Raw genomic sequence first — 452,129 nt, 5'->3', positions numbered from 1 at the left:
GACTATCACCGAACGAAGAGGGGGCAATGGCGGGCCGACATGACGCGGCGGGCAAAACTCGAGGCTGAGGGTTGGCGGGTGATGGAGCTCAACGCCGACGACTTGAGGAATCCGACCGAACTCGTGCAGCGCATCCGCGCTCTCGCCCAGCTGCCCCACCTGCACGTCGCCCCTTGACCGGCCCGAATTCGCTAGTGCGCAGGCCCCACGACTAGCAAAAATGGGCCAGTCACCGTCGGGTCGACGATGAGTTGCCCGGAATTGCTAGTGCGGGAGGGGCGACGACTAGCAAAAATGGGCCAGTCATGGAAGGTCTGACGCGGGTCGCGCACGGCTCGCGGAGGGTTAACTGCGACGGGCGCCGCACCCCGAAGGATGCGACGCCCGTCGCGAGTGAAACAGCTTGCGCGTTACACCTGAAGTAGAACTGCCCCTTGCGGGGACCGACTACTTGAGGGTGACGGTTGCGCCAGCGGCCTCGAGGGAAGCCTTTGCCTTCTCGGCAGCTTCCTTCGCAACGCCTTCGAGGACGGCCTTCGGCGCGCCATCGACAACGGCCTTGGCCTCGCCGAGGCCCAGGCTGGTGAGCTCGCGCACAACCTTGATGACCTGGATCTTCTTGTCGCCGACGGCGTCAAGGATGACGTCGAATGCGGACTGCTCTTCGACCTCTTCGGCAGCGGCGGCGGGGCCAGCGGCTCCGGCGACGGCGACGGGTGCAGCCGCGGTGACCTCGAAGGTCTCCTCGAATGCCTTGACGAACTCGGAGAGCTCGATGAGGGTGAGGCCCTTGAACTGCTCGAGCAGCTCTTCAGTGGAAAGCTTTGCCATGATTTTTCTCCTATTAGTTTCTAAGTTACTCACCGCGGTACAGGCAGATGCCTAGTTCGCGGACTCCTGCTTTTCACGCAGCGCTTCGATGGTGCGAACAGCCTTCGACAGCGGTGCGTTGAACAGATATGCGGCTCCGAACAGCGAGGCCTTGAAGGCGCCGGCAAGCTTGCCGAGCAGAACTTCACGGGACTCGAGGTCGGCGAGCTTGCCTACCTCTGCGGCGGTCAGGGGGTTACCGTCGAAGTAACCACCCTTCACGACCAGGAGAGGGTTTGCCTTGGTAAAGGCACGCAGCTTCTTTGCGACGGCGACAGGGTCACCGTGCACGAAAGCAATTGCGGACGGGCCAACGAGCTCCTCGTCAAAAGACGTGATGCCGGCGTTGTTGGCCGCAATCTTGGTGAGCGTGTTCTTTACCACGGCGTACGTGGCGTCCTCACTGATGGAAGTGCGCAGCTCCTTGAGCTTTGCGACAGTGAGTCCGCGGTACTCGGTGAGCAGTACGGCGGTCGAGCTCTGGAACTTGTCCTGCAGCTCGGCGACCGTTGCTTCCTTGTTCGCCATGGCGCTCCTCTAAATATTCATGTGCCGGTAGCCCGGGGCGCAGACATGAAAAAAGCCCCAGCGCAAGCGCCGGAGCTGAGGTCGGATGCAATCCGACTAACTTCGAACACCTGCGCGGGCCGTTCACGTGAATGAACCTTCGATCGCTTTTCCATTTCTGGGCAGCGACAACCGGCGGTCTTTGGCTGTTCCCCACCTTACGGGATCTCCTGCCCCCGGCGCAAATCGGCAGCCAGGGAGCCGTGGCCCCAAAACTGGTTGACCAATGTTCATCAAACTAGTTGACAGAAGTCCACTATGTATTTATAGTTGACATCTGTCAATCATCTAGTTGGAGTTTCATGTCACGCCGTTCTCGTCCCACCTCTCCCCCGAACCGGGCCATCACCGCCGACGGTTCCATGACGCAACGCCAGGTGCTCGAGGCCCTCTCCGGTCTCCTCCTGGGCATGTTCGTCTCGATCCTCGCCGGCACCGTGGTGAGCACCTCGCTGCCGATCATCATCTCCGACCTCAAGGGCGACCAGTCCGCCTACACCTGGGTCATCACCGCCACCCTGCTGGCCACCACGGTCTCCACGCCCATCTGGGGCAAGTTCGCCGACCTCTTCAACCGCAAGCTGCTCATCCAGCTCGCCCTGGCCACGTTCGTGATCGGCTCGGCCCTGGCCGGCTTCTCGCAGGACACCGGCACCCTCATCGGGTTCCGCGTACTGCAGGGCCTCGGCGCCGGCGGCCTCGCCGCCCTCAGCCAGATCATCATGGCCGACATCATCAGCCCCCGTGACCGTGGCAAGTACGCCGGCCTCTTCGGCGGCGTCATGGCCCTCGGCACCGTCGGCGGCCCGCTGCTCGGCGGCGTGGTGACGGATGCCTTCGGCTGGCGCTGGAACTTCTTCATCGCCCTGCCCGTGGCCATCGTCGCCATCGTCCTCCTGCAGCGCACCCTGCACCTGCCGCCGCGCGTCAAGCGCGTCGTGAAGATCGACTACCTCGGTGCCGTCCTCATCGCCGGCGGCGTCTCGCTGTTGATGATCTGGGTCACCCTGGCCGGCAGCCAGTTCGAGTGGGCCTCCGTCGAGTCGTTCGCCATGGTCGCCGGTGCCGCGCTGCTGCTCATCGCAGCGGTCATCGTCGAGTTCAAGGTGACAGAGCCGATCATCCCGCTGTCCCTGTTCAAGAACCGCACCTTCACCCTGGCCACCGTCGCCAGCATCTCGGTGGGTGTGTCGATGTTCGGCACCTCCGTCTTCCTCAGCCAGTACATGCAGCTGGCCCGGGGCGCAACGCCGACCCAGTCCGGCCTGCTGACCATCCCGATGATGGGCGGGTTGCTCATCTCCTCCACCCTGTTCGGAACGGTGATCAGCCGCACCGGCAAGTGGAAGGCCATCATGGTCTCCGGCGCGGTGCTCGTGATTTCCGGTCTCCTGCTGCTGGGCACCCTGCAGTACGACACCAACCTGATCCTCGTCGGCATCTTCATGGCCGTGCTCGGCGCCGGACTCGGCATGCTGATGCAGAACCTCGTGTTGGTCGTGCAGAACTCGATCGAGGTCACCAACCTCGGCGTCGCCACCAGCGCGGTCACCTTCTTCCGCAGCCTCGGCGGCACCATCGGCGTCTCGGTGCTCGGTTCGGTGCTCGGCACCGTCGTCTCCCAGCACATCAAGGACGGCATCCCCGCGCTCAGCCCGGCCGACCAGGCCGCGGCGGTCGAGACGCTGGGTTCCGGCGTCATCCCCCACGTCAGCAGCCTGCCCGGAGCGATCCGCGTGCTCGTCGAATCTGCCTACGGCAGCGGCGTGGGCACGGTCTTCCTGCTCGGTGTGCCGCTGGCTGTGATCACGCTCGTCATGGTCGCCCTGATGCCCAACGCCGCGCTCGGCACCCAGAACGCCATTGCCCTGGCGAAGGCCAAGGCGAAGATGGATGCCGACGGCAACCCTGAGGCCACCGACCTGCGTGAGCTCGAAGACGCCGAGGACATGCTGATCGAGGTTGGTGCGGCGTCCGCCGGCCTCACCCCGGTGGGCCTGGCCCACCCGACCGGCTCGATCCGCGTCATTCGGGACAACGAAAACACGTCGGAAACTTCGAGCACGGGTCGCTAGTGTGATCGTCATGACCCACCCCGGCGAACTCACCCCGGCCACCGGGCCCGGTGACACGGCCCCCACGGCCGAAGTCGCCGACGCCCTGGCCGAGGTGGAAGAGCAGATGATGGAGCTGGCGGCGCATGTGCGCAGCGCCATCCGCGAGGCGGCGACGCACGTGGACCCGGCGCTCCAGCCGTTCGGCCTCAAGATCCTGCGGATGCTGCGACGCTGCGGCCCCACGCACGCCAGCGTGCTGGCCGAGTCGCTGGATGTCGACCGCAGCGTAATCAGCCGGCAGGCCAGGCTGCTCGAGGAACTCGGCCTGCTCGAGCTCGCCGCCGACCCGGCCGACGGGCGCGCCAAGTTCCTCGCCCCGACCCCATTGGCCGTCGAGAGGATGTCGGCCGTGCCCGGCAGCGAGAAGAGCTTCGTGAACGCCCGGCTCGCCGGCTGGTCCGAGACCGACCTGCACGAGTTCACCCGGCTGCTCAAGCAGCTGAACTCGCCCGACGCCGGCCCGACCAGCCCCGCCCCGTAGCGGTACGCCTCGGCGACCGGGCGGCCCCTGCGGGCATGATGGGTGCATGACCATCAGTGCAGGGGCCATCAGTGCAGGGGCCGTTCCGAGTGATTTCCGAGCCAGCCGGCAGGATGGCCGGTACCCGCGGCCGCAGCTCGTGCGCCGGCACTGGCACGAGCTGGCCGGCCCGTGGGAATTCGCGTTCGACGACGCGGACGCGGGCCAGGCCGGCCGCTGGTATGCGCAGCCGCGGTTCGACCGCACCATCCAGGTGCCGTTCCCGTTCGAATCCTCCGCGTCCGGCATCAACGACACCGGGTTCCATCCGGTCGTCTGGTACGCGCGCCGGTTCGGCACCGCCGAGCTGGGCGAGGCCGGCTATGGCACGGATGCGCCCGGCGGGCAGCGGCTGCACCTCCGGTTCGGCGCCGTGGACTACCGGGCCCGGGTCTGGGTCGACGGCAGTTTCGTCGGCGAGCACGAGGGCGGCCACACCCCGTTCTCGTTCGACATCACCGACATCCTCGACCCGGCCGTGGCCGAGCACACCGTTGTCGTACGCGCCGAGGACGACCCCCTCGACGCCGCCCAGCCGCGAGGCAAGCAGGACTGGCGCCTGGACCCGCACGTGATCTGGTACCACCGCACCAGCGGCATCTGGCAGCCGGTCTGGCTGGAAGCCACCGCCGCGACCGCCGTGACGCTGCTGCACTGGACACCGGACCTCGTCGCCGGCACCGTGCGGGTGCGCGTCGACCTGGCCCGCCGACCACCGGCCGGCAGCGTCCTCTCCTATGCGCTCAGTTTTGACGGCATGCCGGTGGCAGAGGCCAGCCACACGGTGTCAGAGGCGACTGCCACCACCACCATCACCCTGCCCGCGCAGGCGAACGGCCAGGCCTACGAGGAGCTGCTGTGGAGCCCGGAGCACCCGCGGCTGCTCGACGCCACGGTCACACTGTCGACCGGGGGCGCCGTCGTTGACGAGGTGCAGTCCTATCTAGGGCTCCGCTCGGCGGCCGTCGCCGGCGGCAGGTTCCTGCTCAGCAACCGGCCGTACTTCGTGCGGTCGGTGCTGCAGCAGGGCTACTGGCCCACCTCGCACCTGGCCAGCCCCACCCCCGAGGCGCTCCGCCGGGACGTCGAACTGATCAAGGAGCTCGGCTTCAACGCCACCCGGGTGCACCAGAAAATCGAGGATCCGCGCTTCCTCTACTGGGCCGACCGGCTGGGCCTGCTGGTCTGGGGCGAGGCGCCGGGCGCGTTCGCGTTCAGCGCCGCGGCCGTGCGACGCACCACCGCGGAGTGGACGGCCGCGTTGGAACGCGACCACTCGCATCCGTCGATCGTCACCTGGGTGCCGATTAATGAGAGCTGGGGGGTGCCGCACATCGCGCACGACCCGGCCCAGGCGGCGTTCGCGCGAGCGCTGGTCGAGCTCACCCGCACCCTGGACCCCTCCCGTCCCGTCGTCTCGAACGACGGTTGGGAACACGTCGACTCGGACATCCTGACAGTGCACGACTACGACGCCGACGGGGAGACCCTCGGCGCGCGTTACCTGGACGACGCCGCGCTCGCGCGGCTGCTCGGCGGCACGGGCCCGGCGGGCCGGCTCCTCGTGCTGCCAGGGCAGGAGCTGACCGGCCGGCCGGTGATGCTCAGTGAGTTCGGGGGCATCTCCTTCCCGCGAGAGGACGCCGATGCCGACTCCTGGGGGTACTCCAGCGCCATCTCAACGGATGACTTCCTCGGCCGCCTCGCCGCCGTGCTGGGCGCCGTGCACGACAGCGGGGTGCTCGCGGGCTTCTGTTACACCCAGCTGACCGACACCCTGCAGGAGACGAACGGGTTGCTCGATGAGACCCGCACGGCCAAGGCCCCGATGAACCGGCTGCGGGCGATCATCACCGGTGACCGCCCGCACTGATCCCCGGTCAGGACAGCGGCAGGGCCACGCGGAAGCTCGTGCGGCCCGGCCGGCTGTCCACGGTGACCTCACCGTGGTGGGCGGTGACGACGGCCTGCACGATCGCGAGGCCCAGGCCGGTGCTGCCGCCCGTGCCGCGGAACCTGGAGCTGTCACCTCGGGCGAAGCGCTCGAACAGGGTCGCTCGCAGGTTCTCCGGAATGCCGGGGCCGTCGTCGGTCACCGTCACGACGGCCTGCTCGCCCTCGATCCGCAGGGCGACCTCCACCCGGGTGCCGGGGTCGGTGTGCACCCGCGCGTTGGCCAGCAGGTTGGCGAACACCTGGTGCAGGCGCGGGCCGTCGCCGGCGGCCAGGACGGGCTCCTCCGGCAGGTCGAGGTCCCAGGTGTGGTCCCGGCCGGCCGCGTGGGCGTCGCTGACCACGTCGACGAGCAGTCGGGTGAGGTCGACCGGTTCGTGCTCGAGTTCGCGGCCCTCGTCGAGGCGGGCGAGCAACAGCAGGTCTTCGACCAAGACGGTCATCCGCACCGACTCCGACTCGATCCGGCCGATGGCGTGGATGGTGTCCGGCGGCAGTTCCTGGCCGCTGCGCCGGGTCAGCTCGGAGTAGCCGCGGATTGACGCGAGCGGGGTGCGCAGCTCGTGGCTGGCATCCGCCACGAATTGCCGCACCTTGTTCTCGCTGGCCTGCCGGGTCTCGAGGGCGAGGTCGACGTGGTCGAGCATGCGGTTGAGGGCCGACCCCACCCGTCCGACCTCGGTGCGCGGGTCCGTGTCGGCGGCGGGCACACGGTCGACCAGCAGCACCTCACCGCGGTCCAGCGGCAGTTCGGAGACCCGGGTGGCCGTTTCGGTCACCCGTTGCAGCGGGCGGAGGGCCAGCCTCACGATCGCGGTGGCGAGGAACGCCACGACGATGATGCCGGCCAGCGACACGATTCCGATGATGAGGGCCAGTTGGGCGGCCGTTCCTGTGACACTGGAGGTGGGTAGGCCGATGAGGTACAGCTCGCCAGTGCGCGCCGTTGCGGCGAGCACGCGGTACTCTCCGACGTCCCCGCCGAGGTTCACGGTGAACGGCGCCGAGGTGCCGTCCTCCTGCACGGCGGCATCGAGTTCGGTGAGCAGCTGGGTGATCTGGTCGTTGCTGAGGGCGACGATGGTGCCGCTCTCGTCGGTGTAGCCGGCCGTGACGGTGGTTCCGTCGTAGACCAGGGCGAGGGTGCCGGACGGCTGGCCGGGCCCGTTGAGGACGTCGCTGGCCGTGGGGTTCGCGATCACGAAGCCACCGTCAGGCCGGCCACCCATCGCGGTTTGGGAGCGCTGGGCGGCATTGTCCAGTTGGCCGTCGAGGCCGTCCATCAGGTTGGCGCTGAGGATGGCGACACTCACCACCCCGATCACGAGGCTCACCAGGGCGAGCATCGCGACCATGGCCACGACGAGCCGCCGGCGCAGGGTCCACGGCGCGCGGCCGGTGCGGGTCGGGATGATCGGGCCCGCCTCCCGGATGCGCCGTGCCATTACGCGATCTTCAGCATGTATCCGGCGCCCCGGACGGTGTGGATCATGGGGTCCCGGCCGGCGTCGACCTTCTTGCGCAGGTAGGAGATGTAGATCTCGACCACGGAGGACTTGCCGCCGAAGTCATAGCTCCACACCCGGTCGAGGATCTGGGCCTTGCTGAGCACGCGGCGCGGGTTCCGCATCAGGAAGCGCAGCAGCTCGAACTCGGTCGCGGTCAGTTCGATCTGCTCGCCGGCACGGAACACCTCGTAGCTGTCCTCGTCGAGGGTGAGGTCGCCCACGGTAATTCGCGGGTCCGTGGAGTCGGAGACGGCCATGGTGGAGCGGCGGATGAGGCCGCGCAGCCTGGCCACGACCTCTTCCAGGCTGAACGGCTTGGTGACGTAGTCGTCGCCGCCGGCGGTGAGCCCGGCGATGCGGTCGTCGAGCGAATCCTTCGCGGTGAGGAACAGCACCGGCGTTTCGTAGCCATCCGCCCGCACCCGCTGTAGCACCTGCAGGCCGTCGATGTCGGGCAGCATGATGTCCAGCACGATCGCGTCCGGCCGGAACTCGCGCGCCAGGGTGAGCGCCGCACGACCCTCACCCGCGGTCCGCACCTCCCAGCCCTCGTAGCGCAACGCCATCGAGAGCAGGTCGGTGAGGGTGGGTTCGTCGTCGACGACGAGCACCCTGATGGGGGAACCGTCGGCCTTGTGGAGGCGGGGTCCGTGGGCCGACTGCTCGTTCGTTCGTGTGGTCATGCCTTCAGTATCAGTGTCCTTTCTATGAATCGGCTATACGTCGCCCACGGTGACCCTGTGAAAGCGACGCAGGGCAGATTCATAGTCTCGCCATAGTCGCCCCATAATCCGCTTCCCTAACTTCGAACTCATAGAGGCGGGATCCTCCCTGCCACCGGACTGGAGAATCGATGTTTGTCACCTATTTGCGACGTGAACTGGCAGGTCGCCGCAAGCAGACCGCCATCGTCGCCATCGGCATGGCCCTCGCCATCGCCCTGGTCATTATCGTGAACGCCGTGTCGAGCGGAGTGCAGTTGGCCCAGTCGACCGTGCTCGCCTCGGTCTACGGCGTCGGCACCGACATCACCGTCAGCCAGACCCCCGCGGCCCCCACCGAGGGCGAAGAGGGCACCGGCGGACCCCAGAACTTCGACTTCGGCGCGGATGACGGCGCCACCACGGACGGCACCACCACCGTCAGCCAGGCCCGACTCTCGGTCGACCGCGGCACCACCTCCTTCGACTCCACCGCACTCGACACCGTCAGCGGCGTCGACAACGTCACCGCGGCCGCCGCGACCCTGTCCCTGAGCAACACCACCTTCGATGGCGCACTGCCCGAGCGCTCCACCACCGACACCGGAACCGCCCCGACCGGCGGCGACGCTGCGGCGGGAGGAACCCCGCCCAGCGGCGGACCCGATGGCGCCGGCGGCAGCTCCTTCAGCGTCGACTCATTCACTGTCCTCGGACTCGACCCCGCGGATGAAGCCGTCGGACCGCTCTCCGCCGTGACCCTCACCGACGGCCGCAGCCTCGAGAGCACGGATGTCGGCACCAACGTCGCCGTTCTCGACGCCAGCTACGCCACCACCGCCGAACTCGTCGTGGGCGACACCATCGCCATCGCCGGCACCGACTTCTCCGTCGTCGGCCTGGTCACCGCATCCTCCGCGGATGCCGCCACCGCCTCAAACGTGTACATCCCGCTCGACATCGCCCAGTCGCTCTCCGGCCTCGACGGGCAGGTCACCGACATCTACGTGCAGGCCGCGTCTTCCACCGACATCGACCAGATCCAGGCCGACGTTGAGACTGCCCTCCCCGACGCCACCGTCAAGACCCAGGCCGACCTCGCGTCGAGCGTGTCCGGTTCTCTCTCCAGCGCCTCCGACCTGGTCAAGAACCTTGGCCTCTGGCTGTCGCTGATCGTGCTGGCCGCCGCGTTCCTGATCGCCATCCTGTTCACCATCTCCGGCGTCACCCGGCGCACCCGCGAATTCGGCACCCTCAAGGCGATCGGCTGGTCGAACGGCCGGATCGTGCGGCAGGTCGCCGGCGAATCCCTCATCCAGGGCCTCATCGGCGGGGTCGTCGGCATTGCCGTCGGGCTGGTCGGCATCCTGGTGATCAACCTCGTCGCCCCCACCCTCACCGCGGGTGCCGCCACCACGGATGCCGCATCGGCAATGGGCGGCGCAGGCGGAGGCCCCGGCGGCGGCGGGTTCGGGCAGGCGGCTGTGGAAGCCACCACCTCCGACATCGTCCTGCAGGTTCCGGTGACCCTGTCGGTCATCCTCATCGCGGTCGGTCTGGCCGTACTCGGCGGACTGCTGGCCGGAGCAATCGGCGGCTGGCGCGCCTCGCGCCTCAGCCCGTCCGAAGCACTCCGCAGCATCGCCTGACCCTCCACGACCGACCCCAAGCGAATTGAGTTCTCATGTACGAACTGACGAATGTCACCAAGAAATACGACCAGGGCAAGAGGTCGGTGACGGCACTCAACAAGGTCACACTGTCCATTCCCGATGGCCAGATGGTCGCCATCCAGGGCCCGACCGGCGGCGGCAAGTCGACACTGCTGCAGATGCTCGGCGCGCTCGACCGGCCCAGTGAAGGCACGGTACAGCTGGGCGCCTCGGACCTGTCCAAGCTCGGCCAGGGCCCGCTCGGAGAAATCCGGGCCCGGGAGATCGGGTTCGTGTTCCAGGGCTTCAACCTGATCCCCACCCTCACGGCGCAGGAAAACGTGGAAACCGCCCTCGCCCCTCTCGGGGTCTCCTCGGCGGAGCGCACGTCCCGGGCCGCTGCGGCACTCGAGTCGGTTGGGTTGGGCGAGCGCGGCAGCCACCTGCCCGCTGAGCTCTCCGGTGGCCAGCAACAGCGGGTGGCGATCGCTCGCGCACTGGTCAAGGAGCCGGCCGTGCTCCTGGCCGATGAGCCCACCGGAAACCTCGACGAGCAGACCAGGGACGAGATCATGGAACTGCTCGAGGGCCTCTGGCGAGACCGCGGTCTCACCCTGATCGTGGTCACCCACGACTCCGCGGTGGCCAAGCGTGCGCAGCGACGCCTGCTGATCAAGCAGGGCGTGGTCAAGGAAGTCGCCTAGCCTGCGTTTGCAACAGAAAGAGGACACCCCGGGCGAATATCGCCCGGGGTGTCCTCTTTATGACCGGCCTATCTCCGGCCTGAGGTTAGGCCCGGCGGAACCGGCGGGTCAGCATCAGTCCGGCACCGAGGAGTACCGCGAGGAAGCCGGCACCCAGCACGATGGTGGTCCAGCTGGACACACCCGTCGAGGCGAGTTCGGTGCTGGTCGACTTAGCGGTCGTCGTCGGCGGGGTCGACGTCGTGCTCGTCGGCGGAGTCACGACGGTCGGCGGGTTGGCCGATGTCGTGGTGGTGGGCGGGGTGACCTTCACTGTGGGCGGCGTGGCCTCGGTGGGAGGAGTCGTGTCCGCAGGAGGAGTCGTGTCCGCAGGAGGAGTCGTGTCCGCAGGAGGAGTCGTGTCCGCAGGAGGAGTCGTGTCCGCAGGAGGAGTCGTGTCCGCGGGAGGAGTCGTGTCCGCGGGAGGAGTCGACTCGGTCGGAGGCGTGGTCTCGGTCGGAGGCGTGGTTGCGGGCGGCTCCGTGGTGGGCGGCTCCGTGGTCGGAGGCTCAGTCGTCGGCGGCTCCGTGGTCGGCGGCTCCGTGGTCGGCGGCTCCGTGGTCGGCGGCTCCGTCGTCGGCGGCTCAGTCGTCGGAGGCTCAGTCGTCGGAGGCTCAGTCGTCGGCGGCTCAGTCGTCGGCGGCTCCGTCGTCGGCGGCTCCGTGGTCGGCGGCTCAGTCGTCGGCGGCTCCGTCGTGGGCGGCTCAGTCGTCGGCGGCTCCGTCGTGGGCGGCTCAGTCGTCGGCGGCTCGGTCGTCGGCGGTTCCGTCGTGGGCGGCTCACTCGTCGGCGGCTCCGTCGTCGGAGGCTCAGTCGTCGGAGGCTCAGTCGTCGGAGGCTCCGTAGTCGGCGGCTCCGTAGTCGGAGGCTCAGTAGTCGGCGGCCCAGTCGTCGGAGGTTCCGTGGTGGGCGGTTCCGTCGTCGGAGGTTCCGTGGTCGGCGGCTCCGTCGTCGGCGGCGTTGTCGAGTCGTCAACGACGCACTTGGTTGACGTGCCTTCGAAGGTCTTGTCGTAGTTGTCGTGGGCATCGAGATCGATGAAGTAGGAGTGCGCCTTGGTGCCGTCCCACTCGATGGTCTTCGTGTAGCTCGTTCCGAAGTCCTCCACAGCGACCTCGACATCATCAATGGTGATCGTGACCCTGTTGGGGGTGCTGTCACCGGTGACGGTGGTGTAGTTGGAGAACGTCATGCTGAGCGATTCACAGGTGGCGTTCACGGCGGGGGTGTGGGCGAACGCCGGGGCGATCACACCTCCAAAGGTGAGACCTCCGACGAGGAGGACCGATCCGGCGACGGTTGCCGCGATCTTGGGTGTTCTATTCATGTGGTGCCTTTCGGGTGGCATCGTGCATGTGCTGGTAGGCCTCGGTTGAGGGGCAGCGTTTTCCTGGGATTCTCAGGGCGCGTCATCACGCTTCGGTAGGCACGCCACAGACCGCTCTGGCGTCGAGCTGGACTTGGCGGAGTGCACAGCAAAGAAGCTGGCCAGCGGCCAGATTCGATTGCCTTGCCACTGGTCGGTGGCAGGTGCGCGGGCCGCGTACGGCCGTCTTGATCTCGGTCGATTACTTATCGGCCGGTCCCCCTTTATGAGGACAAGCCTACGGAGGCCTTTTCGCCCAGCGCGCCCCCACAACAGGTCATTTCGGCTTGCATTTGCCCCCATAACAGGTCATTTGTCACGTCTTCGGGGGCCACGTTTTCTGGTTTCTGAGGCCGTTTCAGCTAATTTTCGGCCCTCGCTCCAGGTTGGGCCGTGCCCGGCGAGGTGTCCGCGCAGGCCGCCGAAGCAGAGCAGAATGGAGTTCGTGCCCCATTCGCTGCTGTCCCTCTTCGAGCTGGATGAGCAGACCCCGATCGCCCCGCCGGCCCCCGTCGTGACGCCCCGGCTGGGTCATCTCGGTCGCATCGTGGCCGATTCCACCGACCGGGTCGCCTGGCTGCGGGCACGCAGCCAGGGCATCACCGCCACGGATGTCGCCAAGCTCGCCACGGAGAAATCCGTGCACAACGCCGCCAGGGAGAAGATCAACGGCAGCGGTTTCGGCGGCAACCCGTACACCGACCACGGCCGCGCCAGGGAACCGGAGATCGCGGCCTGGGTGCTGGCCAACTACGGCATCGAGCCCAGCACCAACCTCTTCCATGCGGCCGGCCAGCGTCGCCACCTCGCCACCCCCGACGGCCTGGGCCTGGGCGGCAACGGCGTCTTCGAGCTCGCCGAGATCAAGACCACGAGCAAGCCGTGGCGCAGCATCCCGCGCTCGTACCTGCGCCAGATCTGGTGGCAGCAGTATGTGCTCGGCGCCGACCGCACCCTGCTGGTCTGGGAGGAGCACGACAACTTCGTGCCCCGCTCCGCTGTACCGGAATGCCGGTGGATCGACCGGGACGACGACCAGATCAGCATCCTGGTCGGCTTTGCCGACCAGCTGATCGACATGCTCAACCACCAGCGCGAACGCGAGCGGGCGGATGCACCGCCGCCTTACGACTACCAGCGCGACCGCGGGTACGACGCCGCCCCGCCGCCGTACGACTACGGGCGCTGACCCGACGGCAGGTCAATCCCGCCAATATTCGACCGATATAAGTCGAGTGTTGTGATTTGATGGTGCCATGATCGACATAAGTCGCGGCGATGCGCTGGGCTCCTCGGGCACGAGTGACCTGTTCCAGATCTTGCGCGATGGACGTTCGCGCACTCGCACGGAACTGGCGAACCTCACCGGGCTCGCCAGGTCCACGATCGCGCTGCGCATCGATTCGCTGGTGAAGCTCGGTCTTGTCGGCCCGACATCTGATGCGCCCTCCACCGGTGGCCGGCCGTCGACCCAGGTGGCGCTCGCGACGGGGATGAAAATCGTGTTCGCGGTCGACATCGGCGCCTCCCATGTGCGCCTCGCCGTCAGCGATCTCACCGGCCGCCCGCTGTTCGAGACCTCAACCGAGCTGGCGATTGCCGAGGGCCCCGATGCGGTGCTCGGCTGGGTGATCGAGGCCGGCGACGCCCTGATCCGGGAGTCCGGCCGCTCGCTCGCCGACCTGCTCGCGATCGGGGTGGGCCTGCCCGGCCCCGTCGAGTACAGCAGCGGTCGCCCGATCAACCCTCCGATCATGCCCGGCTGGGACCGGTTCGATGTGCGCGGCACTCTGGACAAGCATTTCCACGTTCCGGTGTTGGTGGACAACGACGTGAACATCATGGCCCTCGGCGAACGGGAGACGGCCTGGCCGGACGTGGACCATCTCATCTTCGTCAAGGTTGCAACGGGCATCGGGTCCGGGTTGATCTCCGGCGGGATCCTACAACGCGGCGCCCAGGGTATCGCCGGCGACATCGGCCACGTGCAGGTGCCACGCGGGGTCGACGTGCCCTGCCACTGCGGCAACCGTGGCTGCCTGGAGGCGTTGGCGTCCGGTCCGGCGCTGGCGGACGCGCTCCGCGGTCTCGGCCTCGATGTGGAGACCAACCAGGATGTGGTCAACCTGGTCAAGCGCGGAAACCTCGAAGCCATCCAGGCGGTGCGCCAGGCCGGCCGGGACCTGGGCGAGGTGCTCACCGCCTGCGTCAGCCTGATCAACCCCTCGGTGATCGTGATCGGCGGCTCGATGGCGCAGGCCGGGGAGCAACTCATCGCCGGCGTGCGCGAAGTGGTCTACAGCCGCTCGATGCCCCTGGCCACCCAGCATTTGCAGATCGTGCAGTCCGGTGCCGGGCCGGATGCGGCCGTGATCGGAGCCAGCATGCTGGCCATCCACCACGCCCTGTCGCCGGCGCGGGTCGATGCCATGGTGCTGGACCTGATGGAGACCGCCGCTCTCGCCAAGTAGCTCGGCCGGCCGCTCGCGGTCAGCGGCTGCTGAAGGCCGCGTCGAACGACGCCGTCGGCGGGTCGAAGACCAGGGACCGCACGAACGCCAGCGCTTCGGGCGCGCCGACAAGACGGTCCATGCCGGCGTCCTCCCACTCCACCGAGATGGGGCCGTCGTAGCCGATGGTGTTGAGCATCCGGAAGCTGTCCTCCCACGGCACGTCGCCGTGGCCGGTGGAGATGAAGTCCCAGCCCCGGCGCGGATCCGCCCAGGCCAGGTGCGAGCCCAGTCGGCCGTTGCGGCCGTTCACCATCCGCTTCTTGGTGTCCTTGCAGTCGACGTGGTAGATCCGGTCCTTGAAATCCCAGAGGAAGCCGACCGGGTCCAGATCCTGCCACACGAAGTGGCTCGGGTCCCAGTTGAGGCCGAACGCCGATCGATGCCCGATGGCTTCGAGGGTGCGCACGGTGGTCCAGTAGTCGTAGGCGATCTCACTGGGGTGCACCTCGTGCGCGAACCGCACGCCCACCTCGTCGAAGACGTCCAGGATCGGGTTCCACCGGTCGGCGAAGTCCTGGTAGCCCGCGTCGATCGCCTCCTGCGACACCGGCGGGAACATCGCCACGTACTTCCAGATCGACGACCCGGTGAAGCCGATCACGGTCTTCACCCCGAGCTTCGCGGCGAGCCGGGCGGTGTGCTTCATCTCCTCGGCGGCCCGCCGGCGCACCCCTTCCGGGTCGCCGTCGCCCCACACCACATCGGGCAGGATGTCCCGGTGCCGCTGGTCGATCGGGTCGTCGCACACCGCCTGCCCCTTGAGGTGGTTGGAGATCGCGTACACGGTGAGGTTGTACTTGGCCAGGATCGCCAACCGGTCGGCGATGTATTCCTCGTCGTCCCAGCGCCAGGGATCCAGGTGGTCGCCCCAGCAGGCGATCTCCAGGCCGTCGTACCCCCAGCCCGACGCCAGCCGGGCCACTTCGTCGAACGGAAGGTCGGCCCACTGGCCGGTGAACAGGGTGATGGGGCGGGGCATCGTCTTCTCCAGGGATCGGTGGAGCGTGGGAATTCAGGGGTGGATGGCGCTCCCGGCGAGTTCCGCCGGCGGATTGTCGATGGTGGTCCAGGCGCTGCCGGTGTCCGCGCTCTGCTCCACCGCGGCGAGCACCCGTTGCACCTGCAGCCCGGCCGAAAACGACGGCTGCGGCTGGGTGCCGGCCACGATGGCCTCCACGAAATCCTTCGCCTGGTGGGTGAAGCCGTGTTCGTAGCCGAGCATGTGGCCGGCCGGCCACCAGGCCGACAGGTACGGATGCTCCGGCTCGGTGACCAGAATGCGGGTGAAGCCGCGTCGCGTCGCCGTGGCCGTCGCGTCGTAGAAGCCGAGGGCGTTGAGATCTTCCAGGTCGAACGACACCGCGCCCAGGGAGCCGGCGACCTCGATGCGCAGGGCATTCTTGCGGCCGGTGGCCATGCGGGTGGCCTCGAATGAGCCCAGCGCACCACCCTCGAACCGGCCGGTGAACAGGGCGGCGTCATCCACCGTCACCGCCCCGCGCCGGCTGGACGCAGTACCGGCCAGGCCCGAGGAGCTGGCGAGCAGCGGCCGCTCGGTCACGAAGGTCTGCAACAGCCCGCTCACGCTGGTGAGGCGCTGGCCGGTGATGAACTGGGCGAGGTCGATGGCATGGGCGCCGATGTCGCCGAGCGCCCCGGAGCCGGCCAGCTCCTTCTGCAGCCGCCAGGCCAACGGGACCTCCGGGTCGACCAGCCAGTCCTGTAGGTACACCGCCCGCACCTGCCTGACCTCGCCGATGGCTCCGTCGGCCACGAGGTCGCGGGCGAGGGTGGCCGCCGGCACCCGGCGGTAGGTGAAGCCGACCATCGCGAACACCCCGTTCAGGGCGGCGCGCTCCGCCGCATCCGCCATCGATTCGGCCTCGGCGACGGTGTTGGCCAGCGGTTTCTCGCACAGGACGTGTTTTCCGGCCGCGAGCGCCGCGATGGCGATCTCCACGTGGCTGGCGCCGGGCGTGACGATGTCGACGATGTCGATGTCGTCCCGTTCCACCGCCGAGCGCCAGTCAGTGCTGGTTTCGGCCCAACCCCAGGTCCCGGCGGAGACGGCGACGGTGTCGGGATTGCGGCCGACGAGCAGGGCCATCTCCGGTCGGGCCGGCAGGTCGAAGAAGCGGGGCGCGACCCGCCAGCCCTGGGAGTGTGCCGCTCCCATGAAACCGTGGCCGATCAGGGCGATTCGAAGGCTGGGCGTGTCCACGGGTCCTCTTTTCGACGAAGGTCTACGTGCAGGAGAGTCGAAGGCGGGATGCCCGCGGCCGAGACCGCGGGCATCCCGACCGGTCAGGACTCGAACGCGGTCGGCAGGTACTTGTCGACGTTCTCGCTCGTGACGACGGGGGCGTTCAGCACGATCCGGCTGGGCACCTCCACCTCGACGAGGTCGCTCATCGCCTTCTCCTGCACCAGCAGCCGGGCGAGGCGGATGCCGTCGGCGGCCTGGGTGGAGGGGTAGATGACGGTGGCCTGCAGCACGCTGTCGCCGGACTGGATCTCCCGCATCGCGTTGGCCGAGCCGGCACCGCCGACCATGATGAACTCGTCCCGGCCGGCGGCGTCGATCGCCGCGAGCACGCCGACGCCCTGGTCATCGTCGTGGTTCCAGAGGGCGTCGATCTGGGGTGCCGCGGACAGCAGCTGGGACGCTGCCGCCTCACCGCCTTGCACGGTGAAGTCCGCCGCCACCCGGTTCGTGACCGACAGACCGCAGTCGTCCAGGGCATCGGCGAAGCCCCGGCTGCGGTCCTGGGTCAGCGGCAACGAGTCGATCCCGGCGATTTCGGCGACCACGGCGTCGGGGTTGTCGCCGACCTCTTCACAGATGTAGGTTCCGGCGCTCACCCCCATGCCGTAGTTGTCGCCGAGGATCGTCGTTCGGGCGGCGAAGGTGCTCGAAAACTCCCGGTCGACGTTGATCACCGGGATGCCCGCCTCCATCGCCTGGATGGCGACCTCGGTCAGGGCCGCGCCGTCGGTGGGGAGCAGCACGATGGCGTCGACCTTGTCGTTGATGAAACCTTCCACCTGGCTGATCTGCAGGTTGGCGTCGTTGGTGCCCTCTGCCACCCGCAGGTCGATGTCCGGGTACTTCTCGGCCTCGGCGATGGCCGCGGAGTTGATGGCGGCCAGCCAGCCGTGGTCGGCGGCGGGGCCCGAGAAGCCGATCACCACGGTGTCGCCGGCCTCCGCGTTGCCTTCCAGCGACGCGGAAGTGGAATCGTCGGTGGTGTTCGTCGTGGTTCCGGGGGTGCAGGCCGCGAGCAGTCCAACCACGGCGAGCGAGGTGCCGGCGGCCAGGAGCGTCTTGTGGCGCCGGGTACGTAGTGCGAGCATGTGGTCCTCCTTATTGGTGAATCGCAGTATTCGCCAACGAAGAGAGGGGCAGCAGACCGGGCGATGGGTGCATCCCGGGTCCTTGTCAACGCTGACGCGCACACCATAGCAGAAGTCCAGCAAAAATCGACGACTTACTCCTCTGTCTCGACGTATGTGTGTGTTATGGTGCCTGCATGATCGCCGACGACCATGCGACGCCCCTGTTGAGGGTGACGGAAATCACCAAGGCGTTTGCCGGGGTGCAGGCTCTCAAGGGAGTCGACCTCGAGGTGCGCGCGGCCGAAGTGCACTGCGTGCTCGGTCAGAACGGGGCCGGAAAATCCACCCTGATCAAGGTGCTCTCCGGTGTCCACCAACCCGAGGGTGGCGTCATCCGGTGGCAGGGCGAGGAGGTGACGATCGCGCATCCGGTCGCCGCACTCGGCCTCGGCATCGCCACGATGTACCAGGAACTCGACGTCGTCGACGGCCTCACGATCGCCGAGAACATCTTCCTCGGCCACGAGCGCGCCACCGGCGGGGTGCTCAAGGTGACGGAGGCCAACCGGGCCACCCGCGAACTGCTCCAGCGGCTGGGGCACGGCAACCTGTCGCCCAGCACCGAGGTGGGCCGGCTCTCCGCGGCCAACAAGCAGATCGTCAGCATGGCGCGTGCCCTCTCGCACGACACGAAGCTGATCATCATGGACGAACCCAGCGCGGTGCTGGACTCCGAGGAGGTCCGCAACCTGTTCCGGGTGATCCGCGAACTCACCGCGCAGGGCGTCGCCGTGGTGTACATCTCCCACCGGCTGGAGGAGATCCGGCAGATCGGCGACCGCATCACGGTGATCAAGGACGGCCGGAGCACGGCCGTCGGCCTGAACGCCCAGGACACCCCCACTCCCGACCTCATCACCCTGATGACCGGGCGGGCCGTCGCTAACGTCTTCCCCGACCGGGTGCCGGTGCCGGCGGATGCCCCGGTCCTGATCGACGTGCAGGGCCTCGGCCTGCGGGGACACTTCGCCGACGTCAGCCTCACCGTGCGCGCGGGCGAGATCGTGGGTCTCGCCGGTCTGGTCGGCTCCGGTCGCTCCGAGATCCTGGAGACCATCTACGGGGCCAGGAAGGCCACCGCCGGTCAGGTCAGCGTGGTGGGGACCGCGCTGAAGGCCGGCTCGGTGCGCGCGGCCGTGCACGCCGGCATCGGCCTGGCGCCGGAGGAACGCAAGAGCCAGGGCCTGATCCTCGACGAGCAGGTCTACCGCAACGTCACCCTGGCCGCCTTCGCCCGGTTCGCCCGCGGCGGCTTCCTCGACGAGCGCCGCGAACGGCAGGTATCCCTCGAGCAGATGCAGGCCCTGGAGTTGCGGCCGGCCGACCCGGACCGGACCACCCGCACGCTCTCGGGCGGGAACCAGCAGAAGGTGCTCCTGGCCCGCTGGTTGGTACACGGCACCAAGGTGCTGCTGCTGGACGAACCCACCCGGGGTGTCGACGTGGGCGCCCGCGCCGAAATCTATGCCCTCATCCGTCGCCTCGCCGCCGCCGGCACCGCCATCATCCTGGTGTCCAGCGAGATCGAGGAAGTCATCGGCCTGGCCGACCGGGTGCTCGTCATCGGCGACGGCGAGGTGCTCAGTACAACTGACGCGCACGCCATCGACGAACGCGGCGTTCTGGACCTGGTCATGAAAGGAGCTGCAGCGTGAGCGAACAGAACGGCGCCGTCGCCGCCACGACCGGCGGGGACCCCCAACACGAGAACCGGCCCGGCGTCATCCGGCGCATCCTCAGCGGATCGGTGGGCCGCAACCTCGGCCTGGTGATCGCGCTCGTGCTGCTCGTGATCGTGGGCACCATCACGGCCGGGGACCGGTTCGCGAGCTACGACAACTTCCTCACCATCCTCCGCCTCGCGTCGATCATCGGCGTGATCAGCATCGGCCTGACCTTCGTAATCACCGCCGGCGGCATCGACCTCTCGGTCGGATCGGTGATGGGGCTCTCCACGGTGATCGCCAGCCTCGCGGCAGTGCAGGCCGCCGCCACCCAGAGCTCCTGGCTGCTGATGGTCCTGATCCCGATCGGGGTGGGCATCGCGGCCGGGCTGGTGAACGGGATCGTGATCGCCTACGGCAAGGTGGTGGCGTTCATGGCCACCCTGGCCATGCTCGTCGCCGCGCGCGGCCTGGCCGAACTCATCTCCGGCCGCCGCACCCAGATCGTGATCGAGACCGGGTTCCTGCAGTTCACCCGCTCGAGCATCATCGGCGTTCCCCTGCTGATCTGGATCTTCCTCATCGTCGCGATCGTGGCCTGGTTCCTGCTGAACCGCACCACCTTCGGCCGCCGCACCGTCGCCATCGGCGGCAACCAGGAGGCCTCCCGGCTGGCGGGCATCCGGGTCAAACGGCACCTGGTCTACGTTTACGTGCTCAGCGGCCTGACCGCGGGGATCGCGGGCATCATGATGCTCGGCCGCACCACCGCAGGAACGTCCACGCACGGCACGCTCTACGAACTGGACGCCATCGCCGCCGTCGTGGTCGGCGGCACCCTGCTGATCGGCGGGCGGGGAACGATCGTGGGCACGGTGCTGGGCGTGCTGATCTTCACCACCCTCACCAACGTGTTCACCCAGAACAACCTGGACACCTCGGTGCAGGCCATCACGAAGGGCTTCATCATCGTGGTCGCGGTTCTGCTGCAGCAACGGTTCGCCTCCCGCGACTCGAGCGGCACCTGACCGGGGGCCGGCCCGACCGCGCCTACCCGGGCCCTGTCAGTCGCGTGCCGCAGAATAGGAGCATGCCCACCACACCGGTCCTGCCCACGCAGATGCGCGCCCTCGTCATCGACCGCACCGGCGGCCCGGACGAACTTCACCTGGCCGAGCTGCCCCTGCCCCATGCCGTCGGCGATGAGCTGCTCATCCGCGTCGTGGCCGCGGGCATCAACCCGATCGACGCCAAGACCCGCTCCGGCTCCGGGCCCGCCGCCGTGATCCCCGGCTTCCCCGCCGTGCTCGGCAACGACTTCAGCGGCATCGTGGTGCGCTCCCCCTTTGAGGCTTTCCCGTTGCAGCCCGGCGACGCGGTCTACGGCATGGCCCGGGCGCCGCGCATCGCGGGCACCTACGCGGAGTATGTGGCGGTGTCGAGCCTGTCGGTCGCCCGCAAACCCGCCGCGATCAGCCACACCGAGGCCGCCGGCATCCCGCTGGCCGCCCTGACGGCGTGGGGCATGGTGACGCTCGCCGAGGCGCGCCCCGGCCAGCGGATGCTGGTGCACGCCGGCAGCGGCGGCGTCGGCCACTTCGCGGTGCAGTTCGCCCGGCACCTCGGCGCCCACGTGACCGCGACCGGCTCCACCGCGTCGCTCGATTTCCTGCACCGGCTCGGCGCCCACGAGGTGATCGACTACAGCAGCAGCCGGTTCGACGACCAACTGCGGGACATCGACTGCGTCATCGACCTGATCGGCAACGTGCACGACAACACCGGCACCCGGTCGCTCACCGTGCTGCGGCACGGCGGCCTGCTCGTGAACGCGCCCACCGGCAGCTGGCCGACCATGCAGGAGGAGGCCGAGGCATCGGGCGTGCGCGCCACCTCGTACAAGGTGCCGGCCGACGGCCGGGTGCTCGACACGATCACCACCCTGATCGACAACGGCTCGGTGCGGGTGAACATCGACCAGGTTTTCGACCTGGCCGACGGCGCCGCCGCGCACCGCGCGCTGGAGGGCGGGCACACACGCGGCAAGATCGTGCTGCGCGTCTCCGACCCCGAGCAGGATGCCGCCACCACCAGCGCCACGGACGACACCGCCGAACGCACCCCGACCGATGGAACGGAGGGCGCAGCATGACCGCCAACGGAACTCCGGCCGCACCGGTCTCTCTCTCGCCGGCCCGACCGGACGGCCCCTCGCTAGTCTGGCTGCGCGACGACCTCCGGCTGGGCGACAATCCGGCGCTCACCGCCGCGATCGAACGCGGCCGCCCGATCGCGCTGGTGTACATCCTCGACGAGGTCTCCCCCGGCATCCGCCCGCTCGGCGGCGCCGCGCACTGGTGGCTGCACCAGAGCCTGACCTCCCTCGCCGCCGACACCGCGAGCCTCGGCGCCCGCCTGGTGCTGCGCCGCGGAGCCGCCGAACCCCTGATCGGTCAGCTGGTCGAGGAACTCGGTGCGGGCGCGGTGTTCTGGAACCGTCGTTACGGCGCCGCCGAACGGGACGTGGACACCGCCATCAAGACCCACCTCACCGAGGCAGGGATCGTGGCGCACAGTTTCGCCGGGTCCCTGCTTTTCGAACCGTGGACCATCCGCACCGGTGGCGGCACGCCGTACACGGTGTTCACGCCGTTCTGGCGGGCCTGCACGGCCGGGCCGCCGCCGCGGGCGCCCTACCCTGCGCCGACCGCGCTCGACGACGCCGCCAGGGGCCTGGCCAGTGACGATCTCGCCGGCTGGGCGCTGGAACCGACCCGCCCGGACTGGGCCGGCGGCCTCCGGGAGGCGTGGACCCCCGGCGAGGCATCCGCCCACGACTCCCTCGCCACCTTCCTCGACGAGGCGCTCCCGCAGTACGGAACCGACCGCGACCTGCCCGCCCAGCAGGCCACCTCTCGCATGTCGCCGCACCTGCGCTGGGGCGAGATCAGCCCGCACCAGATCTGGCACGCCACCGACATCGCCCGCTGCGGGCTCACCGGCGCGGCCGCCACCAGCGCCACCCGGTTCCTCACCGAGGTCGGCTGGCGCGAGTTCGCCTACCACGTGCTGTTCCACGCGCCGGATCTGGCCACCGCGAACCTGCGCCCCGGTTTCGACGCGTTCCCCTGGCCGCCGCTCGACGAGGGCGCGCTCACCGCCTGGCAACAGGGCCGCACCGGTTTCCGGCTGGTGGATGCCGGCATGCGGGAACTCTGGCGCACCGGCAGCATGCACAACCGGGTGCGCATGGTCACGGCGTCGTTCCTGATCAAGAACCTGCTCATCGACTGGCGCGAGGGCGAGCAGTGGTTCTGGGACACCCTCGTCGACGCCGACCCGGCCAGCAACCCGTTCGGCTGGCAGTGGGTGGCCGGTTCGGGGGCGGACGCCGCGCCCTACTTCCGGGTGTTCAACCCGGACCTGCAGGCGGGCAAGTTTGACCCGAACAACGAGTACGTGCGCCAGAACGTGCCCGAATGGGGCACCGCGCAGTATCCGACGCCCATTGTCGACCTCGGCGAAACCCGCCGGGCCGCCCTCGCCGCCTACGAGCAGGTCAAAGCCGCCCGCCCCACCCCCGACTAGCCGCTCGCCTCGCTCCGCCCCGCCCCAACTGTTCCCCGTGCGGACAATTGCACCCGGTGTGCCGGGACCATTTGTCCGCATGGGGAACAGTTGCAGGGCGGGTTAGAGGGGGCGCTCCAGGACGTAGTCGTCTTCGTAGCGGGTGCCGACGAGGAAGTGCTTGGTTCCGACCCGCTCGTAGCCGTGCTTGCCGTAGAAACGCAGCGCCCGGTCGTTCTCCTCGTTCACGCCGAGCCACGAGCCGGCCGCTCCACGCTCGCGGGCGACATCCAGCGTTGCCGTCATCAGCGCCGCCGCGGTTCCGGTGCCGTGCGCCTCGGCGCGCACATAGCACTTGCTGAGTTCGACGGTGGGGCGGATGCGGATCGCCGCGGCGGCATCCGCGTCGGACGGTTCACCGAAGACCAGCATCGTGTACCCGGTGAGGGCGCCCGTGCCGTCGTCGGTTACCAGCAGGAGCCGGTCAGGGTCAGCCAGGTACGACTCGAAATTCGCCGGGGCCAGCACGGTGCGGATGAAATCAGCGATCGCCTCGGCGCTGGTGTGCGGCGGGCAGGCCAGGGGAAAGGTGGCGGCGGCCAGCTCGGCGAGCGCCGCGGCCTCGTCGGTTCTGGCGGTGCGCACCCGCACGGTCGGGGACTGGGCTGGCACGGTTTCGGTCACCCATCCAGCTTCACATGCCACCCCGCCGGCACGCAATCGGCCCCGTCGCGGTGACGACGGGGCCGAGCGCGGGATGGCTGCGCCTACAGGTAGCGGGCGTACGCGGCCACGGTGAGGAAGGTCGGGAACTCCGGCTCCAGCGCCGCCGTACGGAAGACCTCGATCGCGTCGTCGAACCGGTCTCCCGCCGTGCGGGGCAGGCCGGCCAGTTCCTCGGTGATGACGCCGGCCACCCAGTCGGTCTCGATCAGGCGGCCCTCGGCGGTGACGGTGCCCTGGTGGATCCACTGCCAGATCTGGGAGCGGGAGATCTCCGCGGTCGCGGCATCCTCCATCAGGTTGTCGATGGCCGCCGCGCCCACACCGCGCAGCCAGGACTCGATGTAGCGGAGGGCGATGCGCACGTTGTCACGCACCCCCGCCTCGGTGACCTGACCGCCGGCCGAGCCGATGTCGAGCAGTTCTGCCGCGGTCACGCGCACCTCGTCCCGGGTGCGGTCCAGCTGGTTGGGCCGGTCACCGAGCACGGCGTCGAACTCGGCCCTGGCCGTGGGGATGAGGTCGGGGTGCGCCACCCAGGTGCCGTCGAACCCGTCGCCGGCCTCCCGCCGCTTGTCGGCGGCGACCTGCTCGAGTGCCCGTTCGGTGACCTGCGGGTCACGCCGGTTGGGGATGAACGCGCTCATCCCCCCGATGGCGTAGGCCCCGCGACGGTGGCAGGTGGCCACCAGCAGCTCGGTGTACGAGCGCATGAACGGCACCGTCATCGTGATCTCCTTGCGGTCCGGCAGCACGAACCGTGCTCCCCTGGCCCGGAAGGTCTTGATGATGCTGAAGATGTAGTCCCAGCGGCCGGCGTTCAGCCCCGCGCAGTGGTCGCGCAGCTCGTAGAGGATCTCCTCCATCTCGAACGCGGCCTGGATGGTTTCGATCAGCACGGTGGCGCGGATGGTGCCGTGCCCGAGGTCGAGGTGGTCCTCGGTGTGGCTGAAGATGTCGTTCCACAGCCGGGCCTCGAGATGGGTCTCCAGTTTGGGCAGGTAGAAGTATGGCCCGCTGCCGTTTTCCACCAGCCGGTGCGCGTTGTGGAACGCGTACAGGCCGAAGTCGACCAGGCTGCCGGAGGCCGGCATCCGTCGGTTGGCGCGGTCGACGAAGGTGAGGTTCTTCTCCACCAGGTGCCAGCCGCGCGGCCGCATCACGATGGTCGGCGTGGTTCCGGCGCGTGGGCCGGTCGGGGCCCCGGTGACCCGGTATTCCTTGCCGTCGGGGCCGTCGAAGGCGAGGGTGCCGCGCACCGCGTCGTGCAGGGTGAGTTGGCCCTCGATCACGTTCGCCCAGGTCGGGCTGGTGGCGTCCTCCTGGTCGGCCAGCCAGATGGCGGCGCCGGAATTGAGCGCGTTGATGGCCATCTTGCGGTCGGTCGGGCCGGTGATTTCCACCCGCCGGTCGGTGAGCCCGGGGCCGGGGCCGGCCACCCGCCAGGACGGGTCGGCGCGGATGTGCGCGGTCTCGGGCCGGAACCGCGGGTCGCGGCCGTTCGCGGCATCCACCCGGGTCTGCAGCCGGGCAGCCAGCAGGTCGTGCCGGGTGCCGGCGAAACGGTCGTGCAGTTCGGCGAGGAACTCGAGCGCCGCGGGGGTGAGGATCTCGTCGTACCGGTGGCCGAGCGACCCGGTGATCTCGAGGTGCGGGCGGATGGTGGCGAAGCTGCCGGTGCTGGTGCTGGGCTGGGGCGACGGCCGTTCGGCGGTCGCCTGGGTGGGTGTATTCATGGTCGGTTCTCCTTCGAAGCGATGCGGATGTGTGGGGCGAGGCCGGTCAGAACTGCTCGGCCTCGGTGGATCCGGCCAGGGCGAGGGTGGCGCTGGTGGGGTTGAGCGCGGTGGCGATCCGGTCGAAGTAGCCGGTGCCCACCTCCCGCTGGTGGCGGGTGGCGGTGTATCCGTCGGCCTCGGAGGCGAACTCGGCCTCCTGCAGGTCGACGTAGGCGCTCATCTGACGCTCGGAGTAGTCCTTGGCCAGGGTGAACATGGAGTGGTTCAGGGCGTGGAAGCCGGCCAGGGTGATGAACTGGAAGGCGTAGCCGCAGGCCGCGAGTTCGCGCTGGAACGCAGCGATCTGGTCGTCGTTGAGGTGGGATTTCCAGTTGAACGACGGGGAGCAGTTGTAGGCCAACTTCTTGCCGGGGAACTGGGCGTGGATCTCCTTGGCGAAGCGCTGGGCGAGTGCGAGGTCGGGCTCGCTGCTCTCCACCCAGAGCAGGTCGGCGTACGGCGCGTAGGCCAGCCCCCGGGCGATGACGACATCGGGTCCGTTCTGGGTCTCGTAGAACCCCTCTGCGGTACGGCCGCCGGTGAGGAAGGCCTGGTCGCGGTCGTCGATGTCGCTCGTGATGAGGGTGGCGGCGAGCGAGTCGGTGCGGGCGATGATGATCGTCGGTACACCGGCGACATCCGCCGCCAACCGGGCCGCGTTGAGGGTGCGGATGTGCTGGCCGGTGGGCACGAGCACCTTGCCGCCCATGTGGCCGCACTTCTTCTCGCTGGCGAGCTGGTCTTCCCAGTGCACACCGGCGGCGCCGGCCTCGATCATGGAGGCCATCAGCTCGTACGCGTTCAACGGGCCGCCGAAACCGGCCTCGGCGTCGGCGACGATGGGCGCCAGCCAGTCGATGCCGCTGCCGTCACTGGTGGCGTTTGCGCCGGATGCGGCCGCCTCGGCGCCCTCGATCTGGCCGGCCCGCAGCAGCGCGTTGTTGATCCGCCGAACGACCGCCGGCACCGAGTTCGCCGGGTACAGCGACTGGTCGGGGTAGGTCTGGCCGGAGAGGTTCGCGTCGGCGGCGACCTGCCAGCCGGAGAGGTAGATGGCCTTGAGCCCGGCACGCACCTGTTGCACGGCCTGGTTGCCGGTGAGGGCGCCGAGCGCGGAGACCCACTCGGGGTTCTCCGGGGTGCCGTTGTCGTGGATGAGTTCCCAGAGCTTCTCGGCGCCGCGGCGGGCCAGGGTGCGCTCTTCCCGCACGGCACCACGCAGGGCGATCACGTCCTCGGCGGTGTAGTCCCGGCGCACGCCCTCCCAGCGCGGGTCGGCGGCCCATTCCAGGGCGAGCTCGGCGGCGGTCTGGGTCTGGTCGCCAGGGCGGGTTGCGATGGGGCCGGATGCGGTCGGGTCGGATGCGTCTGGGTTCGTCATGGTGTTCTCCTCGGTTTGCGTCGTTGCATGCCTGGTGCGAAAAATCTGGTGCGGATGTTCCGGCGGATGGGCCGGTCGTGCTGGTGTCTGCACCCACTCTGCGGCGGCGCACCGGCCGCACCCCGCACCCGATCCGAAGAAGAAAACGAGTTCTTCCGGTTGTGTGAACAATCGCCTCGTGTGACCATGGGCACATGGTCACCGTCGATCCGCCCCGCTCCCCTGCCACCCCGAACGCCGTGCAGCACGGCGGCGCCGAACCGGGCGATGGCGGCCTGGATGCGATCACCCTGGGGCGGCGCATCCGCGCGCACCGGCACCGGCTCGGCCTCACCCTCGACACCCTGGCCGCGGCCGTGGAGCGGGCGCCGTCGCAGATCTCGATGATCGAGAACGGCAAGCGCGAACCCCGGCTCTCGATGCTGCGCCTGATCGCCGCGGCCCTGGACACGACCGTCGACGAGTTGCTCCGCCCCGATGCGCCCAACCCGCGGGCGGCGCTGGAGATCGCCGTGGAGCGCGCCCAGCGCGGGCCGGTGTTTCCGGCCCTCGGCCTGCCCCGCTTCCGGGTTGGGCCCGGGCAACCGGACGAGACCCTGCAGACCATCCTCACCCTGCACAACGAGATCGAGAGGTTGCACCGGGAGCGGGCGGCGACGCCGGAGGAGGCCCGCCGGGCCAACGCCCAGCTGCGCGCCGAGATGCGCGCCAGGGACAACTACTTCCCCGATCTCGAGGCTCAGGCGCTCGAGCTCCTCACCGCGGTCGGCCATTCCGGCGGGCCGGTCTCCCACCAGGTGGTCGCCGATATGGCCGCGCACCTCGGCTTCACACTGCACTACGTCGGCGACCTGCCGCACTCCACCCGGTCGGTCACCGACAAGCGGAACGGCAGAATTTATCTGCCCACCGAGCAGGCGGCGTCGCGGGACAGCCGCTCACCGATCCTCCAGGCGTTCGCCAGCCACCTCTGCGGTCACGCCGAGCCGGAAAACTACGCCGAATTTCTGCGCCAGCGAGTGGAGACTAACTACCTCACCGCGGCGATCCTGCTCCCGGAGACCGACACCGTGCGGCTACTGAGCGAGGCCAAGGCTGCGCACCGCATCTCGCTCGAGGACCTGCGGGATGCGTTCAGCGTTTCCTACGAGACCGCCGCGCACCGGTTCACCAACCTCGCCACCGCGCGGCTCGGCATCCCGGTGCACTTCATGAAGGTGCACGAGTCCGGCACCATCATCAAGGCGTACGAGAACGACGACGTGCAGTTCCCGAGCGACGCCCTCGGGGCCGTGGAGGGGTCAACGGTGTGCCGGAGCTGGACCGCCCGCACCGTGTTCGACGTGCCCGACCGGTTCAGCCCCTGGTACCAGTACACCGACACCCCTGCCGGTACGTTCTGGTGCACCTCCCGCATCGAGAAGGCCAAGGAGGGCGACTACTCGGTCAGCGTGGGGGTGCCGTTCGCGCACGTCAACTGGTTCCGCGGCCGCGAGACCGCCAACCGGGCCGTGTCCCGCTGCCCCGACGAATCCTGCTGCCGCCGGGCACCCGACGATCTGTCCGGCCGCTGGGCCGGCCAGGCCTGGCCGGTCGCCCGCACCCCCACCAGCCTGCTCGCGGCGTTGCCCACCGGCACCTTCCCCGGCGTCGACCCCACCGAGGTCTACGAGTTCCTCGAGGCCCACGCCCCCGCCTGATCCCCGATCCAAGACTGGCCCACTTTTGCTAGTCGGGACCCCTTCCGCACTAGCAAAAATGGGCCAGTCACTGAAGAGCGCGCCGAGAGTGGCCCAGTTTTGCTAGTCCAGACCCCTCCCGCACTAGCAAAACTGGGCGAGTCTAGACGGCGGCGCGGGTGAGGTCGGGCAGGCGGTGCAGGGCGTCGACGAGGGGGCCCAGCTCGGGTTCTTCCTCGGCGGCCGCCAGGGCGCCGGCGAGGGCGTCGTCGTAGACCGGGCGAGCGCGGGCGAGCAGCGCCTTGCCGGCCTCGGTGAGCTCGGTGTAGATGCCACGGCGGTCATCGGCGCAGAGGATGCGGGTGAGCAGCGCCCGGTCTTCCAGCCGGTTCACCAGGCGGGTCGTCGCGCTGCTCGACAGCGCTGCGGCGCGGGCGAGCTGCTGCATCCGCATGTGCCAGCCGTGCTGCCGGCTGAGGGCGTCGAGTACCGTGAACTCGACCACCGAGAGGTCGAAGCCGGCCTGCAGGGTCTTCTCCAGCACCGCCTCGATGCGCCCGTGCAGGGCGGCCAGCGTGCGCCAGCCCTGTGCGCGAACCTCGACGGCGTCGTCTTCGATGCTCATCAGTGCTGCTCCCTCGTACGGCGTCGGTGATCACCCGGCGACAGGTATGCCGCGCGTGCAACTACCAGTGTACGCGGTCCGGCCGATCAGACGCGGCGGGCGTTCAGGACTCCCGGGTGATCTCCACCTTCACGAACAGCTGCGACCCGCCGGAGCCGGCGTACACCCCACGCAGCGGGGCGATGTCGTTGTAGTCGCGGCCGCGGCCGACACCCACGTGCCGGTCGCCGATGTCGATCAGGTTGGTGGGGTCGTAGCCGCGCCAGTCGCCGCAGAACCACTCCACCCAGGCGTGCGACTCCCCGGTGACGGTCTCACCGATCGCAGCCTGCGGCTTGGGGTGCAGGTAGCCGGAGACGTACCGGGCCGGGATACCCACCGAGCGGAGAGCCCCGAGCGCCACATGGGTGATGTCCTGGCAGACGCCGCGCTTGTCGGCCCAGGCCTCGCGGGCGTTGGTCTTCACCCCGGTCACACCCTGCACGTAGGCCATGTTCTCGCCCACGAACCGGCAGATCTCCTGCGCCGCGTCACACGGGTCCAGCCGGCGGGCGATCTCGGCGGCGGCGTCCACCACCTCCGCCGGCGGCTCGGTGAGCGGGGTCTGCCAGGACTGTTCGACCGACGAGGTCGACCGGGCCACCAACGCCGCCAGGTCGTCCCACGGCATCGGGTGCAACGGATGCTCCCGCGGCGACACCTCCACCAGGCTATTGGCCGTCAGGGTGAGCTCGGCATGCGGGGTGAGCACCTCGAACGACGACACCCGGGTGCCCCAGTAGTCCACGTAGTTGTGGTTGCTCGACACCGGGCTGATGTCGAGGTTGGAGTAGAGCACGAACTGGTCCGGTGAGGTGACGGGCAGCATCCGCGCCTCGTTGTACGACGTGGCCACCTCGCCGTTGTACCGGTAGCCGGTGGTGTGCCGGATGCGCAGCCGCTTCACGAGGCCTCCCCCGTCCAGGTCGGGACCGCGCTGGTCGGGAAGTAGCGGTTCCCGATCGACTCGGACGCGGTGCTGGTGGCGTCCTGCACCATGTCCATGTGCTTGGGCAGGTCGCTGAGGATCTCCATGATCGGGCGGTACTCCAGTTGGCTGCGGATCTGTCCGAGGATGCGCGCCGACGAGTCGGAGACGCCCACCCGGTCGGTGCGCGGTTCCAGTTCCTGCAGGCACTGCTCGGCGCGGGTGATCGAGTACACGATCGACCTCGGGAACAGGCGGTCCAGCAGCAGGAACTCGGCCGCGTTCCGCGCCGACGGCACCCCGCGATAGGTGCGCAGGTACGACTCGTACGCTCCGCAGGAGCGCAGGATCGTGGTCCAGGACGGCCCGCTGTTCTCGGTCAGCGACCGGGTGGCCAGCAGCCGGGCGGTCATGTCGGCCTGCTCGAGGCTGCGACCCAGGGTGAAGAACTGCCAGGCGTCGTCCCGGCTGGCGCTGGACTCCACGATGCCGACGGCCAGGGCGGCGCGTTCGCGCACCCAGCCGAAGAAGTCGTGCGTCTTGGCGCTGGCGATGTTCTTGGGCATCTTCGTGTAGGTCGTGTTCAGGCACTCCCACAGCTCGGTGGAGACGATCTCCCTGGCCCGGCGGGCGTTCTCCCTGGCGGCGCCGAGCGAGTAGGCGATCGAGGCCGGATGCGTGCGGTCGGCCGCCAGGGTCGCGAGCACGTCCTTGCGGGTGAGGTCGCGGTCCGGGGGGACCGGGCTGCCCATCAGGTGCAGCAGCGACCGGCAGGCCAGGTTCTCCTCGATCCACGGGTCCTCCAGCAGCAGCTGCAAGTGCACATCCAGGATGCGCGCGGTACCGTCACTGCGTTCGATGTAACGGCCGATCCAGAACAGGCTCTCGGCGATGCGGCTCAGCATTCGAGGGTCCCTTCGGCGTGGGTGGCGGGTGCGGGCGTGCTGCGTTGTTGCTGTTGTTGCTGTTCCTGATCCTGATCGCCGCCCGGCGGGGTGTCCTGCGGGGAGTGGTCCACGGAGCGGGTCGGGATGATCGAGATCGACTGGGTGTTCGCGGCCTGGTCGGCCACCAGCCCCTGGATGTTCTGCGCGGAGGACCGGCCGTGGAAGTCGGGTTCGAGGCCGATCACCCAGGTGTCCTTCGAGCCGCCACCCTGGCTGGAGTTCACCACGAGCTCACCCTCCGGCAGCGCCACCCGGGTGAGGCCGCCGGGGAGCACCCAGACGTCGGTGCCGTCGTTCACCGCGAACGGGCGCAGGTCCGCGTGCCGCGGCCGCATCCCGTCGTCGACGAGGGTGGGGATGGTGGAGAGCTGCACCACCGGCTGGGCGATCCAGCCGCGGGGGTCCTTGAGCAGCTGCCGACGCAGGATCGCCAGCTCCGCCTTCGACGCCGCCGGGCCCACCACGAGGCCCTTGCCGCCGGAACCGTCGACGGGCTTGACCACGAGTTCGTCGAGCCGGTCGAGCACCTCCTCCAGCGCGATGGGGTCCTCCAGCCGCCAGGTGTCGACGTTGGGGATGATCGCGTCCTCACCGAGGTAGTACTTGATCAGGTCGGGCAGGTAGGTGTACACCAGCTTGTCGTCGGCGACGCCGTTGCCCACGGCGTTGGCGATCGTGACGTTGCCCAGGCGCGCGGCCATCAGAATGCCGGGCGAGCCGAGCTGGGAATCGGCGCGGAACTGCAGTGGGTCCAGGAACTCGTCGTCGACCCGGCGGTAGATCACGTCGACCCGGGTGGGGCCGGCGGTGGTGCGCATCCACACCCGGCCGCCGGAGCAGAACAGGTCCCGGCCCTCGACGAGCTCGACGCCCATCAGCCGGGCGAGCAGGGTGTGCTCGAAGTAGGCGGAGTTGAAGACGCCAGGGGTGAGCACCACGATGTTGGGGTCGTCGACCCCGGCCGGCGCGGAGGCGCGCAGGGCCTGCAGCAGCTTGTTCGGGTAGTCGCCCACCGGGCGCACCCGCATGGAGACGAACAGTTCGGGCAGGGTCTGCGCCATCACGCGCCGGTTGGAGATGACGTAGCTGACCCCGCTGGGCACCCGCACGTTGTCTTCGAGCACCCGCCAGGCACCCATCTCGTCGCGGATGAGGTCGATCCCGGACACCTGGATGCGCACGTTGTTCGCCGACGTGATGCCGGCGGCCTGGCGGTGGAAGTGCTTGGAGGAGGTGATCAGTCCGGCCGGGATGACACCGTCGCGCACCGCGGCCTGGGGCCCGTAGATGTCGGCGAGGAAGGCCTCGAGGGCGAGCACGCGCTGCTTGATGCCGGCTTCGACGTTCACCCATTCCGGCTGCTCGATCACCCGGGGCACGGCGTCCAGCGGGAACGGCCGCTCTTCGCCGGCGAAGTCGAAGGTCACGCCCTGCGCGAGGTACGAGCTGGCCAGCGCGTCGGTGCGGCCGCGGAGTTCTTCCTGCGTCATCTTGGCGAGCGCGCCGTAGACATCTTTATACGCCGCCCGCGCCTCCGACGGTGACAGCGACGACGGGTCAGGGAACATCTCGTCCCAGGCCGACGCCTGCCCTCGATTGCGGGGCGGTGCGGAGGTAGCGCCATAGCCACTGAAGAGGTCAACCATGTTTGGGATGCTAGTCGCCCGGTGTTGCCAGCTTGTTTCCTGTTCCCGGCGCGCCGCCGCGCTGCTCGCCGACGGCGGATCCGTCGGGGCGTTGACCGGGGATTTTCTGCGGCCGGGGCCCAACATGCATACAACACGCGTCGCCACCCCCGTGGTTTGGGGCCGGGAATCCGCCAAAAATGGCGGCGGTTGGGGGCTTTTTTGCATACAGTTAGCAGAAGTCCGATTCTGACGTTCGCGTCCGTTCCGTTTCGGCCGCACCAAGAGATTCGAGCACTCATGCGCATTGCGGCAGGGCCCCGATGGCTGGGTGCGCTAATCCTGTCGGTCGTCCTGGTGGGTGCGGTGGCCCTGGTGGCCTGGCTGGCCGGCCCCGGCGTCGCGCTGCTGCTGCCGCTATCGGCCCGGCTTCCGCTCGCCACCGCCGGAACCGTTGCCTCGCCGATCCTGTCCGGCCTGCTGGGCATCGGTGGCGGCCTGCTCGCCGCCCGGCACACCCGGTGGATCAGCCAGCGGCTGCGGGCCCTCGTCCTGGCCGGTTGCGTGGTCTGTGTGGTGTGGATGGCGCTGGTGAGCACGTTCTGGTTCGCGGTCCAGGGCGAACTGTTGAACCTGCTCGCCCTCGACGAGAGCGAGCGCGCCGGCGTGAGTGCCCTGAGCACGCTGCTCCTGCCCTCCACCGCCGTCATCTTCGGCGCCGCGGCGGTGATCGCGGTTCGGGTGCGCGCCGCGACCCCCGTCGTCGCCTTCGAAGGGCACGTGCAGACCGCCCAGAGCCAGGGCCGGCGCACCATTCCCCTGGTCATCCGCCGGGTGGTCGAACGCACGCTGCCGCTCATCCTGATGGTGTTGATCATCGAGTTCCTCGCCCTCTACGGCGGCTCCCTGACGGTGCAGGCCGTGTTCGGCACACCGTCCCTCGTCGCGGTCCTGCCCCCGCTGCTGCCGGCCGAGAGCCTCCCCTACGTGCTGGGCGCCACCCTGATCTGCATCATCGGCCTGGTCGCGGCGGTGGTCGCGCGCGCGGGAACGGTCACGGGTCCGCCCACGTCCCCGCTGCCGCTGCGTGCCGCGCCCGGGCGGCGTGGAGCGGCGACGGGCACCCGCTCGGGCGCCTCCCCGCTGCCGTCCACGCGCTTCCGCTCGGCGGACCTGCTCGACATCAGGGCCCTCCGTCTCCACTCCGGTGCGGGCCCGGCGGGCAGCGGCTCCACGGCCGGCATCAACCTCACCGTCGCCAGGGGCCAGGCCCTGGCGATCGTCGACGGCGGCGATGACGGCGCCTCCCTGCTCTGCCTCGCCATCGCGGGGCTGCTCCCCCCGCGCTCCGCCATCTCATCCGGGTCGATCCTCTTCGACGGCACCGAACTGGTCGGCCTGCCCGAGCGGCAGTTCCGGGGGCTCCGGGGACGCCGAATCGGGTTCCTCGCCGCATCCGGAACCCACCGCCTGGACCCCGGGGTGCGCATCGGGCGCCACCTCGCAAGGTTGGCGGCGAGCCGGCCCGGAAGCACCCGCGCCCGCGCCCGCGCTGACGCCCTCGCGCTCCTGTCCGGAGTCGGCATCGACGACGCGGCCACGGTCTTCGCGGCGTACCCGCACCAACTGTCGGCCGCGACCGCCCAGCGGGTGCTGCTCGCGGGCGCCCTCGTGCTGACGCCGCAGCTGATCGTGGCGGACAACCCCACCGGGTGCCTCGATGCCGCCGACGAGGCCTCCTTCCTGGATGTGCTGCACGCCCTGCAACGCGCACACGGCTTCACCCTCATCGTGGCGTCCGCCAGGGCCGCGAACGTGGCACGATGCGACCGGGTCGCGGTCATGAGTGACGGCACGATCGTCGAATACGCCGCCGCCGACGAGCTGCTCACCAATCCCCAGCACCCGCACAGCCGGCGCCTCCTCGCCGACGATTCCCAGCCCGCCCCAACCGGACCCCGCGTCGAGCGGTGACCCGTCAGTCCGCGGTGACCGCGTTGCGGGCGCCGAGGATGTGGGAGCGCATGGCCACTTCGGCCCAGATGGCGTCCCCAGTGCGCAGCGCCGTCAGGATGTCGCGGTGCTGGTGGTTGCTCCTGGACCGGTACTGCACTCCCTGACGCCGGAAGGCCGCTGCCATCAGCGGGACCCGGGAGACGTTGGAGGTGAGCATCATCAGCTGCGGGGTGCGGGATGCTGCCACCACGATGCGGTGGAACTGGGCGTTCAGCCGGCCCAGCTCCGCGATCCCGTCGTCATCGACCGCGGTCACCAACGGCTCCATCGCGTCGATCAGGGCGGCAAGGGCGTCGAGTTCCTCCGCGGTTATGCGGGTGGCGGCAAGCCCGGCGGCCCTGCTCTCCAGCCCGGCCCGCACGAAGTACGTTTCGCGTACCTGCTCCATGGTCCACTCGGCCACGGTGGCGCCGCGATTGGGGACGAAGGTCACCAGGCCGGCCTCATTGAGGCGGCGCAGGGCCTCCCGCACGGGAGTGCGGCTCACGCCGAGTTCGGCGGCAAGGGCCTGTTCCCGCAGCATCGTGTTCGCACCCAATTCGCCGGAGAGGATCCGTGCGCGCAGAGTCAGGTACACCGTTTCACCGCCGGTTGACGCCACGATTCCCCTCCCTGGGCCACGGGCGCGAGACACCCGATGCTTCGACCTTGGCACAGTCCGTGCGCCAGAATACGCGAAGGCAGGGATTCCGCCCGAACTGGCCCCAGATTTCGGGATTCTCCTGCGGATTTGCGGCCGGGAACGGCAGAAGGGCCCGTCTCGCGACGGGCCCTTCACAAGCCATGCGCTTCTGACGAAGCGCGTTAGCGGGATGCTTAGATGCTGTTCACATCGAGCGGGATGCCAGGACCGAAGGTGGTCGAGACGGCGCCCTTGGTGATGTAGCGGCCCTTGGAGGAGCTCGGCTTGAGGCGAACGATCTCCTCGAGTGCTGCACCGATGTTCTCGTTGAGCTGGTCAGCGGTGAAGGATGCCTTGCCGACGACGAAGTGCACGTTGGAGTGCTTGTCGACGCGGAACGCGATCTTTCCACCCTTGATGTCGTTCACGGCGCGGGCCACATCGGGCGTCACGGTTCCGGTCTTCGGGTTCGGCATCAGGCCACGCGGGCCCAGGACCTTTCCGAGACGACCGACCTTACCCATGAGCTCGGGGGTCGAGACGGCGGAGTCGAACGAGGTGTAGCCGGCGGCCACCTTCTCGATGAGCTCGTCGCCACCGACCTCGTCGGCGCCGGCAGCGATGGCTGCGTCGGCCGCGGGGCCCGTTGCGAAGACGATGACGCGGGCGGTCTTGCCGGTGCCGTGAGGAAGAATCACGGTGCCGCGGACCATCTGGTCAGCCTTGCGCGGGTCGACGCCGAGCTTGAGCGCGACCTCAACGGTGGAGTTGAACTTGACGGAGCCGGTCTCGCGGGCGAGGGTGACGGCTTCGGTGGGGGTGTAGAACTTATCGGCTTCGATCTTCTCGACCGCGGCGCGGTAGGCCTTTGACTTGGGTGCCATTTTGAATCTCCTGTAGATGCATGTGCTGAGAGCGTGGTTTTCGTGAGCCTGGCTGGCTCTTCCACTTGATGCCTGTCGGCAGACCGAGACGGTCTGTCCTGTCGGCTAGGTGTTCGACGAATCGAACGTAAGGGGTATTAGCCCTCGACGGTGATGCCCATGGAGCGGGCGGTTCCGGCGATGATCTTCGACGCGGCGTCGAGGTCGTTGGCGTTGAGGTCAACCATCTTGGCCTCGGCGATTTCGCGGACCTGCGCCTTGGTGAGCTTGGCAACCTTGACGGTGTGCGGGGTTCCGCTGCCCTTGGCGACGCCGGCGGCCTTCTTGATGAGCTCCGCTGCGGGCGGGGTCTTCAGGATGAACGTGAACGAACGGTCGTCGTACACGGTGATCTCCACCGGGATGACGTTGCCGCGCTGGGATTCGGTCTGGGCGTTGTAGGCCTTGCAGAATTCCATGATGTTCACGCCGTGCTGTCCAAGCGCCGGCCCGATGGGCGGTGCGGGGTTGGCGGCGCCGGCCTTGATCTGAAGCTTGATCAGACCAGTAACCTTCTTCTTCGGTGCCATTGTTCTTCCTTCGTTATTGATGTTCGAGCGGCCGCGAAGGTCGCTCTCCCGGTGGCCCGGATGGGCCCCGGTGGTTCAGGGTCCTGCTAGAGAAGCGTGCAGAACCTAAAGCTTGGTGACCTGGTCGAAGCTGAGCTCGACCGGGGTCTCACGCTCGAAGAGCGACACGAGCACGATGAGCTTGCCGCTCTCCGGCTTGATCTCGCTGATCGAACCGGGCAGGCCCGCGAACGAGCCTTCCTTGATCGTGATGGTCTCGCCGATTTCGTAGTCGATCTCGGCGGGCAGGACGCGCTGGGCGGCCTTGCCGGGCGCACCGGACTTGGTGACCGGAACATCCTTGATCTCAACGAGGCCCTTGAGCATGCCGAAGGCTTCTTCGAAACGCAACGGGGTGGGGTTGTGCGCGTTGCCCACGAAGCCGGTGACCCCGGGGGTGTGACGCACGACAGACCAGCTGTCTTCGTTGAGGTCCATACGCACCAGCACGTAGCCGGGGATGCGCACTCGGGTGACCATCTTGCGCTGGCCGTTCTTGATCTCGACGACGTCTTCCATCGGAACCTCGACCTGGTAAATGAAGTCTTCCATGGCCATCGACTGCTTGCGGTTCTCGATGTTCGACTTCACGCGGCGTTCGAAGCCGGCGTAGGAGTGGATGACGAACCACTTGCCGGGCTGGAAACGCAGTTCCTTGCGGAACGCCTCGTACGGGTCTTCCTCTTCGGCTTCTGCGTCGCCGTCAACGGCGGCCTCAGCGTCGGATGCGTCGCCGTCGATTTCCTCTTCGTCGTCGACGGCCTCAACGGCAGCCTCGGCCTCGTCGGCGGAGTCGATGTCGAGGGCGTCTTCGACGATGGCGTCGGCCTCGGGGTCGGATGATTCGGCGAGGGCGTCAAGCGCGGCGTCGAGATCGTCTTCGATATCGGCGTTCTCGTCTTCGACGTGCAGGGCAACCTGCTCGGCGGCTTCGACGGAGGTTTCGTCGGCGGCGAGGGTGTTGCCCTCTTGTGCCTCGTCGTCGTTGGCGGACTGCTCGGCGGCAGTGGCCCAGTCGACGTCGTCGCGATTGGTCTCAGTCACTAAATATCAATCCTTCTTCTATTGCGTGGGCGTGAGGCTGCTCCGTTGGGATGCTCACCGATCCACGTTCATGATCAGTCCGGGTGCCGCTCGCGCGGCACGGATCAACTTGGAGTGCCGAAGACGTACGTGACGACGAGTGCGAACACCCAGTCGAGTCCCGACACCAGCGCCATCATGATCACGACGAAAATGAGAACCACTGCGGTGTAGCTGAGCAGTTCCTTGCGGGTCGGGGTGACGACCTTGCGGAGTTCGGCCAGGACCTGCGAAATAAACAGGGACAACCGAGCAAATGGACCGCGCTTTGCTTCGCGAGCCACTCTGGCGTTGGCGACGATTTCCTCGCTGGGTTCGTCGATAACTTTTCGGGCCACCTGTTACACCTTTCGTGGGCCGGCGGAAATACCACCGACTTGCAGGGCGGACAGGACTCGAACCTGCAACCTGCGGTTTTGGAGACCGCTGCTCTACCAATTGAGCCACCACCCTATGCAGCGAAACCGTCTCGCTCAATCGACCAAAATAGGCGCAAAAAAGCTTGGCAGATTTCAACTACCGGAGCAAGTCTAGGTGACGGAGGGTGCCCTGTAAAGCCAGCGCCCTTCCTGCGGGCGGAGAGGGGGCTGCGTGCGGCCGCAGGCGGGGCACTGTCGGGTGGCTCGACTGCCCCGTATGCTCGAAGCGTGGCACACGACATCAAACGGATCTCCACCAGAATCGGCTCCATTGCGGAGTCCGCGACCCTCAAAGTCGACGGCAAGGCCAAGGCGCTGCAGGCTGCCGGGCGTCCGGTGATCAGCTTCGCCGCGGGCGAACCCGACTTCCCCACCCCGGCGCACATCGTCGAGGCGGCCCTGGCAGCGGTCACCGACCCGCGCAACCACCGGTACACGCCGGCCGCCGGGCTGCCCGACCTGCGCGAGGCCATCGCCGCAAAGACGCTGCGCGACAGCGGCCTTGCGGTGCCGCCGACCCGGGTACTCGTCACCAACGGCGGCAAGCAGGCCGTGTACCAGGCCTTCGCCACCCTGCTCGACCCGGGCGACGAGGTTCTGCTGCCCACGCCGTACTGGACCACCTACCCCGAGGCCATCCGCCTTGCCGGCGGCGTGCCCGTGGACGTGTTCGCCGGCAGCGACCAGGGCTACCTGGTCACCGTGGAGCAGCTCGAGGCCGCCCGCACCGAGAAGACCAAGGTGCTGCTCTTCGTGTCGCCGTCCAACCCCACCGGCGCCGTCTACTCCGAGGCACAGACCCGCGCGATCGGCGAATGGGCCGAGGAACACGGCCTCTGGGTGATCAGCGACGAGATCTACCAGAACCTCACCTACGACGGCGTGCGCGCGGTCTCGATCGTCGAGGCCGTCCCGGCGCTGGCCGACCGCACCATCCTGGTCAACGGCGTCGCCAAGACCTATGCCATGACCGGCTGGCGGCTGGGCTGGATGGTCGGCCCGCAGGATGCCATCACCGCCGCGGCGAACCTGCAGTCCCACCTCACCTCCAACGTGTCCAACATCTCCCAGCGCGCCGGCATCGCCGCCCTCAACGGGCCGCAGGACGACGCCGAGGCGATGCGGGTGGCGTTCGACCGGCGCCGCAAGCTCATCGTCGCCGAGCTCAACAAGATCCCCGGCATCCGCACGCCCACCCCGCAGGGCGCGTTCTACGTCTATCCCGACGTCACCGGCCTGCTCGGCCGCACCTGGGGTGGCGTGACGCCGACCACCTCGCTGGAACTGGCCGACCTGATCCTCGACCAGGCCGAGGTGGCCGCGGTTCCCGGTGAGGCGTTCGGTCCCAGCGGCTTCCTGCGCCTGTCGTACGCCCTCGGTGACGACGCCCTGCTGGAGGGCATCCAGCGCCTGCAGAAGCTGTTCTCCTAGGCGACAACCAAGGAAATAGTGAGGATATTAGGACGCGTGCGGCTCAAGCGTCCCGATATCCTCACCACGTCCTACTAAACAGCTGCCGGTCTACTCGAAGACGACCGCGGACTGGCCCAGCAGGTCCTCGAAGGGGCTGTCGCCGGAGTCGATCACCGTGGCGGGGCAGCTCACCACGAGGTACAGGTACGCCTCGGGGACCGGCATGGCGCGCATGGCGATGTCGTTGATGTAGCTGCTGCCGTCCTGCGGGTTGATGTACTCGACCCGGCTGGTCGCGAATTCGAGGCCCTCCGCCGAGTCGGCCATGCCGACGGCGACGTCGATGCTGCCGAGTTCACCGACAACTTCCGCTTCGTCCACGGAGTCGAGCATCAGCTGCGTGAGGGTCTCGATGGTCTCCTCGGTGTCGCTGCGGTCTCCCGTAGCGGCGGTGTCGATCGCGGCCTGGCGGTTCTGCGAGGTCGTGAACAGGCAGCCAAGCTCGGCATTCTCTGCCTGGTTGACGCCCTCCTGGTCGAACACGCTCATCTCCCAGCCGTCCACGATCGGGAACGACCAGAACGGCGTCCCGAAGTCGGCCTGGACGTCGAGGCTCGTCACCGTACCGGAGCCGGCGCTGTCCGTGGGCTTGACGGAGGGCTTCGTTGTGGCGGCCTCGGTCGGCAGCTCGGACTCGGTCGCGTCAGACGTGGGGGCAGCGAACGGCTGGTCACCCTCGGCGGTGGAGCTGACGGCGCCAAGGACGGTGTTGACCACCATCACGATGACGACCACGATCGCGATCATCACGAGGGCGGCGCCACCGATCAGCACCCATGCCCAGCGGGGCAGTCCGCCCCGGCGGGGAGGCTGTGGCGGCGGTGAGCCGGCTGCTGCCGTGCCCGGCGCCCCGGTGTAGACGGCGTGGGCGGAGTTCGGTGGCAGCGGCACCCCCGGTTCGCCCGGTTCGCCCGGCGCAGCGGATGCGACCGGTGCAGCTGGCGCGACCGGCGGCGTGGGTACGGCAGCGTCGGTCGGCGCATCCGGTTCGGTCGGTTCTGTCGGTGCGGTCGGTTCTGTCGGGTCGGTCGGTACGTTCGTCAAGATTTCCCCCCATGGCGTTGTTGTCGAACCTTATCGACTCCACCGGTCGGTGGATACCACGGTCGGTCAGAAGGGTGTTGCCGCATCACGCTCCGGGGACGAGTCTGAATGCATGACAACTATTCCTCCGGCGGTGCGCGTGGCGCGGCTGAGCAAGTCCTACGGCGACGTCGACGCTGTCGCCGACATCAGCTTCGACATCCTGCCCGGCGAAACGTTTGCACTCCTCGGACCGAACGGGGCGGGAAAGAGCAGCACCATCGAGATCCTCGAGGGATACCGCGACCGCTCCGAGGGCGACGTCACCGTGCTGGGCGAGGACCCCCAGCACGGCGGCCTGGACTGGAAAGCCCGGATCGGCATCGTGCTGCAATCCAGCGGCGAGAGCGGCAACGCCACGGTACTCGAGCAGCTGCGGCACTTCGCCGGGCTCTACCCCAACCCGCGCTCGGTCGACGAGGTGATCGCCGCCGTCGGGCTCGAGTCCAAGGCCAAGACCCGCATCCACAAGCTCTCCGGCGGGCAACAGCGCCGGGTCGATGTCGCGCTCGGCATCATCGGCCGGCCGGAGCTCCTGTTCCTCGACGAACCGACCACCGGGTTCGACCCCGAGGCCCGGCACCAGTTCTGGGACCTCATCCGTTCGCTCAAGGCCGAGGGCACCACGATCCTGCTCACCACGCACAACCTCGACGAGGCGGCAGAACTCAGCGACAGGGCCGGCATCATCGTGGGCGGCAAGCTCATCGACATCGGGGCCATCGGCGAACTCGGTGGCCCCACGGCCCGCACCCCGCTGGTGCGCTGGCGGGACACCTCCGGCGTGCAGCACGAGAGCCGTACCGACACCCCCGCCCGGCTGGTGGCCGAGCTCGCGAGCGCGGCCGGCGGCGAACCCGCCGACCTGCAGGTCATCCGCCCCAGCCTCGAAGACATCTACCTGGGCCTCGTGCGCCGGCACGCCGCCGCCCAGACCAGCGACGCACAGACCACGGAGGTGCTCGCATGAGCCAGACCCTGTCCACCCAGCGCGGCAGCAGCCGCACCGACCGGGGCCGCACGGCACGGCACGGCATCCTGACCCTGGGCCTGGCCCGCATCGGTTTCGAAATCAAGTTGTACTTCCGCTCCACCGACACTGTGTTCTTCACGTTCCTGTTCCCGTTCATCATGCTGGGCATCTTCACGGCGGCGTTTTCGGCGCAGGGCAACATCGGCACCAACCCGGACGGCTCCGGCGGGATCAGCGTCGGTGCGTATTACCTGCCCGGCATGCTGGCCGCCGGGATGCTGCTCTCCGGCCTGCAGAATCTCGCCATCGACATTGCCGGCGAGAAGGGCGACGGCACCCTCAAACGGCTCGGCGGCACGCCGCTATCGCCGCTGAGCTACTTCATCGGCAAGATCGGCCAGGTGCTCGTCACCGGCACCGTGCAGGCGGTCCTGCTGCTGCTCGTGGCCAGGTTCGCTTTCGACATCGCCCTGCCCACCGAACCCGAGAAGTGGCTGACCTTCGTCTGGGTCTTCCTGCTCGGAGTGATCACCTGCGCCTTCCTCGGCATCGCCCTCTCCGCCCTGCCCCGGTCGGGCCGCAGCGCCTCGGCGGTCGTGATCCCGATCGTGCTGGTGCTGCAGTTCATCTCCGGTGTCTACCTGCAGTTCAACGCGCTGCCGGAGTGGATGCAGAATCTCGCCGGGCTGTTCCCGCTCAAGTGGATGGCGCAGGGCATGCGCGCAGTGTTCCTGCCCGACAGTTTCGCCGCCCAGGAGCAGAACGGGGCTTGGGAGCTCGACCTGGTGCTGCTTGCCCTCCTGATCTGGCTGGTCGTCGGGCTGGTCGGTAGCCGGCTCAGCTTCCGCTGGATCCGCAAGGACGCCTGATGCGCCGGGGGCATGGGATGCTTAGCGCATGAACGCGCGGCGGTGGTGGGACCTGATCGTGGCCGGGTCCCTCATCGTTTTGGCACTCCTCACGATGGACGGCTCCGGCTCCGGCCCTGGCTCTGGTCCGGGCACACGCGCGGGTGGGGTGCTCTCGCTGGCGACCATCGGTATCGCCTACCTGATCTGGGGCCGGCGGATGCTCGGCTCGCCGAACCTGCCGGGAAGCGCCGGCGACTCCGGCTTCGACCACGAGGCGTTCCCCGCCGCCGCCCGACTGTTCCAGGTCACCCTGATCGTGGCCTGCGGCGCCGCCGCGGCGTTCGACCCCAGCCTGGCCACAGCGCAGACGCTGGCCTTTCCGATCCTCTGGGCCCTGGCGTCGTCGTTTTCCGGCGCAGTGGTCCTGAGCGCCCTGTTGTCGTTCTCGGCCGGGCTCGGCCTGTGGGTCGGCATGGGGCGCACCGCTGACACGGCCGTCCAAGCCACGGCGATCGAGGCGATCTCCTTCGTCTTCGCGCTCGCGATGGGCACCTGGATCACCCGCATCGCCGACGCCGGCGCTGCCCAGCGCCGGCTGGTGGACGAGCTCACGGCGGCCCAGAAGGAACTCTCGGTCCTGCACCGCGATGCCGGCAGCGCAGCCGAGCGGGAACGTCTGGCCCGCGAGATCCACGACACCATCGCGCAGAGCCTGACCAGCCTGGTCATGCTCGCCCAGCGCACCCGGTCCGAACTCGCGGCCGTGCCCGGCGACACCGCCGCCGTGGCCGACAGCATCGACCTGATCGAGTCGACCGGCCGTGACGCCCTCACCGAGGCCCGCGCCCTCGTGGCGTCGATGGCGCCGGTGCGGGCCGGCGACGGGGACCTCGCCCACACCGTGGCGCGGCTCGCGGAACGTTTCGAACGAGAGACCGGGATCACCGTGACACTCGACCTCGCCGGACTCGATCCGGCCCAGCACGGCCGGCCGCCCGCCGGCCCGCTCGACCGGGCACTCGAGGTCGTGCTGCTGCGCTGCGCCCAGGAGGGCCTGGCCAACGTGCGCAAGCACTCCAGGGCCGGCGCGGCCACGATCGGGGTCGAACGCAGCATGGAAGCCGTGACCCTCACCGTGACCGACAACGGCCGCGGGCTCGGCGACTACCGGCCCGAAGCCGAGAACGGCTTCGGCCTGGCCGGCATGCGCGACCGGGTGCACCTGGTGGGCGGACGACTGGACGTCGAGGGCACCCCGACCGGCGGAACGGTGCTGCGGGTGACCCTGCCGACCCCGGCCGCAGAGGCCCTGGCGCTGCTGGGCGGCGCCGCGTGATCCGGGTGCTGGTCGCCGACGACCATCCGATCGTGCGCAGTGGCATTGTCGGCCTGCTCGGTGCCGCCGACGACATCAGCGTGGTCGGGGAGGCCGCCGACGGGGCCGCCGCCGTACTGCTGGCCGCGGAGCTGCGCCCGGACATCGTGCTGATGGACCTGCGGATGCCGAACCTGGACGGCGCCGCGGCGACCGCCGCGATCCTCGCCGAGAACCCACTCGTGCGGGTCCTGGTGCTCACCACCTACGAAACCGACGACCAGATCCTCGGCGCCATCGCCGCCGGCGCGAGCGGTTACCTGCTCAAGGCCGCCCCGCAGGCCGAGATCATCGAGGGCGTGCGGTCCGTCGCCGGCGGCCAGACGGTGCTCGCGCCCGTGATCGCCGCCCGGCTGGTGCAACGGGTGCGGGCGGATGCCGCCCCGGCGCCGCGGCTCTCGGCGCGCGAACTCGACGTGCTGCGCCTGGTCGCCGCCGGGGAGAGCAACCCGCAGATCGCCCGGTCGTTGTTCATCGGCGAGGCCACCGTGAAGACGCACCTCCTGCACGTCTTCGAGAAGCTCGGCGTGGGCGACCGCACCCGCGCCGTCACCCTGGCGATGGAGCTGCGCCTGCTCTAGCCGTCTCCCGGTGCCCGGGTGCCGTGAGAACACTCTTCGCCGAGTCGCCGCAAACTCCCCCTTGAGCAGCACCGAAGGGCGCTTGTGCCGCAAGTCAGTGCGGGCTCCGCGGATGCCGAGCGCGGTTAGGAGAAGAGCGAGAAGCCCACGAAGACCGGTTCCGGCTGCAAGATGACGCCGAAGTCGGCCTGCACCCGCTGCTGCACGTACCGGGCCAGCTGGCCGATCTCATCCGCTGTCGCGTTGCCGGTGTTGGTGATCGCCAGGGTGTGCTTGCTGGAGATGGCGGCGCCGGATCCGGGCAAGCGGAACCCGCGGCGGATGCCGGCGTTCTCGATCAGCCAGGCGGCGCTGAGCTTCACCGTGCGCAGCACCTCGGCGCCGGGCATGGGGCCGACCCCGGCGTACTCGTCGAGCGGGATGACCCGGTCCGGCAGCTCGACGTCGGCCTGCTTCCAGCGCGGGGCGTCTGCGGGCAGGGTGCGGGCGAAGCTCTCGGTGACGATCGGGTTGGTGAAGAACGAGCCGGCGCTGTAGGTGTCGGGGTCGGCCGGGTCGAGCACCATGCCCTTGCCGGCGCGCAAGCCGAGCACGCTCTGGCGCAGGTCGGCCAGCGGCACCCGGTCGCCCAGTTGCACGCCGAGCGCCTGGGCCAGCTGCGGGTAGCTGACCGGCCGGCTCAGGGCGCTGCCGAGCACGGCAGCCGTGGTGGTCATGTCGCGCAACTCGAGTTCGATGGCAAGCACCACGCCGCGCCGGCCCTGTTTGAGCACCGAGGTGCGGTAACCCAGGCCGAGGTCGGCGTTGCTGAGGCGCTGCACCTCACCGCTGTCGTAGTCGAGGAAGTCGATGGCAACGAGGCTGCTGGCGATCTCCTGGCCGTAGGCGCCGATGTTCTGCACCGGGGCGGCGCCGCTGGTGCCCGGGATGCCGGAGAGGGCCTCGATGCCCGCCCAGCCGTTGGCCACCGTGTGGGCGACGAGGTCGTCCCAGGGTTCACCGGCCTGCACCCGGATGCGCACGGGGCGGCCCGCTGGCGCCGCGTCGGCGGTGTCAGCATCATCGGCATCCGTGCCCGCCCCGAGCACCTCGATGCCGCGGGTGCGCACGTGGATGACGGTGCCGTCGAAGCCGGCGTCGGCGGCGACGGTGTTCGACCCGCCGCCGAGCAGCAGCCAGGGTTCGTCCGAGCTCCAGGCGTCGAGGGCGGCCTGGACCAGGCCGGCCTCGTCGGCGGGCGCGACGAGGTGCGCGGGGGCGCCGCCGACGCGGAGGGTCGTCAGGCTGGACAGCCGCACGGGTTCGGTCATGGCCGCCTAGACCAGGCTGACGCGGGCTTGCGCCTTGCCGAGAACGGTGACGGCGTTGAACGTGGCGGTGAGGTCGATCCGGGCGATGCCGGCGTCCGCGTCGAGCGCGCCCACCTTCGCGACCACGGTGACCACGGCGCCGAGATCGGCATCCACCGGCACCGGCCGGGTGAACCGCACCTGGTAGTCGACCACCCGGGCCGGGTCGCCGACCCAGTCCACGACCGGCTGGATGGCCAGGCCCATGGTGAGCATGCCGTGCGCGAGCACGCCGGGCAGCCCCACCGAGTGCGCGACGTCGTCGCGGTAGTGGATCGGGTTGAAGTCGCCGGAGGCGCCGGCGTAACGCACGAGGGAGTCCCGGGTGAGCGGGAAGCTGCTCTCGGCGACGATGTCACCGACGGTGAGGTCGGCGAGGGCGGGCGTGACGGGTGCGGTGTACGAGGTCATTCGTCTCCCCTGACGACGAGGGTGGAGGTCGCGGTGACCACGTGGGCACCGGATGCGTCGACGACGTTCGACTCGGCGGTGACCATCGAGTGGCCGCCGAGGCTCTTCACGCTCGCGACGGTGAGCGTGGCGGTGAGTTCGTCACCGGCCACGATCGGCCGGCTGTAGCTGAAGCGCTGGTCGCCGTGCACCACCCGGGTGAAATCGATGCCGGCGTCGGGCTCGGCCAGCAGCTGGGCGAGCGTTGCCTCCTGCACCACGACAGCGAAGGTGGGCGGAGCGACGATGTCGCTGTGCCCGGCGGCGCGGGCCGCTTCGGGGTCGAAGTTGATCGGGTTGGTCGCGAAGACGGCACGCGAAAACTCGCGCACCTTCTCCCGGCCAACGAGATACGGCGGCACGGCGGGAAAGACCCGGCCCTGGATTGCTGGATTCACAGACACGTACCGAGTGTACTTGCGCCACGACGGCGAACGCTGGTGCGCGCCCCGACCCCGGCCGGGGGCCACCGGAATTGTGAGCTGAGGGAGTCTCAGGCAGACTGGGCCCGGTGGATTACCGACAAGTCGCCCTGACCGCCCCGGAGGTCGCCCCTCTGCTCACCGGCCTCCGCCAGGAATACGAGGCCAGGTACGGTCCCGGCGCCGGCGAGTCAGTGCTCGACGCCCCGGCGAGCGAGTTCGAGGCGCCCACCGGGGCCTTCGTCGTGCTGCTCGACGAGGGCACGACCGTCGCCGGTGGCGGCATCCGTCGCATCAGCGACAGCGTCGTCGAGGTCAAGCGGATGTGGACGAACCCCGACTATCGCCGGCAGGGCCACGCCGTGCGGATGCTGCGGGAACTGGCGGGACTGGCCGCCCAGCTCGGCTATCACACGGTGCGCCTGGAAACCGGCTACGCCCAGCCGGAGGCGCTCGCGCTGTACCGCGCGCTGGGTTTCGCCGAGATCGACCCCTACGGCCCGTACGAGAAGGCCACGGCCTTCGAGCTCGACATCACCGCCGTCACGACGACGCCCCGCCACTCCCGGCAGTAACGGGAGGGCGGGGCGGTTGCCGGCTCGGTGAGCCGGCCCGTTCAGGATCGGTCTCAGACGGACGGGATGACCAGTCCGCCCCAGGTCTCCTCCATGTACGCCTGCGTCTCGTCGGAGAGCAGCAGTTCCTTGAGCTTGAGGACACGCGGGTCCTTCTCGAGCTCGGGGGTGGTGGCCAGCACATTCGCGTAGGGGCTGTCCTTGCCCTCGATCAGGATCGCCTGGTCGGCGGTGAGGCCGGCCGGCAGCGCGAAGGAGATGGTGACGAACGCGGCGTCCACATCCTGCACGGCCTGCGGCAGGGTGGCGTTCTCGATCTCGCGGAACTCGTAGTCGTTGGGGTTGTCGGTGACGTCGGCGATCGACGTCGGCTCCTCGGTCGTCTCGATCAGGCCCTCGGATGCGAGGATCTTGAGGGCACGGCCCTCGTTGGTCGGGTCGTTCGGGATGGCGATGGTGGCGCCGTCCTTGAGGTCGTCGAGGGACTTCACGGTGTCGCTGTAGAACGCGGCACTGGGCAGGTAGATCTCGCCCACGCTGACCAGGCTGCCGCCGGCCTGCGAGTTGTAGGTCTCGAGGAAGGTGGCGTTCTGGAACAGGTTCGCGTCGATCGAGCCGTCGGACAGGGCCACGTTGGGCGTGTTGTAGTCGGTGAACTCCTGGAACTTGATCTCCAGGCCCGCGTCGGCCGCCAGGTTCTCTTCGACGAACTTGAGGATGTCGCCGGCCGGCGTGGCCAGGGCACCGACGGTGATCGTGCCCAGGTCGTCGCCGGCGGCGGCCGGGGCGGCGGCGGGCTCGTCGGCCGTGCCGGCGCAGGCGGTGAGGGCGAACAGGGCGGAGATGGCAACGGCGGCACCAGCAAGGCGCGTGCTGCGGGGAGTGAACTGCATGGGAGGGACTCTTCTCGGTGGGGGTGGTGTCCGCGCCGTCATGCTGACTTCGGCGCGGTCGGGATGGGTCTGGGTCAGGCGCCGGAGATGACGCTGGCGCGGAGGGCCGGCAGGGCCTTGTCGGCCCGGGTCGGCCGGGACTTGTGCGCGAACCGCTTGGCCAGCAGCGTTGCCAGCCCCTGCAGCACCATCACGATCACGAAGATCACGATGATCACGGCGACCATGTGGATGGTGCTGTAGCGCTGATAGCCGTACCGCACGGCCACATCGCCCAGTCCCCCGCCGGCAACGGTGCCGACCATGGCCGAGAAGTTGATGATCGACGTCACCGTCGTCGACAGGCCCAGGATCATCGGGGACAGTGCCTCGGGCACGAGCACCTTGGACACGATCTGCCAGCGGGTCGCGCCGAGCGACTCGGCCGCCTCGATCAGGCCGGTGTCTACCTCCTTGATCGCGATCTCCACCATGCGGGCGAAGAACGGGATGGCCACGACGGCCAGCGGCACGATCGCGGCGGTGGGGCCGATGAAGGTGCCCACCACGAGCCGGGTGAACGGGATCAGGGCCACCATCAGGATGATGAACGGCACGCTGCGGCCGAGGTTCACGATGAACTCGAGGACCCGGTTGATCACCCGGCCGAGCCGGCGGGACCCGAACGGGCTCTCGAACAGGCCGCCGGGTTCGGTGCCGACGAGCACGATGCCCAGCGGCAGGCCCACGATGATCGTGATGAGCAGCGAGACGCCGACCATATAGAGGGTCTGGCCGGTGCCGACGAGCAGCACCTGGAACAGGCCCGACCAGAAGTCGGGTGCGGATGGATCGATCACGGTTACTCCCCCACGATTTCGACGAGCATGCCCTGGCTGCGCAGGTCCTCGATGGGCCGGGCGTTCCCGGCCGGGCTGCCCGGCAGGGCCAGCCGGGTGCGGCCGGCCTGGTTGCCACCGATGGTTTCGATGGCGGCGCCGAGGATCGACACGTCCAGGCCGTAGGTGCGGGCCAGCTGCGCGATCACTGGGGTGTCGGCCGACCCGCCGCTGAAGGTGATGTCGATGACGGTGTCGCCCGGCCGGGCCGGGGCGTCGCCGAGCGGGAAGAGCTCGTGCGCGAGGCGAGACCCTGCGGTGGAGATCAGCGAGACGATCCGGCCCGATTCGATGATGCGGCCGTTCTCGATCAGCGCGGCCGAGTCGCAGATGCGCTTGACGACATCCATCTCGTGCGTGATGAGCAGCACGGTCAGGCCCAGGTCGGTGTTGAGCTTCTTGACCAGGTCGAGGATCGACCGGGTGGTCTCGGGGTCGAGCGCGCTCGTGGCCTCGTCGGAGAGCAGCACCTTGGGGTTGCCGGCCAGTGCCCTGGCAATGCCGACCCGCTGCTTCTGCCCGCCGGAGAGTTCGGCGGGGTAGGCGCCGGCCTTGTCGTTCAGGCCGACGAGGTCGAGGATCTCCAGCGCCCGGCTGCGGCGCTGGGCGCCGTCGACGCCGATGATTTCCAGGCCGAGTTCCACATTGCCGCGCACGGTGCGCCCGGCGAGCAGGTTGAAGTGCTGGAACACCATGCCGATCTTGCGGCGGGCGGTTCGCAGCGCGGCGGGCGAAAGCGCGGTGAGCTCGTCACCGTCCACCGTCACGGTGCCGGAGTCGGGTCGTTCGAGCAGGTTCACGGCCCGGATCAGGGTGCTCTTGCCCGCGCCGCTCTGGCCGATCACGCCGAAGATCTCTCCCTCGGCGACGTCGAGGGAGACGTCCTGCAGGGCAGCGGTGACAGTGCCACCGGAGCGGAAGGTCTTGGAAACATGGTCTACGGATATCACGGTGGTCCTGAGGGTTCACGGCGGCCTACTACCGCAGTCCTTCCGAGTGTGTCAATCCGCGCGCCCGCGACCAAATTAATGTGACAAATTGTGTCGACAGCCGAGGATGCGGCCTGGACGGCGGCCCGGACCCGCGGATTCCTTGCGCCGACTGGGCACACGCATTCGTCGGCGACCCGGTGTGAGGGATAACGTGGACTCGTTATGCATAACAAATTGACCCCCCACCCTGAACTCCCGATCGACCTGCCCACGGCCGAACGCCTCGCCAAGGCCGTCGAGCACTACGGCGAGTCGGTCGTCGTCGATCACTCCGTCGCCCTGATGCGCGGCAAGAACGCCGGCAAGGACTTCCTGCTCTACGTCGGCGGCCGGCACGCGCTCGGCATCCTCGAAGGCGCCCCCGCCCTCTACTGGCCCGAGCTGTGGGGCGCCCGCGCCCTGCTGCACGTCTGGAACGACTCCGCGGCCCCGTACGTGGTCGTCGGCCTGAACAACGAGGCCTGGCGCATCCGCGAGATGTGCGCGAAGGTCGTCATGCTGCGGAAGCTCGATGTTGCGCCCAAGCTCGTGAAGGCCACCACCGACGAGGTGCCCCGCGTGCGGGTCGCCGCCCTCAACGCCCTCGCCCTGCAGGGCCGCGAACAGGACATCCCCACCATCTCGGTGCGCCTGCGCGATCCCGACAAGGACGTCCGCCGCGCCGCCCAGCAGGCCCGCGACGCCATCGTCACCCGGCTCAACCTCCCCAAGGAGTAACCCACGAACGCCATCCCCGCTCCGCAGCAGACCGACCCGCAGGCGAGCCGACAGCCGTATCGCCGGTATGTGGCGATCGGTGACAGCTTCACCGAGGGCGTCGGCGACGACCTGCCCGACGGCCAGGTGCGCGGATGGGCCGACCTCGTCGCGCTCGGCCTGGCCGCGGCCGCGGCCGAGCCGGTGTCGTACGCGAACCTCGCCATCCGGGGCAAATTGCTCGGCCCGATCGTGAACGACCAACTGGAACCGGCGCTCGCGCTCAGGCCCGACCTGCTCACGGTCTGCGGCGGCGGCAACGACATGATGCGGCCCCGGGTCGAGATCTCCTACGTCGTCGACCTGCTCGACCGGGTGGTCGACCGGGCAGTGGCCGACGGCATCCACGTGGTGGTGCTCAGCGGCGGCAACCCCTCCCGCCACCTGCCGCTCGGCTCGCTCATGCAGAAGCGCGGCGACAAGCTCGCCGAGGCGGCCCGGGAGACCTTCAGCAAGCCCGGCGTGACGCTGGTCGACAATTGGGTCGACGCGGACCTCTCGCAGAGCCGGTTCTGGTCGGCCGACAAACTGCACCTCAACGCCTGCGGGCACACCCGGGTGGCCACGAACGTGCTGACCGCGCTCAATGTGCCGATCCCGGCCGGCTGGGCCGAGGGTGAAGCCGGCGAGGCCCCGCCGCGCGAACGCATCCAGGACACCGCCGCGTACTACGCCGCCTACGTGCTGCCCTGGATCGGCCGCCGGCTCACCGGCCGCTCCTCCGGCGACGGCCGGCCGCCCAAGCGCCCCGAGCTCACCGTCGTCGAGGCGCCGTAGGCCGAGTCCGGCAACGAGAACGGGCCGCGTGGTTACCCACGCGGCCCGTTGCTGTGTCGGGGAGGAATCAGACCTTGCGGCCAGAGATCGTCCGGAGCAGGAAGACGATGACGGCGATCACTGCCAGGACGATACCGACCCAGAGCAGGAATTGGAGCGACTCGACGAGCCCGCCGGTGATCAGCAGGATGACGGCCACGACGGCGATGATAATAACGAGCAGATTCATCTTTGGACCTTTCTCGGAACTGAGGGTTTTCCTCGTGTTCGAGATCGTAGACCTCTGGCGCCCCTGATCGCACGCTATTTCTGAGTTATCGTCAGCGTGTCGCCGCGACCTGGCCGGCGAGGTATCCGCCGAATCCGCCGGGCACCCGGCTGTCCAGCCGGCCGGAGGTGAGCACCGGGATGAGCGCGGTGCGGCACTCCCGGGCGCCCAGCTCGCGCAACGCCGCCACCAGCAGCACATCCTCGTCCGAGTCGACCTCGCTGAAGCCGTTCGCCTGCTGGTACCGGTCGGCGCGTACACCCAGGTTGGCGCCGTGCACGTGCGGATGCCCGTCGACCAGCGTGTGCGACCCGTGCCAGCGGGCCCGCTCCACCGCCGACAGCTCCGCGTCGGGCAGCACAGTGCCGAGCACCAGCTCGGTGCCGGCCTCGGCCAGGGCCAGTTGCACGGCCAGCCAACGCCGGGGAACCGCGGAGTCGGCATCCGTCGTCGCCACCCAGGTGTGCGCATCCGCGGCACCCTGCAGCAGGTGGGCCACCCCCTCGCGGCGGGCGGAGCCGACCGAACCGGCGGAGCACTGCAGGGCCTGGAACTGCGGCCACCGGGCCACCACGTCGGCCGAACCGTCGGTGCAGCGGTCGAGCACCACGACGACGGTGATGACCGGGGCGTCGGCGCCGAACTCGGTCTGAACCGCGTCGACGGCGTCGGCGAGCGCGGCCAGGCACCGGGGCAGTCGGCTCTCCTCGTTGCGCGCCGGCACGATAACGACGAGCCGGTCGATCCGGGTGTTCACGACACCAGCCCTTCCCGCTGGGCAACGGACGGTGCGGGCGCCGGTTCGTAGACCTCCAGGATGAAGTCGCGTTCGACGTGCTGCACGGTGCGTTCGAGTCCGGGCAGGGCGGCGAGCGCCGCGTGCACGTCGTCTCCACCGAGCGGGTACTCACCCACCGGATGCCGCCAGTGGCAGGCGACCAGGGCGCCGCCCGGGCGGAGGCTCCGGCGGCAGTGCTCGAGCAGCACGGCCAGGTCGGCCGGCGAGCAGTAGTAGCCGATCTCCGACAGCACCACCAGGTCGAACGTACCGGCCGGCCACTCGGCGGGCAGGGCGCGCTGCTCCACGGTGACGCCGGGCAGGCCGGCGAGCCGGGCGCGGGCCACGGCCAGGGCCTGCGCGTTGATGTCGGTGGCGAGGAGGGTGTCGCAGCGGTCGGCGAGGTCGCGGCTGAGCACGCCGATCGAGCAGCCCAGCTCCAAGGCGGCGCCGTACCGGGCCAGCGGCAGCGCGGCCAGGGTGACGGCGCGTTTGCGGGCCTCGTACCACCGGGTTTCGAACCCCCACGGGTCGGTCGCCCCGGCGTAGAAGTCGTCGAAGAAGCCCGCGGTGAGGCTCTCCGCCGGGGTCCCGGTCGGCTCCGGCAGGCCGGCGTCGGCGGCTGCGCCGAGGAACAGCTCGTAGTCCCGCTCGAAGTGGGCGGCGAAGCCCGGTTGCACGATCGCCTCGTCGCCGGGCTGGTCGGAGAGCGCCTCGACCTGGCTGCCGTGCGCGGCCAACGCGGTGCGCTTACGGGTGCGCGCGGTCTCGTCCAGCTCCAGCCGCCACGCGGCGACCGGGCCGGACCCGCCGGGCCAGATCGCATCCTGCGGGGTCGACCAGTGCCAGGCCCAGATCGGGTACTCCAGCAGCCGGGCGCCCGTGCGTTCGGCCACCCGGGCGGCGGCCGTTCCGGCAGCGGTGTGATCGGGATGCCCGTCCTGCCGCCACGGGGCCACCAACCAGGTGGATGCGCCGGCGTAGGTCGCCGCATCCGTCGCGTCGGTCTCGCCCTGCGCTGCGCTGCGCCCCACGGCGGGCGTCTCGCCGGGCGTCTCGTCCCGCACGGCCTCGTCCCAGATCGCTTCTTCCAGGCTGTGGTGGTGCTGGGCCAGGTCGCCGTCGGGCAGGTCGAGCAGCCGCACCCGGGCCTCGGCGGCGAGCGCCCGCACCGCGGCGACCACCTCCACCCGGCGCACCGCGGCGAGGTCGGCCGGGGTGTGGGTGGGTGAATGCGGATGCGAGGCCTCGCCATGGGTGGCGACGATCACGGTGACGGGGATTCCCTGCCCCGCGGCGGCGCTGATCAGGCCGCCGGCGCCGAGGGACTCGTCGTCGGGGTGGGCGGCCACCACGATCAGGCGGGCGCAGCCGGTCAGGGCCAGGGTGCGGGCCCCGGCCGGCCACGCGTCCTGCTGCCAGAGCCGCTCGCTCGTGCCGGACTCGTCGTGGCTGAAGCTCACCACGACGCGACCCCCGCGCCGAGCAGGCGTGCACCGAGCGCGGCATCGTCGCGCTCGGCGTGGTGCTGGCGCACGTAGAGGGTGAGGTCGGCCGCGCGGCGGGCGTGCCGGGCGTCGAGGGCGAGCGGGGCCGGGCCGAGCGCGTGCCCGACCCGGCCGAGGACCTCATCCACAGAGCGGGCCACGAGCCCGCGCACCCGGGCGGCCAGCAGAGTTCCGGCCTCCCCGACGGCGTCGCCGTTGTCGATCGCGGCGGCCGCATCCGCCAGGGCCGCACCGGCCCCGATCAGGGCAAGGTCAATGGCGCCGAGATGCGCCAGCATGATCTGGTCCGGTTCGCGCTCGAGGGCGGCCGCCCGCAGGCGCCGGGCGATGCCGACCGCGCCGCCCCACCAGCATGCCGCCACCTGGACGCCGCCCCAGCTGAACCCGGGCCGGGTGAGGTACCAATCGTCGGCGCCGACGGGCACGGCCGGCACGGCAACGAAGGAGACCGGGCCGCTGGGCACCTGGGTCAGGCCGGTGGCGACCCACGCTCCGTCCTGCACGGTGACGCCGGGTGCCGTCAGATCCACCTCGAACAGCCGCCGCCGGGCGGGCTCGGCGCCTTCCGGAGTGGTGTGCGCCGTCACCAGGGCGCGACCGAGCGAGCCGGCCAGCGAGCACCAGGGCTTTCCGCCGTCCAGGCGCCAGCCGCCGTCTACCCGGGTGGCGCTCACGCGTTGCCCGGGCGCCTCGGCCGCGAAGACACCCCAGGCGGACTGCACGCGGGACGCCGCGATGTGCGCGTCGCCGGCATCCACAGCCGCCGGTGTTGCGTCGACCGGTGCTGCGTCGGCCTGCGCCAGGATCGCGAGGGCATCCGTGTGTGCCTCGAGCACCCGCGCCGCGGTGAGGTCGGCGGCGGCAACGGTCGCCAGGGCATCGAAGAGTTCGAGGGTGCGCCCGGTGCCCGGCTGCGGCAACGCGGCCGCGGTGCGGATGGCGAAGCCGATCGCCCGGTCGGCGTTGCCGTCCACCTGCCAGGCCGCGTCGGCCAACTCGTCCAGGGCCGGCGCGCCGGCTCGCCCGGCCCGGCGCACGCCCCCGAGCAGAACCGCCGTCGAGCTCGTCTCCGTTGCCATGCCACTCCCCCACGATTCACCGGGCGGCCCGGTCAACGATTCGCGCCGGATCCGCCCGTCAGGACTGTCGGGCGGAGCCGCTGTTCTGCCGATTGAACGCCCTGCAGCACATCCTGCCAAAACAAATCGCAAATCGAAAAACGACCGCCGGGAGACCCCTGTCCGCGGGACGGCATTGGTACTATGATGCCCCTCAGACGGGGGTGTTCCCCGAAGTGTGGCCCTGAGGCACCGTTGACAGGGCCCGACCGAGGCCACACCCGAAGCACTCCCGCATGGGGCGGGCCGTCATCGGGGTGGCCCGCTCCTTCCTTCGCCCATTGGCGGCAGCGCCGGCGGTTCAGCGTCGATTCGCCGGCGCGCGGGAACCGCGCTGCTCGGTCAGAGGCGCGCCGCCTCGGCCTCCCCCACGAGGACCGGTTCCGCCGAGCGCTCGACCTCGCTCCGCACGTACCGTTCGTCGGCCAGGGTCACCCGGTACACGGGGCCGGTGAGCACCGTCTCCGTCACGGTCTCCTTGACCGCACACGACGGGCCCACCCACAGTTCCACCCGGCCGGGCTCGACGATCCGCTCGTGGCTGAGGCCGGTGAACGCCAGCCGGGCCGTCGGAACGTCGAAGCTGACCACGGCCTCCTCGCCGGGCTCGAGGGCAACCCGGCGGTAGCCGAGCAGTTGCGCGACCGGCCGGGTCACGCTCGCGTGGATGTCCCTGGCGTAGAGCTGCACCAGGTCGGTCCCGGCCCGGTCGCCGGTGTTGCGGATGCGCACGCGCGCCGAGAATGCGCCGCCGGCGGCCACCTCGGGGTCGGCCTGCAATGCCGTGCGTTCGAAGCTCGTGTAGGTGAGCCCGTGCCCGAAGGGCAGCACCGGGGTGCTGTCGACACTGGTCACGTCCGACGGGCCGCCCAGGATCGGGTGCAGGTAGGTGTACGGCTGGGCCCCGGCCGACCGGGGCAGGGACACGGGCAGGTGCCCGCTGGGTGCCACCGCGCCGGAGAGCACCGCGGCGATCGCCACCGCGCCCTCCTCGCCCGGGAAGAACGCCTGCAGTGCCGCTGCCGGCGCGGATGGTCCGTCGATGGCCCAGGACACGGCGTAAGGCCGGCCGGTCATCAGCACCATGACCACCGGGGTGCCGGAGGCGACCAGCGCCTCCACCAGGTCGCGTTGCACGCCGGGAAGCTCGAGGCTCTCCACGTCGTTGCCCTCGCCCACGGTACCGCGGCCGAACAGGCCGGCCCGGTCCCCCACCACCACGATGGCCACGTCGGCGGCACGGGCCGCCTCGACCGCGGCGGGGATCGCGGACCGGTCGGTACCCTCCACCTCGCAGCCCGGGGTGAACACGAGGTCCGCCGCGGGGAACTCCGTGCGGAGCGCCTCGAGCACCGTGGGCATCTCCAGCTCAGCCGGCACCCCGGGGTGGTGGGCCAGCACGTGGTTCACGAACGAATAGCAGCCCATCAGGGCCTCGGTCGAGTCGGCGTTAGGCCCCACGACCGCGATGGTGCGGGGGCCCGGCGCGACGCCTTTCCGCAGCGGAAGCACGCCGGAGTTGGTCAGCAGCACCAGCGACTCCTCGGCGAGCACACATGCGACCCGGCGGTGCTCGGGCGAGTCCAGGTCGACCTCGGTCGGCGGCACGGTGAAGGTCTCGTCGAGCAGGCCGAGCTCCTCCTTCTGCGTCAGCACCCGCAGCACGGCGCGGTCCACCAGAGCCTCATCGGTCACCCCGGACCGCACCCGCTCGAGCAGCGGCGCCAGGAAGGCGTCCCCGGTCGGCAGCTCCACGTCGATGCCGGCGGCCAGGGCCAGTTCGGCTGCCTCCCCCCGGTCCGCCGCGACGGCGTGCATGAGTTCCAAGAAGGCGACCGAGAAGTAGTCGGAGACGACGACCCCGTCAAAACCCCACCGGTCGCGGAGAATCCCGGTCAGGTACTCCGGCGTCGCGGCGACCGGCGCCCCATCGATCTCGGCGTAGGAGTTCATCACTGACCGCACCCCGCCGTCGAGCACCGCCATCTCGAACGGCGGCAGGTAGACGTCGTTGACCTCGCGTGGCCCGGCGTGCACCGGGGCGTGGTTGCGTCCGGCCTGCGTCGCGGAGTACCCCACGAAGTGCTTCAACGTGGCGTGCACCCCCTCGGACTGCAGTCCGCGCACATAGGCGGTGCCGATCGTGCCGACGACGTAGGGGTCTTCGGCGATGCACTCGTCCACCCGCCCCCAGCGCGGGTCCCGGATCACGTCCAGCACCGGGGCGAGGCCCTGGTGAATGCCCAGTTCCCGCATCGACCGGCCGATCAGGGCGCCCATCTCCTGCACCAGGTCAGGGTCGAAGGCCGCGCCCCAGGCCAGCGGAGTGGGGAAGGTGGCCGCCTTCCACGCGGCGAGCCCGGTTAGGCACTCCTCGTGAACGATGGCGGGGATGCCCAGCCGGGTCTGCTCCGTCAGCCGGCGCTGCTCGGCCCACAGCCACTCCGCCCGCTCCACCGGGTCCACGGGCCGGGTGCCGTACACCCGGGTGAGATGGCCGAGGCCGTGCGTCGTTGCTTCGTCGTAGCGGGTCGAGGAGGCCATTTCGCCGGCCAGCGGCGCGACGACTTCACCGCCCTGGTCGACCCAGTAGCCCACGAGTTGGGCGACCTTCTCCTCGAGGGTCATCTGGGCGTGCAGGGCACGCACGCGGTCGGACACCGGCGGTAATTCTGGGTAGGTCACAACGTTCTCTTTCTACTTCGTAGACTTCTCGGGCTGCACCGCGGGGCGCCGCGTCAGCCCTTGACCGCGCCGGTGAGCCCGCCGACGATGCGGCGTTCGAACAGGGCGAAGAACACCAGGGCGGGAATCATGGACAGCGAGGTGAAGGCGAGCACCTTCGCCGTGTCCACGGAGTACTGCGAGGCGAAGGACTGCACTCCCAGCGGCAGCGTGAACACCGCCTCGTTGTTCAGGATGAACAGCGGCAGCAAGTAGCTGTTCCAGCTGGCGATGAACGCCAGGATGCCCACCGTGATAACGCCGGGCATGGCCAGCGGCACGATCATCCGCCAGAAGAAGCCCAGCCGGCTGCAGCCGTCGATGAACGCCGCCTCCTGGATCTCATCCGGGATGGCCCGCAGGAACGGGACCAGGATGATGATGGTGGTCGGCAGCGCGAACGCGATCTGCGGCAGGATGACACCGCCGAGCGAGTTCATCAGGCCGAGGTTCTTGACCACCAGGTACAGCGGGGTGATCGCCACGGTCATCGGGAACATCAGGCCGGCAGCGAACATGGCGTACAGGATGCCGCGGCCGCGGAACGAATACCGGGCCAGGACGTAGCTGGCCATCAGGCCGAGCAGCACGACGCCGAATGTGGTGGCGAGGCCGGCGATCAGGGAGTTGCCCACCAGTCGCCAGAACATGCCACCCGTGAGTACGTCGAGGTAGTTGCCGAAGTCCCACACCGACGGCAACCCGGACGGGTCGGTGGTGATCTGGGCGTTGGTGCGGAACCCGCCGATGATGATGAACAGCACCGGGGCGAGCATCAGGCCGATCACGATCACGGCGACGACGTAGGCGACCGGGGTGCCCCAGCGCCGGGTGGTCTTGATCGGTGCCGGCGGATCGGCCGGCGGCAGCGCCACAGCGGGTGTCGTGAGGACCGTCATCGGCTCTTTCCCTTCCTAGTGATGGCGCCCTCGGTGTCCCGGCGCAGCACGTAGCGCTGGTAGATCAGCGCGACCACGAGGGAGATCAGGAAGAGCACCACGGCGACGGCGTTTCCGTAGCCGTAGTTGCCGGCGTTGCGGCCGTTGGCGACGAGGTAGGTCGCCATGGTCGAGGTGCCGGCGGTCGAGGCGATGTACTGGCCCCAGATGATGTAGACGAGGTCGAAGAGCTGCAGGGCGCCGATGATCGACAGGAACGCCCAGATCCGCAGCGTGGGTGCCAGCAGCGGCAACGTGATGTGCCGTTGGATCTGCCAGAACGACGCCCCGTCGATGGCGGCGGCCTCCGGCAGTTCCTCCGGGATGCCTTGCAGCCCGGCGAGGAAGAGGATCACGGCGAAGCCGACGTACTTCCAGGTGATGATCACCATCAACGTCCAGATCGCGATGTCCGGGTTGGACAGCCAGTCCTGGGTGAACGCGCCAAGGCCGACCTTCTCGAGCAGGCCGTTCACGGCACCGTTGGTCTGCAGCATCAGGCTCCAGCCCGTGCCCACGACGACCTCGGAGATGACGTAGGGGACGAAGATCAGCACGCGGATGAGTGACTGCCCGCGCAGTTTCCGGTTCAGCAGCAAGGCGAGGAGGATCGCGACCGGCCCCTGCAGCACCAGCGACAGCACCACGATGATGCCGTTGTGGGTGAGCGCTTCCTGGAAAGTGGGGTCCTGGAGGATGGTGACGTAGTTGCGGAACCCGACGAAGTCGGTCGGCGGGCCGTAGCCCTGCCAGCTGAAGAAGCCGTAGTAGGCCGCCATGACGACGGGGAAGATGACGAAGCCGAGGAAGACGATCAGCGCCGGGCCGACGAGGACCGCGATCTCGACCCGGGCTGCGACCGACGTGCGGCGGCGCCGCACGGGCGGGAGCGCGGGCGTGACACCCGTGCTCCCGCCGTTCGCGAGATCCACCTCTGATCGCGTCGGGGCACTCTCGCGAACTGTCATGGGACTGCCTAAGCCTTCTTGGCCGCGTCGTTGACCGCCTCGATGAGCTTCTCCGGGCTGCCCTTGCCGGCGAGCAGGTCGACGACGCCCACGTTCAGGGCGTTCCCGACGTTCTGGCCGTAGACGGTGTCGAGCCACTGGGAGACGTACGGGGCCGCGTTGTAGGCCTCGATGATCTGCTTGAGGTACGGCTCGGTGACGGCTTCCTGAGCCACGGTGTTCACGGGCGGGGCGTTGAAGGCCGCGTAGTACTCCTTCTGTACGTCGGAGCTGCCGATGTAGTTGAGGAAGTCGAGGCACTCTTTCGGAGCGTCGACCGAGCAGGAGTAGCCGTCAACACCACCGAGGATCGAGCCGGGTTCGCCGTCGCCACCGCTGATCTCGGGGAACGGGAACCAGGCCAGGTCGGCCAGGGGCTTGGCGTCGGGTGTCAGCGAGGCGATCACGCCGGGGTTCCAGGCGCCCATGAGTTCCATGGCTGCCTGGTGGTTGGCCACCAGGCCGGCAGAACTGCCGGCACCCTGCTGGGCGGCGGTGGTGAGGAAACCCTCGTTGTAGGGTTCGGTGTCGGCGAAGCTCTGCAGGTCTTCGCCGGCGCGGATCCAGCAGTCATCCGAGAAGTCCTTGGTGTCGGCTGCCTCGGCCAGGACATCGGAGCTGCATTCACGCAGCGCGAAGAAGTAGAACCAGTGCGCGGCAGGCCAGGCGTCCTTGGCGCCCAAGGCGATCGGGGCGACGCCGGTGGCCTTCAGTTTCGCGGCGTCTTCTTCGAGCGCGTCGATGGTCGTGGGGGTCTCGGTGATCCCCGCGGCGTCGAAGAGGTCCTGGCTGTAGAAGATACCGCCGGGGAGCACGGCCACGGGCATCGCGTAGATCTTGTCTTCCAGACTGTTCGCGATGAACGAGCCCTTGGGGATTTCCTTGTTCACCTGGTCGGAGATGCCGCCGGTGATGTCCATCAGCTGGCCGGCGGCGACCATGGCGGCCATCTTGCCGCCGCCGCGCTGCAGGAAGATGTCCGGAGCGTCGCCCGAGTTCAGCGCCGTCTGCAGCTTGCCGTCCAGGTCTTCGTTCTGGATCGCCTGCACGTCGATGGTGACGCCGGGGTTGTCGGCTTCGAAGTCGGCGACGGTCTTGTCCCAGAACTCCTGGCCGGGGCCGGTGGTGGAGTTCTGCCACAGGCTCATCTTCACGTCCCCGCCGGCGGATCCGCCGTCCGAGGCACCGGCGCTGCAGGCGGTGAGCCCGAGCGCCCCGAGGACCAGGACCGTGGATCCGGCGAGGATCCGTTTCGTTCTCGCGTGGTTCAACTTCATGGGGTCCAACCTTTTCTCTTCATTGAGTGACGCCAGCTCTACTGGTGCGCTGGGGGAATTGCATCAGTGTCACACCGCAAAAAATAAGTGTCAAACGTTTTCGAAATCAGTTTCCAAAACCGCTTATGCTGATCCCATGACTCCTCGCGCCACGATCCACGACGTCGCCGCCGCGGCGGGCGTGTCGGTGGCGACGGTCTCGAAAGCGGTCAACGGCCGCTACGGCATCTCGGCGGCGACCACCGCCCGGGTGCTCGACGTGGTGCAGCAGCTGGGGTACGAGTCCAGCCTGGTGGCCAGCAGCATGCGCTCGCGGCGCACCAGCGTCATCGGCATCCTGGTGGCCGATTTCGAGCCGTTCAGCGCCGAAATCCTCAAGGGCGTCGGGGTCGCGCTGGCGGACTCCCGTTACGACCTGCTCGCCTACAGCGGCTCTCGGCAGCGGGAGACCAACGGCTGGGAACGGCGCTCGCTGAGCCGGCTCAGCGGCACCCTCATCGACGGCGCCATCATGGTCACGCCCACGGTCGACACCACCTCCGCCGAGATCCCGGTCGTGGCCATCGACCCGCACACCGGCCGGGCCGACCTCCCCACCGTGGAATCGGACAGCTTCGGCGGTGCCCTGCAGGCCACCCGGTACCTGATCGAGCTCGGCCACCGCCGGATCGGGTTCCTGGCCGGCCGCCCCGACCTCCGCAGCGCCACGCTCCGCGAGGCCGGCTACCGGCAGGCCCTGGCGGATGCGGGCATCCAGTTCAACCCCGCCCTGGTGCGGGTCGGCCTGTATAAGCGCGACACGGCCAAGGCGCCCGCGGCGTCGCTGCTGTCGATGACCGACCGCCCCACCGCGGTGTTCGCCGCGAACGACCTGTCGGCGATCGCGATCATCCAGGTCGCCGCCGAACTCGGCCTGGAGGTGCCCGGCGACCTGTCGGTGATCGGCTTCGACGACATCCCGGAGGCGTCCCAGATGAACCCGGCGCTCACGACCATCCGGCAACCGATGAAGAAGCTCGGCGCCACGGCCGCGGGGATGCTTGTCTCGCTGCTGAACGGGGAGACCCTGCCGCAGAATCACATCCGGCTGCCCACCGGGCTGGTGCGCCGGGCGACCACGGCACCGCCCCACATCTGACATTTCACAAGGTTCGGCGACGAGGAGGTTGGCATGAAGGCACTGATCGTGCGCGGCGGCTGGGACGGCCACCGGCCGGTGGAGAGCACCGAACTGTTCGTCCCGTTTCTGCGGGACAACGGCTTCGAGGTGCGCATCGAGGAGTCTCCGGCGATCTATGCGGATGCGGGGGTGATGGCCGCGACCGACCTGATCGTGCAGTGCGTCACGATGAGCGAGATCACGGCAGAGCAGGTGGCCGGGCTGCAGGGCGCCGTCGCAGCCGGCACCGGCCTGACCGGCTGGCACGGCGGCATCGCCGACTCCTACCGGGCATCCGCCGATTACCTGCACCTGGTGGGCGGCCAGTTCGTCACCCACCCGGGCACGGAGCCGGCCGGACGGGTGGGGGCGGAGCAGGACAACTACCTGGAGTACGTCGTCTCGATCAGCGAGCTTGGGCGCTCCCACCCCATCACGGCGGGCCTCGACGACATCACCCTCACCACGGAGCAGTACTGGGTGCTCAACGACGACCTGTGTGATGTGCTCGCGACGACCACGCATCCGGCCGAGGCCTGGCAGCCGTGGCACCGGCCGGTGACGTCGCCGGCCGTCTGGACCCGGCAGTGGGGCGCGGGCCGGGTCGTCGTGACGACGCCCGGGCACAGCCTGGACGTGCTCGAGGAGCCGTCGATCCGCACCATCATCGAAAGGGGCATGCTGTGGGCGAGTCGCACACCGGCCGAGAGCTGAACCCGCATCGTCTGGGCATCGTGGGCCTGGGCGTCATCTCCGCCGCCTACCTCGAGACTCTCGCGACTTGTGACGCCGTGGTCATCACGGCAGTGGCCGATCTGGATCCGGACCGCGCGGCGGTCGTGGCTGCCGCTCTGCCCGCCGCCCGCGCGCTGACGGTGGCCGAGCTGCTCGCCAGCGACGACGTCGACACCGTGCTCAACCTCACCACCCCGGCCGCGCACGCCGAGATCGCGCTCGGCGCCATCGCCGCGGGCAAGCAGGTCTACGGCGAGAAGCCGCTCGCCGTGACCTTGGCCGAGGGCCGCAGCATCCTCGCCGCAGCGGCCCACGCGGGCGTCCGGGTCGGGTCGGCGCCCGACACCGTGCTCGGCACCGGCATCCAGACCGCAAGGGCCGCGATCGACGACGGCCTGATCGGTCGCCCGGTGGCAGCGTCGGCGGTCATGGTCACCGCCGGTCACGAGCTCTGGCACCCCAACCCCGACTTCTACTACCGCGAGGGCGGCGGCCCGCTCTTCGACATGGGCCCGTACTACATCACCGCCCTGATCCACCTGCTCGGCCCGATCCGCACGGTCTCCGGCGCGTCCAGCCGACCGCAGGACCACCGCATCATCCGCACGGGGCCGCGGGCCGGCGAGAGCATCCCGGTCCTCGTCGACACCCACGTCACCGGGGTGCTCGAACACGTCAACGGCGCGCTGTCGACGATCACGATGAGCTTCGATTCCGCCGCCACCGTGGCGTCGCCGATCGAGGTGCACGGCACGGAGGGCACCCTCGCCGTGGCCGACCCGAACACCTTCGACGGCCCCACCAGCCACCGGCGCGTGAACGATGGCGGCTTCCATTCGCTCGACCCGCTGGCCGGTTACGTCGACGGCGCCCGCGGCATCGGGCTGCTCGACCAGATCCGGGCGCCGCACCGCACCGATGCCCGCGCCAACGGGAAACTCGCCCTGCACGTGCTCGACGTGATGGAGTCCCTGCAGCGCGCCGCCACCGAGGGCCGCCGCATCGACCTCACGACGGATGCCGAGCGCCCCGACGCCGTGCCGCTCACCCCGCGCGCCGAATGGCTCGCTGGGGGAGCATAACTCCTGCAGAATCTCGTCGCCGCGGTGCGCTCCCGCGTGTTTACGGTAACCGTGCATCGCCGCCGGGAAAATTGCAGGAGTTATGCACGAACCGGCGGAGGACAGAAAAAGGCCCGAGCTTCCAATGGAAGTTCGGGCCGTGTGTAGCGGGAGCGGGAATTGAACCCGCGACACCACGATTATGAGCCGTGTGCTCTAACCAACTGAGCTACCCCGCCACAGACGCAGGAGCCTGGGCTCCCAAGTCTGAGCCCCCTGTGGGAATCGGACCCACTACCTCTTCCTTACCAAGGAAGTGCTCTACCAATGAGCTAAGGGGGCAAAACTTCATAGTTCTGAAGCTGAACCGTGCTTTTGGCAACCGGTAAACATTATCACCTCGCGGGACCCGTCGGCGACACGAGGGTGCCATCCGAGGGAATTGTGACGCCGGGAAGGGCCCACGCGGTGAAAGACGGGCCGGTGGCGACCAGCCGGATGCCGTCGCCGACGACCGTGGCCAGGGCGGGGCCGACCAGGGCGGGCAGGGTTGCGGAGACGCCGACGGCGGGGAGAACTCCGGCCGGCAGCATCACGTCGGCGCCCGCGCGGGTCGCCAGCAGCAGCACCGACTCCTGCTCGCTCTCGCGCACGAAGACGAGCGCGTCGTCGCCCACGTGCAGCCAGCGCAGCCCTCCCGTGCTGAGGGCCTCGTGGGCCCGGCGCAGGCCGATCAGCCCCGCGTACAGGTCGACCGTGGCGGCGACCTCTGGCTCGGTCACGCTCCCCCAGGGCATGGGCGTGCGGGAATGCTCGCCGTCCACGCCGACCAGGCCGAACTCGTCGCCCGCGAAGACCACGGGGATGCCCGGCAGGGTCATCGACAGGCCCACCGCCACCGGCACCACGGCGGCGTCCGCGTGGGTGCGGAACCGGGCGGTGTCGTGGGTGTCCAGGGCGTTCATGGTGGCCAGCCGGGTACGCCACGGGAATCCGGCGGCGAACCGGGTGTGCGCGCGGTGGAACTGCTCGCCCGTGTAGTGCGGGATCGTGTCCAGCGGCAGCCCGAAGAACGACGGCACCGCATCCGGCCGGCACAGCCAGGCCCAGAGCGGCCGGGTGAAGTTGGCGTACGTCATGGCGCCGTGCCAGGCGTCGCCCTGGAAGTCGGCCGAGGCGTCGTTGGTGAATTCGCCGAGCAGGATCGTGTCGGGATTCACGTCGATCATGGTGCGGCGGATGGCCTGCCGCACCTCGGCATTGAGGTCTTCGTTTCCGAGCCGGCCGGTCATGTTCGCCACGTCGATGCGCCAGCCGTCCAGGGCGAACGGTGGCTCGAGCCAGCGGGCCACCACCGAGTCGGGGCCGTCGATGAACCGGCGGCGGAGCTCGTCGGAGTTCCAGTTGAACTTGGGCAGCGCCGGCACGCCCAGCCAGGACATGTAATCGCGCTGCTCGGCGTCTAGCCAGTAGTAAAAGTCGCTCTCGGGCGCCGCCGGGGTGTGGTGCGCGGCCCGGAACCACTCGTGCCCGTCACCGGAGTGGTTGGCGGTGAGGTCGCCGATCACCTTGAACCCGCGAGCGTGGGCGGCCTCGACGAGACGGATGAGGGCGGCGTCGCCACCGAGCAGCGGGTCGACCTCGGTGAAGCCGGCCGCGTCGTAGCGGTGGTTGGAGCGGCCGGGGAACACCGGGGTGAGGTAGAGCAGGGTCACGCCGAGGCGCTCGAGGTGGTCGAGGTGCTCGGTGATGCCGTCGAGGTCGCCGCCGTAGAACTGGTGCGACCGGCCCGGCGGCAGCTGCTCGACGGCGTCCTCCCACTCGGCGGGCATCGCCCAGTCCGGCGCCGTGCGCTGGTCGGCGGCGGCGGAGCGGGCGAACCGGTCGGGGAAGACCTGGTACATCACGCTCGTGGCAGCCCAGTCCGGCGGGGCAGCGTGGGCGACGAGCTTGAAGTCCTCGGAGTCGAGCGTTTCGATGTCGTGCAACCCGCTGGCGTTCAGCCACTGGTGACCGCCATCGGCGAGGGTGAGCAGGAACCGGTAACCGTGCACCGGGTTCTCCACCACCAGGTCGGCGGCCCACCAGACGGAGCCATTGGCGGAGCCCAGCAGCCGGGCCTCGTCGAAGCGCGGCTCCTGGTCGGGGTTGGAGCGGGTGTGCACCATCGCCACCGGCCCGAAGGCGGCGGGGATCCGCACCCGCACGGTGACGACGTCGCCGAGTTCCGGCGCCTGGATGGAGACGTACAGGGGCGAGCCATCATGATGCGGAAGGGCGAGGTGCGCTGAAGGGCTGTGCGGAAGGGCGACGTGCGGGAGCATGTGGCGCTTACTTGACCGACCCGGCCGTGAGGCCGCCGACGATGTACTTCTGCAGCCAGAGGAACAGCGCCATGACGGGCAGCGCTGCGAGCACCGCGCCGGCCGCGAAGACCGAGTAGTTGCTCGAGAACTCCTGCGACACGAACTGGTACAGGCCCACCGCGAGGGTTTGCTTCTCCGGCGTGATCAGCACGATGCTCGCGATCACGAACTCGTTGGTGGTTCCCACGAACGACAGCAGTCCGACCACCGCGAGGATGGGCGCGACCAGGCGCAGGATGATCGTGAAGAAGATCCGGGCGTGCCCGGCGCCGTCGAGCTTGGCCGCCTCGTCGATGGAGGCCGGGATCGTGTTGAAGAAGCCGTACATCAGGTAGGTGTTCACGCCGAGGGCGCCGCCGAGGTACACCATGATCAGGCCGATCTGGGTGTCAAGGCCGATCGCCGGGAAGATGTCGGAGATGCCGTTGAGCAGCAGGAAGATGGCCACCACAGCGAGCAGCTGCGGGAACATCTGCACCAGCACGAGCATCAAGAGGCCCGCACGGCGGCCGGTGAAGCGCATCCGGGAGAACGAGTACGCGGCCAGGGCGCCGAGGAACACGGTGCCGGCCGAGGTGATGCCGCCGATCAGCAGGGTATTGCCGTACCAGGCCGCGTACGGCTGCTGCGGCAGGTTGAACAGGGTGACGAAGCTGCCCAGGTCCACCTCGCTGAACAGACCGTTCGCGGTGATCAGCGTTCCGCCGGGGTGCAGCGACGCGGAGAGCACGTAGAGCAGCGGGAAGGCGGAGAAGACCACCATCACGGCGCCGATCAGGTGCCGCCAGCCGGTGGCGCGGAACCAGCGGCCGAAGTTGAAGGGGTGCTTCACCGGGATGTACTCGGTGTTGTGCGGGGCTGCGATTGTCGTGGTCGCCATCTCAGTTCAACTCCTCTAGCGCCTTGGTCTGTCTGAAGCTGATGATCGAGACCAGCGCGACGAGCACGAAGATCAGGATCGAGAACGCGCTGGCCAGGCCGTAGTCGCGGTTGGCGCCGACGAAGGCCACCTTGTAGACCATCGAGATGAGGATGTCGGTGGCGCCGACGTTCACCCCGGCGGTCACGTCCCTGGGTCCACCGTTGGTGAGCATGTAGATCAGGTTGAAGTTGTTGAAGTTGAACGCGAACGACGCGATCAGCAGCGGCGAGACGGAGACCAGCAGCAGCGGCAGCTTGATCAGCCGGAACACCTGCCAGGGCCGGGCGCCGTCGACCGTGGCGGCCTCCTGCAGCTCGTCGGGGATCGACTGCAACGCTCCGGTGCAGACCAGGAACATGTACGGGAAGCCCAGCCAGAGGTTGACGAAGATGATGCTGAACTTGGCCAGCCACTCGTTGGTGAGCCAGGGGATGTCCGCCCCGCCGAAGAGCACCTGGTTGATGAACCCGAATTGCGGGTTGAGCATGCCGGCCCAGACCAGGGCGGAGAGGAAGGCGGGGAACGCGTAGGGCAGGATCATGACGACCCGGTAGACGTTGCGGCCGCGCATCCGCATGTCGTTGAAGACGATGGCCAGGAACAGGCCGAGGGCGAAGGTCGTGGCCACCGACAGGAACGCGAAGGCGAAGGTCCACAGGGTCACGCTGATCAGCGGGCCGCGGATGGAGTCGGTGCCGAAGGCCTTGGCGAAGTTGGCCAGGCCCACTTCCACCTTCCAGCCCGGCTGCAGGTCGGCGCCGTCTTCGGCGACGAACGAGCCCTGGGCGGGGTCCTCGGTGTAGACCACGCCGGTGCTGGCGTCGGTCATGGTGCCGGCGGCCTCGTCGTAGACCAGGTCGGAGAGGTAGAGGTAGGCGGCGGAGCCGTCGGGGGTGCGGAGGCTGCCGTCGTTGGGGTCGTCGGAGACGGGCACGGCCAGGGCGGCGATGGCCTCCTGGTTGGCCACGATGGCGGCGAAGTTCAGGGTGGTGTAGCCGGGCAGGGCGATGGCCTGGCCGGAGGCATCCGTCTCGGCGTCGGCGGCCGGTTCGAGGGGCGACTCCGGGCTGCCCACGGAAATATCGCCGTCGGGGTCGGTGACCAGGAAGCTGTAGGCGCCGGCCCGCTCGAGCACGGTGACGGCGTAGCTGGGCGAGTCGGGCACCCGCTCCTGCGAGGAGAGGATCAGCGAGTTGACCGCGTCGTCCTTGGTGCTGTTGTGCCCGGTGCCGTAGTTGGTGAAGGCGATGTAGCCGGAGTAGCCGATGACGAAGATCTGGAAGATGATCAGGAAGATCAGGCCGGGGGCGAGGTACTTGGCCGGCAGCCCCTTGGCGCGGAAGTAGATCCAGTTGACCACGACGGTCACGAAGAGCACGAGGCTGAAGACGAGCCAGTCCTCCTTGGCGAAGAGCACGAAGAGGGCGTAGACGCTGATGGCGTCGACGACGCCGAGTACCAGGACCTTGATCAGGAGCACCTTGATGCCCGCCGACGCGGCTTCGGCGATGCGGCCGGCCTGGCGTTGCTTCTTGGCGGCCTGGATCTGCGCCCGATCGTGCCCGGTTGCGGGGGTAGTCATCATTGTCTGCTCTCTGCTCCCCCGGGTGAAGGGGCGTGGGGGGGGGGGGGGTTGGTGGGGGGGGGGGGGGGGGGGGGGGGGGGGGGGGGGGGGCTTTTTTCTTTGGGGGTTCCGTCCGCACCCGGTACGGCGTGTTACTCGATGGCGGCGGCGATGTCCGCCGTCATCTTCTGCCACAGCTCAACGGGGTCACCCTCGTTGCTCATGATCGCGGCCTCGGTGACGCCCCAGAACTGCCAGACCTTGCCCATCTGCGGAATGTTGGGCATGGGCACGGCGGTGGCGCCGACGGCGCCGAAGCCGGCGGTGATCGGGTCGGAGCTGGCGGCCTCGAACGCGGCGGTCAGTGCCGGCGGGCGGCCACCGACCTCGTAGAGGGCGGTCTGCACGTCTTCGCTGCCGATGTAGTTCACCAGGAACTCGTTGGCGGCGATGGCGTTCTTGGTCTTGGCGCTCACCATGAAGCCCTGCACGCCCACGAACGGCTGGGCGGGCTGGCCGCCGGCCGACGGCACGGCGTCGACGGACACGTCGATGCCCGCGGCCTGGGCGTCCGGAACGTTCCACGGCCCGGTGAGCAGGAACGGCGAGGCTCCGGCGTAGAACTTCTCCTTGGCGATGTCGCCGGTGAGGTTGACGCTCATCCGGCCCGCGGCGCCTTCGGCGGCCAGCCAGGTGGCGAAGGCTTCGCCGCCGGCGTTGCCCACGGTGAGGTCGTCGGGGTTGTAGCTGCCGTCGGCGCTGGTGCCGAAGACGGGGGCGCCGAACGACGTCTGGAACGGGTACAGGTGGTACGGGTCGGCCTCGGGGCCGGCCTGCACGAGGTAGGGGAACTCGGTCCCGGCGGCGGTCCCAGCGGCGACCATGTCCTCGAACGTGGCCGGGGCGGTGGGCGCCAGGGCGGTGTTGCGGAGCAGCGCGATGTTCTCGATCGAGTACGGCACGCCGTAGGTCTTGCCCTCGTAGCTCATGGCGGTGACGGCGACCTGCTGGTAGCCGGCCGCGGTGTCGCCGAGTTCGACGGGCTGGACCACGCCGTTGCTGACGAAGTTGCCGAGCCAGTCGTGCGCGGCGATGGTGATGTCCGGGCCCTTGCCGGTGGGGACCTGGGCGATGAACTCTTCCTGGATCTTCGCGAAGTCCTTCTGCACCAGCTTCACCTTGACGCCGGATTCCTTGGTGAACGCCGCTGCGGCGTCCTTCAGCACGGCGGCGCGGTCGGCGTCCACCCACACGGTCAACGTGCTGGAATCGGCTTCGGTCGTGGTGCCGCCGGATTCAGATCCAGCCGCGCATCCGGACAGGGCCAGTGCGGCGGCGACGGCAATCGCGCCCGCGGCGAGCAGGCCATTCTTCTTCACCATCATTGGTGTGCCTTTCATAATCAACATTGACATTTGTGCAAGCGGTTACATGTATACCTGTGAAATCCTCGGTTGGCAACCCAGACTGTGGTTATCTACGGCTTGAACGCCCAATTCATGACTTCGGTTTGTGGAAGCGCTTGCAGACATCGGGAAATGCCGTAATGTGTCCGTCATGACAGGCACAGAGTGGTGGCGTACCGCCGTTATTTATCAGATCTACCCACGGTCGTTCGCTGACGCGAACGGCGATGGCATGGGCGACCTCGCCGGCATCCGTTCGAGGCTGCCGAAGCTCGCCGAGCTGGGGGTGGACGCCATCTGGTTGTCGCCCTTCTACACCTCGCCGCAGCGGGACGCCGGCTACGACGTCTCCGACTACTGCGACGTCGATCCGCTCTTCGGCACCCTCGCCGACTACGACGCGATGCAGGATGCCGCGCACGCCCTCGGCATCCGCGTGATCGTCGACATCGTGCCCAACCACTCCTCCAGCGACCACCCCTGGTTCCAGGCCGCCCTGGCCGCCGGTCGCGGCAGCGAGGAACGCACCCACTACATCTTCCGCGACGGCCTCGGCGAGAACGGCGAGCTCCCGCCGAACAACTGGGAGTCGGTGTTCGGCGGTCGCGCCTGGACCCGCACGGTCAACCCCGACGGCACCCCCGGCCAGTGGTACCTGCACCTCTTCGACGCCACCCAGCCCGACTTCGACTGGGACAACGAGTGGGTGCGCACGCAGTTCCGCGACGTGCTCCGGTTCTGGCTGGACCGCGGCGTCGACGGCTTCCGGGTGGATGTCGCGCACGGCATGATCAAGGCCAAGGGCCTGCCCGACTACACCCCGCCGGCCGACGGCGGCAGCATGGGCGGCGCGACGTCGCTTGAGCCCGGCGTCACCGCCGAGCCCGTCGCCGGCGCCCCCTACTGGGCCCAGGACGGCGTGCACGACATCTACCGCGACTGGCGCATCGTGCTCGACGAGTACGACGGCGACCGCATCCTGGCCGCAGAGGCCTGGGTCGACCCGCTCGACCGGGTCGCCCAGTGGGTGCGCCCCGACGAGATGCACCAGGCGTTCAACTTCGCCTACCTGGAGACGCCGTGGCACGCTGAGCCGCTCCGCCGCGTGATCGATGACTCGCTGGCCGCGTTCAGTGCCGTCGGCGCTCCGAGCACCTGGGTGCTCTCCAACCACGACGTCGTGCGCCACGCCACCCGGCTGGCCCTCACCGCCGACAACCTGCAGGGCCACGGCATCGGCCCGAACAGCAAGGGCCTGCCGGACACGGCCGTCGGCCTCCGCCGCGCCCGCGCCGCGTCGGCACTGATGCTTTCGCTGCCCGGTTCCAGCTACATCTACCAGGGTGAGGAACTCGGCCTGCCCGAGGTCATCCACCTGCCCGACTCCTCTCGCGAGGACCCGACCTGGTTCCGCACCAACGGCGAACGCTACGGCCGGGACGGCTGCCGGGTGCCGATTCCGTGGGAAGCCGCCGAACCGTCCTACGGCTTCGGTCCCACCGCGGCCAGCTGGCTGCCCCAGCCGGCCGAATGGGCCACCCTGGCCCGCGACGCCCAGGAAGACGTGGAGGGCTCGACGCTCTCGCTGTACACCAGCGCCCTCGCGCTCCGCCGCGAGCACGCGCTCGGCCTGGGTTCGGTCGAGTGGTTGCCCTCCGCCAGCGCCGACGTCTTGGTATTCCGCAACGGGAATGTCATCGTCGTGGCCAACACCGGGGATCAGGACGTCGAGCTGCCCGCCGGCGATGTCCTGCTCAGCAGCGAACTGCTCATCGGCCGCACCCTGCCCGGCGACACCACGGCCTGGTTGCAGGCCTGACTCCCAGCCGACGGATGTCTTGCACCCCCTGCACTCCCACCTCGCTCCCAGCGAGTACGGATGCAGGGGGTGACAGACTCTAGGTGGCCGCCGCCGTCTGCGGGGCCATCGTTGAGCAAGGAGCACCCGTGACCGACCAGGACGTCGATTGGCCAACCGACCTCCAGGCGATCCGCACCGAGCTCACCCGGTTCATGATGTCGTACAAATTCGCGACCGACGAGATGATGACCAAGGTCAACATCCTCAAGGAAGAGTTCAGCGCGATCCACGACTACAGCCCGATCGAGCACGTCAGCTTCCGGTTGAAGTCACCGGAGGGGATCCTGAAGAAGGCCAACCGCAAGGGTTACCCGCTCGACCTCGAGGGCATCCGGGAGAACATCCAGGACATCGCGGGCATCCGCATCACCTGCAGCTTCATCTCCGACACCTACCGGGTGCTCGAGATGCTCACCAGCCAGCGCGACATCACCGTGCTGCAGGTCAAGGACTACATCAAGAACCCCAAGCCGAACGGCTACAAGAGCCTGCACCTGATCGTGGCGATCCCGGTGTTCATGTCCGACCGGGTGCAGCCGGTGACCGTCGAGGTGCAGATTCGCACGGTGGCGATGGACTTCTGGGCCAGCCTCGAGCACAAGATCTTCTACAAGTACGATGGCGCGGTGCCGCCCGCGCTCGTCGGCGAGCTCAAGGAGGCCGCTGACGTGGCCAACCGGCTCGACGTGGACATGGAGCGCCTGCACGACCAGGTGGTGTCGCTGGGATCGACCGCGGAGCCCGTGGCTGCCCGGCCGGCACTGACGACGCAGCACAACGCCGACGGCAAGATGCCGTTCCCGCTCCCGCGGTCCCTGCTCGAAGCGTTCCTCGCCAAAGCCGTCTGATCGCCTCGCGCGAGTAGCCCGCCGACGCCGCCACGTCGCTGGTCGAGCCTGTCGAGACCCGCAAAGCCCGCCCTCGCAACCACGTCGCTGGTCGAGCCTGTCGAGACCCGCAAAGCCCGCCCTCGCAACCACGTCGCTGGTCGAGCCTGTCGAGACCCGCAAAGCCCGCCCTCGCAACCACGTCGCTGGTCGAGCCTGTCGAGACCCCGCAAGCCGGCCCGCAGACGCGGGCTAGTTCGTGTTGGCGTAGAGCCAGGGCAGCGGCGCGACCTTGGTGCCCTTGATGCCGCCGATGCGGATCTCGAAGTGCAGGTGCGGGCCGGTCGACATACCGGTCGAGCCGACCTTGCCGATGACCTGGCCGACCTTGACCACGTCACCGGTCTCCAGCAGCATCGAGCCGTGGATCATGTGGGCGTAGACGCTGGAGACCAGCTCGCCGTCGATCATGTGATCGATGACCATGTGCACGCCGAGGCTGCCTTCGCCGTCTTCGGTGAAGCTCACGACGCCATCCGCGATCGCCTGGATCGGCGCGTTGATGCCCGGGTTGAAGTCCTGGCCGCCGTGGTTGGCGGAGCAGCCGGCGCAGTTACGCGGACCGAACTGGTCGCCGACGTGCACGCCGACGGCGAACGGCCACTGGATGGTGCCGTTCGGGTTGTTGGTGAACGAGTCTTCGAGGCGGATGCCGCTGGCCGCGGCGACCTCGGCGATGGAACGCGCCTGGTAGCTGTCCTGCTCGACCGTGATGGTGTCGGTGCCGGCCAGGCTGATCGTCTGGGCCGGTTCGGTGCTGACGGGCTTCTTGGCCTCGAGCGCGGCGGCTTGCACGTCGCTGGACGACAGGAGTGCGTCGGCGGGCAGCGAGGTGGCCACGGCCATCAGGGCCACGATCGACATCGCCACGATGGAGCCGCCCTTGGTGGCCAGCATGCGCATCCGGTGGTGGCCCGAGCGCACTGACGCCGGGGCCCGGTTCGCCGGGGCGGGCTTGGCGCTGGCGCGCGGCACGAAGTCGGGCAGTACGCGCTCGGGGGCGACCGGCGTCTGGCGGGGCGCTGCGGCCTCGGCGGGAGCCAGGGGGGCCGGTGCGTCGTTGGTGGTCTGCTCGGCGCGCAGCTGCGCACGCAGGGCCGCGCGGGAGGGCAGCACGATGGTGGTCGTGGTGGTGTTCGGCGACACGTCGCTCGGGATCTGCTCGTACGCCGGTTCGGCGGGCAGTGAGAGGTCGGGGGCCTTGATGACGACGTGCTCGAGGTTCGGTTCCGCCAGCTCGAGGCCGACCAGGACCTGCGCCTCGGGGGTGAGCCCGTCTGCGGGGAGCTCGACGGGGGCGTCCTGCTCCGCGGAATCGGCGGCCGGTTCGGCCGCCTGCGCTGCCGTGCGGCGCTCGAGTTCGCGCAGCTCGCGACGCGTGAGTACACGCGCGGGCGAGAGTTCGTCCGTGGTCACGTCGCTTTGTGTGGGGTCACTCGGGTCGGCTGCGGAGGCATCCGGCTGCGGGGAGTGAGGTGACAAAGGAGGGGTACTTTCGGCGCGATTGACGGGACGAGATGCTCGTCATTCCGGCCAAGCGAAAGTAACGAATAGGTAAAGGCTAGCGGGCGGGCCGCCTCTGCGCCATCTCGGGACGCCGCAAAACCCACGATTCCGTTCCACACCGGCCCTCCCGAGCCGTCGTCGCCGACCCTCGAGGGCACCCGAAAACCGAGTGCTGGCCTGCAATTGCTTGGGATCCGGGCCGCCCAGCAGCGGCCTCATCCTCATATGTCGTCGTCGGCCATAAATTCGTTGAAAAGATTCATCAGGATCGGCTCGGTCGTGGCGTACAGATCCGGCGCGGCGGCGATGAGAAGGTTGATGCCTTCACGGTCGTCCCCGAACGCGCCGACCCGGGCCCCGGCCTCGGCCGCCACGAGCCCGCCGGCGGCGTGGTCCCAGGGGTTGAGTCCGCGTTCGTAGTACAGGTCAAGCCGGCCGGCCGCGACCGAGCACAGGTCGAGGGAGGCCGCGCCCATCCGGCGGACGTCGCGCACCTGGTGGATGAGGCCGTGCAGCACCTTGGCCTGGCGGCTGCGCCGCACCGAATCGTAGGAGAAGCCGGTGCCGAACAGGGCGAGCGACAGCGGCACCCCGGTCTTCACCTGCAAGCGGCGCCCGTTCAGCTCCGCCCCGCCGCCGGCGTGCGCGGAGAAGAGCTCGTCGATGGCCGGGTTCCGCACCGCGCCGGCCAGGGCACGCCAGCCGGCCGGGTCGGCGTCGCCCTCGACGACGGCGATGCTCACCGCGTAGAACGGGATGCCGTAGAGGTAGTTGACGGTGCCGTCGATGGGGTCCACCACCCAGGTCAGCCCCGACGTGCCGGCGGTGGCGGTGGATTCCTCGCCGTGGAAGCCGTCGTTCGGCCGCGCGTCGGCCAGCAGGCCCCGGATCAGCGCCTCGGTCTCCCGGTCCGCCAGGGTCACGACGTCCTCCGGGGACGACTTCGAGGCGGCGATCTCCACCCCTTCCACGCGTCGCCGGTGAGCGAGCTCCCCGGCGGCGATGGCGGTCTTCTGGGCGAGGGCGAGCAGTTCGCGGGCGGCGGGAGTGGTCATCCGCCCACGCTACGCCCCACGGCCCGCCGGCGACAGGAGCCGCACGTGACCGTGCCGTTAACGCAGGAAACGCGCCGGCGGACGGCGCGTTTCCTGGTGTTTTTTCACTACTTCACTGCTGTGGCGAGTGCGAGATTCGAACTCACGAAGGCTACGCCGTCTGATTTACAGTCAGATCCCTTTGGCCGCTTGGGTAACTCGCCAGTGCATACCCGACCATATGTAACCACGTGACCGGAGACGCTCAGACAGAATACAAGCCAGAGGGCCCAAGTGCGAAATCAGAGGGGGCAGCCGGTCATCGAAGCGGTGGATATGATCACTTCACACCCCTCTTGCGCGCCGGTTAGGAACCCGAATGGTCGGAATCGACGAGGTCGCCCGTCGAGCGGGCGTCTCCACCGCCACGGTCTCGCGCGCCCTGAGCGGAAACGGGCACGTGTCCCCGGCGACCCGGCTCAAGGTCAAGGCCGCGGCGCTGGAGATGGGCTACGTCGTGTCGTCGAACGCGTCCAGCCTGGCGTCGGGCCGGATGAAGAACATCGGCGTGGTGGTGCCGTTCCTCAACCGCTGGTTCTTCTCCAGCGTCGTCGAGGGCGCCCAGAAGGCGCTGCTGCACAACGGCTACGACCTCACCCTCTACAACCTCACCGGCGGCGGTGAGGAGCGGCGCAGCGTGTTCGAGCACTTCCTGCTGCGCCAACGGGTGGATGCCGTCATCGCGATCTCCCTCGAACTGACCGAGAGCGAGGTGGCCCGGTTGCATGCCCTGGGCAAACCGCTCGTCGGCGTCGGCGGCCCGATCACCGGTGTGCGCACCCTCACCATCGACGACGTCGCAGTGGCCCGGCTCGCCACCGAGCACCTGCTGGCCATGGGCCACACCCGCATCGCCCACATCGGCGGCAACAAGGACTTCGACCTCGACTTCCACCTGCCCACCAACCGGCGGTTCGGTTACGAAGCGGCGATGGAGGCAGCCGGCATCGGCACCTTCCCCGAACTGTTCCAGCCGGCGGACTTCACCATCCGGGGCGGCTATCAGGCCGCCAAGCAGCTGCTCGGCAGCCCGCACAACCGGCCGACGGCCATCTTCGCCGCGTCCGACGAGATGGCGATCGGCTGCATCCTGGCCGCCCGCGACCTGGGCCTGATCGTGCCGCGGGATGTCTCGGTGATCGGCATCGACGACCACGAACTGGCCGACTTCTTCGGCCTGAGCACCATCGCGCAGTTCCCGCAGGGCCAGGGCGCCACGGCCGTCGAGATCCTGATGGACCAGCTGCACCCGGGCCAGCACGACCAGGCGGTGCTGAACACCCCGATGCCGTTCGAGCTGATCGTGCGCTCGAGCACGGCCCGGCCCGGCGACTGACCGGCGCGGGCCTGTGGCGCCGCGGATGGGCGGCATCCGGCCCTTCTCGGTAACATGGCTCCCATGGCAGATTCTACGTTCGACATCGTCAGCAAGGTCGACCCCATGGAGATCGACAACGCGCTCAACCAGGCTCACAAAGAGGTGGCGCAGCGTTACGACTTCAAGAACGTCGGCGCATCCATTGAAATGAGCGGCGAGAAGGTGCTCATGAAGGCCAACACCGAGGAGCGCGTCAAGGCGATCCTCGAGGTGTTCGAATCGAAGCTGATCAAGCGGGGCATCTCGCTGCGCAGCCTCGACGCCGGCGACCCGTACCCGTCCGGCAAGGAGTACCGCATCGAAGCCAGCATGAAGGCCGGCATCGACCAGGAGAACGCGAAGAAGATCAACAAGATCATCCGCGACGAGGGCCCCAAGGGCGTCAAGAGCCAGATCCAGGGCGACGAACTCCGCGTGTCCTCCAAGAGCCGCGACGACCTGCAGTCCACGATGGCCCTCCTCAAGGGCAAGGACCTCGACGTGGCCCTCCAGTTCGTCAACTTCCGCTAACCCACCCCAGGTCACGCGAGCCGTGAGCTAAGCCCCAAAAGCGCGCGATTTTTGAGGCTTTCCTCACGCCTCGCCAGGTGCGTGGGGCGCGTAGGTGCGCAGCCACCGGGTTATCGCGGAGTAGGCGGCTTGGCGGGGAACCTCCGCGGAGAGGATCACGTCGTGCAAGGCGCCCTCGATGCGGGCCACCGTCACCGTGGAGCCCAGCCGCACCGCGGCGCGGGCGATGTCGTCCACCACCAGGACGCTGTCCGTGTGCCGCATCTGCTCGTGCCAGCGCGGCAGGATCGTCGAGCGTGCCGAAAGCAGAGTGAGGATCGGCACGCCGATGCCCAGCCCGGCCGCCACGGCGGCGTGGCCCTCGAGCACAGCGTTCAACCAGGCCCGGTGAGCCGGGAAACCGCGTGCCGGTCGCCAGCGCGTCTCGTAGGACCACTCGCCGCCGAACTCGGCCGAGACCGACCGGGTATAGAAGCCCAGGTCCACCTGCGGCAGGGTGCCCAGCGGCTGCACCCGGGCGCCCAGCTGCACCAACGGCGTGATGAAGGCCCGCCCGGCGCCGCCGGTCTGGAACTCCAGCCAGGGACTGTTCAACACCAGGGCCTCGGCCCGGCCCGGATGCCTCGCCGCCCACAGGCTCAGGGTGAGCCCGCCCGTGGAGTGCCCCATCAGGATCAGGCGCCGACGGGAGGGCCGGTCGGTCGCCTCGCCGTGGCCCATCGCAGCCAGGGCGGCCTCGATATCGGCGTCGTAGCTTGCCAGGTCGGCGATGTAGCCCGGGGTCTGGTGATCGCCGAGGCTGCGCCCGTACTTGCGCAGATCGAGGGCGAAGAACCGGGCACCGGCCCTGTGCCAGTACTCGGCCAGGCCGGCCTGGAAGAAATAGTCCGACCAGCCGTGCACGTAGAGCACATCGGTGCCGTGCGCCGGGCCGAACGGGGCAACGAGGTTTCTCAGCGGCGGCCGGTAGCGCACCAGTGTGGCGACAATATCGCCCTCGCCGTCGCTCCCCAGCTCCAGCGTCAGCGCCTGGAAGTCACTCCCGAGGATGTCTTCCCGCCACCCCGTCTCCCCCATAAAGCCCACCCTAGAACGCGAGCCGTGAGGCCGGCTAGATTTCGGCAGGCACCTGGGGGCGGGAGACCTCGACCATTTCGTGGCGGGGCACAACCTTGATGCGTACGCGGCCCTGCTCGGCGCCGAGGGCCAGCTCGTGCTGGTCGAGGCGGTGCCAGCCGTCGAGGTTGGTGTAGGCCACGCCACGGGACTCGAGAAGCTCCACGATGCTCTGCTCAGCGGGGGATTCCGGGCGCCACCAGTTGCCGACGTCGTTGATCAGGTGCCGCACGGTCTCCATGGCATCGGACTTGGTGTGCCCGATCAGGCCCACCGGTCCGCGCTTGATCCAGCCGGTGGCGTAGACGCCGTACATCTGCTGGCTGGCGGTGCTGGATTCGAATCCGGGCTCGCCCTTCCAGAGCACCTGGCCCTCGCGGTTGGGGATCACGCCGCGCTTCTTGTCGAACGGGATGCCCGGCAGCGACGAACCGTAGTAGCCCACGGCCCGGTAGATGGCCTGGATCGGCAGTTCGCGGATCTCGCCGGTGCCGACAACGCCGCCCTGGCCATCCGGTGCGGTGCGCTCGTACCGGAAACCGCCGACGTGGCCGTTGCCGTCGTCGGTGACCTCCACGGGGCGGGCGAAGAAGTGCAGGTGCAGCCGGCGTGACGCGGCACCGGTCTCGCGCTTCCGCCACTGGTTGAGCACCTTGTCGATCACGAAGACCTGCTTGTTGCTGGCCACGGCCGCGCGGGCGGCATCGTCGTAGTCGAAGTCCTCGTCGTGCACGATGATGTCCACGTCGTTCAGCTCGCCCAGCTCACGCAACTCCAGCGGGGTGAACTTCACCGAGGTGGGGCCGCGGCGGCCGAAGACGTGCACATCGGTCACGGGTGAGGCCTTGAGGCCCTCGTAGACGTTCGCGGGGATCTCGGTGGGCAGGAGGTCGTCGGCGTGCTTGGCGAGCATGCGGGAGACGTCGAGGGCCACGTTGCCGTTGCCGATCACGGCGACGGACTTCGCCTCTAGCGGCCAGGTGCGCGGCACGTCCGGGTGGCCGTCGAACCAGCTCACGAACCGGGCGGCGCCGTAGGAGCCCTCCAGTTCGATGCCGGGGATGGCCAGGTCGGCGTCGTGCACCGCTCCGGTGGCGAAGATCACCGCGTTGTAGTGCTTCTTGAGGTCGTCCAGGGTGATGTCGGTGCCGAAACGCACGTTGCCGAACAGGCGGATGTCCCCCCGGTCGAGCACGTCGCGGAGCGCGTTGATGATGCCCTTGATCCGCGGGTGGTCTGGGGCCACGCCGTACCGCACCAGCCCGTACGGGGCGGGCAGGTGGTCGAACAGGTCGATCGACACGTCGAAGTTCCGCTCGGCCTTCAGGAGGATGTCTGCGGCGTAGATGCCGGCGGGGCCCGCACCGACTATGGCCAATCGCAACTTGGTCATGGAAGCCTTTCTAGCTGGATCGCTCGACGATGGTCTCGGCGAAGCGGGTGAGCGCCTTCTTGACCGAGCCGTTCGGCAGCGGGGCAAGGGCGGCAACGGCATCACGGGCCCATCCGTGGGCCTCCGCGAGGGTCTGGGTGGTCACGTCGTGCTCGCGCAGGGCGGTGATCGCGGCGTCTGCGGCCTCGGTGGCCACTCCCTGGCTCTTCATCACATCGGCCTCGAGCCGTGCGACGAGGTCGGCGGCGCGCGCATCCGTGCCGGCCCGCTCGCGCAGGCGCAGCAGCGGCAGGGTGGCCACGCCGGCCCGCAGGTCGGTGCCGGGCACCTTGCCGGTCTCCTTCGGCTGCGGGGAGAGGTCGAGCACGTCGTCGATGAGCTGGAAGGCGACGCCGATCCGCTCGCCGAACTGCACGACGGGCTCCTCGAACTCCGCGGGGGCGTTGGAGAAGATGATGCCGGCCTGCGCGGCCGCGGCGATGAGCGAGCCGGTCTTGTCGGCGAGCACCTGGATGTAGTGGTCGACGGGGTCTTCGCCGTCCTTGGGGCCGATAGTCTCGTGCAGCTGGCCAAGAACCAGGCGTTCGAAGGTGTCGCCCTGCAGGCGCACGGCGCGTTCGCCGAGCCGGCCCATCAGCTGGTTGGCGCGGGAGAAGAGCAGGTCGCCGGAGAGGATGGCGATGGAGTTGCCCCAGACCACCTGGGCGCTGGGCACGCCGCGGCGCTTGTCGGCGTCGTCCATCACGTCGTCGTGATAGAGCGAGGCGAGGTGGGTGATCTCGATGGCGGCGGCGGCCTTGATGACATCGGGCACGGTGCCGTTGCCGAGGTGCGAGGTGAGCAACGCCAGCATCGGGCGCACCCGCTTGCCGCCGGCGTCGAGCAGGTAGCGGCTGGTGACGGAGGCGATCTCGTCGGCGAAGACGAGCTCGCCGAGCAGGGTCGTCGTGACGTCGTCGAGGCCGGACTCGATGCTCGCGGCCAGGCCGCGGTCGGCGGAGGTGGAGAAGATGCGATCGCTCAGGCCCAGTTGCGACGTTACCGACGGGCTCCGGCGGGCCACGGGGGCGGTCAATTTCACTCTGTCAGCCTAACGATCGGATCTGGGAGTTTCAGGAGGTTGATTCTGGGGCGTGCGCGGTCTTGATTCCGCGGTGCAGAGCCACGATACCGACAGTGAGGTTGCGGTAGGCGACGGCATCGTATCCGGCGTCGCGCAGCCACGCGCTGAGGGTGGGCTGGTCGGGCCAGGCTGCGATGGATTCGCCCAGGTAGTCGTACGCCTCGGCGTTGGAGGACGCGAGCTTCACGATGCGCGGCATCACGTGGTTGAGGTAGGCGAAGTAGCCCACCCGGATGGGCGTGAACGGCGGGGTGGAGAACTCGCAGATGACGACCCGGCCGCCGGGCTTGGTGACCCGGTAGAACTCGGCGATGGCCTTCCTTGGCTCGACGACGTTGCGCAGGCCGAAGGAGATGGTGACGGCGTCGAACTCGCCGTCCGCGAACGGCAGCGCCGTCGCATCCGCCTGCACGAACTCGACGTTGGGGTTGTCGCCGTGCCGTTCGCGGCCGACCTTGATCATGCCCTCGGAGAAGTCGGCGGCCACGACGTGCGCGCCGGTGTGCGCCAGGGCCACACTCGAGGTGCCGGTGCCGGCGGCGATGTCGAGGATGCGCTCGCCCGGTTGCGGGTTCACGGCCCGGGTGGTCGCGACCCGCCACAGGGAGGCGTTGCCCACGGACAGCAGCGCGTTGGTGCGGTCGTAGTGCGTCGAGACCAGATCGAACATGGCTGCGACCTGTGCTGGCTGCTTATTAAGATCTGCTCTACTCACCGGTCCAGTCTAGATTGCGGGGCCGTGGCCCGGGTATCCGCGGGCGCGGGCGTAGGGTAGACGAGTGAATGCGCCTGCTCTAACGGTTGAAACCTCCCCGATTGCCGACATTCGCCAACTGATCCTGTTGCTCGACGAGCGGCAGCCGCTGCTCTGGATGCGCCGCAACCAGGGCCTCGCCGGGATCGGCACGGCCCTCCGCCTCGAGTTCTCCGGGCCCACCCGCATGACGGATGCCGCCGCCGCGTGGCGCGACGTCGTCGCGGCCGCGACCGTGACCGACCCGTTGGTGCGTACCGGGACCGGCCTGTTGGCGTTCGGCACCTTCGCCTTCGACGACTCCTCCAGCCAGACCAGCGTGCTCATCGTGCCCGAGGTGATCGTGGGCCGCGAAGACGGCCAGTGCTGGGTGACCCGCATCTGGCCCACCGGCCAGGCCGCCCCGGAGATCCCGCTGGCGCTGCATCCGCTCGGCCACGAGTACCGCATCTCGCTGCTGCCCGGGGCGCTCAAGCCCGACGGCTACCGCGTGGCCGTCGGCTCCGCCGTCGCGCACATCGGCGCGCAGGACGTGAGCAAGGTGGTGCTGGCCCGCGACCTCGTCGGCCGGCTGCCCGCCGAGAGTGACCTCCGCCGCGCCCTGACCGAACTCGCGCTGGGCTACCCGGACTGCTGGACCTATGCCGTCGACGGCCTGGTCGGCTCCAGCCCGGAAACGCTCATCCGCGCCAACCACAACGAGGTCAACGCCCGGGTGCTCGCCGGCACGATCTCGCGCGGGGTGGATGCCGCGGCCGACATCGAGGCGGCCCTCGCCCTGGCGACCTCGAGCAAGGACGGCGACGAGCACGAGTTCGCGGTGCAGAGCGTGCTGGCCGCGCTCCGGCCGCACACCTCGGTGCTCACCACGAGTGAGATCCCGTTCACCGTGAAACTGCCCAACCTGTGGCACCTGGCCACCGACCTCGAGGGCACCCTGAGTGACGGGTCCACTTCCCTGGACCTGATCGCGGCGATGCACCCGACCGCGGCTGTCGCCGGCACCCCCACGCAGGACGCGCTCGCGCTCATCCGCGAACTCGAGCCCTTCGACCGCGGCCGCTACGCCGGCCCGGTGGGCTGGGTGGGCGCCGACGGCGACGGCGAATGGGCCATCGCGCTGCGCTGCGCGCAGGTCTCCCCCACCGGCGACGTCACCGCTTACGCCGGCTGCGGCATCGTGCTGGACTCCGACCCCGACCGCGAACTGGCCGAGACGAAGATGAAGTTCCGCCCCGTCGTAGAGGCCTTCGGCTAACCCGCCGCGCCCTCCGCCGCAACTGTTCCCCCTGCGGACAAATGGTCCCGGTGTGCCGGGTGCAATTGTCCGGATTGGGAACAGTTGGCCGGGTGATCGGGGTCAGCCGGGCAGGTTGTTGGCCTGGGTCACGATCGAGACGATCACGATCACGTCGACCACCAGGTTGGTGAGCACGGCCAGGATCGAGAGGACCAGGGCGGTGGTGCCGAGTGCCGGGCGGTTCGAACGCCGCCGGGCCAGGACGCCGAGGAAGACACCGACCACGCCGAGGATGAACCCGAGTACGGGCAGCACACCGCACAGGAAAGCCAGGATGCCGGTGATCATCGCGGCGAGGGCGAGCCAGTCGGCGCGCGGGCGGGCAGCCGGGCCGGCCGGCGCCGGTACTGCGGTCCTACTGGGCATCACGCGCTCCTCCACCGTTCCCGCACAACGAGTGCGGCACGGCAACGGTACCAACCCGCCGGCACAACTGTTCCCCGTGCGGACAAATGGTCCCGGCACACCGGGTGCACTTGTCCGAACCGGGAACAGTTCGGCGCGTGACCAGCGCGGCTAGCGCTCGAGCGGGACCTCGACCAGGGTGGGGCGGGTGACCGGCGCCGTCAGGGCGCTCTCCAGGGTGCTCCGGGTGGCGGCGCGGGTGTGGTCCCAGCCATAGGCGGCGGCGAGGGACTCGAGGTCCGCCTGCTGCGGGGTGAACAGCACCCGGTCGATCGCCGTGGGGGCGGCCGTTGACGCCACCTCGAGGCCGTCGAAGATGGTGCCGCCGCCGTCGTTGCCGACGATCACCTGCAGTCGCGGGCGCACCTCGCCGGGTGCGATCAGCATCGAGCCTGCGTCGTGCAGCAGGGTGATGTCGCCGACGAGCAGCCGGGTGGTGCCGGTGGAGCGGGGCTCGGGCCCGGCCTGGCTGGCCAGCGCGATGCCCAGTGCGGTGGCGATGGTGCCGTCGATCCCGGCCAGTCCGCGGTTGGCGTGCACGGGGATCTTCTTGCCGGTGACCCGGGTGTCCAGTTCGCGAATGAGCCGGGAGGCACCGAGCACCAGGCGGTCGTGCGGCCAGGAGGCGCGCCAGACCGCGTCGGCGAGAATCGCGCGGGTGACGGGGGCCTTCATCGCGGCGAACTCGGCCTTGGTCATGCCGTGGACGCCGAACCCGGGGGCATCGAGCTGGGTGTCGGCGGCGAGGATGGAGCGGCTGGCCATCACCCAGCGGCCCGCCCAGGCCCGTGCGTCCCTGGTGCCGGCGGCGGCAAGGGTGGCGGCGTCGGCGGCGACGGCGCGCGTGAACCGGGCCACCCGGTGGCCGGGGTTGTACCACTCGGCGCCGGCCGGGGCCACGACGATGGTCTCCACGTCGTCGCGCAGGACGAGCGCCGGGACTTCCCGGCTGAGGGTGGGGTGGCCGAACACGATCACCCGTTGCACCAGGTCGCCGAAGTCGGCGTCCCGCAGCAGCTCGCGGTAGGCCACGACGAGGTTGGGGCCGAACCGGGCGCCGCTGGACACCTCGGCCAGCAGGGGCCAGCCGGCGGCGCGGGCGAGTTCCTCGGCGGCCGGGCCGGCACCGGCGCCGGCGACCACCACGGTGCGCGGGCCGGGGGCGAGCATCAGCGCCGGGTCGACCTCGGTCGCCATGGCTGCCGGGCGGTCGGGCACCATGTCGCTGCCGGGTGCCAGGTTGAGTTCCAGGGCGGCCGAGAGCGGTTCGCGGAAGGCGAGGTTGAGCTGCACCGGCCCGGGATTGCTTGTTCCGGCGCCGATCGCAGCGCCATGGGCCTCTAGCGCCATGGCGGTCGCGGCGTCGGCTTCGCCCGCTGCACCGTCCGGAGCAGGCACGTCCTGGCAGAGTCGTACCGCGCCGGCGAAGATGCCGGGCTGCACGGTCGTCTGGTTCGAACGGATGCCGCGCAGCTCGGCCGGACGGTCGGCGGTGAGCAGGATCATGGGCACGACGGAGTGGTGGGCCTCGAGCACCGCGGGGTGCAAGTTGGCCACGGCCGTGCCCGAGGTGCAGACCACGAGCGCGGGATCACCGGTTTCGATCGCGAGCCCGAGCGCGAGAAACCCCGCGCCGCGTTCGTCGATTCGCACGTGCAGCCGCACCAGCCCGAGCCGTTCGAACTCGGCCGCCGCCAGGGCGAGGGCCTGGGATCGCGAGCCGGGACTGAGCACGATGTCCTGAACCCCGAGGCGCACGAATTCGGCCAGCAGGGCGACGCTGAAGTCGGTGGCGGGGCTGCCGCTGGTGCTGAAGTCCCGGAACAGGTCCTGCCGGGTCGTCTGCGGTGCCGCCTCAGGCATCCCGTCGGCCCGGCTGGTCACCCTCACCGGGGTCGGTCTTCTTGGGATCCACGCCGGCCGTGCCGGGGCGGGAGGACGGCCCGTCTTCGGGCGGGTCGGTCTTGTCGAAGTCGGCCAGCTCCTGCTCGAGGTCGCGGATGCGCTGGTTCTCGTTCTTGGCCCGGTCCAGGCCGCGGAGGAAGTCGGGGTCGTCGTCGGGCGCCACAGAGCGCATGACGCGGCCGCCGGCCGGCCCGGCCGTGCTGCGACGGCCGCGGCCGATCAACAGCCAGAGGATGGGACCGATCACCGGCAGGAGGATTATCAGGAAAATCCAAACCCACCGGGGCACACCGCGGATGCGGTTGCGATCGAACACCGCGCAGTCCACCACCGTGTAGATGGTGAGAATGACGACGACGACTCCGAGGCCGAACAACAGGCGGAACATGCTGCAATTGTAGGCCGGTCAGCCGTGAGATCGGTGAGTGCGCTCTGGACCCACGGTTTAAGCTGGATCTATGAAAGCTTTTCCAGCCTGGTTGGTGTTCACGGTGCTCCGGGTGCTGATGTTCGTGGTCCCGTTCATCCTGCTGCTCGCCCTCGGGATCGCGGGCTGGCTGGCCGCGCTCCTGGCCGCGCTGATCGGCTTCTGCCTGTCCTACATTTTCCTGCGCACGCCGCGGGACACCGTGGCGCGCGGCCTCTACGAGGTGCGCCACCGCGAGAAGGAGCCCGTGCACCCCGACGCCGCCTCCGAAGACGCCGCGGTCGACCGCGCGAGCGCCGCCGACCAGGACCGCACGAACTGACTGTTGGCGGTCGGGCCCGCTACAGGGCGAAGGCCAGTCCCAGGATGATGCCGTAGAACAGCGCCGCCATGCTGGTGAGCTTGAGCGCAAGGATCAACTCCTTGGCCGTCTTCGCGGTGGCCACGATCAGGCTGGCCGGCAGCGCCAGCAGCAGCACGAACATCGTGAACCAGGCCAGCGGGTAGAACAGCGCGAAGAACGCCGCGATGCCGAACGGCACCAGCAGGAACACGCAGAACACCACGCGGGAGGCCCGCGCGCCGATCCGTACGGCGAGGGTGCGCTTGCCGGCGACCTTGTCCGGCTTGATGTCGCGCAGGTTGTTCACCATCAGTACGGCGCAGGCGATCAGGCCGATAGCCACGGCGCTGAGCCAGCTCTCCAGGTTGACGGTGCCCACCTGCACGTAGGTGGTTCCCGTGGTGGCGACGAGTCCGAAGAAGACGAACACGAAGATCTCACCCAGGCCGAGGTAGCCGTACGGGCGCTTCCCGCCGGTGTAGAACCAGGCCGCCACGATGGCCGCAGCGCCGACGATCAGCAGCCACCAGTGCTGGCTGGCCACGATGAGCGCCAGGCCGGCGAGGGCGGCGATGCCGAAGAAGGCCAGCGCCACGATGAGCACGGCGCGCGGCTTGGCTGCACCGCCGCCGGTGAGGCGGGCCGGGCCGACCCGGTGGTTATCGGTGCCGCGGATGCCGTCGGAGTAGTCGTTGGCGTAGTTCACGCCGATCTGCAGGCTCACCGACACCAGCAGGGCGAGCAGGGCGCGCACCCAGTGGAACTCGCCCGCGTCGCCGGCCACGACAGCCGCGCCGGTTCCGAGTGCTACCGGGGCGATTGCCAGGGGCAGGGTGCGCAGGCGTGCGCCGGAGATCCAGGTGCCGAGACCGGCCGAGCCGGTGGGGGCGGAGGCTGCCGCCCCGTTCCGGCGAGCCGGGTTGCCGGACTTGGCCGCGTTGTGCGGCCGGGCGGGCTGCTTCGCGCCGGCCTTGGCGCCGGTTGCCCGCGCGCCGCCCTGGGGGGATTTCTGCTGTTTGGGGCCGTTCGGCCGCGCTCCTTGTGCCACCTCTTCATGCTACTGGCCCCGGCTGGCGAACCGGCCGGGCCGGAGGCCGGCCTATCCGGCGGCGAGTGCCGCCAGCGCCTGCCGGTCGGGCTTGCCGGACGGCAGCACCGGAATGACCGCGACGGTGACGATGCGAGCGGGGCGGGCGGGATTGCCGAGAGCGGCCGCCACCGCCGTGCGCACCGCGTCCAGGCCGGGCACGTCGGGCCCAGCGTCTGCGGCCAGCACCAGCACCGGCACCTGCCCCCACATCGGGTCGGCGGCGCGCACGACGACGGCCTCGCCCAGGCCGGGCAGGCCGCGCACCACGGTTTCCACGGCGTCGAGCGACACCTTCTCCCCGCCGGAGATGATGACGTTGTCGGCCCGTCCGGAGACGCTGACGGTACCGTCGGCGGCCACGGCGCCGAGGTCGCCGGTGCGGTACCAGCGCACACCGTGCTCGTCGATGAACCGATCGCGGGTGCGGTCGGCGTCACCGAGGTAGCCCTCGGCGAGCACCGCGCCGCTGATCTCCAGCTGGCCGTCGACGGCCCGCACCACGGTGTTGCCGATCGGCCCACCGTTGTAGACGCAGCCCCCGGCGGTCTCCGACGACCCGTAGGTGCGCAGCACCCGGATCCCGAACCGGTCGGCGCGGTCGATCAGGTCGGCCGACACCGCTTGCCCGCCGACGAGGATGCCGGTGAACCGGGTGAGGACCGCGAGGACGCCGGGGTCGGTGGCCGCCGCATCCAGCAGCCGGGCCAGTTGCACCGGCACCAGGGAGGTGAACCGCAGTGGGTGTTCGAGCCGGCCGGCGTACGCGGCGAAGACGGCGGGGTCGAAGTGGCCGGGCGGCAGCAGCACCGGTTCGGTGCCGGCGGCGATGGAGCGCACCAGGACCTGCACACCCGCGATGTAATGCGCGGGCAGGGCGAGCAGCCACTGGCCGTCGCCGCCGAGTGCGACGCTTGACGCCGCGCTCGAGGCCAGCAGCGCGTCGGTGCTGAGCATCACCCGTTTCGGCACGCCGGTGGAGCCCGACGTCTCGATCACCACGGCGACGTTACGCGGCACCGGGCCCAGCCGGTCGCGGTCAGACGGCGCCTGCGCCTCGGCCGCCGGCACCGGCAGCAGCGCCTCGTCGGTCTCGGACAGCGCCAGGCGCAACTCGGCCAGGAACACCGCCGGGTCCACGACCGGCGCGACGCGCACCTCTCTCATCGCCGCGCCTAGAACTGCCAGGGGTATGGTGCCCAGTCGGGCTCGCGCTTTTCCAGGAACGAGTCCCGCCCCTCGACGGCCTCGTCGGTGCCGTAGGCCAGGCGCGTCGCCTCGCCGGCGAAGATCTGCTGGCCCACCATGCCGTCGTCGACGGCGTTGAAGGCGAATTTGAGCATCCGGATGGCCGTGGGCGACTTGGTCAGGATGGTGCGCGCCCAGTCCAGCGCCTCATTCTCCAGCTCTGCGTGCGGCACGACGGCGTTGATCGCCCCCATCTGAAGGGCGCGCTCCGCTGAATACTCGCGGGCGAGGAAGAAGACCTCCCTGGCCGCCTTCTGGCCGACCTGGCGGGCGAAGTACGCGCTGCCGTAGCCGCCGTCGAACGAGCCGACATCGGCATCCGTCTGCTTGAACTTGCCGTGTTCGGCGCTGGCGATCGTGAGGTCGCACACGACGTGCAGGGAATGCCCGCCGCCGGCCGCCCAGCCGGGCACCACCGCGATGACGACCTTGGGCATGAACCGGATCAGCCGCTGCACCTCCAGGATGTGCAGTCGACCGCCCCTGGCCTTGTCGATGCCACTGGCGGTCTCGCCGTCGCCATACTTATAGCCGTCCCGGCCACGGATGCGCTGGTCCCCGCCGGAGCAGAACGCCCAGCCGCCGTCTCGCGGGCTCGGGCCGTTGCCGGTGAGCAGCACCACGCCGATCTTCGGGTTGGTGCGGGCGTCCTCGAGCACCGCGTACAGCTCGTCGACTGTGTGCGGCCGGAAGGCGTTGCGCACCTCCGGCCGGTTGAACGCCACCCGGGCGATGCGCCCGCTGAGGTCGTGGTGGTAGGTCACATCGGTGAGCGCGTTGAAGCCCTGCACCAATTGCCACTGGCTGGGGTCGAAAATCTCTGAAACCTGTTCGGGCATACGCCCAGCCTACGCGGCGGTGCGTGACCGCTACGGTCTCGTTTCGCCACACGGCTGAGACCGGTCACACAAGATGAGACCTCTTCAGGTCTACCTCTTCGGCGCTGCTCCCGTCAACCCCTTGAACGGCTCTGGCTGCGAGCAGTGTACTTATCTCACCCGAACGACCGGAGGTGGTCATGTTTCACAGCAGCCCCTCGGCACCCGACACAGCGTTACCCGAACACGCAACTGTCACCAGCGCCGAACCCCAGCACCGTGTCCAGCATTACAAGATTCCCGCCGGCACCACGTTGGTTGCCGATCTCCTCGCCGGCCCCGATCCGTCGGACGTCGAGATCACGGCCATCTCCCCCACCGAATGGCGAATCGCCGACCACGCCATCGACCAGGACGACCCAACCGCCCTCCTGGGATTCATTCAGATCGTCGGCACCGCCTTCGAGGTCACCAACCTCGGTCGTCCGCGCGAACGCGCGTATTTCACTTCCTTTGACCGCGCCACAGCCAGTCTTCTCCCCCGGGGGGTCCTCGCATGAGCACCATCGTCCACACCAATGACACCCGAACCACCACCAGCCGCCCCACGGCCAGCCGCGCCGCCGCGAAGCCGGACACCGCGGAACGACCGGTTTCCGAGCCTTCCAAACCGCTGACCCCGTCGGCGGCGGCCAGCGCCGCCGCCACCTCGAGGTACAGCCGGGCGTCCACGGATGCCTTCGGCGACTACCTGCGCCGCATCGGTAAGGGCCCGCTGCTCTCCGCCGAGGACGAGGTCGACCTGGCCCGCAAGATCGAGGTGGGCCTTTTCGCCGAGGAGAAGATCAACCGCGCCGAGGCCGACGGCAACCCCGTCAGCCCCGAATTCAAGCGCGAACTGATGACACTGGTCTTCGAGGGCCGGCGCGCGAAGAACCACTTCATCGAGGCCAACCTGCGCCTCGTGGTGAGCATCGCCAAGCACTACTCCGGCCGCGGAGTGCCGATCATGGACCTCGTGCAGGACGGCAACATCGGCCTGGTCAGGGCGGTGGAGAAGTACGACTTCATGACCGGCTTCAAGTTCTCCACCTACGCCACCTGGTGGATCCGTCAGGCGATCCACCGCGGCATGGCCGACAAGTCGCGCATGATCCGCATCCCGGTGCACACCGCCGAGAAGCTCAACAAGATCAAGCGCATCCGCCGTGACCTCACCAGCACCCTCGACCGGGAGCCGACCCTCAAGGAGATCGCCGAGCTGTCGCAGATCGCGGTCCGCGACGTCTCCCGCCTGCTGCAGTACGACAACGAACCCATCTCACTGCACGCCCCCGTCGGCGACGGCATCGGCGACATCGCCGAGCTGATCATCGACGACGACCTGCCGCAGCCCGACGAATGCGCCACCATCACCCTGCGCGCCGCGGACATCACCTTCTACCTGGACGCGCTACCCGACCGGGAACGCTCCATCCTCACCGCCCGCTTCGGCCTCACCGGGGATGAACCGCGCACCCTCGACCAGATCGCCGTGATTCAGGGCGTCACCCGGGAGAGAGTGCGTCAGATCGAAAAGCGGGCCTTGGCCCTCCTAAAGGTGCCACGACTCGAACGCTATCTCAGGGACTAAAAGTAGAAATCGGCGTAGCGTGACAGCTAACCCAACTAACGGAGCGGTGCAATGGGCAAGCTGACGTACGACTCCAGCCTCACGGCGGACTTCGATGATCGCGTCCTCGCGCATATCCAGGTGGTCATCGGCGCGAAACTACGCCGGGGCGAGGCGTTCTACTTCACCTGGCGAGACGACCCCCAAGGTGGTGACGGCCGCAGCACGATCTGGATGCATCCGAGCATCCCGCTGGCCTACAAGTACTTCGGGGGTCGTTCGCCCAGCCTGAACCGGGACTGGATCGAAGCCCTGATGCTCACCGCCAACTCATCCGGGGGGCTGCAGATCGTGCCGGAACCGCACCGGCTGGGCACCACGTCAATCGTGAAGGATGACTCGTGAACCGCATCGACATCGTCTACGGCGGCAAGCCGTACACACTGGGTGATCGCACCGTCGAGTCGTTGCGCGCCGAGATCACCGACGCTGTCACCTCCGGCGTGCCGGCCTGGTTGCGGGTGAACAGCGGGGCCGGCCGCTACCAGGATGCCTATCTGCTGATTTCTTCCGGCACCGCGATCGCCGTCGTCGACGTGCAGCCGAACGGCCCCGATGTGGTCCTGACCGACGAAGAAACCTTTATCGCCGATTCCACCGAATGACCAGGCATCCAGGGATTTCCCGCGCCGGGCGCCGGACCCGGATGCTGGCACACTAGAGCCATGCTCCCCTCACTGCACGACGTGCTCGCCACCGCCCGCGTGGTCGACCTTCCTCTTGTCACCCGGTTTCGCGGGCTCACCAGCCGTGAAGCCGTGCTGATCGAGGGTCCCGCCGGTTGGACGGAGTTCTCCCCGTTCGTGGAGTACGCCGACGAGGAGGCCGCGGCGTGGCTGCGGGCCGCGCTGGAATTCGGCTGGCAGGAGACGCCGGCGACGCTCCGCGACCGGGTGCCGGTGAACGCGACAGTTCCGGCCATCGACGCGGCGGAGGTGCCCGCGCTGCTGGCCAGGTTCCCCGGCTGCCGCACCGCCAAGGTGAAGGTCGCCGATCCCGGCCGGACCCTGTCCGAAGACGTGGAGCGGGTGCGCGCGGTGCGGAAGGTCCTCGGCCCGGAGGGACGCATCCGCGTGGACGCGAACGGGCTCTGGAACGTCGACGAGGCCGAACACGCCATTCACGCCCTGGCCGAGTTCGACCTCGAGTACGTTGAGCAGCCGTGCGCGACCATCGAGGAGCTCGCCGAGATCCGCCGCCGCACCGACTACCTCGACCTGCCGATCGCCGCGGACGAGAGCGTGCGCAAGGAATCGGACCCCCTGCTGGTGTCGCGTTCCGGCGCCGCCGACCTCCTCGTGGTGAAGGTGCAGCCGCTCGGCGGCATCCGCGCGGTGCTCGCCATCCAGGCTGAGACCGGCCTGCCGCTGATCGTCTCCAGCGCCCTGGACACGTCGGTGGGAATCTCGATGGGTGCCTTCCTGGCGGCGGCGCTGCCAGAACTGGACTACGACTGCGGCCTCGCCACGGCGTCGCTGCTGGCCGCCGATGTGACCCGCGAGCCGCTGCTGCCGGTTGACGGCAGCATCCCGGTGCGCCGGGTGGTGCCGGATGCTGACCTGCTCGACAGCTACGCCGCCTCAGCGGAGCGCCGCGACTGGTGGCTCGCCCGCATCACCCGCGTGCACGCTCTGCTCTCCGACTAACGACACACACTTACGTCGCGAGGTCTCGACAAGCTCGACCAACGATCGGGCACTACACACACGGACGTCACGACGGCGACCCCGGAACGCAACCACTCGCCGGTCGAGCTTGTCGAGACCCCGCGAGACGGCCTCGCCAAACGCGGGGGTTAGAGGCCGGAGTAGGCGTGCAGGCCCTTGAAGAAGACGTTCACGATGCCGAAGTTGAACATCACGGCGGCGAAGCCGACGATGGCCAGCCAGGCCGAGCGCGTTCCGCGCCAGCCGCGGGTGGCCCGCGCGTGGATGTACCCGGCGTAGATCACCCAGATGATGAAGGTCCACACCTCTTTGGTGTCCCAGCCCCAGTACCGGCCCCAGGCGCGTTCCGCCCAGACCGAACCGGCCATGAGGGTGAACGTCCAGAGGATGAAGCCGATGATGTTGACCCGGTAGGCCAGGTTCTCCAGGGTGAATGCTGACGGCAGCGTGGAGAGGAACCGCAGCCGGCTGGGCTTGTCGGATCCGACGCGCTCCTCGCGGCGGGACTGCAGCAGCTGCACGAACGACAGCGCGAACCCGAGCGCGAAGAACCCGGTGCCCAGCGACGCCACGAACACGTGGATGACCAGCCACACCGACTGCAACGCCGGCGGCAGCGGGGCGACCTCGACGTAGTACTTCAGGGCACCGATGCCGAGCAGGATCAGGATCAGCCCGGTGACGAAGGTGCCCAGGAAGCGCAAGTCGATGCGGGTGAGCACGATCAGGTACACCGTGACGATGAGCAGCGTGCCGGTCATCGCGAACTCGTACATGTTCGCCCACGGCACCCGGTCGGCGGCGATGCCGCGCAGCACGGCGGCCACGAGGTGCAGGCCCCAGGCGAGGATGGTCAGCGAGACGCCGACCCGCAGGCTGGCCGAGCGGCCGTACGGGGTGGCCGCGTCGTTCGCGATCCGCGCGCTGATCCGGGTGAGCGTGGCGGTGCCTCCCCCGGTCCCGGCCGTGCCGGCCACTGCGGAGGCGTCCCCGGCGGAGGCGGCGGCATCCGCGGAACCCGCGGCGGCGCTGCGCTTGGCCAGGTCGATGGCGAAGGCGATGAACGCCAGCGCGTACACAGCCATGGCCGAGTACAGGCTGAGGATCGAGAGCTCGTTCAGATTCACGCTTTACAGCCTAAGCGGGTTCGGTCGATTTACCGACCGGGCTGTTTCGCTCCAGCAGGGCGGTGTGCCGGTCGGCGAGGGCGGTCACCGCGGACTCCAGTGCCGGGTCCTCGCCGCGGGCGAGGCCGGCGTATTCCAGCCGCACCGTCCCATCCGGCTGCTCGATGGCCTTCACCCACAGGCGCCGGCGCGGCACGAACAGGGAGGTGAGCAGCCCGCCGAGCACGAGCACGGCGAACAGCAGCACCCAGCCCTGGGTGGGGTCGTGGTGAATGTCGAACGACGCGAATCGCAGCACCGAACCGGAGTAGTCGCCCTCTGCCGCGTCCGGGGTGGCGTTCTCGAAGGTGACCGAGCCCAGCCCGTTGGGCAGTTCCTGGGTCTCGCCGGGCTTGAGTTCGAGCGGTTTGATGTCGCTGGTGCGGGTGGCCAGCGGCTCCATGGTGTCGGTGTCGAGGGCGTACACCGAGGTGGGCACGCCATCGTTGATCCCCAGGTCGCCCGCGTACACGTTGAGGGTGAGCACCGGGTATTCGAGGTCGGGGAAGCTGGAGAAGTATGAGCCGGTGCTGGTCTTGTCCTGGGTCGGGTAGAAGAAGCCGACCAGGCCCACCTGCTCGGCCAGGCCGTCCGGCACCTTCACGATGCCCAGCGAGGTGAGGTTGGCGTCCTGCGGCAGGAACGGCACGGAGTCGGTGAAGACGACGGTGCCGTCCGGGTCTTTCACCGTGATGGTGGGCGCGTAGCCGTTGCCGAGCAGGTAGACGCTGGTGCCGCCGGTGCGCAGCGGGTCGTTGACTCGCACGGCGCCCGGGTCGGCGTCGCCGCCGCGCGGCGTCACGGTGACGTCCGCGGTGAAGTCGACCGGCTGGCCGAACGCTTCCAGGTTCTGGGTCTCGTAACTCACCTCGAAGTCGTCCAGGGTGAGCTTGTACGGGTCGAGGCCGGTGTCGTTGAAGAACCGGCCCGGGTTGAACGAGTCGTAGGCCAGCAGCGTGTTCACGAAGGTCTGGCCTTCCACGAGCACCCGCTGGCCGCTGAAACCGAAGCCGCTGCCGAAGCCCACGACCACGAGCAGGCCCACCAGGGCGGAGTGGAAGACGAGGTTGCCGGTCTCACGCAGATAGCCGCGCTCGGCCGAGACCGAGAACTCCTTCGGGCTGTCGAACAGGGCGACCCGGTACCGGCCCTGCTTGAGCAGGGTGCGGGCGGATGCGACGGCGGTGGCCGCATCCATGCCGGCGGGAGCCGTGCGGCTGGTGAACCCGGCCAGCCGGCCGAGGCGGGCGGGGGTCTTGGGTGGTTTGGCCCGCAGCGCCTGGAGGTGGTGTTTGGTGCGCGGGATGACGCAGCCGATCAACGAGATGAACAGCAGCAGGTAGATAGAGGAGAACCAGGCCGAGGAGTACACGTCGAACGCCTGAACCTTGTCGAGGATCGGTGCGAGGTCCGGGTTGTCGGTGAAGTACTGGGTGACGCCGTTCGGGTCGGAGCTGCGCTGGGGCACCAGCGAGCCGGGCACCGCGGCGATCGCGAGCAGCAGCAAGAGGAACAGCGCGGTGCGCATGCTGGTGAGCTGGCGCCAGAACCAGCGCAGCGTGCCGACGAAGCCGAGCTTGGGCTGGGTGATGCCGTCGCCGGAGGGCGCCGGGGCGGAATCGATGTGGTCAGATGGCCGGGACATAGCTGCCAATCACCCCTTGCAGGTTCAGGAGCCAGGCATTCCACACGCCGCTCACCATGAGCACCCCGATAACGATCAGGAGCACGCCGCCGAACAGGTTGATTGCCCGGATGTGACGCTTGAGAAAGGCTACGGCCCCGGTGGCCCAGTTCAGGCCGAGGGCAATCAGCAGGAACGGGATGCCAAGGCCGAGTGCGTAGAACAGCGCCAGCAGGCCGCCCTGCCAGGGCGAGCCGGTGCTCAGGCTGAGCGAGTTGATGGCGGTGAGGGTGGGCCCGGTGCACGGGGTCCAGCCGACCGCGAAGACCGCGCCGAGCACCGGGGCTCCGGCCAAGCCCATCCGTGGCCGCCAGGAGGTTTTGATGGTGCGCTGCATGGCCCCGAACTGGCCGACGAACACCAGGCCGAGCAGGATCACGATCGCGCCGGCGATGCGGGTGATCAGGTCGCGGTACTGGTTGAGCCAGAAACCGGCGAAGCCGAAAACCACCCCGGTGAGCACGAAGACCAGGGTGAAGCCGAGGATGAAGAGGGCCACGCCGAGCAGCAGCCGGTTGCGTCCCCGGCGCGCGGAGAGTTTCGAGCCGCTGCTGCCGTCGGCGAACCCGCCAATGTAGGCGAGGTAACCGGGCACGAGCGGCAGGATGCAGGGCGAGGCGAACGAGACCAGCCCGGCCAGCACCGCGATCGGGATCGCCAGGAACAGTTGCCCGCTGAAGACGATCTCGCCGAAGGGATTGCCCACGCCTAGCCGTCCTCGGCAATCGTGTCTTTAACCAGGGTTTCCAGGATGGACGGCGAGGTGACCTGGCCGAGGATGCGCGCGGCGACCCGGCCGGAGGAGTCGAGCACCAGGGTGGTGGGCACGGCGTTCGGGGGAATGTCGCCGCTGAAGGCGAGCTGCATCCCACCACCGTCGACATCCATCACCGAGGGGTAACTGATGCCGTAGCTGTCGTTGAAGGCGATGGCGCTGGCGGCCTGGTCGCGCACGTTCACGCCCAGGAAGCTGGCACCCTGATCGGCGAATTCCTCGCTGATCTCCTTGAGGTCTGGAGCCTCGGCGCGGCAGGGGGCACACGCGGCGTACCAGAAATTGACCACCAGGACCTCGCCGGCATAATCGGCGGAGCTGACCGTCGACCCGTCTTCGAGGGTGCCGTCGAACTCGACGGGCTCGCCGCGGTCCTCAGCGGCGATCTCGGTGACGCTGCCGTCACCGGCGATGTAGCCCTTGCCGCTGCCCTCCGTGTACTGCCTGGCCAGGTCGTCGGAGCTGGTGCAGCCGGCCAGGGCCAGGGCGCAGACGAACAGGCCGGCGAGAAGTGCCGGGACCCGGCGCGGTCGGCGGTTCACACGGCCCCCACGTCGTTGGCGGCCACCAGGAGGGCGGCGGCGGGGCTCGAGTAGGCGACCTCGACCGGCGCGTCACCGCGCCAGGACAGCGTGGTGATGCTGGACAGGTCGCAGCGGCGCTTGCGCGGGTCGTGGGCCAGACGTTCGTTGGCGAGGGCCCTGTGCACCATCCAGATCGGCAATTGATGGCTGACCAGCACAACGTCGCCGTCGTCCACCGACTGGAAGGCGTCGTCGATGGCGGCGAGCATCCGGCCGGAGATGGAGCGGAACGGTTCGCCCCAGCTGGGCCGGGCCGGGTTGGTGAGGCTGGGCCAGTTGCGCGGGTCGCGCAGCGCTCCGCCCGGGCCGCGCATCCGCTTGCCCTCGAACCGGTTGACCGGTTCGATGATGCGGTCGTCCACGTCGATGGGCAGGCCGAAGGCCGCTGCGACGGGTGCGGCCGACTCCTGGGTGCGCTGCAGCGGCGACGCGATGAGGCGCACGACGGGGCGTCCGCGTTCGACGAGGTCTGCGGCAGCCGCCTCGGCCATCTGGCGGCCCAAATCGGACAGCCGGAAGCCGGGAAGTCTGCCGTAAAGCACGTGCTGGGGGTTGAAAACCTCACCGTGACGCACGAGATGTACCTGGCTAGCTACCACGTCGTCCAGTCTACGGAGGGGTCACCCGCGAATTCGCCGAGAGCTGTGCGGCTAAACTTGGGGGGTGAATGCTCGCGTACTGATTAAGAACCTCGCTGCCCTCGACGACGGTCTCGTCTCCGTGTCCGGGTGGGTCGAAACCGTCCGAGACCAGAAGAAGGTGCAATTCGTCGTTCTGCGCGACGAATCCGGCGCCGTGCAGCTGGTGAATCCACGCACCACGGATGCCGAGGGAGTCGTTGTCGACGACGAGCCGGCCACCACCATCTCCTCGCTGTCCCAGGGCAGCTTCGTCACCGTGACCGGGCAGCTCAAGCACGACGAGCGCGTCAAGCTCGGCGGCATCGAGATCAAGCTGGCGTCCCTCGAGGTCGTCACCCTGGCGATCCCGGAGACCCCGATCGCGGCGGACTCCAGCCTGGACAAGCGCATGGACTGGCGCTTCCTCGACCTGCGCCAGCCCAAGGCCAACCTCATCTTCCGCATCCAGACCACGTTCGAGCACGCGCTGCGCACGTACTGGATCGAGAACGACTTCATCGAGCTGCACACCCCGAAGCTGATGGCCAGCGCGAGCGAGTCCCGCGCCGAGCTGTTCGAGGTGGAGTACTTCGAGCGCAAGGCGTACCTGGCGCAGAGCCCGCAGTTCTTCAAGCAGATGGCGCAGTCCTCCGGTTTCGGCAAGATCTTCGAGGTGGGGCCGGCGTTCCGGGCCGACCCGTCGTTCACCAGCCGCCACGCCACCGAATTCACCAGCGTCGACTCGGAGATCAGCTGGATCGACAGCCACGAAGACGTCATGCAGCTGCACGAAGACCTGCTCGTGGCTGCGTTCACCGCGGTCAAGGCCAAGCACGGCGAGGAGGTTCTCGCGCTGTTCGGCGTCGAGGTCACCGTTCCGAGCACCCCGTTCCCGCGCATCCCGCTGGCCGAGGCCAAGGAGATCGTCAAGAGCCGCGGCTACGAGGTTCCCCGCGACGACGACGACATGGACCCCGAGGGCGAGCGCCAGATCGCCGCGTACGTCGCCGAGACCTACGGGCACGAGTTCGTGTTCCTCACCGACTACGCGTCGAGCATCCGCCCGTTCTATCACATGCGCCACGAGGGCGACGCGAGCGTCACCAAGAGCTACGACCTGATCTTCAACGGCACCGAGATCTCCACCGGTGCGCAGCGCGAGCACCGCATCGACGTGCTCGTCGAGCAGGCCATCGAGAAGGGTCTCGACCCGGCAGAAATCGCCGGATACCTGGACTTCTTCCGTTACGGCGTGCCGTCGCACGGTGGTTTCGGCATGGGCCTGGCCCGTGTGCTGATGCTAATGCTGCACCAGGCGTCCATCCGCGAGGTCACCTACCTGTTCCGCGGCCCGACCCGCCTGGAGCCGTAACCTCCGCATCCCGCTTCCCACGTCGCGCCTGTCCTCGGACAGGCGCGACGTTACGTTAACCCGGCCAGCCAACCTCGCCAGCCCAACCACCCCCGCCGGTCGAGCCTGTCGAGACCCCGCCAGACAATCCCGCCAACGCCCCCTCGACAAGCTCGACCAACGAGGGGGAACGACACGCACGCACCTCACCAGGTCTCGACAAGCTCGACCAGCGTGGGGGCGCGACGTGCAGGCACGTTACGGCACCGCTCTGGCCGGCATGCGGAACTTTTTTGAAAAGGACCAAACCTTTTCTGGCCTGGGGCCGAACCACCTGCATACCAAGCAACACCCCGCAGGACTCCCCCACAGCAAAGGACAACATCATGCGCAGCTTCACCAAGACCGCACTCGGACTCACCACCGCCGGCCTGCTCATCACCGGCCTCGCCGCCTGCTCCACCCCCGCAGCCGAGACCTCGACGTCGTCGTCCAGCTCCTCCAGCTCCGCCGAGGCCACCCCCACCCCGGTCGCCTCCATCCCCAGCCTCACCGGCGTCGACACCGCCGTCCTCCTCGACGCCGACTTCGCCGCCGCCCTCACCAGCCTGGGCCTGACCCCCGGCACCGTCGGCACCGCCACCCTCGAAGAGGGCAGCCTGCACTTCCCGATCACCGGCGGCAACGTGGACTACTACGACCCGGCCGAGGACTACCGCCCCTACGTCCAGGGCAACATCGAGCACGAAGGCTCCGGCTTCTCCCTCACCGCCGGCGACACCGTCGTCGAACTGACCAACTTCACCATCGACCCCGGCACCTCCGAACTCTTCGGCGACGTCACCGCCAACGGCGAATCCGCCGCCACCCAGGTCAAGCTCTTCGACCTCTACGGCGGAACCCTCAAGCCCCTCCAGATGGACGGCGACAACGCCATCCTCACCGGCACCACCGTGCACATCTCCGCCGACGCCGCCGGCCTGCTGAACGACACGTTCAAGACCGACGCCATCGCCGACCAGCTCCTCGTCGGCATCGCCACCATCACCGTCAACACCAAGTAACACCCACAGCACACGAACGGCCGAGCAGATGCTCGGCCGTTTCGTGCGTCCGGGCACACCGCTGCACCCCGGTCAGACGACGAAGTCGACGGCCATCCGCTCGGCGGTGACCGACTTGACGTAGGCACCCGCCTCGACGTGGGCCGGATGCACCTGGTAGCGGGCCAGCGCCGCCTCGTCGTCGTATTCGGCGACCAACGCGATGTCCCAGTTGGCACCGCCGACCACGTCGGGGCCGATGCGCAGCGAACGGATCTCTTCGATCACGCCGACGAGAGCACCGAGCCGGGCCGCGATCTGGGCCGCGTGCTCGGCCTTCTCGGCGGGGTCGGTGGCCGCCAGCTTCCACGACACGATGTGCACAATCGTCATTTGATCTCCATCAGAGCGGTTCGCAGGCGCACCGGGTCGATGCGCCAGTAGTTGTGGACGCGCCCGTTGATGAGCAGCACCGGGATGTCTTCGACATGGAGTTCGTGCAGCTCGACGTCGTCGAGAATCGACTTCTCTTCCAGCGACACCCGCGGCGACCCGGGCTCGGAAACCAGGTCGGCGAGCACCGTCGTGACCACCGCCCTGGCGTCGTCGCAGAGGTGGCAGCCCGGCTTGCCGATGAGGGTGAGGGTCGCGGTGGCCATGCTCCCAGCCTAGGGCCGCGGCACGATCGTGACCTTGACTAGACTCAGGCGCAATGTCCGAAGAATCCGGCCCCCGCGCAATAGCGTTCTTCGACGTGGACAACACCCTGCTCCGTGGTGCCAGCCTGTATCACGTGGGCGTCGGCGCCTGGCGGATGCGGTTCATCTCGCTGTCGGACATCCTCTCCTTCGGCTGGAATCAGACCCGGTTCCTCACCGTCGGCGAATCCGGCGTCAACATCGCCCGGCTGCGGTCGCGGGCGATGGAAATCGTCACCGGCCACACCCGCGACGAACTCGTCGCGCTCAGCCACGACATCTTCGACAGCCGGCTCATTCACCGGCTGTGGCCGGAGACCGTGGCCGTGGCGCACGCCCACCTGAAGGCCGGGCGGGAGGTGTGGCTGGTCACCGCGTCGGCCCAGGAGGTCGCCGATGTGATCGCGGAGCGCCTGAACCTCACGGGCGCGCTCGGCACCCGGCTTGACACCGTCGACGGGGTCTTCACGGGGCGGATAGCGGATGGCATCTGCCACGGCAGCCGCAAGGCTGTCGTCGCTCGGGACCTCGCCCGGGCACGCGACATCGATCTGGCCCACTGCTGGGCGTATTCCGACTCGCACAACGACATTCCGTTGCTCGAACTGGTCGGCAACCCCGTCGCGGTGAATCCGGACACGATCCTGCGCCGGTACGCGCTGGCGCGCGGCTGGCCGATCATGCACATGAAGGTCGCCCAGATCAGGGCAGCCAAGACCACGGCCGCGCGCGCAAGCAAAAAGCGCTAGGTCACAGACCTAGCGCTCAGCTTCAAAAAACGGTCGAGACCGTCTACTTCTTATTACGACGCTGGTGGCGAGTCTTACGAAGCAGCTTGCGGTGCTTCTTCTTCGCCATACGCTTGCGTCGCTTCTTGATTACAGAACCCACACGGACCTCACAAAGTTTTGGTTAAGCCGCGGGATTCGCGACCGACACGAAAACACCATTCTAACGGAAAAAGAAAGTCCCGTCCTACGCACTGCCCGCAATCGGTGGTTCGATCGCCTTCAGGACGGCAGATTCCGGTACCCGGAAGGACCGTCCGAACCGGACAGCGGGCAGTTCACCGGCGTGCACGAGGCGGTACACCGTCATCCGGGAAACCCGCATCATGAGCGCCACTTCGGCAACCGTGAGGAAGTGAAGATCCTCCAGCCGCGGGTCGGAGAGCTCGCGTGACATAGGCGGCCCCCTCGGTTCGGTGAATCTGCCGCAACTCTAGAGCGAACCGGTTGTGGCCGCTAGTCGTTCTTGCGCCACTTCTTCACGCTCTTCTTCACGCTGGATTCCTTGACCACGTTCGACATCTGGAAGGACGTGTCGGCGAAGGCCTTGCCGATCGCGGCCGCGAAGGCGCGCTGCTCCTGCTTGAGGACTTCCGTGTCGTCGATCCCGGTGGTCGTGGTGTCCACGTCGATGCTGAGGAACGGGATCAGCCAGTCCTCGATCTCCTCGAGGGGGGCGTAGTCCAGGTGGTAGTACCGGTGCTGCCCTTCCTCACGCACGCCGACCAGTCCGGCCTCCCGCAGCACCTTGAGGTGCTTGGAGACCGTCGGCTGGCTCAGTCCGAGCGAACTGACGATGTCGGAGACGCTCAGTTCCCCCTTGGTGGCGTGGGACTGGTTGTAGCGCTCGAGGAGAATGCGTAAGATATCGCGTCGGGTCGAGTCCGCCACCACGCCAAAGATGTCTGCCATGCCCCAAGGGTAGTCATTCCCGGTGCGGGTACTATGACAAGTTGTCAGCGACCACCGGCCAGTCTCGGGGATTCAAGTGAAAACGCAGGCCCCCACCGTACGATTCACGCACCATTCCAACAATTGGTATGGGCGCGTTCGGGACACCATCGACGGTTTGGTGCGCAAGTCGCCCTCCCGGTTCGCCCTGCTCGTCTTCACCGCGCTGATCCTGGTCTTCACCCTCCTGTTCTCCCTGCCGATCGCCTCCGCCGGCGACACCGAGACCCCGCTGCACGATGCAGTGTTCACCGCGGTCTCGGTGATCTGCGTCACCGGCCTGAGCACCGTCGACATGGCTACGCACTGGTCGGCGTTCGGCAATGTGCTCGTGGTCGTCGGCGTCAACATCGGCGGTGTCGGCGTGCTGACCCTGGCCTCCCTGATGGGCCTGGTCATCTCCCGCCGGCTCGGCCTCCGCGCCAAGCTGATGGCCGCCAGCGACTCGAACCCGTCGCGCATCCACATGGGCCCGGTCAACGAGGGCCAGGCCGTGCGCCTCGGCGAGGTCGGCAGCCTGCTGCTCACCGTGGCGATCAGCACCCTGGCCATCGAGGCCGCCGTGACCGCGTTGCTGTTCCCGCGGATGCTGATCGACGGCGTCCCCTTCGGCGAAGCACTGTGGCAGAGCGTCTATTACGCCGCCATGGCCTTCACCAACACCGGGTTCAGCCCGAACGCCGCCGGTATCGACCAGTTCGCCAACGACTACTGGTTCCTCGGGGCGCTCATGGTAGGGGTGTTCCTCGGCAGCCTCGGCTTCCCGGTGCTGATGACCTTCGCCCGGCACTGGCGCACGCCCCGCCGGTGGTCCGTGCACGTGAAGCTCACCCTGTGGACGACGACCCTGCTGATGATCCTGGGCATGATCATCTACATCATCCTGGAGTTCGACAACCCGAAGACCTTCGGCTCGTTGAACGCCGGCGACACCATCTTCCAATCCCTGTTCATGTCGGTGATGACCCGATCCGGCGGTTTCGCCACCATCGACATCGCCGACCTGCACGGCTCGAGCCTGCTGCTCAGCGACATGCTGATGTTCATCGGTGGCGGCTCGGCCTCCACGGCCGGTGGCATCAAGGTCACCACCCTCGCCGTGCTGTTCCTGGCCGCCTTCGCCGAGGCCCAGGGCAAGGAGCAGATGGAGGCCTTCGGCCGCCGCATCCCCAGCGACATCCTGCGCCTGGCGGTCAGCGTGGTGCTGTGGGGTGCGACCACGGTGGCGGTGTCCAGCATCCTCATCCTGCACATCTCCAAGTCGTCACTGGACCTGGTGCTGTTCGACGTCATCTCCGCGTTCGCCACCGTCGGCCTGTCCACCGGACTGACCGCAGAACTGCCCCCTGAGGGCGTGTACGTCCTCGCGGCAACGATGTTCATGGGCCGGGTTGGTACAGTGACACTCGCGGCGGCGCTGGCAGCGAGCCAGAGCAGACAGTTGTTCAAACGCCCCGAGGAAAGGCCCATCGTTGGTTGACCGGATCAAGCACGACGCTCCCGTGCTCATCATCGGCCTCGGCCGCTTCGGCGCGGCGACAGCCGGCAAGCTCGACCGCCTCGGCCGCGAAGTGCTCGCCGTCGACAGCAGCGAGGCCCTCGTGCAGAAGTGGTCGGAGCGCATCACCCATGCCGTGCAGGCCGACGCGAAGTCGATCGACGCGCTGCGCCAGATCGGCGCGCAGGACTTCTCGGTCGCCGTCTGCGCGGTCGGGTCTTCCGTCGAGGCCAGCGTGCTCATCGTCGCGAACCTCGTCGACCTCAAGATCCCGCAGATCTGGGCCAAGGCCATCTCGCAGACGCACGGCAAGATCCTCGAACGCATCGGCGCCAACCACGTGATCTACCCCGAGGCCGACTCCGGCGAGCGCGTCGCCCACCTCGTCTCCGGGCGGATGCTGGACTTCATCGAGTTCGACGACGACTTCGCGCTGGTGAAGATGTACCCGCCCAAGCCGATCCGTGGCCTGAACCTCACCGAATCCGGCGTACGCACCAAGCACCACGTGACCGTCGTGGGCGTGAAGAGCCCCGGCCGGCCGTTCTCCTACGCCACGGCCGAGACCGTCGTCTCCGACCACGACCTGATTATCGTGGCCGGCACCGAGGGCGACATCGAACGTTTCGCGGCCCTCGGCTCCTAGCCCTCGCGGCGTCTAGGACGCGGCGAGTTCCCGCGCCCGTGCGAGCGCGGCATCCGTTGCCCGGTCGAACAGCTCCTTGATGCCACCGGTCTCCAGCTGCTGCACGGCCCGTTCGGTGGTGCCCTTGGGGCTCGTCACCTGGCGGCGCAGTTCGCTCGGGGTGAGGTCCGAGACGGCCAGCAGGGCGCTGGCTCCGAGGAAGGTGCCGTTGACCATGGTCGCCGCCTCCTCCGGGGTGAAGCCCTTGTCGATGGCGGCGAGGGTGAGCTGCTCGATGAGGTAGAACACGTAGGCCGGACCGGACCCGGAGATGGTGCTCAGGGCGTCGATCTTGTCCTCCGGCACCACCAGCACCTCGCCCACGGTCTCGAACAGCGCTGTCGCCAGCTCCATCTGCGCGTCGGTCGACCGGGTCCCGGCGCTGAGCCCGGTGACGGCCATGCCGACCACGGCGGGGGTATTCGGCATCGACCGGATCACGGCCACTGCGGCGGGCAGGTGCTTTTCGAAGGTGGCGATGGTCACGCCGGCCGCCACGCTCACGACCAGGGTGCCGGGTTCCAGGCTGTCGGCGATCTCGGCGAGCAGGTCGGGCACCATGGCGGGCTTCACGGCCACGATCACGATGCCGGCGCCGGCCACGGCGAGGCGGTTGGCGTTCGGCTCGGTCTCGGTCGCCCACGCGGTGACCCCGTCGGTGCCGGCGAGTTCGGCCGCCTTGGCCGCCGAGCGGTTGGTGGCGCGGATGCCGCCCTGCACCGTGACCCCGGGCTTGAGCAGCCCGGCCAGGACGGCCCTGGCCATCGAACCGGCCCCCAGGAAGGCGATGGTGGGCAGGGTGACGGGTTCGGTCGAAGTCATGCTCCCAGTGTAGTTTTCGCGCCCTTCCGGGGCGGGAGAAACCTGGCCTGCCCGCGCCGGAGACCGTTCTAGGATTGGTCGCATGAGCGCATCAGGCGGAAACAAGGCGATTGTGGCGGCGCTGCTCGCCAACCTCGGTATCGCGGTTACCAAGTTCATCGCATGGTTCGTATCCGGGTCCTCGTCGATGCTCGCGGAGGGCGTGCACTCCCTCGCCGACTCCGGCAACCAGATCCTGCTGCTGATCGGCGGGCGCAAGTCCAAGAAGGCCGCCGACACCGACCATCCATTCGGCTACGGCCGCGAGCGGTACGTCTACGCGTTCGTGGTCTCGATCATCCTGTTCTCGGTCGGTGGCGTGTTCTCGATCTACGAGGGCATCGAGAAGCTCCGGCACCCGCACGAACTCGAGAACGCCTGGCTGCCGATCCTGGTGCTGGTCATCGCCATCGGCCTGGAATCCTTCTCGCTGCGCACCGCGGTGAAGGAGTCGAACCACACCCGCAACGGCGAGAGCTGGGTGAAGTTCATCCGCCACGCCAAGGCCCCCGAGCTCCCCGTGGTGCTGCTCGAAGACGTTGCCGCCTTGACCGGCCTGGTCCTGGCCCTGCTCGGCGTCGGCCTCACCGTGATCACCGGGGACGCCACCTGGGACGCGATCGGCACGCTCGCGATCGGCGTGCTGCTGGTGCTCGTCGCCATCGTGCTGGGCATGGAGACCAAGAGCCTGCTCGTGGGCGAGGGCGCCAACGTCAAGGATGTCGAGGCCATCAAGGCCGCCATCCTGGCCGGCACCGAGACCAAGACCCTGATCCACCTCAAGACCCTCTACCTGGGCCCGGACGAACTGCTCGTCGCCGCGAAGCTGGCCTTCGACTCCGGCCTGCGCTTTTCCGATGTGGCCGCCGGCATCGACACCATCGAAGAGCGCATCCGGGCGGCAGTGTCCAGCGCCCGGGTGATCTACCTCGAGCCCGACGTCTACATCGACCCCGCCACGGTGAGCCCGCCGACCGACGCGATCGTCATCAAGGGACTGGAGTGACCGCGTGACCCGGATCGCCCTGGTGCTGCGGCACTCCGACGAGATCCATCTCGGCAACCTCGAGCAGGTGCTGCTCGACCATGACTACACGGTCAGGTACGTCGACACCCTCGGCGCCGACGGTGTGCAGGGCATCGACCCGGCCGAGGCCGACCTGCTCGTGGTGCTCGGCGGCGACATGGGCGCCTACGAGACCGACGACTACCCGGTGCTCAGCGACGAGATCGACCTGCTCGCCGGCCGGCTCGAAGCCCGCCGGCCCGTTTTCGCGGTGTGCCTGGGCGCCCAGCTGATGGCCAGCGCCCTCGGCTCGCCGGTCTACCGGGGCGCCAGCAACGAGATCGGCTTCCGCCTGGTCGAGCCCACCGCGGCCGGAATGGCCGGGCCGATGCGCCACGTCAGCGGCATCCCGATGATGCAGTGGCACAGCGACACGTTCGACCTGCCGGCGGGCACCACCCGACTGGCCGGCTCCTCCGCCTACGGCAATGAGGCATTCGCGATCGAGGACTGGGCCCTGGCGGTGCAGTTCCACCCCGAGGTGACCGCGGAGATGCACGAGACCTGGCTGGCCTCCTCGGAGGCCGAGGTGCGCGCGGAGGGCCTCAACCCCGACGCGCTGCGCCAGGAACGCGCCGAGCACTCCGACGCGATGCAGACCGCCTCCCGCGCCCTCTTCAGCGAGTGGCTGGCGGCCCTGCCGGCCGACGCTGCGGGTCCTCGAAGAACTCCCTGAGCAGTCGGCCGCACTCGGCCTCCTCCACCCCGGAGACGACCTCCACCCGGTGGTTGAGCCGGCGGTCGCGCAGCACGTCGTAGAGCGACCCGGCGGCGCCGGCCTTCTCGTCCCAGGCGCCGAACACCACCAGCGGCACCCGGGCGGCCACGATCGCCCCCGCGCACATCACGCAGGGTTCAAGGGTCACCACGAGGATGCATCCGGTGAGGTGCCAGTCCCCGGTTGCCGCGGCGGCCTCGCGGATGGCCACCACCTCGGCGTGCAGGGTCGGGTCCTGGTGGAGCTCCCGCTCGTTGCGGCCCCGCCCGATCACCCGGCCGGCCGCATCCAACACCACGGCGCCCACCGGAACGTCCCCGCTGGCCAGCGCGCCGTGCGCCTCGTGCAGGGCCAGCCGCATCCAGGCGGTGTGTTCGTCGCTGTGCCGCACCACACCACCGCTTTCTGGCCGCTCCACGAGAGCCGGATGCCCTGTGAGCTAGTAGATTGAGCCTATGCGAGTCCACGTAGCCGACCATCCGCTCATCACCCACAAGCTCACGGTGCTGCGTGATCAGAGCACCTCGTCGCCGATGTTCCGGGCGCTGGTGGAAGAGCTGATGACCCTCCTGGCCTATGAGGGCACCCGCGGCGTGCGCGTCGAAGAGGTCACCGTGCAGACGCCGGTGGCGATCGCCCGCGGTGTGAAGATCAGCGACCCGAAGCCGCTCGTGGTCCCCATCCTGCGGGCCGGCCTCGGCATGCTCGAGGGCATGGTCAAGCTGCTCCCCACCGCAGAGGTCGGCTTCCTGGGCATGGCCCGCAATGAAGAGACCCTGCAGCCCACCACGTATGCCGAGCGGCTGCCCGACGACCTATCCGACCGTCAGTGCTTCGTGCTCGACCCGATGCTGGCCACCGGCGGGTCGCTCATCGCCGCCATCGAGTTCCTCTTCGCCCGCGGCGCCGTCGACGTCACGGCGATCTGTATCCTGGCCGCCCCCGAGGGCCTCGCGGCCGTCGAAGAGGCGCTGGCCGGCCGCGAGGTCACCATTGTGCTCGGCGCGGTCGATGAGCGTCTCGACGAGCACGGGTACATCGTTCCCGGCCTCGGCGACGCCGGCGACCGGCTGTACGGCCTGGTCTAACTGGGGCCGCTCCGGGCACCGTCACATTCGGCGTGCCCGGGCGCCGCAGATCCTGCGACCGACGCCACGCCGGTGCCGGAAATATTCATGAAACTTTGAAACCCCTCCGCTTGGAGGGGTTTTCTTTTGCAGAATCGGCTTTTGTGCGAGATCCTCCGATTTCGCGCAAGCCCCGTGAACGTGTTGCAACGCCTTCCTGCGTAATCTGCGTCATTGAATTGACACAACTCGTCACAGTCGGCTTTACTCACAGACATGACTTCCTCCACACGCATCCCGACCTCCCCCGAGGCTTTGGGCACAGCCGGCATGATGATGCCCGGCAGCGTGATGGCGTGTTGCCGAATGTGTCGCTAATCAACTGACACCGCAGCCAAGCCGATCGCCCTTCACCCGCTTCGATAGCCGCTGAAGACTCGACTCCCGGGCACTCCGCCCGCATCACCGGCCCGTCGGGCCGCCCTTTCTCGAACCCGTGAGCGCAGAGCGCCGGGTCACTCGCATCATCACACTCAAGGATTCCTCCCATGTCACTCGCACACATCGACTCAGCCCGTTCCGTCCAGTCCTACCGCCCCGAGCTCACCCTCGCCCCTGCACCCGCACCGGCCGCCCCGCGCATCCGCGCCGTGCCGGACGGCACCCAGGCCCGCGGCTTCGTGCTCTACGTGGGCATCGATGAGGCAAAGGCCGCTGCCGCCGGCACGAGCCTGCACCGCATCGTCGAGGAGCTCAAGAAGCTGACCCAGGCGATCGCGCCGGCAGCCGAGACCCACGCCGCCGTCGCCCTGGCTCCCGACGGCGTCGGTGGACGCGACGTCGACGTGGTGCGCCTGGCCTTGCAGGACCCGGCCGCCCTCGCCAAGCACCGCAACCCGGCCGATGACGCGGACCGCGCGCCCGGCGGTGTCGTCGTGGACATCTCCCGTAAGCGTGTGATCCTCGACAACGAGACCGCCGCGCTCACCTACAAGGAGTTCGAGCTGCTGCAGTACCTGGTGCTGCGCGAAGGCCGCACCATCGAGCGCGCCGAGCTGATCTCGAAGCTGTGGGATGCGGACAGCGAAGAGGATGCGCCCAACGAGCGCACCATCGACGTGCACGTGCGCCGCCTGCGCTCCAAGCTGGGCCGCTACGAAGACATCGTGCGCACCGTGCGCGGTGTCGGCTACCGCTTCGACCGTCACGCCGACGTGTCGATCCGCCAGGCCAGCACCCCCAGCCCCGACCGCTTCTAGTCGCTCGCGGGTCCCGCCAACGCCACCACTCCGTCGGTCGCGCTGTATGGACGCCGCGCTGAGCTCGTCGAAGTAGACCCCGCAAGACGACCTCCCGAACGCACCCCGCCCGCTGGTCGAGCCTGTCGAGACCCCCCAAGACGACCTCCCGAACGCACCCCGCCCGCTGGTCGAGCCTGTCGAGACCCCGCAAGACGACCTCGCGACCAGCGGCAGACGATGAGGCCGCGACCCATACGCACGTCACGAGGTCTCGACAAGCTCGACCGACGACCGGTCTCTACCCACACTTACGTCACGAAGTCTCGACAAGCTCGACCAACGAAGACGGCACTTTCAGACGCGCGCCTCTACCGGCCGTTAACGTGATTGAGGGCCGGTCGTAGAGGCAAACGACCGACCCTCTTCCCTTGCACCAAGAGTGTCCTGCAATCACATTCGCGTCTTCCGCCACAGCAAACGGTTGACGCACTACGAATATATAACGAAGAGGTAACGGAACGCCAGTTATCTAATCGTTATTTTCCTGCGAGTTCACCGAGCGTTCGCTTTCACCCTTCTATCGAGCCCGGAGCGCACTCGCGGGCCCTCGTGTAGGTTGGCTCGCGACAGCGCGCCCCGGACGTCGCTTCCGGGGCCTCGAGGCGAAGGAGCCGCCATGGAGATCACCCGCTTGCAACCCGACGGGCTCGTGCACAGCCCGGCGTTCAGCCATGTCGCGATCGTGCCGGCCGGTGCGACGACGGTGTACCTGGGCGGCCAGAACGGTGTCGACGAGACCGGCGCCGTGGTCTCGGCCGATGTCGCCGAGCAGTCCCGCCGTGCGATCGACAACGCGAGCGTGGCCCTCGAAGCGGCGGGCGCCTCCCTCGCCGACGTCGTGCAGTGGACGGTGCTGATCGCGGCCGATGCCGACCTCGGCGCCGCCTATGGCGCCATCGCACCGCGACTGGCCGGCGCCGGCGCCCCGCCGCTCGTCAGCGCCGCCCGCGTCGCCGGGCTGGGCGTGCCGGGCGCCCTCATCGAAGTGAGCGCCATCGCGGCGATCGCGCCGGCCTGAGATGCAGCTGACCGCCCTGCCTGCGCAGGCGAGCTGGCGGCACCGCGGCCTGCAGTGCGGGTACGAGGTCATGTTCCCGACGACCTTGCCCTCGGGCATCCAGCTGCGCGGCAGCACGACGGCGGTGGAATCGGGGTCGGCCTGGTCGGTGGCCTACCGGATCGAAGCCGACCGGCGCTGGCAGACCCGGCGGGTGGACGCGAGCAACTCGACCATGCGCGGCGAGCGGCGCGTCTCGATCCATCGAGCCGCCGACGGCCACTGGGAGGTCGACGGCCACCCCCGGGCAGACCTCGACGGATGTGTCGACGTCGATTTCGAGTCGTCCAGCGCCACCAACACCCTCCCCGTGCACCGGATCCGGTTTGCGCCGGGTGAACCGGTGCAGGTCCCGGCTGCCTTCGTACGCGCCGAGGACCTCCGGATCGAGCGGATGGAACAGGAGTACACGCTCACCAGCGCCGACGACGCACCGCTGGCCTTCCACTACGAGTCGTCGACCTTCGGGGTCGCGTGCGAGCTCACCTTCGACACCTCCGGATTGCTGCTGCTGTATCCCGGCCTCGCCCTGCGGGATCGCTGACCGCACCGGAAACCACGCGGCGCGGGCCGACCGATCAACGACACCGGGCTAAGCTGCCGCGGGGCACGTTGCGCGTCCCATATTGTTGAACACAGGATGCCCCCGGGCACGCTGAGGAGGCGACATGGTTGATCGAGCGGTAGCCGTCGGCGCCTGGGAGTCGCTGTTCCGGGCGCAGGTCGCGATCATGCGCAGTTTGGCCGAGGAGTTCCCCTCCCGGGAGATCTCGATGAACGAGTACGACGTCATGTTCAACCTCTCCCGGCAGCCGGAGCGCAGCATCCGCCTGCGGGAATTGAACAAGCACGTGCTGCTCACCCAGCCCAGCGTCAGCCGCCTGGTCGACCGGCTGGCCTCGCGCGGGTATGTGCACAAGCACGCCGACCCCGACGATGGCCGCGGCGCCATCGTCGAACTCACCGACGCCGGCTACGCGCTGTTCCGCCAGGTCGCCGTCGACCACATGGCGTCCATCACCTCCCGGGTCGGTGACAGCCTCACCAACGACGAGCTGCTGCAACTCGCCGCGCTCTGCGACCGGCTGCGGCTGGGTCCGGACAACCACTAGCCCCACAAGGCCTGAAGCCCGCGGGACGGATGAGGCCGGAGGGTTGGCGGCGAGGCAAGGGCCCTACCCCTCGCCCCGCCGTGGCACTCCCTCGCAGGACTGCCTCCCCGGTCTGGCGACCCGAACGTTGCCTGGCCGGGAATCTCTGGGTGGCGAACGACCGGGTGGACTGCCGCGATTCTGCCGCGGGTCCACCGCCGCCCCCGACGGCACGCCTCGTTCGCACAACGAAACTAAGATTAGCTCATTTTATCTCCGGCTCCCGTCCACCGTGGAGCCCTGTCCATCCTGCGGGGGCGAGCGTAGCCTGCCCCACAGGAGGTGAGCGTCATGCGCGCAACAGAAAACGACCGGATTATCATTCGAGGCAAGACCGACTCGACACCCGACCGACATGGAACCGTTCGCGAGGTTCGCGGCCAGGACGGGGAGCCGCCGTACCTGGTCACATTCGACGACGGCCACGAGTCCCTCGTTTTCCCGGGGTCGGACTTCATCATCGAACGCGTGCACTGACGGCACCGCCGGTCACGCAACTGTGCCCCATCCGGACAATTGCACCCGGCGCACCGGGCCCATTTGTCCGCACGGGGAACAGTCAGGGGCGGATACCCTCGGATATGGCCTCCGCAGCATCCTCCGCAGCATCTCGCGCACCCGCTCCCGCCGCCGACCTGATCGCCCGGCTGCAGCAGTGGATTCCGCTCAGCGGCGCGCAGGCGACGCTGCGGAATGACTACCTCCGATTCGTCAGCGACTCGCCGGCGACGGCGCTGGAGCGGGATGGCGGGCCGGAGCACGTGACCGGCAGCTGCTTCGTCTTCACCCCGGATCTCACGCGGGTCCTGCTCTGCTTCCACCGGAAGGGCCAGTTTTGGGTGCAGCTCGGCGGTCACATCGAGTCCGCCGACGGATCGGTGGCGGCTGCCGCGCACCGCGAAGCCCGGGAGGAGTGCGGCATCAACGACCTCTCCCCCATCGGCGGGCTGCTCGACCTCGACCGGCACGAGCTCGGCGGCGGTTTCCGTTGCAGCGCCCACTGGGACGTCGGTTTCGCCGCGATCGCCCGGCCGGAGGCTGCCCCGGTGGCCAGCGCCGAGAGCGAAGACGTGGCCTGGTGGCCGGTGGATGCTCTGCCGCAGAACGTGCCGCCGCACTTCGGCCGCCGGCTGGCCGGCGTGCTCGCCGAGCTCGCCCACCAGCGCGCCTGACAAACGGGCCGACCCGGCCACATCTGTTCCCGAAGCGGACAAGTGCACCCGGTGCGCCGGGTGCACTTGTCCGCATGGGAAACAGAAAACCCCGCGACCTGTGCGATCGCGGGGTGGTGCCGGCCTGTTCGCCGGATTTTTCTCTGTGCGCCCGAAGGGATTCGAACCCCCAACCTTCTGATCCGTAGTCAGATGCTCTATCCGTTGAGCTACGGGCGCAGTGGTGACTTCTGCAGCGCGAACGCTCGAAGACAACTTGAAAACTATAGCAGTTTTTCTGACCCGCCCCGTGCCGTATCGGCTCGCCAAGGCTCCAATTTCGCCAGTTGCCGCTGCAAGGCCACCTGCCGGTAGGAGGTTTCGACCAGTTCGGCCAGTTCCACCCAGTCGGTTTCGGGCGAGCCGAAGTCGATGGCGAGCCAGCCCGCCGGCCCGTAATACGGCGGGATGAAGAACCGCGGGTCCTGCACGAGGGCCATCCGCTCCTCGGGATCCGGCTTGAAAACGATGCTGTGCGGCCGGTCCATGCTCGCGCCGGCGGTGACGAAGATCTTCTTGCCGGCGCGGAAGGTGGGCCGGCCCCAGGCGAGCACCTCAACGGCCTCGGGGAACGCCAGGCACAGTGCCCGCAGGCGGTCCAGCGCCGCATCCGGTTCGTCGAACACCAGCGGGTGAGTCATGGTCAGGCCGGTTCCCCGACGGCCGCGGCCGTCGCATCCGTTGTCGGCGCGGGTGTGCGGATGCCCAGCCACGACACGATGCCGCCGGCGAACATCAACGCGGCCACGACCACCATTGCGCGCTGGAACCCGGCCACGTCCAGCGCCGACCCGACGATGCTGCCGGTCATGGCAATTGCGACCAGGCCGGCTACCCGGGCCACGGCGTTGTTGACGGCCGATCCGATGCCGGCCTGACCGGGGTGGATCGAGCCGAGCACCGCCGACGTCAGCGGTGCCACGGTGATGGACAGGCCGAGACCCACCAGCACGATCCCCGGCAGCACGTGCAGCCAGAAGTCGACCGGCGGCACCGCGGTGAGCAGGATCAGGAATCCCCCGCCGGCCACGAACGGGCCCACGGTCATGAACAGGCGCGGCCCGTACCGGCCGGCCAGGGTGCCGAAGGTCGTGGCGAACAGGATCATCATCACGGTCGCCGGGATGCCGGCGAACCCGGCGAGGGTGGCCGAGAACCCGCCCACCTCCTGCAGGTAGAGGGCGAAGAGGAAGAAGCCGAGGTTGAGGGCGGCGTAGATCCCGACGGTGGCGAGGTTGCCGACGGCGAAGTTGCGCACCCGGAACAGCCCGAGCGGCATCATCGGGTGCGGGGCCCTGGCCTCCCACCAGAGGAACGCGGCGAGCGCGACCAGGCCGATAACCATCGGCAAGTAGACCACTGGACTGGCCCAGCCGAGCCGGCCCTGCTCGATGAGCGCGAAGACCGGCCCGCCCAGGCCGATCACGGCCAGGCAGGCGCCGATCACGTCGACCCGGGCGCCGTCGGCGGGACGGGCGGGCTCCTCCACCCGGCGCAGCAGGAACAGGGTGACCGCGATCGGGATCACGTTGATGAAGAACACCAGCCGCCAGGTCGACGAATCCACCAGCAGGCCGCCCAGCACGGGCCCGGTGATGCCGGCGGCACCGGTCCAACCCGTCCACGCGCCGATGGCCTTGCCCTGCGCGACCCCGCTGAACCGCGAGGTGATCAGGGCCAGCGAACTCGGCACCAACAGTGCCGCCGCCACGCCCTGCAGCAGCCGGGCAATGACCAGGACGACCCCGGTGGGCGCCAGGCCGCAGGCCACCGATGTGATGCCGAACCAGATCAGCCCCGCTCGCAACACCCGCACCCGGCCGAAGGTGTCCGAAAGCGACCCGGCCACGAGGATGAGCGCGCCGAGGCTGAGCAGGTAACCGTCGACCACCCACTGTTGCAGGGCCAGCCCACCGCCCAGTTCCCGGGAGATGGCCGGCAGCGCCACGTTGATGATCGAGCCATCCAGGAACGCCACGAACGACGACAGGATGGCCACAACGAGGATGCGCCGCTGGCTGGGGGTCATCCCCTCAGTCAACCCCACCACGGGCGTTGTACACCAGCACATCGGCCTCACCATATTCGCGGAAGACCCGCAGCGCCTCGTCCCGGCCGACATCCTGCACCACCGTGATGCCCCTGGCCTCGAATTGCTCCGCCCAGTCCTCCCGCATCGGGCCTTCGTCGAAGCCGGTGAGCGCCTCGAGCTCGGCGCCGGAGCCGGCCACGACCAGCCGGCGCACCCCTGACCACATCGTGGCGCCGTAACACATGACACAGGGCCGCCAGTTGACCACCAGCTCCAGCGGGCGGGCCGGGTCGGCACCGAGGTCCCACGACCCGGTCGCCCGCTGCGCCAGGCCGAGGGCCATGATCTCGGCGTGCGCCCCGGCGATGCCGGAGGAGAGCACCACGTTCACGCCGACGGAGATCAGCTCACCGGTGACGGCATCCACCACGATGGCGGCGAACGGGCCGCCGTTGCCCTCGCGGTAGTTGCGGTCGGCGAGAGAGTTCACCAGCGCCATCCGGTCGTCGAGGGTCGCCAGCGTCAGCGGCAGGCCGGGCATCAGCGCGGTGAGCCACGGCGGCAAGGACAGGGTGAATTCGGTCTCCATGGGGGCCTTCCGATCGGGTGTGCGGGCGGGGCCGCACTGCGCGGTCGCCGGGACTGACAGCGTACGAGGCCGATGTTTCGAGCAGGTTATGAGGCCGCGCGTGTCCGTCGTCGAACGGTTGTGTTTCATGCCGGTAAAGCCCCGGGAAATCGCTTGTGCGGTGGCGTGGGGTACGCGAGATTGAGGGAGTTGGACAAGTGTCCAAGTCGTTTGACCCACTGGAGCTCCCGTGACCCCCGCCGTTCCCCGCCGCGTTGTGCTCATCACCGGAGCCAGCTCCGGCTTCGGCAGCGCCTTCGCCCGGCGCTTCGCCAAGCAGGGCGCCAACCTGGTGCTCGTGGCCCGCCGCCGCGACCGACTGGAAACCCTCTCCCGCGACCTGGGCGCCGCGTTCGGCACCTCAACCACCGTGATCGCCGCCGACCTCAGCCTGCCGGGCGCCGCCCATGCCCTCGTCGACGACCTCGGCGAGCGCGGCCTCACCATCGACGCGCTCGTCAACAGCGCCGGCTTCGGCACCGCCGGCCCGTTCGCCGAGGAAGACCTGGGCCGCATCACCGACGAGATCCAGGTCAACGTGATGGCGCTCACCCAGCTCAGCCTGCTGCTGCTGCCCCAGTTACTCGCCTCCCCCGCCGGCCTTCTGCTCAACGTGTCGAGCACCGCCGCGTACCAACCGCTGCCCAACATCGCCGTCTATGCCGCCACCAAGGCCTTCGTCACGGCCCTCACCGAGGCCATCTGGCAGGAGTCCCGCGGCAGTGCGCTGCAGGTCCTGGCGTTGGCGCCCGGCCCGACCCAGACCGAGTTCTTCGCCGCGGCCGGTTCCGAGCGGTTCAAGGTGGGGCAGATGCTCACCGTCGACCAGGTGGTGGATGCCGCCTTCGTCGCCCTCGGCCGCCGGTCCTCTCCGCCGTCGCTCGTGGTCGGCAGGCGCAACCGGGCCACCGCCCTGTTCGCCCGGCTCGCCCCCGCCCGGCTGGCCCTGCTCGTCTCCGCACGGCTCACCGCATGAGCGCCGCACCGTCGCCCGCGACCCCGCCCCGGCGGCCCCTGGCCCGGCTGGCCCTCGCGGACCGCCGCGCCGCCCTGATCGGTGCCGCCGTGCGCGTGATCGCCCGTTCGGGCCTGGCCGCGGCCACAACCCGCGCCATCGTCGCCGAGGCGGGCATGCCGCTCGGCAGCTTCCACTACGTCTTCGACTCCCGCGACGACCTCGTCGCCGCGGTCATCGAGGCCGTCACCGCCGAGGAACACGATGCCGCCCTGGCCGCGCTCCCCGGCACCGAGCACCCGGGCGCCGACCTCGCCGACATCCTGCGCCAGGGCCTGGACAGCTACCTCGACCTGCTCGTGGCCGATCCCCAGCGCGAGCAGGCGCTGCTCGAACTCAGCCTCTACGCCATGCGACAGGCCGGCCCGGCACCCCGGCCAACCGCCCAGTACAGCGCCTACTACTCCGCCGCGGCGCACAGCCTCCAGGTGGCGGCGACCGCCAGCGGCACCCAGTGGTCGGTGCCGCTGCCCCACGCGGCCCGCCTGTTGGTGACCCTCACCGACGGCATCACCAGCACCTGGCTCGCCGACCGCGACACCGCGGCGGCCCGCGCCACCGTCGTCTTCGCGGCGGACGCCCTCGCCCGACTGGCCCGGCCGGCCGTCGCCGGCCCGGACCTCGAGTCGGCTCCCACCCCGTCCCGCAAGGAGCAGCCCAGTGCTGATTGACACCGACCCGCGCGTGCACGCGCACATCAACCTCTTCGCCGTGCTCGGCACGCTGCCGTTGCTCGTCGAACGGGTACCCGCCGCGCGGGCCCTGCTCGCCGGCACGCCGACCCCGGTCGGCATTCGCTTCGTGGTGCCCGGACTGCCCCGCGCGGTGCTCACCGTCGACGCGACCGGGGTGCGCTGGGGCCGGGAGCCCCAGGCCCCGCTCGTCACCCTGGCCTTCACCTCGGTGGCGCATTTCAACCGGATGATCGACGGCGCCGCCCAGCCGATCCCGCTCGCCGCCCCACACCGGCTGCGCTTCCTCACCGGGGTGTTCGCGCCGCTCACCGACCTGCTCGGCCGCTACCTGAAGCCCACCGCGGCCGACCAGGTCGACGCGGAGTTCCGGGAGACGAGCACCATCCTCACCCTGCACGTGGCCGCGGCAGCCCTCGCCCAGGTGGCCAACGAAGACCGCAGCGGCAGGTTCAGCGCCCACCACATCCCCGACGGTGACATCGCGCTCGAGGTGACCGGCACGCTCGCGTACCACCTGGCCCTCCGCGACCACCACGCCACCTTCGTCGCCGCGCCGTCGCCGCACCCGCGCGGCGCGCTCACCTTCTCCACCCTCGAGGTCACCGGCGGCATCCTCGCCGGCGACCTCTCCGCCATCGCCTGCATGAGCGACGGCCGCTTGGCCATGCGCGGTGTCATCTCCATGGTCGACAACGTCAACCGCATCCTCGACCGTGTCGGTCACTACCTCGGAAAGTAAGCGCCATGAGCCTCGTTCCCGCGCGCACCGCGCCCACCACCCCGTACACCTTCGAGAAGAGCCGCGCCGCGTTCGCCCGCGCGCTGAACGTCATCCCCTCCGGCATCTACGGCCACCAGGGGCCCACCGAGGGCTGCTACATCCCGCAGACCTCGTTCCCGCTGTTCTCCTCCCGGGCAGAGGGCACCCGGTTCTGGGACCTCGACGACAACGAGTACATCGACTACATGTGCGGCTACGGGCCCAATGTGCTCGGCTATGCCGACCCGGATGTGGACGCCGCCGCGGCCAGGCAGGCCAGGCTCGAAGACGTGGTCACCATCCCGTCCGCGATCATGGTCGACTTCGCCGAGCTGCTCGTGGACACCGTGGCGAGCGCCGACTGGGCCTTCTTCGCCAAGAACGGCGGCGACGCCACCACCCTCGCCGTGCTCACCGCCCGCGCCGCCACCCGGCGCAAGAAGATCGTCTTCATCAACGGTTTCTATCACGGCGTGGCGCCCTGGACCCAGAAGCTCGACTACCCGGGCGTGCTCGAGGAGGAGGTGGCGAACAACCTCTACGTCGACTTCAACGACCTGCCCGCCCTGGAGCGCCTGTTCAGCGATCACCGCGGCAGCATCGCCGGCCTCATCGCCCAGCCGTACATGCACGGCAACTTCACCGACAACACGCTGCCGGAAGCGGGCTACTGGCAGGCCGTGCGGGCGCTCTGCGACGCCCACGGGGTGGTGCTCATCGTCGACGACGTCCGCGCCGGGTTCCGTCTCGACCTGGCCGGCTCCGACCACTACTTCGGCTTCAAGGCCGACCTGATCTGTTTCTGCAAGGCCCTCGCCAACGGCTACAACGTCTCAGCCCTCTGCGGCCGCGAGTCGCTGAAAGACACCGTGAGCAGCCTGCACTACACCGGCAGTTACTGGATGAGCGCGGTACCGTTCGCGGCCGGCATCGCCACCCTCACCAAGCTCAAGCAACTGGATGCGCCGGCGCAGTTCCAGACTCTCGGCACCGAACTCACCACCGGGCTCACCGCCGCAGCGGCGGACAACGGCTTCACCCTGATAGCCTCCGGGGCACCCGCCCTGTTCTACCTCCGCATCGCCGACGACGACTCGCTCATGCTGCACCAGGAGTGGGTGGCCGAATGTGTGCGGCGCGGGGTGTTCTTCACCTCGCACCACAACCACTTCCTCAACGCCGCCCTCACCAGCGCCGACATCACCCGCACCCTCGAGATCGCCCACGAAGCCTTCGGCATCGTGCGCTCCCACCACCCCGAACTGGAGCCGACAGCATGAGCGCACCGACGATCATCCACTCACCGGTCAGCATCCGGCGCTCCCGGGTGGCGGTGAGCGCCAGTTACGCCGCCCAGGGCTTCGGCTACGCCGTGGTGGTCACCTCGCTGCCCAACCTCAAGAGCCGGTACGGCATCGACGACACCGTCGTGTCGCTGATCGTGCTGCTGGTCTGCCTGGCGGCCGCGGGCGGCTCCATGCTGGCCGACCGGCTCGCCCTGCGCTGGGGCAGCCGGGTGGCCCTGGTGGTGGGCCTGCTGCTCGAGGCCGTCGCCCTGCCGTTGATCGCCTCCCCGGTGGGGCTGCCCGCCTTCATCGCCGCGTTCGCGATCTACGGCGCCGGCCTGGGCATCGTCGACGCCGCCGGCGCCATGCAGGGCGTGCTCGTGCAGCAACGCGTCGGCGTCTCCGTGATGGCCGGCTTCTTCGCCTGGTACACCGGCGCCGCCATCCTGGGCGCGCTGCTCATGTCGGCCGTGGCCGGCACCGCGGCCAACGCCGGCATCGCCCTGGTGACGGGCGCCTGCGTGGCACTCATCATCGCGATCGTGGGGGTGCGCGGCTTCGACCCCCGGCTGACCAAGCTGACCCCGGCAACGGATGCGGCGCCTCACGGCAAATTGCCGGGTCGCGGCATCGCCGTGTTCGGCGCCGTGGTGCTGGCCGCGTTCGTCGTCGACTCCGCGGTGAGCACCTGGAGCACGGTGTACCTGCACGACGTGCTGCTCACCGGTGCCGCGATCGCCCCGCTGGGTTACGCCGCGTACCAGGCCGCCATCCTGGTCACCCGCATCGGCGCCGACCTGCTCGTACGCCGGTTCGGCCGGGTGGTCCTGGCCGTCTGCACCACGGTGCTGGCGATCCTCGGCTGTCTGCTCGTGGCGCTGGTTCCCGTCACCTGGGCGGCCGTGGCCGGCTTCGCCCTGGCCGGCTTCGCCGTTGGCGCCCTGGTGCCGCTGGCGTTCAGCGCAGCGGGCGAGTTGCACGAAGCCCGCAGCGACGAGGTGATCGCCAGGGTCAACCTGTTCAACTACGCCGGCGCGGTGCTCGGGGCCGTGCTGGTCGGCCTGCTCGCGGACACCACCGGGCTCGCGCAGGCGTTCCTGCTGCCGATGGCGCTGCTCGTCCCGGTGCTGTTCCTGGCCCGCCACTTCGCGCCGCGCCACCCGCAGACACCCGCCTGACCCGCTGAGACGTTTCATTTGCGTACTTCCGCCCTTCGTTTCGCAAACGAAGGCGGGAAGTACGCAAATGAACGGAATTGAACACGACGGGCGGGCGGCAACACCGGGCTAGACGAGGCCGGGGGCCGGTGCTTGACTGCCCTCATGGCGACGACGCGGAACACCCAGGCCTCGTTCGAGTACCACGGCCTGCGCGCCCTGTTCATCAACTGCACCCTCAAGCGCAGCCCCGAGATCAGCAACACCGAAGGTGTCCTCGCCCTCAGTGCGCACCTGATGCGCGCACAGGGCGTGCACGTCGAGGAGTTCCGCGCGATCGACCACGACATAGCCACCGGTGTGTACCCCGACATGACGGAGCACGGCTGGGCAACGGATGCCTGGCCGGCCTTGTTCGACAAGGTCATGGCCGCCGACATCCTGGTGATCGCCGGCCCGATCTGGCTCGGCGACAACAGCTCGGTCACCAAGCGGGTGGTCGAACGGCTGTACGCGATGTCGGGCGAGTACAACGACAAGGGCCAGTACATCTACTACGGCAAGGTCGGCGGCGCCATCGTCACCGGCAACGAGGACGGTGTGAAGCACTGCTCCTCCAACATCCTCTACAGCCTGCAGCACATCGGCTACACCATCCCGCCCGCGGCGGATGCCGGCTGGATCGGCGAGATCGGCCCCGGCCCGAGCTACCTCGACCCGGGCTCCGGCGGGCCGGAGAACGAGTTCACCAACCGCAACACCACGTTCATGACCTGGAACCTGATGCACCTGGCCGCGATCCTCAAGGCCAACCGGGGCATCCCCGCCTACGGCAACCTGCGCAAGGAGTGGGACGCCGGCGAGAGGTTCGGGTTCGAACCGAACCCGGAGTACCGCTAGGAGACGCAGCGCCCCGCTCGGACCGGGGCAGGAGGGAAACACGATGTTCCGCCCTCTGCCGGAGAACGCCCCGGCGAACTTGCCAGCATCCGCTCCCCGTTCCTGGCCGCTGGAGGTGCGCGTCACCGGTGGCCTGGTGCGCGGCAGCCGACCCGACGACGGGGTGCAAACCTGGCGCGGCATCCCGTACGCGGCCCCGCCGGTGGGTCGGATGCGGTTCCGCGCACCCCAGCCGGTGATCCCGTGGGCGGGCGTCCGCGACGCCACCGCCTACGGCCCGGTGGCCCCGCAGGACCGGGGCACCCAGTTCAAGGGGGTGAGCCGCCGCACCCGGATGGGCGAGGACTGTCTCACCCTGAACGTGCAGCGGCCGGCCGCCGTGCCTCATGCCGCCAACCTGCCGGTGATGGTCTTCATCCACGGCGGCGGCTACACCGCGGGTGCCTCTCAGGACTTCACCGAGCGCAGCCAGGCCATCGTGCGCTCCGGCCAGACCATCTACGTCGCCCTCAACTACCGGCTGGGCGCCCTCGGCTACCTCGACTTCAGCCGGTTCAGCACCCGCACCCGCACCTTCGAGAGCAACCTCGGGCTGCGCGACCAGGTCGCCGCCCTGGAATGGGTGCAGGAGAACATTCGCTCGTTCGGCGGCGATCCCGCCAACGTCACCGTGATCGGCGAGTCCGCCGGCGGCAATGCCGTGGTGACGCTGCTGGCGACGCCCGCTGCCGCCGGACTGTTCGCCAGGGCCATCGCCCAGAGCCCACCGTCGAACGCCGCCTACTCGCCCGCGCTGGCCGGCCGGTGGGCCTCCGAGTTCGTCGAGGTGCTGCGGCAGGATGGCGCGCCGGAGCTGGCCGGCGGGCGGCGCCCCGCGGCCGAGCTGCTGGACACCGCGCCGTGGCCCGCCCTGGTGCGTGCCGCCCTTGTGCTGCAACGCCGCACCCCTGACGTCGATCCGGGCACCTTCTGCATGGCCCCCGTCGTCGACGGCGACTTCCTGCCCGAACGCCCGCTGGACGCCTTCCGGCAGGGCCATGCCCAGCCGGTGCCGCTGATCATCGGCACGAACGACCGGGAAGGCTCGTTGTTCCGCGGCCGGATCGACATCCTGCCGCGGTCGATCACACGCATCCAGTCGCTCTTCGACGGGGCACCGCCCGACTCGCACGAGGGGATGCGGGTGGTGTACTCCGCCCTGCCGGCCCTGCGTGCCGAAATGGATTTCGGCGCGGACTACGCGTTCTGGTTTCCCAGCGTGCAGGTCGCTGAGTTGCATTCCCGTTCGGCGCCGGTCTACCTGTACCGCTTCGACCTGGCCCCCCGGTTGTTGCGCGTGCTCGGCTACGACGCCACCCACGGGCTCGAACTGCTCGCCCTCTCCACGTCGCGCAGCGACCGCCAGCTGCGCCGGCTCACGGCCCTGGGCGGCCGGGAGAGTTTCCTGCGCACCGGCGACCGGATGCGCGCGCACTGGTTGCGCTTCGCGGCCACCGGTCTCACCGGGCCGGAATGGCCGGTCTACACCGAGGGTGAGCGCCTCACGCTGATCTTCGACGAGGAGGACCGGGTGGAGTCGGATCCCCGCGGCGACCGGCGGCTGGCCTGGCTGCAGTTCCTGCCCAACCTCTGAGCCCGGCCCAGGGGCCGCCCGGCCGGTCTCAGCGGTCGCCCACGATATCGCCGGCGTTCGCACCGACCCAGCGCACCAGCGGGATGAGGTGCGCGGCCAGGTCGTGCCCGCGATCAGTGAGGCTGTAGTCCACTCGCGGCGGGATGGTCGGTTGCGCTTCCCGGTGCACCAGACCGTCGGCCTCGAGGATGCGGAGGGTCTGCGCGAGCATCTTCTCGCTGATGCCCTCGATGCCTCGGCGCAGCTCGCCCCACCGCAGGCTGGTCTCCGACAGCGCCACCAGCACGAGCACGCCCCACTTGCTCGTGACGTGATCGAGGACCACCCGGCTGGCGCAGCCGGCCGCGAAGACGTTCGCCGCCGGCGCCCCGTCGGCGGACGGCACTGCATCGCCCACCAGGCGGGCCAGGCGGTCGCGCACGGCCCCGTCGACGGCGGGTGGAGTAAGCACGGGAGGGGTCATGCACCCAACTTACCAAAAGGTGGGTACCTGCGGTTGGGAAGTATTGGGCCAGGTCGCCGGTTACACCCCCCAGAAGGCGCGCGACTGCGCGCTACGAAAGGAACGCGCATGTCTATCGTCGTCACCGGAGCAACCGGCCAGCTCGGACACCTCATCGTCGAGCACCTCATCACCCGCGGCGTCACCCCCGCGGAGATCACCGCCGTCGGCCGCAACACCGCGCGCCTGGCCGACCTTGCCGCCACGGGCGTGTCCACCGCCGTCGTCGACTACTCCGACGAGGCCAGCCTGGCCGCCGCATTCTCCGACGCCGACATCCTGATGCTCGTCTCCGGCAGCGAGGTCGGCCAGCGGGTGGCGCAGCACACCAACGCCATCACCGCCGCGGTCGCCGCCGGCGTCAGCCGCATCGTGTACACGAGCGCTCCGGCCGCCACCACCTCCGCGCTGATCCTCGCGCCGGAGCACAAGGCCACCGAGGAGGCCCTGCAGGCCTCAGGGGTGCCCTTCACCATCCTCCGCAACGGCTGGTACACCGAGAACTACGGCGCCGCCATCGAGCAGGCCCGCGACAACGGCGTGTACCTCACCAGCGCCGGCGACGGTCGTGTTGCCAGCGCGTCCCGCACCGACTACGCCGAGGCCGCCGCCGTGGTGCTCACCACGCCGGGCCACGAGAACGTCATCTACGAGCTCGCCGGCGACGTGGCCTGGACCGGATCCGAGATGGCCGATGCGCTCACCGAGCTGGTCGGTCGCCCCGTCGTGTTCAGCTCGGTCAGCCCCGAAGAGCACACCGCGATCCTCACCGGCGCCGGCCTTGACGGCGGCACCGTCGGCTTCGTCGTCGCCCTGGACGGCAACACCCGCGACGGTCTGCTGGCCGGCGGCTCCACCGAGCTGGCGACCCTGATCGGCCGGCCCACCACCCCGCTGATCGACGGTCTGCGCGCCATCGCGTAACTCCCCCAGTGCGCAACGCCTCCGCCCCCGGCTCGCTCGACGCGCCGGGGGCGCAGGCGTTGAGCCCGGGAAAAGGCTCGGCTACGCTGTACGGATTATCGGAGGGAGATCATGAAACCACTATCTGCTGCCGAGATCCGCGGCTCCATCGTGAATGCCACCGCCGACGAGATCGCCCGGATGCCGCTGCCCGGGTTGCACGAGACCATCTGGGACCAGCGCGAATACCTCGGCTGGCGCGACCCGCAGCACGCCCAGCGCGGCTACATCGTGTTCTGGCGCGGCGATTCCCCGCTGGGCATGGTGCTGCGCGCCGCGGCCCGCGGGCCGGGACGCTCGATGTCGGCGTTCTGCTCGCTCTGCCGTACCCAGCAACCGGCCCACCAGGTGAGCCTGTTCAGTGTGCCCAAGGCCGGCCAGGCCGGCCGGGACGGCAACACCGTCGGCACCTACATCTGCTCCGACCTGGCCTGTTCCACGCTCATCCGCATCCTCCCGCCGCCGTCGCAGATGCAACCCAATCCGGCCGAGATGGTCGCGGCCCGCGGCGCCGGCCTGCTCGCCCGCCTGGAGGGGTTCACCAACGAGGTCCTCAAGCCCGCTGATTAGCCGATGCCACGTGTTCGGGGGTGGAGCGGTAGATTGAGCACAGCGCGGTGATGTTGCCGAGCACTGGGGTCAGGGGGCGGCGCATGAAGCGCTCTCCTCGGCGCTCGGGGGTGGGTTACCGCCCCGGGCTGTTCAACGCCGCCGACTCGGCCGGCATCCTGCTCGGCATCGCGCAATTCGGCTTCGGGGTGCCGCTCTTCCTCTACGCCGGCTTCGGCATCGCGCAGAACGGCGACCCGTTCGGGGTTCTCCTCGTCGCCGGGGCAACCCTCCTGGCCACCGGGGTGCTCACGGTCTGCTTTCGTCACCGGATGCGCGTGCCGCTGCGCCACGTGGCGCTCTGCTGGATGGGGGCCATGGGCATCCTCTGCCAGGCCGTCACCGGCGATCAGCCGATCACGTTCACCTTCGCCTGGTCGCCGAGCCTGCTCGCCCTGGTCGCCTTCGCGGTGATCCCGGCCGCCCAGTCGCTGGCTTACCCGGTCGTCTTCATCCCCCTGGCGCTCATCACCCTCGCCCTCCACCCCGGTGCCCGCCCGGCCGATGTCGCCATGTCCGCGATGCTCATGCTGGCCACGGGCCTCGGGCTCACCTGGTTCGCCCGCAGCGCCCTCCTCGCCGAGACCGACGAGCTCACCGGCATCCACAACTTCGCCGGATTCGAGCAGGTGCTCAGCGCCGCCATGCGGGATGGGTCACCGTCTGAGCCGCTCTCGCTCGTGCGGCTGGACATCAACGAGTTCGCCCTGGTCAACCGGCAGGCCGGCCTGGCCGGCGGCGACGCGGCGATGGTCGCGTTCGTCAACGGGGTCAGGGCGGCGCTGCCGGCCACGGCCACCATGGCGAGGATGGAGGGCGACGCGTTCGCGATCCTGCTGCCCGCGCACACCTCCGCCGAGGCCGGGGACCTGCTGGATCACGTACAAAGCCAGGTGGTGGGATTCTCGGCCGGAATCTCCTCGCGCGAAGGCGATGAGTCCCAAACCGAGTTCTTCGGCCGGGCCGGCAAGGCGCTCTTCGAGGCACAGCGCATCGGCCGCGGAAAGGTCATCGTCCACGGCGGCTACTACGCCTCTCCGGCGGCGGTGCGGGACGGGCTGCGCAACAACGAGTTCTTCCTGCTCTTCCAGCCGGTGGTCGAGCTCGCGACCGGCGTGGCCGTCGGAGCCGAGGCCCTGGTGCGCTGGCAGCACCCCAGCCGAGGATTGGTGCCGCCGAGCGAGTTCATCCCACTGTGCGAGTCGAGCGGGTCGATGCAGGTGCTCGGGCGCTGGGTTGTGCGGGAGTCGGTCGCCGCGGCGGCGAGCTGGCGGCGGCTGCGCCGGTGGGATCGCGATCCGGTGAGCGTGTCGATCAACGCGTCCCCCCGGGAGCTGGCCTCCCCCGGGTACGGCCTGTTCGTGCTCGGTGAATGCGCGGATGCGGGTCTGCCGCCCGACCTGGTGCGCATCGAGGTCACGGAGACGGACTTCGGCAGCGATGCCGTCGCGGTGCGCGACAACATCCGGGTGCTGCGGGACGCCGGCGTGCTCATCTCGATGGACGATTTCGGTACCGGGCACTCGAGCCTGTCCAGGCTCACCGAGATCGACCTCGACCTGATCAAGATCGACCAGTCCTTCGTGGCGGTGATCGAGGCGGGCGGCGACTCCCCCGTGGCCGATCTCACGATCAAGTTGGCGGCGTCGCTGGGGCTCATTGTCATCGCGGAGGGCGTCGAGACCGAGGTGCAGGCCGAGTGGCTGCGGAACCGGGGCTGCCGGTACGCGCAGGGCTACCTGTACTCCCGGCCGGTTCCCACCGACGAGTTCGTGGCCAGGTACCTGCGGTTGCGGACGACCTCGCTGTCCTGACCCGGCGAAAGTGTCCTACCGCGGCGGGAGCGGGACCAGCGTCACCTCGGAGAGCCGGCCCGCATCGGCGACGGCCGTGAGGTAGGTGCCGGCCGGTTGGCGCCGCCGGTCGGTGGGTGACCCGGGGTTGAGCAGGCGCATGCCCGCCGGCGACACGGTGTCCCAGGGGATGTGGCTGTGCCCGAAGACGAGCACGTCGGTGTCGGGGAAGGCGACGTCGGCACGCGCCTCACGGCCCGCGGCGTCACCGGTTTCGTGGATCATGGCGAACCGGATGCCCTCGATAGTTTCCCTGGCGATCTCCGGCATCACCGCCCGCAGCCCGGCGCCGTCGTTGTTGCCGAACACGCCGAGCAGCGCCCGCGCCCGCTGGGTCAGTTCCTCGAACAGGAGAAGGTCCACCCAGTCCCCGGCATGCAGCACCAGGTCGGCATCGTCCACGGCCTGCCACAGTTCATCGGGCAGGCGCCTGGCCCGCTGGGGAACGTGGGTATCGGAGATTAATAGCAGTCGGGTGGCCATGCCCCATTCTGCCCCGGCTACCCAGGCCACCGCACCGGGGCTAGGTTCACAGCGTGGCCGACCGATTCAACACCGCCGCCGATATGCGCGATGCCGTCTTCTTCGACGGGTCGTCCGCCGGCGCGCGGTATTCCCGGTTCTGGCTGTTGCTCGTGCTGGCCTCGATCATCGCCGCGGCGGGCGTGGTGGGAGATTCGACGGCCACCGTCATCGGCGCCATGATCGTGGCTCCCCTGATGACCCCGATCCTCGGCACGATGCTGGCGACGGTGCTGGGCGACCGGGCCAACCTCGCCCGGTCGCTGCTGCTCGTGGTTGCCGGCGCCGCGGCGGCCGTGCTGATCGGCTTCGCCGTCGGCCTGCTCGTGCAGACCGCGGTGCTCGCCGGCACGAACGCCCAGGTAGCCGGCCGGGTGAGCCCCCGACTGATCGACCTGCTGGCGGCGTTGGGCACCGGCGTGGTCGGCTCGGTGGCGCTGGTGCGCCGGGACATCTCCGACACCTTGCCCGGCGTCGCCATCGCCATCTCCCTGGTGCCGCCCCTCACCGTGGCCGGCCTGGTGCTCGAGTCCGGGTCGGTCGACCAGTTCCTGGGCGCCCTGCTGCTGTTCCTCACCAACGTGGTCGCCATCCTCGGCACCGGCATCGTGGTGATGTCGGTGTACGGCGTGAGCCGGTTGACCCGTCGACGGGCACCCGGCGACCACAGCACGCCGAGCCTGGTGACACCGGTCGCGCTCCTGGCCGCGATGCTGCTCCTCGTCGGGGTGCCGCTCACCGTCACGAGCGTCACCGTCACCGCTCAGAGCAACCTGGAAGGCGCCGTGCAGGCCGTGGGCACGGAGTGGGCCGCCGGGGTCGGCTGGTCCGTCACCGGAGTGTCGACGCAGGGCACCGAGGTGATCCTGCGGGTGCAGGGGAAACCACCGATCCCGGGCACAACCGAGTTGGAGACCGCCCTGGTTGCCGCCGGCATCGACCCCGACCGGGTCACCGTCGACCTGTCCCCCGTCAACGTCGTAAAGCTCACCGGTACAAACAAAAAACCCACCTGATCAGCTGATCGGGCGGGTTTTTTCGAAGTGCGGAGACGGAGGGATTTGAACCCTCGGTGCCCCGTGAGGGGCACTCCACCTTAGCAGGGTGGTGCACTAAGCCGGGCTATGCGACGTCTCCCGAGCGGATGCTTGCACAAACGCACATCCACCATACTAACGGCACCGCGGCATCCGTTTGCACATCGGCGATACGGATGCCGCGGACAGCGGCGCTACTGGTCCTCGAGGGCCCGGCCGGCCGAGCAGGTGAGCTGTGAGGCGTCCTGCCCGTAGACGTTCGACGGCAGGGCGGTCGCGGTCTCGGTCGGTTCCGCCGCGGGGTCAACCGGGGCAGCGGGGTCGACGGGCTCCTCGGTGGGGGTGGCGGCCGGATCGGCGACCGAGAGGTAGTCGGCGTCGCCCGGATCCAGCGTCGGGGAAACGTCGGCGTTGATGTCCGCGATGAGGTCTGCGGCAGCGGCCTCATCCGGTTCGACACCGCCGTCGACGTAGTTGATCGGGTACTGCACGAAGACGACCTTCTCGAGCGGGATGTCCTTCAGGGCCATGGCAATGGAGACCATGGTGTCCATGCTCTGCAGCGAGGTCGACAGTTCCATGTTGTCGACGGCGGCCTTGGCGATCGAGTACAGCTTGATCGGGTCGCTCAGCGTCTCGGCGCTCTTCAGGGTGCGCACGAGCGCTGACAGGAAGACCTGCTGGTTGCTGATGCGGCCCAGGTCGCTGCCGTCTCCGACTCCGTGCCGGGTGCGCAGGAATTGCAGCGCCTCGAGGCCCTTGAGTTCGTGCTCGCCGGCGCTGAGGTTGAGGTCGGTGTACTCGTCGACGATGGGCTCGGCGATACACACGGGCACACCCCCGACGGCCTCTGACATGGCGGCGACGCCGTTGAACTGGATGAGGGAGGCGTACGGGATGGACAGACCGGTGAGGGCCTCAACCGTCGAGACGGTGCAGGCCAGCCCGCCGTAGTTGAGGGTGGTGTTGATCTTCTGGCTGCTCATCGAGGAGTAGGTCTCGCCGTCCGGGCCGGTGCACTCAGGGATCGGCACGAAGGTGTCGCGAGGGAAACTGATCACGGTGGCGCTGCTGTGGTCTTCGGCGATGTGCATGAGCATCGTCACGTCGTTGAGCACGGCGGTTTCCTCGGTCGGGTCACCGAATCCGTCGCCCTGGCCCTGGCGGCTGTCGCTGCCGACGAGCAACAGATTGGCGCCGCCGTCGATGGAGTCGATCTGGGGCACGGGGCCGTCGGTCTCGTTGTCGAGCACCACGGCCGGCTTCACGCTGGCGGCCACGTTGAGGGTGGCGAGGGCGGCAACGGAAACGCCGCTGACCATGACGACTGCCAGGGCGGCGGCGAGGACCTTGGCGACGTTGGCGAACGCGTTGGAGCGCTTGAGCCGGCCGTGACGGGCGATGGGGCTGATCTGCTTCGATCGTTTCGAGCGGGGGCGCAATTGGTCGCTCACGCAGGTCCTTTCGTCGTTATGCAGGTACAGCGCCTCGCAGCGCGGAGGGCGTGGGATTCGAACCCACGAGACATTTCTGCCCACCAGTTTTCAAGACTGGCTCCATCGGCCGCTCGGACAGCCCTCCCGTGTTCGAACTGGATGCGCCCCGTCGCAGGGAAAATCCAACTTCGAACTGCGCCCGATCTTAGCCGATCACGGAATGTGCAGCCTGACACCGTGATCTGGCAAGGTTCTGAACGAGGGCAGCATCCGCATACAAGGACGTAGTGAGTATTTCAGGACGCACTGGCCACGGGGATCCTTATATCCTCACTAATTCCTGGTTAGAGGCTGCTCAGCACCACGGCGAGGCCGTCGTCGTAGACGCTCACGGTGAGCTCGCTGGCGGCCTCGAGCACGTCCTCCGGCGACTGCCCCATGGCCACGCCGCGTCCCTGGGCGCCCGCCCAGAGCAGCATGTCGATGTCGTTGCGGCCGTCGCCGACGGCCATCACCCGGCTGCGGGGCACGCCGAGTTCGGCGCGCACCCGTTCCATCGCGGTGGCCTTGTTCACCCCGTCGGGGGCGATGTCGAGCCAGGCGGTCCAGCCGATCGCGTAGCTCACCCGGTTGAGGCCCATCTGTTCCACCACGGCCAGGAAGTCGTCCATGTCGTGGTCGGGCGACACCACGACGACGCGGGTGGCGTCGCGGGTCAGGAGCTCCTCGAACTCGACGTGCTCGCTGTCGATGCCGATGGTGGCGTCGGGAAAGGCCTCGGTGTAGCGGTAGTAGCCGTGCTCGTCCTCGACGGCGTACCGTGCGGTCTTCAGGTGCGAGCGGATGGAGAGGAGCACCTCGCTGGGGTTGAAGGTCTCGACCCATTCCCGGCGGTAGCCCATCGGCGCATCCGGGTCGCGGTGCAGCGTGATGGCACCGTTGGAGCACACCACGTAGCGCGGCGTGATCTCCAGCCGGTCGAGCACGGGCAGCGTCGCGGCGGCGCTTCGGCCGGTGGCGAGCATGATCTCGTGCCCGGCCTCTGACACCCGCCGGATCTGCCTGATGACGGCCTCGCTGATGGTGCCGTCTTCGTGCAGGGTCGTGCCGTCGATGTCGAGGGCGACAAGCCAGGAGGTGTCAGTCAGGACGGTCATCGGATGGGCGTGAGCACGTCGAGCCCGCCGAGGTACGGTCGCAGCGCCTCCGGCACGATGACCGAACCGTCGGCCTGCTGGTGGGTTTCCAGGATCGCGACGATCCAGCGGGTGGTGGCCAGGGTGCCGTTGAGGGTGGCGACCGGCGCGGTCTTACCGGACTCGGTGCGGTAGCGGATGTCGAGGCGCCGCGCCTGGTAGGTGGTGCAGTTGCTGGTGCTGGTGAGTTCGCGGTAGGCGTTCTGGGTGGGCACCCAGGCCTCGATGTCGTACTTGCGGGCGGCGCTGGAGCCGAGGTCGCCGGCGGCAACGTCGATCACGCGGTAGCTCAGGCCGAGGGCCTGCAGCATCTGCTCCTGCAGGGCCACCAGGCGGGTGTGCTCGGCCTCGGCGTTCTCGGGCAGCACGTAGGTGAACATCTCGAGCTTGTTGAACTGGTGCACCCGGATGATGCCGCGGGTGTCCTTGCCGCCCGAACCCGCCTCGCGCCGGTAGCAGGTGGACCAGCCGGCGTAGCGGAGCGGACCGTCGTTCAGGTCGAGGATCTCGTCGCTGTGGTACCCGGCCAGGGCGACCTCGCTGGTGCCGGTGAGGTAGAGGTCGTCGGCGGGCAGGTGGTAGATCTCGTCGGCGTGCTCGCCGAGGAACCCGGTGCCGTCCATGATCTCCGGCCGCACCAGGGTGGGGGTGATCATGGGGATGAAGTCGGCGGCGAGCGCGTGGTCGAGAGCCATGTTCATCAGCGCGATCTCGAGCCGGGCGCCGATGCCGCGCAGGAAGTAGAAGCGGGCGCCGGACACCTTGGCGCCGCGGGCCATGTCGATGGCGCCGAGCATCTCGCCCAGTTCGAGGTGGTCGCGGGCTTCGAAGTCGAAGGTGGGGATCTCACCGTGCGTGCGCAGGGTGGCGAAGTTGTCCTCGCCGCCGGCGGGAACGCCGTCGATGATCGGGTTGGCGATGGTGCGCATCACCTTGGTGAACGTGGCCTCCGCCTCGGCGGCGACGACACCGGCCGCCTTGACCTCGGCGGCGAGGCTCTGCGCCTGGGCGACGAGGGCCTTCTTCTCGGCGGGCGGGGCCTGGGCCACGGTCTTGCCGAAAGCGTTCTGCGACGCACGCAGCGCCTCGAAGCTGGTGATCGAGGACCGGCGCTCGGCGTCGGCTGCGAGCGCCGCGTCGACGGCGTCGACGGAATCACCCCGCGCCTCCTGCGATCGCTTGACGAGGTCGGGATTTTCGCGTAGCAGCACCGGATCAATCACCCGGCCAGTCTACAAGCGCCGCCTGGGCTGCCTTGCTAGCCTGTGCGGGTGCAGCCCTCCAGTTCGGCCCCCATCGACGACATCCCCACGCAGCGTCGGGCCGCGGTGGTCTACAACCCGGTGAAAACGGATGTTGTGCGGCTGCGCGCCGGCGTGACCGCCGCCGCCGAGGCCGCCGGCTGGGCCGAGACGCTCTGGTTCGAGACCTCGGTGGAGGACCCCGGCCAGCGGGTGACGCGCAAGGCGCTGCACAAGGGCGTCGACCTGGTGCTGGCCGCCGGTGGTGACGGGACCGTTCGTGCCGTGGCCGAGTCGCTCCGTGGCGCGGAGGTGCCGCTGGGCGTGCTGCCGGTGGGCACGGGCAACCTGCTGGCTCGCAACCTGAAGTTGCCGCTGACCAGCATCGATGATGCGATCGGCATCGCCTTCAGCGGTGAGACGCGGGCGATCGACCTCGGCGTAGCGTCGGTCACCTACCCGGACGAGCGGATCGACGATCACGTCTTCCTGGTCATGGCCGGGCTCGGCCTGGACGCCCAGATGATCGCCGCCACCCGCCCTGACCTCAAGAAGCAGGTGGGCTGGCTGGCCTATGTGGACGCCGGGATGCGCGCCATCCCCAAGGCGGAGCCGTTCCGGATCCGTTACAACCTGGGCACCCGCAGCGAACACCAGGCCACGGTGAGCACCATCCTGATCGCCAATTGCGGGCTGCTGCCCGGCAACATCCAGTTCCTGCCCGATGCCCTCATCGACGACGGGATCCTCGACATCGCGGTGCTGCAGCCCAAGGGCGTGCTCGGCTGGCTCAAGATCTGGCGGCGGGTCACCTGGCAGAACGGCGTCCTGCGCCGCTCGGCCGTGGGCCGGCGCATCATCGAGTTCACCGAGGAAGACAACGAACGGTCGATGACCACCCTGCTGGGCACCGACATCCGGATCGTGCCCGAGAAGCCGCAGGAGTTCGAGCTGGACGGTGACGAGTTCGGGTTGGTGAAGAGCGTGTTCCTGCGGGCGGATGCCGGCGCCCTGTTGGTGCGGGTGGCCGCGGGCCAGCAGTCGGCTGCCTGAGCCGGGTCAGGAACCAGCGGGCAGGCGCCGGGCCCGCCAGGCCCACGCGTGCCAGAACAACAGCCCAGCGAGTGTGACCAGGCCTGCGATCAGCATCGGTGATGCCACCGAGTAGCTCAGCTGCTGGATCAGCATCTCAATCGGCACGGGCCCGTTGCCGTCGTAGAAGCTGTTCGAGTTCGAGAGGGTCGCGGCTTGTACCTGCAAGACGACCGCACCGCCGATGAAGACAACCACGACCAGCCAGAGCAGCGCGATGAACGGGTTCCACCTGGAGGGTTCCAGCTCGTCCTGGAAGAGCTCGGGGTCGAAACCATCGAGGTCCGGGATATCGGCCGAGTCCTCCGGCTCGGCGGCGGCCGATGCGGGTGCGACGGTCGGGGCACCGACCGGCAGCGATAGCGGGTCGTGACGCGGCTGCCGCGCCACGGGAGCCGCGTCACCGGCCTGGTAGCCACGCTGAAAGCGCGGGTCGTGACGCGGGTCGAAGACCGGCCGGTCGGTTCCCCCCTGGCCGGTCACGCCGTCGGCTCCCCCGAAATCAGGCCGCGCAGCCAGTCCCTGGCTTCGATGAACACCCCGTCGTCGTACCGCGAGGTGAACTCATTGGGCTGCTTATCGGCCCGGGGATACGAGCCGAGGAAGATCACCTTGGGGCTGAACCTGCGCAGGCCCAGGAGGGCATCCGCCACGCGCTCGTCGGAGATGTGCCCGTCGGCGTCGATGACGAACCGGTAGCGGCCGAGGGCATCGCCGATCGGCCGGGACTGGATCAGGCTGAGGTTGACGCCGCGGGTGGCGAACTGCTCCAGCAGTTCGAGCAGGGCGCCGGCGTGGTCCTCCGGCAGTTCGACGATGACGCTGGTCTTGTCGGCGCCCGTGGGCGCCGGGATGACCGTGGTGCGACCGACGAGCACGAACCGGGTCACGGCGTTGGGGTTGTCGCCGATGTCGCGGGCCAGCACGGTGAGGTCGTGGTGCTTCTCGATGCCGGGCGGCGCCACCGCGGCATCCGCCGGCGTGCCCGGTTCGAACAGGGACGCCGCGGCGGCGACGTTGCTGGAGGAGGGGATGTGGCCGTGCCGGGGCAGGGTGGCTTCGAGCCAGCTGCGGCACTGCGCGTACGCCACCGGATGCGCGTTGACGATCTTCACGTCGTCGAGGGTGGTTCCGGGCCGGGCGACGAGCACGAAGTTGACCGGCACCAGGTACTCGCCGATGATCCGCAGGTTCGGCACGCTCGCCAGGGCATCCTGGGTGGCGCTCACTCCGCCGTCGACCGAGTTCTCGATCGCGATCATGGCGGCGACGCTGCGGCCGCTCACGACATCGGCGAAGGCCTCGCCCACATTGTTCACGGCCCGCCACGGCAGGCCCTGGGCGTCTGGCACCTGCGCGAGGGCGGCCTCCGTGAAGGTTCCCGCCGGGCCCAGGAAGCTGTAGTGCACATCGGGAGTCTCTGGCATGGCTCACAGCCTAGTTGGAGTGCAAGACTGGGGACCATGAGCGAACGCGCAGGCACCCCGGCCCAGAAATCCGATCTGATCGACGTTGAGGCCCTCATCAGGGCCTATTACGACCTCAAACCGGATGTCTCGATTGCCACCCAGAAAGTCGTCTTCGGCACCTCCGGCCACCGCGGCAGCTCGTTGAACACCGCCTTCAACGAAAACCACATCCTCGCCACCACCCAGGCGATCGTGGAGTACCGCACCGGCCAAGGCATCACCGGGCCGCTGTTCATCGGCGCTGACACCCACGCGCTGAGCGCCCCGGCCACCACCAGCGCCCTCGAGGTGCTGGTCGGCAACGGCGTGCGCGTGCTCGTCGACGAGTTCGGCGACTTCGTGCCCACCCCGGCGCTGTCGCACGCGATCCTGGCCTACAACCGGGCCGGCAACGACGACCAGGCCGACGGCATCGTCGTCACCCCGAGCCACAACCCGCCCGCTGACGGCGGCTTCAAGTACAACCCGCCGCACGGCGGACCGGCCGACAGCGACGCCACCTCCTGGATCGCCAACCGCGCCAACGAGATCATCGCCGACGAGATGCGCGCCGTCCTCGCGGCCGAGCCCAGTGCCGTCGAGACCTACGACTTCCGGGGCAATTACGTCGCCGACCTCGAGAACATCATCGACATGAAGGCCATCAAGGCCAGCGGCATCCGCATCGGCGCCGACCCGCTCGGCGGCGCGAGCGTGAACTACTGGGCCGCGATCCGCGACCGGTACGAACTCAACCTCACCGTGGTCAACCCACTCGTCGACCCCACCTGGGCCTTCATGACCCTGGACTGGGACGAGAAGATCCGGATGGACCCGTCCAGCCCCTCCGCCATGGCCTCGGTGCTGGCGCACAAGGACGACTACGACATCCTCACCGGCAACGACGCCGACGCCGACAGGCACGGCATCGTCACACCGGACGCGGGCCTGATGAACCCCAACCACTTCCTGGCCGTGGCCATCGAGTACCTCTACAGCCACCGCGACGGCTGGCGGGCGGATGCCGCGATCGGCAAGACCCTCGTCTCCTCCACCATGATCGACCGGGTTGCCGGGTTCCTCGGCCGTGAGCTGTGGGAGGTGCCGGTCGGCTTCAAGTGGTTCGTGCCCGGCCTGATCGACGGCTCGGTCGCCTTCGGCGGCGAGGAGAGCGCCGGAGCAAGCTTCGTGCGTTTCGACGGCACCGTCTGGACCACCGACAAGGACGGCATCCTGCTGGCCCTGCTCGCGTCGGAGATCGTGGCCGTGACCGGCAAGTCACCGAGCGTGCGCTACGCCGAACTGGCCGAGCACTTCGGCGCCCCCGCCTACGAGCGCATCGACGCCGTGGCGACGCCGGCGCAGAAGTCGGCGCTCGGCAAGCTCGACGGCGCGGCCATCACGGCCACCGAGCTCGCCGGTGACAAGATCATCGGCGCGCTGAGCAACGCCCCCGGCAACGGTGCGGCGATCGGCGGCGTGAAGGTCTTCACCGAGTACGCCTGGTTCGCGGCCCGCCCGAGCGGCACCGAAGACGTCTACAAGATCTACGCCGAGTCCTTCAAGGGCCCGGAGCACCTCAAGCAGGTGCAGGTGGAGGCCAAGGCCATCGTCGACGCCGCGATCAGCTGACCCCAGCGCTTGACTGGCCCACTTTTGCTAGTGCGGGACCCCGCTCAACTAGCAAAAGTGGGCCACCCATAGGCCTGTGGGTTACGGGATGCTCCAGTAGTACGCGGTGCCGCCGGGGTGCTTCTCGGTGATCGCGTAGTCCACCGAACGGTAGTCGGTGTCATCGGTGTGCCCGGCGTAGTAGATGACGATGTCGTCGCCGGTGCCCTCGATCTTGGACACGATGGCGGTGTGGTCGCGGTCGCCTGAGTTGTCCCAGTCGAACTGCACCACGTCGCCGAGCTTCACCTGGTCGCGCTGGTCGTCGGTGAGCGCGGTCGCCCGGCCCGAGTCCGCCATGTAGCGCATGAACGCCGTCGAGCTGACCCACGGCGACGAGAAGTCGAAGTCAGAGCCGGTGCCGGATGCCCACCACGCGTCGTCCATGGTCCAGCCGCGTTCGATCAACGACTGGCTGGTGAAGTTGACACAGTCGGTGCCGGTGACCACGCCGTACACGTCGGTGTTGTAGTCACTCCAGTAGGTGAGGGCGTAATTCAGCTGGGCCTGCACTGCCGCGTCCACGGCGACCGGTTCGGCCGTCGCGGCGGGCGTCTCACGGGGTTCGGCGGTGGCCGTGGGCGTGGGCGTGGCTGTGGCCGAGGCGGAGGCCGTCGTCGGCGTGGAATCCGCCGTCGGGGTGCGGCTGCCCCCGGATGTGGCCAGGGCCACCGATCCGACGACGATGCCGCCGAGAACGAGCGCGGCGACGCCGATCCGTGCTGGTCGAACTACAGCCACAACTACCTCTATTCGGGGGGACGAATTCTCAAGCAAACCACATCATGCCCCGAACAGTCTGGGACTGGCCGATGAGCCGCCACCGGTGAGGCAAAGTCACCGATTCAACCCGCCGATAGTGGTGTGCGGGGGCTTAGACGACGCTCCAGTAGGTGACGCTGCCGCCGGAGAGGGCCAGGGATTCGTCGACCGAACGGTAGTCGGTGTTGTTGGTGTGCCCGGCGTAGTAGATCTCGACGCCGGTGGCCGTGCGCTCCACCCTCGTCACGATTCCGGTGTGGTCCTTGTCGCCGGAGTTGTCCCAGTCGAACTGGACGATGTCGCCGACCTTCACCTCGGCGCGCTGCGCCGCGGTGAGCGGAGTGGCCCGTTCCGGGTGCGCGGTCAGGTATGCGGCGAAGGCGGTCGAGCTGGCCCACGCGGTGCTGTACGTTCCGGCGGTGAAATTCCATTCCGCGTCCATGGCCCAGCCGCGGGCGATGAGCGACTGGCTGGTGAAATTGACGCAGTCGTTGCCGGAGATCGATCCGTAGGCATCCGTGTTGTAGTTCTGCCAGTGCGCGAGCACATAGTCGATCTGCGCGGCGATTTTCGGATCGGGCACATAAGTGAACGTGAGGGCGGGCGCTGCCGCCGGGGCGGTGGTCGCGGCGGGGGCCGTGATGGCGCCCTCACCCGTCGGCTCGATGGCCTCGGCGAGCACCGAGGTCGCTGCCGCGCTGGCGGATGTGCCGTCGCCGGTCGTTCCGCCCGCCACGGTGACCGCCGCACCGGTGCTGTCGAAGAGGCTCACCGTCACCGGGCCGGTGGCCAGGTCTGCGGCGGCTGGCGCCTGCAGTGTCACGGTATCCGCGGTTGCCGACACCACCTGCGCCGCGTTGTCGCCGAAGCTCGCCGCGGTGACGGCGGCCAGGTCGGTGCCGGTGACGGTAACCACGGTGCCGCCGGTGACAGGGCCGGCGGGGGTGCCATCCGCGGCGATGACAGCGCTGCGCACGATGGGCGGAGCCGGTTCCACGGTCGTCTCCATGGCGATGGTGTCAGTGGGCACCGGGGTGGGTGTCGCGGTGGCGGTGGTCGCCACGGCACCTGCGGAGGCGCGGACGTCGGCAGCGTCGATGGCGAGGCCGGCGACGATCGCCACGACTGTGGTGCCGGCGGTCAGTGTCGCCACGATGGCGATGTGGAGCCTTCGCCGGGTCCGTTTCCGGTGCCGTTTGAGTTGGCGTCTGGTGAGCGTTGGGGAGTCGGGAAGTGGAACGGGGCGCACAAAATCGTTTCTCGTCGGCGGGGTGGGGCCCGTCAGTCAAGCATCCGCTCTTGGCAAGGTCCTGTACGGAGCCTGCACAACCCATGCACGCGCATTGATTCAGCCGTAGCTGGGTGCGGCCGGCAGGCCGAAGAACTCCTCGAGTGTGCTCACGCCGGTGTTGCGCATTTCGGTGGCCAGCTCGATCCCGATGTAGCGGTAGTGCCAGGGCTCGAACTCGTAACCGGTGATCCCGACCTTGTCGGCCGGGTACCGCAGCAGGAACCCGAATCGCCACGCGTTCGCGGCCAGCCACTGGCCGTGCGGGGTGTCGCCGAAGCAGGCGGAGAGGGAGCATTGGCCGGGCAGGGCGCTGATGTCGATGGTCAGGCCGGTCTGGTGTTCGCTGGTGCCTGGGCGGGCGGTGCTCAGGTCGGCTCCGGCCTGGCCGAGGGTGGCGATGTCGCCGTCGTAGACCCGGGTCTGGGCTTCGAAACTGCGGTACGCGCTCTGCGACTGCAGGGCCAGCCCGGTTTCCGAGGCGAAGGCGGTGAACAACGAGACGACGGCATCGGAGGCCTCTTGCCGGAGCCGCGCCGGGTTGGCGAATGCCACGGGCACGTCGACGAGGTCAGCGGGGGTGTAATCGGTGGGGGTGAGCGGACGCAGCTTGTCCACGACCACCCAGATGCTGTCGGGGTCGTCGATGGAACGGGCGGCACGATCGAACGTCGGCGCCGGTGCCGGCTCCGGGGATGCCGTGGGCGACGGCCGTGGCGGCTCGGTGGGCGCTTGGGCACTCGGAGTGTTCTCCGGGGAGGCGCTGGTGGGTTCGGTTCCGGTGAATCCGTTGACGAGGACGGTGGCGAGGAAGGCCACCACGAGCAGTCCGCCGACAACGGCGATGGCGCGCCGACGACGCACGCGCGGCGACGCCCCCCGGCGCGATTGTACTGACACGCTGCAGAGCCTATCTTGCGGCGGGTCAGGGAATTCCACCGGCCACTGTCCTGTTGTCCTTGATATGCGAATTGTTATAGCAGGTGGACATGGAAAAATTGCTCGCTCCCTTACGCGGGCCCTTGTGGGCGACGGTCACACCGTCATCGGGCTGATCCGTTCCGAGCAGCAGAGCGCGGATCTCCTGTTGGACGGTGCACAGCCCGTGGTCCTCGATCTCGAGAGCACCTCGGTCGAGGATCTCGCCGCTGTACTGGCCGGGGCGGATGTCGCGGTCTTCGCGGCCGGCGCCGGTGCGGGAAGCGGTGACGCCAGGAAGGGCACGGTCGATCTGGGTGCCTCTGTGCTCCTGGCCGATGCAGCCGAGGCAGCGGGTGTCGGTCGGTTCGTGCAGATTTCGTCGACCGGAGCCGATCTCGTCCGCGACGGTGCCACGCCCGACGGGGTGCCGACTGACTTCCTGGCCTACCTCCAGGCCAAGCTCGGCGCCGAGGTCGACCTGGTGGGCCGCGACCTCGCCTGGACCATCGTGCGACCCGGCACCCTGACCGACGATGAGCCGACCGGACTCGTTCGGCTAGAGCGCACCGGCCCGGACGAGAGCGGTACCGTGCACCCGGAGCCGGCCGGCAAGATCCCTCGCGCCGATGTGGCCGCGGTGCTTGCCGAACTCATCCGTACCGGAGCCGGAGCCCGCGCCACCCTGCACCTCATCTCCGGCCCGGCCACTGTGGCGGAGGCCGTGGCGATTTTCGCCTGATCGGCGTCGCCGCCGCTCCTCCACAGGTGGGTGCTTTTCGGGTTCTCCACCAGTGATTCACTGGGATCGGGAGTGTCAGTGGTGCATGGTTCTATGGGCGTATGGCCACCTCAGATGCCACACCCGAAGACACCCCCAACGACGCCCCCGATGCCGCCGTGGATCCGGTCGCGGATCTCGTCGCGCAGGCGATCAGTGCGGTCATCGACCCGCTGATCGAGAATGAGAAAGCCCTCGCCGGCTGTTACGCCGAGCGGGTCCGCCTGCTCGCCGAACTGGACCGGCTCGGCCACCAACCCCGCATCCTCGCCGGGCTGCGGGGCGACCCGATCGAGTCCGGCCACAACGACCCGGACACCGCCGCGCACGGCCCGGCCTGGGACGACGACGAGCTCGCCCGCCGCAGCATGGCGGCCGAGGCGGCGATGGTGTTGCGGGTACGGGCGAACACCGCCGGCAGCATGATCTTCGACGCCACCCGGCTGGCCGGTGACCTGCCGGCGTTCCACCAGTCGCTGACGGCGGGCCGGATCACCTGGGGGCACGCGCTGAAGATGCTCGAACTCACGGTAAACCTGCCCGAGGAGGTACTGCCGCGCTTTGAAGCGGCGGTGCTGGGGGCGGCCGAAAAGCGCACCTCGACTCAGTTCGCCAAGGCCGCTCTCCGGATCCGGGAGCGGATGCACCCGGTCCCGCTGCAGGAACGCGCCGACGCCGGCTTCGCGACCCGGCGGGTGGTGTTCCGGCCCGACGCCGACGGGATGGCGTGGCTGAACGCCTACCTGAAAGCCGATGAAGCGCAGGCGGCGTATGACCGGCTCAGCCGCATCGCGGCCGACCTCGACCGGGACGACAACGCCGCCCATGACGCACCCGGTGCCGCGGACGGCGGTGCGGAGGAGCCGGTGCAGGCCCGCACGAAGGACCAGCGCCGGGCGGACGCGTACAGGGACCTGCTGCTGGACGGCGTCGGACCGGGCGGCCTCGGCCGTGGCATCCGCGGCACCGTGCACATCACCGTCCCGGCGCTGACGTTGCTGGACCGCAGCGACGAACCCGCGATCCTGGAAGGCTACGGGCCGATCGACCCGGAGACGGCCCGGCAGATCGCGGGAACCGCGACGAGTTGGACCCGGATCCTCACGCATCCGGAGACGGGGGCCCGGCTGTCCGTCAGCCACGAGCAGTACGCGCCGACGGCGGACATGCGCCGGTACGTGGAGATCCGAGACGAGACCTGCCAGGGCATCGGCTGCAACCGTCGCGCCACGCTGAGTGAGATCGACCACACCCAAGCCTGGAACACCGGCGGTAAAACTCACGTCGACAATCTCGTCTGCCTCTGCAAAGGCTGCCACCGACTCAAACACCAATCCAGCTTCACCACCCAGCAAGGTCCCGGCGGTGCCCTGACCTGGATCAGCCCCGGCGGCAAAAAATACACCAACACACCCGACATCACGGGCTCCGGTCTGGGAACGAAGTTGACCCCCGAAGTCCCGGCACCGCAGCCGCCCAAGCGTGCAGCCGAAGGGCCACCACCTTTCTGATCCGGGGCCGCTGGCCCCCGGAATGGGCGCATCCAGGCCGCAACGGTAACGAAACGAGCATGATCGCCTCGCCGAGAGAGCGCTCTCTTGACATCCCGGAAGTCGCGTCCTATGGTGGGCATCACACGTGAGAGCGCTCTCACAGCAACTTTCGGCGGCGCTCCACACCACCAGCACCACACACACAAAGGAGTGACCGTGAAGCGTTTCCCGCGCCCCACGATTGTGGCCGCCGTTGCCGGCGCCGCAGCAATCGCCTTGCTTGCCACGGGCTGCACGCCCGCAAGCGACTCGGGTGGAACGGACGGCGGAAAGATCAAGCTGACCGTCGCCACCTTCAACGAATTCGGCTACGAGGGCCTGTTCGAGAAGTACATGGAAGAGAACCCCGACATCACCGTCGTGGCGAAGAAGGCCGCCACCTCGAACGAGGCCCGCGACAACCTCACCACCCGGCTCGCAGCCGGCAGCGGTCTGAGCGATGTCGAAGCCATCGAGGTCGACTGGCTTCCCGAGCTCCTGCAGTACTCCGACCAGTTCGTCGACCTCTCCAGCGACGAGGTCGAGGGCCGCTGGCTCGAGTGGAAGGAATCCGCGGCAACGGACGCCGACGGCAACCTGATCGCCTACGGCACCGACATCGGCCCGGAGGGCGTCTGCTACCGCTCCGACCTGTTCGCCGCCGCCGGTCTTCCCACCGACCGCGCCGAGGTCGCCACGCTCCTCGGCGACAGCTGGGACAGCTACTACGCCGCCGGTGAGAAGTTCACCGCGGCCGGCACCAACGTGCCGTGGTTCGACTCCGCCGGAGCCACCTGGCAGGGCGTCATCAACCAGTTCGACAACGCCTACGAGGAGAATGACGGCACCGTCATCGCCACCGAGAACCCCGACGTGAAGGCCGCGTACAACAGCGTCCTCGACGCCAGCAGCACCCTCTCGGCTCACCTCCAGCAGTGGAGCGACGACTGGACCGCGAGCTTCCAGAACGACGGCTTCGCGACCATGCTGTGCCCGGGCTGGATGCTCGGCATCATCGAAGGCAACGCCGCCGGCGTCACCGGCTGGGACATCGCGGACACCTTCCCCGGTGGCGGCGGCAACTGGGGCGGTTCCTACCTGACCGTTCCCACGCAGTCCGAGCACCCCGAAGAAGCCAAGGCGCTGGCCGCCTGGCTGACCGCACCGGAGCAGCAGCTCTCGGCGTTCGCCTCCAAGGGCACCTTCCCGAGCCAGGTCGACGCTCTCGAGAGCCCCGAACTGCTCGACTCGACGAACGAGTTCTTCAACAACGCACCGGTCGGCGAGATCCTCGCCACCCGCGCCGCGGCCGTTGAGGTCACCCCGTTCAAGGGCGTGAAGTACTTCCCGATCAACGACGCCATGCAGCAGGCCCTCACCCGGGTCGAAGACGAGACCATGACCCGCGAGCAGTCGTGGGACCAGTTCGTCACTGACGTGAAGGCGCTGGGCTAACCCTCCGCCCCACACCTGCGCACATGCAGTACCCGCCAGGTGGAGGCACCTGCCTCCACCTGGCTCCCTTTTTTCACCCAGCTCCCACCCTCAAGGACTCGAATGACAGCCGCGACCGAAGTCGATGCCCGCGCGATCCGCCGCATCGCCTTCAACCACCGCCTTTCCCACTGGGACGTGAAGCTCTCCCCGTACCTGTACATCTCACCGTTCTTCATCGTCTTCGCACTCATCGGCCTGTTCCCACTGGCATACACGGCCTGGGTGTCACTGCACGACTGGAACCTGATCGGCGGGCAGGGCGACTTCGTCGGCCTGGAGAACTTCCAGACGGTACTCGCGCAGCCCTACTTCTGGATCTCACTGCGCAACACGTTCAGCATCTTCCTGCTGTCGGCTGTCCCCCAGGTGATCGCGGCCATCGCCATCGCGGCGGTGCTCGACTTCAACCTGCGCGGCAAGACCTTCTGGCGCATGGGCGTGCTGCTGCCCTACGTCGTGGCCCCGGTCGCGGTCGCCCTCATCTTCAATGACCTGTTCGGCGACAAGTACGGCATCATCAACCAGCTGATCAGCACCGTCGGCCTCGAGCCGATCCGCTGGCACGTCGACATCCTTCCCAGCCACTTCGCGATCGCCACGATGGTCAACTTCCGCTGGACCGGCTACAACGCCCTGATCTTCCTGGCCGCGATGCAGGCCGTGCCGCGCGACTACTACGAAGCCGCCATCATCGACGGTGCCGGCCGCTGGCGCACCTTCTGGTCGCTCACCGTTCCGCTGATGCGCCCCACCATCATTTTCGTGGTCATCACCTCCACCATCGGTGGCCTGCAGATCTTCGACGAACCGCGCATGTTCGACCAGTACGGCCAGGGCGGCGCCAGCCGGCAATGGCAGACCCTCACCCTCTACATCTACGAGTTGGGCTGGAACCAGCGGAACTTCGGCCGGGCCTCGGCGGTCTCCTGGCTGCTGTTCCTGATCATCATCCTGATCGCCGCGCTCAACTTCTACATCAGCCGGCGAATCAGCGCCACCAGCGACAAAGCCATCAAGGTTCGACCCATCAAGGCACGAGGAATCTCATGAGAAAGACACGTTCAATCGGCGGACACGACCGCCGCCCGGGCTTCTGGGTCTACGGCGTTCTCATCGCGGTGCTGGTGGGGTCGTTCTTCCCAATCTGGTGGTCCTTCCTGATCGGCAGCCAGGATGCGGCAGCCATCAACAAGAACGGCATGATCTTCGTCCCCGGCGGCAACTTCTTCGCCAACGCGGCCACCGTCATCGACAGCATCCCGTTCTGGAACGCGCTGCTGAACAGCATCATCGTGTCGTCGGCCGTCGCCCTCAGCGTGGTCGCCTTCTCCACCCTGGCCGGCTACGCCTTCGCGAAGCTCAAGTTCCGCGGTCGCGAGGGCCTGCTCGTCTTCGTCATCGCCACCATGGCCGTGCCCACCCAGCTCGGCATCGTGCCGCTGTTCATCGTGATGTCCAGGCTCGGCTGGACCGGCAGTCTCTGGGCCGTCATCGCCCCCGGCCTGGTCACCGCGTTCGGCGTGTTCTGGATGACCCAGTACCTCAAGGACGCCCTGCCCGACGAGCTCATCGAGGCCGTGCGGATGGACGGCGCGTCGATGATCCGCAGCTTCTGGCACGTCGGCCTGCCCGCCGCCCGGCCGGCCGCGGCAATGCTCGCCCTGTTCGCCTTCATCGGAACCTGGACGAACTTCTTCTGGCCGTTCATCGTGCTCGACCCCGGCAACCCCACCCTGCCCGTGGCGCTGCAGCAGTTGCAGGCGGCGTACTACGTCGACTACTCGCTGGTCCTCTCCGGCGTGGTTCTCTCGATCATCCCGCTGATCGTGCTCTTCGTCTTCCTCGGCAAGCAGCTGGTCGCCGGCATCATGCAGGGCGCGGTCAAGGGATGACCGACTCCGCCACCGGGCGGCGCGGCTTCCCGGCCGGTTTCCTGTTCGGGGCGGCAACCGCCGCGTACCAGATCGAAGGCGCCGCCCACGAAGACGGCCGCACCGACTCGATCTGGGATGCCTTCAGCCGGGTACCGGGGGCAGTCGTGAACGCCGACAACGGCGACGTGGCCTGTGACCACTATCACCGCCACGGCGCCGACGTGGAGCTGATGAAGGAGCTGGGGCTGCAGACCTACCGGTTCTCCACCTCCTGGTCCCGGGTCCGCCCCGATGGCGGGCCGGTGAACCCGGCGGGCATCGACTTCTACTCGCGGCTCGTCGACGAGCTCCTCGGCGCGGGCATCAAGCCGTGGCTCACCCTGTACCACTGGGATCTGCCGCAGGCGCTCGAGGAGAACGGCGGCTGGGTCAACCGCGACACCGCCGAATTGTTCCGCGACTACGCCCTGTCCGTGCATGACGCCCTCGGCGACAGGGTCGGCGTCTGGACGACGCTCAACGAGCCGTGGTGCTCCGCGTTCGTCGGTTACACGGCCGGCGTGCACGCGCCGGGGCGGCAGAGCAAGTCCGACGGGCTCGCCGCCGGACACCACCTGCTTCTCGGCCACGGCCTCGCCGTGCAGGCGCTGCGCGAACGCGACAGCAGCCTGGAGCTCGGAATCACCCTGAACCTCACCGTGGCCAAGCCGGTGGACCCGGCCCGCCCCGGTGACGTGGACGCGGCCCGGCGGATCGACGGCCAGCTCAACCGCTTCTTCCTCGACCCGATCTTTCGGGGCAGCTACCCGGCCGACGTGCTCGAGGACGTCGCCCATCTGGGCTTTGCCGGGGTCGTGCACGACGGTGACCTCGCCCTGATCAGCCAACCGCTGGACAGTTTCGGGGTGAACTATTACAACGGTTCTCTGGTCAGCGACCGTCCCACCGAAGCCCCGCAGCTCTCCCACGACCCCACCGGTCGGGTCACCAGCTCACCGTTCCCGGCCGCGGACGGCGTGTTCAACCATTCCCAGGGACTCCCGGTCACGGCCATGGACTGGGAAGTCCAGCCGGACGGCCTGCGCGAACTCCTGGTGCGCATCCAGGCCGAGTACACCGGCCCGGCCGGTACCGACCTCTACGTCACCGAGAACGGGGCGGCCTACGACGACGTCGTGGCGACGGATGGCGCGGTGCACGACGCCGACCGCACCCGGTTCCTCGAGCTGCACCTCGGCGCGGTCCTCGACGCCATCGACGAGGGTGTGGACGTGAAGGGGTACTTCTACTGGTCTCTGCTGGACAACTTCGAGTGGGCCTGGGGCTACGCGAAACGGTTCGGCATCGTGCGGGTCGACTACGACACCCAGGTCCGCACGATCAAGGACAGCGGGGCCGCCTATGCGGCCATCATCTTGTCCCGTTCCCTGCCCGCAGCGACGAACGCGCCGACGAACGCGGCGTTCGCAAAATAGAATGACATCCATGACAACCGGAACGCGCCAGACGCGTCCAGCGCAGCCGACTCTCGAGTTGGTGGCTGAGGCCGCTGGCGTGTCCCGCGCCACGGTGAGCCGGGTGGTGAACGGCTCCCCCAAGGTGAGCCCCGAGATCGTCGCCGTCGTGACCGAGGCCATCGACCGGCTCAACTACGTGCCGAACCGGGCGGCGAGGTCCCTGGCCAGCCGGCAGACCCAGGCCGTGGCCCTGATCGTGCCGGAAGACATCACCCGGTTCTTCGGCGACCCGTACTTCGCCGCCGTGGTGCAGGGCATCACCCAGCGCCTGGATGAGAGCGAGTTCATCCTCAACCTCCTGGTCGCGTCCAGTGATCCGTCCCACAAGACCATGCGGTACCTGCGCAGCGGCAATCTCGACGGCGCCCTCGTGGTGTCCCACCACACCCGCGACAAGTTCCTCGCCGATGTGGAGGCGCGGATCCCGCTGGTGTTCGGTGGTCGGCCCGCGAACGATTCCGGCCCGAACACCTACTACGTCGACGTGGACAACATCGCCGGCGCTGAGACCGGCACCCAGTACCTGCTCGACATCGGCCGCCGGCGCCTGGGCTCCATCACCGGCCCCATCGACATGCCCGCCGGAATCGACCGGTTCACCGGCTTCCAGCGCACCCTGGAGCGGGCCGGCCTGCCCGCCGACGCCGTCGAACACGCCGACTTCACTGCCGTCTCCGCGGCCGCAGCGATGCGCCGGCTGCTCGAGCGGAGGAGCGACCTCGACGGATTGTTCGTCGCGAGCGACCTGATGGCCACCGGCGCCCTCGACGTGCTGCGTGAGCAGGGTTATGCGGTTCCGGATGACATCGCGATCGTGGGCTTCGACGACAGCCCGGCCGCGGTCGGGGCCGCCGTGCCGCTGACCACGATCAGCCAGCCCTCCGCGGAGATGGGATTCGCCATGGCCGACATGCTGCTGCGCCTGCTCGCCGGCGACGCCGACGTGCCGCACCGCAACATCATGCCGACCCGGCTCATCCGGCGCGCTTCTGCCTGACCCGCACCGCCGGTCAGTCGAGCTGCGGTACGACCTCGCGGGCGATGAAGTCGAGGTGGTCGAGGTCGGACAGGTCCATGATCTGCAGGTACACGCACTCCACGCCGTCGGCCGCGAGGGCTCCCAGCCTGTCGACGACCTCGCTGGCCGTTCCGGCCACGCCGTGCTCACGCAGTTCGGCCGGCTCACGGCCGACGGCAGCGGACCGGCGGGCGAACTCGGCCTCGTCGGCTCCGGCCACCGCGATCAGCGCGGTCGAGTAGACGAGCTCCCGCGGGTCGCGGCCCACGGCCTCGCACGCAGCCCGCACCCCGGCGAACTTGGCCGGGATGTCGGCGAACTCGGGGAACGGCAGGTTGAATTCGGTGGCGAACCGCGCGGCCATCGCCGGGGTGCGCTTGGCTCCCCCACCGCCCACGATCACGGGCACTCTGGCCTGGGTGGGCTTGGGCAGGGCGGGTGAGTCGACGAGTGTGTAGTGCTCGCCGGAGAAGTTGTAGGTCTGCCCGACGGGGGTCTCCCACAGTCCGGTGATCACCTCGAGCTGCTCCTCGAGCATGCCGAAGCGCTTGGCCGGGAACGGGATGCCGTACGCGAGGTGCTCCTGTTCGAACCAGCCGGTACCCAGGCCGAGCTCGACCCGGCCGCCCGACATCTGGTCGACCTGGGCGACCTGGATCGCGAGGATCCCGGGCGGGCGGTAGGTGAGCGAGGACACCAGGGTGCCGAGGCGGATGCGCTCGGTCTCGCGCGCGAGGCCGGCCAGCGTGGTCCAGGCATCCGTCGGCCCGGGCAGCCCCGAGAAGTGGTCGCCCATCACCTGGTAGTGGTCGGAGCGGAAGAAGGCATCGAAACCGAGCTTTTCGGTGGCCTGGGCCACCGCGAGGATGTCGTCGTAGCTGGCGCCCTGCTGGGGCTCGGTGAAGATGCGGAGTCTCATGCTCCCAGTCTTGCCGCCCGCTCGTCGTCGACGAAATCGACCCCGGGCAGGGCGCCGAGCCGCTCGTGCATCACGGCGAGCGACTCCGGGTTCTGGTCGATCAGCAGGAACTTGCGCCCCAGGGCGGCCGCCACCGCACCGGTCGTGCCGCTGCCGGCGAAGAAGTCCAGCACCCAGTCGCCCTCGCGGCTGGATGCCTGGATGATGCGGCGCAGGATCCCGACGGGCTTCTGGGTGGGGTAGCCGGTCTTCTCCTTGCCCGTCGGCGAGACGATGGTGTGCCACCAGACATCCGTGGGCAGCTTGCCCTTGGCGACCTTCTCGGGCGTGACCAGGCCCGGCGCCATGTACGGCTCCCGATCGACGGTGCTGGAGTCGAAGTAGTACGCCCGCGGGTTCTTGACGTAGACGAGGATCGTGTCGTGCTTGGTGGGCCAGCGGTTCTTCGACTTCGCCCCGTAGTCGTAGGCCCAGATGAGTTCGTTGAGGAAGCAGTCCCGGCCGAAGAGCGCGTCGAGCAGCACCTTGGCGTAGTGCGCTTCCCGGTAGTCCAGGTGCAGGTAGAGCGTGCCGTCGTCGGCGAGCAGCCGCCAGGCCTCGATCAGGCGGGGCTCGAGGAACGCCCAGTAGTCCTCGAACTGGTCGTCGTAGCCGAGCAGGTCGCCCTTGATGCGCTCGTAACGCTGCCCCTTGAACCCGGTGATCGTGCCGGAGGCGTGCGCACCGCTGGCCAGGGTGCTGCGCACCGAGGTCGTCGCCTGCCGTTTCTGGATCCGTCCGGTGTTGAACGGCGGGTCGAGATAGATGAGCGTGAATGCGCCGTCGGGCAGCGTGGGCAGAATCTCCAGGTTGTCCGCCTGGATGACCCGGCTGGGAGAGGACTGAGTCCACGCGTTTGGCATTCCCTCATTCTGTCAGTCGGCCTACGCTGATCCGATGACGATCGACAAGTTGACACGTGAGGACACCGCCGGGGACGCTGCCACCAAGGTGGTGCACGAACCGGACCTCTCCCGCTACACCCTGTGGCTGGACGGCGAGCCGGCCGGCCTGGCGGACTACCAGATGATGGGCGAGGAGATCCGGTTCACCCACACCGAGGTGGACCCGGCCAAGCGGGAACACGGCCTGGCCGGCATCCTCGTGGAACAGGCGCTGGACGACGTGCGGACGCGCACCGATCTGACCGTGGTGGCGGCCTGCCCGTTCGTGGCGGGCTGGATCGACCAGCACGCCGAATACCAGGACCTGCTCAGCCGGGGAAAATAGCGCCCGGCGTCAGGGAACGCGGCCGATCCACTCGTCGGTGCTGAACTTGCTCTCGACCAGGTCGGCGGCCTTGGCGTATTCGTCATCGGTGATCTCACCGGGCACCGCCCCGTAGAGGCTCGTGAAGGTCTGCTTCATCCGGTCGATGATCTCGGCGCGGCTGAGACCGGTCTGGCTGCGCAGCGGGTCCACCCGCTTGGCGGCGCTGGTGATGCCCTTGTCGCTGAGCTTCTCCCGGCCGATGCGCAGCACCTGCACCATCTTCTCGCCGTCCATGTCGTAGCTCATGGTGACGTGGTGCAGCACAGCGCCGCTGCCGAGCCGCTTCTGGGCGGCGCCGCCGATCTTGCCGGTGGGGCTCGTGATGTCGTTGAGCGGCTGGTAGTGCGCGTCGATGCCGAGGGACTTGAGCGCCGTGATGACCCACTCGTCGAGGAAGGCGTAGGAGTCGGCGAAGGTCATGCCGTGCACGAGCTCGGTGGGCGCGTAGATCGAGTAGGTGATCACGGAGCCGGCCTCCATGAACATGGCGCCGCCGCCGGAGACCCGGCGCACGACGGTGAAGCCGTGTTTCTCGGCGTTGACCTGGTCGACCTCGTTCTTGAGCGACTGGAAGCTGCCGATCACGACGGCCGGTTCGTTCCACTCCCAGATACGCAGGGTGGGCTTGCGGCGGCCCTCGCCGACCTCGACGGCCAGCACCTCGTCGAGCGCCATCTGCATGACCGGCGGCTCGGCCTTGGTGTGGATGAGCTGCCACTCGTAGTCGCGCCAGCCGCTGGCGTGGGCGAGCGAGCGACGGATGGCGACGGCCACCGATTCCGGGGAGAAGCCGAGCAGGGTGGCCTGTGGCGGCAGCGCGGCCCGCACGACTCCCGCGATGGTGGCGGCGTCGCTGTCGGCGGCAAGGCCGTTCACCGCCGCATTGATGTCCTCGAGGGCGTCGTCGGGCTCGAGGAAGAAGTCGCCGGCCAGACGGAAATCGGTGATGACGTTGTCGACCACGTCGAGATCGACCACAACGAGCTTGCCGCCTGGAACCTTGTATTCACCATGCATGATCCCAGCCTAATCGTCGGCCGGATTCGGCCGGGCGGGCACCGGGAGCTGGACGTCGAGCCAGGCGACCAGGTCGGCCAGCACCTCGTCGCGGTTGGTCTCGTTGAAGACCTCGTGCCGGGCGCCGGGGTACACGATCAGGCGCACGTTCGTGAGGCCGGAGCGGCGGGAGTAGGCGTCGACGAGCTTCAGGGCGCTGCGCTCCCCGCCCACCGGGTCGTCGCCACCCACCTGGATGAGCATGGGCAGGGCCGCGGGAAGCTGCCGGGCTGGGAGGCCCAGGATGCGGGCCGCGTCGCGCAGGCCGAAGAGCTTGGCCAGCGGCACGCTCGTCGTGAGCGGATCGGCCACGAACGCCGCCGCGACGGCCGGGTCACGGCTCAGCCACTCCGCACCGGTCGAGCCGAGGTGCTTGTGCCGGGCGTTGAGGTCGCCGCTGTTGAGGTACCCGGGCCAGCGGAAGGCAGTGCCGGTGAGCACGACGGCCTGGTAGTCATCCGGATGCGCGTTGAGGATCATCTGCGCCATGAATGAGCCCCAGCTGTGGCCGAGCAGCACCAGCGGCACCGGTGCGTCCCCGGGCTCCGCCTGCTGCGCCACCGTCTGGCGGATCACCTCGGTGAAGGCGTGCACGGCCGCGACGGCGGCGCGGAGCCCGCCGGGGCCGAGCTTGCCGAGCTGGTCGGCGTCGCCGTGGTGCTGCAGCATCCCGGTCTGGCCGTGGCCGCGGTGATCGTCGGCGTAGACCGAGTACCCGGCCGCGTTCAGGGCGCGCGCCACCTCCCGGTAGCGCAGGGCGTGCTCCCCCACCCCGTGCACGAGCTGCACGATGGCGCGCGGATGGTCGACCGGCCAGGCGTAGTAGACGATGGGCACGCCGTATTCGTCAGTGAAGGTGGGCACGCGCTCATTCTGCCGCACATCCCACCCAGCCGCCCTCCCCCGTTTCCCACGCCCATTCCCACGCCCGTTTCCCGCGCCGCAACTGTTCCCCGTGCGGACAAACGGGCCCGGTGCGCCGGGCCCATTTGTCCGGAACGGGAACAGTTGTGGGGATCGGAGGACGAAATCGCAAGCCGGGAATGATTAGCATGGCTAATTTGTTAGGCTAAGTAATCATGACTCTTCTTCCTCCGCCCGCACCGGGGCACGCGCCCGGGCATACCGCTGCCAGTGCGCACGCCAAGCGTCGAACGGTGGCGGAGCTCAGCCACGATTTCCGCCTCGCCAATGGCCGGCTCGCCCGGCGCGTGCGGCAGGAGCAGGCGGAGAACGAGCTCACCAGTGGGCAGTTCTCCGCCCTTGGCGCGGTCTTCCGGCTCGGCCCGATGACGCTCAGCGCGCTCAGCGAGGAGGAACGGGTCACACCGCCGTCGATGAACCGCACCGTCAACGCGCTCGTCGAGGCCGGCCTGGTCGACCGGGCCGGTTCCGTCGAAGACGGCCGCAAGGTCGTGCTCACGGTCACCGACACCGGCCATGCCCTCGTGCGCGAGACCCGCAAGCGCCGTGACGACTGGATCGCCCAGCGCATCCTGCGGCTCACCCCCGAACAACGCCAGGTCCTGGCCGCCGCTACCGAAATTATGAAGGAGCTCTCCAACAGTTGAGTGCAATGTTCCGCTCGATGAGCGTGGTCAATTACCGGATCTGGTTCGCCGGCGCCCTGGTGTCCAATGTCGGCACCTGGATGCAGCGCACGGCCCAGGACTGGATCGTGCTGACCCAGCTCACCGACTACAACGCCACCGCGGTGGGCATCGTGATGGCCCTGCAGTTCGGGCCGCAGCTGGTGCTGATGCCCTGGTCCGGGCTCATCGCCGACCGGTTCGACCGGCGCAAGCTGTTGATGCTCACCCAGACCCTGATGGGCCTGCTCGCGCTCGGCCTCGGCCTGATCACCGTGACCGGCGTCGTCGAACTCTGGCACGTGTACCTCTTCGCCCTTGGCCTCGGCATCGTCGCCGCCATCGACGCGCCCGCCCGGCAGACCTTCGTCTCCGAGCTCGTGCCCGACGACAGCCTGTCGAACGCGGTGGCGCTCAACTCGGCCTCGTTCAACGGTGCCCGGCTGATCGGCCCCGCCGTGGCCGGCCTGCTCACCGTCGCCGTCGGCGCGGGCTGGGTGTTCATGATCAACGCCGTCACCTTCGCCTTCACCGTCGTCGCGATGACGCTACTGCGCACCAAACAACTGCGGAAGCAGCCGAGAGCTCCCCGCGAGCGCGGGCAACTGGTGGCCGGCTTCCGGTACGTCTGGAAGCGCCCGGACATCGTCGCGGTCCTGATCACGGTGTTCCTGGTGGGCACCTTCGGCTTCAACTTCGCGATCTTCACCTCCACCATGGCCACCGTCGAATTCGGCATGGGCGCCAGCGAGTTCGGCATGCTCAGCTCGATCATGGCGGTGGGAAGCGTGGCCGGAGCCCTGCTCTCGGCCCGGCGCAGCCGGCCCCGGATGCGGCTGGTGGTGGCCGGCGCCTTCTTCTTCGGCCTCACCTGCACGATCGCCGCTCTGATGCCCAACTACATCACCTTCGCGATCTCGCTCGCCTTCGTGGGCCTCACTTCGCTGACCCTGATGACCACCGCGAACGCCTACGTGCAGACCACCACCGAGCCCGCCATGCGCGGCCGGGTGATGGCGCTCTACATGGCCATCTTCGCCGGCGGCACCCCGCTCGGCGCTCCGCTGGTCGGCTGGGTCGCCGACCAGTACGGGCCGCGCTGGTCGATCGGCGTCGCCGCCGCCTCCGGACTGATCGCCGCCGCCGCGGTGATGTTCTGGATGGTCAAGTACCAGCGCCTGCGCGTGCGCATCCGGCCGCGCACATCACCCCGCGCCACGCCCCGGCTGCACATCCGGCACCGCGGCGACGGTCACCCGCTGACGTCGGCCATCCGTACCGTCACCGCGGTGACGCCCAGCGCAGCGGATGCGGCCCGGCAGGACCACGACCGGGAAACCGCCACCCGAGAGATCGCCGTGGTCGAGGCGACCAGCCCGCGCTAGCCGTCAGCGTGACGGGCGTTTCCACGCACGACTAGATCCCGCCGTACTTGCGTTTGGTGAGCCCGTTCAGCAGCGACGCGAAGATCAGCACCACGCCCAGCGCGAGCAGCTGGAACTGGGTGCCGTTGTTGCCGGGCAGGGCCAGCAGGATGCTGGCGTTGATCCAGACGATCAGCAGGGTGGAGAGCACGATGCCGGACACCCGGCCGATGCCGCCGGTGATGGCCACGCCGCCCAGCACCGCGATGGTGATCGAGGGCAGCGCCATGCCGTTGCCGCTGGTGCCGGCGTCGGGCCGGGCCGAGGCGAACTGGGCCACCGTGACGACGGCGACCAGCCCCGAGATGACCCCGGATGCGATGTAGACCGCCATCCGGTTGGGCTTCACGTTGATGCCCGACCAGGTGGCGGCCACGTTGTTCGTGCCGAGGGCGTAGAGCCGGCGGCCGAAGGTGGTCTTGTTCAACAGCAGCCAGACGATCACGATGGTGGGAATCAAGAAGGTGAAGATGCCCAGCGGTACCAGCGGCAGCGAGCCACCGATCAGGGGAAGCTCCACCGACTGGGCCGCAGAGTAGAAGTCCTGGATCACCGGCGAGTTCACCGGCTTCTGGTCGCTGACCACCAGGGCCAGCGAGCGGTACGCGTAATACGTGGCCAGGGTGGCGATCAACGGCGGGAAGCCGATATAGGCCACGAGCACCCCGTTCACCGCGCCGCAGAGCCCGCCGACCACGACGGCCAGCACCAGGGACGCCACCAGGCTCCAGCCCCATAGGCCGTAGGCAAAGCCGAAGGCCACCCCGGTGAGCGACACGATCGACCCCACCGACAGGTCGATGCCGCCCCGGCCCGACAGGATCACCATCAGCTGGGCAAGGCCCAGCATGGCCAGCGGCACCGCGCTGATCAGCGCGGAGGCCAGATAGTCCGAGTTGAACGATCCGCTCAGCATGTCGGCGGCATCCAGGATGCTCATCACCACCACGAGCAGCACGATCAACACGACCAGCAGCACCACTCGTTGGGTGAGCAGGGCCTCGAGGCCGCGGGAGAACCAGCCACGGCGCTCCTGGGGCGCAGGCTTGGGGGCGGCCGGCGACGGATGTTCGGTGGTGGCGGTCATGATGCCTTCCTGGCCCGCTGCCGGAGGAGGTCGGTGCCGACGGCGATGATGATGAACAACCCGACGAAGAGGTTGGCCAACTGCGACGGCCAGCCGATCTGGGTCACCCCTGAGGTGACGGTCTGCACGAGGATCGCGCCCAGCAGGGTGCCGATCACCGAACCGCGCCCGCCGAGGATGGAGGTGCCGCCGATCACGACGGCGGCGATGACGGCCAGCTCGCGACCTGACCCCACGGCCTGGTCCAGGGTGGAGGTGCCGGCGGCGATGAAGAAGCAGGCCGCGAGCCCGACCAGCGCACCGGTCAGGGCGTAGGCGGCCAGCACCCGGGGTTGCACCGCGATGCCCGCCAGCCGGGCGGCCTGCGCGTTGCCGCCGATGGCGAACAGGTTGCGGCCTCCGGAGGTGTGCCGGAGGTACCACCAGGCCGCCGCGACCACGACGACGGTGATCAGGAAGCTGTGCGGCACACCGAAGGTGCGGCCGGCCTCGCCGCGGCCGAACACGTCGAAGGTGCCGGGGATGCCGTTGACCGTGGAGGAACCGAAGACCCGCAGCGCCAGGAATTGGAACACGTTCGCCGTGCCGAAGGTGATGATGATGGCGTGCACCCGGCCATAGGCGATGAGCACCCCGTTGAGCAGGCCGAGCAGCAAGCCGAGGCCGATGGAGAGCCCGATGGCCAGCGGGAGGGCAAGGTCGAGGTCGACCAGGCTTTTGGCCGTGACCACAGCGCAGAGCATGATCGCCCCGCCCACGGACACGTCGATCCCCGCCGTGATGATGATGAAGGTCATGCCCACCCCGATGAGCGCGATCGGCGCCACCGACACCAGCAACGGCCGGATCGACCCGGGGGTGAGGAACGCCGGGGTGAAGATGCCCAACAGCACCCACAGCACGATGATCACTCCCACCAGCACGAACTCCTGGCCGGTCACCGGTGGGGGCAGGATGCGGCGCGCGGTGGGCCGCACTGCGGGCGCGGCCGCTCCGCGCTGGTCGACGCTCATGCGGACTCCTTCGCTTGACTGGACGGTGGTTCGGCGGATTCCGCGCCCGACGCGGCGGCCAGGATCTCGACCTGTGTCGCATCCGGCCGGAACACGGCCGCGATCTCGCCGGAACGCACGACGAGGATGCGGTCGGAGATGCGGAGTACTTCGCCGAGGTCGCTGGTGACCACGAGCACCGCGGTGCCCTCATCGGCCAGCTTGGAGATGATGCGGTGGATCTCCTCCTTGGCCCCGACGTCGACTCCCTGGGTCGGTTCGACGAGCACCAACAGGCGGGGCCGTTTCACGAGTTGCCGGGCAAGCACCACCTTCTGGGCGTTGCCGCCCGACATCGCGCTCAGCGGTTGGTTCTGGCTCGGGGTCTTCACGGCCAGCCGGTCGATGAAGTCGCGGGCGATGTCGCGTTCCCGCCGTCGGGTGACCCAGCCGGGCAGCTTGCTGAGCAGCTTGAGCTCCCCCGCGGTGATGTTGAAGGCGATGCTCTGGAACGAGAAGGATCCCTGGGCCGACCGGTTGGCGGGCAGCAGGTGGATGCCGAGCCTGCGCGCCTTCGCCGCGGAGTGGATGGTCACGGGCTGGCCGGCGAGCAGGATGCGCCCGGCGCTGGGCCGTTCGATGCCGTACACGACGCTGGCTATCTCACCGGCTCCGGATCCGACAAGGCCGTACAGGCCCAGGATCTCGCCGGACCGAACCGTGAGGCTGACGTCGGTGAACCGGCCGGGGCTGGAGAGCGCGTCGAGCTCGAGGACGACCTCGCCGCGTGCCGCGCTCTCCGCCGGCCGGGATTCGCTGATCACGCCGCCGACCATGAGTTCGGCGATCTGGCGCACCGAGAGGTCGCCGATCGCCTCGGTGGTGATCGTGCGGCCGTCGCGCATCACGGTCACCACGTCGGCGATCCGGAAGAGCTCGTCGAGGCGGTGCGAGATGTAGATGACGGCGACTCCGGACGCGGTCAGCCGGCGGATGACGGCGAAGAGCACGTCGATCTCGGAGTCGGTGAGGATGGCACTGGGTTCGTCGAGGATGAGCACGGTGGCCTCCCCGGCGAGCGCCTTGGCGATCGACACCTGCTGTTGCTCGGCGATCGACAGCTCGCCGACCGGGACGGTGGCGATCCGGTCGGGCAGCCCGACGGTGCTCAGGAGTTCGTGCATGTGGTCGGCCTGGGCGGTCCAGTCGATGCGCAGGCCCCGTTTGAGTTCCCGGCCGACGAAGACGTTCTCGGCCACGGTGAGCTCGGGGAACAGCTGCGGTTCCTGGTAGACGGTCTGCACGCCCAGCTTGATCGCATCCGCGGTGGAGGCGATCGTGCTGGTCTCGCCGTCGAAGGCGATGGTGCCGGCGTCGGCGCGTTCGGCGCCGGCGATGATCTTGATCAAGGTGGACTTGCCGGCCCCGTTCTCACCGACGAGCGCGTGAACGGTACCGGGCCGCACGGCGAAATCCGCATGCCGGATGGCGCGGACGCCGCCGTAGCTCTTGACGATGTCGCGCAACTCGAGCCGGAGGGCGGGCTCGAGCGCGGGCTGGGCTGTCTCTGCACTCACGGCCGGCTCCTCAGGACGTTGGCGGGTGGGACGCGGGCCGGGGCGGCAACGCCCCGGCCCGCGGAAGGATCAATAGTCGAAGTCGTCGACGTTGTCCAGGGTGATCTCCAGGGGCGGCCCGAGCAGCAGCACCTGGGTGTCGGCGTCGTATTCGACGGCCGGCAGGTCAGCGCTGACATCGTTGGTCGCCTCGAATTCGTTGCCCTCGATGAGCTGCAAGCCGGCCCAGGCGGTGAGGTACCCCAGGTTCTCCACGTTCCACAGGATGGATGCGGACGACGACTTGTCTTCGAGGTAGGGCTTCATCGACATCGGCGTGCCCAGGCCCACGGTGAAGACCGAGCCGATCTTGCCGGCGTCCTTGACCGCCTGCGCCACGCCGGGAGCCGACGAGGTGCACTCGCCGACGAGGCCGGTGAGGTCGGGGTTGGCGTTCATCAGGTCCGTCGCCATCGAGGTGGCCGCGGCCTGGTCCTCACCGGCGTAGACGATGTCGACGATCTCGGCGTCCGGGTACTTTTCGGCCGTGTACGCCTCCTGCACCTCGATCCAGGAGTTCAGGTTCGCCGCCGTCTCCCCGCAGGAGACGATCGCGTACTTGCCCGCGCCGCCCATGGCGTCCATCAGCGAGTCGGTCAGGCCCTGGCCGATCCCCTCGACAGAGGCCTGGTTGACGAACACCTGGCGCACCGAATCGGGGGCGTCGGTGTCGCTGGTGGCGACCTGGATGCCCTTGTCGGCGGCTTCCTTCAGCAGAGGGGCCATGGAGTCGGGGTCGTTCGGGGCCACGATCAGGGCATCGACGTCCTGCTGGATGAACGAGCGCACGATGTCGGCCTGGGCCGCCGCATCCGCCGTGGTGGGGCCCTGGTAGAGCCATTCGAATCCGAGGTCGTCGGCGGCCTGCTGGCCGCCGGCGTTCATGGCCTCGAAATAGGGCACGCCCTGGAGCTTGGGCACGAAGGCGACCTTGACGGGCTCGTCGGAGCCCGAGGTCGACCCACCGCCGCCGCCCGAGTCGTCGTTGCGGCTGGTACAACCGGCAATGGTCATGGTGGCGACGAGCGCGATGGCGCCTGCTGCGAGAACTTTCCTGGCTTGGATCACTGTTCTGTCTCCTCGGTCTAGTTCAGGGAATGGACGGTGCTCACGATGGTGTTCGGGGACGCGACGTGGTTCGTGGAAGGGACGGGCTCCTCGACCCGGGTGACCGGCACCCCGACCGCTGCCCACTCGGCGACGAAGTCGTCTCCGGTGTGCGCGTCGGTGAACAGGCCGGTCAACTGGCCGGGCTCGGCGAAGGCATGCAGCCCGAAGGCGCCGATCTTCGATGACGTGACGAGCCCGTAGACGGCGTTGCAGGCACTGATCAGGCTGCGTTTGGTGGCGGCCTCCTCACTGGAGAGCTCGAGCAGGCCGAGGTGGGTGGACAGGGTGGCGACGCCGAAGAATCCGGTGGCGATGCGACCCCGGCCCATCAGCACGTTCGAGAACGCGCCCACCATCGACCCGGAGGCCCGCCGGAGAACCCCGCCCGGCATCACGACGGTGGCGTCGGAGTGGTCCATGAACAGCGTGGCCGAACGCATCCCGTAGGTGACCACCATGAGGTCCCTGCGGTCGAGGAGTTCCTGTGCGAGGTAGTAGGCGGTGGTGGAGGAATCGATCGCGATGACGTCGCCGTCGTGCACGAGCGCCGCCGCCCGGCGACCGATGTCACGCTTGGCGCCGGCCTCCTGCCGCAGCCGATCGCTGAATGAGCCCTCATCGCCGATCGGGGGCAGAACCGCGCCGCCGCGCACCCGGCGCAGCAGGGCGCGCTGCTCGAGGGCGTTGAGGTCCTTGCGGATGGTCACCGCCGACACACCGAATCGCGCGGCGAGGTCGTTCACCCGGACCCGGCCGCTCGAGGCGAGCTCGTGCAGGATGACTTCCTCACGGACGAGATCGAAACGTTCGGGCACGGCTCCTCCGATCGACAACTCTGGCGATGGACTGCGGCAACAAAAATTGCGGTGACAGCGGGGAACATAACTTGACGGAACCGCCCCGTCAATGACCGAAAGCCAAAGGCAACCGAATAGGTTTCGAAGCGAAGCCCGCGGGTTGACAGCCGTGGTCGCTGCTCCTACAGTCCCCGGTACCGCCAGAGACGAAGGAGTTCTCCATGCTGATTGGCTGCCACGGACTGGTCTGGTCCGGCACCTTCGACCGGGCGGGTTTCGACCTCGCGGTCGGCAAGACCCTCGACGCGGGCTTCGACCTGCTCGAAATCCCGCTGCTCGACCCCGCCGGCTTCGACCGCGCGGCCGCGAAGCAGAGCCTGGCCAACCGGCCCATCACGGTGAGCGCCTCCCTCGGCCAGAGCGCCGACACCGACATCAGCAGTGAAGACCCTGACGTGGTCGCGGCGGGGGAAAAGAAGCTGATCACGGCGGTCGAGATCCTGAGCGAGCTCGAGGCGGAGTATTTCGTCGGGGTGCTGTACAGCCAGCTGGCCAAGTACCCGGAGCCCGCCACGGCCCGCGGCCGCACGAACAGCATCGAGGTTCTCCGGCGGGTCGCCGAACGCGCCACCGGTCTGGGCATCCGGCTGGGCCTGGAGGTCGTCAACCGGTACGAGACGAACCTCCTCAACACCGCCGCCCAGGCGCTGGAGTACCTGGACGAACTGGGCCATCCGAACGTCGGGGTGCACCTGGACAGCTATCACATGAACATCGAGGAGTCCGACATGGTGGGCCCGGTGCTGGCCTGCGGCGACAGGCTCAGCTATGTGCACATCGGCGAAAGCCACCGCGGCTACCTCGGCAGTGGCACCGTCGATTTCGACGGGCTCTTCCGGGGGCTCCGCCTGATCGGCTACGACGGCCCGATCGCGTTCGAATCGTTCTCGACGGCGGTCGTGCACCCGTCGCTGAGCCGCAGCCTCGCGGTCTGGCGCAACCTGTGGCAGGACTCCGACGACCTCGGCGCCCACGCCAACGCGTTCATCCGGGGCAAGCTGCGGGCGGTGGAAACCATCGACCTGCAGTAGGACGTTTGCACGGTACGCGGCGCACTGGACGTGCGTGACTCCGGGAGTAGACTCGAATCACTGAAACGATTCAATAGTCGACGATAAGGAAGTCACGACCCATGAGTAATCGCATGATCTGGAACCAGACCGCCCACTTCGGTGCGGGGGCGATCCGGGAGATTCCGGGCGAGCTCGCGAGCCGGGGGTTCACCAAGGCGTTTGTGGTCTCCGACCAGGTCCTCGTCGACACCGGGGTCACCGGCCGGGTCACCGCGCTGCTCGACACCGCGGGATTCCCGTACGAGGTCTACTCGGACGTCACCCCCAACCCGCCCATCGCCGCCGTGCAGCAGGGTGTGGCCGCCTTCGCGGCGTCCGGCGCCGACGTGCTGATTGGCATCGGCGGCGGTTCCCCGCAGGACACCTGCAAGGCCATCGGCATCATCACACGCAACCCCGAATTCGCCGACGTACGCAGCCTCGAGGGCGTCGCGGCGACCACGCACCCCTCGGTGCCGATCATCGCCGTGCCGACCACGGCCGGCACCGCCTCCGAGACCACCATCAACTACGTCATCACCGACGTGGAGCGCTCCCGCAAGTTCGTCTGCGTCGACCCGCACGCCATCCCCGTGGTCGCCGTGGTCGACTCCGAGATGATGTCCTCCGCACCCCGCTCGCTCAAGGTCGCCACCGGCCTGGATGCCCTCACCCACGCCATCGAGGGCTACACCACGAAGGGCGCCTGGGAGCTCTCCGACCTGTTCCACCTCAAGGCGATCACGACCATCGCCGAGTCCCTGCGCGCCTCGGCCGACGGCGACCCCGAGGCCGCCGATCGCATGGCGCTCGCGCAGTACATCGCCGGCATGGGCTACTCCAACGTGGGCCTCGGCCTCGTGCACGGCATGGCCCACCCGCTGGGCGCGTTCTACAACGCCCCGCACGGCGTGGCCAACGGCATCCTGCTGGCCCCGGTCATGGCGTTCAACGCCGAGGCCACCGGCGAGCGTTTCCGCGACATCGCCGTGGCGTTCCAGGTGGCCGGCGCCGCCGAGTTGTCGATTACGGATGCCCGCACCGCGGCCGTCGACGCCGTGTCGGCGTTCACGCGGGCGCTGGGCAACCCGACCACGCTGCGCGAGATCGGCGCCAAGGAGGCCGACCTGCCGGCCCTGGCCCAGGCCGCGTTCGATGACGTCTGCACCGGCGGCAACCCGCGCGACGTGACCGTCGAGCAGATCCTCGCGCTGTACACGTCGATCTACTGACCCGACGGGGCACTAACACGAAGCGTCCGGCCCCTGGGCCGGACGCTTTCTTGGTCCCGTATCGGCCCGAGGGCCACCGGGTTACTGGCGGACCAGCGACCGGGCCGGGGTGTATGCCTCCGGCACGAAGCTCCGGGCGACGAGGGCGCGCAGTTCCTCCAGGGATCCGCTGACGAGCCCCTGGGCACGGGCCTGGATCAGCACGTTGCCGATCGCGGTCGCTTCCACCGGGCCGGCGAGCACCGGCAGGCCGAGGCGGTCGGCGGTGAGCTGGCAGAGCAGGCGGTTCTGCGAGCCGCCGCCCACGATGTGCACTTCGCGCACGGTCTTGCCCGAGAGCAGGCCGGCCTGCTGAACGCCGCGGGCGAACGCATCCGCGAGGCTTTCGAGAATGCTGCGCACCATCTGGGCCTTCGACTGCGGCGGCGCGAGGCCGTTCTCCACGCAGTACGCCCGGATGCGGGCCGGCATGTCGCCGGGGGCGAGGAAACGCTGGTCGTCGGCGTCGAACACCGCCACCGGAGTGGTCACCGCCGCGGCCTCCCGGAGCAGCTCGGCCAGGACGATCGGTGCGCCGTCCAGCTCCCAGGTGCGGATGGATTCGCTGAGCAGCCAGAGGCCCATCACGTTGTGCAGGTAGCGCACCCGGCCGTCGACGCCGCCCTCGTTGGTGAAGTTCTGCTCGCGGCTCGCCGCGCTGAGCACGGGGCCGTCGAGCTCCACGCCCACCAGCCCCCAGGTGCCGCAGGAGATGTAGGCGAAATCGTCGCCGGCGGCCGGCACGGCGACCACGGCGGAGGCGGTGTCGTGCGACCCGATCGCGGTGACGTCGATCGGGTTGACCGCCCGGATCTCGTCGGCCACCCCGGGCAGGAGGCTGCCGATCCGGGTGCCGGCGTTGACCAGCGGCGGGAACAGGCTGCGGTTGAAGCCGAGCCGGTCGATCAGGGCCTCGTTCCAGTCGGCGGTGCGCACGTCGAGCAGCCCCGTCGTGGAGGCGTTGGTGCGTTCGGCGGCGCTCACCCCGGTGAGCCAGTAGTTGAGCAGGTCGGGTACCAGCAGGAACTGGTCGGCGAGGCTCAGGGTGCCCGCCTCCCGGTCGGCGGTGAGCTGGTAGAGCGAGTTGAAGGGCAGGAACTGCAGCCCGTTGGCTTCATAGAGGCTGGCGGGACCGGCGACGGCGTGCACCGCATCGACGGCCGGCCGGGTGCGGTCGTCGCGGTAGTGGTACGGCACCTGCAGCATCCGGCCCTGCCGCAACAGCGCGTAGTCCACGGCCCAGGAGTCCACGCCGATGCTGACCAGCCCGGGTTCCTCGGCGACCGCGTCGCGTAGGCCCGCGAGCACGTTCCGGTACAGCTCCACGATGTTCCAGTGCAGGGCGGCCTTGCCGTCCTCGTGCACCCGGGTGGGCCCGTTGGGGAAGCGCGCCACGGAGCGCAGGCGCAGTTCGTTGCGCCCGACGTGGCCGAGCATCACCCGGCCGCTGGTGGCGCCGAGGTCGACGGCCGCGACGACAGCGTCGGGGGTGAGTTTCGTCATGGTTGTGCTCTCTCTTCGTCGTGCTGGTGTCGGTGCTGCGGAGCGGTGCTGCGGAGTGATGCTGCGGCGTAGATGCGGAGACAACTGTTGCCGCTGCGGACAATTGGGCCCGGTGTGCCGGGTGCAATTGTCCAAAGCGGCAACAGTTGGGCGGGCTAGGCGCCCCAGCTGGCCTGCTGGCCTCCCACGCGGTCGGCGGAGATCTTCTCCTGGTAGCCGGATGCGGCGAACGCGGCCATCGGGTCGCCGGCCAGGCCACGGGATTCACGCCACGCGGCCAGGTCGGGCCGAACGTCGGCGTAGAACGCGTCCATCATGATGCCGTTGGCTCCGAGTACGTCGCCGGCGGCCTGGGCCGTGGCGAGGGCGTCCTTGTCCACGAGCAGTGCGCGGGCGGTCATCTCCTGCACGTTCAGCACCGAGCGGATCTGGCCCGGGATCTTCTCCTCCACGTTGTGGCACTGGTCGAGCATGAACGCCACGGTGGAGTCCGGTCCGAGGCCGCCGCCGCGGATGACCTCATAGAGGATCCGGAACAGCTGGAACGGGTCGGCCGCTCCGACGATGAGGTCGTCGTCGGCGTAGAACCGGGAGTTGAAATCGAAGGAGCCGAGCTTACCGAGCCGCAGCAGCTGGGCGACGATGAATTCGATGTTGGTGCCGGGGGCGTGGTGGCCGGTGTCCAGGCACACCATCGCCCGGTCGCCGAGGGCGCTCACCTGGGCGTAGGAGGTTCCCCAGTCGGGAACGTCGGTGTGATAGAACGCCGGTTCGAAGAACTTGTACTCGAGCACGAGCCTCTGGTCCTGGCCGACCCGGGTGTAGATCTTCGCCAGCGAGTCGGCGAGGCGGTCCTGGCGGCCGCGGATGTCGCCCTGGCCGGGGTAGTTGGTGCCGTCGGCCAGCCACACCTTGAGGTCGCGGGAACCGGTCGCATCCATCACGTCGATGCACTCGAAGTGGTGGTCGATGGCCTTCTGGCGCACGGCGGGGTCGATATGGGTGAGGCTGCCGAACTTGTACGCGTCGTCCTGGAAGGTGTTGGAGTTGACGGTGCCGAGCGTGACCCCGTGGTCCTCGGCGATCCGGCCGAGTTCGTCGTAGTCGTCCACCTTGTCCCAGGGGATGTGCAGGGCGACGCTCGGGGAGAGCGCGGTGTACTTGTGCACCTGGGCGGCATCCGCGATCTTCTCCTGTGGAGTGCGCGGGGTGCCGGGCGTGCCGAATACCTTGAACCGGGTGCCGGAGTTGCCGAACGCCCAGGAGGGCAGTTCGATGGCCTGGGTTTCCAGGAGGGAGAGGATGTCTGCGGATACCGTCATGGGGTCACTTCTCTGTGGGTGCGTGTCGGTTCAAAGCTTGAATCGGCTGGTGGTGCGTGCGTGCGGCCCCGGTCCGGGGCCGCCTGGTGTCGCCGGCGGTACAGCCGGCGGCGGGTTCGGTGGGACTAGGGCAGGCGGGCGCCCTCGGGGATCACGATGTGGTCCAGCTCGAGGATGTTCGGGGTGCCGAGCGCGAGGGCGCCGTGCAGCACCTGCGCGTTGGCTTCGACCGCTACGGCAACCTTGAAGGCGCCGGCAACATCTTCGCCGACCGAGATCATGCCGTGGTTGCCCCAGACGACGGCGTTGGTGTCGTCGCCCATGAGGGCCGCACTCAGCTCGCCGAAGTCGGTGTTGGTGGAGAACTCGAACGGCATGATCCGCACGGCGCCCTTGGCGTAGAGCACCATGTTCAGCAGCACCGGGTCGATGGTCTTACCGACGGCGCCGAACATGTTGGCCCAGGGAGATTCGGTGTGCACGATGGCATTCACGTCGGGACGGCGGCGGTAGTGCGCGAGGTGCACATCCGTTTCGGTGGAGGGGAACAGGTCGCCTTCGAGGACGACGCCGTCATAACCGACGACGACCATCTGGTCGATGGTCAGCACGTCGTAACGGATGCCGGACGGCGTGATCACGATGGCCTCGTGCTCGGGCAGCCGGATGGAGATGTTGCCCTGGGTGTTGAAGTTCAGTCCGGTGCGTACCGACTCGCGGCACCAGTACAGAATCTCTTCGCGAAGTGCCTTGCTTGCCCTGCTCATGGAAATCCTCGTCCTTAGTGGAATCTTCGGTGATTCGTGGTGATTCGCTCGGTTGATTGAATCGTTTCAACACCCTGAGCATAACCCCGGATTCCGGATCGGGTCAACTCCCCAGGGAATTGGTTTTCCCAGGCCGCGCACCCGCGTTAGGTGATCGGTGCCGCGGAGGCGTAGTCTGCACTCGCGTCCGTTGAATCGTTTCATAAATCTCCGGATCCGGCGCCCCTGCGCCACGCATCGCGTCCTCATCGCTGAGGCCACGAGCCTCTGCATCAATGACGACAGCAAAGGAGGACCCCCGTGGTCCGATTGGGAAAAAAGAGCATTTCGAAAAGAACGGCCACGATTTCGGTGGCCATGTCGAACTACATCGAAGCCGGATCGATCATCGCGATCGCGACCAGCCTGTCGCTCTGGCAGAAGGAGTTTGGCATCGACGACTTCGCGGTCGGCCTGCTCGCGGCCCTGAGCGCCAACGCCTTCGGCGCCGCGGCCGGCGCCCTGATCGGCGGCCCCCTGTGTGACAAGTTCGGCCGCAAGTTCATCTACACGTACGACCTCATCCTCTACATGATCGGTGTGGCCCTTGCAGTCTTCGCCGGCAGCTACTGGATGCTGCTGGTCGCCTTCATCATCACCGGCATCGCGGTCGGCGCGGGGGTTCCCGCCTCCTGGACCTACCTCTCCGAGCAGGCCCCGGCCGACGAGCGGGCCAAGCACGTCGGCGCCGCCCAGCTCGCCTGGTCCTGCGGCCCGCTGATCGGCTTCCTGCTCGCCGTCCTCGTCGAGCCGCTCGGCCTCTTCGGCAGCCGGCTCATCTTCGCCCAACTCTTCGTCGTGGCCTTCATCACCTGGTACATGCGGCAGGGACTGCCGGAGACCGAGATCTGGAAGGAGTCGAACGCCAAAGCGACCTCGACCTCCCTCATCCACGGCGTCCGCCAGCTGTTCAGCAAGAAGGCCAACATCACGGCGATCTTCTTCCTCATCGGCGTGTACTCGTTCTGGAACATCGTCGCCGGCCAGGCCGGTATCTTCATGCCGCGGGTGTACGCCGCAGCCGGCGTGGAAAGCGCGACCGAGCAGTACCTCTTGCAGGCACTGGTCTGGGGCCTGACGGTTCTCACCACCTACTTCGGCTTCATGAAGCTGGCCGACAAGTACAACCGCCGGCTCCTCTACATCGTCGGCTCAGTGCTCGGCATCGCCGCCTGGGCCGTGCTCGTCTTCGCCGAACCGACCATGCCGGCGCTGCTGTCCTTCGCCGTGCTCTGGGGCGTCGCCGCCGGTATCGGCGCGCAGGCGTTCTACGGCCTGTGGGCCAGTGAGCTCTTCGCCACCCCGTACCGGGCCAGCGCGCAGGGCATCCTGTTCTTCGTTGCCCGCATCATGGTCGGCCTGCTCAGCATGGTGTTCCCGATCCTGCTCACCTCGATCGGGCTGTCCTGGCTCGGCATCATCCTGATCGGATTCCTGGCCGTGTCGCTCGTGGTCGGCGCCATTTGGGCACCGCGCACGCAGGGTAAGTCATTACAGGCGATCGAGCGCGAACGCTACCCGGAGGAGTTCGCCGACGAGGCCTCGCACCCCGCGGACGAGCCCGTCGGGGCGGGCATCCGCTAACCGTCGCGGGCCTGCCCACCCGTCGTGCCCCCTGGGTCACGGCGGGTGTCGTCGTGTGCGCCTGGGACGGCAGAAGCTGGCTCAGCCGGCGGTGGAGGCGCGCACGACGAGTTCGGGCTGGAAGACGACCTGCTCCGGCTCGAAGTCGTCGCCGGCCTCTGCCTCCCGCAGTAACAGTTCGACGGCCGTGGAGCCGATCAGCGCGCTGGGCTGACGGATCGACGACAGTGGCACCACCGCGGCGGAGGCGAAGGCGATGTCGTCGTAACCAATCAGGGCGATGTCCTGCGGCACACGTATTTCACCGAGCATGCTGAACGCCTGCAGCACGCCGAGGGCAAGCAGGTCATTGGCCGCGAAAACCGCGTCCGGCCGGTCGGTGGCCGCCCGCGCCCGAATCGCCTCGCCGGCACTCCGGCCCTCCAGAACCGTCAGCGAGGCGGTATCGATGGCCTCCAGTGTGACGCCGGGGTGCTCGGCCACGGCCCGGCGGGCGCCTTCAAGCCGGTCGGCGACCTGGCGGATGCCGTGCGGGCCGCCCACGAAGGCCAGCCGGGTGCGCCCGATGCTGATCAGGTGGCTGGCGGCGAGGTGGCCGCCGGCGACGTCGTCCACGGCAACAGAGGAGAAGCTGTGGTCCTCGATCTGGCGGTCGACCAGCACGGTCGGCGTGCCACGGTGGCGCAACCGGGTGAGCTGGCCGCGGGTCTCGCCGAGTGGGGAGATGAGCACTCCGTGCACCCGCTGCTCCTCGAACAGGTCCAGGTAGGCGCTCTCCCGCTCGATGGATTCGTCGCTGTTGCCCAGCAGCACGGTGAGCCCGGCCTGGGCGGCGCGGTCCTCCGCGCCCCGGGCGAGGTCGGTGAAGAACGGATTGCCCACGTCGAGCACGACCAGGCCGATGCTGCGGCTGCGACCGGCCCGCAGCTGGCGGGCGGCATCGTTACGCACGAACCCGAGCAGTTCAATGGCGGCCTGCACCCGGGAGACCGTTCCGGCCGAGACCTTGTCGGGCCGGTTGAGCACGTTGGACACCGTGCCGACTGAGACTCCCGCCTCTGCCGCCACTTCGCGCACGCTGATTGATGCCACCCGATACTCCTTCGCCGCGAATTCGATAGAAGTTTAGCGGCCAGGGAGTGAAACGAATCAATTTCGACAGGATATTGGCACCAAGCATTGACGAATCGGGACCTACGCCTCTATCGTCGTCAATGCACCGACGGATGAAACGATTCACGATTCCCCGCATGCGCTTGCGTGTGCCGCATCGCTGAGTCATTATTGAATCGATTCATTCTTGAATCCCGATGGAGCAGAGGCCCTCAATGACGAGCACGACCCCCCGAGAACGAGTGTGTTTCCAGCTTCAGGTGAAGCCGGAATGCATTCCCGAATACACCCGCAGGCACGCCGCGGTGTGGCCGGACATGCTTGAGGCCCTGGCCGCCACCGGCTGGCACAACTACTCGCTGTTCCTCCGCCCGGACGGCCTACTGATCGGCTACCTCGAAACCGACGACCTGGCCGCGTCGCAGGCCGGCATGGCCGCCACCGAGGTCAACGCCCGCTGGCAGGCCGAGATGGGCGACTTCTTCGTCGCCCTCGACGGCGCCCCCGACACCGGCTTCGTCCGGCTCACCGAAGTCTTCAACCTCGATTCCCAACTCGCCGCCCTCGCCGCCGCACCAACAGAAAGAAGCGCCCCGTGAGCATTCCCACAGAGACCCTGGCCCAACTCGCCACCCAGGTAATCGAGCTGCCCTCCTGGGCCTTCGGCAATTCCGGCACCCGGTTCAAGGTGTTCGCCACCCCCGGCACCCCGCGGACCATCCAGGAGAAGATCACCGACGCCGCCCAGGTGAACACGTACACGGGCCTCTCCCCCAAGGTTGCGCTGCACATCCCGTGGGACAAAGTGGACGACTATGACGCCCTTCGGGTCTTCGCCGCCGACCTCGGCCTGGCGCTGGGCACGGTCAATTCGAATACGTTCCAGGACGACGCCTACAAGTTCGGCAGCCTCACCCACGTCGACCCCGCCGTGCGCCAGAAGGCCATCGACCACCACTTCGAGTGCATCGACATCATGCACGCCACCGGGTCGCAGGACCTCAAGGTCTGGCTCGCCGACGGCACCAACTACCCGGGCCAGGGCGACATCCGCGGCCGCCAGGACCGCCTCGCCGACTCGCTGGGCAAGATCTACGAGCGCATCGGCGACAGCCAGCGACTCGTGCTGGAGTACAAGTTCTTCGAACCGGCGTTCTATCACACCGACGTTCCCGACTGGGGAACCTCCTACGCCCAGGTCTCCGCCCTCGGCGAGCGCGCCCTGGTGTGCCTGGACACCGGCCACCACGCCCCCGGCACCAACATCGAATTCATCGTCGCCCAGCTGCTGCGGCTCGGCAAGCTCGGCTCCTTCGACTTCAACTCCCGGTTCTACGCCGACGACGACCTCATCGTCGGAGCGGCCGACCCGTTCCAGCTCTTCCGGATCCTCTATGAGGTCATCCGCGGCGGCGGCTACGGACCGGACTCCACCGTGGCGTTCATGCTCGACCAGTGCCACAACGTCGAAGACAAGATTCCCGGCCAGATCCGCTCGGTGCTGAACGTGCAGGAGATGACCGCGCGCGCGCTGCTGGTGGACCGCACGGCCCTCACTGCGGCCCAAGACGCCGGCGACGTGCTCGGCGCCAACGGGCTCCTGATGGATGCGTTCTACACGGATGTGCGCCCGGCGCTGGCCGAGTGGCGTGAGTCCCGTGGCCTGGCCGGCGACCCGATGACGGCCTATGCGGCGTCCGGCAACCAGGAGAAGATCGCGGCCGATCGCGTGGGCGGCCAGCAGGCAGGGTGGGGCGCCTGAGCATGACCGACCGGCTCATTCCCGGCCCGCATGGGAGCATTCCCGTGCGGATCTACCCGGCGCAGGGTGTCGACGGGGCAGCGCCCGGACTGGTCTGGCTGCACGGCGGCGGGTTCGCGTACGGCGACCTGGACATGCCGGAGGCCGACTGGGTGTCCGGGCAGCTCGCCGCCCGCGGCATCGGCGTCGTCTCGGTGTTCTACCGGCTCGCTCCCCCGCTGCCCGTCGACCCGGCCGGTGAGCTCGCCGAGACCGGCTGGCACTTCCCGGTGCCCTCCGACGACGTGATCGCAGCGTTCGAGTGGACCCTCGCGCACGCCGACGAACTGGGCCTGGACGTGCAATCGACCTCGCTCGGCGGGGCGAGCGCCGGCGGCGCCCTGGCGGCGGCGGCCACGCTTCGCCTGCGGGACGCCGGGATCCACAGCCCCTCCCGGGTGCTGCTGGCCTACCCGACCGTGCACGCTGCGCTGCCCGCGCTGAGCGCCGAGCTGGCGGCCACGCTCGACGGCCTGCCGGAGGAGTCCCGCTTCACCCCCCACGCGGTGGCCCGGATGAACCTCAACTACGCCGGGACCCCTGCCGCCCTGGCCGATCCCCACGCCTTCCCCGGCGGCCACGACCTCGCCGGGCTGCCGCCGACCCTCATCATCAACTCCGACCGCGACAGCCTCCGCTCCTCGGGCGAGGCCTACGCCGGCGAGCTGCGCGCGGCCGGCGTCGACGTCACGTGCCTCCGCGAGGACGGCACCGTGCACGGCCACCTGAACACCCCCGAGCACCCGGGAGCCGTCGCCAGCATCACGACGATGGCGGCCTGGCTCCTCACCCCTCGTGCCATCAGCGCAGAATCCCATGTCCCCTCCAGCATCAAGGAAGCCTCATGACCAACTCCACAGCCGCAGAGCTGATCTCCCGTTCCAACCGGCTCGGTGCCGACCCGAAGAACACCAACTACGCCGGCGGAAACACGTCGGCCAAGGGCACCGAGATCGACCCGGTCACCGGCGAGACCATCGAACTGCTCTGGGTGAAGGGCTCCGGCGGCGACCTCGGCACCCTCACCGAGAGCGGCCTGGCCGTGCTGCGCCTGGACCGCATGCGCGCCCTGACCAACGTCTACCCGGGTCTCGACCGCGAAGACGAGATGGTCGCCGCCCTGGACTACACGCTGCACGGCAAGGGCGGAGCCGCCCCGTCGATCGACACCCCCATGCACGGGCTCGTCGACGCCGCGCACGTGGATCACCTGCACCCCGACTCCGGCATCGCCATCGCGACCGCCGCCGACGGCGAAGCGCTCACCCAGACCATCTTCGACGGCCGCGTCGTCTGGGTGCCCTGGCGCCGCCCGGGCTTCCAGCTCGGCCTCGACATCGCGGCCATCAAGCAGAGCAACCCGCTCGCCATCGGTGCCATCCTCGGCGGCCACGGCATCACCGCCTGGGGCGACACGAGCGAGGCCTGCGAGGCCAACTCGCTCTGGATCATCCAGACCGCCGCGGCCTACATCGCCGAGCACTCCAGCGCGGAGCCGTTCGGCGAGGTGCTGGCCGGCTTCGAACCCCTCCCGGAGGCCGAGCGCCGCTCCCGGGCGGCCGCCCTCGCGCCCACCCTGCGCGGGCTCGTGTCCACCGACAGCGCCAAGGTCGGCCACTTCACGGATTCGCCGGAGGTCCTCGACTTCCTCTCCCGCGCCGAGCACCCGCGCCTGGCCGAGCTCGGCACCAGCTGCCCCGACCACTTCCTGCGCACCAAGGTCAAGCCGATGCTGCTCGACCTGCCGGCCGGCGCCTCGGTCGAGGACTCGATCAGCCGCCTGCAGGAGCTGCACGAGGCCTACCGGGCCGACTACCAGGGCTACTACGACCGCAACAAGAGCGAGGACTCCCCCGCCATCCGTGGCGCCGACCCGCTGGTCGTGCTGATCCCGGGCGTGGGCATGTTCAGCTACGGCGCGAACAAGCAGACCGCCCGGGTGGCCGGTGAGTTCTACCTCAACGCCATCAACGTCATGCGCGGCGCCGAGGGACTCTCCAGCTACGCGCCGATCGATGAGGCCGAGAAGTTCAAGATCGAATACTGGGCGCTCGAAGAGGCTAAGCTGCAGCGGATGCCCGCCCCCAAGCCGCTGGCCACCCGGGTGGCCCTCGTCACCGGCGCCGCCTCCGGCATCGGCAAGGCCATCGCCACCCGCCTGGCCGCCGAAGGCGCCTGCGTCGTGATCGCCGACCTCGACCTGGCCCGCGCCCAGGCCGCCGCCGCCGAGATCGGCAACACCGACGTAGCCATCGGCGTGCAGGCCAACGTCACCGACGAGGGTCAGGTGCAGGAGAGCGTTGACGCCGCCCTGCTCGCCTTCGGCGGCCTCGACCTGGTCGTGAACAACGCCGGGTTGTCGCTGTCGAAGTCCCTGCTCGAGACCACCGTCGCGGACTGGGACCTGCAGCACAACGTGATGGCCAAGGGCTCGTTCCTGGTCTCCCGGGCGGCCGCGAAGGTGCTCATCGACCAGAAGCTCGGCGGCGACATCATCTACATCTCGTCGAAGAACTCGGTCTTCGCCGGCCCGAACAACATCGCCTACTCGGCCACCAAGGCCGATCAGGCACACCAGGTGCGGCTGCTGGCGGCGGAGCTCGGCGAGTACGGCGTGAAGGTGAACGGCATCAACCCCGACGGAGTGGTGCGCGGCTCCGGCATCTTCGCCGGCGGCTGGGGCGCCAAGCGCGCCGCGGTCTACGGCGTCGACGAGGAAGACCTGGGCAAGTACTACGCCCAGCGCACCCTGCTCAAGCGCGAGGTGTTGCCGGAGAACGTGGCCAACGCGGTGTTCGTGCTCTGCACGGCGGACCTCAGCCACACCACCGGGCTGCACATCCCGGTCGATGCCGGCGTCGCCGCCGCCTTCCTCCGGTGACCGGCGCGGTGCCCACGCGGGCCAACTGTTCCCGTTCCGGACAATTGCACCCGGTGCGCCGGGTGCAATTGTCCGCACGGGTAACAGTTGTGCGCTGGGAGCGGGCGTCGTGACCGGCGCGGGCGGCTTCGTCGCCGCGGTCGACCTCGGCGCCTCCAGCGGCCGGGTCATGCTCGGCGAGGTCGGGCCCAACCGGCTGGAGCTGCACTCGGTGGCCCGGTTCCCGAACAACCCCGTGCGCACCGTCGACGGCCTGCACTGGAACATCCTCGAGCTCTACCGCAACGCGCTGCTCGGCCTGCAGGCCGCGGTGCGCGAGTCCCCCGGCCTGGCCAGCGTCGGCATCGATTCCTGGGCGGTCGACTACGCGCTGCTGCGGGGCGACCGGATGCTGGGCACCCCGTTCCACTATCGCGACGATCGCACCGCGGCCGGCGCCAGTGCCACCCACGCCCTCGTGCCGCCGGCCGAGCTGTACAGCCAGAACGGCCTCCAGGTGCTGCCGTTCAACACCCTGTACCAGCTCGCCGCCGACCGATCGACCGGTGACCTCGCCGTGGCGGACGGCCTGCTGCTAATTCCCGACCTGCTCGGCTTCTGGCTCACCGGCCGGCGGGTGGCCGAATGCAGCAACGCCTCCACCACCGGGCTCTTGCACGCCGGCACCGGGGCGGATGCCCGCTGGAACGACGCGCTGATCAGCCGGCTCGGGCTGCCCCGGGGGCTGTTCCCCGAGCTGGTCTCCGCAGGCGAGTCCATCGGACCCCTGTTGCCCGGCGTGGCCGCGGAACTGGGCTCGCCGCGGCTGGAGCTCGTTGCGGTGGGGTCGCACGACACCGCATCCGCTGTCGTCGCGGTACCGATGCTCACCGACGACTGCGCCTACATCTCCAGCGGCACCTGGTCCCTCGTCGGCGTGGAACTGCCGGCGCCGGTGCTCACCGAGGCCAGCCGGGCCGCGAACTTCACGAACGAGGGCGGCGTCGACGGCCGGGTGCGCTACCTGCGCAATGTGATGGGGCTGTGGTTGCTCAGCGAGTCGATCCGCGGCTGGGAGCGGGACGGCGAGCCGATCGACCTAGCCGCCCTCCTCGCCGAGGCGGCCGCGCTGCCCGGCCCCGGCCTGCTCTTCGACGTCGATAACGCCCGCTTCCTGGCGCCAGGGGACGTGCCCGCCCGGATCGAGGCCTATTTCCAGGAGCACGGCCGGCGACCCCCCGGCAGCCGGGCCGAGCTGGTGCGCAGCATCGTGGAGAGCCTCGCGGCCGCCTATGCCCGCACCCTCCGCACCATCACGGAGCTCTCCGGCCGAACCATCCGCACCGTGCACATCGTGGGCGGCGGCTCGCAGAACGAGCTGCTCTGCCGGCTCACCGCCGACTACACGGGGCTCCCGGTGCTGGCCGGGCCGGTCGAAGCGACCGCCATCGGGAACGTGCTGGTGCAGGCCCGCGCCCAGGGTTTCGTGACCGGCAGCCTGGAGAGCCTGCGGGACCTGGTGCGCCGGGCCTATCCGCCACGCAGCTACCAGCCGTCGCCGTCGGGCCCGGTTCTGCACGATAACATTTCACCGTAGGCAGAGCGACGGGAACGGCGGGCACGGGTGGACCTTCACGACATCGTCTCGATGCTCAGCGAGATCTTCACCATCGTCGGCCTGCTCGTCGGCATTCCGCTCTACATCGCCGGCCTGTCGATGCGCGGGTTCGGCGGTCGTTGGCTTGAGACCGACGGCGTCATCGCCCAGACCGCGCAGGGCCCGGTCATCCGCTGGTTCGACACCACCGGCGAGGTGCACGAGGCCCTGGCCGACAGCCACGAGTCCGTCAGCCTCGAACCGGGCGACGACATCACGGTGTGGTTCCGCTCCCACGCGCCCGAACGCTGCCGCACCCATTCGCCGGACCATGACGGCAAGGCGCTGCGCCTGACCGGGCTCATCCTGACCGGCATCGGCGTCGGATCGGCGATCCTGGGGATCGTTCTGCTGTTCGTCTGAACCGCAGGGTTGTGGCCGGCAGGCCGCGGGCGGATGCTGGCTCCGAGAAGCCGAATCCCCAACAGCAGAGGTATGCCATGGACAAGATCATCATCCTCACCGGAGACGCCGCAGAGACCCTGGAGGTGTTCTACCCCTACCAGCGGCTGCGCGAGGCGGGCTACGAGGTGCACATCGCCGCCCCCGAGAAGAAGACACTGCAGTTCGTCGTGCACGACTTCGTCGAGGGGTTCGACACCTACACCGAGAAGCTCGGCCATACCCTTGCTGCCGACATCGCGTTCCGGGACGTTGACCCGGCCGACTACCTGGCGGTGGTGATTCCCGGCGGCCGTGCGCCGGAGCACATCCGCAACAACGAGGATGCGCGCCGCATCGTGCGGCACTTCTTCGACACCAACGCTCCCGTTGCGGCACTGTGCCACGGCCCCCTGCTGCTCGCCGCAGCCGGTGTGCTCGAGGGGCGCACGTCGGCGGCGTACCCGGCGTTGCAGATCGACGTGGAGCTGGGCGGCGGAACCTTCGAGAACGGCGCGGCCGTCGTCGACGGGAATCTGGTCTCCGGGCGGGCCTGGCCAGACCACCCCGAGTGGATGCGGGAGTTCATGAAGCTGCTCGATGACGCCCGCGTGCAGAGCCGCCCGGTGGAGGCCGTCGCGACCGCGTAGCCTGTAGGCAGGTGCGCGACCGGCGCGCACGGCTGAGAGGATGCCCGTGGACACCACACTGCTCCGGCGTTTTGTCGCCGTCGCCGAGGAGCTGGACATCGTCCGTGCCGCGAAGAACCTCAACGTGTCGCGCACGACACTGATGAAGTCCATCACCGCCCTCGAAACCGAACTCGGCGTTCCGCTGTTCGAACCGGCCTCAGACAACCCCTACCTCACCGAGGCCGGCATCGCCCTGCTCGCCGAGTCCAAGGGGCTTCTCGCGCACATGCCCCCGGCCGGCGGGCCGTCGCAGGGCTCTGGCAATGCGTCGGGCGGCGGCGGCAAGGCCAAGGCGTCCAAGGGCCGCGGGCGCGCGCCAGCGGTGAAGGGCCAGTCCGCGCCCGGAAAGCGCCGCCAGTCTCGCTGAGCCACTAATTTCAGGGTGGCTTTTCGCCTCCTCGCTGGCTAGGCTGTGTGGTCAGACCACATAGGTCCCGCCCGCACTCGACCCACAGCCCGCCAATGAAGGAGGACACCGTGACCGTCGACGACCGCCGCGCCTGGGAGACCGTGCTCTCCGCCATCGAAAACGACCTGCTCTGGGGCCGGCTGAAGCCCGGCGACCGGCTCCCCGGCGAGCGCGCCCTGGCCGCCGACCTGGGCGTGGGCCGGTCGAGCGTCCGCGAGGCCATCCGGGTGCTCGAGGTGCTCGGCCTCGTGCGCACCAACGTCGGCTCCGGGCCGACGTCCGGCGCGATCATCGTGGCCCTTCCCGGCGGCGGCATGAGCGCCCTGATGCGGCTGCAGGTCGCCGCGCAGGGCTTCCCCGTGGCCGACATCGTCAAGACCCGCCTGGTGCTGGAAACCGCCGTCGCGGCCGAGCTCGCCGAGGCCGTGCTCTCCGCCGCGCTGCTGCGCCCAGACCGGGCGCATCCGGACCGGCAGGATCCCGATCTCGGCCGGTGCGTGCAGCTGCTCGACGCCATGGATGCCCCCGGCATGGGCGGAGACGAATTCCTCGCCCTCGACGCTGCTTTCCACCTCTCCCTGGCGGAGGCGTGCGGCAACCAGGTCGTGATCGCGACCATGGCCGGGCTGCGGAACGCCATCGAGGGGTACGTGCGCGCGGGGGTCGCCCGGCTGGTCTCCTGGCCGGACACCTCGGCCCGGCTGCGGGCCGAGCACCGCGCCATCCTCGCCGCCATCGAGGCCGCCGACCCGGTCGCCGCGCACGACCTGGTGCACGCCCACATCTCCGGCTACTACGCCGAGACCCGGCTCACCGCGCCGGCCCACTGACCGTATTCCGTACTGCCCCACCGCCACCGACCCCCGCGAAGAACAGGACCCACCCATGGTTGACCGCCGCCTTCCCAAGATCAAAGACCTCGCGCCGCTGATGCAGTTCAAGGTTCCGGAGCTGAACGCGAAGAAGCGTCGTCTCGAGTCCGCCCTCACCATCCACGACCTGCGGGCCATTGCCAAGCGCCGCACCCCCAAGGCCGCGTTCGACTACACCGAGGGCGCCGCCGAGGCGGAGATCTCGCTCACCCGCGCCCGCCAGGCCTTCGAGGACATCGAGTTCCAGCCGTCGATCCTGCGTGACGTGTCCACGGTCTCCACCGGCTGGGACGTGCTCGGCGCGCCCGTCGCGCAGCCGTTCGGTATCGCGCCCACCGGGTTCACCCGGATGATGCAGACCGAGGGTGAGATCGCCGGGGCGCATGCGGCGGCGAAGGCGGGCATCCCGTTCTCCCTGTCGACGATGGGCACCACCGCCATCGAGGACGTCAAGGCTGCCAACCCGAACGGCCGCAACTGGTTCCAGCTGTACATGTGGAAGGACCGAGACCGGTCGATGGCCCTGGTGGAGCGAGCCGCCGCGGCCGGCTTCGACACCCTGCTCGTCACCGTCGACGTGCCCGTGGCGGGCGCGCGACTGCGCGACAAGCGCAATGGCTTCTCGATCCCGCCGCAGCTCACCCTCGGCACCGTCGTGAACGCGCTGCCCCGCCCGGAGTGGTGGATCAACTTCCTCACCACCGAGCCGCTCGCCTTCGCCAGCCTGGACCGGTGGAGCGGCACCGTCGGTGAACTCCTCGACACCATGTTCGACCCCACCGTGACCTTCGAGGACCTGGCCTGGATCAAGGACCAGTGGCCGGGCAAGGTCGTCGTGAAGGGCGTGCAGAACCTGGCCGACGCGAAGAAGCTCGCCGACCTCGGGGTGGACGGCATCACGCTGTCCAACCACGGCGGCCGGCAGCTCGACCGGGCGCCCATCCCGTTCCACCTGCTGCCCAGCGTGGCCCGCGAGGTGGGCAACGACCTCGAGGTACACCTGGACACCGGCATCATGAGCGGCGCCGACATCGTCGCCTCGGTGGCGCTCGGCGCACGGTTCACCATGATCGGCCGCGCCTATCTGTACGGCCTGATGGCCGGCGGCGAGGCCGGCGTCGACCGGGCCATCCAGATCCTCTCCGACCAGGTCGCGCGCACCATGCGGCTGCTCGGCGTGAACTCGCTCGAGGAGCTGGAGCCCGCCCACGTGACCCAGCTCACCCGTTTGGGCCGCATCGACCCGCTGGCGGCCCAGGCCGTGGACTCGCTGCCCGGCCGCTTCTAACGACCGGATGCCCCGAGGTGCCCCCGTCCGGACGAGTTGCCCCGGTATACGGGGGCAACTCGTCCGCAACAGGGCAACTCGCGGCTGGAGGGGACGCTTACGCGGCGCCGAACTCCTCGAGCACGGCGGCGAGCTGGTCGACCGCCCAGTCCAGGTCCTCGGCCTCGACGACCAACGGCGGCGCGAGGCGGATGGTGGAACCGTGCGTGTCCTTGGCCAGCACGCCGCGCTCCATCAGCGCCTCGCAGACCGCGCGGCCCGAGGCCAGGGCCGGGTCGATGTCAATTCCGGCCCAGAGGCCCGCACCGCGCACCTCGAGCACACCGTGGCCGACCAGGCCGAGCAGACGCTCATGCAGGTGCGCGCCGAGGTCCTGCGCACGGCGCTGGTACTCGCCGGTGGCCAGGAGGTTCACGACAGCCAGGCCGACCGCCGCGGCCAGCGGGTTGCCGCCGAAGGTGGAGCCGTGCTCGCCCGGGCGCAGCACACCGAGGATGTCGGCGTTGCCGACCACGGCCGACACGGGCACGATGCCGCCGCCGAGGGCCTTGCCGAGCAGGTAGAGGTCGGGCACCACGCCGGCCTGCTCCACGGCGAAGGTCGCCCCGGTGCGGCCGAGGCCGGACTGGATCTCATCCGCGATGAAGAGCACATTGTGCCGGCTGGTGATCTCCCGGACCGCGGGCAGGTAGTCGGCGGGCGGCACCACGATACCGGCCTCACCCTGGATCGGCTCGAGCAGCACGGCAACGGTGTTCTCGTCGATGGCCGCCTCCAGCGCCGCCGCGTCACCGTACGGGACGGTGCGGAACCCGGGTGTGAACGGGCCGAAATCGGCGCGCGCGGACTCGTCGTCGGAGAAGCTGATGATGGTGGTGGTGCGGCCGTGGAAGTTGCCGCCGGCGACGATGATGTTTGCCATCCCCGCCGCGACGCCCTTCACCCGGTAGCCCCACGCACGGGCGACCTTGATGCCGGACTCGACGGCCTCGGCGCCGGTGTTCATCGGCAGCACCATGTCCTTGCCGGCCAGCTTGGCCAGCGCGGTCACGAACGGGCCGAGCTGGTCGTTGTGGAACGCGCGGCTGGTGAGGGTGATCCGGCCCAGCTGCGCGCGCGCGGCATCCAGCAGCACCGGGTTGGAGTGGCCGAAGTTGACCGCGGAGTACGCGGCCAGGCAGTCGAGGTAGCGCTTGCCGTTGATGTCGGTGACCCAGGCGCCGTCACCCGAGGCCACGACAACGGCCAGCGGGTGGTAGTTGTGGGCCGCGTGCGCGTTCTCCTGCGCGATGGCGGCGGTCTGGTCGGTCAGGCCCACCTGCGCGGTGAGGCCGGTCGCGTCGGTCAGGGCGCTCATCGGCGCAGCTCCAGAGTGCAGCACTTCACGCCTCCGCCGCCGAGCAGCAGCTCGGACAGGTCGACGCCGATGGGGTTGTAGCCGCGGGCGCGCAATTGGCGCTCGAAGTCCTTGGCCCGGGCGGCGATCACCACGTTGTAGCCGTCGGAGTAGGAGTTGAGGCCGAGGATGGCGGCATCCTCTTCGGTCACGATCACGGCATCCGGGTAGCGCTCGCGCAGGATGGCCAGGCTCGGCTCGTCGAACGCGCTGGGCAGGTAGGCGATGTTGGTGTCGTCGAGCACGGCGACGGCGGTGTCGAGGTGGTAGAAGCTCGGGTTGACCAGCTTGAGTGTGATCACCGGGCGACCGTAGATCGCCGAGACCTCTTCGTGGCTGTTCGACGCGCTGCGGAAGCCGGTGCCGGCCAGGATGACGTCGCCGACGAGCAGGAAGTCGCCCTCGCCCTCGTTGATCTCGACGGGTTCACGCACGTCGAAGCCATTGGCGCCGAACCAGTCCATGTAGGCCGGGCCTTCCGGCTGACGCTGCGGGTAGGTGAAGTTGGCTCCGTAGGCGATCCCGTCGATGACGAAGCCCCCGTTGGCGGCGTAGACCATGTCGGGCAGGCCGTCGATGGGGTCGATCAGGTGGACGTCGAAACCGAGCGACAGGTAGGTGTCGTACAGGGTCTGCCACTGGGCGACGGCCAGGCTCGTGTCGGTCGGCAGCGCCGGGTCCATCCAGGGGTTGATGCGGTAGACCACGTTGAAGAACGCGGGCTTGCACATCAGGATGCTGCGCTTGACGGGGGTTCGGGTGGGCACGGCGGGCACCGCGGACTCATCCGGGGTTGCGGCTGCGAGATCGAGTGACACGGGAGCTCCTCTGCTGGCGCTCCGCCGGCGGGCGCGAGGCGGAATGCGAATGTATGGCGGACCAGGTCGCTCTCGTGAGCCCGGCGCAATTCGGGGAAACCGAAGTGCACAGGGACGCCGCTTCTAGTGTCACACAGCACGAATCAACGTTTCATGCGAATTCGCGCAGGGAACGCGCGTTGCGACCCCGATGAGCGCAAATTCGCCGCGTACACTGGGCAAATGGACAACCTCGATCGCGGCATTCTCGACCTCCTCCGCCAGAACGCCCGTGCGGGTTACGGCGACATCGGGTCGGTGGTGGGGCTGTCGGCCTCCGCGGTGAAGCGCCGGGTCGACCGGCTCGTCGCCGACGGCGTCATCCGCGGCTTCACCATCCAGGTGGATCCGACCATCGACGGCATGAGCACCGAGGCCTACGTGGAGCTGTTCTGCCGCGGCACCGTCGCGCCCGACGAGTTGCTGCGCATCCTCTCCGGCGTGCCCGAGGTCGTCGATGCGGGCACCGTCACCGGCAGCGCCGACGCGATCGTGCACATCCGCGCCCGTGACATCCCGGGCCTCGAGGCCGCGCTGGAGAAGGTGCGACTGGCCCCGAACGTGGACCACACCCGCAGTGCGATCGTCCTCACCCGGCTGATCCACCGCGGCCCGGAGTAAGGGGCACCGATGCCGGGCCTGAGCCTCCTCATCGACACCGAGTCGACCACCCCGCCGTACGAGCAGATCCGGATGCAGGTGATCGACGCCGTGCGCACGGGCGCGCTCGCGCCCGGCGACAAACTGCCCACGGTGCGCCGGCTCGCCGGGGACCTGGGCCTGGCCGCGAACACCGTGGCACGCAGCTACCGCGCCCTGGAGCAGGACGAGGTGATCGAGACCCGCGGCCGACTCGGTTCGTTCGTCGCCGCGACCGGGGATGTGACGCACAAGCAGCTGCAGCTGGCCGCCGTCGCCTACGCCGACCGGGCGAAATCGCTCGGGGTGGATGCCGATGAGGCCATGGCCATTGTGCGCGCCGCGCTCGGCTTGGGCGCCTGACCCGACCGGACGGCCCCAGGCCGGTAGCCGGAGTGTCAGGCGCCGTTGAGCTCGGCGAGCACGGCGTCCAGCCGGCGCTGCCGGGTCGCATCGGTCTTGGCGCCCTCGATCGCCAGGACGTGCCGGCGCTGGTTACTCACCGACAGCTTGTCGAAGGCCGTTCGCGCGGCCGGGTCCGTCGCCAGCGCGGCACTGAGCACCTCGGGTTCGTCGACGGTGCGCGGTTGGTCGTCGAGCTCGATGGTCACATCCACCTCGTCGCCTCCCGCGACGCCGGCCTTGTCCCGGTTCTCGGCGCTGAGGGCGATCATGTACTTCCCCCGGTACGGCGCGACCGAGCTGCGGTAGCTGTGCCCGTTGATCGTCACGGTGATGGCGTGCCGTTTGCCCGGACCGAGGCCCGCGACGACCTCGTCTGGCACCGGGATGCCGGTGGCGGTGGCGCCGGATTGTTCGATGACGGTGCGAAAGTCCATAGGGCGAGTATGCCGTCAGCCCCGTGCGGCGGCAACCGTCCGGGCCGGACCTCCCCATGGTGCTTCGCGAGATGACAGGCGGGACTACTTGCAAGCGCGGGAACCGCCCTCAAGTGGCTTCTCGCGGAACCGCTCCCGCGACTTGCGGGAAAGTGCCCCTTCAGAGCGCCCCAAGGGGCACTTTGCGGCAACTCGCGAGCGGCCGGCAGGTGAGTTGCCAGTTCGTGCCCTCTCCGGGCGGCGCAATGGGCACCAACTGGCAACTCACGGACCGCCGGGCGGGCGGGTGAGGCTGGCTTGCGGATGCGGGCGGGTCGGGCGGGCCAGGCGGGTCAGGCCGTGCGGTAGTGCTTGGCCAGGCGGGCCAGGCCCTCGTCAAGGGTGACGGACGGCATCCAGTGCAGGTCCGCGCGGGTGCGGCGCTGGTCGAACCAGTGCGCGGTGGAGAGCTGCTCGGCCAGGAACCGGGTCATCGGCGGTTCGTCGTCGCCGGGAAAGACCCGCCACGCCGCCTCGATGACGGAGCCGGCCGCGCGGGCGACCCCCGCGGGCACGCTCCAGGCCGGCGCGGCGACGCCGGCTGCTGCGCAGATTCCCGCGAGCAACTCCGCCACCGGCCGGGGTTCGCCGTTGGTGATCACATAGGCGTTGCCGTGCACCGCATCCACCCGCTCGAGGGCGGCGGCGATGGCGCTGGCCGCGTTGTCGACGTAGGTGGTGTCGATCAGCGCGGCGCCGTGGCCGAGCAGCGGCAGCCGGCCCGCCCGGGCGCGCTCGACGATGCGGGCGATGAGCTGGGTGTCACCCGGACCCCAGACCAGGTGCGGCCGCACGGCGACGACCCGCAGCTCGGGCGAGTCGGCTGCGAGGGCCAGCAACTCGGCGGCGGCCTTGGTGCGGGCATAGTCGCCGCGGGCATGCGCCGGGTCGGCGGGCAGCGCGTCGCTGCCGGTGATGGAGGCGCCGGAGTGCGCCACCGAGGGCGACGAGACGAACACCAGACGCGGCACCCCGGCGGTGCGGGCAGCGTCGAGCAGGGTGCGGGTGCCGCCCACGTTCACGGTCTCGAACTCGGCGGGCGCGCCGGCCAGCGAGACCTTCGCGGCCAGGTGCACGATGGCGTCGACCCCGGTGACGGCCTCGGCGACGGCGGCCGGGTCGGTGACCGAGCCGAGCGCATCCTCGGCGCCGGCGACGCCACTGGGCCGGCGCTGGAAGCAGCGCACCTCGTGGCCGGCGGCCAGGATGGCGGCAGCGACCGCGCGGCCGAGGAAACCGCTGGCTCCCGTGACGAGAACCCTCATGGCTGGGTCAGCCTGGCCCCGGTGAGGATGCCGTGCGCCCAGCCGGCCAGGCGGGTGCGGTCGATCTTCGAGTTGTGGCGGATGTCGGTGGGCAGGTGCGGAACCACGAGCACCGCGGCGACCGGGTGGCCGGCGACCATCCGCACGTCCTCGGCGAGTGCGGTCTCGGCCAGGCCCACCCGGGCCGCCGGCGGAATGGTCTCGACGACGATGACGACCTGCTGGTTGCCGGCCGGCCCGACGCCCACGGCGGCGGCGCGGGCGACATCGGTCAGCGCCGATGCCGCGATCTCGGGGCCGACGGGGGTGACGACGCCGAGGGCGGTGGTGATCACGTGCGGCATGCGCCCTTCCACCCACAGCCGGCCGGCGGCATCCAGGTGCCCCACATCACCGGTTCGGTGCCACCGTTCGCCGGCGGTGACCTCGCGGGTCGCAGCCAGGTCGGTAAGCCACAGCCGGTCGTAGTGGTCCTTCACGTGCGGTGCGGAGACGACGATCTCTCCGGTCACGCCCGCGGCTTCGGACAGCGCGCCGACCGCGGCGCCCGTCTCATCGAGGGCGCTGATGCGCACCCGGGTGGTCGCGGCCGGGCGTCCGACGCAGACCCCGCCGGGACCGCGGGCCACGTCGTCGCGGGCGGCCTCGCGGATGCCGTCGAGGGTGATGTCGGTCATCAACAGGCCCTCGGTCATGCCGTAGGGGGTGTGGGCGCTGGCGCCCGGCATGAGGGCAGCGGCCGAGGCGAGCAACGGCTCGGACACGGGGGCGCCGGCCGAGAGGAAGCTCTGCACCCGGGCCAGGGCGGCGTGCTCGTCGGGGCCGAGTTCCCCCTGCGTGGCCACGACGTTGGCCAGGGCGGCCGGCGACAGGAACACGACGGTGGCGTCGATCGCCGCCACCGCGGCGGCGACGGCCGTGGCGGTGAGGGTCTTGGGCGCCGTGACGTCCATGTCGGGGGTCACCGAGCGGGCGCCGAGCGCCGGGCCCAGCAGCGCGAACGGTGCGAAACCGGCGACCAGGCCGGTGCCGCGGCCCACGCCGTACTGGTTGTGCAGCGCCTGGCTCACCGCGGCCAGCTGGCCGTGGGTGTACACGACGCCCTTGGCGGGGCCGGTGGATCCGGAGGTGAACAACACCGCCGCGACGTCGCCGGGTTGCGGCGGCTCGGGGAGCTCTTCGTCGCGGCCGAGGGAGATGAGGTCGGCGAGGGCGTACGAGACGCCGAGGGCTCGGCGGCTCGCACCGGGCAACCGGGCGGTGGAAATCTTCTGGCCCGGCCAACCGAGGGCGCGGGCGGCCATCAGCCCGGGCAGGGCGCCGATGACGTGGTCGGGACGGGCGCCGCGGACCGCGCGGGTGAGCCCGGTCAGGCCGAGGCCGGCGTCGGCGACGACCACGATCGCGCCGAGGCGGAGGCAGGCGTAAAGCACCGCGGTGAGGTCGGCGCTGGGCGGCACGAGCAGGGACACCCGGTCACCTTTGCGGACACCGACCTGGCGGAGGCCGGCCGCGATCTCGCGCACCCGGCGGGACAGCAGGTGCCAGCTCACGACGCGGGGGCCGGCGCCGGAGCCCGGCGCCATGTCGATGAGGGCGGTCTCGTCGCTGTCCTGCAGTTCGTCGAGGTAGTACCAGAGCGGGCGCGGGTCGGTCGACGTGGTCTCGACAGGCTCGACCAGCGCGGACGGCTCGGCCGGCGAGGACGGCAGCGAGGACGGCTCGGCCGGCGGGGAGGGCTCGACTCGCTCGACGGCGAGCCAGGTGAGCGCGGACCCGGCGTAGTCGACGTCCTCGGCGATCAGGTGCCCGGCGCCCTCGAAGCGGTGCACGTCGGCGTGCGGCAACCGGTCGATGAGGTCGTCGAGGTACCGGTCGCTGAAGATCGGGTCCTGCGGGCCCCAGAGCATCAGGGCGGGCACCGTGAGCGCGCGGAGCGCCTCGGCGATGCGGTCCAGTTCCGGGTAGCTGTCGTGCCCGGCGTCCACCGGGATGTCGGCGACGAACCCGCCGATGCCGCCGCGACGGGCCGCCGTGCGATACGGCGCCCGATAGCCGTTCTTGACCTCACTGGTCAGGGCCGGGTGGCCGAGCGCCAGGGTGGTGTCGAGGAACGCGGTGGTGAGCACGGTGCCGGCACCGAGCACACCCTTGGCGAGGGCGAGTCGCAGCGGCGCCGGGATCGGCTCCGCCTCGCTCTGGTGGATGGCCGTGTTCAGCAGCATGACGCCGGACAGGAGTTCCGGGTGGTCGACGGCCCAGCCCAGCGACACCACTCCGCCCCAGTCGTGCCCGAAGGTGACCACGGGGCCGGCGAGGCCGAGCGTGCGGGTGAGGTCGTCGAGGTCTTGCACGCGGCGGGCGAGGGGCCGGGCGACGCCGGTGCGCTCGGAGAAGCCCATGTCGAGCTGGTCGACCGCGATGACCCGCCAGGCCGGGCGCCCGGCTGTGGCCAGGGCGGTGGCCTGGGCCACCAGGTCGCGCCAGAGGTACGACCAGGTGGGGTTGCCGTGCACGCACAGCACCGTGCCCACCGGTTCGACGCCGAGCGCGGTCAGCTGCTCGCCGTTGTCGAGGAGGTGCCAGGCGTGAGTGGTCTCGCCGCCGCTCTCCACCACGTCCACGATCCGCGACCACTGCGGGTCGAGCCCGGGAAGTCCGCTGGGAGGAATGCTCGCCGGAGCCAGGGCCGTCGCGACGCGCGGCAGCCGGTAGCTCACCACGTGATCTCCATCATGGCCGTGTTCAGGCCGGAGCCGACGCCCATCAGCAGGACCCGGTTGCCGGGCACGAGGCGCTCGGCTTCCTGGGACAGCGTGATCGGGATCGAGGCGGGCCCCACGTTGCCGTAGGTCGGATAGGTCAGCGGCACCCGGCTGCGGTCGAGGCCCGTGGCCTTGACGATCGCGTTGGTGTGCACGTCCGAGACCTGGTGCAGGATGTAGCGGTCCATGCTCGACCAGCTCCAGTCCCGCTTGGCTTCGGTCCACGCCGACACGACGAGTTCCATGCCGCCCTTGAGCAGGGCCTTCGCGTCGGTGAACATGCCGTCGACGCTGCCGACGCAGAGGTCGTTGAACTGGGTGGCGGCCCGGGTCACGCCGCCCAGGATGCGGTGGCCTTCCGGATGCGCGTCTGCCGGGCCGAGCACCGCGGCCGCGGCTCCGGACCCGAGGGTGAGACTGGCGAACTCGCTCATGAAGTCCTTGCGGCCGATGTCCGGCCGGCCGAGGCGCTCAATGGTGTTGGTCTGGATCTCGTCGGCGTCCTCGCCGTCGATGATCACGGCGTACTTGATCTGGCCGGAGTCGATCAGCTGGGCGGCCAGGGTCATCCCATTGACGAAGCCCAGGCAGGCGTTGGCGATGTCGAAGTTCGTCGCCGACGACGGCAGGCCGAGGCCGTGGTGGATGCGCACGGCGACGGAGGGCTCGAGGTGCTTGCGGGTGACCGAGGTGTTGATCATCAGCCCCACCTCGCTCGGGTCGACCCCGGCCTGGGCGAGGGCGCGCTTGCCGGCGGCGACGGCGGCGTCGTCGAACGCCTGCCCCTCGGCCCAGTTGCGACGCTCGTGCACCCCGGCCACACGCTGCAGCAGCCCCTTGGGCAGCCGCAGCCGCTTGAGCGCCGGCTGCAGGCGCCGGTCGATGTCTTCAGAGGTGGTGATGCGGGGAGCGATCGTCGTGGCGACCGACAACAACGCGACATTGCGGTGCATCGTTGTTGCGTTTCCGTCCAACGGGGTCCCCTGTCGAGTTTTGAGTGGCGACAAATCTAGTCCTATCGATTTTCTCTCAGAAGTCTGAGTGGCAACCGTGCGGTAGCTGATACCCGCAGCGACCGCGCTTTTCCGGTGGACTCCGCCACGGCTACCCTCCATTATCAGCCCTTTCTCTGAGCATCCCGGCATTGAGACCGGTGTACTCCGATTAGGCGATTCAGGCCAGACGACGCTAGACGACCTCGTCCGTGAGGGTGCTCGGGTTACCGAAGCGATGGTTGGTGATCGAGATCGCCTGTTCCCGCAGGAACGGCAACAGTTCGACCCGCCCGGACTGGGTGACCGGCTGCGCGTAGACGGCGATGTCGGGGCTGCCGCCCAGCGCGTGGACCAGTGCCCTGGCAGCGTCGGAGGCGCCGGCCAGCGGATCGCTGCCGACCAGCCGTACCCGGCTCGTGGAGATCTCGCCCGCGGCGGCCCGGGCCAGCCACTCGGCGTCGGTCTCGATAATCACTTCGATACCTCGCGGCGCGAGCACCGAACGCACCCGATCCGGCACGTCGAGGGCGCTGGAGACCACGAACTTCGACTTGGACAACAGGCCGGCCGCGATGACGCGCAACAGCAGCGCCAGGTTGCCGTCCTCACCCAGCCGCACGGTGACGGGCAGGGGAAGGTACCGGAACACGTTGCGCTCCAGCCCGATCGCCGAGACGTCGGTGACGGCGGCGAATTCCTCTCGCCAGGCGAGGGCGTCGCTCAGGGCGGAACGGCGGAGCACGTCGAATTCCTCGTAGGGCAGCGAGGGCTGGGATGCCTCGATCAGGTCGGTGATCCGGTCCTGCAGGCCCCGCAGGTGCAGGGTGGAGCTGTTCCGCCCCGGGTCGGTCACCCAGCCGCCCAGCCCGAACAGGTAGTTGGGTCCGCCGGCCTTGTTTCCCGGCCCGACGGCCGAGCGCTTCCACCCTCCGAACGGTTGCCGTTGCACGATCGCGCCGGTGATGCCGCGGTTCACGTAGAGGTTGCCGGCCTGCACGGTGTCCACCCACTCGGTGATTTCCTGCGCGTCGAGCGAGTGCAGCCCTGCGGTGAGGCCGTAGTCGACGGCGTTCTGGTAACGGATGGCTTCGGCCAGCGTGCGGGCGTGCATGACGCCGAGCACCGGCCCGAAGAACTCGGTCAGGTGGAAGTACGACCCGGCGGAGACGCCGGAGCGGATGCCGGGCGACCACAGCTGGCCGACCCCGGTTTCCAGGGGGTCGTCGAGCAGCTTCGGTTCGACCAGCCACCGTTCGCCGGCACCCAGCTCGGTGAGCGCGTGCAGCAGCTTGCCGGAGGCGGGTTCGATAATCGGCCCCATCTGGCTGTCGGGGTCGGCGGGACGCCCCACGCGCAGCGAGGTGGCTGCATCCACCAATTGGCCCAGGAACCGGGCGGACCTGGCGACGGACCCGACCAGGATGACCAGGCTGGCGGCGGAGCACTTCTGGCCGGCGTGGCCGAACGCGCTCTTGATCACGTCGGCGGCGGCGAGGTCGAAGTCGGCGGACGGGGTGACGATGATCGCGTTCTTGCCACTGGTCTCGGCGAGGAGGGGAAGGTCCTCGCGCAACCCACGGAAGGTCTGCGCGGTTTCGTACGCGCCGGTGAGGATCACCCGGTCGACGGCGGGATGGCCGAGCAGGCGGCTGCCGAGGGTGCGGTCGGGCAGGTCGACGAGGGCCAGCAGCTCCCGGGGGACCCCGGCCTCCCAGAGCGCCTCGACGAGCACGGCCCCGGTGCGCTGGGCGAGGGTGGCGGGCTTGATGATGACGCCGGATCCCGCGGCCAGGGCGGCGAGGACTCCGCCGGCCGGGATGGCGACGGGGAAGTTCCACGGCGGCGTGACCACGGTCAGCCGGGCCGGCACGAACGTGGCGCCCTGCACCCGGTCGAGGTCGCGGGCGCGTTCGGCGTAGTAGTGGGCGAAGTCGATCGCTTCGCTGACCTCGGGGTCGCCTTCCGCAATGGTCTTGCCGGTTTCGGAGGCCATCACCTCGATCAGGCGGGCACGATTGGCGGCGAGGCCCTGGCCGGCCCGGTGCAGCACGGCGGCGCGTTCGGCGCCGGACTTCCGCGCCCAGTCGGCGGCCGCGCCGGTGACGGTCTCGATGATCTCGTCGAGCCTCTCGGCGTCGTCCACGCGGGCGCGGGCGATCGCCTCGACGCCCAGCCGGGAGTGCTCGACCTGCGCGAGGATCGCACGGCCCCAGGCACGGTTCGCCGGCAGCGACGGGTCGGTGTCCGGTTCGTTGCGGAACGCGCCGAGCACCGACAGGCTGCGGGAGACCGAGCCGCGGGTGAGTCCGAGGACCATCGCGGTGAGGTTGGGGTCGTCGTCGGGGGCCGGCGGCGTGGTCAGCGCGGGGGTGGGCGTCAGACCGGACACCGGCTCAAGGGGCACGACGACCGTGCGGTCCTGCCGCCGGTTGGGTGATGGCGGCGACACCGTTCCTCGTTGCGCGCTCGACCCCGACTCGAGGGCGGCGAGGGAGTCGAGGAAGCGCTCCTTCTCCCGTTCGAACAGGGCCGGGGTGTCCGCGAGTTCGAAGACCGCGGACATGAAGTTCTCGTCGCTGGCGTTCTCTTCGAGCCGGCGGATGAGGTAGTTGATTGCAACGTCGAACTCGGCGGGGTTCACCACCGGGGTGTACAGCAGCAGCCGGCCGACATCCTTCTTCACGGCCTCGGCCTGGCTGGTGGCCATGCCCAGTAGCATTTCGAAGTCGACGCGGTCGTCGACGCCGCGCTGCCGGGCGAGGAGGTGCGCATAGGCCAGGTCGAAGAGGTTGTGGCCGGCGACACCGATGCGCACCGCGTCGGTGTTCTGCGGCGTCAGTGCCCAGTTCAGCACCCGCTTGTAATTGGTGTCGGTCTCCAGCTTGCTGGAGTACGTCGCCAGCGGCCAGCCGTGCACGGCGGCGTCGACGTGTTCCATCGCCAGGTTGGCACCCTTGACGACGCGCACCTTGATGGGCGCCCCGCCACCGGCGCGGCGCGCGTGCGCCCACTGGGTGATCTCCTGCAGCGCGCCGAGCGCATCCGGCAGGTAGGCCTGCAACACGATGCCGGCTTCGAGGTTGTGCAGGGCCGGCTGGTCGAGGATGCGTTCGAAAACCGCGATGGTGAGGCCGAGGTCGCGGTACTCCTCCATGTCGAGGTTGATGAACTTGGGGGTGGGTGACGCGGCGGCCAGTTCGTACAGCGGGGTGAGGCGCTCGACGACCCGGTCGACGGCTTCGTCGAACGCCCACATCGAGAGCTGGCTGATAATGGCGGAGACCTTGATCGAGACGTAGTCGACGTCGTCGCGGGCGAGCAGTTCCCTGGTGCCGTCCAGGCGCCGGAGCGCCTCCTTCTCCCCGAGCACGGCCTCACCGAGCAGGTTGATGTTCAGCCGGTTGCCGGAGGCGCGCAGGAGTTCGATCGCGGGGCCGAGCTTGTCCGGGGTCGCATCCACGACGAGGTGACCCACCATCTGGCGCAGCACCTTTCGGGCGGCGGGGATGACGACCCACGGCAGCACCGGGCCCATCACGCCGCCCACTCCGATTGCCCCGCGGAGCACCGGAGGCAAGAAGGCGGGGGCGAGTTTGGCCACCCGTTGCAGGTTGTAGCCGGCCACCATCACGTCCTCGGGGCGCATCACGCCGTCCACGAAGCCCACCGTGAAGTCCAGGCCGTTCGGGTCCTTCAGCACACCGGCCAACCGCTCCGCCGACACGTCAGCGGGAATCATGGCGCTGTCCTCCAGCCACCGGGATACGAGGGCCACAACCTCCGCACCGAGGTCCTGCTGCACGTTCGGGATGGGATTGGTCATGCTCCTGAGATTAGTCCCAGCAACCCCTCGAGGTGCTCGTCCACGGCGGCGACGTACCGGCGTTTCTCAGCCTCGGGCAAGAATGATGCCAGGAACGAATTGCGCGCCAGGGTGGCCATCTGGTGGGGGTCCAACCCGAACTCGCGTTCGACCGCGGCGAGGTTGTCATCGACATATCCCCCGAAGTAGGCAGGGTCATCGCTGCTGATGGTCACGAGCAGTCCGGCGGCGAGCATGGCCGGCAGCGGGTGCACGTCGAGGGTGGGTGTGGCCTGCAGGCAGACGTTGGACAGCGGACATACCGTCAGGGGAATCTGACGTGCGAAAAGGGTCTCAACGAGCTCCGGATCCTCGATGGCGCGGATCCCGTGGTCGACCCGTTCGACGCCGAGCAGGTCGAGCGCCTCGTGCACGTAGTCTGGCCCGCCTTCTTCGCCGGCGTGGGCCACCCGGTGCAACCCCAGCGCGCCGGCCCGGGCGAAGACCTCGGTGAACAGGGAGGGCGGGAAGCCCACCTCGGCGGAGTCGAGTCCGACGCCAATGAACTGGTCGCGGAACGGAACGGCGGCCTCGAGGGTCTCCAATGCGGCCTCGCCGCCGAGGTGGCGCAGGAAGCAGAGGATGAGGTCGGCCGAGATGCCGAGGTCCTGGCGGGCGTCGGTGAGGGCGCGGGTGAGTCCCGCGAAGACGACGGCCAGCGGGATGCCGTTGGCCAGGTGCGTCTGCGGGTCGAAGAAGATCTCGGCCCGGCGCACGCCGGCCGCAACAGCCCGGGTCAGGTACGCCATGCCCAGGTCGTAGAAGTCGTCTTCGGTGCGGAGCACAGCAAGATTGGCGTAGTAGATGTCGAGGAACGACTGGAGGTCGGTGAACCGGTAGAGGTCCCGCAGTTCGTCGGGGTCGTAGCTGGGCAGCGGCACATCGTTGCGGCGGGCCAGGGCGACGAGCAACTCGGTCTCCAGCGTGCCCTCGATGTGCACGTGCAGTTCGGCAACGGGCCAGGGGCCAACGGTCATAGTTCCCTCCCAGGGTGAGTCCCCACGGTACAGCTTCAGCGCCCCGTGACCTGAACCCACAAACGAGGTCGGCTCGCGGGGTCTCGACAAGCTCGACCGACGACGCGGAGCGCGCCGTACGCCGGCTCGCGGGGTCTCGTCAACCCCGACCGCGGTGGGGGTTAAACGCAGAAAAGCCACCCCGTGGGGTGGCTTTTCTGGTGTTGCTAAGTTAAGTCCGGCGGTGTCCTACTCTCCCACAGGGTCCCCCCTGCAGTACCATCGGCGCAAAGAGTCTTAGCTTCCGGGTTCGGAATGTGACCGGGCGTTTCCCTCTTGCTATAGCCGCCGAAACACCTGATGATGCTGGTGAATCGAATCTATATTTTTAGTTATAGAACACTCCCGTGGGAGTGTGTTTGTTCTCGACCGTACATCGAGAACCACATAGTGGACGCATAGCAGCTTATTCAAACTGAGTGTTATCAAATTATCGGCTTATTAGTACCGGTCAGCTCCAAGAGTCTTTAGTCCTCTCTTCCACATCCGGCCTATCAACGCAGTAGTCTAGCTGCGAGCCTCTCCCCCTAAGGGATGGAAATCTCATCTCGAAGCCGGCTTCCCGCTTAGATGCTTTCAGCGGTTATCCGTTCCGAACGTAGCTAATCAGCGGTGCTCCTGGCGGAACAACTGACACACCAGAGGTTCGTCCATCCCGGTCCTCTCGTACTAGGGATAGATCTTCTCAAATTTCCTGCGCGCGCAGCGGATAGGGACCGAACTGTCTCACGACGTTCTAAACCCAGCTCGCGTACCGCTTTAATGGGCGAACAGCCCAACCCTTGGGACCTACTCCAGCCCCAGGATGCGACGAGCCGACATCGAGGTGCCAAACCATGCCGTCGATATGGACTCTTGGGCAAGATCAGCCTGTTATCCCCGAGGTACCTTTTATCCGTTGAGCGACAGCGCTTCCACAAGCCACTGCCGGATCACTAGTCCCGACTTTCGTCCCTGCTCGACTTGTCAGTCTTACAGTCAAGCTCCCTTGTGCACTTACACTCGACACCTGATTGCCAACCAGGTTGAGGGAACCTTTGGGCGCCTCCGTTACTTTTTAGGAGGCAACCGCCCCAGTTAAACTACCCACCAGGCACTGTCCCTGAACCGGATCACGGTTCGAAGTTAGGTATCCAATATGACCAGAGTGGTATTTCAACGATGACTCCACCTGAACTAGCGTCCAAGCTTCACAGTCTCCCACCTATCCTACACAAGCCACACCGAACACCAATACCAAGCTGTAGTAAAGGTCACGGGGTCTTTCCGTCCTGCTGCGCGTAACGAGCATCTTTACTCGTAATGCAATTTCGCCGAGTTCGCGGTTGAGACAGCTGGGAAGTCGTTACGCCATTCGTGCAGGTCGGAACTTACCCGACAAGGAATTTCGCTACCTTAGGATGGTTATAGTTACCACCGCCGTTTACTGGGGCTTAAATTCTCAGCTTCGCCTTGCGGCTAACCGTTCCTCTTAACCTTCCAGCACCGGGCAGGCGTCAGTCCGTATACATCGTCTTGCGACTTGGCACGGACCTGTGTTTTTAGTAAACAGTCGCTTCCCACTGGTCTCTGCGGCCTTCGAACGCTCCAGGAGTAAATCCCTTCACGCCTCAGGCCCCCCTTCTCCCGAAGTTACGGGGGCATTTTGCCGAGTTCCTTAACCACGATTCTCTCGATCTCCTTAGTATTCTCTACCTGATCACCTGAGTCGGTTTGGGGTACGGGTGACTAAAACCTCGCGTCGATGCTTTTCTTGGCAGCATAGGATCACTGATTTCGTCCGTGAGGACTACCCATCGGGTCTCAGGCTTAATGAACGACGGATTTGCCTATCGTTCGCCCTACATCCTTAGACCGGGACAACCATCGCCCGGCTCAGCTACCTTCCTGCGTCACACCTGTTAATACGCTAACCGCACCAGCATAGGGTCGCACGCTAGGCCTCACGCTTCACCCCGAAGGGATCCATCTAGAGGATTCAGATGCTTAGCATTACTGGATTAGCTTGGACGGTTTTTCATCAGTACGGGAATATAAACCCGTTGTCCATCGACTACGCCTGTCGGCCTCGCCTTAGGTCCCGACTTACCCAGGGCGGATTAGCCTGGCCCTGGAAACCTTGATCTTTCGGAGGACGGGTTTCTCACCCGTCTTTCGCTACTCATGCCTGCATTCTCACTCGTGTAGCCTCCACGGCTGGTTTACACCGCCGCTTCGCTGGCCACACGACGCTCTCCTACCCATCAACACGGCTGAACCAACACCACAAGGGTGCGGCTTACCAAAAATATCAATGCCACAACTTCGGTGGCGTGCTTGAGCCCCGTTACATTGTCGGCGCGGAATCACTTGACCAGTGAGCTATTACGCACTCTTTCAAGGGTGGCTGCTTCTAAGCCAACCTCCTGGTTGTCTATGCAACTCCACATCCTTTCCCACTTAGCACGCGCTTTGGGACCTTAGATGGTGGTCTGGGTTGTTTCCCTCTCGACGATGAAGCTTATCCCCCACCGTCTCACTGCTGCGCTCTCACTTACCGGCATTCGGAGTTTGGCTAACGTCAGTAACCTTTTAGGGCCCATCGGCTATCCAGTAGCTCTACCTCCGGCAAGAAACACGCAACGCTGCACCTAAATGCATTTCGGAGAGAACCAGCTATCACGAAGTTTGATTGGCCTTTCACCCCTATCCACAGCTCATCCCCTCCATTTTCAACTGAAGTGGGTTCGGTCCTCCACGACGTCTTACCGTCGCTTCAACCTGGCCATGGATAGATCACTTCGCTTCGGGTCTAGGACATGCGACTGAATCGCCCTATTCAGACTCGCTTTCGCTACGCATTCCCCTCTCGGGTTAAGCTCGCCACATATCACTAACTCGCAGGCTCATTCTTCAAAAGGCACGCTGTCACACCAACAAAGGGTGCTCCAACGGTTTGTAAGCAAACGGTTTCAGGTACTATTTCACTCCCCTCCCGGGGTACTTTTCACCTTTCCCTCACGGTACTTGTTCACTATCGGTCATGTAGGAGTATTTAGGCTTATCAGGTGGTCCTGACAGATTCACACGGGATTTCTCGGGCCCCGTGCTACTTGGGATACTCTTCGCGCCATCGCTGCATTTCGACTACGGGGTTCGCACCCTCTATGACCAGGCTTTCAATCCTGTTTGTCTATACAACTTTGTAACGCTCACTGTTCGGCAGAATCAGCAGAAAAGTCCCGCAACCCCGACCATGCAACGCCTGCCGGCTATCACACATGATCGGTTTAGCCTCATCCGGGTTCGCTCGCCACTACTAACGGAATCACTATTGTTTTCTCTTCCTGTGGGTACTGAGATGTTTCACTTCCCCACGTTCCCTCTACCCGCCCTATATATTCAGGCGGGAGTCACCAGGTCACCTTGCGGGCCTGGCGGGGTTTCCCCATTCGGACATCCTCGGATCACAGTTCGTTTATCAACTCCCCGAGGCTTATCGCAGATTACTACGTCCTTCTTCGGCTCTACATGCCAAGGCATTCACCGTTTGCTCTTGAAAATTTGAAATCACATGAGTTTGAATCGATTAAGTATCCGGAATAAATTCCGGATCGAAATTGACCAATGATCTAATTGCTTAGATCTTTGTAATTGACCGCAGCATCCGAAGATAACTGCGGCAAATTTAAGATGCTCGCGTCCACTGTGTAGTTCTCAAAGTACGGGCGGTACCCCTTACGACCAGCGACCCCCAAAGGAGTACGACTGCTGACCGAAAAAGGTCCAGAGGAAAAGTCCACGCCTCACCGAAGTGATTCGTGTTCCGGTCCCTCAGGACCCAACAGCGTGCATATGCAAACCCGCCTGGAGCAACCTTTTCCATTCACTAAAAGTGAAGTACTGAGATCGAACCGATTGGTTCTGCATCAATGTCAATGTTCCACCCATGAGCGCCATCGAAGAACATTCGTCTTCGTATGACTTGGCAGTGTTACTCCGCTGTATACAGACGGCACTGCTGTGCTCCTTAGAAAGGAGGTGATCCAGCCGCACCTTCCGGTACGGCTACCTTGTTACGACTTAGTCCTAATCACCGATCCCACCTTCGACAGCTCCATCCCTTGCGGGTTTGGCCACTGGCTTCGGGTGTTACCGACTTTCATGACTTGACGGGCGGTGTGTACAAGGCCCGGGAACGTATTCACCGCAGCGTTGCTGATCTGCGATTACTAGCGACTCCGACTTCATGAGGTCGAGTTGCAGACCTCAATCCGAACTGAGACCGGCTTTTTGGGATTCGCTCCACCTTGCGGTATTGCAGCCCTTTGTACCGGCCATTGTAGCATGCGTGAAGCCCAAGACATAAGGGGCATGATGATTTGACGTCATCCCCACCTTCCTCCGAGTTGACCCCGGCAGTATCCCATGAGTTCCCACCATTACGTGCTGGCAACATAGGACGAGGGTTGCGCTCGTTGCGGGACTTAACCCAACATCTCACGACACGAGCTGACGACAACCATGCACCACCTGTATAGAGACCTTGCGGGGCGACTGTTTCCAGCCGTTTCCTCTATATGTCAAGCCTTGGTAAGGTTCTTCGCGTTGCATCGAATTAATCCGCATGCTCCGCCGCTTGTGCGGGCCCCCGTCAATTCCTTTGAGTTTTAGCCTTGCGGCCGTACTCCCCAGGCGGGGAACTTAATGCGTTAGCTGCGACACGGAGACCGTGGAATGGTCCCCACATCTAGTTCCCAACGTTTACGGCATGGACTACCAGGGTATCTAATCCTGTTCGCTCCCCATGCTTTCGCTCCTCAGCGTCAGTTACGGCCCAGAGATCTGCCTTCGCCATTGGTGTTCCTCCTGATATCTGCGCATTCCACCGCTACACCAGGAATTCCAATCTCCCCTACCGCACTCTAGTCTGCCCGTACCCACTGCAGGCCCGAGGTTGAGCCTCGGGTTTTCACAGCAGACGCGACAAACCGCCTACGAGCTCTTTACGCCCAATAATTCCGGACAACGCTTGCACCCTACGTATTACCGCGGCTGCTGGCACGTAGTTAGCCGGTGCTTTTTCTGCAGGTACCGTCACTTTCGCTTCTTCCCTACTAAAAGAGGTTTACAACCCGAAGGCCGTCGTCCCTCACGCGGCGTTGCTGCATCAGGCTTGCGCCCATTGTGCAATATTCCCCACTGCTGCCTCCCGTAGGAGTCTGGGCCGTGTCTCAGTCCCAGTGTGGCCGGTCACCCTCTCAGGCCGGCTACCCGTCGTCGCCTTGGTGAGCCATTACCTCACCAACTAGCTGATAGGCCGCGAGTCCATCCCAGACCGAAATTCTTTCCAACTCCTAGCCATGCGGCTGAAGCTCATATCCGGTATTAGACACCGTTTCCAGTGCTTATCCCAGAGTCTGGGGCAGGTTACTCACGTGTTACTCACCCGTTCGCCACTGATCCAAGGAGCAAGCTCCTCTTCACCGTTCGACTTGCATGTGTTAAGCACGCCGCCAGCGTTCGTCCTGAGCCAGGATCAAACTCTCCGTAAATGTTTAATAGCCTCACCGAGCAAGCTCAGTGGGCACATCTAGTGCAGACAGCCGCCGGAATAGGCGAACAATCTGCAAGTTTGAAACTGACAGAACAAATCATTACTGACTTGCTTTGTTGTTTAAATGTTTTCCAAAGGAATCTCCTAGCTCTTCACCGCTAGAAACGGATCCAAACCACGAGGTTTTTGGCATTTGACATTGTGCACGCTGTTGAGTTCTCAAGGATCGGACGCACCCGACTTCAGGCCAAATGGCTGTCGCTCCGGGGCACTTCGATGTTGTTTCTTGTTATCCGCTGCAATCCAGTGACTGGATTCGAAGCGAACTTCATCAAGCTGTACAAAGCGAAGAATCGCTTTCTTTTCTGCTTGGATTTGGTCCCGCTTGAGGCCGGTAGCTCTTCGGCTTTCCGAACCTGTGGGGTGACGAGAGATGACTATACGTGGGTTTCGGAGGGCCCCGCAAATCGCATTTGCATCCCGGGCGTGTCGGCCCGCCGGAGCTAGGGTCGAGGCACCAGCATCGCCGCCGTCCGGAAGGTTTTCCATGCACACGACAACCGACATCGTCATCGTGGGAGGCGGCCATAACGGGCTGACTGCCGCCGCTTACCTGGCCAAGGCCGGCAAGAGGGTTCTCCTCCTCGAGCGCGACGATCATGTGGGTGGCGCGGCGGTGTCGGCGACGGCGTTCCCCGGGGTGGATGCCCGCCTCTCCCGATACTCCTACCTGGTGAGCCTGCTGCCCACGCGCATCATCGACGAGCTCGGCCTGTCCATCGAGCTGGCCCGCCGCCGCTATTCCTCCTACACACCGGACCCCGCCGGTCCGGCTCGTGGCCTCCTGGTGGATTCCGGCGACGCTGCCGCGACGCGGGTGTCTTTCGACCGGATCGGGGCCGGAGGTGACGCCGATGCGTGGGAGCAACTCGGTGAGGACCTCGGCCGGGTGGCCCGCGCCCTCTTCCCCACGGTCTGCGAACCGCTGCCCACCCGCTCGGAGGCCCGCCGGTTGCTGAACGACGACGCTCTCTGGGCCGAGCTGATCGAGCAGCCACTCGGCGACATGCTCACCCGGCGTTTCGGTAACGACCTCGTGCGCGGGGTGGTGGCCACGGACGGGCTGATCGGCACCTTCACGTCGGTCAACGCTCCCTCGTTCGACGCCAACAGGTGCTTTCTCTATCACTCCATCGGGAACGGCACCGGGGACTGGGACGTGCCCATCGGCGGGATGGGCGCGGTGACCGGGGAACTGGAGCGGGTTGCCCGGCAGGCCGGGGCAGACATCCGCACCGGCGCCGAGGTCACCGGCATCGACCCGGACGGCACCGTGAGGTACCGGGTCGGCGGTGAGGACGCCTCCGTCGTCGGCGGGCAGATTCTGGCGAATGTGGCGCCGTGGGTGCTGCAGGGCCTCCTTGGAGAACCGCTCGGGGCCAAGCCGGAGGGCGCCCAGGTGAAGGTGAACCTGCTGCTGCGCCGCCTGCCCCAGCTGCTCGACACAGCGGTCTCCCCCGAGGCCGCGTTCGGCGGCACGTTCCACATCAACGAGACCCTCAGCCAGCTGGAATCCGCGTACGACGAGGCGAACGCCGGCCGCATCCCCGGCACGGTGGCCTGCGAGATCTACTGCCACTCCCTCACCGATCCGAGCATCCTCTCCCCCGAGCTTGTGGCCGCGGGCGCCCACACCCTCACGGTGTTCGGCCTGCACACCCCCGATCGGTTGAGCCGGACCGACAACACGGCCACCCGCGCGCAGTTGCAGGCCGCCGTGCTCGCCTCGCTGAATTCGGTGCTCGCCGAACCGATCGAGGACCTGCTGTTGACGGATGCCGCCGGGGCGCCCTGCATCGAGACGAAGACCACGGCCGATCTTGAGGCGGCGTTGAACCTGCCCGGCGGCGACATCTTCCACGGTCTGCTGTCCTGGCCCTTCCTCGAGGATGACGAGGCCAACCAGACCCCCGCCCAGCGCTGGGGCGTGGCGACCGGGCATCCGAGGATTCTGCTCTGCGGCGCGGGCGCCCGTCGGGGCGGCGGCGTGAGCGGGATCGGCGGCCACAACGCCGCGATGGCCGTTCTCGAAGGGGACTGATCTCTGGCGGGGGTCCGGAAGTAGGCATAGCCTCAGAGAAAGGCTCGTGTTCACTCACCGTGGAGGTCACAATGCCCACTCAACCCCTGCCGGGTCCGTCGGATATCGCGCATGCCACCGGGCGGTTCGCCCACCGGCATGACGGGCTCTACCTCCTGTTCGACCGGATTTTCACGGCGGCCCCCGAGTACATCTGGGAGGGCCTGACCAAACCCGAGGCGTTGCACGCCTGGATCGGCACCTTCACCGGATCCCCGCTGACCGGGGCTGTGCGGTTCCGGATGGAATCCAAGCACGACTCGCAGTGGGAGTACGTGAGCATCCTCGAGTGCGACGCGCCGAACCGGTTGGCGCTGGACATCGGCGAGGGCGACGAGGCGTGGAGAGTCCTCGCGCACCTCAAGGACGGCTCAGGCAAGACCGTGCTCACCTTCGGCCTCCGGCTGGACTCTCCGGCGGAAGCGGCCACGTTCGGGCCGGTCTGGGACTACTACCTGGATCGCTTCGCCGCCTCCCGCACACACCGGCCGATGCCGGTCTTCGGCCGGTACTACCCGGCACTGAAGGCGCACTACCAGGACCTCATCGTGCCCAAGCGCGTTCCTCCGCTGGAGAGCACCGACTCGATCTGACCCGCTACTCCCACACGCTGGGTGCGGGCGCCCTGGTGGCCGGCATGGCGACGTCCGCGCTCCAGTCGAGCAGCCAGGCGGGCACCGTGAGTTCATCGGGCACGGCACCGACGGCGGCCGTGAGCTCCTCGATGCTGACGACGCCGCCGGTGCGCTTGAGGAACCGGCCGCGGATGAAGCCGCGCGCGTAGACCTCGACCTCGCCGGCGACGGCATCCGGGCCCTCGGTGGGACGCACGAAGCGTTGCTCGACGTAGACGGCCTTGTCGTCGAAGCCCAGGATGCGTGACTCGACGGTGAACCGCTGGCCGAGCGTGAGGGACTTGCGGAAGCTGATGGTCTCGGCCACCACCACCGGGTACCAGCCCTTGGCCTGGAAGATCGCCCAGATGCCGGTGCGGTGCAGCATGTCGAACCGGGCGATGTCCATGATCGACAGGTACACGCCGTTGTTCATGTGGCGCAGGATGTCCTGGTCGGTGGGCAGGGTGATGAACCGGGTGCGGGCCACGTCGTAGTGCCCGAGCCGGGGGCCGAAGCGCGACAGCAAGGAGTGGAGCAGGGTTCGAAAGAACATATGCACCCGCTGATGCTAGCGGGCTGCGGCCTCCGCGAGGTCGTGCAGAGCAGTTTTCTCGTTGATCGTCTGCAGCACCCGGTCGCGCAGCACGATCCGGCCCCTGGCCACGGTGTGGCGCACGTCCGTGGCGGTGGCCCCGTAGACCAGGGCCGACCACGGGTCGGTGGTGGGCCGGGCATTGAGGGTGTCGATCCGGACCACCTGCAGGTCGGCCTGCATGCCGGGTTCGACGGTGCCCACGTCGGTCAGGCCGATGGCGCGGGCCCCGTCGACGGTGCCGAGCCGCATCGCGCGTTCGGCGCTGATCATGGTGGGGTCGTTGGTGGTGCCCTTGTGCAGCAGGGCCGCCATCCGCACCGCGGCGAACATGTCCAGGGCGCCGGCCGATGCGGCTCCGTCGGTGCCGAGGCCCACGGTCGCGCTGTGTTGCAGGAGCTCCGGCAGCCGGGCTATACCGCAGCCCAGCTTGAGATTGGACACCGGACAGTGCGCCACCGCGGCTCCGCTCTCGGCGATGCGGGCGATCTCGTCGTCGCTGAGGTGCACCGCGTGGGCGAGGACCGTGCGGTCGTGCAGCAACCCGGATGCGTCGAGGACGGCGATGGGCCGGTCCCCGTTCACCTGCACGGTGAGCGCGAGTTCACCGAGGCTTTCGGAGGCGTGCGTGTGGATGCGGGCCTGGAACTCGGCCGCCAGCGCCCGGATGCCGTCGAGCTGGTCGCGGCCGAGCGTGTAGGCGGAGTGCGGCATCACCCACAGGTCGTCGGCGGGCGCCTCGGCCCGGTTCGCGGCGAGGATGTCGCGGGCCTCGTCGAGCATGCCGGCGAAGTCGCGGCCGTCCGGGTCCTTGTCGCCGAGGAAGATGGGGCCGTTCAGCAGCCGGAACCCGGCCGCCGCGGCAACCGCCCGGGTGGCCTGCGGGTACCAGTACATGTCCAGCGCGGTGGTGGTGCCGCCGGCCAGGCACTCGGCGATGCCGGCGCGCGCGCCGATCGCGACGGTAGCGGCGCTCAGCGTACGCAGTTCGGCGCCGACCATGCGTTCGAGGAAGACCTCGAGGGTGACGTCGTCAGCCGCACCGCGGAACAGGTTCATGGCCAGGTGCGTGTGGGTGTTCACCCAGCCGGGCGCGATGACACAGCCGGGGCTCTCCAGCACCTCCGCCGCGGCGTAACGGTCGAGCAACTGGGCGGCGGGCCCGACGTCCACGATCACACCGGCACGGATGGCGACGGCGCCGGCCTCGATGATCGTGCCGGCGGCGTCGACCGTGAGCACCGCATCCGCGGTGAGGATCAGGTCGACCTGCTCCGCCGGCATCAGACGAGCTCGGGCAGGGCGACGAGGGCGTCGAGGGTGACGGAGACTCCGCGGGCGACGCCGTCGGCCACCACGTCGCGGTGCGGGTCGTACCCGGCGCCGTCCACGAGGTCGTCGGCGTTGGCGCCGTCGATGACGAGGCCGCCACCCGCCCGCACGCCGCGGGTGGACGCGAGCACCAGCAGGGCCGAGAGCTCCATCTCGATGGCGAGCACGCCGAGCTTGACGTAGCCGTCCTGCTTGAGGTCGATCATGCCGGGGTAGAAGGCGGCCCGGGTCCAGACCACGCCACGGTGGTGCGGTGCGTCGTGGTGCCGTGCGGCCGCGGCCAGCGCGACCACGACCTCGGGAGTGGCGGCGGCCGGGTAGCTCTCGGGCACGAGCTGGTGAGTCACACCGTCGTCGCGGATGCAGGACTCGGCGATGATGAGGTCACCGTCGCCGATGCCGCGCAGCATCGCGCCCGCGGTACCGAGCCTGATGATGGTGTCGACACCGGCATCCATCAGCTCCTGGAAGAGGCAGATGGCACCGGGGGCGCCAACGCCGTGGGAGGAGACCACGACCGGGGTGCCGTTCCAGTCGCCGACGAACGAGCGATATTCGCGTTGGTGTGCAACCTCGCGCACGTTCTCGAGTTGGTGGGAGATGCGCTCGGCGCGGAACGGGTCGCCGACCACCAGGGCGCGGGTGGGCAGGCCGGTGCGGGGCAGTCCGGTCACCGGGAACGTGTCGGCCTGGGTCATGTGAACTCCTTCGTGGCGCGGCCCGGGTGGCCTGGCAGGTATCGAACTTGTCTACCATGCGCAGGACCGCCGGTGCGGCCGAGGGAGCCGGGGCGGCTAGGCCAACGCGGGCTGGACCTGGGCGGGTGCGGCCAGCGCGGACTTGGCCAGGCCCTGGGCGGCGGCCGGTAGGGCGGCCACCGAACGCACGAACGAACCCAGGCGGCGGTAGACCTCCTGCGATTCCGGATGCCGGGCATCCTGCTGCCAGGTGTGCCGGGTGTTGGTGCGGTGCCGGCCGTAGATCACGGTGTCCACCAGCACCGAGCGGCGGCGCAGGGCCTCGATGAAGTTGAGGTTGGCGCGGTAGAAGTAGTCGCGCTCCGAGGTGGTGATGAACACGGGCGGGAAGCCCTTGTCGAGCCATTCGATCGGGGAGAGGAACTTGGCGGCGTCGCGCAGGGACATGCCGCGACCGCGCTCGGGCAGCAGCATCCGCAGGAAATTGAGGCTGAGCACGAAGCCGCGCTCGAACATCACCGAGAAGTCGGCGATGCTGCAGTGCTGCACCAGGCCGCGCAGGTGACCGGGCTCGATCGCAAGGTCGATGTTGTAGTGCTCGGCGAGTGCTTCGTCGTTGGCCGCGGCGGTGAGCAGGGCGGCGATGTGCCCGCCGGCCGAGTCCCCGCCGATCACGATGCGGGTGGGATCGCCGCCGTAGTCGACGATGTTGCGGGTGACCCAGGTGAGCACGTCGTTGGCGTCGTGCAGCATGTGGCCGATCTTGAAGCGGGTGGCCATGCGGTAGTTGGCGTTGACCACGACCATGCCCTCGACGGCCTGGCTGGCGGCGTACTTGGTGAGCGGGGCTTTGTCGCCGGAGGTCCAGCCGCCGCCGTGGAAGTAGATGTAGACCGGCAGCGGGGCCGCCGGGGCGTCGGTGTGGGCGTCGGTTTCGGCGTGCGGCACGAGCACGTCGAGGCGGTGATCGCGGATGCCGTCACCCACGTAGTCGAGGTCGAAGTGGTAGTCCACCGCATCGATCGGGTCGGCGTTGAACTTGTGCAGCTCGCCCGGCGCGACCCGGGTCATGATTGCTTTCCACAGCCACACCGGCACCCTCGACAACCCGGTCTCCCGGTGGGTGAGGTGCGCGTTGGCGGCGGGACCGGCGGCGGGATCGAAGTTGGTACTGGAAGGTGACGAGTGGAACATGGTGCCTTACTGCCGATGGGGCGCTACCGGAAGCGGCTTCGAAGTGCCGATCTGGCGTTGGTAGCGCTTGCATCGTTTTTTTGCCGCGGGACGACCCTAGGCGTCACACCCTGAGATCACCTGAGAATCCCTCAACTCGGTGATGCCGCGACCCGGCGGACGCGGCGCCGCGCGGGAGCGGCGCCGTTTCGCGGGCGGCGTGCCACCCGCGAAACGGCGCGTTGCCCACGCCTCGGTGAGGTCGGCAGGGCGGCGCGCGCTAGGCGGCCGCCGCGGCGCCGCCGGCGACCCCGGTGGCCTCGAGCACGGCCCGGGCCAGGGTGTGGAAGTGCACGTTGAAACCCAGCACGGCCGGGGTCGCGGAGGGGTCCACGCCGAGATCGGCGACATCCAGGGCGTGCAGCACGAACTGGTACCGGTGGGTGCCGGTGCCAGGGGGCGGGCCGGCGCCGATGAAGGTGGGCTGGCGAGCCTCATTCGGCATCACGACGGCGCCGGCGGGCAGCAGCACCGAGTTCTCGACGCCCGCGCCGGTGGGCAGGCTGTCGACGTCGGCGGGGATGTTGAAAATTGCCCAGTGCCAGAAACCCGAGCCGGTCGGGGCGTCCGGATCGAACACGGTGAGCGCGAAGCTCTTCGTCTCGGCCGGGAAACCGCTCCAACTCAGGTCAGGTGAGACGTCCGCCCCACCGGCGCCGACGCCGTACTGGGCCGCGGCCAGCGGGCCGCCGTCGGTCATCACCGAACTGGTCAGGCTGAACTGGGGCACCTCGCCGAAACGGGCGAAGGGATCGATCGTGGTCATACACACTCCATAGATCTGGTGGCGGTCTGGTTGGCTCAGCCTACGGGGGCCACCACCGGGCGACCAGGACGCGGCCTAAAATATGACGGTGGCCATTCCGAAGATCCTGCTCTACTACGTCTTCACGCCGCTGAGCGACCCGGAAGCCATCCGCCTGTGGCAGCGCGACCTCTGCGAGTCCCTCGGCCTGCGCGGGCGCATCCTCATCTCGAAGGACGGCCTGAACGGCACCGTGGGCGGCGACCTGCCGGCCCTCAAGCGGTACGTGCGCAAGACCCGCCAGTACGCACCATTCGCCGGGATCGATTTCAAGTGGAGCGAAGGCACTGGCATCGACGAGTCCGGGGCGAGCCTGGACTTTCCCCGCCTGGTCGTGAAGGTGCGCGACGAGATCGTGAGCTTCGGCTCCCCCGAGAGCCTCACCGTGGATGCCGGCGGCGTCATCGGCGGCGGCACCCGGCTGGCGCCCGCCGAACTGCACCAGCTCGTGGCCGAGCGGGGCGACGACGTGGTCTTCTTCGACGGCCGCAACGCCTTCGAGGCCGAGATCGGCCGGTTCCGTGGCGCGGTCGTTCCGGATGTCGCGAACACCCGGGAGTTCGCGGCCGAGCTGGACAGCGGCAAGTACGACCACCTCAAGGGCCAGCCCGTGGTGACCTACTGCACCGGCGGCATCCGCTGTGAGGTGCTCAGCTCGCTGATGAAGGACCGCGGCTTCGGCGAGGTCTACCAACTCGAGGGCGGCATCGTGCGGTACGGCGAGGCCTACGGCGACGACGGCCTCTGGGACGGGTCGCTCTACGTGTTCGATCAGCGGATGTCGGTGGACTTCAGCGACCATGCCGCGGTGCTCGGCCAGTGCCAGGTCTGCGGACAGGCCACCAAGAACATGCTCAACTGCCGCGACCTGTCCTGCCGGGAACAGCTGGTGGTGTGCGCGGACTGCGTGGCCCTGGCGGCCCCGGCCTGCGCCACGCACGCCGCCTGACCCGGCCGGCCGCTCCCGGCGGGACGCCGCCCGGTGGCTGGACGCTCTCGCGAGGTAGTTGCTTGCGCACTTACCTAGCGTGTGCAATCATTTAGTGCGCGCCTGCAACTACCAGCGTAAGCGCCATAAGCTCCGCCAGTGAAAACTGAGCCACACCACGTAGGGACACCCCATGCCCATTGGATTGATCGCACTCGCCCTCGGCGGCTTCGGAATCGGCCTGACCGAATTCGTCATCGCCGGCCTGCTGCCCGAGGTGGCCGCCGACTTCGCCGTCAGCGAGGCCGCCGCCGGCTGGCTGATCTCCGGCTACGCGCTCAGCGTCGCCGTCGGCGCCATCCTGCTCACCGCCGCCGTGACCCGGCTGCCCCGCAAACACGTGCTTATCGGCCTGATGGTGCTCTTCATCATCGGCAACCTCGTCTCGGCACTCGCCCCCACCTACGCGATCATGCTGCTCGGCCGCATCATCGCCGCCCTCTGCCACGGCGCCTTCTTCGGCATCGGCGCCGTCGTCGCGGCCAGTCTGGTCCCGGCGAGCAAGAAGTCCGGAGCCATCGCCATCATGTTCACCGGCCTCACCCTCGCCAACGTGCTCGGCGTGCCGTTCGGCACCTTCATCGGCCAGAGCTTCGGCTGGCGGGCCACGTTCTGGGCGATCACCGTGATCGGCGTCATCGCGCTGGCCGGAATCGTGGCGCTCGTGCCCCGGGCCACCGACGACACCGCGCACGTGAGCAACCTGCGCGGCGAGCTGCGCGCGTTCCGCTCCAGCCAGGTCTGGCTCTCCCTCGTGGTGACCGTGCTCGGCTTCGGCGGCATGTTCGGCGCCTTCACCTACATCGCCTACACACTCACCGAGGTCAGCGGCTTCGGCAGCGCGGCCGTGCCGTGGCTGCTCGTGGTCTTCGGCGCCGGGCTCTTCGTGGGCAACATCCTCGGCGGCAAGGCGGCCGACCGGCGCCTCGACCCCACCCTGGTGGTGCTGCTGATCGGGCTCACGATCGTGATGGTGCTCTTCGCCCTCACCGCCGCGAACCCGGTGGCCACCGTGATCGCCCTGGTGCTGATGGGCGGCTTCGGTTTCGGCACCGTTCCGGGCCTGCAGACCCGCATCATGCTCTACGCCGACACCGCGCCCACCCTCGCCTCCAGCGCCAACATCGCCGCCTTCAACGTGGGCAATGCGCTCGGCGCCTGGATCGGCGGCATCACCATCAGCGTGGGCCTGGGCTACACGTCGCCGCTGTGGGCCGGCGCCGCCATCACCGCTGCCGCCGCGCTCGTGATGATCGTGGCCGCCACCCGCCGCAACGTACTCACTCCGGCGAGCGCCGCGGCAACCGCCGCCCCGCTCGTCAGCACCGCCTCCTGACCTCCCCGACCCCGACCTCCCCGACGCAAAGGACCACCGCATGAGCATCCCCACCATCACCCTGAACAACGGCGTCGCCATCCCCCAGCTCGGCTTCGGCGTCTTCCAGGTGCCCGACGACGAAACCACCGCCGCCGTGACCGCCGCCCTCGCCGCGGGCTACCGCAGCATCGACACCGCTGCCATCTACGGCAACGAGGCCGGGGTGGGCCGCGCCCTGGCCGCGTCGGGCATCCCGCGCGACGAGCTGTTCATCACGACCAAGCTGTGGAACAGCGACCAGGGCTTTGCGAGCACCCTCGCCGCCTATGAGGCCAGCCTGGCCGCGTTGGGCCTGGACTATGTCGACCTCTACCTGATCCACTGGCCGGCGCCGGCCAACGACAACTACACCGAGTCGTGGCGGGCGATGGAACAGCTCCTCGCCGAGGGACGCGTGCGGGCCATCGGCGTCTCCAACTTCGCCCCGGAGCACCTCGAACGGCTCGCGCAGACCTCGACCACCGTGCCCGCGGTGAACCAGGTCGAGCTGCACCCCAACCTCAGTCAGGTGGAGGTGCGCGCCCGCAACGCGGCCACCGGCATCGCCACCGAGGCGTGGAGCCCGCTGGCCCAGGGCGGCCTGCTCGCCGATCCCACGATTCTCGACATCGCCGCCAGGGCGAACCGCTCCCCCGCGCAGGTCATCCTGCGCTGGCACCTGCAGCAGGGACGCATCGTCATCCCCAAGTCGGTCACACCCAGCCGCATCGCGGAGAACCTGGCCGTCTTCGACTTCGAGCTCAGCGCCGCCGACCTGGTGCTGATCGACGGGCTGAACACCGACACCCGGATCGGCCCCGACCCGGTCGAGTTCAACGGCTGACCGTCACCGCGCCGCCCGGGCCGCCCGCACGGCCCGGGCGTAGAGGCGCGCCTTGGTGCTGGAGAGCGCCAGCAGGATCAGGATGTCGATGGTGACACTCACCAACGAGGTGCGCAGGGTGATCTGGGCGCCGTTCACCGCGTAGTCGGCGAACGAGAGCAGGATGCTCACCGAGGCGAACGACATCGCCACCACCCGGGCCCAGTTGCGACCGGTGAACACCAGCACGGCCAGGCCCAGGTAGAGCAGCAGGTAGAACCCGTAAGCCCCGAGCAGCCAGCCCAGCACTGCCCCGGCGGTCTGCGGGCCGTTCCGGGCGCCCGTGTCGCCGGTGACCACGATCGTGGCCACAAAGGTGTCCCACGACGTGAGGACGGTGAGGATCGCAAACCCGCCGGTCAGCGCCCGCACCCCCATCAGCAACACCCCGCCGATCACCGACGGGGGCCGCTTCACCCTGGCCCGGGCATCCGCCCGCGTCACGACAGCCCGGTCAGTTCGACGACGGCGCCGGCCTCCCCCGGCACCGCGCGCAGGTCGATCACCGGCAGGTCGCCATCCGTCTGGATGGTGTCACCACCGCCGTTGCGGGAGTGATAGCCGGTGGCGAAGTCGCGAAGCAGCACGATGCGGGTCTGCGGCACCGCGCGCCGGATGCTGGCCACGACGTGGTCCCGCTCGATGTCGGTGTGCTCGTCGATCTTGTGCGTGACCTGCAGGGTGAACAGGGACAACCCCACCGCCCGGTCGAAGGTGCCGGCCGCCAGCCAGTCCACCCGGTGCCCGCCGGGCAGCATCCAGCCGTCCGGACAACGCCAGAAACGCACGTGGTGCCGCTTGGCCGGGTTGTTCTCAACCTCCTGTTGGTAGGCGAAGTCCTGGATCCGGTCGAACAGGAGCAGCGGGCTGACCGGCGCCTGCAGGTAGCTGCGCCGGCGCACGGTGGAGGAGATGATGCGCAGGCTCGAGGCGACGGTCACGTCGTCGGCCCTGGTCCAGCCGGCCGCGGCGAACGCGGCGTGCAGCTGGCCGGCGCTGCCGTTCACGGCCAGGTTCACCGGGTCACCCAGCAGGCCGTCGCTCGTGCGGGTGCGGCCGATGAAGTAGTCGGGCACGTACAGCCGGGTGAGGATGCGGTGCAGCCGCGGCAGCACCAGGTAGGCCAGCAGGGCCCAGAACAGCACGGCGAACCAGAGCAGCCCCCACCCCAGGCCCAGGCTTTCGGTGCCAAGCAGCACCGCCAACCACACGGATGCGAGGCCGGCGAGCACGAAGAAGAACGAGTCGAGGGCGGCCCCCACCTGCATTCGCCCACGGGCGGCGGGCACGGCTGTCGTGTCGGACATGGCGACATGGTAATTCGCCCGTCGCCATCACGGTGGGCCGGAGGAATATAGATGCTTGGATAGCCGGGTGACCTACGACGTCGACGCCATCCGCGCCTCCTTCCCCGCCCTGTCCGCCGGTTCAGTGCACTTCGACAGCCCCGGCGGCACCCAGACCCCGCTCGCCGTCGGCCAGGCCATCCTCGACACCCTGACCGGGCCGCTGTCGATCCGCGGCCGGCGCAGCCCCTCGGAGCGCAATGCCGATGACGCCGTCACCGGGTTCCGCTCGGCGATGGCCGACCTTTTGGGCGCCGATCCGCTGGGCATCGTCTACGGCCGCAGCGCCACCCAGCTCACCTACGACTTCTCCCGTCACCTCTCCCAGGGCTGGGCGCCGGGCGACGAGGTCGTGGTCTCGCGCCTGGACCACGACGCGAACATCCGCCCCTGGGTGCAGGCCGCCCAGCGCACCGGCGCCACCCTGGTCTGGGTGGACTTCGACCCCGCCACCGGCGAGCTGCCCGTGGCGGCCGTCGCCGCCGTGCTGACCGCGCAGACCCGGCTCGTGGCCGTGACCGCGGCCTCCAACCTGATCGGCACCCGGCCGGATATCGCCGGCATCGCCGCCGTGGTGCACGAGGCCGGCGCCCTCTTGTTCGTCGACGGCGTGCACTACACCGCCCACGCCTACGTGGACCTCGCCGCGCTCGGCGCCGATTTCTTCGTCTGCTCGCCGTACAAGTTCTTCGGCCCGCACTGCGGCGTACTGGCGGCCGACCCGGCGCTTCTGGCCGGCATCCGCCCCGACAAGCTGCTGCCGTCGACCGATGTGGTGCCGGAGCGGTTCGAGCTCGGCACCCTGCCCTACGAGACGATGGCCGGTGTGACCGCCGCCGTGGACTTCCTCGCCGGGCTCGGCGACCTCGCCACCGGGGTGCCGTCCCGGCCGAGCATCAGCCGCCGGGCCCGCCTGCGGGCGTCGCAGCGCCTGGCCGAGGCGCACGAGGACGCGCTTCGCTCCCGCCTCGAAACCGGCCTGGCCGCCGTTCCCGGCGCCACCGTGTATTCCCGGGCGGCCGAGCGCACCCCCACCGTGCTGGTGCACTTCGCGAGCCGGCCCGCCGCGGACGTGGCCGAGTTCCTGGCCGGACGCGGCATCCTGGCCCCGGCGGGCTCGTTCTACGCGCTGGAGGCCTCCCGGCACCTCGGGCTCGGCGACGACGGCGCCCTGCGCATCGGCCTGGCGCCGTACAGCACCGTCGCCGAGATCGACGCGTTACTGGCCGGCATCGCCGAATTCATCCCCGCTTAGGGCGTTCCGGCCGGTTTATCCCGGTTCTGGGCGGGAAACCCGGGCGGACCGGCCCGTTTCCCAATAAACTGACGCCAGCGACAGAGGAGACACGAATGCCCATCGGCGCTGTCATCGAGTTCAAGAACATCACCAAGAGGTTCGGCCCCACCACGGCGGTCAACGACCTCTCGTTCACCGTCGAACCCGGCCGGGTCACCGGTTTCCTCGGGCCGAACGGCGCCGGCAAGACCACCACCCTGCGGATGCTGCTGGGCCTGGTCTCGCCCACCTCGGGCACCGCCACCTTCGGCGGGCTGCGCTACCGCGACCTGCCCCGCCCGCTCGACACCGTGGGCGCCGCGCTCGAGGCGGCCAGTTTCCACCCCGGCCGCACCGCCAGCAAGCACCTGGCCGCCTACACCCTGGCCGCCGGGCTCCCCCGCACCCGCGTCGCCGAGGTGCTCGCCACCGTCGGCCTGGCCGCACACGCCGACCAGCGGGTCGGCGGCTACTCGCTGGGCATGCGCCAACGCCTCGGCCTGGCCTATTCGCTGCTCGGCGACCCGGGCGTGCTCGTGCTCGACGAACCGATCAACGGTCTCGACCCCGAGGGCATCAAGTGGATCCGCGGGTTCCTCAGCAGCATGGCCGCAGAGGGGCGCACCGTGCTGGTCAGTTCGCACCTGCTCAGCGAGGTGCAGCAGAGCGTGGACGACGTGATCATCATCGCCAAGGGCGAACTCGTGCACTCCGGGCCGCTGTCGAGCCTGGACACCAACATCGCCCCCCAGGTGATCGTGGACTCCCCGGACCGGGACGCCCTCGGCGCGGCCCTCACGGCTGCCGGGCTGACCTTCACCTCCGGCCGTACCGGCCTGATCGTGGCGGTGCCCGACCCCGGCCAGGTGGGTCACATCGCCTTCGCCGCGGGCGTGGAGCTGAACGTGCTGCACCGGCAGAAGGCGGGCCTTGAGGACTCCTTCCTCGCCCTCGTCGAGGGAGGGGACTCGCTGTGAACCTGATCCTGCGCCCCGTGGCGGCCGAATTCAGCAAGATCTTCAGCACCCGCATGTGGTGGATCCTGGCGCTTGTGCTGTTCGCCTACATCGCCCTGCTCGCGGGCGGCCTCGCCGCCCTGTTCGGCGCCGTCGAGAGCGGCGCCCTGAGCCCCGACTCCGTCAACACCGGAGGGGGTGCCGGCGGCCTCTCGGCGCTCGGCAGCCTGCCGCCGCTGATCTACAGCTTCGCCGCATCCGTCGGTTACGTCTTCCCGGTGCTCCTGGGCGCCCTGGCCACCACGGGCGAGTTCCGCCACCAGACGCTCACGCCCACCTTCCTGGCCACCCCGCGCCGCGGCCGGGTCCTCGCCGGCAAGATCATCGCCCTGTTCGTCGTGGGGGCCGGCCTCGGCGTGGTCGGCTTGCTCGCCTCCGTCGGCGTCGGCGGCTTGGTTCTGGGCGGCTTCGGCGTCGACCCGCTGCTCGCCGACGGCGAGACCTGGGCGCTCATCGGCCGGGTTGTGCTCGCGATGGCCCTGTGGGCCGTGATCGGGGTGGGTCTCGGTGTCCTGGTGCCCAGCCAGGTCGCCTCCATCGTGATCGTGCTGGCCTTCACTCAGTTCGTGGAGCCGCTGCTGCGCTTCGCCGCGGCGTTCACCGACGTGACGGCGGACATCGGCAAGTTCCTGCCCGGCGCCGCCTCCGACGCGCTCGTGGGGGCGAGTTTCTTCACCCTCGCCAGCCCGGGCGGGGCGGTGCTGACCAGCTGGCAGGGCGGCCTCGTGCTGCTGGCCTACGGAATCCTCGCCACCGCCGGCGGCTACTTCACCAGCTGGAAGCGCGACGTCACCTAGCCCCCAGCCGGGCAGAAAGGCCCGGTGACGCCCGGATCACCGGCAGAGGCCGGGTCTAGGGTGAAGACATGGCTGCTAACGAATTCCGCGCGATCATCGTCACCCGCACCGAAGACGAGGCGGGCAAACGCACCCAACGCTCCGCCCTGAGCACGGTCGGTGAGGATGCGCTGATGGACGGTGACGTCACCGTGGCGGTGGAGTTCTCCAGCATCAACTACAAGGACGGCCTGGCCCTGATGGGCAAGCCCGGCGTAGCCCGGGTGTGGCCGCTGATCGCCGGCATCGACCTGGTCGGCACCGTCGAGTCCAGCCTGGACCCCCGCTGGGTGGCCGGCGACCGCGTCATCCTCAACGGCGCCGGCATCGGCGAGAGCCACCACGGCGGCCTCGCCGAGCGCGCCCGCGTCTCCGGGGCATCCCTCGTGCGCCTGCCGGATGCCGTGAGCGCCTCCCGCGCCGCCGCCATCGGCACCGCCGGATTCACCGCCATGCTCGCCGTGCTCGCCCTCGAACGCGGCGGGGTGACCCCGGAGTCGGGCGATGTGCTCGTCACCGGCGCTGCCGGCGGGGTGGGATCGATCGCGATCGCCCTGCTCGCGGCCCGCGGCTACCGTGTCGTCGCCTCCACCGGCCGCGGCGAGGCGCTCGGCGAGTACCTCCGCGGACTCGGTGCGGCCGAGATCCTCGACCGGCATACCCTCGACGAAGCCGGGAAGCCCCTGCAGACCCAGCGCTGGGCCGGCGCCGTGGACTCGGTCGGCAGCTTCACCCTCGCCAACATCCTCGCCCAGACGCACCAGGGCGGCGTGGTGGCGTCCTGCGGGCTCGCCCAGGGCGCCGACCTGCCGACGACGGTGATGCCGTTCATCCTCCGCGCCGTCACGCTGGCCGGCATCAACTCGGTTGAAGCCCCGCTGGCGCTGCGACAGCAGGCCTGGGCCGCCCTGGCCTGCGACCTGGACCTCGAGCTGCTCGATGGCCTGACCGAGGTCATCACGCTGGAGGAATCGTTCGGAGCGGCCGAGCGCATCCTGGCCGGCCAGGTGCACGGCCGCACCGTGGTGGATGTGCGCCGGTAGCCACCCGGCGGCGCGGGCGCCCGGCTAGGCTTTTGGAATGGCCATTGTCGCATCCGTTTTCGTCGCACTGGCGGCGCTTCTGCACGTCTACATCTTCCTGATGGAGAGTGCCTGGTGGACCCGCCCGGCGATCTGGCAGCGCTTCGGCCTGGCCAGCCAGGCGGACGCGGAGACGACGAAGCCGCTGGCTTACAACCAGGGTTTTTACAACCTGTTCCTGGCCGTGGGCGCGATCCTCGGCCTGATCCTCTATTTCAGCGGGCTCGAGCAGGCCGGTACGGCCCTGATCCTGTTCAGCACCGCGTCGATGTTCCTCGCCGCGATCGTTCTCACGACGACGGGACCCGGACGGGTGAAGTCTGCGCTCACGCAGGGTACGCTGCCGCTGATCGGATTCATCCTGTTCCTGTTCGCCTAGGCGCACGGCCTGGGCGGACCTTGCCGAAAGGACCGTTGTGACCCACGTCATCCTCTTCCACCACGCCCAGGGCCTGACCGACGGGGTGGAGGAATTCGCCCAGCGGCTGCGGGACGCCGGCCACGACGTCGTCGTTCCCGATCTCTACGAGGGGCGCACCTTCGACTCGCTCGACGACGGGGTCGCCAATGCCGAGGCCATCGGCTTCGAGACCATCATCGAGCGGGGCCGGCTGGCCGCGGAGGACCTGCCCACGGACACGGTCTACGCCGGCTTCTCGCTCGGCACGCTGCCGGCCCAGAAGCTCGCCCAGAGCCGGCCGGGAGCGCTCGGCGCGCTGCTCTTCCACGGCGGTATCCCGGCGGCCACGTTCGGGTCGGGATGGCCCGCGTCGACGGCGTTGCAGGTGCACGTCGCCGAGGGTGACGAGTGGGTGGAAATGGACGAGGTGGAGCAGCTGGCCGGGGAGGCCGGCCACGCCGAGCTTTTCATCTACCCCGGCTCGGCGCACCTCATCGCCGATTCCAGCCTCGCCGAGTACGACGAAGAGCTTTCGGAACTCATCCTCGAGCGCTCCATCCAGTTCCTCGACCGCCTGGCCTGAGTGGCAAGAGGGCTTGCCGGTCTGGCAGGATGGGTGGCATGACCAGCGACGCACCATCCGTCTTGCAGACCGTGGGCGCACGCCTGCGGGAACTCCGCCTGCAGAGCGGACGCACCCAGGCGCAACTCTCGGCCGCCACCGGCATTTCGGAGAGCACGTTGTCCCGGCTCGAGTCCGGCCAGCGCAAGCCGACCCTCGAGCTGTTGCTCGCGCTTTCGACCGCGCACGACGTCACCATCGACGACCTGGTGCACACTCCGGCGGAGGACGACCCGCGCCTCGACCAGCGCCCGTTCACCCGGCACGGCAAGACCTTCATCCCGCTCAGCCGCACCCCCGGTGGGCTGCAGGCGTACAAGATGATCCTCCCGGGGCGCACCGATGATGACACCTTCGAGCAGCGCACCCACGAGGGCTACGACTGGTTCTACGTCCTCACCGGCCGGCTGCGCCTGGTGCTCGGCGACCACGACCTGATCCTCGGGGTGGGCGAGGTCGCCGAATTCGACACCAGGGTGCCGCACGCGTTCGGCAGCGCGGGCGCGGAGCCGTCGGAGATCCTCACCCTGTTCGGCCAGACGGGCGAGCGCATCCACGTTCGGGCGAGCACCATCCGCTGATCCGCCGCAGAGGGGTCCGGCGACCTACGCGGTTGCCTCTGGAGCCTCGGGCGCGTCGATCGAGGCGGGCGTGCTGACGGTCGCAACCTTCTTCGGCGCCCGCACGCGCTTGACCGGCTTCTCCGCCGGGGACGGCTCGGCCGCGTCGGCGGGCGCACCCTCGTCGGCCGGCGCCACCGCATCGGCCGGCTTGGCCGGCTTCGCGACCCTGGTGCGCTTGACCGGCTTGACCGGCTTGACCGGCTCGGCGGGTTCGCTCGGTTCGGCGACCTCGACAGGCTTGGCGGGCCGGGCCGCGCGCACCCGCTTGGCGGGCTTGACCGGGACAGCGGCTGCCGCATCCTCGACCGCGGGCTCGGCGGCGCTCTCGTCGAGCTCCGGCACATCCTGCGCGTCGGTGGCGTCGAGCTTGAGCGAGGCGATGAGGTCCGGTGCGTGGTTGGTGGACAGGATCACCCGGGCGAACTCGTCGCCGATCAGGTCGATCACCACGGCCTGACGGCGGCGCTTGATCGCGAGGAAGTCCTTGCCGCCGTGGAACTTCCACACGCCGATCGCCAGCACCAGCGGCACGAGGGCGCCGGGAGCACGGATGCCGCGCACCCAGATCCACGGATCGTCCGTGATCGTGACCGAGCGGATGGTGTCCCGGGAGATCACCAGGTTCTCCCGGCGGAACGCCAGCGTTTTCTCCGCGGGCGTCAGGTGAATCTCCAGCCGGTCGGGGTGCACGCGCAAGGAAGCCATTCCCCCAGTCTGCCCGGTCCGGCTGGAAATCCCCCTGTCGCTTTCCTCACAAAGGCATAACGCCACGGCCGTGGGCCGCTGCCCGACCCCAACTGTTCCCCCTGCGGACAATTGCACCCGGTGTGCCGGGTGCAATTGTCCGTTTTGGGAACAGTTGGGGCGGGGGGGACGGCGGGCTAGGCGGCCGGGCGGGCCGCTGCTGCGGCCTTCGCCGCGGCCGGCAGGGCCTCGAGGATGCGACCGATCGAGTCGCCGTCGTGGGCGGCGGAGACGAACCAGGCCTCGAACACCGACGGCGGCAGCGAGACGCCGCTGCTCAGCATCGAGTGGAAGAACGGGCCGTACCGGAACGCCTCCTGGCGCTGCACCTCGGCGTAGCTGCGCGGCGGGGTGATCGCCGCGTCCTGGCCGAAGACGAAGCTGAACAGGTTGCCGGCGTGCTGCACGCTGTGCGCGACCCCTTCGGCGTAGAGGGCGCTGGAGACGGCATCGGAGAGCAGCTCGGCGGTCTCGTCGAGGCGGGTGTACACGGTGGCGTCCGCCGCGGTGAGGGTGGCGATGCCGGCGGCAACGGCCACCGGATTGCCCGAGAGGGTTCCGGCCTGGTACACCGGGCCGGCCGGGGCGAGGAAGTCCATCACGTCGGCACGGCCGCCAAGCGCGGCGACCGGGAGGCCGCCGCCGATGACCTTGCCGTAGGTGAAGAGGTCGGGCGTGTAGGTCTCGCCGTCCTCGGCCTGCAGGGCCCAGTAGCCGCCCGGGTTGACCCGGAAGCCGGTGAGGACCTCGTCGACGATGAGCAGCGCACCGTATTCGTGCGCGAGGTCGGAGAGCCCGGCGTTGAAGCCGGCATCCGGGGCGACGACACCCATGTTGGCGGCGGCGGCCTCGGTGATCACGGCGGCGATCTGGCCGGGGTACGCCTCGAATGCGGCGCGAACCGCCTCGAGGTCGTTGTACGGCAACACCAGCGTCTGTGCGGCGGTGGCCGCGGTAACGCCGGCCGAGCCGGGCAGCGCGAGGGTGGCCAGTCCGGAGCCTGCCTCGGCCAGCAGGCCATCGGAGTGCCCGTGGTAGTGGCCGGCGAACTTGATCAGCAGGTCACGCTGGGTGAACCCGCGGGCCAGCCGGATGGCCGTCATGGTGGCCTCGGTGCCGGTGGAGACCAGGCGGAGCTTCTCGATCGCGCCGACCCGGCCCTTCACGAGTTCGGCCAGCACGGTTTCGCCGGGGGTGGAGGCGCCGAAGGAGAGCCCGAGCGCGGCGGCCTCCTGCACGGCGGCGACCACGGCGGGGTGGGCGTGGCCGAGGATTGCGGGGCCCCACGAGCTCACCAGGTCGACGTAGTCGCGGCCGTCGGAGTCGGTGACGTAGGCGCCCTGCGCCTTCACCAGGAACAGCGGGGTGCCGCCGACCGAACGGAAGGCCCGCACCGGCGAGTTGACGCCGCCGGGGATGGAGAGCTGGGCGCGGGCGAACAGGTCGTCGTTGTGGGTGGTGTGCGTCATCGGGCATCCGTTTCGGTGAGCCAGGCGGCGAGTTCGACCGCCCAGTAGGTGAGAATCGCGTCGGCGCCGGCCCGGCGGATGCTGAGCACCGACTCCTCGATGGCACGGCGGCGGTCGATCCAGCCCTGCGCGGCGGCGGCCTCGATCATGGCGTACTCGCCGGAGACCTGGTACGCCCAGACGGGCACTTCGCTCATGGCGGCGACCTCGGCGAGCACGTCGAGGTAGCTGCCGGCGGGCTTGACCATCACGACGTCGGCGCCCTCGTCGATGTCGATGCGGGCCTCCCGCACGCCCTCACGACGGTTGGCGGGGTCGAGCTGGTAGGTGCGGCGGTCGCCGACCAGGGTGGACTGCACGGCCTCGCGGAACGGGCCGTAGTAGGCGGAGGCGTATTTGGCGGAGTAGGCGAGCACCGCGGTGTCGGCGTAGCCGGCGGCGTCGAGGGTGCCGCGCACGGAGGCGACCTGGCCGTCCATCATGCCGGAGAGGCCGAGCAGCGCCGACCCGGCCTCGGCCTGCGCGAGGGCCATGCCGTTGTAGCGGATCAGCGTGGCGTCGTTGTCGACGTGGCCGTCGGCGGCGAGCACGCCGCAGTGGCCGTGATCGGTGAATTCGTCCAGGCACAGGTCGGTCTGCACGACCAGGGCATCGCCCACCTCGGCGACGACGGCGCGGGTGGCGGCGTTGAGGATGCCGTCCGGGTCGGTGGCGCCGGTGCCGGTGGCGTCGCGCACCGAGGGAACACCGAAGAGCATCACGCCGCCGATGCCGGCCGCGGCGGCCTCGGCCACGGCCCGGCGGGCCCCGTCGATGCTGTGCTGCACGATGCCGGGCATCGAGGAGATCGGGGTCGACTCCGCTCCTTCACGCACGAACAGCGGCAGGACGAGCTCGGCGGGGTGGACACGGGTTTCGCTGGCCAGGCGACGCAGTGCGGGGGTGCTGCGCAGTCGTCGCGGGCGGATGACGGGGTTTATCACCCGACCAGCCTAGGCCTCCCGCCTGAGAGCAGTGGTGCCGCCGACCCCGGTCGGTTCCGCACGCCGACTCGTCGCCAGAAAACACAACTCCTGCAGAATTCTCGCGTGGTGGCGCCGACTCGCGGAATTCCGGCATCCGCGGGCCGCCGGGTGGAAAATTGCAGGAGTTATGCAACTCGAGACCGCTCGGGAGCGGCGCGGCGGATGAAGGCGGCTAGAGGTCGCGGGGGGCGAGGCGCACGAGGGCCTCGATGAGGGACTCCGCATTGGCGGCGGCAGCGACGACGTCAACGTGCAGGCCGATGACCTCGGCATCCTTCGCCGTGCGCGGGCCGATGCAGGCGATCAGGGTGGTGCGCGGAATCGGACCGAGCTGGTCCTGCACCTGCTGCGCGACGCTGCCGCTCGTGACGAGCACGGCATGCACCCGGCCGGCCTTGACGTCGGCGACGACCCGGTCGGCGACCGGGACACCCACGGTGCGGTACGCGACGACGGACTCCACGTTGTGGCCGATGCGGCGCAGGCCCTCGGTCAGCAGCGGCTTGGCGATCTCGGAGCGCAGGGTGAGCACGCGCAGCGGGATGACGCCCTGGGTGGCCGCTTCCCACTCCGACAGCAGGCCCTTGGCCGAGTTGTCTTCCGACGGCACGATGTCGACGTGGTAACCGGCGGCGATGAGTGCGGCGGCGGTGGTCTCGCCCACTGCCGCGATGCGGGTGCCCGGTGCCACGACAGCCCGGTGCGACGACAGGACGTCGACGGTGGTGGCGCTGGTCACGGTCATCCAGTCGAAGTCGCCGTTGGCGAGCTTGGCCAGGGCCGTCTCGAGCGCGGGGGCGTCGTCGGTGGGCGCGAAGTTGATCATCGGCGCCACGATCGGCAACGCACCGCGGGAGCGGAGGTTGGCAGCGACCTGGTCGCCCCAGGGGCCGCCGCGCGGAACGAGCACGCGCCAGCCGGCCAGGGGTTTATCGGGATTGTGGCTCATGAGGTCACTTTCAGCGGGGCGAATTCGGCGGCTCCGCCGGCGAGGAGCTCCGTAGCGGCGCGTTCGGCGACGTCGAGCGCGGCATCCTGCAGGTCGGCAACGGAGTGTGATTCGGGGGTCGCCGCGTGCGAGGCCGTGATCCGGCGGGTGCCGTCGGGGCTGTACACGGTGGCGGTGAGGAAGAGCAGGCCGTCGTCGATCACGGCGGTCGCGCCGATCGGGGCGGCGCAGCCGGCCTCGAGCCGGGCGAGCACGTGGCGCTCGGCGGTCACGGTGGCCTGGGTGGTGGCGTGGTTGAGCACGGCGAGGGCCTTGGTGAGCAGGCGGTCGGGCTTACCCTCGCGCACCTCGACGGCCAGGGCACCCTGGCCGGGCGCGGTGGGCCAGTCGGAGAGCTCGAGGTAGTCGGTGGCCATGTTCTCGAGCAGGCCGAGCCGGCCGAGGCCCGCGGCGGCGAGCACGACGGCGTCGAGCTTGTCGTCGGTGATCAGGGCGAGCCGGGTGCCGACGTTGCCGCGGATGTCGACAACCTCGAGGTCGGGGCGCTTCTCCCGCAGCTGGGCGGCTCGGCGGGGTGAGCCGGTGCCGACCTTGGCGCCTTCCGGCAGGGTGGCCAGGGTGAAGCCGGCGCGGGCGCAGAGCACGTCTCTGGCGTCGGCGCGCTTGGGCGTTGCCCCAATGACCAGGCCCGCGTAGGGGTCGGTGGGCAGGTCCTTGAAGGAGTGCACCACGACGTCGCACTCGTCGTTCAGCAGGGCCTCGCGCAGCGCGCTCGCGAAGACGCCGGTGCCACCGAGGCTGGAGAGCGACTCCCGGGAGACGTCGCCGTGCGTGGTGATCGGGATGATCTCCACCTCAGCGCTGGTCGCCGCCTGGATGCGGTTGGCGATGGTCGTGGTCTGGGCCATCGCGAGTTCACTGCCGCGGGTGCCGACGCGGATGGTGCTCACGGTGCCACGCCCGCAACCGCCGGTTTGAAGCCGAGGCGCACGTTCTCGCAGCAGCCCGGCCGGCAGACGTCGTACCAGGGACCCAGGTTGGTCAGCGCGGGGCGGTCCTCAGCGGGAACGTCGTTGAGGCGTTCCTCGACGAGGTCGATGAGGCCGGACACGTAGACGGGGTCGGCGCCGGGGGTGGGCACGCGCACTGAGAACAGGCCGTGCTCCTTCGCCGTCTCGGTGGCCTCGTTGTCGAGGTCCCACATGACCTCCATGTGGTCGCTGACGAAGCCGAGCGGCACGATGACCACGGCGCGGATGCCGCGCGCGGGCAGCAGCGCGATCGCGTCGTTGATGTCGGGCTCGAGCCACGGCATGCTGGGCGGGCCGCTGCGGGACTGGTACACCAGCTGCCACGGCGACTCGAGGCCCTGCATGACCACGTCGGCCACGGCCAGGTGCTGGGCGGCGTAGGCGCCGTCCGGCCCGAAGCCGCGGTCGGCCGGGCCGCTCTTGGCGGCATCCGTGGACGGGATCGAGTGCGTCGAGAACAGCACCTCCACCTCGGTGGCGAGGTTGATGCCGGGGATCTGGGCCTCGACGTCGGCCAGGCCCTGGCGCACACCGGTGATGAACGGGGTGACGAAGCCGGGGTGGTCGAAGAATTGGCGGATCTTGTCGATCTGCACGGTACCGGTGAGCCCGGTCGAATCCAGCGCCGCCGCGAAGTCCTCGCGGTACTGCCTGCAGCCGGAGTAGGAGCTGTAGGCGCTGGTGGCGATGGCGAGCAGCCGGTCCTGGCCGGCGGCGTGCGCCTCGGCGATGGTCTCCGGCAGGTACGGCGCCCAGTTGCGGTTGCCCCACAGCACGGGCAGATCGATGCCGCGACGCTCGAGTTCGGCCTGCAGGGCGGCGCGGAGCACCCGGTTCTGCTGGTTGATCGGGCTGATGCCGCCGAAGTGCCGGTAGTGCACCGCAACCTCTTCGAGGCGTTCTTCCGGGATGCCACGGCCGCGGGTGACGTTGCGCAGGAACGGGATCACGTCGTCCTGGCCTTCAGGGCCGCCGAACCCGGCGAGCAGGATGGCGTCGTAGTTCGGCATTACTGGAGGACCTCCACCAGTTCGGCGGTGGTGATCCGGCGGCCGGTATAGAACGGGACCTCTTCGCGCACGTGCATGCGGGCGTCGGTGGCGCGGAGTTCCCGCATCAGGTCGACGAGCTCGGTGAGCTCATCCGACTCGATCGGCAGCAGCCACTCGTAGTCGCCGAGGGCGAACGAGGAGACGGTGTTGGCGATGGCTCCACGGAACGCGGCACCCTTGCGGCCGTGGTCGGCGAGCATCTTGCTGCGCTCGGCCTCCGGCAGCAGGTACCACTCGTAGCTGCGCACGAACGGGTACACGGTGAGCCAGCCCTTGGGCTCGACGCCGCGGAGGAAGCCGGGGACATGGCTCTTGTTGAATTCGGCGTCGCGGTGCACTCCCATGGCGTTCCAGGTGGGCAGCAGGCTCTTGAGCAGGCGGCTGCGACGCAGTTCGCGGTTGGCCCACTGCAGGGTCTGGGCCTCGTCGGCGTGGGTCCAGAGCATCACGTCGGCGTCGGCGCGGAGGCCGGAGACGTCGTAGATGCCGCGCAGGGTCACACCCTCGGCTTCGACGAGGGCGATGATGTCGTCGAGCTCGTCCACGAATCGCGGCACGTCGCGGCCATCGAGGTCGTCGGGGTTGGACGGGTCCTTGCGCAGCACGGTGAAGAGGGTGAATCCGGAGGGGGAAGCCTCGGTGGGTTCAGCCTCTGTCGAGGTGTGTGAATCGGGGGTGGGCACGGTCATGTCTACTGCCTCTCCGGCAGCCGGGTGAGTCATGTGTACTAGTCTCCACCGCTTTGCCCGGAGAGCCAAAAGTAGACCGCCGGCCGCCCCGACCGACGCCGAATCCCGACCATTGGTCGGCTGTTGTCGGCTGCCGGCTGGAGGCACGACGAAGGGGTGCCGGCCGAAGCCGACACCCCCGTCACCGCTGGCTGCTGTGCCCGGATTACGCCGGGGTCAGCGGCGGTCGAGGACCGTCTTGAGTCCCCACCACACGCAGGTGCCGACGGCAGCGGCCGCGGCGAAGGCGATGCCGGCGAGCGCGGCCGGGTTGTCGTCACCGAGCCGGTGCAGGCCAAGGGTGACGCGCCGGGTGTTGATCTTGACCTGCTTGGGCACGTTGAGCTTGTACTCGATCGCGTCCAGGGTGCCGGCGAGCGCGGCGCGGGCGCGGTCGGCTTCGGCGCGCAGTTCGGCGGTGCTGTGGTGTTCCTGGGTCTCGTCAGTGCTCATACTGGCCAACTCCCTTGAATGCGTCGACGTCTTTCTGGATGCTTGCGGTCACGCCGTCGGGGTCGTGCGTGGTGCCCTTTTTGACCCGGTTGAGCCCGATCAGGGCCAGGATCACCGCGACGAGGAGCAACGCGACGGCCACGATCAGGGCGGCCAGCCAGAGCGGGAGCACCAGGTCGAGTGCGATGACAGCCAGCGCGATGAAGACGATGACGGCGAAGAACGCGAACACCGCGGCGCCGATGAACAGGCCGAGGCCGATTCCCACGTTCTTCGCCTTGCCGGAGATGTCAGCCTTGAAGGCGTCGATCTCGGCCTTGATCAACGCGGTGATCTGGCCGGGGAGCTCACTGAGGAGGGTGAACAGAGACTGCTTGCTCTTGGGGTTGTACCCGCTGGTGCTCACTTGCATCCTTCCTGGACGTCGTCGGCGATGGTTACTGCGCGTCGCTGTCGGAGGCGGACTTGGCGTCCTGGGCCGCGGAGGTCGCGGACGCAGCTGCCGCCTTGGCGGACTTGCTGGCGGCGGCCGCGGCCTTGGTCGCCGCGGTGGCGCTGCCGGCCTCGGTGGGCGTGGTCGACTTGCCGGACTTGGCGGTCTTGTCCTGCACGGCCGAGACGACCTTCTTGCCCGCGTCGATAAGTGCACCGGGAACGTCACCGACGCGCTCGAGTGCGAAGTCCTTGACCTCGTTCACCCGTCGCTGCACCGGCGGACGGTTCCACAGGTCAGAGGCGGCCGATGCGATCTGGTCGTAGCGCTGGCGACCGGCGCGAGCGCCAAGCACATAGCCGACGAGCCCGCCCGTGATGAAAAGAAGCTTTCCCCGCATTGTGACTCCATTCCGTTACGTTCATGTTTTTCCCAGCGTAACCCCCCGAACCGGCGAGGAACATGTGCGCCGGGGGAAGAACAGTCCTGATCAGAGGTCTAGCACTGCCCGCCTGCTGCGGATACCCGCCTGGATCGCATCGGGAATCACCGACGCCAATCCGGTGCCGGAGAGCCAGCCGCCGGTGACGTCGAGCCCGGTGGTCTGGTCGACCGCCTCGCGAACCAGGCGGATGCGTTCCGGCGCGCCGATCGTGGCCGGCGACAGCCCGTCGCTCCACAGGGTGCGGGCGAAGCCGCGCACCTGGGACGCGGACAGTTCGACCCCGAGGATGGCCGCGGCATCGTGCAGCGCGAGGTCCCTGAGTTCGTCGTCGCTGAGGCCGAGGGTGGGCACGGGTGCCCCGGACCGGCCGAAGGACAGCCGGACGACGTGCCGGCCGGGCGGGGTCTGTGCGTCGAGCCAGGCCCACTTGGCGGTGGCATGGGTGAGCGCCTTGGCCGTGACACCGGGGGTGCCGGCCGCGACGAGGACACCGGTGCCGCGCGGGTGCGCGTCGAGGGCGGGGGCGTCGAGCACCAGGGTCGCGAGCTCCACGGCGGCCGGGGCGGGCCAGGCGGCGGCCGCCACGGCGGCGAAGTCCGGCCCGAGCGGGGCGAGCAGGGCGAGGGCAGAGGCCGCCGGAACCGCGAGGATCACGTGGCGGGACTCGAGGGTGCGCGGCGCGGCGTCGGCGGGCACGGCTGGGTCGGACGCGGATGGGTCGGACGCGGCGTCGGCATCCGCCGCCGGCTCGAGCTGCACCAGCCAGGTGCGCTCGGTGGTCACACTGCCGTCGTCGGCGACGATCTCGGTGTCGACGGGGCGGAAACCGGTCACCGGGGCGCCGGTGAGGATGGCGGCGTCGAAGCGTTCGAGGTCGGCCACGAGGGCATCGACCAGGCGGTGCATGCCGCCGTTCAGTCCCCGCACGGCCGAACCGGCCGGGGCGGCGGTGCGGAGGGCCAGGACGGCACCGGACAGCGACCCGACGGTGGTGAGCGCGTTGTTCAGGCCCGGCGCGACGACATCCACCTCGAGGTCGCCGGCGTCGGTGGCGTAGACGCCGCCCGCGACGGGGCTGACCAGGCGGTCGAGCACCTTGGTGCCCATCCGCTTCCCGACCAGTTCGCCGAGGCTGTGCTCCCGGCCGATCTTGAGCACCGGCATGAGCCGGTCGGCGTAGGCGCGCAGGGCGCCGGACCAGCCGATGGCACGGCGCACGTCCTCGGCCAGGGGGGAACCGGGGATGCCGAGCACGCCGGCGGCCGGCAGCGGCACCGTCACCGGGGCGCCGCCGGCGCGGGTCGGCGGCAGGTGCAGCCACGCGCCGGCCGGGTTGGGCTCGAGGATCTCCTCGGTGAGGCCGAGGTCGGCGAGGAACGCCGCCACGGTGTTCCCGCGCACCGCGAAGCTCTCCGCCCCGCTGTCCAGGCGCAGGCCGGCCACCTCGTGGCTGCCGACCGCGCCGCCGACGGCGTCGGCCGCCTCCAGCACCGTCACGCTGAGCCCGAGGTGGGCGCACTCGCGGGCCGCCACCAGCCCGGCGACACCGCCGCCGATGACCAAGACGTCTTTCATGACCGTGCCTTCCGCCCGGGGCGCAGACGCCGCGGGCTCAGTGCTCGCTACAGGGCGAGTGAGGGGGTGGAACTGGTTTCGTGCACGAACTGCACCAGGCGGGTGAGCACGTCGGGGTTCGTCTCCGGCGGCACGCCGTGGCCGAGGTTGAGCACGTGCGCAGGCGCCGTGCGGCCGCGCTCGAGCACGTCGAGAACGTGCGCCTCGAGCACCGGCCAGGGCGCGTTGAGCAGGGCAGGGTCGATGTTGCCCTGCACGGGCACGACCCCGCCGAGGCGCCGGCTGGCCTCGTCGAGGGGCACCCGGTAGTCCACGCCGACGACGTCGGCGCCGATGCCGTGCATGGCCTTGAGCAGCTCGCCGGTGCCGACACCGAAGTGCACAACGGGCACGTTGCGGCGGATCGACTGCGGGTCCGCGGCCTCGTCACCGGTCGACTCCGAGTAGGTGAGGTCACGCACGTGCGCGATCGCGGCGGTCGAGGCCGGGGCCACGAACCGGGAGTAGTCGTCGAGCGAGAGCGCACCGGCCCAGGAGTCGAACAGCTGCGCGGCGCTGGCGCCGGCGAGCACCTGCGCGCGCAGGAACCGGCCGGTGACCTCCGCGGTCCACGCCATCAGCGCCGCCCAGGCATCCGGGTCGGAGTGCATGAGCGTGCGGGCGTGGATGTGGTCCTTGGACGGACCGCCCTCGACGATGTACGCGGCCAGGGTGAACGGCGCCCCGGCGAAGCCGATCAGCGGGGTCGAGCCCAGCTCGGCGACGGTGCGGGCGACGGCCTGCCGGATCGGTTCGAGCGCGGTGTCGAGCACGGCGGGGTCCAGCGCGGTGAGGCGTTCGACATCCGCCGCGGTGCGGACCGCCTCGGAGAGCACCGGGCCCTTGCCGGCGACGATCTCAACGTCGACGCCGACGAGCTTGAGCGGCACGACGATGTCGCTGAACAGGATGCCGGCGTCGACGCCGTGCCGGCGGATCGGCTGCAGGGTGATCTCGCTGGCCATCTCGGGGTCGAGGCAGGCGTCGAGCATGCGGGTGCCCACCCGCAGCTCGCGGTACTCCGGCAGCGACCGGCCGGCCTGGCGCATGAACCACACCGGGGTCACTGCGGGCCGGGTGCCCTGGTAGGCCCGGATCAGGCGGGAGTCGGAGGTGCGTCCGGCGGCAAGAGGGTGAAACTCGTCAAGGTTCATCACCATCAATTGTCTCCTAAATCCGTGACCCAAACGATTCCTGGGCACACTGCTACACAACGTAGAATCAAGCAGTGCTGATTTGTCTGTCCGCGAACCACAAGAACTCCAGCTTTGACGTGCTCGAAAAGCTCTCCGTCGGCGCGGACGCCGCCGCCGGTGGCATGCTCACCGGGCACGACGCTCTCAGCGGAGCCGTTGTCGTGGCCACCTGCAACCGGTTCGAGGCCTATCTCGACCTGGACGAACCCTTCGGCGTCTCCCCGTTGCCCGCGGTTTACGCCGCCATCGACGCCGTCAGCGCCAGCACCGGCGTGAGCGCCGACCTGCTGCGCGACACCCTCGACCTTGTGCACGGCAACGGCGTCGCCGAGCACCTCTTCGCCGTCACCAGCGGGCTCGAATCCGTCGTCGTCGGCGAGGGCGAGATCGCCGGCCAGGTGCGCCGCTCCCTCGAGGAAGCCCGCGCCCAGGGCACCACCAGCCCCGAACTGGAGCGTCTGTTCCAGCGCGCCTCGCAGACCTCCCGCGGCGTGAAGAACCGCACCGGCATCGGCGCCGCGGGCCGGTCGCTCGTGCGCCTGTCGCTTGAACTGGCCGAGAGCCGGGTCACCGACTGGGCGCACACCCGGGTGCTGCTGGTGGGCACCGGGCGTTACGCCGGCGCCTCGCTGGCCGCCCTCCGCGACCTCGGCGTCACCGACGTGCGCGTCTACTCCCCCTCCGGCCGGGCCGCCCGGTTCGCCGGCTCGCACGACATCGCCGCGGTACCGACGGATGCCGACGCGCTGGCCACCGAGACCGCGCTGGCCGACCTGATCCTCACCTGTACCACCGCAGAGCACCACGTCATCGACGCGGCCATCCTCACAGCCGGCCGCCAACTGCTGGCCGCCCGGCACGCCGCCGCGGCCCCCGTTGCGAGCCTCACCGGCGAGGGGCCCGCCGTGCGGTCCTGCCCGGTCGGCGACACCGAGACCGCGCGCCAGCTGGTCATCGACCTCGGCCTGCCCCGCAACGTCGACCCCGACGTGAGCGAGGTGCCCGGTGTCGAGCTGCTCGACCTCGAGACCATCCGCATCCACGCGCCGCTCGAACAGCTCAACGCCACGAGCGAGGCACGCAAGCTGGTGGGCCGCGCCGCCAAGAAGTTCTCGGCCGTGGCCGAGGAGCAGAGCCTGGCGCCGGCCGTCGTGGCGTTGCGCTCCTATATCTTCGACATCCTCGACGCCGAGATCGAGCGCGCCCACGCCCGCGGCGACAACAGCGAACAGACCGAATCCGCCCTTCGGCACCTCACCGGGGTGCTGCTGCACACGCCGATGGTGCGTTCGCGTGAGCTGGCCAGGGCCGGTGAGCAGGCCGCGTTCCTCGGCGGGCTCGACGCCCTGTTCGGCATCGACGTGACCCTGCCCGAGGTGGCAGAGGCGCCCATCGAGCTGCCCGGCCCGGCCGGCGCGGCCGACGCCGCCTCCTGACGTGCGGGCCGTCTGGTTCGACGAGTTCGGCGTGCTGCCGGAACTCCGCGAGGTGGCCGACCCTGAGCCCAGCGCCGCCGGCGTCGTGGTGCGGGTGGAGGCCACCGGCCTGTGCCGCAGCGACTGGCACGGCTGGCTCGGCCACGACGACGGCATAGCCCTGCCGCACGTTCCCGGCCATGAACTCGTCGGCGTCATCGACTCCGCCGGCCCCCTCGTCACCCGCTTCACGGTGGGGCAGCGGGTCACCGTGCCCTTCGTCTGCGCCTGCGGCGACTGCCCGGAGTGCGCGAGCGGCAACGCCCAGGTCTGCCGCAACCAGACCCAACCCGGCTTCACCCACTGGGGCTCCTACGCCGAGAAGGTGGCGCTGCACAACGCCGACGTCAACCTTGTCGCCGTGCCGGACGACCTCGATGCCGGCGCCGCGGCCCTGCTGGGCTGCCGGTTCGCGACCTCGTACCGCGGCCTGGTGCACCAGGCCAAGCTGGCGGCCGGCGAAACCCTCGTGGTGATCGGCTGCGGCGGCGTGGGCCTGTCCGCCGTGATGATCGGCCAGGCGCTCGGCGCCCGGGTGATCGCCGTGGATATCAGCGTGGACGCCCTCGCCGCCGCCGCCAGGGCCGGCGCCGCCTACACGGTGAACTCCACCGGGATGAGCGACGATGCGGTCGTGGACCGCGTCCGGCTGCTCTCCGACGGTGGCGCCCAGGTGTCGGTGGAGGCGCTCGGCCGGGAGAACACGGTGGGCATCGCCATCCGCTCGCTGGCCACCCGCGGCCGGCACGTGCAGATCGGCCTGCTCGCCGAGGACCCACGGCTGCCATTAGGCCTCGTGATCGGCCGCGAGCTGGCCGTGCTCGGCAGCCACGGTATGCCCGCGAGCGACTACCCGGAGCTGATGGCGCTCGTCGCCGGCGGCACGCTGCGCCCGCAGGACCTGATCGCCGACCGCATCCCGCTGGCGGATGCGCCGGCGGCGCTGGCCGCCATGTCGGCGCCCCGGCCCGAGGCCGGCGTCACCCTGATCGACCTCACCCTCCCCTGAGCACAACTCCTGCAATTTCTGCGACTTCGGGGTAAAACACCCGGTTTGGGGCCGGTTTCCCAAAAATTGCAGGAGTTATGCCACCCCGGCCGAGTTGGAGGGCGGCCGGGGGGGGGGATGGCGGGTTACGCTCCGCGCAGGCGCACGGCCAGGTAGGCGTCGAGCTCGGCCAGGGGCACGCGCTCCTGCGCCATGGTGTCGCGGTCACGCACGGTCACGGCCTGGTCGTCGAGCGAGTCGAAGTCCACCGTGATGCAGTACGGCGTGCCGATCTCGTCCTGGCGGCGGTAGCGACGGCCGATGGCGCCGGCGTCGTCGAAGTCCACGTTCCACGATTCGCGGAGCCGCGCGGCCAGCGAGCGGGCCATCGGCGAGAGGGCCTCGTTACGGCTCAGCGGCAGCACGGCGGCCTTGATCGGGGCCAGGCGCGGGTCGAGCTTGAGCACGGTGCGCTTGTCGACGCCGCCCTTCGCGTTGGGCACTTCTTCCTCGTGGTACGCGTCGACCAGGAACGCCATCAGTGAGCGGGTGAGGCCCGCCGCGGGCTCGATCACGTACGGGATCCAGCGTTCGTTCTTGGTCTGGTCGAAGTAGGAGAGGTCCTTGCCGGAGGCCTCGGAGTGGGTCTTGAGGTCGAAGTCGGTGCGGTTGGCCACACCCTCGAGCTCGCCGAACTCGCTGCCGGTGAAGCCGAAGCGGTACTCGATGTCGACGGTGCGCTTGGAGTAGTGCGAGAGCTTCTCGGCGGGGTGCTCGAACAGGCGCAGGTTCTCGATGTTGATGCCGAGGCCGGTGTACCAGCTCATCCGCTGGTCGATCCAGTACTGGTGCCATTCCTCGTCGCTGCCGGGCTCGACGAAGAATTCCATCTCCATCTGCTCGAACTCGCGGGTGCGGAAGATGAAGTTTCCGGGGGTGATCTCGTTGCGGAAGCTCTTGCCGATCTGGCCGATGCCGAACGGGGGCTTCATGCGGGCGGCCTGGAGCACGTTGGCGAAGTTCACGAAGATGCCCTGCGCGGTCTCGGGGCGCAGGTAGTGCATGCCGGCCTCGTCGTCGATGGGGCCGAGGAAGGTCTTGAGCAGGCCGGAGAACGCGCGCGGCTCGGTCCAGGTGTGCCGGTTGCCGCAGTTGGGGCAGGCGATGCCGTCGATGCCGCCCTCGGGGGCGCGGCCCTTCTTCTCCTCGAACTCCTCGATCAGGTGGTCTTCGCGGAAACGCTTGTGGCAGCTGGTGCACTCCACCAGCGGGTCGGAGAAGACCTCGACGTGGCCGGAGGCCTCCCAGACCTTGCGCGGCAGGATGACGGAGGAGTCCAGGCCGACGACGTCGTCGCGGCTGGTGACCATGAAGCGCCACCACTGCTTCTTGATGTTCTCCTTCAGCTCCACACCGAGGGGCCCGTAGTCCCAGGCCGACTTGCTGCCGCCGTAGATCTCACCCGCCTGGAACACGAAGCCGCGGTGACGGGCGAGGGCGATGACGGAATCAAGACGGGAAAGTGCGGCCACGGTGGCTCCAATGGTCCAAAAGGATGGTCAAAATACCGGGCACAGGCCCGGGAACGGATTCGTTCATTTTAGCGAGCCGGGCACGGCCCCCGCTTACGGGCGTTGCCGGGTGACGCCGCCGGCGCTATCTTCGTCTCGTTCGACCTTCGTTCCCGGGCCGTCCAGCGTTCCAGCTGAACCATCGACAGGCTCCGGGGGGAGGACCGCCGTGCGGCACGACCCAGACCCGGCGTCGGGCTCCGCCGTCACCCGCCGCACCGCGCTCGCGGCGCTGGGCCTCGCCCTCGCCCTGGCCGGCTGCACGGCCCTCGCGCCCCTCCCCCGGCCGGCCGGCCCGGCAGCGACGACGCCGCCTACTCCCACCCCGCTCCCCCGGCCCCTGCCCGGCGCGGTGCCGCCGCCGGCCCCGCTCCGCGACCCCGCGCCGAGCCTGGCGCGGGTGCCCGTGCCACCCGGAACCCTCTCGGGGCTGCCCGGCGACGGCAGCCTGCTCGCCTGGACCGTCGACGACGGGTCGAGCAGCGAGGTGCTGGCCCGGTACATCCGCTTCGCCGGCGAAACCGGCACCAGGCTCACCTTCTTCGTCACCGGCTCCTACGGCGCCTGGACCGACAACGCCGACCAGCTGCGCCCGCTCGTGGCCAGCGGCCAGATCCAGCTCGGCAACCACACCTGGTCGCACCCCGACCTCAGCAACCTCGCCGACGCCGCCGTCACCAGCGAGCTCAGCCGCACCCACGATTTCCTCACCGACACCTTCGGGGTGGATGCCCGCCCATTCTTCCGGCCGCCGTTCGGGGTGCACAACGACAGGGTGGATGCCCTGGCCGCCGACCTGGGCTACACGGTCCCCACCACCTGGTACGGCTCGCTGTCGGACTCCGGGCTGCTCAGCGAACAGCAGGTGATCGACTTCGCGACCGCGTGGTTCCTGCCGCAGCACATCGTGATCGGCCACCTCAACTACGAGCCGGTCACCAACGTCTTCCCCCAGCTGCGCACCCTGCTGCACGACCGCGGCCTCGCCACCGTGACCCTCAACGACGTGTTCAGCACCGCCGCGCATCCATGAACAAAAAAATCCCCGGTCTCCGCCGCTATCCCCCGAACACGGGACTTAAGACACCTGGGCAGCGCCCGGCGACTGTTACGGTTGCCGAGTAACCCGGCAACATGCTGTGAGTTTTACGAGTATCTCAAAGGGGAGTACCAATGGGCGCGACGTCCAGTACCAGCGGCGGAACGATTGAACCAGACCTGACCCAGGACCCGGCCCTTCCGCCGGTTGCGCTGGATCCGACGATCCACGAGGCCGAGGAGGCCCGCTGGACCCCGGTGAAGATCGCCATCTGGGTGGCCATCGCGCTGCTCGGCGGGTTGAGCTGGGTGATGCTGGCCGTGGTGCGCGGTGAGACCGTGAACGCGATCTGGTTCGTCTTCGCCGCGATCTGCACCTATCTGATCGGGTACCGGTTCTACTCCAACTACATCCAGAAGCACCTGCTGCGCCCGGATGACCGGCGGGCGACCCCCGCCGAGTACAAGGCCGACGGCAAGGACTACGCCGCCACCGACCGCCGGGTGCTGTTCGGGCACCACTTCGCCGCCATCGCCGGCGCCGGCCCCCTCGTCGGCCCGGTGCTCGCCGCGCAGATGGGCTACCTGCCCGGCACGATCTGGATCATCGTCGGCGTCGTCTTCGCCGGCGCGGTGCAGGACTACCTGGTGCTGTTCTTCTCCATGCGCCGCGGCGGCCGCTCGCTGGGCCAGATGGCCCGAGACGAGCTCGGCCGGGTCGGCGGCACCGCCGCCCTCATCGCCACCCTCACGATCATGGTCATCATCGTGGCCATCCTCGCCCTCGTCGTGGTCAACGCCCTCGCAGAGAGCGCCTGGGGCGTCTTCTCCGTCGGCATGACCATCCCGATCGCCCTGTTCATGGGCTGCTACCTGCGGTTCTTCCGCCCGGGCAAGGTCACCGAGATCTCCATCATCGGCTTCGTGCTGCTCATCGCCGCCATCGTCGGCGGTGGCGCCATCGCCGGCACCGAGTGGGGCGCGGCGTTCTTCCACGTCGACAAGCTGCCGCTGGCCATCGGCATCATCGTCTACGGCTTCATCGCCGCCATCCTGCCGGTCTGGCTGCTGCTGGCCCCGCGCGACTACCTCTCCACCTTCATGAAGATCGGCACCATCGGCATGCTCGCCCTGGCGATCGTGATCGTGCGGCCCGAGATCTTCGTGCCCGCGGTGAGCGAATTCGCCACCAGCGGCACGGGCCCGGTGGTGAGCGGTTCGCTCTTCCCGTTCCTCTTCGTCACCATCGCCTGCGGCGCCCTCTCCGGCTTCCACGCCTTGATCGCTTCCGGCACCACGCCCAAGCTGATCGAGAAGGAACGCCAGACCCGGTTCATCGGCTACGGCGGCATGCTGATGGAGTCGTTCGTCGCGATCATGGCCCTCGTGGCCGCCCTGTCGATCGACCGTGGCATCTACTTCGCCATGAACTCCTCGCCCGCCCTCACCGGCGGCACCGTCGAGGGTGCGGTCACCTTCGTCAACAGCCTCGGCCTGACCGGCGTGAACCTCACCCCGGACATGCTCACCCAGACGGCCAAGGACGTCGGCGAAGCCTCCATCGTCTCCCGCACCGGCGGCGCGCCGACCCTGTCGGTGGGCCTCGCGCACATCATGCAGCAGGTGGCCGGCGGCAGCGGCATGATGGCGTTCTGGTACCACTTCGCGATCATGTTTGAGGCGCTGTTCATCCTCACCGCAGTGGATGCCGGCACCCGCGTGGCCCGGTTCATGCTGCAGGACAGCCTGGGCAACTTCTTCCCGAAGTTCAAGGACACCTCCTGGCGCACCGGCGCCTGGCTCACGACCGCGATCATGGTCGCGGCCTGGGGCGCGGTGCTCGTGATGGGCGTCACCGACCCGCTCGGCGGCATCAACACGCTGTTCCCGCTGTTCGGCATCGCCAACCAGCTGCTCGCCGCGATCGCGCTGGCCGTCTGCCTGGCCATCGTCGCCAAGCGCGGCCTGTTCAAGTACCTCTGGATCGTCGCTCTGCCGCTCACCTTCGCGGCCGTGGTCACCATCACGGCGTCGATCCTGAAGATCTTCTCGAGCGTGCCGTCGGTGGGCTACTTCGCCCAGAACGCCGCGTTCTCCAACGCCCTGGCCGCCGGGGAGACGAGCTTCGGCACGGCCACCTCGGTCGAGGCGATGGAGGCTGTGGTGCGCAACACCATGGTGCAGGGCATCCTGTCGATCGTCTTCGTCACCCTCGCCGTCATCGTTATCTTCACCGCGCTGCAGGCCACCTGGCGTGCCTGGCGCACCCGGTCGAACGCGACCAGCGAGGACCCGGCCGTGCCGTCGCGCATCTTCGCGCCGAGCGGCCTCGTCGCCACGCCGGCCGAGAAGACCACGCAGGCCGAGTGGGATGCCCGCCCGAGCACCGGCACGCGCAAGGTCCGCGGGCACTGATGGGTGTGGCCACCGCGGTGCGCTCGGCGGTGGCCGGGCTCGCCTGGTATGTCAAGGCGGTGTCCGGTGAGGATGCCTACGAGCGGTACCTGGCGCACCACGAGTCGGTGCACGGCACGGCCGACGCGGTGCCGGCCATGACCGAACGCGAGTTCTGGCGAGACCGCACCGACCGGCAGGACACCAACCCGCAGGGCCGCTGCTGCTGAGCACCCCACCGGCATGACACGGCCCGCCCGGCTGAAAACCCGGGCGGGCCGTACCATTGAGGCGATGACTGATACAACGAAGCCCCCGCTGAACAAGGACACCCGCCTCTGCATGTCGCTGGCCGCACGGCCGAGCAATTTCGGCACCCGGTTCCACAACTACCTCTACGAACAGTTCGGGCTGGACTTCGTCTACAAGGCGTTCACCACCACCGACCTGGCCGGCGCCATCGCGGGCGTGCGGGCCCTGGGCATCCGCGGCTGCTCGGTGTCGATGCCGTTCAAGGAAGACGTGATCGCGCTGGTCGACGAGCTCGATGCCTCGGCCACGGCCATCCAGTCGGTGAACACGATCGTGAACGACGACGGCTACCTGCGGGCGTACAACACCGATTACATCGCCGCCGCCGACCTGATCACGAGCAACCGGCTCGACCCGGCCACCCCGTTCCTCCTGCGCGGCTCCGGTGGCATGGCCAAGGCCGTCGGTGCGGCGTTCCGCGACTCCGGCTTCGCCTCCGGCACCATCGTGGCCCGCAATGAGCAGAGCGGCCGGGCCCTGGCCGACGAGCTCGGCTACAGCTGGCTGGCCGAGCCGGGCACCGCCACCGCGCCGCTGCTCGTGAACGTCACCCCGATCGGCATGGCCGGTGGGGCGCAGGCCGCCGATTCGGCGTTCAGCACCGCCGCGATCACCGCCGCCGACACCGTCTTCGACGTCGTGGCCCTTCCCGCCGAGACGCCGCTGATCCTCGCGGCCCGCTCGATGGGCAAAACCGTGATCACCGGCGCCGAGGTCATCGCCCTGCAGGCCGCCGAGCAGTTCGAGCGCTACACCGGCGTGCGCCCCACGCCGGAGCAGGTGCAGGCCGCGTCGGCCTTCGCCCGCGCATGACAAGCCCGGCCGCTGACATCCTGGTGGCGGCGGTCGCGCTGATCCGCGACCGCCGGGTGCTCATGGTCACCGCCCGCGGCCGCGACGTCTGGTACATGCCCGGCGGCAAGATCGACCCGGGCGAGACCGAGGCGGATGCCGCCGCGCGCGAAGCCTGGGAGGAGGTGACGGTGCGCCTGGCCCCGGCCGACCTCGTCCCGCTGTTCACGGTGCTGATCCAGGCGCACGGGGAACCGGAGGGCCGGCTCGTACGGATGAGCGTGTTCGGCGGTGAGAGCCCGGACGAGCCCACGGCGAGCGCCGAGGTGAGTGCCGTGCACTGGGCCGGCTCGGCCGACGAACCGCGCTGCCCGCCCGCCGGGGTGGAGGTGCTGCGGCGCCTGCACGCCGCCGGCCTGATCGACTGAGCACCCGCTCACGCATCCGTTCCCGACCCGGTCGGTGCGCAGCCGGGGCGGCGGGCGTACCGTGTCAGCATGACCGACGAGCAGCCGCTGCCCTGGGCCGAAATCCGGCTCTGGGAGATCGGCATGCTGCAGCGGTTGACGGGCAACGGGCTCGAACACTGGCTCGCCCGCATCCGCGAGCACGACCCGCCGAACGACAACGCCCTGCGCAACTGGCTCACCACCGAGGGCGTCACCGGGTACCCCCGGTCGCTGCTGGTGCACGAGTACTTCGGCTACCCGCACTCCACGGTGCGGGCCGCGGACGAGCTGATCGACGGTCAGTACGCCGATCGCCCGACGCTGCGTCCCATCCTGGACGCGGTACTCCTCTGCGCCGGCGAACTCGACGATGTGAGCATCCAGACCCGCACGACGCACGTGGCGCTGACCGGGCCGCAACGGATCTTCGCGGTCGTGCAGCCCACCACCCCGACCCGGGTGGACCTCGGGTTGCGTATCGACCTGCCCACGCCGCCGCCGAGCACCCGGCTGCTGCCCACCACCGAGCTCGGGGCCGATTTCCCTGCCCGGATCGCCCTCACCTCGCCCGCCCAGGTGGATTCAGAGGTCGCCGCCTGGCTGAAGCACGCCTACGACGCGACCCTCTGACGGGGTCCTGACCTAGGCGGGCGAGTTTGGCAAGGGGGGTGTGAGCCAACCGCCTTTGGCCATAGGGTCGACGGATGAAACGAATCAGCTACAACGGCGAGTCGCTCATCACCGGCACCGACGTGTCCGACGCGCTGGTGCACTACGTCACCCACGTGGCGGGCATGACAGCCGCCATCGCGATCGATGTGCCCGTGCTGGAACACAACGGCACCGTGCAGGCGCACACGCTGATCCTCAGTGCCGCCACGCAGCTGGCCGTCATCGACGTGGACGGCCTGGCCGGGCAGGACGAAGAGGCCCGTTTCCCGGTTCCCGAGTTCCCGACGGTCGGCGGGCACGCATTCGCGATGGCGACGGAGGCCATTGAGAACGATGCGCCGTTCCTGGACGAAGACCCGCTGGACCTGGCCCGGCACTGAACCGAGCCGGCCCGGTCAGCCGCCGTTCGACGCTGGTTCGGCACTCAGCAGCAGCCCCTGGCCGCTGTTGGCCGACCGGGTCAGCGTCTCGATCCAGGCGCGGTTCAGGCTCGGCGTCTTGCCGCCGTAGTACTTGAAGTACAGCGGGATGCTGGCGTGCAGCCAGACGCTCGACCGGCCGTCGCCGATCGCCGGTGAGTCATTCCAGGAGAGGAAGAAACTCTCCCCGCGGCGCAGCTTCGACCCGATGACGATCTGCAGGTGGACGAGGGCACGGTCCTCGAATTCGATCTCGATTCCGTCATAGATGAGCTTGCCCACTGCGTTCCCTCCCTGCGGAAGCGCCTCCCAGCGACGCGCCCCTGCGTGTTCATATTTTATGGCCGCGACTCAGCCGCGAGCGACACCATTCGGTGCGGCGCGCCAGCCCCGTCTGGGGGTCACACCGGGGACTGGAGGAAGGCCCCGGCGGCCCCGTTCGCCAGCCGGAGCGCCGGGATGGGCGGGCGGCCGGCGGCGAGCGCGGCGATGAGCGCCCCGGTGTGGGCATCGCCGGCGCCGTTGGTGGAGACGACGGTGGCCGGCACCGCGCTGACGAGGAACGGCGGGCGGCCGCGCGCGGCGAGGATGCAGCCCGCCGCGCCGATCCGCACCACCGCGTACGCCGGTGAGCTGGACGATCCCTCGGCGTGAGCTCCGGCGCCGGCCAGGCGTTCGGCCAGTCGTTCGGCCAGGGCCGTCGCCGACGCGGCAGGGTCGGCCTCGCCCGTGAGCAGGGTGGCCTCCCTGGCGTTGCAGACCCACCAGTCCGCCCGGCCGAACAGGGCGGCCAGGTCGGTCGCGTCGAGCTCGTGGCCGAGCGGGCCCGGGTCGACGACGAGGGTGGCCGTGGCCGGCAGCGCGGCGACGGCGGCGAGGACGGCCCGCCGGGTCACCGGATGCACGAGGCCGTAGCCGGACACCAGGACCGCATCCGTGTCGCCGAGGGCAACCCGGCCGAGGGCGCCGGGATCGAGCATCCCCTCCGCACCCGGCAGGGTCACGAAGGTGCGCTCGCCCGACGGTTCCACCAGCACCAGGCAGAGGCCCGTGTCCATGCTCGGCAGTGGCGCCAGTACCGTCCTGATGCCGGCGGCGGTGAGGGCGGCGCGGGCCAACTCGCCGAACGGCCCGGTGCCGGTCAGGCCCGCGTGCACGGTGGGCAGGCCGCCGCGCCGCGCGGCCGCCATGGCGGTGAGTCCGCCGCCGGTCTGCAGCGTGCCGTGGGAGGCGAAGACGTCGCCGCCGCTCTCGGGCAGCGCCGGCACGAAGGAGACCACGTCGACCACCACGGTGCCGAAGCTCACCAGCCGCCGGATCGGGCGGGACTCCGGCTGCGCGGGCAGGACGCCGGTCATCGGCGGCGCAACGCCAGCAGCGCGGTGGCGACCGGCGCCAGGTCGAGGTCGTTCACCTCACGGACCGTCGACACCGCGGCGGCGGGGAACCCGGCGGTCCCCCAGACGGCGCCGCCGACCGCCCCGGCCATGGCGGCGATGGTGTCGCTGTCGCCGCCGAGGGACGCGGCGGCCAGGCAGGACCGCCAGGGGTCGTCCGGGTAGAGGGCCAGCACCGCGAAGGCCGCCGGCACCGACTCCTGGCTGGCCAGGCTGGTGCCGACGAGGGCGTAGACCAGGTCGAGGGAGTCCTGCGGCCGGCGGGCATCCATCAGCCCCACCGCCCAGCGGATCCGCGGCGCCACCTGCCCGGCGGCCACCCAGAAGCCCCGCTTGGCGCCGAGCCGGGCGGCCTCCTGGGCCACGGCGGTCGCCTCCGCCGTCGTCGCGCCGTCGATGCCGGCGCTCACCGCCGCGGCGACCGCGGCGGCCCCGGCGATGGCGACCCCGGTGTTGTGGGTGGCCAGCGCGCTCTCGACCACCCGGTCCACCAGGGCGGGCAGGTCGTCGGCGGGCATCACGATGCCCACCGGCGCCACCCGCATGGCGGCACCGTTGGTCACCCCGAACCGGCCGGACTCGGCCGTGGACTCCCCCGCCAGCACCCGGGCCAGGGCGCCCCGGGTGGACGGCCCGAGCAGGTCGAGTGACCCCTTGGCCCGCATCGCGCTCTCCCACTCCAACAGCGCCCTGGCGTATTCGGCGGTGTCGATGTGGCCGGAGCCCGCCACCAGCATCCCGGCCAGCAGCAGGGCCTGCTCGGTGTCGTCGGTCACCGAGCCGGCCGGCATCCCGGCGGCGAGCGGATGGTCGGCGGCCGCCGCCGCGAACCCGGTCACGCCGGCCGCGCCGAACCGGCGCAGCAGCTCGGGCCGGGACATCATCTGGCTCGGCATGCCCAGGGCGTCACCGACGGCCAGGCCGGTGAGGGCGCCGATGGACCGGTCGAGCGCCCCGGTGGGTGTCACCGGGCGAGCCCGCGTTCGGCCAGGATCTCCTCGATGGTGGTGATCTCGATCAGCGGACCGTAGAGCGCCATCGTGTCGAGGGCGCGCTGGTGGTCGGTGGCGCTGAGGCCGGCGCAGGCATCCGCCACGACCCGCACCCGCACGCCGTCGTCGGCCGCGGCGAGGGCGGTGGAGAGCACACAACAGTCGGTGGAGACACCCGCCAGGACGATGTCGCGGGTGTCGCCGAGGGCAGCCCGGGTGGCGGAGTCCCACTTGCCGAAGGTGGGCCGGCTGATGACCACGGCGTCGTCCGGCGGCAGCGCCGGCACCAGGTCGTACAGGTCGGCGTTGCCGGGGTCGAGCGCGAACGGCCACTGCGCGTAGTAGGGCACCCAGGCGCCCTCCGGGTTCTCCGGCGCCACGAACCGGGTGAGCGCGGTGCGGCCGGGGAAGAGCTGGCGCAGCCGCACCGCGCCGGCTTCGGCGTCGGCGAAGCGCGGGGTGAACCACTCGCTCTCTGGTTCACCGAAGATGCGCTGCAGGTCGATCAAGACCAGCCAGGAGCCGTTCGTCATGCCCCGGCCGCCGCATCCTGCTCGTCGGTGAGGTGGTCGCCGGGGGCCAGCGGCAGCGCCTCCTGGCGGCGCACCGCGGCACGGCCGAAGAGCAGCGTGCCGCCGAAGCCGATCACCAGGGCCACGAGCACGCCGAGGTTGGCGTAGGCCCACTCCCCCGTCCGGCCGCCGAGACCGAGCGGTTCGAGCAGGTAACCCTGCCAGGCCAGCCAGGCGGCGAAACCGTTGGTGACCATGCCCCAGCCGATCACGGCGCCGAGCACGATGAGCACGATCGCGCTCCACCGCACGCTGCCGTACCGGCCGGCGGGGTCGAAGAGGTCCCTGGCCGCGTAGCCCTTGCGGCGCATCAGCACGTCGGCCATGAAGATCCCGCACCAGGCGGCCACCGGGACGCCGAGCGTGATGAGGAAGCCCTGGAACGGCCCGAGGAAGTCGGCCGCGAAGAAGACCACGTAGATCGCGCCGAGCACCATGATGACGCCGTCGATGCCCGCGGCCACGGGGCGGGGAACGCGGAGGCCGGTGCTGAGCAGGGCCAGGCCGGAGGAGTAGATGTCGAGCACGGCGCCGCCGACCAGGCCGAGCACCGCGGTGAGGGCGAACGGGATGAGGAACCAGACCGGCAGGATGGTGGTGAGCGCGCCGATCGGGTCGATGGCGATGGCCGCGCTGAGGTCGGGTGACGACCCGGCCAGCAGCAGGCCGAAGAGCAGCAGGATGAGCGGGGCCAGGGAGGCGCCGAAGGTGGTCCAGCCGACGACGCCCGCGCTCGACGCCGTGCGCGGCAGGTAGCGGGAGTAGTCGGCGGCCGCGTTGACCCAGCCCAGGCCGAAGCCGGTCATCATGAACACCAGCGCGCCGATCACCTGCGGGGTGGAGCCGGCCGGGATCGCGGCGAGGGCGGCGCCGTCGATCTGGTTGAAGGTGAGCACGATGTAGACCACGGTGAGCACACCGGTGACGATGGTGATCCACTTCTGCAGCTTCATGATGAAGTCGAAGCCGAGGATGCCGCCGGTGACGATCAGCGCCGCCACCACGATGAGCGCGACGACCTTGGTGGCGTCGCCGCCCTCCCAGCCAAGCTCGCCGAGCACCGTCGCGGTCGCCAGCACGGCGAGGGAGGCGAGCACCGTCTCCCAGCCCACCGTGAGCAGCCAGGACAGGGCGGAGGGGACCCGGTTGCCGTTGACGCCGAAGGCGGCGCGGCCGACGGTCATGGTGGGCGCGTGCCCGCGCTTGCCGGCCAGGGCGATGAAGCCGCAGAACAGGAACGACACCACGATGCCGACCAGGCCCACGATGGTGGCCTGCCAGAACGAGATGCCGAAGCCGAGCAGGAAGGAGCCGTAGCTCACCCCGAGCACCGACACGTTGGCGGCGAACCACGGCCAGAACAGGTCGCGCGGATCCCCCCGATGCTCGCTCTGGTCGATCGAGTTGATGCCGTTCAGTTCCACGCTCAGCGCGGAGCCCTGGTCGCTGCCCTGGTCCCTCAGGTCGCTGCTCTGGTCGCTCATGCGACGACATTACTCGCGCCCCGGGAGAAAAACCCCGAAAACGGGAGGTTTTCGGGGTTCAGGTCACGGCTCGCGGATGGTCAGTGCACGTATTCGAGGATGTCCAGGCCCACGGAGCGCATGCCGTCGAGCACGGAGAGGCGCGAGGAGAGGTTGTGGTCCTCGAAGAAGACCGACACGGCATAGGCCACGCCGGCCCGCGGGCCGCGCAGCACACCCACTTCGCTCCGCACCCCGTCATCCGTGCCGGTCTTGTTCACCAGCAGCACGCCGTGCGAGGGCTCCCGGTGGGCGTGCGGCGACAACCCGAAGGCGCTGGCCACCATGGAGAGGTCGGAGTTCAGCGACAGCCAGCCGAGCACACGTTCGCTGCCGTCGTCGTCGAGGATCTCGCCGCGGGCCAAGGCGGTGAACAGCCAGGTGAGCTCGTTGGCGCTGCCGATCGAGAGGTTGGGCGCGTCGTCGGGGCCGCGGCTGTCGCGCACCAGGTCGAGCAGTGAGGTGCGGCCCAGGCCCAGCTCATCGGTGCGGCGGCGCACGGCCTCGAGGCCGACGGCGCGCAGCAGCACGTTCGTGGCGAGGTTGTCATTGGTGGCGCCGACGAGGGCGGCGAGGTCGGCGACGGGCAGAGACGGCGCCTGCAGGTGCTGCCACAGCCCCGAGCCGGCCACGGAATCGCTCACCGTGCGGTCGAGGATCGTGTACGCGCCGAAGTCGGGGTCGCGCAGCCGCGACGCCACCTCGATGAGCAGCAGCACCGTGCCGACGCCCGCCATCGGCATCACCACGTGGTCGTCGACGGAGAACAGGACCCGGCCGGTGGCCAGGTCGGTGGCGCGGGCGGAGACCTGTGCTCCGCCCATCGCGAGCTCACCGAGCGACTGGAAGCCGCGCGCGAAGCTGGACGGTGCCGCGGCCTCGCGGTGCTTCCCCTGCCGCTCGACGGCGTGCCGGGAACGTCGTTCCGATTCCTGTGCTGGCGCGACCACTGCTGCTGGTGTCCTTACGGTTCTTCCGGGCTGGGCTCAGCCTTCGGAACACCCTAACTCACCGGGTCCGACACCGCGCCGGCTGCTACCAGATCGTGACGCGCTTCTCAGGGGCGAGCCACGCGGCATCCGCCTCGGTGACACCGAACGCGCTGTAGTACTCGTCGATGTTGCGCACGATCTGGTTGCAACGGAACTCGTTCGGCGAGTGCGGGTCGATGGCGAGCAGCCGCACGGCCTCCTCATCGCGCAGCTTCATCTGCCAGGCCTGGGCCCAGGAGAGGAAGAACCGCTCGGCGCCGCTGAGCCCGTCGATGACGGGCGGCTCGGCGCCGTCGAGGGAGAGCAGGTAGGCCTTCCAGGCGATCGACAGGCCGCCGAGGTCGCCGATGTTCTCGCCGATGGTGAGCGCGCCGTTCACGTGGTGGTCGGGCACCTGCGCCGGGGCGAGGGCGTCGTACTGCTCGATCAGCGACGCAGTGCGCTGTTCGAACGCGGCCCGGTCGGCCTCGGTCCACCAGTCGGTGAGCCGGCCGTCGCCGTCGTACTTGGAGCCCTGGTCGTCAAAGCCGTGGCCGATCTCGTGGCCGATGACCGCGCCGATGGCGCCGTAGTTGGCGGCGGCGTCGCGGTTCACGTCGAAGAACGGCACCTGCAGGATGGCGGCGGGGAAGACGATCTCGTTGAAGCCGGGGTTGTAATAGGCGTTGATGGTCTGCGGGGTCATGAACCACTCGTCGCGGTCGAGCGGGTTGCCGATCTTGCCGAGCTCACGGTGGAACTCGAACTCGCCGGTCGCGCGCACGTTCCGGATCAGGTCGCCCGGCTCGATCTCGAGCGAGGAGTAGTCGCGCCACTTCACCGGGTAGCCGATCTTGGGGGTGAACTTGTCGAGCTTCTCCAGCGCCCGCGCCTGCGTCTCGGCGGTCATCCAGTCCAGGCCGGTGATGCTGGCCCGGTAGGCCTCGACGAGGTAGCCGACCAGCACGTCCATGCTGGTCTTGGCGTCGGGCGAGAAGTGCCGCTCGACGTAGATCCGGCCGACGGCCTCGCCGAGCGAGCCCTCCACCAGCGAGACGCCGCGCTTCCAGCGGGCACGCATCTGCGGGGTGCCGGTGAGGGTGCGGCCGTAGAAGTCGAAGTTTGCCTCGACGAAGTCGCTGGAGAGGTACGACGCGCTCGAGCGGATGACCTGCCAGCGCAGCCAGTCCCGCCAGGAGTCGAGCCGGTCCTCGGTGAGCATCTCGGCCAGGCCGGTGACGAAGCTGGGCTCGCGCACGACGACCTCCTCGAACGCGACCGCGGGGGCGTCCAGGCCCTCGAGCCAGAGGTCGAGGTCGGCACCGGCGGCGAGCGCGGAGAGCTGGCCCCAGGTCTTGAGGTTGTAGGTCTTCTCGCTATCGCGGGTGCGCACGTTGTCCCAGTGGTGGCTGGCGAGCTCGGTTTCGAGCGCGAAGACACGGGCGGCACGGCCGGCGGGGTCGTCCACGCCGGCGAGGGTCAGCATCCGCTCGACGAAGGCGAGGTAGGCGCCCCGCACACTGGCGAACTTCTCGTCCCGGTAGTAGGACTCGTCCGGCAGGCCCAGGCCGGCCTGCTCGACGAAGACGAGGTAGCGCTCGGGGTTGCCCGGGTCGTTGTCGACGTAGAGCTGGAAGGTGCCGGCGACGCCGGCGCGCTCGAGGCGGCCGAGGGTGGCCAGGAACACCGGGACGCTGCTGATGCCGTCGACGGTGGCGAGGTCGGCGGCGAGCGGGGTGGCGCCGAGCTGTTCGATGCGCTCCTCGTCCATGAAGCTGGCGTACATGTCGCCGAACTTGCGCTCCTCGGACCCCTCGGGGGCGGTCTGCGCCTCCAGGATGATCGCCTGCACGGCCTTCTCGGCCTCTTCGGCGAGGAGATAGAAGGACCCCCAGCGGGCCTTGTCGCTGGGGATCTCGGTGCGGGCGATCCACTTGCCGTTCACGTGGCGGAAGAGGTCGTCCTGCGGGCGCACGCCCGGGTCGAGTTCGTCGAGGTCGATTCCGGATGCAGTCACCTGATCAGTCATCGCACCAGCCTAAACCTCGCCGCGATGTGGTGGGTGATGCCACGGGCATGGGACCTTGGGCCGTGGTGCGGATGCGGCGGGTCTGGGAGCCTGAAAAGCACGGCGCTCCAGACGGGTCGCCCGCGAACCGACCCAGGAGTATCCCATGCGCGTCATCACCCTGCCAGAGTTCGGCTCCGCCCTCGAGCTGGCCGAGATCGACACCCCGCAGCCCGCAGCCGGCGAGGTGCGCGTGCGCGTGCACGCGGCATCCGTCAACGGTTTCGACCTGGCCGTGGCCGCCGGGTCCCTCGAAGGCCTGCTGGAGCACCGCTTCCCCGTGGTGCTGGGCAAGGATTTCGCCGGCATCGTCGACGCCCTCGGCGACGGCGTGACCGAGTACGCGGTCGGTGACCGGGTCTTCGGCGTCGTCACCAAGGCGCACCTGGGCGACGGCTCGTTCGGCGAGTTCGTGGTCGTGCCCACCGCCACCGGGCTCGCCACGCTGCCCGCGCAGATCGACTTCGCCCGGGGCGCTGCCCTCGGCCTGGCCGGCACCGCAGCCGCCGCCGCGGTGGATGCCGCCGAGCTCGGCGCCGGCAGCACCGTCCTCATCGTTGGCGCCACCGGCGGCGTCGGCAACCAGGCCGTACAACTCGCCGCGGCCACCGGCGCCACCGTGATCGCCACCGCCCGCACCGCCCTGGGCATCGCGCAGGTGCGCCTGCTCGGCGCGACCGAGGTCGTCGACCACACCCAGAACCTCACGGCGGCCGTGCTCGCCGACCATGCCGACGGCGTCGACGTGGTGCTGCACTTCGCCGGCGATGCCGCCACCGTGCTGCCGGCACTCCGCGCCGGCGGACGCTTCGTCTCGACCCTGATCGCCTCGCCCGACCAGCTCGACACCGACACCGTGACCGTGGTTCCGATCTACGCCGACCCGACCACCGCTGTGCTCACCGGCCTGGCCGAGAGCCTGGCCGCCGGCCGCGTGTCCGTGACCGTGCAGGGCAGCTACGCGCTGGAAGACGCCGCCGAGGCCCTCGACGACTTCGAGTCCGGCGCCCGGGGCAAGCTCGTCATCCTCCCCTAGCCCGCCCAGCCCGCGAGCCGTGAGCCAAGCCCCGAAATCCACCCGATTTCGGGGCTTTCCTCACGGGCCGCGAGGACGCCTAGTTGGCGGCCAGCAGGTGGGTCATCTGCTGGTAGAAGGGGGCAGGGTCGCCGGCCAGCGACGCCTTGACCATAGCGGTCCAGTCGTCGACAACCACCTCGATCGCTCCTGCGGTGAGGCCGTCGAACGACGACCGGGGAACATCGCGAGGATCGATCTTGGGACCGTCGTAACCCGAGGAGATGTCGGTGTCCGCAGCGCCGAGCAGGACTCCCTGCACAAACGTGGACTGCGACGCGAGTTCGAGACGCACCCCATTGGTCATGTTCCACTCGGCCGCCTTGGCCGCCGCGTATGAGCCCGACCCCGGGGCGGCGAACCAGGACAGCGCCGACAGCACGTTGACGATCGCGCCGCCGCCGTTTGTCGCGAGGACCGGCGCGAAGGCGCGAATGATGTCGAGCGTGCCCCAGAAGTGTGTGTCCATCTCGCGGCGGATCTCGCTCAGATCACCGGTGACCAGCGAGGCACCGGTCGCGATCCCGGCGTTGTTGACCACCAGGGTCACGTCCTGGGCGCGGGCCGCCGCCGCGACGACGGATGCGTGGTCGAGGAGGTCGAGCCGCACCGGCACCACCCGGTCATCGCCGAAGTCGACGGTCTCCGGACGTCGGGCAGTCGCGTAGACCTTGCTCGCCCCGCGCTCGAGGAGTTCGAGAACGAACTCCCGGCCGATACCGCGGTTCGCTCCGGTGACGAGGGCGATCTGGTTCGTGATGTTCATGTAGTCCGTGCTTCCTTCTCGTGTCGGCCGGGCACGTGCGACCCGGCATCGACTACGCTAAATGTTGACGTTGACGTCAAGGGCAAGTCATACGGACAAGTGGATCGAACAGGGGAGGCCGGATGCGAATCGGCGACGTCGCGCACCGAGCAGGAGTCAGCACGCGGGCTCTTCGGTATTACGAGGAACAGGGGCTGCTTGCCTCGGAGCGCACCGTGTCGGGTCAACGCATCTACCCGGAATCGGCTGTCGAGCGGGTGCGGATGATCCAGCAGTTCTTCACCGCAGGGCTGGCGAGTCGGACGATCCTGCAGATGCTGCCGTGTGTCGAGACCGGAACGGCTTCCGCCGAAGTCTTCGAGATTCTCGAGCTGGAGCGAACCCGTATCAGTGCTGCCATGGCAGATCTGGCCGCCGCGCGCGAGGCGCTTGACCGCATGATCGAGATCGCGCACCATCCGACGCCTGAACACTGCCCGGCCCTGCGCGAACCCGGCTGGGGTCCCTACAACGCTGCCGCGCCCCAGGCGATCCCGGCCGGCGCCGGAAACTAGAGTCGAAGCATCAGACTTCTACGCCGCCAGCCGATCGACCGGGAGATCCTCCGGTTGGCCGTGCCTGCCCTCGGGGCGCTCGTGGCCGAGCCGCTGTTCCTGCTGGCCGATTCGGCCATGGTCGGCCACCTCGGCGCCGTCCCCCTGGCCGGTCTCGGCCTGGCCAGCGCGGTGCTGCAGACCATCATCGGGCTGATGGTGTTCCTCGCGTACAGCACCACCCCGGCCGTGGCGCGCTGGCTCGGCGCCGGCGACCGGCGGAAGGCCGTGTCGGTGGGCGTCGACGGGCTCTGGCTGGCGTTCGGCCTCGGCCTGGTGCTGGCCGTGGCCGGCTGGTTCACCGCGCCGGCGCTGGTGGCCGCGTTCGGCGCCGAACCCGAGGTGACCCGCGCGGCGGCTGACTACCTGGGGCTGTCTATGCTCGGCGTGCCGGCGATGCTGCTCGTCTTCGCCGCGACCGGCCTGCTCCGCGGCCTGCAGGACACCCGCACCCCGCTCTGGGTCGCCGGAATCGGCTTCCTGGTGAACATCCTGCTCAACCTCTGGTTCATCTACGGCCTGGGGCTCGGCCTGGTCGGCTCGGCGCTGGGCACCGTCCTCGCCCAGTGGGGCATGGTGGCCGTCTACCTCGTCGTCGTCGTGCGGCACGCCCGCCGCGAGCGCGCGCCGCTCCGACCGCACCGCGGCGGGATGCTGCGCGGCGCAACGAGCGGCGGCTGGCTGTTCCTGCGCACCGCGAGCCTGCGCGCGGCGATGCTCCTGGCCGTGTTCGTGGCCACCAGCCTCGGCTCCCCCGAGCTGGCCGCGTTCCAGATCGGGATGACCCTGTTCGCCGCACTGGCCTTCGCGCTCGATGCCCTCGCCATCGCCGCCCAGGCCCTGGTGGGCCGGGCCCTCGGCGCCGGCGACGCGCAGCAGGTGCGGCAGGTGCTGCGCCGCTGCCTGGAGTGGGGCATCGGGGGTGGCGCCGTTCTCGGCCTGGTCGTGCTGGCCGCCAGCGGCGTGCTGGGCCGGGTCTTCACCAGTTCGGTGGAGGTCACTGCGCTGCTGCCGGCCACCCTGTTCGTGCTCGGACTGTCCGTGCCGCTCGGCGGCCTCGTCTTCGTGCTCGACGGGGTCCTGATCGGGGCCGGCGACGCGCGCTACCTCGCCCTGACCGGCTTGCTCAACCTGGCCGCGTTCGTCCCGATGGCCGGGCTGGTGCTGCTCTGGGCGCCCGCCGGGGCCGCCGGGCTGGCCGCCCTGATGGCCACCTTTGTCTTCGGCTTCCTCGGCGCCCGCGCCGTGACGCTCTCCCTCCGCGTCCGCGGCACCGCCTGGGTGCGCCTCGGCGCCCACTGACCGACCCCGAACCGTGAGCCGGGCCCCGAAAAATCGGAATTCGCGGGGCTTAGTCACGACTCGCGGGGAGCGGTAGCGTGGGTGAAATGACGAACACCCGTGGCCGGCAGGCCCTCACCCGGTGGCGGAACGCCGTCTTCGTGTTGTTCTTCGTGAGCGGACTCGGGCTGGCGTCGTGGGTGTCGCGGATCCCGACCGTGCGCGACGACCTCGCCCTGCGCACCGACCAGGTGGGCCTGCTGATCTTCGGGCTCTCCGCCGGCTCCGTCATCGGGCTGGTCTCTGCGGTCTGGCTGCTGTCGGCGTTGGGGGCCCGCCGGGCCCTGGTGGCCGGCATCGCCACCTCCTCGCTGGGCCTGGTCCTCGTCGGCGCGGCCGCGACGGTGTGGGGCTCGTCCCCGCTCGCGTTCGCCGCCCTGGTCCTGGTGGGCTTCGGCATGGGCTCCACCGACGTCATGATGAACGTCGAGGGCGCTGCGGTGGAGCGCGAGCTCGGGGTGACCGTGATGCCCCTGCTGCACGCCTGCTTCAGCCTGGGCACCGTGGTGGGGGCGCTGCTCGGGGCCGGCGCCGCCAGCCTGGACCTGACGGTCGGTTGGCACCTCAGCCTCATTGCCGCCCTCGGGCTGGCGGCCGCCGTGCTCGCGGTGCGATTCGTGCCGTTACGGCCGGCTCTCGGCGATGCGAGCGACCCCGGCGACCACGCCGTCGTGCGGCCGCACTGGCGCGAGCGGATGCGCGCGAGCCTGCGCGTGTGGCGGGACTCGAGCATCCTGCTGATCGGCGTGATCGTGCTCGGCATGACCTTCGCCGAGGGCTCGGCCAGCGACTGGCTCGCCCTCGCCGTCGTCGACGGCCACGGCCAGAGCGACGCCACCGGCGCGCTCGTCTTCGGCGTGTTCGTCTCGGCGATGACGGTGGGCCGGGTGCTCGGCGGCCCGGTGCTCGACCGGTTCGGCCGGGTGCCGGTGCTGCGGGTCTGCTCGGTGCTGGGCGTGGCCGGGCTGCTGCTGGTGATCCTCGCGCCCGCGATCTGGCTGCTGCTGGTCGGCACCGTCCTCTGGGGACTGGGCGCGTCCCTCGGCTTCCCGGTGGGCATGTCGGCCGCCGCCGACGACACCGCCAACGCGGCCGCCCGGGTGAGCGCCGTGGCCATGATCGGCTATTTCGCCTTCCTGGTCGGCCCGCCCGTCCTCGGCCTGATCGGGGAACAGCTCGGCATCCTCAACGCCCTCTACGTGATCGTGGTGCTCATGGCGCTGGCCGGCCTGGCCGCGCCGGCCGCCCGCGAGCGCGCGAAGACCTCCGTCGCCGGTTAAGCTCGTTCAGTGCGCCTCGTTATAGCCCAGTGTTCAGTTGACTACGCCGGACGGCTCAGCGCGCATCTGCCGCTGGCCACCCGCCTGCTCATGCTCAAGTCCGACGGCAGTGTGCTCGTGCACTCCGACGGCGGTTCGTACAAGCCGCTGAACTGGATGAGCCCGCCGTGCAGCCTGGCGATCTCCGCGCCGGACGAGTTGCAGTTCGAGGCCGGCATCACCGAGCTGTGGACCGTGACGCACGCCAAAACCGCGGACCAGCTGATCGTGAGCATCTACGAGGTGCAGCACGACTCCGCGCACGAACTCGGCATCGACCCCGGCCTGATCAAGGACGGCGTCGAGGCGCACCTGCAGAAGCTGCTGGCCGAGCACATCCACCTGCTCGGCGACGGCCACACCCTGGTGCGCCGGGAGTACATGACGGCGATCGGCCCGGTCGACATCCTGGCCCGGGATGCGCAGGGCGCCTCCGTGGCCGTCGAGCTCAAGCGCCGCGGCGACATCGACGGGGTCGAGCAGCTCACCCGCTACCTCGAGCTGATGAACCGCGACCCGCACCTCGCGCCCGTGGTGGGCGTGTTCGCCGCGCAGCAGATCAAGCCGCAGGCCCGCACGCTGGCCGAGGACCGCGGCATCCGCTGCCTGGTTCTCGACTACGACGCCATGCGCGGCCTGGACGACACCGCCTCCAAGCTCTTCTAGCCGGCCCCAGCCCCGCCAACTGTTCCCCATCCGGACAAGTGCACCCGGCACACCGGGCCCAATTGTCCGCTTCGGCAACAGTTGTGTAGCCGGCGTCGGGGCCGCAGCGTTCGGGCTGACCAGCGGTGGGTTTGTGCGTCGGCGGGGCGGCCGGAACGACCGCCGGACGGCCCCTCGCCTATACCCTGAATGGGGTTCAGGTGCAAGAGATCGGCCCATCCGGCCCTAGGATATTGCGAGTGAACCCCACCTTGACGCGCACCTGGAGCGCGATCCTCTTCGATCTTGACGGAACCATCACGGATTCCGCCCCCGCGATCACCAACTCGCTGGCCCGCACCTTCGCTCTGCTCGGCCGCCCAGTACCGAGCGACACCGAGCTGATGGCCTACGTCGGCCCGCCCCTGCTGGCCGCCTTCGGCGAGTACGCCGGCATGACGCCCGACGAGGCCCTCGAGGCCCTGGCCGTGTACCGTGCCGACTACCAGGGCCCCGCGTCGTTGGACACCGCGGTGTACCCCGGCGTCGCCGGCCTGCTCGAGCGCATCCACGAGTCCGGCATCCCGCTCGGCCTGGCGACGAGCAAGCCCGAGCACACCGCGATCGCGATCCTTACGCACTTCGACCTCGCCAAGTACTTCACCATCATGGTGGGCGCCACCGAGAACGAGTCCCGCAGCAGCAAGGCCGACATCGTCGCCGAGGCGCTCGTGCGCTTCCAAGCCGCCGACGTCGACACCTCCGCCGTCGTCATGGTCGGCGACCGGATCTACGACGCCGAGGGCGCCAACGCCAACGGCGTTCCCACCATCCTCGTCGAGTGGGGCTACGGCTCCCCCGCCGAGGCCGCCCTGGCCACCGCCGTCGTGCACTCCACCGACCAGCTGGCCAAACTGCTCCTCGGCTGACCGGCGCGATCAGGTCACCCACTTGCGCGAAAATCCCCCTTCAGGGGCACTGAAGGGGGATTTTGGCGCAATTGGCGGAGCTGATGCGGCCGTCAGTCCCGGGGCAGCCGGATGGTGGAGGTCCAGCCGAACTCCGCGACATCCGTGCCGCCCTGGGCCGCTGCGGCCCGGGTGACATGGCTGCGGGCGTGTTCGATGGCGGCGTCGAGCTCGGTGAACAGGTGGTTGCGGTGCCGCAGCGACGTGATCACGCCCACCCGGGTGACGAGCTTGAGGTGCCGCGACTGGATGCCCTTGACGAGCACCGTGATGCCGCGCCGTTCGAGCGCCTGGATCATCTCGGTGATCACCCGCGCTCCGGTGGCATCGAGGATCTGCAGCTGCGACATGCGGATGATCACGACGGTGATGTGGCTGGTCTGGTTGACGCGTTCGAGCATCCGCTCGGCCGCACCGAAGAACAGGGCGCCGTCGAGCCGGAACAGGGCGATGCGTTCGTCGCCGGGAGCCGCCGAGCCGGGCAGTTCCTCCCGGTGCACACCGCTGGAGGCCGAGACCGAGCGCAGCGCGAAGAACGCCGCGACGAGGATGCCGATGCCCACCGCCACGATCAGGTCGACGGACACCGTGACCAGCGCCGTGATGACGAAAACGGTGGCGTCGGAGCCGGTCGAGCCGATGATGCTGCGCACCGTGGCGATCGAGATCATGCGGGCCGCGGTCATCATCAGCACCCCGGAGAGGGCGGCCAGAGGGATCTGCGAGACCACGCCGGTGGCCAGGTAGACCACGCCGATCAGTACGAGCGAGTGCACGATCGCGGCCAGCCGGGTGCGGCCGCCCGAGCGGATGTTGACGGCCGTGCGGGCGATCGCCCCGGTGGCGGGCATGCCGCCGAAGAAGCCCGACGCGATGGAGGCCAGGCCCTGACCCACCAGTTCGCGGTCGGCGTCGTACGGGCCGGTGTCGGAGAGCGACACGGCCACCCGGGCCGACAGCAGCGACTCGATGGCGGCGAGCGCCGCGATGGTGAGCGCGGGGCCGACCAGCGAGCCGAGCAGGCCGAGGTCGATCTGCGGCAGCATGGGCATCGGCAGGGAGCTCGGCAGCTCGCCGATGCGGGCCAGCGGCAGGTCGGCGAGGTTGGCGATCACGGTCACCACGATGATGGCGACGATCGACCCCGGCAGCTTCCTGTGCACCTTGGGCGCCAGCAGCATGATCGCGGCGACGACGAGCACCATGGCCACGGGCACGATCACGGTGGACCAGTCGACGGTGCCGAAGGACTGCACGGCGGCCACGAAGGCGTTGCTGCTCGGCCCGGCGTGCGAGCCGATCGCGGCGGGCACCTGCTGCAGGAAGATGATCACGGCGATGCCGAGGGTGAACCCCTCGATCACCGGCCAGGGAATGAAGGTGACGGCCCGGCCGAGCTTGAGCGCGCCGGCGGCCACCACGATGAGCCCGGCCATGAGGCTGAGCACCGCGACGACACCCACCCCGTGCGAGGCCACGACGGGGCCGAGCACCACGACCATGGCACCGGTAGGCCCGGAGACCTGGATGTTGGAACCGCCGAAGACGGCCGCAATCACCCCGGCGACAATGGCGGTGATGAGCCCGCTCTCCGCACCGGCGCCCGAGCTGACCCCGAAGGCCAGCGCGAGCGGCAGCGCGATGATGCCCACGGTGAGGCCGGCCACGAGGTCGCCGCGCCAGGTGCGCTTCACATCGCGGTAGTCCTGCCAGCTGGGCAGCAGGGCGCGAACGTAGCGCCCGGTTGCGGATGCGGCGGTGCCGACCGCGCTCACCGGGTCACCGCGTCGCTGCCCACGACACTGCTCAGGTTCTTCTGCGTGGTGTCGAGGATCTCCACCAGGAGCTGCCGGGCAACCGCGAGCAGGTCGGCGACCTGCGGGTAGGCGAGCCGGTAGAAGACCAGGCTGCCGCGTCGCTCGGCCAGAACCAGGTTGTGCCGCCGCAGTACCGACAGGTGCTGGGAGAGGTGCGAGGCTTCGAGGCCCGTGTCGCTGAGCAGGTCGGAGACCGACAGGTCGGCCTCGGCGTTCGCGAGCACCTCCAGCACGCGCACCCGCACCGGATGGGCGAGGCCCTTGAAGAGATTGGCCTTCACCTCGTAGAGGGGGCGATTCTTGTCCGTGAACGGGTCGGAGACTTCCTGGATCAGTGGTTCCATAAATTCATCATATCGCTTAGTCACGGGCGCTTCTGGGGGCGAAGGTCCCGACCCGTCATCCCGGAAGCCGGGCCGGCCGCGCGGTCTGCCGACCGGAGAACGGCTGAAGCGTGGCGCAATGCTCCCGATACACACCGGGCCCCGGAACCCAGGCGGCGCAATCCGGCCGCAACATGACACTGCAAAGCTCGTTCTCGACCGAGGAGAATTGTGACCGCATCGAAGACGCAGGCAGACCAGATCCCCCGACCGTCACTCCGCCCGATCGTGGCACCGCTGAGCGGACTCCTCATCGCCCAGTTCGTCGCCGGGCTCAGCGCCACGATCGTCGCCACCTCGATCCCGTCCATCATGCGGGACCTGCCCGGGCCCACCGCGCACTCCACCTGGATCGTCGCCGCGACCATCCTGGGCAACACCGCCACCACCCCGATCTGGGGCAAGCTCGGTGACCGGTTCAATCCCAAGGTCATTCTGCAGGCGGGGCTGGTCTTCTTCGCGGTCGGCTCGCTCGTCGCGGCCCTGTCGCTCAACACCACGCAACTCATCGTGGGCCGGGCCCTGCAGGGCGTCGGCCTGGGCGGCATCCTGTCGCTCGTTGTGATCGTCGTCGCCGCGCTGGTCGAGCCCCGCCAGCGCGGCCGGGTGAACGCCTGGCTGAGCAGCATGCAGACCACCGCGACGCTCAGTGGGCCGGTGCTCGGCGGGTTGATCGTGCAGACCCCCGGCCTCGGCTGGCAGTGGTGCTTCCTGCTCAGCATCCCGGGCGCGCTGGCATCGGTCATCGTGATCGCGGCGACCCTGCGCATCGTTCGCACACCCCACCAGCGGATGCGTGCCGACTTCGCCGGCGCCGGCCTGATCGCCCTGGGCGTCACGGCGTCGCTCGTCTGCATCTCGGCGCTGCCGAACGCCGCCACCTCGGTCTGGCTCGTCGCGGTCACGGGCGCGATCGGGTTGATCGCCCTCACCGTGGCCGTCTTCGTGGAGCTCAGAGCGGAGGATCCGATCCTGCCGCTGCGCCTGCTGGCCGCCCGCACTCCCCTGCTGTGCATCACCGCGGCCTTCTTCTCCGGGACCACCCTCTTCAGCGGTTCGGTGTTCATCACCCAGTACCTGCAATTCGGCGTCGGCCTGGCACCGGCCACGGCCGGGGTCCTGCTCACCCCGATGGCGTTGGGAACCGTGGCAACGGCCTTCGCGGCCGGGCGCTACATCAGCCGCACCGGCCGGGTGCGGCCGGTGGTGGTGGTCGGCGCGGTGGCGCTGGTCACCGGCAACGCCGTGCTGTCCCAGATGCACTTTGCGCCCATCGCGATGGCCGTCATCGGCACCGTCCTGATCGCCTGCGGCCTGGGTGCGGTGATCCAGAACCTGATCCTCACCGCCCAGACCACGGTGTCGTTCCGCACCGTCGGGTCGATGAGCTCGTCGGTGTCGTTCTTCCTGTCCCTCGGCGGCACGATCGGACTGGTGGTGCTCGGTTCGGTGCTGACCTACCAGGTCGACACCATGCAGGCGGCCGGGTCGACCCAGTCCGAGGCGTACCTCGTGGGCATGCCGATCATCTTCGGGCTTTCGGCCCTCATGGTCGTTCCGGCGACCGCGGCCGCGCTCGCCCTACCGGCCATCCATCTGCGCGGCGGGCAGAAGGCCGGCAACGGGGGCGGGAACGCCGACCCGACCGATAGCGCAATGCTGCACAGCGCGTAATCCGGCGCCGGCTCTTCCTGGTGCGCCGAGGCGACTGTTGACCGGTCGACTACTCCGCGTTCGGGTCCGCGACCTTCGCGGCCGGGGCGGTGCGGGTGCCGGCGTTGACAGGCTCACCGCGGTGGGTGCGCATGAAGAACTCGCGCTTCAGGCTCTCCCAACGGAAGGTGCTGACTGCGTTTGCGGACTTGGTCTCGGACACGAGGTGCTCTTTCTTCGGACGTACATTCACACAGCAGAACGGGGTTCGTCTGCGTGAGGCAGGGCGTCAATCAGACTGGAAAAAGTCGCCGTGAATTGCGTGGCGCCACTGTCGGTGGGTTCGGTCACCATCGACCAGCTCGGCCCTGGTGAATTCTTGAGGCCGTGAATCCAGTCTAAAAACGTCCCCCAGTTTCTGACAGGGACCAAGGTCCTCATTCCGGCCCGTGGAGCCCGGCGGGATCCCCACGATTCAGCACATACATAGGTGGAGGGTCCAGACTGTACGAGGCCCGAACCGAACTGGAGATTTCTGCGTGCGCACCCTTCCTACTTTTCTTACCCTGACGGCGATCACCGCCATCGCACTGTCCGGATGCGCCGCATCGCCGGACACGGAGGCGACGCCCTCCGCGACCACCGCCGCGATCGCGTGCACGGACCCCGGAACCACCTCGGACGCCGTGACCGTCACCGGTGATGCCGGCGTCGAACCGACCGTGACTTTCGAGAGCCCCCTGGCCGCGAAGCAGACCGAGCGCACCGTCATCACCGAGGGCACCGGCGACGCCGTGAAGGAGGGCGACTCCGTCTCCATCGCGTACTCCGCGTACAACGCCACCTCCGGCGCCAAGCTCACCGCCGGCGGTTTCGGCGATGACGCCGGCCTCACGGTCAACGTGGCCAGCAACCAGGCCGCGATCGCCGGCATCCTCAAGGGTGTGGCCTGCTCCAACGTAGGCGACCGCGTGGCCGTCGTGATCACGCCGGAAGACGGCTTCGGCGACACCGGCAGCACCGACCTCGGTGTGGCCGCGACCGACCAGATGCTCTTCGTCATCGACGTCAAGGAGAAGCTCGCCACCCGCGCCACCGGCGAGGACCAGGAGCCCACCGAGGGCTTCCCCACCGTGAAGCTCGCCAAGGACGGCGAGCCCACTGTGACCATGCCCAAGACCGACCCGCCCACCGAGCTCGGCGTTGAGGTGCTCAAGAAGGGCGACGGCGCCACCGTCACCGACGCCTCCACTGTGACCGTGCAGTACAGCGGATCCATCTGGGCCACCGGCACCGAGTTCGACTCGAGCTGGGCTTCTGGGCCCACCTCCTTCGCGGTGTCCGGCCTCATCACCGGCTTCACCCAGGGGCTGGTCGGCCAGACCGTCGGCTCGCAGGTCGTCATCGTGATCCCGCCGGGCCCGCTGGGCTACGAGGGCGGTAACGACCAGGCCGGCATCAGCGCCACCGACACCCTGGTCTTCGTCGTCGACATCATCTCCGCCGCCTAAGAACCGCACCACCCGCACCGTCCGGCCCCGCCGGCCGAGACCGACACCGTCGGTCCCAGCCGGCGGGGCTGTGTCGTGTCCGCGGCGGATGTGCCGGCGCCGGCGTGCTGAGACGGTGCACAGGCTGAGCGGCTAACCTGTTTACAGACCGCTTCCCCGCGGTTCCGGACGACGGATCAGTACCCGGCACGCGACAAGACTGGCCACAGGAGATTGTCATGTCGTGGATCGTTTTGATCGTGTCCGGCGTTCTGGAAGCCGTCTGGGCCACGGCCCTCGGGAAGTCCGCCGGCTTCACCAGGCTCTGGCCCACTGTGGTCTTCGGTGCCGGCCTGGTGCTGAGCATGGGCGGCCTGGCTTTCGCAATGCGCACCATCCCGATCGGCACCGCCTACGCGGTCTGGGTGGGAATCGGCGCGGCGCTCACGGTGCTGTACGCCATGATCTTCGGCGGGGAACCGGCATCCCTGATCAAGATCCTGCTCATCCTGGGCCTCGTCGGTTGCGTCATCGGCCTCAAGCTCGTCGACGGCGGCCACTAGCCCGGCGTCCGGCGGATGGCCAAGCGTCGCTCGCTGGTCGAGCTTGTCGAGACCCCGTAACGTGCGTGCGGGTCGCGCGCACTCGCTGGTCGAGCTCGTCGAGACCCCGCGACGTGCGTGTGTGTCGTGCGCAATCGCTGGTCGAGCTTGTCGAGACCTCGAGACGTGCATATGTGTCGTCCCCACTCGCTGGTCGAGCTGGTCGAGACCCCGTGACATGCATATGTGTCGCTGCCGCGGCCTCCGAGAATCACCTCACCAGGTCTCGACAAGCTCGACCAACGAAATGGTTGCGTTCCGCGCACCGCCTCGGGCGGCCGTGGAGCAGGCTCAGTGCCGGTCGTGCTGCTCGTGGGCTGCGGGGCTCTTGCTGCGCAGTTGAATGAGCGTTTGTCCGGGATCGACTGCGGCTGGAGGCCGGAGCCAGTAGGTGCCGTGGTGTTCGAAGATCTGCCAGCCCTGGTTGTGTAACAGCAGGTGGTGCGGGCTGCAGAGCAGGATGCCCAGGCGGATGTCGGTGCTGCCGTGGTCGCGGAGCCACTGGTCGAGGTGGTGCACCTCGGTGCGGGACGGGGGTTTGTCGCAGTCTCCCCACATGCAGCCGCCGTCGCGGGCGGCCAGGGCGATGCGTTGGGCTTGGCTGAAGATGCGTTCTTCCCGGCCGAGGTTCAACGGTTGGCCGACGGCGTCGAAGGTGACCTCGACGGTGCCGGAGGAGCAGATGATCCGGTCGATGGTCTCCTGGGAGACCGGGGCCGGGTTGCCTTCGAGAAAACCGTGGCCGGTGCCGTCGGGGATCGCGACCAGGGCCTCGGTCGGGTCCGCTGCCGGAGCCTTCGGGGTGGCCGTGGTCAGGATTCGCACCGCGGGGGTGCGGCCGCCGAGCATCCGGTCGGGGTTGACGCTGCTGCCGGCTTTGAGGAGGTCGAGGAACCCGTCGGCGGTGAGTTGGTCGGTGGTTCGGGGGTCGTCCTGCACTGCTTTGGCCCAGGCGGCCCGGTCGGGGTCGACGAAGCGGACGCCGCCGCGGCGGGGGCCGGTGAGGCTGTCGTAGAGGTCCAGAATGTACTGGCCTTGCTCCGGCGGGAACAGGCCGTGGAGGTGGACCTGGCCGGTGTCGATTTTCCAGACCTTCAGGTAGCGGTCGTCCCAGGCCTTCTTCTCCCGCACGGCGATGCCGGCCTCGTCGAGGCTGTCGCGCATCCGGCGGGAGCGCTTGAGCAGCTCATCCACGGCCATCCGGGTCGCCTCGGCAAGGAGGGTGTGCACGGCATCGGCGAGCTTCTCCGCGGTGACGACGGTGTCGATATCGCCCAGGCCGGTGCGGATCGCATGCGCGGCCGCGACCGACAGGGCTCCGGTCGCGGTGGCGCGGGAGATCGGGGCGTACCAGGGCAGGACGGCGGGCTCCGTGTCGATGGCGGTCTGGTCGAAGAGGCCGGGTGGCGTGCCCGCTTCGCCCGAGTCGTCGGCCCCGTCGGTCCCGTCGGTCCCGTCGGTCCGGTCGCGCAACTGCCGCGCCTCTTCGTCCGCCGCGGCCGCGTCGGCCGCCTCGGTGTCGGCGAGCATCCGGCCCACGTCCACGAGCTTCCGGGCGTCCTGACGGGTGGAGCCGGTCAAGTCCTGGATCAGGTCAGCCGGGTTGAGAAAGCCTTGCTGCTGGGCCAGGCCCTGCTGACCCAGCTCGGGCCGGGACCGGTGCTGGAGCGTTTTCGCCATCCAGGTCTGCCGGGTTTCGACCAGCTGCCGCAGCCGGGCCAGGTCCTTCTGGCCGGCGAGCAGTTCGGCATCGGAGAGGGTGTCGTAGTCGGTGCTGCAGGCCCCCAAATGTTCCACCGCTTCGACCGCGGCGACCAGTGAATCAGCAGGCACAGCGGCCTCCGGCACGGTGTCTAGCGCCGTGCCGGGGGCGAATGTTTCTGCGATGGTGGACATGTACTGAGAATAGCTCAGTATCGGAGATCTGTCTGGTCAAACTGAAACTGTGGAGAACTTTTTTCGCCTAGATCGGGATCAGCAGGGTGACCTCGACGACGTCGCCCAGCTCGAGTCTTTCGCGCTCCCGGAGCGCCTTCTTGAGCGGCACGATGTAACCGCCGTCCTTGGGCCACAGCGACGTCGTCGTGTCGGTGCGACCGATGCGCACGGTGACCGGGATCATCCCCCAGCCGTAGCTGACGGCGGGGGCGAGTTCGGCAATGGCGGCGCTCTCGTCCGCCGTGACGGTCACAAAATGGAAGGGTGACGGCCCCCGCCAGTACCAGATCTCGCCCTGAAAACTGAGTTCCATGGGCTCACGCTAGTGGAGTGGAGTCAGACGGCCAATGGCGGCCGCTGCACGTCATCGCCGACTGCTTCGGCCGGGTCGCTCCCGACGAACACCGGATGATTCTGGGCATCCACGTGCACCACAGTGGGCACGTAGGCCCTGGCCTTCTTCGTTCCCATCTGGGCATAGGAGATGATGATGACCAGGTCACCCTCGTGCGCCATCCGCGCTGCGGCACCGTTGACCCCGATCACGCCGCTGCCGCGCTCACCCGCGATCAGGTAGGTCTCAAATCGGGCGCCGTTGTTGACATTCACGATGCTCACGAGTTCACCGGGCAGCAGGTCGGCGGCATCGAGCAGATCGAGGTCGACCGTCAGCGACCCCACATAGTGCAGGGCCGAGTGCGTCACGGTGGCGCGGTGGATCTTGGACTTGAACATGGTGCGTCGCATGTGCGCGGGCCTTTCGAGGATCAACTTCTCCACGATACGCGCCCCTCGCCCATGGGCCGAATGTCAGGGGGTCAAACTAGAGTCGTTCGAATGCCGAACACCGTCGACACACCGCCCATCACCGACCCCAGCAGCACCTCCCCCGGCGCCCACCCCGGCGCCGACGGTTTCGTGCGCGTGCGCGGCGCGCGCGAGAACAACCTGCGCGACGTCAATGTGGATGTGCCGCGTGACGCGATTGTGGCGTTCACCGGGGTTTCCGGCTCGGGCAAGTCCTCGCTCGCGTTCGGCACCATCTTCGCCGAGGCGCAGCGCCGGTTCTTCGAGTCCGTGGCGCCGTACGCTCGCCGCCTCATCCAGCAGGGCCACACCCCGCACGTCGACCTCATCACCGGCCTGCCGCCGGCCGTCGCGCTGCAGCAGCGCCGCGGTTCGCCCAGCTCCCGGTCCAGCGTGGGCACGGTCACCACCCTCTCCAACTCGATGCGGATGCTCTACTCGCGCGCCGGCACCTACCCGGCCGGGTCCGACCTGCGCCTGGACTCCGACGCCTTCTCCCCCAACACCGCCACCGGCGCCTGCCCCGAGTGCCACGGCCTGGGCATCGCGCACACCGTCACTGAGGCGTTGCTGGTGCCCGACCCCAGCCTGAGCATCCGGGACGGCGCCATCGCGGCCTGGCCCGGCGCCTGGCAGGGCAAGAACCTGCGCGACGTCACCGCCGGCCTCGGCCACGACATCGACGCGCCCTGGTCCTCCCTCACCCGCGAGTCGCGCGACTGGCTCCTGTATACCGAGGAGCAGCCCGTTGTCGAGGTCACCCCGCAGCGGGACCGGGTCGCCAAGCCCTACAAGGGCCGGTTCTGGAGCGCCAAGAGCTTCGTCATGCACACCCTGAACGATTCGAAGAGCGCGCAGATGCGGCAGAAGGTGCTCGCGTTCGTGGAGACCGGTCCCTGCCGGCTCTGCGGCGGCAGCGGCCTGAAGAAGGACGCCCTCGCCGTGCTCTTCGCCGGCCGGCCGATCAACGAACTCAACGCCCTCACCCTCAGCGAACTCGCCGAGGTCCTCCGGCCCACCGCCGAACTCACCGGTGCCACCGGTTCGCACCGCTCCGCCCAGTCCGGCGAGGTCACCGAGGTGGCCGTCACCGTGGCCGGCGACCTCGTGCGCCGCCTCGAGGTCCTCATCGACCTCGGCCTGGGCTACCTCAGCCTGAACCGCGCCACCCCCACCCTCTCCCCCGGCGAGATGCAGCGGCTGCGCATCGCCACCCAGCTGCGAAGCGGCCTGTTCGGCGTCATCTACGTGCTCGACGAACCCTCCGCCGGCCTGCACCCCGCCGACGCCGAACCGTTGCTGGTGGTGCTCGAGCAGCTCAAGGCATCCGGCAACTCGGTGTTCGTGGTCGAACACAACATGGACGTCGTGCGCCGCGCCGACTGGCTCGTCGACGTGGGCCCGCGCGCCGGCGACGGCGGCGGCGAGGTGCTCTACAGCGGCCCGGTGGCCGGCCTGGCCGAGATCGACGCCTCCGTCACCCGCGACTACCTGTTCCCGGGCGCGGCAGGCGCGGCGGCGCCCGCCCGACGCGAGCCCGGCGCCTGGCTCGGCCTGGCCGGCGTCACCCGGCACAACCTGGTCGACCTCGACGTGTCGGTGCCGCTCGGCGTCTTCACCGCGGTCACCGGCGTCTCCGGATCCGGCAAGTCCACCCTGGTGAGCAAGGTGCTGGCGGATGCCGTGAGCCGGGAACTCCGCCAGGGCTCGGTCGACGCCGCACCCGCCGGCGCCGCCGCGGACGACAGCGCGGATGAGCCGGGCACCGACGAGGAGGAGGCCGGCACCGACCGGGCCACGACCGTGGTCGAGTCGATCACCGGCGCCGGCACCATCGACCGGCTGGTGCGCGTGGACCAGAAGCCGATCGGCCGCACCCCGCGCTCCAACCTCGCCACCTACACCGGCCTGTTCGACGCAATGCGCTCCACCTTCGCGGCCACGGATGCGGCCAAGGCGGCCGGCTTCGGCGCCGGCCGGTTCTCCTTCAACGTGGCCGGCGGGCGCTGCGACACCTGCCAGGGCGAAGGCTTCGTCGCCGTCGAACTGCTCTTCCTGCCCGGCAGCTACGCCCCCTGCCCGACCTGCGGCGGCTCCCGGTATAACGCCGAGACCCTCGCGGTGACCTACAACGGCAAGACCGTCGCCGACGTGCTCGGCCTCACCGTTGACGCGGCCGCCGAGTTCCTCGCCGACGTGCCCAGCGCCGCCCGCAGCCTGGCGACCCTGCGCGAGGTGGGACTGGGCTACCTGCGGCTCGGCCAGCCCGCCACGGAGCTCTCCGGCGGCGAGGCCCAGCGCATCAAACTGGCCACCGAGCTGCAGCGCGCCCGCCGCGGGCACACCCTGTACCTGCTCGACGAGCCCACCACGGGCCTGCACCCGGCCGATGTGGCCCTGCTGATGACCCAGCTGAGCCGGCTCGTCGACGCCGGCAACACCGTCGTCGTGGTGGAGCACGACATGGGCGTGGTGGCCGCGGCGGACTGGGTCATCGACCTGGGCCCCTCCGGCGGCAGCGCGGGCGGGCGCATCGTGGCAGAAGGCACCCCGGCCGCCGTCGCGGCGCATCCGCACAGCCGCACGGCGCCGTACCTCGCCGAACGCTTAGAGGCAGCTGTGTAAAGCGCGCTTCGCCCGGTCACACGGGACCTAAGGCCCCATTCCCGGCTCAGCGCCGAATCTAAGCTGAGCCGGGAGTTGAGATTCATGAAGCGCAGCACGCTGTTCCGCAAGCCCGCCGCCGCACCGCTCGACGCGGGCAGGGCAGGCGACTTCGGCTATCTGGAACCCGGCGAGATCTACCTCGACGCCGCCTGCCAGAGCCTGCGCCCGCAGCCCGTGATCGACGCCCTCACCGACTACTACACCAGCTACAACGCCTGCGGCGGCCGGGTGAAGTACGCCTGGGGGCAGAAGGTCGACGCCCAGGTGGCCGACACCCGCCGGGCGGTGCTCGGCCTGCTGGGGCTCTCCGCCCGGAGCTACGCCGCCTCGTTCACCCTCAACACCACCTACGGCCTCAACCTGCTGCTGCAGCAGCTGCCGATGGGCCGCTTCAATCGGGTCATCACCAGCCACATCGAACACAATTCGGTCTTCCTGCCCACCATCACCGCCGCCCGCCGGCTGGGAGTCGACCGGCTGGTCCTCGACCGCGCTGCCGACGGCGCCCTGCTCTACCAACCCGCCCAGCTGGAGAAGGCCGTCGTCGTCGTCAACGCCGCCTCCAACATCGACGGCCGCCGGCTCACCAACCTCGCCGAGCTCGTCCGCGACGCCCACGCCCGCGGCGGCATCGTCATCGTCGACGCCGCCCAGGCCATGGGCCACAATCGGGCCCTGCTGCAGAAGACCGAGGCGGATGCGATCTGCTTCTCCGCCCACAAGATGTACGGCGCCAGCCTCGGCGTCGTCGTCGCCCGGCACGAGCTTCTCGCCTCCCTCGAGCTCGGCTTCGTCGGCGGCGGCATGGTGTCAGACGTGCGCGAGGAGGACTTCGACCTGGTGCAGGGCGACCCGGGAGCGCTCCTCGAACCGGGCCTGCAGGCCTGGGGCGAGATCATCGCGCTCGGCCGCGCCATCCGCTGGCTCGGTGAGACCCGGCCCGGCGGCCTGGCGCCCGCCGAGCACCTCGCCGGCCTGTCCCGGCAGCTCTACGCCGGGCTCGCCGAGATCCCCGGGCTCACCCTGCTCAACCACGAGCCCAGCCCGGTGATCAGCGTCTACGCGCCCGCGCAGGACTCCCACCGGCTGGCGGTCTTCCTCTCGCACTCCCAGGTGATGGTGCGCAGCGGCTACTTCTGCGCCCACCACCACCTCAAGCAACAGCTCGGCCTGCCCCCGCTTCTGCGGTTCTCCCTCGGCCTGCACTCGACGACCTCGGACGTCGACACCGCCACGCAGGCCCTCACCCGGCTGATGAAAGGCCTCTCCTAAGTGTTCTGCATTGCCGCATTCATCGTCCTGGTCGTCATGGCCGCCTTCTCGGCCCGGTACCGGCGTTACGTCGGCAAGGCCTGGAACTGCGTGTGGCGCCGGGTCACCTTCCGGCCCTGCGACACGACGTTCAAGCAGGACGTGAAGGACCACATCCTCGCCCCGATCGCCGCCCGCCGGCCCGGCCTGGTCAAGCCCGCCAGCATCACCCTCGAGGTGCTCGCCGTGCTCGTCATCCTCACCACCATCTGGTCGGGGTACACGGTGGTCAAGAGCGCCGTCAACCTCTACGTCTACGGCACCTGCAACAAGCAGGACTCGGCATCCTGCACCCTCGGCGCCGAGGCCTGCTCGATCCCGGACGAAACGCCCGGCTTCATGGAATCGCTCGGTGCGTTCGACGTGGTCGGCGCGTTCGGCAACGAGTTCGCCAGCCTGGGCGAGACCTTCGCGGCCATCCCGGCCCGATTCCAGACCTGGACCGCCGAGGACTACCTGCCGGCCAACGCCAGCTACCTCACCGAGGACGCCGCGAACCCGGTCGCGCTCGAGGTCATCGACCCGGGCTGTACCTTCTGCCGGGCGCTGTTCCAGAACATCGAGGAGGCGGGCTTCGAGGACTCGTACAACCTCAGCTACATCGCCTACCCGATTGCCGGCACCGACGGCTACAAGTTCCCCAACTCGCTGCTTGTGACCCAGTACCTCGAGGCGCTCCGCCTGCACCCGCTGGACGGCGCGGAGACCCCGGTCGACTGGCAGATCCTCGAGCGCATCTTCACCGAGAAGGCGGAGACGGGCCTGCCCTGGCAGGACACCATCAACGCGATGACCGCCGACGAGGCCACCGCAACCCTCACCGGCTGGCTGGGCGAGTTCGGCCTGAGCGCCGACGAGATCGACGTGGTCGTCGCCGAGGCCGGCTCAGATGCCGTGACGGATGTCATCGCCGCCAACAAGACGATCGTCGAGGACGAGATCAATACGATCAAGATCCCCACCATCATCTTCGACGGCCGCCGCCACGACGGCCTGGTCTCGGTCGACGGCCTGCAGTAGCCCGCGACCCGTGAGCCAAGCCCCGGGAATCCCGACTTTTCGGGGCCCAGGTCACGGCTCGCGGGCGGGTTGGGCCTCCTGCAGGAACTCGTTGAGGGTGGCCTCGATCGTCTCGTAGGCCCAGCGGTAGGCGGCATCCTCGTCACCGGAGACGATGGCCTCTGCCAGGTCGTTGTGCCGGTGGGCGGAGGCGGGCGTGTAGTCGGTGATCGTCAGGCGTTTCTCCTGCTCCCTGGTGCGCAGCAGCGCCTCGACGGTCTTGGCGAAATGCCCGATCACGGCGTTGCCGGAGCCCTGCAGGATGAGGGTGTGGAACTCGACGTCGGCATCGAGGTACCGGCGGCCGTCGTGCGCACGGTCGGCCTGCACCATCACCGCGGCGCACCGGGCGACGGCCGCGCGCTGATCGTCCGTCATGAGCCGGGCGCTGAGCCGCGCGGCCACCGGCTCGATGCCCAGGCGCACCTGCAGCATCTCCCGCATCTGGGCGAAGTAGTCCCCGCGGCCGCGCCACTGGATGACCTGCGGGTTGACCAGGTCCCACGACCGGCGGGGCAGCACCTGCGTGCCCACCCGCTGCCGGGGCTCCACCATGCCGGCGGACTGCAGCACCCGCATGGCCTCGCGCAGTACCGAGCGGGACACGGTAAAGCGTTCGCTGAGCCGGTCGAGATTCAGGATGTCGCCGGCCGCGTAGGTGCCGTCCACGATCTCCTGGCCGAGGGTGTTCACCACCTGGGAGTGCAAGCCCCGGTCGCGCCATGTTTCGTCGCCCAGTGCAGCCATCTGTCACACCTTCACTCCCCCGGTGCGGTTCAGTGCACCGATTCGACTGGGCCTGCGCCGGCGCAGACCGTTCTCGCGGAGATGTTGACCGCATCACCACGTTGTGTAACACTTCATAAATCCGATTAATCAGATTAATCAGATTACGTATGTCCTCCTTCACTATGCCGCATCCGGCGACATGAGGGAGACTTGCGTGTTCACCACATGACGAAGGGGTCGCAGGGACGCGGCCTCGGAACGGATTCTCGAGATGAATGTGACCCGCGCGATTCAGGCGGTGGAACCAGTGGTTCCGGCCGGCAGCACCCTGCAACTCATCCTCGCGGCGATCATCGGCGTCGCCGTGATCATCGTGCTGATCACCTGGCTCAAGGTGCACCCGTTCCTGGCCCTGTCCATCGGCGCCGTCGGCGTGGGCGTGGGCGCCGGCATGGCCCCCAACGCCGCGGTCACCAGCTTCGGCGCGGGCTTCGGCTCCACCATGGCCGGCGTGGGCGTGCTCGTGGGCTTCGGTGCCATGTTCGGCAAGCTTCTGGCCGACTCCGGCGGAGCCGACCGCATCGTCGACGCGCTGGTCAGCCGTTCGAGCGTGCGCACCCTGCCATGGACGATGGCGCTCATCGGTGGCCTGATCGGCCTGCCGATGTTCTTCGAGGTCGGCCTGGTGTTGCTCATCCCCGTGATCATCCTGGTCGCCCGGCGCAGCGGGCAGTCGCTCATCCGCATCGCCATCCCGGCCCTCGCCGGACTCTCGGTCATGCACGGCCTCGTGCCGCCGCACCCCGGCCCCCTCGTGGCCGTCACCACCCTGAACGCCAACCTCGGCCTCACCCTGGCGATCGGCGTACTCATCGCCATCCCCACGGTGATCATCGCCGGCCCGCTGTTCAGCAAGTTCGCGGCCCGCTGGGTCAAGGTGCCCGTCCCCGAAATGTTCATCACGGCCGCCGACCAGGGCCTCGACGAGAACATCAAGCGCCCGAGCTTCATCGCCACCGTGACCGGCATCCTGCTCCCCGTTGTGCTGATGCTCGCCCGCTCGATCGCCGACGCCATCAACCCCGGCTCCACCGACCCGCTCAACTCCATCCTGGACTTCCTGGGCACCCCGATGATCGCGCTGGGCATCGCCGTGATCTACGCCATGATCGTCTTCGGTCGCGGCGGCGGCATGGACCGCGCTGCCGTGGCGAAGTCGCTCGGCGACTCGCTTCCCCCGATCGCCGGCATCCTGCTCATCGTCGGCGCCGGCGGTGGCTTCAAGCAGGTGCTCATCGACACCGGTATCGGCACCGTCATCGCGGACGCCGTTAACGGCTCGAGCATCTCCGTCCTGCTGCTGGCCTGGGTCGTCGCCGCGCTCGTGCGCGTCGCCACCGGTTCCGCCACCGTCGCCACCGTGACCGCCGCGGGCATCCTCGCCCCGGTTGCCGCCAACCTGGGCGCCACGGATGTCTCGCTCATGGTGCTGGCCATCGGCGCCGGTTCGCTGTTCCTCTCCCACGTCAACGACGCGGGCTTCTGGCTGGTCAAGGAGTACCTCGGCACCAGCGTGCCGCAGACCCTGAAGACCTGGACCGTCATGGAGTGCCTCATCTCCGTCACCGGCCTGGCCGGCGTCCTCCTCCTGAACATCGTGATCTAGCCATGTTCGAGAATCAGCAACCCGTGCTCGTCATCATGGGCATCTCCGGATCCGGCAAGTCCACCGTCGCCGGCATCCTCGCCGGCCAGCTCGGCTGGGACCTCGAAGAGGGCGACGACCTGCACCCGCAGGAGAACATCGACAAGATGTCCGCCGGCGAACCGCTCAACGACGAGGACCGCGCCCCGTGGTTGGACACCATCTCGTCGTGGATCATCGAGCACACCATGGCGGGCGTGCCCGGCATCATCACCTGCTCGGCGCTCAAGCGCCGCTACCGCGACGTGCTGCGCGAGCACAACGTGATCTTCGTGCACCTGACCGGGTCGAAGGACCTGATCGGGCGGCGCCTGGCCACCCGGCACGACCACTACATGCCCACCTCGCTGCTCGACTCGCAGGTGGCCACGCTCGAGGCGCCGGAGCCGGACGAGAACGCGATCACCATCGACGCAGGCCGGAAGCCCGCCGAGGAAGCCGCGGAGATCGTGCGCCGGCTGGGCCTGACCCCGAGCCCCGGCTCGTCGGCCCTGGGCGCACCCGACCCCGGCCGGTCCTCGGTCGGCCGCCCCCAGCCCTAGCCGCCAGCCCCCTCCCCCACCCAACTGTTCCCGTTGCGGACAATTGCACCCGGCACACCGGGTGCAATTGTCCGTTTCGGGAACAGTTGTGTGTGCGGCGCGCGCGGGTCAGGCCAGGTCGGGATGCCCGGCGGGCAGGGCGTGCCGCTGGCCGGCGGCGTGGAGCTTCTGGTTCTTCGTCTCCCAGTCGCCGAGCGCCTGGCGCACCGGGTTCAACGCGCGAGCCTCGGGGCACTTCGCGGCCGACTTGCCGCATCCGCAGTGCTGCGGGTCGGCCGGCGAGACCCGGTGCAGCCGGTCGATCTGCCAGAGCACGGCCATCGCGGCATCCGTGCGGCGCTGGCCCAGCTCGGCCTTGCGCTCGGCGCGCTTGAGCACCTCGGTCTCGAGCAGGCCGCGCAGGCCCGCATCCGGACCGCGGTCGAACCGGCCGGCCACGATGCCGGTGAGGTCGGCGACCTGTGCGGCGAGCGCCGCGATCTCGGCATCCCGGTCGGCGATCGTCGCCGTGGTGGTGGCGGTGAGCTCGCGCAGCGTCTCCTGCAGCTCGGCGAACTGGCCCAGCCAGAGTCTGATGTGGTCGGCGTCGCGCTGCTCGGCCTTCTTGGCGCCCAGGTGCCGCAGGCAGTGCCCGCACACCACCTGGTCGGTCGCCGAGGTGAAGTGGAACGGCTGCAACGACTGGCAGCAGAAGCACTGCGCCAGCACGTTGACATAGAGCGGATACGAGTGGGCCACGGGCTCTCCTGGATCGAGGTGCTGCTCAGAGCCTAACGGGCAGTCCGTGCCTCAGTGCAGGCCGGCCCGCTGCGCGAGGCCCCGCACGTAGGCGGCTTGGCCGGCGTGCTCCAGGTCGTCGGCGATGACGCTGACCAGTCGCACGGCCAGGGTCACCGGCGGGGTCCACCGGGTGTCGACCACCCGGCTGAAGTCGTCCTCGGTGAGGGTGTCGAGGTAGGCCAGGGTGCGCTCGTGCACGGCGTCGAAGTAGCCGAGCAGCAGGTCGGCACCCGCCCTGACGTCGGCCACGTCGCCGGCGCTCTGGCCGTAGCCGGTCGCGGCGGCCGGGAAGGGCAGGTTGAAACGCTTCTGCCAGCCGTCCGTCCAGACCTGCGGCTCCTCGGCGAGCGCCGCGATGTGGTCGTCCTGGACGCGCGTGAGGTGCCAGATGAGCCAGGCGATGGTGTTCGCCTCATGGTCGACGCGGTAGCCGAGCAGGTCGGGTCCGGCGCCGACGAGGCTGGCGTGCACAGTGCCCTGCACCCGGGAAAACGCGTCGCGCATCAGGTCGGTCGACAACATCCGCGGTCCTCCTGGGACTCTGGGGCCGGCACGCCCGGCCCTCGCCCTCCCACCGTAGCCCCGCGAGGGCCCGCGCCAGGAGGTGCGAGCCACCCCGAACTGTCTCGTATACGAGACACCAGGTGTCCGAACGGCGCTGCGCGGATGCCGCGGCTGGAGTCAGATGGAACCATGCACCCCCACGACACCGTTCTCTCCGCCGCCGGCCTCCACTCCGGCGCCCGCAGCTCCGACACCCGCAGCTCCGACGCCACGCCCGCACCGGTCACCGTGGGCACCGGGCCGGTGTCCGTGGCGGATGTCGTGGCCGTCGCCCGGTACGACGCCCCCGTGCTCATCGGCGACGACGCCCGCGCCGCCGTGGCGGCCAGCCGCGCCACCATCGAGGTGCTCGCCACCGACGTGGCCCCGCACTACGGCATCTCCACCGGCTTCGGTGCCCTGGCCACCACCTTCATCGACGCCGCCGACCGCACCCGGCTGCAGCAGAGCCTGGTGCGCTCGCACGCGGCCGGATCCGGCCCGGAGGTGGAACGGGAGACCGTGCGCGCCCTCATGCTGCTGCGCCTGTCGACCCTGCTCACCGGGCGCACCGGCATCCGCCTGTCGACCGCGGAGGCCTACGCCGACCTGCTCAACACCGGCATCACCCCGATCGTGCGCGAATACGGCTCGCTCGGCTGCTCCGGCGACCTGGCCCCGCTGGCGCACTGCGCCCTGGCGCTGATGGGCGAGGGAACCGTGCGCGACCGCACCGGCGCCGAACTGCCCGCAGCGGAGGCCCTGCACGCGGCCGGCCTCGAACCCGTGCTGCTGGCCGAGAAGGAGGGCCTGGCCCTCATCAACGGCACCGACGGCATGCTCGGCCAGCTCAGCCTCGCGCTGCACGACCTGCACACCCTGCTCGCCACCGCCGACGTGGCCGCCGCCCTGAGCATCGAGGCCCTGCTCGGCTCCGACGCGCCCTTCGCCGCCGACCTCGCCGGCCTCCGCCCGCAGCTGGGCCAGCAGGCATCCGCCGCCAACCTGCGCCGGCTGCTCGACGGCTCCCCGATCGTGGCCAGCCACAAGGGCCCGGAGTGCACCCGGGTGCAGGACGCCTACTCGCTGCGCTGCGCCCCGCAGGTGCACGGCGCCGCCCGCGACACGATCGACCACGCCGGTCGCATCGCCGACCGCGAGCTCGCCAGCGCGATCGACAATCCCGTCGTCACCGTCGACGGCCGGGTCGAGTCCAACGGCAACTTCCACGGCGCCCCGGTCGCCTACGTGCTCGACTTCCTCGCCATCGCCGTCGCCGACGTGGCCAGCATGTCCGAGCGCCGCACCGACCGGATGCTCGACCCGGCCCGCAACCAGGGCCTGCCCGCATTCCTCGCCCACGATGTCGGGGTGGACTCCGGCCTCATGATCGCCCAGTACACCGCGGCCGGCATCGTCTCCGAACTCAAGCGCCTCGCCGTGCCCGCCTCGGTCGACTCGATCCCGTCATCGGCCATGCAGGAGGACCACGTCTCGATGGGCTGGCACGCCGCCCGGAAGCTCCGCACCGGCATCGACGGGCTCGCCCGGGTGCTCGGCATCGAGGTCATGACCGCGTCCCGCGCCCTCGACCTGCGCGCACCCCTGCTGCCCGGCGCGGCTACCGGCGCCGTGCTCGCCGAGGTGCGCCGCGAGGTCGCCGGCCCCGGCCCCGACCGGTTCCTCTCCCCCGAGATCGAGTCCGTGGCGGCTTCCGTGCGAAGCGGCGCCGTGCTCGCCGCGGCCCAGAGCATCACCGGCGACCTGTACTGATCACCCATCCCTCAGCTCTCGAGAAAGCAGCCCCGCTCATGCCCGACCTGACCGAGACCAGCCCAACCACCGGCACCGCAGCGACGGATGCGCCGGCGACCGACGCGCATCCGCCGCGGGTCGTGCGCGCCGCCCGCGGCACCACCCTCACCGCCAAGAGCTGGCAGACCGAGGGCCCGTTGCGGATGCTGATGAACAACCTCGACCCCGAGGTCGCCGAGCACCCGGAGAAGCTCGTCGTCTACGGCGGCACCGGCAAGGCCGCCCGCAATTGGGAGGCCTACGACGCCATCGTGCGCACCCTCACCACGCTGGAGAAGGACGAGACCCTGCTCGTGCAGTCCGGCAAGCCGGTGGGCGTGTTCCGCACCCACGAGTGGGCGCCGCGGGTGCTGATCGCCAACTCCAACCTCGTCGGCGACTGGGCCACCTGGCCCGAGTTCCGCAAGCTCGAGGCGCTCGGCCTCACCATGTACGGCCAGATGACCGCCGGCTCCTGGATCTACATCGGTACCCAGGGCATCCTGCAGGGCACCTATGAGACCTTCGCCGCCGTGGCCGCGAAGATCGCCGCCCGTCAGGACGGGAAATACAAGCACAGTGGCGGCACGTTGGCCGGCACTCTCACCCTCACCGGCGGCGCCGGTGGCATGGGCGGCGCCCAGCCGATGGCCGTCACCCTCAACGAGGGCGTCGTGCTCATCGTCGACGTCGACCCGTCCCGCCTGGCCCGCCGGGTGGAGCACGGCTACCTCGACGAGATGACCGACGACATCGACGACGCCGTCGCCCGGGTGCTCGCCGCCAAGGCCGAGCGCCGCCCGCTCTCGGTGGGCCTGGTCGGCAACGCCGCCACCGTCTTCGCCGAGCTCTACGCCCGGAGGGTGCCGATCGACATCGTCACCGACCAGACCAGCGCGCACGACCCGCTGGCCTACCTGCCCGAGGGCGTCACCGTGGCCGACTGGCACGCCTACGCGGCCGAGAAGCCGGAGGAGTTCACCGACCGGGCCCGCGCCGCGATGGCCAAGCAGGTGCAGGCCATGGTCGACTTCCAGGATGCCGGCGCCGAGGTCTTCGACTACGGCAACTCCATCCGCGCCGAGGCGCTGCTCGGCGGCTGCGAGCGGGCGTTCGACTTCCCCGGCTTCGTGCCCGCCTACATCCGGCCGCTCTTCGCCGAGGGCAAGGGCCCGTTCCGCTGGGCGGCGCTCTCCGGCGACCCGGCCGACATCGCGGCCACCGACAGGGCCATCGTCGAGCTGTTCCCCGAGGACGACCACCTGCGCCGCTGGATCACCGCCGCCGGCGAGAAGGTGCACTTCGAGGGCCTGCCCGCCCGCATCTGCTGGCTGGGCTACAAGGAGCGCCACCTGGCAGGGCTCAAGTTCAACCAGATGGTGGCGTCCGGCGAACTCACCGCCCCGATCGTGATCGGCCGTGACCACCTCGACTCCGGCTCGGTGGCCTCGCCGTACCGAGAGACAGAGGCTATGAAGGATGGCTCCGACTCCATCGCCGACTGGCCGCTGCTGAACGCGCTGCTCAACACCGCCTCCGGCGCCACCTGGGTCTCCATCCACCACGGCGGCGGGGTCGGCATCGGCCGCAGCATCCACGCCGGTCAGGTGATCGTGGCCGACGGCACCCCGCTGGCCGCCGAGAAGATCGAACGCGTGCTCACCAACGACCCCGGCACCGGTGTGATGCGGCACGTCGACGCCGGCTACGAGCGCGCCGAAGAGGTCGCCCGCGAACGCGGCCTGCGGGTGCCGATGTGGGAGAACGATGCGCCGGCGGATGCGCCGCGTGCCTGACCAGGTCGCGCACGGCCTGCTCGCGGGCCTCGACGAGATCGCCGGCACCGGCCGGAACCTGCGGGCCGGCGGCTACTCCCGGCACCTCTGGGAGCCGGCCGAGCACGAGCTGCGGGCCTGGTTCACCGAACGGGCCGCGCGGCTGGGCCTCGGCGTGGAGACGGACCGCAACGGCAACATCTGGGCCTGGTGGGGCACGCCGGGCGCGGATGCTGTCGTCGTCGGCAGCCACCTCGACTCGGTGCCCGGCGGTGGCGCCTACGACGGGCCGCTCGGCGTGGTCTCGGCGCTCGACGCCGTGGACCGCCTGCAGGCCGCCGGCTTCGTGCCGACCCGGCCGTGCGCCGTACTGGTCTTCGCCGAGGAGGAGGGTTCCCGGTTCGGGGTGGCCTGCCTCGGCTCCCGGCTGCTCTCCGGCGCCATCGACGCCGACACCGCCCGGGCGCTCACCGATCGGTCCGGTATCACCCTCGCCGAGGCCGCCGTCACGGCCGGCCTCAACCCGGCCCACCTCGGCCGGGACCAGGAGTCACTCGACCGCATCGGCATATTCCTCGAACTGCATGTGGAGCAGGGCCGCGGCCTGATCGACCTCGGGCAGCCGCTCGCGGTGGCCTCCTCGATCCTCGCGCACGGCCGCTGGCGGCTCAGCTTCACCGGCCAGGGCAACCACGCCGGCGCCACCCTGATGACCGACCGCCGCGACCCGATGGTCGCCGCCGCCCACGCCATCGTCGCCGTGCAGAAGGCCGCCCTGGCCAGCCCGGGATCCCGCGCCACCGTCGGCCGGATCGAGGCCGTGCCCGGCGGCACCAACGTGGTCCCGTCGGCGGTGCACGCCTGGCTCGACGCCCGCGCGGAGACCGACGCCCAGGCCCTGGCCGTGGTCGCCGACATCACCGCCCGGGTGCAGTCCCCGCACGCCGGCTGCGCGGCCACAGTGGTGCGGGAGTCCTGGACGAGCACCGTCACCTTCGACCCCGAGCTCGCCGCCCGGCTGGCCCTCGCGCTCGGCGGCATCCCGGCCCTGCCCACCGGTGCCGGGCACGACGCCGGGGTGCTCGCCTCGAGCGTGCCTACCGCGATGCTGTTCGTGCGCAACCCCACCGGCATCTCGCACTCGCCCGAGGAGTTCGCCACGCTGGAGGACTGCCTCGCGGGCGTCGAGGCGCTGCAAACCGTGTTGCGGGAGCTGCTGTGACGACCCTGCCGCCGGCCGCGTCGTACTGGTGCGAGGTCCTGCTCGTCGACGGGCAGGGCGTGCCGGGGGTTCGGCTGACCGTCGACGCCCACGGGCGCATCCACCGCCGCGCCGACGACGTGACCCCCGAACCCGGCGACGTGCGTCTGGGCACTGTGCTGCCCGGGTTTGGCAACGCGCACTCGCACGCGTTCCACCGGGTCCTGCGGGGCCGCACCCACGATCAGGGCGGCGACTTCTGGCGCTGGCGGGAGTCGATGTACGCCGCCGCGCACGTCCTTGACCCGGCGCTGTACCGACGGCTGGCCACGGCGGTGTTCGCCGAGATGCTGGTCAGCGGCTACACCGCGGTGGGCGAGTTCCACTATGTGCACCACCAGGCTGGCGGCACGCCGTACCCGCAGGCGCATGCCATGGAGCTCGCCCTGGCCGGCGCCGCACGCGACGTCGGCATCCGCCTGGTGCTGCTGGACACCAGCTATCTCGCCGGCGGCATCCACCGGGCGGTGCTACCCGAGCAGGCCGGTTTCAGCGACGGTTCCGCGGCGGGCTGGCTGGCCCGCTGGTCGGCGCTCCGCGACGCCCTGGCAGCGGATGCCGCGGCGCGGCCGGCCGGACCCGACCTGGTCACCCTCGGCGCCGCCCTGCACTCCGTGCGCGCGGTGCCGGTGGAAGCCATGCGGGAGATCCTCGCGAGCCTGCCCGCCGACGTGCCCCTGCACATCCACCTCTCGGAGCAGCCGCAGGAGAACACCGACTGCGTGGCCGCGTACGGGGCCACTCCCACCGAGCTGCTGGCCGGGCTCGGTGCGCTCCGCCCCCGGCTGAGCGCAGTGCACGCCACCCACCTCAGCGACACCGACCTGGGCCTGCTCGGCGCGAACGGCGTCTCCGTGGTGATGTGCCCCACGACCGAGGCGGACCTCGGCGACGGCATCGGCCCCGCCCGCGCCCTCGCGACGGCGGGCGCGCCGATCGCAATCGGCTCCGACCAGAACGCCGTGGTCGACCCGTTCCTGGAGATGCGTGGGCTGGAGATGGGCGAGCGCCTGGCCTCCGGGTCGCGCGGCCGGTTCGCCCCCGCCGAACTGCTGCGGGCGGCGAGCACGAACGGGTACAGGTCGCTCGGCCTGTCCGGCGGCATCCTGGTGCCCGGCGCCCCTGCCGACCTCGTCGAGGTCGACCCGCAGAGCCTTCGCACCGTCGGCGCGCGGGTGGACCAACTCGTGCTCGCCGCGACCGCCGCCGACGTGCAGCGGGTGATCGTGGCCGGCCGCCTCGTCGCGGACCGCGGCTGCCTGGTCGGCAGCGCCGCAGCCACCGCCACGCCCGGCGGCTCCCCCGCCCGTCTCCTGCACAACGCCCTGGCCGCCCTCGACGCCAGCGACGAACAGGCCGCCGGATAATGCCCCAAGCACGAGCCAATAGTTCCCAAATCGGACAAATGCACCCGGCACACCGGGACCATTTGTCCGCACGGGGACCAGTAGGGTCAAGCCACAGCATCCCCGACGCCCTCCCCGACGCCCGCTCCGACGGAAAGGCCACCCGATGACCGCAGAGCTGATCACCGGAATCTCCGAGCTGACCACCCAAGCCGCCGAAACAAGCCACGACGACGACCGACTTCTGGATGCCGCGCTCGTGATCGAGAACGGCCGCATCGCCTGGATCGGCCCCGCCACCGAGGCACCCGCCGCCGACACCTCTACCAACGTGGGCGGCCGGGCCGTGCTGCCCGGCTGGGTCGACACCCACACCCATCTGGTCTTCGCCGGCGACCGCGCCGCCGAGTTCGAGGCCCGCATGGCCGGCGAGCGTTACACCGCCGGCGGCATCGCGACGACGATGGCGGCCACCCGCGCCGCGACATCCGCCGACCTGATCGGCAACGCCAGGAGGCTGCGCCGCGAGGCCGAGGCCCAGGGCACCACGTTCCTGGAGACCAAGACCGGCTACGGCCTCGACCTGGCCGGCGAACTGCGCTCGGCGCAGGCCGCGGCCGAGGTCGCCGACGTCGTCACCTTCCTCGGTGCCCACGTCGTGCCGCCCGGAATCGACCGGCGCGACTACCTCGACCTGGTCACCGGGCCAATGCTGGCGGCCGTCACCCCGCACGTCGACTTCATCGACGCATTCTGCGAGGACGGCGCCTTCGACGTGGAGGAAAGCCGCGAGGTGCTGCTCGCCGGTCGCGCCGCCGGTTTGGGCCTCCGCCTGCACGGCAACCAGCTCGGCTTCAGCGGCGGCGTGCGCCTGGCCGTGGACCTCGGCTGCGCCAGCGTGGACCACTGCAACCACCTCGACCAGGCCGACATCGACGCCCTGGCCGGGTCGGGCACCGTGGCCACCCTGCTGCCGGCCTGCGACCTCTCCACCCGGCAACCGTTCCCACCGGCGCGCTCCCTGCTCGACGCGGGCGCGCACATCGCCCTGGCCAGCAACTGCAACCCCGGCACCTCGTACAGCACATCGATGCCGTTCTGCGTGGCCACGGCGGTGCTGCAGATGGGCCTCACCGTGCGCGAGGCGGTCTGGGCGGCCACCCGCGGTGCGGCCAGGGCCGTCGGCCGCGAGCACGGCCCGGATGCGGTTGGGTCGCTCAAGGTCGGCGGCCGCGCCGACCTGCAGGTGCTCGATGCGCCCTCGGTGGCGCACCTCGCCTACCGTCCCGGCGTCCCGCTCTGCGTGGCCACCTGGACCGAGGGCACACGCGCCTCACAGCCCGCGAGCCGCGATCTGAACCCCTGAAATCGCGAGATTTCGGGGCAGAGGTCACGGCTCGCGGATGCGTGGGGTGAGTTAGGCGACCGGCCAGCCGTGGCGGGTGAGGGCCTCGCGGGCCAGGGCTCGGGCCGAGTATGGCGTGCGCACACCCTGGATGTCGCGGTAGTCCTGGTGGCCGGGGCCGGCCCAGAGGATCGCGTCGCCGTCGCGGGCCAGGTCGACCGCGTAGTCGATGGCGGCCTCCGGCGGGGTGATCTCCACGATCTGCTTGCTGGGGAACGCTTCCCTGGCGGCGTCGACGAGCATCCGGCGGATGCTGGCCGGGTCTTCGAAGCGGGGGTGGTGGTCGGTGATCACGACGATGTCGGAACCGGCCGCGGCCACCCGGGCCATCTCCGGACGCTTCACCGGGTCGCGGTCGCCGTCGGCGCCGAAGAGCATGATGACGCGGCCGGTGGTGACGGCCTTGACGGCGCGCAGGGTCTTCTCGAACGCGTCCGAGCTGTGACCGAAGTCGACGTAGACCCGGGGGCCCGTCGGGCCGGAGACACTCTCGGTGCGTCCGGGGATGTAGACCTCGATGCCGTCCTGCAGCGCGGCCTGGACCCGGTCCGCGGCGTAGCCGGCGTTGATGATCATCGCGACCGCGAGTCCGGCATCCGCGACCAGGTGGTCACCGAGCAACGCGACCGTGGTCTCGACGGCGTCGCCGGACCGGTTCGTGATGCGGAACCGGGTGGCCTCGGGCAGGGCCTCGAGGATCTCCAGGCGCCAGTCCGGGTCGGCGTCGGGGTCGGCGGAGATGGAGGACACCGGGATGGTGGGCTCGGCCAGCAGGCGCGCGCCCCACGAGGTCTCCAGGCTCACGACCGCGGCGCGGGCACGCTCGGGGTGGAACAGGAGCTCCTTCGCGTCGAAGTAGTTCTCCATGGTGCCGTAGTCGTCGAGGTGGTCGATCGAGAGGTTGGTGAAGCCGACACTGTCGAAGACGATGCCGTCGACGCGGCCGTGGGTGAGGCCCTGGGCGCTCACCTCGAGGACAACGGCCTCGACCTTCTGCTCCTTCATGCGCGCGAGCAGCGCGTGCACGTCGGTGGCCTCGGGCGTGGTCAGCCGGGAGACGAAGACCTCACCGGCGATGTGCCGCTCGGCGGTGGTCGACAGGCCGGTGACCAGGCCCATCTGGCGCAGCACGGCCTCGAGCACGTAGGCGGTGGTGGTCTTGCCGTTGGTGCCGGTGATGCCGAAGATGGTGGGGGCGTTGTCGGCGGTGCCGTAGATGAACGCGCTGAGCTCGCCGAGGCGTTCGCGCAGCCGGTCGCTGATGATGGTGGGCACGCCGGCCGCGCGGGCCGCTTCCTCGCCGGCAGCGTCGGTGAGCACGGCGACGGCTCCGGCCTGCACGGCCCGTTCGGCGAACTGCGCGCCGTGGCCGTTCTTGCCCGGCAGCGCCACGAACAGGTCGCCCGGCTGCACAGACTGGGTGGACAGGGCGATGCCGGAGACGATGGTGCCCGCGTCGGCTGCGGACGCCGACGTCTGGGCGCAGGAGGCGACATCCGCCAGGGTCACGCGCGGCGGGTTGCTCGGCCTGACGACGGGCGGGATACTTTCACTGGACAAACTGGGCCTCCACTATCAACCCCCCAGACGAGGGCACAGTACTACCGTATGCGGTCGCGGCAGCTGACCCTCGCAGGTGCCTCCGAAAGCGGCCAGACTCATACCAACCTAATAGGAACCGCAAAGGTTTCGGCGGCCGTTCGGACCGCTGCGGGTCGGGTGCCGGTCAGCTCAGGATGTCCTTGGTGAGGAACCGGCCGTAGGCCAACGCCCCGAAAACGAGCAGGTAACCGCCCTGCAGCAGGGCGTTCGCACCGAACGACGAGAAGTCGACCGGTTGGCGCAACAGGTCGGCGAAGTCGAGCCAGTAGTGGCTGAACAGCCACGGATGCAGCCACTCCAGCTGCGGCAGCGAGTCCAGCACCTGCGCCACCACCGAGAGCACGATGGTCGCGGCCATCGCCCCGACGGGCACCACGGTGAGGGTGGAGAAGAACAGGCCTATGGCCGAGAGCCCGAGCAGCGACACGGTGACGTAGCCGGCGATGAGCAGGGCGCGCAGGAATGATTCGGCCAGGCTGATCGTGTCGCCGGAGAGCAGGGTCAGGGGCCCGACCGGGAACAGGGCGAGGCCGGCGAGGACCCCGGCGGTGACGACGGTGACGGTGGCCGCCAGGCAGAACGCGGCGGCGCCGAGGTACTTCACCACGAGCAGCCAGGCCCGGCCGGCCGGCGCCACCAACAGGTAGCGCAGAGTGCCGAGACCGGCCTCACCGGCGATCGTGTCGCCGGCCACCACCCCCACGGTGAGCGGCAGGAACAGCGGGATCGACACGATCAGCCCGGTCACGGCGACGAACAGGCCGTTCTGGGTGACCTGGTCGAGGAAGGGCGGCCCGCGTCCCGGCCGGGGCTCCTGCGAGGACAGCCGCACCGCGACGGCGATGAGCACGGGCACCGCGGCCAGCGCGAGCAGCAGCGCCCAGGTGCGCCGGCGCCGGAAGAGCACGGTGAGTTCGGACACCAGCAGCGCCCAGGCGCCGCCCGGCCGCACCGGATGCGTCGCCGCGGTGTCAACCGGGGTCGGGGCGCTATCGGACAACATCGAACCCCTCCCCGGTGAGCGCCACGAACCGGTCCTCGAGGCTGGTGTTCTGCACCTCGAAGCCGCGCACCCGCACCCCGCCGGCCACGAGCGCGGCCACCAGCTCCTCGGGCATGGGCATCTCGCCGAGTTGCCCCGCTGCGGACGAGTTGCCCTGCTCTGACGGGGCAACTCGTCCGGTACGGGGCAACTCGAGCGGGGCACTCACCCACGGGTCACCGGTGCGGTCGCCGAGGTCCCCCGGCGCCGGCTCCACCGCCGCGGCGAGGCCGGCGGCGACGAGCACGCCTGTCGCGGCCGCCGCATCCGGGGTGCGCACCCGCACCCGGGACTCGCCGGCGCGCAACTCGTCGAGGGTGCCCTGCGCCACGAGACGCCCGGCGCTCATGATGGCGGCGTGGGTGCACATGTGCTCCACCTCCGCCAGCAGGTGGCTGGACACGAACACGGTGGTGCCCTCCCCGGCCAGCGAGCGCACCAGGGCGCGCACCTCCCGGGTGCCCTGCGGATCCAGGCCGTTGGTGGGTTCGTCGAGCACCAGCAGACGCCGCGGCATCAGCAGGGCGTTGGCGATGCCCAGGCGCTGCTTCATGCCCAGCGAGTACGCAGAGACCTTCTTCCCGGCGGCGTTCGACAGGCCGACCCGTTCGAGGGCGCGGTCCACCCGGGCCCGCCGGCTGCGGCCGGGCGCGGCGCCGTCGGCGGTGTCGAGGCGACGCAGGTTGGCGGCGCCGGACAAAAACGGGTAGAACGCCGGGCCCTCCACCAGCGCGCCCACCTGCGGCAGCACCCGGGCGAGCCGGCCCGGCATCGACTCGCCGAGCAGGCTCACCGCACCGCTCGTCGCGGCGGCCAGGCCGAGCATCACCCGGATGCTGGTGGTCTTGCCGGACCCGTTCGGGCCGAGGAAACCGAACACCGAGCCCATCGGCACCGCAAGGTCGATGGAATCGACGGCGATCTGCTGGCCGAAACGCTTGGTGAGTGCCCGGGTCTCGATGGCCAGGTCGCCGGCCCGGGCGGCGCCGCTCACTCCTCGGCGACGGCCTGCAGCCGCTCCACGGGGACCGAGCCGGCGAAGACCCGGCCGTCATCGGTGACGAGCACCGACACGAGCGTTGTGCTCACGGCCCGGCCGCCATCCACGGCCTCGGTGAGCTGGGTGTACAGGGGTGAGGCGGTGAGGTCGGTCAACGCCGACGCATCCGCGCTGGCCGGCACGGCCACGACGGCGTCCCAGCCGGTGCCGATGACGGTGGCGCCGCTCTCGTCGGCCTTCGGGTGGGTGCCGTCGGCCGGGGTGGGAAGCGTCTCCTCGGTGACGGTGGCACCGGCCGGCGGTGTGAAGGTGAAGAGGTCGGCGGCGGGGGCGTCGAGGCTGAGTGAGGTGAAGCCCACGCTGACGGCGGGCTCGGCGGCGTCCCGCGCGGTGACCTGCACGCGCAGCGGCAGGCCGGTCTCGGCGTCGACGGCGATGGCGACCGACCCGACCAGGGTGTCGGCGGTGTTCGGGGTGAGCACGAGCTCGTATGCGCCGCGGCCGGCGACCTCGGTGTTCTCGCCCAGGCTCACGATCGTGCTGGGGGTGACCTCCGCGAGGAAGGTGTCGGCGAGTTCACCGGGCGTGTAGCTCTTCTCCGGGCTCGCCTGTGCGCCCGCGTCGGCGGGCAGGGTGGTGTGCGCGGCGGTGTTGTCGGCGGAGTCGTACAGCCAGACGTCGGCGCCGTTCCGGATGAGGTTGCGCTCGGACATGGTGTCCTGCACCTGCACCCGGCTCTGGTCGTCGCCGCTCTGGTAGACCCGCACGGTGTGGCTGCCGGTGAGCAGGTCGAGGGCGTCGGAGAACTCGCTGGTGGCGGCATCCCCGGTGCTGGGCAGCTCCGGCAGGCCGAGGTCCGAGGACTGTTCGAGGGTGCCGGAGAAGGTGTCGACGGTGCTGCCGGCGGCCAGCTCGAGCACACCCTGCGGCGTCTTCTCGGGCAGGTCGGCGGCCGCGCCGGCCTGCAGGGGAACCGCCAGGACTCCCACGGCGATGACGGCGGGAACCGCGACGGCGGGCATCCACTTCAGCCAGGTACGGGACATGACGAGCAACCTCCAGTGTCACCACATAGAACAGCGCAATGCGTATGCCCGACACTACGCTTCGATGCTGGATGTTCCACTCGAATTGTGAACGAGGCTCAGGCTTTGATCAATCGCTCCGCCACCTGCCGGGCGGTGCGGGCGTGCCAATCCGGTGGGGCGTCTGGCCGCACCCAGGTGAGGGAGAGGCCGCACCAGGCAATGGTCCACTCCGCAAGCACCTTCGGGGCGATCTGCGCCAGGCGGCCGATGGTCTCCAGGCGCGCCGTGAGGTTGTCGAGCGCGCCGGCCTCGCTGGGGTTGCAGAGGAGGTTGGCGAAGTCGAAGGCGCGATGGCCGAGCAGCGCCTTCGGGTCGATCGCCGCCCAGCGGTCACCGAAGTCGAGCACGTTGCCGTGATGGATGTCGCCGTGCAGCACCACCACATCCGCCGCCGCCGTCGCCGCCAGCAGACGCTCGGCCAGCAGTGCCGCACGGCGCAGCAGCGGATCACGGGTGTCCGCGACCAGCAGGTCGTGGAACCAGTCCCGGAGCGGGACCAGTTCCACACCGTCATGGGCGGTCGGCGCCGGGTGGTCGTGCAGCGCCAGGGCGGTCCGCACGAGGACTCCGGTCGCCGCGGCGTCGTGCCCGGAGGCGACCATGGCACCGAGGTCCCTCGGCCCAGTGGCCCGCATCATCAAGATGGCGTTCCCCTCGCGTTCGAGCACCGTCGCGGCGCCGCGGCCGCCCCACCAGTCCAGCAGTGCGCCGCCCCTGACTTCCTCGTCGACCAGGGCGATCTTCAGCATCACCGGGAGGCCATCGCGGATTGCAGGGAGAAGTTCACTCGACGGGGTGCGCTGCGCCGGGCCGGCCGGCGCCACGCCCCACGCGGCCACCCGCCGGCGCATCTGGATCGACGGCTCCTGCATCCGCTCAGGCTATCCCCCTGCTGGAATTACCACGCGGACGGGGCAGAACCAGGACTTCCTGCCGCCTGGCGTGAAGCTGGGAGTACCGGGCGGCAGGTCTTTGGTCACTACGGTGGCCGAGCGGATGCGCCCACGCTGGAGGGATGAATCGTTCACGAACCGTGGCCAGCCTCGGCGCAGTCATCTTCCTCCTGGCCCTCACCGCCTGCACCGGCGGCGGGCCGGCTGCCGTCTCGACCGGGACCGGCGCATCCGCCGGCCTGGGCGTGGAGGCCGACGCGATGCTCGCGCAGTACGACATCTCGGCTCCGGCTACCGCGACCGACCTGATCGAGCAGCTGCAGGCGCAGCCGCTCGCGGACCGCCCGGACGGCCTGATGGCCTCCGTGCGGGTGGACGAGCTCCTGCTGGCCAGCGGAGACGACGAGGTCAGCCTCGCGCTGCCCGAGGACGAGTTCCACCTGTCCATCGCGCCGTACCTGACCGACACGCACGAGTGCTTCTATCACTCGCTCACCACCTGCGTCGGCGAACTCGGCGACGAGGACTTCCATGTCACGATCACCGACGACGCGACCAATGACGTGCTTCTCGACCGCGACGTGACCACCTTCGAGAACGGGTTCTTCGACGCCTGGCTGCCGACCGGGCTCGACATCACTGTGCTCATCGACGACGGTGAGCGCTCAGTGAAGCTGCCGCTGGGAACCAGCACCGACGACCCCACCTGTGTCACCACGGCACAGCTGAGCTGAGCTTCACCGGAGGCAGGCACTCGCTGCGCCCCCTACGGCGGGTCGCGCCCGCTATAGCGGGCGCGGTCGGCCACAGGGGGCGCGGTGAACGCCCCGTGCGCCCTCAGCCGCGGAGCGCCGGCGCCAGCGCCAGCATCCGCGCCCGGAGCGCCTCGACGACGGCAGCGATCACCGGCTGGCGCAGGGCCTCGGGGCGCAGCACCATCCAGTACGGCAACTCTTCGACGAACTCGTCGGGCAGCAGCCGCACCAGGTCGTCGTGCCGGTCGGCCATGAAGCAGGGCAGCAGGCCGATGCCGCCGCCCACCCGGGTGGCCTCGATCTGCACGAACACGTTGGTCGAGCTCAGGGCCCCGCGCATGGTCGGCACGCGGCGGCGGGGCGCATCGAGGTCGTCCACCTGCAGCATCGAGTCGACGAAGTAGACCAGCGGATGCTCCACCAGCTCGGCCACGCTCGCGGGCGTGCCGCTTCGGGCGAGATACTCCCGGGACGCGTACATGCCCAGCGTGTACCGGCCCAGTTCGAAGGCCTCGGCCCGGTGCGCCTGCGGCCGACCCACCACCACCTCGATATCGAGGCCCGAGCGGTGCTGCAACGCCTGCCGGGTGACCGTGACGATCTCCACCCGCAGCAGCGGATGCGCGCGCTGCAGTTCGGCCACCGCCGGCGCCGCGATGAACGCGCTGAAGCCATCCGTGGCCGAGAGCCGCACCACGCCGGAGAGCGGGCGGTCTGACTCGGTGGGGCCACCCAGCAGGTCCAATGCCGCCTCCACGTTCTCTGCCGCCCGCACCGCGCGGGTGCCCAGGTCGGTCAGTTCCCACCCGCCGGCGGTCCGGGAGAGCACCCGCCCGGCGAGCGCCGTCTCCAGCGCACTGATGCGACGGGAGATGGTGGTGTGGTTCATGCCCAGGGATTCCGCGGCGGTGGTGAACCGGCCGGTCCGGGCCACGGCCAGCAGCACCAGCAGGTCGTCGGGGTTGGTTGCAGGCGTCTGATCGGACATATCTGCAATTATGCACAACGGGAGTGTGGAAGTGGTTATTGCTGCAGGGTGGTTGTGCCGCAATACTCAGGGAAGCCATTCACCGTCCCGCCGATTCCGCGGGTCGACCCGGCAGGCCTTCCCCCACCCAGTGTCAATGCCGATACTCAAGGAGATCACCATGAGCGCTACCTCCCGTGTCCAAGCCGGAAGCGGCACCTCCCCCACCAGCGAAACCTCCGGTCTGAAGAAAATCGTCGCCGCCTCCATGGTCGGCACCGTCGTCGAATGGTACGAGTTCTTCCTCTACGCCACCGCCGCGAGCCTGGTCTTCGCCACGGTCTTCTTCCCCAACGCGGGCAGCCAGCTCGACGGCATCATCGCCGCGTTCCTCACCTACGCGGTGGGCTTCATCGCCCGTCCGCTCGGCGGCATCGTCTTCGGCCAGATCGGCGACAAGCTCGGCCGCAAGCACACCCTGCAGGTCACCATCGTCCTGGTCGGTGTCGCCACCTTCCTGATGGGCTGCCTGCCCGGCTTCGACACCATCGGCTACTGGGCGCCGGCCCTGTTGGTGGCGCTGCGCTTCATCCAGGGCTTCGCGGTCGGCGGCGAATGGGGCGGCGCGGTGCTGCTCGTCGCCGAGCACAGCCCGAACCAGTCCCGTGGTTTCTGGTCCAGCTGGCCGCAGTCGGCCGTTCCGGTGGGCAACCTGCTCGCCACGCTGGTGCTGCTGACCATGTCGTGGACCCTCCCCGCCGACCAGTTCCTCAGCTGGGGCTGGCGCGTGGCGTTCTGGCTGTCCGCCATCATCGTCGTGGTCGGCTACTACATCCGCACCCACGTCAGCGAAGCGCCGATCTTCCTCGAGGCCCGCGCCCAGGTCGAGGCCGAGAAGGCCATCAGCTACGGCGTCATGGAGGTCGTGCGCAAGTACCCGAAGGGCATCCTCGGTGCCATGGGCCTGCGCTTCGCGGAGAACATCCTCTACTACATCATCGTCAGCTTCTCGATCGTCTACCTGGTCACGGTGTGGGAGTACAACACCAGCAGCCTGCTGCTCGCCCTGCTGATCGCCCACGTTGTGCACTTCCTGGTGATCCCGCAGGTCGGCCGGCTGTCCGACCGCGTCGGCCGCAAGCCCGTCTACCTCGCCGGCGCCATCCTCGGTTCCACCTGGGCGTTCTTCGCCTTCCCGATGTTCGATACCCAGAACCCGGCGCTAATTGTGCTGGCCATCACCATCGGCCTGTGCTTCCACGCCCTGATGTACGCCGGCCAGCCCGCGATCATGGCCGAGATGTTCCCCACCCGGATGCGCTACTCGGGCGTCTCCCTCGGCTACCAGGTGACCTCGATCCTGGCCGGCTCGCTGGCCCCGATCATCGCCACGGCCCTGCTCAAGGAATTCGACTCCTGGATTCCGGTGGCCCTCTACGTCGCCGCCGCCTGCGTCGTCACCCTGGTCGCCGTGGTGACCCTCAAGGAGACCCGCGGCATCTCGCTCCGCGAGGTCGACGCGGTGGATGCCAAGAAGCACGGCCTCACCCCCGTCGCGGTCGACTGATGCTGAGCGATCTCACCGGCCAGACGGCCCTCATCACCGGCGGCGCCGGCGGAATCGGGGCGGCCTGCGCGGCCGCCCTGGCCGCCAAGGGCGCGCACGTCATCATCGCCGACCGCGATGCCGAAGCCGCCGAACGGGTGGCCGGCGAGGTCCGCGGCGAGGCCTGGGCCGTCGACCTGCTCGACACCGGGGCGCTGGAGAAGCTGGCGCTTACGGCCGACATCCTGGTCAACAACGCCGGCTACCAGACCATCAGCCCGATCGAGGCGTTCGAGCCGGCCGAGTTCCGCCGGATGCTCACCCTGATGGTCGAGGTGCCGTTCCTGCTGATCCGGGCCGCTTTGCCGCACATGTACGCCAAGGGGCACGGCCGGATCATCAACATCTCCTCGGTGCACGGGCTGCGCGCCTCCCCGTTCAAGTCCGCCTACGTCACCGCCAAGCACGGCCTCGAGGGGCTGTCCAAGGTGACCGCCCTCGAGGGTGGCGACCACGGCGTGACCAGCAACTGCGTGAACCCCGGCTACGTGCGCACCCCGCTGCTGGAGAGCCAGATCGCGGCGCAGGCCGAGGCGCACGGCATCCCGGCCGACGAGGTGATGCACGAGGTGATCCTGGCCAAGAACGCCATCAAACGCCTCGTCGAACCCGACGAGGTCGCCGCCCTGGTGGCCTTCCTCGCCTCCCGCGACGCGGCCATGGTCACCGGCTCGTCGTACGTGATGGACGGCGGCTGGACCGCCTGAGCGGCCGGCTGCCCCATCCTTTCCCGACCCACCCCACGGAGGAGAATCCGATGACCACCCTGCACCTCAGCGCCGCCGAAGCCCTGGCCGGCACTCTCACCGACGGCTGCGTGCTCGCCGTCGGCGGCTTCGGCCTCAGCGGCATCCCCGCCGACCTGATCGAAGCCGTCCGCGACTCCGGCGTCACCGGCCTCACCGTGGTGTCCAACAACATGGGCGTCGACGGCCTCGGCCTGGGCCTGCTGCTCGAGGCCGGCCAGGTGCGGAAGGTGATCGCCTCCTACGTCGGCGAGAACAAGCTCTTCGCCGAACAGCTGCTCGACGGTCGCCTGGAGGTGGAGTTCAGCCCCCAGGGCACCCTCGCCGAGCGGCTGCGCGCCGGCGGTGCCGGCATCCCGGCGTTCTACACCAAGACCGGCGTCGGCACCCTGGTCGCCGAGGGCAAACCGCACGCCGAGTTCGACGGTGAACGCTACGTGCAGGAGCGCGCCATCATCGCCGACGTCGCCCTGGTGCGCGCGCACACCGCCGACACCGCCGGCAACCTCACCTACCGGTACACCGCCCGCAACTTCAACCCGATGGTCGCCACCGCCGGCCGAGTCACCATCGTCGAGGCCGAGCACATCGTGCTGGCCGGCGAGCTCGACCCCAACCACGTCATCACTCCCGGCGTCTACGTGCAGCGCCTGGTGCCGGCCACGGCCCGGGAGAAGTCGATCGAACAGCGCACGGTGCGCCAGCGCGCCACCGTGACCGAAGGAGCACTCCGATGAGCTGGACCCGCGACGAGATGGCCGCGATCGCCGCCACCGAGCTGGAGGACGGCGACTACGTCAACCTCGGCATCGGCATCCCCACCCTGGTGGCCAACAACCTGCCGGATGGCGTCAGCGTGACGCTGCAGAGCGAGAACGGGCTGCTCGGAATGGGGCCGTTCCCGTTCGAAGGCGAGGAGGACGCCGACCTGATCAACGCCGGCAAGCAGACCGTCACGGTGCTGCCCGGCGGGTCGGTGTTCGACTCCGCCACCTCGTTCGGCATGATCCGCGGCGGCCACGTCAAGGTCGCCATCCTCGGTGCCATGCAGGTGTCCGGCAACGGCGACCTGGCCAACTGGACCATCCCCGGCAAGATGGTCAAGGGCATGGGCGGCGCGATGGACCTCGTCGCCGGCACGCCGCGCGTGGTGGTGCTCACCGAGCACATCGCCCGCGACGGCTCCGCCAAGATCGTCACCGAGTGCACCCTGCCGCTGACCGGGGTGGGCGTGGTCGACCGGATCATCTCCGACCTCGCCGTCTTCGACATCACGGCGGCCGGACTGGAGCTGACCCGCCTCGCCCCCGGTGTCACCGTGGACCAGCTGCGCGCGTGCACCGAGGCCGTGTTCACGGTTGCCACCTCGGCGGAGGTGACCGCATGAGCCTGTCCGACCGGTTCGGCACCGACGTGCTGCTCACCGGCTGGGGGCACAGCCGGTTCGGCAAACTCACCGACGACACCCTCGAATCCCTCATCGTGCAGGTCACCCGGGAGGCCATCGCGGGCGCCGGCATCGACGCGGCCGAGATCGACGAGATCTACCTCGGCCAGTTCAACTCCGCCCTGGTGCCGCTGGGGTTCCCGTCCTCCCTGGTGCTGCAGGCCGACCCGGTGCTGGCGAACGTGCCGGCCACCCGGGTGGAGAACGCCTGCGCGTCGGGGTCGGCCGCCTTCCAGCAGGGCGTGAAGTCGCTGCTGGCCGGCACCGCGAAGACGGTGCTGGTGATCGGCGCCGAGAAGATGACCCATGCCCCGGCCGACCGGGTCGGTGCGGCACTGCTCGGCGCGGACTACGACCTCGCCGGCACGCCATCCAGCACCGGGTTCGCCGGCCTGTTCGCCGTCGTCGCCGACGCGTATGCCGAGCGCTACGGCGCCATCGGTGACGTGCTCGGTTCGATCGCCGCGAAGAACCACCGCAACGGCGTCAACAACCCGTACGCGCAACTGCGGAAGGACCTCGGCGAGGAGTTCTGCCGCGCCGTGTCGGAGAAGAACCCGATCGTGGCGGGGCAACTGCGCCGCACGGACTGCTCCCCGGTGTCCGACGGCGCCGCCGCGGTCATTCTCAGCACGGATGCGCGGCGCGGTTCGGGCGCGGCCACCGACCCCGTGCGGCTGGCCGGCTTCGGCCAGGCCAACGACTTCCTGCCCGCGGCCCGGCGCGACCCCACCGCCTTCGCGGCCACCCGGGTGTCCTTCGAACGCGCGCTGACGATGGCCGGCGTGGGCCTGGACGACCTGGACTTCGCCGAGCTGCACGACTGCTTCACCATTGCCGAACTGGTGCTCTACGAAGCGATGGGCCTCACGCCGGCCGGCGAGGGCCGCCGGGCCATCGACGAGGGCTGGGTGCAGCCGGACGGCCGGCTGCCGGTCAACCTGTCCGGCGGGCTCAAGGCCAAGGGGCATCCGGTCGGCGCCACCGGGGTGTCGCAGCACGTGGTGTCGGCCATGCAACTCACCGGCACCGCGGGCGACATGCAGCTGCCCGGCGCCCGTCGCGCCCTGGTGCAGAACATGGGCGGCGTCGGAGTGGCCAACTACGTGAGCGTGCTCGAGGCCCTCTAACCCTCAACTGTTCCCGCTGCGGACAAATGGTCCCGGTGCGCCGGGTGCATTTGTCCGCACGGGCAACAGTTGCGGCGGGGCGCGCGGGTCAGATCAGGCCGTGGCGGCGGAACGCGTTCCAGACGCCGTCGTCGAGCACGCCGGTGGTGACCTCGTCGGCGTGCGCCTTGACCGCATCCGTGGCATTGCCCATCGCAATGCCGACCCCGCAGACCTGCAGCATCTCGATGTCGTTGGTGCTGTCGCCGATGCCGATGGCGGATGCCGCGTCGAGGCCGAGCTTCTCGAGCAGCTGCAGGATCGTCGAGCCCTTGTTCACACCGCCGAGGGTGACCTCGCCGCTGCCCTTGCCCATGTGCGGGATGGTGCCGGTTATCACGTGGAAGTCGCCGCTGAGCGCTGCCGACACCCGGTCGAACGCCGTCAGGTCGCCGGCGAGGAACACCGACTTCGCAATGCCGGTGTAGCTGAGCGGGCGTACCCGGGCGAAGGCCTTCAGGGCCGGGTGCTCGTCGGTGTCGGTCACCGATTCCAGGTCGCCCCGGGCCTGTCCGCGGCGCTCCTGGTCGTCCTCGAGGTAGGTCGCGAACCGGCCGCGTACGCCGGGGCTCGGGTAGAGCTCGTCGAACGCCTGCAGGTAGAAGTCGTAGCCGGATTCCTCGTAGAAGCCGACCATGCGGGCCACGGCGTCCTCGGGCATGGTGCGGGAGATCACGAGCTCGTCGCCGATCTCGGCGAACCCGCCGCCGGCGCTGATCGCGCCGTCGAAGCCGATGTCGCGGATGGCGGGGTAGATTTCCACCGACGCCCGCCCGGTGCTGAGGTAGACCAGGTGCCCGTTCGCCCTGGCGGTCTGCACCGCCTCGATGGTGGACGGGGCGATCACCTCGCCTGAGTCGATGAGGGTGCCGTCGACGTCGAGGAACGCGATGCGCGGGGAAACCATGTGGTGCTCCAAACGAGGCGGTCTCCGGGACTGGAAAAACGTTCCGGAGACCACCCAAGGGGTTAATACGTATACATCGACGCTAGCGGGTGAGGCTGGCGCCGTTCGACTCGATGACCTCGGCGTACCAGCCGAAGGACTTCTTCTTGTACCGGTCCAGGGTGCCGGTGCCGTCGTCGTTGCGGTCCACGTAGATGAAGCCGTAACGCTTGCTCAGCTGTGCGGTGCTGGCGCTGACGAGGTCGATGCAGCCCCACGGGGTGTAGCCCATGACCTCGACGCCGTCCGTGATGGCCTCGCCGACCTGCACGAGGTGGTCGTTGAGGTAGGTGATGCGGTAGTCGTCGAGGACGGTCTTCTGACCGTCGACCTCGACGAGCTGGTCCTTGGCGCCGAGGCCGTTCTCCACGATGAACAGCGGCTTCTGCCAGCGGTCCCAGAACTGGTTGAGTACCACGCGCAGGCCCACCGGGTCGATCTGCCAGCCCCATTCGGATGCCTGCAGCGTCGGGTTGCGCACGCCGCCCATGATGTTGCCCTCGCCGATGACGCGCTTCGAGTCGTCGGCGGTCTCGGCCACGCTCATGTAATAGCTGAAGGAGACGAAGTCGACGGTGTACTTCTTGAGCAACGCGCGGTCCTCATCGGTGATCGTCAGTTCGACACCCTGGTCGCGCAGGCTCCGCAGGTAGTAGCCCGGGTATTCGCCGCGCACGTGGATATCGCCGAAGGCGAGGTTGGTGCGCTCGGTGGTCAGCGCCGCGAAGACGTCGTCGGGGTCCGGCGACAGCGGGTAGGCGGGCATCGCCAGGACCATGCAGCCGACCTGGGCGTTCGGGGCGAGCTCGCGGGCGGCCTTGGTGGCCAGGGCGCTGGCGACCAGTTCGTTGTGGATGGCCTGGTACAGGTCGGTCTTGGAGAGCTGGTCCTTGGGGGTGTTGATGCCGCCGGACATCAGCGGGGCGTGCAGCACCGAGTTGATCTCGTTGAAGGTGAGCCAGTACTTGACCCGGCTGCCGTAGCGGGCGAACAGCACGCGGGCGTAACGCTCGTAGAAGCCGATCAGGTCGCGGTTGACCCAGCCGTCGTAGGTCTCGGTGAGGTGCAGCGGGGTCTCGTAGTGCGACATGGTCACGAGCGGCTCGATGCCGTGCTTCTCACACTCGTCGATGACCCGGTCGTAGAAGGCGAGGCCCTCTTCGTTGGGCTCGGTCTCGTCACCGAGCGGGAAGATGCGGCTCCAGGCGATGGAGAAGCGGAAGGTCTTGAAGCCCATCTCGGCGAACAGGGCGATGTCTTCGGCGTAGCGGTGGTAGAAGTCGATAGCCACCTGCTTGAGGTTGTCGTCGGTGGGACCCTCGGTGCGCGGGGTGGTGATGCCCTGCGGCATGACGTCCTGGATGGACAGGCCCTTGCCGCCCTCGTTGTAGGCGCCCTCGATCTGGTTCGCGGCGGTGGCGCCGCCCCAGAGGAAGTCGGCGGGGAAGGGGGATGTGGACTCGGTCATTCTGGTACTCCTTTTATTACGCACTTCATGGGGTGGAGGAGCAGCGGACCGCTCCTCCACCGGTAGGTAGTTCTTTACTTCGCGGCGAGGGCCAGGTCTTCTTCGGCGATGGCCAGGAAGAGGGTGTCGCCGTGGGCGACCGGGCCCGACGCAGGCGAGCCGATGGTCGGGTACTTCTTGGGGTTCGTGATGATGACCGGGGTGGTCACGTCGTAGCCCGCCGCGGTGATGGCGGGGATGTCGAACTCCACCAGGAGGTCGCCGGCGGCAACCTGCTGGCCCTTTTCGACCTTGAGGCTGAAGTGCTTGCCGGCCAGCTTGACGGTGTCGATGCCGATGTGGATCAGCGCTTCAGCGCCGTCGGCGTGCTTGAGGCCGATGGCGTGCCCGGTGGGGAACGCGGCGACCACGGTGGCGTCGAACGGGGCGTACAGGGCGCCGATCCGGGGGCGGATGGCCACACCCTGGCCCAGGGCACCACCGGCGAAGACGGCGTCGGGCACCTCGCTGAGCGGAACGGCGGTGCCGTCCAGCGGGCTGAGCACCTGCAGGTCGGTGCTTTCGATCGGGGCAGCGACCTCGGCGACCGGGTCCTTGAAGCCGACGATGACGGTGAGGAGGAACGGCACGATGATCGCGACGGCCAGGCCGAGGAACAGCATGACCAGGTTGCCCTGGCTGAGCAGCGCCGGCAGGGCGAGGCCGGACGGCAGGACGAAGGCGTTTGCGGCGATGCCGCCGGCGGAGATCAGGCCACCACCGATGACACCACCGATGACGCCGTACACGAACGGGCGCTTCAGCGGCAGGTTCACGCCGTAGATGGCGGGCTCGGTGACGCCGGCCAGGAATCCGGACAGCGCAGCCGGGGCCGCGAGGGACTTGAGGTTCTTGTCCTTCGTGCGCACCCAGACGCCGGTGACCGCGGCAGCCTGCGCCAGGACGGCGGCGAACAGCGGGGCGACGAGGTAGATCAGGCCGCCGGTCTGGAGTTCGGCGGTCATCAGCGGCACGAAGCCCCAGTGCAGTCCGAAGATCACGAAGACCTGCCAGAGGCCGCCCATGATGGCGCCGCCGAGCCACGGCACGACGTTGAAGATCCAGCCGATTCCGCCGGCGAGGCCGCCGCTGATCAGGTTGGACAGCGGGCCGATGACGAGGAAGACCAGCGGAACCAGGATGAGGACCAGGAGCATCGGGGTGACGAAGCGGCGGATGGCGGAGGGGAGCTTCGCGTAGAGGAACCGCTCGGCGTGGCTCTGCAGCCAGACGACCACGATGATCGGGATGACGCTCGAGACGTAGCTGACCATCGTGACCGGGAGGCCGAAGAAGGTGATGTCCGGTACACCGTTGAGCGCCACGATGGACGGGTAGACGAGCGCGCCGGCGATGGCGAGGGAGGTGAACTGCTGCGCGTTGAAGTACTTCGCGGCGGTGATCGCGAGCGCGAGCGGCAGGAAGTTGATGAACGCATCCGAGAGTGCGTTGAGGAGCACGTAGGTCGTGGTCGTGTTGTCGAGCCAGCCGAAGGTCACTGCCGCGGCGAGGAACGCCTTGAGCAGGCCGGTTCCGGCCAGGGCCCAGAGCAGCGGGGTGAAGATGGCGGAAATCATGGCGATGAAGCGGTTGAGCAGGTTGCCCTTCGGGGCATCCGACGCCGTCTTGTCGTTCGACGCGGGTCCGGCGAGCTTGGAGATCTTGGCGATCTCGGCGAACACCTCGGGCACCTCGTTGCCGATGACGACCTGGTACTGGCCGCCGGCTTCGGCGGTGGCGATGACGCCGGGCGTGGCCTTGACGCCCGCCTTGTCGACCTTGGCGTCGTCCTTGATGACGAACCGCAGTCGGGTTGCGCAGTGCACGAGCGACGAAACGTTCTCCTCGCCGCCGACGCCCTTGAGGACCGCAGCAGCAGTCTTGGAGTAGTCCATCCGGAATTCACCTTCCGCCGCGACATCGCGGCTGTATTCATGGAGAGAAGCGCTTCACGGGGGTTTTTGGGCAAAAAAAAGACCTGAACTCGACCGTCGTCTTTCGACGTGGTGAATTCAGGTTTTGCCCGCTTACGCGGTAACAATCCGTTGATGCTTCGCAGGTCGTCCTCGCCCTGCACCGATCACGCTAGCACACGATCAGGGCCGTTGGCCATCGACCACCTGGTTGGCCAGGCGCTCCACGTGCACGATCACGTAGAGCAGTTCCTCGTCGGTGAGTTCGGATCCGGTGGCCGCGGTCACGTAGGCCTTCACGGCGGTGGCGATGACGTAGGAGCGCGGATAACTGAGCTTGGCGAACTCGAAGAATGACGTGTCGGAACCGCGCAGCATCGACTTCGCCACCAGCCGCTGCAGCAGGAACTGCACGTGCAGGATGAACCGGGCGTAGTCCGGACTCGCCGGATCCAGCTGCACCCCGAGGCCGCCCTCGACCGTGGTGACGACGTGCTGCACCCGGCGGAACAGCAGCGCGGCGGTGCCGTTCGGTTCATCCCGGGTCGCATTGAGGATATGCATCGTGAGGAATACGGCTTCTTCCTCGGGAAGCTCCGTCTCCAGGCTGGCACTCACCGAGCTGGCCATGGCCGTCGCCGCGGCGAACTCCTGCGGGTGCAGCACGCGCAGTTCGGGCATCGCGGTGCTCGGGATCCGGATGCCCTTGTCCATGCGCTCCAGGACATACTGCACGTGGTCGATGACCGCGATCAGCAACCTTCGGCCCAGGCTACGACCCAGCGTGCGTTCGGCTTTGTCGACGGCCCGGGTGACGGCCTCGATCACGGGATAGGGAACAGACGCGAGCAACTGGCGGGCATGGTCCGCCTCGCTGCCCTGGTCGAGGATGAAGGTCTTCTCCACCTTGGCCGGGTCGATGGTGTCGGTCGGCGAGAGCTGGAAGCCCAGCCCGCGACCCATCAGCACCCGCTCCTGGCCGGTGGCGTCCACGGAGATGACGACGTTGTTGTTGAGCACCTTGTGTGCCACAACTGCGGGCGTGCGCGCCACATTGCCATCCGTCGCCATGGCCGCAGTTTACAGGCTGGTAATCGGCGAGCAACTGTTACCCGTGCGGACAAATGGTCCCGGTGTGCCGGGTGCAAGTGTCCGCACGGGCAACAGTTAGCGGGCGGATGGGTCGGCCGGGGCGGGTCAGCCGGCCACGTCGTGCAGGTGGTGGGTCGGGTCGTGGATGAAGTACTGGGCCAGGGTGGTCACGGTGAACCGGGCACCGTCGCTGCGGCGGCCGGTGCGTTCCCGTTCGGCGGGCGGCACGGCGGCGAAGGCCTCCGCCACGGATGCCGCGGCCGCGGCCAGTTCCTCCGCGACCACCCCCGGGTCCTGCTCGTTGTAGCGCTCGGCCACGGCGGTGGCGTCCTGGTCCCAGTTCGCGAACTGCGGGTCATCTGCGGTGAGCATAAGGCTCAGCCGGGTGCGGAAGATGCGGAACACATCGCGCACATGGGCCGCATATTCCAGCGCCGACCAGGTCGCGTCGTCGGGGCGCACCGCCACGTCGGGCCGGGCGAGCACGGGAGCCCAGGCGGCGGCGTTTTGCTTGACCAGGTCGGGGATCTCGTCGTAGCCGAGGTCGGCGGATGAGAATCCGCATTCCGCGCAGGGGCGCTCGAGCACCCAGGTCCAGTCTTTGGTGTCGGGGGTGATCGGCATGTTCACAGCGTAGGGACGGCCGGCCGGTCAGGCGCGGTGCGGACTGCCATAAATCGGGTATCCGCTGCCAACCTCGCGCGTCCCGGCTGCCGCATCGCCGCAACTGGTCCCGGACCGGACAAGTGGTCCCGATGTGCCGGGCCCACGTGTCCGCACGGGGCCCAGTTGCTCTCAGGTTGCCGCGGATTCGTAGCGGCGCGGCTTCCCCTCGCCGAGGTCTTCGAGACGGGGCACCGCCCGCACTACGACCGGTCGGCCCAGCAGCCGGCCGAGCGCTTCGCCGATCTGGCCGGCATCGCCGCCCACCACCGTGGCGGTCACGGTTCCGTCCCCCGCCTGGTGCACAACCCAGCCGTGGGCACCGCCGGCCTGCAGGTGCTGGGTCAGGTCGACGGAGGGCACCAGCGAGCCGTCCGACGCCAGGAACCGGGTGGCCTCGCGGCCCTCCAGATCGGCCAGTGCGGGCCGGCCGGCCACGTCGACGAGGCGTCCGAAGTCGCCGGTGCGGTACCGCACCAGCGGCAACAGCGGGTTCTCCCCCGCGGTCACCACGATCTCGCCGCGCTCCCCCGGTGACACCGGCCGGCCGGCGCCGTCGAGCACCTCCACGTGCACCCGACGGTCCAGGATGACGAACGGCCCGCCGTTGGAGCTGGCGGCGATCGGCCGGGTCTCGTGCAGCCCGTACACGTCGATCACCGGGCAGTCGTACGCGTTTTCCAGGTCGCGGCGCAGCACCGAACTCAGCGCCATCGCGCCGCTGAACAGCGCCAGCGGGCGGAGCCCCGCCACCAGGTCGGGGTGCAGCAGCTCGGCCAGGCTGGTGGGGTTCCCGGTGAACACCTGCGGCTGCTGGGCAAGCAGGAACCCGGTGCGCTGGCCGTCGGCCGTCCACTGGGACGGGTGCAGGTTGAGCCGGGCCATGGGCGCCTGCCCGAAGCTGCTGATCGACGAGGTGTAGGTGAAGGCCTGCCGCTGATGCACCACGTAGGCCAGCGCCATCCGGTGGGGATCGGGTTGCCAGTCGATGCCCTGCTCGGCCACGAGACGCACCAGCAGGTGGAAGGTGCGGGCGACCTCTTCGACGTCGTCGGGAATCTGCAGCGCCCGCCCGGTGGTCCCCGAGCTGGACCCCTCGACCATGCGGTCGAGGTCGGCGTCCAGCGGCACGAACGCCGAGACGTCATCGAGCAGGTCGTCCCGGGTGACGGTTGGCCAGCTGGCCAGGTTGCCGAGCCGGGCCGCGTTCCGGCGGTAGGCGGGCAACCTTCGGGCGGTCGCGAGGTGCTCGGCCAGCCAATCGGTCACGGGAAGCGGAGCCTGAGCCCGCCGCACGCCGTCGGCGCTGAGCCGGTCACCGGTGCGGTGCACCCAGGCGGGGGCGAGCGGATGCCCGCTCACACCCCGCAGGCGTTCGGCGCCGGCCGCGTCGAGGGTGGGCCACCTCTCGGCATCGGTGAGCGCGACGGCGATGCCCGGCGCGTATTCGGCCAGCGCGAGCGGGTCGTCGGGATCAGGCGCCTGCGCGCCGGCCCGGCCGGTGTTACTCACTGGAGTACCGGGCGGCCGCCTCACGGGCCCGGGCTTGCTGCAGGCGGCGACTCACCTCGAGCCGGTGTTCGTGGTCGGCGAGGGTCTGGGCCAGCGCGGCGTTCTGTTGCAGGGAGTCGCGCATGGCGAGGATCGACCTGGCCGTGGCTTCGTCTTCGTCGGCCGGAAGATGCCCAGACCAGAAAAGGAATTGACGAGCGGCCTCATCCCGCCGATCGGCGTCCCGCACCCACTCGGCGGGGTCGACCACCGATGCCAGCCGGAAGGCCAGGGCTGCCAGCGCCCGATCGCGCGCCACCACGGACAGCGGCACCGACAACGGGCCGTGCAGGTCGTCGCTTGCCCACAGCCACAGCGCCAGGGCCGCACCCCGGCGGGCAGCGCTCGATCCGGTGGACCGAACCTGGTCGGCGGTGGCGAGCACCCGCTGGGCACGGAGGTCAGCACCGGAGAGCAGTTTCGCACCATATTCCACTTCCAGAATATGCTCCGCAAGTGGCAGGATCGCCACCGGGTCAGCCAGGAATGCAGGGGGAACCAGGGAGAGCCGGGTGGCGATTTCGGCGACGCCCGGCCCGGGCACGCACTGGCGCCACGCGGTCTCGACGTCATCCTCGCGGGCGAACCACAGGTCGAGCAGTACCTCGGCCTCGTGCACCGGCACGGGCTCCGGCTCGACATCGGTCTCGTCCGCCGGGTCGGCCGAACCGGCCGGAGCCGCCGGTGTCGGCGGTGTCGGCGGTGTCGGCGGGGCGGGCCGCCCTGCGCCAGGGGCGGCCGGCGGTGCCTGGGCGGCGGTCCTCGCCGGCAGCTCGGGTTCAGACAATCCGACCGCTTCCGCGAGTTTCCGCCAGAACGGGATCGGTTGGTCAACCACGGAATCCTCCTCGAATAGTGCTGGGGCGGCCGGAGGCCAGCGGGCTCTCCGCCAGGCGCCGGGCGAGCCGGGCGCACGCTGCCGGCGCATCGGTCATCTGCTCGATGTACTCGATGTCATAGCCGGCCGCGGCAGCGGGCCCGGCGACCGACCGGCGCGAATCCTGCAGGACGAGGGTGGCGGTGTCGAGCCCGCGGCGCACCCGGGCCGCGACGTCGGCGAACTGCGGCTGGCCGGTGCCGAACATCGATTGCAAACCCTCATCGGAGAGCACCACGACGTGGCGGCGCACCCTCGCACTGGCTCGGCCGAGGCCGCGGTAGCGATCGCCGTACAGGTCGAGCGGGAAGACGGTGCCGCCACCGAAGTAGGTGGTCAGGTCACGAAGGGCCTCGAGGCGGTCGCGGGTGAACCTCGCGCCGCCGGCGACCTGGCCGGCGGCCGAAAACGAGGTCACCCGCACCCGCCCGCCGCCGCGCAGCACCGACAGGATCAGGATGGTGCCGGCCAGTACGGCCGGCGACTCGAATTTCGGGTTCCTCATCGAACCTGACGAGTCGATGTACAGGTCCAGGTCGAGGCTCACCGAGGCCACCGGCGGCACATCGGGCAGGTATCCCCGCTGCCGGGTGGTCACCCCGGGCACGATGACGGGGCTGCGCGCCATCGACGCCGCCCAGTCGATCTCGGCCAGGTCGTCGCCGAGCTCCCACGATTCAAGCGGTCCGGGGATGTCGGTGCCGGCCGGAGGCGCGGCCGCGGAGCGCTGCAGCAGTGGGCGCACGTAGCCGCGCGCCCGGGTCTGGTACCAGGCCGCGATCACGTCGTTGGCGCCGCTGTCGCGGTACAGCTCGAGGGTCTGGGCGAGGCCGTACCCCTGGCCGGCCGACCCCGCCGGCGTGCCGGCCGACGCTGCCGGATCGCCCGACGTGCCCCCAGCGCCCGCGGCGTCCAGGCCCCTGGCCTTGACCACGGCCGGATGCTCGGGGGTGTCCTGCAGGCGGGCATCCCCCAGCACCGCCACGAGTTCACCGGCCGTCGCCGGGTTCGCACCGGACTCCCCGTCGCAGAGGCCGGCGCGGCGGACCGGGCGGCCCCGCTCCGGTGCCGCGTCCGCTCGCACGAGGTAGGGCGCCAGCAGCATTCCGAAGCGCAGGGCGCCGCTGACCGGGTCGTCGCCGAAGGTGCGCACGGTCTCGGCGAGCAGGCCGGCATCAAGCTGGGGGTTGGTCGCCGCGAGGGCGTTGAACTCCCGCTGTACGTCGCGGGCGGCGTCCTGGGCTTCGAATTCAGCCGCCTGCTCGTCGACCCGGCGCTGGTTTCCGGCGGCCGTGAGCTTGTCGAGCACGATCGTGCGGTGCTGTGACGTGGAGTGGTCCTCGCGTTGGCGCCGCTTCTCCTCGGCCGGGTCTACGGGAACGGCGGGCGGTTCGGCCGGGCAGAGCGAGCCCGCCTTGAGCACCCAGAGGATCTCGTAGGCCCGCATCAGCACCCACCAGAGCCGGTCCTCGGTGCCGTTCCACCCCAGCACCACCCACATCCGCACCATCTCCGGCGGCGTCGCCTGGCCATCCCGCCGGCGTTGCAGCTCGGCCACGCGCACGTTGATGAGCATGTCCGACCACAGGTTCGAGAGTCGGTGCACCTCGTCCGGCGCGTTCAGGATGCGCGTGGCGTCGGTGGCCGCGAGGGCTCGCGCGAGCTGGTGCGCGATCTTCAGGCCGGTCAGCCGGGTCGACGGCGACAGGGCGTGGTGGCCGATTTCGTGCGCGAAGATGCTTTCCAGGAAGCCGCCGACACCGAGTCTCTCGGCCAGGGGCAGGTCGAACGTCACCTGCGGTGGAAAGCTGAACCAGGCGAACGACCGCTCCTTCGCGTTCGGCTTGAGCTCGGGGTCGTGCAGTTCGACGCCCCACAGCGCCTGGGCGGTGCGCCAGGCCAGCCGCTGCCCGGCGGTGAGCTGGGTGCGGGTACTCATTCCGTGGCCCCCGGCAGCCGCAGTTCGGCGGTATAGGCGTGGATGCGCAGGATGGCGCCGGCCGCGCCGGACTCGGCCGGCCCGGCGGCGGTGTCGCCCGCCGTGGCCCAGCGCGCAGTCTCGGCGGCCATCGCCGCGGCGGTCTCCTCGGCCGCGAGCCGGACCAGGGTGTGCCCGAAGACGTCCGCGGTGAGCAGCCAGTCCTCCGCGGCGGCGGCGCTGCCGGCGGCCGTGCCGGCGGCGTAAGTGCGGACCAGGAAGGTTCCGGGCCTCTCACCGGGCAGCACCGCGACGGGCGGGGCCAGCCAGGGTCCGAAGAGGCCGCGGAACCCGCCGACCACGGCGAGCAGCTCCCCGGGTGCGTGCCGGCCGGGCCAGCCGAACCGGGAGGCGCGTTGCAGCTCGGCGAACGGGCCCAGACCGCCTTCACCCAGGCCCAACGCCGCGGCCGTTGCGGCCGGTCGGGTGTCGTCGCCGGCCAGGGCCAGGTCGAGGCGACGCAACGCATCCGTCCGGAAGCCGAGCGCGCCGCTTCTCCAGGCGGCGAGGGCGGCGTAGGTGAGCAGGGCGTCCCGGTCGGCGTCGGGCTGCACCGCAAGGGCCCGGCCGAGGAAGTGGCGATACCGGGCGCCGGCCGGGGCGCCGTGCCGGTCCTGGATCCGGCTCGCCGAGAGGGCGAGGTCCACCGACGTGGTCTCGGGCAGCGGCTCGTCGGTGAGTACCAGAGCCTCGTTCACGAGGTGCAGGGGGCGCTGGGTCACCCGCCGAACCCCAGCCAGCTCACGTAGTTGGTGTAGCGCTGGTGCAGGTATTTCAGGGCGAGCAGGTCGTCGAAGTGCCGGCCATAGAGCTTGCCCTGCCTGGCGATGCCGGCGATCAGCGATTCGATGCCGGTGAGCCGCTGGGCGGCCTGGGCGGAGGTGACGTCGTCCAGGCCCTGGTTGAACAGGTCGAGGGCCTCGCTGACCGGGTCGTGGCTGTCCAGGCCGAGGGCGGTGAACTGGCGGCGGGACTCGGCGAACAGGTCGGCGAGCCAGCTGATCGAGTCGGTGGCGAGCTCCCGGTCGGCGCCCACGTCGAAGCGGGGGTGGAGTTCGTTGGGCAGCAGCTTGCCGCGCAGGGCGAACGGCAGCACCGCGGCCAGGTCGTCCAGGCCCACCACCGGCCGGCCGCGGAAGTAGGCCATGGCTTTGGCGTAGCGGATCAGGGTCTGCAGCGACCGCACCGAGAGGCTGTTGCTGGTCTGCGAGCCGAGGTCGACCTGCAGGTCGGCGCCGGAGTTGGCCTCGATCACCTCGGTGACTTCACCGCCGCCGGTGCGCACGGTGTCCTTGGTGCGGTACTCGAACCGGCGGCCGCCCTGCTGCACGAATTCGAAGTGGCTGGCGAAGAATTCCAGCTGCCGGCGCACGGCCCCGGGCAACGGCACGGCACGGATGGCCGCCTCGAGCAGCCGCTGTTCGTCGGCGTCGAACACGAGTTCGGCGGGCAGGTGGTCCTCGGGCCGTTCGCCGGCCTCGACCCGGGCGACGAGCTCGTCGAAGAACCGGTTGTTGAAGCCCTGCGCGGCGACGGTCACGTCCATCCGGTCGCGGAGTGCCTGGATTACGGGGAAGGTGCCGCCGCCGGCGTCGTCGTTGGCGGTGAAGAACCAGCTCTCCACCCCGGATTCCGGCGCGGTGGAGTGCATCTGGTCGTGGCTCTCCACGTAGCCCTCGGCGACCATGGTCAGCAGCGCCGACTGGGTCTTGGTGGGGATCCGGTTGTACTCGTCGATGATCTTCACCGGCTGGGTGAGCCAGCCGCGCCAGGCGATCTCGATCTCGGCGAGGCTCCCGGCGGTGACGAGGTCGCGCGGCAGCGGCATCCCGACCAGGTCGCTGACGGTGACCTGCGGCTGGCCCTGCTGCACGTTGCGGCGCACCTCGCGGGCGTTCGATCCGGCGAGCACGCCCATCAGGATGGCCAGGGTGGTCTTGCCGCGGCCGGGCCCGCCCACGAGGAGGCACTTGCCGCCGACGGCGAAGGTGAGCAGCGGCAGCAGCACGTTCGACGAGTAGGACTGGTCGGTGGGCAGCTGCAGCTCGGCGCCGGCGTCGCCGAGCGCGAAGGTGACCGGTGAGCCGGCGGAGAATTCGACGTCGTAGAACGGCGAGATCACGGCCCGGTTCACCAGCCAGAAGTAGGCCTGGCGGAGCTTCTCATCCAGGGCCGTGTCGGCCACCGGTGGCGCCTCGGTGAAGAGGTCCTCCGCGGTGAGTTCCTCGCCCAGGGCCGTGGCGGCCGTGCGCGTCGGTGATGCGGATACCTTGTTCCAACGATTCCCCTGCGCCATGGAGTGCAGCCTATCGGGCGCTCTGGGCGGCGCGGTCGTGCGCGGCCTGCTGCTCGAGCGGCAACGCGAACACGAAGGCGCCGGCGAGCATCCGGTCGACGGCGGCGGATGCCTGCGCGACGCGGTCGGCCACCGACCCGGTCACCTCGAGCCAGGGCACCGGTTGGGCGGCGAGGGTGTCGCGGAAGTGTTGCTGCATGGCGTGCCGGATGTGCTCGCCGTCGCGCAGGCCGTCCTGCACGAACGGGATCTCGTCGCCGGTGAGCAGATACAGGGCGGGCGGGTGCGCGGCCGCGCGGGCCAGGAGGTGCGCCGGGGTCGGTCCCACGTAGCGTTCGTGCCAGAGGGTGGTGGCCAGCACGTCGGTGTCGCAGATCAGCAACGGCCGGGGCACCCGGCGAAGCGCCTGGTTCTCCAGATTGATCTGCCGGTCCACGATCAGGTCGAACTCGTCGCTGCGCCACGGGGTGTCCAGTCCGCCCGGCCGGGTTTCGCTGTGTTCCCGGCCGTACTCCGGCACGACCTCGGTGCCGTACTGCCCGGCGAGCGCGGCGGCGAGGGTGGTGCTACCGGTGGATTCGGCGCCGAGCACCACCACGCGAGGGGTCAGCCAGGCGCGCACCGCGGGAGCCAGCGCCCACCAGTTCCCGGGCACATCCGCGCGGATCGCGGTACCGGAGACGGGAGTGTGCCGCCGGCCGGGGTCGACCTGCACCCACTCGGCGCCGAGGCGCAGGGCGAGCTCGGCTCCGTACGGGTCGCTGGAGAAGACCGCGTCGACGGGGGCGTCCAGCAGCGCCCGGATCGGCACCATGTGCGCCTCCCAGGCGTCGGACGAGTCGAAGTCGACCGGAGCGTCATCCATGGCGCTGACAAGGCGGGCGGTGGGGTGTTCCTCGCGGAGCCAGGCTTCGCGCACGGTCAGCGGAATGGATTCCTGGCTGGCGCCGAGCAATTGCACGGTGACCCGGTCAGAGCGGGCCAGCGCGGTGCGGATAAGCGCCGAATGGCCGGCGTGCAGCGGGTAGAACTTGCCCAGCACCAGACCGTGCCGAAAGCGCCGGTCAGGGCCCTGATCAGGCACCGGTGACCGCGCCCTGCCGGGGCGCGGGCAGGTCGGCCGGGCCGTGCGGCAGGTCGCTGTCGGCTTGCCGCGCGCGGGCGCGGGTCCAGCCGCGCAGGCCGAACACGCACAGCCCGATGAAGAGGAGGTACAGCGCGGCGGTGATGTTCAGGCCCTTATAGAGGAACAGGCCCACATAGGCCACGTCGACGGCGATCCAGACGAACCAGTTCTCCAGCCAGCGCCGGTTGAGCATGTATTGCGCGACCAGGCTCACTGCGGTGGTCGCGGCATCCGCGATCTCGGTCGTGGAGTCGGTGTAGGAGTGCAGCGCGAACGCGATGATCACGGTGCCGGCCACGGCGGCACCGGCCAGTGGCAGGATGCTGCGGGCGGGCATCCGGGTGATCAGGGCCCGGGAATCGGCGGCGCGGTGCCGGGCCCAGCCGAGCCATCCCGTCACCCCGAGCACGAGGTACACGACCTGCAGCCCGAGGTCGGCGTAGAGCGCCGCCCCGAAGAACAGCACGATGAAGACCAGATTGTTGGCGATCCCCAACGGAAAGTTCCAGATGTTGCGGCGCGCGGCCAGCAACACACACGCCGCCCCGGTGCCGAATCCCAGAACCTCGGTCCAGTTACTTGCCAGCCATTCCCCCATGGTCCCAATCCTAGAAGTCCCCGTTGTCCCCGCCTGCCCCGCCTCACCCGCCAACTGTTCCCTGTGCGGACAAAAGGGCCCGGTGTGCCGGACGCAATTGTCCGATTCGGGAACATATCCGGCGCAGTCTGGTTGACACATGGGTACCTCATACTGGGGTCGCACCTGTGCCCGTTCGTTAGGACCCCGATGACCGACTCCACCGTCACCACCGCCCCCTCCCCCGTCCGCGCGGGCAATGCCCCGGATGCCGCGGGCACCAAGCTCGTCATCTCGCTGCTGCTGGTCTCCGCGTTCGTCGTCATCCTGAACGAGACCATCATGGGTGTGGCACTGCCGCACCTCATGACCGACCTGGACATCACGGCCGGCGCCGCCCAGTGGCTGACCACGGCGTTCATGCTCACCATGGCGGTCGTGATCCCGATCACCGGGTTCCTGCTGCAGCGGTTCAACACCCGGCCGGTATTCCTGGCCGCGATGACCCTGTTCAGCGCCGGAACCCTCATCGCCGCCATCGCGCCCGGCTTCGAGGTGCTCATCGTCGGCCGCGTCGTGCAGGCATCCGGAACAGCGATCATGATGCCGCTGCTGATGACCACCGTGATGACCCTGGTGGCCCCCGCCGCCCGCGGCAAGACCATGGGCAACATCTCCATCGTCATCTCGGTCGCCCCGGCGATCGGCCCCACCATCTCCGGCCTCATCCTCAGCGTGCTCGACTGGCGCTGGATGTTCATCCTGGTCCTGCCCATCGCGCTCGGCTCCCTCGCCCTCGGCGCCGCCCGCATCAAGAACGTCACCGAGCCCACCAAGGTGCCCCTCGACGTGTTCTCGGTGATCCTCTCGGCGTTCGGCTTCGGCGGGCTCGTCTACGGCCTGAGCAACCTCGGCGAATCCGCCACCGGCAACGCCGCGGCCGGCCTGGTGCCGCTGGGCGTCGGCCTCATCGCGATCGCCGCGTTCATCTGGCGCCAGATCGCCCTGCAGCGGAGCGACCGCGCCCTGCTCGACCTCCGCACCTTCGTCTCGCGCACCTTCAGCTTCTCCATCGTCATGCTGGCTGTGAGCATGATGGCGCTGTTCGGCACCCTGATCCTGCTGCCCATCTACATGCAGACCGTGCTGGGCCTGGATGCGCTCACCACCGGCCTGCTGCTGCTCCCGGGTGGCCTCACCATGGGCCTGCTCGCCCCGTTCGTCGGCCGGTTCTTCGACCGCTTCGGCCCGACCGTGCTGCTGGTGCCCGGATCGATCATCGTCAGCGGCGCGTTCTGGTTCCTCACCATGCTCACCGCCACCACGCCGTTCTGGTGGGTGCTCGTGGCCCACGTCGCGCTGAGCTTCGGCCTGGCGTTCCTGTTCACCCCGCTGTTCACCTCCGCGCTCGGCTCGCTCAAGCCCAGCCTGTACTCACACGGCAGCGCCGTCGTCGGCACCATCCAGCAGCTCGCCGGCGCGGCGGGCACGGCCCTGTTCATCACCGTGATGTCCTCCACCGCGGCCGCCCAGCTGGCCGGCGGCGCCCCCGACGTCGCCGCGACCGCCACGGGCATCCAGGCCGCCTTCTTCTACGGCGCGATCATCTCGCTGTTCGCGATCCCGCTGGCCTTCTTCATCCGCCGGCCCGCGGCATCCAGCACGGATGCGCATGACGCCCCGCTGATGGCGCACTAGTCACGACGCACCCCGCCTTCCTCGCCCCCTTCCTCTTACAAGGAAAAAGTGCGTTGAGAAGGACTCCCGTGGCTCCTGGGACCTAAAAAACCCACGAAATCCTTGCATTCGGACGACGAATCCGCATCGGAAGTGCCTTGCGAAAACGGCCGGGACCGGCCCGTGCACACACCCGCCTCGCCGATTGGCAACAGAACGTTAACACTCCAACCCCATTCCGGCCCGGTCGAAGTTCTAGGATCGATGGTGCACCGCACGACCGATCCCAGCCCCGACCCGTCGGCGGCGTCCGGGAGATTTCGTGATCAGCCGAGCTAGTGACAAGCTCGACTACCCGGTCTAGCCATCGTTTGCACGCTCCTATCAAGCAGGGCTCCCTATATTGACTTCCCCCCACTCCCCCCTTTCCCCCGCGCAGACCCGTGACCGTGTTCTCGGCGCACGCGGTGTGCTCTTCGACCTCGACGGTGTGCTCACCCCCACCGCCGAGGTGCACATGAGCGCCTGGTCCCGGCTGTTCACCCCGTTCCTCGCTGGACACGACGTGAAGCCGTACACCGACGCTGACTACTTCGCGTTCATTGACGGCAAACCCCGATACGACGGGGTGCGCTCCCTGCTCGCCTCCCGTGGGCTGACGCTGCCCGACGGCGAACCAGAGGATGCGCCGGAGCTGGAGACCGTCTGCGGTCTCGGCAACCGCAAGAACAAGGCCTTCAACGAGACGCTCGCCGAGGACGGCGTGAGCGCGTACCCCGGTTCGCTGCGGTTCCTCGACGCCGTCGTCGCTGCCGGCCTGCAGGTCGCCGTGGTCACCAGCTCCCTCAACGGCCAGATGGTGCTCACCGCCGCGGGCCTCCGCGACCGGTTCGAGATCGTCGTCGACGGCGTACGCGCCCGGGCCGAGAAGCTCGCCGGCAAGCCCGCCCCAGACACCTACCTGTTCGGCGCCGAACTGCTCGGCCTCACCGCCGCGGAGTGCGTCGTCGTCGAAGACGCCGAATCCGGCATCCAGTCCGGCCGGGCCGGCAACTTCGGCCTCGTGCTCGGCGTCGACCGCGGCGTGGGGTCCCACGTCCTGTTCGAAGCCGGCGCCGACACGGTCGTGTCCGACCTCGCTGAACTGCTTCCGCTGACGTACAGCACCGTCCCGTCCGCCCCGACCGCGAATGGAGTCCCCGCATGAGCATCGATACCTCCGTCACGGCCCTGACCGACCCGCTCGACCGCAGCCGCTTCCCGCTCGACGAGTGGGCCCTGGTCGAAACCGACTTCTCCGGCGACGACATGGGCCGCACCGAGACCCTGTTCGCGGTCGGCAACGGCTACCTGGGCCTCCGTGGCAACGTGGACGAGGGCCGCGACGGCCACGTGCACGGCACCTTCATCAACGGTTTCCACGAAACCTGGCCCATCCGTCACGCCGAAGAGGCGTTCGGGTTCGCCCGGGTCGGCCAGACCATCGTCAACGCCCCGGATGCGAAGATCATCCGCATCTACGTCGACGACGAGCCGCTGGTGCTCACCCTCGCCGAGCTGCTCAGCTACGAGCGCCGGCTCGACTTCGGCGACGGCATCCTCTCCCGCTCGCTCGTCTGGCGCACCCCGTCGGGCAAGCAGGTGCTCATCCGCTCGCGCCGCCTGGTCTCGTTCACCGAACGCCACCTCGCCGTGATCGAGTACGAGGTCACCATGCTCGACGCCGACGCGTCGGTCGTCATCTCCAGCCAGACCCTCAACCGGCAGGACGGCATCGGCGAGTACGACCGGCCCAAGTCCGGCTCGACCAACGACTGGGACCCCCGCCGCGCCGAGACCTTCACCGACCGGGTGCTGCAGCCGCGCTTCAAGCGCGCCAACAACGGCCGGTACATCCTCGGCTTCCGCTGCACCAACTCGGGCATGACCATCGCCACGGCGTCGGACCACTCGATCGACACCATCAACGACTTCGACGAGTCGTCGCAGCTCGGCGACGACCTCGCCAAGCACGTCTACAAGGTGAAGGCCAAGATGGGCAACCCCATCCGCATCACCAAGCTGCTCAGTTACCACACCTCGGCCGGGGTGCCCACGCACGAGCTCGCCGACCGCTGCGACCGCACCCTCGACCGCGCCAAGGAGACCGGCGTCGCCGCGATCATCCAGGAGCAGCGCGACTGGCTCGACGCGTTCTGGGCCCGCACGGATGTCGAACTGCCCGGCCAGCCGGCCCTGCAGCAGGCCACCCGGTGGAACTTCTTCCAGCTGGCCCAGGCGTCCATGCGCGCCGACGGCCAGGGCGTCTCGGCCAAGGGGGTGTCCGGTTCCGGTTACGGCGGGCACTACTTCTGGGACACCGAGGTCTACGTGCTGCCGTTCCTCACCTACACGTCGCCGAACGCGGCCAGGAACGCTCTGCGCTTCCGGCACGGCCTGCTCGACCACGCCCGCGCCCGCGCCACCGAGCTGAACCAGCTCGGCGCGCTGTTCCCGTGGCGCACCATCAACGGCCTCGAATCCAGCGCCTATTACGCGGCCGGCACGGCGCAGTACCACATCGACGCCGACATCTCCTATGCGCTCAGCCAGTACGTCTCGGCCACCGGCGACGAGGACTTCCTCGCCCGCGAGGCCATCGACATCCTGGTGGAGACCGCCCGGATGTGGGCCGACCTGGGCTTCTGGCGCGGCAACGGCAACGACGTCTTCCACATCCACGGCGTCACCGGGCCCGACGAGTACACCACCGTCGTCAACGACAACCTGTACACGAACATCATGGCGCGCTCCAACCTGCGCGCCGCGGTGAAGAGCGTGCGCCGCCTGTACTCGGTGGACCGGGCGTCGTTCGACTCCATGTCCGCGCGCCTCAAGCTCGACGAGGCGGAGGTGATGGAGTGGTCCTTCGCCGCCGAGGCGATGCACATCCCGTTCGACCGCAACCTCGGCATCCACCCCCAGGACGCCCAGTTCCTGGAGAAGGAGCGTTGGGACCTCGCGTCGACGCCGCGGGAGAACCGGCCGTTGCTGCTGCACTACCACCCGCTGGTGATCTACCGCTTCCAGGTGCTCAAGCAGGCCGACGTGGTGCTGGCCCTCCTGTTGCAGGGTGACCAGTTCACGCCGGAAGAGAAACGACGCGACTTCGATTACTACGACCCGCTGACCACGGGCGACTCCACGCTGTCGGATGTCGTGCAGTCGATCATCGCCGCCGAGGTCGGGTACCACGAGCTCGCGCTCAAGTACTTCACCTCCGGGCTGTTCGTCGACCTCGCCGACCTGCACCACAACGCGGCCGACGGTGTGCACGTCGCATCCGCCGGTGGTGTGTGGAGCGCTCTGGTGATGGGCTTCGGAGGGCTCCGCGACCACAGTGGCCGCATCACGCTCGACCCGCGCCTGCCGGAGGACTGGGACGAGCTGATCTTCCGGGTCACCCTCAAGGGCAGCCGGTTGCGCGTGGCGATCACGCAGACCAGCGTGCACCTGAGCATCGAGGAGGGCACCGAGGCCCGGCTCACCGTGCGCGGCCTGCAGGTCGTCGTGACGGCCGGCATCCCCGAAACGGTCCCGCTGTCGCACCAGGGCGCCCGTGACGCGGGTGCACCCACGGTGGCGCTCATCGAGGGCAACCGTCGCGCCGACGGCACCGTCATCACCTCGTCGATCCCCACGATCGCGCACATCACCGAGCAGATGCCCACGCTCGACTGACGTTCGTACGATCGCAGGGTCGTTTCGCTGGTCGAGCTTGTCGAGACCGCGGGGCGGCCCTGCTACGTTAATGCCACGAGAATAGCCCGTGGCCTCAGGCCACCCGTTGCAAGGATCCGCATGACGATTCAGGCGTATTTCGACACCATCAAGGCCAAGACCGGCCTCGACCCGGAGGACTTCCACCGGCTCGCCGCCGAGCGCGGGCTGCTCGGGCCCGACGCCAAGACCGCCGACATCGTCGCCTGGTTGAAGGCTGACTACGGCCTCGGCTCCGGGCACGCCATGGCCCTCGTCTCGGCGCTGGGCCAGGTGAGCGGGCAGCGCCTGCCCGTCGACGACAAGGTCAACGCCCAGTTCACCGGCGCCAAAGCGCACTGGCGAGACACCTACGACACCGTGCTGGCCCACGCCCGTCAGTTCGGCGAGGTGAACCTGGCACCCACCAACACCTACATCAGCCTGCGGAAGGGCGGCGGCAAGTTCGCCATCGTGCAGGTCACCGCCGCACGCCTCGACCTCGGCCTCAAGCTGCCCGGTGTTGCCGGCACCGAGGCGCTCGAGCCCTCCGGCAGCTGGAACAGCATGGTCACCCACCGCATCCGCCTCGCCGACCCCGCTGACCTCACCCCCGAGGTGCTCGACTGGCTGCGCCGGGCCTACGAGACCGCCTGACCCCGCCTGAGCACAACTAGACCGCAACGCGCATAACTCCTGCAATTTGTCATAACGACGAGCAGCGGATGCCGGAATCACGCGGGAGTTCGCCGCCGCGGCGAAATTCTGCAGGAGTTGTGCGGCTCAGCGATACTGGGTGAGCACCCCGTACCCAAGGAGATCATCGTGGATTCCGACACCGTCGTCGCACCCGTCCCGCCCGCCACCGCCACCGGCACCATCCGAGGCGCCGTCCTGGGGGCCACCGGCGCCCCCCGGCCCTACGCCGAGTCCCGGCCCCTCGAGAACGTCGACCTGCAGCTCGAGGGCCCCGGCGCCGGCGAGGTCCTGGTCCGGATCGAGGCCGCGGGCCTCTGCCACTCCGACCTCTCGGTCGTCACCGGCAGCCGGGTGCGTCCCACCCCGATGCTGCTCGGCCACGAGGCCGCCGGCCGGGTCGTCGAGCTGGGCGCGGGGGTGGACGACCTCCGGGTCGGCCAGCGCGTGGTGATGGCGTTCCTGCCGCGCTGCGGCGAGTGCGCCGGCTGCCTCACCGACGGCAAGCTGCCCTGTATCCCGGGCAGCGCCGCCAACAACGCCGGCACCCTGCTCGGCGGCGACCGCCGGCTCAGCCGGGACGGCGCCTCCGTGCACCACCACCTCGGGGTCTCGGCGTTCGCCGACCACGCCGTGGTCAACCGGTTCTCGGTCGTGCCCGTCGACGACGACGTACCGCCCGACATCGCCGCGGTGCTCGGCTGCGCCGTGCTCACCGGCGGCGGAGCTGTCATCAACGCGGGCAAGCCCGGGCCCACCGACACCGTCGCCATCGTCGGCCTCGGCGGGGTCGGCATGGCCGCGCTGATCACGGCACTCTCCCTCGACGTGGCGAGCGTGATCGGCATCGACTCGGTCGACGCCAAGCTGCAGCAGGCCCTCGGGCTCGGCGCCGGCGCGGTCTACACCCCGGAGCAGGCGCTCGAGCAGGGGGTGACGGCGAACGTCGTGATCGAGGCGGCCGGGCATCCGCGGGCGTTCGAGACCGCGGTGCGCATCACCGCGCCCGGCGGCACCACCGTCACCGTGGGGCTTCCCGGCGCCGACCAGCTCGCCCAGGTGTCGCCGCTCACGATCACCGCCGAGGCCCGCACCATCATCGGCAGCTACCTCGGCTCGGCCGTGCCCGCCCGCGACATCCCGTTCTACGCCCAGCTCTGGCGGGAGGGCAAACTGCCCGTGGAGAGCCTGATCTCCAGCCACATCCGGCTCGAGGACATGAACGCAGGCATGGACACCCTGGCCGACGGCAACGCCGTGCGCCAGATCATCCTCTTCACCTGAGCTCCCCGCTCCCGCCCGCCACAGCTGTTCCCCGTGCGGACAATTGCACCCGGCACACCGGGTGCAATTGTCCGCAGTGGGAACAGTTGGGCGGGCCGGCGAGCGGGCTTAGACCGGGGTGACCAGGGTGCCGTCGGCCTGGAAGCGGCGGACGTTCTCGAGCGTCAGGTCGGCCATCGCCCGACGGGTCTCCCGGGTTCCGCTGGCAATGTGCGGCAGCAGCACCACGTTCTCCAGCCCGATCAGGGCCTCCGGCACCCGAGGCTCGTCCGCGAAGACGTCCAGGCCGGCGCCGGCGATCCGCCCGTCCAGCAATGCGTCGATGAGGGCGGGCTCGTCGACGACGGAGCCGCGGGCGATGTTCACCAGGTAGCCCTGCGGCCCCAGGGCAGTCAGCACCTCCGCGGTGATGATGCGCTCTGAATCGGCTCCGCCGGCGGCGGCCACCACGAGGGCGTCGCAGCCCGCGGCGAGCTCGGTGATCGAGGCGGCGTAGGCGTAGGGCGACCCGGGCACCTGATGGCGGTTGTGGTAGGAGATCTCGCAGCCGAAGCCCTCCAGCCGGGTCGCGATGGCGCCGCCGATCCGGCCGAGCCCCACGATCCCGACCCGTTTGCCCGAGAACCGGGTGGCCAGCGGAAAGTTGCCCGCGCTCCACTTCCCGGCCCGCAGGAACGTGTCGGCCAGGGTGATCCGGCGGAAGACGTCGAGGAGCAGTGCCAGCGCGGTGTCGGCCACGCAGTCGGTGAGCACGTCGGGGGTGTTGCTCACCCCGATACCCCGCGCGTGGGCCGCCACCACGTCGGTGGTGTCGTAGCCGACCCCGAAGTTCACGATCGCGGCCAGGTTCGGCAGCGCGTCGATCAGGGCCGCATCCACACCGACCTTGCCAGAGGTGACAACCAGACGGATGCCGGCGCCGGACTCGGCGAGGAACGTCGCCCGGCTCTCGTCCTCCGGCAACCGGCGGGCGGCGAACTCGGCGGCGATCTCCGCCTGCAGCGCCGGCAGGAGCGGGCCCACCTGCAATACGGACCCGATCAGGGTCGTCGGTCGGGACGTCTGGCTGGCGGTGCTGGTGGGTGTGCTCACCCTCGAAGGCTAGGCTTCGGCGGCCACCACCGTCCATGACGTAATTCGAATAGATCGATACCCTGCCCGCATGAAATGTCCCTCAGACGTCAAGATCCGCATGATTCCGTGCCTCTCCAGGTGCTATCGGATGCCTCCGGCCGGCTCCGGACGGCCACCTGGCGGCTTGGTCCCGGTCGGCGGGGACATCCGTCCTTGACGTACTCCCCCGGCTCCACTCAAGCTGAACCTGTCTACGAGTCGAGACCTTAGCTTCACTTGTAGACGTGACAGGCGGGTAGCTTCCCGGCCCGTCTACCCATTATCCGGAGGAACCAATGTCGTCTTCTTCTATTACTTCTGCCAACCACAAATTCAGGGCCCCGCGCTCCGGGCTCGTCGGAGCCGCCCTCGCGGCCGGATCACTGCTCCTTCTCAGTTCCTGTGCGGTGGCCAACTCGGAGCCCAGCACCGGCGGGACCTCGGCGGATCTGGTGCGCATCGTGCTCCCCCAGGAACCGCCCACCCTCGAACCCTGCGAGGCCAACCTCACCTCGACCGGTGTCGTGGTCCGCTCCAACATCACCGAGCCGCTGGTGGAGCGAAACCCCACCACCGGCGACCTCGACCCGCTGCTCGCCACCGAGTGGGAAGCCACCGGCGACACCGAGTGGACCTTCACCCTGCGCGATGACGTCACCTTCCAGGACGGCACCCCCTTCAACGCCGAGGCTGCCGCGTTCGCCATCGACCGGGCCGTCAACTCCGACCTCGGCTGCAACGTCGAGGGTTACGTCTTCGGTGACAACGACCTCGAGGTCACCGCCGTCGACGAGACCACCCTGACGGTGAGCACCGTCAGCCCCGACCCGATCCTGCCGCTGCGGCTCTCCTTCGTGGAGATCGTGCCGACCAGCACCGACACCGCCGCCAAGGTGCGCGAGCCCGTCGGCACCGGCCCGTACAAGGTGAAGCAGTGGGATGCCGGCACCAAGCTCACCCTCGAGCGCAACGACGACTACTGGGGTGACGCCCCCGCCTACGCCGAGGCCGAATACCAGTGGCGCGCAGAGGGCACCGTTCGCGCGGCCATGATCACCAGCGGGGAAGCCGACCTGGCCATGGGCCTCGGCGCCGACGACGGCGCGGGTGACCTCGGACTGGACTACCCGAACAACGAAACCGTGGCGCTCCGCCTCACCGCCGAGATCGCACCGCTGAACGACATCCGGGTGCGCCAGGCGATCAACTACGCCATCGACAAGCAGGGCATCACCGACTCCCTCTACCAGGGCGCCCACATCCCGGCCGCCCAGCTCGTGCCGGAGGGCATCGTGGGCCACAACCCCGACCTCGAGCCGTGGGAGTTCGACGTGGCCAAGGCCAGCGCCCTGGTCGCCGAGGCCAAGGCCGACGGCGTGCCGGTCGATGAGAAGATCACCATCGTCGCCCGCAACGCCCAGTTCCCGAAGGTCTCCGAGATGAGCCAGATCCTGCAGGAACAGCTCACCCAGGCCGGCCTGAACGTGGAATTGAAGATGGTCGACACGTCGCAGCACCTGCAGTACCAGCTGCGCCCGTTCGTCTCCGACGAGGGAGCCATCGCCCTGCTCATCCAGCACGGCAACCAGGCCGGTGACGCCGCGTTCAGCGTCGAGCAGTACATGACCACCACCGGTGCGCAGAGCGTGTTCGGCACCCCCGAGTTCGACACCATGCTCACGGATGCGTCCGTGCTCACCGGTGACGAGCGGGAGAGCGCCTACCAGGACATCTTCGCCTACCAGAACGAGGAGATCGTGCAGTTCGCGTTCATCTCGCACCAGACCGGAGTGATCGGCAAGTCCGCCGCGGTGGACTACACGCCGAACTCCTCGTCGGGTGACGAACTGCGCGTCGCCGAAATCACCCCCGCCGGCTGAGCTCCCGCTCGGTAGCCGATAGGAAAAGAGAAACTCGTGTGGACCTTCCTCAGACGCAGGATCATCTCCAGCGCCATCCCGCTGATCGTGGTCATTGTCGGTGTCTTCGCCCTGGCACGGTTGACCGGTAACCCGGCCAGCCTGTACCTGCCCCTGAACGCCACCGAGCAGATGCGGGCGGACTTCACCGAACGCAACGGCTTCGATGACCCGCTCCTGGTGCAGATGGCGAACTACTTCGGCGGCGTGCTGCGGTTGGACTTCGGGGTTTCTCTTCGCACAGGGGAGCCCGCAGGCGAAATGGTCCTGCGGGCCTTCCCGGCCACCCTGCAGCTGGCCGGGGTGACGATGCTGTTGGCCGTCGTGCTGGCCGTGATCGTCGGCAGCTGGGCCGCCCTCAAGCCCAACGGCATCGTCGACCGGATCTCCAGCTTCGCCTCGATGGCCGCGGCGAGCATCCCGGACTTCTGGCTGGCGATCATGGGCATCTGGGTCTTCGCCATCACCCTGGGCTGGGTGCCCACCTCGGGGGTGAGTAGTCCCACCTCCTGGCTGCTGCCGATCGCGGTGCTGCTGATGCGCCCGTTCGGTGTGCTGGTGCAGATCGTGCGCGGCGCCATGGTCTCCTCCCTCTCCGAGCCGTACATCAAGCTGGCCCGCAGCAAGGGCGCCAGCGAGGTGCGGGTGGTCAGCCGGCACGCGCTGCGGAACGCCGCCGCCCCCGCCCTCACCGTGGCCGGCGACCTCGCCGTGGGCCTGATCAACGGCGCCGTGGTGGTCGAGTCCATCTTCGGCTGGCCCGGCATCGGCAAGCTGATGATCGACTCGATCCTGCAGCGCGACTTCGCCGTGCTGCAGGCGGCCGTGCTCCTCACCGCCGTCTCGATCTTCGCCCTGAACATCCTGATCGACCTCGGCTACGCACTGCTCGACGCCCGCGTGCGGCCGACCACCCGGGCCAGGAAGCGCCGGGCCGCACCCGCCGCCGCCGCCCAGGAACGGAAACTCAATGTCCAGCCCACTCGCTAACCCGCAGCTTCCGCCCGGCGGGCGGTCCGTCACCCCGCCGAGCACCGAGGTCATCGCCCTGCCGCGCAACCTCGTCGCCACCAAGCCCGGCCTGTTCCACCTGCTCCGCAAGGACCGGTTCGCCACCGCGGCGGCGATCGTGCTCGTGCTCGTCGGGCTCACGGCGCTCTTCGGCCCCACCCTGATGGGCGACCTGGCCACGAAACAGAACCTGTCGGCCACGAACCAGCCGCCGTTCAGCCTCGCCGAAGGCTGGCAGTTCATCCTCGGCAGCGATTCCCTCGGCCGCAGCATGCTCGCCCGGCTCGTGGTCGCCACCCAGACCACCCTGTCGGTCGCCCTGCCCGCCGTGGGCATCTCCCTGGTGATCGGCTCGCTCTGGGGCGTCTGGGCCGGCTTCCACCGCGGCTGGCGCGAGACCATCTCGATGCGCATCGCCGACGTCATCATGAGCTTCCCGTCGCTGCTGCTGGCCGTTGTCGTGCTGTACGTGTTCTCCCCGAGCGCGGCCAACATCGTGCTGATCCTGGCCCTCACCCGCATCCCGATCTACCTGCGCACCGCCCGCGCCGAATCGGCCGAGCTGCAGAGCCGCACCTTCGTGGATGCCGCCCGCACCTTCGGCACCAAGCCGGCCGCGATCATCCGCCGGCACGTCATCCCGGTCGTGCTGCCGACCCTGCTCACCCTCGCCACGCTCGAGTTCTGTTACGTGATGCTGGCCGAGTCGTCGCTGAGCTTCCTCGGCATCGGCATCCAGCCGCCGGACGTGAGCTGGGGCCTGATGGTCGCCCAGGGCCGGCAGTACCTGCAGACCGCCTGGTGGCTGTCGCTGTTCCCGGGCCTGGCCATCGTGATCACCACCGTCGCTGCCAACGTGCTCGCCGCGTGGCTCCGCATCGCCACCGACCCCGCCCAGCGCTGGCGCCTCACACTCAAGCACAAGCGCAAGCGCTTCATCGCCCGCATGCCCGTTAAGGAGGTGGCGTGATGAGCACCATCACCCAGACCGTCGGCGACACCGCCGTGCGCGCCGAGAACCAGCTGGTCCTGGATGTCGACGGCCTCGTCGTCGAGATCCGTACCCCCAAGGGCACCCTGCGCGCCGTCGACGAGGTCAGCTTCCAGGCCTTCTCCGGCCGCACCATCGCCCTGCTTGGTGAATCCGGCTGCGGCAAATCGATGACCGCCAAGGCCATCGCCGGCTTGCTCGACCCCGTCGCCGACGTGGCCGGCGGCGAGGTGCGCCTGAACGGCACTGACCTTGCCCGCCTCAAGCCCAAGGAGCGCCGCAAGTTCGCCGGCCCCGAGCTCGGCATCGTCTTCCAGGACGCCCTCACCGCGCTCAACCCGGTGTACACCGTCGGCACTCAGCTCGGCGAGGCGTTCCGCATCCACCACGGCCTGTCGGCGAAGGCCGCCAAGGTCAAGGCCGTCGAGCTGATGCGCCGGGTCGGCATCCCCGAACCCGAGTCCCGGGTGGACTCCTACCCGCACCAGTTCTCCGGCGGCATGCGCCAGCGGGTGCTCATCGCCATGGCCGTCGCCCTCAACCCGCGGCTTCTGATCGCCGACGAGCCCACCACGGCGCTGGACGTGACGGTGCAGGCGCAGATCATGGCGCTGCTGCGGGACCTCCGCACCGAAACCCACATGGCCGTGGTGCTGATCACGCACGACCTGGCCCTAGTGGCCGAGGAAGCCGACACCGTGGCGGTGATGTACGCCGGCAAGGTGGTGGAGACCGGCCCGGTGCGCGAGGTGTTCGCCACCCCGCACCACCCGTACACCCGGGGGCTGCTGGACTCCGTGCCGGCCAACATCGGCCGCGGCGAAGACCTCAAGTCCATCGCCGGCTCCCCACCCGAACTTCACAACATCCCGGTGGGCTGCGTCTACCAGTCCCGCTGCCCGCTCGTGCAGGACATCTGCCGCGCGGTCAGCCCGCCGCTCGAACCCGCCGGCGCGGACCGCACCGTCGCCTGCCACTTCTCGAAGGAGCTGGACCATGTCTGAAGCACTGCTGGATGTCCGTGAGCTCACCAAGAATTTCCACGTCCCTGGCGGCAAGGGCAACAACACCCTGTGCGCCCTCGACAAGATCGACCTGTACGTGAACCGCGGCGAGACCCTCGGCCTGGTCGGTGAATCCGGCTGCGGCAAGTCCACCCTCGCCCGCACCCTGCTGATGCTGGAAACCCCCGACAGCGGCACCGTGCGCTTCGACGGCGTCGATCCGTTCGGCCTCAAGCGCAGTGAGCTGCTCGCCTGGCGCCGCCGGGTGCAGATGGTGTTCCAGGACCCGTTCGCATCGTTGAACGCCCGCATGACCGCCGGCGAGATCGTGTCGGAACCGTGGGCCACCCACCGGGACCTGTACCCGACCAAGGCGGCCCGGCAGGCCCGGCTGAGCGAACTGTTCACCCTGGTGGGCCTGCGCCCCAGCGACGCCGGCAAGTCCCCGCAGGAGTTCTCCGGCGGGCAGCGGCAGCGCATCGGCATCGCCAGGGCGCTGGCGCTCAACCCCGACGTCATCGTGCTCGACGAACCGGTCTCCGCGCTGGACCTCTCGGTTCAGGCGCAGGTGCTCAACCTCCTCAACGACCTCCAGCAGCGCCTCGGCGTGGCCTACATCTTCATCTCGCACGACCTCTCCGTCGTGCGCCACGTCGCCGACCGGGTCGCGGTCATGTACCTCGGCCGGATCGTGGAGACCGGCACCGCCGAGGAGGTCTTCGACCGGCCCAGCCATCCGTACACCGCGGCGCTGATGTCCGCCTCCCCGCACCTCGACGTGACCGCGACGGCCCCACGCCAGCGGATCATCCTGGAAGGCGAAATGCCCTCCCCGCTCGACCCGCCGTCCGGCTGCCGGTTCCGCACCCGCTGCTGGAAGGCGCAGGACATCTGCGCCACCCTGGCGCCGGAGCCGCGGGCCGCCCTGGACAACCCGGAGCACATCGCGGAGTGCCACTTCCCCATCCAGCCCACCAGCGACGAGCCGGAACAGCTGGCCCGCGCCTTGTGAGCTGGCTGGAGATCAGCATCATCGCGGTGACCCTCATCGCGGCCTCCGCCCTGCAGGCGTCGATCGGGTTCGGCATGGGCATGCTCGCGGCCCCGGTGATCGGGCTGATCGATCCGACCCTGCTGCCCGGCTCGATCATCATGCTCGCGGTCGTGGTCACCGCCATGGTCGCGGTGCGGGAACGCGCCGCCCTGGACCTCAAGGGGGCCGGCTGGGCGCTGGTGGGCCGGATCCCCGGCAGCCTGGCCGGCGCCTGGCTGGTCGCCGTGCTGCCCGCAGAGGGACTGGCCTGGCTGGTGGCCCTCGTCGTCCTCGGTGGTGTGATCCTCGCCTTCGCCGGCTGGGCGCCGGTTCCCGGGCGGATCTCGCTCATCTCGGCCGGGGCGGCGTCGGGGGTGATGGGCACCACCACCTCGATCGGCGGCGCCCCGATGGCCCTGATCTGGCAGCGTTCGCACGGGCCGCGGCTGCGCGGCACCATGTCCGCGTTCTTCCTGGTGGGCTCGTCGATCTCGCTGGTGGCCCTGGTGGCGGTCGGCGCGGTGACCCGGCAGACCGTGAGCCTGGCGCTGTGGATGATTCCCGCGGTGCTCGTGGGCTACCTGCTCTCCCGGTACGCGAACCGGCTGCTCGACCACCGGCGCCTCCGCCTGGTGGCCCTGAGCGTCTCCACCCTGGGCGCCGTGATGCTGATCGGCGCCCAGCTCGTCGGCTGAGCTGACCCGCAGGCTCAGGCCCGGTGCGGCGTCCGCACCTGGTTGATCAGGGGCCGAGCCGCAGCCACGTTGCGCACATTCGCGGCGATGTCGGCGGCCCGCAGCTCGAAGGTGGTGCGGGCGTGACCGGAGTGGTGCGGGGTGAGCACCACGTTCTCCAGCGTGGCGAAGCGCTGCGTGGCCGGCGGGGCGCTGGCGCCGGCCGGGGCACCCCACCACACGTCGATGCCGGCGCCGGCTATGTTGCCGGCGGTGAGCGCCGCGAACAGGGCGTCCTCGTCGATCACGGCCCCGCGGGCCACGTTCACCAGGATCGCGGTGGGCCGCATCACGGCCAGGGCGGCCGCATCCACCACCCCGCGGGTGCTGTCGCTGAGCGGGATGGTGACCACGACGATGTCGGAGGTGCTCATCAGCCGGGGCAGGTCGGCCAGGCCGCCGACCCAGGCCAGGTCGAGGTCCTCGGGCACCGGGCCGGCCGGGTCGCGCCGGATCGCCTGCACGGTCATGCCGAGGGCGCCGGCCAGCCTGGCCACCTCCTGGCCGATCCCGCCGAGGCCCAGCAGGCCGACGGTGCGGCCGGCCAGCACGCCGTGGAAGGCCACGTCCGGGTCGGTGGCCACCGTGAGCCAGCGACCCGCCCGCATCTGGGCATCCGCGGCGAGGACGTGCCGGTTGAGCATCAGCGACACCATGAGCACGTGTTCGGCGATGGGTCGGCCGTGGTGGAAGGTGTTGGCGACGGCCACGCCGGGGGCCAGGTCGGCCAGCGGGATCTTGTCGACGCCGGCGCCGGTGACCTGCACCAGGCGCAGGTTGCGGCCGGCCGCGGCCATCTCCGGGGTCATCGTCGAACAGACCAGCACGTCGGTGCGCGGCAGTTCGGCCAGGACCTGCTCGGCGCTCCAGTCCGGGGCAATGGTCCAGCGGGCGGTGTCGTCGCCGCGGGTGAGTTCGGCCTCGAACCGGCTGAGGATGCGGTCGGTGACGAGGACGTTGAGTGGCGCGCCAGGCGCGGTCCCGGTGCTCACCAGCGGGGGGTGACCAGTTCGTAGTCGGGCTGGATGCGTTGCATGTAGCCGGTGTCGTCGCGGTTACGCAGCCCGCAGGCGAGGTACTGCTCGTGCAGCCGGGCGAGGGCGTCACGGTCGAGTTCCACGCCGAGTCCCGGCAGGGTCGGCACCCGCACGGAGCCGTTCTCGAACCCGAGCGCGCCGGGCACGATGACATCCTCGTCGGCGTCCTTCCAGGGCCAGTGCGTGTCGCAGGCGTAGTCGAGGTTGGGGGTGGCGGAGGCGAGGTGCACCATCGCCGCGAGGCTGATGCCCAGGTGCGAGTTGGAGTGCATCGACAGGCCGAGGCCGAAGGTCTCGGTGATGCCCGCCAGGGCCTGGCTGCGACGCAGGCCGCCCCAGAAGTGGTGGTCGGAGAGGATGACGTCCACGGACCCGGCGGCGACCGCCGGGGCCACGTCGTCGAAGCTCACCACGCACATGTTCGTGGCCAGGGGCATGGGCACGTCCCGGCGCACCGCCGCCATTCCGGCCAGCCCGGGGGTGGGGTCCTCGAGGTATTCCAGCACCCCCTCGAGGGCCTGGCCCACCCGCACCGAGGTCGGCACGGTCCAGGCGGCGTTGGGGTCCAGTCGCAGCGGGTGGTTCGGGAAGGCCTTCCGCAGCGCCAGGATCGCGTCGACCTCTTCCTCCGGTTCGAAGACCCCGCCCTTGAGCTTCAGGGCGGAGAAGCCGAAGTCGGTGACCATCCGCTGGGCCTGGGCGACGATGCCGGCCGGGTCGATCGCGGCGCCCCAGGCGTCGTCGGCGTGGCCGGGGTGACCGGCCCATTTATAGAAGAGGTAGCCGCTGAACGCGACCTCGCTGCGCACCGCGCCGCCGAGCAGGTCGCTCACCGGCCGGCCGACGATCTTGCCCTGAATGTCGAGCGCGGCCACATCGAACGGCGACAGCACCCGGTCGGGGGTGCTGGATCCCGTCACCATGCCGCTCATGCCGTGGCCGCCCACGGTGGTGTCGCCGCGCAGCGCCTCGATGATCCGCAGCCGCATCACACCGATGCTGAACACATCCACCCCGATCAGGGCCCGCGCGGCCAGCTGCAGCCGGGCGAGGTGCGGGGCGTCGCCGTAGGTCTCCCCCACCCCCGAGACGCCCGAGTCGGTGACGATCTCCACGATCGCGCGCAACGCGAAGGTCTCGTGCACGCCGACGGTGTTCAGCAGCGGCAGGTCGCGGAAGGCGACCGGGGTGATCACGATGTCGGTGATGAGGTGGTGTTCCACGGGTACTGCTCCTTTGTGTCGCGCCTGTCGGGCAGGCGTCAGGTCCAGGCGGCGTCCTTGATCGGGCGCACGATGTTGCCGATCTTCTGGCTGGCCAGCCGCAGGCCGGCGATGAGTTCGCGTTCCCTGGTCTCGGTGAGCCGGGACAGCGGGAGGGAGACGCTGATGGCGTCGGTGGCGGGTTCGGAGTACGGCAGGGCGAACGCGAAGCAGCGCAGGCCCATCGTGTTCTCCTCGTTGTCGATCGCGTAGCCGCGTTCGCGGGTGGCGGCCAGGTCGGCGTCGAGGTCGGCGCGGCTCACCAGGGTGTGCGGCGTCAGCGCCACGGGCTCGCGCTGCAGGTGCGCGGCGAGCTGCGCATCCGTCCGGTCGGCCAGCAGCGCCTTACCCAGCGAGGTCGCGAACGCGGGCAGCCGCCGGCCGACGCGGCTGTAGGCACGCAGGTACCGGCTCGACTCGCGGGTGGCGAGGTAGACCACGTCGGTGCCGTCGAGCCGGCCGAAGTGGAAGGTCTCGTCGTGCTGGTCGTTGAGGTCGTCGAGGAAGGTCTGCACGACCGGCAGGTACGGGTCGGAGTCGAGATAGCTGGTGCCGGCCAGGAGCGCGCGGATGCCGATCATGTACATCGACCCGGTGCTGTCGCCGCGCACCCAGCCGTGTTTGGCCAGGGTGCGCAGCAGCGCGTGCAGGCTGCTGCGGGGCACGCCCATCTCCTCGCTCAGCTCGCGGATGCTCGTGGGCCGGTTCTGCCGGCTGCTGAGCACCTCCAGCAGCTCCACGGTGCGCGCGGCGGACTTCACGTCCCGCACACCCGTTTCCGGGATCGGTGATGCTGCCATCTCAAACTCCTTCGGTCGGACGCAGATGCGGCCGAGCCTATCCGAGCAGCACCCCGCCGTCTACGTAGGAAGATGGCGTCTGCCCCTGTGGCGCATCCGTGCCGGTCCGGTCGGCGAGCACCCGGCGGCCGGCGGCGATGATCTCGACCAGCTCGGCGCGGTGTTCCGGCGCCATGTCCACCAGCGGCGGCCGCACGTGCCCGGCCCGGATGCCGCCGAGCTCGGCGCCCGCCTTGACCAGCGACACCGCGTAGCCGGGAACCTGGTCGCGCAGGTGCACGATCGGGTGGAAGAAGGCGCGGCTGAGCTGTTCGGTCAGCTCCGTGTCGCCGCTCTCCAGTGCGTCGTAGAAGGCCACGGCCAGCTCGGGGGCGAACGCGAACGAGGCGGACGAGTATAGCGAGACGCCGATCGCCCGGTAGGCGTTCTGGGACGCCTCGGCGGTGGGCAGGCCATTGAAGAAGGTGAAGGCCTTGCCGGTGGCTGCGGTGCTGTCGACCACGGCGCGCACGATGCGGGACATCAGGTCGAGGTCGCCGACGCCGTCCTTGAAGCCCACGACCGTCGGCAGCGCGGCGACCTCCACCGCGCTGGCGACCGTGAACCGGGCGTTGCCGCGGTGGTAGACGATCACGGGCAGGTCGGTGACGGCCGTGACGGCCTTCACGTAGTCCACCAGGCCGGCCTGCGGGCTGCCGACCAGGTAGGGCGGCAGCAGGAGCAGGCCGTCGGCGCCGGCCTCGGCGGCCGCGACGGCCATCTCCTTGGCCAGCGCCACCGGCCCGCCGGCGCCGGCGAAGACCGGCACCCGGCCAGCCGTGGTCCTGACGGCGGTGCGCACCACTGCGCTGAATTCGCGGGGGGCCAGGGCGTGGTATTCGCCGGTGCCGCAGGCGATGAAGATCCCGCCCGGTCCGTAGCCCAGGCCGCGCTCCAGGTGCTCCGCGAGCACCTCGTGGTCCACCTGGTCGTCTGCGGTGAAGGGGGTGAGCGGGAAAAACAGTACGCCGTCGAACACTGAGCACTCCTCTGGTCAGCTGCCGAAACAGCTTGTCGCCTTGCAATAACAAGAACGATAAAGTGCAATCGATTCAGGTCCAAGCTAATATATGCACAGTTTGATTCAAGGAGTAGATCGATGTTTTCCCTAGTCCAGCTCGAATGCTTCGTGGCCGTGGCCGAGGAGCTGCACTTCGGTGCGGCCGCCGATCGCCTCCGCATCACCCAGCCGCCGCTCAGCCGGCAGATCCAGCTGCTCGAGCGCGAGATCGGCACCCTGCTGTTCAACCGCACCAGCCGGCGGGTCAACCTCACGGCCGCCGGGCAGTCCCTACTCCCCAACGCCCGCCGCATCCTCGACCTCGCCGCCAAGGCGGCCGTGGACGTGCGCCGGGTCGGGTCAGGGGCCACCGGCACTCTCACAATCGCGTACACCGCCATGGCCGCCATGAGCGCGCTGCCGCTGTTGCTGCGCCGGGCCGCCGACGAGATGCCCGACGTCAGCCTCGTGCTGCGCGAGCTGGTGACCACCGACCAGATGGACGAACTGGTCAAAGGCACCGTCGACCTGGGCCTGCTGCGCCCGCTCGTCGGCCGGCCCGGCATCCTGACCCGCCCGGTGATGACCGAGCACCTGGTCGCCGCGGTGCCGATCGGCAGTCACCTCGCCGACAAGCCCGAGCCGCTCTCCCTGCTCGACTTCCACGGCGAACCGCTGCTGATGTACTCGCCCAGCCAGGCCCGGTACTTCCACGACCTGCTGCTCAACCTGTTCGCCGCGGCCGGCAGCCAGCCGGTGATCATCCAGTACGCCAGCCAGGTGCCGGCGCTCCTCGCGTTCGTGCAGGCCGGGCTCGGCCTCACCCTCGTGCCCGCGTCCGCCCAGCGCTTCGTGCCCGACGGCGTCGTGTTCAAGACCCTGGACATTCCGCCATCGTTGAGCGAGCGCACCCGGATCGAACTGGATGTGGCCTGGCGGGAGGACAACGACAACCCGGCGGTGCAGAAGGTGCTGGAGATCTTTCAATCCGCGGTCGAAAATCCGTGAGTTCAATGCATCCCGTGAATCGATGCATGCAGATTTCATGTTGGCGCCGCCGCCGGTCCTTTCTACGCTGAAACGAGCGCAGTTACGCGCCTGAGCCCCAAGGAGTGTCTCGATGACCATCCAGAGCGATCCGATTTCCCTGCCGCAGAGCAGCCCCGAAACCGGCCTGACCGGCTCGTCCCTGATCGGCGGCCGCCCTGTGCAGGGCGGCAACGGTGAGGTCTTCGGCACCGACCCGGCCACCGGCACAGCCCTGGAGCCCCGCTACGGCCTGGTCGGCACCGCGGAGGTCGACGAGGCCGCCGAGCTGGCCTGGGCCGCGTTCGCCGGCTACCGCAAGACCACGCCAGAGGCCCGGGCGGCGTTCCTGGAGACCATCGCCGACAACATCGCCGCCCTCGGCGACGTGCTCACCGACCGGGTGATCGCCGAGACCGGGCTGCCCCGCGGCCGGGTGCAGGGCGAGACGGCCCGCACCACCGGCCAGCTGCGCCTCTTCGCCGGGCTGCTGCGCACCGGCACCTTCCACGACGCCCGGATCGACCCGGCTCTGCCGGAGCGCAGCCCGCTCCCCCGCGCCGACATCCGGCTGCGCAAGATCTCCGTCGGCCCGGTGGCCGTCTTCGGCGCCAGCAACTTCCCGCTCGCCTTCTCGGTGGCCGGTGGCGACACCGCCTCGGCGCTGGCGGCCGGCTCCCCCGTCGTGGTCAAGGCGCACAGCTCCCACCCGGGCACCTCCGAACTCGTCGGCCGGGCGATCAGCGCCGCGGTCGCCGAGCACGACCTGCACCCGGGCGTGTTCTCGCTGCTGTTCGGCGGCGGCGCCTCCGTGGGCATCGCCCTCGTCAGCCACCCCCGCATCAAGGCGGTCGGGTTCACCGGCTCGCGCACGGCGGGCATGGCCCTCGTCGACGCGGCCCGCAACCGGCCGGAACCGATTCCGGTGTTCGCCGAGATGAGCAGCGTCAACCCGGTCTTCGTACTCCCCGGCGCCCTGGCTGCCTCGGCGGCCGAGCTCGGCGCCGCCTGGGTCGCCTCCGTCAGCACCGGCAACGGCCAGCTCTGCACCAGCCCCGGGCTGGTCTTCGTGCCCCGCGGGGCACCGGCGGATGCCTTCACCGCGGCCGCCGCCGACGCCGTGAGCCAGGTGGCCGGTGCTGCCATGCTCAGCGCGGGCATCCGCGACGCCTTCGACCGCGGCGCCGCCGTGCTCGACCACCACCCCGCCGTCACGAACCTCGCCCGCGGCGAGGCCGCCCCGGCCGTGTCGGTTTGCGGGGTCCCGCAGCTCTTCGTGACCGACGCGCACACCTTCCTCACCGACGAGACCCTGCAGGAGGAGATCTTCGGCCCGGCGAGCCTGGTGGTCACCGTCGACGACACCGAGCAGATGGCCGAGATCCTGGCCGGCCTCGAAGGCCAACTCACCGTCACCATCCACTCGGACGGCGCCGAGCCCGGCGCGCAGGCGCTACTGGACGAGGCCGAGCTCCGCGCCGGCCGGGTGCTGTTCAACGGCTGGCCGACGGGCGTCGAGGTCGGCCACGCCATGGTGCACGGCGGCCCCTTCCCCGCCACGTCGAACGGCCAGACCACCTCGGTGGGTTCGCTCGCCATCGAGCGGTTCCTGCGCCCGGTCAGCTACCAGAACCTGCCGGCCGGCCTGGTGCCGGACGTGCTGCAGGACGACAACCCGCTCGGGGTCTGGCGGCAGCGCGACGGCGAGCTCACCCGCGACGGCGAAACCGCCCGCTGATGAGCACCCTCGAAACACCCGTCATCGAGTCGATGCGGGTCGTGCCGGTCGCCGGTCACGACAGCATGCTGCTCAACCTCAGTGGGGCACACGGCCCGTACTTCACCCGCAACATCGTGCTGCTCACCGACAGCAACGGCAACGTGGGCGTGGGCGAGGTGCCGGGCGGTGAAGACATCCGGCGCACCCTCGAAGACTCGCGCGAGTTCGTCGTCGACGCCCTGCTCGGCGCCTACCGCACCACCCTCAACACCGTCCGCACGCACTTCGCCGGCCGCGACTCCGCCGGCCGGGGGCTGCAGACCTTCGACCTGCGCACCACCATCCACGTGGTCACCGCGCTGGAATCGGCCCACCTGGACCTGCTCGGCCAGCACCTTGGCGTGCCCGTCGCGGCGCTGCTCGGTGACGGCCAGCAGCGCGACGCCGTGGAGATGCTCGGTTACCTCTTCTTCGTCGCGGATGCCGCCGCTACCGACCTGCCCTATCGCGGGGCCGAATCCGGCGGCGATGCCTGGTCGGTGGCCCAGCACCGGCCGGCGCTCGACGCCGCCGGCATCGTGCAGCAGGCCGAGGCCGCGCACGCCCGGTACGGCTTCGCGGACTTCAAGCTCAAGGGCGGCGTGCTGCCCGCCTGGGAGGAGGCGGAGGTCGTCACCGCCCTGGCCGACCGGTTCCCGGAGGCCCGGGTGACGCTGGACCCGAATGGCGGCTGGCTGCTCGAGGAGGCCGTGGCCGTGGGCAGGTCCCTCCGCGGTGTGCTCGCCTACGCCGAGGACCCGGTCGGCGCCGAGGGCGTCTACTCCGGCCGGGAGGTGATGGCCGAGTTCAAGCGGGCCACGGGCCTCCGCACCGCCACCAACATGATCGCCACCGACTGGCGCGAGATGGGCCACACCATCCGCTCGAATGCCGTCGACATCCCCCTGGCCGACCCGCATTTCTGGACCATGAGCGGGTCGGTGCGGGTGGCGCAGCTCTGTGACGACTGGGGCCTGCAGTGGGGCTCGCACTCCAACAACCACTTCGACATCTCGCTGGCGATGTTCACCCACGTCGCCGCCGCCGCTCCGGGCACGCCCACCGCCATCGACACGCACTGGATCTGGCAGGACGGCCAGGGCCTGACCGAGAACCCGCTACAGATCCGCGGCGGCCGGGTACAGGTGCCGACCGCACCGGGCCTGGGCGTGACGGTGGACGAGGAGAAGCTGGCCGCCGCGCACGAGCTTTACCTGCGGGAGGGGCTCGGCGCCCGGAACGACGCCATCGCCATGCAGTACCTGGTCAAGGACTGGTCCTTCAACCCCAAGCGTCCCGCCCTGGTGCGCTGACCCGCTCAACTGTTCCCCCTGCGGACAATTGCACCCGGCACACCGGGTGCAATTGTCCGTTTGGGGAACAGTTAGCGGACGCCGCGGGCCGGCGACTCAGTCCGCGAGCCGGCGGAGGGTGTCCAGCACGACGGCGGCGGAGCGGTCGGCCGCGTCATCGACGTGGGTGAGGTGGTCATCCACCGGGCCGCACAGGTCGGAGATGCCGCGGATGGCCACGAACGGCACCCCGTAGACGAAGCAGGTCTGGGCGATCCCGACCGATTCCATGTCGGTGGAGAGCACCCCGGGAAACTGCACGCGCAGGCTCTCGGCGAGTTCCGGCCCCACGAACTTGTCGTTGGAGACCATCAGCCCGCGCTGCACGACCAGGGCCGAACCGTCCGGCATCCTCGCGGGCGCCTCCGCGGTAGCGAGTGCCGCGGCCGCACCCGAATAGCGGGCCGGCATGCCGGGCACCTGGCCGAGAGCGTAACCGAAGGCCTGGGCATCCGCATCGCTGTTGAGGTAGTCGCTGCCGATCACGACCTCGCCCACCCGCACCTGCACACCCACTCCCCCGGCCGATCCGGCGCTGATCACCAGGGGCGCAGCCGCCGGGTCGGAGGCGCGGACGGTGAGGATGGCGGATGTCGTCGCGCCGGCCGCGTTGACCAGCCCGATGCCGCCCTGGACGAGAAGCACCGGCCGGCCGGCCAGGGTCAGGCGGTACTGCAGGGCCTTGCCCACGGCGACCGCCGGGGCGACGTCGGTGCCGGCGGCCAGGAACGGCGCGGCCTCCTCCGCCATGGCGACGAGGATGATCGCGTCAATAGCGCTCGCCTCACTGGTGCCGGGGCCGGCGGTGCCGGGGCCAACCGTGCTCACGAGGTGACGTTCGACCAGCCCGCACGGCCGGCCAGGAAGACCGTCACGGCCTCCTGGGCGGCGCTGAGGGAGTGATTGGCGCCCCAGCCGCACTGCACCTCGTTGGCGGCGGGCACCTCGGAGGCGCCGAGGATGTCGGTCATGGTCGCCGCGATCAGCTCGAGCACCTCGCTGAACTCCGGCTGGCCCTGCAGGATCAGGTAGAACCCGGTCTGGCAGCCCATCGGCGAGAAGTCAATGACCCGCGTGGAGTGGTTGCGGGAGTACTCGGCGAAGAGGTGCTCGATCGAGTGCACCGCCGGCATCTCCAGGTGTGCCACGTTCGGCTGGGTGAAGCGCACGTCGTACTTCACAATGACGTCGCCCTGGGGCAGCACCTTCGTATCGGCCAGGCGCACGTAGGGCGCGACGACGGTGCGGTGATCGAGGTTGAACGATTCGACGTTCATGCGCGGCTGGTTCACGTGATCTCCCTGAAAACAGTGGTGTCAGCCCGGTGCGGGGTGACCAAACGACAGTAACAGGCGTCCCCGCCCGCTCCCAGACCGGCCCCGCGCCCCGCAACTGTTCCCCGTGCGGACAAGTGGTCCCGGTGTGCCGGGACCACTTGTCCGCAGCGGGCAGAGTTGCACACCGGATGCGCGGGCCAGCCGGGCGGGCGAGCGCGCGGGCCGGATGCGCCATACTGGCAGCCTTGGCGATTTCGCCTGGGGGGATTCGGGGGAAGCCATGTTCAGACCTACGTTCACGCTGCCGATTGCGGCTCTGGCGCTGCTGGTCACGCTCACCGGCTGCACGCCGGAGGCGGCCGCTCCCGCACCGGAGAGTGACGCCGAGGCCACCATCCGGGAGCTCGAAACCGTCGCCACGCCGGACTGGACCATCGATGCGTCCCTGGTCGGCCAGCCCGTCGCCGCCGATGGGGTCGTCCTCTCCTACACGAAAGCGTCCTCAGGGACTCTGCAGATCGTGGCCTGGGACTCGGCAACGGGTGACGAGCTCTGGAGCGACACCGCCGTGACCGGGGCGGTCACGCCCGGTGTGCTGGTGACCGCCCACATCGTCGAGGACGGCGACAAGCACCTCGCCGTCTACCTCCGCCCCGGCGACGAGAAGGGCTGGCAGGACCTGGTGCTGGCCGACCTCGCCACCGGAACCGCGGTCGCGGTGCCCGACAACCGGGTGTGGGCGACCAGCCGGCCGTCGACCTGTGCCGACGGCACGGACGTATGCTTCACCGGCTATAAGCAGTCCGCCTACGACGCGGGCAGCGTGAGCTACCGTTTCGCCGCCAGCGGGGGCGAGATCAGCCAGGATGGCGACATCGTGCTTCCGGCGTCGGCTCGCCTCCTCGGCAACCGCGTCTATGCCACGAACGCCCGGGCGCCCGGCGGCACCGAGGTGCTCGGCGCGAGCGCCGGTGGCCAGACGCTCTGGGAACGCACCTACGCGGACGTTTTCGGTGCCGGTACGTCATCCGACGGCGGCTGGGCCTGGGACGACGACGACGACAACGAGGTGATGCTCGGTGCCGGCTACGTCATCGACGTCGCCGCCCGCTCGAGCGACTCGTTCACCACCGATGCCACCCAACGGCGGGTCGTCGCGCTGGACCCGCAGACCGGGGAAACGGTGTGGAGCATGGACGGAGCCGACTTCTGCGACCTCGCGGTCAGCGACGAGGAACGCGCCGAGGGCAAGCGCACCCTCTGCCTCTACAAGGCGGGCACCACGGCCGTGACCAAGAAGGCCGACGGGACCGGCTACGACAGCCTCAGCACGGACTTCGACGTCGACCTCATCGGCGTGGACGAGGCGACCGGGGAGATCGACTGGACCGTCCCGCTCGGGGGCGACCGGTTCAACGGTGCCAACACCGACAGCAGCTTCGCGTCCTTCACCGCCGAGCAGGTCATGCTCATCGACGGTGAATCGGTGGTCGTGAATGTTGTCACCGGTGACCACGCGACATCGTCGAAGGACTCGACCTACGCCTGCTCCACCGCCCGCGACCCGCTGATGGCGGCCTACCCCGGCCAGAGCGAGAACACAACGTTCACCGCCGGCTCGGACTACCAGGGGTGCGACGCGAGCGGCACCATCACCGACACCTTCTCCACCGGTTCGGTGCGGATGGTCGGGGTCGACGCCGACGACGGCTCGGTGATCGTCGCCGCCCCGGGGAAGCTGCTCGGATTCACCGTCGAGGAGTAGCCGGTCACCCGGGTCGGCTGCCTATAGTGGGTCTATGAATTCTGACAACACGAGCGACCAGAAGACCCCGGACGGTTCCACCGACGTCAGCAGCGCCGAGAAGGCCAAGGCCGACGCGTTGCCGGATGGGTCCCAGAGCGACGGCACCCCCGAGACCGACGAAGACACGGTCTCGGGCGGCCCGGCGGACTAGCCACCCCGCTCCCGGGAACGCCCGGGGACGACGAAAGGCCCCGGTTTCCCGGGGCCTTTCGTCGGTTCAGATGAGCTAGCTTGCGGCGGCCGCGTCGAAGAGCCAGCGCACCTCGGCCCCACCGGATTCGAGCACCGAGCTCACGCGCGCGATCGGCAGCGTCTTCTCGCCCAGCGCACGGGCCAGCGCATCCTTCTTACCGGCTCCGGTGGCGAAGATCACGGCGTTACTCGTGTTGGTCAGGGATTTCGTCGTGAGGGTGATGCGGTCCGACGGCGGCTTCGGTGAGTTGTGGATCGGCACGACGAGGTCCTCGTCGTTCTCGTTGAACTCGGGGTGACCGGGGAACAGGGACAGGGTGTGACCGTCCTCGCCCACGCCCAGCCAGACCAGGTCGAACCGCGGGGCGGTCTCGCCGGCGCCGACGAGTGTCCCGATCTCCTCGTTATACTGGGTCGCCGCGATCTCGGCGCCCTGCTCGGTCACCGGGCGCAGCCCGCGCACGGCCTGGGTCTCCGGCGTGCCGAACAGCAGCGGGGTGACCTGGCCCCAGTTGGAGTCGGGCGAGTCGACGCCGACGGCGCGCTCATCACCGATGACCGCGACGACCTTGGACCAGTCGAGGGCGTCGGCGTACTCGGCCACGATGATCTTGTACGCCGCCATCGGGGAGCTGCCGCCGGCGAGCACCCAGCGGGCCTCACCGAAGGTGTCAATTGCCTGCTTCAGAACCGCGATCGCCGAACGCGCGGCTTCCGCGGCGACGTCTGCGCTGGTGTCGTACTTTTCGATTGATGCCACCGGATGGCTCCTTCTCTGTTCGTATTACCTTGCTGCGGGGTTCACGCGACCGGTGAAAAGCATCCGGCGGAATGACGAAAGGCCCCCGGTTTCCCGGGGGCCTTCCTGTTCGCGCAGATTTTTCATCCTTCGTGCACTCACATACTGTGCGCGAGGGGGGACTTGAACCCCCACATCCTTTCGAATACTGGCACCTGAAGCCAGCGCGTCTGCCAATTCCGCCACTCGCGCGAACTTGGAAATCCTAGCATTCCCCAGGGCCCGAACGCTATTCGGTGCGATCGGCCCCCGCTGACCCGTCAGAACTCGGCTGCCGGCAGGTCCGGAACACCCCCCGTTGGTGGTCCAGCGGAACTACCCCCGTAGGATGACTTCCCGTGCCCCGACCCGCCCATTGGGCGAGTTAACACGTGGGGCAAGTAACATGCACATAGCCAAACGGACCGGATCGGGAGACCTGTGGGCATACTGGACAGCTTTGAGAAAGGTCTTGAGCGCGCCGTAAACGGTGCTTTCGCCAAGACCTTCAAGTCGGGCGTGCAGCCGGTGGAAATCACCTCGGCGCTGCGTCGTGAGCTCGACACCAAAGCCGCCGTCGTGTCGCGGGACCGCATCCTCGCTCCCAACCGCTTCACCGTGCGCCTGGCCGACGCCGACTACCGTCGCATGACCGACCTGGGCCCCGCCCTCGTCGACGAACTCAGCCAACTCGTCCAGCAGCACGCCGCCTCGCAGGGCTACCAGTTCACCGGCGCGGTGTCGATCGCCTTCGCCGTGGACGAGAGCCTCAGCGAGGGCATGGTGCAGATCGATTCCACCTCGGTCAAGGGCACCGTCGCCTGGACCCCGGTGGTCGACATCGGCGGCCAGCGCCACCAGCTCGTCAAGTCCCGCACGGTCATCGGCCGCGGCTCGGATGCCGACATCACCATCGACGACACCGGCACCTCCCGCCGCCACGTCGAGATCATCTGGGACGGCGCCCGCGCCCAGGTGCGCGACCTCGGCTCCACCAACGGCTCCCAGCTCAACGGCGCCCCGGTCAAGCAGGCCATCCTCGAACCCGATTCGGTCATCACCATCGGCCGCACCCGCATAGTCTTCCGGGTCGTCGCCGAGGCCCAGGCCGACCACACCGAGGCCCGCCGGGTCGACGACGCCACCCAGCGCCACGACATGGGCGGATTTTGGGGGCCGAACGCATGAATCCCAGTGAACTGACCCTGTTGGTGCTGCGCCTGGCGTTCCTGCTGGTGCTGTGGCTGTTCATCTTCGGCATCGTCTATGCACTGCGCAGCGACCTGTTCGGCCACCGGGTGCGCAAGCTGGCCACGGATGCGCCGGCCGCGGCCGCGGCTCCCGGAGCCCCGTTCGCCACCCCGCCGCCCGCCCCGGTTGCCGCGGCACCGTTCGTGCAGGCGCCCAGCGCGTCGGCATCCGCCCCGACCGAGCAGTTCTCCCGGCAGAATGCGGCACCCGCCGCCCCGGCCGGACCGGACAAGGCCACCACCCAGACAGCCACCCGCCTGGTCATCACCTCCGGCCCCAAGGCCGGCACCGAGTTCCCGCTCGGCTCCGAACCGATCACGATCGGCCGGTCCAGCGACTCGAGCCTGGTCATCCGGGACGATTACACCTCCACCCACCACGCCCGTCTGATGCTCTGGCACGACGACTGGATGTTGCAGGACCTCGACTCCACCAACGGCACCTTCCTCAGCGGCAAACGCGTGGCGGTCCCCACCTCGGTGCCGTTGAACACCACCGTCAAAATCGGCGCCACCAGCTTCGAGCTGCGGCGGTAGTGCATGGCAACGGTTAGTCACAGCGCAGCCGCGTCCAACGTTGGCAAGATTCGATCCAACAACCAGGACTCCGGGTACGCCGGGCACACCCTGTTCGTGGTGGCCGACGGCATGGGCGGGCACGCCGGCGGGGACGTCGCCTCCGCCATCGCCACCAAACGCATCATGGAGGCCGACAAGGTCTACCAGTCGCCGCAGGACGCCGAGTTCGCCCTGCAGGCAGCCCTGATCGCCGCGAACTCCCAACTGGCCGAGACGGTGTTCGAGCACGCCGAACTCACCGGCATGGGCACCACCGTCAGCGCCCTCGTGGTGCTCGACGGCCAGGTCGCGATCGCGCACATCGGCGACTCCCGCATCTACCTCCTCCGTGATGGTGAGCTGTCACAGATCACCATCGACCACACCTTTGTGCAGCGACTCGTCGACAGCGGCCGCATCACCGAGGCCGAGGCCATGGTGCACCCGCGCCGCTCGGTGCTGATGCGGGTCCTCGGCGACGTCGAGGCGTCCCCGGAGATCGACACCTCGATCCTGGCCACCCGTGCCGGCGACCGCTGGCTGATCTGCTCCGACGGTCTCAGCGGCGTGGTGTCGAACACCGGCATCGGCAACGCCCTCAAGGCCCCGCTCGACGCCCAGGCGGTGGCCGACCGGCTGGTCAAGGAGAGCCTGGACGGCGGCGCCCCCGACAACGTCACCATCGTCGTCGTCGACATCGGTGACGGCGAAGAACGCAAGGGCGACCCGGTCGTGGTCGGCTCCGCCGCCGCACCGCTGGCGTTCGGCGAGGAACCGGTGCGCACCCGCGCCCCCCGCATCCCCTCGCTGCGGCTGCACCCGGTGCGGGAGACCCACTTCGAACCCGACTCGCAGGACTACCTCTCCGAGCTCATCGAGGAGGACGCCCGCCGGGCGCTGCGCCGCAAGATCACCTGGCTGGCCGGCATCGTCCTGCTGGTCGTCGCCATCGTCGGCGCCGCCGTGCTGGGCTACCAGTGGACGCAGAGCCGCTATTTCGTGGGCGTCGAGGGCAGCACCGTCGCCATCTACCAGGGCATCCAGCAGGACCTCGGCCCGATCAAACTCTCCAGCGTCTACGAAGACACCGACCTGGAACTGAACCAGCTGCGCGTCTACGACCGCCAGCAGGTGGAGCGCACCATCAACGCCTCCTCCCTTGAGGACGCCAAACTCATCGTGGAACGGTTGAGCAATGCCCCGGCAGAGTAAGCCCGCCACGGATGCCCGCGCGGCCGCCCCGCAGACCGGTAAGATCCGCCGGTTGCACCTGCCGCAGAAGCTGCGCAACCTTGAACTGTTCCTGCTCGTCATCGCCTGCGGCATCAACCTCGGCGCCGTCGTGCTGGTGCAGCTGGGCGCGCTCGGCCTGATCGACACCACCCTGGTGCTGCTCGGCGCGAGCCTGTCCGGCCTGGTCATCGCGCTGCACTTCGTGCTGCGCTTCGTCGCCCGCGAAGCCGACCCGTTCCTGCTGCCGATCGCCACCCTGCTCAACGGCATCGGCATCGCGATGATCTACCGCATCGACATCGCCAACAACGAGAGCGGCTGGGCCAGCGCCGCCGTCCGCCAGACGGTGTGGAGCGGGCTGGCCATCGCCTGCGCCATCGCCGTGATCCTCATCATCCGCAACCACCGGGTGCTGTTCCGGTACACCTACGTGGCCGGGTTCGTCGGTGTGGCGCTGCTGCTGCTGCCGCTGGTGCCGGGTCTCGGCCGTGAGGTCAGCGGCGCCAGGGTCTGGATCGGCTTCGGCGACTTCGCCACCTTCCAGCCCGGTGAGATCGCGAAGATCGCCCTGGCGGTGTTCTTCGCCGGCTACCTGGTGCGCAACCGCGACAGCCTGTCCATGGTGGGCAAGAAGTTCCTCGGCATGCGGTTCCCGCGCCTGCGCGACCTCGGCCCGATCCTCGTCGTCTGGGCCCTGTCGATGTCGGTCATCATCTTCCAGCGCGACCTCGGCACCGCCCTGCTGTACTTCGGCCTGTTCCTGGTGATGCTCTACCTCGCCACCGCCCGGCTCAGCTGGGTGTTGCTGGGCATGTCGCTGTTCCTCGGCGGCGCCCTCATCGCCAGCCAGACCCTCGACTACGTCAACGGCCGGTTCACCAACTGGCTGGATGCGCTGAACCCGGCCGTGTACGACGCCGACGGCGGCAGCTATCAGCTGGTGCAGGGACTCTTCGGCCTCGCCAAGGGCGGCCTGATCGGCACCGGCCTCGGCCAGGGCCGCCCCGAGCTCACCCCGGTCCCGCAGAGCGACTACATCATCGCCAGCCTCGGCGAAGAACTGGGCCTGGCCGGCCTGTTCGCCATCCTGGCCCTGTACCTGCTCTTCGTCGCCCGCGGGTTCCGCATCGGCTTCGCCGGCCAGGACGACTTCGGCAAGCTGCTCGGCGTCGGTCTCTCCTTCGTCGTGGCGCTGCAGTGCTTCATCGTCATCGGCGGCGTCACCCGGGTGATTCCGCTCACCGGCCTGACCACCCCGTTCCTCGCCGCCGGCGGCTCCTCCCTCGTGGCCAACTGGATCATCGTGGCCCTGCTGCTGCGCCTGTCCGACACCGTCCGCAACCAACCTCGGCTGGTGGTCTAGATGAATCGTGAACTCAAGCGCGTCAGCGTCGTGGTGCTGCTCATGTTCGTGGCGTTGCTCTGTTCCACCTCGATCGTGCAGGTTTTCCAGTCCGACAACCTGGCCGCGGATGACCGCAACACCCGCACCCTGCTCGACAGCTACTCCGTCGAACGCGGCGCCATCCTCGCCGGCGGCCAGCCGATCGCCCAGTCGGTGCCGGTCGACGACAACTTCAAGTTCCAGCGCACCTACAGCGACGGCCTGTTGTACGCCCCGGTCACCGGCTTCATCCCCGTCAACGGCGCACCCACCGGCCTCGAGCAGGCGCTCAACGGTGAGCTCAGCGGCACCTCCAACGCCCAGTTCTTCGACCAGGTCTCCAGCCTCGTGACCGGGCAGGACCCCAAGGGCGCCGCCGTGGAGACCAGCATCGACCCCGTCGCGCAGCAGGCCGCCTGGGACGCCCTTGGCGAGTACACCGGCTCCGTGGTCGTCACCGAGCCCGCCACCGGCCGGGTGCTGGCCATGGTCTCCAAGCCCAGCTACGACCCCAACCAGCTGGCCGTGCACGACAGCGCCGCCGTCAATGACACCTACGACGCCCTGGTCAACGCCCCCGGCGACCCGCTGATCAACCGGGCCATCAACTCGCTCAACCCTCCCGGCTCGGTCTTCAAGCTCGTCGTGGTGGCCACCGCGCTCGAATCCGGCCAGTTCACCCCGGAGAGCACGTTCCCCAACCCGGCCACCTACCAGCTGCCCAACTCCAGCTCGATCGTCACCAACTCCGGCGGCGGCACCTGCGGCTCCGGAGACACCGTCACCATCGCCACGGCCCTCCGGCTGTCCTGCAACATCCCGATGGCCGAGCTCGGCCTGCAGCTCGGCGATGACGCCATCCGCAAGATGGCCGAGAAGTTCGGGTTCAACTCCGACTTCACCATCCCGCTTCCGGTCACGGCCAGTGTCTACCCGACGGACCCCGACGACGCGCAGACGGCTCTCTCGGCCTTCGGTCAGACCAGCGTGCGGGCCACACCGCTCCAGATGGCCCTGGTGTCGGCCACGATCGCCAACGGAGGGATTGAAATGCAACCCAACCTCGTCGACCAGATCCTGGCGCCGGACCTCAGTCCCCTGCAAACGTTCGAACCCGTCGCCGCTGATCGCGTGATCAGCGCCGAAACCGCGGCCACCATGACCCAGATGATGATCAACGGAGTCCAGGACGGTGCCGCGAGCAATGCAAGAATAGACGGAGTCGACGTGGCGGGAAAAACGGGGACTGCGGAAAACGGCGACGATGACCCATACACCTTGTGGTTCACCGGATTCGCCCCCGCGGATGACCCGCAGTACGCGATTACCGTTCTCATCGAAGATGGCGGGGGACTCGGTCAGACGGGGTACGGCAACTTGCTTGCCGCACCGATAGCGAAACAGGTACTAGAGGCGGTGCTGAATAAATGAGACCCACAGCAGGGCTCACCTTCGGGGGACGTTACGAGCTGCAATCCCGCATCGCCATCGGCGGTATGGGCGAGGTATGGCAATCCGTCGACCTCGTCATCGGCCGTACGGTCGCCATCAAGATCCTCAAGGACGAGTACCTCGGCGACCCCGGATTCCTCGAGCGCTTCCGCGCTGAGGCCCGGCACGCCGCGCTCGTCAACCACGAGGGCATCGCCAACGTCTTCGACTACGGCGAAGAAGACGGCAGCGCCTTCCTCGTAATGGAGCTGGTGCCCGGTGAGGCGCTCTCCACCATCCTCGAACGCGAGCACACCCTGCCCGCCGACAAGGTCCTCGACATCGTCGCCCAGACGGCTGCCGCGCTGCACGCCGCGCACGCCGCCGGCCTGGTGCACCGCGACATCAAGCCGGGTAACCTCCTGATCACGCCGGAGGGCCGGGTCAAGATCACCGACTTCGGCATCGCCCGCATCGCCGACCAGGTTCCGCTCACTGCGACCGGCCAGGTCATGGGCACCGTGCAGTACCTCTCGCCCGAGCAGGCCAGCGGGCGTTCGGCATCGCCGACCACCGACATCTACTCGCTCGGCATCGTCGCCTACGAAAGCCTCGCCGGTCGTCGCCCCTTCACGGGCGAGTCTCAGGTGGCCATCGCGATGGCGCAGATCAACGAACAGCCGCCGCCCCTGCCCGACACCGTGTCGGAGCCGGTTCGCAACCTGGTGATCTCCTGCCTGGCCAAGAACCCGGCCGACCGGCCGGCCTCCGCCGCGCACCTGGCCCGGGCGTCGATCGCCCTGCGCCGCGGCGACGTCGCGGCGGCAGCGGCCTCCGTGCCCGCCGTCATGGCCGGCATCACCCCCACCGCCGCCACCCAGCTGATGCCCGGCGCCGGTTCGAACCAGACCACCATGCTGATGCCGTCCGCAGCCGCAGCCGCGGGTGCCCAGCCGGCCACGCGTGCCGAGGCCGCGGCCGCCGCAGCCGCGACCACTCCGGCGAAGAAGAAGAAAAAGCGCAGCCCGTGGACGTGGCCGTTGATCGCCCTGATCTCGATCCTTGGCCTGGTGCTCGCCGGTACCGTCTTCACGATCCTCACCGACCAGACCACCACCCCGGACCCGGCACCCAGCTCGCAGACGCCGGCCCCGGAGGTGTCGGAGACGCCGACACCCACGCCGACCCCCACACCGACGACCGTGCGGATCAACCGGGACGACTTCCTCGGACTCACCAGCGGCGAGGCGCGCGACAAGCTCGCCGAACTCGAGTTGAGTGCGAACGTCGTCAACGACCAGCGTGCCGCGGAGACCGAAGACCAGATCGACCGCGTCTACGAGATCAACCCCACCGGGTCGGTCGCCAAGGGCACCACGATCACCGTCAGCGTCTACGGCGGGTTGGCCCTCCCCACCGCGCCGTCGGGCGCGCCGACCGCCGACCCCAGCACGGTCGAGCCTGCCGGTGAGGTCACCGTCTCCTGGCCGGCACAGTCCTGCCCCACCGGCCAGGAACTCTCCGGCTACGAGGTCATCGCCGAAGGCAACGGCGCCGTTTCGCCCGCACCCACCGGCGCGGATGCGACGACGGCCACCGTCACCGCCGGCACCGGCGACTTCACCGTGAAGTTCCAGTACTTCTGCGGTGATGTCTCCTCCGGGTACTCCCCGACCACCTCCGTGGTCGTGGAAGCCGAAGAGGCACCCACGCCGACTCCGACACCGACACCGACGGCCAAGGCGACGGTCGCGCCGGCCGCGCCCGCCCAGTAGCGGAATGCCGACCGGCCGCACGGGCGGCCGGTCGCAGCCGGCACCCAGAGTAAAATGACTGACATTGTCCGCGAGCAGGGAGTTTTGCATTGACTGATGAGGGCCGACTGCTTGCTGGTCGTTACCGCGTCGGCGCGTCGATCGGACGCGGCGGCATGTCCGACGTGCACATCGGCACCGACTCCCGTCTGGGCCGCACCGTGGCCATCAAGCTGCTCAAGTCATCCCTCGCCGCCGACCCCTCCTTCCGCACCCGGTTCCGCCAGGAGGCGCAGGCCGCCGCCCGCATGGCGCACCCCACCATCGTGCGGGTCTTCGACGCCGGTGAGGAAACCCTCACCGAGGACGACGGCACCGAGACGCAGATTCCGTTCATCATCATGGAGTTCGTCGACGGGCGCCTGCTCAAGGACATCATCAAGGAAGGCCCGATCGAGACCACCGAGGCCGTCCGCATCATCGACGGGGTGCTGACCGCGCTCGAGTACTCGCACCGGGCCGGCGTCGTGCACCGCGACATCAAGCCGGGCAACATCATGATCACCAAGGCCGGCCAGGTCAAGGTGATGGACTTCGGCATCGCCCGCGCGATCTCCGACTCCGCCACCACCGTCGCCCAGACCACCGCGATCCTCGGCACCGCGGCCTACTTCTCCCCGGAGCAGGCCAAGGGCGAGTCAGTGGATGCGCGCACCGACCTGTACTCCAGTGGCGTCGTGCTCTTCGAGATGCTCACCGGCCGGCCCCCGTTCCGCGGCGACACCCCTGTCGCCGTCGCCTACCAGCACGTCAGCGAAGCGCCGGTCCGGCCGAGTTCGATCAACCCCAAGGTCTCCCCGGCCCTCGACACGGTCGTCGTGCACGCCCTCGCCAAGGACCGGTTCGACCGCTACCAAAGCGCCGTCGAGTTCCGCAACGACGTCGAAACCGCCGGCGCCGGGCACATCCCCGTCCGCCGTCCCGCCGACGACATCGCCGGTGGCCTGTTCGGCGCGCCACCCGAGGTGGCCTCCACCTCGGAACTGGCCCTCAAGCAGCTCGCTGAGGACCAGACCATGGACCGCACCCAGCGGCGCCCACCGGTGATCTGGATCTGGGCCGGCATCGTCAGCGTCGTCGTCATCGTCATCGCGGTGATGTTCTGGGCGTTGAGCCTGAGCCCCAGCGATGAGCTGCCCGACGCGTCCCGGCGGGTACCCGTGCTCGTGGGCACCAGCTACGACGACGCGCAGGATGCCCTGCTGGAGCTGGACCTGGCCGCCACGAAGGCGGAGGAATCCAGCGCCACCGTGGCCAAGGACCAGGTCATCCGCACCGATCCGCCCTCCGGCACCATCGCCCCGCCGGCGACGGTGGTGAAGGTATTCGTGTCGACGGGTGCCGAGCTCGTGGAGATGCCGGACACCACCAACCAGCCGTTCACGGCCGCCGAACCGTTCCTCACCGAGCGGGACTTCATCTCCGGCTCCGTCACCACCCAGAACTCACCGGATGTGCCGGAGGGAATCGTCATCGACACCGTTCCGGAGCCGCACAGCCAGACCGCGCTCGGGTCGACCGTGGACTTCACCGTGTCCACCGGCCTAGTCACGATGCCCAATGTGGTCGGTCAGTCCCTGACCGCGGCCAACCAGCTGCTGATGACCTCTGACCTGCAGCTGGAGCCGACACCGATTGCCGACTACACCTGCGACCAGCTGACCGGTTCCCCGATCGTGCGGCAGTCACTGGCCCCCGGAGACGTGCCGCAAAAGTCCGAGGTAGAACTCACCTACTGCGCCGGCTGACGCCAACACCACAGCGGCCGTGGGGGGGCCTCAGAGTTTCTGAGGCCCCCCCACGGCCGCTTTCGTAGCTCGGTCAGCCCTGCTTGAGCATCGGGGTGAGGTGCTTGGCCGTCTCCCGCGCCTCGGGAAGGCCGGCCAGCGCCAGCCAGTTCGCCACCATCAGGTAGCCACCCTCGGTCAACACCGACTCCGGGTGGAACTGCACACCCAGGATCGGCGCGGAGACGTGCCGCAGGCCCATGATGACCCCACCGGCGGTGCGGGAGGTGACGACGAGGTCGCTCGGCACGGTGCCGTTCACCACGGCCAGGGAGTGGTACCTGGTGGCGGTGAAGGGCTGCGGCACCCCGGCGTAGAAGTCGCTGTCGTCGTGGGTGATCAGCGAGGTCTTGCCGTGCATGAGCTCTTCGGCATTGGTCACCGTGGCCCCGAACGCCTCGGCGATCGCCTGGTGGCCCAGGCACACACCGAACAGGGGCAGGTTCGTGGCCAGCGCCACTTCCACCGCCGGGATCGACAGCCCCGCGTCAGCCGGCTTGCCCGGGCCGGGCGAGACCAGCACACCGTCGAATTCGGCCAGCCGGGTGGTCATCTCCTCGGCGGGGAACGCGTCGTTCCGCACGACCTCGGTTTCGGCACCGAGCTCCCGGAGGTATCCGTTGAGGGTGTAGACGAAGCTGTCGTAGTTGTCGATCACGAGAATGCGGGTCATGGGGCGCCCACCGTCACTTCCTGGTTGTCAACGATTGCATTCACCCAGGGGAATACCCAGGTGGCGAGGGAGTAGAGCACGACACCCAACAACACGAGCACGAGCAGGATGCGCACCCAGACCGGTCCGGGCAGGAGGCGCCAGAGGGCTGCGTACATGGTGTCTGTCCTCGATCTTGTTGGTCTGGGTGGTCGCTGGTGTCGGCTGCGGCTCAGCCGGCCGGCATCATCGCGGCCAATTCGGCCGGTGGCCCGGCAGAGGTCGGCTGCCAGGACTCGAATACACCGTATGCGATGATGCGTTCGGCCGTCGAGAGCAGCGGGTTACAGGTGGTGAGGGTGATGAGCCGGTCAACGGGGGTGGCGCCCGGATCGTGCGGAACCGGCGCGATCGCCTCGATCGCGCTCGGGGGTACGTACTCGAAGTCACGAAAGCGGTAGGTGTAGTAGCCGTCGGCCGTCTGAACGTAGATCGCATCGCCCAGCTGCAGCTCGTTGATCACGTGCATGCCGCCGCCGTTGGCGCTGCGGTGCGAGGCGATCGCGAAGTTGCCGACTTCGCCGGGCATCTGGCTGCTGGGGTAATGCCCGATTCCCAGTGCGGCACTGTTGAGGACGTCGGTGCCGGTGCCCTGCGCGATGGTGCGGTGGTAGTCGGCGCCGAACCGCGGCACGTACAACACGGCGAACGCGGTCGCGTTTCCGGGCGCTTCGGCCACGACCGGGTCGCCGTAGCCCTCCTCGGTGACCGGCGCGGGGTCGGGGTCAAGGGCGACGTCCTCGGTCCAGCCCTGGCTGATCGACTCGGCGGCGCGGGACTGCGCCGCGGCCATCACGGCGTCGTTCCACCACAGCTGCCAGGCGAGGAACAGGAGCACGATGACGCCCCCGGTGATCAGCAGCTCGCCGAGCACCCCGGCCACGCTCACCCGGCGCCGCACCCGCAGCCTCGACGCTCGCTCGGCCCTGCGCCCGGTCGGGGCCGGAACTTCGGGCTGGGCCGGCTCGGTCATGCAGTCGATTCTAATCGGGCCCACCCCGAGTGAGGTTTCGGCAGGTGTCTACAGGCGGTGACGCTAGAATCTCAGGCATGGCACGCACAAATCCCCGAACCAAGCCCGCTCGCCCGGAGGCCCGCTCCGGCGAGGACGCCCCGAACGCAGTCTGGTTCAAGCCGGTCATGTTCGGATTCATGCTCATCGGGCTGGCCTGGATCATCGTCTTCTACGTGAGCCAGGGCGCACTGCCGGTCGCCAGCCTCGGATCCTTCAACATCCTCGTCGGCTTCGGAATCGCCTTCATCGGCTTCCTGATGACGACCCGCTGGCGCTGACCCACCCCCCCACTCTTCATCACCTGTTCCGCGGGAATTAACCACCCGTTCGGGTAGTCAATTACACCGGTGTAATTATCCCCAGTGTGGAAACTCCTGTGGATAACTTTTCCTCCAGGTGTGGATAACTCCTGTGGAAACCGGTGCGGCCGCTCTTAGACGAACAGCTTGGTGAGGCTGAGCGCCACGAGAACCGCGGCGAAAGCGCCCAGCAGCACGAGCTGGAGCACCCGCTGGTTGCGCGAGCGGGTCTGCACGAAGATCAGCCCGATGACGGCACCGCCGATGAGGCCGCCCACGTGGGCCTGCCAGGCCACGTTGAGCCCGGGCAGGAAGCCGATCACCAGGTTGATGCCGACCAGCACCAGCAGCTGGGTGGCATTGCCGCCGAGCTTGCGCTGGATGACCAGGAACGCGCCCATCAGGCCGAAGATCGCACCGGACGCGCCGACGACGGCCACGGTGGGAGCGGCCAGGAACAGGACACCCAGCGATCCGGCCAGCCCGCTGAGCAGGTAGAGCGCCAGGAAGCGGCCGCGGCCGAGCATCCGTTCGAGGATCTGCCCGAAGATCCACAGCGTGTACATGTTCAGCAGCACGTGGAAGATGAAACCGGTGGAGTGCACGAAGACGCTGGTGAGCATGCGCCAGGGTTCGAAAGCGACCGGGTAGGAGTAGATGCCCGCGTACAGCAGCCGGTCGGTGACATCCAGACCGGGAATGAGCTGCAACAGGAAGACCACGAGGGTCAGCGCGATGATCGCGTAGGTGACCGTGGGCTGGCCGGGAGCCGTGAGTCGGCTCAACCGGGTGCGGGCGGCCGACTTGGTGCGCGGCGCGGACTGACGCTGGTCATTCATGCACTCGGGGCAGATGACGCCGACCGCGGCCTGGGTCTGGCACTCCGGGCAGATCGTGCGCCCGCAGCGCTGGCAGAGGATAAAACTCTGCCTGCCCGGATGCCGGTAACAGAAGTTGGCGGCGGTTCCGGGCAGGCTGGTCATGATCGAGGGGTCCTAGACCTGCTCGACGGTGATGCTCTCGATGACGACATCGGTGAGCGGACGGTCGCGGCCGTCGGTGGGCACGGTCGCCAGCTGGTCGACGATCTTGCGGGACGCCTCGTCCTCGACAGCGCCGAAGATGGAGTGCTTGCCCTGCAGCCAGGTGGTGGGCACGACGGTGATGAAGAACTGCGAACCGTTTGTGCCGCGGCCTCCCTGGATGCCGGCGTTCGCCATGGCGAGGACGTAGGGCTGGGTGAAGTCGAGCTCGGGGTTGATCTCGTCGTCGAACTGGAAGCCGGGGCCGCCGGTGCCCTGGCCCAGCGGGTCGCCGGCCTGGATCATGAAGTCCTTGATGATGCGGTGGAAGACCGTGCCGTTGTACAGCGGGTCGGTGGAGGTCTTGCCCGTGGCCGGGTGCTTCCACTCGATCTCGCCGGTGGCGAGACCGACGAAGTTCTTGACGGTCTTCGGCGCGTGGTTCCCGAAGAGGTTGACCTTGATCGGTCCGAGGGTCGTATTGAGCGTTGCGACTGCAGTGTGCTTAGACATAGGGACAATTCTTGCACAGCAGCATTGGCCGAATCCGTCTGCCTGTCAGGCATTCAGAGCGCTCACAGGCTATTCAGTGGCAAGATGGTCAGTGTTTACCACACGAATCGATGGAGGGTCCAGATGAGCCTGTCACGCAAGCGCCGAAAGGAACTCACTCGTCTGCGCAAGAGCGCGGACGAACTGTGGAGTCACCAGCAGGATGTTCTCAACCGCGCAAACGAGATTGCACGTGAGGCCGGCCACCAGGCTGGTGTGCTTACTCGTGAAGAAGTTGTCCCCCGCGTTCGCCAGGGATATGAGCAGTACCTACTCCCCGGCGTCAATGCCACCCAGGATTTCGCCGGTGGGGTCCGGCACCAGGTTGTCGACAAGGTCCTTCCGGGCATCGGCACCGCGCTGGGCACGGTTCTCTCCGTTGGTGACATCGCCAAGGAAGCCCGCGTCTCAGCTCTGAACCGGGTTCGTTTCCAGAAGCCGGTCGTCGTGCAGAAGCAGGGGCTGGGTGCGGGAACGTACGTCGCCATCGGTGTGGGCATCGCTGCCGCCGCTGGTGTGGCCTACGCCATCTGGCAGACCTTCCGCGCCGACGATGAACTGTGGGTCTCCGAAGACGAGTCGCTCCTCGATTCGCCGATTGAGAAGTCCACGGACATCTAGTCCGCAGCACTAACACCCAAGGCCCTCGTCTCTGACGGGGGCCTTGTTGCATGCCTGGGCCCTGTACGGCCCTGTGTTCGGGTATGAGCGGATGAGGCCGGCGCCGGCGCCCAGGGCGCCGCCACGCCCTCCCGACGCCGTGAGCGCCCACCAGGGGGCGGCGGCGGTGCGCCGACTCGTCCTGGGGCCGTATCACTCCCCGGCATCAGTTCGATTCTTGACAGTTAGATATCTAACGGTTAGAGTTCTAATCATGGACGAACAGCGACTCGCACTCACCACCAGCCTCGAGCTGGTCCGCTGGATCGGCTGGGCTCAGATGAAGGCCGGCGAGGAATGGATCAGGGAGCGTGAGCTCAGTCACGCCCAGAGCTTCGTGCTCGGGTACCTGGCCCAGAATCCCGGTGCGATCCAACGCGACATTGCCGAGATCAGCCGCACCAGCGCCGCGAGCGTCTCGAGCCTCCTGCAGGGGCTCGAGCGCCGCGGCCTCGTCGAGCGTAGAGCGGATGCGGGCAACGAGCGCGTCAAACGGGTCTACGCGACCCCGGCGGGCACCGAGTTGATCGCCGGGTTCGCCACCGCCATGGCCGCGGCGGACGAGACCATCCTCGCCCCGCTGAGCCAGGACGAGCGCGCCGCCCTGCACGAGCTGCTCACCAAGATCACCGCGGAACTGCCGCAACCGACCCGCTCCTAGCCCCGGCCTCCCGCCCAGGACAACCACCGCCGTTCCGGCGGCCTTCGGCGCGCCCTGAAAGACCTGAATCAGCCTCGCCGTGCCGGCGTTCGTCGGCGCGCGCTCGAACCTGCCCGAAAGGACCACTCATGAGCTCCGCCCCATACCTCGAACCCGCAGGCCGGCCAGACCCTGTCCACACCAACCGGTGGTACCTCTCCTCGGCCCCGGTCATCAGCGCCCTCGTGCATCTCTGCGTGCCGATGGCCGCCGCGATGATCGTCGGCGCCATCTACAACCTCGTCAACGCCGGCGTCATCGGTTCCCTGCACGACACCACCCTGTTGGCGGCCATCACCCTGGGTTCCCCCATTCTCGGCCTGATCATGGCGGTCGGAAACGTCTTCGGCGTCGGCGGCGGCGCGATGATCTCGCGTCTGCTCGGCCGCGCGGAGCAGGACCCAGCCCAGCTCGCGGGCATCAAGCGGGTGTCCTCGTTCGCCGTGTGGGGCGCCGTGATCACCGGCGCCGCGGTCGGCGGCATCGGGCTGCTCCTGCTGCATCCCCTGGTGGCGCTCCTCGGTTCGAACGCCGCCGCCGTGCCCGCCACGACAGCGTTCGTCGCCGTCATGCTTGCCTTCGTACCCGTGCTCGCCGCCGCCGTCTGCCTGGAGCAGATCGTGCGAGCCGAGGGCGCCGCGCGCCAGGTTATGGTCGGTCTCATAGCGTCGGTGGTGGCCAACGTCGTGTTCGACGTGGTGTTCATCCTCGTGCTGCACTGGGGCGTCGCCGGTGCAGCCCTGTCGATGGGTCTGGCCAATCTCGGCGTTGTCGGCTATTTCTCGGTCTGGCTGACGCGGCACAGCGACCATGTCAGCCTCTCGCCACGATGGTTCACCCTCTCACGCACGGTGCTGAGCCCGGTGCTCGGCGTCGGCATCGGCACCCTGTTGCAGTCAGCTTTCCTGATCGTCACCGCGCTCGTCCTCAACAACCTCGCGGCGACCTACGGAGACGGCCCGCTCGCGGCCATGGGCGTGGCGGTGCGTATCGCGCAGGTTCCGGAGTTCCTGTTGATGGGTGTCACCATCGGCGTGCTCCCGCTCCTGGCCTACTCCTTCGGCAAGGGCGACAAGGCACGGCTCACCGCGGCGGTGCGTGCAGCCTGCATCGCCGTCGGCAGCATCGCCCTGCTCTTCTCGGCGGCCGTGTTCGCCTTCCGCGAGGCGATCTTCTCGGCCTTCGTCGCCGACCCCGCTGTCCTGGTCATCGGCATGAGCATCATCTCGGCGCAACTGGTAGCGATGATCGCGAACGGCTTCACGGGCCTGATCACGTCGCTCTTCCAGGCCACCGGGCTGGCTCTGCCGGCCACCGTGATGTCGGTGACTCAGGGGATCCTGTTCATCCCGATCGTCATCCTCGGCAACGTCTGGTTCGGCTTGCCCGGCATCATTTGGGCGCTCACCGTCACCGAGGGCGCCGTGCTGGTCGTCGGCATCCTGATGTGGGCTGCGTCCCGTCGGGCGATCGACTCCGGCCTCGCCGGCGGCAGCCCGGAACGCGCGGAGGAACTCCTCGAGCAGACGGCAGCGTGATCAACCGGAACGAGAAAACCCCAGCCGGCGCGAGCCGGCTGGGGTTTCATTCTGTGGAGCCACGGGGAATCGAACCCCGGACCTCCTGCTTGCAAAGCAGGCGCTCTACCAATTGAGCTATGGCCCCGAACCGCTCCCCACGAGGTGGGGATCTGGCGGAGATGTAAGGCTATTTGTAAATACGTGGGGATACCGGGATTTGAACCTGGGACCTCTTCGTTATCAGCGAAGCGCTCTAACCAACTGAGCTATATCCCCCTATTGGGCAGGTTTCAGACTAACGGAAACCGGCGAAAAGTCCCAATCGAGGCCGCGAGGCGACCCCGATCGGGAATCCGACGATCAGTTGTTGGTGAATCCGACGAGCAGGCCTCCGGTGACCTTGACGCTCAGGTTGTACAGCACGGCGAAAATTGCGCCGAGCGCGGTGATGACGACGGTGTTGATGACCGCCACGACGACCGCGAAGCCCATGACGTTGCCGATGGACAGGATCGTGGTCAGCTGCGAAGAGCTTCCCGCGATATCCGTGTACAGGGCGTCGATCTGGGTGAAGATACCGGTTCCATTGAGCACCGTGAAGGTGAGGAACGTCGCGACGATGGTCACGACGGCCAGGCACACGGCGATCAGGAAGGACAGCTTGACGGCCGACCAGAAGTCGACATACACGAGCTTGAGACGTACCTGCTTAGACGTGGTTGCACCTCGGCTCGACTTCTTGGCCAGTTTTTCGGCGACACTACTCATCTGCTGATTCTACTTTCCCCGGCTCGCTTTCCGTTGCAGCCTCAATTTCGACTACCAGATTGCGCTCGGTGTTCTTCGCGATCGCGATGATCCTGTCTTGCTCCGCGAACTTTGCGAAAACGACGCCCATGGTGTCCCGGCCCTTGGCCGGCACTTCGGCGACGTCAGAGCGTACCACCTTGCCGCTGGCAAGTACCACGAGAACCTCGTCCTCGCCGTCGACGATGATGGCCCCGACCAGGTCACCGCGGTCGTCGTTGAGCTTGGCGACCTTGATGCCGAGGCCGCCACGGTTCTGCAGGCGGTACTGGTCAACGGAGGTGCGCTTGGCGTAGCCGCCCTCGGTGACGACGAAGACGTAGCCGTCGTCGGAGACCACCGAGGCGTCGAGCAGGGTGTCGTTGCCGCGGAAGTGCATGCCGATGACGCCGGAGGTGCTGCGGCCCATCGGGCGGAGGGCCTCGTCCGACGCCGTGAAGCGGATGGACATGCCCTTCTTCGACACCAGCAGCAGGTCGGAATCCTCGTCGACCAGCAACGCGGAGACGAGTTCGTCGCCCTCGCGCAGCTTGATCGCGATGATGCCGCCGGTGCGGTTGGTGTCGTATTCGGCCAGCGCGGTCTTCTTGATCAGGCCCTCGCGGGTGGCCAGGGTGAGGTACTGGGCCACACCGTAGTCCCGGATGTCCAGGATCTGGGCGATTTCCTCGCCCGGCTGCAGCGCGAGCAGGTTCGCCACGTGCTGGCCCTTGGCGTCACGGCCGGCTTCGACCGCCTCGTACGCCTTCGCGCGATAGACCCGGCCGGTGTTCGTGAAGAACAGCAGCCAGTGGTGGGTGGTGGTGACGAAGAAGTGCTCCACCACGTCGTCGGCGCGCAGCTGGGCACCCTTGACGCCCTTGCCGCCGCGGTGCTGGTTGCGGTAGTTGTCGCTGCGGGTGCGCTTGATGTAGCCGCCGCGGGTGACGGTGACCACCATCTCCTCTTCGGGGATGAGGTCTTCGATCGACATGTCGCCGTCGAAGCCGAACATGATCTCGGTGCGGCGGTCGTCACCGAACTTGGCGGTGATGTCGGTGAGTTCCTCGCTGACGATCGTGCGCTGACGCTCGGGGCTGGCCAGGATCGACTTGAATTCGACGATCTGCAGTTCCAGCTCGGCGGCCTGGTCGATGATCTTCTGGCGCTCGAGGGCGGCCAGGCGGCGCAGCTGCATGGTGAGGATCGCGTCGGCCTGGAGCTTGTCGACCGTAAGCAGGTCCATCAGGCCCTCGCGGGCGTCGTCCACGGTGGGGGAGCGGCGGATCAGGGCGATGACCTCGTCGAGCGCGTCGAGCGCCTTGAGGTAACCGCGCAGGATGTGCGCATCCGCCTCGGCCTTGTTCAACCGGAACTGGGTGCGACGCACGATCACGTCGATCTGGTGGGCGACCCAGGCGCTGATGAAGCCGTCCAGGGCCAGGGTGCGCGGGATGCCGTCGACGATCGCGAGCATGTTCGCGCCGAAGTTCTCCTGCAGCGGGGTGTGCTTGTAGAGGTTGTTCAGCACCACCTTGGCCACGGCGTCGCGCTTGAGCACGATCACGAGGCGCTGGCCGGTGCGGCCGCTGGTCTCGTCGCGGATGTCGGCGATGCCGGTGATCTTGGCGTCCTTGACGAGGTCGGCGATCTTGATCGCCAGGTTGTCCGGGTTCACCTGGTACGGCAGCTCGGTGATGACCAGGCAGGTGCGCCCCTGCAGTTCCTCGATGCTCACCACGGCCCGCATCGTGATCGAGCCACGGCCGGTGCGGTAGGCGTCCTGGATGCCCTTGATGCCCAGGATCTGCGCGCCGGTGGGGAAGTCCGGGCCCTTGATCCGCTGGATGAGCGCTTCGAGCAGCTCCTCGCGGGTGGCGTCGGGGTTCTCCAGGTACCAGAGGGCGCCGGCGGCCACCTCGCGCAGGTTGTGCGGCGGGATGTTGGTGGCCATACCGACGGCGATGCCGACGGAGCCGTTCACCAGCAGGTTCGGGAACCGGGCCGGCAGCACGGTCGGCTCGAGGGTGCGGCCGTCGTAGTTGTCCTGGAAGTCGACGGTGTCTTCGTCGATGTCGCGCACCATCTCGAGGGCCAGCGGGGCCATCTTCGTTTCGGTGTATCGCGGTGCGGCGGCGCCGTCGTTGCCGGGGGAGCCGAAGTTGCCCTGGCCGAGCGCGAGCGGGTAGCGGAGGCTCCACGGCTGCACGAGGCGCACGAGGGCGTCGTAGATGGAGGAGTCACCGTGCGGGTGGAACTGGCCCATCACGTCGCCGACGACGCGGGCGCACTTGGAGAAGGCCTTGTCGGGGCGGTAGCCGCCGTCGTACATGGCGTAGATGACCCGGCGGTGCACGGGCTTCATGCCGTCACGCACGTCGGGCAGCGCGCGTCCGACGATGACGCTCATCGCGTAGTCGAGGTAGGAGCGCTGCATTTCCAGCTGCAGGTCGACCTGGTCGATCTTGCCGTGCTGGGTGCGGTACTTGGCGGCCGCCTCCGCCGCTGCCGCCGCGTCGGCGGTGTCGGGCGTGGTGCCGGTGGTGTCGTCAGATGTCAAGGAAACGCACGTCCTTCGCGTTCTTCTGGATGAAGTTGCGTCGGGATTCGACGTCTTCGCCCATCAGGGTGGAGAAAATTTCATCGGCGGCTGCCGCGTCGTCCAGGGTCACCTGGAGCAGGGTGCGGGACTCGGGCGCCATGGTGGTTTCCCACAGCTCCTTGTAGTCCATCTCACCGAGACCCTTGTAGCGCTGGATGCCGTTGTCCTTGGGGATCCGCTTGCCGGCGGCGGCGCCGTCGGCCAGCAGGGCATCCCGCTCGGCGTCGGAGTAGACGTACTCGTGGGCCGAGTTCGACCACTTGAGCCGGTACAGCGGCGGCTGGGCGAGGTAGACGTAGCCCAGGTCGATCAGCGGGCGCATGTAGCGGAACAGCAGGGTCAGCAGCAGGGTGGTGATGTGCTGGCCGTCCACGTCGGCATCGGCCATCAGCACGATCTTGTGGTACCGCACCTTGTCCGGGTTGAAGTCCTCGCCGAGGCCCGCGCCGAACGCGGTGATCATGGCCTGCACCTCAGCGTTGGCGAGGGCGCGGTCGAGCCGGGCCTTCTCCACGTTGAGGATCTTGCCGCGCAGCGGCAGGATCGCCTGGGTCTCGGGGTTGCGGCCCTGCACGGCGGAACCGCCGGCCGAGTCACCCTCCACGATGAAGATCTCGGAGGAGGCGGGGTCCTTGCTCTGGCAGTCCTTGAGCTTGCCCGGCATGCCGCCGCCCTCGAGCAGGCCCTTGCGGCGGGCGGTCTCCCTGGCCTTCCGGGCGGCCATGCGGGCCGTGGCGGCCTGCAGCGACTTCCGGATGATCTCGCGCGCCTGCACCGGGTTGCGGTTGAACCAGTCGGAGAGCTGATCGCCGACGACCCGCTGCACGAACGTCTTGGCCTCGGTGTTGCCCAGCTTGGTCTTGGTCTGGCCCTCGAACTGCGGTTCGGCGAGCTTGATCGACACGACGGCGGTCAGGCCCTCGCGCACGTCGTCACCGGAGAGGTTGTCGTCCTTCTCCTTGAGGATGCCCTTTTCCCGGGCGTACTTGTTCACCAGGGTGGTCAGCGCGGCGCGGAAGCCCTCTTCGTGGGTGCCGCCCTCGTGGGTGTTGATGGTGTTCGCGTAGGTGTGCACGCTCTCGGTGTACGCGGTGGTCCACTGCATGGCCACCTCGAGCGCGATCTTGCGGGTGGTGTCCTCGAACTCGAACGAGATGATCTCGTCGTTGACCAGCTCGGCCTTCTTGGCCCGGTTGAGGTAGGCCACGTAGTCCATCAGGCCCTGCTCGTACATGAACGAGTTGGTCAGCGGCTTGTCCTCGACGTCGCGGCTCTCGGCGCGCTCGTCGGTGAGGGTCAGGCGCAGTCCCTTATTAAGGAACGCCATCTGCTGGAACCGGGCACGCAGCGTCTCGTAGTCGAATTCGATGGTCTCGAAGGTCTCGGCGCTCGGCCAGAAGGTGATCGTGGTTCCGGTTTCGTCCGAAACCTCGTCCTGGGTGAGCGATTCGTTCGGCACACCGTTGTGGAAGCTCTGGCGCCAGACGTGGCCCTGCCGGCGCACCTCGACCTCGAGGCGGCTGGAGAGGGCGTTCACCACGGAGCTGCCGACGCCGTGCAGTCCACCGGAGACGGCGTACCCGCCGCCGCCGAACTTTCCACCGGCGTGCAGAACGGTCAGCACGACCTCGACGGTCGACTTGCCCTCGGCCTTGTGGATGTCGACGGGGATGCCGCGGCCGTTGTCCTGCACGCGCACCGCACCGTCGGCGAGAATGCGGATATCGATGGTGTCGCAGTACCCGGCGAGGGCCTCGTCGACGGAGTTGTCGACGATCTCGTAGACGAGGTGGTGCAAACCGCGGGGCCCGGTTGAACCGATGTACATTCCGGGGCGTTTGCGAACAGCTTCGAGGCCTTCGAGAACCTGAATGTCCTCTGCGCCGTATGCGTGCTCCGGCTCGGTTTTCGGTTCAATTGTCATGTGAAATTGGGCTCCTGACCGTCGCACAGGCGACCCTTCAGCCTACCAAACACCCCGACGGCCAGAGGCCAAATCCGCCGTTTGACGCGTTTTATTCGCACGGTTGACCTGATTTGTCTCCCTACCCGTAGGTATCGCGTGGACCCCGCCCTGGAATTGATCTGGGACCCTTTTTCCAGGAGGGCGCGTTAGGCCCCTGAAAACGAATTGCCGCGATCCCCGCGTCGGGGAACTTCTGCATGATGTGCGTCATGATTTCGACCCGCATCATTCGCAGCTGAGTCGCCCACGCGGTGGACTCGCAGTGCACGGTGAGAATGCCCTCGTCGATGCCCGCCGGGGTGGAGTGCTTGGCGGTTTCCTCGCCGGCGAGTTCGATCCAGGAGCCGAGCAGGTCGGATTGGGCCATCGGGGAGTTCCAGCCCAGTTGCGCGGTCAGGGAGTTGATGGTCTCACCGAGCCCGCGAGGGTCGCGGCCGGCGCCGAACGGCACGCTCGAGCCGATTTGCGGGCTGGCCTTGCGCCGGGTGCGCTTGCGGGCGGCGTTGGGGTCGCCGAACACGTCCTTGAATCGGAGGTAGACCTTGGCGGCCTCGCTGTGTTCAGCCACGGTCCGGCCCGGTTTCGGCGTGAATCTGGTCGGACACCGGACCGTCCACGACGGCGCCGGCGTGAATATGAACAGCGTGCGCGGCCAGCACCGCGGGCACGTCCTCGAACACGGCCGCGGTGATGAGCACCTGCTCGTACCCGGTCACGGCTGCCGCCAACCGCTGGCGCCTGGACTGGTCGAGCTCGGCGAAGACGTCGTCGAGGATGAGCACGGGGTCACCGCTGGAGGAATCCCGGCGGAGCAGTTCAGCGGAAGCCAGCTTGAGGGCCAACGCGAACGACCACGATTCACCGTGGCTGGCATACCCCTTGGCGGGCAGGTTGTTCAGTTCGAAGACCAGGTCGTCCCGGTGCGGGCCGGCGAGGGTCATGCCGCGGTCCAGTTCCTTGCGGCGGAGGCCGGCCAACGCGGCCCGGAAGGTGCCGGCGGTGTCGCTGCCGCCGGCCGGGGCATCCGCCGGAGCGGCACCGGCAGCGTCGGGCGCGTCTGATTCTTCGTCGGCACCGAGGATGCTCAGGGACGCGACCAGGTTGGGTCCGTGGTCGGCGCCGGCCACGGCGCGGTACGCCGCACCGAGCGGGGGCAGGAGTTGGCGCACGAGTTCGGCGCGTTCGTCGATGATCTCGGAGCCGAGCGCGACGAGCCGCTCATCCCAGATGTCCAGGGTGCCGAGCTGGGAGGACTTGACACCGGACGCCCTGGCGGATTTGAGTAGGGTGTTCCGCTGCCGCAACACCCGGTCGTAGTCGGTGAGCACGCCGGAGAGCCGGGGGCTGCGCAAGATGAGGAGCTGGTCGAGGAACCGGCGCCGGCCACTGGGGTCGCCGCGCACGAGGGCCAGGTCTTCGGGGGCGAAGAGCACACTCGAGAAGTAGCGGGGGAGTTCCCTGGTCTTGATCACTGAGCGGTTGACCTGCGCCCGGTTCAGGCCGGAACGGTTGATCTGCACCTCGGTGAGCAGGTCGCGCCCGTTGTACTCGAGGCGGGCGCGGATGATGGCGGATTCCGCACCGGATCGCACCATTGCACCGGTCTGGGACACCCGGTGCGAGCCGAGGGTGCTCAGGAAGCCGAGCGCCTCCACCAGGTTGGTCTTGCCCTGCCCGTTCTTGCCCACGATGAGGTTGGGGCCGGAGCCAAAGGGGACCTCGGCTTGCGCGTAGTTGCGGAAGTCGGTGAGGGAGAGGTGTGTGACCCGCACGCCGGAATCAGTCTGCCTTCTTTATGGCATGGCCGCCGAACTGGTTGCGCAGCGCTGCCACGGCCTTCATGGCCGGTGAATCCTCCTGGCGGGAGGTGAATCGGGCGAAGATCGAGGCGCTGATGGCCGGAACCGGCACCGCGTTGCTGATCGCTTCCTCGATGGTCCAGCGGCCCTCGCCGGAATCCTCGACGTAGCCCTCGATGTCGGCCAGCTGCGGGTCGTCCTTGAGGGCACGCACCAGGAGTTCGAGCAGCCAGGAGCGCACGACGGTGCCCCGCTGCCAGGCGGTGAACACGCCGGGAACGTCCTGGATCAGGTCGTCGCGCTTCTCGAGCAGTTCATAACCCTCGGCATAGGCCTGCATCAGCGCATATTCGATGCCGTTGTGCACCATCTTGGCGTAGTGGCCGGCGCCGACCTTGCCGGCGTGCACGAAGCCTTCTTCGCGGGGACCTTCGGGGCGCAGGGCATCGAAGACCGGCATGGCCCGTTCCACGTCGACCGCGGCGCCGCCGACCATAAGCCCGAAGCCGTTGGTTGCACCCCAGATTCCGCCGGAGACGCCGGCGTCCACGTAGTGCACGCCCTGTTCGGCGAGGAGCGCCTCGTGGGTGAAGTCATCCGTGAACCGGGAGTTGCCGCCGTCGATGACCAGGTCGCCGGGGGAGAGCTTCGTGGCCAGGTCCGCGATCACGGCCGTGGTGATGGCGCCCGCGGGAACCATGACCCAGACCAGTCGCGGTGTCGGCAGCGCAGCGACGAGGTCGACGGTCGATGCCACGTCGGACACGGCGGGGTTGCGGTCGTACCCGGTGACCTCGATGCCGGCGGTGCGCAGGCGGTCCCGCATGTTGGCACCCATTTTGCCGAGGCCGACGATTCCGATGTGCATAACTGTCCTTCGTGGTTCGAGTGCTGGTGGAGCTGTCGTGCTAGCGCAGCAGCAGGTTCGGCTGCAGCAGGTACCGGTAGCTGTCGGCTCCCGGCTGCTCGCGGGAGGTCTGGCTGGTGATCAGCACGGGTCCGGGCTTGTTGGGGTTCTCGGTCTTGGTGAACGAGATCCGCACGAACTCCGAGTGCACGGCGCCGAGGCCGTCCAGCAGGAACTGCGGCTTGAGCGAGACCACGGTGTCGCCGCCGGAGAGGATCGCGTCGATGGTCTCGGACGCCTGGGCCTGCTCGGAGCCGATGGCTTCGAGGGTGAGTCCGTCGGCGGTGAAGCTGAACCGCAGGGCGGCTTCCCGCTCGAGGACGAGCTGCACACGGCGGGTGGCTTCGATCAGTTCGGCGGTGTTCATCACCGCGTAGTTGTCGACATTGTCGGGGAACAGCCGGCGTACGGGCGGGTAGTTGCCCTTGATCAGCAACGACGTGACGGTCTTCTTGTCGGCGGTGAATGCGATCAGTTCGCGGTCGTCGGTGTTCGTGATCGCGACCGAGATGGTGCCGCTGTGGCCGAAGGTCTTGCCGACCTCCTGCAGGGTGCGGGCGGGCACCAGCGCGGTGATCGGTTCCTGGGCCTGATTGGCTCCCGGGTCCCAGTCGATTTCCCGGACGGCGACGCGGTAACGGTCGGTGGCCACCAGGCTGATGCTGTTCTCGGTGATCTGCAGCTGCACGCCGGTGATGACCGGCGTGACGTCGTCGCGGGACGCGGCGACGGCGACCTGGGACACGGCGGCGGCGAATTCCTCGGCGGGAACCAACCCGGATTGGGCGCTGACCTGGGGAATACTTGGATATTCCTCTACCGGCATAGACAGCAGGGTGAAGTTCGCGGTGCCACAGCTCACGGTGATGCGGGACTCATTGGTCGAGAAACGCACCGGTGCATTAGGCATCCGGCTGGCGATTTCGGCGAGCAGGCGTCCGGACACCAGCACCTTGCCGGTCTCTTCGACGTCGGCGGCGATTTCGGTCTGCGCCGAGACCTCGTAGTCGAACGACGACAGGATCAGGCCGGTCTCGGTCGCTTCGATCAACACACCGCTCAAAATGGGCAGGGTGGTGCGCTGGGGAAGGAGTTTTACAGCGAAAGATACGGCTTCGCTGAAGACGTCCCGGTTGGCCTGAAATCTCACGAAGTCACTCCTGTCGATGGGAGACCTGGATACGGCCTCAATGCTAGTCGGGTTTGTCGGCGGCACTTTTCTTGTGCGAGCCGGCGAGTAAAGGTTGTTGGACCTGGAGCTAATGAAGTTAATCGTTAATCTTCTTAACCGGTGTGGAAACTGTGGATAACTTTGTGGATCCCGCTCTACGACTGGAAACCACATTCTTGTAACTTGTGGACGGCCTGTGAGCGTTAATGCCAATGAATCACACGAAGTTGCTTCTGTATTTCCGAGTTTTCACAAGTTGCCGAAGAGTTTCTACAGGACCGGCGGAGTTGTCGGGAGACTTTCCACAGGGTTATCCACAGGTACGAAACCCAAAAAAATTTTCTCTTACTTGTAACGGTGATCCTGTTTGATGCGGTTTGTCAGTTCCGTCACCTGGTTGTAGATGGAGCGTCGCTCCTTCATGAGCTCGCTGATCTTCTTGTTCGCGTACATGACCGTGGTGTGGTCCCGGTTCCCGAACAGCTGGCCGATCTTGGGCAGGGACAGGTTAGTCAGCTCGCGGCACAGGTACATCGCGATCTGCCGGGCGGTGGCGACGGCCTGCGAGCGGGAGGAGCCGTACAGGTCGTCGACGGTGAGTTTGAAGTAGTCGGCGGTGTTGGTGATGATGTCCACCGGCGCGATCACGTTGTCCTCGTCGAGGGTGATGACGTCCTTGAGCACGGTCTGGACCAGGTTCATGTCCACCGGTGTGCGGTTGAGGCTGGCGAACGCGGTCACCCGGATCAGGGTTCCCTCGAGTTCGCGGATGTTGGACGACACCTTCGATGCCATGAATTCGAGGATGTCGTGCGGCACCTGCAGCTTCTCGCTCTGCGCCTTCTTGCGCAGGATCGCGATGCGGGTCTCCAGGTCGGGGGCCTGCACGTCGGTGATCAGGCCCCACTCGAAGCGGGAGCGCATCCGGTCTTCGAACCCGGTGAGGGCCTTGGGCGGCAGGTCGCTGGTGATCACCACCTGCTTGTTGTGGTCGTGCAGGGTGTTGAAGGTGTGGAAGAAGGCTTCCTGGGTTTCCGCCTTGCCCTGCAGGAACTGGATGTCGTCGATCATCAGGATGTCGATGTTGCGATACCGGTTCTGGAACGCGGAGCCGCGGTTGTTGGCGATCGAGTTGATGAAGTCGTTGGTGAATTCTTCGCTACTGACATAACGAACACGGATGCCCGGGTAGAGGCTCATCGCGTAGTGGCCGATGGCGTGCAGCAGGTGGGTTTTCCCCAGGCCGGACGAACCGTAGATGAAGAGGGGGTTGTAGGCCTTGGCCGGGGCTTCGGCGACGGCGACCGCTGCCGCGTGGGCGAACCGGTTGGACTGGCCGATCACGAAGTTGTCGAAGCTGTACTTGGCGTTGAGCCGGGTGTCGTGCACGCTGTCCGGCACCGGGTTCTCGAAAACCGACTGCGGGGTGGCGGGGGTCTCGATGTCGGGTGCACGTTCGATGGGTTCCTGGACCGGGCGGAGCGACTCCTGCTCCAGTTCGGGATTGACCACGACATAGAAGGTGGTGACCGCGACGGATTCGCTGAGCTTGCTCATCGCGGTGAGCAGCGGCACTCGCATGCGCACGTTGAGCATGCTGGCGGTGAACTCGTTCGGCACCTCGAGGTAGAAGGTGCCGGCTGCGATGCCCTTCGGTTCGACCAGGTTCAGGAAGCCGTACAGCATGGGAGTGACGGTGTCGTCGGACTCCAGCAGCGTCAGTACTGACCGCCAGGTTTCGCTGATGGGCTGTTCCCCGTCTGGCATGGTTCCCCACATTCTTGATCTTTACGCGTTACCGCCGAGTGAAGACGAGCGGATCATCGACACAGAATGTCAAACCGAACGATTCATCCACAAGGTTATCCACCGCCTGTGGGTAAATAACGACTGGATTCTCAGGCTTTACCCACACCCTGTGGATAACTTGTCCTCACGGTAGTCAATGAGCGGCGGTCAGGCCAAATTAGCTTGATAAACACCAGCGTGTCTGAGCCGCAAAAAGGAATTCAGTGGGCAGAATCGTCAGTTTGGGCGCCTTCAGTTTGACCGGGGGCGAGCGAAGCCGTAGTTTTAATCAGTTGACCCCAGCCCGTGGGCTACCTCACTCTTTCCCGGCCGCTCGTTTAGGCCTGCGGAGATCCAATACGTGGAGATTGAACAATGAGCAAGAGAACGTTCCAGCCGAACAACCGCCGCCGCGCCAAGGTGCACGGCTTCCGCCTTCGCATGCGCACCCGCGCCGGCCGCGCCATCCTCGGTGCCCGTCGTCGCAAGGGTCGCACCGAACTCTCCGCGTAAGCACTCTCGTGCTCGCTCACGCCAATCGCATCACGAGCGGGAGCGACTACAAAGCTGTCGTTCGACGAGGTGTGCGGGTCGTCGGCCCGCACACAGTGGCGTACCTGCGACGCACCGCCGAACCCACTCCGGTGCGGTTCGGGTTCATCGTCGCCAAGAACGTTGGCGGCGCTGTGGTGCGGAACCGCATCAGGCGTCGGATGAAAGCGGCAAGCTTCGACCTCCTTCCCGGCGTTCCCGCCGGGACCGAGGTCGTCTTTCGAGCACTGCCCGCCTCGGTTGGCGCAAGCTGGCCGGAGCTCGTGGCGGAGCTGTCGAATGCACTCGTCAAAGGCCAACGCGGCCGATGAAGAGGGCGATGATCACGCTGTTCCTGATCCCCCGAAATCTCGGGGTTCTGCTTCTGCGTGTCTATCGCGCGGTAATCTCACCGTTGTACGGTGATGTGTGCCGGTACTACCCCTCGTGTTCGGCGTATGCCCTCGGCGCTGTTCAGGAATATGGCCTGATCATCGGCTCTTTTTTCGCCGCACGTCGAGTCTTGCGTTGCCACCCTTGGGCTGAAGGCGGAATCGATGACGTTCCCCTGAAAAAACATCGTCGCTTCACGGTGACGTCGTTTGGATTTGTAGTTCCTTTAGCCATGGAAAGGGCTGACCCGCACGTATGGACCTCATAGGTACTATCCTCTGGCCGCTGAAATGGGCCGTTGAGCTTCTGCTCGTCGCCTTCCACTGGCTGTTCTCCAACCTGGGCATGGGCTACGACGACGGCCTCACCTGGGTGCTGTCCATCGTCGGCCTCGTGCTGGTGGTGCGTGCCGCGCTGATTCCCATCTTCGTCCGGCAGATCAAGAGCCAGCGCAAGATGCTCGAGGTCGCCCCGCAGCTGAAGAAGATCCAGGACAAGTACAAGGGCAAGAAGGACCAGTTCTCCCGCGAGGCGATGTCCCGCGAGACCATGGAGCTGTACAAGCGCACGGGCACCAACCCGTTGGCGTCCTGCCTTCCCCTGCTGCTGCAGATGCCGATCTTCTTCGCGCTCTTCTCGGTGCTCAACGACGCCCAGAAGTCCAACGCCGGTGTCGGACCGCTGAACCAGGACCTGGCCACCAGCTTCGGTAACGCCACCCTCTTCGGTGTCGCCCCGCTGCACGACACCTTCGCGCAGCAGTGGACGCTGTGGACGGGCGGGCAGGAATTCAACCTCTCCGTCATGATCATCGCGGCGACCATGGTCGTGCTGATGACGGCGTCGCAGTTCATCACGCAGCTGCAGATCGTCTCCAAGAACATGTCGCCGGAGACCAAGGCCAGCCCGATGTTCCGCCAGCAGAAGATCATGCTCTACCTGCTCCCGCTCGTCTTCGCCTTCTCCGGCGTGGCCTTCCCGCTCGGCGTGATGTTCTACTGGCTCACCTCCAACATCTGGACGATGGCGCAGCAGTTCCTCGTCATCCGCAACATGCCCACCCCGGGAAGCGAGGCCGCCAAGGCTCGTGAAGAGCGTCTGGCCCGCAAGGGCAAGCTCATCGCGACGGATGGCGACATCATCGTGGTCGACGAAGTGAAGAAGCCGGCCCAGCGCCAGCAGCCCGTCGGCAAGAACCGTGCCAAGAAGCAGACCGGCCCCAAGAAGTAAAAGGGATGGACAACGTGACTGAGAACACTGACGTGATCGCCGCGGAGGACGTGGCCCCGGCCGCGCCGACCATCGACCAGCTCGAGCAGGAAGGCGACATCGCCGCCGACTACATCGAGGAATTCCTCGATATCTGCGACCTGGATGGTGACATCGACATCGATGCCCGCAACGGCCGCGCCTACCTGTCGGTGAACTCGTCTGAGCCGGGCAACCTGCGGTTGCTGTCCAAGCCGGACACCGTCAATGCGCTGCAGGAGCTCACCCGCCTGGCCGTGCAGAACAAGACCGGGTCGTTCTCCCGCCTGATCCTCGACATCGGTGGATCGCGGGAAGCGCGCCAGGCCGAACTGACCGACCTCGTCGGCCGCGCCATCGAGCGCATCGAAGCCGGCGCAACGGAGGCCTCCCTCCCCCCGATGTCGTCCTACGAGCGCAAGCTGGTGCACGACATCGTGTCGGAGCGTGGCTTCGTGTCCGAGTCCCAGGGTGAAGGCCGGGACCGCCACACCGTCATCACCGCCGCGTAGTACCGCCCTGTAGATGATTGACACTCTCGAGACCGAACCGGTCGTTGCCGCGCAGCTCTTCGGCGATCGCATCGACGTCGCCCGTGAGTTCACCCGGCACCTCGCCGAGCAGGGCGAAGAGCTCGGCCTGATTGGCCCCCTCGAGTTGCCTCGGCTCTGGAGCCGGCACATCCTCAACTGCGCCATCGTCGCACCGCTGCTGCGCCCCGGCCTGGTGGGCGACGTAGGTTCCGGAGCCGGCTTGCCGGGTTTGGTTCTCGCCGTGGCGCGGCCGGACGTGTCCTTCATCCTGATCGAGCCGATGGAACGCCGCGTGGCCTGGCTGACCTCCCAGGTGGCTGCGCTGGGCCTGTCCAACACCACGGTGTTGCGTGCCCGGGCGGAAGACGTTCGCCTCCAGACGCCGCTCGACCAGGTCACGGCCCGCGCGGTAAGCGCTTTCAAGACACTCATCCCGCTCACGGCACCGCTTCTTCGCCCCGGGGGCGAACTCGTGGTGATGAAGGGGGCCGGAGCCGCCGGTGAGGTCAGCAATGCGATCAAGGCGATCGCCCGGTTCCGGCTGCGGAATGTAGAGGTTCTTACCCTCGGTGAGGGCGTGCTGCAGGACGTTACCCGGGTCATTAGGGCTACAGTGGAGTAGTCCCAGGCTGCGCTCCCTCCCCGGGAAACGCTAGCTCCCGGGTGGCTCATCAACCGTCGAACGCAAAGGTTTCACGTGAAACAACCTGGCGAAGACCAGCAGGCCGGCTCCCCCGGCTCCGGCCTCGACACGCCCCTGGCCCGGGAGATTTCCGACCTGACCCGTCGTCGTCAGGTGATCGCCGCCGACCGACTGCCCAAGCCGGCCAGCACCCGTGTCATCACCATCTCCAACCAGAAGGGTGGGGTGGGTAAGACGACCACAGCGGTGAACCTGGCGGCCGCTCTCGCTCGACAGGGCGCCCGCGTCCTGGTGATCGACCTCGACCCGCAGGGAAACGCATCCACCGCTCTGGGCGTCGAGCACAGGGCCGAGACGCCCAGTGTCTACGACGTGGTCATCAACGATCTGCCGATGGTGGATGTCGTGCAGAAGAGCCCCGAATTCGGCGCCCTGTACTGCGTTCCCGCCACCATCCACCTGGCCGGCGCGGAGATCGAACTCGTGTCCCTCGTGGCCAGGGAGCAGCGGCTGCGGCGTGCGCTGGACCTGCACATCAAGGAGATGACGGACCCGTACGACTACGTCTTCATCGACTGCCCGCCATCGTTGGGTCTTCTCACCATCAACGCGTTTGTGGCCGCTCGCGAGGTGCTGATTCCGATCCAGTGCGAGTACTACGCCCTGGAGGGGCTCAGCCAGCTCCTGAAGAACATCGAGCTGATCGAGAAGCACCTCAACCCGCAGCTGGTGGTGTCGACGATCCTGCTCACCATGTACGACGGCCGGACCAACCTTGCCAACCAGGTAGCCCAGGATGTGCGTGATCACTTCCCGAAACAGGTGCTCGATACTCTGATTCCGCGCTCTGTGCGGGTGTCAGAGGCGCCCAGCTACGGCCAGAGCGTGATCAGTTACGACCTCAACTCGGCCGGGTCACTGTCGTATCTCGAAGCAGCGGCAGAGATCGCCCGTAGGGGCGTTCCACGAACAGGAGAAGAGCAGTAATGGCGAAACGCACAGGCCTTGGTCGGGGCATCGGGTCACTGATCCCGGTTCAGGACAACCCGTCTCAGGCGCGTCCCGTTGATGTGTTCTTCCCGTACAACGAGACTCCGCACGCCGAGGGAACTGCTGGTGCCTCCCCCGTTGCCGGCGCGACCCGGGTCGCGGAAGCCGCACCGGTTGCAACCGACGCCGTTCTTGAGGACGACTCATCTCCTGAGCTGCTGCCCGTACCCGGTGCACGGCTGGCGCACCTGAATCCCGCCGACATCGTGCCCAACGCGGTGCAGCCGCGCAGCGTTTTCGACGAGGAAGACCTCGCCGAGCTTGTGCACAGCATTCGTGAGGTGGGAGTCCTCCAGCCCATCGTGGTTCGGCCGCTGCAGGAGCAGCCCGGCAAGTACGAACTCGTCATGGGTGAGCGTCGCCTTCGGGCCACCAAAGAGGTGGGCCTCGACAGCATTCCGGCCATCGTTCGGGACACCGCCGACATCGACATGCTGCGCGATGCCCTGCTGGAGAACCTGCACCGCGCCCAGCTCAACCCTCTCGAAGAAGCATCCGCGTACCAGCAGCTGCTCTCCGACTTCGGTATCACCCAGGAGGAGCTGGCCACTCGCATCGGCCGATCACGCCCGCAGATCACCAACACCCTGCGTCTCCTCAAGCTGCCCGCCTCGGTGCAGCTCCGGGTCGCCGCCGGCGTGCTGTCGGCGGGTCATGCCCGCGCGGTGCTGTCGGTGGGCGACCTGGACGGCATGCTGCGCCTGGCGGACAAGATCGTGAACGAGGATCTGTCGGTCCGCGCGGCTGAAGCCGCCGCCGCGGCCGGTCCGAAGCCCGTGGTGGCCAAGCCGGCCCCCGGAAAGCGCCAGGGGCACCTGGACGAGATCGCCGAAACCCTGGGTGATCGTCTCGACACCCGCGTCAAGATCAACCTGGGCGCAAGAAAAGGCCAGATCACAGTGGATTTTGCGACAATCGGGGACCTCAACCGAATCCTCGGCGTCCTCGGGCAGCCCGGCTTTGGAGCCAGCTAAAGACGCTCAGTGTTTCACGTGAAACGTCATTTTACGATGACAGGTTTCCCACACTAATGCGCATTGGTGGCCCCGTCTGGCCCTAAGAGTGGCGTCTGCGTACGACCAAAGACGCGCCTGATGGTTCTTCAAACTGGTAAAAAGTGTGGTCGGGTATGCGAAATGCCGCCCGCTGTCCCCCGCGGCAGTGCTGGAGGGAACCATCGAATTTCCCCGTTTCACGTGAAACGTCAGCCGGCCTCGCTCCTGGAAACTGTCGCCACTGCCTCGCTGGCCGAGCCTTCGCGAGGTCCGTCGGTGACCCTCACACGTCGTTGGTCGAGCTTGTCGAGACCTGGTGACGTCCGCGTGCGACGCTCCCGAATCGCTGGTCAAACCTGTCGAGTCCCAATGGCATGAACAGCTAAGTGTGGCGCCGACGTCGAGCTGTGATGTTTCACGTGAAACATGGGCTACGGGAGGGCCCATAACGTCTGGGTCGAGTCACGCTCAGGAGCAAAAGTGGCTCTTTTTGTCGAAAAAGCGGGATCTTTCGAGTCGTCAGGATCGATCCTAAGCCGCGGGCGCCCGGATGCGCTCTGCCAACCTAGTTCTCCAAACCAGGGAACGACGCTCTAGACGGCCCACCCGAGAGCAAATGGGCCACCAATGCAACGAAATCTGCTTCCTATCCATACTCGGGGCACCGGCGCGGACGCACTGACCGACATGTTTCACGTGCAACATCTCGTCTAGCGCGGCTGTATCACCAGGCCTGAATGTTGACGACCGGCAAAGATCTGCAGAGGCATGGTCCATCTGTCCATGTTTCACGTGAAACAGGCGGACCTGCATCATTCCGAGACATCTTTGACCGGCCGCGCGTGTGCAATCTGCGCGAGCGGTATCGACATCTATACGAGAGTAACCATAGCCGCGAGGTAATGTCCACGTTGAGCGGGCGCGCGTTCGGGCAGGGACGGCGCCAGGCGCCCAAAAACCGCCGCCCGGTCGAACACGGTGCGGGCAACGCTGTTCGATGTTTCACGTGAAACAACCCATCGCCTGCGGCGGGTGAAGACATTTCATCGTCGGAAGCTCAGCGTTCACCCTAGCTATACGTGGACTCTCCAGGCGTATTTGGATCCGCGAGATTGTGCGCGTCTCAGAGGAAGATCTTCACACATGCATGTTTCACGTGAAACCTGCGGTCTCAACAGCTCTCTTGGGCCCAAAATGTCGGCCATTTCGGCGCGTCAGGACGGATTCTAAGCCGCTAGCGGGACTGGCCGGATCGCGTGTCGACCCCACATGGTGAGGGAGACGGTCCCTGCTGCTCGAAAATATCCGTGAAGAATGCAGAATCGGTCCGGTGCCGGAGCGATAGTGCGGGACTGTGGGCGCATTCACGGCGTGGGCGCCCACTGTTTCACGTGAAACATGCATCCATCCGACGCGAAATGGCGCACACCGCACGGCGCTGTTGCCCTGAATATCCGTCAGCCCCTGGGGATGATGTTGGAAGAGTGGGCTTAGCTGCACTCGTCGGCGCAGGCGGCTACTGTTTCACGTGAAACATTCGTCTATTGGGGCCTGGTCCAGCTCATAAAGCCCGCCCCGTGATGCATGAGAGCGTGAGCAACCTGGACTGTTGGCGATTCCTGGATACTGGCAGCCGTGCAACGGACTCAGACCATGCATGGGCCCAGACACGGATACCGCCAGCCGAAATCACCACCGACTGGTATGTGTTTCACGTGAAACATCGCCGGCACTGCTCAGAGATGCTTGAGATCCCATGGATTGAGGTCTTCGGGGCGCGGTCACTGTCGCGTAGACGCTCTGAGATGGGTGATATCTTCGACGCAGTGAGGGCGCGGCCGGGGCATGGCCAGCGACGGTCATTGTGCCGATGTTTCACGTGAAACAATCCCGCCGGGGCGCCTACCGGGGGAGGGGTTGGTCCAGAAGCGCATGTTTCACGTGAAACATGACCTCAGCGCAGGCTGGTGGAAGCAGCGCGAGCCAGGGCGGCGTAGACCGATCCGAGGGACTCTCCGGACGCCTCGATCGACTGGGGGGCGAGCGATGTCTCGGTCAAGCCGGGGAGCACATTAGCCTCCAAGAACCAGGCCACCCCATCGGAATCGACCATGAGGTCGATCCGCGAGAGCTGTGCCAACCCGAGGAGGCCGTGGATTGCCACTGCGGTGTCGGCAACGCGCTGGGCCACCTCTGGCGCAATGCGGGCCGGCGTGAAGAACAGCGTTTCACCGGCGTTGTACCGTGCCTCGAAGCTGAAAACACCGCTGACCGGCACAATTTCCACGGCCGGCAGAGCCTGGGGGCCGTCGCCGGTGTCGATGACGGTGACGGCGAGCTCGGTTCCCTCGATTTTGGACTCCACCAGGGCGGTGTCGGCGTAGGTGTAGGCGTCGACCATGGCGCGGGGGAGCCCCGCCGCTGTCTCGACGATCGTGACACCCTGGGCGGAGCCACCCTGCGCGGGTTTGACCACAAGCGGTGTGCCGAGGGCGCTTACCAGGTGCTCCAGGACACTGGCGGCGCCGAGATCGCGGAACGTCTCCCGTGACAGGGCGATCCAGGCCGGCGTGGCATAACCCTCCCGGCGGACGAGCTCCTTGGCCGTCGGCTTCGACCAGGCCAGCCCGGCGGCTGTGCCACGCGGACCCACGTGCGGGATGCCGGTGGTCTCGAGTAGTGACAGCAAGGCGCCGTCCTCGCCGGTGGCTCCGTGCAGAACCGGCCAGATGACGTCGGGCTGCCGTCGAGCCAATTCTGTGAGGAGGCCAGCCTGGGGATCCAGAACGGTGACGGTGTGGCCGAGGCTGGTCAATTCGTCGGCGACGCGTCGCCCGCTACGCATGGAAACATCTCGCTCGTGGGAGATACCGCCGGCTAGCACAACAATGTCAAGAAACTCGGATTCGCTCATGATCTGGGGTTTTCCTTGGGTCGAGGCGAGGGAGAGGAGGATTTAGTTGCTGTTGGGCGGCGGTGCGCCGAAGCGCCGACCATCGTGGGCCGGTGACAGTGACCCGGTGCCGGCGAAAGTGTCCAGCAGTTCGAGTTCATCGCGGATGACCGTGGCGAGCCTGCGAATGCCAAGCCGGATGTGTTCCGGCGTGGGGTAACAGAAGGAGAGCCGGATGTTCTGGCGGCCCTGTCCGTCCGCGAAGAACGCGGTGCCCGGGGTGTACGCCACGAGTTCCTTGACGGCGCGCGGCAGCATCGCCTTGGAGTCGAGGGTGTCGGGCAGGGTGAGCCAGACGTAGAACCCGCCGTTCGGATTCGTCCAGGTGAGTTCGGGCAGGTATTCGGTGAGGGCGGAGAGCATGGCGTTCTTACGCTCCCGATACACCCCGCGGAAGGTGTTGATCTGACCCTTCCAGTCCGCCGTCGACAGGTACTCGGAGATCACGAGTTGGCTGAACGAGCTGGGGGAGAGCACGGCGGCCTCGTTGGCAAGAACCAACTTCTCTCGAATGGCGTGCGGGGCGAGGGCCCAGCCCACCCGGAAACCGGGTGCCAGGGTCTTGGAGAAGGTGCCGAGGTAGATCACACCGTCGCGCTCGACCGAACGCATGGCGTCCGGCGCCTTCTGGTCGAAGTACAGCAGACCGTACGGGTTGTCCTCGAGAACGAGGATCTGGTTCTGGCGGGCGATCTCCAGGATCTCCACCCGTCGGGCCCAGCTGAGGGTGACGCCGGCCGGGTTGTGGAAGCTGGGGATCGTGTAGAGGAACTTGATCGCGCGGCCGGCGGCCTTGAGCCGCGTGATGTGCTCGCGCAGCGCCTCGGGAATCATGCCGTGCTCGTCCATCGGCACGTGATCGACATCCGCCTGGTAGGACTTGAAGATCACCATGGCGGTGACGTAGCTCGGGCCTTCGGAGATGACAACGTCGCCGGGATCGAGGAAGAGCTTGCTGACGAGTTCGAGGGCGTGCTGGGAGCCGGTGGTCACGACGACGTCGTCGGCGTGGGCGCGGATGCCTTCAAGCGCCATGACCTCGAGAATCTGCTCCCGGAAGAAGGGAACTCCCTGACCAGAGCCATATTGCAGGGCCACGGGGCCCTGCTTGCGCATGACGTTCTCCAGGGCGCCCATGACGAGGTCCTGGGGCAGGGCGGCAACGTACGGCATGCCGCCGGCCAGTGACACGACCTCGGGGCGGGAGGCGACGGCGAACAGTGCGCGGACCTCGGAGGCGCGCAGGGCGGCGGCTCGCTCGGCGTAGTGGTGGTACCACGGGTCGAGGTTGTTGCCGGCCTGGGAGTTGCCTATCGCTGTCACGTCATATCCGTTCTGGTGAGGCCTTAATCGTATGGGGTGGGGCCCGCGGGATGCGCATCGGCCCCGAAGACAACAAAAACACCCGCCCGGCGTGTGCCGGGCGGGTGTCGGGTTCGCTTGAGAACCTTGCCGCGGCTACTGGAGGTAGGCGGCCAGGTCGGCTTCGAGCGCGGGCTTCGGCTTGGCGCCGATGACGGTCTTGACGACCTCGCCCTTCTGGAAGACCTTCATCGCGGGGATGGAGGTGATCATGTACTTCGCGGCCAAGGCCGGGTGGTCGTCGACGTTCAGCTTGACGATGTCGATCTTGTCGGAGTTCTCGGCCGCGATCTGGTCGAGGATCGGGCTGACGGCGCGACACGGGCCACACCACTCGGCCCAGAAGTCCACCAGGACGGTCTTCTCGTTGTTGATGACTTCCTGGTCGAAGGTGGCGTCGGTGACGGCGCGTGCTGACATGTAGTGCTCCTTAGTTGGTGACAGTTGCAAATTCGGGGTCGCCGGCGGCAGCCAGCAGATCCTCGGGAAGGGTAGCCAGGTAGTGCTCGGCGTCCAGGGCGGCCACGGTGCCGCTGGCGGCCGCGGTGACCGCCTGGCGGTAGGTGGGGTCGATGACGTCTCCGGCGGCGAATACGCCCGCCTGGCTCGTCTTGGAGGACCGGCCGGCGACGGCGATGGTGCCCTCGCTGGTGAGGTCGAGCAGGTTGTGGACGAGGTGGGTCCGCGGGTCGTTGCCGATGGCGACGAACAATCCGCCGACCGCCAGTGTGCTGTCCGCACCGGTGACGGTGTCGCGCAGGCGCAGGCCTTCAACGGCCTCTTCCCCATCGATGCCGACAACCTCGGCGTTCCAGAGGAACTCGATCTTCGGGTGCGACAGGGCACGCTCCTGCATGATCTTCGAGGCGCGCAGGGTGTCCTTGCGGTGGATGATGTACACCTTGCTGGCGAACCGGGTGAGGAAGGTGGCTTCCTCCATTGCGGAGTCACCGCCGCCGACAACGGCGATGACCTTCTCCTTGAAGAAGAAACCGTCGCAGGTGGCACACCAGGACACACCCCGGCCGCTGAGGCGTTCCTCGTCGGAGATGCCGAGCTTGCGGTAGGCGGAGCCGGTGGCGAAGATGATCGACAGGGCTTCGTACTTCTCGCCGTTGCCGAGGGTCACCGACTTGACGGTGTCGCCGAATTCGAGCTTGGTGACGTCGTCGTAAATGACCTCGGTGCCGAACTTCTCGGCCTGCTCCTGCATCTTGGCCATCAGCTCGGGGCCCTGGATGCCGTCGGCGAATCCGGGGAAGTTCTCCACGTCGGTAGTGTTCATCAGTTCACCGCCGGCCTCGACCGAGCTGGCGATCAGGAGGGGCTTCATGTTGGCCCGTGCAGCGTAGATTGCCGCGGTGAAGCCGGCAGGACCCGAACCGATGATGATGATCTGACGCACGCGGAGACTCCTTGAAATCAATGGGAGAGACGCCCTTCGGCGCCTCACATTCGGGTACAACACATCCTAATCGGATGGTATTCCGCGCCGGCGGAGTGTCAGCGCTGGAAGCGGGCTCTCACCGGTGCCAGGAACCCGTGCAGTTCCTGGCTGCGCATCAGGAGCAACAGGCCGAAGTACAGGCCGGACATGACCAGCCCGATCAGCACCATGCTGAGGATCGCCTGGGCGATGCCGGACACCGCGAAGCCGCCGTCGGTCGTACCGCCCAGCGCGAGCAGCACGCCGACGCCCGCGGCCACAGGAACGATGACGGCGACGAAGTACTTGCTCAGGCTGCGCAGGATGCGACGGCCATCGATTCCGCCCAGGCGTTTGCGGAGCAGCCAGGCGGCGAAAACCGCCTGCAGGATGCCCGACAGTGTCACCACGAGTGCAATACCGAACGCGGTCCACTCGCGCGGCAACAGCGTGCAGCCGAGGACGCCGATGATGACCAGCACCACCTGGAACAGGGTAAAGAAGAAGGGAGTGCGAGTGTCACCGAGAGCGTAGAAGGTGCGCTGCACGACGAAGAGAACACAGAACGCGACCAGTCCCAGCAGGTAGGCGATGATGACGTTTCCGATGGCCTGCGTCTGGCTGAAACTCTCGTGCACGAAGACCGCCGCGAACGGATACGCGCAGACCATGATGACGGCACTGGCGAGCACGATCAGCAGTGTGGTTCCGCGGATGGCGGAGGACGCATCCGTGCGCAGGCTCATGGTGTCGCCGCGAGACGCGTGCTCGCTCATGCGGGTGAAATACGCGGTGGCGACCGAGACCGTGATGATCGAGTGCGGCAGCATGAAAATCAGCCAGGCGGTGCTCAGGACGGCGGTCGAGGCGTCCTCGCCCGACGCGCCGGAAACCACCTGGGTCTCGATGATGCCCGCTCCAGTCGTGAGGAGCAGCATGCCGAAGGTCCAGCTGGCCATTTTGCCCGCCGCCCCGAGGCCGACACCGCGGAATTTGAAGTCCGGGCGATAGCGCAGCCCGATCCGTCGCCAGAAGTAGTACAGGACCACGGCCTGCAGCACGACGCCCAGGGTGGCGCTTCCGGCCAGCAGCGCGATCATCGCCGGCGTGAAGTCCGTGGCCAGCCGGTTGCCGAGAGGGTCGGCGCCGAACAGCGCCATGAACACGAGCAGCCCGCCGATGGCGATCACGTTGTTGAGCACGGGCACCCAGGTGAAGGGGCCGAACGACTTGCGGGCGTTGAGGACCTCTCCGAATACCGTGTACAGGCCGTAGAAGAAGATTTGCGGCAGGCACCAGTAGGCGAAGGCGATTGCGAGCGACATCTGCTCCGGCGAATAGCCGAGGCCTATGAAGCGGGTGATGAGGGGCGCCAGCAGGCTCGCGGCCAGCGTTGTGATCGCCAGGATGCCCAGGGCCAGTGTGACGAGTTTGTTGATGTATGCCGTACCGCCGTCGTCGTGAAGGCTGGCGCGCACGATTTGGGGCACGAGGACGGCGGTGAGTACGCCGCCGGCGACGATCGTGTAGACGGTGTTCGGCAGCTGGTTGGCCAGCGCGAACGCGTCGGCGCTCTGGCCGAACTGGCCGATCACCCGGGCGAAGACGATGACCTTGAGAAACCCGAGCAGGCGGGAGACCATGGTGCCGGACGCGAGGATCGCGCTGGCGCGGCCGATACCGCTAGCCACGGGGCGCCGCCGGTAGGTCGTCGGGCGCGGTGGGGGTCGTCGCCGGGATGGTGTCGACGGGGCCGGTGGGTGAGGCGTCGGGGCCGGCTTCGAGGTCGGCGTCCGGGTCGGCTTCTTCGCTGGCGGCTCGGCTGCGATCGCTACGGCGGTGCACGATGTTGCGCCACACGCCGAAGCCGAAGAACAGCACCACCAGGGCGGCGAAGATGCGTGAGCCGATGCCTTCCCAATCCGCGCGCACGTTCACGGGGATCAAGGAGGGCTGGTCCATCGTCGAGCCCGAGGGGGTGTACAGGATGACGCGCAGGGTGACGTCACCGTTTCCGACGGCTGCAGTGACCGGTATCGACACGGTCCTGGCGGAGTCTGCGTCGATGACGGTTTCCACGTCGTTTCCGACCACGAGTCGCCCGTTCGACGGTACGACCTGCACGCGCACCGTGGCGGCCTGGTCGAGGGAATTGTTCAGGGTGATTGGGATGTCCACCTTGCTGCCGACGACGTTGATGGGGCCGGTGGTGCTCACTGTCACCGAGCCAAGCAGCTCGTGGGACGCGGCCAGGTTTTCGCCGACGGCGGTACGCCAGTCCGTGGGAGCCGACGCCCACGATGTGGCGAGCAATCCGAGGAGTGACAGACGGTTCGGGGCGGTGACCGCGCTGGGATCCGCCAGCGCACCGGCGAAGTCGATCACCTCCGCCTCACGGTCGATCAGTCGGCTGGCGAGGTCGACGCTGGCGGCGGGCTCGGCCTGGGGCACGAAGCTGACAGCGGTCGACACCGGGGTGGCGGCCGCAGCCGTGAGAGTGGTGGGGCCGTACCACGGCAGATTCGCCAGGTTGTCCAGAGTCTGGCTCAGCCGCGCGGCGGTCGGCGGCCAGCCCCGGTCCATTGTGGCCAGTAGGGTGAGCGCCTCGTCCGGGTTCGCTGCCGCGACGACGGCGACCTGCGAAGAGAGCTCGGCCATGGCTCCGCGCCAGGACGCGTCGGTGGTGGCGGTGATCGCGCGGCGCAACGCCTGCGAGATGCCGGTGTCGGCGACCAGCCCCACCTGGTCGGAGCCCAGGTCGACGGTGGTGCTCGGCGTGAGCGCGTCGTCGTCGGCGACATTGCCCGACGCCAGGATGGTGCTGGTGAGCCCGGCAGCCGAGAAGGCGCTGAGGTCGGCCTGGGCGACGACGTTGTCCGCGGGCCACGCGATGGCGGTCGTGCTGTAGTCCCAGGCGAGCAGCTGACCGAGCGTCGGTGCGGTGCCGGACTCGTCGGGCTCGGGTTCCGCGGTAGATGTCGGTGTTGGAATATTGGGATCCGCGGTCTCCTCGTCCCCCGCCGGAGGTTCGGCCGGGGCCGTCGGGGTGAACAGTGAGGGATCGGTGGCGAACTGCAACGACGTGGGTGAGAGCGGGCCGGTTGCACCCGACTGTGTTGCCAGAGACGGGTCCGCGTCTGCATAGCCGAGCGGGAATATATCGTTCGGGGCCTGCTGGAGGCGGTTCAGCCAGTCAATAGCGCTAGCCGGGGCGGCCGAGCCAAGCACCCGGATCGACGCGATGATCATCGGGTCGATGGCGATGGCCACCGCCCGGTCCGCGACGCCGTCGAGCTGCCGGGTGAGGATTCCGGATTCTGCGGTGTAGGCGGTGAGGTCCTCGGCACTGATCAAACCGGTGCTCGACGGTGGCGTGGTGATCGGCATGGCGACGGCAAGGTTGAGCGGGGTCACCGTCGGGGGCGTGGATTCGCTCGTGTCCGGGTACCAGACGAAGGTGGACTGTCCGGTCGCCCGCACGGTGTCCTCAGCGCTCAGGGAGGCCGCGATGCCCCGTGGCCCCCACGGGCTCCACTCGAACAGGCCGAGCGATTCACTGGGCACGCTGACCGCGACGCTGACGGTGCTGTGTGGCAGCACCGGCGCCGTGAGCGGAACGCTGGTCAGCAGGTCGCCGAAGTCGCTGTCCTCGTCGGGGTCGAGCCAGTCATTCAGGGCCGTGCGAGTGGTGAGCGCACGCTCGGCCAGGAACACTTCCACCGACCCGGCGGGAACGGCCGTGTCGGTGTCATTGGTGACGGTGGCGGTCAGTTGCAGGGGCTGATCGATGTGCAGGATCGAGGAGCCACTGGGGGCGACGTCGATCGTGACGGTCTCGTCATCCGTGGCCGCGGCCGCCGTTGTGCTCGTCGTGCGCGCGGCCGAAACGGCGGATGCGGGGCCCGTCCCGGCCAGAACCGGCCAGAGCACCAGGGGGGCAGAGAGGACTGCGGCCAGAATGCGCCGTCGGATTCCGGGGAGCGCGGGCCGACGCGCGTGAATCGGATCGGCCACCATGTACGGGATTCTACGGCGTTGACAGGGGAGAACCCTCCAGGGCGGCCGCGACGGAACGCCCGGCTCGGGGCAAGCAACTACCATGGGGTCATGCAGAGCGTCGCGGCAGCCCTCGCAAGACTGGGCGACCTGGCTGCCTCCCCCACGGTGTCCCGACTGGCGAATTCGTTCGCCAAGGCCGGTTTCGAATTGGCCCTGGTGGGAGGTCCGGTCCGGGATGCGTTCCTCGACCGGATCACCAACGACCTGGACTTCACGACGAACGCCACACCGGACCAGATCCTCGCGATCGTGAAGCCGATCGCCGAGGCGCACTGGGACATCGGCCGCGCCTTTGGAACGATCGGTGCCCAGATCGCGGGCGAAAAGGTCGAGATCACCACCTACCGGGCCGACAGCTACGACGGCCAGACCCGGCATCCCGACGTGGTCTTCGGCACCAGCCTGGACGACGATCTGCTCCGGCGGGACTTCACCGTCAATGCGATCGCGCTGCGGCTGCCCCAGGTAACACTCGTCGATCCCTCCGGCGGCATCGACGACCTACTTAAAGGAGTGCTGCGCACTCCGACGGCACCCGAGATCTCCTTCGGCGACGACCCGCTGCGCATGATGCGGGCGGCCCGCTTCACCGCCCAGCTGGGATTCTCCCTTGACCTGGACACCGCGATCGCGATGGCAGCGATGGCGGAGAGCATCAGCATCATCTCCGCGGAGCGGGTGGGTGACGAGCTCGGCAAGCTGCTGCGCTCGGCCAACCCCCGTGCCGGCATCGAACTGCTCGTTGATTCTGGCCTGGCCGCCATCGTGCTGCCGGAGATCCCTGCCCTGCGGCTCGAGGTCGACGAGCACCATCACCACAAGGACGTCTACCAACACACCCTGACCGTGCTGGACCAGGCCATCGGATATGAGCGTTCCCGCAAGAACCTCACCGAACCCGACCTCGTGGTGCGCCTGGCCGCCCTGCTGCACGACATCGGCAAGCCGTCCACCCGCAAGCTCGAAGCTGGCGGCGTGGTCAGCTTCTATCACCACGACGTGGTCGGCTCGAAGCTGGCCAAGAAGCGGCTGCGCGCGCTGCGCTTCGACAACGACACCATCTCCGCCGTGTCCCGGCTGGTCGAACTGCACCTGCGGTTCTTCGGCTACACCGAGGGCGCCTGGACCGACTCCGCCGTGCGCCGGTACGTGCGCGACGCCGGCGACCAGCTCGAACGGTTGCACATCCTCACCAGGGCGGACGTCACCACGCGCAACCGTCGCAAGTCGGACCGGCTCGCCTTCGCCTACGACGACCTCGAGCAGCGCATCAGCGAACTCGCCGCCCAGGAGGAGATGAACTCCGTTCGCCCCGACCTCGACGGCGAACAGATCATGGCCATCCTGGACCTCAAACCCGGCCGTGAGGTCGGCGAGGCGTACCGCTACCTGCTGGAGCAGCGCCTCGATGACGGCCCCCTCGGTACCGAGGAAGCCACCCGCCGCCTGCAAACCTGGTGGACCGCCCGCAGCGCCTGATCCTCTCCACCCGAGTTGCCCACCTGCGGACGACTTGCCCCGGTACACCGGGGCAAGTCGTCCGCAACAGGGCAACTCGCGGTTGTACGCCGGTCCTCCACAGGCCGCACCTAGCGCGGTTGTGCACCGTCCACGGTGACCCCGGCCCCGCCGCGAGGTCCAGCGGCGAGGCTGCTCGGCATGACAGATGACACCCAGCCGCCGTCGGGCCTCCAGCTCGGCGGCCTCCAGCCCGACACTGATGGCCGTGCCCAGCGCCGCGAGCATGAGCGCGGAGGCACCGAGCGCCTGCGCCGCGGCATCTACGTCGCGCGGAACGTGTGGTCGAGCGCCGACGCGGATGCGCGCTACCTGATGCGCATCCATGCTGCGGTGCTGTCCCGGCACACCCGGCCCGTCGTCAGTCACCTGTCGGCGGCACGCGTCTGGGGGCTGCCGATCCTCGGGCAGTGGCCAACCGAGGTGCACCTGCAGGGTGGCACCGGGCAGACCCGCAGCTCGAAGAACTGGATCGCCTGGCATCATGACCCTCTGCCCGACGAGGACGTCACCGAGATCGACGGACTGCTCGTCACGACGAGGCTGCGCACTCTGGTCGATCTCGCCCGGAGCCAACCGTTCCGCTCGGCTGTGATCAGTCTCGACGCGGGCATCCAGGAACGGTTCCTCCTGCCGGGCGGGCGCCTGATGCCCATTGTCACCCGCGATGAGGTGATGGAGCAGGTGCTCCGCCTCGGATCCAGGCGGGGTACCCGGCGTGCACGGCATGCGGTCGGGTTTTCCGATGCCCGGTCGGGGTCGGTCGGAGAATCGCTGAGTCGAACTGGCATTCTGCTCGCCGGGCTGCCGATGCCTGAACTGCAGGTGGTGTACCCCCACGCCTCGGGAGAAGACCGGGTGGATTTCCGTTGGAAACGACGGTTCCACGTGAAACGGATGCCACTGCTGGGCGAGTTCGACGGTGAGGTCAAGTACACCAGAGGTGAGTTCATGGACGGGCGCGCGATCGAAGAGGTCGTCTGGGCCGAGAAACGCCGGGAAGATCGACTCCGCGCCCCTGGCCGGTCGATGGCGCGCTGGCTCTGGGCGGATGCCCTGCGTCCTGAGCGGTTGCGGGCCGTATTACTCAACGCGGGCCTGCGGCCATGACGCACGCGACTTGCCCCGCAACGGACGAGTTGCCCCCGTATAACGGGGCAGCTCGTCCGCAGAGGGGCAACTCGGCGAGAATTCCCGGTGCGGAGGGCATCGGGAGGGAAAGGTGGCGCAGGGTCACCTATTCCAGTAGTCTTGGCAGGTTGTCTGTGTGCCGGATCCCGGCCTCCACCTTCAACACATGCACAACCCTCCTGTTGCAGAAATACTGCAGCCGTTTTAGTCCGAAGGAGGTGGGTTAGTCATGCACCAGTACGAATTGATGGTTATCCTCGATCCCGAGATCGATGAGCGCACCGTAGCTCCCAGCCTTGACAAGTTCCTCAACGTTGTTCGCAACGATGGCGGAACCATTGACAAGGTTGACGTTTGGGGTCGCCGCCGTCTCGCATACGAGATCAACAAGAAGGCCGAAGGCATCTACGCCGTCGTCGACTTCACCGCAAACGCCGCAGCAACTGCCGAGCTCGACCGTCAGCTGAAGCTGTCCGAAGCCGTCATGCGCACCAAGGTGCTTCGCGCAGAAGAGGGCATCGCCCAGGTTGCCGTCGCAAGCAAGCTTGCCGCCGAGAAGGCCGCCCGCAAGGCAGCCAACCCGAAGGCTGCTGCTGCTCCGGTCAAGGCCGACGCTCCTGCCGCAGCACCCGCTGCCAAGGTCGCCGCATCCGCCAAGCCTGCAGCTGCCCCGGCAGCTCCGGCCGCCGTGGACGCTCCTGCCGAGGCAGACGCCGACAAGGCAAGCGACAAGTAGCCCATGGCCGGCGAGACCGTAATCACCGTGGTGGGCAACCTCACCAGCGATCCGGAACTGCGTTACACGCAGAACGGGCTGGCGGTAGCCAACTTCACCATCGCCTCCACTCCGCGCAATTTCGATCGCGCAACCAGTGAGTGGAAAGATGGCGAGGCACTGTTCCTGCGCGCGAGCGTTTGGCGTGAATTCGCCGAACACGTGGCCGGTTCACTGACCAAGGGTTCCCGTGTCATCGCTTCCGGGCGTCTCAAGCAGCGTTCGTATGAGACCAAGGAAGGTGAAAAGCGCACGAGCATGGAGCTCGAGATCGACGAAATCGGTCCTTCGCTGCGCTACGCCACCGCCTCCCTCACCCGCGCGCAGTCATCCTCTGCCCCCCGCGGCGGCGCGCCCGTCGCGCAGCAGCAGGGTAACGACGAGCCCTGGGCCCCCAGCGCCCCCGCAGCCAACACCGGCGGCGGAGATGTCTGGAACACCCCGGGTAACTTCAGCGACGAGACCCCCTTCTAAGCCCAACCTCACGGTTGACGGCTGCACTCAAACGTTTAAGAAAGTAAGGAAATCATGGCTGGAAAGTCGAGCGGCGACCGCCGCAAGCCGCTCCGCGGTGCTAAGGGTGGCAAGAACGCCGCCCCCGCGAAGTCGATCCGGGTTGGTGTCATCGATTACAAAGATGTCCCCACTCTTCGGAAGTTCATCTCAGAGCGTGGAAAGATCCGCGCCCGCCGCATCACCGGCGTCTCCGTCCAGGAGCAGCGCCTGATCGCGCGCGCCGTCAAGAACGCCCGCGAAATGGCCTTGCTGCCCTACGCCGGCTCAGGCCGGTAAGGAGCCCTCACATGTCGAAACTGATTCTGACGCACGAGGTCTCCGGCCTCGGTACCCCCGGTGACATCGTTGATGTCAAGAACGGGTTCGCTCGCAACTACCTTCTCCCCCAGGGCTTCGCTGTTGCGTGGACCCGCGGTGGCGAAAAGCAGATCGAGCAGATCAAGGCCGCCCGCGTAGCCCGCGAGCACGCCACCCTCGAAGAGGCCCAGGCTCTCAAGGTCACCCTTGAGAACACCAAGGTCAAGCTGGTCGTCAAGGCCGGCGCCGGCGGACGCCTGTTCGGCTCCGTCAAGACCACCGACGTGGCCGACGCGGTTGCCGCGGCCGGCCTCGGTGCCATCGACAAGCGCAAGATCGAGCTCAGCCCGATCAAGGCGACCGGTGAGCACACCGCGACGGTTCGTCTGCGCGACGAGGTCAGCGCGACCATCAACCTCCAGGTTGTAGCCGCCAAGTAAGCGTTTCACCACGGGGTGTGGCGGTGGTTCCGAAAGGAATCACCGCCACACCTCTTTTTAACGCCCCGGCAACGAGCGCGACCCCCACTTCCGGGCTGATTTAACCCCTCATTGCACCGCTTTGTGCACAGGTGTCCACCTATTTCACCAACATTCAACACAGCATTGAAACTAGTTTCCTCACACCCCTGTGTATAAAAAATAATGCAGGTCAAAAAGGGTTTCGAATTTAATACCCGTGAGTTGTCCACAGGACAGTGCACAGGTTGTGCACAAGTCACGCGGCGTTTCGCGCAGATTACTCACATTGTTATCCACAGGCTGGTTTGGCAGGGCAGGTGAGTCTCTCTAGGGTGGGCAAGCGGGTACATCGAGACCCGCCTGCGTGCCGGACCGGCCTTGTCAGTGGGTCCTGATACACCTGAACCACACCAACACGAGGAGGCTCGGCGTGTCGATCGCTCACCTGGGTTTGGCCGACCAACGCTCGGACCAACGCGGCTCCGACTACCGGGGCAGTTCCGAGCCCCGCCACAGTGAGCGGACCCCGCCGCACGACCTCCTGGCCGAGCAGAGCGCCCTCGGCGGCATGATGCTGAGCAAGGATGCCGTCGCCGACGTCGTGGAGACCGTCAGGGCCGCGGACTTCTACGTGCCCAAGCACGAGATCATCTTCGACGCGATCCTCTCGCTCTACGCGCAGGGTGAGCCCACCGACGTCATCACCGTCACCGACGAACTCACCAAGCTCGGCGAGATCTCCCGGGCCGGTGGCGCCGACTACCTGCACACCCTGACCAGCCTCGTCCCCACGGCAGCCAACGCGGGCTTCTACGCGACCATCGTGGCCGAGCGGTCGATGCTGCGGAAACTCGTCGATGCCGGCACCCGCATCGCCCAGATGGGCTACGCGGGCGAGGGCGAGGTGCTCGACCTGGTCAACACCGCCCAGGCCGAGATCTACTCCATCACCGGCAGCACCGAGACCGAGGACTACGTCCCCCTCACCGACGCCGTGACCGCCGCCATCGAGGACATCGAGGCCGCCAAGCTCAAGGACGGCCAGTTCACCGGTGTGCCCACGGGCTTCGCCGACCTCGACGAGCTCACCAACGGTTTCCACGGTGGCCAGCTCATCATCGTCGCCGCCCGCCCCGCACTGGGTAAGTCCACGCTGGCCCTCGACTTCGCCCGCGCGGCGTCCATCCACCACGACATGCCGAGCATCTTCTTCTCGCTGGAAATGGGGCGCAGCGAGATCGCCATGCGCCTGCTCGCCGCCGAGGCCTCCGTGCCCCTGCAGAGCATGCGTAAGGGCAATGTCGAGGCCCGCGACTGGACCACCATCGCCGCCACCCGTGGTCGCATCAACGATGCCCCGCTCTACATCGACGACAGCCCCAACATGACCCTCGTCGAGATCCGGGCCAAGTGCCGCCGCCTCAAGCAGCGCGTCGGCCTCAAGCTCGTCGTGATCGACTACCTGCAGCTGATGACGTCGGGCAAGAAGGTCGAATCCCGCCAGCAGGAGGTCAGCGAGTTCTCCCGGGCGCTCAAGCTCCTCGCCAAGGAACTGCAGGTTCCGGTCATCGCGCTGTCCCAGCTGAACCGTGGCCCGGAGCAGCGCGCCGACAAGATGCCGGCGATCTCCGACCTCCGTGAGTCCGGCTCGCTGGAGCAGGATGCCGACATGGTGATCCTGTTGCACCGCGAGAGCGCCTACGAAAAGGACAACCCGCGCGCCGGTGAGGCCGACCTGATCGTGGCCAAGCACCGTAACGGCCCCACCCGCACCGTCACCGTGGCCTTCCACGGCCACTACTCCCGCTTCGCCGACATGGTGGCCGGCGCGTAGCTGTCAGCCGACTGCAGGATGTGTCGCGGCCCTAGCCCAGGGCTGCGCGGCGCGTGGTGTGCCGGGTGGGTACGGCGGACCAGGGGTCCTCCGGCCAGGGGTGCTTCGGGTAGCGTCCGCGCATCTCCGCTCGCACCTGCGAGTACGGACCTGCCCAGAAGGATGCGAGGTCGTCGGTCACGGCAAGGGGATGCCCGGCGGGGGAAAGCAAGTGGAACAACACCGGCACTCGTCCTCCGACGATTCGTGGGGTCTCTGCCCATCCGAAGCATTCCTGGAGTTTCACAGCCACAACAGGACGGGCCGACGAATCATCGGCGGGTGGGTAGCTGAGACGGACATGCGAACCGCTGGGAACCCGGAAGCGCTCAGGAACCAGAGCGTCAAGGTCGACCGCGGCAGGCCAGGGCAGGGTACGGCGGAGTGCAGGGGCCAGGTCGATGCGCGCGGCCGGAGTGCCGGCGGCCAGGTCGCTCAGCTCGGGGCCGAGCCAGTCATCGAGTGTAGCGAGCAGAACGGTGTCTGAGACATCCGGCCAGGGCGATCCTAGCTCGCGATGCAGCAGCGCGAGGCGACGCCGCAGAGCGTCCGCGGCGTCTGACCAGATGAACACTCCGAGGCCGTGCGCAGTGACGGCACGGCGGACGGCATCCCGTCCGCCATCGTCCGCCGGTACGCGCACCGGCACGGACGAGCGAATGATCGCACCGATCCGACGTTCGCGGCGGGCCACGACGCGCCCGTCCACGAACCGTGCTTCGACCTGGTCTGTGCAGAGATGGGGCGCCACCTGCTCCGCCTGGTTCTCGGAGATGACGGCGGCGGAGCGGATGAGTGCTCCGGTTCCTGCGGCCGCTCGTCCCTCTGCCCGAGTGACGTCCGCCACCGCCAACCAGTCGGCACTCGCGAGCTGACCGGTGATCCCGGCACGGGTGCCGGAGGCGAGAAGAAAGGTTGCACCGTTGGGCGATTGATCGACGCGGCGGGCGATCCACTCGGGAAAGGCGAGCGCGATGATCAGTCCGGTCTGATCAGCGCCTCCGCGCGCCGTGTCATTCGCCCCGGCGAAGCGCTCGAGACGGCGGACATCCTGTTCCCATCGGCGGGCCTCCGGGCTTCGTCCAGTGCGCAGCGCGTTGAGAGTGGCCTGGGCGTCTCCGTCGTGAACGCGGAGGTCACCTGTGAGCAGCGCGATGACCTCGGCCGCTGTGCGCCCGCCGACCAGGTCACTCCCGGCGCGCAGTGCGCGGGCGAGGCGCGGAGGTGTCGGGACGCGGGCGAGCGCTCGCCCTTCGTCGGTGGCGCGGCCATCGGCATCGATCGCGCCGAGCCCACGCAGCGCGGCGAGGGCCTCGCCAAGGCTGCTAGACGGGAGCGGATCGACCAGCCGCAGGCCCACGCCACTTGGGGCGCCCCAGCAGGCGAGGAGCAGGGCTGCATCGGTGAGATCTGCCGCCTGGATCTCGGGGGCAGCGTGCGACGGCGCCGTGGCGAAGGTGCGCTCGTCGACGCAGCGGACCACGACGCCAGGCCCCTGCCGGGTGGCGCGCCCCGAGCGCTGGATGGCGGAGGCCTTGGGCGTCGGGCCGGTGACGAGACCGCTCATGCCGCGCGCAGCATCCCGCTGCGGAGCACGAGACAGGCAGGTGTCGACGACCAGGCGTACGCCGGGCACGGTCAGAGAGGATTCGGCCAGTGACGTCGTGACGATGATCCGTGCTGCAGCATCGGGGCTCCGCCCACTGATCACCGTATCCTGCTCTGCGGCGGGGATCTGGCCGTGCAGTTCCCGCACGTCGAACTCGGCGGCGAGACCACGGATGCGTCCGGCGATCTCGGAGACCTCACGCGCACCCGGCGCGAAGACAAGAGCATCGGCGGCCGGATCGGTGCGCACGAGGGCGCGGTGTGCGGCAACCGCGGTGCTCGCGACGTGGTCGAGGAAAGCCCAGGTGACCCCCCGCTCATCCAGTCGAGGTGTGGGACAGGGCACCCAGCGCACCTCGAGCGGATGGGCCGGTGCGCTCTGGGTCACGATCGGGGCCGGGCACGCATCCGTACCGAGAATTGTCGCGAACCTCTCGGCGTCGAGGGTCGCGGACATCGCGACGAGGACGAGGTCGTCGCGCAGCTCGCGGACCTCGCCGAGTAGCCCGATCAGCAGGTCCGTCTCCAAAGCCCGTTCGTGCACTTCGTCGATAATGACCGCATCGATCCCGTCGAGACCAGGGTCATCGAGCAGTCGGCGCAGAAGCACGCCGGCGGTAACGAACTCGATCAGGGTGGATGGACTCACCTGGCGTTCGCCACGGACGGTGTATCCGACGCGAGAGCCGAGAGAGGATCCGTCCAACTGCGCGAGTCGTCGGGCGGCAGCGCGGGCGGCGACCCGGCGTGGCTGAGTGACGATCACACGACCCGGAACCCGATCGGCGAGGATGGGCGGCACGAGTGTGGTCTTTCCCGTGCCCGGCGGCGCGCTGACGACCACGGTGCGGCTCCGATCAAGCGCAGCACTCAGGTCATCGATCGCCGCGGCGAATGCGAGCCCGCGACCGAGTCTGGACGGATCGAACGAAAGACGGGTCACATTCTCAGTCTGTCGCGTTTGGGTGGTGTGTGTGCTCACGCCTAGGTCATGCATCTCTCCGATCTCCTCCGGGGTGAGCTCGCCCAGGTCGAGGCGGTCGACCGGGGGGCGGCAGTGCGGGAAGATCGTGCGATTCGAGAAGGGGTGGGTGCCGGACACGGCGCGGCCAACCCTCCCCCTAGGTCGTCGGACCGGCCCAAGGCCAACCGGGCAAGATCGCAGGCAGGGTCTAAGGGCCCGGAAAAACGCCCCAGGCCGGGAAACCCCGACGGTACGCTGAGATCGCCCTGGGACGCGCGAACGACCCCGTTTACGCTCGTCCGGTGGCAGATGCGTCAAAAGGAGTGGTTACCCGTGAAGGTTGGCATTGGGCGTGAACGCCGAGACGGCGAAAAGCGCGTAGCAGCAACACCGGAGACGGTGACTCAACTCGCAGGACTCGGGGTCGACGTGACCGTCGAGGCCGGCGCCGGCCTCGCCTCGGGGTATTCGGACGCCGCCTACGAGAAGGCGGGCGCCCGTCTCGTGACGGACTTCGACGCGAGCGCGTTCGACGTGCTCTGCCACGTGCGGCCGCTGAGCCCGGAGCTGGCCGCCGCGCTGCCCGCCGGCACCATCACCGTCGGCCTCGCGTCGCCGGCATCCGAGCTGCCCACCGTGGCCGCCCTCGCGGCCGCGCAGGTCACCGCCTTCGCCCTCGAGCTGGTGCCGCGCATCTCCCGGGCGCAGTCGATGGACGCCCTCACCTCCCAGGCCCTCGTCGCCGGGTACCGGGCCGTGCTCGAGGCCACCATCCGGTTCCCCCGGTTCTTCCCGTTGTACATGACCGCCGCCGGCACCATCCCGCCGGCCCGTGTTCTGGTGCTCGGCGCCGGTGTCGCCGGCCTGCAGGCCATCGGCACCGCCAAGCGCCTCGGCGCCCGGGTCTCCGCGTACGACGTGCGCCCGGCATCCGCGGATGAGGTCACCTCGATGGGTGGCACCTTCATCACCCTCGACCTCGACGCCGTCGAGGGGGCCGGCGGCTACGCCACCGAGCTCGCCGAAGACCGTGCCGTGCGCCAGCGCGAACTGCTCGCCCCCCATGTGGCCAAGGCGGATGTGCTCATCACCACCGCCGCGATCCCCGGCCGACCCGCCCCGCTCCTGGTGACCCGCGAGATGGTCGCTGCGATGCCGGCCGGCTCCGTCGTCATCGACCTCGCCGCCGAAACCGGCGGAAACGTGGAAGGCGTCCTTCCCGGCGTCGACCAGCAGGTGCCCACGACCGCCGGCGACGGTGTCGTGACCCTGGTCGGCATGCGGGACGCCGCGTCCGCGATGGCGTCCGACGCCTCGCGCCTGTACGCCAAGAACGTCGCCAACCTGCTCGCGCTGATGACCAGTGACGGCCAGGTCGTTCCCGACTTCGCCGACGAGGTCATCGCCGGCGCCTGTCTCACCTCCGGCGGCGAGGTGCGCCACGCACCCACCGCGGCCGCGTTGGAAGGAAAGAACTGATGGATCCGATCACCCTCCTGACGGTCATCGTGTTGACCGTCTTCGTCGGCTTCGAAGTCGTCTCCAAGGTGTCCAGCACCCTGCACACCCCGTTGATGAGCGGCGCCAACGCCATCCACGGCATCATCCTGATCGGCGCGATCATCGTCGCCGGCCAGCTGGACGATCCGTGGCTGATCGCCGTGGCGCTGCTCGCGGTCGCCCTGGCCACCGCCAACCTCGTCGGCGGTTTCGTCGTCACCGACCGGATGCTGGGCATGTTCCGCGGCCGGAAGCCCGCCGCCACTTCGAAGGACACCACCAAATGAGCATCCTGAACGCCGAGTGGACCGCACTGCTCTACCTCGTCGCGGCCGTCTGCTTCATCCTCGCCCTCAAGGGCCTGAGCTCCCCGCGCACGGCCCGACGGGGCAACCTGATCGGCGCCGCCGGCGCCACCCTCGCCGTGATCACGGTGTTCCTGTCGTCCAAACTCGACAACATCCCGCTCATCCTGCTGGCCATCGCGGTCGGCTCGGCAATCGCGGCACCCATTTCCCGCCGGGTGCAGATGACCCAGATGCCCCAACTGGTGGCACTGTTCAACGGTGTCGGTGGCGGCGCTGCGGCGCTGGTCGCGATGCTCGAGCTGGGCCACAGCGACGGCCCGTGGGTTCTCGTGGCCGTGGTCTTCACCATGCTCGTCGGCGCGGTCTCCTTCGCCGGGTCCGCGATCACCGTCGCGAAACTGCAGGAACTGATCACCACCCGCCCGGTCGTGTTCCCCGGCATGAAGTGGGTCATGACCCTCGCCGTGCTCGCCGCGCTCGTCGTGGCCGGCTTCGTCGTGGCGACCGGCTCCACCGCTTGGGCGATCCTGTTGCTCGTCCTCGGGCTGGCCGTCGGCCTCCTGCTCGTGCTCCCGGTCGGCGGCGCCGACGTGCCCATCGTGATCTCGCTGCTCAACGCCTTCACCGGCCTCGCCGTCGCGGCGTCCGGCGTGGTGCTCGACAACGTGCTGCTCGTGGTGGCCGGCACCCTGGTCGGTGCCAGCGGTACCATCCTCACCCGCGCCATGGCCTCCGCCATGGGTCGCGGCGTGAGCGGCATCATGTTCGGCGCCTTCCGCGGCGGCTCCACCGCCGGGTCGACGGTGCAGAGCGACCGCCCGGTGCGCTCCTCCAACCCCGAGGACGTCGCCGTGATGCTCGCCTACGCGCAGCGTGTGGTGATCGTGCCCGGTTACGGCCTGGCCGTGGCCCAGGGCCAGCACACCATTGCCGAGCTCGCCACCACCCTCGAGGCGCGAGGCGTCGAGGTCGACTTCGCGATCCACCCGGTCGCCGGCCGGATGCCCGGGCACATGAACGTGCTCCTCGCCGAGGCCAACGTGCCCTACGAGTCGCTCAAGGAAATGGCCGAGGTCAACCCGGAGTTCAAGAACACCGACGTGGTGCTCGTCGTCGGCGCGAATGACGTGGTCAACCCGGCCGCGAAGACCTCGCCGGGATCGCCCATCTACGGCATGCCGATCCTCGAGGTCGAGGAGGGCCGCCAGATCGTGTTCCTCAAGCGGTCGATGCGCCCCGGCTTCGCCGGTATCGAGAACGAGTTGCTCTTCGACCCGAAGACCACGCTGCTGTTCGGCGACGCGAAGGACTCGCTCACCAAGGTGCTCGGCGCTGTCAACGCGCTCTAACCGCCCGTTCGTCGCCTAAGAATTGCCCCGTGACCTCAGGTTCACGGGGCAATTCTCGTCAGAGGGGCCGCTCAACCGATGGCTCCCCAGAGGTTGTGGTCGGCCAGCACCGCACGAAGCCGGGCCTTCGTGAGATTCGACCGCACGATCCACCGGGCATCCGGGTCATCGCTGGCCGTCAGCGCGCGGAAACCGGTGAGCCCGGCCTCCGGGCTGGCGGCGATCGCCACGCTCCACGCGTAGCCGAGAGCCTGGCGCAGCACCCGGTGCGCCTCGCGTGCCCGGACCGGATCAGCGGTCGCGGGGGGTGCGCCGTCCAGCAGCAGGGCCGTGCTCCTGGCGCAGACGCGCAGGGCCAGCGCCTGGGCGGCGTCGGAGTGCAGCAGCCGCGGTTCGCAGATCCCGGCCACGGCCGCCCGGACGAGCCAGGGATCGGGAATCGCCGACCAGTCCTCGACGATTCCGTTCATCAGCGCCGGGTCGGCGTCGCCGATCAGCTGAAGCGCGCGGGCGGTGCCCTCCCGCACCCGCCAGCGCTCATCGGCGGCGGCCCGGCGGAGTGCCACGAGGGCGTCGGAGCGCACGGCCGGATCCAGCGCCAGCCGGCCGGGGCCTTCGGTGCCGCACAGGGCCAGGTACTCGTCGGGCGACTCCGCCAGCCGCCAGATCAGGTCGGGCGGTGCCGTGGCGGCACAGGCATCCGCGAGGGGCAGGTTGGCCCGCGGTCCAGGCAGGCCGCTGTGGCTGCTGAGGTAGCCGGGCACGTCGCCCGGGGACCGGGCGACCAGATCGGCGAGCTCCGTCGATTGCTCGCCGGCACCGATGCTCACAGCTGTGCGCGATCCTTCATCACGACCCCCTGTCCCGCTCGACCGTAGTCGCCCGGGTGGCGGCCCGCTACGGGTGGGCCGGTTGCCGTCGTGGCCCGCGCCTCCGCAGGGATCGACGGGGCCGGCGGCGAACCGTGACGGTCACGGAATGCGCGGTTCTGCCGCCGCGTAGACTGGAGGGACTCCCTGCGACGAAAGAGGTGCCCGCGTGGCGCATGCCCCGGCAGCCGCCGTGACCGGCACCCGGTACTGGTCCGTTCCCTTGGCGCGTGCGCTGGTGGCGTTCGTGCCCGCGGCCGTGATCACGTTCACCGCCGACCACTCCGCCCAGTTCGGGCTGTTCGTCTTCGGCGCCTTCGCCGTCGTCAGCGGCCTCGTCACCGCCGGGCTCAGCTGGCGCACCGTGCTCGACCCCAGGGACCGCACCCTGTTCGTGGTCCAGGGCATCGTCGGCGTCATCGCGGGCGCCCTGGCCCTGGCCCTGAACGCCGGCGGCCTGGGCTTCTTCCTCTACCTCGTCACCGTCTGGGCGGCTGTCACCGGAGTGCTCGAACTGTACACGGGCATCCGGGTGCGCGGCCGCGGTCAGGTCACCAGGGATTGGCTTGTCGTCGGCATCCTCACCGCCGTGCTCTCGCTCACGTTCCTGCTGCTCCCACCGCACGCCGTGGTCTCGGTCGGGCTGCTCGGTGCCTACCTGGTGATCACCGGCGTCTACCTCGCGATCGCGGGAGTCTCCCTTCTTCCGGCCCGCGCGGATACACAGCGCGACCTGGCCCCCTCCTCCACAGATTCGGATACACCGTGACCCAGAACTCCCCGCACAAGCCCACCAGGAGCGAGATCCTCAAACCCGTCGAGTTCGTCGGCATCTCCGCCGTGATGGGGCTCTTCGTGGGCCTCACGATCCTGCTGGCCACGCGCAACTGGGCGCTGTCGTCGATCGCGCTGGGCATCACCTTCATCGTGGCCCTGGTGGTCATCGCGATGCTCGCGCTGGGCATGAAGCCCGACGCGGCCGAGAAAAGCGACCTCGACGAGCAGAACCACCGCGGCGACGACACCGGCCACTGAGGCCATCCCGCCGCCGCGGCGGGGCGCTCAGCCCAGGTAGTCCACCAGCGGGTCGGCCAGGCCGACATAACCGCCGGGTGTGAGCTCGAGCAGGCGGGCCTTGGCGGCGTCGCCGATCTCCAGTTCCTGCACGAAGGCGACCAGGTCGGCGCGGTTGATGCGCTTGCCGCGGGTGAGTTCCTTGAGCAGCGCGTACGGGTCGGCGATGGTGGACCGGCCGGCGCTGACCTCGGCCCGGATCACCGTCTGGATGGCCTCGCCGAGGATCTCCCAGTTGGTGTCCAGATCGTGCGCGAGCAGGTCCCGGTCCAGGTCGATCTCGCCGAGCCCGCGCACCAGGTTGTCGAGCGCGAGCAGCGAGTGCCCGAAGCCGACGCCGATGTTGCGCTGGGTGGTCGAGTCGGTCAGGTCGCGCTGCAGTCGTGAGGTCACCAGGGTCGCCGCGAGGGAATCCAGCAGGGCGCTGGACAGCTCGAGGTTGGCCTCGGCGTTCTCGAACCGGATCGGGTTGATCTTGTGCGGCATGGTGGACGACCCGGTGGCCCCGGCCTGCGGCACCTGACGGAAGTAGCCGATCGAGATGTAGGTCCAGATGTCGGTGGCCAGGTTGTGCAGCACCCGGTTGGCGTGCGAGACCTTCCCGTAGAGTTCGGCCTGCCAGTCGTGCGACTCGATCTGGGTGGTCAGCGGGTTCCAGCCCAGGCCAAGTCCCTCGACGAACTCACGGGACACGGCGGGCCAGTCCACGTCGGGGTCGGCGGCAACGTGCGCGGCGAAGGTGCCGGTGGCGCCGCTGAACTTGCCGAGGTACTCGTTCGCCTCGACCTGCTTCTGGATGCGCTCGAGCCGGTAGACGAACACCGCCAGCTCCTTGCCCATGGTGGTGGGCGTGGCGGGCTGGCCGTGCGTGCGGGCGAGCATGGCGTCGGCCCGGTAGTCGGTGGCCAGGCCGCGGAGGGCGCCGATCAGGGCGCGCAGCTTGGGCAGCCAGACCTCGCGGACGGCTTCGGACACCGTGAGCGCGTAGGCGAGGTTGTTGATGTCTTCGCTGGTGGCGGCGAAGTGGGTCAGTTCACTGATCGACTCCAGGCCCAGCGGCACCAGGCGGCGGCGCACGAGGTACTCCACGGCCTTCACGTCATGCCGGGTGACGGCTTCGAGGGCGGCCAGCTCGTCGATCTCGGCCTGGCCGAAGTCGGTGACCAGTGCCTTGAGGCCGCTCTTCTGCTCCGCCGTGAGCGGGGCGGAACCGAACAGGCTGCGGTCGGTGAGGGTGATCAACCACTCCACCTCGACCTTGACCCGTGCCCGGTTGAGTCCGGCCTCTGACAGGTGCTCGCCCAGTTCGGTGACGGCGGCCTGGTAGCGGCCATCGAGTGGACTGAGGACCTGCGGGGGTAGAGGACTCATCGGACTCCCTGTCTGATTGCGGGTGCGAGTTGCGCGAAGAGCGCAAAATTGGCTCTCTCAATCATGCCTAAAACGGCGTCAAACAGCGCATCGTCGGAATAGTACGGGTCGGGCACGTCCTGCAGGACGGCCTGGTCCCGGTCGAAGCTGAGCAGCAGCCGCACCTTATTACGGTCGCGTTCGGTGGCTGCCCAGTTGCGCAGGATGCGTTCCTGCGAACGGTCGAGCACCACCACCAGGTCCAGATCGTCGAACCAGGCGGCATCGAACTGGCGGGCCCGGTGGTGGCTGCCGTCGTAGCCGCGCTTGGCCAGCGCGGAGATGGTGCGGGTGTCGGCCTGCTCGCCGACATGCCAGTCGCCGGTGCCGGCGGAGCTCGTGGTGATGAGACGGCCGAGTCCGGAGCGCGTGATGAGGTCGCGCAACATCACCTCGGCCATGGGCGACCGGCAGATATTGCCGGTGCAGACGAAAATGATTCGGAATGGCGTGGACTCATCTGGACTGAGCGCCGCGAAATTCATGTGTCCATTGTGTTCCACATTCCCCTCCTCCACATCAGCCCGTCCAGGGGACTTCTCCCGGTTTGGTCCGGCGCCGGCCGGACGCACCCAGGGTGGCACAGTCTGGGCGGGACGAGGAGGGCTGATGGACACCGGGAGCGAAAACATCCTGCCGGCGTGGTGGGCAGAGACGGCCGCCGCCGCCGAGCTGGCCCGGTTGCGTGAGCAACGCTGGCGGCTGGGCAGGGTGCGTGACGACGTGGAGGCGACGAGTCGCCGCCTGGCCGCCCAGGCCGTCGGCGCCGGTTGGCGGTCCCCGGCGCAGCAGGCCTACGAGAGGCGCCTGGCCGACCTGGTCGGCGTGCTGGAGGGGGCCGGGCGGGCCGTGGACGATGCCCTGTACGCCGTGGATGTGGCCATCGAGCGGGTGAAGGCGGCACGATGACCGGCTCAGGGGACAGCGGCTCAGGGGACAGCGGCTTAGGGGACAGCGGTTCCGGGGACGGCGCCGCCGCCGGCGGGGAGCTGATGATCTCCGGCGGCGGCAGCACGATGGTGGCCACCGATGTCGTCTTCGCGGAGGTGGCCACCCTGCGCCTGGTGCAGGACGAGGCGGAAGGCTGGCAGGGGCAGATCGCCCAGGTGCGCCAGCTGGGGATCGGACCGGCGCCGGACTGGCAGCCCGCCCACCTCGGGGAATGCGTGTTCAGCGCCTCCAACGCGATCGACGCTGTCGCAGAGGGCAGCCGCCGGCTGGCCGACAGGCTCGTCGAGGCGGCCGAGGAATACGGCCGGGTGGAGACGGCGCTCGATACCGGGCTGCGAAGCACGGGGTCCTGGTTGGGGTTCATGCTCGGCGCGCTGCGCCCCCTGGCCCCGTTGATCGCGCTGTCCCTGGCCCCACCGCTGGCCTTCCTGGCCGCCACCTCCCTGATCAGCAACGCGATCCTCGGCCGGGATCCGTCGGTGGTGCCGCCCGTGTTCGCAGACTGGTTGCGGGACAACCCCGGGCTGCTCACCGACCCGGTGATCGTCACGCTCGTGCGCACGCTGGTGTCATCGGCCGACGACGCGGCCCTGGGCGCTCTGGGCGTGCCGTACCCGGTGGCCGCGTTGCTGGGGGACGACGGGGCCCGGGTGCTCGGGGCGCCGGATTCGGCGTTCGGCCTGCTCGTCGCGGCGCAAGCGGCGGGGATGCTCCGGGAGACGCCGGTCCGGGTGCGCCAGGTGGGCGGGTCGGCGGGTCCGGTGGCGTCCGCCGGACCGGCCGGCCGGACCGGCTCGCGGTCGGGACCGCAGGCGGGCAAGGCGCCCGGGGTTCCGCCGGGCGGCCCGACGACCGTGCCGGGGCGGAGCCGGAGTGCCCGGGCCCGGCCGGCTCCCGTCCCGGTGCGCGCCCCGGCCCCCCGGGTTGCCGCGGCGCCCCGGTCCGCGCCCACGCCGGCCGGGAAGCCGGGACCCGGCCCCGCATCCACGCCGGCATCCGACCGGGTGGCCAGGCTGCCGGCGCCGCGTCCGCCGGCCGGTTTCGCCGACCTCGCCGACCGCATCCCCACGGCGGACGACGGCGGCCAGGTGCGCATCGAGCGCTACGGGGACCCCGCGCATCCGTCCTGGCTGGTCTACCTCGGCGGCACCCTGGAGTGGAGCCCGGCCGGGTCGACCGAGCCGTGGGACATGACCTCCAACGTCAACGCCGTGGCGGACCAGGAGGCCGGCTCCTACCGGGCGGTGCTGGCGGCGATGCAGGCGGCCGGTGTGCAGCCGGGCGACCCGGTGGTACCGGTTGCGCACTCCCAGGGCGGCCTCATCGCGGCGGAACTGGCCGCCCGCGGTGACATCAATGCGGTGGGGCTGGTCACGTTCGGGGCGCCGGCCGGCCAGGTGGCGATCCCCGACGGCCTGCCCGCGATCGCGGTCGAGCACTCCGACGACATCATCCCGGCGCTCGGGGGCACGGCCGCGGAGGACGACGCTCGCCTCTACGTGCGCCGGGAGGTCTTCGCGGGCGTCGAGGTGCCGACGGCCGAGGCCCTGCCGGCGCACCAGCTGGCGAGCTACCGGGAGACGGCGCGCCTGGTGGATGCCTCGGTCGAGCCACGGCTGCTGGCGTTCCGGGAGCAGCTCGGCGGGATCGTCGGCACGACCCCCGGTGAGCAGAGCATCTGGCGGGCGGAGCGGACCGACTGACCGAGTCCCGCCGCCGCGGGCCTAGGAGCTGGAGTTGTTCAGCGGCCGCACCAGCAGGCCGAACAGCCAACTGAACACGCCCAGCACGAAGGCGCCGAACACACCCCACCAGAACCCGTCGATGACCAGGCCGAAGCCGAACAGGCTGGAGACCCAGGCGACGAGCAGCAACAGCAGGCCGTTCACGATGAAGGAGAGCAACCCGAGCGTGAGCACATACAGCGGGAAGGCCACGATCCTTACGAAGCCGCCGATGAACCCGTTGACGAAGCCGAAGATCAGCGCGATCAACAGATAGGTCAGCACGATGGCGATGGTGTCAGGCCCGTACGGCTCGACCCGGACCCCGGCCACGATGAGAGTCGTCACCCAGAGGGCGGCGGCGTTGACGATCAGTTTGACGAGGAAGCTACCCATGGCTCCACTATGACATCGGAACACGTGACATCGGATCGCGTGACATCGGTTGCCCTCCCGCCGAGGGTTTCCGACGCGGCATATACGCCGCGAGCATGCGGCATCCCGAATATGTCCCGGCGTAGACTCGCGGAGTGAGCCCTTCTGACCAGCCATCAGTCCGTCTGCGACCGGAGATCGTTGCCCTTCCGGCGTACCGGCAGGGCAAGGCGGCCAGCGCGTCCGCCTTCAAACTCTCCAGCAACGAGAACCCGTTCGACCCGCTGCCCGGCGTCGTCGAGGCCGTCAACGCGGTCTCCGCGTTCAACCGCTACCCGGATGCCTCCGCCCTGGCGTTACGCGAGCGCCTCGCCAGCCGGTTCGGGGTGTCCACCGACGAGGTGCACGTCGGCGCCGGATCGGTGGCGCTCCTCGCCCAGCTGATCCTCGCCGCCGCGGGTCCCGGCGACGAGGTGCTGTACTCCTGGCGCTCCTTCGAGGCCTACCCCAGCCTGGTCACCGTGTCCGGCGCCACGAGCGTCACCGTTCCGAACCGCACCGACCACGGCCACGACCTGCCCGCGATGGCCGCCGCGATCACCCCGCGCACCCGCGTCGTGATCGTCTGCAGCCCCAACAACCCCACCGGAGTGATCGTCACCGCCGACGAGTTCGCCGCGTTCATGGCGCTGGTGCCGGCGGACCTGCTCGTCATTCTGGACGAGGCGTACGTCGAGTTCGTGACCGACCCGGCCGCCGTCACCGGCCCGGGCCTGCTCGAGCGCTACCCCAACCTCGTCGTGCTCCGCACCTTCTCCAAGGCCTACGGCCTGGCGGGCCTCCGGGTCGGCTACGGCATCGGCCCGGTCGGCATCCTCAACGCGGCCCGCGCCACGGCCATCCCGCTCTCGGTGACCGGGCAGGCCTCCGCGGCGGCCCTGGCCTCGCTCGACGCCGAACCCGAGCTGCTGGCCCGGGTCGGCGTTCTCGCCCAGCGCCGCGACGCCGTGCGCGCCGCCCTGGTCGAGGCGGGCCTGAACATCCCGCTCTCGCAGGCCAACTTCCTCTGGCTGCCGCTGGGTGAGGCGACGAACGCGACCACCACCCGTTTCACCGATGCCGGACTCGTCGTCCGGCCCTTCCACCCGGAGGGCATCCGGGTCTCGATTGGCGAGGAGGAATCTGTGGCGACGCTCCTGCAGGTCTGCGCTGAGATTGTTCAGGAACTTCCAACGGGGCATCCGGCCCGGCGGCTAGGTTAGTACGGTGCCAGTGACCTCCAATGACGCACCAGTGCGCACCCTCGCCTCGCCCACCGTGCAGCTCCTCGCCACGGATGGCACGTTCTCGCCGTCCGAATCGGCCGCGGAATTCCTGCCCTATTTCGACCGCCTGACCGAGGCGGACTACCGGAAGTTCTACCGCGACATGGTCGTCGTGCGGAAGTTCGACACCGAGGCCGCGAACCTGCAGCGGCAGGGCCAGCTCGCCCTCTGGGTGCCCAGCCACGGCCAGGAGGGCGCGCAGGTCGGCTCCGCCCACGCCACCCGCGCGCAGGACCACGTCTTCCCCTCCTACCGGGAGCACGTCGTCGGCATGATTCGGGGCCTGGACATGGTCGACATCCTGCGGATGCTGCGCGGGGTGACCCTGGGTGGCTGGACGCCGGAGGAACACGGCAACTTCCACCTCTACACGCTCGTGCTCGCCTCGCAGACCCTGCACGCCACCGGCTACGCGATGGGCATGCAGCTGGACGGCGCCACCGCGACCGGCAACCCAGAGACCGACCAGGCCGTGATCGTCTACTACGGCGACGGTGCCTCCTCGCAGGGCGACGCCAACGAGGCCCTCGTCTTCGCGGCCAGCTACCAGACCCCGCAGGTGTTCTTCATGCAGAACAACCACTGGGCCATCTCGGTGCCGGTGTCGCGGCAGTCGCGCACCCCGCTGTACCTGCGCGCCGGCGGCTTCGGCATGCCGGGCATCCAGGTCGACGGCAACGACGTGCTCGCCAGCTACGCCGTCACCGCCAAGGCCATGGACGACGCCCGCGCCGGGCTCGGCCCGTCGCTGATCGAGGCGCTCACCTACCGGGTCGGCGCCCACACCACGGCCGACGACCCCACCAAGTACCGCGACCCCGACGAACTCGCCTACTGGGTCGCCCGCGACCCGATCGTGCGCTTCCGCAGCTACCTCAAGGGCCTCGGCATCGAGCAGGAGTTCCTCGACTCGGTCGACGAGGAAGCGGCTGACCACGCCGCCGACGTGCGTCGCCGCGCGCTGGACATCACCGCCCCCGACCGTTCGGTCATCTTCGACAACGTCTACGCCGAACCGCATCCGCTCATCGTGGAGCAGCAGAAATGGCTCGACGCCTACGAAACCTCGTTCGACGGGAGTGAGTCCTGATGACCACGACGGCCACCACCGCTCCGACGACCGCGACCCTGCCGATGGCGAAGGCCCTCAACGCCGGGCTCCGCCAGGCGATGCTGAACGACCCCAAGGTGCTCATGATGGGTGAGGACATCGGCCCGCTCGGCGGCGTCTTCCGGGTCACAGAGGGACTGCACGCCGAGTTCGGTGAGAAGCGGGTGCTCGACACCCCGCTGGCCGAATCCGGCATCATCGGCACCGCCATCGGCCTGGCCATGCGCGGCTTCCGGCCGGTCTGCGAGATCCAGTTCGACGGGTTCGTCTTCCCCGGCTTCGACCAGATCACCAGCCAGCTGGCCCGGATGCGGAACCGCCACGAGGGCGGCGTGATCATGCCCGTCGTGGTGCGGATCCCCTACGGCGGACACATCGGCTCGATCGAACACCACCAGGAGAGCCCGGAGGCGTACTTCGCGCACACCCCGGGCCTGCGTGTGGTGAGCCCGTCGAACCCGCACGACGCCTACTGGATGATGCAGGAGGCCATCGCGTCGAACGACCCGGTGATCTTCTTCGAACCCAAGAGCCGCTACTGGCCCAAGGGCGAGGTGGACCTCACGAGCAGCGGCACCCCGCTGCACGCCAGCAAGGTCGTGCGCACCGGTACCAGCGTCACCGTCGTCGGCCACGGCGCCATGGTGAGCGTGCTGCTGCAGGCCGCCGAGCTGGCCGCCGCGGAGGGCATCAGCCTCGAGGTCATCGACCTGCGCTCGATCTCCCCGATCGACTACGCGCCGATCCTCGAGTCCGTGCACAAGACCGGCCACCTCGTGGTGGCGCAGGAGGCCGCCGGCTTCGTCAGCGTCGGCTCCGAGATCGCCGCGACCGTCACCGAGCGGGCGTTCTACTCCCTCGAGGCCCCCGTGCTGCGCGTCTCCGGCTTCGACACCCCGTTCCCGCCCGCCGCGGTGGAAACCCACTTCCTGCCCAGCCCCGACCGCGTGCTCGAAGCGGTCGACCGGGCCCTGGCCTACTAAACCGAACACCTGCCCCGAAAGGCACCTCATGAGCGTCTCCCGATTCACCCTGCCCGACGTGGGCGAGGGCCTGACCGAGGCCGAAATCGTCGAGTGGAAGGTCGCCCCCGGCGACACCATCTCGATCAACCAGGTGCTCGTCGAGATCGAGACGGCCAAGTCCCTCGTCGAACTGCCGTCGCCGTACGTCGGCGTCGTCGGTGAGATCCTCGTCGAGCCCGGCACCACGGTCGACGTGGGCACCGTGATCATCACGATCCTCTCCGAGACCGGTGCCGAGGAGACCGAGGCCGCACCGAATGCCGCCCCTGCCGACGACGACCTCGCCGCGGCAGCCCAGGACGCCGGCGGCACCATCTCGCAGGAACCCGCCGAGGAGTCACCGGCCGTGCTCGTGGGCCGTGGCGCCGCCGCGTCGATGCCCACCCGCCGTCGCCGTCACGTCGTGCCGCCCGCCGCCCACGAGGCCATCGCGTCCGCCCCCACCGCGCCGCCGCAGGGCGGCCCGGCCGCGTCCGGCCCGCGCACCAACACCGCCAGCACCGGCCCGGCCCGCACCACCCCGCCGGCCCGTCCCACGGCTCCGCCCGCCGCATCCGCCGCCCCGCGGATCGCCCGCCCCGCCGGGCCGGTCATCACGAAGCCGCCGATCCGCAAGCTCGCCAAGGACCTCGGTGTCGACCTCAGCCAGGTGGAACCCACCGGCCGGTTCGGCGACGTCACCCGCGAGGACGTGCTGCGGGAGGCGACCCAGGCCAGCGTGTTCCGCAACATCCAGACGCCGGAGTGGCCCACCGACCGCGAGGAGCACATTCCGGTCAAGGGCGTGCGCAAGGTGATCGCGCAGACGATGGTGAAGAGCGCCTTCACGGCCCCGCACGTGAGCCTGTTCGTCGACGTGGACGCCACCCGCACGATGGAGTTCGTCAAGCGGCTCAAGGTCTCCACCGACTTCGCCGGCGTCAAGGTGTCGCCGCTGCTCATCATGGCCAAGGCCATGATCTGGGCGGTGCGGCGCAACCCCACGGTCAACTCGGTCTTCACCGACGAGGAGATCGTCATCAAGCACTACGTGAACCTCGGTATCGCCGCGGCCACGCCGCGCGGACTGATCGTGCCGAACATCAAGGAAGCCCAGGACATGAGCCTGCTCGAGTTGGCCGGCGCCCTGGAGAAGCTCACCCTCACCGCCCGCGACGGCAAGACCAGCCCGGCCGAGATGGCCAACGGCACCATCACCATCACCAACATCGGTGTCTTCGGCATGGACACCGGCACGCCGATCCTCAACGCCGGCGAGGCCGGCATCGTGGCGCTGGGCACCATCAAGCAGAAGCCCTGGGTGGTGGACGGCGAGGTGCGCCCGCGCTTCGTCACCACCATCGGCGCGAGCTTCGACCACCGCGTGGTCGACGGCGACGTCGCCAGCCGGTTCCTGGCCGACGTGGCGAGCATCATCGAGGAACCCGCGCTGCTCCTCGAGTAGCCGCTGCGTTTCGGCCGAGCCCGCCGCGGCGCTCGCCGCACCCCCTGTGGCTGACCGCGCCCGCTATAGCGGGCGCGGCGCGCCACACGAGGCGCAGCGACGGCGCTGGGGCCACCCGACCGGGCCGGGTCAGGCCGCGCGGATGCCGATCACCACGGTGGCGTCCAGCGCCCGGGAGTGCGCGACCCGCGGGGTGAGGCCGTGCCGGGTGAAGATCGCCGCGGTCAGCGGTGCCTGCGCGGCGCTGGTCTCCACCAGCAGGTGGCCGCCCGGCGCCAGCCAGTCCGGCGCATCCGCCACCAGCCGGCGCTGCACCTCGAGCCCGTCGGCGCCGCCGTCCAGCGCGACCCGGGCCTCGTGCAGCCGGGCCTCCGGCGGCATCAGGTCGATGGCATCCGTCGGCACGTAGGGGGCGTTGGCCACGATGACGTCGACCTGCCCGCGCAGCGCCGACGGCAGCGGGGTGAACAGGTCGCCGGTGAAGACGGTTCCGCCGCGGGCGGCAACGTTCTCCCTGGCACAGGCCGCCGCGACCGGGTCGATATCGACGGAGTACAGCCGGAGCGCCGGCTCACCGGCCACCAGTGCCGCGCCCACGGCGCCGGATCCGCAGCACATGTCGAGTACCACGGAGGCCGGTCCGGCCAGCCGGGCCGCCCGGCGCACCAACAGGCCGGTGCGGCGGCGCGGAACGAACACCCCCGGCCGCATGGTGAGCCGGAGGCCGTAGAACTCGACCCATCCGAGCACCTGTTCGAGCGGTAGGCCGGAGACGCGCCGGCTGAGCAGCCGCTCCAGCTCAGCGGGTGTTCCGGCGGCCTCGACCAGCAGTCGGGCCTCGTCTTCGGCGAAGACGCATCCGGCCGCACGCAGGCGCTCGAGCACCTCGGGTGGGGGCACGGTGCGCGGCGACACGACGGTCAGTCCGCCAGGCTCTGGCGCCAGGTGCGGAGCAGGGCGAGCTCGGTCTCCGCCAGCCCGGCCGCCGCGAGCACGGCCGGCAGGTCGAGCCCGGCCAGCGCGGCGCGGAACGCGCCCTCCGTCGTGGTGCCGTGGCGGCGGCAGAGCTCGTCGCTGGCCGCCTCGTCGTTGGCGCGGCCGGATGCGGCGGCCCGCTGGTCGCCGCGGCGCACGGTCTCGAGGTAGTCGTCGACGATGGCGTCCGGCTCGGCATCGGCGATGGCGAGCAGCAGCAGGACGATCTGGCCGGTGCGGTCCCGGCCGGCCATGCAGTGGAAGAGCACCCCGCCCGGCGCCGCCGTGGCCAGCGCCGCCAGCGCGGCGCCCGTGCGCTCGGGCATCGCGGCCAGGTGCGGCAGGAAGTACAGCGCCGTGCCGACCAGCCCGGTGTCCCAGTAGTCCGCCCAGAACGCCCTGTTCTCCAGCCCGTCCAGGTCCACGGCCACCGTGGTGAGCCGGCCGGGCCGCGGCCGGGTGTCGCGGGCGCGCTCGCCGGGCTGGCGTAGGTCCACGACGGTGCGGATGCCGGCCGCGTGCAGCTGCTCCCAGCCGGTCTCGGTGGCCTGGTCCAGGTTCTCCGACCGGTAGAACACGCCGAACGGGGTGGGGGTGCCGGTGCGGCGCGGGATTCCGCCCAGGTCACGGGCGTTCGCCAGCCCGTCGACGGCCAGGTTTCGTTCGGCCGCGAGCGGCGGCGGGAATGACGACCGGTCGTCCATCGGCCCAGCCTACGAGGTGATGGTGGGCAGCAGGTGGAATGGTGGCGGTGAATCCGTGCGGAGCCTGGCGTGGGTTTCCACATCGAAGCGCTCGGTGCCGTACTTCAGCTTCTGCCGCTCGACGCCCTCCGCCGCGAAGCCCGCCCTGGTCGCGACCCGGCAGGAGCCCGGATTGTTGGTGCGGTGCCCGAGCTCGAGCCGGTGGAGGCCCTGCTCGGTGAAGGCCCAGTCGGCGATGGAGGCGAGCGCGAGTGTCGCCAGGCCCCGCCCCCTGGCCTCGGCGGAGACCCAGTAGTACACCCAGCCGGTGCCGTGCCGGTGTTCCATGCTGCCGATGCCGACGTTGCCCACCGCGACGCCGTCGACGCTGATGGCGAAGTTCTGCCGCGACACCGTGGCGGTGGCGAGGTTGTCGGTGATGAAGTTCTCGCAGCGCGAGACCGTGGACAGTTCGATGGCGCCGAGCTGGGCGGCAAGGTCGCCGCTGACGGTGAAGGCGGCCTGCAGGCTGCCGGCGTCGTCGAGCCGCCACGGCCGCAGCATCGCGTTCGGCGCAGGCGCAGGCGCAGGCGTCGGTGCGACCACCGGTGCGGGCGCGGTCCTGCCCCTGCCCTTCCCGGTTCGCACTCTCATTGCATCAGAGTAGACGGGAGAGCGTCGCAGCCGCGAGTTGCCGCAACCTCCCCCTTCACGCCTGATGAAGGGGAACTTTGGTGGAAGTCGGCACCGGTCGGCTCGCCGACGTGCCGCGAAATGCCCCATGCGCCGGGCTGAAGGGGAACTTTGGCGGAAGTCGGCGGGGGCGGGGCAAGATGGGGCATGGCCTTCGAGAGCATTCCCCTGCGCCGGGTCGAGGAAGACCCGCAGCATCCGCTCGACCGCAGCACCTGGCCGGCCACGCTGGCGCCGGTGGCCCAGCTGCTCGAGAGCGGGCTGGACCTCGGGCCCGCGACAGTTTTCGTCGGCGAGAACGGTGCCGGCAAGTCCACCCTCGTCGAGGCGATCGCGCTGGCCTGGGGACTGTCGCCGGAGGGCGGCTCCACCGGGGCGCGCAATTCCACCCGGGTCAGCGAATCCGCCCTGCACGACCACCTCCGGCTGGTGCGGAGCGGCGGCAGCACGCGCCGCGGCTACTTCCTGCGCGCCGAGACCATGCACGGCTTCTTCACCTACCTGGAGGAAAACCCGGGCAGTCGACCAGAACCGGCCTTCCATGAGATCTCGCACGGCGAATCGTTCCTCGAACTTGCCGTCGACCGGTTCCGCGGCCGGGGCCTATGGGTGCTCGACGAGCCCGAGTCCGCCCTCTCCTTCTCCGGCTGCCTGGCCTTACTCGGCCATCTCAAGGCGCTGCTGGCGGAGGGCGGCTCCCAGGTGATCATGTCGACGCACTCGCCGCTGCTCGCCGCGCTGCCCGGCGCGCGCATCCTCGAGGTGGGCGAATGGGGACTGCGGGAGCAGGCCTGGCGCGACCTCGACCTGGTCACCAACTGGGCCAGCTTCCTCGACGCCCCGGAGCGGTACCTGCGCCACCTCTGACCCCGGGCCGGCGACAGCGGCTAATGGTTTTGACAATCATTATCAATAGGCGTAGCGTTTCGACCGTGACCACCCCCAGACTTCTGCTCCCCGCCCTGGCCGTTTCCGCCTCCCTCGTGCTGGCCGGATGCTCCGCGTCCGGCAGCGCCGCGTCCGCCGGGTCGGCGGACGACCTCAAGGTCGTCGCCACCACCACCCAGATCGCCGACCTCACCCGCAACATCGTCGGCGACACGGCCGGCGTCGAGGTGACCCAGCTGATCCAGCCCAACCAGAGCGCCCACAGCTACGACCCCTCCGTCGCCGACCTCACCGCGCTCGGCTCCGCCGACGTGCTCGTGATCAACGGCGTCGGCCTGGAGGAATGGCTCGACGACGCGATCACGGCCTCCGGCTTCGACGGCGTGACCATCGACTCCGACGAGGGCATCGCCATCCAGGGCGGCGAGGCCGGCCACGAGGAGGAGGCCCACGACGACGAGGCCGCCGGCACCGACGACGCCAGCACCGAAGCTGGCACCGAGGAGCACGACCACGACGGCGGCAACCCGCACATCTGGACCGCCGTGAGCAACGCCGAGACCATGACCGCCACCATCGCCGACGGCCTGGCCGCGGCCAGCGCCGGCCACGCCGCCGACTTCGAGGCCAACGAGGCCGTCTACGCCGGTCAGCTTGCCGCGCTCGACGGCTGGATCCACGAGAACATCGACGCCGTGCCCGCCGACCAGCGCCTGCTGGTGAGCAACCACGACGCGTTCGGCTACTTCACCGCCGCCTACGGCATCACCTACGTCGGCAGCGTCATCCCCAGCTTCGACGACAACGCCGAGCCCAGCGCCGCCGAGATCGACGCCCTCGTCGACGCGATCACTGCCACGGGAGTCAAGGCCGTCTTCTCCGAAGCCTCGATCAACCCCAAGGCCGCCGACACCATCGCCGCCGAGGCCGGCGTCACGGTCTACTCCGGCGACGACGCGCTCTACGGCGACTCGCTCGGCCCGGCCGACAGCGACGGCGCCACCTACATCGCCTCCCAGCTGCACAACGTGAGCCTGATCCTTCAGTCCTGGGGCGTGACGCCCAGCGCCGTGCCCGCCGACCTGCAATAGTTGACTCGTGAACGAGAACCCTTCTCAGCAGCAGGTGCCCGCACCGCTCGCGCTCCGCGTCTCCGGGGCCTCGTTCGCGTACGCCCAGACTCCCGCCCTCACCGGCATGGACTTCAACCTCCGCGCCGGTGAGGCCATTGCACTGATCGGCCCGAATGGTTCGGGCAAGTCGACCCTGCTCAAGGGCATCCTGGGCCTGATCCACCGCACAGAGGGCACCGTCGAGGTGCTCGGCCAGGCCACGCCTCCGGCCGGCAGCATCGGCTACGTGCCGCAGACCGACGAGCTCGACCCCGAGTTCCCGGTGAGCCTGGAGCAGGTCGTCATGATGGGCCGCTATCGGCAGCTCGGCTGGTTGCGCCTGCCCGGCAAGAAAGACCGCGCGGCCGTCGCCGCGGCCCTCGAAACCGTCGGCCTGGCCCACCGGGCCAAGACCCGGTTCGGCGAACTCTCCGGCGGCCAGCAACAGCGCGGCCTGCTCGCCCGCGCCGTGGCCGGCGGCCCCCGCCTGTTGCTCCTCGACGAGCCCTTCAACGGCCTCGACCAGACCAACCGTGAGGCCCTCGTCGGCACCGTCGAGCGGCTCAAGGCCGACGGCGTCGCCGTGCTCGTCTCCACCCACGACCTCGAGCTGGCCCGCGCCGTCTGCGAAAGTGTGCTGCTGCTCAACGGCAGCCAGGTGGCCTTCGGCCCGCGCGACGAGGTGCTCACCCTCGACAATGTGCAGCGCACCTTCCACGAGGTCGGCGTCGAACTCGACCAGCACACCCTCGTCGTCCCCGGCCACGAAGGCCACTGATGACCGACCTGCTCGGCCCGCTCTTCACCGCGTTCACGCTGCCGTTCATGGCCAGGGCGCTTGTGGTGCTGCTCGCTCTCAGCCTCGTCGCCGGGATCGTGGGCGTGCTCGTCAACCTGCGCAGCCTGGAGTTCATCAGCGACGGCCTCACCCACTCCGTCTTCCCCGGCATCGCCATCGGCTTCGTCTGGGGCGGCCGGGACGGCCTTTTCGTGGGCGCCATGGTCGCCGCGGTCCTCGCGGCCGTCGTCCTCACCGTCATCACCCGCCGGGCCGTGTCCGGCGACGCGGCCATCGCCATCGTCTTCACGGCGATGTTCAGCATCGGCATCCTGGTGGTGTCCCGCGAGACCGACTACGCGGGCCAACTGGAGCAGCTGCTCTTCGGCCGGCTGCTCACCGTCACCGGCACCGAGGTGACGCAGACCCTCATCATCTGCGCGATCGCGCTGCTGCTGGTCGGCATCACCCTCAAGCAACAGGTCTACCGGGCGTTCGACCGCACCGCCGTCGCTGCCGCCGGCTACCGGCCGCTGCTGCTGGACCTGGTGCTCAACGTGGCGATCGCGCTCGTGGTGGTGGCGGCCTCCAGCGCCGTCGGCAACCTGCTCGTGCTGGCCGTGCTCATCGTGCCCGGCGCGGTCGCCCGGCTGATCACGGTGCGGCTCTGGCTGCTCTTCCCCCTGGCCGCCGGGTTCGCGGCGTTCTGCGCGTGGGTCGGGTTGGCGCTCGGCTTCGAGGCATCCGTCAGCGCCGGCATCGACCTGCCCAGCGGGGCGACCGTCGTGCTCGTGCTCGTCGCCGGTTACCTGCTCGTCCTCCTGGGTCGGGTCACCGCCGACCGGATGCGCGCACCCGCTGCCGCCGGGACCGTCACCGTCGCAGAGCGAGAGGCGGTGAGCCGCTGATGGGCTACTTCGAGAAGGCGCTGCTCGCCGCCGTCGTGATCGGCGCGCTCAGCGGCCTGGTCGGCACCCTGGTGCTGCTGCGCCGGCGCACATTCTTCGCCCAGGCGCTCACCCACGCCACCTTCCCCGGTGCGGTCGCCGCGGCCCTGCTGGGCGTCAGCATCCCGCTCGGTGCGGCGCTGGCCAGCGCCCTGATCGTGGCGATCATGACCCTGCTCGGCCGGGTGCGGCGGCAGGGCAGCCAGGTGGCGTCCGGCATCATGCTCACCGCCGGCTTCGCGCTCGGGGTGCTGCTGCAGGCACTGAACCCGTCGCTGCCCGTGCACGTGGAGTCCTACCTGGTCGGCTCGGTCCTCACCGTCACCGACGGTGACGTCCTTCTGGCCGCCGCCGCCCTCACCGTTGCGGTGGTCGTGGCCGTGTTCTGGGGCAAGGAGATCCTGTTCTCCACCTTCGACCGCACCGGGTTCCGTGCGGCCGGCTACCGGGAGTGGCCCATCGAACTGCTCACCCTGGTGCTCATCACGGCCACCGTGGTCACCGCGATGCCTGCCGTCGGCGCGATCCTGGCGATCGCCCTGATCGCCGCACCGGCGGCGGCGGCCCGGCTGCTGGTGCGCACCGCCGGACGCATCGCGCTGCTCGCCCCGGTCATCGGCGCCGGGTCCGGGGCGGCCGGCGTGCTGCTGTCCCGGTCCCTCGATGTGGCGGCCGGTCCCGCGATCGCGCTCACCGCGGCCGCCTGCTTCCTGCTCGCCCTCGGCGTGCGGGCGCTCCGCACCCGCATCCCGGGGGTTCACGCGTCCGCTCCGGCGGGGCTACGGTTGGAATCATGAAGCGAAACACCTGGCAGCGAGAGGCCGTGCGCACCGAACTCGGCCGCGCCGAAGGATTCGTCAGCGCCCAGGGCCTGCACTCCGCGCTGCACACCAGCGGCTCCCCGATCGGCCTGGCCACGGTGTATCGGGCACTGGCCGACCTCGCCCTCGAGGGCGACGCCGACTCGCTGCAATCCCCGGACGGCGAGAGCCTCTACCGGGCCTGCACCACCACCGAGCACCACCACCACCTGATTTGCCGCAACTGCGGTCTCACGGTGGAGATCGAGGTGGATGCCATCGAGCACTGGGCCACCGAGGTGGCGGCCGAGCACGGCTTCACCGAGGCCGCCCACGTCGTGGATGTCTTCGGTCTCTGCGCGGCCTGCACCGCGCTTGCGTCGGCCCGCCCGACCCCGTAAGGTTGGTAGCTGCTGCGCATATCTGTGCGTGCATTGCTCGTTCGTGACTTTTCCTCCCACCGAACCAGCCGCCGAAATTCACTTTTCTGCCGGCCGCTTCCGGGTGGAATCCATCGCGAGCTGGCCGACAAGAGATCTTGGGAAGGGCAATCGCCCTTCGGTATTGGAGGAAAACCATGGCAGCAACCTGCCAGGTGACCGGAGCCGTTCCCGGCTTTGGACACAACATTTCACACTCGCACCGGCGCACCAAGCGTCGTTTCGACCCGAACGTGCAGACCAAGAAGTACTTCGTGCCGTCGCTTCGCCGCAACGTCACGCTGACCCTCTCGGCAAAGGGCATCAAGGTTATTGATGCTCGCGGCATCGAGTCGGTCGTCAAGGACCTGCTCGCACGTGGGGAGAAAATCTAATGGCTAAGGCACAGGACGTACGTCCGATCATCAAGCTGCGTTCGACGGCAGGAACCGGTTACACCTACGTGACCAAGAAGAACCGTCGCAACAACCCCGACCGTCTCGTGCTCAAGAAGTACGACCCCGTAGTGCGCAAGCACGTTGACTTCCGTGAGGAGCGCTAAAAATGGCGAAGAAGAGCATGATTGCCAAGAACAACCAGCGCAAGGTTATCGTCGAGCGCTACGCCGCCAAGCGCCTTGAGCTGAAGAAGGCCCTTGTCAACCCGGCCGGCACCGACGAGTCCCGCGAAGAGGCTCGCAAGGGCCTCCAGAAGCTGCCCCGCAACGCCTCGCCGGTTCGCCTGCGCAACCGCGACGCGGTTGACGGTCGTCCCCGTGGCCACCTCTCCAAGTTCGGCATCTCGCGGGTACGTTTCCGCGACATGGCGCACCGCGGCGAGCTGCCCGGCATCACCAAGTCCAGCTGGTAACCAGCTGCTGATCGTGTAAACGATCGCGACGCATCCACAGGGATGCCGGCTCCGGCCGGCATCCCTGTTTTGTGTCCGCCCCCACCGGGCGCCCCGGACGGCCCCGCACGGGGGCCGCACAGTTCGCGCACAGCGAAAAGTCACCCAATTCGCCCTGCAAAGCGTCCCGAAACGCCGTAAATCCGCGGAATCCCGCGGATCAATGCTAGATTCAACGCGGTCGAACCGACCAACGGAGGCGCTGTCTCAGCGTCGCCCGCTTCACGTGAATACCTGTTTTTTTACAGACGAAGGTCCGAGGAGGACACTCAATGGCTGATAAGTCGCTGAACAAGACCGAGCTCGTTGCCAAGGTTGCTGCAGACTCTGGCCAGAGCCAGGCTGCTGTCGATGGCGTTCTGAACGCTTTCTTCGCAACCCTCGCCGACACCGTTGCCAACGACGGTAAGGTCACCATCCCGGGCTGGCTCGGCGTCGAGCGCACCGCGACCGCTGCTCGCACCGGCCGCAACCCGCAGACCGGCGAAGAGATCGCCATCGCAGCCGGCCACCGCGTCAAGCTGACCGCTGGTAGCAAGCTCAAGGCCGCCGCCAAGTAGGTTGCAGGTCTCGTAGTTCCGGTGGGCGTCGACTTTCAGTCGGCGCCCATCACTCGTTAACTCACCAATCGTTTACCAGGCCCCCCCACCCCACCGGCCGAATTCGCCTTCCGCCTCCGGTTAAGCTGGGATGGTGCCCCGTTACGTTCGTATCGTCGGGCCGGCAGCCCTGCTGCTGGTCGCGATTCTGGCGACGCTGGCCGGCCTGGCCTACGGCGGCGGGGCCGAGGCCCAGCTTCTCGCCGACCCGGGCGCCGTCGTGCGCTGGGGACTCCCGGTGGCCAAGCTGCTCGTCAACCTGGGCGCCGCCGGCACCATCGGGGCGCTCGTCCTCACCTGCTTCGCGCTGAGCCCCACTGAGCGCGAATTCGGCACCGCCATCGACCTGGCAGCCGCGTCGGCCGCGTTCCTCACCATCGCCTCCGCGATCACCGGCTTCCTCACCTTCCTGCAGGTGACCAACGCCACGGTCAGCTTCAACGACCAGTTCAGCGCCACCGTCGGCCAGTTCTTCAGCCAGATCGAGATCGGCCAGGCCTGGCTCACCACCACCCTGATCGCCGCGGCCGTCACCGTGCTCTGCTTCGCGGTCCGCAACCAGACCGCCCTGGTGTTCGTCACCGTGCTGGCCCTCCTCGCGCTCCTGCCGATGGCCCAGCAGGGCCACAGCGCCGGCGCTGAGGGCCACGACGCGGCCATCACGGCCCTCGGCCTGCACCTGGTCTTCGCGGCAGTCTGGCTGGGCGGGCTTCTCACCATCATCCTGCTGCACCGGCAACTGGCGCCGGGCCGGCTGCGTGAGATCGTGGGCCGGTATTCCACCCTCGCGCTGGTCAGCTTCGTCGTGGTTGCCGCCTCCGGCTACGTCAGCGCCGAGTTGCGCATCGGCAGCTGGGACAACCTGCTCACCGGCTACGGCTTGCTGGTGCTCGTCAAGGTGGCCGTGCTCCTCGTGCTCGGCGGCTTCGGTGTGCTGCAGCGCCGATACCTGATCGGCCGGATGCGCACCGCGACCGGAACCGCCGACACCTTCTTCTGGTGGCTCGTCGTGGGCGAGATCGCCTTCATGGGCCTCGCCTCCGGCGTGGCTGCGGCCTTGGCCCGCACGGCCACCCCCGTGGCGCAGGTCGTCACCACGGCGATCCCGGCGGCCACACCTGCCCAGATCCTCACCGGCGAGGTGCTGCCGCCGGAGCTGACCTTCGCCCGCTACTTCACCGAGTGGAACTTCGACCTCGCCTGGGTGCTGTTCTGCGCCTTCGGGATCTTCTTCTACCTGGCCGGCGTGGTGCGGCTGCGCCGCCGCGGCGATACCTGGCCGCTGCACCGCACCATCTTCTGGGTGGTGGGAATGGTCACCCTGTTCTACATCACCAACGGCGGCGTGAACGTGTACGAGAAGTACCTCTTCTCCACCCACATGCTCGCCCACATGGCCCTCACCATGCTCGTCCCGGTGCTGCTGGTGCCCGGAGCGCCGGTCACCCTGGCGGCCAGGGCCATCCGGATGCGGCGCGACGGCAGCCGCGGCCCGCGCGAGTGGATCCTGCTGGGCGTGCACTCGAAGTTCGCCGGTGTCATCTCCAACCCGATCGTGGCCGCCCTGCTCTTCGCCGGGTCGCTGTGGGTGTTCTACTACACGTCGATCTTCAGCTGGGCCACGACCGACCACATCGGCCACCAGTGGATGATCGTGCACTTCCTGATCACCGGCTACCTGTTCGTGCAGTCGCTGATCGGCATCGACCCGGTTCCGTACCGGCTGCCGCACACCTTCCGGTTGCTGCTGCTGCTGGGCACGATGGCGTTCCACGCGTTCTTCGGTCTGGCCATGATGACCGGCACCGGGCTGCTGCTGGCGGACTGGTACGGCGCGATGGGCCGGAACTGGGGCGTCAGCGCCCTCGCCGACCAGCAGGCCGGTGGCGGCATCGCCTGGAGCGTCGGCGAGATCCCCACGATCGCCCTGGCCATCATCGTGGCCATCCAGTGGGGTCGCAGCGACGACAAGGAAACCAAGCGCCGCGACCGCAACGCCGACCGCACCGGCGAGGCCGAGCTGAACGACTACAACGAGCGCCTCGCCCGCCTGGCCGCCCACGACCGCTAGCTGAGCCGCGTCTGCGCTAACGCAGCTGGATGGCCAGGGAACCGTCCGGCGCGATGGTGACGCTGATCCCCACCGAGAACGGCACGTCCTCGTCCCTGGTGCTCAGGTCGCCGTCGTAAAGCGACTGCACGTCGACCACGATGTGCGCCTGGCCCTCGGTGGCGGGCATGTCGAACGAGGCCTCGCCGCCGGTGAGGGCGACCTCCGGGTACGCGGAGATGGACCAGGCCGGTGCCGACTTGACCCGGTTGTCGATCTCGATGCCGAACGGGCAGTTCGACGGCTGCAGCACCTTCTGGGTGGCGCACTCGTCGAGGAACTCGTTGAGTTTGGCCTGCACCTGGCTTGTGAACGTGGCGTTGGGGGCGGCTTCGACCGAGACGTCGGTGGCGCCGGAGGCGACAACGGGCACGCTCTGAACGGGCGCGGTCAGCAGGGCGGACTCGTGCGAGATGTCGTAGACCGCCGGGGCGAACGCCAGGTAGGCGCCCTGGTTCGAGAATGTGGCGGGCGCGTCGGCGGCCGCGTGCGCGCGGGTGTCGAGGGTGAGGCCGTTGACGGTGAAGTGGGCCTCGTTCAGCACCGTCACCTGCAGAACGGCGAGCGGGCTGGTCGCGAACGCCCAGGTGGTGAAGATCCCGGCTACGGTGCCGGCGGGCTTGACGCTGAATTCCATCGACGTCCTGGCGCCGTCCAGCGTGAAGTCGTACACGACACTGTGGGTCTTGCCCTCGGTGGCGGATCCGGCTTCGTCGCTGACCAATTCGATGTCGGCGATCTCGCTCAGCACCGCGGGGCGCAGGAGCGTGTCCGGCAGGTCCTGGGGAAGACCGGCGGCCTCGAGGGCGGCATCGGTGGGTACGGCGCCCGGCAGGTCGAGTGCGGTGTGGGTGTCGCGGGAGGCGAGGGCTTCGAGGTACTGCCGCACGAAGCCGCCTGCGCTGTACACGTCGCGATTGAGCGAGCCGATGGCTGCAGCGAGGGCGGCGCCGAGCAGGGCCAGGACCACGCAGACGGCGATGGTGGCCCGGGCGTAACGCCCCCGCCGCACCCCGATTCCAACCCCGTTGCTCACCTCAACATCCTACGGTGCCGCCCTTGGCGTTCGCTCTGGCTGAGCCGTCCCGGGGGCAGCCGGGGGAGCGCTCCGGAGCTACAATTCCAGCATCCACCCAAGGAGATGATCACCGTGAACACCCCGCGACCGCATCGTCGGGCGCACCTCCTGGCGTTGCTTCTACTGGGGTCACTTGCCGCCTGCACCCCCGGCTCGACGCCGTCAGCGTCACCCACTCCACCCCCGTCGGAGTCGCCCACGACGACACCGACCGAGTCGCCCTCATCCTCAGCGAGTCCGGCGCCCACCGACACCGGCGCATCCGGTACGCCGACGCCCCCGTCCAGCTCCTCACCGGCGATCGTCATCGAAGACCCCGCCGCGGATGCGAGCGTCAGTACCCCCCTCAGCGTCAGTGGCCGGTTCAACACGTTCGAGGCGGCGCTCACCGTCCAGCTCGTCACCCCGGTCGGGGACACCCTGTGCATTCGCGAGGTCCAGGCGACCTCGGGCTCCGGCACCGAAGGGACGTGGCAGACCATTCTGGGATTCATGCCGCCGGAGTTCGACACTCCCGCGACCCTGCGGGCCTTCGAACGGAGCGCCCAGGACGGCACGCCGGTCAACGTTGTCGAGCAGGGCGTCGTCATCACCCCGGAGCGGCCGCCGATCTTCATCTACCAGCCCGTCTGCGGTGACCGGGTGGCCCCCGGCGACCCGATGTTCGTCAAGGGTCGGGCGTTTGTGTTCGAGGCCCAGTTCAGCCTCGACCTGCGCACCTCCTCTGGTGAGGTCGTGCAGACCCAGCAGGTGACGGCGGAGAGCGGTTCGGAGGAGTCGAACTTCGATGCCACGGTGACGATACCCGCCGGCCTGCCCGCCGGGTTCTACGACCTGGTCGCCTACGACAACAGTGCAGAGGACGGCAGCATCCAGAACGAATTCCCGGTACAGATCGAGGTGCGGTAGCAACGTTTGTGCGCACCACGGATGCTCCCCGGAGTTATGCACCGGTCGGCCGGCGAGTGGGCCGTCCGGTGCCGGGCGGTTACAGTGGAAGTGGACTCGATCGCCCCCGATCCGGCCTGCCCACACCCCACCGCATACCTCAGTGAAAGATCCCCGTGACTGCGATTCCCCCCGAGATTCCGCTCTCGCGCGAGCAGGCCGAGGTGTTCGCCGCCATCGAGGGCACCAAGCAGAACGTGTTCGTCACCGGCCGGGCCGGAACCGGTAAGTCGACGCTGCTCAACCACCTGTCCTGGAACACCGACAAGCAGATCGTGATCGCCGCACCGACCGGGGTCGCCGCGCTCAACGTGGGCGGCCAGACCCTGCATTCGCTGTTCCGGCTGCCGATCGGTGTCATCGCCGATCACACCATCGATCAGAACGATCAGCTGCGGAAGCTCCTCAACACCATCGACACCGTGGTCATCGACGAGGTCTCCATGGTCAACGCCGACCTGATGGACGCCATCGACCGCAGCCTCCGCCAGGCCAGGCAGCGCCCGCACGACACCTTCGGCGGCGTGCAGATCGTGCTCTTCGGCGACCCGTACCAGCTGGCCCCGGTGCCGGGCGATCCGGAGGAACGGGCCTACTTCGCCGACACCTACCGGTCGATGTGGTTCTTCGACGCCAAGGTGTGGCAGAGCGCCGAGCTCAAGATCTTCGAGCTCACCGAGATCCACCGTCAGCACGACGCCGGCTTCAAGACCATGCTCAACGCGGTGCGGTACGGCCAGGTGACCCCCGAGATCGGCGGTGCCCTCAACGGTGCCGGCGCCCGCAAACCGCCCACGGAGGGTGTCATCACCCTGGCCACCCGCAACGACGCCGTCAACCGCATCAACGCGGCGGCGCTCAAGCGCCTCTCCGGAAAATCCCTCTCGGCCAAGGCCGAAGTCACCGGCGACTTCGGCGGCCGCACCTACCCGGCCGACGAGGTGCTCGAACTCAAGGTCGGCGCCCAGGTGATGTTCCTGCGCAACGACAACCCGCTCGACGGCGGCCCGCGGTGGGTGAACGGCACCATCGGCACCGTCACCCGGGTGGATTCCACCGTCTATGTGGACATCGACGGCACCACCCATGAGGTGGAGCCCACGGTGTGGGAGAAGTACAAGTACACCTACAACGCCGCCACCAAGAAGCTCAGCAAGGATGTCGTGGCCGAGTTCACCCAGTTCCCGCTGCGGCTGGCGTGGGCGGTCACCATCCACAAGTCGCAGGGCGCCACCTACGAGAAGGCGATCGTTGACCTGGGCGCCCGGGTCTTCAGCCCCGGCCAGACCTACGTGGCCCTCAGCCGCCTGACCAGCCTCAACGGCCTGTACCTCACCCGCCCGCTGCGCCCCAGCGACATCATCGTGGACGACAACGTGCTGCGCTTCATGGAGGGGCTGAGGGTCACCCCGCCGCTGGAGCAGGGCGCCGTCTAGAAGACGACCGGTTCAGCCGCGAACGCGCCGGCGCGCACCAGCTGCACGGCGGGGTCATCGCAGCCGTCGATCGGATGCGGTGCGGCAACCTCGGCGGTGGTGTCGCCCGCCGGGAGGGTGACCGCTAGCGACGTCACCGGGACCACCGGGCAGCCGTAGGCCCCCGCCTGGGTGAGGTGAAGGAGGCTGTACGCCGAGTCTCCCGGTTCGAGCCGAAGCTCCGCCGGCGCGGCCCGCGGTTCCCGGCCGGAAGCCGCGCCCACCGGCTGTCCGGTGTCCACATTGATCAGGACAACGCCCGGGTAGCCGTCGACCAGGCACGGCCGGTCAGCGGTGTTCCTGAGGCGAAGATCCCAGAAGAAGCTGCCGGCGCCGCTGTCCCCGGGGCGGTCGGTGACGGTGAACGTCGCGTCGGTCGCCGAGCAGGCGGCCGCGGTATCGCCGGTGGTGGACGGAGGGGTGCCCGGAGCGCTGGGTGGGGTGGGCGACGGCGTGCCGGTCGGAGCCGGCACCGGCGTGGGAACCGCGCTGGGAATCGCGGTGGGGGTGACGACGGGTGGCAACGTGGGGATCATCGGGGTGTCGCAGGCGGTCAGCGCCAGGGAACAGCCGGCGAGCACGAGCAGGGCTCCGCCGGCCCGCCGGAGCCGGACCCGCACGGGGTGCCCCATCCGCGAGCGGATCATACGGACAGTATCGCACCGTCCGGCCCGGGGCGGGTGGGCCAAACGCCACACCCCGGCCCTTGGTACACTCCTGGCCAACAGGCTCATTCGGCGCCTCCCTCTGGGCGGCGTGCGGGGGCGGGCATGGGGTGGCCATGAGTGGTGAACAGGCGGGGCACAGCAATGGTCGTGCGCGCACCGGCGGGGCCGGAACCGGCTTCCGGACCGGGGACCGGCGGCGGCTCGCGTTTCTGGACCTGGCCCTGCTGATGGCGCTGGTGCTTCCGCTGGGCGGCTGTGCCGAGGCGGCGGTGCCGCAGCCGTTCGGACCGGAGCAGGCCACCGGCACCCTGGCACCGGACACCGTCGCGGCCCTCGATGCCGCCCTGGCCGATGGGATGGCGCTGGCCGGCGCATCCGGGGCGATCGCAGGCGTCTGGGTGCCGTGGGCCGGGCAGTGGCTGGCGAGCCCGGGGACCGTCGGCGCCCAGGTCGACCCCGAAACGGGCCGCGCCGCCGGCGGGGGTGCGCTCACGCCGGAGATGAGCTTCCGGATCGGCACGCAGACCACCGCGATGACCTGCACCGTCTTGCTCCGGCTGGTGGACGAACAGCGGGTGGGCCTGGACGACCCGGTGTCGCACTACCTCAGCCGGCAACCGGGGGTTGAGGGCATCACACTGCGCCAACTCTGCCAGCACACCTCCGGTCTCGGCCAGGGCCAGCTCGACTCCGAGTTCGTGAAGAACCCCACTCGCCGCTGGCCGACCCTTGAGTTGGTGTCCGCCGGTCTCGGCGCCCCACGGGTGGGCCCGCCCGGCCGGGCGTTCAGCCGCTCCGACGCGGGCATCCAGCTGCTCGGGCTGGCCCTGCAGGCGGCGACGGGCGACGACTGGGCGACCCTCCTCGGCCGGTACGTGTTCGACCCGCTCGGCCTGGCCGCCACCTCGTACCCCGGCGCCGGGCAGCTGAACGTGCCCGGCGCGCATCCGCACGGCTGGACCGCGGCGGTCGACGCGGCGGGCCGGCCCGACTGCAGCCGGATGCTCGACGTGACCCTGCTGTCCCCGTCGATCTCCGGTGCGGCCGGGGGCGCGGTGTCCACGCTCGCCGACCTGAAGACCTGGTCGCGCGCGCTCGCGGCGGGAAGCCTGCTGGAGCCTGAAACGGCGGACGAGCAGTGGACGACGGTGCCCGAGGCGGGGATGCCGTACTGGCGCGGCTACGGGCTGGGCGCCGAGCAGCTGGGCCCCCTGCGCGGAGCGGCGGGAGAGATTCCGGGCTACCTGTCGGCGACGCTGGCCGACCCGGAGAGCGGCCTGACGGTGGTGGTGATGGTCAACGATTCCAGCGCCGGTGCGGAATTCGCCCTCGACCTGGCACGTCGGCTCGTGGCGATCGCGGCCCTGGCCCCGGCAGCTGACGGCGAGGCGGGCCAGCCGGCTCCACTGCCCTGGACGGCGGACGACGCGGCGGCGCTGATGCGCACGAACGCGGTCTGCCCGACCGGCGCCGCCGAGGATCCGACGGTGCCGGCCGGGTGACCGATCCGGTTACTTCTTGAACGCGTCCTTGACGTTCTCGCCGGCCTTCTTCAGGTCGGCTCCGGCCTGGTCGGCCTTGCCTTCGGCGACCTTGGAGTCGTCGTTGGTGGCCTTGCCGAAGGCTTCCTTCGCCTTCCCGGCGAGGTCCTGGGCGGCGTTCTCGATCTTGTCTGATCCACTCATGGTGTTCTCTCTTTCTCTAGGGGGTGGTTCTGGGGGTCGGTGAGGTGGGAGGGCCGCAGGGACTCGTACGCCAGTGCATCCGCGATCGCCTTCTCGGCGGTGAACCGGTCGGGCGCGATTCCGGCGACCGGCCGGGCGGGCACGGTCGCGCGGTGGCGTGACCCGGTGGTGCTCGCGCCGGCAGCTGCGGCGGCGGGAGGGACGGAAGCCGGGGTGAGGGGAGCGGGGCTGGATGAAGCGGGGCCGACGGCGCCCGCCGCGACATCATCGGCCGGCTGGGCGCCGGCGGCGGCGGCCTCGCGGCGGGCGCGGCGTCCCGCCACCAGCACGAGCGGGACACACGCGAGTGCGACCACGACACCCAGGGCGAGCAGCACCGGGGGAGCAACCTCATTGACCTGGCTGACGTAGCGCACCACGTCCGTCGGCGCGGCGATCAGCGGCGCCCGGTGCAGCAGCTCGAGCACGAGTTCGGTGCCGGTGTACACGCATCCGGCGATGATCACCGAGGCCAAACCGATGGCCACGACCGCGCGTGGCGGGCTGGCCTGCTGAGGCGACTGCAGCGTGTGGGTGGACCGGGTGGCTGTGACCCCCGGTTTGTGAGGCTGCGGCACGGTGACCCTCAGGCGCGCCGGGGCGAGACCCGCCGACTGCGCTCTGTTGATCATGTCGTTCACGGTGTGCCGTTTCGTCGTTGTGCCGGGGTGGTGCGGATGCGCCGGGGTCAGTCGCCCTGGCCGGGGAGGCGCAGGAGGGGCTTCGTCAGCCGCACGGTGACGCCGCCGAGCGGGACCCCGGTGAGCTCGCCCACGGAGTCGCGAACCTGCTGCTCCGCCTGCTCGGTGCGGGTCTCGGTGGTGTCGTTTCCGGCGGTGTCCGCCGCGTCGCCGGGTTCGTCCGGCACCGCTTTGAGGGGTGCGCGAACCGTGACGTCCAGGCTCCCGGCGCTCTCCTCGAGGTCGACGGAGACCTGACCGGTCGTCACCCCGAGAGCCTCGGCGGCCACGGCCGAGACGACCCGGGTCATCGCCCGGGAGCTGATCTGGGTGTGCCCGCGCGAGGTGTCACTCCCGGGAACATCGACGCTGCGAGGAGCGCTCACGGAACCGGTACCTCGTCCGTCTCGGTGGCGCCATCGGGCAGGTGCACGTCGTTGATGGTCACGTTCACTTCGGTGACCTTCAGTCCGGCGAGAGACTCGATGGCGTCGATGATGGCCGTGCGGGCGTCATCGGCGACCTGCTGCAGGGCAACCGGGTAGTCGGCGACGAGGGACAGTTCGACGGTGACGTCGTTTTCGTTCACTTGGACGCTGATGCCCTGGCCGTGATCGGTGTTGCTGATGGCCTCGCGGATGGCGCCGAGCGCGCGGGCGGCGCCACCGCCGAGGGCGTGCACGCCGGGGACATCGCGTACGGCCAGGCCGGCGATCTTGGTGACGACGGAGTCGTTGATGACCGTCGTGCCGCGACCGGCGCCGGACGGAGCCGTCCCGGCGTCGGTTTCGGTGGCGGAGTCAACGGTGGGGAGGGGGCTGGGGGAGATGGCGGTCATGAGTGCTGCTCCTGTGATCGGCCGCGCGTGGCGGTGCGGTTGTGACAAAAAAGCGGGATGGTGAGATAGTCACTATGTCGCACGGTTCTCGCTTTGGGGTGAATTTCTCTTGCCCCGAAACTCATTGATACTGTTCAGACGCGATTCAGAGCGGGTTCGTCATGAAATTCATGCGATCCTGCCGGGGCGCGGGGCTCGGGTTTAGAGAGAGGACTTCGGTGTCAGTGGTGGAGTCAGACGAGCGTTCCAGCCTGGGCGACGCTGCGGATGCGATTCTCGCAGCGCGGGCCGTCGACGGCGACGTGCGTGCCTTCGAGGTGATCGTTCGGCGGCATGGGCCGCTGATGCGCGCATACGCCACCAGGATCCTGGGATCCAACGGCGACGCCGACGATGTCGTGCAGGACACCTTCATCACGGCCTGGGAACGGCTGCACGAACTGCAGGACCCGGCCGCCACGAAGGCCTGGCTGATGCGCATCACGAGCCGGAAGGCCATCGACCGGATCCGCGCCCGCCGGTCCGACCAGCCCCTGGGCGAGTGGGATGTGCCCGCGCCGGAATCCGAGTCACCCCACCATCAGGCCGAAGCTGCGTCACAAAGGGAGCGGCTCACACGCGCACTGGGTACTCTGAGCGAAGCACAGCGTGAATGTTGGACGTTGCGGGAGATCGGCGGGCACAGTTACGCCGAGATCGCCGAGGAGCTTGACGTGCCTCCGTCGACGGTGCGCGGGCTGTTGGCCCGGGCCAGGCAGAAACTCATGCAGGAGATGGAGGAATGGCGATGATTCCCTCTCCTGACGACCAGAACTACGACCTGATCGCCCATCTCAGCGACTACCTCGACCGCGGCGAGAACCCGCCGGACGAGTTCCTCAACACCGCGCCGGAGAACCGGATCGCCTTCGACGCGCTCACCCGGTTCCGGGCGATGGCCCAGGACATCCTCGCCGAGGACGTCTCCGCCGAGCCCGCCCGCGACGACAGCTGGGTGACCAGCATCCTCAAGAACATCCACCGGGAATCCCGCGCGGGCCGGACGATCCCGGTCTCGCACCCGTCACCCAAGGCCGCGCTCAGCCTCACCGAAGGCGCCGTCAGGGGCCTGATCCGTTCGGCGGGCGACTCTGTCGCCGGCACCTTCATCGGTAAGTGCACGCTCGAGGGTGATGTGACCACGCCGGGCAGCCCGGTCACGGTCAACGTCGAGGCGAGCGTGTTCTGGGGCGAGCGGATGCCGCAGACGGCGCACCGCCTGCGCACCGCCATCACCACGTCGCTGCTGCACCACACCGAGCTGGACATCCAGGCGGTGAACGTCACCATCACCGACGTGCACCTGCGCCGGAACGCCAGCACGGATGACTAGCGCAGTGGACTAGCGCAGGCGACTACAGCGGAGGACTGACGCGGGCGGGGCCGTCAGGGGATGCGGCGTGCCGCGATCAGCTGCTGGTACCAGAGCGCGCTGTCCTTGAGGGTGCGCTGCTGGGTCTCGTAGTCCACCCGCACGATGCCGAACCGCTTCGAGTAGCCGTAAGCCCACTCGAAGTTGTCCATCAGCGACCAGACGAAATACCCGTGCAGTTCGACGCCGGCCTGGATGGCCCGGTGCGCGGCGGTGAAGTGCCGGCGCAGGTAGTCCACCCGCTCGGCGTCATGCACGCTCGTGACACCGTGTTCGTCCACGGTGACGACGTCCTCGAACGCCGCCCCGTTCTCGGTGACCATCAGCGGCAGGCCGGGAAACTCGTCGCGGGTCGCCTCAAGCAGTTGCAGCAGCCCGGACGGCTCGATGTTCCAGTCCATCTCGGTGAACGGCCCCGGCTGGTCGAGCCGCGGGATGTCGTCGGTGCCGGGGAACGCGGACGCCCGGGAGGCCGCTCCGGCGGCCGAGTCCGCCGCATCCGCCGCCCCGGTCGCCGGGCCCACCAGGGTGGTGTTGTAGTAGTTGATGCCGAGCATGTCGATGGGCTGGTGGATGAGCCCGAGGTCCCCGGGCAGCACGAACGACCAGTCGGTGATGGCGCGGGTGTCCTCCAGCAGGTCGGCCGGGTAGGCGCCGTGCAGCATCGGGCCGGTGAAGATACGGTTGCCGACCGCCTCGATCCGGCGCACCGAGTCGGCGTCGCCGCGGATCACGTGCAGGTTGTGTGTGACGGAGATCTGGGCGGTAGCGCGGACGACCGCGCGCAGTGCGCTCACCCCGAGGCCATGGGCGAGGTTGAGGTGGTGCGCCACGGTGAGGGCCTCGGCGTTGTCCTGCCGGCCCGGGGCGTGCTCGCCGGAACCATGGCCGAGGAAGGCGGAACACCACGGCTCGTTGAGGGTGGTCCAGACAGCGACCGTGTCGCCGAGCGCCTCGCCCATGATGCGGGCGTAGTCCGCGAACGCGTAAGCGGTCTCCCGGTTGCGCCAGCCGCCCTCGTCTTCGAGCGCCTGCGGCAGGTCCCAGTGGTAGAGCGTGGCGACCGGGGTGACGCCGCGCTGCACGAGGCCGTCGACGAGGCGCTGGTAGAAGGCCAGGCCGGCCGGGTTCGCCGGTCCCCGCCCGGTCGGCTGGATGCGCGGCCAGGCGATGGAGAACCGGTACGCGTCCAGGCCGAGCGCTGCGATCATGTCGAGGTCGGCGTCGAGCCGGTGGTAGTGGTCGTCGGCGATGTCGCCGGTGTCACCGTTCTGCACGGCTCCCGGTTCCCGCGAAAAGGTGTCCCAGATCGAGACGCCGCGCCCGTCCTCCCCGACGGCACCCTCGATCTGGTACGCCGCGGTGGCCGATCCGAAAACGAAGGTGTCGGGGAATCGCAGACCGCTGTCGCGATAGTCCAGGGTGTCTTCGGTCATCGTGGCTGTCATCCATTTCTCTGCTGGGTCTGCGTGGGCATGGCGCACGAAAACAACGGTGACTAGACTTTATCAAGTTGCCAAAATTAGTGGTAACGCTGACCATCGCTGCTCAGGAGAGTGCCATGCCCACCGACGCCCGACCTCCCGCAATCGCCTGGCCCACCGCCGCCCTCTCCTTCGGGGGTGACTACAGCCCGGAGCAGTGGCCGCACGACGTCGTGCTCGAGGACCTGGCGTTGATGCGCGAGATCGGCGTGAACCTCGTCACCCTCGGCGTCTTCTCCTGGGTCAAGCACGAACTGAGGGACGGGCAGTTCGACTTCGGCTGGATCGACGGGATGCTCGATTTGCTGCACGCCAACGGCATCCGGGTGGACCTGGCCACGCCAACGGCCGCGGTGCCGATGTGGCTGCACCGGCTGCACCCCGAGATCCTGCCGCAGGACGAGTTCGGGCATCCGCTCGCCCCCGGCGGCCGGAACGGGTTCTGCCCCTCGTCGCCGGTCTACCGGGAGTTCTCGCTGCGGCTCGTCGAGGCGCTCGCCGGGCACGTGGCCGGCCACCCGGCCATCGCGATGTGGCACGTCGGCAACGAGCTCGGCGGCGGCAACGCCCGCTGCCACTGCCCGGTCTCCAACGCCCACTTCCGGCGCTGGGTGGCGGAACGCTACGGCTCGGTGGCAGCCCTGAACGAGGCATGGGGAATGAGCTTCTGGGGCAACAGCTACTCGTCGTTCGAGGAAATCACCACTCCGAGCACCCAGACCGCGCACAATCCGGGCCAGCTGCTCGACTACGAGCGGTTCTCCTCCGACGCCCTGCTCGAGCAGTACCTGGCCGAGAAGGAGGTGTTGAACCGGCACACCCCGGGGGTGGCCGTGACGACGAACTTCATGGTCGGCCTCGGCCCGGACGTGGTGGACTACGCCCGCTGGGCACCGCACATGGACATCGTGGCCAACGATCACTACACCTACGGGCCCGACCCGCTACGGCACCAGGAGCTGTCGTTCAGTGGCGACCGCATGCGCGGGATCTCCGGCGGCGGCCCCTGGATGCTGATGGAGCACGCGGCCGGCGCGGCCAGCTGGCACGCGATCAACCAGGCCAAGAAGCCGGGCGAGCTGATCCGCCACGCCCTGGCGCACGTGGCCCGCGGCTCCGACAGTGTGATGTATTTCCAGTGGCGGGCGTCCAGGTCCGGCACCGAGCAGTTCCACTCGGCGATGCTGCCGCACGCCGGCCGCGACTCCCGCATCTTCGGCGACATCACCACCCTCGGCGGCCACCTGGCCAGCCTGGCCGAGGTCGCCGGCAGCACCGTCACGGGCGCGCAGGTGGCCATGCTGCACGACAACGAGGCCGGCTGGGCGCTGAAGAGCGGCCTCAAGCCGACCAACAACCCGGTATACGCCGACACCGCCCGCGCCATCCACGGTTCCCTGTTCGAGCGCGCTGTCACGGTCGACGTGCTGCCCGCCTGGCACGACCTCTCCGGCTACAAGCTGGTCATCGTGCCCGGCCTGTTCCTGGTCTCGGCGGAGAACGCCCGTGCGGTGGCCGACTTCGCCGCCGGCGGCGGCACCGTCGTGGTGACCTGGTTCTCCGGCATCGTCGACGAGCGCAACACCGTGATCACCGGCGGATACCCCGGCGCCTTCCGCGACCTCCTCGGCGCCTGGAGCGAGGAGTTCTACCCGCTCACGCCGGCGGAGTCGGTCGAACTCGACAACGGCTGGCGCGGCGTCCGCTCGAGCGAACTCGTGCACGCCGACGGTGCCGAGGTGATCGCCGGCTACAGCTCGGGCGACGTCGCGGGTTACCCCGCGGTGACCCGGCGGGGACTCGAGGGCGGCGGGTCGGCCTGGTACGTCTCCACCGACCTGGACCCGGCCAGCCTGGGCGAGCTGCTCGACCGGGTGCTGGAGGACGCGCTGGTCACCCCCGCTGCCCGGGTGTCCGCCGGGGTCGAGGCGGTGCGGCGGGCCTCACCGGCCGGCTCCTACCTGTTCCTGCTCAACCACGCATCGGCGGAGGGCTGGGCCGACGCCGCCGGCGTCGACCTGCTCACCGGCACCCGCCACGAGGCCCGGGTGCCGTTGCCGGCTGGCGGGGTCGTGGTGATCAGGGAAGAGTGACGTTCGCGTTCAGCGGGCCGGCGGCGGAGCCGTGGTCCCGCGCGCCACGACCTGCGGTGCCGGCGCAGGAATCGAACCCGGCGACCGCCCGGCCAGCAGTTCCTGCACCATCTCCGCCGCGGCCGACCCGAGCCAGTGCACATCCCGGCGCATGACCGACAACGGCGGCGTGGAGAGCCGGCACAGGCTGGAGTCGTCCCAGGCGAGCAGCGAGAGCTCCTGCGGCACCGCCAGGCCGGCTTGGTGGGCGTAGGCGAGGCCGCCGATCGCCATGAGGTCGTTGTCGAACAGGATCATGGTCGGTTTCCGTGGTTCGCTGAGCAGTTCCCGGGTGCCGTCGAAGCCGCTCTGCTCGGAGTAGTCGCCCGTCACGGTCAGGGCGGTCGCGTCGTTGGCCGTGATGGCCTCGGCGAACGACCGTGCGCGCACCCCCGTGTGCACCAGGTGGCCCGGGCCGGCGACCCGGCCGATCACGCGGTGCCCGAGCCCGACCGCGTAGTGCACGGCCAGGGTCACGGCCTGGAAGTTGTCCACCTCGAGGGTCGCGACGCCGGCTTCGCTGGCGTGCAGGGGATCGCCGAGCACGAGCGCGGGCAGGCCGAGGTCGTGCAGGATGGCCGTGCGCACGTCGTCCTCGGTGAGGTCGTGCACCACGATCGCCGAGACGTGGCCGGATGCGGCCCAGCGGTGGTAGCTGGCGATCTCGTCCTCGAGGGTGTCCGCGATGTGTACGAGCACCGACCCGTTCGTCACCCTGAGGGTGTCCTCCAGACCGGCGATGAACTCGGCGTAGAACGGCTCGACGCCGCGGAACCGGGGCGAGCTGCGCAGGACGGTGCCGATGGTGATGGGCTCGGACTGCTGAGGCGGATCGAAGAGGGCGGGCACAGTGTCATTGTGCCGCACTCGCGGCAGTTCCCGGATGGCCATTCGCCCCGATCCCCACTTCTTTTGGACACTTTATTAAGCGAGTCAACTCTAGAATGGGAGCAACGAGGAGGCTGGACATGACGCGCGCTGGAGCCAACCTGACACTCACGACCAGTCGCGCCCTCGTGCTCGACTTCGTGCGCTCGGCCGGCCCGATCAGCCGGGTCGAACTGGCCACCCTCACCGGGCTCACCCCCGCCACCATGACCAACGTGATGCGGCAGCTGCTCACCGACGGCCTCGTGATCGAGGTCGGCCGCGACCTCTCCACCGGCGGCAAACCACGGGTGCTGCTCGACATCAACCCGACCGCCCGGTTCGCCGTCGGCATCCAGCTCGGCGCGGACTCTCTCACCTACGTGGTCACCAACCTCGGCGGCGCGATCGTCGGCCGGCTCCGCACCCGGGGTGCCGAAGACTCCCCGCCCGCCGACGTCATCGCCCGGATGGCCGTGAGCGCCAACCAGCTCATCGACGACCTCGGCATCGACGGGCAGGCGGTCATCGGCGTGGGACTGGCCGCGCCCGGATCGATGGACATCGACCGGGGCGTGCTGTTGGCCCCACCCACGCTGCGGCTGTGGTCGGACTACCCGCTGCGCGACGCGCTGGCCGAGGCGACGGGCCGGCCGGTGCTCCTCGACAACGACGGCACCGCATCCGCCGTGGGGGAGTTCTGGGGCGGGGACGTGCCGGATGCCTCGACGGTGTGCGCGGTGTACATGGGCGCCGGCATCGGCGCCGGGATCCTCCTCGGCGGCACGGTCTTCCGCGGGGCGAGCTCCAATGTGGGCGAGCTCGGCCAGATGTGGATGACGTCTCCCCGGAACGGTGCCGCTCCCGACACCCTCGAGCGCGTGGCGGGGCCGGCCGGCGTGGTCGCCGCGGTGCAGCGCGCCCTCGACGGCGGCGCCGAGTCGTCGCTCCGGCTGGTGGGCACCGACCCGATTGCGGACTTCACCCAGATCTCGACGGCGGCGCTTCTGGGCGACCCGGTGGCGGTGACGGCGATCACCCACTCCGCCCAGGACCTGGCCGAAGCCGTGCTCATCGCCGCGAACCTGTTCGACCTCGACTGCGTGGTGCTCGCCGGGCCGTCCGTGGCCATCGCCGGGTCGATCTACGCCGAGATCCTGCAGAAACGGCTCAGCGAGGGGTTCTTCGCCAAGAACCGGCACGGCATCGAGGTGCGCCTCTCCACGCACGCGACGGACGCCGCGGCCGTCGGCGCCGCCGCCCTGGTCCTCCAGCACCAGCTGGCCCCCCGCTCCTTCGGCAGCTGACCGACCACTCGGTTCCGGACTTCGCACACTGCCGAGCCCGCAACACTGTGCGAAGTCCGTAAATCACCGTGGCCGGGGCCGCGGGGCGACGCATCCGCTCGACTCCAGGGCTCGACCCTAGGGTGGGAGCATGACGGGGATCGTGCAGCGGATGGAGCGCCGGCAGGTGGCTCTGTACCTGGCCGCGATCGGGCTCGGTGCGCTCGCCGGGTGGCTGGCCCCGGCCGAAGCGCCCGCACTGGCGGCCACCATCACGCCCGTGCTCGGGCTGCTGCTGTTCGCCACCTTCCTGAGCGTGCCCCTCGTCGACGTCGGTCGGTCGTTCCGCGACCTCAGGTTCCTCGGCGCTGTGCTGGCGGTCAACTTCGTGGCCGTACCGGTGGTGGTTTTCGGCCTGAGCCGGTTCGTCTCGGACGACCGGGGGCTCCTCACCGGCCTCCTGCTGGTGCTGCTCACCCCGTGTGTGGACTACGTGATCGTGTTCACCGGGCTCGCCGGCGGCGCCCGCGACAAACTGGTGGCCGCCACCCCGCTGCTGATGCTGCTGCAAATACTGCTGTTGCCGGTCTACCTGCTGCTCTTCGCCGGCCCCGACACGACCGGTCTGATCGACGTGGCCCCGTTCCTGGAGGCGTTCCTGCTGCTCATCCTGCTGCCGCTCGGCGCCGCGGCAGCCGTGCAGGGGCTGGCTCGGCGGTGGGTGGCCGGGCACGTGATCCAGGCCACCATGCAGGCGCTCATGGTGCCACTGATGATGGTCACCCTGGCCGTCGTGGTCGGCTCCCAGGTCGCGGCCGTGGGGGCGCAGGCCGCGGCGCTGCTGGCCGTGATCCCGATCTACGTCGTCTTCCTGGTCGTGATGGTCGGGCTAGGGGTGCTGGCGGCCCGGCTGTCCCGGCTCGACGTGCGGGCGGGCCGCGCGCTCGTCTTCAGCGGCGCGACCCGCAACTCCCTGGTGGTGCTGCCACTGGCTCTCGCCCTGCCGGCGTCCCTGGCCCTGGCGCCGCTGGCCGTGGTGACCCAGACCCTCGTCGAACTCGTCGGGATGGTGATCCTGGTTCGGCTCCTGCCGAGGCTGGTGCCCCACCCCGTTCCGGTCGCCCGCCATGTTTCGTTGTGTGACGATTCCTCGTGACAGTGGGAAAACGCGAACCTACACTCGTTGCAATAGCCGCGCACTCGCTCGCGAAGGAGGTTCACATGATCACGCAACCGCTGCACACCCAGCAGTGCAACCACACCGGTGATGCCGTGTGCGCCAATCGCGGAGCCGGCCACGCCCTCCAGCCGATCCAGGCGCGCGTAGCCGCCGCCACCCCGGGCAAGTGGGTGGACGGCATCATCGCGAGCGTGTCCGCCGACGGCTGGGTCGGCATCCGGCTGCTGGGAGCACCGGGCGCAACCGACCTGCTCGACCTGCCCGACGATACCGAGACGGTCTGGGTGTGGAACCACACCGACCTCACGGCACGCCTCGGCACGGGTCAGCCCGTGGCCGTGCATGCCCTGTACAACGTGCTCGCGAGCGGCCGGGACCGCATCAGCGTCATCCGGCTGTAACTCATCGCCCGGCGGCAGGACCGCCGGCGGTAAACCGTGGAACGGCGTCGACTCAGCTGGTCGGCATCATCCCCTTCATCGCGTCCATCATCTTCTGGCAGGCCATCGCGCACTGGCGGCAGGCCTCGGCGCACATGCGGGCATCTTCACTCATGCTCGCGAACTTCATACACTCCTCGGCGCACGCGGTCGCCATGGTCATGCTGGCCATGTGCATGGCCATCATGCTGTCCGTGTGCATCCCGCCCGGGCGCAGCATGGCGCGCATCATGGTGCTGGCCATGTCGGCCGTGTTGGCACACATGCTCCGTGCCATCGCCATGTCTTCGCCCATCATCGAGTCGGCGCACATGGTGCAGGCCTGCTCGCAGGCGGACGCGGCCTCGATGCAGTCCTGCATCATGCTCATGTCCATGCCCTGCATCGGCATGTCCTTCATGTGCATTTCCATCATCTGCATGGTCATGTTCATCATCTGGAACCATCCCTAACGCGGGAGACCGGGCACAAGCCTCTGCCAACGCCGACAACGGCCCCCGCCACGGCCGATGCTACGCCGGGACCGGCCCGATGTCAGCAGGTCGGCGAGCCGACGCACGGAACCTGCGTCGGCGGCATCTGTCTACAATTGGCGCATGGTGAGCATGGCCGACCGTCCCATCTACGATTTCACGATCGAGCAGTGGGAGGCGTACCTGGCCGACAGCCCGGACGACGGCGGGGTGCGCCTGAAGCTGCGCAAGAAAAGCTCGTCGGCGCCGGGCATGACCTGGTCGGAGGCCCTGGACGTGGCCCTCTGCTACGGCTGGATCGACGGGCAGGCGAACCGGTTCGACGAGGACTACACGCTTCAGGGATTCTCCCCGCGGCGGAAGAACAGCTCGTGGTCGCAGATCAACCGGGAGCACGTGGCCCGCCTCATCGAGGAGGGGCGGATGCGCCCGGCCGGCGTCGCCGAGGTCGACCGGGCCAAGGCGGACGGCCGCTGGGACGCCGCGTACCGGCAGCGGGATGCGGTGGCGCCGCCCGACCTGCAGGCCGCCCTGGACGCCGACCCGGCCGCGGCCGCGTTCCTGGCCTCACTCACGAAGTTCGACCGGTTCCAGATCTACTTCCGGCTGACCAACATCAAGACGCCCGCGGTGCGCGCGGCGCGCATCCGTGACGTGGTGGAGAAGGCCGCCCGCGGGGAGCGGCACTATCGCTGAAGCACCGAGTTGCCCCGCTTCGGACGAGTTGCCCCGGTAGAGCGGGGCAACTCGTCCGAAAGGGGGCAACTCTCGGGCGGGTGGCGGCTACGCCGGGCCGCCGGGCACCAGGAGGCCCGACTCGTAGGCGATGATCACCAGCTGCGCGCGGTCGTGCGCGCCGAGCTTGGTCATCATGCGGTTCACGTGGGTCTTGGCGGTGTGCGGGGAGATCACCAGCTCGCCGGCGATCGCCGCGTTGGCGTGGCCGCGGCCCACCAGCAGCAGGATCTCCCGCTCCCGCTCGGTGAGCAGCGCCAGCGCGGCCGGCACGACCAGCTCGGTGGGCTCGGCGGGCGCGGTGTACCGGTCGATCAGGGCCTTTGTGGCCCGTGGCGAGAGCAGGGCCTCGCCGCCGTGCACGGTGCGGATGGCGTTCATCAGGTCGCGAGCCTCGGTGCCCTTGCCGACGAAGCCGCTGGCCCCCGCCCGCAGCGCCTGCAGCACGTACTCGTCCTCCTCGAAGGTGGTGAGCACGATGATCCGGGTCGCCGCCAGGGCGGGGTCGGCGCAGATCGCCGCGGTGGCCTGGATGCCGTCCATCACCGGCATCCGGATGTCCATCAGCACGATGTCCGGCCGCAGCTCGCGGACGAGCTCCACGGCCTCCCGGCCGTCGCCCGCCTGCCCGGCCACGCTGAAGCCTTCCTCGTGCGAGACCAGTTCGGCCACGGCCGTGCGGATCAGGGACTGGTCGTCGGCGAGGACCACGGAGATCATGAGGCACCATTCGGTTGGGAGTCTGAGCCGGAACCGGCGGCCGCGGGGGACGGGCCGGCGGTGGAGGCTGGGGCGGTGGTGGTGGCGGTGGTGCTGGCGGTGGGCAGCCATGCGGTGAAGCGGAAGACCGGGCCGGGTCCTCGGGCCGCGGCGAGCCGGCCGCCGACCGAGCTCACCCGTTCCCGGGCGCCCAGCAGGCCGTGCCCGGCGCCCGCCGCGGGCGAATTCGCTGCCGCGTTCACTGTCCCGGCCGTCCCGGCCCGGGGCTGCGGATCCACGGTGTTCGTCACGGTGATCTCCACCCCCTCGGGCTGGTAGTCCAGGTGCAGCAGTGCGGAATGGTCGGCGCCGTGTTTGTGCGCATTGGTCAGGGCTTCCTGCACCACCCGGAACGCCACCATGTCGACGGCGCCGGGCAGCGGGCGGGTTGTGCCGGCCACCCGGTGGTCCACCTGCAGGCCGCTGCGCTCGAAGTCGACCAGCAGCGCCTCGAGGTCGGCGAGCCCGGCGACGGGCGCGGTCGACACGCCGGTCCCGCCCGCATCCGTGGCGCGCAGCACGCTGAGCAGGCCGCCGATCTCGCCCAGCACGTTGCGCGCGGCCTCCCGGATGGTCGCCAGGGACTTCTCGGCGTCGTCCGGCCGGTCGGGCAGCGCCTGGGAGGCGACGCTGGAGTGCAGGTTGATCACCGCGATCTGGTGGGCGAGCAGATCGTGCAGGTCACGGGCGATGCGCAGCCGCTCCTCGGCCACCCGGCGCAGCGCCTCGGACTCCTTGGTCTCCTCGGCCCGACGGGCCCGCTCGGTGATGCTGCGGATGTACGCCACGTGCGACCGGTTCGCGTCACCGGCGGCGGTGGCGAACCCCACGAACGCCGCCAGCTGCAACATGGCGCGGGCGTCGTGCCAGGAAGAGTCGAGGAACGCCAGCATGGTGCCGGCCAACAGCAGCACGGTGGCGCCGGAGAAGATCAGCGAGGTACGCCGGGATTCGCGCCTCGCGACGGCGAACACACCGATCAGGACCGCTATCAGGTGCGAGACGATGGGCCCGTCCACGGCCAGGCCGAGTACACAGGCGACGACCGCCACGGATGCGCCGACCAGCGGCGCCCGCCGGCGCAGCAGCACCGTGCCGGCCGAGATCGCCCCCAGCACCGCCGCAGCCGGGCTGGAGGTGATGTTGCCGCTGAACTCGGTGCGGGCGAAGCTCGGGCCGAGCACCAGCAGCACCAGGACCGCGTCGCGCAGCCATTCCGGCAGCCGGGACAGCGGGGAGAAGGTGCCCGCGGCGTGGTCCGGTTCGGCGCGGTGATCCGTGGCCGGGCGGGCGCGGGGTGTCGGTGCGGTGTGTATCGGTGCGGTGTCGGGTTGGCTCGGCATGCTGTCCTCCTGCCCGCTGATCGGGGCTGACCCCTATTCTGTCAACCGATCCGCGCCGGGTCTGCCCGCTGGCGTGGGCGTTCGGCGTACTGCGTTGGTGGTAGCCGAGGCCCGCCGATGGTCTCCAGCGGGCCGGCCGCGGTACGCCCAGGTTCCTACGAGCGGAGGACGCCCGGCCCGGGCCCGATGACGAGACTGGAGTCGTGCCGTTGGGCCGGTCCGAAGTGGGCCGGTCCGGCCGGCACGCCAACTCCCGCTGCCCGCCGCCGTGCAGCCCGCAACCGCAGCCACGCACCCACCAGGAGACGACCACCCATGACCGTGCCCATTCTCGCCGCCCGCGACATCCACAAGTCGTACGGTCGCGGCGCCACCCGGTTCGACGCCCTCAAGGGCGTCTCCCTCGACATCCAGCAGGGCGAATCCGTCGCCATAGTCGGCAAGAGCGGCTCGGGCAAGTCCACCCTGATGCACCTGCTCGCGCTGCTCGACAACCCCAGCAGCGGTGCCGTCGAGCTCAGCGGGCGCGACGCGATCGCCCTCTCCGGCCGGGTGGTCAACCAGACCCGCAACGAGACGTTCGGCTTCGTCTTCCAGCAGTTCTTCCTCACCCCGGGCACGAGCGTGCTCGACAACGTGACGCTGCCGCTGCAGATCGCCGGCATCCGCGGTGCCGAACGCAAACGCCGCGGAATGGCCGCGCTCGAGCAGCTGGAACTGGCCGACAAGGCCAAGAACAAGGCCACCGACCTCTCCGGCGGGCAGAAGCAGCGGGTGGTGATCGCCCGGGCACTGGTGAACAACCCCAGCGTGATCTTCGCCGACGAACCCACCGGCAACCTCGACTCCGCCACCGGCAAGGTGGTGGAGGACATCCTCTTCTCGCTGCAGAAGGAGAAGGGCATCACCCTGATCATCGTCACCCACGACGAGGAACTCGCCGCCCGCTGCGACCGCCGGGTGTACATCCGCGACGGCCTCATCACCGACACCCTGCACGCGGTGCCCGCCACCCCGGTCTCGGCCGCGACTGCCGAGGAGGTGCGCGCATGAACGTCTTCGACCTGATCCGCTCGGCCGTGAAGAACAGCCTGCGCAGCAAGACCCGCACCACCCTCACCGTGCTGGCCATCTTCATCGGCGCGTTCACCCTCACCCTCACCAGCGGTGTCGGCACCGGCATCAACCAGTACATCGACACGACGGTGGCCTCGATCGGTGCCGACGACGTGCTCACCATCACCAAGGCGGCCGAAGACACCGCGGATGGTCCGGTCGAGTACGACCCCGACGCCGTGGCGATCGACTCCCCGAACTCGCCACCCGGTGCTCCCGGATCCAGCCTGATCGCTCTCACCTCCAACGATCTCGACACGATCGGCGCCGTCGACGGTGTTCTTTCGGTGCAGCCGCAGCTGAGCGTGAGCCCCGACTTCGTCCAGGTCGCCGACGGCACCGCCTACGAGGCCAACGTGGGAAGCTTCATCCCCGGCATGGCGCTGGACCTCGCGGCTGGCGCAGAGCCCGACGCGGCGAGCAGCGACTACCAGGTCGCCGTCCCGGTCTCGTTCGTCACGCCCCTGGGCTTCGCGGATGACGCCGACGCCCTTGGAGCCACGCTCACCCTTGCCATCACCGACGTCACGGGTGCCCAGTCCGAGCTGACGGCCACCATCGTCGGCGTTTCAGAGGAAGGACTGACGGGTTCGACGGCGTTCACGGCCAACGAGGTGCTCACCGAGGCGCTCTATGACGCCCAGAGCGTCGGCCTGTCCGAGACCAGCAAGGACAGCTACGCGCAGGCCGTCGTCCGGTTCGATCCGACCGGCACCGAGGCCGACCTGGCCATGCTCAAGGCCGACCTGGCCGACCTGGGCTACACCGGCACCACGGTGGAAGACCAGATCGGCTCGTTCAAGGCCGTCATCGACGGCATCGTGCTGGTGCTCAACGCCTTCGCCGTGATCGCCCTGCTGGCCGCCGGGTTCGGCATCGTCAACACCCTGCTGATGAGCGTGCAGGAACGCACACGGGAGATCGGCCTGATGAAGGCGATGGGCCTGGGCGGCGGCAAGATCTTCGGCCTGTTCAGCCTGGAAGCGGTCTTCATCGGCCTGATGGGCAGCGCGATCGGCGTGGGCGTGGGCATGCTGGCCGGCCTGGGCGCCAACGCCCTGCTGGCCGACACCCTGCTGGCCGACCTGCCGGGCCTCACCCTGGTGGCGTTCGACCCGGCCGCGCTGGCCACGATCGTGCTCACCGTGATGGGCCTGGCGTTCCTGGCCGGCACGATCCCGGCACTGCGCGCCGCCCGCCAGGACCCGATCGAGTCCCTCCGCTACGAGTAGGGCCGGTCGGGTCACGGTGGCGCGAAGGCGTCCAGAGCGGGAAGGCCGCGACCGGACGCGTCGAACAGGGTGAGGTTGTCGTAGGCATTGCCGATGTCCCGGCTGATGCCGACGCCGGCCAACCAGGCCGGCTCCCAATCCAGGAAGCCGGCACCGTGGCCACCGGGAACAGCCAGCAACACGGCACGCAAGGCCTGGAAGTAGGCGCGCTGGCCCGCGGGCGTCGGCGGGTACAGCGCGGCCTCCGGCAGCTGGTCGGCACTCGTGACGATGTTGTCCGACCCGGCGGGGTCCGCGTCTTCGAGCGTCCAGGGGTAGGAGGTCTCGGCGATGACGATGTCGCGGTCGTAACGCTCCGCGAACTCGGTGAGCATGGCCTGCAGGTGCGGCAGGGTGCCGTGCCAGAACGGGTACCAGGTCACGCCGATCAGGTCGAACGGGATGCCTTCGGCCACCAGATGATCGAAGAACCGGGTGCCGTCGGCGACGGTGCCTCCCGTGTCGAGGTGGATCATGACGCTCGGCGGATGCCGCAGGGCGCCGCTGTGCGCGCCGCGTTCGGCCGCCCGGAGCAGCCCGTCGAACGCGGCCCAGTCCTGCCCGGCGCTGCCGGAGAGCCAGCCGGTCGGCCAGAGCATGCCGTTGGTGATCTCGTTGCCGAGCTGCACGATACCGACCGGTGTGCCCTGATCCTCGAAAGCCAGCAGGACCTCGCGGGTGTAGTTCTCCACGGTGGTCTGCAGTTGCTCCGGGCTGAGCTGGCGCCAGGCGGCGGGAGTCTGCTGGTTCGTGCGATCGGACCAGGAGTCCGAGTAGTGCAGGTCGAGCACGATACTCAACCCCGCGGCCGTGGCCCGTTCGGCGAGGGCAAGGCCGGCCGCCAGGTCGTTCGTGCCCGGTTCCGGGTCCACCCACACCCGCACCCGGGCGTAGGTCGCGCCGTGGTCGGCGAGGATCTGTTCCACCGGTCGCACGATGCCGCCCTCGGATACCGTGGTGCCGGCAGCTTCGCTCTGCAGCGCGAACGAGACGTCCGCGCCGCGAATCCGAAGGGGCGCCGGGGTGCTCGCTGCGGCCACGACGAGGCCGGTCCCTACCATCGCCGACACCGCGAGCGCGGCTGTGCCGGCCACGATCCAGCGGCGCCTCGTCACGAACTCGGCCGCTCGCGCGAGAGCAGTACCGCGGCCTGGCCGCGCCGTTCGAATCCGAGTTTCGCCAGCACGATCGACACGTAGTTGCGCACGGTCTTTTCGGCCAGGAAAAGGTCCTGCGCGATTTGGCGGTTCGACATGCCCTGGGCGATTCGAGTCACGATCCGTCGTTCCTGGTCCGAGAGCGCGGCGAGTTTCGAGTCGAAACCGGCCACACCGTGCCGTCGCTCGGACAAACGTGGCGTCTCGCTGACGACGACCTCGCCGGCCAGCACCCGCCGGACGGTCCCGACGAGCTCGTCGCTGCCGACCCGCTTGGACAGGTAGCCGGCGGCGCCGCTCGACAGCGCGGCGAACCGCGCGTCCGTGTCCGCGTCGTCGGCGAAAATCACGCACCGAACCCGAGGAGCGGCCGAGCGGATCTGCCGACAGGCGTCCGCGCCGGTGCCGTCGGCGAAACGGTTCTCCATGATGACCACGTCGGGGCGGAGCGCGGGGACGCGCCTGAGCGCATCAGCGACGGAGCCGGATTCGCCGACGACGCGGATGCCGGCGCGGGCGAGCAGGTGGCGCACCCCGTTCCGCATGATTTCATGCTCGTCGAGCAGGAACACCGTTGGCTCGGGGCGTGAACCGTCGGGGCGGGGATGCGCGGGCAGGTCGGATTGCGCGTCCACTCGGGTCCTCTCGATCGCTGCGTCTCGGGTGGGGGCGGGTGAGGGAGGTGGCTTGTTGTGTCGTGATTACGGGTGCGGAGAATCGCGTGGTCGTCTACGTATATCCGGACCCCGTGGGGCGCACAAGGGCCAGAACGCTCGCTCGTCTGATCCCGTCATTCGGGACATTTGTCCCTAGATTGCGCCCGCAATGACCCGCAGTCTTACTGATCTAGCCCAACGGAGGGATGCCCTCCCGTTGGGCTTTCCTTCGCGTACCGCCTGTGACCGGCGTACCCCACTCGCTGCCGGCTCGCAGCCACCCGACGACGCTGCGGACACGCCTAGCCGCGTTGTTTGTCGCGCTCGAAACCGAAGGAGAACTGGACCATGCGTGTTGTGATCACCGGAGGAGCCGGATTCCTGGGTTCCCACCTTTCTGAAGCACTTCTCGACCGCGGCGATTCGGTGGTGTGCGTCGATGACCTGTCCACCGGGCAGCTGAGCAACATCGAACCGTTCCTCGTCAACCCCCGCTTCAGCTTCCTCGAGGCGGACGTCAGCAACCCGCTTCCCCTCACCGGCCCGGTGGATGCGATCGCGCACCTCGCCAGCGCCGCCTCACCCCCCGACTACCACCGGATGCCGCTGGAGACCCTGGCCGCGGGCAGCCGCGGCACCGAGAACGCGCTCAAGGTGGCCCTCGAGCACGGCGCCCGCTTCGTGCTCGCCTCGACGAGCGAGATCTACGGCGACCCGCTGGTGCACCCCCAGCGCGAGGACTACTTCGGCAACGTCAACTCGATCGGGCCGCGCAGCGTCTACGACGAGGCCAAGCGCTTCGCCGAGGCGATCTCGATGGCCTACGCCCGCACCCTCGGCGTGGACGTGGGCATCGTGCGCATCTTCAACACCTTCGGCCCCCGGATGCGCCCCGGCGACGGCCGGGTCGTGACCAGCTTCATCGCCCAGGCCCTGAACGGCCAGCCCCTCACCATTTACGGCGACGGCAGCCAGACCCGCAGCTTCTGTTACGTGGACGACCTCGTGCGCGGCATCGTCGCGATGATCGACAGCGAGGAGCGCGGCCCGATCAACCTCGGCAATCCGGTCGAGAAGCGGGTCGACGAGCTGGCCCGGCTCGTCCTCGAGCTGACCCAATCGGACTCCTCGATCGAATTCCACCCGCTGCCCGTCGACGACCCCACCCGGCGCAAGCCCGACATCAGCCGTGCCGCCGAACGGCTCGGCTGGCGGCCGGCGGTCGAGACCGCCGAGGGCATCCGCCGCACCCTGGACTGGTTCCTGTCGAACCGCCAAACGGTGACCGAGGCTGCCGAGCTCATCGCCGGCGCCCAGTTCGAGGGCAGCCCGACGCCCGTGCGGCTGCCGGTTGCGACCCTGGCCGGCGAGCCCGCGTTCACCGAGCCCCTCTCCGCCTGACGCCCGCCCCCCACCCCCGGGGCCGAAGCCCTGCCCCCGCATCCCCTCGGCGCCTGCGCCGGTGCCCCTCGCACTCCCTGCTCCACCCAGACATCGGAGACTTCTCATGCGTATGACCGTTATTGGCACCGGTTACCTCGGTGCTGTCCACGCCGCCGCAATGGCCGAGCTCGGCCACGACGTGCTCGGAGTCGACTCCGACCCGGGCAAGATCGCCGCGCTCGCCGCGGGCCGGGCGCCCTTCTTCGAACCGGGCCTGCCCGAGCTCCTGATCCGGAACGTCAAGGCCGGGCGCCTCAGCTTCTCCACCTCGCTCGAGCAGGCCGCCGCGTTCGCCGACATCCACTTCGTCTGCGTGGGCACGCCGCAACTGCCCGGCTCGCACGCCGCGGACATGGTGCACGTGAACGCCGTGATCACCGGCCTCGCCCCGCACCTGTCCCGGCCCTGCCTCATCGTGGGCAAGTCGACGGTGCCGGTCGGCACCACGGCGCGGCTGGCCGACCTCGTCGCCGAACTGGCGCCGGTCGGGGTGCAGGCGCAGGTGGCCTGGAACCCCGAGTTCCTGCGTGAGGGCTTTGCCGTGGAAGACACCCTGATGCCGGACCGGATCGTGGCCGGAACGAACTCCCACGAAGCCGACGCGATCCTGCGGGAGGTGTACGCCGACATCCTCGCCGCCGGCACGCCCTACATCACCACGGATGCCGCCACCGCGGAGCTCGTGAAGGTGTCGGCGAACGCGTTCCTGGCCACCAAGATCTCGTTCATCAACGCGATTGCAGAGGTCTGCGACGCCGCGGGGGCCGACGTGCTCACCCTGGCGGATGCGCTCGGCCACGACGCGCGGATCGGCCGCCGGTTCCTCTCGCCGGGCCTCGGCTTCGGCGGTGGCTGCCTCGGCAAGGACATTCGCGCCTTCCAGGCCCGCGCCGGAGAGCTCGGCGTCGGCGAGGCGCTGGCCTTCCTCGACGACGTCGACGCGATCAACCTGAACGGCCGCGCCCGCATCGTGAGCCTCGCCGCGGAGCTGCTCGGCGGCACCGCCGCGGGCAAGCGCATCGCCGTGCTCGGCGCCGCCTTCAAGCCGAACAGCGACGACGTGCGCGACTCGCCGGCCCTGCACGTGGCGGAACAGCTGCGCCTCGCCGGGGCGACGGTGCGCGTGCACGACCCGGAAGCGCTGGTGAACGCCCGCCGGGCCTACCCGCAGCTCGAGTACGCGACCGAACTCGCCGCCGTCTTCGAGGATGCCGACCTCACCCTGCACCTGACCGAGTGGAGCGAGTACCGGGAGCTGGACCCCCGCACCGTGCACGCCGTGGCCCGCATCCCGCAGATCATCGACGCGCGGCACACCCTCGACCCGAAGAGCTGGCAGGACGCCGGTTGGACCGTGCGCGCCATGGGCCGCCCCATGCTCGGCGGCACCGAGGTGGCGAACCTGGCGGCCCTGCTGTGACCGTTGTCGCGAACCGGGACCGGGCGCGAACCGGGCGGGTGCGCAGCACCGTCGTGGCCGTCACCGCGTCCGGGCCGGTGCTGTCCGGCCGGCGCGCCCCGACCCGGCGCACCCGCGCCGGCACCTTCACCCACGTCCTCGATGTGCGGCAGCGCGTCATTGTCGCGCTGCTGACGGCCGGCTGGTTCGTCGCGTTCGTCGCGTTCTGGTCGTGGTGGCTGCAGCCGGACCACCGGGTCGGCTGGGTGGGCCTGATCGTGAACACCCTGCTGCTGTTCTACGTGGCCTACCTGCCCTGCTACCTGCTCGTCGCCGTCAACCGGATCCGGCAGGTGGACCCGCGGTTGCCGGTGCCGGACCTGCGGGTGGCGTTCGTGGTGACCAAGGCTCCGTCGGAACCCTGGGGAACCGCGACTGCGACCCTGGAGGCGATGCTCGACCAGGACTACCCGCACCCCTACGACGTGTGGTTGTGCGACGAGGACCCGACGCAGGCGACCCGGGAGTGGTGCCGTGCCCGGGGCATCCGTGTTCTCAGCCGCCGCGGCGTGGCCGACTACCACCGGCCGGTGTGGCCGCGCCGCACCAAGTGCAAGGAGGGCAACCTCTCCTATTTCTACGACATGGTCGGCTATCGCCACTACGACGTGGTGTCGCAACTGGACTGCGACCACGTTCCGGCCCGCGGCTACCTGGCCGAGATGGTGCGGCCCTTCGGCGATCCGGCCATCGGGTACGTGGCGGCGCCGAGCGTGTGCGACTCGAATGCCGCCCAGTCCTGGTCGGCCCGCGGACGCCTCTATAAGGAGGCCACCTTCCACGGCGCCTACCAGAGCGGCCTGTCGGACGGCCTCGCGCCGATCTCGATCGGGTCGCACTACGCGGTGCGCACCGAGGCGTTGCAGGACATCGGCGGGGTCGGCCCGGAATTGGCCGAAGACTTCTCCACCAGTTTCCTGCTCACCTCGGCGGGTTGGCAGGGCGCGTTCGCGGCCGGGGCCGAAGCCCACGGCGACGGCCCGCTCACCTTCAGCGCTATGGTGACCCAGGAGTTCCAGTGGTCCCGGAGCCTGGTGGTGTTGTTGGCCACCACGGTGCCGAGGCACCTGCCGCGGCTGTCGCCGAACCTGCGCTTCCGGTTCCTGTTCGCGCTCTGGTTCTACCCGCTGCTGGCCGTGACCACGATCGTGGGACTTGCCCTGCCGCCGGTCGCGGCCGTGACCGGGGTGTCCTGGGTGAACGTGAATTACCTCGAGTTCCTGATGCGTTGGGCGCTGATCGGGGTCTTCCTGGTCGGGCTGGCCTTCACCCTGCGGCACTGGGGACTGTTGCGTCCCCGCCGGGCTCCGGTGATCAGCTGGGAGAACTGGCTCTACATCTTCGCCCGCTGGCCGTTCATCGCATCGGGGGTCCTGGCCGCCCTCGTTCAGGCGCTGCGCCCAGGAGCCGTCGTCACCTTCCGGGTGACGCCGAAGAGCAGCAACGGCATGGAGACCCTCGGCGTCCGCCTGGTCATCCCGTTCTTCGCCATCACGGCAACCCTCTCGGTGGCCGCCCTGATCGGGGAATCGTCGCCGGGCCCCCGGGAAGGCTACGTGTTCCTCTGTCTCCTGGGAGCGCTCTGCTACGCGGTCGTGAGCCTGGCGTTGCCGGTGCTGCACGTTCGCGAGGCGGCCCGGTCGGCCGGCTCGTCATTTCGCGTCGCGGCCCTGCGCATTGCACCGGTGCCGCTCGCGCTCGGCGTGGCCGCGGTCGTGTTGTTCGGATTCGCGGCCGCTCCGTTCCCGGCCTACGTCGAGCCCGCGCTGGCCCACGTGCTGCCGGTCTTCTGATCCCTCAAACCCGATCCCGACAAGGAGTCACCCATGACCGAACCCACCGCTTCCCTCGCCACCGGGTCGCCGATCGGAACGGTGCTCGTCACCGGCGGCGCCGGCTTCATCGGGAGCCACACCAGCGTTGAACTCCTCGAGCACGGCTACGACGTGGTCGTGGTCGACGACTTCTCGAACAGCTCCCGTGGTGCGCTGGGCCGCATCGAGCAGATCACCGGTCGCCCACTGGCCGGGCGGTACGAGTTCGACCTGCGCGACGCCGCCGCCCTGGCGGCCGTGTTCGAGCGCCACGACATCGACGCCGTCATCCACTTCGCCGCGAAGAAGGCGGTCGGCGAATCCGTCGGCATCCCGCTCGAGTACTACGACCTGAACGTCGGCGCCACAGTGCGGCTGCTGCAGGCCATGGTCGCCCACGGCGTGTGCAACCTGGTGTTCTCCTCGTCCTGCTCCATCTACGGGGACACGTCGTCGGCACCCGCTGCGCTGCCGTTGAACGAAGACAGCCCCGCGAACCCGACCAACCCGTATGCCAGGTCCAAGTGGATGTGCGAACAGGTCCTGGCCGACACCTGCCGGCGCTACCCCGAACTGCGGGCGATCGCGCTGCGCTATTTCAACCCGACCGGTGCGCATCCGAGTGCGCTGCTGGGGGAGGACCCGCGCGGCGTCCCGAACAACGTGATGCCCTACCTCACCCAGCTCGCCGTCGGCCGGCTCGAGCAATTCCAGATCTTCGGCGACGACTACGACACCGTCGACGGCACGTGTGTGCGGGACTACATCCACGTGGTCGACGTCGCCGGCGGGCACCGGGCGGCGCTGGATCACCTCGGTGACGCAAGGGGTCTGCAACGCTTCAATCTCGGCACCGGCGTCGGCACCACGGTGCGGCAGTTCACCGAGGCATTCCAGGCCGCCTGCGGCAGCCGGCTGCCGATTCGGATCGCCCCTCGCCGGGCGGGCGACGTGGCCACGCTGATCGCCGACCCGTCCCGGGTGGCCGCGGCCTGGGGATGGCGCACCACCCGCGACCTGGACGACATGTGCGCGGATGCCTGGGCCTTCCAACAGGCCAACCCGGTCGGCTACGACGACCGCGCCGTCGAGCCGGCCCTGATCCCGACCTAGGGGGAGCACCCGATCGAGGCCCGGCGGGATTTCCGCGTGCCAGCACCGAAACCTCCGTCGAGCGGGCACACTGGGCAGATGTCCATTGCGCAGCACGGCCCGGACCTCGCGTCTCGGATCGTGCGCGGCCGGGGCCGGGAACCGGTCGCGGTCACACCGCTCGGCGGCGTGGTGAACGAGGTCTTCCGGGTGCAGGGTGCGGGCTTTGACTGGGTGGTCCGGTTCTCGGCGGACCCGGAGCGTCCCAACGAGTTCCCGGTCGAGGTGTGGGCCATGCGCGCGGCCCGGCAGGCGGGCATCCCGGTGCCGGATGTGGTCGGTTCCGGCCGGCTCGACGGCCGGCCGTACCTGGTTCTGCAGTACTGCGAACCCATGCTCGACGGCCCGGCGGACCCGTGGACCTGGCTCGGCCGCTACGCCCGGTCGGTGAGCCGGCTGCCGCTGGACGGTGCGCCAGAGGCGGTGTTCTCCCGGTTCGGCCGCGACCTGCCAGCGGCCTGGCGGGCGCACCTGGCGTACAACCTCGACGCGCTCGGCGCGGATGATCCGCTGCAGCGGGACGGGGCCTATTCTGCGGGGGAACGGTCCGGCCTGCGGGCGCTACTGACGGATCTCCAGACGGCACCATTCGACTTCGGCCTTGCGCACGGTGATCTGGCGCCGCGGAACCTCATCGCGCCGTTGCGCCCGGCCGCACCAGTGCTGCTCGACTGGGGTGCGGCCAGCACGGGACCGGCACCCTGGACCGACCTGCAGCAGGTCTACCAGTGGGCGGTGCACGACCGCACGATCGCGCCGGCCGCGCTGGCTGCGTTCGCGGCCGCCGCGGGCACCCCGATGACCGAGGCGACCGAGCGGACGCTGGTGCGGTTGACGGTGCTCCGCTTCCTCGACCTGGCCCGGTGGGCCCGTGAGCGCCGGCCCGAGCTCTACCCCGACTACCTCGCCGCCTGTGCGGCCGGCATCCGCGCCACGCTGCGACGCTGACTCCCAGCCGCCATTCTCGCGGCACTCTTCCGTCCCGCCGGCACGCGCTCCAACGGTTGCCGGCGGGACGCACACGGGCCGCGACGGCGCATGGCCCGCGCCACGCATCCGGGCCGTGCTCTTGTGCGCGGGCCGCGCATCCGTTCTGATAGGTGGCATGAAGGTGACGAGTGTGACCGTGGCGCTACCGGTACGGGATCTGCAGCCGGCCGAGGACTGGTACCGGAAGGTGTTCGAGCTGACCGGTGCGGCGGTCGAGCCGATGCCCGGGTTGGTGGAACTCACCCTGGGCTCGATCGACCTGCAGCTGATCGAGGATCCGGCCGGGCAGCCGGCCGCCCGGAACGGCCTGCGGGTGGGCGTCGACGACGCCGCCGCCGAACACGAGCGCCTCACCGGGCTGGGCCTCGACCTCGACCCCGTGGAGCACGTTCCGGGCGCCGTCGACTACTTCGACTTCACCGATCCAGACGGCAACACCCTCGGCGTCTACTCGCTCAACTCCTGACGGCTAGGGGATGAGACGCTCGGCGCGGTACCGGTCGAACAGGGTGAGGAACGCCTCCTCGGTGTTGCGGTAGCCGGTGAAGCCGGCGGCCCGGCTGCGGCCCATGTCGGCGAACACCTCCATGGTGCGGCCGAGGTCGGCGTCGCTGTGCCACCAGGACGCCAGCCGGGCCAGGTCGCCCTCGACGAGGCCGTACTGGTCGACGACGCGGTCCCAGACCGGCTGCGCATCCGCCATCTGGAGTTCGAGCGGGCGCGGTGCGTCGACGAAACCCTCCGGTTCGACGCCGAAGTACGCGGCCAGGCGCGGCCACAGCCAGCGCCAGCGGAAGGTGTCGCCGTTGACGATGTTGTACGCCGTGTCGGCGGCGGCCGGGGTGGTGGCGGCCCACACCATCTGGTCGGCGAGCAGGCCGGCGTCGGTCATGTCGGTGACACCGTTCCACTGGGTTTCGGAGCCGGGGAAGATGAACGGGCGGCCCTGTACCTTGCAGATGGCGGCGTAGACAGCGAGGGTGGAACCCATGTTCATGGCGTTGCCGACGGCGTGGCCGATCACGGTGTGGGCACGGTGCACCGACCAGGTGAAACCGCGTGCCCGGGCGGCGGCCCAGAGTTCGTCTTCCTGGGCGTAGTAGAAGTTCTCCACCGACAGGCGCGGCTCGTCTTCGTGGAACGGGGTGTCGGGCACCTCGCCCTGGCCGTAGGCCTCGAACGGGCCGAGGTACTGCTTGAGGCCGGTCATCAGGGCCACGTGCTGCACCGGGGCGTCGGCCAGCGCGGTGAGCAGATCGCGCACCATCGCCGAGTTGACCCGGATGTTCTCGGCCTCGGTGTCCTGGCGGAGCCACGCGGTGAAGAACACGTGGGTGGGCTGGTGCCCGGCCAGCGCGGTGCGCAGCGACTCCACGGAGCGTAGGTCTGCGCTCACCGGGATCACGCCGGGCCGGGCCGCGATGGGCGTGCGGGACAGGGCGATGACGCTCCAGCCCTGCTCGGTGAGGAGGTCGACCAGCGCTGAGCCGGCGATGCCGCTGGCGCCGGCGACGAGGGCCGTGCGCTGGGGCTGGTCCGCCGTGGCGGTCGGGCTGGCGGATTCGGAGGCGGTGGGCGGGACTTCAGTGGAGATAGGCATCCCGGGGTACAACGGTTTGCGCGGGCGGGGCATTCCATCCGGGTCAACAGCCGCCAGGCGGGCCGTGCTGACGCGGCTCAGGCCACCGAGTAGGACACCCGCATCTCGTGGCTCGCGCCGGGCGCCAGGGTGATGGCGTCGTCGCGGATGTTGCAGGTCTCCACGCACACCATGCCGGTGTACTCGTCGTCGCCGAAGTCGGCCATGGCGGCGGCCTTGTCGATCCAGGGGTTCCAGACGACGGTGCTGGCCGAGCCCTGCTTGGCGATGGTGATCGCCCGGCCGGTGGCGGCATCCGTCACGGTGGTGGTCGCCGTGGTGGCCTGGTAGATCCGGTCGGTTTCGGCGGCGAAGCGCACCGGCTCGGATTCTGCGGGGCGGGGGCCGGTGAGCCGGTCGGTGAACGGGGCGCCCTCGAGACCGGTGACGGTGGTCTGGCGGATGTCGGCGACCGCGAGGTAGGTGTGCAGCGCCTCCTCGAAACTCACCGGTTCGGCGTCCCGGTTGGTCACGGTGAGGGAGAGCCCGAGCTCGGCGCCGACGGTGATCGTGTAGCGGGCCTCGAACCGGTGCGGCCAGGCCGACGCCCGGGTGGCGTCGGTGTCGGAGAGCAGGAAGACGAGCACGACGTCGTCGCCGGCCTCGCGCGCCTCGACCAGCTGCCAGTCCGCGAGGCGGGCGAAACCGTGGGAGGGGGCCGTGGCATCCGTGGGGTGGCCGGCGAACCAGGGGAAACAGATCGGCACGCCGCCGCGCAACGGAACGCCGGGCGCGTACTCGCTCTGCTCGCTCATCCAGATCACCGGGGTGCCGCCGGTCGGCGTCCATGCGGTGACGTGGGCGCCGCGCAGGTAGACCTCGGCGGTGCCGGCCGGGCCGTACACGCGCGCGACGGCAAGCCCACCCTGTCCGAGTCCCAGTTCGACCGAGGACGGCAGTTCGATCGGGGTGGAGCTGATGGCAGACATGGTGACCTCCGTCGTTGGTGTTATCCCATCCTAGGAAGGTCGCCCCGGCTGTCAGTCCATGGCTGATTCGTAGGCGGCAATCACGCCGTCGAGGAAGGCGCTCGCCACCCGGCGCTCCTCGTCGTTCATCGTGGCGACAAGCTGATCGATCCCGGTGGCCATGGGCAGCACATAGCTGTACGCCCGTTTGATGGATGCGTCCGCGGCGGTGACCACTTGGCGGCGGCCGTCGGTGGGGTGGCGCTCGCGGCGGACGTGGCCGGCGGCTTCGAGGCGCTGCAGGACGAGACTCATGGCGGCCGTGGAGATGTCGAGTTCTCGGGCCAGTGCCGTGGGGTTGGAGGGGCCGCTCGACATGAGGTGGTCCATCACCTCCAGGCCCATCTCGTCGACGGCGATCTGATCGGCCAGGAAACGCCGAAAGGCCTGGTGCTGCAGGCCCAGCCGCTGCACACGAGCCCGAAGGTCGCCCTCTTCGAGTGGCCGGCCGTCCCGCCGCGAGGCCGCCCGGGAGGCGTTGTACTCATTCCCGAAGAGTTCGCTGCGATTCGTGTTGACATCCATGTCAGCAATGATAATACTAAATATTGCCAATTTGATTGGCTATATCTGCTTTCGCCCAGCTCAGGGCCATCCGTCATCCGCCCCTCGCGAGAGAGTCCTTCATGCCTCCTGCCGCCCGCGTCACCACCGACCCCTACCGCTACAAATGGCTGATCCTGGCCGTGATGCTCACAGCGGAGATCATCGACCTGATCGACGCGACCATCGTCAACGTCGCCGGACCCTCCCTCGAGGCGAGCCTGGGCGCCGGGTCGACCGGGCTCCAATGGGTGATCGGCGGGTATGCACTCACCCTCGGCGCCGGCCTCATCCTGGGCGGCCGGCTGGGTGACCGATTCGGACGACGGAACATGTTCCTGATCGGCCTCATCGCTTTCACCCTCACGTCTCTGCTGTGCGCGGCGGCACCCACGATCGGCACGCTGATCGCCTTCCGGCTCATTCAGGGCTTCTCGGCCGCGATCCTGCTGCCCCAGGGGCTCGGCCTGCTGCGGGCCGCGTTCCCGCCCGCCGAACTCGGCAAGGCCTTCGCCGTGTTCGGGCCGGTGTTCGGCCTCGCCGGCATCGCCGGACCTATCATCGGCGGCGCTCTCATCGAGGCCGACCTGTTCGGCCTCGGCTGGCGCACCGTCTTCCTGGTGAATGTGCCGGTCGGTCTCGTCGCCATCGTGATCGCCTGGGTCGTCCTGCCCCGCGTGGCCGGCGACCGCGCCATCACCATCGACCTCGTTGGTGCGGTCACCATCGTGCTCTCCAGCGGGCTGCTCGTGCTTCCCCTGGTGCAGGGCGAGAATGCCGGCTGGCCCGCCTGGACCTGGCTGTGCATGGCCGCCTCACTGGTGGGGTTCTACCTGTTCACCCGTCGGCAGAAGTACCGGCTCGCCGCCGGGAAGACGCCGCTGGTGACCCCGGGCATCTTCCGCAAGCCCGCATACGTGGTGGGCCTGGCCGGCATCGGCCTGTTCTTCTGCGGCACCGTCGGCGCGCAGCTGGTCTTCACGCTCTTCCTGCAGCTCGGTGAACAGTTCAGCGCGGGCGAGGCCGGGGTGAGCGGCCTTCCGCTTGCCATCGGCAGCCTGATCGGCGGCGCCGTCAGCGGGGCCGTGCTCGCTGACAAGTTGGGCAGGGCCGTGCTCCAGGTCGGCGGCGCCGTGCAGCTGGCGGGCGCGGCCTGGCTGTTCATCGCGCTGGGCGACATTTCACAGTTCACGATCTGGCAGCTCGCCCCGGGACTCGTTCTGGCCGGGATCGGCAGCGGGCTGGTGGTCGCGGCCCTGTTCAACATCATCCTGGGCGCTGTCGATGACGACGAGGTCGGTTCGGCCTCCGGGGTGCTCACGGCAGTCCAGTCGATCTTCTCCGCCGTGGCCGTGGCCGTGCTGGGCTCCGTCTTCTTCGCCAGCCTCGACGACGGCGATCCGGGCCAGGGCTTCCGCACCGCCCTCCTCGTGCAGGGCGGCCTCATCCTGGTGTTCCTGGTGCTCACGCCGCTCTTTCCCCGGCGCGCCCGGGCAGAGGAGCCTGTCGTCGAGGACGCGGCGGTCCTGGTCGACTGACGGGCTCGACGCCGGTCAGGCGGGCAGCCGGTTGATCAGCGTGAAGGCTGCGGCGGTGGCGAGGTCGCGGTCGTGGGTGAGCACGAACTCGTAGGAGCCCTCATCGTGGTTGCTGGCATCCACCTCACGCGCGGCCAGCACGGCGGCGAAATCGGCGGTGAGCACCACGACATCCCACTCGTCGATCAGCGGGTCGGCGGGGTCGATCGGGGCCACCCGGATGCGGCTGTCCCGGTCGAGCCCGGCCTCCCCGGCGAGGAACACCGCCACCAGGCCGGCCTCCGTGCTGAGCGCCTCATAGCGCCGGCGGGTGCCCGGGGTGAGATTGGCGTGGTGCTGGAACGTCGACAACACCACGGCGGAGTCGCCGCTGGCCTGGGCGCGGGCTTCCAGGAAGATGCTCATCTGCACCAGCAGGGCCCGGTTGGACGGGCGCGGCGTGCGCACCGGCGCCACCACGTCGTAGGGCGTGCCGCCGGCCGGCGGGGCCGCCGGGCCGGTGCTGAACCGGATGCCGGCCAGCGCGGCGGCGTCCGGCACCTCGCCGACCGGCCGGCCGAAGAGCCAGCCCTGGCCGTAGGTCGCGCCGAGTGCGAGGGCGGTGATGCGGTGCTCCTCGGTCTCGATGCCCTCGGCGAGCACCACGGCGCCGGTGCGCTCGGCGTGCGCGGCGACGGCACTCATCACCCGGGCAGCATCCTGGTCGGCCCGCTCGCGGATGAGCGCCATGTCGAGCTTGATCACATCCGGCCGCAGCAGCGGCAGCAGCGCGAGCGACGCCGGATCGGCGCCGAGGTCGTCCAGGGCGATGCGATAGCCGAGCTCGCGGGCCCGGTCGATGGCGTAGATCAGGCCGGCTGGGTCGCTCATCAGGGCCCGTTCGGTGACCTCGAGCACCGCCGGGGCGGGCGGATGCGGCGCGTCGACGAGGTCTGCGCGGCGCAGTGATCCCGGCTCCACATTCACGAAAAGCGAGTGCGGCGCGGTGAAGCCCTGCGCGGTGGCCGTGCGCACGCTGCTCAGCCAGCAGGCCAGGTCGAGGTCGATGACCCGGCCGGTGCCGTGCGCGTGGTCGAAGAGGGCGGCCGGGTTGTGGAAGACCGTGTCCTCGGGACCGCGGCTGAGCGCCTCGTAGGCGACCGGGGCGCCGGAGTCGAGCTCGACGATGGACTGGAACCGGGTGCTGATCAGCCGGTCGGCCAGGACCCGGGCGAACAGCGCATCCGCGGCGGTCTCCTGCTCGGTCACGCTCATGCTCACGCCCGTCCCCCATCCGCGCCGGAGCGCGTCGTTCCTGGGAGTCTAACGACCGCTCCTCCCAGCTTCCCCGTGCATAACTCCTGCTGTTTTTCTCAAACACCCCCAAAACCCGGTAGTTGCACCCGAGGCGGCAGAAATTGCAGGAGTTATGCGGTGGGGGCCGGGTCGGGGGCGAAGCGGTAGCCCATGCCGGCCTCGGTGAGCAGGTAGCGCGGGTGGGAGGGGTCGGCCTCGAGTTTCTTCCGCAGCTGGGCGAGGTAGAGCCGCAGGTAGCCGGTGTCGGTCATCTTGTGTTGCCCCCACACCTCGGCGTAGAGGGCCTGCCGGCTCACCAGCTTGCCCGGGGTGCGCAGCAGCAACTCCAGGATCTGCCACTCGGTGGGGGTGAGCCGCACGTGTTCCGGCCCGTCGGGGCCGGCGCGCACGATGTTCTTCGCCGGCAGGTCCACGGTGATGGCGCCGAAGGTGACCACCGGTTCGTCGCCGCTGGTGGGCATCCGCCGGGTGAGCGCGCGGATGCGGGCCAGCAGTTCGTCGATCGAGAACGGCTTGGTGACGTAGTCGTCCGCGCCCCGGTCGAGGGCCTCCACCTTGTCGGAGGCGCCGCTGCGGCCGCTCACCACGAGGATCGGCACGCTGTTCCAGCCGCGCACGGAGTCGATCACGGCGAGGCCGTCGAGGTGGGGCATGCCGAGGTCGAGCATCACCAGGTCGGGGTGGTACTCCACGATGGACTCCAGCGCGCTGGTGCCGTCGTGGGCCGTGATGATCTCGTAGCCGCGGGCGCCGAGGGTGATGCGCAGCGCGCGGAGGATCTGCGGGTCGTCGTCGGCGATGAGGATTCTCATGCGGTGGCTCCGTCTGAAGTCGTGGTGGCGGTGCCGGGCCGGTCCGGGTTGTCGGGTTCGCCGGCTGCGGGCCCCACCGCGGGCAGGGTGATCACCATGGTGAGGCCGCCGCCGGGGGTGTCGTCGGCGTCGAGGGTGCCGCCCATACCCTCCACGAAGCCCTTGGACAGGGCCAGCCCGAGGCCGAGGCCCGTGCTGTTGTCGGTGTCGCCGAGTCGCTGGAACGGCACGAACACGTCGCCGCGCCGGTCGGCCGGGATGCCGGGGCCGCGGTCCATGACGCGCAGCTGCACGGTGTCGGCGAACCGGCTGGCCGACACCCTGGCGGGTGTTCCGGTCGGGGAGAACCGCAGCGCGTTGCTGAGCAGGTTGACCACCGCGCGGTGCAGCAGGCCGGGGTCGGCGAGCACGGGGGAGAGGTCGCCGGGCAGGTCGAGTTCCACGCTGTCGGGGCCGAGGCCGAGTTCGTCCAGCGCGGGCAGCACCACGTCGGCCAGGTCCACCGGGCCGAGCGACACGGCCAGCGCCCCGGCCTGCAGCCGGCTCACGTCGAGCAGATTGGTGACCAGCGATGACAGGGTGTCCAGGCTCTCGCCGGCGGTGGCGAGCAGCTCGGTGCGGTCGGCCTCCGTCAGGGTGATGTCGGTGGCGCGCAGGCCGCTGATCGCGGTGGTCGCGGCGGCGAGCGGCCGGCGCAGGTCATGGCCGACGGCGGCGAGCAGGGCGCTGCGCATGCGGTCGGCCTCGGCGAGCGGGCCGATCTCGCTGGCGGTCTGGGCGAGGGCGCTGTGCTCGAGGGCGGCGTCGATCTGGCTCACGATTACGCTGAGCAGTCGGCGTTCGGATGCCGCGAGGTCGGGTCCGTGCAGCTCCAGGGTGGCCCGGGTGCCGACGGGCACGATGGTGCCGGTGACGATCGCACCGGGTACGCCGGGATCCGGTACCCCCGCATCGATCTCGCCCGCTTCGACCAACACCACTCCGTCGGCCAGCAGCCGCACCCGGCTCAGCCCGAACGCCTCGCGGGTGCGGGTGACCAGGGCCTGCAGCGCGTCCTCGCCGCGCAGCACACTGCCCGCCACGGTGGCGAGCAGCTCGGATTCGGCCGCGGCCCGCCGGGCGGTCCGGCTGCGCCGGGCGGCCTGGTCCACGACGTAGCTGACCAGGATGGCGTTGACCAGATAGAGCGAGAGCGCGAACAGGTGCAGCGGATCGGCGACCGAGATGTTGTACAGCGGTTGCACCAGGAAGTAGTCGAGGGTGAGGCCGGAGAGGAGCGCCGCGAACAGGGCCGGCCAGAGCCCACCGACCAGCGCCACGACCACGACGAGCAGCTGATAGCTGAGCACATCGCTGGTGATCGACTCGTCGCTACGGAAGGTGACGAGCAGCCAGGTGAGCAGCGGCCCGCCCGCCAGGGCCAGGGCGAAGCCGGCCAATCGCCGCCGCGGGGTGAGCGAGCCGCCCAGCCGGGGCAGCGCGAAGGTGCCGCCGGCGGCGGAGTGGGTGACGATGTGCACGTCGATGTCGCCGGACTCGCGGGTGATGGTGGCGCCGATGCCCGGGCCGGAGAGCGCCGCGGCGAGCCGGGGACGCCGGCTGACCCCGATCACCAGCTGGGTGGCGTTGGCGGCGCGGGCGAACTCCACCAGCGCCCGGGGAATGTCGTCGCCGACCACCTGGTGGTAGCTGCCGCCGAGCTCCTCGACCAGCGCGCGTTGGGCGGCCAGGGCGCCCGGATGCGGCGTGGCCAGGCCGTCCTGGCTGATCACGTGCGCGGCGATCAGCTCGCCGCCGGCCGAGCGGGCCGCGATGCGGGCGCCGCGGCGGATCAAGGTCTCGCCCTCGGGGCCGCCGGTGAGGGCCACCACCACCCGCTCGCGGGCCTCCCACTTGTTGGAGATGCCGTGCTGCGCCCGGTAACTCTGCAGCGCGGTGTCGACCTCGTCGGCCAGCCAGAGCAACGCCAGCTCCCGCAGAGCAGTGAGGTTGCCCAGCCGAAAATAGTTCGACAGTGCCGCGTCGATGCGGGCCGCCGGGTAGACGTTGCCCTCGGCGAGCCGGTCTCGCAGCGCCTGCGGGGCGAGGTCGATGACCTCCACCTGGTCGGCGCCGCGCAGCACCGCATCCGGCAACGTCTCGCGCTGCGGCACCCCGGTGATCTGCTGCACCACATCGTTGAGGGACTCGATGTGCTGGATGTTGACGGTGGAGATCACGTCGATGCCCGCGGCGAGGAGGTCCTCAACGTCCTGGTAGCGCTTGGCGTGCAGCGAGCCGGGGGCATTGGTGTGGGCGAGTTCGTCGACCAGGGCCACGTCGGGGTGCCGGGCCAGCACGGCGGCCAGATCGAGTTCGGTCAGTTCGATGCCGCGGTGCGCCACTACCGAACGGGGCAGCACCGTAAGGCCCTCGATCATGCGGGCGGTGGCCGCCCGCTCGTGGGTTTCCACGATCGCGACGGCCACATCCTTGCCTTCGCCCTGCAGGCGGCGGCCCTCGTCGAGCATGCTGTAGGTCTTACCCACGCCGGGGGCGGCGCCGAGCAGCACGCGCAGACGACCGCGTTTCATGGGTTAGCCCTTTCCCTGCTCCGACTCGAGCTGTGCGAGTGCGATGTTCAAGTTGAGCACATTCACGGTCGGTTCGCCGAGATACCCGAGGTCAGGCGTCTGTTCGGCGCCGTCCACCAGCGCACGCACGTCCGCTTCGGGCAGGTCGCGGGCGGCCGCGACCCGCTCTACCTGCAGCCGGGCGTAGGCGGGACTGATCTGCGGGTCGAGCCCGGAGGCCGACGCGGTGACGGCATCCGCCGGAATCTCGCCGACCGGCACGTCGTCCAGTGCGCTGATCGCGGCCTGGCGATCGCCGATCGCCTGGATCAGGTCGGCGTTTTCCGGCCCCCAGTTGCTGCCGCTGGACGCGCTCGCGTCGTAGCCGGCACCGGCCGCGGACGGCCGGGACTGGAACCATTCGGGCAGGGCCGCGCCGTCGGCATCCGTGAAGGACTGCCCGATCAGGCCGGACCCCACGACCTCGCCGGAGCTGCGAACCAGCGACCCATTGGCCTGCGCGGGCAGGGCGACCTGGCCGATCAGGGTGATGGCCAGCGGGTAGGCCAGGCCGAGCACAACGGTGAAGACGAGCATGGCGCGCACGGCCACCCAGTACTGCCGGGTGCCGGTGCGAGTGCGGGAGGTGCTCATGAGGTGAATGTCCAATTCAGAGTAGTGAGGCGGAGGAGTGTGACGAGGGGGATGCGCACGGCTAGAACCCCGGGATCAGGATCAGGGACACGACGAGGTCGATCAGTTTGATGCCCACAAACGGGGCGATCACCCCGCCGAGCCCGTAGATCAGCAGGTTGCGGCCGAGAACACTGGCGGCGCTCGCCGCGCGGTATTTCACGCCGCGGAGCGCCAGCGGAATGAGCACGACGATGATGATGGCGTTGAAGATGATCGCCGACAGGATCGCCGACGCGGGGGAGCTCAGCTGCATGATGTTGAGCACCGCGAGGCCCGGGAACACCCCGGCGAACATAGCCGGGATGATCGCGAAGTACTTGGCGATGTCGTTCGCGATCGAGAACGTGGTGAGCGCCCCGCGGGTGATCAGCAGTTGCTTGCCGATCCGCACGATGTCGATCAGCTTGGTCGGGTCGGAATCGAGATCGACCATGTTGCCGGCCTCCTTCGCGGCGGACGTGCCGGTGTTCATCGCCACGCCCACGTCGGCCTGCGCCAGGGCGGGCGCGTCGTTGGTGCCGTCACCGGTCATCGCCACGAGGTTTCCGCCCTCCTGTTCCCGGCGAATGAGGGCGAGCTTGTCTTCGGGCGTGGCCTCGGCGAGGAAGTCGTCGACGCCGGCCTCGGCCGCGATGGTGGTGGCGGTGAGGGCGTTGTCGCCGGTGACCATGACGGTGCGGATGCCCATCGAGCGCAGCTCCGCGAAGCGCTCCTTCATGCCCTCCTTCACGATGTCCTTGAGGTACACCACGCCGAGCACGGTGCGCTCGCCGGGTGTGCCATCGACGGCGGATGCACCGGTCGCGACCACCAGCGGGGTGCCGCCCAGCCGGGAGATCCGTTCCACCTCCGCGGTCAGCTCGGCCAGCACCGTGACGGCCACCGGGCCTCCCTCGCCCACCCAGGCCAGCACGGCGGAGCCGGCGCCCTTGCGGATCTGCCCGCCGCCGGTGCCGCCGCCGGTGCCGCTGTTGCCGGTCAGGTCGATGCCGCTCATGCGGGTCTGAGCGGTGAACGGCACGATCTCGCCGGCCAGGCTGTCCGGCCGGTGAAATCCCCGTTCAGCGGCCAGGTCCACGATCGACTTGCCCTCCGGGGTGGGGTCGCTCAGCGAGGAGAGCGCGGCGGCGCGCACCAGCTCGGCCTCGGTCACCCCGGTCAGCGGCGCAAACTCGCGGGCCTGGCGGTTGCCGTAGGTGATGGTGCCGGTCTTGTCGAGCAGCAGGATGGTGACGTCGCCGGCCGCCTCGACCGCGCGGCCCGACATGGCCAGCACGTTCCGCTGCACGAGCCGGTCCATGCCGGCGATGCCGATCGCCGAGAGCAGGGCGCCGATTGTGGTGGGGATCAGGCAGACCAGCAGGGCGATGAGCACGGGCAGGCTCACGGTGGCGGCGGAGTAGCTCGCGATCGGGTTGAGGGTGAGCACCACGACCAGGAACACGATCGAGAGGCTGGCCAGCAGGATGTTCAGCGCGAGCTCGTTCGGGGTCTTCTGCCGGGCGGCGCCCTCGACGAGGGCGATCATGCGGTCGACGAAGGTCTCGCCGGGTTTGCTCGTGATGCGTACCACGATGCGGTCGGAGAGCACCCGGGTGCCGCCGGTGACGGCGCTGCGGTCGCCGCCGGATTCCCGCACCACGGGCGCGGATTCGCCGGTGATCGCGGACTCGTCGATCGAGGCGATGCCCCACACGATGTCGCCGTCGCCGGGCACGAGTTCCCCGGCCACGACGATCACTGTGTCCCCGAGGGTGAGGTCGGCCGACGAGATCGTCTGCACCGGGGCGCCTTCTGCGCCCGGGTTGGTCTCGGCGTTGTAGTCCAGCACCTGGGTGGCGCTCGTGCTGGTGCGGGTCTGGCGCAGACTGTCGGCCTGGGCCTTGCCGCGGCCCTCCGCCACGGCCTCGGCCAGGTTGGCGAAGATCACGGTGAGCCAGAGCCAGATGGCGATGCCCACGGTGAATGAAGCGGGCACTGTGCTGCCGCCGGAATCGGCGGGGCCGCCCAGAAACGGCTCGGCGATCGCGAGCGCAGTGGTGAGCACGGCACCGATTTCGACGATGAACATCACCGGGTTCCGCCACATCAGGCGCGGGTCGAGCTTCTTCACCGCGCCGGGAAGCGCGGCCACGAGTTGGCCGGCGCTGATCGCCTTCTTCGGAGCCGCGTGGTGGTCCCCAGCCGGCGTGGTCGGGGTGTCGGGGGTATTTATCAGTGTGGTCATGGCTTACTGCAGCCCTTCCGCCAGGGGACCCAGCGCGAGTACGGGGAAATAGGTGAGTGCGGTGATGATGACGGTGACGCCGATCAACAGGCCAACGAACTGGGGCCGGTTGGTGGGCAGGGTGCCCGCGGTGGCCGGCACCTTGTCCTGCGCGGCGAACGAGCCGGCCAGGGCGAGCACGAACACGATCGGCAGGAACCGGCCGAGCAGCATCGCCACGCCGAGCGCTGTGTTGAACCAGGGCGTGTTGGCGGTGAGTCCGGCGAACGCCGACCCGTTGTTGTTGGCCGCGGAGGTGAACGCGTAGAGCACCTCGGAGAGCCCGTGCAGGCCGGGGTTCCAGATCGACGTGGCCTCCACATCCGCTCGCACGGCGGGGATCGCGAAGCTCAGCGCGGTGCCGGCCAGCACCAGAGTCGGGGTGACGAGGATGTACAGGCTGGCCAGCTTGATCTCCCGCGGGCCGATCTTCTTGCCCAGGTATTCCGGGGTGCGTCCCACCAACAGGCCGGCCACGAAAACCGCGATCACCGCGAGGATGAGCATGCCGTAGAGGCCCGAGCCGGTGCCGCCCGGGGCGACCTCACCGAGCATCATGTTGAGCATCGGCATCATGCCGCCCAGCGACGTGAACGAGTCGTGCATCGAGTTGACCGCGCCGGTGGAGGTGAGGGTCGTCGAGGTGGCGAACAGGGTGGAGCCGAAGATGCCGAACCGGGTCTCCTTGCCCTCCATCGCGCCCCCGGCCAGTGCCGGGGCGGTGCCGGCGCCGCCCAGTTCGAACAGCGTGAGGGCGGTGAGCGAGATGACGAAGATCGTGGCCATGGTGGCCAGGATCGTGTAACCCTGCTTTTTGTCGCCGACCATGGTGCCGAAGGTGCGCGGCAGGCTGAACGGGATGGCCAGCATCAGCACGATTTCGAACAGGCTGGTCCAGCCGCTCGGGTTTTCGAACGGATGCGACGAGTTGGCGTTGAAGAATCCGCCGCCGTTGGTGCCGAGTTCCTTGATCGCCTCCTGGGACGCCACCGGACCGCCGGGGATCGACTGGGTGGCCCCGGTGAGGGTGGACACATCGGTGAATCCGGTGAAGTTCTGGATCACCCCGCCGGCCAGCAGCACGATCGCGGCGAACACCGCC

General features: G+C 69.1%; 425 protein-coding genes, 10 tRNA genes, 3 rRNA genes, 1 pseudogene and 1 riboswitch (2 of these 440 running past the window's edge). Of the genes and pseudogenes, 217 read left to right on the top strand and 222 right to left on the bottom strand.

Going from position 1 to position 452,129, the window contains the following annotated elements:
- Positions 1-177 carry the final stretch of a DUF559 domain-containing protein gene (locus ACU5E9_RS15055; RefSeq protein WP_456810709.1) on the top strand. Its footprint begins 741 nt before the window's first position, so the window shows 177 of its 918 coding nt (coding positions 742-918); its start codon lies off the left edge, out of view; its stop codon occupies positions 175-177.
- A gap of 270 nt (positions 178-447) precedes the next feature.
- Here ACU5E9_RS15055 and rplL read toward each other — a convergent pair whose 3' ends face one another.
- Both rplL and rplJ read right to left on the bottom strand, forming a co-directional pair.
- Positions 448-831: a 50S ribosomal protein L7/L12 gene (gene rplL / locus ACU5E9_RS15050; RefSeq protein WP_066592329.1), complete on the bottom strand. Its 384-nt coding sequence runs from the start codon at positions 829-831 to the stop codon at positions 448-450.
- 51 nt (positions 832-882) lie between these two features.
- Entirely contained in the window at positions 883-1,398 is a 516-nt protein-coding gene (gene rplJ, locus ACU5E9_RS15045; protein ID WP_265400620.1) for a 50S ribosomal protein L10, read from the bottom strand.
- 341 nt (positions 1,399-1,739) lie between these two features.
- On the opposite strand from rplJ, the gene ACU5E9_RS15040 reads away from it, so the two are divergent.
- The 3 genes from ACU5E9_RS15040 to ACU5E9_RS15030 are packed head-to-tail and all read left to right on the top strand — an operon-like array spanning position 1,740 to position 5,947.
- On the top strand, positions 1,740-3,512 hold the full coding sequence (locus ACU5E9_RS15040) for an MDR family MFS transporter (protein WP_456810708.1): 1,773 nt from the start codon (positions 1,740-1,742) through the stop codon (positions 3,510-3,512).
- 10 nt (positions 3,513-3,522) lie between these two features.
- Positions 3,523-4,035, top strand: a complete 513-nt coding sequence (locus tag ACU5E9_RS15035) for a MarR family winged helix-turn-helix transcriptional regulator (RefSeq protein WP_456810707.1) — start codon at positions 3,523-3,525, stop codon at positions 4,033-4,035.
- A 46-nt stretch (positions 4,036-4,081) separates the two neighbouring features.
- Positions 4,082-5,947, top strand: coding sequence for a sugar-binding domain-containing protein (locus ACU5E9_RS15030; protein ID WP_456810706.1), 1,866 nt, complete (start codon positions 4,082-4,084; stop codon positions 5,945-5,947).
- A gap of 7 nt (positions 5,948-5,954) precedes the next feature.
- Here the strand turns inward: ACU5E9_RS15030 and ACU5E9_RS15025 are convergent, their stop codons facing one another.
- Together ACU5E9_RS15025 and ACU5E9_RS15020 are read right to left on the bottom strand one after the other, a co-directional pair.
- Positions 5,955-7,472, bottom strand: a complete 1,518-nt coding sequence (locus tag ACU5E9_RS15025; RefSeq protein WP_456810705.1) for a sensor histidine kinase — start codon at positions 7,470-7,472, stop codon at positions 5,955-5,957.
- Positions 7,472-8,218: a response regulator transcription factor gene (locus ACU5E9_RS15020; protein ID WP_456810704.1), complete on the bottom strand. Its 747-nt coding sequence runs from the start codon at positions 8,216-8,218 to the stop codon at positions 7,472-7,474. The genes ACU5E9_RS15025 and ACU5E9_RS15020 overlap by 1 nt, the downstream gene beginning before the upstream one ends.
- 170 nt (positions 8,219-8,388) lie before the next feature.
- Here ACU5E9_RS15020 and ACU5E9_RS15015 point away from each other — a divergent pair, with 170 nt between their 5' ends.
- On the top strand, positions 8,389-9,885 hold the full coding sequence (locus ACU5E9_RS15015; RefSeq protein ID WP_456810703.1) for an ABC transporter permease: 1,497 nt from the start codon (positions 8,389-8,391) through the stop codon (positions 9,883-9,885).
- A gap of 35 nt (positions 9,886-9,920) precedes the next feature.
- On the top strand, positions 9,921-10,592 hold the full coding sequence (locus tag ACU5E9_RS15010) for an ABC transporter ATP-binding protein (protein WP_456810702.1): 672 nt from the start codon (positions 9,921-9,923) through the stop codon (positions 10,590-10,592).
- 85 nt (positions 10,593-10,677) lie between these two features.
- On the opposite strand, the gene ACU5E9_RS15005 is transcribed toward ACU5E9_RS15010, so the two are convergent.
- Positions 10,678-11,958, bottom strand: a complete 1,281-nt coding sequence (locus ACU5E9_RS15005) for an LPXTG cell wall anchor domain-containing protein (protein WP_456810701.1) — start codon at positions 11,956-11,958, stop codon at positions 10,678-10,680.
- Positions 11,959-12,442: 484 nt separating this feature from the next.
- Between ACU5E9_RS15005 and ACU5E9_RS15000 the strand changes: the two genes are divergently transcribed.
- A complete protein-coding gene (locus tag ACU5E9_RS15000; RefSeq protein ID WP_456810700.1) occupies positions 12,443-13,186 on the top strand; it encodes a YqaJ viral recombinase family protein in 744 nt (247 codons plus the stop codon).
- 67 nt (positions 13,187-13,253) lie between these two features.
- The gene (locus ACU5E9_RS14995; RefSeq protein ID WP_456810699.1) at positions 13,254-14,468 is read left to right on the top strand and encodes an ROK family protein; all 1,215 of its coding nucleotides are present in this window, start codon (positions 13,254-13,256) and stop codon (positions 14,466-14,468) included.
- A gap of 19 nt (positions 14,469-14,487) precedes the next feature.
- On the opposite strand, the gene ACU5E9_RS14990 is transcribed toward ACU5E9_RS14995, so the two are convergent.
- The 3 genes from ACU5E9_RS14990 to ACU5E9_RS14980 all read right to left on the bottom strand — a co-directional run bounded on the left by ACU5E9_RS14990 (position 14,488) and on the right by ACU5E9_RS14980 (position 17,864).
- Positions 14,488-15,489 (bottom strand): sugar phosphate isomerase/epimerase family protein, encoded by a 1,002-nt coding sequence (locus ACU5E9_RS14990; RefSeq protein WP_456810698.1) that lies wholly within the window; start codon positions 15,487-15,489, stop codon positions 14,488-14,490.
- A 33-nt stretch (positions 15,490-15,522) separates the two neighbouring features.
- A complete protein-coding gene (locus ACU5E9_RS14985; protein WP_456810697.1) occupies positions 15,523-16,731 on the bottom strand; it encodes a Gfo/Idh/MocA family protein in 1,209 nt (402 codons plus the stop codon).
- A gap of 83 nt (positions 16,732-16,814) precedes the next feature.
- Positions 16,815-17,864: a substrate-binding domain-containing protein gene (locus ACU5E9_RS14980; RefSeq protein ID WP_456810696.1), complete on the bottom strand. Its 1,050-nt coding sequence runs from the start codon at positions 17,862-17,864 to the stop codon at positions 16,815-16,817.
- A 176-nt stretch (positions 17,865-18,040) separates the two neighbouring features.
- On the opposite strand from ACU5E9_RS14980, the gene ACU5E9_RS14975 reads away from it, so the two are divergent.
- The 4 genes from ACU5E9_RS14975 to ACU5E9_RS14960 all read left to right on the top strand — a co-directional run bounded on the left by ACU5E9_RS14975 (position 18,041) and on the right by ACU5E9_RS14960 (position 23,158).
- The gene (locus tag ACU5E9_RS14975) at positions 18,041-19,561 is read left to right on the top strand and encodes a sugar ABC transporter ATP-binding protein (protein ID WP_456810695.1); all 1,521 of its coding nucleotides are present in this window, start codon (positions 18,041-18,043) and stop codon (positions 19,559-19,561) included.
- Positions 19,558-20,598, top strand: a complete 1,041-nt coding sequence (locus ACU5E9_RS14970; protein WP_456810694.1) for an ABC transporter permease — start codon at positions 19,558-19,560, stop codon at positions 20,596-20,598. Before ACU5E9_RS14975 ends, ACU5E9_RS14970 begins: the two co-directional genes overlap by 4 nt.
- A gap of 62 nt (positions 20,599-20,660) precedes the next feature.
- Complete coding sequence (locus tag ACU5E9_RS14965; RefSeq protein ID WP_456810693.1) at positions 20,661-21,722, top strand: NADP-dependent oxidoreductase; 1,062 nt, start codon at positions 20,661-20,663, stop codon at positions 21,720-21,722.
- Positions 21,719-23,158, top strand: coding sequence for a cryptochrome/photolyase family protein (locus ACU5E9_RS14960; protein WP_456810692.1), 1,440 nt, complete (start codon positions 21,719-21,721; stop codon positions 23,156-23,158). The genes ACU5E9_RS14965 and ACU5E9_RS14960 overlap by 4 nt, the downstream gene beginning before the upstream one ends.
- Before the next feature lie 102 nt (positions 23,159-23,260).
- Here the strand turns inward: ACU5E9_RS14960 and ACU5E9_RS14955 are convergent, their stop codons facing one another.
- The 3 genes from ACU5E9_RS14955 to aceA all read right to left on the bottom strand — a co-directional run bounded on the left by ACU5E9_RS14955 (position 23,261) and on the right by aceA (position 27,019).
- Entirely contained in the window at positions 23,261-23,821 is a 561-nt protein-coding gene (locus ACU5E9_RS14955; RefSeq protein WP_456810691.1) for a GNAT family N-acetyltransferase, read from the bottom strand.
- Between the two features lie 83 nt (positions 23,822-23,904).
- Positions 23,905-25,596, bottom strand: a complete 1,692-nt coding sequence (aceB, locus tag ACU5E9_RS14950; protein ID WP_456810690.1) for a malate synthase A — start codon at positions 25,594-25,596, stop codon at positions 23,905-23,907.
- A 46-nt stretch (positions 25,597-25,642) separates the two neighbouring features.
- The gene (gene aceA, locus ACU5E9_RS14945; protein ID WP_456810689.1) at positions 25,643-27,019 is read right to left on the bottom strand and encodes an isocitrate lyase; all 1,377 of its coding nucleotides are present in this window, start codon (positions 27,017-27,019) and stop codon (positions 25,643-25,645) included.
- 194 nt (positions 27,020-27,213) lie between these two features.
- Between aceA and ACU5E9_RS14940 the strand changes: the two genes are divergently transcribed.
- Positions 27,214-28,719, top strand: a complete 1,506-nt coding sequence (locus tag ACU5E9_RS14940; RefSeq protein WP_456810688.1) for a helix-turn-helix domain-containing protein — start codon at positions 27,214-27,216, stop codon at positions 28,717-28,719.
- 142 nt (positions 28,720-28,861) lie between these two features.
- On the opposite strand, the gene ACU5E9_RS14935 is transcribed toward ACU5E9_RS14940, so the two are convergent.
- The 4 genes from ACU5E9_RS14935 to ACU5E9_RS14920 form a co-directional block, all read right to left on the bottom strand.
- Positions 28,862-29,323, bottom strand: a complete 462-nt coding sequence (locus tag ACU5E9_RS14935) for a MarR family winged helix-turn-helix transcriptional regulator (RefSeq protein ID WP_456810687.1) — start codon at positions 29,321-29,323, stop codon at positions 28,862-28,864.
- Positions 29,324-29,426: 103 nt separating this feature from the next.
- Positions 29,427-30,269 carry a transglutaminase family protein gene (locus ACU5E9_RS14930; protein WP_456810686.1) on the bottom strand — a complete coding sequence of 281 codons (843 nt, stop codon included), beginning with the start codon at positions 30,267-30,269 and terminating at the stop codon, positions 29,427-29,429.
- Positions 30,266-31,195: an alpha-E domain-containing protein gene (locus tag ACU5E9_RS14925; protein WP_456810685.1), complete on the bottom strand. Its 930-nt coding sequence runs from the start codon at positions 31,193-31,195 to the stop codon at positions 30,266-30,268. The genes ACU5E9_RS14930 and ACU5E9_RS14925 overlap by 4 nt, the downstream gene beginning before the upstream one ends.
- The gene (locus ACU5E9_RS14920; RefSeq protein WP_456810684.1) at positions 31,189-32,883 is read right to left on the bottom strand and encodes a circularly permuted type 2 ATP-grasp protein; all 1,695 of its coding nucleotides are present in this window, start codon (positions 32,881-32,883) and stop codon (positions 31,189-31,191) included. Before ACU5E9_RS14920 ends, ACU5E9_RS14925 begins: the two co-directional genes overlap by 7 nt.
- A gap of 279 nt (positions 32,884-33,162) precedes the next feature.
- Here ACU5E9_RS14920 and ACU5E9_RS14915 point away from each other — a divergent pair, with 279 nt between their 5' ends.
- A complete protein-coding gene (locus tag ACU5E9_RS14915) occupies positions 33,163-34,836 on the top strand; it encodes an ATP-binding cassette domain-containing protein (RefSeq protein ID WP_456810683.1) in 1,674 nt (557 codons plus the stop codon).
- 4 nt (positions 34,837-34,840) lie between these two features.
- On the opposite strand, the gene ACU5E9_RS14910 is transcribed toward ACU5E9_RS14915, so the two are convergent.
- The 6 genes from ACU5E9_RS14910 to ACU5E9_RS14885 form a co-directional block, all read right to left on the bottom strand.
- On the bottom strand, positions 34,841-35,479 hold the full coding sequence (locus ACU5E9_RS14910) for a GntR family transcriptional regulator (RefSeq protein ID WP_456810682.1): 639 nt from the start codon (positions 35,477-35,479) through the stop codon (positions 34,841-34,843).
- Positions 35,480-35,694: 215 nt separating this feature from the next.
- A complete protein-coding gene (gene rplA / locus ACU5E9_RS14905; RefSeq protein WP_456810681.1) occupies positions 35,695-36,384 on the bottom strand; it encodes a 50S ribosomal protein L1 in 690 nt (229 codons plus the stop codon).
- Between the two features lie 137 nt (positions 36,385-36,521).
- Complete coding sequence (rplK, locus tag ACU5E9_RS14900; RefSeq protein ID WP_066592266.1) at positions 36,522-36,953, bottom strand: 50S ribosomal protein L11; 432 nt, start codon at positions 36,951-36,953, stop codon at positions 36,522-36,524.
- A 105-nt stretch (positions 36,954-37,058) separates the two neighbouring features.
- A complete protein-coding gene (nusG, locus tag ACU5E9_RS14895) occupies positions 37,059-38,036 on the bottom strand; it encodes a transcription termination/antitermination protein NusG (protein WP_456810680.1) in 978 nt (325 codons plus the stop codon).
- A 104-nt stretch (positions 38,037-38,140) separates the two neighbouring features.
- Entirely contained in the window at positions 38,141-38,413 is a 273-nt protein-coding gene (gene secE / locus ACU5E9_RS14890; RefSeq protein WP_456810679.1) for a preprotein translocase subunit SecE, read from the bottom strand.
- A 42-nt stretch (positions 38,414-38,455) separates the two neighbouring features.
- A tRNA-Trp gene (locus ACU5E9_RS14885) sits at positions 38,456-38,528 on the bottom strand.
- Between the two features lie 194 nt (positions 38,529-38,722).
- Between ACU5E9_RS14885 and ACU5E9_RS14880 the strand changes: the two genes are divergently transcribed.
- Entirely contained in the window at positions 38,723-39,925 is a 1,203-nt protein-coding gene (locus ACU5E9_RS14880) for a pyridoxal phosphate-dependent aminotransferase (RefSeq protein WP_456810678.1), read from the top strand.
- Positions 39,926-40,015: 90 nt separating this feature from the next.
- Here ACU5E9_RS14880 and ACU5E9_RS14875 read toward each other — a convergent pair whose 3' ends face one another.
- Positions 40,016-41,011: a hypothetical protein gene (locus ACU5E9_RS14875; protein WP_456810677.1), complete on the bottom strand. Its 996-nt coding sequence runs from the start codon at positions 41,009-41,011 to the stop codon at positions 40,016-40,018.
- A gap of 112 nt (positions 41,012-41,123) precedes the next feature.
- On the opposite strand from ACU5E9_RS14875, the gene ACU5E9_RS14870 reads away from it, so the two are divergent.
- The 4 genes from ACU5E9_RS14870 to ACU5E9_RS14855 are packed head-to-tail and all read left to right on the top strand — an operon-like array spanning position 41,124 to position 44,830.
- Positions 41,124-42,020 carry an ABC transporter ATP-binding protein gene (locus ACU5E9_RS14870; protein WP_456810676.1) on the top strand — a complete coding sequence of 299 codons (897 nt, stop codon included), beginning with the start codon at positions 41,124-41,126 and terminating at the stop codon, positions 42,018-42,020.
- Positions 42,017-42,892, top strand: a complete 876-nt coding sequence (locus ACU5E9_RS14865) for an ABC transporter permease (protein ID WP_456810675.1) — start codon at positions 42,017-42,019, stop codon at positions 42,890-42,892. The genes ACU5E9_RS14870 and ACU5E9_RS14865 overlap by 4 nt, the downstream gene beginning before the upstream one ends.
- Before the next feature lie 28 nt (positions 42,893-42,920).
- Positions 42,921-44,210: a sensor histidine kinase gene (locus tag ACU5E9_RS14860; RefSeq protein ID WP_456810674.1), complete on the top strand. Its 1,290-nt coding sequence runs from the start codon at positions 42,921-42,923 to the stop codon at positions 44,208-44,210.
- Positions 44,207-44,830, top strand: coding sequence for a response regulator (locus ACU5E9_RS14855; protein WP_456810673.1), 624 nt, complete (start codon positions 44,207-44,209; stop codon positions 44,828-44,830). Before ACU5E9_RS14860 ends, ACU5E9_RS14855 begins: the two co-directional genes overlap by 4 nt.
- Positions 44,831-44,955: 125 nt before the next feature.
- Here the strand turns inward: ACU5E9_RS14855 and ACU5E9_RS14850 are convergent, their stop codons facing one another.
- The 3 genes from ACU5E9_RS14850 to ACU5E9_RS14840 are packed head-to-tail and all read right to left on the bottom strand — an operon-like array spanning position 44,956 to position 47,033.
- Entirely contained in the window at positions 44,956-46,140 is a 1,185-nt protein-coding gene (locus ACU5E9_RS14850; protein ID WP_456810672.1) for a UDP-N-acetylmuramate dehydrogenase, read from the bottom strand.
- Between the two features lie 6 nt (positions 46,141-46,146).
- Positions 46,147-46,590, bottom strand: coding sequence for a MaoC family dehydratase (locus ACU5E9_RS14845; protein WP_456810671.1), 444 nt, complete (start codon positions 46,588-46,590; stop codon positions 46,147-46,149).
- Complete coding sequence (locus tag ACU5E9_RS14840; protein ID WP_456810670.1) at positions 46,587-47,033, bottom strand: FAS1-like dehydratase domain-containing protein; 447 nt, start codon at positions 47,031-47,033, stop codon at positions 46,587-46,589. The genes ACU5E9_RS14845 and ACU5E9_RS14840 overlap by 4 nt, the downstream gene beginning before the upstream one ends.
- 107 nt (positions 47,034-47,140) lie before the next feature.
- On the opposite strand from ACU5E9_RS14840, the gene ACU5E9_RS14835 reads away from it, so the two are divergent.
- Entirely contained in the window at positions 47,141-47,626 is a 486-nt protein-coding gene (locus ACU5E9_RS14835) for a GNAT family N-acetyltransferase (protein ID WP_456810669.1), read from the top strand.
- A 53-nt stretch (positions 47,627-47,679) separates the two neighbouring features.
- Here the strand turns inward: ACU5E9_RS14835 and ACU5E9_RS14830 are convergent, their stop codons facing one another.
- The 3 genes from ACU5E9_RS14830 to ACU5E9_RS14820 form a co-directional block, all read right to left on the bottom strand.
- Positions 47,680-48,519, bottom strand: coding sequence for a MetQ/NlpA family ABC transporter substrate-binding protein (locus ACU5E9_RS14830; protein ID WP_456810668.1), 840 nt, complete (start codon positions 48,517-48,519; stop codon positions 47,680-47,682).
- Between the two features lie 74 nt (positions 48,520-48,593).
- Positions 48,594-49,358, bottom strand: a complete 765-nt coding sequence (locus ACU5E9_RS14825; protein WP_456810667.1) for a methionine ABC transporter permease — start codon at positions 49,356-49,358, stop codon at positions 48,594-48,596.
- Positions 49,359-49,360: 2 nt separating this feature from the next.
- Positions 49,361-50,347 (bottom strand): methionine ABC transporter ATP-binding protein, encoded by a 987-nt coding sequence (locus ACU5E9_RS14820; protein ID WP_456810666.1) that lies wholly within the window; start codon positions 50,345-50,347, stop codon positions 49,361-49,363.
- A gap of 216 nt (positions 50,348-50,563) precedes the next feature.
- Between ACU5E9_RS14820 and ACU5E9_RS14815 the strand changes: the two genes are divergently transcribed.
- On the top strand, positions 50,564-51,106 hold the full coding sequence (locus ACU5E9_RS14815; protein ID WP_456810665.1) for a HEAT repeat domain-containing protein: 543 nt from the start codon (positions 50,564-50,566) through the stop codon (positions 51,104-51,106).
- 69 nt (positions 51,107-51,175) lie between these two features.
- Positions 51,176-51,922 (top strand): SGNH/GDSL hydrolase family protein, encoded by a 747-nt coding sequence (locus ACU5E9_RS14810; protein WP_456810664.1) that lies wholly within the window; start codon positions 51,176-51,178, stop codon positions 51,920-51,922.
- A 67-nt stretch (positions 51,923-51,989) separates the two neighbouring features.
- Here ACU5E9_RS14810 and ACU5E9_RS14805 read toward each other — a convergent pair whose 3' ends face one another.
- From ACU5E9_RS14805 to ACU5E9_RS14770, 8 genes are all read right to left on the bottom strand, one after another.
- Positions 51,990-52,151, bottom strand: a complete 162-nt coding sequence (locus ACU5E9_RS14805) for a hypothetical protein (RefSeq protein WP_297368812.1) — start codon at positions 52,149-52,151, stop codon at positions 51,990-51,992.
- Positions 52,152-52,242: 91 nt separating this feature from the next.
- Positions 52,243-52,947 (bottom strand): glycosyltransferase, encoded by a 705-nt coding sequence (locus ACU5E9_RS14800; RefSeq protein WP_456810663.1) that lies wholly within the window; start codon positions 52,945-52,947, stop codon positions 52,243-52,245.
- Positions 52,944-54,434, bottom strand: a complete 1,491-nt coding sequence (locus ACU5E9_RS14795; protein WP_456810662.1) for a PIG-L family deacetylase — start codon at positions 54,432-54,434, stop codon at positions 52,944-52,946. Before ACU5E9_RS14795 ends, ACU5E9_RS14800 begins: the two co-directional genes overlap by 4 nt.
- A complete protein-coding gene (locus ACU5E9_RS14790) occupies positions 54,428-55,555 on the bottom strand; it encodes an acyl-CoA dehydrogenase (RefSeq protein WP_456810661.1) in 1,128 nt (375 codons plus the stop codon). Before ACU5E9_RS14790 ends, ACU5E9_RS14795 begins: the two co-directional genes overlap by 7 nt.
- 381 nt (positions 55,556-55,936) lie before the next feature.
- Positions 55,937-58,279 carry a beta-xylosidase/alpha-l-arabinosidase gene (locus tag ACU5E9_RS14785; RefSeq protein WP_456810660.1) on the bottom strand — a complete coding sequence of 781 codons (2,343 nt, stop codon included), beginning with the start codon at positions 58,277-58,279 and terminating at the stop codon, positions 55,937-55,939.
- Positions 58,280-58,332: 53 nt separating this feature from the next.
- The gene (locus ACU5E9_RS14780) at positions 58,333-59,217 is read right to left on the bottom strand and encodes a carbohydrate ABC transporter permease (protein ID WP_456810659.1); all 885 of its coding nucleotides are present in this window, start codon (positions 59,215-59,217) and stop codon (positions 58,333-58,335) included.
- Positions 59,214-60,224 (bottom strand): carbohydrate ABC transporter permease, encoded by a 1,011-nt coding sequence (locus ACU5E9_RS14775; protein ID WP_456810658.1) that lies wholly within the window; start codon positions 60,222-60,224, stop codon positions 59,214-59,216. The genes ACU5E9_RS14780 and ACU5E9_RS14775 overlap by 4 nt, the downstream gene beginning before the upstream one ends.
- 8 nt (positions 60,225-60,232) lie before the next feature.
- Positions 60,233-61,540: an ABC transporter substrate-binding protein gene (locus ACU5E9_RS14770; RefSeq protein ID WP_456810657.1), complete on the bottom strand. Its 1,308-nt coding sequence runs from the start codon at positions 61,538-61,540 to the stop codon at positions 60,233-60,235.
- 136 nt (positions 61,541-61,676) lie between these two features.
- Here ACU5E9_RS14770 and ACU5E9_RS14765 point away from each other — a divergent pair, with 136 nt between their 5' ends.
- Genes ACU5E9_RS14765 through ACU5E9_RS14755 form a run of 3 tightly spaced genes read left to right on the top strand, consistent with a single transcriptional unit; the run spans position 61,677 to position 64,516 of the window.
- Positions 61,677-62,678: a LacI family DNA-binding transcriptional regulator gene (locus ACU5E9_RS14765; RefSeq protein WP_456810656.1), complete on the top strand. Its 1,002-nt coding sequence runs from the start codon at positions 61,677-61,679 to the stop codon at positions 62,676-62,678.
- A gap of 33 nt (positions 62,679-62,711) precedes the next feature.
- Positions 62,712-63,413, top strand: coding sequence for a ThuA domain-containing protein (locus tag ACU5E9_RS14760; protein ID WP_456810655.1), 702 nt, complete (start codon positions 62,712-62,714; stop codon positions 63,411-63,413).
- Positions 63,383-64,516, top strand: a complete 1,134-nt coding sequence (locus ACU5E9_RS14755) for a Gfo/Idh/MocA family protein (RefSeq protein WP_456810654.1) — start codon at positions 63,383-63,385, stop codon at positions 64,514-64,516. Before ACU5E9_RS14760 ends, ACU5E9_RS14755 begins: the two co-directional genes overlap by 31 nt.
- 144 nt (positions 64,517-64,660) lie before the next feature.
- Here the strand turns inward: ACU5E9_RS14755 and ACU5E9_RS14750 are convergent.
- From ACU5E9_RS14750 to ACU5E9_RS14725, 6 genes are all read right to left on the bottom strand, one after another.
- A tRNA-Met gene (locus tag ACU5E9_RS14750) sits at positions 64,661-64,734 on the bottom strand.
- Between the two features lie 31 nt (positions 64,735-64,765).
- Positions 64,766-64,837, bottom strand: a tRNA-Thr gene (locus ACU5E9_RS14745).
- A gap of 53 nt (positions 64,838-64,890) precedes the next feature.
- Positions 64,891-66,819, bottom strand: coding sequence for a glycoside hydrolase family 13 protein (locus ACU5E9_RS14740; protein ID WP_456810653.1), 1,929 nt, complete (start codon positions 66,817-66,819; stop codon positions 64,891-64,893).
- Between the two features lie 7 nt (positions 66,820-66,826).
- Complete coding sequence (locus tag ACU5E9_RS14735; protein WP_456810652.1) at positions 66,827-67,741, bottom strand: sugar ABC transporter permease; 915 nt, start codon at positions 67,739-67,741, stop codon at positions 66,827-66,829.
- A gap of 1 nt (position 67,742) precedes the next feature.
- Positions 67,743-69,368 (bottom strand): ABC transporter permease subunit, encoded by a 1,626-nt coding sequence (locus tag ACU5E9_RS14730; protein ID WP_456810651.1) that lies wholly within the window; start codon positions 69,366-69,368, stop codon positions 67,743-67,745.
- 131 nt (positions 69,369-69,499) lie between these two features.
- Positions 69,500-70,732, bottom strand: coding sequence for a sugar ABC transporter substrate-binding protein (locus ACU5E9_RS14725; RefSeq protein ID WP_456810650.1), 1,233 nt, complete (start codon positions 70,730-70,732; stop codon positions 69,500-69,502).
- A gap of 172 nt (positions 70,733-70,904) precedes the next feature.
- Between ACU5E9_RS14725 and ACU5E9_RS14720 the strand changes: the two genes are divergently transcribed.
- Both ACU5E9_RS14720 and ACU5E9_RS14715 read left to right on the top strand, forming a co-directional pair.
- Entirely contained in the window at positions 70,905-72,572 is a 1,668-nt protein-coding gene (locus ACU5E9_RS14720) for a glycoside hydrolase family 13 protein (RefSeq protein WP_456810649.1), read from the top strand.
- 128 nt (positions 72,573-72,700) lie between these two features.
- On the top strand, positions 72,701-73,462 hold the full coding sequence (locus ACU5E9_RS14715; RefSeq protein WP_456810648.1) for a GTP pyrophosphokinase: 762 nt from the start codon (positions 72,701-72,703) through the stop codon (positions 73,460-73,462).
- 231 nt (positions 73,463-73,693) lie between these two features.
- Here ACU5E9_RS14715 and ACU5E9_RS14710 read toward each other — a convergent pair whose 3' ends face one another.
- The 3 genes from ACU5E9_RS14710 to ACU5E9_RS14700 all read right to left on the bottom strand — a co-directional run bounded on the left by ACU5E9_RS14710 (position 73,694) and on the right by ACU5E9_RS14700 (position 76,265).
- Positions 73,694-74,917: a M23 family metallopeptidase gene (locus ACU5E9_RS14710; RefSeq protein WP_456810647.1), complete on the bottom strand. Its 1,224-nt coding sequence runs from the start codon at positions 74,915-74,917 to the stop codon at positions 73,694-73,696.
- Positions 74,918-75,228: 311 nt separating this feature from the next.
- Positions 75,229-76,062, bottom strand: a complete 834-nt coding sequence (locus ACU5E9_RS14705; RefSeq protein WP_456810646.1) for an inositol monophosphatase family protein — start codon at positions 76,060-76,062, stop codon at positions 75,229-75,231.
- Between the two features lie 121 nt (positions 76,063-76,183).
- Positions 76,184-76,265: transfer RNA gene (locus ACU5E9_RS14700), tRNA-Tyr, on the bottom strand.
- Positions 76,266-76,420: 155 nt separating this feature from the next.
- On the opposite strand from ACU5E9_RS14700, the gene ACU5E9_RS14695 reads away from it, so the two are divergent.
- Together ACU5E9_RS14695 and ACU5E9_RS14690 are read left to right on the top strand one after the other, a co-directional pair.
- Positions 76,421-77,437, top strand: coding sequence for a LacI family DNA-binding transcriptional regulator (locus ACU5E9_RS14695; protein ID WP_456810645.1), 1,017 nt, complete (start codon positions 76,421-76,423; stop codon positions 77,435-77,437).
- Between the two features lie 63 nt (positions 77,438-77,500).
- Positions 77,501-77,989 carry a YajQ family cyclic di-GMP-binding protein gene (locus tag ACU5E9_RS14690; protein WP_456810644.1) on the top strand — a complete coding sequence of 163 codons (489 nt, stop codon included), beginning with the start codon at positions 77,501-77,503 and terminating at the stop codon, positions 77,987-77,989.
- 63 nt (positions 77,990-78,052) lie between these two features.
- On the opposite strand, the gene ACU5E9_RS14685 is transcribed toward ACU5E9_RS14690, so the two are convergent.
- Genes ACU5E9_RS14685 through ACU5E9_RS14670 form a run of 4 tightly spaced genes read right to left on the bottom strand, consistent with a single transcriptional unit; the run spans position 78,053 to position 82,336 of the window.
- Positions 78,053-79,066 (bottom strand): alpha/beta hydrolase, encoded by a 1,014-nt coding sequence (locus ACU5E9_RS14685; protein ID WP_456810643.1) that lies wholly within the window; start codon positions 79,064-79,066, stop codon positions 78,053-78,055.
- Between the two features lie 34 nt (positions 79,067-79,100).
- Positions 79,101-80,498 (bottom strand): FAD-dependent oxidoreductase, encoded by a 1,398-nt coding sequence (locus ACU5E9_RS14680; protein WP_456810642.1) that lies wholly within the window; start codon positions 80,496-80,498, stop codon positions 79,101-79,103.
- Between the two features lie 10 nt (positions 80,499-80,508).
- Positions 80,509-81,579 carry a polyprenyl synthetase family protein gene (locus tag ACU5E9_RS14675; protein WP_456810641.1) on the bottom strand — a complete coding sequence of 357 codons (1,071 nt, stop codon included), beginning with the start codon at positions 81,577-81,579 and terminating at the stop codon, positions 80,509-80,511.
- 31 nt (positions 81,580-81,610) lie between these two features.
- Positions 81,611-82,336: a class I SAM-dependent methyltransferase gene (locus ACU5E9_RS14670; RefSeq protein ID WP_456810640.1), complete on the bottom strand. Its 726-nt coding sequence runs from the start codon at positions 82,334-82,336 to the stop codon at positions 81,611-81,613.
- A 64-nt stretch (positions 82,337-82,400) separates the two neighbouring features.
- On the opposite strand from ACU5E9_RS14670, the gene ACU5E9_RS14665 reads away from it, so the two are divergent.
- Positions 82,401-83,633: an isochorismate synthase gene (locus ACU5E9_RS14665; protein WP_456810639.1), complete on the top strand. Its 1,233-nt coding sequence runs from the start codon at positions 82,401-82,403 to the stop codon at positions 83,631-83,633.
- A gap of 102 nt (positions 83,634-83,735) precedes the next feature.
- Here ACU5E9_RS14665 and ACU5E9_RS14660 read toward each other — a convergent pair whose 3' ends face one another.
- The 3 genes from ACU5E9_RS14660 to ACU5E9_RS14650 form a co-directional block, all read right to left on the bottom strand.
- Positions 83,736-84,041 carry a hypothetical protein gene (locus tag ACU5E9_RS14660; RefSeq protein ID WP_456810638.1) on the bottom strand — a complete coding sequence of 102 codons (306 nt, stop codon included), beginning with the start codon at positions 84,039-84,041 and terminating at the stop codon, positions 83,736-83,738.
- A gap of 150 nt (positions 84,042-84,191) precedes the next feature.
- Positions 84,192-85,943 (bottom strand): 2-succinyl-5-enolpyruvyl-6-hydroxy-3-cyclohexene-1-carboxylic-acid synthase, encoded by a 1,752-nt coding sequence (gene menD / locus ACU5E9_RS14655; protein ID WP_456813550.1) that lies wholly within the window; start codon positions 85,941-85,943, stop codon positions 84,192-84,194.
- Positions 85,936-86,373, bottom strand: a complete 438-nt coding sequence (locus ACU5E9_RS14650; RefSeq protein WP_456810637.1) for a PLD nuclease N-terminal domain-containing protein — start codon at positions 86,371-86,373, stop codon at positions 85,936-85,938. The genes menD and ACU5E9_RS14650 overlap by 8 nt, the downstream gene beginning before the upstream one ends.
- A 70-nt stretch (positions 86,374-86,443) precedes the next feature.
- Here ACU5E9_RS14650 and ACU5E9_RS14645 point away from each other — a divergent pair, with 70 nt between their 5' ends.
- Positions 86,444-86,734, top strand: coding sequence for a DUF4229 domain-containing protein (locus ACU5E9_RS14645; RefSeq protein ID WP_456810636.1), 291 nt, complete (start codon positions 86,444-86,446; stop codon positions 86,732-86,734).
- A 19-nt stretch (positions 86,735-86,753) separates the two neighbouring features.
- Here the strand turns inward: ACU5E9_RS14645 and ACU5E9_RS14640 are convergent, their stop codons facing one another.
- From ACU5E9_RS14640 to ACU5E9_RS14630, 3 genes are read right to left on the bottom strand one after another with little or no spacing between them, the layout of a single operon-like run.
- Entirely contained in the window at positions 86,754-87,803 is a 1,050-nt protein-coding gene (locus ACU5E9_RS14640; RefSeq protein ID WP_456810635.1) for a 1,4-dihydroxy-2-naphthoate polyprenyltransferase, read from the bottom strand.
- A gap of 51 nt (positions 87,804-87,854) precedes the next feature.
- Entirely contained in the window at positions 87,855-89,009 is a 1,155-nt protein-coding gene (locus tag ACU5E9_RS14635) for an AMP-binding protein (RefSeq protein WP_456810634.1), read from the bottom strand.
- An 8-nt stretch (positions 89,010-89,017) separates the two neighbouring features.
- A complete protein-coding gene (locus tag ACU5E9_RS14630; RefSeq protein ID WP_456810633.1) occupies positions 89,018-89,929 on the bottom strand; it encodes a 1,4-dihydroxy-2-naphthoyl-CoA synthase in 912 nt (303 codons plus the stop codon).
- Between the two features lie 179 nt (positions 89,930-90,108).
- Here ACU5E9_RS14630 and ACU5E9_RS14625 point away from each other — a divergent pair, with 179 nt between their 5' ends.
- From ACU5E9_RS14625 to ACU5E9_RS14605, 5 genes are read left to right on the top strand one after another with little or no spacing between them, the layout of a single operon-like run.
- Positions 90,109-90,468, top strand: a complete 360-nt coding sequence (locus ACU5E9_RS14625; RefSeq protein ID WP_456810632.1) for a hypothetical protein — start codon at positions 90,109-90,111, stop codon at positions 90,466-90,468.
- On the top strand, positions 90,465-91,541 hold the full coding sequence (locus ACU5E9_RS14620; RefSeq protein ID WP_456810631.1) for a sigma-70 family RNA polymerase sigma factor: 1,077 nt from the start codon (positions 90,465-90,467) through the stop codon (positions 91,539-91,541). Before ACU5E9_RS14625 ends, ACU5E9_RS14620 begins: the two co-directional genes overlap by 4 nt.
- A 51-nt stretch (positions 91,542-91,592) precedes the next feature.
- Positions 91,593-91,925 (top strand): DUF7882 family protein, encoded by a 333-nt coding sequence (locus ACU5E9_RS14615; protein ID WP_456810630.1) that lies wholly within the window; start codon positions 91,593-91,595, stop codon positions 91,923-91,925.
- Positions 91,922-92,185, top strand: coding sequence for a hypothetical protein (locus ACU5E9_RS14610; RefSeq protein WP_456810629.1), 264 nt, complete (start codon positions 91,922-91,924; stop codon positions 92,183-92,185). Before ACU5E9_RS14615 ends, ACU5E9_RS14610 begins: the two co-directional genes overlap by 4 nt.
- A 60-nt stretch (positions 92,186-92,245) precedes the next feature.
- Positions 92,246-93,226 (top strand): o-succinylbenzoate synthase, encoded by a 981-nt coding sequence (locus tag ACU5E9_RS14605; RefSeq protein ID WP_456810628.1) that lies wholly within the window; start codon positions 92,246-92,248, stop codon positions 93,224-93,226.
- 149 nt (positions 93,227-93,375) lie between these two features.
- Here ACU5E9_RS14605 and ccsB read toward each other — a convergent pair whose 3' ends face one another.
- From ccsB to ACU5E9_RS14580, 5 genes are read right to left on the bottom strand one after another with little or no spacing between them, the layout of a single operon-like run.
- The gene (gene ccsB, locus ACU5E9_RS14600) at positions 93,376-94,332 is read right to left on the bottom strand and encodes a c-type cytochrome biogenesis protein CcsB (RefSeq protein ID WP_456813549.1); all 957 of its coding nucleotides are present in this window, start codon (positions 94,330-94,332) and stop codon (positions 93,376-93,378) included.
- A gap of 52 nt (positions 94,333-94,384) precedes the next feature.
- On the bottom strand, positions 94,385-96,058 hold the full coding sequence (resB, locus tag ACU5E9_RS14595; protein WP_456810627.1) for a cytochrome c biogenesis protein ResB: 1,674 nt from the start codon (positions 96,056-96,058) through the stop codon (positions 94,385-94,387).
- On the bottom strand, positions 96,042-96,803 hold the full coding sequence (locus ACU5E9_RS14590; protein ID WP_456810626.1) for a cytochrome c biogenesis CcdA family protein: 762 nt from the start codon (positions 96,801-96,803) through the stop codon (positions 96,042-96,044). Before ACU5E9_RS14590 ends, resB begins: the two co-directional genes overlap by 17 nt.
- 2 nt (positions 96,804-96,805) lie before the next feature.
- Entirely contained in the window at positions 96,806-97,414 is a 609-nt protein-coding gene (locus ACU5E9_RS14585) for a TlpA family protein disulfide reductase (protein ID WP_456810625.1), read from the bottom strand.
- Entirely contained in the window at positions 97,411-98,055 is a 645-nt protein-coding gene (locus tag ACU5E9_RS14580) for a histidine phosphatase family protein (protein ID WP_456810624.1), read from the bottom strand. Before ACU5E9_RS14580 ends, ACU5E9_RS14585 begins: the two co-directional genes overlap by 4 nt.
- Before the next feature lie 79 nt (positions 98,056-98,134).
- Here ACU5E9_RS14580 and aspS point away from each other — a divergent pair, with 79 nt between their 5' ends.
- Both aspS and ACU5E9_RS14570 read left to right on the top strand, forming a co-directional pair.
- Complete coding sequence (gene aspS / locus ACU5E9_RS14575; protein ID WP_456813548.1) at positions 98,135-99,448, top strand: aspartate--tRNA(Asn) ligase; 1,314 nt, start codon at positions 98,135-98,137, stop codon at positions 99,446-99,448.
- A gap of 365 nt (positions 99,449-99,813) precedes the next feature.
- Positions 99,814-100,491 carry a hypothetical protein gene (locus ACU5E9_RS14570; protein ID WP_456810623.1) on the top strand — a complete coding sequence of 226 codons (678 nt, stop codon included), beginning with the start codon at positions 99,814-99,816 and terminating at the stop codon, positions 100,489-100,491.
- A 72-nt stretch (positions 100,492-100,563) separates the two neighbouring features.
- On the opposite strand, the gene ACU5E9_RS14565 is transcribed toward ACU5E9_RS14570, so the two are convergent.
- Positions 100,564-100,863: a Dabb family protein gene (locus ACU5E9_RS14565; protein WP_456810622.1), complete on the bottom strand. Its 300-nt coding sequence runs from the start codon at positions 100,861-100,863 to the stop codon at positions 100,564-100,566.
- A complete protein-coding gene (locus tag ACU5E9_RS14560; protein WP_456810621.1) occupies positions 100,860-101,129 on the bottom strand; it encodes a glutaredoxin family protein in 270 nt (89 codons plus the stop codon). Before ACU5E9_RS14560 ends, ACU5E9_RS14565 begins: the two co-directional genes overlap by 4 nt.
- A gap of 53 nt (positions 101,130-101,182) precedes the next feature.
- Here ACU5E9_RS14560 and ACU5E9_RS14555 point away from each other — a divergent pair, with 53 nt between their 5' ends.
- A complete protein-coding gene (locus tag ACU5E9_RS14555; RefSeq protein WP_456810620.1) occupies positions 101,183-101,917 on the top strand; it encodes an HAD family hydrolase in 735 nt (244 codons plus the stop codon).
- A 43-nt stretch (positions 101,918-101,960) separates the two neighbouring features.
- Here the strand turns inward: ACU5E9_RS14555 and ACU5E9_RS14550 are convergent, their stop codons facing one another.
- The 3 genes from ACU5E9_RS14550 to ACU5E9_RS14540 all read right to left on the bottom strand — a co-directional run bounded on the left by ACU5E9_RS14550 (position 101,961) and on the right by ACU5E9_RS14540 (position 102,868).
- Entirely contained in the window at positions 101,961-102,059 is a 99-nt protein-coding gene (locus ACU5E9_RS14550) for a 30S ribosomal protein bS22 (protein ID WP_003792170.1), read from the bottom strand.
- A gap of 84 nt (positions 102,060-102,143) precedes the next feature.
- Positions 102,144-102,353, bottom strand: a complete 210-nt coding sequence (locus ACU5E9_RS14545) for a helix-turn-helix domain-containing protein (protein WP_456810619.1) — start codon at positions 102,351-102,353, stop codon at positions 102,144-102,146.
- A 59-nt stretch (positions 102,354-102,412) separates the two neighbouring features.
- Complete coding sequence (locus tag ACU5E9_RS14540) at positions 102,413-102,868, bottom strand: ArsR/SmtB family transcription factor (protein ID WP_456810618.1); 456 nt, start codon at positions 102,866-102,868, stop codon at positions 102,413-102,415.
- A gap of 148 nt (positions 102,869-103,016) precedes the next feature.
- On the opposite strand from ACU5E9_RS14540, the gene ACU5E9_RS14535 reads away from it, so the two are divergent.
- Together ACU5E9_RS14535 and ACU5E9_RS14530 are read left to right on the top strand one after the other, a co-directional pair.
- On the top strand, positions 103,017-104,387 hold the full coding sequence (locus ACU5E9_RS14535) for a TrkH family potassium uptake protein (RefSeq protein WP_456813547.1): 1,371 nt from the start codon (positions 103,017-103,019) through the stop codon (positions 104,385-104,387).
- The gene (locus ACU5E9_RS14530; protein ID WP_110126414.1) at positions 104,380-105,051 is read left to right on the top strand and encodes a potassium channel family protein; all 672 of its coding nucleotides are present in this window, start codon (positions 104,380-104,382) and stop codon (positions 105,049-105,051) included. Before ACU5E9_RS14535 ends, ACU5E9_RS14530 begins: the two co-directional genes overlap by 8 nt.
- Positions 105,052-105,063: 12 nt before the next feature.
- Here the strand turns inward: ACU5E9_RS14530 and proC are convergent, their stop codons facing one another.
- Positions 105,064-105,912, bottom strand: coding sequence for a pyrroline-5-carboxylate reductase (gene proC / locus ACU5E9_RS14525; RefSeq protein WP_456810617.1), 849 nt, complete (start codon positions 105,910-105,912; stop codon positions 105,064-105,066).
- 82 nt (positions 105,913-105,994) lie between these two features.
- On the opposite strand from proC, the gene ACU5E9_RS14520 reads away from it, so the two are divergent.
- On the top strand, positions 105,995-106,957 hold the full coding sequence (locus ACU5E9_RS14520; RefSeq protein WP_456810616.1) for a cation diffusion facilitator family transporter: 963 nt from the start codon (positions 105,995-105,997) through the stop codon (positions 106,955-106,957).
- 4 nt (positions 106,958-106,961) lie between these two features.
- Positions 106,962-107,693 (top strand): glutamine amidotransferase-related protein, encoded by a 732-nt coding sequence (locus tag ACU5E9_RS14515; RefSeq protein WP_456810615.1) that lies wholly within the window; start codon positions 106,962-106,964, stop codon positions 107,691-107,693.
- Here the strand turns inward: ACU5E9_RS14515 and tadA are convergent.
- Positions 107,635-108,153 carry a tRNA adenosine(34) deaminase TadA gene (gene tadA / locus ACU5E9_RS14510; protein WP_456810614.1) on the bottom strand — a complete coding sequence of 173 codons (519 nt, stop codon included), beginning with the start codon at positions 108,151-108,153 and terminating at the stop codon, positions 107,635-107,637. The genes ACU5E9_RS14515 and tadA overlap by 59 nt on opposite strands.
- Positions 108,154-108,190: 37 nt before the next feature.
- On the opposite strand from tadA, the gene upp reads away from it, so the two are divergent.
- From upp to ACU5E9_RS14475, 7 genes are all read left to right on the top strand, one after another.
- Complete coding sequence (gene upp / locus ACU5E9_RS14505; protein ID WP_456810613.1) at positions 108,191-108,823, top strand: uracil phosphoribosyltransferase; 633 nt, start codon at positions 108,191-108,193, stop codon at positions 108,821-108,823.
- 527 nt (positions 108,824-109,350) lie between these two features.
- A complete protein-coding gene (locus ACU5E9_RS14500) occupies positions 109,351-110,061 on the top strand; it encodes a winged helix-turn-helix domain-containing protein (protein WP_456810612.1) in 711 nt (236 codons plus the stop codon).
- Between the two features lie 658 nt (positions 110,062-110,719).
- A complete protein-coding gene (locus ACU5E9_RS14495) occupies positions 110,720-111,121 on the top strand; it encodes a RidA family protein (RefSeq protein ID WP_456810611.1) in 402 nt (133 codons plus the stop codon).
- Position 111,122: 1 nt separating this feature from the next.
- Positions 111,123-111,704: a putative glycolipid-binding domain-containing protein gene (locus ACU5E9_RS14490; RefSeq protein WP_456810610.1), complete on the top strand. Its 582-nt coding sequence runs from the start codon at positions 111,123-111,125 to the stop codon at positions 111,702-111,704.
- Between the two features lie 124 nt (positions 111,705-111,828).
- A complete protein-coding gene (locus ACU5E9_RS14485) occupies positions 111,829-112,272 on the top strand; it encodes a MarR family winged helix-turn-helix transcriptional regulator (protein WP_456810609.1) in 444 nt (147 codons plus the stop codon).
- A gap of 330 nt (positions 112,273-112,602) precedes the next feature.
- Positions 112,603-112,788 (top strand): DUF1918 domain-containing protein, encoded by a 186-nt coding sequence (locus ACU5E9_RS14480; RefSeq protein WP_456810608.1) that lies wholly within the window; start codon positions 112,603-112,605, stop codon positions 112,786-112,788.
- Positions 112,789-112,892: 104 nt separating this feature from the next.
- Positions 112,893-113,483, top strand: a complete 591-nt coding sequence (locus tag ACU5E9_RS14475; protein ID WP_456810607.1) for an NUDIX domain-containing protein — start codon at positions 112,893-112,895, stop codon at positions 113,481-113,483.
- A 146-nt stretch (positions 113,484-113,629) separates the two neighbouring features.
- Here ACU5E9_RS14475 and ACU5E9_RS14470 read toward each other — a convergent pair.
- From ACU5E9_RS14470 to ACU5E9_RS14455, 4 genes are all read right to left on the bottom strand, one after another.
- Positions 113,630-113,702: transfer RNA gene (locus ACU5E9_RS14470), tRNA-Arg, on the bottom strand.
- A gap of 44 nt (positions 113,703-113,746) precedes the next feature.
- Positions 113,747-114,163, bottom strand: a complete 417-nt coding sequence (locus ACU5E9_RS14465; RefSeq protein WP_456810606.1) for an MmcQ/YjbR family DNA-binding protein — start codon at positions 114,161-114,163, stop codon at positions 113,747-113,749.
- Positions 114,164-114,165: 2 nt separating this feature from the next.
- A complete protein-coding gene (locus ACU5E9_RS14460) occupies positions 114,166-115,551 on the bottom strand; it encodes an MFS transporter (protein ID WP_456810605.1) in 1,386 nt (461 codons plus the stop codon).
- Positions 115,552-115,555: 4 nt separating this feature from the next.
- On the bottom strand, positions 115,556-116,143 hold the full coding sequence (locus tag ACU5E9_RS14455) for a nucleoside deaminase (RefSeq protein ID WP_456810604.1): 588 nt from the start codon (positions 116,141-116,143) through the stop codon (positions 115,556-115,558).
- Positions 116,144-116,372: 229 nt separating this feature from the next.
- Here ACU5E9_RS14455 and ACU5E9_RS14450 point away from each other — a divergent pair, with 229 nt between their 5' ends.
- From ACU5E9_RS14450 to ACU5E9_RS14420, 7 genes are all read left to right on the top strand, one after another.
- The gene (locus ACU5E9_RS14450) at positions 116,373-117,158 is read left to right on the top strand and encodes an SDR family NAD(P)-dependent oxidoreductase (RefSeq protein ID WP_456810603.1); all 786 of its coding nucleotides are present in this window, start codon (positions 116,373-116,375) and stop codon (positions 117,156-117,158) included.
- Positions 117,155-117,868 carry a TetR/AcrR family transcriptional regulator gene (locus tag ACU5E9_RS14445; RefSeq protein ID WP_456810602.1) on the top strand — a complete coding sequence of 238 codons (714 nt, stop codon included), beginning with the start codon at positions 117,155-117,157 and terminating at the stop codon, positions 117,866-117,868. The genes ACU5E9_RS14450 and ACU5E9_RS14445 overlap by 4 nt, the downstream gene beginning before the upstream one ends.
- Positions 117,858-118,631, top strand: coding sequence for a hypothetical protein (locus ACU5E9_RS14440; protein ID WP_456810601.1), 774 nt, complete (start codon positions 117,858-117,860; stop codon positions 118,629-118,631). The genes ACU5E9_RS14445 and ACU5E9_RS14440 overlap by 11 nt, the downstream gene beginning before the upstream one ends.
- 5 nt (positions 118,632-118,636) lie before the next feature.
- Positions 118,637-119,932: an aminotransferase class III-fold pyridoxal phosphate-dependent enzyme gene (locus tag ACU5E9_RS14435; RefSeq protein WP_456810600.1), complete on the top strand. Its 1,296-nt coding sequence runs from the start codon at positions 118,637-118,639 to the stop codon at positions 119,930-119,932.
- On the top strand, positions 119,929-121,116 hold the full coding sequence (locus ACU5E9_RS14430) for an MFS transporter (RefSeq protein WP_456810599.1): 1,188 nt from the start codon (positions 119,929-119,931) through the stop codon (positions 121,114-121,116). The genes ACU5E9_RS14435 and ACU5E9_RS14430 overlap by 4 nt, the downstream gene beginning before the upstream one ends.
- 144 nt (positions 121,117-121,260) lie before the next feature.
- The gene (locus ACU5E9_RS14425; RefSeq protein ID WP_456810598.1) at positions 121,261-121,995 is read left to right on the top strand and encodes a flavodoxin family protein; all 735 of its coding nucleotides are present in this window, start codon (positions 121,261-121,263) and stop codon (positions 121,993-121,995) included.
- A gap of 43 nt (positions 121,996-122,038) precedes the next feature.
- Positions 122,039-123,628: a carboxylesterase/lipase family protein gene (locus ACU5E9_RS14420; RefSeq protein ID WP_456810597.1), complete on the top strand. Its 1,590-nt coding sequence runs from the start codon at positions 122,039-122,041 to the stop codon at positions 123,626-123,628.
- A gap of 28 nt (positions 123,629-123,656) precedes the next feature.
- On the opposite strand, the gene ACU5E9_RS14415 is transcribed toward ACU5E9_RS14420, so the two are convergent.
- A complete protein-coding gene (locus tag ACU5E9_RS14415; protein WP_456810596.1) occupies positions 123,657-124,091 on the bottom strand; it encodes a winged helix-turn-helix transcriptional regulator in 435 nt (144 codons plus the stop codon).
- 108 nt (positions 124,092-124,199) lie between these two features.
- Between ACU5E9_RS14415 and ACU5E9_RS14410 the strand changes: the two genes are divergently transcribed.
- The 3 genes from ACU5E9_RS14410 (at position 124,200) to ACU5E9_RS14400 (ending at position 127,516) form a co-directional block, all read left to right on the top strand.
- Positions 124,200-125,054: an SDR family oxidoreductase gene (locus ACU5E9_RS14410; protein WP_456810595.1), complete on the top strand. Its 855-nt coding sequence runs from the start codon at positions 124,200-124,202 to the stop codon at positions 125,052-125,054.
- Positions 125,055-125,165: 111 nt separating this feature from the next.
- Positions 125,166-125,663, top strand: coding sequence for an FBP domain-containing protein (locus ACU5E9_RS14405; RefSeq protein ID WP_456810594.1), 498 nt, complete (start codon positions 125,166-125,168; stop codon positions 125,661-125,663).
- A gap of 83 nt (positions 125,664-125,746) precedes the next feature.
- Complete coding sequence (locus ACU5E9_RS14400; protein WP_456810593.1) at positions 125,747-127,516, top strand: putative bifunctional diguanylate cyclase/phosphodiesterase; 1,770 nt, start codon at positions 125,747-125,749, stop codon at positions 127,514-127,516.
- 15 nt (positions 127,517-127,531) lie between these two features.
- Here ACU5E9_RS14400 and ACU5E9_RS14395 read toward each other — a convergent pair whose 3' ends face one another.
- Entirely contained in the window at positions 127,532-128,038 is a 507-nt protein-coding gene (locus ACU5E9_RS14395; protein ID WP_456810592.1) for a metallophosphoesterase family protein, read from the bottom strand.
- A 53-nt stretch (positions 128,039-128,091) separates the two neighbouring features.
- On the opposite strand from ACU5E9_RS14395, the gene ACU5E9_RS14390 reads away from it, so the two are divergent.
- Positions 128,092-129,093 carry a DUF389 domain-containing protein gene (locus ACU5E9_RS14390; protein WP_456810591.1) on the top strand — a complete coding sequence of 334 codons (1,002 nt, stop codon included), beginning with the start codon at positions 128,092-128,094 and terminating at the stop codon, positions 129,091-129,093.
- Positions 129,094-129,123: 30 nt separating this feature from the next.
- Here ACU5E9_RS14390 and ACU5E9_RS14385 read toward each other — a convergent pair.
- From ACU5E9_RS14385 to serS, 5 genes are all read right to left on the bottom strand, one after another.
- A tRNA-Ser gene (locus ACU5E9_RS14385) sits at positions 129,124-129,214 on the bottom strand.
- 94 nt (positions 129,215-129,308) lie between these two features.
- Positions 129,309-130,568, bottom strand: a complete 1,260-nt coding sequence (locus ACU5E9_RS14380) for an LCP family protein (protein WP_456810590.1) — start codon at positions 130,566-130,568, stop codon at positions 129,309-129,311.
- A 42-nt stretch (positions 130,569-130,610) separates the two neighbouring features.
- A tRNA-Ser gene (locus tag ACU5E9_RS14375) sits at positions 130,611-130,695 on the bottom strand.
- A 199-nt stretch (positions 130,696-130,894) separates the two neighbouring features.
- Positions 130,895-131,707 carry an HAD family hydrolase gene (locus ACU5E9_RS14370; protein ID WP_456810589.1) on the bottom strand — a complete coding sequence of 271 codons (813 nt, stop codon included), beginning with the start codon at positions 131,705-131,707 and terminating at the stop codon, positions 130,895-130,897.
- The gene (gene serS, locus ACU5E9_RS14365) at positions 131,704-132,969 is read right to left on the bottom strand and encodes a serine--tRNA ligase (RefSeq protein ID WP_456810588.1); all 1,266 of its coding nucleotides are present in this window, start codon (positions 132,967-132,969) and stop codon (positions 131,704-131,706) included. The genes ACU5E9_RS14370 and serS overlap by 4 nt, the downstream gene beginning before the upstream one ends.
- 48 nt (positions 132,970-133,017) lie before the next feature.
- Between serS and ACU5E9_RS14360 the strand changes: the two genes are divergently transcribed.
- Positions 133,018-134,040, top strand: coding sequence for a diacylglycerol/lipid kinase family protein (locus ACU5E9_RS14360; protein ID WP_456810587.1), 1,023 nt, complete (start codon positions 133,018-133,020; stop codon positions 134,038-134,040).
- Positions 134,041-134,046: 6 nt separating this feature from the next.
- Here the strand turns inward: ACU5E9_RS14360 and ACU5E9_RS14355 are convergent, their stop codons facing one another.
- Together ACU5E9_RS14355 and pheA are read right to left on the bottom strand one after the other, a co-directional pair.
- Entirely contained in the window at positions 134,047-134,562 is a 516-nt protein-coding gene (locus tag ACU5E9_RS14355; protein ID WP_456810586.1) for a hypothetical protein, read from the bottom strand.
- Positions 134,559-135,506 (bottom strand): prephenate dehydratase, encoded by a 948-nt coding sequence (pheA, locus tag ACU5E9_RS14350; protein ID WP_456810585.1) that lies wholly within the window; start codon positions 135,504-135,506, stop codon positions 134,559-134,561. The genes ACU5E9_RS14355 and pheA overlap by 4 nt, the downstream gene beginning before the upstream one ends.
- 36 nt (positions 135,507-135,542) lie before the next feature.
- On the opposite strand from pheA, the gene pgm reads away from it, so the two are divergent.
- Positions 135,543-137,159 (top strand): phosphoglucomutase (alpha-D-glucose-1,6-bisphosphate-dependent), encoded by a 1,617-nt coding sequence (gene pgm, locus ACU5E9_RS14345; RefSeq protein WP_456810584.1) that lies wholly within the window; start codon positions 135,543-135,545, stop codon positions 137,157-137,159.
- A gap of 81 nt (positions 137,160-137,240) precedes the next feature.
- On the opposite strand, the gene ACU5E9_RS14340 is transcribed toward pgm, so the two are convergent.
- The 3 genes from ACU5E9_RS14340 to ACU5E9_RS14330 all read right to left on the bottom strand — a co-directional run bounded on the left by ACU5E9_RS14340 (position 137,241) and on the right by ACU5E9_RS14330 (position 140,148).
- Entirely contained in the window at positions 137,241-137,939 is a 699-nt protein-coding gene (locus ACU5E9_RS14340; RefSeq protein WP_456810583.1) for an amidase domain-containing protein, read from the bottom strand.
- A 133-nt stretch (positions 137,940-138,072) separates the two neighbouring features.
- The gene (locus ACU5E9_RS14335; protein ID WP_456810582.1) at positions 138,073-139,113 is read right to left on the bottom strand and encodes an amidase domain-containing protein; all 1,041 of its coding nucleotides are present in this window, start codon (positions 139,111-139,113) and stop codon (positions 138,073-138,075) included.
- Positions 139,114-139,308: 195 nt separating this feature from the next.
- Positions 139,309-140,148, bottom strand: a complete 840-nt coding sequence (locus tag ACU5E9_RS14330; protein ID WP_456810581.1) for a D-alanyl-D-alanine carboxypeptidase family protein — start codon at positions 140,146-140,148, stop codon at positions 139,309-139,311.
- 64 nt (positions 140,149-140,212) lie between these two features.
- On the opposite strand from ACU5E9_RS14330, the gene ACU5E9_RS14325 reads away from it, so the two are divergent.
- The 7 genes from ACU5E9_RS14325 (at position 140,213) to ACU5E9_RS14295 (ending at position 148,364) form a co-directional block, all read left to right on the top strand.
- On the top strand, positions 140,213-140,908 hold the full coding sequence (locus ACU5E9_RS14325) for an NAD(P)-binding oxidoreductase (RefSeq protein ID WP_456810580.1): 696 nt from the start codon (positions 140,213-140,215) through the stop codon (positions 140,906-140,908).
- A 101-nt stretch (positions 140,909-141,009) separates the two neighbouring features.
- A complete protein-coding gene (locus tag ACU5E9_RS14320) occupies positions 141,010-142,458 on the top strand; it encodes a DUF222 domain-containing protein (RefSeq protein ID WP_456810579.1) in 1,449 nt (482 codons plus the stop codon).
- A gap of 192 nt (positions 142,459-142,650) precedes the next feature.
- Entirely contained in the window at positions 142,651-143,934 is a 1,284-nt protein-coding gene (locus ACU5E9_RS14315; RefSeq protein ID WP_456810578.1) for an ABC transporter substrate-binding protein, read from the top strand.
- A 102-nt stretch (positions 143,935-144,036) separates the two neighbouring features.
- Positions 144,037-145,026 carry a carbohydrate ABC transporter permease gene (locus ACU5E9_RS14310; RefSeq protein ID WP_456810577.1) on the top strand — a complete coding sequence of 330 codons (990 nt, stop codon included), beginning with the start codon at positions 144,037-144,039 and terminating at the stop codon, positions 145,024-145,026.
- Complete coding sequence (locus ACU5E9_RS14305) at positions 145,023-145,868, top strand: carbohydrate ABC transporter permease (protein ID WP_456810576.1); 846 nt, start codon at positions 145,023-145,025, stop codon at positions 145,866-145,868. Before ACU5E9_RS14310 ends, ACU5E9_RS14305 begins: the two co-directional genes overlap by 4 nt.
- Positions 145,865-147,325, top strand: coding sequence for a GH1 family beta-glucosidase (locus ACU5E9_RS14300; RefSeq protein ID WP_456810575.1), 1,461 nt, complete (start codon positions 145,865-145,867; stop codon positions 147,323-147,325). Before ACU5E9_RS14305 ends, ACU5E9_RS14300 begins: the two co-directional genes overlap by 4 nt.
- Positions 147,326-147,335: 10 nt before the next feature.
- Positions 147,336-148,364 carry a LacI family DNA-binding transcriptional regulator gene (locus ACU5E9_RS14295; protein ID WP_456810574.1) on the top strand — a complete coding sequence of 343 codons (1,029 nt, stop codon included), beginning with the start codon at positions 147,336-147,338 and terminating at the stop codon, positions 148,362-148,364.
- Between the two features lie 13 nt (positions 148,365-148,377).
- On the opposite strand, the gene ACU5E9_RS14290 is transcribed toward ACU5E9_RS14295, so the two are convergent.
- The gene (locus tag ACU5E9_RS14290) at positions 148,378-149,304 is read right to left on the bottom strand and encodes an LLM class F420-dependent oxidoreductase (protein ID WP_456810573.1); all 927 of its coding nucleotides are present in this window, start codon (positions 149,302-149,304) and stop codon (positions 148,378-148,380) included.
- On the bottom strand, positions 149,301-150,206 hold the full coding sequence (locus tag ACU5E9_RS14285) for a DNA-methyltransferase (protein ID WP_456810572.1): 906 nt from the start codon (positions 150,204-150,206) through the stop codon (positions 149,301-149,303). The genes ACU5E9_RS14290 and ACU5E9_RS14285 overlap by 4 nt, the downstream gene beginning before the upstream one ends.
- Positions 150,207-150,240: 34 nt before the next feature.
- On the opposite strand from ACU5E9_RS14285, the gene ACU5E9_RS14280 reads away from it, so the two are divergent.
- Positions 150,241-150,573 (top strand): GNAT family N-acetyltransferase, encoded by a 333-nt coding sequence (locus tag ACU5E9_RS14280; RefSeq protein ID WP_456810571.1) that lies wholly within the window; start codon positions 150,241-150,243, stop codon positions 150,571-150,573.
- Positions 150,574-150,582: 9 nt separating this feature from the next.
- Here the strand turns inward: ACU5E9_RS14280 and ACU5E9_RS14275 are convergent, their stop codons facing one another.
- Both ACU5E9_RS14275 and ACU5E9_RS14270 read right to left on the bottom strand, forming a co-directional pair.
- Positions 150,583-151,632, bottom strand: a complete 1,050-nt coding sequence (locus ACU5E9_RS14275; RefSeq protein ID WP_456810570.1) for a lipoate--protein ligase family protein — start codon at positions 151,630-151,632, stop codon at positions 150,583-150,585.
- A 9-nt stretch (positions 151,633-151,641) separates the two neighbouring features.
- Positions 151,642-152,535, bottom strand: a complete 894-nt coding sequence (locus tag ACU5E9_RS14270; RefSeq protein ID WP_456810569.1) for an alpha/beta fold hydrolase — start codon at positions 152,533-152,535, stop codon at positions 151,642-151,644.
- 215 nt (positions 152,536-152,750) lie between these two features.
- Here ACU5E9_RS14270 and ACU5E9_RS14265 point away from each other — a divergent pair, with 215 nt between their 5' ends.
- Both ACU5E9_RS14265 and ACU5E9_RS14260 read left to right on the top strand, forming a co-directional pair.
- Positions 152,751-153,242 carry a MarR family winged helix-turn-helix transcriptional regulator gene (locus tag ACU5E9_RS14265; RefSeq protein WP_456810568.1) on the top strand — a complete coding sequence of 164 codons (492 nt, stop codon included), beginning with the start codon at positions 152,751-152,753 and terminating at the stop codon, positions 153,240-153,242.
- Positions 153,239-154,645 carry an MFS transporter gene (locus tag ACU5E9_RS14260; protein ID WP_456810567.1) on the top strand — a complete coding sequence of 469 codons (1,407 nt, stop codon included), beginning with the start codon at positions 153,239-153,241 and terminating at the stop codon, positions 154,643-154,645. The genes ACU5E9_RS14265 and ACU5E9_RS14260 overlap by 4 nt, the downstream gene beginning before the upstream one ends.
- Positions 154,646-154,676: 31 nt before the next feature.
- On the opposite strand, the gene ACU5E9_RS14255 is transcribed toward ACU5E9_RS14260, so the two are convergent.
- The 5 genes from ACU5E9_RS14255 to ACU5E9_RS14235 all read right to left on the bottom strand — a co-directional run bounded on the left by ACU5E9_RS14255 (position 154,677) and on the right by ACU5E9_RS14235 (position 160,304).
- A complete protein-coding gene (locus ACU5E9_RS14255) occupies positions 154,677-155,771 on the bottom strand; it encodes an ABC transporter permease (protein ID WP_456810566.1) in 1,095 nt (364 codons plus the stop codon).
- On the bottom strand, positions 155,768-156,784 hold the full coding sequence (locus tag ACU5E9_RS14250) for an ABC transporter permease (protein ID WP_456810565.1): 1,017 nt from the start codon (positions 156,782-156,784) through the stop codon (positions 155,768-155,770). Before ACU5E9_RS14250 ends, ACU5E9_RS14255 begins: the two co-directional genes overlap by 4 nt.
- Positions 156,781-158,340 (bottom strand): sugar ABC transporter ATP-binding protein, encoded by a 1,560-nt coding sequence (locus tag ACU5E9_RS14245; RefSeq protein ID WP_456810564.1) that lies wholly within the window; start codon positions 158,338-158,340, stop codon positions 156,781-156,783. Before ACU5E9_RS14245 ends, ACU5E9_RS14250 begins: the two co-directional genes overlap by 4 nt.
- A gap of 69 nt (positions 158,341-158,409) precedes the next feature.
- Positions 158,410-159,447 (bottom strand): autoinducer 2 ABC transporter substrate-binding protein, encoded by a 1,038-nt coding sequence (locus tag ACU5E9_RS14240; protein WP_456810563.1) that lies wholly within the window; start codon positions 159,445-159,447, stop codon positions 158,410-158,412.
- 17 nt (positions 159,448-159,464) lie between these two features.
- Positions 159,465-160,304: a DeoR/GlpR family DNA-binding transcription regulator gene (locus ACU5E9_RS14235; RefSeq protein WP_456810562.1), complete on the bottom strand. Its 840-nt coding sequence runs from the start codon at positions 160,302-160,304 to the stop codon at positions 159,465-159,467.
- 203 nt (positions 160,305-160,507) lie between these two features.
- Between ACU5E9_RS14235 and ACU5E9_RS14230 the strand changes: the two genes are divergently transcribed.
- Together ACU5E9_RS14230 and fucO are read left to right on the top strand one after the other, a co-directional pair.
- Positions 160,508-161,377 (top strand): sugar phosphate isomerase/epimerase family protein, encoded by an 870-nt coding sequence (locus ACU5E9_RS14230; RefSeq protein WP_456810561.1) that lies wholly within the window; start codon positions 160,508-160,510, stop codon positions 161,375-161,377.
- 101 nt (positions 161,378-161,478) lie between these two features.
- A complete protein-coding gene (fucO, locus tag ACU5E9_RS14225; RefSeq protein ID WP_456810560.1) occupies positions 161,479-162,630 on the top strand; it encodes a lactaldehyde reductase in 1,152 nt (383 codons plus the stop codon).
- A gap of 81 nt (positions 162,631-162,711) precedes the next feature.
- On the opposite strand, the gene ACU5E9_RS14220 is transcribed toward fucO, so the two are convergent.
- The 3 genes from ACU5E9_RS14220 to ACU5E9_RS14210 form a co-directional block, all read right to left on the bottom strand.
- The gene (locus ACU5E9_RS14220) at positions 162,712-164,172 is read right to left on the bottom strand and encodes a rhamnulokinase (protein ID WP_456810559.1); all 1,461 of its coding nucleotides are present in this window, start codon (positions 164,170-164,172) and stop codon (positions 162,712-162,714) included.
- 155 nt (positions 164,173-164,327) lie between these two features.
- Positions 164,328-165,494 carry an L-rhamnose isomerase gene (rhaI, locus tag ACU5E9_RS14215; protein ID WP_456810558.1) on the bottom strand — a complete coding sequence of 389 codons (1,167 nt, stop codon included), beginning with the start codon at positions 165,492-165,494 and terminating at the stop codon, positions 164,328-164,330.
- Between the two features lie 125 nt (positions 165,495-165,619).
- The gene (locus tag ACU5E9_RS14210) at positions 165,620-166,261 is read right to left on the bottom strand and encodes a class II aldolase/adducin family protein (RefSeq protein WP_456810557.1); all 642 of its coding nucleotides are present in this window, start codon (positions 166,259-166,261) and stop codon (positions 165,620-165,622) included.
- Between the two features lie 357 nt (positions 166,262-166,618).
- Between ACU5E9_RS14210 and ACU5E9_RS14205 the strand changes: the two genes are divergently transcribed.
- Positions 166,619-167,884, top strand: a complete 1,266-nt coding sequence (locus ACU5E9_RS14205; RefSeq protein WP_456810556.1) for an MFS transporter — start codon at positions 166,619-166,621, stop codon at positions 167,882-167,884.
- 81 nt (positions 167,885-167,965) lie between these two features.
- Here ACU5E9_RS14205 and ACU5E9_RS14200 read toward each other — a convergent pair whose 3' ends face one another.
- Positions 167,966-168,976 carry a LacI family DNA-binding transcriptional regulator gene (locus tag ACU5E9_RS14200; RefSeq protein WP_456810555.1) on the bottom strand — a complete coding sequence of 337 codons (1,011 nt, stop codon included), beginning with the start codon at positions 168,974-168,976 and terminating at the stop codon, positions 167,966-167,968.
- A 218-nt stretch (positions 168,977-169,194) separates the two neighbouring features.
- On the opposite strand from ACU5E9_RS14200, the gene ACU5E9_RS14195 reads away from it, so the two are divergent.
- The 10 genes from ACU5E9_RS14195 (at position 169,195) to ACU5E9_RS14150 (ending at position 178,957) form a co-directional block, all read left to right on the top strand.
- Positions 169,195-169,596 carry an L-rhamnose mutarotase gene (locus ACU5E9_RS14195; protein WP_456810554.1) on the top strand — a complete coding sequence of 134 codons (402 nt, stop codon included), beginning with the start codon at positions 169,195-169,197 and terminating at the stop codon, positions 169,594-169,596.
- Positions 169,593-170,759: an L-rhamnose isomerase gene (gene rhaI / locus ACU5E9_RS14190; protein ID WP_456810553.1), complete on the top strand. Its 1,167-nt coding sequence runs from the start codon at positions 169,593-169,595 to the stop codon at positions 170,757-170,759. Before ACU5E9_RS14195 ends, rhaI (ACU5E9_RS14190) begins: the two co-directional genes overlap by 4 nt.
- 2 nt (positions 170,760-170,761) lie before the next feature.
- Complete coding sequence (locus tag ACU5E9_RS14185; RefSeq protein WP_456810552.1) at positions 170,762-171,646, top strand: alpha/beta hydrolase; 885 nt, start codon at positions 170,762-170,764, stop codon at positions 171,644-171,646.
- The gene (locus ACU5E9_RS14180) at positions 171,643-173,679 is read left to right on the top strand and encodes a bifunctional aldolase/short-chain dehydrogenase (RefSeq protein WP_456810551.1); all 2,037 of its coding nucleotides are present in this window, start codon (positions 171,643-171,645) and stop codon (positions 173,677-173,679) included. Before ACU5E9_RS14185 ends, ACU5E9_RS14180 begins: the two co-directional genes overlap by 4 nt.
- Positions 173,680-173,788: 109 nt before the next feature.
- Positions 173,789-175,255: a rhamnulokinase gene (locus tag ACU5E9_RS14175; protein WP_456810550.1), complete on the top strand. Its 1,467-nt coding sequence runs from the start codon at positions 173,789-173,791 to the stop codon at positions 175,253-175,255.
- Positions 175,256-175,282: 27 nt separating this feature from the next.
- Positions 175,283-175,678 carry a sortase gene (locus ACU5E9_RS14170; protein WP_456810549.1) on the top strand — a complete coding sequence of 132 codons (396 nt, stop codon included), beginning with the start codon at positions 175,283-175,285 and terminating at the stop codon, positions 175,676-175,678.
- A gap of 77 nt (positions 175,679-175,755) precedes the next feature.
- A complete protein-coding gene (locus ACU5E9_RS14165) occupies positions 175,756-176,346 on the top strand; it encodes a DJ-1/PfpI family protein (RefSeq protein WP_456810548.1) in 591 nt (196 codons plus the stop codon).
- Positions 176,347-176,392: 46 nt separating this feature from the next.
- Positions 176,393-176,755, top strand: coding sequence for a LysR family transcriptional regulator (locus tag ACU5E9_RS14160; protein ID WP_456810547.1), 363 nt, complete (start codon positions 176,393-176,395; stop codon positions 176,753-176,755).
- A 110-nt stretch (positions 176,756-176,865) separates the two neighbouring features.
- Positions 176,866-177,627, top strand: a complete 762-nt coding sequence (locus tag ACU5E9_RS14155) for a FadR/GntR family transcriptional regulator (protein WP_456810546.1) — start codon at positions 176,866-176,868, stop codon at positions 177,625-177,627.
- Between the two features lie 55 nt (positions 177,628-177,682).
- On the top strand, positions 177,683-178,957 hold the full coding sequence (locus ACU5E9_RS14150; RefSeq protein WP_456810545.1) for an alpha-hydroxy acid oxidase: 1,275 nt from the start codon (positions 177,683-177,685) through the stop codon (positions 178,955-178,957).
- 97 nt (positions 178,958-179,054) lie between these two features.
- Here the strand turns inward: ACU5E9_RS14150 and rocD are convergent, their stop codons facing one another.
- Both rocD and ddaH read right to left on the bottom strand, forming a co-directional pair.
- A complete protein-coding gene (rocD, locus tag ACU5E9_RS14145; RefSeq protein WP_456810544.1) occupies positions 179,055-180,314 on the bottom strand; it encodes an ornithine--oxo-acid transaminase in 1,260 nt (419 codons plus the stop codon).
- Complete coding sequence (gene ddaH, locus ACU5E9_RS14140) at positions 180,311-181,084, bottom strand: dimethylargininase (RefSeq protein ID WP_456813546.1); 774 nt, start codon at positions 181,082-181,084, stop codon at positions 180,311-180,313. The genes rocD and ddaH overlap by 4 nt, the downstream gene beginning before the upstream one ends.
- A 309-nt stretch (positions 181,085-181,393) precedes the next feature.
- On the opposite strand from ddaH, the gene ACU5E9_RS14135 reads away from it, so the two are divergent.
- Together ACU5E9_RS14135 and ACU5E9_RS14130 are read left to right on the top strand one after the other, a co-directional pair.
- Complete coding sequence (locus tag ACU5E9_RS14135; RefSeq protein ID WP_456810543.1) at positions 181,394-181,831, top strand: Lrp/AsnC family transcriptional regulator; 438 nt, start codon at positions 181,394-181,396, stop codon at positions 181,829-181,831.
- 9 nt (positions 181,832-181,840) lie between these two features.
- The gene (locus ACU5E9_RS14130) at positions 181,841-182,212 is read left to right on the top strand and encodes a GntR family transcriptional regulator (RefSeq protein ID WP_456810542.1); all 372 of its coding nucleotides are present in this window, start codon (positions 181,841-181,843) and stop codon (positions 182,210-182,212) included.
- Positions 182,213-182,247: 35 nt separating this feature from the next.
- Here ACU5E9_RS14130 and ACU5E9_RS14125 read toward each other — a convergent pair whose 3' ends face one another.
- From ACU5E9_RS14125 to ACU5E9_RS14085, 9 genes are all read right to left on the bottom strand, one after another.
- Positions 182,248-182,688, bottom strand: a complete 441-nt coding sequence (locus ACU5E9_RS14125) for a YdeI/OmpD-associated family protein (protein WP_456810541.1) — start codon at positions 182,686-182,688, stop codon at positions 182,248-182,250.
- Positions 182,689-183,020: 332 nt separating this feature from the next.
- Positions 183,021-183,992: an NAD-dependent epimerase/dehydratase family protein gene (locus ACU5E9_RS14120; RefSeq protein ID WP_456810540.1), complete on the bottom strand. Its 972-nt coding sequence runs from the start codon at positions 183,990-183,992 to the stop codon at positions 183,021-183,023.
- Positions 183,989-186,715, bottom strand: a complete 2,727-nt coding sequence (locus ACU5E9_RS14115) for an alpha/beta fold hydrolase (RefSeq protein WP_456810539.1) — start codon at positions 186,713-186,715, stop codon at positions 183,989-183,991. Before ACU5E9_RS14115 ends, ACU5E9_RS14120 begins: the two co-directional genes overlap by 4 nt.
- Complete coding sequence (locus ACU5E9_RS14110) at positions 186,709-187,710, bottom strand: 3-oxoacyl-ACP synthase III (protein ID WP_456810538.1); 1,002 nt, start codon at positions 187,708-187,710, stop codon at positions 186,709-186,711. The genes ACU5E9_RS14115 and ACU5E9_RS14110 overlap by 7 nt, the downstream gene beginning before the upstream one ends.
- A gap of 235 nt (positions 187,711-187,945) precedes the next feature.
- Positions 187,946-191,575 carry a proline dehydrogenase family protein gene (locus tag ACU5E9_RS14105; protein WP_456810537.1) on the bottom strand — a complete coding sequence of 1,210 codons (3,630 nt, stop codon included), beginning with the start codon at positions 191,573-191,575 and terminating at the stop codon, positions 187,946-187,948.
- Positions 191,572-192,591 carry an adenosine deaminase gene (locus ACU5E9_RS14100; RefSeq protein WP_456810536.1) on the bottom strand — a complete coding sequence of 340 codons (1,020 nt, stop codon included), beginning with the start codon at positions 192,589-192,591 and terminating at the stop codon, positions 191,572-191,574. Before ACU5E9_RS14100 ends, ACU5E9_RS14105 begins: the two co-directional genes overlap by 4 nt.
- 215 nt (positions 192,592-192,806) lie before the next feature.
- A 5S ribosomal RNA gene (gene rrf, locus ACU5E9_RS14095) occupies positions 192,807-192,923 on the bottom strand.
- Positions 192,924-193,051: 128 nt separating this feature from the next.
- Positions 193,052-196,179: ribosomal RNA gene (locus ACU5E9_RS14090) — 23S ribosomal RNA — on the bottom strand.
- Between the two features lie 464 nt (positions 196,180-196,643).
- Positions 196,644-198,164, bottom strand: a 16S ribosomal RNA gene (locus ACU5E9_RS14085).
- Together the 16S, 23S and 5S rRNA genes form the textbook arrangement of a ribosomal RNA operon.
- Positions 198,165-198,713: 549 nt before the next feature.
- Here ACU5E9_RS14085 and ACU5E9_RS14080 point away from each other — a divergent pair.
- The gene (locus ACU5E9_RS14080) at positions 198,714-200,267 is read left to right on the top strand and encodes a phytoene desaturase family protein (protein ID WP_456810535.1); all 1,554 of its coding nucleotides are present in this window, start codon (positions 198,714-198,716) and stop codon (positions 200,265-200,267) included.
- A gap of 71 nt (positions 200,268-200,338) precedes the next feature.
- The gene (locus tag ACU5E9_RS14075; RefSeq protein WP_456810534.1) at positions 200,339-200,899 is read left to right on the top strand and encodes an SRPBCC domain-containing protein; all 561 of its coding nucleotides are present in this window, start codon (positions 200,339-200,341) and stop codon (positions 200,897-200,899) included.
- A gap of 4 nt (positions 200,900-200,903) precedes the next feature.
- Here ACU5E9_RS14075 and ACU5E9_RS14070 read toward each other — a convergent pair whose 3' ends face one another.
- From ACU5E9_RS14070 to ACU5E9_RS14050, 5 genes are all read right to left on the bottom strand, one after another.
- On the bottom strand, positions 200,904-201,482 hold the full coding sequence (locus tag ACU5E9_RS14070; RefSeq protein ID WP_456810533.1) for an acyl-CoA thioesterase: 579 nt from the start codon (positions 201,480-201,482) through the stop codon (positions 200,904-200,906).
- 9 nt (positions 201,483-201,491) lie between these two features.
- Positions 201,492-202,799, bottom strand: a complete 1,308-nt coding sequence (locus ACU5E9_RS14065) for an amidohydrolase family protein (RefSeq protein ID WP_456810532.1) — start codon at positions 202,797-202,799, stop codon at positions 201,492-201,494.
- On the bottom strand, positions 202,799-203,545 hold the full coding sequence (locus tag ACU5E9_RS14060) for a nucleoside phosphorylase (protein ID WP_456810531.1): 747 nt from the start codon (positions 203,543-203,545) through the stop codon (positions 202,799-202,801). The genes ACU5E9_RS14065 and ACU5E9_RS14060 overlap by 1 nt, the downstream gene beginning before the upstream one ends.
- A gap of 96 nt (positions 203,546-203,641) precedes the next feature.
- Positions 203,642-204,739, bottom strand: a complete 1,098-nt coding sequence (locus tag ACU5E9_RS14055) for an alpha/beta hydrolase (protein ID WP_456810530.1) — start codon at positions 204,737-204,739, stop codon at positions 203,642-203,644.
- A gap of 259 nt (positions 204,740-204,998) precedes the next feature.
- Positions 204,999-205,544 carry a YbhB/YbcL family Raf kinase inhibitor-like protein gene (locus tag ACU5E9_RS14050; protein ID WP_456810529.1) on the bottom strand — a complete coding sequence of 182 codons (546 nt, stop codon included), beginning with the start codon at positions 205,542-205,544 and terminating at the stop codon, positions 204,999-205,001.
- An 88-nt stretch (positions 205,545-205,632) separates the two neighbouring features.
- Between ACU5E9_RS14050 and trhO the strand changes: the two genes are divergently transcribed.
- The 3 genes from trhO (at position 205,633) to ACU5E9_RS14035 (ending at position 208,772) form a co-directional block, all read left to right on the top strand.
- Positions 205,633-206,532, top strand: coding sequence for an oxygen-dependent tRNA uridine(34) hydroxylase TrhO (gene trhO / locus ACU5E9_RS14045; protein ID WP_456810528.1), 900 nt, complete (start codon positions 205,633-205,635; stop codon positions 206,530-206,532).
- 172 nt (positions 206,533-206,704) lie between these two features.
- Entirely contained in the window at positions 206,705-207,907 is a 1,203-nt protein-coding gene (locus ACU5E9_RS14040; protein ID WP_456810527.1) for an MFS transporter, read from the top strand.
- A 40-nt stretch (positions 207,908-207,947) separates the two neighbouring features.
- The gene (locus ACU5E9_RS14035; RefSeq protein ID WP_456810526.1) at positions 207,948-208,772 is read left to right on the top strand and encodes an aldo/keto reductase; all 825 of its coding nucleotides are present in this window, start codon (positions 207,948-207,950) and stop codon (positions 208,770-208,772) included.
- Between the two features lie 3 nt (positions 208,773-208,775).
- Here ACU5E9_RS14035 and ACU5E9_RS14030 read toward each other — a convergent pair whose 3' ends face one another.
- Both ACU5E9_RS14030 and ACU5E9_RS14025 read right to left on the bottom strand, forming a co-directional pair.
- Positions 208,776-209,228, bottom strand: coding sequence for a hypothetical protein (locus ACU5E9_RS14030; RefSeq protein WP_456810525.1), 453 nt, complete (start codon positions 209,226-209,228; stop codon positions 208,776-208,778).
- A gap of 23 nt (positions 209,229-209,251) precedes the next feature.
- Positions 209,252-210,118, bottom strand: a complete 867-nt coding sequence (locus ACU5E9_RS14025) for an LssY C-terminal domain-containing protein (RefSeq protein ID WP_456810524.1) — start codon at positions 210,116-210,118, stop codon at positions 209,252-209,254.
- A 67-nt stretch (positions 210,119-210,185) separates the two neighbouring features.
- Between ACU5E9_RS14025 and ACU5E9_RS14020 the strand changes: the two genes are divergently transcribed.
- From ACU5E9_RS14020 to ACU5E9_RS13990, 7 genes are all read left to right on the top strand, one after another.
- A complete protein-coding gene (locus tag ACU5E9_RS14020) occupies positions 210,186-211,412 on the top strand; it encodes a cysteine desulfurase-like protein (protein ID WP_456810523.1) in 1,227 nt (408 codons plus the stop codon).
- A gap of 95 nt (positions 211,413-211,507) precedes the next feature.
- A complete protein-coding gene (locus ACU5E9_RS14015) occupies positions 211,508-212,410 on the top strand; it encodes an ATP-binding cassette domain-containing protein (protein WP_456810522.1) in 903 nt (300 codons plus the stop codon).
- Positions 212,407-213,246, top strand: coding sequence for an ABC transporter permease (locus tag ACU5E9_RS14010; RefSeq protein ID WP_456810521.1), 840 nt, complete (start codon positions 212,407-212,409; stop codon positions 213,244-213,246). The genes ACU5E9_RS14015 and ACU5E9_RS14010 overlap by 4 nt, the downstream gene beginning before the upstream one ends.
- A gap of 68 nt (positions 213,247-213,314) precedes the next feature.
- The gene (locus ACU5E9_RS14005) at positions 213,315-214,328 is read left to right on the top strand and encodes an MDR family oxidoreductase (RefSeq protein WP_456810520.1); all 1,014 of its coding nucleotides are present in this window, start codon (positions 213,315-213,317) and stop codon (positions 214,326-214,328) included.
- Between the two features lie 37 nt (positions 214,329-214,365).
- Entirely contained in the window at positions 214,366-214,746 is a 381-nt protein-coding gene (locus ACU5E9_RS14000; RefSeq protein WP_456810519.1) for a DUF1304 domain-containing protein, read from the top strand.
- A 37-nt stretch (positions 214,747-214,783) separates the two neighbouring features.
- Positions 214,784-215,350, top strand: a complete 567-nt coding sequence (locus tag ACU5E9_RS13995) for a dienelactone hydrolase family protein (RefSeq protein WP_456810518.1) — start codon at positions 214,784-214,786, stop codon at positions 215,348-215,350.
- A 38-nt stretch (positions 215,351-215,388) separates the two neighbouring features.
- Entirely contained in the window at positions 215,389-215,970 is a 582-nt protein-coding gene (locus tag ACU5E9_RS13990) for a helix-turn-helix domain-containing protein (protein WP_456810517.1), read from the top strand.
- A gap of 24 nt (positions 215,971-215,994) precedes the next feature.
- On the opposite strand, the gene ACU5E9_RS13985 is transcribed toward ACU5E9_RS13990, so the two are convergent.
- From ACU5E9_RS13985 to hemE, 12 genes are all read right to left on the bottom strand, one after another.
- Positions 215,995-216,717, bottom strand: a complete 723-nt coding sequence (locus ACU5E9_RS13985) for a hypothetical protein (protein WP_456810516.1) — start codon at positions 216,715-216,717, stop codon at positions 215,995-215,997.
- 176 nt (positions 216,718-216,893) lie between these two features.
- On the bottom strand, positions 216,894-218,225 hold the full coding sequence (gene hemL, locus ACU5E9_RS13980; RefSeq protein WP_456810515.1) for a glutamate-1-semialdehyde 2,1-aminomutase: 1,332 nt from the start codon (positions 218,223-218,225) through the stop codon (positions 216,894-216,896).
- A complete protein-coding gene (gene hemB, locus ACU5E9_RS13975; protein WP_456813545.1) occupies positions 218,222-219,205 on the bottom strand; it encodes a porphobilinogen synthase in 984 nt (327 codons plus the stop codon). The genes hemL and hemB overlap by 4 nt, the downstream gene beginning before the upstream one ends.
- Before the next feature lie 217 nt (positions 219,206-219,422).
- The gene (locus ACU5E9_RS13970; RefSeq protein WP_456810514.1) at positions 219,423-220,199 is read right to left on the bottom strand and encodes a uroporphyrinogen-III synthase; all 777 of its coding nucleotides are present in this window, start codon (positions 220,197-220,199) and stop codon (positions 219,423-219,425) included.
- A complete protein-coding gene (hemC, locus tag ACU5E9_RS13965) occupies positions 220,196-221,149 on the bottom strand; it encodes a hydroxymethylbilane synthase (protein WP_456810513.1) in 954 nt (317 codons plus the stop codon). Before hemC ends, ACU5E9_RS13970 begins: the two co-directional genes overlap by 4 nt.
- Positions 221,146-222,240: a ferrochelatase gene (locus tag ACU5E9_RS13960; RefSeq protein ID WP_456810512.1), complete on the bottom strand. Its 1,095-nt coding sequence runs from the start codon at positions 222,238-222,240 to the stop codon at positions 221,146-221,148. The genes hemC and ACU5E9_RS13960 overlap by 4 nt, the downstream gene beginning before the upstream one ends.
- The gene (hemQ, locus tag ACU5E9_RS13955; protein ID WP_456810511.1) at positions 222,240-222,971 is read right to left on the bottom strand and encodes a hydrogen peroxide-dependent heme synthase; all 732 of its coding nucleotides are present in this window, start codon (positions 222,969-222,971) and stop codon (positions 222,240-222,242) included. The genes ACU5E9_RS13960 and hemQ overlap by 1 nt, the downstream gene beginning before the upstream one ends.
- A gap of 216 nt (positions 222,972-223,187) precedes the next feature.
- A complete protein-coding gene (locus ACU5E9_RS13950; RefSeq protein WP_456810510.1) occupies positions 223,188-223,463 on the bottom strand; it encodes a DUF3618 domain-containing protein in 276 nt (91 codons plus the stop codon).
- Positions 223,453-223,869, bottom strand: coding sequence for a phage holin family protein (locus ACU5E9_RS13945; protein WP_456810509.1), 417 nt, complete (start codon positions 223,867-223,869; stop codon positions 223,453-223,455). The genes ACU5E9_RS13950 and ACU5E9_RS13945 overlap by 11 nt, the downstream gene beginning before the upstream one ends.
- Before the next feature lie 31 nt (positions 223,870-223,900).
- On the bottom strand, positions 223,901-224,296 hold the full coding sequence (locus ACU5E9_RS13940) for a hypothetical protein (protein ID WP_456810508.1): 396 nt from the start codon (positions 224,294-224,296) through the stop codon (positions 223,901-223,903).
- Positions 224,297-224,386: 90 nt separating this feature from the next.
- Positions 224,387-225,916 carry a protoporphyrinogen/coproporphyrinogen oxidase gene (locus tag ACU5E9_RS13935; protein ID WP_456810507.1) on the bottom strand — a complete coding sequence of 510 codons (1,530 nt, stop codon included), beginning with the start codon at positions 225,914-225,916 and terminating at the stop codon, positions 224,387-224,389.
- A 47-nt stretch (positions 225,917-225,963) separates the two neighbouring features.
- The gene (gene hemE, locus ACU5E9_RS13930; RefSeq protein ID WP_456813544.1) at positions 225,964-227,109 is read right to left on the bottom strand and encodes a uroporphyrinogen decarboxylase; all 1,146 of its coding nucleotides are present in this window, start codon (positions 227,107-227,109) and stop codon (positions 225,964-225,966) included.
- Between the two features lie 74 nt (positions 227,110-227,183).
- Between hemE and ACU5E9_RS13925 the strand changes: the two genes are divergently transcribed.
- Complete coding sequence (locus ACU5E9_RS13925; RefSeq protein WP_456810506.1) at positions 227,184-228,587, top strand: glutamyl-tRNA reductase; 1,404 nt, start codon at positions 227,184-227,186, stop codon at positions 228,585-228,587.
- 1 nt (position 228,588) lies between these two features.
- Positions 228,589-229,635, top strand: a complete 1,047-nt coding sequence (locus ACU5E9_RS13920) for an alcohol dehydrogenase catalytic domain-containing protein (RefSeq protein ID WP_456810505.1) — start codon at positions 228,589-228,591, stop codon at positions 229,633-229,635.
- A gap of 125 nt (positions 229,636-229,760) precedes the next feature.
- On the opposite strand, the gene ACU5E9_RS13915 is transcribed toward ACU5E9_RS13920, so the two are convergent.
- A complete protein-coding gene (locus ACU5E9_RS13915) occupies positions 229,761-231,146 on the bottom strand; it encodes a glycine--tRNA ligase (RefSeq protein ID WP_456810504.1) in 1,386 nt (461 codons plus the stop codon).
- A gap of 208 nt (positions 231,147-231,354) precedes the next feature.
- Here ACU5E9_RS13915 and ACU5E9_RS13910 point away from each other — a divergent pair, with 208 nt between their 5' ends.
- The 7 genes from ACU5E9_RS13910 (at position 231,355) to ACU5E9_RS13880 (ending at position 237,222) form a co-directional block, all read left to right on the top strand.
- Positions 231,355-232,218: a polysaccharide deacetylase family protein gene (locus ACU5E9_RS13910; RefSeq protein WP_456810503.1), complete on the top strand. Its 864-nt coding sequence runs from the start codon at positions 231,355-231,357 to the stop codon at positions 232,216-232,218.
- A gap of 140 nt (positions 232,219-232,358) precedes the next feature.
- The gene (locus tag ACU5E9_RS13905) at positions 232,359-234,638 is read left to right on the top strand and encodes a carbon starvation CstA family protein (RefSeq protein WP_456810502.1); all 2,280 of its coding nucleotides are present in this window, start codon (positions 232,359-232,361) and stop codon (positions 234,636-234,638) included.
- Positions 234,638-234,847 carry a YbdD/YjiX family protein gene (locus tag ACU5E9_RS13900; protein ID WP_456810501.1) on the top strand — a complete coding sequence of 70 codons (210 nt, stop codon included), beginning with the start codon at positions 234,638-234,640 and terminating at the stop codon, positions 234,845-234,847. Before ACU5E9_RS13905 ends, ACU5E9_RS13900 begins: the two co-directional genes overlap by 1 nt.
- A 64-nt stretch (positions 234,848-234,911) precedes the next feature.
- Positions 234,912-235,742 (top strand): shikimate 5-dehydrogenase, encoded by an 831-nt coding sequence (locus ACU5E9_RS13895; protein ID WP_456810500.1) that lies wholly within the window; start codon positions 234,912-234,914, stop codon positions 235,740-235,742.
- Positions 235,739-236,149 (top strand): NUDIX hydrolase, encoded by a 411-nt coding sequence (locus ACU5E9_RS13890; RefSeq protein ID WP_456810499.1) that lies wholly within the window; start codon positions 235,739-235,741, stop codon positions 236,147-236,149. The genes ACU5E9_RS13895 and ACU5E9_RS13890 overlap by 4 nt, the downstream gene beginning before the upstream one ends.
- Positions 236,150-236,218: 69 nt before the next feature.
- A complete protein-coding gene (locus ACU5E9_RS13885; RefSeq protein ID WP_456810498.1) occupies positions 236,219-236,800 on the top strand; it encodes a DUF5655 domain-containing protein in 582 nt (193 codons plus the stop codon).
- 74 nt (positions 236,801-236,874) lie between these two features.
- Positions 236,875-237,222 carry a hypothetical protein gene (locus ACU5E9_RS13880; RefSeq protein WP_456810497.1) on the top strand — a complete coding sequence of 116 codons (348 nt, stop codon included), beginning with the start codon at positions 236,875-236,877 and terminating at the stop codon, positions 237,220-237,222.
- 15 nt (positions 237,223-237,237) lie between these two features.
- Here ACU5E9_RS13880 and ACU5E9_RS13875 read toward each other — a convergent pair whose 3' ends face one another.
- The 7 genes from ACU5E9_RS13875 to ACU5E9_RS13845 all read right to left on the bottom strand — a co-directional run bounded on the left by ACU5E9_RS13875 (position 237,238) and on the right by ACU5E9_RS13845 (position 244,745).
- Positions 237,238-237,543, bottom strand: coding sequence for a DUF7882 family protein (locus ACU5E9_RS13875; RefSeq protein WP_456810496.1), 306 nt, complete (start codon positions 237,541-237,543; stop codon positions 237,238-237,240).
- 119 nt (positions 237,544-237,662) lie between these two features.
- The gene (locus ACU5E9_RS13870; RefSeq protein ID WP_456810495.1) at positions 237,663-238,619 is read right to left on the bottom strand and encodes a PfkB family carbohydrate kinase; all 957 of its coding nucleotides are present in this window, start codon (positions 238,617-238,619) and stop codon (positions 237,663-237,665) included.
- Positions 238,616-239,626 carry an ADP-ribosylglycohydrolase family protein gene (locus tag ACU5E9_RS13865; protein ID WP_456810494.1) on the bottom strand — a complete coding sequence of 337 codons (1,011 nt, stop codon included), beginning with the start codon at positions 239,624-239,626 and terminating at the stop codon, positions 238,616-238,618. Before ACU5E9_RS13865 ends, ACU5E9_RS13870 begins: the two co-directional genes overlap by 4 nt.
- On the bottom strand, positions 239,623-240,183 hold the full coding sequence (locus ACU5E9_RS13860) for a cysteine hydrolase family protein (RefSeq protein ID WP_456810493.1): 561 nt from the start codon (positions 240,181-240,183) through the stop codon (positions 239,623-239,625). The genes ACU5E9_RS13865 and ACU5E9_RS13860 overlap by 4 nt, the downstream gene beginning before the upstream one ends.
- Entirely contained in the window at positions 240,180-241,706 is a 1,527-nt protein-coding gene (locus tag ACU5E9_RS13855) for a purine-cytosine permease family protein (protein ID WP_456810492.1), read from the bottom strand. Before ACU5E9_RS13855 ends, ACU5E9_RS13860 begins: the two co-directional genes overlap by 4 nt.
- Before the next feature lie 80 nt (positions 241,707-241,786).
- Complete coding sequence (locus ACU5E9_RS13850) at positions 241,787-242,695, bottom strand: serine hydrolase (RefSeq protein ID WP_456810491.1); 909 nt, start codon at positions 242,693-242,695, stop codon at positions 241,787-241,789.
- An 85-nt stretch (positions 242,696-242,780) separates the two neighbouring features.
- The gene (locus ACU5E9_RS13845) at positions 242,781-244,745 is read right to left on the bottom strand and encodes a M13 family metallopeptidase (RefSeq protein WP_456810490.1); all 1,965 of its coding nucleotides are present in this window, start codon (positions 244,743-244,745) and stop codon (positions 242,781-242,783) included.
- A 145-nt stretch (positions 244,746-244,890) separates the two neighbouring features.
- Between ACU5E9_RS13845 and ACU5E9_RS13840 the strand changes: the two genes are divergently transcribed.
- Complete coding sequence (locus ACU5E9_RS13840; protein WP_456810489.1) at positions 244,891-245,820, top strand: NADP-dependent oxidoreductase; 930 nt, start codon at positions 244,891-244,893, stop codon at positions 245,818-245,820.
- Between the two features lie 79 nt (positions 245,821-245,899).
- Here ACU5E9_RS13840 and ACU5E9_RS13835 read toward each other — a convergent pair whose 3' ends face one another.
- Positions 245,900-246,625 (bottom strand): SDR family oxidoreductase, encoded by a 726-nt coding sequence (locus ACU5E9_RS13835; RefSeq protein WP_456810488.1) that lies wholly within the window; start codon positions 246,623-246,625, stop codon positions 245,900-245,902.
- A 122-nt stretch (positions 246,626-246,747) separates the two neighbouring features.
- On the opposite strand from ACU5E9_RS13835, the gene ACU5E9_RS13830 reads away from it, so the two are divergent.
- The 5 genes from ACU5E9_RS13830 to ACU5E9_RS13810 all read left to right on the top strand — a co-directional run bounded on the left by ACU5E9_RS13830 (position 246,748) and on the right by ACU5E9_RS13810 (position 251,452).
- Entirely contained in the window at positions 246,748-247,179 is a 432-nt protein-coding gene (locus ACU5E9_RS13830) for a MerR family transcriptional regulator (protein WP_456810487.1), read from the top strand.
- A gap of 60 nt (positions 247,180-247,239) precedes the next feature.
- Positions 247,240-248,520 carry an MATE family efflux transporter gene (locus ACU5E9_RS13825; RefSeq protein WP_456810486.1) on the top strand — a complete coding sequence of 427 codons (1,281 nt, stop codon included), beginning with the start codon at positions 247,240-247,242 and terminating at the stop codon, positions 248,518-248,520.
- A gap of 86 nt (positions 248,521-248,606) precedes the next feature.
- Positions 248,607-249,839, top strand: coding sequence for an MFS transporter (locus tag ACU5E9_RS13820; RefSeq protein WP_456810485.1), 1,233 nt, complete (start codon positions 248,607-248,609; stop codon positions 249,837-249,839).
- 9 nt (positions 249,840-249,848) lie between these two features.
- Positions 249,849-250,544, top strand: a complete 696-nt coding sequence (gene nucS, locus ACU5E9_RS13815) for an endonuclease NucS (protein ID WP_456810484.1) — start codon at positions 249,849-249,851, stop codon at positions 250,542-250,544.
- Between the two features lie 239 nt (positions 250,545-250,783).
- Complete coding sequence (locus ACU5E9_RS13810; RefSeq protein ID WP_456810483.1) at positions 250,784-251,452, top strand: HAD hydrolase-like protein; 669 nt, start codon at positions 250,784-250,786, stop codon at positions 251,450-251,452.
- A 92-nt stretch (positions 251,453-251,544) separates the two neighbouring features.
- Here the strand turns inward: ACU5E9_RS13810 and ACU5E9_RS13805 are convergent, their stop codons facing one another.
- Complete coding sequence (locus ACU5E9_RS13805; protein ID WP_456810482.1) at positions 251,545-253,266, bottom strand: SulP family inorganic anion transporter; 1,722 nt, start codon at positions 253,264-253,266, stop codon at positions 251,545-251,547.
- Positions 253,263-253,652, bottom strand: a complete 390-nt coding sequence (locus ACU5E9_RS13800; RefSeq protein WP_456810481.1) for an ArsR/SmtB family transcription factor — start codon at positions 253,650-253,652, stop codon at positions 253,263-253,265. Before ACU5E9_RS13800 ends, ACU5E9_RS13805 begins: the two co-directional genes overlap by 4 nt.
- A 210-nt stretch (positions 253,653-253,862) precedes the next feature.
- Here ACU5E9_RS13800 and ACU5E9_RS13795 point away from each other — a divergent pair, with 210 nt between their 5' ends.
- The gene (locus tag ACU5E9_RS13795) at positions 253,863-255,365 is read left to right on the top strand and encodes an MFS transporter (protein WP_456810480.1); all 1,503 of its coding nucleotides are present in this window, start codon (positions 253,863-253,865) and stop codon (positions 255,363-255,365) included.
- 49 nt (positions 255,366-255,414) lie between these two features.
- Here ACU5E9_RS13795 and ACU5E9_RS13790 read toward each other — a convergent pair whose 3' ends face one another.
- Positions 255,415-255,567, bottom strand: coding sequence for a hypothetical protein (locus ACU5E9_RS13790; protein ID WP_456810479.1), 153 nt, complete (start codon positions 255,565-255,567; stop codon positions 255,415-255,417).
- A 316-nt stretch (positions 255,568-255,883) separates the two neighbouring features.
- Between ACU5E9_RS13790 and ACU5E9_RS13785 the strand changes: the two genes are divergently transcribed.
- Together ACU5E9_RS13785 and ACU5E9_RS13780 are read left to right on the top strand one after the other, a co-directional pair.
- Positions 255,884-256,855 (top strand): FKBP-type peptidyl-prolyl cis-trans isomerase, encoded by a 972-nt coding sequence (locus ACU5E9_RS13785; protein ID WP_456810478.1) that lies wholly within the window; start codon positions 255,884-255,886, stop codon positions 256,853-256,855.
- Positions 256,856-256,998: 143 nt separating this feature from the next.
- Positions 256,999-257,063, top strand: a riboswitch (guanidine-III (ykkC-III) riboswitch).
- A 10-nt stretch (positions 257,064-257,073) separates the two neighbouring features.
- Entirely contained in the window at positions 257,074-257,397 is a 324-nt protein-coding gene (locus ACU5E9_RS13780; protein ID WP_456810477.1) for a DMT family transporter, read from the top strand.
- Positions 257,398-257,727: 330 nt separating this feature from the next.
- Here ACU5E9_RS13780 and ACU5E9_RS13775 read toward each other — a convergent pair whose 3' ends face one another.
- The 3 genes from ACU5E9_RS13775 to panD all read right to left on the bottom strand — a co-directional run bounded on the left by ACU5E9_RS13775 (position 257,728) and on the right by panD (position 260,121).
- Positions 257,728-259,332, bottom strand: a complete 1,605-nt coding sequence (locus ACU5E9_RS13775; RefSeq protein WP_456810476.1) for a DUF222 domain-containing protein — start codon at positions 259,330-259,332, stop codon at positions 257,728-257,730.
- 67 nt (positions 259,333-259,399) lie between these two features.
- Positions 259,400-259,687: a DUF1905 domain-containing protein gene (locus ACU5E9_RS13770; protein WP_456810475.1), complete on the bottom strand. Its 288-nt coding sequence runs from the start codon at positions 259,685-259,687 to the stop codon at positions 259,400-259,402.
- A 23-nt stretch (positions 259,688-259,710) separates the two neighbouring features.
- The gene (panD, locus tag ACU5E9_RS13765) at positions 259,711-260,121 is read right to left on the bottom strand and encodes an aspartate 1-decarboxylase (protein ID WP_456810474.1); all 411 of its coding nucleotides are present in this window, start codon (positions 260,119-260,121) and stop codon (positions 259,711-259,713) included.
- A 90-nt stretch (positions 260,122-260,211) separates the two neighbouring features.
- Between panD and ACU5E9_RS13760 the strand changes: the two genes are divergently transcribed.
- The 3 genes from ACU5E9_RS13760 (at position 260,212) to ACU5E9_RS13750 (ending at position 265,179) form a co-directional block, all read left to right on the top strand.
- Positions 260,212-262,806 (top strand): ABC transporter, encoded by a 2,595-nt coding sequence (locus tag ACU5E9_RS13760; protein ID WP_456810473.1) that lies wholly within the window; start codon positions 260,212-260,214, stop codon positions 262,804-262,806.
- 84 nt (positions 262,807-262,890) lie between these two features.
- On the top strand, positions 262,891-264,120 hold the full coding sequence (locus ACU5E9_RS13755; RefSeq protein ID WP_456810472.1) for an aminotransferase class V-fold PLP-dependent enzyme: 1,230 nt from the start codon (positions 262,891-262,893) through the stop codon (positions 264,118-264,120).
- Positions 264,121-265,179 carry a DsbA family protein gene (locus tag ACU5E9_RS13750; protein ID WP_456810471.1) on the top strand — a complete coding sequence of 353 codons (1,059 nt, stop codon included), beginning with the start codon at positions 264,121-264,123 and terminating at the stop codon, positions 265,177-265,179.
- 51 nt (positions 265,180-265,230) lie between these two features.
- Here ACU5E9_RS13750 and ACU5E9_RS13745 read toward each other — a convergent pair whose 3' ends face one another.
- Complete coding sequence (locus tag ACU5E9_RS13745) at positions 265,231-265,965, bottom strand: FadR/GntR family transcriptional regulator (RefSeq protein ID WP_456810470.1); 735 nt, start codon at positions 265,963-265,965, stop codon at positions 265,231-265,233.
- Between the two features lie 253 nt (positions 265,966-266,218).
- Between ACU5E9_RS13745 and ACU5E9_RS13740 the strand changes: the two genes are divergently transcribed.
- Both ACU5E9_RS13740 and ACU5E9_RS13735 read left to right on the top strand, forming a co-directional pair.
- Entirely contained in the window at positions 266,219-267,613 is a 1,395-nt protein-coding gene (locus ACU5E9_RS13740; protein WP_456810469.1) for a GntP family permease, read from the top strand.
- A 2-nt stretch (positions 267,614-267,615) separates the two neighbouring features.
- Positions 267,616-268,194 carry a gluconokinase gene (locus ACU5E9_RS13735; RefSeq protein WP_456810468.1) on the top strand — a complete coding sequence of 193 codons (579 nt, stop codon included), beginning with the start codon at positions 267,616-267,618 and terminating at the stop codon, positions 268,192-268,194.
- Positions 268,195-268,302: 108 nt separating this feature from the next.
- Here ACU5E9_RS13735 and ACU5E9_RS13730 read toward each other — a convergent pair whose 3' ends face one another.
- Together ACU5E9_RS13730 and ACU5E9_RS13725 are read right to left on the bottom strand one after the other, a co-directional pair.
- A complete protein-coding gene (locus tag ACU5E9_RS13730) occupies positions 268,303-268,932 on the bottom strand; it encodes a hypothetical protein (protein WP_456810467.1) in 630 nt (209 codons plus the stop codon).
- A 51-nt stretch (positions 268,933-268,983) separates the two neighbouring features.
- A complete protein-coding gene (locus ACU5E9_RS13725; protein WP_456810466.1) occupies positions 268,984-269,496 on the bottom strand; it encodes a mycothiol transferase in 513 nt (170 codons plus the stop codon).
- Between the two features lie 171 nt (positions 269,497-269,667).
- On the opposite strand from ACU5E9_RS13725, the gene hutH reads away from it, so the two are divergent.
- The 5 genes from hutH to hutI all read left to right on the top strand — a co-directional run bounded on the left by hutH (position 269,668) and on the right by hutI (position 277,059).
- Positions 269,668-271,290, top strand: a complete 1,623-nt coding sequence (gene hutH / locus ACU5E9_RS13720) for a histidine ammonia-lyase (protein WP_456810465.1) — start codon at positions 269,668-269,670, stop codon at positions 271,288-271,290.
- 38 nt (positions 271,291-271,328) lie between these two features.
- Positions 271,329-273,107: a urocanate hydratase gene (gene hutU, locus ACU5E9_RS13715; protein ID WP_456810464.1), complete on the top strand. Its 1,779-nt coding sequence runs from the start codon at positions 271,329-271,331 to the stop codon at positions 273,105-273,107.
- Complete coding sequence (locus ACU5E9_RS13710) at positions 273,100-274,308, top strand: allantoate amidohydrolase (RefSeq protein ID WP_456810463.1); 1,209 nt, start codon at positions 273,100-273,102, stop codon at positions 274,306-274,308. The genes hutU and ACU5E9_RS13710 overlap by 8 nt, the downstream gene beginning before the upstream one ends.
- Positions 274,305-275,714 (top strand): formimidoylglutamate deiminase, encoded by a 1,410-nt coding sequence (locus ACU5E9_RS13705; protein WP_456810462.1) that lies wholly within the window; start codon positions 274,305-274,307, stop codon positions 275,712-275,714. Before ACU5E9_RS13710 ends, ACU5E9_RS13705 begins: the two co-directional genes overlap by 4 nt.
- Before the next feature lie 145 nt (positions 275,715-275,859).
- A complete protein-coding gene (gene hutI, locus ACU5E9_RS13700; protein WP_456810461.1) occupies positions 275,860-277,059 on the top strand; it encodes an imidazolonepropionase in 1,200 nt (399 codons plus the stop codon).
- A 51-nt stretch (positions 277,060-277,110) separates the two neighbouring features.
- Here hutI and ACU5E9_RS13695 read toward each other — a convergent pair whose 3' ends face one another.
- The 5 genes from ACU5E9_RS13695 to ACU5E9_RS13675 all read right to left on the bottom strand — a co-directional run bounded on the left by ACU5E9_RS13695 (position 277,111) and on the right by ACU5E9_RS13675 (position 282,702).
- Positions 277,111-278,658, bottom strand: coding sequence for a Mur ligase family protein (locus ACU5E9_RS13695; RefSeq protein ID WP_456810460.1), 1,548 nt, complete (start codon positions 278,656-278,658; stop codon positions 277,111-277,113).
- Between the two features lie 166 nt (positions 278,659-278,824).
- On the bottom strand, positions 278,825-279,703 hold the full coding sequence (locus ACU5E9_RS13690) for an ABC transporter permease (protein ID WP_456810459.1): 879 nt from the start codon (positions 279,701-279,703) through the stop codon (positions 278,825-278,827).
- Positions 279,690-280,736, bottom strand: a complete 1,047-nt coding sequence (locus ACU5E9_RS13685) for an ABC transporter ATP-binding protein (RefSeq protein ID WP_456810458.1) — start codon at positions 280,734-280,736, stop codon at positions 279,690-279,692. Before ACU5E9_RS13685 ends, ACU5E9_RS13690 begins: the two co-directional genes overlap by 14 nt.
- Entirely contained in the window at positions 280,733-281,788 is a 1,056-nt protein-coding gene (locus ACU5E9_RS13680) for a LolA family protein (RefSeq protein WP_456810457.1), read from the bottom strand. Before ACU5E9_RS13680 ends, ACU5E9_RS13685 begins: the two co-directional genes overlap by 4 nt.
- A 98-nt stretch (positions 281,789-281,886) precedes the next feature.
- The gene (locus tag ACU5E9_RS13675) at positions 281,887-282,702 is read right to left on the bottom strand and encodes an aminoglycoside phosphotransferase family protein (RefSeq protein ID WP_456810456.1); all 816 of its coding nucleotides are present in this window, start codon (positions 282,700-282,702) and stop codon (positions 281,887-281,889) included.
- A 143-nt stretch (positions 282,703-282,845) separates the two neighbouring features.
- On the opposite strand from ACU5E9_RS13675, the gene ACU5E9_RS13670 reads away from it, so the two are divergent.
- Positions 282,846-283,457, top strand: coding sequence for a CueP family metal-binding protein (locus tag ACU5E9_RS13670; protein ID WP_456810455.1), 612 nt, complete (start codon positions 282,846-282,848; stop codon positions 283,455-283,457).
- Between the two features lie 103 nt (positions 283,458-283,560).
- On the opposite strand, the gene ACU5E9_RS13665 is transcribed toward ACU5E9_RS13670, so the two are convergent.
- Positions 283,561-284,466, bottom strand: coding sequence for a LysR family transcriptional regulator (locus tag ACU5E9_RS13665; protein ID WP_456810454.1), 906 nt, complete (start codon positions 284,464-284,466; stop codon positions 283,561-283,563).
- Between the two features lie 160 nt (positions 284,467-284,626).
- Here ACU5E9_RS13665 and ACU5E9_RS13660 point away from each other — a divergent pair, with 160 nt between their 5' ends.
- From ACU5E9_RS13660 to ACU5E9_RS13640, 5 genes are read left to right on the top strand one after another with little or no spacing between them, the layout of a single operon-like run.
- Entirely contained in the window at positions 284,627-286,012 is a 1,386-nt protein-coding gene (locus tag ACU5E9_RS13660) for an MFS transporter (RefSeq protein ID WP_456810453.1), read from the top strand.
- The gene (locus ACU5E9_RS13655) at positions 286,012-286,758 is read left to right on the top strand and encodes a 3-hydroxybutyrate dehydrogenase (protein WP_456810452.1); all 747 of its coding nucleotides are present in this window, start codon (positions 286,012-286,014) and stop codon (positions 286,756-286,758) included. The genes ACU5E9_RS13660 and ACU5E9_RS13655 overlap by 1 nt, the downstream gene beginning before the upstream one ends.
- A gap of 50 nt (positions 286,759-286,808) precedes the next feature.
- Positions 286,809-287,534, top strand: a complete 726-nt coding sequence (locus ACU5E9_RS13650; protein WP_456810451.1) for a CoA transferase subunit A — start codon at positions 286,809-286,811, stop codon at positions 287,532-287,534.
- A complete protein-coding gene (locus ACU5E9_RS13645) occupies positions 287,531-288,184 on the top strand; it encodes a CoA transferase subunit B (RefSeq protein ID WP_456810450.1) in 654 nt (217 codons plus the stop codon). Before ACU5E9_RS13650 ends, ACU5E9_RS13645 begins: the two co-directional genes overlap by 4 nt.
- Entirely contained in the window at positions 288,181-289,374 is a 1,194-nt protein-coding gene (locus ACU5E9_RS13640; RefSeq protein WP_456810449.1) for an acetyl-CoA acetyltransferase, read from the top strand. Before ACU5E9_RS13645 ends, ACU5E9_RS13640 begins: the two co-directional genes overlap by 4 nt.
- 88 nt (positions 289,375-289,462) lie before the next feature.
- On the opposite strand, the gene ACU5E9_RS13635 is transcribed toward ACU5E9_RS13640, so the two are convergent.
- The 12 genes from ACU5E9_RS13635 to pnuC all read right to left on the bottom strand — a co-directional run bounded on the left by ACU5E9_RS13635 (position 289,463) and on the right by pnuC (position 303,960).
- Complete coding sequence (locus tag ACU5E9_RS13635) at positions 289,463-290,320, bottom strand: Cof-type HAD-IIB family hydrolase (RefSeq protein ID WP_456810448.1); 858 nt, start codon at positions 290,318-290,320, stop codon at positions 289,463-289,465.
- Positions 290,321-290,402: 82 nt separating this feature from the next.
- Positions 290,403-291,827 (bottom strand): glycoside hydrolase family 1 protein, encoded by a 1,425-nt coding sequence (locus ACU5E9_RS13630; RefSeq protein ID WP_456810447.1) that lies wholly within the window; start codon positions 291,825-291,827, stop codon positions 290,403-290,405.
- Between the two features lie 74 nt (positions 291,828-291,901).
- Complete coding sequence (locus tag ACU5E9_RS13625; RefSeq protein ID WP_456810446.1) at positions 291,902-293,761, bottom strand: beta-glucoside-specific PTS transporter subunit IIABC; 1,860 nt, start codon at positions 293,759-293,761, stop codon at positions 291,902-291,904.
- A 201-nt stretch (positions 293,762-293,962) separates the two neighbouring features.
- Positions 293,963-294,850, bottom strand: coding sequence for a PRD domain-containing protein (locus ACU5E9_RS13620; protein WP_456810445.1), 888 nt, complete (start codon positions 294,848-294,850; stop codon positions 293,963-293,965).
- 126 nt (positions 294,851-294,976) lie between these two features.
- A complete protein-coding gene (locus ACU5E9_RS13615) occupies positions 294,977-295,495 on the bottom strand; it encodes a DinB family protein (protein ID WP_456810444.1) in 519 nt (172 codons plus the stop codon).
- 171 nt (positions 295,496-295,666) lie between these two features.
- Positions 295,667-297,046, bottom strand: coding sequence for an AMP-binding protein (locus ACU5E9_RS13610; RefSeq protein ID WP_456810443.1), 1,380 nt, complete (start codon positions 297,044-297,046; stop codon positions 295,667-295,669).
- The gene (locus ACU5E9_RS13605) at positions 297,039-297,923 is read right to left on the bottom strand and encodes a hypothetical protein (protein WP_456810442.1); all 885 of its coding nucleotides are present in this window, start codon (positions 297,921-297,923) and stop codon (positions 297,039-297,041) included. The genes ACU5E9_RS13610 and ACU5E9_RS13605 overlap by 8 nt, the downstream gene beginning before the upstream one ends.
- Complete coding sequence (locus tag ACU5E9_RS13600; RefSeq protein WP_456810441.1) at positions 297,916-299,901, bottom strand: VWA domain-containing protein; 1,986 nt, start codon at positions 299,899-299,901, stop codon at positions 297,916-297,918. Before ACU5E9_RS13600 ends, ACU5E9_RS13605 begins: the two co-directional genes overlap by 8 nt.
- Entirely contained in the window at positions 299,898-300,662 is a 765-nt protein-coding gene (locus tag ACU5E9_RS13595) for a potassium transporter Kef (RefSeq protein ID WP_456810440.1), read from the bottom strand. The genes ACU5E9_RS13600 and ACU5E9_RS13595 overlap by 4 nt, the downstream gene beginning before the upstream one ends.
- On the bottom strand, positions 300,659-302,236 hold the full coding sequence (locus ACU5E9_RS13590) for an AAA family ATPase (protein ID WP_456810439.1): 1,578 nt from the start codon (positions 302,234-302,236) through the stop codon (positions 300,659-300,661). Before ACU5E9_RS13590 ends, ACU5E9_RS13595 begins: the two co-directional genes overlap by 4 nt.
- 10 nt (positions 302,237-302,246) lie before the next feature.
- A complete protein-coding gene (locus ACU5E9_RS13585) occupies positions 302,247-303,320 on the bottom strand; it encodes an AAA family ATPase (protein ID WP_456810438.1) in 1,074 nt (357 codons plus the stop codon).
- Positions 303,313-303,960: a nicotinamide riboside transporter PnuC gene (gene pnuC, locus ACU5E9_RS13580; protein WP_456810437.1), complete on the bottom strand. Its 648-nt coding sequence runs from the start codon at positions 303,958-303,960 to the stop codon at positions 303,313-303,315. Before pnuC ends, ACU5E9_RS13585 begins: the two co-directional genes overlap by 8 nt.
- A gap of 189 nt (positions 303,961-304,149) precedes the next feature.
- Here pnuC and ACU5E9_RS13575 point away from each other — a divergent pair, with 189 nt between their 5' ends.
- The 5 genes from ACU5E9_RS13575 (at position 304,150) to ACU5E9_RS13555 (ending at position 311,334) form a co-directional block, all read left to right on the top strand.
- Complete coding sequence (locus ACU5E9_RS13575; protein ID WP_456810436.1) at positions 304,150-305,637, top strand: MDR family MFS transporter; 1,488 nt, start codon at positions 304,150-304,152, stop codon at positions 305,635-305,637.
- A gap of 382 nt (positions 305,638-306,019) precedes the next feature.
- Entirely contained in the window at positions 306,020-306,823 is an 804-nt protein-coding gene (locus ACU5E9_RS13570; protein WP_456810435.1) for an HAD family hydrolase, read from the top strand.
- Positions 306,820-309,336, top strand: coding sequence for a glycoside hydrolase family 65 protein (locus tag ACU5E9_RS13565; RefSeq protein WP_456810434.1), 2,517 nt, complete (start codon positions 306,820-306,822; stop codon positions 309,334-309,336). The genes ACU5E9_RS13570 and ACU5E9_RS13565 overlap by 4 nt, the downstream gene beginning before the upstream one ends.
- Positions 309,337-309,456: 120 nt before the next feature.
- Positions 309,457-310,011, top strand: a complete 555-nt coding sequence (locus ACU5E9_RS13560) for a DUF4287 domain-containing protein (protein ID WP_456810433.1) — start codon at positions 309,457-309,459, stop codon at positions 310,009-310,011.
- Positions 310,012-310,179: 168 nt separating this feature from the next.
- Positions 310,180-311,334: an alcohol dehydrogenase catalytic domain-containing protein gene (locus ACU5E9_RS13555; protein ID WP_456810432.1), complete on the top strand. Its 1,155-nt coding sequence runs from the start codon at positions 310,180-310,182 to the stop codon at positions 311,332-311,334.
- 108 nt (positions 311,335-311,442) lie between these two features.
- On the opposite strand, the gene ACU5E9_RS13550 is transcribed toward ACU5E9_RS13555, so the two are convergent.
- Positions 311,443-312,426 (bottom strand): 2-hydroxyacid dehydrogenase, encoded by a 984-nt coding sequence (locus ACU5E9_RS13550; RefSeq protein ID WP_456810431.1) that lies wholly within the window; start codon positions 312,424-312,426, stop codon positions 311,443-311,445.
- Positions 312,427-312,854: 428 nt separating this feature from the next.
- On the opposite strand from ACU5E9_RS13550, the gene ACU5E9_RS13545 reads away from it, so the two are divergent.
- The 6 genes from ACU5E9_RS13545 to ACU5E9_RS13520 are packed head-to-tail and all read left to right on the top strand — an operon-like array spanning position 312,855 to position 319,100.
- Positions 312,855-314,327 (top strand): ABC transporter substrate-binding protein, encoded by a 1,473-nt coding sequence (locus ACU5E9_RS13545; protein ID WP_456810430.1) that lies wholly within the window; start codon positions 312,855-312,857, stop codon positions 314,325-314,327.
- A 36-nt stretch (positions 314,328-314,363) separates the two neighbouring features.
- Positions 314,364-315,356 (top strand): ABC transporter permease, encoded by a 993-nt coding sequence (locus ACU5E9_RS13540; RefSeq protein ID WP_456810429.1) that lies wholly within the window; start codon positions 314,364-314,366, stop codon positions 315,354-315,356.
- Positions 315,337-316,347: an ABC transporter permease gene (locus ACU5E9_RS13535; RefSeq protein WP_456810428.1), complete on the top strand. Its 1,011-nt coding sequence runs from the start codon at positions 315,337-315,339 to the stop codon at positions 316,345-316,347. The genes ACU5E9_RS13540 and ACU5E9_RS13535 overlap by 20 nt, the downstream gene beginning before the upstream one ends.
- The gene (locus tag ACU5E9_RS13530; RefSeq protein ID WP_456810427.1) at positions 316,347-317,372 is read left to right on the top strand and encodes an ABC transporter ATP-binding protein; all 1,026 of its coding nucleotides are present in this window, start codon (positions 316,347-316,349) and stop codon (positions 317,370-317,372) included. Before ACU5E9_RS13535 ends, ACU5E9_RS13530 begins: the two co-directional genes overlap by 1 nt.
- Complete coding sequence (locus ACU5E9_RS13525; RefSeq protein ID WP_456810426.1) at positions 317,365-318,384, top strand: ABC transporter ATP-binding protein; 1,020 nt, start codon at positions 317,365-317,367, stop codon at positions 318,382-318,384. Before ACU5E9_RS13530 ends, ACU5E9_RS13525 begins: the two co-directional genes overlap by 8 nt.
- Entirely contained in the window at positions 318,381-319,100 is a 720-nt protein-coding gene (locus ACU5E9_RS13520; protein ID WP_456810425.1) for a sulfite exporter TauE/SafE family protein, read from the top strand. Before ACU5E9_RS13525 ends, ACU5E9_RS13520 begins: the two co-directional genes overlap by 4 nt.
- A gap of 14 nt (positions 319,101-319,114) precedes the next feature.
- Here ACU5E9_RS13520 and ACU5E9_RS13515 read toward each other — a convergent pair whose 3' ends face one another.
- From ACU5E9_RS13515 to ACU5E9_RS13500, 4 genes are read right to left on the bottom strand one after another with little or no spacing between them, the layout of a single operon-like run.
- A complete protein-coding gene (locus ACU5E9_RS13515; protein WP_456810424.1) occupies positions 319,115-320,131 on the bottom strand; it encodes a 2-hydroxyacid dehydrogenase in 1,017 nt (338 codons plus the stop codon).
- A complete protein-coding gene (locus tag ACU5E9_RS13510; RefSeq protein WP_456810423.1) occupies positions 320,128-321,399 on the bottom strand; it encodes a glucarate dehydratase family protein in 1,272 nt (423 codons plus the stop codon). The genes ACU5E9_RS13515 and ACU5E9_RS13510 overlap by 4 nt, the downstream gene beginning before the upstream one ends.
- Before the next feature lie 38 nt (positions 321,400-321,437).
- Positions 321,438-322,238, bottom strand: coding sequence for an IclR family transcriptional regulator (locus ACU5E9_RS13505; RefSeq protein WP_456810422.1), 801 nt, complete (start codon positions 322,236-322,238; stop codon positions 321,438-321,440).
- Positions 322,239-322,275: 37 nt separating this feature from the next.
- Positions 322,276-323,256, bottom strand: a complete 981-nt coding sequence (locus tag ACU5E9_RS13500) for a 5-dehydro-4-deoxyglucarate dehydratase (protein ID WP_456810421.1) — start codon at positions 323,254-323,256, stop codon at positions 322,276-322,278.
- 120 nt (positions 323,257-323,376) lie between these two features.
- On the opposite strand from ACU5E9_RS13500, the gene ACU5E9_RS13495 reads away from it, so the two are divergent.
- The 3 genes from ACU5E9_RS13495 to ACU5E9_RS13485 all read left to right on the top strand — a co-directional run bounded on the left by ACU5E9_RS13495 (position 323,377) and on the right by ACU5E9_RS13485 (position 327,375).
- Positions 323,377-324,285 carry a LysR family transcriptional regulator gene (locus ACU5E9_RS13495; RefSeq protein ID WP_456810420.1) on the top strand — a complete coding sequence of 303 codons (909 nt, stop codon included), beginning with the start codon at positions 323,377-323,379 and terminating at the stop codon, positions 324,283-324,285.
- A gap of 112 nt (positions 324,286-324,397) precedes the next feature.
- Positions 324,398-326,041 (top strand): aldehyde dehydrogenase (NADP(+)), encoded by a 1,644-nt coding sequence (locus tag ACU5E9_RS13490; protein ID WP_456810419.1) that lies wholly within the window; start codon positions 324,398-324,400, stop codon positions 326,039-326,041.
- A complete protein-coding gene (locus ACU5E9_RS13485; RefSeq protein ID WP_456810418.1) occupies positions 326,041-327,375 on the top strand; it encodes an enolase C-terminal domain-like protein in 1,335 nt (444 codons plus the stop codon). Before ACU5E9_RS13490 ends, ACU5E9_RS13485 begins: the two co-directional genes overlap by 1 nt.
- A 96-nt stretch (positions 327,376-327,471) precedes the next feature.
- Here ACU5E9_RS13485 and mtnN read toward each other — a convergent pair whose 3' ends face one another.
- Together mtnN and ACU5E9_RS13475 are read right to left on the bottom strand one after the other, a co-directional pair.
- The gene (mtnN, locus tag ACU5E9_RS13480) at positions 327,472-328,242 is read right to left on the bottom strand and encodes a 5'-methylthioadenosine/S-adenosylhomocysteine nucleosidase (protein ID WP_456810417.1); all 771 of its coding nucleotides are present in this window, start codon (positions 328,240-328,242) and stop codon (positions 327,472-327,474) included.
- Positions 328,239-328,691, bottom strand: a complete 453-nt coding sequence (locus tag ACU5E9_RS13475; protein WP_456813543.1) for an S-ribosylhomocysteine lyase — start codon at positions 328,689-328,691, stop codon at positions 328,239-328,241. The genes mtnN and ACU5E9_RS13475 overlap by 4 nt, the downstream gene beginning before the upstream one ends.
- 280 nt (positions 328,692-328,971) lie before the next feature.
- Between ACU5E9_RS13475 and ACU5E9_RS13470 the strand changes: the two genes are divergently transcribed.
- Both ACU5E9_RS13470 and ACU5E9_RS13465 read left to right on the top strand, forming a co-directional pair.
- Positions 328,972-330,456: a hypothetical protein gene (locus ACU5E9_RS13470; protein ID WP_456810416.1), complete on the top strand. Its 1,485-nt coding sequence runs from the start codon at positions 328,972-328,974 to the stop codon at positions 330,454-330,456.
- Between the two features lie 34 nt (positions 330,457-330,490).
- Positions 330,491-330,649, top strand: coding sequence for a hypothetical protein (locus ACU5E9_RS13465; RefSeq protein ID WP_456810415.1), 159 nt, complete (start codon positions 330,491-330,493; stop codon positions 330,647-330,649).
- A gap of 75 nt (positions 330,650-330,724) precedes the next feature.
- On the opposite strand, the gene pgl is transcribed toward ACU5E9_RS13465, so the two are convergent.
- Positions 330,725-331,450, bottom strand: coding sequence for a 6-phosphogluconolactonase (gene pgl / locus ACU5E9_RS13460; protein WP_456810414.1), 726 nt, complete (start codon positions 331,448-331,450; stop codon positions 330,725-330,727).
- A gap of 147 nt (positions 331,451-331,597) precedes the next feature.
- Positions 331,598-331,681, bottom strand: a tRNA-Leu gene (locus tag ACU5E9_RS13455).
- Positions 331,682-331,909: 228 nt separating this feature from the next.
- Between ACU5E9_RS13455 and ACU5E9_RS13450 the strand changes: the two genes are divergently transcribed.
- The 7 genes from ACU5E9_RS13450 (at position 331,910) to pknB (ending at position 340,886) form a co-directional block, all read left to right on the top strand.
- Entirely contained in the window at positions 331,910-332,656 is a 747-nt protein-coding gene (locus ACU5E9_RS13450) for an FhaA domain-containing protein (RefSeq protein ID WP_456810413.1), read from the top strand.
- A complete protein-coding gene (locus ACU5E9_RS13445) occupies positions 332,653-333,255 on the top strand; it encodes an FHA domain-containing protein FhaB/FipA (RefSeq protein WP_456810412.1) in 603 nt (200 codons plus the stop codon). Before ACU5E9_RS13450 ends, ACU5E9_RS13445 begins: the two co-directional genes overlap by 4 nt.
- 3 nt (positions 333,256-333,258) lie before the next feature.
- Positions 333,259-334,488: a PP2C family protein-serine/threonine phosphatase gene (locus tag ACU5E9_RS13440; protein WP_456810411.1), complete on the top strand. Its 1,230-nt coding sequence runs from the start codon at positions 333,259-333,261 to the stop codon at positions 334,486-334,488.
- A complete protein-coding gene (locus tag ACU5E9_RS13435) occupies positions 334,472-335,872 on the top strand; it encodes an FtsW/RodA/SpoVE family cell cycle protein (RefSeq protein ID WP_456810410.1) in 1,401 nt (466 codons plus the stop codon). The genes ACU5E9_RS13440 and ACU5E9_RS13435 overlap by 17 nt, the downstream gene beginning before the upstream one ends.
- On the top strand, positions 335,873-337,324 hold the full coding sequence (locus ACU5E9_RS13430) for a peptidoglycan D,D-transpeptidase FtsI family protein (protein ID WP_456810409.1): 1,452 nt from the start codon (positions 335,873-335,875) through the stop codon (positions 337,322-337,324).
- Positions 337,321-339,099 carry a protein kinase domain-containing protein gene (locus tag ACU5E9_RS13425; RefSeq protein WP_456810408.1) on the top strand — a complete coding sequence of 593 codons (1,779 nt, stop codon included), beginning with the start codon at positions 337,321-337,323 and terminating at the stop codon, positions 339,097-339,099. Before ACU5E9_RS13430 ends, ACU5E9_RS13425 begins: the two co-directional genes overlap by 4 nt.
- An 89-nt stretch (positions 339,100-339,188) precedes the next feature.
- On the top strand, positions 339,189-340,886 hold the full coding sequence (pknB, locus tag ACU5E9_RS13420; protein ID WP_456810407.1) for a Stk1 family PASTA domain-containing Ser/Thr kinase: 1,698 nt from the start codon (positions 339,189-339,191) through the stop codon (positions 340,884-340,886).
- A gap of 73 nt (positions 340,887-340,959) precedes the next feature.
- On the opposite strand, the gene ACU5E9_RS13415 is transcribed toward pknB, so the two are convergent.
- From ACU5E9_RS13415 to ACU5E9_RS13405, 3 genes are read right to left on the bottom strand one after another with little or no spacing between them, the layout of a single operon-like run.
- On the bottom strand, positions 340,960-341,598 hold the full coding sequence (locus ACU5E9_RS13415; protein WP_456810406.1) for an anthranilate synthase component II: 639 nt from the start codon (positions 341,596-341,598) through the stop codon (positions 340,960-340,962).
- Positions 341,595-341,756, bottom strand: a complete 162-nt coding sequence (locus ACU5E9_RS13410; RefSeq protein ID WP_456810405.1) for a hypothetical protein — start codon at positions 341,754-341,756, stop codon at positions 341,595-341,597. Before ACU5E9_RS13410 ends, ACU5E9_RS13415 begins: the two co-directional genes overlap by 4 nt.
- A 53-nt stretch (positions 341,757-341,809) precedes the next feature.
- Complete coding sequence (locus ACU5E9_RS13405; RefSeq protein WP_456810404.1) at positions 341,810-342,610, bottom strand: class E sortase; 801 nt, start codon at positions 342,608-342,610, stop codon at positions 341,810-341,812.
- A 77-nt stretch (positions 342,611-342,687) separates the two neighbouring features.
- Here ACU5E9_RS13405 and ACU5E9_RS13400 point away from each other — a divergent pair, with 77 nt between their 5' ends.
- Positions 342,688-342,930, top strand: coding sequence for a cell division protein CrgA (locus ACU5E9_RS13400; protein ID WP_456810403.1), 243 nt, complete (start codon positions 342,688-342,690; stop codon positions 342,928-342,930).
- A gap of 155 nt (positions 342,931-343,085) precedes the next feature.
- Here the strand turns inward: ACU5E9_RS13400 and ACU5E9_RS13395 are convergent, their stop codons facing one another.
- Together ACU5E9_RS13395 and ACU5E9_RS13390 are read right to left on the bottom strand one after the other, a co-directional pair.
- Positions 343,086-343,934 (bottom strand): rhomboid family intramembrane serine protease, encoded by an 849-nt coding sequence (locus ACU5E9_RS13395; RefSeq protein WP_456810402.1) that lies wholly within the window; start codon positions 343,932-343,934, stop codon positions 343,086-343,088.
- 12 nt (positions 343,935-343,946) lie between these two features.
- Positions 343,947-344,486: a peptidylprolyl isomerase gene (locus ACU5E9_RS13390; RefSeq protein WP_456810401.1), complete on the bottom strand. Its 540-nt coding sequence runs from the start codon at positions 344,484-344,486 to the stop codon at positions 343,947-343,949.
- Between the two features lie 123 nt (positions 344,487-344,609).
- Between ACU5E9_RS13390 and ACU5E9_RS13385 the strand changes: the two genes are divergently transcribed.
- The 3 genes from ACU5E9_RS13385 to ACU5E9_RS13375 all read left to right on the top strand — a co-directional run bounded on the left by ACU5E9_RS13385 (position 344,610) and on the right by ACU5E9_RS13375 (position 347,423).
- The gene (locus tag ACU5E9_RS13385) at positions 344,610-345,146 is read left to right on the top strand and encodes a hypothetical protein (RefSeq protein ID WP_456810400.1); all 537 of its coding nucleotides are present in this window, start codon (positions 344,610-344,612) and stop codon (positions 345,144-345,146) included.
- Between the two features lie 253 nt (positions 345,147-345,399).
- Positions 345,400-345,846: a MarR family winged helix-turn-helix transcriptional regulator gene (locus ACU5E9_RS13380; RefSeq protein WP_456810399.1), complete on the top strand. Its 447-nt coding sequence runs from the start codon at positions 345,400-345,402 to the stop codon at positions 345,844-345,846.
- Positions 345,847-345,974: 128 nt separating this feature from the next.
- Positions 345,975-347,423 carry an MATE family efflux transporter gene (locus tag ACU5E9_RS13375; protein WP_456810398.1) on the top strand — a complete coding sequence of 483 codons (1,449 nt, stop codon included), beginning with the start codon at positions 345,975-345,977 and terminating at the stop codon, positions 347,421-347,423.
- A 54-nt stretch (positions 347,424-347,477) separates the two neighbouring features.
- Here the strand turns inward: ACU5E9_RS13375 and ACU5E9_RS13370 are convergent.
- The 10 genes from ACU5E9_RS13370 to dnaA form a co-directional block, all read right to left on the bottom strand.
- Positions 347,478-347,550, bottom strand: a tRNA-Ala gene (locus ACU5E9_RS13370).
- Between the two features lie 57 nt (positions 347,551-347,607).
- Positions 347,608-347,681 (bottom strand) — tRNA-Ile (locus ACU5E9_RS13365).
- Between the two features lie 84 nt (positions 347,682-347,765).
- Entirely contained in the window at positions 347,766-348,173 is a 408-nt protein-coding gene (locus ACU5E9_RS13360) for a DUF3566 domain-containing protein (RefSeq protein WP_265398170.1), read from the bottom strand.
- On the bottom strand, positions 348,166-350,751 hold the full coding sequence (gene gyrA / locus ACU5E9_RS13355) for a DNA gyrase subunit A (RefSeq protein WP_456810397.1): 2,586 nt from the start codon (positions 350,749-350,751) through the stop codon (positions 348,166-348,168). The genes ACU5E9_RS13360 and gyrA overlap by 8 nt, the downstream gene beginning before the upstream one ends.
- On the bottom strand, positions 350,741-352,717 hold the full coding sequence (gene gyrB / locus ACU5E9_RS13350; RefSeq protein ID WP_456810396.1) for a DNA topoisomerase (ATP-hydrolyzing) subunit B: 1,977 nt from the start codon (positions 352,715-352,717) through the stop codon (positions 350,741-350,743). Before gyrB ends, gyrA begins: the two co-directional genes overlap by 11 nt.
- A gap of 121 nt (positions 352,718-352,838) precedes the next feature.
- Positions 352,839-353,327 (bottom strand): DUF721 domain-containing protein, encoded by a 489-nt coding sequence (locus ACU5E9_RS13345; RefSeq protein ID WP_456810395.1) that lies wholly within the window; start codon positions 353,325-353,327, stop codon positions 352,839-352,841.
- Positions 353,320-354,531: a DNA replication/repair protein RecF gene (gene recF, locus ACU5E9_RS13340; RefSeq protein WP_456810394.1), complete on the bottom strand. Its 1,212-nt coding sequence runs from the start codon at positions 354,529-354,531 to the stop codon at positions 353,320-353,322. Before recF ends, ACU5E9_RS13345 begins: the two co-directional genes overlap by 8 nt.
- A gap of 7 nt (positions 354,532-354,538) precedes the next feature.
- On the bottom strand, positions 354,539-355,426 hold the full coding sequence (gene gnd, locus ACU5E9_RS13335; protein ID WP_456810393.1) for a phosphogluconate dehydrogenase (NAD(+)-dependent, decarboxylating): 888 nt from the start codon (positions 355,424-355,426) through the stop codon (positions 354,539-354,541).
- Between the two features lie 40 nt (positions 355,427-355,466).
- Positions 355,467-356,615: a DNA polymerase III subunit beta gene (dnaN, locus tag ACU5E9_RS13330; RefSeq protein ID WP_104163736.1), complete on the bottom strand. Its 1,149-nt coding sequence runs from the start codon at positions 356,613-356,615 to the stop codon at positions 355,467-355,469.
- A gap of 366 nt (positions 356,616-356,981) precedes the next feature.
- Positions 356,982-358,403, bottom strand: coding sequence for a chromosomal replication initiator protein DnaA (gene dnaA, locus ACU5E9_RS13325; protein ID WP_456810392.1), 1,422 nt, complete (start codon positions 358,401-358,403; stop codon positions 356,982-356,984).
- Between the two features lie 396 nt (positions 358,404-358,799).
- Here dnaA and rpmH point away from each other — a divergent pair, with 396 nt between their 5' ends.
- From rpmH to ACU5E9_RS13285, 8 genes are all read left to right on the top strand, one after another.
- Positions 358,800-358,937: a 50S ribosomal protein L34 gene (rpmH, locus tag ACU5E9_RS13320; protein WP_010204566.1), complete on the top strand. Its 138-nt coding sequence runs from the start codon at positions 358,800-358,802 to the stop codon at positions 358,935-358,937.
- Positions 358,938-358,945: 8 nt separating this feature from the next.
- Complete coding sequence (gene rnpA / locus ACU5E9_RS13315; protein WP_456810391.1) at positions 358,946-359,287, top strand: ribonuclease P protein component; 342 nt, start codon at positions 358,946-358,948, stop codon at positions 359,285-359,287.
- A gap of 8 nt (positions 359,288-359,295) precedes the next feature.
- A complete protein-coding gene (gene yidD / locus ACU5E9_RS13310; protein ID WP_456810390.1) occupies positions 359,296-359,616 on the top strand; it encodes a membrane protein insertion efficiency factor YidD in 321 nt (106 codons plus the stop codon).
- Positions 359,604-360,578, top strand: a complete 975-nt coding sequence (yidC, locus tag ACU5E9_RS13305; protein WP_456810389.1) for a membrane protein insertase YidC — start codon at positions 359,604-359,606, stop codon at positions 360,576-360,578. Before yidD ends, yidC begins: the two co-directional genes overlap by 13 nt.
- Positions 360,579-360,583: 5 nt before the next feature.
- Entirely contained in the window at positions 360,584-361,108 is a 525-nt protein-coding gene (locus tag ACU5E9_RS13300) for a Jag family protein (protein WP_456810388.1), read from the top strand.
- Positions 361,109-361,121: 13 nt separating this feature from the next.
- Positions 361,122-361,751: a 16S rRNA (guanine(527)-N(7))-methyltransferase RsmG gene (rsmG, locus tag ACU5E9_RS13295; protein ID WP_456810387.1), complete on the top strand. Its 630-nt coding sequence runs from the start codon at positions 361,122-361,124 to the stop codon at positions 361,749-361,751.
- 75 nt (positions 361,752-361,826) lie between these two features.
- Positions 361,827-362,759: a ParA family protein gene (locus ACU5E9_RS13290; RefSeq protein ID WP_456810386.1), complete on the top strand. Its 933-nt coding sequence runs from the start codon at positions 361,827-361,829 to the stop codon at positions 362,757-362,759.
- Positions 362,759-363,796 carry a ParB/RepB/Spo0J family partition protein gene (locus ACU5E9_RS13285; RefSeq protein ID WP_456810385.1) on the top strand — a complete coding sequence of 346 codons (1,038 nt, stop codon included), beginning with the start codon at positions 362,759-362,761 and terminating at the stop codon, positions 363,794-363,796. The genes ACU5E9_RS13290 and ACU5E9_RS13285 overlap by 1 nt, the downstream gene beginning before the upstream one ends.
- Positions 363,797-365,771: 1,975 nt before the next feature.
- Here the strand turns inward: ACU5E9_RS13285 and ACU5E9_RS13280 are convergent.
- From ACU5E9_RS13280 to ACU5E9_RS13255, 6 genes are all read right to left on the bottom strand, one after another.
- Positions 365,772-366,731: a D-alanine--D-alanine ligase family protein gene (locus tag ACU5E9_RS13280; protein ID WP_456810384.1), complete on the bottom strand. Its 960-nt coding sequence runs from the start codon at positions 366,729-366,731 to the stop codon at positions 365,772-365,774.
- 42 nt (positions 366,732-366,773) lie between these two features.
- Positions 366,774-368,093, bottom strand: a complete 1,320-nt coding sequence (locus tag ACU5E9_RS13275; protein WP_456810383.1) for an aminotransferase-like domain-containing protein — start codon at positions 368,091-368,093, stop codon at positions 366,774-366,776.
- 135 nt (positions 368,094-368,228) lie between these two features.
- A complete protein-coding gene (gene trxA, locus ACU5E9_RS13270) occupies positions 368,229-368,552 on the bottom strand; it encodes a thioredoxin (protein ID WP_456810382.1) in 324 nt (107 codons plus the stop codon).
- A gap of 10 nt (positions 368,553-368,562) precedes the next feature.
- Positions 368,563-369,537: a thioredoxin-disulfide reductase gene (gene trxB, locus ACU5E9_RS13265; protein WP_456810381.1), complete on the bottom strand. Its 975-nt coding sequence runs from the start codon at positions 369,535-369,537 to the stop codon at positions 368,563-368,565.
- A gap of 98 nt (positions 369,538-369,635) precedes the next feature.
- Positions 369,636-371,249 carry a murein biosynthesis integral membrane protein MurJ gene (gene murJ, locus ACU5E9_RS13260; RefSeq protein WP_456810380.1) on the bottom strand — a complete coding sequence of 538 codons (1,614 nt, stop codon included), beginning with the start codon at positions 371,247-371,249 and terminating at the stop codon, positions 369,636-369,638.
- Positions 371,242-373,575, bottom strand: coding sequence for a DUF6049 family protein (locus ACU5E9_RS13255; protein ID WP_456810379.1), 2,334 nt, complete (start codon positions 373,573-373,575; stop codon positions 371,242-371,244). Before ACU5E9_RS13255 ends, murJ begins: the two co-directional genes overlap by 8 nt.
- A 90-nt stretch (positions 373,576-373,665) precedes the next feature.
- Between ACU5E9_RS13255 and ACU5E9_RS13250 the strand changes: the two genes are divergently transcribed.
- From ACU5E9_RS13250 to dnaB, 7 genes and pseudogenes are all read left to right on the top strand, one after another.
- Positions 373,666-375,096 carry a CCA tRNA nucleotidyltransferase gene (locus tag ACU5E9_RS13250; RefSeq protein WP_456810378.1) on the top strand — a complete coding sequence of 477 codons (1,431 nt, stop codon included), beginning with the start codon at positions 373,666-373,668 and terminating at the stop codon, positions 375,094-375,096.
- A gap of 180 nt (positions 375,097-375,276) precedes the next feature.
- Positions 375,277-376,245, top strand: a complete 969-nt coding sequence (locus tag ACU5E9_RS13245) for a hypothetical protein (RefSeq protein ID WP_456810377.1) — start codon at positions 375,277-375,279, stop codon at positions 376,243-376,245.
- Positions 376,246-376,495: 250 nt separating this feature from the next.
- Positions 376,496-376,864, top strand: a pseudogene (gene rpsF, locus ACU5E9_RS13240) (30S ribosomal protein S6); the annotation flags it as partial.
- 141 nt (positions 376,865-377,005) lie between these two features.
- Complete coding sequence (locus tag ACU5E9_RS13235) at positions 377,006-377,515, top strand: single-stranded DNA-binding protein (RefSeq protein ID WP_088457765.1); 510 nt, start codon at positions 377,006-377,008, stop codon at positions 377,513-377,515.
- A 54-nt stretch (positions 377,516-377,569) separates the two neighbouring features.
- A complete protein-coding gene (gene rpsR / locus ACU5E9_RS13230; protein ID WP_035835236.1) occupies positions 377,570-377,833 on the top strand; it encodes a 30S ribosomal protein S18 in 264 nt (87 codons plus the stop codon).
- Positions 377,834-377,844: 11 nt separating this feature from the next.
- The gene (rplI, locus tag ACU5E9_RS13225; RefSeq protein ID WP_456810376.1) at positions 377,845-378,294 is read left to right on the top strand and encodes a 50S ribosomal protein L9; all 450 of its coding nucleotides are present in this window, start codon (positions 377,845-377,847) and stop codon (positions 378,292-378,294) included.
- 451 nt (positions 378,295-378,745) lie between these two features.
- The gene (gene dnaB / locus ACU5E9_RS13220) at positions 378,746-380,149 is read left to right on the top strand and encodes a replicative DNA helicase (RefSeq protein WP_456810375.1); all 1,404 of its coding nucleotides are present in this window, start codon (positions 378,746-378,748) and stop codon (positions 380,147-380,149) included.
- A 31-nt stretch (positions 380,150-380,180) separates the two neighbouring features.
- Here dnaB and hrpB read toward each other — a convergent pair whose 3' ends face one another.
- Complete coding sequence (gene hrpB, locus ACU5E9_RS13215; RefSeq protein ID WP_456813542.1) at positions 380,181-382,793, bottom strand: ATP-dependent helicase HrpB; 2,613 nt, start codon at positions 382,791-382,793, stop codon at positions 380,181-380,183.
- 300 nt (positions 382,794-383,093) lie between these two features.
- On the opposite strand from hrpB, the gene ACU5E9_RS13210 reads away from it, so the two are divergent.
- From ACU5E9_RS13210 to ACU5E9_RS13200, 3 genes are read left to right on the top strand one after another with little or no spacing between them, the layout of a single operon-like run.
- Positions 383,094-384,239: a Re/Si-specific NAD(P)(+) transhydrogenase subunit alpha gene (locus tag ACU5E9_RS13210; protein WP_456810374.1), complete on the top strand. Its 1,146-nt coding sequence runs from the start codon at positions 383,094-383,096 to the stop codon at positions 384,237-384,239.
- Complete coding sequence (locus tag ACU5E9_RS13205) at positions 384,239-384,547, top strand: NAD(P) transhydrogenase subunit alpha (RefSeq protein WP_456810373.1); 309 nt, start codon at positions 384,239-384,241, stop codon at positions 384,545-384,547. Before ACU5E9_RS13210 ends, ACU5E9_RS13205 begins: the two co-directional genes overlap by 1 nt.
- A complete protein-coding gene (locus ACU5E9_RS13200) occupies positions 384,544-385,917 on the top strand; it encodes an NAD(P)(+) transhydrogenase (Re/Si-specific) subunit beta (protein ID WP_456810372.1) in 1,374 nt (457 codons plus the stop codon). The genes ACU5E9_RS13205 and ACU5E9_RS13200 overlap by 4 nt, the downstream gene beginning before the upstream one ends.
- 71 nt (positions 385,918-385,988) lie before the next feature.
- On the opposite strand, the gene ACU5E9_RS13195 is transcribed toward ACU5E9_RS13200, so the two are convergent.
- On the bottom strand, positions 385,989-386,747 hold the full coding sequence (locus ACU5E9_RS13195) for a HEAT repeat domain-containing protein (RefSeq protein WP_456810371.1): 759 nt from the start codon (positions 386,745-386,747) through the stop codon (positions 385,989-385,991).
- A gap of 208 nt (positions 386,748-386,955) precedes the next feature.
- Here ACU5E9_RS13195 and ACU5E9_RS13190 point away from each other — a divergent pair, with 208 nt between their 5' ends.
- Together ACU5E9_RS13190 and ACU5E9_RS13185 are read left to right on the top strand one after the other, a co-directional pair.
- On the top strand, positions 386,956-387,555 hold the full coding sequence (locus tag ACU5E9_RS13190; RefSeq protein ID WP_456810370.1) for a DUF308 domain-containing protein: 600 nt from the start codon (positions 386,956-386,958) through the stop codon (positions 387,553-387,555).
- A complete protein-coding gene (locus ACU5E9_RS13185; protein WP_456810369.1) occupies positions 387,552-387,821 on the top strand; it encodes a hypothetical protein in 270 nt (89 codons plus the stop codon). The genes ACU5E9_RS13190 and ACU5E9_RS13185 overlap by 4 nt, the downstream gene beginning before the upstream one ends.
- A 27-nt stretch (positions 387,822-387,848) precedes the next feature.
- Here ACU5E9_RS13185 and purB read toward each other — a convergent pair whose 3' ends face one another.
- Both purB and ACU5E9_RS13175 read right to left on the bottom strand, forming a co-directional pair.
- Positions 387,849-389,231, bottom strand: a complete 1,383-nt coding sequence (gene purB / locus ACU5E9_RS13180) for an adenylosuccinate lyase (protein WP_456810368.1) — start codon at positions 389,229-389,231, stop codon at positions 387,849-387,851.
- Positions 389,228-389,755 (bottom strand): low molecular weight protein-tyrosine-phosphatase, encoded by a 528-nt coding sequence (locus ACU5E9_RS13175; RefSeq protein WP_456810367.1) that lies wholly within the window; start codon positions 389,753-389,755, stop codon positions 389,228-389,230. Before ACU5E9_RS13175 ends, purB begins: the two co-directional genes overlap by 4 nt.
- Positions 389,756-389,879: 124 nt before the next feature.
- Here ACU5E9_RS13175 and ACU5E9_RS13170 point away from each other — a divergent pair, with 124 nt between their 5' ends.
- Both ACU5E9_RS13170 and ACU5E9_RS13165 read left to right on the top strand, forming a co-directional pair.
- Complete coding sequence (locus ACU5E9_RS13170; RefSeq protein WP_456810366.1) at positions 389,880-390,179, top strand: hypothetical protein; 300 nt, start codon at positions 389,880-389,882, stop codon at positions 390,177-390,179.
- Positions 390,176-391,924 carry a hypothetical protein gene (locus ACU5E9_RS13165; RefSeq protein WP_456810365.1) on the top strand — a complete coding sequence of 583 codons (1,749 nt, stop codon included), beginning with the start codon at positions 390,176-390,178 and terminating at the stop codon, positions 391,922-391,924. The genes ACU5E9_RS13170 and ACU5E9_RS13165 overlap by 4 nt, the downstream gene beginning before the upstream one ends.
- Before the next feature lie 21 nt (positions 391,925-391,945).
- Here ACU5E9_RS13165 and ACU5E9_RS13160 read toward each other — a convergent pair whose 3' ends face one another.
- Positions 391,946-392,341, bottom strand: a complete 396-nt coding sequence (locus ACU5E9_RS13160) for a phage holin family protein (RefSeq protein WP_456810364.1) — start codon at positions 392,339-392,341, stop codon at positions 391,946-391,948.
- A gap of 134 nt (positions 392,342-392,475) precedes the next feature.
- Between ACU5E9_RS13160 and ACU5E9_RS13155 the strand changes: the two genes are divergently transcribed.
- Genes ACU5E9_RS13155 through ACU5E9_RS13140 form a run of 4 tightly spaced genes read left to right on the top strand, consistent with a single transcriptional unit; the run spans position 392,476 to position 397,225 of the window.
- Positions 392,476-393,582, top strand: a complete 1,107-nt coding sequence (locus tag ACU5E9_RS13155) for a histidinol-phosphate transaminase (protein WP_456810363.1) — start codon at positions 392,476-392,478, stop codon at positions 393,580-393,582.
- Between the two features lie 4 nt (positions 393,583-393,586).
- Positions 393,587-394,735 carry a thiamine pyrophosphate-dependent dehydrogenase E1 component subunit alpha gene (locus ACU5E9_RS13150; protein ID WP_456810362.1) on the top strand — a complete coding sequence of 383 codons (1,149 nt, stop codon included), beginning with the start codon at positions 393,587-393,589 and terminating at the stop codon, positions 394,733-394,735.
- Positions 394,735-395,739: an alpha-ketoacid dehydrogenase subunit beta gene (locus ACU5E9_RS13145; protein WP_456810361.1), complete on the top strand. Its 1,005-nt coding sequence runs from the start codon at positions 394,735-394,737 to the stop codon at positions 395,737-395,739. The genes ACU5E9_RS13150 and ACU5E9_RS13145 overlap by 1 nt, the downstream gene beginning before the upstream one ends.
- A gap of 28 nt (positions 395,740-395,767) precedes the next feature.
- Positions 395,768-397,225, top strand: coding sequence for a dihydrolipoamide acetyltransferase family protein (locus tag ACU5E9_RS13140; RefSeq protein ID WP_456810360.1), 1,458 nt, complete (start codon positions 395,768-395,770; stop codon positions 397,223-397,225).
- A 129-nt stretch (positions 397,226-397,354) separates the two neighbouring features.
- Here ACU5E9_RS13140 and ACU5E9_RS13135 read toward each other — a convergent pair whose 3' ends face one another.
- Genes ACU5E9_RS13135 through ACU5E9_RS13125 form a run of 3 tightly spaced genes read right to left on the bottom strand, consistent with a single transcriptional unit; the run spans position 397,355 to position 399,537 of the window.
- Positions 397,355-398,140, bottom strand: coding sequence for a putative protein N(5)-glutamine methyltransferase (locus ACU5E9_RS13135; protein WP_456810359.1), 786 nt, complete (start codon positions 398,138-398,140; stop codon positions 397,355-397,357).
- A gap of 5 nt (positions 398,141-398,145) precedes the next feature.
- On the bottom strand, positions 398,146-398,904 hold the full coding sequence (locus tag ACU5E9_RS13130; RefSeq protein WP_456810358.1) for a tyrosine-protein phosphatase: 759 nt from the start codon (positions 398,902-398,904) through the stop codon (positions 398,146-398,148).
- 9 nt (positions 398,905-398,913) lie between these two features.
- Positions 398,914-399,537: a GNAT family N-acetyltransferase gene (locus ACU5E9_RS13125; RefSeq protein WP_456810357.1), complete on the bottom strand. Its 624-nt coding sequence runs from the start codon at positions 399,535-399,537 to the stop codon at positions 398,914-398,916.
- A 186-nt stretch (positions 399,538-399,723) separates the two neighbouring features.
- Between ACU5E9_RS13125 and ACU5E9_RS13120 the strand changes: the two genes are divergently transcribed.
- The 11 genes from ACU5E9_RS13120 (at position 399,724) to ACU5E9_RS13070 (ending at position 408,099) form a co-directional block, all read left to right on the top strand.
- Positions 399,724-400,443, top strand: a complete 720-nt coding sequence (locus ACU5E9_RS13120; RefSeq protein WP_456810356.1) for an AAA family ATPase — start codon at positions 399,724-399,726, stop codon at positions 400,441-400,443.
- A 65-nt stretch (positions 400,444-400,508) separates the two neighbouring features.
- On the top strand, positions 400,509-401,555 hold the full coding sequence (locus ACU5E9_RS13115; protein ID WP_456810355.1) for a metal ABC transporter substrate-binding protein: 1,047 nt from the start codon (positions 400,509-400,511) through the stop codon (positions 401,553-401,555).
- Between the two features lie 7 nt (positions 401,556-401,562).
- Positions 401,563-402,354 (top strand): metal ABC transporter ATP-binding protein, encoded by a 792-nt coding sequence (locus ACU5E9_RS13110; RefSeq protein ID WP_456810354.1) that lies wholly within the window; start codon positions 401,563-401,565, stop codon positions 402,352-402,354.
- On the top strand, positions 402,354-403,262 hold the full coding sequence (locus ACU5E9_RS13105) for a metal ABC transporter permease (protein WP_456810353.1): 909 nt from the start codon (positions 402,354-402,356) through the stop codon (positions 403,260-403,262). The genes ACU5E9_RS13110 and ACU5E9_RS13105 overlap by 1 nt, the downstream gene beginning before the upstream one ends.
- Positions 403,262-404,098, top strand: a complete 837-nt coding sequence (locus tag ACU5E9_RS13100) for a metal ABC transporter permease (protein ID WP_456810352.1) — start codon at positions 403,262-403,264, stop codon at positions 404,096-404,098. Before ACU5E9_RS13105 ends, ACU5E9_RS13100 begins: the two co-directional genes overlap by 1 nt.
- Positions 404,095-404,502, top strand: coding sequence for a Fur family transcriptional regulator (locus ACU5E9_RS13095; RefSeq protein WP_456810351.1), 408 nt, complete (start codon positions 404,095-404,097; stop codon positions 404,500-404,502). Before ACU5E9_RS13100 ends, ACU5E9_RS13095 begins: the two co-directional genes overlap by 4 nt.
- A 176-nt stretch (positions 404,503-404,678) precedes the next feature.
- Positions 404,679-404,915, top strand: coding sequence for a 50S ribosomal protein L28 (gene rpmB / locus ACU5E9_RS13090; RefSeq protein WP_066598603.1), 237 nt, complete (start codon positions 404,679-404,681; stop codon positions 404,913-404,915).
- The gene (gene rpmG / locus ACU5E9_RS13085) at positions 404,915-405,082 is read left to right on the top strand and encodes a 50S ribosomal protein L33 (RefSeq protein ID WP_066598602.1); all 168 of its coding nucleotides are present in this window, start codon (positions 404,915-404,917) and stop codon (positions 405,080-405,082) included. The genes rpmB and rpmG overlap by 1 nt, the downstream gene beginning before the upstream one ends.
- Before the next feature lie 2 nt (positions 405,083-405,084).
- Entirely contained in the window at positions 405,085-405,390 is a 306-nt protein-coding gene (gene rpsN / locus ACU5E9_RS13080) for a 30S ribosomal protein S14 (protein WP_035880538.1), read from the top strand.
- Between the two features lie 311 nt (positions 405,391-405,701).
- Positions 405,702-405,989, top strand: coding sequence for an HU family DNA-binding protein (locus tag ACU5E9_RS13075; protein WP_066598601.1), 288 nt, complete (start codon positions 405,702-405,704; stop codon positions 405,987-405,989).
- 130 nt (positions 405,990-406,119) lie between these two features.
- Entirely contained in the window at positions 406,120-408,099 is a 1,980-nt protein-coding gene (locus ACU5E9_RS13070; protein WP_456810350.1) for a cytochrome c oxidase assembly protein, read from the top strand.
- A 16-nt stretch (positions 408,100-408,115) separates the two neighbouring features.
- Here the strand turns inward: ACU5E9_RS13070 and ACU5E9_RS13065 are convergent, their stop codons facing one another.
- A complete protein-coding gene (locus ACU5E9_RS13065) occupies positions 408,116-409,174 on the bottom strand; it encodes a hypothetical protein (protein ID WP_456810349.1) in 1,059 nt (352 codons plus the stop codon).
- A 114-nt stretch (positions 409,175-409,288) separates the two neighbouring features.
- On the opposite strand from ACU5E9_RS13065, the gene ACU5E9_RS13060 reads away from it, so the two are divergent.
- Positions 409,289-410,125: a Gmad2 immunoglobulin-like domain-containing protein gene (locus ACU5E9_RS13060; RefSeq protein WP_456810348.1), complete on the top strand. Its 837-nt coding sequence runs from the start codon at positions 409,289-409,291 to the stop codon at positions 410,123-410,125.
- A 155-nt stretch (positions 410,126-410,280) separates the two neighbouring features.
- Positions 410,281-411,600 carry an ATP-dependent DNA helicase gene (locus ACU5E9_RS13055; protein WP_456810347.1) on the top strand — a complete coding sequence of 440 codons (1,320 nt, stop codon included), beginning with the start codon at positions 410,281-410,283 and terminating at the stop codon, positions 411,598-411,600.
- On the opposite strand, the gene ACU5E9_RS13050 is transcribed toward ACU5E9_RS13055, so the two are convergent.
- On the bottom strand, positions 411,597-412,286 hold the full coding sequence (locus tag ACU5E9_RS13050; RefSeq protein WP_456810346.1) for a DUF4232 domain-containing protein: 690 nt from the start codon (positions 412,284-412,286) through the stop codon (positions 411,597-411,599). The two genes, ACU5E9_RS13055 and ACU5E9_RS13050, sit on opposite strands and share 4 nt — an antisense overlap.
- Positions 412,287-412,420: 134 nt before the next feature.
- Between ACU5E9_RS13050 and ACU5E9_RS13045 the strand changes: the two genes are divergently transcribed.
- Positions 412,421-413,809: a serine hydrolase domain-containing protein gene (locus ACU5E9_RS13045; protein ID WP_456810345.1), complete on the top strand. Its 1,389-nt coding sequence runs from the start codon at positions 412,421-412,423 to the stop codon at positions 413,807-413,809.
- Between the two features lie 9 nt (positions 413,810-413,818).
- Here the strand turns inward: ACU5E9_RS13045 and ACU5E9_RS13040 are convergent, their stop codons facing one another.
- From ACU5E9_RS13040 to ACU5E9_RS13025, 4 genes are read right to left on the bottom strand one after another with little or no spacing between them, the layout of a single operon-like run.
- Positions 413,819-413,992, bottom strand: a complete 174-nt coding sequence (locus tag ACU5E9_RS13040; protein WP_456810344.1) for a CsbD family protein — start codon at positions 413,990-413,992, stop codon at positions 413,819-413,821.
- Positions 413,989-414,663, bottom strand: coding sequence for a hypothetical protein (locus ACU5E9_RS13035; RefSeq protein WP_456810343.1), 675 nt, complete (start codon positions 414,661-414,663; stop codon positions 413,989-413,991). Before ACU5E9_RS13035 ends, ACU5E9_RS13040 begins: the two co-directional genes overlap by 4 nt.
- A 56-nt stretch (positions 414,664-414,719) precedes the next feature.
- Positions 414,720-415,097, bottom strand: coding sequence for a hypothetical protein (locus tag ACU5E9_RS13030; RefSeq protein WP_456810342.1), 378 nt, complete (start codon positions 415,095-415,097; stop codon positions 414,720-414,722).
- On the bottom strand, positions 415,094-415,549 hold the full coding sequence (locus ACU5E9_RS13025) for an Asp23/Gls24 family envelope stress response protein (protein WP_456810341.1): 456 nt from the start codon (positions 415,547-415,549) through the stop codon (positions 415,094-415,096). The genes ACU5E9_RS13030 and ACU5E9_RS13025 overlap by 4 nt, the downstream gene beginning before the upstream one ends.
- A 227-nt stretch (positions 415,550-415,776) precedes the next feature.
- Here ACU5E9_RS13025 and ACU5E9_RS13020 point away from each other — a divergent pair, with 227 nt between their 5' ends.
- Both ACU5E9_RS13020 and ACU5E9_RS13015 read left to right on the top strand, forming a co-directional pair.
- A complete protein-coding gene (locus ACU5E9_RS13020; protein ID WP_456813541.1) occupies positions 415,777-416,340 on the top strand; it encodes an RNA polymerase sigma factor in 564 nt (187 codons plus the stop codon).
- Positions 416,337-416,921 carry a hypothetical protein gene (locus ACU5E9_RS13015; RefSeq protein ID WP_456810340.1) on the top strand — a complete coding sequence of 195 codons (585 nt, stop codon included), beginning with the start codon at positions 416,337-416,339 and terminating at the stop codon, positions 416,919-416,921. The genes ACU5E9_RS13020 and ACU5E9_RS13015 overlap by 4 nt, the downstream gene beginning before the upstream one ends.
- A 53-nt stretch (positions 416,922-416,974) precedes the next feature.
- On the opposite strand, the gene ACU5E9_RS13010 is transcribed toward ACU5E9_RS13015, so the two are convergent.
- Positions 416,975-418,396 carry a GH1 family beta-glucosidase gene (locus tag ACU5E9_RS13010; RefSeq protein ID WP_456810339.1) on the bottom strand — a complete coding sequence of 474 codons (1,422 nt, stop codon included), beginning with the start codon at positions 418,394-418,396 and terminating at the stop codon, positions 416,975-416,977.
- 125 nt (positions 418,397-418,521) lie between these two features.
- Between ACU5E9_RS13010 and ACU5E9_RS13005 the strand changes: the two genes are divergently transcribed.
- Positions 418,522-420,537, top strand: coding sequence for a beta-galactosidase (locus ACU5E9_RS13005; protein ID WP_456810338.1), 2,016 nt, complete (start codon positions 418,522-418,524; stop codon positions 420,535-420,537).
- Between the two features lie 9 nt (positions 420,538-420,546).
- On the opposite strand, the gene ACU5E9_RS13000 is transcribed toward ACU5E9_RS13005, so the two are convergent.
- The gene (locus ACU5E9_RS13000) at positions 420,547-421,425 is read right to left on the bottom strand and encodes a LacI family DNA-binding transcriptional regulator (protein WP_456810337.1); all 879 of its coding nucleotides are present in this window, start codon (positions 421,423-421,425) and stop codon (positions 420,547-420,549) included.
- A gap of 119 nt (positions 421,426-421,544) precedes the next feature.
- Here ACU5E9_RS13000 and ACU5E9_RS12995 point away from each other — a divergent pair, with 119 nt between their 5' ends.
- From ACU5E9_RS12995 to ACU5E9_RS12985, 3 genes are all read left to right on the top strand, one after another.
- The gene (locus ACU5E9_RS12995) at positions 421,545-422,750 is read left to right on the top strand and encodes an ROK family transcriptional regulator (protein ID WP_456810336.1); all 1,206 of its coding nucleotides are present in this window, start codon (positions 421,545-421,547) and stop codon (positions 422,748-422,750) included.
- Positions 422,751-422,880: 130 nt separating this feature from the next.
- Positions 422,881-423,885: a bile acid:sodium symporter gene (locus tag ACU5E9_RS12990; protein ID WP_456810335.1), complete on the top strand. Its 1,005-nt coding sequence runs from the start codon at positions 422,881-422,883 to the stop codon at positions 423,883-423,885.
- Positions 423,886-423,950: 65 nt separating this feature from the next.
- Entirely contained in the window at positions 423,951-424,310 is a 360-nt protein-coding gene (locus ACU5E9_RS12985) for a hypothetical protein (protein WP_456810334.1), read from the top strand.
- A 52-nt stretch (positions 424,311-424,362) separates the two neighbouring features.
- Here ACU5E9_RS12985 and ACU5E9_RS12980 read toward each other — a convergent pair whose 3' ends face one another.
- Positions 424,363-424,785: a hypothetical protein gene (locus tag ACU5E9_RS12980; RefSeq protein WP_456810333.1), complete on the bottom strand. Its 423-nt coding sequence runs from the start codon at positions 424,783-424,785 to the stop codon at positions 424,363-424,365.
- Positions 424,786-424,945: 160 nt separating this feature from the next.
- Here ACU5E9_RS12980 and ACU5E9_RS12975 point away from each other — a divergent pair, with 160 nt between their 5' ends.
- Positions 424,946-425,518, top strand: a complete 573-nt coding sequence (locus tag ACU5E9_RS12975) for a YdeI/OmpD-associated family protein (RefSeq protein WP_456810332.1) — start codon at positions 424,946-424,948, stop codon at positions 425,516-425,518.
- An 87-nt stretch (positions 425,519-425,605) separates the two neighbouring features.
- Here the strand turns inward: ACU5E9_RS12975 and ACU5E9_RS12970 are convergent, their stop codons facing one another.
- Together ACU5E9_RS12970 and ACU5E9_RS12965 are read right to left on the bottom strand one after the other, a co-directional pair.
- A complete protein-coding gene (locus ACU5E9_RS12970) occupies positions 425,606-426,277 on the bottom strand; it encodes a response regulator transcription factor (protein ID WP_456810331.1) in 672 nt (223 codons plus the stop codon).
- Complete coding sequence (locus tag ACU5E9_RS12965) at positions 426,274-427,659, bottom strand: sensor histidine kinase (protein WP_456810330.1); 1,386 nt, start codon at positions 427,657-427,659, stop codon at positions 426,274-426,276. Before ACU5E9_RS12965 ends, ACU5E9_RS12970 begins: the two co-directional genes overlap by 4 nt.
- A 315-nt stretch (positions 427,660-427,974) precedes the next feature.
- Between ACU5E9_RS12965 and ACU5E9_RS12960 the strand changes: the two genes are divergently transcribed.
- Positions 427,975-428,712 carry an ABC transporter ATP-binding protein gene (locus ACU5E9_RS12960; protein ID WP_456810329.1) on the top strand — a complete coding sequence of 246 codons (738 nt, stop codon included), beginning with the start codon at positions 427,975-427,977 and terminating at the stop codon, positions 428,710-428,712.
- Positions 428,709-430,007, top strand: a complete 1,299-nt coding sequence (locus tag ACU5E9_RS12955; protein WP_456810328.1) for an ABC transporter permease — start codon at positions 428,709-428,711, stop codon at positions 430,005-430,007. The genes ACU5E9_RS12960 and ACU5E9_RS12955 overlap by 4 nt, the downstream gene beginning before the upstream one ends.
- An 11-nt stretch (positions 430,008-430,018) precedes the next feature.
- Here the strand turns inward: ACU5E9_RS12955 and ACU5E9_RS12950 are convergent, their stop codons facing one another.
- Positions 430,019-431,140 (bottom strand): glycoside hydrolase family 53 protein, encoded by a 1,122-nt coding sequence (locus ACU5E9_RS12950; RefSeq protein ID WP_456810327.1) that lies wholly within the window; start codon positions 431,138-431,140, stop codon positions 430,019-430,021.
- Positions 431,141-431,157: 17 nt separating this feature from the next.
- Positions 431,158-431,838: a response regulator gene (locus ACU5E9_RS12945; protein WP_456810326.1), complete on the bottom strand. Its 681-nt coding sequence runs from the start codon at positions 431,836-431,838 to the stop codon at positions 431,158-431,160.
- Between the two features lie 369 nt (positions 431,839-432,207).
- Here ACU5E9_RS12945 and ACU5E9_RS12940 point away from each other — a divergent pair, with 369 nt between their 5' ends.
- From ACU5E9_RS12940 to ACU5E9_RS12915, 6 genes are all read left to right on the top strand, one after another.
- On the top strand, positions 432,208-433,260 hold the full coding sequence (locus ACU5E9_RS12940; RefSeq protein ID WP_456810325.1) for a UDP-glucuronic acid decarboxylase family protein: 1,053 nt from the start codon (positions 432,208-432,210) through the stop codon (positions 433,258-433,260).
- Between the two features lie 112 nt (positions 433,261-433,372).
- Positions 433,373-434,722, top strand: coding sequence for a UDP-glucose dehydrogenase family protein (locus ACU5E9_RS12935; protein WP_456810324.1), 1,350 nt, complete (start codon positions 433,373-433,375; stop codon positions 434,720-434,722).
- Positions 434,719-436,554, top strand: a complete 1,836-nt coding sequence (locus ACU5E9_RS12930) for a glycosyltransferase family 2 protein (protein ID WP_456810323.1) — start codon at positions 434,719-434,721, stop codon at positions 436,552-436,554. The genes ACU5E9_RS12935 and ACU5E9_RS12930 overlap by 4 nt, the downstream gene beginning before the upstream one ends.
- Before the next feature lie 33 nt (positions 436,555-436,587).
- Positions 436,588-437,688, top strand: a complete 1,101-nt coding sequence (gene galE / locus ACU5E9_RS12925) for a UDP-glucose 4-epimerase GalE (RefSeq protein ID WP_456810322.1) — start codon at positions 436,588-436,590, stop codon at positions 437,686-437,688.
- Positions 437,689-437,766: 78 nt separating this feature from the next.
- Positions 437,767-438,675 (top strand): aminoglycoside phosphotransferase family protein, encoded by a 909-nt coding sequence (locus ACU5E9_RS12920; protein ID WP_456810321.1) that lies wholly within the window; start codon positions 437,767-437,769, stop codon positions 438,673-438,675.
- 157 nt (positions 438,676-438,832) lie between these two features.
- Positions 438,833-439,183 (top strand): VOC family protein, encoded by a 351-nt coding sequence (locus ACU5E9_RS12915; protein ID WP_456810320.1) that lies wholly within the window; start codon positions 438,833-438,835, stop codon positions 439,181-439,183.
- A gap of 3 nt (positions 439,184-439,186) precedes the next feature.
- Here the strand turns inward: ACU5E9_RS12915 and ACU5E9_RS12910 are convergent, their stop codons facing one another.
- The 3 genes from ACU5E9_RS12910 to ACU5E9_RS12900 all read right to left on the bottom strand — a co-directional run bounded on the left by ACU5E9_RS12910 (position 439,187) and on the right by ACU5E9_RS12900 (position 441,849).
- Positions 439,187-440,317 (bottom strand): SDR family oxidoreductase, encoded by a 1,131-nt coding sequence (locus ACU5E9_RS12910; RefSeq protein ID WP_456810319.1) that lies wholly within the window; start codon positions 440,315-440,317, stop codon positions 439,187-439,189.
- Positions 440,318-440,394: 77 nt separating this feature from the next.
- Positions 440,395-441,285 (bottom strand): D-hexose-6-phosphate mutarotase, encoded by an 891-nt coding sequence (locus ACU5E9_RS12905; protein ID WP_456810318.1) that lies wholly within the window; start codon positions 441,283-441,285, stop codon positions 440,395-440,397.
- Between the two features lie 51 nt (positions 441,286-441,336).
- The gene (locus ACU5E9_RS12900; RefSeq protein ID WP_456810317.1) at positions 441,337-441,849 is read right to left on the bottom strand and encodes a MarR family winged helix-turn-helix transcriptional regulator; all 513 of its coding nucleotides are present in this window, start codon (positions 441,847-441,849) and stop codon (positions 441,337-441,339) included.
- Between the two features lie 101 nt (positions 441,850-441,950).
- Here ACU5E9_RS12900 and ACU5E9_RS12895 point away from each other — a divergent pair, with 101 nt between their 5' ends.
- Positions 441,951-443,405, top strand: coding sequence for an MFS transporter (locus ACU5E9_RS12895; protein ID WP_456810316.1), 1,455 nt, complete (start codon positions 441,951-441,953; stop codon positions 443,403-443,405).
- 15 nt (positions 443,406-443,420) lie between these two features.
- On the opposite strand, the gene ACU5E9_RS12890 is transcribed toward ACU5E9_RS12895, so the two are convergent.
- The 6 genes from ACU5E9_RS12890 to kdpA all read right to left on the bottom strand — a co-directional run.
- Complete coding sequence (locus tag ACU5E9_RS12890) at positions 443,421-444,659, bottom strand: sensor domain-containing phosphodiesterase (protein WP_456813540.1); 1,239 nt, start codon at positions 444,657-444,659, stop codon at positions 443,421-443,423.
- A 152-nt stretch (positions 444,660-444,811) separates the two neighbouring features.
- Complete coding sequence (locus ACU5E9_RS12885; protein WP_456810315.1) at positions 444,812-445,513, bottom strand: response regulator; 702 nt, start codon at positions 445,511-445,513, stop codon at positions 444,812-444,814.
- A complete protein-coding gene (locus ACU5E9_RS12880) occupies positions 445,510-448,086 on the bottom strand; it encodes an ATP-binding protein (protein ID WP_456810314.1) in 2,577 nt (858 codons plus the stop codon). Before ACU5E9_RS12880 ends, ACU5E9_RS12885 begins: the two co-directional genes overlap by 4 nt.
- A gap of 3 nt (positions 448,087-448,089) precedes the next feature.
- Positions 448,090-448,719, bottom strand: a complete 630-nt coding sequence (kdpC, locus tag ACU5E9_RS12875) for a potassium-transporting ATPase subunit KdpC (RefSeq protein ID WP_456810313.1) — start codon at positions 448,717-448,719, stop codon at positions 448,090-448,092.
- A 61-nt stretch (positions 448,720-448,780) separates the two neighbouring features.
- Positions 448,781-450,988, bottom strand: coding sequence for a potassium-transporting ATPase subunit KdpB (gene kdpB, locus ACU5E9_RS12870; RefSeq protein WP_456810312.1), 2,208 nt, complete (start codon positions 450,986-450,988; stop codon positions 448,781-448,783).
- A gap of 3 nt (positions 450,989-450,991) precedes the next feature.
- A protein-coding gene (gene kdpA, locus ACU5E9_RS12865; protein ID WP_456810311.1) for a potassium-transporting ATPase subunit KdpA crosses the window boundary here: on the bottom strand, positions 450,992-452,129 show its 3' portion. It continues 536 nt past the right edge of the window; only the last 1,138 of its 1,674 coding nucleotides appear in the window; the start codon falls outside the window, past its right edge; its stop codon occupies positions 450,992-450,994.

The organism is Cryobacterium sp. AP23, assembly GCF_054075385.1.
Note: the sequence above shows the minus strand (reverse complement) of the source record. Positions and strands in the feature narration are given on the sequence as shown.

What these genes read in the sequence shown, in the direction of transcription:
- ACU5E9_RS13045 (WP_456810345.1), top strand. Translation starts at nt 412,421, where the DNA reads ATGAGTGGTGAACAGGCGGGGCACAGCAATGGTCGTGCGCGCACCGGC.
- ACU5E9_RS13835 (WP_456810488.1), bottom strand. Translation starts at nt 246,625, where the DNA reads ATGAACATCACGAACCAGATCGCCCTCGTCACCGGAGCGAACCGCGGT.
- ACU5E9_RS14135 (WP_456810543.1), top strand. Translation starts at nt 181,394, where the DNA reads ATGGACAACCTCGATCGCGGCATTCTCGACCTCCTCCGCCAGAACGCC.
- ACU5E9_RS14740 (WP_456810653.1), bottom strand. Translation starts at nt 66,819, where the DNA reads ATGCTCCCGCACGTCGCCCTTCCGCACAGCCCTTCAGCGCACCTCGCC.
- ACU5E9_RS13475 (WP_456813543.1), bottom strand. Translation starts at nt 328,691, where the DNA reads ATGAACGTCGAATCGTTCAACCTCGATCACCGCACCGTCGTCGCGCCC.
- ACU5E9_RS14285 (WP_456810572.1), bottom strand. Translation starts at nt 150,206, where the DNA reads ATGCCAAACGCGTGGACTCAGTCCTCTCCCAGCCGGGTCATCCAGGCG.
- ACU5E9_RS13430 (WP_456810409.1), top strand. Translation starts at nt 335,873, where the DNA reads ATGAATCGTGAACTCAAGCGCGTCAGCGTCGTGGTGCTGCTCATGTTC.
- ACU5E9_RS15005 (WP_456810701.1), bottom strand. Translation starts at nt 11,958, where the DNA reads ATGAATAGAACACCCAAGATCGCGGCAACCGTCGCCGGATCGGTCCTC.
- ACU5E9_RS13035 (WP_456810343.1), bottom strand. Translation starts at nt 414,663, where the DNA reads ATGATCAACAGAGCGCAGTCGGCGGGTCTCGCCCCGGCGCGCCTGAGG.
- ACU5E9_RS13375 (WP_456810398.1), top strand. Translation starts at nt 345,975, where the DNA reads ATGAGCTCCGCCCCATACCTCGAACCCGCAGGCCGGCCAGACCCTGTC.
- ACU5E9_RS14065 (WP_456810532.1), bottom strand. Translation starts at nt 202,799, where the DNA reads ATGCCGGCGGAGCAGGTCGACCTGATCCTCACCGCGGATGCGGTGCTC.
- rpsN (WP_035880538.1), top strand. Translation starts at nt 405,085, where the DNA reads ATGGCGAAGAAGAGCATGATTGCCAAGAACAACCAGCGCAAGGTTATC.
- ACU5E9_RS13800 (WP_456810481.1), bottom strand. Translation starts at nt 253,652, where the DNA reads ATGGAACCACTGATCCAGGAAGTCTCCGACCCGTTCACGGACAAGAAT.
- ACU5E9_RS13505 (WP_456810422.1), bottom strand. Translation starts at nt 322,238, where the DNA reads ATGGCAGCATCACCGATCCCGGAAACGGGTGTGCGGGACGTGAAGTCC.
- ACU5E9_RS13400 (WP_456810403.1), top strand. Translation starts at nt 342,688, where the DNA reads ATGGCACGCACAAATCCCCGAACCAAGCCCGCTCGCCCGGAGGCCCGC.
- ACU5E9_RS14625 (WP_456810632.1), top strand. Translation starts at nt 90,109, where the DNA reads ATGTTTCACAGCAGCCCCTCGGCACCCGACACAGCGTTACCCGAACAC.
- ACU5E9_RS14280 (WP_456810571.1), top strand. Translation starts at nt 150,241, where the DNA reads ATGACGATCGACAAGTTGACACGTGAGGACACCGCCGGGGACGCTGCC.
- ACU5E9_RS12980 (WP_456810333.1), bottom strand. Translation starts at nt 424,785, where the DNA reads ATGATGAACATGACCATGCAGATGATGGAAATGCACATGAAGGACATG.
- ACU5E9_RS14780 (WP_456810659.1), bottom strand. Translation starts at nt 59,217, where the DNA reads ATGACGGTCCTCACGACACCCGCTGTGGCGCTGCCGCCGGCCGATCCG.
- ACU5E9_RS14725 (WP_456810650.1), bottom strand. Translation starts at nt 70,732, where the DNA reads ATGATGGTGAAGAAGAATGGCCTGCTCGCCGCGGGCGCGATTGCCGTC.
- ACU5E9_RS13670 (WP_456810455.1), top strand. Translation starts at nt 282,846, where the DNA reads ATGAATCGTTCACGAACCGTGGCCAGCCTCGGCGCAGTCATCTTCCTC.
- ACU5E9_RS13530 (WP_456810427.1), top strand. Translation starts at nt 316,347, where the DNA reads ATGAGCACCATCACCCAGACCGTCGGCGACACCGCCGTGCGCGCCGAG.
- ACU5E9_RS13485 (WP_456810418.1), top strand. Translation starts at nt 326,041, where the DNA reads ATGAGCACCCTCGAAACACCCGTCATCGAGTCGATGCGGGTCGTGCCG.
- hrpB (WP_456813542.1), bottom strand. Translation starts at nt 382,793, where the DNA reads ATGCATGACCTAGGCGTGAGCACACACACCACCCAAACGCGACAGACT.
- ACU5E9_RS13435 (WP_456810410.1), top strand. Translation starts at nt 334,472, where the DNA reads ATGCCCCGGCAGAGTAAGCCCGCCACGGATGCCCGCGCGGCCGCCCCG.
- ACU5E9_RS13205 (WP_456810373.1), top strand. Translation starts at nt 384,239, where the DNA reads ATGGATCCGATCACCCTCCTGACGGTCATCGTGTTGACCGTCTTCGTC.
- ACU5E9_RS13665 (WP_456810454.1), bottom strand. Translation starts at nt 284,466, where the DNA reads ATGTCCGATCAGACGCCTGCAACCAACCCCGACGACCTGCTGGTGCTG.
- ACU5E9_RS12965 (WP_456810330.1), bottom strand. Translation starts at nt 427,659, where the DNA reads ATGCCGAGCCAACCCGACACCGCACCGATACACACCGCACCGACACCC.
- ACU5E9_RS14295 (WP_456810574.1), top strand. Translation starts at nt 147,336, where the DNA reads ATGACAACCGGAACGCGCCAGACGCGTCCAGCGCAGCCGACTCTCGAG.
- ACU5E9_RS14210 (WP_456810557.1), bottom strand. Translation starts at nt 166,261, where the DNA reads ATGAGCAGGGCAAGCAAGGCACTTCGCGAAGAGATTCTGTACTGGTGC.
- yidC (WP_456810389.1), top strand. Translation starts at nt 359,604, where the DNA reads ATGGACCTCATAGGTACTATCCTCTGGCCGCTGAAATGGGCCGTTGAG.
- ACU5E9_RS14425 (WP_456810598.1), top strand. Translation starts at nt 121,261, where the DNA reads ATGGCGACGACGCGGAACACCCAGGCCTCGTTCGAGTACCACGGCCTG.
- ACU5E9_RS13130 (WP_456810358.1), bottom strand. Translation starts at nt 398,904, where the DNA reads ATGGACGACCGGTCGTCATTCCCGCCGCCGCTCGCGGCCGAACGAAAC.
- ACU5E9_RS14195 (WP_456810554.1), top strand. Translation starts at nt 169,195, where the DNA reads ATGGAGCAGAGGCCCTCAATGACGAGCACGACCCCCCGAGAACGAGTG.
- ACU5E9_RS14560 (WP_456810621.1), bottom strand. Translation starts at nt 101,129, where the DNA reads ATGGCCACCGCGACCCTCACCCTCATCGGCAAGCCGGGCTGCCACCTC.
- ACU5E9_RS14445 (WP_456810602.1), top strand. Translation starts at nt 117,155, where the DNA reads ATGAGCGCCGCACCGTCGCCCGCGACCCCGCCCCGGCGGCCCCTGGCC.
- ACU5E9_RS14915 (WP_456810683.1), top strand. Translation starts at nt 33,163, where the DNA reads ATGCGCATTGCGGCAGGGCCCCGATGGCTGGGTGCGCTAATCCTGTCG.
- ACU5E9_RS14475 (WP_456810607.1), top strand. Translation starts at nt 112,893, where the DNA reads ATGGCCTCCGCAGCATCCTCCGCAGCATCTCGCGCACCCGCTCCCGCC.
- ACU5E9_RS13005 (WP_456810338.1), top strand. Translation starts at nt 418,522, where the DNA reads ATGCCCACCGACGCCCGACCTCCCGCAATCGCCTGGCCCACCGCCGCC.
- ACU5E9_RS14395 (WP_456810592.1), bottom strand. Translation starts at nt 128,038, where the DNA reads ATGGCCACCCGACTGCTATTAATCTCCGATACCCACGTTCCCCAGCGG.
- ACU5E9_RS14100 (WP_456810536.1), bottom strand. Translation starts at nt 192,591, where the DNA reads ATGACCGTTGGCCCCTGGCCCGTTGCCGAACTGCACGTGCACATCGAG.
- ACU5E9_RS13525 (WP_456810426.1), top strand. Translation starts at nt 317,365, where the DNA reads ATGTCTGAAGCACTGCTGGATGTCCGTGAGCTCACCAAGAATTTCCAC.
- ACU5E9_RS14255 (WP_456810566.1), bottom strand. Translation starts at nt 155,771, where the DNA reads ATGACCGCCACCACCGAACATCCGTCGCCGGCCGCCCCCAAGCCTGCG.
- rocD (WP_456810544.1), bottom strand. Translation starts at nt 180,314, where the DNA reads ATGAGCGCCCTGACCGACGCGACCGGCCTCACCGCGCAGGTGGGCCTG.
- ACU5E9_RS14765 (WP_456810656.1), top strand. Translation starts at nt 61,677, where the DNA reads ATGACTCCTCGCGCCACGATCCACGACGTCGCCGCCGCGGCGGGCGTG.
- ACU5E9_RS13690 (WP_456810459.1), bottom strand. Translation starts at nt 279,703, where the DNA reads ATGTTGTCCGATAGCGCCCCGACCCCGGTTGACACCGCGGCGACGCAT.
- ACU5E9_RS14400 (WP_456810593.1), top strand. Translation starts at nt 125,747, where the DNA reads ATGAAGCGCTCTCCTCGGCGCTCGGGGGTGGGTTACCGCCCCGGGCTG.
- ACU5E9_RS14430 (WP_456810599.1), top strand. Translation starts at nt 119,929, where the DNA reads ATGAGCGCACCGACGATCATCCACTCACCGGTCAGCATCCGGCGCTCC.
- ACU5E9_RS13070 (WP_456810350.1), top strand. Translation starts at nt 406,120, where the DNA reads ATGGTGCCCCGTTACGTTCGTATCGTCGGGCCGGCAGCCCTGCTGCTG.
- ACU5E9_RS13280 (WP_456810384.1), bottom strand. Translation starts at nt 366,731, where the DNA reads ATGAGCGAATCCGAGTTTCTTGACATTGTTGTGCTAGCCGGCGGTATC.
- ACU5E9_RS14405 (WP_456810594.1), top strand. Translation starts at nt 125,166, where the DNA reads ATGAAACCACTATCTGCTGCCGAGATCCGCGGCTCCATCGTGAATGCC.
- ACU5E9_RS14110 (WP_456810538.1), bottom strand. Translation starts at nt 187,710, where the DNA reads ATGCACCGCAATGTCGCGTTGTTGTCGGTCGCCACGACGATCGCTCCC.
- ACU5E9_RS14995 (WP_456810699.1), top strand. Translation starts at nt 13,254, where the DNA reads ATGATCGACATAAGTCGCGGCGATGCGCTGGGCTCCTCGGGCACGAGT.
- ACU5E9_RS13630 (WP_456810447.1), bottom strand. Translation starts at nt 291,827, where the DNA reads ATGACCGAGTCCACATCCCCCTTCCCCGCCGACTTCCTCTGGGGCGGC.
- ACU5E9_RS14940 (WP_456810688.1), top strand. Translation starts at nt 27,214, where the DNA reads ATGGTCACCGTCGATCCGCCCCGCTCCCCTGCCACCCCGAACGCCGTG.
- ACU5E9_RS14000 (WP_456810519.1), top strand. Translation starts at nt 214,366, where the DNA reads ATGGCCATTGTCGCATCCGTTTTCGTCGCACTGGCGGCGCTTCTGCAC.
- hemQ (WP_456810511.1), bottom strand. Translation starts at nt 222,971, where the DNA reads ATGACCGTGCCCACCCCCGATTCACACACCTCGACAGAGGCTGAACCC.
- galE (WP_456810322.1), top strand. Translation starts at nt 436,588, where the DNA reads ATGACCGAACCCACCGCTTCCCTCGCCACCGGGTCGCCGATCGGAACG.
- panD (WP_456810474.1), bottom strand. Translation starts at nt 260,121, where the DNA reads ATGCGACGCACCATGTTCAAGTCCAAGATCCACCGCGCCACCGTGACG.
- ACU5E9_RS12970 (WP_456810331.1), bottom strand. Translation starts at nt 426,277, where the DNA reads ATGATCTCCGTGGTCCTCGCCGACGACCAGTCCCTGATCCGCACGGCC.
- ACU5E9_RS14500 (WP_456810612.1), top strand. Translation starts at nt 109,351, where the DNA reads ATGTCACTCGCACACATCGACTCAGCCCGTTCCGTCCAGTCCTACCGC.
- ACU5E9_RS13775 (WP_456810476.1), bottom strand. Translation starts at nt 259,332, where the DNA reads ATGTCCACCATCGCAGAAACATTCGCCCCCGGCACGGCGCTAGACACC.
- ACU5E9_RS14730 (WP_456810651.1), bottom strand. Translation starts at nt 69,368, where the DNA reads ATGATGACTACCCCCGCAACCGGGCACGATCGGGCGCAGATCCAGGCC.
- ACU5E9_RS13050 (WP_456810346.1), bottom strand. Translation starts at nt 412,286, where the DNA reads ATGATCCGCTCGCGGATGGGGCACCCCGTGCGGGTCCGGCTCCGGCGG.
- ACU5E9_RS14035 (WP_456810526.1), top strand. Translation starts at nt 207,948, where the DNA reads ATGAGCATCCCCACCATCACCCTGAACAACGGCGTCGCCATCCCCCAG.
- ACU5E9_RS13100 (WP_456810352.1), top strand. Translation starts at nt 403,262, where the DNA reads ATGGGCTACTTCGAGAAGGCGCTGCTCGCCGCCGTCGTGATCGGCGCG.
- ACU5E9_RS12960 (WP_456810329.1), top strand. Translation starts at nt 427,975, where the DNA reads ATGACCGTGCCCATTCTCGCCGCCCGCGACATCCACAAGTCGTACGGT.
- ACU5E9_RS13405 (WP_456810404.1), bottom strand. Translation starts at nt 342,610, where the DNA reads ATGACCGAGCCGGCCCAGCCCGAAGTTCCGGCCCCGACCGGGCGCAGG.
- ACU5E9_RS13285 (WP_456810385.1), top strand. Translation starts at nt 362,759, where the DNA reads ATGGCGAAACGCACAGGCCTTGGTCGGGGCATCGGGTCACTGATCCCG.
- ACU5E9_RS13590 (WP_456810439.1), bottom strand. Translation starts at nt 302,236, where the DNA reads ATGGCGCAGGGGAATCGTTGGAACAAGGTATCCGCATCACCGACGCGC.
- ACU5E9_RS14105 (WP_456810537.1), bottom strand. Translation starts at nt 191,575, where the DNA reads ATGACCAATCCCATCCCGAACGTGCAGCAGGACCTCGGTGCGGAGGTT.
- gyrB (WP_456810396.1), bottom strand. Translation starts at nt 352,717, where the DNA reads ATGACAATTGAACCGAAAACCGAGCCGGAGCACGCATACGGCGCAGAG.
- ACU5E9_RS13855 (WP_456810492.1), bottom strand. Translation starts at nt 241,706, where the DNA reads ATGAGCGACCAGAGCAGCGACCTGAGGGACCAGGGCAGCGACCAGGGC.
- ACU5E9_RS14230 (WP_456810561.1), top strand. Translation starts at nt 160,508, where the DNA reads ATGCTGATTGGCTGCCACGGACTGGTCTGGTCCGGCACCTTCGACCGG.
- ACU5E9_RS13745 (WP_456810470.1), bottom strand. Translation starts at nt 265,965, where the DNA reads ATGGCTGCACTGGGCGACGAAACATGGCGCGACCGGGGCTTGCACTCC.
- ACU5E9_RS14150 (WP_456810545.1), top strand. Translation starts at nt 177,683, where the DNA reads ATGGTTGACCGCCGCCTTCCCAAGATCAAAGACCTCGCGCCGCTGATG.
- ACU5E9_RS13635 (WP_456810448.1), bottom strand. Translation starts at nt 290,320, where the DNA reads ATGGTTTCCCCGCGCATCGCGTTCCTCGACGTCGACGGCACCCTCATC.
- ACU5E9_RS14290 (WP_456810573.1), bottom strand. Translation starts at nt 149,304, where the DNA reads ATGAGACTCCGCATCTTCACCGAGCCCCAGCAGGGCGCCAGCTACGAC.
- rpsR (WP_035835236.1), top strand. Translation starts at nt 377,570, where the DNA reads ATGGCTGGAAAGTCGAGCGGCGACCGCCGCAAGCCGCTCCGCGGTGCT.
- ACU5E9_RS13645 (WP_456810450.1), top strand. Translation starts at nt 287,531, where the DNA reads ATGAGCTGGACCCGCGACGAGATGGCCGCGATCGCCGCCACCGAGCTG.
- ACU5E9_RS13620 (WP_456810445.1), bottom strand. Translation starts at nt 294,850, where the DNA reads ATGGCGACGGATGGCAATGTGGCGCGCACGCCCGCAGTTGTGGCACAC.
- ACU5E9_RS14520 (WP_456810616.1), top strand. Translation starts at nt 105,995, where the DNA reads ATGAGCGCATCAGGCGGAAACAAGGCGATTGTGGCGGCGCTGCTCGCC.
- ACU5E9_RS13425 (WP_456810408.1), top strand. Translation starts at nt 337,321, where the DNA reads ATGAGACCCACAGCAGGGCTCACCTTCGGGGGACGTTACGAGCTGCAA.
- ACU5E9_RS13140 (WP_456810360.1), top strand. Translation starts at nt 395,768, where the DNA reads ATGAGCGTCTCCCGATTCACCCTGCCCGACGTGGGCGAGGGCCTGACC.
- ACU5E9_RS13360 (WP_265398170.1), bottom strand. Translation starts at nt 348,173, where the DNA reads ATGAGTAGTGTCGCCGAAAAACTGGCCAAGAAGTCGAGCCGAGGTGCA.
- ACU5E9_RS14455 (WP_456810604.1), bottom strand. Translation starts at nt 116,143, where the DNA reads ATGGAGACCGAATTCACCCTGTCCTTGCCGCCGTGGCTCACCGCGCTG.
- ACU5E9_RS12935 (WP_456810324.1), top strand. Translation starts at nt 433,373, where the DNA reads ATGACCGTTATTGGCACCGGTTACCTCGGTGCTGTCCACGCCGCCGCA.
- aceA (WP_456810689.1), bottom strand. Translation starts at nt 27,019, where the DNA reads ATGACGAACCCAGACGCATCCGACCCGACCGCATCCGGCCCCATCGCA.
- kdpB (WP_456810312.1), bottom strand. Translation starts at nt 450,988, where the DNA reads ATGACCACACTGATAAATACCCCCGACACCCCGACCACGCCGGCTGGG.
- ACU5E9_RS12915 (WP_456810320.1), top strand. Translation starts at nt 438,833, where the DNA reads ATGAAGGTGACGAGTGTGACCGTGGCGCTACCGGTACGGGATCTGCAG.
- ACU5E9_RS13725 (WP_456810466.1), bottom strand. Translation starts at nt 269,496, where the DNA reads ATGTTGTCGACCGACCTGATGCGCGACGCGTTTTCCCGGGTGCAGGGC.
- ACU5E9_RS13490 (WP_456810419.1), top strand. Translation starts at nt 324,398, where the DNA reads ATGACCATCCAGAGCGATCCGATTTCCCTGCCGCAGAGCAGCCCCGAA.
- ACU5E9_RS13440 (WP_456810411.1), top strand. Translation starts at nt 333,259, where the DNA reads ATGGCAACGGTTAGTCACAGCGCAGCCGCGTCCAACGTTGGCAAGATT.
- ACU5E9_RS14120 (WP_456810540.1), bottom strand. Translation starts at nt 183,992, where the DNA reads ATGAGGGTTCTCGTCACGGGAGCCAGCGGTTTCCTCGGCCGCGCGGTC.
- ACU5E9_RS13120 (WP_456810356.1), top strand. Translation starts at nt 399,724, where the DNA reads ATGGCCTTCGAGAGCATTCCCCTGCGCCGGGTCGAGGAAGACCCGCAG.
- aceB (WP_456810690.1), bottom strand. Translation starts at nt 25,596, where the DNA reads ATGAATACACCCACCCAGGCGACCGCCGAACGGCCGTCGCCCCAGCCC.
- ACU5E9_RS14300 (WP_456810575.1), top strand. Translation starts at nt 145,865, where the DNA reads ATGACCGACTCCGCCACCGGGCGGCGCGGCTTCCCGGCCGGTTTCCTG.
- ACU5E9_RS15015 (WP_456810703.1), top strand. Translation starts at nt 8,389, where the DNA reads ATGTTTGTCACCTATTTGCGACGTGAACTGGCAGGTCGCCGCAAGCAG.
- ACU5E9_RS13445 (WP_456810412.1), top strand. Translation starts at nt 332,653, where the DNA reads ATGAATCCCAGTGAACTGACCCTGTTGGTGCTGCGCCTGGCGTTCCTG.
- rplL (WP_066592329.1), bottom strand. Translation starts at nt 831, where the DNA reads ATGGCAAAGCTTTCCACTGAAGAGCTGCTCGAGCAGTTCAAGGGCCTC.
- rplA (WP_456810681.1), bottom strand. Translation starts at nt 36,384, where the DNA reads ATGGCACCCAAGTCAAAGGCCTACCGCGCCGCGGTCGAGAAGATCGAA.
- ACU5E9_RS13780 (WP_456810477.1), top strand. Translation starts at nt 257,074, where the DNA reads ATGTCGTGGATCGTTTTGATCGTGTCCGGCGTTCTGGAAGCCGTCTGG.
- ACU5E9_RS13905 (WP_456810502.1), top strand. Translation starts at nt 232,359, where the DNA reads ATGGGCGCGACGTCCAGTACCAGCGGCGGAACGATTGAACCAGACCTG.
- ACU5E9_RS14635 (WP_456810634.1), bottom strand. Translation starts at nt 89,009, where the DNA reads ATGAGAGAGGTGCGCGTCGCGCCGGTCGTGGACCCGGCGGTGTTCCTG.
- ACU5E9_RS14265 (WP_456810568.1), top strand. Translation starts at nt 152,751, where the DNA reads ATGACTCTTCTTCCTCCGCCCGCACCGGGGCACGCGCCCGGGCATACC.
- ACU5E9_RS14370 (WP_456810589.1), bottom strand. Translation starts at nt 131,707, where the DNA reads ATGACCGTCCTGACTGACACCTCCTGGCTTGTCGCCCTCGACATCGAC.
- ACU5E9_RS14850 (WP_456810672.1), bottom strand. Translation starts at nt 46,140, where the DNA reads ATGACCGAACCCGTGCGGCTGTCCAGCCTGACGACCCTCCGCGTCGGC.
- ACU5E9_RS14305 (WP_456810576.1), top strand. Translation starts at nt 145,023, where the DNA reads ATGAGAAAGACACGTTCAATCGGCGGACACGACCGCCGCCCGGGCTTC.
- ACU5E9_RS14480 (WP_456810608.1), top strand. Translation starts at nt 112,603, where the DNA reads ATGCGCGCAACAGAAAACGACCGGATTATCATTCGAGGCAAGACCGAC.
- ACU5E9_RS13655 (WP_456810452.1), top strand. Translation starts at nt 286,012, where the DNA reads ATGCTGAGCGATCTCACCGGCCAGACGGCCCTCATCACCGGCGGCGCC.
- rsmG (WP_456810387.1), top strand. Translation starts at nt 361,122, where the DNA reads ATGATTGACACTCTCGAGACCGAACCGGTCGTTGCCGCGCAGCTCTTC.
- ACU5E9_RS15030 (WP_456810706.1), top strand. Translation starts at nt 4,082, where the DNA reads ATGACCATCAGTGCAGGGGCCATCAGTGCAGGGGCCGTTCCGAGTGAT.
- ACU5E9_RS13165 (WP_456810365.1), top strand. Translation starts at nt 390,176, where the DNA reads ATGACCGGCTCAGGGGACAGCGGCTCAGGGGACAGCGGCTTAGGGGAC.
- ACU5E9_RS15035 (WP_456810707.1), top strand. Translation starts at nt 3,523, where the DNA reads ATGACCCACCCCGGCGAACTCACCCCGGCCACCGGGCCCGGTGACACG.
- ACU5E9_RS12895 (WP_456810316.1), top strand. Translation starts at nt 441,951, where the DNA reads ATGCCTCCTGCCGCCCGCGTCACCACCGACCCCTACCGCTACAAATGG.
- ACU5E9_RS14310 (WP_456810577.1), top strand. Translation starts at nt 144,037, where the DNA reads ATGACAGCCGCGACCGAAGTCGATGCCCGCGCGATCCGCCGCATCGCC.
- ACU5E9_RS13900 (WP_456810501.1), top strand. Translation starts at nt 234,638, where the DNA reads ATGGGTGTGGCCACCGCGGTGCGCTCGGCGGTGGCCGGGCTCGCCTGG.
- ACU5E9_RS13970 (WP_456810514.1), bottom strand. Translation starts at nt 220,199, where the DNA reads ATGAGCCACAATCCCGATAAACCCCTGGCCGGCTGGCGCGTGCTCGTT.
- rpmH (WP_010204566.1), top strand. Translation starts at nt 358,800, where the DNA reads ATGAGCAAGAGAACGTTCCAGCCGAACAACCGCCGCCGCGCCAAGGTG.
- rplK (WP_066592266.1), bottom strand. Translation starts at nt 36,953, where the DNA reads ATGGCACCGAAGAAGAAGGTTACTGGTCTGATCAAGCTTCAGATCAAG.
- ACU5E9_RS13415 (WP_456810406.1), bottom strand. Translation starts at nt 341,598, where the DNA reads ATGACCCGCATTCTCGTGATCGACAACTACGACAGCTTCGTCTACACC.
- ACU5E9_RS14125 (WP_456810541.1), bottom strand. Translation starts at nt 182,688, where the DNA reads ATGGACTTTCGCACCGTCATCGAACAATCCGGCGCCACCGCCACCGGC.
- ACU5E9_RS14420 (WP_456810597.1), top strand. Translation starts at nt 122,039, where the DNA reads ATGTTCCGCCCTCTGCCGGAGAACGCCCCGGCGAACTTGCCAGCATCC.
- ACU5E9_RS13870 (WP_456810495.1), bottom strand. Translation starts at nt 238,619, where the DNA reads ATGACCGGCGTCCTGCCCGCGCAGCCGGAGTCCCGCCCGATCCGGCGG.
- ACU5E9_RS14320 (WP_456810579.1), top strand. Translation starts at nt 141,010, where the DNA reads ATGGCCACCTCAGATGCCACACCCGAAGACACCCCCAACGACGCCCCC.
- ACU5E9_RS13040 (WP_456810344.1), bottom strand. Translation starts at nt 413,992, where the DNA reads ATGAGTGGATCAGACAAGATCGAGAACGCCGCCCAGGACCTCGCCGGG.
- ACU5E9_RS13650 (WP_456810451.1), top strand. Translation starts at nt 286,809, where the DNA reads ATGACCACCCTGCACCTCAGCGCCGCCGAAGCCCTGGCCGGCACTCTC.
- ACU5E9_RS12890 (WP_456813540.1), bottom strand. Translation starts at nt 444,659, where the DNA reads ATGAGCGTGACCGAGCAGGAGACCGCCGCGGATGCGCTGTTCGCCCGG.
- yidD (WP_456810390.1), top strand. Translation starts at nt 359,296, where the DNA reads ATGATCACGCTGTTCCTGATCCCCCGAAATCTCGGGGTTCTGCTTCTG.
- ACU5E9_RS14645 (WP_456810636.1), top strand. Translation starts at nt 86,444, where the DNA reads ATGAAAGCTTTTCCAGCCTGGTTGGTGTTCACGGTGCTCCGGGTGCTG.
- ccsB (WP_456813549.1), bottom strand. Translation starts at nt 94,332, where the DNA reads ATGGCTGTGTACGCGCTGGCGTTCATCGCCTTCGCCATCGACCTGGCC.
- ACU5E9_RS13560 (WP_456810433.1), top strand. Translation starts at nt 309,457, where the DNA reads ATGACGATTCAGGCGTATTTCGACACCATCAAGGCCAAGACCGGCCTC.
- ACU5E9_RS14735 (WP_456810652.1), bottom strand. Translation starts at nt 67,741, where the DNA reads ATGGCGACCACGACAATCGCAGCCCCGCACAACACCGAGTACATCCCG.
- ACU5E9_RS14920 (WP_456810684.1), bottom strand. Translation starts at nt 32,883, where the DNA reads ATGGTTGACCTCTTCAGTGGCTATGGCGCTACCTCCGCACCGCCCCGC.
- ACU5E9_RS13575 (WP_456810436.1), top strand. Translation starts at nt 304,150, where the DNA reads ATGACCGACTCCACCGTCACCACCGCCCCCTCCCCCGTCCGCGCGGGC.
- pgm (WP_456810584.1), top strand. Translation starts at nt 135,543, where the DNA reads ATGAGCGAACGCGCAGGCACCCCGGCCCAGAAATCCGATCTGATCGAC.
- ACU5E9_RS14415 (WP_456810596.1), bottom strand. Translation starts at nt 124,091, where the DNA reads ATGACCCCTCCCGTGCTTACTCCACCCGCCGTCGACGGGGCCGTGCGC.
- ACU5E9_RS14555 (WP_456810620.1), top strand. Translation starts at nt 101,183, where the DNA reads ATGTCCGAAGAATCCGGCCCCCGCGCAATAGCGTTCTTCGACGTGGAC.
- ACU5E9_RS15040 (WP_456810708.1), top strand. Translation starts at nt 1,740, where the DNA reads ATGTCACGCCGTTCTCGTCCCACCTCTCCCCCGAACCGGGCCATCACC.
- ACU5E9_RS14465 (WP_456810606.1), bottom strand. Translation starts at nt 114,163, where the DNA reads ATGACTCACCCGCTGGTGTTCGACGAACCGGATGCGGCGCTGGACCGC.
- purB (WP_456810368.1), bottom strand. Translation starts at nt 389,231, where the DNA reads ATGAGTCCTCTACCCCCGCAGGTCCTCAGTCCACTCGATGGCCGCTAC.
- menD (WP_456813550.1), bottom strand. Translation starts at nt 85,943, where the DNA reads ATGCCTGAGGCGGCACCGCAGACGACCCGGCAGGACCTGTTCCGGGAC.
- ACU5E9_RS14410 (WP_456810595.1), top strand. Translation starts at nt 124,200, where the DNA reads ATGTCTATCGTCGTCACCGGAGCAACCGGCCAGCTCGGACACCTCATC.
- ACU5E9_RS13985 (WP_456810516.1), bottom strand. Translation starts at nt 216,717, where the DNA reads ATGGCTTCCTTGCGCGTGCACCCCGACCGGCTGGAGATTCACCTGACG.
- ACU5E9_RS14005 (WP_456810520.1), top strand. Translation starts at nt 213,315, where the DNA reads ATGGCTGCTAACGAATTCCGCGCGATCATCGTCACCCGCACCGAAGAC.
- hemE (WP_456813544.1), bottom strand. Translation starts at nt 227,109, where the DNA reads ATGAACCTTGACGAGTTTCACCCTCTTGCCGCCGGACGCACCTCCGAC.
- ACU5E9_RS14620 (WP_456810631.1), top strand. Translation starts at nt 90,465, where the DNA reads ATGAGCACCATCGTCCACACCAATGACACCCGAACCACCACCAGCCGC.
- ACU5E9_RS14720 (WP_456810649.1), top strand. Translation starts at nt 70,905, where the DNA reads ATGACAGGCACAGAGTGGTGGCGTACCGCCGTTATTTATCAGATCTAC.
- ACU5E9_RS13395 (WP_456810402.1), bottom strand. Translation starts at nt 343,934, where the DNA reads ATGACCAGCCTGCCCGGAACCGCCGCCAACTTCTGTTACCGGCATCCG.
- ACU5E9_RS13895 (WP_456810500.1), top strand. Translation starts at nt 234,912, where the DNA reads ATGACTGATACAACGAAGCCCCCGCTGAACAAGGACACCCGCCTCTGC.
- ACU5E9_RS14605 (WP_456810628.1), top strand. Translation starts at nt 92,246, where the DNA reads ATGCTCCCCTCACTGCACGACGTGCTCGCCACCGCCCGCGTGGTCGAC.
- ACU5E9_RS13660 (WP_456810453.1), top strand. Translation starts at nt 284,627, where the DNA reads ATGAGCGCTACCTCCCGTGTCCAAGCCGGAAGCGGCACCTCCCCCACC.
- ACU5E9_RS13890 (WP_456810499.1), top strand. Translation starts at nt 235,739, where the DNA reads ATGACAAGCCCGGCCGCTGACATCCTGGTGGCGGCGGTCGCGCTGATC.
- ACU5E9_RS14615 (WP_456810630.1), top strand. Translation starts at nt 91,593, where the DNA reads ATGGGCAAGCTGACGTACGACTCCAGCCTCACGGCGGACTTCGATGAT.
- kdpC (WP_456810313.1), bottom strand. Translation starts at nt 448,719, where the DNA reads ATGAGCACCTCCCGCACTCGCACCGGCACCCGGCAGTACTGGGTGGCC.
- ACU5E9_RS13410 (WP_456810405.1), bottom strand. Translation starts at nt 341,756, where the DNA reads ATGTACGCAGCCCTCTGGCGCCTCCTGCCCGGACCGGTCTGGGTGCGC.
- ACU5E9_RS13640 (WP_456810449.1), top strand. Translation starts at nt 288,181, where the DNA reads ATGAGCCTGTCCGACCGGTTCGGCACCGACGTGCTGCTCACCGGCTGG.
- ACU5E9_RS13170 (WP_456810366.1), top strand. Translation starts at nt 389,880, where the DNA reads ATGGACACCGGGAGCGAAAACATCCTGCCGGCGTGGTGGGCAGAGACG.
- ACU5E9_RS13820 (WP_456810485.1), top strand. Translation starts at nt 248,607, where the DNA reads ATGACGAACACCCGTGGCCGGCAGGCCCTCACCCGGTGGCGGAACGCC.
- ACU5E9_RS13175 (WP_456810367.1), bottom strand. Translation starts at nt 389,755, where the DNA reads ATGAATTTCGCGGCGCTCAGTCCAGATGAGTCCACGCCATTCCGAATC.
- ACU5E9_RS14250 (WP_456810565.1), bottom strand. Translation starts at nt 156,784, where the DNA reads ATGAGCGTCGACCAGCGCGGAGCGGCCGCGCCCGCAGTGCGGCCCACC.
- ACU5E9_RS13535 (WP_456810428.1), top strand. Translation starts at nt 315,337, where the DNA reads ATGTCCAGCCCACTCGCTAACCCGCAGCTTCCGCCCGGCGGGCGGTCC.
- ACU5E9_RS14205 (WP_456810556.1), top strand. Translation starts at nt 166,619, where the DNA reads ATGTCGAACTACATCGAAGCCGGATCGATCATCGCGATCGCGACCAGC.
- ACU5E9_RS13950 (WP_456810510.1), bottom strand. Translation starts at nt 223,463, where the DNA reads ATGAGCACTGACGAGACCCAGGAACACCACAGCACCGCCGAACTGCGC.
- ACU5E9_RS13760 (WP_456810473.1), top strand. Translation starts at nt 260,212, where the DNA reads ATGCCGAACACCGTCGACACACCGCCCATCACCGACCCCAGCAGCACC.
- ACU5E9_RS14055 (WP_456810530.1), bottom strand. Translation starts at nt 204,739, where the DNA reads ATGTTCCACTCGTCACCTTCCAGTACCAACTTCGATCCCGCCGCCGGT.
- ACU5E9_RS13105 (WP_456810353.1), top strand. Translation starts at nt 402,354, where the DNA reads ATGACCGACCTGCTCGGCCCGCTCTTCACCGCGTTCACGCTGCCGTTC.
- ACU5E9_RS13565 (WP_456810434.1), top strand. Translation starts at nt 306,820, where the DNA reads ATGAGCATCGATACCTCCGTCACGGCCCTGACCGACCCGCTCGACCGC.
- ACU5E9_RS14165 (WP_456810548.1), top strand. Translation starts at nt 175,756, where the DNA reads ATGGACAAGATCATCATCCTCACCGGAGACGCCGCAGAGACCCTGGAG.
- ACU5E9_RS13160 (WP_456810364.1), bottom strand. Translation starts at nt 392,341, where the DNA reads ATGGGTAGCTTCCTCGTCAAACTGATCGTCAACGCCGCCGCCCTCTGG.
- ACU5E9_RS12905 (WP_456810318.1), bottom strand. Translation starts at nt 441,285, where the DNA reads ATGTCTGCCATCAGCTCCACCCCGATCGAACTGCCGTCCTCGGTCGAA.
- hutU (WP_456810464.1), top strand. Translation starts at nt 271,329, where the DNA reads ATGCCCGACCTGACCGAGACCAGCCCAACCACCGGCACCGCAGCGACG.
- ACU5E9_RS13735 (WP_456810468.1), top strand. Translation starts at nt 267,616, where the DNA reads ATGTTCGAGAATCAGCAACCCGTGCTCGTCATCATGGGCATCTCCGGA.
- ACU5E9_RS14790 (WP_456810661.1), bottom strand. Translation starts at nt 55,555, where the DNA reads ATGGCAACGGAGACGAGCTCGACGGCGGTTCTGCTCGGGGGCGTGCGC.
- ACU5E9_RS13680 (WP_456810457.1), bottom strand. Translation starts at nt 281,788, where the DNA reads ATGTCCCGTACCTGGCTGAAGTGGATGCCCGCCGTCGCGGTTCCCGCC.
- ACU5E9_RS13235 (WP_088457765.1), top strand. Translation starts at nt 377,006, where the DNA reads ATGGCCGGCGAGACCGTAATCACCGTGGTGGGCAACCTCACCAGCGAT.
- ACU5E9_RS14435 (WP_456810600.1), top strand. Translation starts at nt 118,637, where the DNA reads ATGAGCCTCGTTCCCGCGCGCACCGCGCCCACCACCCCGTACACCTTC.
- ACU5E9_RS13010 (WP_456810339.1), bottom strand. Translation starts at nt 418,396, where the DNA reads ATGACCGAAGACACCCTGGACTATCGCGACAGCGGTCTGCGATTCCCC.
- ACU5E9_RS12920 (WP_456810321.1), top strand. Translation starts at nt 437,767, where the DNA reads ATGTCCATTGCGCAGCACGGCCCGGACCTCGCGTCTCGGATCGTGCGC.
- ACU5E9_RS13495 (WP_456810420.1), top strand. Translation starts at nt 323,377, where the DNA reads ATGTTTTCCCTAGTCCAGCTCGAATGCTTCGTGGCCGTGGCCGAGGAG.
- ACU5E9_RS14685 (WP_456810643.1), bottom strand. Translation starts at nt 79,066, where the DNA reads ATGGGGGAGACGGGGTGGCGGGAAGACATCCTCGGGAGTGACTTCCAG.
- ACU5E9_RS13385 (WP_456810400.1), top strand. Translation starts at nt 344,610, where the DNA reads ATGAGCCTGTCACGCAAGCGCCGAAAGGAACTCACTCGTCTGCGCAAG.
- ACU5E9_RS14060 (WP_456810531.1), bottom strand. Translation starts at nt 203,545, where the DNA reads ATGACCCAGGCCGACACGTTCCCGGTGACCGGACTGCCCCGCACCGGC.
- ACU5E9_RS12910 (WP_456810319.1), bottom strand. Translation starts at nt 440,317, where the DNA reads ATGCCTATCTCCACTGAAGTCCCGCCCACCGCCTCCGAATCCGCCAGC.
- ACU5E9_RS14180 (WP_456810551.1), top strand. Translation starts at nt 171,643, where the DNA reads ATGACCAACTCCACAGCCGCAGAGCTGATCTCCCGTTCCAACCGGCTC.
- ACU5E9_RS13880 (WP_456810497.1), top strand. Translation starts at nt 236,875, where the DNA reads ATGAAACGAATCAGCTACAACGGCGAGTCGCTCATCACCGGCACCGAC.
- ACU5E9_RS15010 (WP_456810702.1), top strand. Translation starts at nt 9,921, where the DNA reads ATGTACGAACTGACGAATGTCACCAAGAAATACGACCAGGGCAAGAGG.
- dnaA (WP_456810392.1), bottom strand. Translation starts at nt 358,403, where the DNA reads ATGCCAGACGGGGAACAGCCCATCAGCGAAACCTGGCGGTCAGTACTG.
- rplJ (WP_265400620.1), bottom strand. Translation starts at nt 1,398, where the DNA reads ATGGCGAACAAGGAAGCAACGGTCGCCGAGCTGCAGGACAAGTTCCAG.
- ACU5E9_RS13470 (WP_456810416.1), top strand. Translation starts at nt 328,972, where the DNA reads ATGTTCAGACCTACGTTCACGCTGCCGATTGCGGCTCTGGCGCTGCTG.
- ACU5E9_RS12975 (WP_456810332.1), top strand. Translation starts at nt 424,946, where the DNA reads ATGGTGAGCATGGCCGACCGTCCCATCTACGATTTCACGATCGAGCAG.
- ACU5E9_RS14275 (WP_456810570.1), bottom strand. Translation starts at nt 151,632, where the DNA reads ATGCATGGTGAATACAAGGTTCCAGGCGGCAAGCTCGTTGTGGTCGAT.
- upp (WP_456810613.1), top strand. Translation starts at nt 108,191, where the DNA reads ATGCGAGTCCACGTAGCCGACCATCCGCTCATCACCCACAAGCTCACG.
- ACU5E9_RS13025 (WP_456810341.1), bottom strand. Translation starts at nt 415,549, where the DNA reads ATGACCGCCATCTCCCCCAGCCCCCTCCCCACCGTTGACTCCGCCACC.
- ACU5E9_RS15025 (WP_456810705.1), bottom strand. Translation starts at nt 7,472, where the DNA reads ATGGCACGGCGCATCCGGGAGGCGGGCCCGATCATCCCGACCCGCACC.
- hutH (WP_456810465.1), top strand. Translation starts at nt 269,668, where the DNA reads ATGCACCCCCACGACACCGTTCTCTCCGCCGCCGGCCTCCACTCCGGC.
- ACU5E9_RS14805 (WP_297368812.1), bottom strand. Translation starts at nt 52,151, where the DNA reads ATGAATCTGCTCGTTATTATCATCGCCGTCGTGGCCGTCATCCTGCTG.
- ACU5E9_RS13300 (WP_456810388.1), top strand. Translation starts at nt 360,584, where the DNA reads ATGGACAACGTGACTGAGAACACTGACGTGATCGCCGCGGAGGACGTG.
- ACU5E9_RS14025 (WP_456810524.1), bottom strand. Translation starts at nt 210,118, where the DNA reads ATGTCCGACACGACAGCCGTGCCCGCCGCCCGTGGGCGAATGCAGGTG.
- ACU5E9_RS14980 (WP_456810696.1), bottom strand. Translation starts at nt 17,864, where the DNA reads ATGCTCGCACTACGTACCCGGCGCCACAAGACGCTCCTGGCCGCCGGC.
- rpmB (WP_066598603.1), top strand. Translation starts at nt 404,679, where the DNA reads ATGGCAGCAACCTGCCAGGTGACCGGAGCCGTTCCCGGCTTTGGACAC.
- ACU5E9_RS14965 (WP_456810693.1), top strand. Translation starts at nt 20,661, where the DNA reads ATGCCCACCACACCGGTCCTGCCCACGCAGATGCGCGCCCTCGTCATC.
- rpmG (WP_066598602.1), top strand. Translation starts at nt 404,915, where the DNA reads ATGGCTAAGGCACAGGACGTACGTCCGATCATCAAGCTGCGTTCGACG.
- resB (WP_456810627.1), bottom strand. Translation starts at nt 96,058, where the DNA reads ATGTCCCGGCCATCTGACCACATCGATTCCGCCCCGGCGCCCTCCGGC.
- rplI (WP_456810376.1), top strand. Translation starts at nt 377,845, where the DNA reads ATGTCGAAACTGATTCTGACGCACGAGGTCTCCGGCCTCGGTACCCCC.
- ACU5E9_RS13245 (WP_456810377.1), top strand. Translation starts at nt 375,277, where the DNA reads ATGACAGATGACACCCAGCCGCCGTCGGGCCTCCAGCTCGGCGGCCTC.
- ACU5E9_RS14630 (WP_456810633.1), bottom strand. Translation starts at nt 89,929, where the DNA reads ATGCCCGAACAGGTTTCAGAGATTTTCGACCCCAGCCAGTGGCAATTG.
- ACU5E9_RS14860 (WP_456810674.1), top strand. Translation starts at nt 42,921, where the DNA reads ATGAACGCGCGGCGGTGGTGGGACCTGATCGTGGCCGGGTCCCTCATC.
- ACU5E9_RS13250 (WP_456810378.1), top strand. Translation starts at nt 373,666, where the DNA reads ATGCAGAGCGTCGCGGCAGCCCTCGCAAGACTGGGCGACCTGGCTGCC.
- ACU5E9_RS14925 (WP_456810685.1), bottom strand. Translation starts at nt 31,195, where the DNA reads ATGCTGAGCCGCATCGCCGAGAGCCTGTTCTGGATCGGCCGTTACATC.
- ACU5E9_RS14485 (WP_456810609.1), top strand. Translation starts at nt 111,829, where the DNA reads ATGGTTGATCGAGCGGTAGCCGTCGGCGCCTGGGAGTCGCTGTTCCGG.
- ACU5E9_RS13125 (WP_456810357.1), bottom strand. Translation starts at nt 399,537, where the DNA reads ATGAGAGTGCGAACCGGGAAGGGCAGGGGCAGGACCGCGCCCGCACCG.
- ACU5E9_RS14570 (WP_456810623.1), top strand. Translation starts at nt 99,814, where the DNA reads ATGCGCAGCTTCACCAAGACCGCACTCGGACTCACCACCGCCGGCCTG.
- ACU5E9_RS13840 (WP_456810489.1), top strand. Translation starts at nt 244,891, where the DNA reads ATGCGCGTCATCACCCTGCCAGAGTTCGGCTCCGCCCTCGAGCTGGCC.
- gnd (WP_456810393.1), bottom strand. Translation starts at nt 355,426, where the DNA reads ATGCACATCGGAATCGTCGGCCTCGGCAAAATGGGTGCCAACATGCGG.
- ACU5E9_RS13755 (WP_456810472.1), top strand. Translation starts at nt 262,891, where the DNA reads ATGAAGCGCAGCACGCTGTTCCGCAAGCCCGCCGCCGCACCGCTCGAC.
- ACU5E9_RS13860 (WP_456810493.1), bottom strand. Translation starts at nt 240,183, where the DNA reads ATGACGAACGGCTCCTGGCTGGTCTTGATCGACCTGCAGCGCATCTTC.
- ACU5E9_RS14990 (WP_456810698.1), bottom strand. Translation starts at nt 15,489, where the DNA reads ATGCCCCGCCCCATCACCCTGTTCACCGGCCAGTGGGCCGACCTTCCG.
- ACU5E9_RS14775 (WP_456810658.1), bottom strand. Translation starts at nt 60,224, where the DNA reads ATGACAGTTCGCGAGAGTGCCCCGACGCGATCAGAGGTGGATCTCGCG.
- ACU5E9_RS14705 (WP_456810646.1), bottom strand. Translation starts at nt 76,062, where the DNA reads ATGACCACTCCCGCCGCCCGCGAACTGCTCGCCCTCGCCCAGAAGACC.
- ACU5E9_RS14870 (WP_456810676.1), top strand. Translation starts at nt 41,124, where the DNA reads ATGACAACTATTCCTCCGGCGGTGCGCGTGGCGCGGCTGAGCAAGTCC.
- ACU5E9_RS13935 (WP_456810507.1), bottom strand. Translation starts at nt 225,916, where the DNA reads ATGAAAGACGTCTTGGTCATCGGCGGCGGTGTCGCCGGGCTGGTGGCG.
- ACU5E9_RS14075 (WP_456810534.1), top strand. Translation starts at nt 200,339, where the DNA reads ATGCCCACTCAACCCCTGCCGGGTCCGTCGGATATCGCGCATGCCACC.
- ACU5E9_RS14040 (WP_456810527.1), top strand. Translation starts at nt 206,705, where the DNA reads ATGCCCATTGGATTGATCGCACTCGCCCTCGGCGGCTTCGGAATCGGC.
- ACU5E9_RS13615 (WP_456810444.1), bottom strand. Translation starts at nt 295,495, where the DNA reads ATGCCGATCACCCCCGACACCAAAGACTGGACCTGGGTGCTCGAGCGC.
- ACU5E9_RS14695 (WP_456810645.1), top strand. Translation starts at nt 76,421, where the DNA reads ATGGTCGGAATCGACGAGGTCGCCCGTCGAGCGGGCGTCTCCACCGCC.
- ACU5E9_RS12880 (WP_456810314.1), bottom strand. Translation starts at nt 448,086, where the DNA reads ATGAAACGCGGTCGTCTGCGCGTGCTGCTCGGCGCCGCCCCCGGCGTG.
- ACU5E9_RS13770 (WP_456810475.1), bottom strand. Translation starts at nt 259,687, where the DNA reads ATGGAACTCAGTTTTCAGGGCGAGATCTGGTACTGGCGGGGGCCGTCA.
- ACU5E9_RS14490 (WP_456810610.1), top strand. Translation starts at nt 111,123, where the DNA reads ATGCAGCTGACCGCCCTGCCTGCGCAGGCGAGCTGGCGGCACCGCGGC.
- ACU5E9_RS14935 (WP_456810687.1), bottom strand. Translation starts at nt 29,323, where the DNA reads ATGAGCATCGAAGACGACGCCGTCGAGGTTCGCGCACAGGGCTGGCGC.
- rhaI (WP_456810558.1), bottom strand. Translation starts at nt 165,494, where the DNA reads ATGACGGTATCCGCAGACATCCTCTCCCTCCTGGAAACCCAGGCCATC.
- ACU5E9_RS13465 (WP_456810415.1), top strand. Translation starts at nt 330,491, where the DNA reads ATGAATTCTGACAACACGAGCGACCAGAAGACCCCGGACGGTTCCACC.
- ACU5E9_RS14050 (WP_456810529.1), bottom strand. Translation starts at nt 205,544, where the DNA reads ATGACCACGATCGATCCCTTCGCCCGTTTCGGCGAGGTGCCCCAGTTC.
- ACU5E9_RS14960 (WP_456810692.1), top strand. Translation starts at nt 21,719, where the DNA reads ATGACCGCCAACGGAACTCCGGCCGCACCGGTCTCTCTCTCGCCGGCC.
- ACU5E9_RS14975 (WP_456810695.1), top strand. Translation starts at nt 18,041, where the DNA reads ATGATCGCCGACGACCATGCGACGCCCCTGTTGAGGGTGACGGAAATC.
- ACU5E9_RS14325 (WP_456810580.1), top strand. Translation starts at nt 140,213, where the DNA reads ATGCGAATTGTTATAGCAGGTGGACATGGAAAAATTGCTCGCTCCCTT.
- ACU5E9_RS12940 (WP_456810325.1), top strand. Translation starts at nt 432,208, where the DNA reads ATGCGTGTTGTGATCACCGGAGGAGCCGGATTCCTGGGTTCCCACCTT.
- ACU5E9_RS12990 (WP_456810335.1), top strand. Translation starts at nt 422,881, where the DNA reads ATGACGGGGATCGTGCAGCGGATGGAGCGCCGGCAGGTGGCTCTGTAC.
- ACU5E9_RS13740 (WP_456810469.1), top strand. Translation starts at nt 266,219, where the DNA reads ATGAATGTGACCCGCGCGATTCAGGCGGTGGAACCAGTGGTTCCGGCC.
- ACU5E9_RS12995 (WP_456810336.1), top strand. Translation starts at nt 421,545, where the DNA reads ATGACGCGCGCTGGAGCCAACCTGACACTCACGACCAGTCGCGCCCTC.
- ACU5E9_RS13885 (WP_456810498.1), top strand. Translation starts at nt 236,219, where the DNA reads ATGACCGACGAGCAGCCGCTGCCCTGGGCCGAAATCCGGCTCTGGGAG.
- ACU5E9_RS13095 (WP_456810351.1), top strand. Translation starts at nt 404,095, where the DNA reads ATGAAGCGAAACACCTGGCAGCGAGAGGCCGTGCGCACCGAACTCGGC.
- ACU5E9_RS14220 (WP_456810559.1), bottom strand. Translation starts at nt 164,172, where the DNA reads ATGACGAAACTCACCCCCGACGCTGTCGTCGCGGCCGTCGACCTCGGC.
- pheA (WP_456810585.1), bottom strand. Translation starts at nt 135,506, where the DNA reads ATGCCAGAGACTCCCGATGTGCACTACAGCTTCCTGGGCCCGGCGGGA.
- ACU5E9_RS13145 (WP_456810361.1), top strand. Translation starts at nt 394,735, where the DNA reads ATGACCACGACGGCCACCACCGCTCCGACGACCGCGACCCTGCCGATG.
- ACU5E9_RS13600 (WP_456810441.1), bottom strand. Translation starts at nt 299,901, where the DNA reads ATGAGTACCCGCACCCAGCTCACCGCCGGGCAGCGGCTGGCCTGGCGC.
- ACU5E9_RS13625 (WP_456810446.1), bottom strand. Translation starts at nt 293,761, where the DNA reads ATGGACTACTCCAAGACTGCTGCTGCGGTCCTCAAGGGCGTCGGCGGC.
- ACU5E9_RS14760 (WP_456810655.1), top strand. Translation starts at nt 62,712, where the DNA reads ATGAAGGCACTGATCGTGCGCGGCGGCTGGGACGGCCACCGGCCGGTG.
- ACU5E9_RS13200 (WP_456810372.1), top strand. Translation starts at nt 384,544, where the DNA reads ATGAGCATCCTGAACGCCGAGTGGACCGCACTGCTCTACCTCGTCGCG.
- hemL (WP_456810515.1), bottom strand. Translation starts at nt 218,225, where the DNA reads ATGACGCACACCACCCACAACGACGACCTGTTCGCCCGCGCCCAGCTC.
- ACU5E9_RS14185 (WP_456810552.1), top strand. Translation starts at nt 170,762, where the DNA reads ATGACCGACCGGCTCATTCCCGGCCCGCATGGGAGCATTCCCGTGCGG.
- pnuC (WP_456810437.1), bottom strand. Translation starts at nt 303,960, where the DNA reads ATGGGGGAATGGCTGGCAAGTAACTGGACCGAGGTTCTGGGATTCGGC.
- ACU5E9_RS14680 (WP_456810642.1), bottom strand. Translation starts at nt 80,498, where the DNA reads ATGACCAAGTTGCGATTGGCCATAGTCGGTGCGGGCCCCGCCGGCATC.
- ACU5E9_RS14770 (WP_456810657.1), bottom strand. Translation starts at nt 61,540, where the DNA reads ATGAAGTTGAACCACGCGAGAACGAAACGGATCCTCGCCGGATCCACG.
- ACU5E9_RS14545 (WP_456810619.1), bottom strand. Translation starts at nt 102,353, where the DNA reads ATGTCACGCGAGCTCTCCGACCCGCGGCTGGAGGATCTTCACTTCCTC.
- trxA (WP_456810382.1), bottom strand. Translation starts at nt 368,552, where the DNA reads ATGTCAGCACGCGCCGTCACCGACGCCACCTTCGACCAGGAAGTCATC.
- ACU5E9_RS13255 (WP_456810379.1), bottom strand. Translation starts at nt 373,575, where the DNA reads ATGGTGGCCGATCCGATTCACGCGCGTCGGCCCGCGCTCCCCGGAATC.
- hutI (WP_456810461.1), top strand. Translation starts at nt 275,860, where the DNA reads ATGACCGCAGAGCTGATCACCGGAATCTCCGAGCTGACCACCCAAGCC.
- ACU5E9_RS13075 (WP_066598601.1), top strand. Translation starts at nt 405,702, where the DNA reads ATGGCTGATAAGTCGCTGAACAAGACCGAGCTCGTTGCCAAGGTTGCT.
- ACU5E9_RS14495 (WP_456810611.1), top strand. Translation starts at nt 110,720, where the DNA reads ATGGAGATCACCCGCTTGCAACCCGACGGGCTCGTGCACAGCCCGGCG.
- ACU5E9_RS13940 (WP_456810508.1), bottom strand. Translation starts at nt 224,296, where the DNA reads ATGCGGGGAAAGCTTCTTTTCATCACGGGCGGGCTCGTCGGCTATGTG.
- ACU5E9_RS14460 (WP_456810605.1), bottom strand. Translation starts at nt 115,551, where the DNA reads ATGACCCCCAGCCAGCGGCGCATCCTCGTTGTGGCCATCCTGTCGTCG.
- ddaH (WP_456813546.1), bottom strand. Translation starts at nt 181,084, where the DNA reads ATGTGCAAGCCCGCGTTCTTCAACGTGGTCTACCGCATCAACCCCTGG.
- ACU5E9_RS14660 (WP_456810638.1), bottom strand. Translation starts at nt 84,041, where the DNA reads ATGCCCAGTAGGACCGCAGTACCGGCGCCGGCCGGCCCGGCTGCCCGC.
- ACU5E9_RS13675 (WP_456810456.1), bottom strand. Translation starts at nt 282,702, where the DNA reads ATGCAGGAGCCGTCGATCCAGATGCGCCGGCGGGTGGCCGCGTGGGGC.
- ACU5E9_RS15020 (WP_456810704.1), bottom strand. Translation starts at nt 8,218, where the DNA reads ATGACCACACGAACGAACGAGCAGTCGGCCCACGGACCCCGCCTCCAC.
- ACU5E9_RS12985 (WP_456810334.1), top strand. Translation starts at nt 423,951, where the DNA reads ATGATCACGCAACCGCTGCACACCCAGCAGTGCAACCACACCGGTGAT.
- ACU5E9_RS13960 (WP_456810512.1), bottom strand. Translation starts at nt 222,240, where the DNA reads ATGCCGAACTACGACGCCATCCTGCTCGCCGGGTTCGGCGGCCCTGAA.
- ACU5E9_RS14845 (WP_456810671.1), bottom strand. Translation starts at nt 46,590, where the DNA reads ATGACCTCGTACACCGCACCCGTCACGCCCGCCCTCGCCGACCTCACC.
- ACU5E9_RS14540 (WP_456810618.1), bottom strand. Translation starts at nt 102,868, where the DNA reads ATGGCAGACATCTTTGGCGTGGTGGCGGACTCGACCCGACGCGATATC.
- ACU5E9_RS13845 (WP_456810490.1), bottom strand. Translation starts at nt 244,745, where the DNA reads ATGACTGATCAGGTGACTGCATCCGGAATCGACCTCGACGAACTCGAC.
- ACU5E9_RS14130 (WP_456810542.1), top strand. Translation starts at nt 181,841, where the DNA reads ATGCCGGGCCTGAGCCTCCTCATCGACACCGAGTCGACCACCCCGCCG.
- ACU5E9_RS12955 (WP_456810328.1), top strand. Translation starts at nt 428,709, where the DNA reads ATGAACGTCTTCGACCTGATCCGCTCGGCCGTGAAGAACAGCCTGCGC.
- ACU5E9_RS14080 (WP_456810535.1), top strand. Translation starts at nt 198,714, where the DNA reads ATGCACACGACAACCGACATCGTCATCGTGGGAGGCGGCCATAACGGG.
- ACU5E9_RS13390 (WP_456810401.1), bottom strand. Translation starts at nt 344,486, where the DNA reads ATGTCTAAGCACACTGCAGTCGCAACGCTCAATACGACCCTCGGACCG.
- ACU5E9_RS13015 (WP_456810340.1), top strand. Translation starts at nt 416,337, where the DNA reads ATGATTCCCTCTCCTGACGACCAGAACTACGACCTGATCGCCCATCTC.
- ACU5E9_RS14830 (WP_456810668.1), bottom strand. Translation starts at nt 48,519, where the DNA reads ATGCAGTTCACTCCCCGCAGCACGCGCCTTGCTGGTGCCGCCGTTGCC.
- ACU5E9_RS14690 (WP_456810644.1), top strand. Translation starts at nt 77,501, where the DNA reads ATGGCAGATTCTACGTTCGACATCGTCAGCAAGGTCGACCCCATGGAG.
- ACU5E9_RS13830 (WP_456810487.1), top strand. Translation starts at nt 246,748, where the DNA reads ATGCGAATCGGCGACGTCGCGCACCGAGCAGGAGTCAGCACGCGGGCT.
- fucO (WP_456810560.1), top strand. Translation starts at nt 161,479, where the DNA reads ATGAGTAATCGCATGATCTGGAACCAGACCGCCCACTTCGGTGCGGGG.
- ACU5E9_RS14015 (WP_456810522.1), top strand. Translation starts at nt 211,508, where the DNA reads ATGCCCATCGGCGCTGTCATCGAGTTCAAGAACATCACCAAGAGGTTC.
- ACU5E9_RS14865 (WP_456810675.1), top strand. Translation starts at nt 42,017, where the DNA reads ATGAGCCAGACCCTGTCCACCCAGCGCGGCAGCAGCCGCACCGACCGG.
- ACU5E9_RS14565 (WP_456810622.1), bottom strand. Translation starts at nt 100,863, where the DNA reads ATGACGATTGTGCACATCGTGTCGTGGAAGCTGGCGGCCACCGACCCC.
- ACU5E9_RS14650 (WP_456810637.1), bottom strand. Translation starts at nt 86,373, where the DNA reads ATGTTCCGCCTGTTGTTCGGCCTCGGAGTCGTCGTCGTCATTCTCACC.
- proC (WP_456810617.1), bottom strand. Translation starts at nt 105,912, where the DNA reads ATGACTTCGACCGAACCCGTCACCCTGCCCACCATCGCCTTCCTGGGG.
- ACU5E9_RS12885 (WP_456810315.1), bottom strand. Translation starts at nt 445,513, where the DNA reads ATGAGAATCCTCATCGCCGACGACGACCCGCAGATCCTCCGCGCGCTG.
- ACU5E9_RS13990 (WP_456810517.1), top strand. Translation starts at nt 215,389, where the DNA reads ATGACCAGCGACGCACCATCCGTCTTGCAGACCGTGGGCGCACGCCTG.
- ACU5E9_RS13380 (WP_456810399.1), top strand. Translation starts at nt 345,400, where the DNA reads ATGGACGAACAGCGACTCGCACTCACCACCAGCCTCGAGCTGGTCCGC.
- ACU5E9_RS12900 (WP_456810317.1), bottom strand. Translation starts at nt 441,849, where the DNA reads ATGGATGTCAACACGAATCGCAGCGAACTCTTCGGGAATGAGTACAAC.